Below are 330,508 nucleotides of genomic sequence, written 5' to 3'. Positions count from 1 at the left end.
CAACTGGCTTGCCTGCGATGGTCGTTAACGATGACGAATGAATACCAGATACTCTGATGTGTTCTTTCGGGCGTCATCGCAGGCAAGCCAGCTCCTACAGGGGAATGCAGCTTCGCGCTCTGGTTCTGCTGTTGCTCTGCTTTTGATCTGGCTTTTGATCTTAGGTGCCCTGTCAAACTACGATGGCCGCAGGCAGGTATTGCGCAGTGGGCACCCCGGCATGGATGCCGGGGTAGCCGCGACACGGCCATGACCGCAGCAACGGATATGTACTCACACCCAACTACAAAAAAAGAGCGAGTTGTGTAGACACCTATGGCCATCGCAGGCAAGCCCGCTCCCACAAAAAGCCCAACACCGAGCTTTAGAGCTCGACATTACCCCAGCCCGGCTTGGCCTCCTCAGGTGCCACCGCCTTGACCTGTTTGCCCGTCGCCAGCTCCACCCGCCGCGCCACTTCCGGGTCGTCGGCAAACGGAATCAAGCTCGCCTCATCCAAGGTTTCCCCCGATTGCCCGCGCAGGCAGTACTCCACGGCGCCATACAGGCAGATCACCGCCGCCAGGTTGAAAATGACCTCCCACATCAGGCGATCTGCGCATCATTGTGCGCCACCTTCAGGTCCGCGACCCGTACGGTGCGCCAGGTGTTGTAGGCCATCAGCAACATGCCGCCAAGGAAGAACACCCCACCGGCAAACCGCACCACAAACCCCGGGTGGCTGGCCTGCAAGGCCTCTACGAACGAGTAGGTGAGGGTGCCGTCGTCGTTGACCGCCCGCCACATCAGGCCCTGGGTGATGCCGTTGACCCACATCGAGGCGATGTACAGCACCGTGCCGATGGTTGCCAGCCAGAAGTGCAGGTTGATCAGCGGCACGCTATACATCTGCTCGCGACCGAAGACTTTCGGGATCATGTGGTACAGCGAGCCAAAGGTGATCATCGCCACCCAACCCAGGGCACCCGCGTGAACGTGGCCGATGGTCCAGTCGGTGTAGTGGGACAGGGCGTTGACCGTCTTGATCGCCATCATCGGCCCCTCAAAGGTCGACATGCCGTAGAACGCCAGCGACAACACCAGAAAGCGCAGGATCGGGTCGGTGCGCAATTTATGCCAGGCGCCCGACAGGGTCATCATGCCGTTGATCATGCCGCCCCAGCTGGGTGCCAGCAGGATCAGCGACATGGCCATGCCCAACGACTGCGCCCAGTCCGGCAGCGCGGTGTAGTGCAGGTGGTGGGGCCCCGCCCAGATATACAGGGTGATCAGCGCCCAGAAGTGCACGATGGACAGGCGATAGGAATACACCGGCCGCCCGACCTGCTTGGGCACGAAGTAATACATCATTCCCAGGAACCCGGTGGTCAGGAAGAACCCCACCGCGTTGTGCCCGTACCACCACTGCACCATGGCGTCGGTGGCGCCGGAATACACCGGGTAGGACTTGAACCAGTCCACCGGGATCGACAGGTGGTTGACCACATGCAGCATGGCGATCACCACGATAAACGCGCCGAAGAACCAGTTGCCGACGTAGATGTGCTGGGTCTTGCGCTGCACCACGGTGGTGAAGAACACAATGGCGTAGGCTACCCACACCACGGTCATCCACACCGCGCCGGAGAATTCGATCTCGGCGTATTCCTTGGTGGTGGTGTAGCCCAGGGGCAGGGTGATCAGCATGATCACAATCACCGACTGCCAACCCCAGAACGTAAAGGCGGCGAGCCAGTCGCTATACAGGCGCACCTGGCAGGTACGTTGCACCGCGTAGTAGCTGGCGGCAAATTGCGCGCTGCCGGCAAAGCCGAAAATCACCAGGCTGGTGTGCAGTGGCCGCAAGCGGCCAAAGGTGGTCCAGGGCAGGTCCAGGTTCATGTCCGGCCACACCAGTTGGGAGGCGATCCATACGCCCATGGCCATGCCGATAACGCCCCATACCACGGTGGCGATGACGAATTGACGGACAACCTTATAGTTATAGGCCTGCCCGGTTGATGCTGTGCTCATGGTCAGTCTTCCACGGTTTCAAGTCCCGGGCACTGTAGGAAATCCATGAAAAACAAAACAGGCTCAGAAAAACTACATTAATACGGATCAGAATTTATCCCTTAAAACATGGGGTATTGCACGGCTGATATGGTTTTTTAGTTTTTAGCTGAATCTGTGACGCATTGAGCTGTAAGTGCATAGTCGCTCCCATAGAAACCGCTGCCGTCGAGCGCGGTCAGCCATGATGAGGTAGCGAGATGTATCGGTACGATGAGTACGACCGGGCCCTGGTCTTCGAGCGTGTGGCGCAGTTTCGTGATCAGGTCGAACGGTTTGTCGCTGGCGACCTGAGCGAAGAAGAATTCCTGCCGCTGCGCCTGCAAAACGGCCTGTACCTGCAAAAGCATGCCTATATGCTGCGGGTGGCGATCCCCTACGGCACCCTCGGTGCGCAGCAGTTGCGCACCCTGGCGAGCATTGCCCGGGACTACGATCGCGGCTACGGCCACTTCACCACGCGCCAGAACATGCAGTTCAACTGGATCGAGTTGCAGCAGGTGCCCGACATCCTCCAGCGCCTGGCCGAAGTCGACATGCATGCGATCCAGACCTCCGGCAACTGCGTGCGCAACATCACCACCGAAGCCTTTGCCGGGGTGGCCGCCGACGAGTTGCTGGACCCGCGCCCGCTCGCGGAAATCCTGCGGCAATGGTCGACCATCAACCCCGAATTCCTGTTCTTGCCGCGCAAGTTCAAGATCGCCATCTGCTCGGCGCGCCAGGATCGGGCGGCGATCATGATGCATGACATCGGCCTCTATCTTTACCAGGACGCCGGCGGCCACATGCTGTTGCGCGTGCTGGTAGGCGGCGGCCTTGGGCGCACGCCGATCCTCGGCTTGCAGATTCGCGACGGCTTGCCCTGGCAGCACCTGCTGTCGTACGTCGAGGCGGTGCTGCGCGTGTACAACCGCCATGGCCGGCGCGATAACAAGTACAAGGCGCGGATCAAGATCCTGGTCAAGGCCCTGGGCATCGAGGCGTTTTCCCGGGAGGTGGAGGAGGAGTGGCAACACCTGCGCGACGGCCCGGCGCAATTGACCGAGGATGAGTACCAGCGCGTGGCCTCGGCCTTTGTACCACCGCATTATCAGGCCCTGCCCGACACCGACCTGGACTTTGGCACACACATGGCTGACAGCCCGGCGTTCGCGCGCTGGGTGACACGCAACGTGCAGCCCCACAAAGTGCCGGGCTACAGCAGTGTGGTGCTGTCCACCAAGCCGGGGATTGCCGCGCCGCCGGGCGACGTGACGGCCGAGCAGATGGACGCCGTGGCGCAGTGGGCCGAGCAGTTCGGCTTTGGCGAAATCCGCATCGCCCATGAACAGAACATCGTACTGCCGGATGTGCCCAAGGCGTGGCTGCATGCGTTGTGGTCCCTGGCCTGCGAGCAGGGCCTGGGCAGCGCCAATGTCGGCTTGCTGACCGACATCATCGCCTGCCCCGGCGGCGACTTCTGTGCCCTGGCCAACGCCAAGTCGATCCCCATCGCCCAGGCGATCCAGCAGCGCTTCGACAACCTCGACTACCTGCATGACCTGGGCGATATCAGCCTGAATATCTCCGGCTGCATCAATGCCTGTGGGCATCACCACATCGGCAATATCGGCATCCTGGGCGTCGATAAAAATGGCAGCGAGTGGTACCAGATCACCCTGGGCGGCGCCCAGGGCAAGGCCAGTGCGCTGGGCAAGGTGATTGGCCCTTCGTTCAGCGCCGCACAGATCCCGGATGTGATCTCACGCCTGATCGCCACCTACGTCCGCTACCGGGAGAGCGACGAACCCTTTATCGACACCGTGCAACGCATCGGCCTGGAGCCGTTCAAGGAGCGGGTGTATGGCAGCGTGGTGCAACCGGTATGAACAATCTGTTGAGCCTGGAACAGGGCGTGGCCCGTATCAAGCAGGATGACCCCTGGACCCTGGTGCGCGACGCCGCCGTACCGCTGCCCGCTGGCCCGTTGATCCTGCCGCTGGCCCTGTGGCTGAGCCGGCGTATTGTGCCAGAGCCGCCGCAGGACGCGGTGTGGCTCGGCCCGGACGATGAAGTCGAACACCTGCAGCCGTGGCTGGAGGTGTTGCCGCTGATTGCCCTGGACTTCCCCAGCTTTCGCGATGGCCGGGCCTACAGCCAGGCCTATCTGCTGCGCACGCGCATGGGCTGGCAGGGCGAGTTGCGGGCGGTGGGGGATGTGCTGCGCGACCAACTGAGCCATATGCGCCAGTGTGGTTTCGACGGGTTCGCCGTGCGCGAGGACAAGTCGGCCGTCGACGCACTCAAGGGCCTGGCGGGCATGAGCGTGAGCTATGGTCGCTCGGTGATTGAGCCGCGGCCGCTGTTTCGGCGGCGGCAGGTGCTTACTTCAATGCCGGGTCGCCAGGATTGAGTTTTTTCCAGCCCTGCATCACCACTTGCGCCTTGGGTTCCTGATTGTTCTCCAGGTAGTACTGGATCAGCGACAGCCGCGCGTTACGGTTATACGGTTGGCGCTGGAGCAGTGCTTCCAACTGCTGGCAGGCCTTGTCGACCTGACCACCGTCGTGCAACGCCACCGCCAGCACAAAGCTGTACTGCCCGTTGCCCGGTTCCAGGCGGGCGGCTTCGCGCAAGTGCGTCAGCGCCGACGGCGTATGGCCCTGGCGAATCAGCATCAACCCTTGGGTATGTTGCAGCAGCGCGGCCTCGGGATGTTGCTTGAGGTTTTCGGCAACCAGGCGGCGGGCTTCTTCGCCCCGGCCATTGGCCTCCAGCCACTGTGCGAGGGTCACCAGCGCCGGGTAGAAGTCCGGGTCGCGCAGCAGCGCCGTGCGCAGTTGGGCTTCGACCAGGCCGGCGCGCCCGCTGGCCTGGTACAGCATGGCCAGGTTGAGGTTGGCTTCGGCGCGCTCTTGCAGGCTCCGTTGCACGTTCTCGTATTCACCGATGGCCTGTTCCCAGGCCGGGCCCAGGCCTTGCGCTGCGACGCTGAGCAGATCCCGCGCGGCGAGAATGCGCACCGCCCGCACCGGGTCCTTGAGCAAGGGGCGATACAGCGCCACGCGCTCGGCAGGCGGCAGCAAGGCGCTGACCGCCCGAAGCGCACTCTCGCGCACCTGTGGGGCAGGGTGGCCCAGGTCTTTGGTCGCCAGCTTCAACGCCTGCTCACTGGGGTAGTTGGGCAACTCGGCCAGCAGCGTGGCGCGTTGGATTGCCGGCAGGTTGCTGCGCGCCAATTGCTCATACAACGCGTGTGCCGCACCCGGCTGGCCGCCGCGAATCAGCGCCAGGCTTTCGTCGTAGCGTGGGGCCTGGAGTGTCTGGCTGTGGTCCCACAGTTTGAATTGTGCGCTGATCTTGTCGCCGGCCTTGCCCTGGTGGCAGCTCAGGCAGGCGTCCGGGGTGCCGAGCCTGGCGGCGCGCTCGGGGTTGGGGATGCTGAAGCTGTGGTCATGGCGAAAGTCGTTGCCCATGTAGAACTTGCCGGGCATATGACAATCGACGCAAAACGAGCCAGGCTGCCCGGCGACATGGCGCGTGTGTTCCGGCGCTTCGTAATTCCTGGCCTGCAACCCGCGGCCATCTACCGAGGCAACCGCAGTCTTGCCCGCCGTGTTGTGACATTGCAGGCACACACCGTTGCCGGGGGCCTTCAACTGGTTGCTATGGGGGTTATGGCAGTCGGTGCAGCGCACGCCCTTGTCGGCCATCTTGCTCTGGGCGAAGGAGCCGTGCTCAAACACTTCGTCCTTGATCTTGCCGTCCAGGGCATACAACTCGCGGGTCAGCACGCTGGGCAGGTAGTCATCCATCAGGCGCTTGCCCACGGTATAGCCGTCACCCAGTGGGGCGCGGCGTGCATGGCAGCGGGCGCAGGTTTCAAGCTCGACGGTGGCGTCCTTGTCCTTCAAGTCCACGGCAAAGCCTGCATGCAATAGGTCGCCTTTCTTCGCTGCCCATTGCACATGGTTCGAGGCCGGGCCATGGCAGGCCTGGCAGCCGACACCGAGGCTGTTCCACTGGCTGTCGAAGCGGTTGTTGGGCGCATCGAAATTGCGCTGGTAGCCGGTGGTGTGGCATTCCACGCACATGAAGTTGGCGTTTTGACTCGGCTTGCTCCAGTGCAATGGGTTCTTGAAGTTCACGCCCTGGCCGGGATAGAGGTGGAACCAGCGGTTTTTTTCGGTATCCCAGGCTACGCCCAAGGCCTGCAAGCGTCCGTCGCCGACCTCGATCAGGTACTGCTGCAAAGGGGCGATGCCGAAGGTGTAGGCGACCTTGAAGTCGGCAGGCTTGCCATCGACCCCCGGGGTGTTAACCCAGAACTCATCGCCCCGGCGCAGGAAGCGAGTGGTTTCGCCTTCGCCCTGGAACGAGGCATTGTTGAAATCGGCCGGTACCGTCTGGGGGGTTGCCTGCTGCATTGCCAGTTGATGGTGAGAACCTTGCCAGTCCTTGGCCTGGGGTTGATGGCAGCCCTGGCATTGCTGCTCGTCCACCATGTGCGCAGGCGGCGTCGGCGGTTTAGCCACAACAGCCACCGGTGTGGGCGCCGGCAGCGGCAGCTTGGGCGTACTGGCCTGGAGGAACAGCCAGATCGCGGCCATCGCCAGTAGCAAAACGGCAATCAACAGTGGGTAGAGATAACGACGGGATGAATCACGGTGGCTGACCTTGGGCATGCGACTTCCGATGTCCGATGCATTGACGCTCTATGGCGTGCTTAAGCTGTGTGCAGCTTTGACGCAGGTCAGGGCCCTGTCAAATCAGGGGTGTGAAATAAGCCGCACTTATGTGCCAGTAGTAGGATATTTTTCCAGAGTTGGCTATACCTGTTACTTCACGTTTCGACGATAAACGCCAAGGAGTTGCGCCATGAAGCTAGGGCTCATGATCAGTACGCTGTGTATTGCCTCACTCGGGGTGACCGGGTGTGCAAGTAAAGTCCCGCAGCCGGATGAGTATTCGGGATTTCTGTCCGACTACAGCCAGTTGCGCGAAGCCAAGTCGCCGTCGGGCGCAGAGGTGATGCGCTGGGTCGATCCCAAGCTCAATCTGAACCGTTACACCTCGGTGTATATCGAGCCGACTCAATTTTTCCCCAAGCCCCAGGCCACCGCGCAAATCCCCGAAGACACCTTGCGCAGCATCAACGAGTACTACAACCAGGCGCTCAAGCGTGAGCTGGTCAAGTCCCTGCCATTGGCCAACGCCCCGGGCCCTGGGGTGATTGTGGTGCGGGCGGCGATCACAGCGGTCAGCCGCAAGACCGAAAGCCTCAAGCCGTACGAGTACATTCCGGTCGCCCTGGTGGCAGCAGCGGTGAGCACCGGCACCGGGATTCGTGACCAGGAAACCACCCTGGGCACCGAGGCGCAGTTTCTCGATGGCGACAGTGGCCGGGTGATCGCCCAGGTCGTGCGCAAAGGCACGGGCAAGCCTTTGGACAACGATACCCAGGTGATGAAAGCGGCGGATGTGAAGGCGGTGATGGATGGCTGGGCGGCGGATCTGCACCAGTCCTACCTCAAGCTCAAGGCCAAGTAACCCACCCAACGCCTACAGGGAATGGGGCTTCGCGCTCCAGCTCTGCTTTTGATCCTGATCTTGGGCGCCCCGGCATGGATACCGGGGTAGCCGCGACACGGCCATGAGTGGCCGTTATCGCAGCAATGGATATGTGCACAAGCCCAAGAACCACTACACAGTTGTGTAGATACTCATGCTCATGGGCGGCAAGCCAGCCCCCACCCATCAATCCCCGACAAACCACCGGTAATACGGATTGGCCCCATCCTCCTGCAACACCTGGCGGATATCCCGGCCCCAGGCCGCACGATCACCGTCATAGGCGTGCAGGCTGGCGCGGTAGAACTGCATCAGGCGTTGTTGTTCGGCATCGAGGGTGCGCAGCAATGCCCCATCGGCATTCAGCAAGGGCGCAGGCACTCGCAAGTCGAGCAAGGCCGGCAACACCCGCTTGATCTCCTGGCTGCGCACCCACGGGGCATATTCGATACGCGGCTGGTCATCGGTGACGGCCAGGGCCTGCCCGGCAAAGCGCTCCAGCCCGTTGCGATCGGTAACCCAGGTCGCCAGCAGGGTCGCGGCCGAATCAATGCCAACCTCGGCCAGGGCGCTGCGCACCGGGGCTTGCTCGAAGCGCTGGCGAATACGCGCGGCGTCCAGCTCGATCGGTTCCATGGAGCCCACCAACAGCATCTCGTGGAACTCGCTGGTCCACAGCGTGGCGTAGGGGAACACGTCGAGGAAGCTGCGCACCAATGATTGCGAGTCTTCGATGTTCTGCGTCGGCAGCGGTAGCCACTGGGCCAGCAGGCCGTGTTTTTCCAGGCGCCGCGCGGCCAGTTGGTAGAAGTCGCGCGAGTACAGGTTGACCACGCCGGCGGCGGAGGGCGGTGGTGGTTCCAGGGTGATCAAGTCATAGGCCTGGGGGCTGCGTAGCAGTTCCTGGCGACCGTCGCGCAAGCGCACCTGCACGCCGGAATCGCTGGCAGCGTTGTAGTTGCCCTTGAACAGCGGCGCCGCCTGCACCACAGCAGGCAGCAGTTCTGCGACGACCCGTTGCTCCAGCCCCGGATAACGCAACAGTGCGCCGGCGGTGATGCCGGTGCCAAAGCCGATCACCAGCGCCGCACGGGGCTCGGCGTTATGGATCAGCAACGGCAGCAGGGCCTGGATGCGCATATAGCGCAGGGACGGCATGGCGTCGCCGGTGTTGGACACGCCCTGGATGTACAGGCGCTGAAAGGCCCGCGTGCCCTTGCCCTGGGTGACCACCGCGACGGTCGCGCCACGGCCTTCCTGGTAAAACGCCAGGCTGGCATTGCGTGCGCCGGGCAGCAGGTTGGCCAGGCGGTCCACCGGGGTCAGCAGGGCCGCGGCCAATGACAGCAGGCCGATGGCCGCCACGGCCTGGCGGCGACCTTTTTTCACCCCATGGCCACGGCGCACCGCGATGTAGCCCACCACGCCGGCAATCACCGCCAGCAGGCCCAGGGTGCGCACCAGGCCGAGCCAGGGGATCAGCACAAAGCCGCAGAGCATCACCCCGACAATCCCGCCCAGGGTGTTGAACGCCACCATCGCGCCCACGTCCCGGCCTACCTGCGCGCCGCCCACACTCAGGCGCAGCGCCAGGGGAAACGCCGCGCCGAGCAACAAGGTGGGCACAAACACAATGCACAAGGCGGCCATTGCAAAGCGTGCGCTCATGCCTGGCAATTCGCTGCCGCCGAAGCTCAGTACCAGCGCTTCAGCCTGGGTTTGCAGGAGCACCAGCCAACGGCCCAGCAAGGCGATTTCCAGCAGGGCCACCAACCCGGCACCGGCAATCAGCAGACCGAAGACGCCCCACGGATCGCGAATGCGTGCGACCCGGCGCGCCATCAGTTGGCTGCCGATAAACAGCCCGGCCAGGTAGGTGGCCAGCACCACGGCAAAGGCATAGGTGCGGGCACTCATGAATTGCACGATGGACTGCGACCAGACCACTTCATAACCCAGGGCCACGCCGCCGGCGATGGCATACAGCACCAGCGCCAGGCGCGCCGGTTGGGTCTTGGACGGGGCATTGACCGACGTTGCGCGATGGCGCACGTACAACAAGGCGCCGACGGCGGCGAGCAGGTTGAGCAGGGCGGCCACCAGGGCACTGCCGCGCACGCCAAAGGTGGCGATCAGCACAAAGGCCGTGAGCAAGGTGCCAACGATGGCCCCGGCGGTGTTGGCCGCATACAGCCGGCCACCGGCCTGGCCCAGGTCCTTGGCATCGACGTTGAGGGCGCGCACCAGCACCGGCAGCGTGCCGCCCATCAACAGCGCAGGCAGGCCCACCAGGGCGAAAGGCAGGACCCAGGCCAACAGGCCGATGCGTTGTTCCAGCCAGGCAAACGGGCTGGCGGCCATGCCCAGGGCCAGCGTGGCGCTGACTCCGAGCACGGCGACGAGAATTTCCAGAGCGGCGTAAAGCACCAGCGGCCGTGCGAGCCGATCGGCCCAGCGGCCAAACAGCCAGCTACCCAGGGCCAGCCCGGCAAAGAAGGCACTGATCCCGGTGGTGATGGCATAGACCTCGACCCCAACCACCAGTGACAGCTGCTTGATCCAGAGCACCTGGTACACCAGAGCGGCGCTGCCGGAGATGAACAGCAGCAGGGCGGGGATCAGCAGGGTGGAGGTCTGGAGACGGGCCAGGGGTTGGCTGGCAGTGCGTGAAGACATTGCAGATTGCCTTGTTCAAAGGGAACAAATATTTCAAAACGGGCGAAGATGCCCGGTGCAAACCGGGTTTAGTGTGGGAGCGGGCTTGCCCGCGATAGTGCAGTGTCAATCAATGCATTAGGTGACTGATCCACCGCTATCGCGGGCAAGCCCGCTCCCACACAAGCCTGCTCCGACCTTTTACTGCGCCGGCGCTGCCTTCATTTTCTCGGCAATTTTCGCATCCACCGCCGCGCGAATCTGGTCGATGCTGAAGCTCGCCGGTTTCTGGCTGGGTGGGTACTCGATGAAGGTTTCGAGGAAGGCCGCCGATTTGGTCACCGCGACGCCCGCCAGGTACACGTTCTTGGTGCTCCAGTCGTAATACTGGTCAGACACCACGTCCGCCCGCTCGTACGGGTCCATGCGCAAGTTGAGGATCTTCGGCACCCGCAGGCACACGAACGGCTCGCTCCAGACCCGGAAACCGCCAGGCTGGCGCTGTTCGCAGAACACCACTTTCCAGTTGTCGAAGCGCATCGATACCAGCACCCCGTCGTCGTTGAAGTAGTAGAACTCGTTGCGTGCGCCTTTAGGTTGCTGGCCGGTCAGGTACGGCAGTTGGTTGAAGCCGTCCAGGTGCACTTTGAAGTTGGCGCCGCCCGCGACCGGGGCCCAGCCTTTGAGCAGCTTGTCCTTGACCTCGGTATCGCCGGCCGCCGCGAGCAGGGTCGGGAACCAGTCCATGCCCGAGAGCATTTCGTTGGAGACTTCGCCGCCCTTGATCTTGCCCGGCCAGCGAATGATCGCCGGCACCCGGTAGGCGCCTTCCCAGTTGGAGTTCTTCTCGTTGCGAAACGGCGTGGTTGCCGCGTCCGGCCAGGAGAACTGGTTGGGCCCGTTATCGGTGGTGTAGACCACGATGGTGTTGTCGGCGATTTTCAGGTCGTCGAGGGTCTGCAGTAGTTTGCCGACGTCACCGTCGTGCTCCAGCATGCCATCGGCGTACTCGTTGCCGGGCATGCCGCTCTGGCCCTTCATCGAGTCGCGCACGTGGGTGAACACGTGCATGCGCGTGGTGTTCATCCAGACAAAGAACGGCTTGTCGGCCTCGGCCTGTTTCTTGATGAACGCCTGGGCGGCGGCGGTGGTTTCGTCGTCGATGGTTTCCATGCGCTTGGTGGTCAAGGCGCCGGTGTCTTCGATCTTGCCGTCGGCAAAACTGTGAATCACCCCGCGTGGGGTGTTGGCCTTGACGAAGGCCGCGTCGTCCTTGGGCCAGTAAGGACGTTCCGGCTCTTCTTCGGCATTGAGGTGGTACAGGTTGCCGAAGAACTCATCGAAACCATGGTTGGTGGGCAGGTACTCATCGCGGTCGCCCAAGTGGTTCTTGCCGAATTGCCCGGTGGCGTAGCCCTGGGACTTGAGCGCCTGGGCGATGGTGATGTCGCGCTTTTGCAGGCCTACCGGTGCACCGGGAATGCCGACCTTGGACAAGCCAGTGCGCAACGGCGTCTGGCCGGTAATAAAGGACGAGCGCCCGGCGGTGCAACTGTTCTCCGCGTAATAGTCGGTGAACATCATGCCTTCCTTGGCGATACGGTCGATGTTCGGGGTCTTGTAGCCCACGACGCCCATGGAATAGGCGCTGATATTGGTTTGCCCGATGTCATCGCCGAATATCACCAGGATATTCGGCTTTTCGGCGGCCAGGGCTGTCGCCCCGACCCCCATCACTGAAACCGCCACCAGGGCCAGTTTCGGTAGCCACTTGCATATGCGAGTCATGAGACCTGCTCCTTTATCGGCTTGAGTCGCACTGCTGCGACCAACGTTTACTACAGTCCATCGCGACGTCTTTGCTTATTGCACCTGCTTTTGCACAACCGGTTCGAACGGGTAGATACGCCGCCAGTCGGCGGCCATATCGACCACGGTCCAACCCTTTGTATTGGCCTCGTCCAGGGCCTTGTCCAGGCGCCCCACCGAAGAGTTGCGGTCATACGCCCACTCCCGCGCAGCGTCGGTGTGGTGCACCAGCCCCATGAAACGTTTCCCCGCGCCTGCCGCCGTCCATTGCAGCATCTGCAAGTCGCCGTCGGAGTTGCCGAAGGCGAGGATCGGTCGCCGGCCAATCACCGCATCGATGCTTTCCGGCTTACCCGGGCCATCGTCGTTATGGGCCAGCTTGGCGGTACGCAGGATCTGCGGCTTGCCGTCGTTGATCTGGAACTGCGTGACGAAGCTGCTGCCGATCACCTGTTCCGGCGGTACGCCATAGACCACGTCGGCAAAGGCGCGCATGAAGGCGGTGTCGCCGCCGGACACGATGTAGGTCTTAAATTGCTGGCTGCGCAGGTAGTCGAGCATTTCCAGCATCGGCTGGTAGATCATCTCGGTGTAGGGCTTGCCGGTTTTCGGATGGCGGGCCTGGGTCAGCCAGGCCTTGGCATTGGCGATAAAGGTCTCGGTGCTGATCCCGGTATGGGTCGCACCGATGATTTTCAGCAGGCCGTCCATGCCGCTCTGGGCCAGGGCCTGGTGGTCGTTTTCCAGCACGGCCTTGAACGGTTGGGTGGTTTTCCAGTCCGGGTGCTGGGGCGCCAGGCGCTTGATTTCATCGAACGCGAACAGCACCTGGAAGTACGCCGGCTGCTCGGTCCACAGGGTACCGTCGTTGTCGAACACGGCGATGCGCTCGGCGGGCTTGACGTAGTCCGTCGAACCTTCGGCGGTCACGGCCTGGACGAATTCGATGATGTGCTGTTTGCTCGGTCCTTCATTCCATGATGGCAGCGGGTCGCTGGCCCATGCGGGAAAGCTCAGGCACAGCAGCAGGGGCAGGGAGCGGCGCAGAGACGTCATGGGAAATCCTTTTCGCGACGGGGGTTCAGTGGTAGCAAGCGTAGTCGACGGCAGACCCGGCGCAATGTCGCCCAGGCGCGGCGCCACAGTGCTGGCAGCCGTGGCCAGAGCGAGTGGCCGAGGTAGCCGGCCAATAGCAGCAGCACCAGCGCCGCGCTCCAGGCCAGGCCGTGGCGCGACAGTTGCCAGCGCGTGTGTTGGCCCAAGTCCTTGAGGTCCTGGGCGATCGAAAAGGTCGGGCGGTAGTCGCTGCCAGCCAGGGCTTCGACGCTGATGGCGGGCAACTGCGCCACTTGCAGGCGATGGTTGCGGCTGTCCCACCATTTCACGCTGATGGCCGGTAACTGGTAATGGCCGCCCTGTTCGACCCGGTATACCCAACGGTCCACGCGCTGGCCGCCGCTGACAGTACTGCGCCCGTCGTCCAGGTTGCTGATCAGCGCCGCCTGCGGGTAAGCGCGCAGGCCTTCGATCGAGGCTTGAGGCGGCGCCGGCAAGGACAGCGCCGGGGTGTTGTCGGCTTGCAGGGTGAGGGTGCGGGTCAGGCTGTCGCCCACCTTCAGCGGTGTGGCCGAGGTGCTGAGGTGTTGGCTCAGGCGCACCCCTTCGGCCACCAGCAGGTTCTCGCCGGGGTTGAATCCGGGTGGCAGCGTGGCCTTGAACGCCAGTGGCGCGCTGTGCGCAGTCAGAGGGGCGCTGGCCTGACCGGGTTGGGCGCTGACGGCCAGGGACGGCACGTTGAACTGCTGTGCCACGTTGGGAGTGATGCGGTAGCGATAGCGCATGCCATAGAAGTTCTGGCCGTCGATCACCTGGGTCAGGTGCTCGGCCTCGCCCCCCGGTGCCTCGACCCGGGCGCCCGGCAATTGCAGGGCGGGCAGGCTGGCGGCAGTGGTGAACCAGGTGTCGGTCAGCACGTCCACCTGCAACTGCGCTTGCTCGCCCACCATCACTGCCGGGCCGGGCAGCAGTTGCACGTGCACCTTGAGTTGCGGCTCGCCGGCCATGAGCTGTGTGCAGAACAGCAGGCCGAGCAGGGCAGGCTTATTCATGGGCGCCGCCCTGGTCTTGCAGGCTGAATTTGCGCCGCAGGAAGTTGGCTGGCGAGGTGGTCAGGTTCTGCAACCACAGGGCGTCACTGCTGGCTTGTTCGGTCTGCACCGCCTTGGTTTGGCCCTTGCCGGGCGTCTTGTCGAACTTGATCGTGTCGGGCTTGACCTCGGGGGCGTTGTCGGCGGCGCTTTCGGTGTCTTTTTTCAGGGCCATGGCCAATGCCAGGTTGGCACTGGCCTCGGGGAACTGTGGCTGGCGCTGCAAGGCTTGCTGGTAGGCGCTGATGGCCTGGTCGAACTTGAAGCGGCGCACATGGATATTGCCCAGGTAGAACGCCGCCTGCGCGCTGTCGAGTTGGGCGAAGGTGGCCTGGGCCAGATCGTAGTCGGCGGCGTTATAGGCCGCGATGCCTTTCCAGTAGGGGTCGACAAACAGGCGGGCGGCGGCGGGGTAGTGATGGTGCTCGAAGGCCCAGCGCCCTTGTTGATCGGCTGTCAGAAAAGCATCGGCCAGCCCGTTGGCCTGGGCCGGCGCGGGTTGCAGGAACAGGCCCAGCATCACCACGGCGGCCCAATTCAGGCTCCAGCCCCGGCGCACGCCGAACAGTGCCACCAGCAACAGCGGCCAACACAGCCAGTAGCCTTCGTCTTTCCATTGCAGGGCGCGCTGTTGTTCATCGGCCGCCTGGAAGTGCTGCTGCGCGTGCAGCTCCACCCAGTCCAGGTCGTCGTCATTGAGGGTCAAGCTGCCCAGCGGCGCATCGGTGGCGGCGGCCAGTTGCTTCAAGGCCGGGGCGTCGAAACTGCCGGGGTTGCTGCCCACCGCCAGGACCAACACTTGCAGCGGGCTGTCGGCCAACAGGGGCTTGAGCCGGGGCAGTTGGGCGACGTCGGCCCCGTCGCTGAGCAGCAGCAGGGTGCCGGGGGACTTTTCTGCGTCGAGTAGGCGCCTGGCTTGCTCGATGACCGCAGCCACGTCCTTGCCCGGCCGTGTGATCAGGTCGCTGGCGAGGGCCTGGATAAAGCTGTCCAGCAGCGCCGGGTCATCGGTGGGCGGCAACACCAGGTGCGCGCTGCCGGCGTAGACGATCAGTGCGGTTCTTGCGCCTTTGCGCCGCGCAACCAGGTCATGCACCTTGTGCTTGGCCGCTTCCAGGCGGGTGGGCGGCACGTCGATGTTGTCCATGGACGGGGACAGGTCGAGGGCAATGATCAACGGTGCGCGATTCTCCAGGAAGGCCGGTCGGTCCTGCTCCCAGGTCGGCCCGGCAGCGGCGAGGGCGCCGAGCACCAGCAACGCACTGGCCAGGTGCACCGGGCGCAGGCGATGGGGATCGCTGGGCGTGAGCAGCAGGTGCGGCAACAGGTGCGGGGCGATATTGCCGCGCAGGCGGCGTTGCAGGTCGCGGTTACGCCGCCAGAGCAGGGGCAGCAGCACGCCGATCAAGGCCAGTAGCAGCCAGGCGGGGCGCAGGAAGTGCAAGTCACTGAGGTTGAACGCCATCCGGCACCTCCCGTCTGGTGCGGTACGGCCATGCTGCAGCGATCAGGTGGTATACGGCGAACACACTCAAGGCTGCGCCCAGGGGCAGCCAGAACAGATCGCGCTTGGGTTGGTGGCTGAGGGTCTGGACCTGATGGGGGGTGAGCTGGTCGAGGGTGCTGTAGATCTGGTCCAGGGTGTCGCGGTTTTCTGCACGGAAATAGCGCCCGCCGGTGGCGTCGGCAATCTGTTGCAAGGCGCCCAGGTTGACCTTGGCCTCGCCCGACGCGCCGGGGTCGCCAATGCCGATGGTATGGATTACCACGCCTTTGGCCGCAGCCATGCTGGCGGCGTGGTCCGGGGTGATTGCGCTGCTGGTGTCGTTGCCGTCGGTGAGCAGGATCAGCACTTTCTCCTGCTCGTGGGCCGCGTCCAGCAGCTTCAGGCTCAGGCCGATGGCATCGCCAATGGCCGTGTTGGGCCCGGCCATGCCGATGCCGCTGTCATCGAGCAGCAGCGCCAGGCTGGCATGGTCCAGGGTCAGCGGTGCCTGGGGGTAGGCGCCGCTGCCAAACAGGATCAGGCCCAGGCGGTCATCCTTGCGCCGCTGGATAAACCCCTGCACCACCTGTTTGACTGCGGCCAGGCGGTCAATCTTCTGGCCGCTGGCGTCGGTGAAGTCCTGGGTCTGCATGGACTGGGAAATATCGATGGCCAGCATCAGGTCGCGCACCGGCTGTTGGCGTTCGATAGGTTTTTCTACCCAGACCGGGCGCGCCACGGCCAGCACCAGAAGGGCCCAGACCAGCAGGTTGAGCAGCAGTTGCCCGCGATTGCTGCGGCTGCCGCTGGCTGCCGGGGCTTGCCCCACCGCGCGGCTCATCCCGGCGAAAAACGGCACCCGCACCGCGCTGCGCGCCTCGTGGTAGGCGGGCAGGTAACGCCAGGCCAGCCAGGGCGCTGGCAGCAGGAGCAACAACCAGGGGTAATCAAGCTGCCACATGATGCCCCTCCACCCAGGTTCGGCACTGGGCCAGCAGGCGTGCACGCTGTTCGGCGCCCAGCGCCTCGGGCGGCGCGTAAGCCAGTTCGGCCAGTTGCCGGCTGAGGTCCGCCGGCACCTGCCCAGCGCCATGGCGTTGCAGGAAGGCTTGCCAGTCGGCGCCACTCAAGGTCGGCACGCGTTGCAGCTCTTCGGGGGCCAGGGGCATCGACAGCGCCACGCGCTTGAGTAACACCGGCAGTTCCCGTAGATCCTCCAGCGCATCCAGGCGGGCCAGGGCCTCACGGCGATAGGCATTGCGGCGCCACGCAAGCCAGGCCCTGGCCGCCCACACCAGCAGGCCGAGGATCAGCAGGCCGAGCAGCAGCCACCAACCCCAGGTCTGCGGCCAGTAGCTGACGGGCGCGGGCAAGCCCAGCTCTTGCAGCTGTTCGATGCTCGGCACCTGGGCGTTCAACGGCGCCTGCCCAGTTCGTCGCGCAATTGCTCGGCGGCGGGCAGGGCGCTGCTGAACATCAGCACGGGCACCTGGCTGCGCCGCAACAGGTTGGCGACATCCTTGAGGCGGCCGCCGAGAAAATCCCCCAGGGGTTGGCGCACCTGCTGTTGTTGCACGGCCAATTCCACCTGCAACTGGCCCTGGGTCACGCGCAGTTGGCCACTTTTGGGCACGTTGAGGGCCAGCGGATCGTAGACCTGCAAGGCGAGCACATCGTTATGGGCCGACAGCTGGCGCAGCAGTTGCAGGGTGCGCGGCCCGGCGCCGGCAAAGTCGCTGACGATGCAGATCAAATGGTCATGCCCGGCCAGCGCCAGGCAATGCTGCAAGACCTTGTCCAGTTGCCCGTCGCCCTCATGGTCCGGATTGCGCGCATTGAGCGCCTGGTTGTGCTGCACGATACGGCTGCACAGGGCCTCGACCCGCTTGCGGCTGCGCAACGGGGCCACGGCGTCGATGCGCTCATCGTTGAACACCACGCCGCCGACCCGGTCGCCTGCGTTGAATACCATCCACGCGGCGAGCGCCGCCAGTTCGGCGGCGACGGCTGATTTGAAGCTGCGCACCGAGCCAAAGAACATCGACATGCGCTGGTCGACCACGATCAAGGCCGGGCGGTCGCGCTCTTCGGTAAAGGCGCGCACCACCGGCTTGCCGGTGCGCAGCGAGGCGCGCCAGTCGAGGTGGCGCAGGTCGTCACCGGGCTGGTAGCGCCGCAGTTCATCGAAGTTCAGGCCGCGCCCGCGCAGGCGTGACGCATGGTTGCCCGCCAGGATGCTGCCCTGGGGCTGGCGCGCCACAAAACTCAAGCCCCGTGCCTGGAACTGCAGGGCCATCAACTGCCCGAGGGACACGTAGACCTGACCGTCGGCGTTCATGCCGGGATCGCCACTTTGGCCAGCAGGCGGTCGAGCACCTGATCGGCACTGACTCCATCGGCCACCGCGTCGTAGCTCAGTTGCAGGCGATGGCGCAGTACTGGATGCACCACCGCTTGCACGTTGGCCGGAGTGACGAATGCCTGGCCCTGCAACCAGGCATCGGCGCGTGCGCAGCGGTCCAGGCCGATGCCGCCACGGGGGCTGGCGCCGAGGCTGATCCAGCGTGCCAGGTCCGGGTCGTAGTCGCCGGGATGGCGGGTGGCGTTGATCAGGTCGATCAGGTAGCGGTCGATGGCCGGCGCGACCTGCACGGCGCTGACTTCCCGGCGGGCGGCGAAGATCACCTCTTGTGCCAGGTTGAAGCCCTGAGTGACAGGGGCGTCGCCTGCCTGTTCTTCGGCCCGCAGCAAGCGCAGCACCTGGCTTTCATCGTCGGCGCTGGGGTAGTCGAGGAGGATTTTCAGCAAAAAGCGGTCCATCTGCGCTTCCGGCAGTGGGTAGGTGCCTTCCTGTTCGATGGGGTTCTGAGTGGCGACCACGATAAACAGTTCGGGCAGCGCGTGGCTGGCGCCGGCCACGGTGATTTGCCGCTCTTCCATGGCTTCGAGCAGGGCGGCCTGGACCTTGGCCGGGGCGCGGTTGATTTCATCAGCCAGGATCAGGTTGCCGAACAAGGGGCCGGGCTGGAAACGGATCTGGTTCTGCCCGTCCACCTGGTGCAGCACCTCGGCGCCGGTGATGTCCGAAGGCAGCAGGTCGGGGGTGAACTGGATCCGGCTCATCTGCGCGTCGAGGTGCCTGGCCAGGGCCTTGACCGTGCGGGTCTTGGCCAGCCCCGGCAGGCTTTCCAGCAGCAGGTGACCGTTGGCCAGCAGGCCCAGGAGGATCTGCCGGATAACCTGGTCCTGGCCCAGCACGCTTTCGGCGATGCTGGCTTGCAGGGCGTTAAGATCGTTGAGCGCTGTCATCACAATCATCCTTGAAGCATTGGATCACCAGGGTGCGGCGACCACGATGTACTGCACGGAACTGCCGACGTACTGCGGTTGGTACCAGGTCGGCCCGCAATGCTGGTAGGCCACGCCATTGGCGATGACCGACACGCAATCGACCGGCACCGTGTTGACCCGCGTGCCGATGGCCAGGATCGTCGCGGTGGTGGCGCCGATCACGGCGGCCGTGGCCCAGGGGTGATACCAATCATCCGGCGGCGGTGGTGGCGGTGGTGGCGGCGGTGGCGGCATCGGGTAAGGATGCGGCCCAGGCCCTGGTCCCGGCCCTGGATACGGCGGCGGATGCGGGCCGGGCGGCGGCCCTGGATACGGATGCGGCCCCGGCTGCGGGTGTGGCTCGGGATGAGGCGGCATGGGCCGGGGCGCCGGCATCGGGTGCGGCGGCGGTGGATGGAAACCGCCACCGCCATGGGGCACGACGAAGGTCCGTGCGCCACCACCGCCGCGCATCTGCCAGGCGTGGGCGGTCAGCGGGTCGAACAGGGTCAGCAGCAAACTGGCAGTGAGCACCGCCGCCACGGGCTTCATGGTTGTGCTCCTGCGGGGGCCAGGGGGATTGCCCGGGCACCGGCTGGCGGGGTGAATTCAAAGTCGCGGTCGTTGCTAGGGGCGTCCAGCTGCCAGCGATAATCGACGCTGTGGCGCGGCTGCCCGGCGCTGTCGCGACGGCTGATCACCAGGCGGCACGGCAGCGGCTGCGGGCCCTGGCGCACCCACAGTTGCCAGTCGATGTCCGGTTGGCGGTAGGCGTAGTGATCGCATACCTGGCCATTGAGGGTCTGGCTGTCGATCCATAGTGCGTCGCTCAGACCGGCGGCCTTGGCGGTAGTGGCGTCCCAACGGAACAGGTCGGCCAGGGGCAGTTCGATGCCGTACCGTTCACTTAATTGGGCGAGCAGGCTGGCGATATCCGTGGGAGCGGCCTGCTCGGTGAAGTAGCCGCTGCGGCTGTCGTAGAGGGTGAAGCGCTGGCCGTTATAGAACAGGCTGCGGCGCTCGCCATTGCGTTCCACCTGCACCCGCAGCTTGTCGGGCTGCCTGGCCTGCAGGTGAGTCTGGTGATTGAACTCGATGACCTGGCCGTCCTCCAGGACCTGGTCGGTGCGGCTGTCGGTATCGAGCCGTAACTGCTGCACGCTGCGCAGATAGCTGCCCATCTGCTCCAGGGCGGCCAGGGCCTTGGGCTCCAGTTCGCCGGCCACCGCACCGCCGCTGACGAGCAGCAGGCCCAGCAACATACGATGAAAGCGCGACATGGCGTACCTCACGAATGCGATTACCAGACGTATTGCATGCGCAAGGTCCAGGTGTTCACGTCGGGCGAGCCGCGTCGCTCGGCAATGGTGTCGGAATAGGCCAGCAACCCGCCGAATTGCGGCGTGAGCATAAAGCCCAGGCTTGCCCCCAACAGGCCGTTTTCCTGCTTGTTGTCCTGCCAGATGCCGTCGATCTTGCTTTCACCACCCCGGCTGTAGGTGGCATCCAGCGAGGCCCAGAGCGCGCGATTGATGGTGTAGCTGTAGTGACCCTCGATGGCGTACAGCGGCTTTTGCTCCAGCTTGCTGTCGCCGTGGTACTCGTCGTTGTCGCCAAACAGCGAGACCCAGGTATTGATCTCAAGCCAAGTGGGGCCCAACGGCGTGCCGAAGCCCAGTTCTGGCTTGACCACCCAGCGGTTGGCGCCGATGTTGATCACGCGGTCCTTGTCATAGTCACCGGTGGGCACGGTGACCCACAGGGCACCGGTCAGGAAGGTCTCGGGTTTCCAGCTGGCGAACTCCGCCGCCGTGAGGGCCGGGCCGCCGAAGATGTTATGGGCGAACACCACCTGGGCATCGCCCATGCCGCCGTTGTGCTTGGTGCCATCGAAGAAGCGCGCGTTATCGAAGGACGCCGAAACATCGGCATAGGGCTGGATAAACTGGATGGCACTGTTACGCCCGTCGATGCCAAACGAGCGCGCGTAGCGCAACAGATACACATCGGCGTTGAGCGACAGGCCATCGATGGGCAGCGTGGTGTCGATGGGGGTGTTGGTGTCCACCCGGTTGTAGTAGCCGAACAGCATATTCAGATCGGTAGGGGTGTTCTGCCAATCCCTGGCATTGTCCGCAACACTTATCCCTGGCACCAGCGCCAGCGTGGCGGCGGCGAATGCACTCAGTCGACTGCGTGAAACCATGGCGCTACTCCTTGTCTGGGCCTGATGTCAGGGGTGTCGGGGCGGTTATTTCACCGGGGTCAGCGCCGGTAGTTTCCACTGGCCGTTACCCACCTCAGGCTTGGGCAGGTAAATGCGCAGTACGGCGTAGAACGGACCGGGTGGTGCTGGCAGCCAGTTGCTTTGTTCGGCTTTGGGCGGTTCGTGATGCTGGACCTTGAGCGTCAGGCCGCCATCGGCATCGAGCTTGAGCTGGGGCAACATCCGCGAGTTGATCAGGTAGCGTTTCTTGTGGTTTGCCACCAACAGCTTGTTTTTGCCGTTGTACATGGTCAGTGACCAGAACGCGTCGGCGGGCGGCAGTTGACCCTTGGCAAAGTGCAGGGTGTAGCTGTGCTTGGCGCCGTTGGCCGGCTTGCCCTCGCTGTCGACGAAGTAGCCCATGTAGGCGGCCTCATCGGTGGAGTTGCCGAAAATCCCCATGTCGGCACCGGCGTAGCGGTACAGGTAATTGTTTTGCAGGTGGTCGCGGCTGCCGAACAGGTCACCGCTGGCCACTTGATGGGTGTCGACCTTGTCTTTCTTGAAGGTGGCGAACTCGGCCTTGCCATCGGCGATCCCGTCTTCCAGGGCCTTGCGTTGTTCGGCGCTCAACTGGGCAACCTTGAACGGCGCGCCAGGGGCGATCCCGATCTTGGCAAAACGCGCCAGCAGCTCTTTTTCACTGTCCTGGGGCGCGGCGAAGGCCAGCATGAAGTTCAGGTAGCGGAACAATTGCGGGCTGTCGCTCATCTCGGCGGCCGGCTTGGGCCACTCGATCTTCGCCACCTTGGCCGGCGCGGCCTGTTTGACGTAGCCGCTCAGGGGCTGGACCTTGTAGCCGGCCTGGATCTGCTTGACCTTGGCCAGGTCCTTGTCATCGAACAGCTGGGTGCGATACAGGGCGTAGGCGATATTGCTTTCGCTGTAGACCACACGGTCCACATCCACCGGTTGCTGGCCCTTCCAGTCGGGCCCGGCGACCATGTAGTGCCCGCCATTGTTGCCGGTGCTGCGGGTGCCCAGGTAGGCGAAGTTCTGCGTATAGAGGTCGATCAACTGCACGGAGTAATAGCGGTTGTCCTCGATTTTCGGCAGGGTCAGCACCATCGGCTCGCGGCGCAGGTCCAGCCAGACAAAGGAGTAGGGGGTGTCCGAATTGGGGGTGACGAAGGCCGTGTCCTTGGGGGTGAAAACCTTGGCGGTGTTGCCGATGTGGTTGAACGGCGCCTTGAAGTTGGCGCCGCCCTTGTCCACCGCCTGGGTGTAGAGGGTCTTGTACATTTCCACTACCGGGAAGCCATACAGGTACGCTTCCTTGGCAATGGCCCGGGCTTCGCCGGGGGAGGCGGTAAAGTCCGCCCAGGCGCCGGTACTCAGCAGTATCGAGAGGCTCGCCAGCAGCAGGCGCGTCGGTTTTCCAATCATGTTGGTGCGTCCTTCCTTCAAACCGTCAGGGAACAGGGGTGATGTCGTCGAGCTTCCAGCGCTTGTCGAAGTAGGCCTCGGTAGGGGCATACAAGCGGAAGTAGCTGAACCAGTGTTTGCCCGGCAGAGTTTGCACCCAGTTGTTCTCGAAGTCTTTTGGCGCGGTGGGGCCAAAGTACAAATCCACCGAACCGTCGGGATTTTTCTTCAGGTCCTGGCGAGAAGACAGGTCGGCCTTGCGTTGCGGGTTGTCGATCAGGCAGCGGCTGTCGATGTCGTACACCGTCATCGACCAGAACTGCTTGGCCGGTGGGTTGGCGCCCAGGTGCAGTTTGTAGTGCTTGGCGCCATCGAGCCATTGGCCCTTCTGGTCGGTGTAGGCGCCGAGATAGGTCTGGCCCAGGCCCGGAGTCTTGGAGACCATGCCCTTGGTGTTGGTCACCGCTTCATAGAACCAGGCGCTGCGCTCCCATAATTGGTCGTAGAAGGTCACGCGCTGGGAGGGGGCGGCGATGTTCAGCACCGTATCCCATTGGCGGTCCGGCCAGTACTGGGCCTGGGGGAAGCGCTTGGCGAAGGCGTTGGCCTTGGCGATCAACTCGCCCATCTGCGCACCTTGCTCCAGGGCCTGGCGCTGGTGCTCGTTGGGGTTGAACGGCCGGTCTTTCTCAATGCCCAGGCTGGCGAGCATGGCCATGTAGAAACGGTCGCGCTCGTTGACTGGCTCCTTCTGGATGATCCCGTGCAGGCGCTCCCAGTACGCCATGCCGCGCGGCTGGGTGCCGGACCACGGCTTGCCAGCGGGTGACAGCAAGCGCGTTTTGCCAGGGTTGGCGCGCTGGGCGTAGGGGTACATGCGAAATTGCTCGACCAGGGCTTTGCCCTTGGCCGGGTCGGGGTCGAGCACGCGAAAGCCCACCAGCACGTTCATCGTTTGCGACTTGGCCAGGTAATACTTGCCCGCATCGGCGGGCGGTTCGTGGCCCGGTGGCAGCACCAGGTACTTGCCGCCCTTGCCTTGGTCCGGGCCGGTCTGGCCCATATCGATGATTGCGCGCTGCCAGAAGTCGCCAATGCCGCCGGCGGTAGGCCCCGGTGGCAACTCGATCACCAGCGGGCCGGTCTCGTTGAGGTCGACAAACCCCAGGATATACGGGGTGGTGGCATTGGCCGTGATCACCCCGAGCTTGTCTTCGTAGGTGGTGAGCACCATCAGGTCGCCACTGCGCGCGCCGAGCTTGGTACTGAATTCGTCCTGCCATTGGGCGTAGGACACCAGCGGCAGAGCCCAGAGAAAACTCTGGGTGGCCTGTTGGAAATCCAGCTCGCCGTACAGCTTGGCGATTTCACTGTGGGCGGGCAATTCGCCCTCCATGGTGATCGGGCCGATGCGGGTGTCGAGGGTCTGGGCATGCACGCCCACGCCACAACTGGCGGACAGAGCCAGGAGGGTGAAGCCGGCATTGCGCATCAGGGCCTGCATAAATCGTCCTTATTTCCCGAAAGTCACGTTGATCCCGGCGAACAGGGTGAACTGCGGCAGGCCATCGCCCTTGCGCGCCACCGTCCACTGCGGCTCGACGTAGGCGTTGAGAATATTGCTGCCGGCTTTCCAGGCCTTGCCCGCACCAAAGCCGATGGGGATGTAGTGGGTGTCGTTCTTCAGGTCGAAGGTCCAGGTGCCCGTGGAGCGCAGGTACCAGCCCTTGGGCAGGTTATGGATGATGAAGGGCTGGAAGGTCGCGCTTTCCACGTGGGCCCGGTCGCGGTCGCCGGCGAACGAGCTCTGGTACTGCACCAGCGCGCCCAGCAGGCCACGGGGCGAGGCGTCGATGGCCACGGCTGCCAGGCCGGCCTGCCATTTGCCGGTGCCCAGTTCATCGTGCTCGGCAGTCGGCGCGGTGAGCTGCGGGCCGATGCCCAACTGCACACCTTCGGTCTTGAGCAGGAAGATATCGAACAGGTTCAGGTCACCGATGCCGGTGCTGTAGCCGCTATGGGGATCGGGGCGAGTGCTCAGGGGCAGGGTGGCGCGCAGCAGTTGGGGCACGCCGATAAAGTCCGAGGGGGCAATGGGCAGGGTGCCGCGCAGCAACACGTCATTGGTATGGGCATTGGTGTCGTACAGCCTGGGGGTGTAGTAGTCCTGCAAGTTGGCGCCGGGTGCCATGTTGAGCGGGTTGTTGCTCTTGTTGGCGGTTTCGGCGTTATCGGCCTGGGCAGAACACGCGGGCAACAGTAAAGCGGCCAACATACATGCTGGAAGTCGCGGTGCTGTGAACATGATGATTCCCCAGTTCCTTGGTCACTGACCCGATAGCGCTTTCGTAGGGCTGCCGGTAGTCCTTATTCGAAAACCTGGTAGGACATGTCGTTTGAAGCTAGCAGTTAAATTCAGACTCGCTAGTCACTCGAACGAATTAATGACTTTGTGTGGGGGCAATCACGGTTTGTTTGCGGGGATACAGGGGGGGTGAGTCAACCCAGCATGCTTTTGACTTTATCGCGCAGTTGATCGATGGAGAATGGCTTGGCAATCATCTGCACACCTGCGGGCAGCTCAATGTTTTCGGCATAGCCACTGGCAAGCAGGATGGGCAGGCTTGGGCGCAATGTGCGTGTTCGCTGCGCCAGTTCCTTGCCATTCATGCCCGGCAGGCCCCAGTCGGTCATCATCAGGTCGATCACACGGGTGTTGTCTTCTATGAATACCAGGGCGGCTTCGGCGTGTTCAGCCTCGAGCACCTTGAACTCCAGTTCTTCGAGCACATCGACGATCAACATGCGCACGATGGCATCGTCTTCGACGACAAGGATGGTGGAGGCAGCGGACATAATGAGGGTTCCCAGATGATGGTGTTAACGAGACCATCCTCTAGTGAGTTGCGTCGATCCCGGCAAGTTCCCCAAGCGGGGTGGGTATTGTGCCGATAATCCGGCGCAATGTCCTGAGTGTGTCGTTGAAATACGTCATAAACGTAGCCCTTACCGACGATTTTGGGGCAAACTCCCGGTTTTTCCGCTCTTGGCCAAGGCACGCCCATGACTCCCGCATCGTCCGTCGATGAAAACAGTTTCCGCAAACTCCTGAGCCGTAACGTGGCCTTGCCATTGGGCGTGGGTGTGCTCAGCGCGGTGTTTTTCGTGTGCCTGATCACCTACCTGCTATCGGTGATCCAGTGGGTGGAGCACACCGATCGGGTGATCAATAACCTCAATGAAACCGCGAAACTGACTGTCGATCAGGAAACCGGCATGCGCGGTTTCCTGATTACCGGGGATGAGCATTTTCTCGACCCCTACGAAGTGGCCAAGCCACGGATCATTTCCGACCTGCGCAATTTGCAGGCCCTGGTGGCGGATAACCCCCAGCAAGTGGACCGACTCAAGCGCCTGGAGTCGCTGCAACTGGAGTGGAACAACTACGCCCAGACGATGATTGACCTGCAACGGCAGAACGGTGATTACCGGGGCGCGGTGAAAGCCGGGAGGGGTAAGCGCCTGACCGACGAGATTCGCAAGGAATACGACGCCGCGGTTGCCATGGAGCAGCAGTTTCGCATCGACCGCAATGAGGACGTGACTCGCACCACAGTCCTGAGCGTGACCTTCTACCTGCTGTTTGTGCTGGGCCTGAGTGGTTTCCTGGCCTACGTCGGCAGAAAGAATCTGATGGTGCTTTCCGACAGCTACAGCGCCAACCTGGCCTCGCAGATGAAGATCGCCAAGCGCCTGGAACAGCAGGCCTGGCTGCGCAACGGGCAGACCGAGCTGGCTGAACAGGTGCTTGGCCAACTGACCCTGAACCTGCTGGGGCGCAATATTTTGCAATTCTGTGCCCAGTACATGGGCTCGGTGGTGGCTGCGCTGTATGTGCGCGAAGAACATGGCGGCCTCAAGCGCGTGGCCGCGTATGGCTTTTCCCGGGAGCAGGAGCAGCAGGAGCAGGCGATCTACCGCGATGAGGGGATCGTCGGCCAGGCGGCACAGCAGCACCGTTTGATTCGCCTGGACGATGTGCCGGTGGATTACTTCAAGGTCAGCTCGGGCCTGGGTGATGGCGCGCCGCGTAGCGTGCTGGTGGTGCCGACCAGCGATGATGACCGGGTCAATGGGGTGATCGAGCTGGGCTTCTTGCGCCCCCTGGACGACCGCGATGTGGAGCTGCTGGAGCTGATCGCGGGCAATATCGGCACCTCCATCGAGGCGGCGCGCTATCGTCAGCGCTTGCAGGAAGTGCTGGCCGAGACCCAGCAGCTCAACGAAGAGTTGCAAGTGCAGCAAGAAGAGCTCAAGACCGCCAACGAGGAACTCGAAGAGCAGTCGCGCATTCTCAAGGAATCCCAGGCGCACCTGGAAACCCAGCAGGCGGAGCTGGAGCAGACCAACGAGCAATTGGCCGAGCAGACCCAGATCCTTGCCGACCAGCGCGACGCCATGGACCGCAAGAACGTCGAGCTCAATCGCGTGCAGGTCGAGCTGGAGGACCGCGCCGACGAGTTGCAGCGCTCCAGCAAGTACAAGTCCGAGTTCCTCGCCAACATGTCCCATGAACTGCGCACGCCGCTCAACAGTTCGCTGATCCTGGCCAAGCTGCTGGCGGAAAACTCCGAGGAAAACCTCAGTGCCGAACAGGTCAAGTTTGCCGAGTCGATTTACTCGGCGGGCAACGACCTGCTTAACCTGATCAATGACATCCTGGACATTGCCAAGGTCGAGGCCGGCAAGCTCGATATGCGTCCCGAGAACACCAGCGTGGCACGCCTGGTCGAGGGCCTGCGCGGGATGTTCGAGCCTATGGCCCGCGACCGCAAGCTGGGTTTCCAGGTGGAAGTGCAGGCCGGCGCGCCGCTGATGCTGTTCACCGACCGTCAGCGCCTGGAACAGATCCTCAAGAACCTGCTGTCCAACGCGGTCAAGTTCACCGAGAAGGGCCAGGTCAGCCTGACCATTTCCCGCCAGCCGGGGGAGGGCATTGCCTTTACCGTGCGCGATTCCGGCATTGGCATCGCGCCCGACCAGCAGCAAAGCATCTTCGAAGCCTTCCGCCAGGCCGACGGCACCACCAACCGCCGCTATGGCGGCACCGGCCTGGGGCTGTCGATTTCCCGCGACCTGGCGACCTTGCTCGGCGGCTACATCAACGTCACCAGTGAGCCGGGCCAGGGCAGCATCTTTACCCTGGTGCTGCCAGAGCAGTACGTGGAGCGCGACGAAGACGCGCCGCCTATCGAGCAGCCGCGGGCCATGGTGGCCGCCCCGGCCCCTGTGGCGCCGGTACGGGTTTCACCGTTGCCGGTGGCGGATGAAGCGTTGATCCCGCGCTTTGCCGACGACCGCGAGCAGGCACCGTTCGTTACCCGTTGCATCCTGGTGGTGGAAGATGAGCCGAACTTTGCGCGCATCCTCTTCGACCTGGCCCATGAGCTGGGTTACCACTGCCTGGTGGCCCATGGTGCGGACGAGGGCTATAGCCTCGCCGAACAGTACCTGCCCGACGCGATCCTCTTGGACATGCGCCTGCCTGACCACTCCGGGCTCACCGTGCTGCAACGCCTCAAGGAACACGCCGAGACCCGGCATATCCCGGTGCATGTGATTTCCGTGGAGGATCGCGTGGAAGCCGCCATGCACATGGGCGCCATCGGCTATGCGGTCAAGCCCACCACCCGCGAAGAGCTCAAGGACGTATTTGCGCGCCTGGAGGCCAAGCTGACGCAGAAGGTCAAGCGCATCCTGCTGGTGGAAGACGATGATTTGCAGCGCGACAGCATCGCGCGCCTGATCGGTGATGACGACATTGAAATCACCGCCGTTGGCTTCGCCCAGGAGGCCTTGGACCTGCTGCGCAGCACGGTGTACGACTGCATGATCATCGACCTCAAGCTGCCGGACATGCTCGGCAACGAGTTGCTCAAGCGCATGGCCACCGAGGATATCTGCTCGTTCCCGCCGGTGATTGTCTACACCGGGCGCAACCTGACCCGCGACGAAGAGGCAGAACTGCGCAAGTATTCACGCTCGATCATCATCAAGGGCGCCCGTTCGCCGGAACGGTTGCTGGATGAAGTGACACTCTTTCTGCACAAAGTCGAATCCCAGCTGTCCCAGGAACGACAGAAGATGCTCAAGACCGCCCGCAGCCGCGACAAGGTCTTCGAGGGGCGCAAGGTGCTGCTGGTGGATGATGATGTGCGCAATATCTTCGCCCTCACCAGCGCCCTGGAGCACAAGGGCGCGATTGTGGTCATTGGCCGCAACGGCCGTGAGGCGATCGAGAGGCTCAATGAGGTCGAGGACATCGACCTGGTGTTGATGGACGTGATGATGCCGGAGATGGACGGCTACGAGGCCACCGCCTTGATCCGCCAGGACCCGCGCTGGCGCAAGCTGCCGATCATCGCGGTGACGGCCAAGGCCATGAAGGACGATCAGGAGCGCTGCCTCGCGGCGGGCTCCAACGACTACCTGGCCAAGCCAATTGACCTGGACCGGCTGTTTTCGCTGATCCGGGTGTGGTTGCCCAAGATGGAACGCATTTAAGTGGAAATACACTAAGTGGATCGAAGTACTGATATTGAACTGCGCTTGCTGATCGAGGCGATTTACCTCAAGTACAGCTATGACTTTCGCGACTATTCCGGGGCTTCGGTCAAGCGCCGTGTGGCCCACGCCTTGCGCCAGTTCGACTGCAAGACCATCTCGGCCTTGCAGGAGCGGGTGCTACACGATCCCACGGCATTCATGCAGTTGCTGCAGTTCCTGACCATCCCGGTCAGCGAGATGTTTCGCGACCCATCGCACTTTTTGGCGATTCGCCAGGAAGTGGTGCCGCTGCTCAAGACCTACCCGTCGATCAAGATCTGGATCGCCGGCTGCAGCACCGGGGAGGAGGTGTATTCGATGGCCATCCTGCTGCGCGAGGAAGGCTTGCTGGAACGCACTATCATTTACGCCACCGATATCAACCCCACTTCCCTGGAGAAGGCCAAGCAGGGGATCTTTTCCCTGGAAAACGTGCGTGCCTACACCCACAACTACCAGCAGGCCGGAGGGCAGCGTTCGTTTGCCGACTACTACACGGCAGCCTACGATTACGCGATCTTCGACAAGACCCTGCGCGAGAACGTAACGTTCGCCGACCACAGCCTGGCGACCGATAGCGTATTTTCGGAAACTCAATTAATTTCATGTCGTAACGTACTGATTTATTTCAATAAAAAATTGCAGGATCGGGCGTTTGGGTTGTTTCATGAGTCGCTGTGTCATCGCGGCTTCCTGGTGCTGGGCAGTAAGGAAACCCTGGATTTCTCCGCCTACAGCAAGCAATTCGAACCCTTGGTCAAGCAAGAACGGATCTACCGCAAATCATGAACCAAGCAACTGCCAGCCCGGCCCGTGTGTCGGGTATCCAAGCCATTGTCGTTGGCGCATCCGCCGGTGGGGTCGAGGCGTTGCTGAGTATTTTCGGGGCCTTGGCGCCTGGGTTCGACCTGCCGATCATTGCCGTACTGCACCTGCCGGATGAGCGGCGCAGCCAGTTGGCCGAGGTGTTTGACCGGCGCGTGGCAATGCATGTGGTGGAGGCGCGGGACAAGGAGATGATCCAGCCCGGCACCCTGTATTTTGCCGGCCCCGGCTACCACCTGTCGGTGGAGCAGGACCGCAGCCTGTCCTTGAGCCAGGAAGAGCGCGTGCATCACTCACGCCCGGCCATTGACTATCTGTTCGAGTCGGCCGCCGATGCCTATGGCCCGCATCTGCTGGCGATCCTTTTGACCGGCGCCAACCAGGACGGCGCGCGTGGCCTGGCCCACGTCAAGCTGCGTGGCGGCACCACCGTGGTCCAGGACCCTGCCGAGGCCCGGGTGGCGGTGATGCCCAAGGCGGCGTTGGCGCTGCATGCACCTGACCAAATTCTTACCTTGAGCCGGATTGGCGCTTTGCTGGCTTCCCTGGAATCTTCCCCATGTTAAGTACTATCCAGGCCAAACTGCTGATCGTCGACGATCTGCCGGAAAACCTGCTGGCCCTTGAGGCACTGATCAAGCGCGAGGACCGCCAGGTCTACAAGGCATTGAGCGCGGACGAAGCCTTGTCGCTGCTGCTCGAGCATGAGTTCGCCATGGCTATTCTCGACGTGCAGATGCCCGGCATGAACGGCTTCGAACTGGCCGAGATGATGCGTGGTACCGAAAAGACCAAGAACATTCCCATCGTGTTTGTGAGTGCCGCCGGTCGTGAGCTCAATTACGCCTTCAAGGGCTACGAGAGTGGCGCGGTGGATTTCCTGCACAAGCCCCTGGACATCCACGCGGTCAAGAGCAAGGTCAATGTATTCGTCGACCTGCACCGCCAGAGCAAGGCCATGAAGCAGCAGGTCGAAGCCCTGGAGCAAAGCCGGCGCGAGCAGGAGTTGTTGCTCAACCGCCTGCAGGCGACCCAGGCCGAGCTGGAGCAGGCGGTGCGCATGCGCGATGACTTCATGTCCATCGTCGCCCATGAGGTGCGTACGCCCCTCAACGGCCTGATCCTGGAGACCCAGTTGCGCAAGATGCACCTGGCTCGGGACAACGCCGCTGCCTTTACCCTGGACAAGATGCACGCCATGGTCGATCGCGATGAACGGCAGATCCAGAGCCTGATCCGCTTGATCGAAGACATGCTCGATGTGTCGCGGATCCGCACCGGCAAGCTGTCGATCCGCCCGGGGCAGTTCGACCTGGCGCAGTTGGTGCGTAACCTGCTGGAGAACTTTGCCCCGCAAGTGGCGGCGGCCGAGTCGTCGGTGCAACTGGATGCGCCGCAGCCGGTGGAGGGCAAGTGGGATGAGTTTCGCATCGAGCAGGTGGTGTCCAACCTGTTGACCAACGCCCTGCGCTACGGCGCCAAGAGCCCGGTGGCGGTACGGGTGTATGCCGAACATGGCGAGGCCAGGGTGGAAGTCCGGGACCGCGGGATCGGTATCAGCGAAGACAACCAGAAGCGGATTTTCCAGCAGTTCGAGCGCGTATCGGCCAACCATGCGGTGGCCGGGCTTGGCCTTGGGCTGTTTATCTCCGAACAGATCGTTGCGGCCCACGGCGGCACGATTGAAGTCGAGAGCCAGATAGGAGAGGGCGCATTGTTCCGTGTGTGCCTGCCCCTGGGGGCCGGGGCGTGAAATCAATCGTCACCCCGACGCAACCTCTGCGTGACCCTATGGTCGTATCAGCAGCAATTGACCGGACAAAGGCTTCCCATGAGTGAAGATGCGCAAGATGTTGTACTGATCGTCGAGGATGACGAGTCGATCATGTTCGTGCTGGGCGAGTACCTCGCGGGCCTTGGGTACCGGGTTCTCAAGGCCATCGACGGCGAGCAGGCTTTCGAAATCCTCGCTTCCAAGCCGCACCTGGACCTGATGGTGACTGACTATCGACTGCCTGGCGGGATTTCCGGGGTGCAGATCGCTGAGCCTGCGATCAAGCTGCGGCCGGAATTGAAGGTGATCTTTATCAGCGGTTATCCGCAGGAGATCCTCGACTGCAACAGCCCGATCACCCGTAACGCGCCGATCCTGGCCAAGCCGTTTGATCTGGATACGCTGCATGAGCATATCCAGCGGCTGCTGGCCTGAGGCTTCAGGCTCGCGCTGGCAGGCCCTGACCGTGCAGCGACGCGGGAGCGTTTTTTGCAAATGCCCCCGCATGTCAGGCCTGAATCATCTCCCGCACCTTCGCCGTCAGCAGGTCGAAGGTAAAGGGCTTGGTGATCAACTGCATGCCCGGGTCCAGGAACCCGCCGCGCACCGCCGCGTGCTCGGCATAGCCGGTAATGAACAACACCCTCAGGTCCGGACGGATCTGCCGGCCGATCTCCGCCAATTGGCGGCCGTTCATGCCCGGCAAGCCCACATCGCTGATCATCAGGTCAATGCGCTGGCTGGATTCGATAATCGGTAGCGCACTGTCGGCATCTCCCGCCTCGACAAAGGCATAGCCCAGCTCACTCAGTACCTGGCTCACCAACACCCGTACCGCCGGGTCATCCTCGACAATCAGCACACACTCGCCGGCGTTGGCAAACGGCAGCAATGCCGGGTCCTGCGGGGCATCGGCAGTGACTTCACCGACAAACCTGGGCAGGAACAGGCTCACCGTGGTGCCTTTGCCGACCTCACTGTGGATGATCACATGGCCACGGGACTGGCGGGCGAACCCGTAGATCATCGACAGGCCCAGGCCGGTGCCCTGGCCGATGGGTTTGGTGGTGAAGAACGGGTCGAAGGCGCGGCTGATCACGTTTTCCGGCATGCCGCAGCCGGTGTCGCTGACGTTCAGCTCCACGTAGTCGCCCGGGGTCAGGGTGCCGTAGGCGGCGGTGAACACGTTATCGAGGTGGCGATTGCGCGTTTCGACCACCAGTCGACCGCCGTCAGGCATGGCGTCGCGGGCATTGAGCGCCAGGTTGAGCAGGGCGCTTTCCAGCTGATTGGGGTCGGCTTCGGCGGTCCACAGCTGCCCGCTCAATTGCATCTCCAGCACGATGCTTTCGTTGAGGCTGCGTTGCAGCAATTCGCCCATGGACGTCACCAACTGGTTGATCTCCACCGGCTTGGAGTCCAGCGACTGGCGGCGGGAAAACGCCAGCAGGCGGTGGGTCAGGCCGGCGGCGCGGTTGGCCGAGGTCACACCCAGGTCGATCAGGCTGTCGAGGTCGTCCAGGCGGCCCCGGGCCAGGCGCCGGCGCAGCAGTTCGAGGCTGCCGATAATCCCGGTAAGCATGTTGTTGAAGTCGTGGGCGATACCGCCGGTCAACTGGCCCACGGCTTCCATTTTTTGTGACTGGCGCAAGGCTTCTTCGTTACTGCGCAGTTGCGCAGTGCGTTCTTCGACTTGTTGTTCAAGGGTTTCGAGAGTGCGTTGCAGGCGCAGTTCGCTCTGGCTCAGGTCGATCAGGCGGTCGCGGGCTTCGTATTGCCGTCGGCGCCCGCGCAGGGCGGTGGTCACCAGGCTGATCAGCGTCACCGGGTGAAACGGCCGCTCCAGTAAGGTGATGTTGCCCAGCCTGGCGCTCAAGTGGGATGAGGCGTTCTGTTCGGTGCCGCCATGGTGGGTCATCAGGACGATGGGCAGGTCCGACCAGGCTGGCTGCTGGTGCAGATAGTCCAGCAGCGGTTCCAGCCCGACCCCGTGCAAGGCTTCGGCGGCGATGATCAGCAGGCCCGCGCCCTGTTCCAGTTCGTCGCAGAGCATGGGCAGGTTGGGGGCGGCGATACCGCTGAAACCTGCCTCGTTGAGCATCATCAGCGCCAGCGAGCTGTCCCGTCCCAAGGGCGCGAGAATGATCGCGCGCTCGGAAACGGCCGGCAGGCTACTCACAAGCTCTCATCCTTGAGCAGCGGCTTGCCGGCACCCATGTAGGTGGGCACTCCGCGCAGCACGCCCTGGAAGGCTTCGAGGGGTTCGCCGATGGTCATGCCACGGCTGGCGATGCGGTATTCGCGGATGGTCGATTCATGGCTGCCGGTGCGTTTCTTGATGATGGAAATTGCCCGTCGTACCTTGCCCAGTGCTTCGAAGTAGCGCAACAGGATCACCGTGTCTGCCAGGTAGGTGATATCCACCGGCGCTTGCATGTCGCCGACCAGGCCGTGCTGGGCCACGGTCATGAAGGTCGCTGCGCCACGGCGGTTGAGGTACAGCAACAGCTCGTGCATGTGCAGCACCAGGGCGTTTTCCTCAGGCATCGCTGCCTGGTAACCGTTGATGCTGTCGATGACCACGGTCTTGATCTGGCGCTCATCCACGCAACGCCGCACCCGGTGGGAAAACTCGCCGGGCGACAGCTCGGCGGCATCCACCTGCTCGATCAGCAGGTTGCCGGTGGCTTGCAGGGCGGCCAGGTCAATGCCCATGTTTTTCATGCGGTCGAACAGCAGGCCCAGCTCTTCATCGAAGATAAACAGCGCGGCCTTTTCGCCACGGGCCACTGCTGCGGCAGCGAAGATCATCGAGATCAAGGATTTGCCGGTACCGGCAGGGCCGAGGATCAGGGTGCTGGAGCCGGTCTCGATCCCGCCGCCGAGCAGCGCATCCATCTCGCGAATACCGCTGGTCAGGGTCTGGCGGCTGTAACCGCTGCGGTGCTCGGCCGCCACCAGGCGGGGGAACACATGCACGCCATCTTCCATAATGGTGAAGTCGTGAAAGCCCCCACGGTACTTCTGGCCACGGTACTTCACCACCCGTACCCGGCGCCGTTCCGCGCCGTAGTTGGGGGTCAGTTCTTCCAGGCGGATTACCCCGTGGGCCACGCTGTGTACGGTTTTATCCAGTGATTCGGTGGTCAGGTCGTCCAGCAGCAGCACGGTGGCTTCGTAGCGCACAAAGTAGTGCTTGATCGCCAGGATCTGCCTTCGATAGCGCAACGAGCTTTGGGCCAGCAGGCGGATTTCCGAGAGGCTGTCGATCACCACGCGGGTGGGCTTGACCCGTTCTACCACCTCGAAGATCTGCCGGGTGGCCTCGCCCAGCTCGAGGTCGGAGGAGTACAGCAGGCTTTGCTGATGCTCGGCATTGAGCAGGCTTTCAGGTGGGGTCAGTTCAAAGATATGGATGTGCTCATCCAGGTCCCAGCCGTGGGACTTGGCGCCCTGGCGCAGCTCGCGCTCGGTTTCCGACAGGGTGATATACAGCGATCGTTCCCCGGCCTTGGCGCCGGCCTGGAGAAACTGCAGGGCCACGGTGGTCTTGCCGGTGCCGGGCTCACCTTCGAGCAGGAACAGATGGCTACGCGATAGCCCCCCGGCAAGAATGTCATCAAGACCTTCGATGCCGGTGGCCGCCTTTGCTGTGAACAGCTCTTTGGATGTAGACAAGAAGTGCCCTCGGGTCACGTATAAGTTGAAGGGCGCGCCGGTCAAGGCGCGCCATATTCACTTGACCGTTGGGCTGTGGGGCGGTTCAACGTTTTCTTGTTTTTGTGCAAGGCAGTCCACAGATTTCAATGCCTGGCGCGCGTCACAGGCCTTGTTGCAGGGCCGGATCGTCCGGGTTTTGCTGCTCCAGCTGGGCCAACAGCACCTGCACGTTCTGCAACTGGCCGCTTTCTTTCCAATAGTTGATCAACAGCACCCGCGCCTTGCGGTTGGCCGGGTGGCGCTGGACGATTTCTTCCAACTGGCGCTGGGCGGCTTCCAGTTCCTCCTGGTCGTGCAGGGTGGTGGCCAGGTCGTAGCGGTAATCCTGGTTGTCGGGTTCCAGCTCCACCGCCTTGGACAGGCCCAGCAGCGCGTACTCGCGCTCGCCATGGTGCAGCAGCCACATGCCCAGGGCATGTTGCAGGTAGGCTGACTCGGGGTGGGCTTGCAACTGGGTGGCGAGCACCTGGCGCGAGTCATCGACCTTGCCCTGTTTGTCCAGCAGCTCGATGCGCGCGACCACTGCCGGCAGGTTCTGCGGATCCAGGCGCAATGCCTGTTCCAGCGCATGTTGCGCCTCGGGCAGCAGGGCGCTGTGAATGTACAGGCGTGCCAGCTGGATCCAGCCTTCGGGGCTTTCAGGCTGGGCCTTGAGGTACTTCACATATTCATCCAGCACCAGTTGCAAGGGGCCGAAGTACAGGCCCAGGGTGTCGGGCGACAGGCCCAGCAGGGCATTGGCGGCGGCAAACCGTACGCTTTGTTCGTCATCATCGAGCAATGGGCCGAGCAACAGGGTGCGCTGGCCGCTGGGCACCAGGCCGACGATGCTGGCGATGGCCGCCTGGCGCACCAGGGGGGATTCGTGGCTCAGGTCCTTGTCCGCCAGCTTCAAGGCCTGGGGGCTTGGGTAGTTGTGCAATTCGCCGTGCAGGGCGGCGCGGCGGATGTCGGAGAGGTCCGGCCGGCCCAGTTGCTGATACAACACGCGCGCGGCGCCAGGCTCGCCGTTATGTGCCTGTTTCAGGGCCTTGGAGTAACCGTGGGCAACAGCCGGCGGGACGGACACGCTGGGGGTGCGGGAGAAATACCAAAAGATCAGTACGACAAACAACAGGGCGCTCAGGCCGATGATCGCGTAACGGCGTGACTTTGACATGCAGGCGTCCGAAAGCTGGGCAGCTAGTGCAAAGTGGTCAGCTTCGGTCAGACACCGACGAGTGTCAAACCTGTGTCACGTCAGCACGTAGTCCACGGGCTCCAGGGGCGCCGGCAGGGTGGTTTCGCCGAGAGCCGCGAGGATCTCCCGCTCCAGGGTACGCACGATGGCATTGCACGGCAGGTCGTTTTCATCGAAGCCAAAAGGGTCTTCGAGATCGTCGCCGATCTCATCCAGGCCAAAGAAGGTGTAGCTGACAATGGCGGTGAAAATCGGCGTTAGCCAGCCCAGGGGCTCGGCCATGGCAAACGGCAGGAGGATGCAGAACAGATAGATGGTGCGGTGCAGCAGCAAGGTGTAGGGAAAGGGCAGCGGCGTGCTCTTGATCCGCTCGCAGGCAGCCTGTACCTGGCTCAGGCCGACCAGGCGGGTTTCCAGCTGGGTGTAGCGCCAGTCGCTGATCCGCCCCTGTTGCGCGGCGTCCGAGCAGTGGGCCCCGAGGGTTTGCAGGATGCGGTCGGGCGGGTTCGGGTGGCGGGGTTCCACGTTGATCCACGGTTTGATGGCACTGGCTTCGTCTTCCAGGCGCAGGCGCGCCACCAGGCCGTGGGCAAAGCCGCACAGGCCGCGCAACAGGCCTTCGCGCTCGCCGGGCAGGGTAAAAACCTGGCTCTCACGGATCAGCGAGCGGATTTCAATGACCATCTGCCCCAATTGCTTGCGGCCTTCCCACCAGCGGTCGTAGCAGGCGTTGTTGCGAAAACTCATGAAGATCGACAGCGACAGCCCCAGCAGGGTGAACGGCGTGGCGTTGACCTTGGAGAAATAGGCCGGGTGCAGGGTTTCCACCAACACGATCACCGAGGCCAGCAGCGTGACCAGCAGGCTGCGCAGGGCAATGCGCTTGGCAATCGAGCCCTTGAGGGAGAACAGGATGCCGAACAGGTTGGGTTTGGGGCGAACAATCATCGAGGGGGCTTCTTCGGTGGCGCAGGCCCTCAGATTAGAAGCTAGTGGGCGGGGCGTCCAATCGCTTGGGTTGACCGGCTGATTGTTGGCCTCTATGACCCAACGGTTTGTTCCACGGCGCCATTGGCCAAACCAGTCAGCCACATTGAAAGCTTTGACCATTGTCCATGCGCCGCTCTGGCGCCACTATTTGCGCAGCTTCACCCCGCAAAAGCACGCCCCCCAAAACAACAAAAGACACAGGGATTTGCCACGATGCGCGATTATTTGGCTGCGACCACCCAGTTCAACTACCAGCAAACCGTCGAGGCCGCACTGGCCGGCCACCTGCAAGGGCTCAATGCCTGCGTCGAATGCTGTGACCGGCACGTGCTGCCGGGGCGCATTGCCTTGTTCTGGGAGGGCAAGGATGGTCGCAGCGCCACCGTCACCTTCAGCGAGTTGCAGGATCAGGCCGCGCGTTTGGCCAACTTCCTCCTGGCCCAGGGCGTCAAGCGTGGCGACAAGGTGGCCGGCCTATTGCCGCGCACTGCTGAATTGCTGGTGACGGTGCTTGCCACCTGGCGCATCGGCGCGGTCTACCAGCCGCTGTTCACCGCGTTCGGCCCCAAGGCCATCGAACACCGTTTGAACAGCTCCGGCGCGGCGCTGGTGGTGACCGACGCGGTCAACCGCAGCAAGCTGGCCGAAGTCACCGACTGCCCGACCATCGTCACCGTGGCCGGCGCCAAGGGCGAAGGCATTGTGCGCGGCGATTTCAGCTTCTGGGCCGAGCTGCCCAACTATTCGAATGTGTGCGAACCGGTGTTGCTGGGCGCAGACGATCCGTTCCTGCTGATGTTCACCTCTGGCACCACCGGCCCGTCGAAGGCCCTGGCCGTGCCGCTCAAGGCCCTGGTCGCGTTCCAGAGCTACACCCGTGACGCGGTGGACCTGCGCCCCGAAGATGCGTTCTGGAACGTCGCCGATCCGGGCTGGGCCTATGGCATCTACTTCGGTGTGACCGGGCCGCTGTCCATGGGGCATCCGATCACCTTCTACGATGGCCCGTTCACCCTGGAAAGCACCTGCCGGGTCATCAACAAATACGGGATCACCAACCTGACCGGCTCGCCCACGGCCTACCGCCTGCTGATCGCCGGTGGCGAGCAGTTCGCGCGCTCGATCAAGGGCCGGTTGCGCATTGTCAGCAGCGCTGGCGAGCCGTTGAACCCGGAAGTGATCCGCTGGTTTGCCGATAACCTGGGTGTGACTATCCACGACCACTACGGCCAGACCGAACTGGGCATGGTCCTGTGCAACCACCACGGCCTGGAACACCCAGTGCATGTCGGCTCGGCCGGCTTCGCCTCGCCGGGGCACCGCATCGTGGTGCTGGACGACAACCACCAGGAATTGCCCGCCGGCCAGCCGGGCATCCTCGCCATCGACCGCGAGCAGTCACCCATGTGCTGGTTCGAAGGCTACGACGGGGTCAAGACCAAGGCCTTCGTCGGCAAGTACTACTTGAGCGGCGACACCGTGGAGTTGAACCCCGATGGCAGCATCAGTTTTGTCGGGCGCAGTGACGATGTGATCACCACTTCCGGCTACCGCGTGGGGCCGTTCGATGTGGAAAGCGCCTTGGTTGAGCACCCGGCAGTGATCGAGGCTGCGGTGGTCGGTAAGCCGGACGCCGAGCGCACCGAACTGGTCAAGGCCTTCGTGGTGATCAACAGCCAGTACCGCGCCAACGCCGAGTTGGCCGAGGAACTGCGCCAGCATGTGCGCAAGCGCCTGGCGGCCCACGCCTACCCACGGGAAATCGAATTTGTCAGCGACTTGCCCAAGACCCCGAGCGGCAAGCTGCAACGGTTTATTTTGCGTAACCAGGAAATCGCCAAGGTCCAGGCAGCGACCACGGCTTGATCCCTCTTCAAGGAAACAATGATGCAGATTGAAAACAAGGTATTTATGGTCAGCGGTGGCGCTTCGGGCCTCGGCGCGGCCACTGCCCAGATGCTGGTGGCGGCGGGCGCCAAGGTGATGCTGGTGGACCTGAACGCCGACGCCGTGGCAGCCCAGGCTGCAAAGCTGGGCGCGCCGGCGCGCAGCGTGGTGGCGGATATCAGCCAGGAAGCCGCCGCCGAAGCGGCAGTACAAGCAACGGTTGCAGCGTTTGGCGGCCTGCATGGGCTGATCAACTGCGCAGGCGTGGTGCGTGGCGAGAAAATCCTCGGCAAGAACGGCCCGCATGGGTTGGCCAGCTTTGCCCAGGTGATCAACGTCAACCTGGTCGGCAGTTTCAACCTGCTGCGCCTGGCGGCGGCGGCGATTGCCGAAACCCCGGCCGATGCCGACGGTGAGCGCGGCGTGATCATCAACACCGCTTCGGTGGCGGCCTTCGACGGGCAGATCGGCCAGGCTGCGTATGCGGCGTCCAAGGGCGCGATTGCCAGCCTGACCCTGCCGGCCGCCCGTGAACTGGCGCGCTTCGGCATCCGCGTGATGACCATCGCCCCGGGCATCTTTGAAACGCCGATGATGGCCGGCATGACCCCGGAAGTTCGCGATGCCCTGGCCGCCGGTGTGCCGTTCCCGCCACGCCTGGGCAAGCCGGCCGAGTACGCCGCGCTGGTCCGGCACATCATTGAAAACAGCATGCTCAATGGCGAGGTGATCCGTCTTGACGGTGCCTTGCGCATGGCGGCCAAGTAAGGAGGATTTGTCATGACTCAGCTCCACGACCCGATTGTTATTGTCAGCGCCGTACGTACACCCATGGGCGGCTTCCAGGGCGAACTCAAGAGCCTGACCGCGCCGCAACTGGGCGCCGCCGCGATTCGCGCCGCCGTCGAGCGCGCCGGTATCGCCCACGACGCCGTGGATGAAGTGCTGTTCGGTTGCGTGCTGCCCGCAGGTCTCGGCCAGGCGCCGGCACGCCAGGCGGCGCTGGGGGCCGGCCTGGATAAATCGACACGTTGTACCACCCTCAACAAGATGTGCGGTTCGGGCATGCAAGCGACGATTCTCGCCCATGACTCGCTGCTGGCCGGCAGCGTGCAGGTGGTGATTGTAGGCGGCATGGAGAGCATGTCCAACGCGCCTTACCTGCTGGACCGTGCGCGCAGCGGCTACCGCATGGGCCATGGCCGGGTCCTGGACCATATGTTCCTCGATGGCCTCGAAGACGCCTATGACAAGGGCCGCCTGATGGGCACCTTTGCCGAGGATTGTGCCGAAGCCAATGGCTTTACTCGCGAAGCCCAGGATGCCTTTGCCATTGCCTCGCTGACCCGCGCGCAGCAGGCAATCAGTGCCGGGCGTTTCAGCGCCGAGATCGTCCCGGTGCAGGTCACCGTGGGCAAGGAACAAAAGACCATCACTGACGACGAGCAGCCGCCCAAGGCGCGCCTGGACAAGATCGCCACCTTGAAGCCGGCGTTCCGCGAAGGCGGCACGGTGACGGCGGCCAACTCCAGCTCGATCTCCGACGGTGCGGCGGCTTTGCTTTTGATGCGCCAGTCCGAAGCGCAAAAGCGCGGGCTCAAGCCCCTGGCAGTGATCCACGGCCACGCGGCCTTTGCCGATGAGCCGGGGCTGTTCCCGGTGGCGCCAGTGGGGGCGATTCGCAAGCTGATGAGCAAGACCGGCTGGAGCCTGGGTGACGTCGACCTGTTCGAGATCAACGAGGCCTTTGCCGTGGTCAGCCTGGTGACCATGAGCAAGCTGGAAATCCCCCACGACAAGGTCAACGTCCACGGTGGCGCGTGCGCCCTGGGGCATCCGATTGGCGCATCCGGTGCGCGGATCCTCGTGACCCTGCTTTCGGCGCTGCGCCAGCGGGGCCTCAAGCGCGGCGTTGCCGCCATCTGCATCGGCGGCGGTGAAGCCACGGCCATGGCCGTCGAGTGCCTGGATTAAGGAAGCTATATGTTGCCCAATGACGAACAACTGCAAATCAGCGACGCGGCCCGGCAATTCGCCCAGGAGCGGCTCAAACCTTTCGCTGCCGAGTGGGACCGCGAGCATCGCTTCCCCAGGGAGGCTATCGCTGAGATGGCCGAGCTGGGCTTTTTCGGCATGCTCGTGCCGGAACAGTGGGGCGGCTGCGACACTGGGTACCTGGCCTATGCCATGGCCCTGGAAGAAGTAGCGGCCGGTGATGGCGCCTGCTCGACCATCATGAGCGTGCACAATTCGGTGGGCTGCGTGCCCATCCTCAAGTTCGGCAATGACCAGCAGAAAGAGCAATTCCTCAAGCCCCTGGCCAGCGGCGCGATGCTCGGTGCGTTTGCCCTCACCGAGCCCCAGGCCGGGTCCGATGCCAGCAGCCTGAAGACCCGCGCGCGCCTGGAGGGCGATCACTACGTGCTCAATGGCTGCAAACAGTTCATCACCTCCGGGCAGAACGCCGGGGTGGTGATTGTGTTTGCCGTGACCGATCCTGCGGCCGGCAAGCGTGGGATCAGCGCGTTTATCGTGCCCACCGCCTCGCCTGGCTACACCGTCGCGCGGGTCGAGGACAAGCTTGGCCAGCATGCATCCGACACCTGCCAGATTCTGTTTGAGGATGTGAAGGTGCCGGTCGCCAACCGCCTGGGCGAGGAGGGCGAAGGTTACAAAATCGCCCTGGCTAACCTTGAGGGCGGTCGCGTGGGCATTGCCTCGCAATCGGTGGGCATGGCCCGCGCCGCGTTTGAAGCGGCCCGTGATTACGCCCGCGAGCGGGAAAGCTTCGGCAAGCCGCTGATCGAGCATCAGGCCGTGGCGTTTCGCCTGGCGGACATGGCCACCCAGATCGCCGTGGCCCGGCAGATGGTGCACTACGCCGCCGCCCTGCGCGACAGCGGCAAGCCTGCGCTGGTGGAGGCGTCCATGGCCAAGCTGTTTGCCTCGGAAATGGCTGAGAAAGTCTGTTCTGCCGCCTTGCAAACCCTGGGCGGATACGGTTACCTGAGCGACTTCCCGCTGGAGCGGATCTACCGTGATGTGCGGGTCTGCCAGATTTATGAAGGCACCAGTGATATTCAGCGCATGGTCATTTCGCGCAATCTTTGAAGAGGAACGGATCAATGAGTTATGAAACCATTTTGCTCGACGTTCAAGGCCGTGTCGGGCTGATTACCCTCAATCGCCCGCAAGCGCTGAATGCCTTGAACGCGCAATTGGTCAGCGAAGTGAACCAGGCCCTGGACAGCCTGGAAGCCAATCCCGAGATCGGCTGCATCGTGTTGACCGGCTCCAAGAAAGCCTTTGCCGCTGGCGCCGATATCAAGGAAATGGCCGAGCTGACCTACCCGCAGATCTACCTCGACGACCTGTTCAGCGACAGCGACCGTGTGGCCAACCGCCGCAAGCCGATCATCGCGGCGGTCAACGGTTTTGCCCTGGGTGGCGGCTGCGAACTGGCGTTGATGTGCGACTTTATCCTGGCCGGCGATACGGCCAAGTTCGGCCAGCCGGAAGTCAACCTCGGCGTCCTGCCGGGCATGGGCGGCACCCAGCGCCTGACCCGTGCGGTGGGCAAGGCCAAGGCCATGGAAATGTGCCTGACCGGGCGTTTTATCGATGCGGTGGAGGCCGAGCGTTGCGGCATCGTCGCGCGGATTGTGCCGGCGGACGAACTGCTGGACGAGGCGCTCAAGGTTGCGGCGCTGATCGCCAGCAAATCGGTACCGATCAGCATGATGGTCAAGGAAAGCGTGAACCGCGCTTTTGAAGTCAGCCTTTCGGAAGGTGTGCGTTTTGAGCGCCGGGTGTTCCACGCAGCCTTTGCCACTCAGGATCAGAAGGAAGGCATGGCCGCGTTCGTGGCCAAGCGCACTCCAGAGTTCAAGGACAAGTAATGCGCGGGTAGAATCATCTGAAATACAGGTCCGGCGTAGGACCTGTGTTTCATATCTATATGCTGATCAAGGCTGGGGGTGCCTGACCTGAAACGAGATTGTCAGGTCTCCCATCGGAGTCGTCGGACCCGGTACGTGGCCCGGTGGCACAACAAACGTATTGGTCAATCCATCGCTGGGACCGGTCATTTTTTTTGGAAAAATGCCGATGCTCAGGCCTCCAGTCAATTCAGCCATGCCGGGCACCCCCAACTGGGTATTTGTATGGAACCGGCCGACCAAGGCGATCCACTTCTCACCGCCGCTGGTTGCCTTGATGGTTTGTGCGGCGTAATAGTTGAATCGTTCGAGCCGCTCCTTGGCATCAGCAACGCTGTATTCTTTTGTGGAGAGTGTTGGGTTATATCGTTGTGTTAAATAGACATGGTCCAGAGGAAGTACCTCTATGCCATTTTCTTCGAATTTGCGTTTGAGTTCTTCAAAGTTCGGTTGGGTGCGTTTCTGGTTTGTGTCCCCAAGCCAGCCGATACCGTCGTCCCTGATGCCTGAAGGGTAATCCGCCACGCCTTCGATATAGACCCTTTTTACTTTTTGCCGAACGAATAAATCCATGTTGTCGTAGAGGAGTTGGAAGCTGGCCCTTTCTCCATGGTTCTCTCCAAACACCAGGCCATCGGATGCCTGTAATCCTTTGGTGATTACTTCTGATGCTGGAACGGGGGTGGGGATAGATGGAATCGCAGGCCGTGGTGGGATGTTGCCTGCATTTGCCGAGTTGAAGTAGGCATGCATATCGCTCTCAAATTTCAACGCGGTATCGACTAACGCATTTTGGCTTGAGAAGTGCTCACCCTGCCATTTTCCCTTCATGCTAAGTGCGTAATCCCCGCTGGGTAGTGCTTTTGGCGGCGGTGGTGGGGCCGCTGGGTAGACCTTGCGCCAGATTCGTTGCAGCGGGTTGTAGCGCCGAGAGTGTGGATGATGCAGGGTGAGCCAATCACGATTGACTGGCATCAACGTGTTCAAGGGGGTGAAATCTTCAAGAGGGCTGCCATAGGCCTGTTGGGTACCTTCATCGTAGGCGTACCATTTGCCCTGTTGCTGCACCGCGAGCGTGTCGCCGGATTGGTCGGCGTACTTGAATGTGCCTGTTGCTGCAGCGTCGTATTTTTGGCTGGCGGCCACCAAGTCATAGCTGTCTGCGCTGCCCCGCAGCGCTTGTATCTTATGGGCTGCTCCCTTGGCGCCCGTTTTGGCGAGTCGCGCTGTGCCCATCAGTAAGTCTCCTACGCCGCTCAGAGGGTTCAGGGCCTCGATAGCGCTGACGCCAATCGCTCTTGCCAGTCCCAGTGCCTTGGCCGTGCTGGACGTTGCCGTCGATACCACTTTCCCTGCCCTGGCAGACGTTGCCGCGCCTGCGGTCAGAAAACCCAGCAGGTCCAGCCCCAAATCCATCACGCCGTCGGCGTAGTTGCCCTGTTGAAAGTTGACAATGGCCGATCTCAGCGGAATCAGGTTCAACAGCAATTCATTGACCTTGTCTCGCGAGGCTTGCTCCTCGTCAAAGGTGGTGACCCCCCGCGCCTGTTTGAGCACGTCTGCGTTATCCAGGTCAAAGGCCTCGACAAACGCATCAGCGATATCCTGCGTCCTGACGCTGGAAAAACTCTGTGGCGGCAACGCACTGCCGGGAGTTGCGTCCAGCCGCGCTGGGCGTTCGGCATCGCCGATGTTGAACTCCTCTGTTCTATGGAGCCTGTTGGCGTTACGGAACTCTGTCAGCGACAGTTTTCCCCGGGCGATAGCACCTTTTGCCAGATCAACTTCATACACGATTGGAGGGTTATCGCGTCCGACTTTGATCAGCATTTTTTTGCTTTTTGAAGTGAGGGCGGGCGGCGAAAAAAAATCCGTCGCGATGGTATACGTCCTTTCTTGATAGAAGTGGATCTCCCCCGACTCAAGGTTTTTACGATCGGCTAACGGTAACTGGGCAATCATGTGTTTTATCGCGGTTTTAATGCCTTGTTTTTGTACGCTGATAGTGTCGTCGAATGCTGTTTTGAAACTGTCGAATACGTTGACTTTCTCGCGCGCGTTAAGGCTGTCGATCGGGATGCGACTGTCCGTCGTTTTCCATTTGGGAACGTCGTGATGGTCCATCATCGCGATGTCCAGCATCGAGTAGGTGCCCTGATGAATCTTGGCGCTGCGAAAGTAATAATCAGCCTTGATACATTTTTCTTCGAAGGGAATGCCTTTGCCAAATTGTTGCTCAAGCTTGGCCAGCGCGATTTGCTTCAGGTCGGGTATGGGCGTGCGCAGCTGGCTCGAAGCAGTTGCCCGCTCATCCAGTTGCTGGTTGAAGTCGCTGCGGGCGCGTTCGATTTCAGCGCTGCTGTAAAGGCTGTCATCTTTTTTATCGAGAACGCCGTTGGCAACCGCCCAGTCAATTAACACAGCCGTTTGGGTTGCATCGTAAACAGATGCATCGCTGGCATCGGCGACGCTCATGACCTGGGCGTAACTCATCTGTGGCGTAACGCCTGGTGTGCTGGCTTCTATCTTTGCCACCGCCAGGTGAAAGCTGGCCCAGGACTGGCTGCCATAGGTCACTTTGTCAGGGATATCCTTGACCAGGAACTGAGGTGCAAGACGCGCCAGCAACAGATGCGCTCCCAGTTGAGCGGTCGCCATGGTGGCCTTGCCGGTCGTGACCAGATGGTTGCGCAGGGCGTTGACAATAGAGGAGGGCGACTTGCCCCAATGTTGCTCCTGGGCGAGGTCAAAGCCTGCGACTGTATTTCTCTGGGGGTGGCTGATGGATTCTGAATCGAGCCCCAGGTTGATTGCTGTCAACACGTAGTCGCGGGTGCTGCTTGGTGTCTGGACACCGTTAAGATGAGTTTGGATTGCCTGCCCCAGCGCTTGCCCGCGGGGTGACTGGATAAGTTTTTCCAGCGCCTGGCCGGGGTCCTGGAGTTCGGCCCCGGACAACGGCACGGCGTCGGCAAGATAACCCAGCGGCCCGGCGCGATGGTCTATCAAGGGGAGGTCTGATAAGCCTGCCGAGTTGGTCGTGAAGAGCGTGAGGACAGACTGCTGTTGCGAAACGCTCAGGGGTAAAGGCCAGGACAGTCCACCACCGTAATTGCCGTATGGCGGCTGCAACGCCTGAATTGCCATAGCTTTAGCCAGGTCCAACAATTCGGTTCGGGTACGCGGCAGTCTGACCTCGCTCTTTATCAAGAACCGTTCAAGGTCGACGGTGGTTGTATCCCGGGAAGGTTGTTGCTGAACATACGAAGAGTCGACGTCAGGGGTAAACGTCACCCCGGCCAACGCTGACGCCACGGCTTGCGCGTCGGCTTCGGGTGCCAGGCCTTGGGCCGCCTGGTCAAGAAGCTGCGTCAGGGATTGCCAGTTACGCTGGTCCCCAAGGGCCCGCTTCAGGTCGGGGCTGCGGGTTTCTGCCTGGGTAGGTGGCGTGTTGTGCACGACGGTTGATGGCTCAACCGCTGCCTGGAGCGCCCTGGGGGAAGGGGATATTCCGTTTGTCGCAAAACCTGGAGTGAAAGGTATTACTGCAATTGGGGGCATCGCGGTTCACCTGTGTGGGACGACACTTCTGAAAGCATTCAGGCCTTCAGTTTTCCCAGGCTAAGTGGCGAAGCTGGTCCGATTTATCCCACGGTGAATTGTCAACAGAGATAACTGGCAGGTGATCGGGTGCAAGACAAGCCAAAGTGGCTGATCGCCTGTAACATGAATTCACGCCCACCCTGAGTCATCCCCGAAATAGGGTATGCCCTTGGCATGGCTTGCGATAAACAGTGGATACAACTTTCAGGTTTCAGGAACCCGTCATGACCCAGAAGCAACGCTTGATTTACTCGATTCTAATTTCCCTGGTCGTCCTCGGCACGATGTTTGGCCTGTCCTATTTGCAGAACATCGGCGCCATCAGTGAGAAGACGTTCCAGTACATCGCCATTGCCGTGGCAGTGATTGTGGTGGTGATCAACGGCATCATGCGCCGCAAGGTCAAGCCCAACCTGTAAGTCAGGCACCGGAATCCAGGACCTTCACAGCCTCTTCATGGAGGCTGTAGCTTTTATCGCTGTTGAGGGTGATCAAGCCCTCGCTGCACAGGCGCTTGAGCACCTCGCGCACACTGAGAAACGATAACGGGATGCCCAGTTCCAGCAAATGGCTGTGCACGCCCCGTACCCCCAGCGAGCGGCCGTTGTCGGCTGCCGTGAGCAGGGCGTCGATGACTTTCAGCCGGATCAGGCTGGTGCGCAACCCAAAACACTTGAGCAGATGCCGGATGCGTTGGTTGCCTTGATGCTCGGTTGCCTTGGCGAAGGCTTGGGTATCCGCGCCGAAAGCGGCGTCGTGTGCCATAAAATGTCCGTCCGTGGGCAGTTGCGGGTTGTACATGCAAAAACTCCTTATCAGAGCCTGATCAGGAAAATGATGGTGCTCTTAGTTAATAAGACGTATGAGCCGCGCAAATCATGAAGTCCAACCTGTATAAATTTTGTCAGTATCACGTCTGTCACATTCCTGGCGCCGGTAAATAAGCTGCGCGCGGCCTAAATTTCTGCGGATTTCTACGTCTCTATCCATGGGCTGGCATTGGCGAGTCGGCCCCGCCTTGGGCGTTCAATTTGGCTTGATGATGGGGTCTGCGTGATTATTTCCAACGGGTTGTCCAGGGTTTGCGTGGCGGGTGTGTTGCTGGGGGTGAGCCTGTGTGCGACGGCCCGCCAGGTGAGCGACGTGCAGGCGGGTGCGCTGAACGCCGATATCCGCCGCACCGGGTTTGGTATCCCGCATATCCGCGCCAACGATGAGCGAGGCCTGGGGTATGGCATCGGCTATGCCTACGCGCAGGACAACCTGTGCCTGTTGGCCAACGAAGTGGTGACGGTCAATGGCCAGCGCGCTCGCTACTTCGGTGCCGAGCAGGCGACCCTGGAAGAGCGCAACAACCTGACCAGCGATGTGTTCTTTACTTGGCTCAATACGCCCGAAGCAGTGACGGCATTCTGGAAGGCTCAGACCCCGCAGATGCAGCAGCGTCTTGCAGGTTATGTGGCGGGGTACAACCGTTACCTGCAAGAACGCGGGACAAAGGACCGGCCGATGCAGTGCCAGGGCGCCTGGGTGCGGCCAATCACTACCAATGACCTGGTCAAGCTGACCCGCAGGTTGTTGGTGGAAGGTGGGGTGGGGCAATTTGCCGAGGCCTTGGCGGGGGCGACACCGCCCCAGCCAGGCGTGGCGGTGCAGGGCAATGCGCGAGCGTTTGAGGTCGCCACCTTGAAGCAGCAGCGCTTTGCCCTGGATCGCGGCAGCAACGCCGTGGCGGTGGGCAGCGAGCGCTCGTTCAATGGACGCGGCATGTTATTGGCCAATCCGCATTTCCCATGGATCGGCGGCATGCGCTTTTATCAGATGCACCTGACCATCCCTGGCCAGTTGGATGTAATGGGCGCCGCCTTGCCGGGCCTGCCGGTGGTCAATATCGGCTTCAACCAGCATGTGGCCTGGACCCATACGGTGGACACATCCAAACATTTCACCCTGTATCGCCTGACCCTGGACCCGAAGGACCCGACCCGCTACTTGCTTGACGGCAAGTCGATCCCCCTGCAGAAAACCCAGGTGACCGTGCAGGTCAAGGGCGCCGAGCCCCACACCCAGACGGTCTACAGTTCGCAGTTCGGGCCGGTGGTGCAATGGCCGGGCAAGCTCGACTGGAACGGGCAATACGCTTTCAGCCTGCGTGATGCCAACCTGGGTAATGACCGCGTACTGCAACAGTGGTACGCGATGAACCAGGCCCGCAGCCTCAAGGACTTGCAAGCCTCGGTACACCGCCTGCAAGGCATTCCCTGGGTCAACACCCTGGCAGCGGACGATCAGGGGCAGAGCCTGTACATGAACCTGTCGGTGGTGCCGAACGTCAGTGCAAAAAAACTCGAGCAATGCAGCGACCCGCGTGCAGGCCTGCAGATGATCATGCTCGACGGTGCCCACAGTGCCTGCGCCTGGGATATCGACCCGCGCGCGGCGCAGCCGGGGATCTTCGCCGCTGATCAACTGCCGCAGCTGGAACGCCGGGATTACGTACAACACTCCAATGATTCGGCCTGGATGGCCAACCCCAAGGCGCCGCTGGCCGGCTTCTCGCCGGTGATCAGCCAGGATCACATAGCCCTGGGCGCCCGTTCGCGTTTTGCCTTGCAGCGCTTGCAGGACCTGGGCAAACAGCCGATCACCATCGCTGACCTGCAACATATGGTGCTGGACAACCAGGTGTACCTGGCCGGCCAGGTGATACCGGATTTGCTCAAGTTCTGCGCGCAACAGACGGATGAAACCCTGAAACCCCTGTGCACCCGCCTCAAGGACTGGGACCAGAAAGCCAACCTCGACAGCGGCCTGGGCCTGGTGCATTTCATCCAGGTCATGGAGCACATGCAGCAAGTGCCGGATGTGTGGCGCGTTGCGTTCGACCCGGATCACGCGCAAACCACCCCACGCGGCTTGCTCATCGAACAGCCGCAGGTGACCAAGGCATTGCGTGAGGCGATGCTGGCGTCAATCGCCCAAGTGAGCGAGTCGGGCTTGCAGGAGGGCGCGCGCTGGGGCGATATCCAGGTCTCGGGCAGCACGCCGATGCATGGTGGGCCGCAGGAGCTGGGCATCTACAACGCCATGCAAAGCGTGCCGAGGGCAGATGGCAAGCGCGAGGTGGTCAGCGGCAGTAGTTACTTGCAGATCGTCACTTTCGACGACCAGGGGCCCAAGGCCGAAGGCGTGTTGGCGTTCTCGCTGTCCAGCGATCCGGCGTCGCCTCACTTCAAGGACCAGACCCAGGCGTTTTCCGCGAAAAAACTCAGCCCGTTGCCGTTTACCGAGCAGCAGATCAAGGCTGATCCGCAGTATCAACGGCAGGTGATCCACGAGTAGGGGATTTAGTCGGCGAGCAGGCGCGTCACGGCGGCAAAGGCCTGGTCATGCCGCGCCTGCCAATCCCCGCCAATCACCTTGAAGGGCTGGTGATGCTGCTCCAGCCAGTCGCGGCTGGCCTGGAAGAAGGCCTGGCGGTCTGCCAGGTCTGGCTGGCAGCGCTGGCCATCGGCGGTCCAGCCAATGCCTTCGGGCGACAGCAGCAGGTGCAGGTCGTAGTGGCGGGCCAGCAGCGCCTCATCGAGCCATGCCGGGGCATCGCCAAACAGGGTCAGGCTCCAGAGCTTGTTGGTCAGCAAGTGGGTGTCGAGGATCAACAGTTGCGGCTGCCGGGCGCGGCCGGCATCTTCCCAGGCCAGTTGGCCACGGGCGATGTCCGGGATGTCGGCCAGGGTCGTGTCACGCTGGTAATGGTCGATGAAATAGCGCACATATTCGCCCACCAGCACCGCGCCGAAATGCGCTTGCAGCTGCTCGGCCAGCCAGCTCTTACCGCTGGACTCGGGGCCTGCCATCACCAGCACCTTCATGTGCGCAACGCCGGGTCGGCGCGCCATTCGCGCCAGCCTTGCACGGCAATCACGGTGAACAAGGCGTAGAGCGCGGCTGTCAGGTACAGCCCTTTGTAGACAAACAGGCCGACAAAAATCACATCGACCACAATCCACAGCGCCCAGCATTGCACGCGTTTTTGCGCCATCCACATCTGCGCCACCAGGCTGAAACCGGTCAGGGCGGCATCCAGCCACGGTTGCGCGGCATCGGTCCAGTGGGCCATGGCGGCGCCCAGCAGCAGGCTGCCCACGGCGCCAATGGTCAGGCTCAGGAGGATGGCCTGGCCGCCAAGACGGGTGACCTGGCGCCCTTGCTTGACCTCGCCGGCGCGGGTCCACTGCCACCAACCGTAGACTTGCAGGCCGGCGTAGACCACTTGCAGCAGCATGTCCGAATACAGCTTCACTTCGAAGAACACCCAGGTGTACAGCAGCACCATGACCAGGCCGATCGGCCAGCACCATGGGTTCTGCTTGACCGTCAGCCAGACGGCAATCACCCCCAGCGCGGCGGCAAACAGTTCAAGCCCGGACATGGGATTCCTTGGAAGAGTCGAAGAGGAGGGCGATTGTACCCAACCTCCCAGGCAAATGCAGAACCCCTGTAGGCGCTGGCAAGCCAGCCCCTACACAGTGGGCGTTAGACCTTGAACTGGCGCAGCAGGCCGTTGAGCTCTTCGCTCAAGTCCTTCAGGTGCACGCTGGCCACACTCGACTGCTGGGCTGCCAGCGCAGTGCTGTGGGACAGGCCGGCAGCCTGGGTCACGTTCTGGTTGATGTCTTCCACCACATGGGCCTGTTGCAGGGTTGCGCTGGCAATCGAGGCGTTGAGGCCGTTGAGGTTGCGCAGGGCCTGGCCGATGGCATTCAGGCTGGCGCCCGCCTGGCCGGCTTGTTCGATGGTCAATTGCGAGGCCTGGTGGCTGTCGCTGATCACCTTGACTGCCGCTTCGGAATGCCCTTGCAGGCGTTCGATCATGCTCTGGATTTCGGCGGTGGACTTTTGCGTACGCTGGGCCAGCAGGCGCACCTCATCGGCAACCACGGCAAAACCACGGCCCTGTTCGCCAGCGCGGGCGGCTTCGATGGCGGCGTTGAGGGCCAGCAGGTTGGTCTGGTCGGCAATCGAGCGAATCACCTCCAGCACCCCGCCAATCTGCGTGCTTTCGGTGGACAGGGTGCGGATCACTTCCACCGCCTGGCTGATGGTGCCGGACAGCGCGTCGATCTGTTGCAGGCTGCCGTCGATATTGACCTGGCCCTGTTCGGCCTGGGTCTGGGCATCGCGCATTTCGCTGGCGGCGTGTTCGGCATTCTTGGCCACGTCCTGCACGCCGTAGGTCACTTCGTTAATAGCGGTGGCCACCAACTCCATCTGCTGGGACTGCTGCTGGCTGCGGTCATGGGCCTGGCTGGCGTTGCTGCCCAGTTCGGCGGACGACTGGCCCAGGGCATTGGCGCACACCTGCAACTGGCTGACCACCTGGCGCAGCTTGGCAGTGAAGGTGTTGAAGTGCCGCGACAGTTGCGTGACCTCGTCCTGGCCATGGGTGTCGAGGCTGCGGGTCAGGTCGCTTTCACCGCTGGCGATGTTGGCCATGGCATGCACCGCTTCTTGCAGCGGGCGCACGATGCTGCGGGCAATCAGCACCACCAGCAGGGCCATGATCAGCGCAATGCCCAGGCCGATCAGCGAGGCTTCCCACACCTGGCCACGGAACTGTGCCTGCACATCATCTACATAGACGCCGGAGCCGATGATCCAGCCCCAGGGTTCGAACAACTGGATATAAGAGGTCTTGGCCACGGGCTCAGCCGCGCCAGGTTTCGGCCAACGGTAATCGACCATGCCGGCGCCCTTGGCCTTGGCCAGGGTGACGAATTCGTTGAACACCGCAAAGCCGTCCGGATCACGGATGGCCGAGAGGTTCTGGCCGTCAAGCTTGGGGTTGGCCGGGTGCATGATCATCACCGGCGTCAGGTCATTGATCCAGAAATAGTCATCCTGGTCATAGCGCAGCCCGCGCACCACGCTCAGGGCTTGCTTCTGCGCGGCTTCGCGGGTCAGTACGCCGGTGGTTTCGAGGCTGTGATAAAAATTCAGAATCCCGCTGGCGGTCTGTACCACATGCTGGGTCTGCTGGCTCTTGGCCTGGTAGAGGTCGTCGTGGATCTGCTTGAGCATCAGCAAACCCAGGGTCAGCAACATCAACACGGCGACTATCAGGATCATCCAGAGGCGCCGGCTGATCGACATATTGCGCAAACTATTCATAGTCTTGTCACTCCGCGTTCTTATAATTTTCGGTGCTGCGTTGATCAGCCAGTGATAACGCGAAGCGAAATCCGGGCTTGTCTGATAGGCTTTCGGCCCGGAATCAAAAAACCTGAGTGCTGCCTGATTTTTCACAGAATTTTTGCAGTTCAGCCTTGATCCTGCGCGCGGCCTTGCAGCGTGCTCATCGTTAGTGAACACCTAGAAAATATCAACGAGGCATGCCGTCGCATGACCTTTTGGGGGAATAATGGATCTTTGGACCGCCTTTCAGGCACTGATACTTGGCATTGTCGAAGGGCTGACGGAGTTCTTGCCGATCTCCAGTACCGGGCACCAGATTATCGTCGCCGATTTGCTCGACTTCGGTGGCGAACGCGCCATGGCGTTCAACATCATCATTCAACTGGGCGCCATCCTGGCGGTGGTCTGGGAGTTCCGGCGCAAGATCCTTGACGTGGTGACCGGCCTGCCGACCCAGCGCAACGCCCAGCGCTTTACCATCAACCTGCTGATCGCCTTCCTGCCGGCGGTGGTGCTGGGGGTGATTTTTGCCGACCTGATCCACGAATACTTGTTCAACCCGATCACCGTGGCCACTGCGCTGGTGATCGGTGGGGTGATCATGTTGTGGGCCGAGCGCCGCGAGCATGTCATCCATGCCGAAACCGTCGATGACATCACCTGGAAAGACGCCTTGAAAGTCGGCTTTGCCCAGTGCCTGGCGATGATTCCGGGCACGTCGCGTTCCGGTTCGACCATCATCGGTGGCCTGCTGTTCGGCCTGTCGCGCAAGACGGCGACCGAGTTCTCGTTCTTCCTGGCAATGCCAACCATGGTCGGCGCGGCGGTGTATTCGGGCTACAAGTACCGTGAGCTGTTCCAGCCTGCGGACCTGCCGGTGTTCGCCCTCGGCTTTGTGGTCTCGTTCATCTTCGCGATGATTGCGGTGCGCGGTCTGCTCAAGTTCATCGCCAGCCACAGCTACGCAGTGTTTGCCTGGTACCGCATTGCGTTCGGCTTGCTGATCCTGGCCACCTGGCAGTTCGGCTGGATTGACTGGGCGGCGGCCAAGGCGTGATGACCATCCAGCATCCGCGCTTCAAGGCCCTGGTGTTTGTGCTGTTGTGTGCCGTGCCGTTGTTTGGCGCGGCACTGCTGGCGTATCGCGGGGTGTCGCTGATCCCGCTGGCGGCCTATGGGCTGGTCAGTGTGGTGACGTTTTGCTTGTACTGGAGCGACAAGCGCAAGGCCCAGAGCGACAGCTGGCGCACCCCGGAAAAGATCCTGCACGCGATGGAGCTGGCCGGTGGCTGGCCCGGTGCGTTGGTGGCACAGCAGGTGTTTCGCCACAAGACGCGCAAGGTGTCGTATCAGGTGGTGTTCTGGTTGATCGTGGTGCTGCACCAGGTGTTCTGGATCGATCAATTGTTTCTGGGTGGCACGCTGCTGGCGGTCTTCTAGCTGTGTGGGGCTTGGGAGCGAAGCTGCGCTCCCACAGGGGTATGTGCATGTCTCGATGATCAAGTTGTGTGCAAGACGACCTGGACTGGCTTACTCGTCCAGCCTCAGGCCGATCTGCGTACGCTTGGGCAGTTTGCTCACCACCAACTGGTGGGAGCGCTGCAGCAAACCGCGCAACTCCTCGCCGCCCAGCGGGTAGGGCAGTTGCATGATGATCCACTGCGCGCGTGCCAGGTACGGCGCCGGGTGGATGCCCGGGCGGTCCACGTGGCCGAGGAACAGCTCCTTGTCGACCTTGAACGCCAGGGAGTCACCCCGCAGGTTCTGCAACGCGAACATCTTGTTGCCGGCAATCGAGAACACCCGCACTCCACCCCATTTGTAATCCTCGCGCGCACCGGGCAGGCCCAGGCAGAACTGGGCGACGTCGTCTTCGGTCATGATCCGGGTGTTCATAGCAGGCGATCTCCGCAATTGTTGAAGGCGTGGGCCAAAAAGTCGATCCAGGCGCGCACCGCTGGGGATACGCCGCGTCGGTGCGGGTACACCGCTTGCAGCCAGCCGCCAGGCAGTGACCATTCGGGTAGCAATTGCACCAGCTGGCCGGTTTCCAACTCCTGCTCGCAGTACATCATCGGCAGCACGGTGAAACCCAGGCCGGCGAGGGCGCTGGCCTTGCGCACCAGGAAGTCGTCGATGCCCAGGCGTGCCTCCATGGCCAGGTCGGTGGCATTGCCGGCAGGGTCGAGCATGCGCAGGTGGACCATGCGGTCGGCTTCCAGGGCGCCCAATACCGGCAGGTGCTTGAGGTCGGCTGGGGTGTTGATCTGATGGCCACGCACAAACTCGGGGCTGGCGACCATGGCCGTCTGCGCCTGACGCAGGCGGCGGGTCACCAGCAGCGGGTCTTCGTCCCCCAGTTCGCGCACGCGCAGGGCCACGTCCACGCCCTCGGCTACCAGGTCGACGCGGCGATTGATCAGCATCATCTCCAATTGCACCAGCGGGTGGGCTGCGAGAAATTGCGCCACCACCGTCGGCAGGATTTCGTGGGCCAGGCCCACCGGGCAACTGACGCGCAGGCGGCCACGGGGCTCGCTGGACATGTTGGCCACGGCTTCGTCGGCCATTTCCGCTTCCAGCAGCATCGCCTGGCAATGCCCCAGGTAGCGTTCGCCGACGGCGGTCAGGGTCAGTTGCCGGGTGGTGCGCTGCAACAGGCGGGCGCCGAGGCGTTCCTCCAGTTCGGCAATGCGCCGTGACAGCCGCGACTTGGGGATCCCCAGCAGCCGGCCAGCGGCCGCGAAGCCACCGGCTTCCACCACCTTGGCGAAATAGTAGAGGTCATTGAGGTCTTGCATGTTGGGCCTATTGTCCTGTCAGTGGGACGAACTATCGCATTTTAACCGGCTAATCGGCTATTGGATTGATCTGTAGGATTCTCTCCATCAGATCGCCCGGTGGCGGTCCTCACTTGGAGATCCCACATGAAACTCTTGCATATCGATTCCAGCATCCTCGGCGACAACTCGGTATCCCGTCAGTTGAGCCGCGAAGTGGTCAAGGCCTGGCAAGCGGCCGAGCCGGGTGTGGAAGTTACCTACCGCGACTTGGCCAGCGAAGGGATCAACCATTTTTCCGGGATCACCCTGGGCGCCCTGGGCACCGCTGCCGAACTGCGTGATGCGGTGCAGAAGCACGAAGCCGACCTGAGCGCCTCGACCCTGGCCGAGTTCCTGGCGGCCGACGCGGTGGTCATCGCCGCGCCGATGTACAACTTCACCATCCCCACCCAACTCAAGGCCTGGATCGACCGCATTGCTGTTGCTGGCCAGACGTTCCGCTACACCGAAGCCGGCCCGCAAGGCCTGTGCGGCAACAAGAAAGTCATCGTGGTCTCCACCGCCGGTGGCCTGCACGTGGGCCAGCCGACCGGTGTGGCGCACGAGGATTACTTGAAGGTGCTGCTGGGCTTCTTCGGCATTACCGACGTTGAGTTCGTACGTGCCCACGGCCTGGCCTATGGTGACGAAGCACGCAGCAAGGCGCTGAACGACGCCAATGCGCAGATCAGCGAGCAACTGTTCGTCGCTGCGTAGGAGATTTCACCGCGGCTCGCTATCAATCTGATTCGAGGCGCCTAAACTCTGTATTCTGCTGACCTGAAAACCAGCGGATTACGGAGTTTTTTGTTTTGGGTGGGCGAATCTGGCGCAGGTTATGCAACACAGGGCCATACCGCCCACTCGCAGGCGTCACGCAGCACAGGTGGACATCCCCATGATGCGTCTTTGTGCAGTCTTGCTGGTTTCCCTGTTCGGCGGCCTCGTTCCAGTGCACGCCGCCGTGGCCCCGCACCCCCATTGGAGCGTGGGCTATCACCGCATGAGCTTTCTCGACCCGCTGGATTCGCAGCCGATGAAAGCCATCGCCTTTTATCCGTCCACCGGCCGCGAACATATCAGCCAGGTGGGCGCCTATCGCGTCGCCGCCACCGAGGATGCCAAGGTCGCCATTGGCCGTTTCCCGCTGCTGATGTTGTCCCATGGCAACACCGGCACACCCCTGGCCTTGCACGATTTGGCGACGTCGCTGGCGCGCAAGGGGTTTGTGGTGGTGGCGGTGCTGCATCCTGGCGACAACTACAAGGACCACAGCCGCCTGGGCACCTTGAGCAACCTGTATGGCCGCCCGATCCAGATTTCGGCAGCGATTAGCGCCACCTTGGGCGACCCAATGCTGTCGCCGTTCGTCAATGTCGACCAGGTGGGCGTGATCGGCTATTCGGCGGGCGGCGAGACGGCGCTGATCCTGGCCGGGGCCAAGCCGGATTTCGAGCGTTTGCGCCGCTATTGCATGGAACGCCCCGAAGACCGTGACGCTTGCACGACCAAGGGCGAGCTGGTGGTCGACCGCGATGACCTGCAACCCCAGGCCGACTCCCGGATCCATGCGTTGATGCTCATGGCCCCGCTGAGCCTGATGTTTGGTCGGCACACCCTGGGCGACGTGCATGTGCCGGTGCTGCTGTATAGCGGCGACGGTGACAAGCTGGTGGCCGTGGATAAAAACGCCGCCGCCCTGGCGCGCAAGCTGCCGCAGCCGCCGGATTTCAAGCTGTTGGCCGGGGCCGGGCACTTTATCTTCATGGCTCCTTGCGATGATGAGCAGTTGGCGCTGATGCCGGCGCTGTGTACGGATGCCGATGGGGTGGACCGCGAGGGCATTCACCGTGACCTGATTTCCGAGGCCGGGCGTTTTTTCGGGCGCACCCTTGGCCAGCACTCGCGGGCCGGCCTACAGACCGCCGATCAATAGGCCCGGCGCATCAGCAGCAGGGTCAGGCCCAGGCCTGTGACGGACAGTAGCGCCGCGCCAAAGAAAATCCACGAGTAGCCCAGGTTCAACGCCACCGCGCCCATCAACGGCCCGGCAATCGCCAGCGCCAGGTCAAAAAACACCGCATAGGCACTCAGACCCGCGCCCCGGCTGCTGTTGGGCACCTGTTTGATGGCTTCGACACCCAACGCCGGGTACACCAGGGACAGGCCAAAGCCGGTGAGGCCGGCGCCGACCAGGGCGATGGCGGGAGAGGGTGCGAGCCATAGCAGGGCCAGGCCGAGGGTTTCCAGGGTCATGCAGGCAATCGCTGCGCGAAACCCGCCAAAGCGGTTGATGCTGGAGATAAACAGCAGGCGCGAGAGGATAAAGCAGATGCCAAACACCGTCAGGCACCAGGCGGCGCCGGTCCAGCCGCGGCTCAGGTAGAACAGGGTAATGAAGGTGGTCAGGGTGCCGTAGCCAATGGATGCCAGGCACAGGCTGGCGCCAAACGGTGCAATCCGCCCGAACACCGCCCAGAACGGCAGGCGCTCGCCGCGCACCACCGGCACCGAGGGCTTTTTGCGGATCAGCACCAGGCCCAGCCCGGCCAGCACCGCCAGCGCGATACCGAGGCTGTTGTAGCCATATTGCGCAACCATCACCACACCCAGCGGCGCACCAATGGCGATGGCGCCGTAGGACGCGATGCCGTTCCAGGAGATCGAGCGGGCGGTGTGTTCGGCGCCGACCTGGCCCATGCACCAACTGATAGTGCCGACACCGATCAGGCCCTGGGCCACGCCCAGCAGCACGCGGCCGACAATCAGAATTCCCAGGCTTAGATTGGGCAGGCTTTGCAGCGCAGTGGCGAGCAGGGTCAAGACGCCGCTGAGCAGGATGCCGCTCAAGCCGAGCACAATCGCGCGCTTGGTGCCGACGTTGTCCGACATGCGCCCGGCCATGGGCCGGCTGAGGAGGGTGGCCAGGTACTGCGAACCGATGGTGATGCCCGCCACTACCGCACTGAAGCCCAGTTGTTCATGGACGTAGCCGGGAATCACCGCAATCGGCAGGCCGATGCAGATAAACGCGATAAAGGTATAGAAGACGATGGAGACGATCTGCAGGGTGATCGACAGGGAGCTGGGGGCGGCAGGCATGGAGGCTCATTCGCGGCAGGGCGGTGAACCCATCATGGCAAGGGCTGGGGAGAAAAGGAAGCAGGCTAACAATCATTGGCTTGACGCTCCGTTGGTCGAGCCTGGAAATGCAAAAAGCCCCGTCACTGCTGACGGGGCTTTTACTTGCAGCGTGTAGCCAGCCGCTATTGGCTGCCCTTAAAACACCACGCCCTGGCTACGCAGGTAGTCGTCATAGGTGCCGCTGAAGTCGATCACGCCGCTTGGGCTCAGCTCGATGATACGGGTGGCCAGGGACGATACGAACTCACGGTCGTGGCTGACGAAGATCAGCGTGCCCGGGTAGTTCTCCAGCGCCAGGTTCAGCGCCTCGATGGATTCCATGTCCAAGTGGTTGGTCGGTTCATCCATGACCAGCACGTTGGGCTTTTGCAGGATCAGCTTGCCGAACAGCATGCGACCTTGCTCACCACCGGAGATGACCTTGACCGACTTGAGGATCTCGTCGTTGGAGAACAGCATGCGGCCGAGGGTGCCGCGGATCACTTGTTCGCCCTGGGCCCACTGGCCCATCCAGTCGAACAAGGTGACGTCGTCTTCGAAGTCGTGGGCATGGTCCTGGGCGTAGTAACCCAGCTCAGCCGCGTCGGTCCACTTCACGCTGCCGGCGTCCGGGGTCAGTTCGTTGACCAGGGTGCGCAGCAGGGTGGTCTTGCCGATACCGTTCGGGCCGATGATCGCCACGCGCTCGCCCGCTTCAACCTGGAAGCTGAAGTCCTTGAACAGGGTCTTGCCGTCAAAGCCCTTGGCCATGCGCTCGACGATGACCGCCTGGCGATGCAGCTTCTTGGTCTGCTCGAAGCGGATGAACGGGCTCACACGGCTCGAAGGCTTGACCTCGGCCAGTTGGATCTTGTCGATTGCCTTGGCGCGGGAAGTGGCCTGCTTGGCTTTCGACGCGTTGGCCGAGAAACGGCTGACGAACGATTGCAGTTCGGAGATCTGCGCTTTCTTCTTGGCGTTGTCCGACAGCAATTGCTCGCGGGACTGGGTGGCCACGGTCATGTACTCATCGTAGTTGCCCGGGAACAGGCGCAGCTCGCCGTAGTCCAGGTCAGCCATGTGCGTGCACACACTGTTCAGGAAGTGACGGTCGTGAGAGATGATGATCATCAGGCTGTTACGCTGGGTCAGGACGTTTTCCAGCCAGCGGATGGTGTTGATGTCCAGGTGGTTCGTCGGTTCGTCGAGCAGCAGCACTTCCGGATCCGAGAACAGCGCCTGGGCCAGCAGTACGCGCAGCTTCCAGCCTGGGGACACTTCGCTCATCGGGCCGAAGTGCTGCTCGATGCCGATACCCAGGCCCAGCAGCAGTTCACCGGCACGGGATTCGGCGGTGTAGCCGTCCATTTCGGCGAACTCGGTTTCCAACTCGGCCACCGCCATGCCGTCCTCTTCGCTCATTTCCGGCAGCGAGTAGATGCGATCGCGCTCGGCCTTGACCTTCCACAGCTCTTCGTGACCCATGATCACGGTGTCGATCACGTTGAATTCTTCGTAGGCGAACTGATCCTGGCGCAGTTTACCCAGGCGCACGTTCGGTTCCAGCATGACCTGGCCGCCGGACGGGTCGAGGTCGCCACCGAGGATTTTCATGAAGGTCGACTTGCCGCAACCGTTGGCACCGATCAAACCATAACGGTTACCGGCGCCGAACTTGACCGAGACGTTCTCAAACAGCGGCTTGGCGCCGAACTGCATGGTGATGTTAGCTGTGGAGATCAATTACTTTACCTATCAATAGCTTGGGGTGCGCTTATTTGGGCTGGGACCCATTCGGAGCCCGGGCCAACGGGCATGCGTCAACAGCGACATCAAGGCGTGAAGCCCAGTCGCCGAGCAGAAAATATGGGGTGCATGTTGGAATTTGGCGCGCATTGTCGCATATGTGAGGCGCGAGTTATATGACAGGCAGGCTTGTCCGGCGCCAAGAAGTGCGGCGCGGGTCTGTTCTGGCGGGAAACTCTACAAAATTCATCGAGTTGTATCGAAATTGTATCGATTGTCAGGTTTGTGGTTGATAACAGTTGAACATCCAATGGCCGTGGATTAAGTTTCCACCGTTCGCCCTGCAGTGATGGCTCTTTACCGGTTCAAGGATGGCGAGGCTGTCGGTGCGGGGCGAACCACCTTCTTTTTTGACGGCGCTCATTGCCATCCTGTTGCGCACGCTCAATGGTTTGGAGACGCAATGGACACGCTGTCTGCTCAACAGGCGATCGCCAGTAACAAGGCCGCCTGGAACGAATCTGCCGAACACCATAAAACCACCGAGCACTGGCAAGGCCTGCTCGCCGGCGTCGGCGAGCCCGACTTCAGCTGCCTGGATCCCACCCTGACCTCAGTGTTGTTGCAGGTGGGCATACAGGGTCGGGACGCCGTGCAACTGGGCTGCAACAACGGCCGTGAGAGCCTGTCGCTGTATGGGCTTGGTGCCCGCAGTGTGGTCGGGGTCGACCAGTCCGATGCGTTTCTGGCGCAGGCGGCGGAACTGGCGAGCCGCTCGCCGCATGCACCTGAATTTATCGAAGCCGATGTTCATCATTTACCCGAGCGTGTGTTGGGGCGGTTTGATATAGCCCTGATCACCATCGGCGTGCTGGGTTGGATGCCAGATATCGGGCTGTTTATGCGGCATGTTGCCAGCACCCTGAAAGAGGGGGGCACGCTGGTGATCTACGAGACCCATCCATTCCTGGAAGTGTTCGACCCCGAAGCGGCCAACCCGATGCTGCCGGCCACCTCCTACTTTCGCCGCGAGCCTTTTGTGCAGAACGAGGCAATCGTCTATGAAGGCACCAGCAAAAGTGCCGCCGCCACGTCCTACTGGTTTGTGCATACCCTGGGGGAGACTGTCAGCGCGGCCATCGCGGCAGGGCTGCAGATCAGTCATTTGCAGGAATACCCGCACTCCAATCGCGAAGAACTGTACGACCGCTACGAAAACCAGGCCGCGCAATTGCCCATGTGCTACACGCTGACTGCGGTAAAACGCTCGGCCTGAAGGCAAAAAAAGGCCCGCTGGGGCGGCGGGCCAAGGGATTCATCTGAGGAGTTGGGTTTAACCTAACGCGTCAAAGGTGAACACTTTGTGAAAATCCTGTCGCAAAAACCTGCCTGCTCAAGACCTGCGCACAAAGGTGCGCATGGTTTGCCCTGGCGTCGTACTGAAACGCGTTGGCCGGGGCATGCCTTCATCCGCTGCGATGAACACGAAGTGCCTGTCATCCAAGGTGTAGCTGGCCGGCAGGCATTTGCCGGCGTCGGCCCCTATGGAATCTATCCAAGTGATGCTTTTGGGCGTGGTGCTGGCGTCCAGGCTAAAACACCCCTCTAGCAGTACGTTGCCGTCGACGGTCTCGACCCGGAATCGATCACCGTCAATCGTGGTCAGCGCACCTGGCGCACTGTGCTCGTCCGGTGGATTAATGACACCACTGTCTTCCAGGGCAATTTGTTCCCAGGTGCCTTGCAGGGCCTGTCTATCCAGTTGCGTTGGGCTCGATAGGGGTGATGGCATCAAAAGCTCCTTTTATTGATGGGCCGGGCAGGGCGGTTTGTCTACCAGCCAATTTTTTTAAAAACTGGCATGGAGCTTTCTGCAAGAAATGTCTTAAAAAAGCCAAGTAGTTGAGTTCTCCCCCTTGCAAGCAGCGATTTTGACATATCGTAAGAACGATGCTGCTCGATATGTCGTCTACGCTGATCAATGTCATGGATGACATTGATTTTTGTGAAGGAAAACAAACTCCATGCGATAGGGATTTTTTCAGTGACTAAATGGTCGGATGACCGTTGTCTCGTGTCGTACGAGCCATATACAGGGCGTTGTCCCTGCATTTTCAGTTGGTTATTCAGATCTATCGTGTAGTGGACAGCCAGCGTCCACTTTTTGAAGGGTGTCCCCATTTTGAATAGAACTCCCCAGGTGCACGCCCCCGTGGTGTCTGACGAAATTGATTTATTTGAGCTGTTTCACTCGATTTGGCGGCAGAAGAAACTGGTCATCGGCTGTACCTTCTTTGCCGGCCTGCTTGGTGTTGGCTACGCGCTGCTCGCTCCCCGTGAGTACCAGGTCAGCAGCGTGCTGAGGCCGGCAGCTATCAATGAATTGGACGCACTCAATCGTTCCGAGGTCTACAAGTTGCCACCGGCGGACGCGCTGGCCAAAGTGGGCGCGCAGTTGGATTCGTACGACGCGCGACTGAGCTTCTTCAAAGCCAACCCGGCGTTGTTCCAGGCGTTTCAGGAGCCGGGCCGCAGCCTTGAGCAGAGTTTCGAAGCGTTCAACCGCAACTCGATCAAGCTGATCCTGCCCGACCCGAAGAAAGCAGATTCCCTCAGTAGCTATATCCGTCTTGAGCTGCAATACCCCACGGATATAGACGGGGTCGCGATTCTCAACGGTTTTGTCGACTACGCCATTGCAGCCGAGCGCGAGCAAGTGGGCGCCGATCTCAAGGTGATCGTCAACAACCGCCTTACCGAGCTCAAGGGCAAGATTGACGCGGCGCGCGCCAATTATGAAACCGACAAGGAATCGAAGATCGCCAAGCTGCTGGAAGGCGACAAGCTCAAGCGCGCACAGCTTGAAGACGAACTCAGCGCCCTGCGCCTACAGATGAAAATGCAGCGTTCCAACCGCCTGGCAGAGTTGAACGAGGCCATCTCGATTGCCAAGTCCATGGGCATCAAGAACCCGACCACGCCGTCGTCCATGGCCGATGCCGGGCGTAGTGGCACAAGCCAGGTGATGCGCACCGAGGTCAACAACCAGCAGATTCCCCTGTACTTCCTCGGCACCGACGCCCTGGAAGCCGAGCGCACGGCCCTGCAGCAGCGTACCAGTGATGACTTCACCAACAACCGCGTCGCCGAAATCGGCAAGGAACTGCAGTTGCTGGAGGTCAATCGCCAGGTCGAGGTGATGAAGCGTCGGGGCAATGAAGATATTTTCCTGCAGGATGTCGAGCCCTTGCGCGCTGAAGTGGCGCGCCTGCGCAGCCTGAATATCGATATGAGCGCCTTGAAACTGGTGACCATTGACCGGCGCGCCCAGGAGCCCCTGAGCCCGGTCAAGCCGAAGAAAATCCTGGTGGTTGCGTTGAGCCTGGTGGGCGGTTTGCTGCTGGGGATATTGATCGCGCTGGTTCGCCATCTGGTGCTGGCACGCGGCAAGCCAGTGGCCTATTCGCCCCTGGACGACGACCGCTTTACCAAGCGCGAACGCAAGGATGACCAGCCACTGGGCTGAGTCACGCCGCTCCTTTGCCGGGCTGCGTCGCAGCCCGCAAGACCCGCCACCCCGCGTCCGAGGTGGCGCGGCTATACAGTTGGAAGACACCTTTTCACAATTCTTAGTTAACCTTTGGTTACAATCTATGGCTAAAATAACTGCCATTGGCCACTATCCGAACTGTCTCCAAGGCACTCGTGGGCTGTTAACGAATTGTGATTTCAGGTGCTGCATTTTCCCTCCCTGGCCCGGCCTGGAGGAGCAGCCTGTACTCTTCTGACATGTGACGAATTCCCGTGAAACTCATCATTGTTGCTCTCTACGTTGTCTCCATCGCGTATGTCCATCTGCGTGGCCGGGTGCGACATAAGCTGGGCCGTCAATTAAGCGACCACTCGACCTTCCTCGCCCCGGTCAATTGCTTCCTTTACCTATTCTCCAAACTGCCCGGCCGCCCGTATCTCTCGCCCAGCGATTTCCCCGACCTGAGCCCGCTCCAGGAGCACTGGCAGGAGATTCGCGAGGAGGGCCAGAACCTGATGCGCGCCGGTGAGATCAAGCGCTCGGACCAATACAACGACGTGGGTTTCAACTCGTTTTTCAAATCGGGCTGGAAACGTTTCTACCTCAAGTGGTACGGCGACAGCCATCCCTCGGCCATGAAGCTGTGCCCGCGTACTACGGAGCTTGTGCAAAGCATCGGTTCGATCAAGGCCGCGATGTTTGCCGAACTGCCTCCAGGCTCGAAATTGGTGCGCCATCGCGATCCTTATGCTGGCTCCTACCGTTACCACCTGGGGTTGGATACACCCAACGATCCAGGCTGCTATATCAACGTGGACGGTGAAAACTATTACTGGCGCGACGGCGAGGCGGTGATGTTTGACGAGACTTACATTCACTACGCCGAAAACACCACCCAGCAAAACCGCATCATCTTGTTCTGCGATATTGAGCGACCGATGAAATACCGTTGGGCTGCGGCGTTCAATCGCTGGTTCAGCCGCAATGTAATGGCCGCCGCCGGCTCGCCCAATGATGCCGGGGACAAGACCGGCGGCTTGAACCGCGCCTTTACCCGCCTGTACAAGATCCGCCTGCGCGGCAAGGAGCTGAAAAAGCGTAACCGCACCCGGTATTACCTGGAGAAGTGGGCGATTTTTGCTGGTTTGGCAGTGATTTTCATATTGATCTGAGAGTAAGGCCCCTTGCCACTGGCAGGGGCTACTCAGGCGGCTGGGTCCCCAGTTTCTGCCCTATCTTCTTGCTGAGCCGCTGCCGGTTGGCGTAGGGGCATTCGAAAAGCCGTGTTACACCTGCATGGAAAGTATTTGGTTACCAAATCCGAACCCAGGGCGTAGCGTGTTATCGAATGCAGGTATTCCTCACCCTACAGAGGTTTTGTCATGAACAGCCGTACGCGCAGCCTTGTAGTGCTGGCCCTGGGCCTTGCCTTGAGTGGCGGGGTGCAGGCGCAGAACCTGCCCGGCAACAACAACCCGTATAACAGCCCGATCAAACGGGCCAATCCCAACAGCATGCAGGGCACCCAGCCCAATACGCCCGCCACCCGCGGTACCTACACCGCGCCGGTGCCTCGGCCGCCGACCCTGGAAAATGGCGGTATCGGCAACCGCTATCCGCAACGTGATGCAGCACCTGCACGTCCCGCCACCCAACCTTCAGCCCCGACGCAAGATGCCAATGGCAATCGCCGGCCCTGAACGCAAGGAACCCCACGGTATGTTTCTACGCACAACTCTTTTAGCGACCTGCTGCGCCAGCGCCCTGGCAAGCGCGTTGCCCGCGTTGGCCGCCGAGACCCGGCAGTTCCCCAGCGAGCAAGGCAGCATCACCGCGACCCCGATTGTCAAAGGCCTGGACCACCCATGGGCGGTGGCGTTTTTACCCGACAAACAGGGCTTTTTGGTCACCGAACGGCCGGGCGCGCTGCGTTTTGTGGGCAGTGATGGCAAATTGTCCGCGCCGCTGAGTGGCGTGCCGCAAGTCTGGGCCAAGGGGCAGGGCGGTTTGCTGGATGTGGTGTTGTCACCGGATTTCAAGGAGGACCGCTTGGTCTACCTGTCCTACGCCGAAGGGGGTGGCAAGGGCGGTACGGCCGGCACGGCGGTAGGGCGTGGCCGCTTGAGCGACGACCTGAGCGGCCTCAAGGACTTCCAGGTGATCCTGCGCCAGGAGCCCAAGCTCTCCACCGGCAACCATTTTGGATCGCGCCTGGTGTTTGATCGCGATGGCTACCTGTTTGTGACCCTGGGCGAGAACAATGATCGCCCGACGGCCCAGGACCTGGACAAGTTGCAGGGCAAGGTAGTGCGGATCTACCCCGACGGCCGCATACCGGATGACAACCCGTTTGTCGGCCAGCCAGGAGCGCGGCCGGAAATCTGGTCCTATGGCCAGCGCAACCCCCAGGGCGCTGCGCTGAACCCGTGGACCGGCACTCTTTGGGAAAACGAACATGGCCCACGCGGCGGTGATGAGATCAATATCATCGAACGTGGCAAGAACTACGGCTGGCCCTTGGCGACCCATGGCATCAACTATTCCTTGCTGCCGATTCCCGAGGCCAAGGGCAAGACTGCCGAAGGCACGGTCGGGCCCCATCATGTGTGGGAAAAGTCACCGGCCATCAGCGGCATGGCGTTCTACGACGCCGACCGCTTCAAGGCCTGGCAGCACAACCTGTTTATCGGCGCCCTGGCCAGCCAGGAGCTGATCCGCCTGCAGTTCGACGGCGACAAGGTGGTCCACGAAGAGCGCCTGCTGGGCGAGTTGAAGGCGCGCATCCGCGATGTACGCCAGGGCCCGGATGGCTTCCTGTACGTACTCACGGATGAGGATGATGGCGTGTTGTATCAGGTGGGCTTGAAGCAGGATTGACCGGCTCCTACAGCCCCAGTTCGGACAGCCCCGGATGATCATCCGGGCGCCGTCCCAGGGGCCAGTGGAATTTGCGTTCGCTTTCCTTGATCGGCATGTCATTGATGCACGCATGCCGATTGGACATCAGGCCGTCCTGGTCAAACTCCCAATTCTCGTTGCCGTAGGAGCGGAACCAGTTACCGGAATCGTCGTGCCATTCATAGGCATAACGCACCGCGATGCGGTTGCCGGTAAACGCCCATAGCTCCTTGATCAAGCGGTAGTCCAGTTCCCTGGCCCATTTGCGGGTGAGAAAATCCTTGGCCTGCTCGCGGTTATGGGCGAACTCGGCGCGATTGCGCCACCTTGTGTCCAGGGTGTAGGCCAGCGACACGCGCTGCGGATCGCGGGAGTTCCAGCCGTCTTCGGCGAGACGGATCTTTTCAATGGCCGATTGCTCGGTAAAGGGCGGTAAGGGCGGACGCACGTGTACATTGGCGGTCATTTGACTGCTCCTTTGGATCGTTAGTTGTTAAACCCAGACAACTTTCAAAGTGCCAATAAGTCCTGCGCCATGCATTGCGCATTATCAGCGGCGGTGACATCGCCCATGATCAGGGCGATGGTAATGGCGCCATCGACCAGGATCAGCAGTTGCGCGGCCTGCTTCTCCGGGGCCGGCGTGCCATGGGCCTTGCACAGTTCAAGCAGGTACTCGAACAGTTTCTGTTTGTGCGCCTTGGCCAGTAAGCGAACCGGGTCTTGCGGGTTGCCGGTCTCGCCGCTGGTATTGATAAAGGCGCAACCGCGAAAGTCCGCAGAGCCGAACCAGGCCTTGAGGGCGCTGAACACGCCGAGCAAACGGGCGCCGCTGCCGGCGTATTGCTCGACCTCGCTGCGCAGCCACAGCAGCCAACGCGCGTCGCGCCGCTGCAGGGCGGCGATCACCAGTTCGTCCTTATTGGCAAAGTAGCGGTAGATACTCTTCCTGGAGACACCGGCGGTTTTCACCAGCAGATCCATGCCGGTGGCTGCAATGCCATGCCGGTAGATCAACTTTTCGGTGACGTCCAGGATAATCTCGCGGGTTTCATTGTTGGTCATATCGTTCATGTTGCGAACAGTAGAACGATCGTTCTTCTTGGTCAATCAATTATTTTCAGCGGCCCGTGGGCAGACCTGGGGACCCCCATGGTGTAAGCTCTCGGGCTCTTCGGATTCGATCATTGCGAGCCCTATGCCGTCGTTATTCAAACGTTCCCTGTTGCCCAAATTGCGCGGTTTTCCCCTGAGCACCGATGCGATCGAGGTGCTGTCTGGCGCTGCCGAGTTTCGCCGCTGCCTGTTGGAGAAAATCGCCCAGGCCCAGCACCGTATCTACATCGTCGCCCTGTACTTGCAACAGGACGAAGCGGGCCAGGAGGTGTTTGACGCGCTGCATGCCGCCAAGGCCGCACGGCCCGGGCTGGATATCGTGGTGATGGTCGACTGGCTGCGCGCCCAGCGCGGGCTGATCGGCGCGGGCAAGCAGCCGGGCAACAGCGCCTGGTACCAGGCGATGACCCAGTCACACCCGACGCAAGTGCCGGTGTACGGCGTGCCGGTGCAGACCCGCGAGCTGTTCGGCGTGCTGCACCTCAAGGGTTTTGTGATCGACGACAGTGTGCTGTACAGCGGCGCCAGCTTGAACAATGTGTACCTGCACAAGTTCGACAAATACCGCTTCGACCGTTATCACCTGATCCACAGCAAGCCCCTGGCCGACTCCCTGCAACACCTGGTGGAACACGGCCTGGTGGCGTCCAAGGCGGTGCACCGCCTGGACCTGCCCAACCTGCCCAGTACCCGCAGCCTGCGCAATGACATCGGCGACCTGCGCAGCCGTCTCAAGCACGCGACCTATGACACCACGGCCGGCCAGGCGGGCATTGGCGGGTTGTCGGTCAGCCCGCTGCTGGGGGTGGGCAAGAACAACCCGCTGAGCCGGGTGATCTGCGAGCTGATCGCCAGCGCCCAGCAGCAGTTGACCATCTGCACCCCGTATTTCAACCTGCCGCTGCCAGTCACCCGGGAAATCAACCGCGCGCTGGCCCGGGGGGTGAAGATCGACATCATCGTCGGCGACAAGACCGCCAACGACTTCTACATCCCTCCCAGCGAACCCTTCAGGATCATCGCCGCGCTGCCGTATCTCTACGAGATCAGCCTGCGCCGCTTTGCCAAGCGCCACCAGCGCATGATCGACAGCGGCCAGCTCAACCTGCATCTGTGGCGCGACGGGGATAACACCTATCACCTCAAGGGCATGTGGGTCGACGAACGCTATACCTTGCTCACCGGCAACAACCTCAACCCCCGGGCCTTTCGCCTGGACCTGGAAAACGCCTTGCTGATCGACGATCCCCAGGGCCAGTGGATGGCACCACGGCGTGGCGAGCTTGCGCAGATTTTCCAGCACACCACGCGGATCCAGGGCTACCAGCAGTTGCAGACGCTGGTGGATTACCCCGAGGCTGTCGGCAAGTTTTTGCGCCGGGTCAGCCGGGTACGGGTCGAGCGGTTGTTGTATCGGATTCTCTAGTGGCGCGGTGCCGGCCAGATCGCTATGAGCAGCAGCAGGGCAGCGGCCACCAGGTACGGTAGCCGCGGCTCGACGGCATAGATCAGAGTCCCGGCCAGGGGCCCGACCACCACGCCCAAGCCTTGTGCGGCACCCACCGACCCGGCAGTAGCGCCTTGTTCCGAGGCTTCCACTGCGTTGGCCGCCAGTGCGGCGAACGATGGGAAGATCCAGCCCATGCCGGCCGCCGAGACGAAGAAACACAGCCAGAGGATCCACGCGGTATCGGCGAACATACTGCCGGCAAAGCCCAGGGCGGAAACAGTGGCGCCGACGCGGATCATCCGCAATGGCGGCCATTCGAGCTTGCGCACCAGCAATTGCGAGCAGATCAAGGCCAGGCCGACCATCGTCAGGGCAATCCCGGCGGTTTGTGCGGCATCGGCCGGGTTCATTTTCAGGCGGTCGAGGGCGAAAAAGCCCACGGTGATCTGGGCGATAGACACACAGAGCATGGCGGCAAAGGCCACCACCAGGGGCCGGCGCAGGCGTGGGTCAGAGAGGTTGACGGCCTTGGGTGGTTGCTTGAGGTGCAGTTCCTGGCGCGGCAGTTTCACCAGCAACACCAGGAAGCCGAGCATCGGCAACAGCGCCATGGCATAGAACGGCAGGCTCAGGCTGTAGCGGGCCAGCAGCGCGGCAACCGCCGGCCCTAGCACCAGGCCGCAGGCGTTGGCCGCCCCCAGCGAGGCCATGGCCTTGGCGCGGTGGGCCGGCTCGATATTGTCGGCGATCAACGCATAGCCGCCCACCGGGATTGCGGCGTAGAACACCCCGATCAACCCGCGCCCGAGCACCAGCCCGATAAACGCCAGCATGGCCGAGGGCAGTAATTGCAGGGAAGCGTCGATAAACAGGCACAGCGCCCAGTACGCCAGGGTGAAACCGCCCGTGCCCAGCAGCAGCACGCGCCGGCGCCCCAGGCGATCACTGGCCTGGCCCCAAGGCCGCGCCAGCAACATCCAGATCACCCCGGACACCGTCACCGCCGCCCCCGCCTGCCACGTCGCTAGCCCCAGCACCCGGGCGATGGGGCCAATCAGCGAGACAAACGCCATCATCGCCATGGTGCAGGCCATGTTGGCGATCAGTAGGGGACGCAGGTTGAACGACACAGAGGTGGGCAAGGCGGCATCAATGCTAGTGGCTGAATCGGGCATGGGGAATCTTCCGTGAGTGGGATCAATGGAACGTTATAGGTAAGACGGTTAAACGCACAGCGCGATTAACCTAGATGATAGGGATCTACAGCTTTGGGAGTGGGGATGCTTGTGATGGCGGTGGTTCAGTCACCCTCTTCGGTGACTGACACTCCGCCATCGCAGGCAAGCCAGCTCCCACATTTGATTGGCGGTGTGGCGAATATTTTCTGCTCGCTGAGCCCCCCTGTGGGAGCGGGCTTGCCCGCGATGGCGGTGTGTCAGGCTCAGAGCCGCTACCGTCGAGGTATCAGTTCAACCCCAGCTTGCCCCGCAGGGTCGACAGGTCTTCGGCCAGGGTATTGACCGGGCCGACCAGGGCCTTGCGGTCGTTTTCCTTGACCTTGTCATAGGTTTCAAAACCGCCATCGGCCGTCTTGTATTTGGCCAGGATGGTGTCCACCGTGGCGAAGTTCTTGTCGACCTTGGCCAAAAACGCCTTGTCCTGCTGTTCGATCTGCCCACGGAACAGGTCGACGATCTTCTTCGCCCCGTCAATGTTGCCCTGGAAGTCATACAGGTCGGTGTGGCTGTAGCGGTCCTCTTCGCCGGAGATCTTGGTGGCGGCCACTTCTTCGAGCAACGCGGCAGCGCCGCCGACGACTTTTTCCGGCGGGAAAGTCAGGCCGGCAACGCGGGTTTGCAGGTCTTTGACGTCCTTGTTCAAGCCATCGGCAAGGGCGCCCAGGCCCTGGGTGCTGTTCTCGGCGAACAGGCTGTATTCAATACGGTGGAAACCGGTGAAATCCTCGGCCTTCACGCCTTTTTCGTGATCGTCGACCCGTGAGTCGATCGAGGCATCGAGGTCGCTGAACAGCTCGGCGATCGGCTCGATGGACTCATAGTGCACACGGGTCGGCGCATAGAGTTTTTTCGCGGTGGCCAGGTCGCCTTTTTTCACCGCGTCGGTAAAGGCCTGGGTCTGGGTCACCAGTTCATCAATCTTGTCGGTGACATAAATCTTGTAGTCCGACACCGGACCCACCAGGTCCAGGGGCGCCGTCGCGGCAAAGGCTGCGAGCGGAGAAAGGGTCAACAACAACGCAAGAGACGACTTTTTCATGGGACGGTTTCCGCTGTGGGGAGGGGGTTAGGTGTTGGCAGTGGTGTGCAGCAAGGTGCGGCCGATAAAGTCCTTGGGCCCGGTGACCCCCGGCAGCGTGAAGAAGTAGCCGCCGCCCACCGGCTTGAGGTACTCCTCCAGAGGCTCGCCATTGAGCCGGGTTTGCACGGTAATGAAGCCTTTCTCCAGGTCTGCCTGGTAGCAGATAAACAACAGACCCATGTCCAGCTGGCCGTTCTTGTTGACGCCATTGGAGTAGTTGAACGGCCGGCGCAGGATCAGGTTGGCCTGAGTCGACGCCGTGCGCGGGTTGGCCAGGCGGATATGCGCATCGAGCTTGGTCAGTTTGCCTTCTGGGTCCTTGCTGTAGTCGGGCACCTGGGCTTCGCTGTGACCGTCCATGGGCGCGCCGCTGGTCTTGATCCGGCCGATGATGCTCTGCTGTTCCTGCAAGGGCGTGCGGTCCCAGCGTTCGACGAAGTTGCGGATGATCCGCACCGCCTGGTAGCTGCCATGGGCGGCCCAGGCGGGCTCGTCACTGCCGGGCTGGACCCAGACCAGTTGGTCCATGGCCTTGGCGTCGTTGGAGTCCGGGTTGGCCGAGCCATCGCGAAAGCCCAGGAAGTTGCGCGCACTCTGTGCCGGCTGCCCGGCGCGGGCAGGGGCCTGGGGCGGTACGCTGCCTTCCTGTTTCCAGCGCACCAGCAGCAGGTCCGGCAGGTTTTTCACGATATCGCGCAGGGCGTGGATATTGGTATCGGGGGTGTTGGAACTCAACTGCAGGCTCAGGTCGCCGTGGCACTGCGCCGGTTCCAGGGCATCGTTGGGGAAGCCGACCATGCGGGTCAGGCGCTTGGGCTTGGCGTCGGCCAGGCCGAAACGCTCGTCGAACAACGACGCGCCCACCGACACGGTAATCGTCAGGTTATCCGGGGTGACCACCGGGCCGAGGATCCCGGAGTCGGTGGGCGGCAGTTTCGGGTCGACTTGCGGCACGCTGCCACCGGTCATCAAAAAGCTGATGCGCTCGTTGAGCGTGCGAAACAGCCGCTCCAGGTCCTCGCGGTCGCTGGCCAATACATCGAACGCCACCAGCATGCCGCAGGCCGGGCGCGGGGTGACGATACCGCTCTGGTGCTTGCCGTGGAAGGCATGGTGGTCCTGGGTTTTTTCGCTGCTGGGGGCAGCGGTGACCTGGGCCGCGCCGGCCGCCATCGCCGGGCAACTGAGGCTGCTGCCGGCAATTGCCGCGCCGGTGGCGGCCATGCCCAGCAACACACGGCGGCGCTGGGCGTTGAACTGTTCTGAATCACTCATCTATTTGGTCGTCTTCACTTAAGGCCGGAGAGGCCAAGGGCTGGGTCGATTCCATCGAGTGCGGCGGCCAGAGCCTTGGCCTTGTCGGCGATCTGCTGGCGCTGATCGGCGGTAACGCTGTCATAGGTGGGGTAGTGGCCATCGACCTGTAGGCCGTCGAGTTGCGCGGCGAAAGCGTTGATCGCGCTATCGATCCCCGGCAACAGGTCGGCGGCGGACTTGCCCAGCAGCGGCCGCATCAGGTCCACCACTTTGCGCGTCACCGTAAGGTTGGCGGCAAAGCCATTGAGGTCGAGGTGGCTGTAGCGCTCCTCTTCGCCACTGGCGGCGCGCACGTCGGCCAGGCTGTTGAGGTTGCGCACCAGGATGCTCACCAGTTGCTCGGGCGGCAGCGACTGCGCGAGTAGCTGTTGCTTGAGGGTGGTGACATCGGCCAGCAGGCGCTGGGCAATCGGTGCCAGGCCGTCGAGGCTGTGTTGCGCGAACAGGCCGTACTCCAGGCGATGGAAGCCGCTGAAGGCCGGGTCCTGTTCGCGTTTTTCGAAGTAATCGGCGCGGGCATTGATCGCGTTGTCCAACTCGGCCAGGCGCTGGGCGGCCGGGGCCAGTCGTTGGTAAGCCTCGCGAGCCGGCAGGTACAGGGCCTGGGCTTGGCTCAGGTCGCCGGCGGCAATCGCCTGTTGGAGGGCGCTGACGGTCTTGATCAAGGCGCCACCCTGGGTGTTCAGATACACGCGAAACTCCGACAGCGGGCCGACAAAGGCCACCATCGACGGCTTGGCTTTGGCCTGGGCGTCGGACTCGGCGGTCGGCGTTACGTGCAGGGTGCCGCGCGGGTTGCTCAACAGGCCGCAGGTGATGGCGTAGTCGCCCGGCAGCAGGTTGGCGTTGATCACCTGGCTCAAGCCCGGCGCAATGTTTTCGCGCTCTTCGACCACCAGCACGCCGTCGAGGATTTCCCACTCCACCGCGCGATCCGAACGGTTGATGATGCGAAAACTCGCACGGCCCGCCGGTACGGTCAGGGCGTTGGGTTCGCAGGCGTGGGCGTGGATGATCACGGCGATTTCGTTGTGATTGACCTGACGCTTGGCTGCGGCCAATTGCGCGGCGTAGTAGAACAGGCCGGCGGCGGCGATCATCACGATCACCGAACCGGCGACCGCCCAACGCAAGGCGCGGGGTGGCGAGGCAGGGGCTTGGTTTGGCAAGGGACGACCTTACTGGCTGGAAACGGAAGAGGAGGTGGCCGGCGCGGCGGGCATGAAGAACATCACCAGCGCCAGCACCAGGTAAATCAGGTAGGCGCCCAGGGTGCTGACGGTCGGCGCGTCCTGATAGCCGAACATGCCGGCCAGCACCGAGCCTAGCGGGCCATCCATCGGTAGCGTCGCGCTGAAATCGAACAGTACAGTCTGCAAGTGGTTCCACACCCCGGCTTCATGCAGGGCCTGCACCGAGTTGGCGAGGATGCCGGCGGCTACCACCAGGATGAACAGCCCGGTCCAGCGAAAGAACGCACCAAGGTTCAGGCGCATGCTGCCGCTGTAGATCAAGAATCCCACGACAATCGCCAGCACCAGGCCGAGCAGGGCGCCGATGGGCGCGGCCGGGCCTTCGCTCTGCTGGAACACTGCCAGCAGGAAGAACACCGTTTCCAGGCCTTCGCGGGCTACGGCGAAAAACACCATGGCAATCAGCGCAATCACCTGGTTGCGTGAGCCGGCCAGGGCATGATCCAGGGATTGGTGCAGGGAATGCTTGATCGAGCGCGCGACCTTGCGCATCCAGAACACCATGGAACTGAGAATGCCCACGGCCACCAGGCCGACAATGCCTTCGAACAGTTCTTGCTGCTTTTGCGGGAACTCGGCGCTGACCAACTCCAGCCCACCGCCGACCAGCAGGGCCAGGGCGGCTGCCAGAAATACGCCGATCCACACCGCCGGCATCCATTGGCCACGGCCGGTCTGTTGCAGGTAGCTGGCGATGATGCCGACGATCAATGCGGCTTCAATGCCTTCGCGCAGCATGATGAGAAAGGGGACGAGCATCGGGCACCGCAACGTAATTAGTTAGGGTGCTAAGTTGTAACATAATGATACTCATTACTAAACAGCGGATCTTGACGTTTTCTGAACACGGCCTGAACAGCCGCCTAAGTCGTTGCAGCGTGGGGTATGTGTTCCTTATCAAGCCCACACGCTCCTACAATGGCCGACCTACAAGATTGAGCCCTGGCCCATGTCGGAAAAAGACACAATCTCCATCCACCTGGTTCGTGAAGCCCTGTTGCAGAGTTGCGCCCCCGGTGCGGCGACGCGGGAGGCCCTGAACAAGGTCGGGATCGAGCCTGCCTTGCTGGAGCAGCCTGCCGCCCGCGTCCCGGCGCTGGCGTACGCGCGGCTCTGGCGCTTGCTGGCGCGGCGTCGGGATGATGAGTTTTTTGGCATGGACCCGCGCAAGCTCAAGTCCGGCAGCCTGGGGTTCCTGTGTCGCGCGTCCATGGCCCAGCCTACCCTGGGCGAGGCCCTGGAAACCGGCCTGGGCTTCCTGTCGTTGATGCTCGAGCACCTGCCCGCGCAATTGGTGCGCCAGCAAAGCCTGGCGGAAATCGTCTTGCTGGAGCCCGAACCCGAACCGCGACGGGCGTTCACCTATTTTTGCTACTGGATGATCGTCCACGGCGTCGCCTGCTGGCTGGCCGGGCGACGCATCCCGATCCTGGCCATTGAATTGCGCTGCCCGCAACCGGACTTCTGCGACGACTACCAGGTGATGTTCTCCGACAACCTGCGCTTTGATCGCACGCGTACACGCATGATCTTTTCTGCCGACTGCCTCGACCTGCCGGTCAAGCGCAGCCCCGAGGAACTCAAGCGCTTCCTGGCCCAGGCGCCGGCCAACATCCTGGTCAAATACCGCGACCCCGACAGCCTGGCGATGCGCATCAAGCATGACCTGCGCCGACGCCCGGCCCAACAGTGGCCGGAAACCGAAAGCCTGGCCCAGGAGTTGTGCATGTCCGCCTCGACCCTGCGCCGGCGCCTGGCGGAAGAAGGGCAAACCTACCAGGGCCTGAAGGACAGCGTGCGCAAGGAACTGGCGGTTGTGTGGCTGGCCGAGGCTGATATCAGCTTCGCCGAGATCGCCAGCCGCCTGGGTTTCGCCGATGTGAGTTCGTTCTACAAGGCCTTTCGCAAATGGTCGGGCTCCAATCCCGGGCATTACCGCAGCTTGATTCTCACTGAAGCCAACTGAGTCAGATCGGCGAAACTGAACCTTGTAGGAGCTGTCTCGCTCTGCGAGGCTGCGATACTGGTGGCACAGCCAGTCTTTGTATCGCCTGACCCACCGCTATCGCAGCCTCGCAGAGCGAGACAGCTCCCACCTTTGATCTTAGCGACCTTGAGCGACGTGTCTGGCGGGGCCCTAACAGGCAAAAAAAAGCCCCGTGACCGAATGGACCACGGGGCTAAAAATTGGCTGGATGCGACCAACCAAAGGAGCTCTTTACATCACTTTGCGCTGGCGACCACGGTCTCCGGCTGCCAGCCACCCCCCAATGCCTTGTAGATCGCCACGATGCCGCGATACAGGTCCACTTCGGCCAGGGCTTGGGCGTCTTCGGCCAGCAGGCGTTCACGTTGGGCGTCGAGCAGTACGAGGAAGTCGGCAGTGCCTTCGCGGTAGCGGATTTCGGCCAGGTCGGCCGCGGCACGGCTGGATTCGCTCTGGCGGATCAGTGAGACCAGGCGCTGCTGGCGCTTGCCGTAGTCGCTGAAGGCATTCTCTGACTCTTCCAACGCTAGCAATACTTGCTGCTCGTAGGTGGCCAGGGCGCCGTCGGCTTCGGCATCGGCGCCGCGCAGGCGGGCGCGTACGCTGCCCAGGTCAAAGGCGGCCCAGGTGATGCTCGGGCCCAGGGCCCAGGCGTTGGCGGCGGAGGAGCCGATCTGCGAGCCACGGCCAGCGGTAAACCCAAGGAAACCACTGAGGCTGACCCGTGGAAACAAGTCGGCCTTGGCCACGCCGATACGTGCCGTGGCGGCGGCCAGTTTGCGTTCGGCACTGAGAATGTCCGGGCGCCGTTGCAGCAGTTGCCCCGGGTCGCCAATCGGCAAGGCCTTGGCAATTGCCGGCAGGTTGGCCGGGCTCAGGTCCACGCTGAGTTTGTCCGGGCGCTGGCCGAGGAGGGTGGCGATGCGATTGCGCTCGCGCACTTGCTCGGCCTGCAATTGCGGCACGCTGGCTTCGACCGCTGCCAGGCGTGCATCGGCACGTACCACGTCCAGTTGGTCGCCGACGCCGGCATCGCGCAGGCTTTCGGTGATGGTGCGCGAGTCCTGCTGGTTCTTCAGGTTGGCCAGGGCGATTTTTTCCCGTAGTTGCGCACCGCGCAGTTGGCCGTAGGCGTCTACCAGTTCGGCAATCAGGCTGACTTGCAGTTGGTAGAGGTCGGCTTCGGCGGCTTGCTGGTCGGCGTCGCTGGCTTCGAGATTGCGCTGGATGCGGCCAAACAGGTCCAGCTCCCAGGCCATGTCCAGGCCCAGGTCATAGCGCTCGCTATTGACCCGGCGTGTGGTCTGGCCAGGGATCTGGCCCTTGGCCAAGTCGCTGCTGGCGCGGCTGGTGATGGTCGGCATCGCGTCATTGCTGGCGTCATCGCGAATCGCCCGGGCGGCCCGCAGGCGGGCAAACGCGACCCGCAGGTCCCGGTTGCCGCTCAACGATTGGCTGACCAACTGGTTGAGGATCGGGTCTTCGAATTGCTGCCACCAGATACCTTCGAACTTGGCGTGGTCGTATTGCTTGGCATCGGCGGCGGCCGTGATGTTGGCCGCCTCCAGTTGCTGGGTTTTATAGTCCGGGCCCACGGCGCAGGCGGCGAGCGCCAATACCAACAGGCTCGGCAGGAACACTTTCACATTCATTGCTGTGTCTCCAGCTGCAAGGCCTTGGCCGCTTTGCGCGCTTGGCTGCGCTCCACATAGCGGCGGATCAACACGTAGAACACCGGCGTCAGCAACAGGCCGAAGAAGGTCACCCCGATCATCCCGGAGAACACCGCCACACCCATGGCATGACGCATCTCGGCACCGGCGCCGCTGGAGAACACCAGGGGCACCACGCCCATGATGAAAGCGAACGAGGTCATCAGGATCGGCCGCAGACGCAGGCGGCAGGCTTCCAGCACCGCGGCCAGCGGGTCGAGGCCTTCTTCCTGCTTATCCTTGGCGAATTCGACGATCAGGATCGCGTTCTTACAGGCCAGGCCCACCAGTACGATCAAGCCGATCTGGGTAAAGATGTTGTTGTCGCCACCGGACAGAATCACCCCGGTGATGGCCGACAGCAGGGTCATCGGTACGATCAGGATCACTGCCAGTGGCAAGCTCCAGCTTTCGTATTGGGCGGCCAGTACCAGGAACGCCAGCAGTACGCAGAGCGGGAACACGAACAGCGCGGTATTGCCCGAGAGGATTTGCTGATACGTCAGGTCAGTCCACTCGTAGGTCATGCCGTTGGGCAGTTCTTCTTTGAGCAGTTTCTCGATCGCCGCCTCCGCCTGGCCCGAGCTGTAGCCGGGGGCGGCGTTGCCGTTGATCTCGGCGGTGATAAAGCCGTTGTAGTGCATCACACGGTCCGGCCCCGAGGTGTCGCTGACCTTGATGAAGGTCGCCAGCGGGATCATCTCGCCCTTGTTGTTGCGCACTTTCAACTGGCCGATCTGGTCCTGGTCCAGGCGGAACTGCTGTTCAGCCTGCACGTTGACCTGATAGGTACGGCCAAAGCGGTTGAAGTCGTTGGCATACAACGAGCCCAGGTAGATTTGCAGGGTGTCGAAGATGTCGCTGATCGCCACGCCGTGGGTCTTGGCCTTTTCCCGGTCGATAGCAGCATCGACCTGGGGCACGTTGACCGTGTAGCTGGTGAACAGGCCGAACAGTTCCGGCACGTTGTGGCTCTTGGCGATGACGTTCTGCACTTCTTTGTACAGCTCTTCATAGCCCAGGTTGCCGCGGTCTTCGACTTGCAGGCGGAACCCACCGATGGTGCCCAGGCCCTGTACCGGCGGCGGTGGGAAGATCGCCATGTAGGCTTCCTGGATGTCGGCGTACTTGCCGTTCAGCGCCCCGGCAATCGCCCCGGCGGACATGCTGGGGTCCTTACGCTCGCCGAACGGTTTCAAGGTCACGAACACGATGCCGCTGTTGGGGCTGTTGGTGAACCCATTGATCGACAGGCCCGGGAAGGCGATGGCGCTTTCGACGCCGGGCTGTTTCAAGGCGATGTCAGACATGCGCTTGATCACGTTTTCGGTGCGGTCTAGGCTCGCGGCGTCCGGCAGTTGGGCGAAGGCCACCAGGTATTGCTTGTCCTGGGCCGGTACGAAACCGGTGGGCGTGTGGGCAAACCCGAAGAAGGTCAGCACCATCAGGCCGCCATACACGAACAGCGCGATACCGGTGCCACGGATCACCCGGCGTACGGTGCCGACGTAGCCATGGCTGGCCTTTTCAAAGAAGCGGTTGAACGGGCGGAACAGCCAGCCACCGAAGAGCTTGTCGAGGAACCTGGAGAACCGGTCTTTTGGCGCGTCATGGCTGCGCAGCAAGACTGCGGCAAGGGCCGGCGACAGGGTCAGGGAGTTGAATGCCGAGATCACGGTCGAGATGGCGATGGTCAAGGCAAACTGCTTATAGAACTGCCCGGTCAAGCCGCTGATAAAGGCGGCCGGGATAAACACCGCACACAGCACCAGCGCCGTGGCAATGATCGGCCCGGTCACTTCGCTCATGGCTTTTTCCGTGGCCGGGAAGGGCTCCAGGCCCAACTCGATGTTACGTTCGACGTTCTCCACCACCACGATGGCGTCGTCCACCACGATCCCGATGGCCAACACCAGGCCGAACAGCGACAGCGCATTGAGGGAAAAGCCGAACAAGTGCATCACCGCAAAGGTGCCGATCAGCGACACCGGCACTGCGACCAGGGGGATGATCGACGCACGCCAGGTCTGCAGGAACAGGATCACCACCAGCACTACCAGGATCAACGCCTCGAACAAGGTGTGCACCACCGCCTCGATCGAGCCGCGCACAAACACGGTCGGGTCGTAGGCGATGCGGTAATCCATGCCTTCGGGGAAGCTCTTTTTCAGCTCGGCCATTTTGCTGCGCACATCATTGGAGATGTCGATGGCGTTGGAGCCCGGCCGCTGGAAGATCGGAATCGCCACCGCCGGCTGATTGTCGATCAGCGAGCGCAGGGCATATTGGCTGGAGCCCAGCTCAACGCGGGCGATGTCCTTGAGGCGCGTGATCTCACCGTTGTCGCCGGCGCGAATCACGATGTTTTCGAACTCTTCCTCGGTGACCAGGCGGCCCTGGGTATTGACCGACAACTGGAAGCTGGTGTCGTTGGGCGCAGGTTGCGCGCCCAGGGCACCGGCGGCCACCTGGCGGTTCTGTTCGCGAATCGCGGTTACCACATCGGTGGCGGTCAGGTTGCGCGAGGCGGTCTTGTTCGGATCCAGCCACACCCGCAGCGAGTAATCGCCCATGCCGAACAACTGCACATCACCCACGCCGCCCAGCCGCGCCAACTCATCCTTGATGTTGAGGATCGCGTAGTTGGACAGGTACAGCATGTCGTAGCGCTGGTCCGGGGAGGTCAAGTGCACGACCATGGTCAGGTCGGGGGAGGCCTTGTCCACGGTGATACCAATGCGTGTCACTTCCTCAGGCAGTTTGGGCTGAGTGCGCGTCACACGGTTTTGCACCTGCACCTGCGCGTTATCCAGGTCGGTGCCCAGGGCGAAGGTGATGGTCAGGGTGAGCTTGCCGTCGGCGGTCGACTGCGAGGACATATAGAGCATGTTCTCGACGCCGGTGATCGCCTGTTCCAGCGGCGAGGCCACGGTTTCACCGATGACCTTGGGGTTGGCGCCGGGGAAGTTGGCGCGCACCACCACGGTCGGCGGTACCACTTCCGGGTATTCGCTGATCGGCAGTTGGAACAGCGAGATTGCGCCGGCGATCAGGATCAGCAGCGATAGCACCGCTGCGAAGATCGGCCGCGATATGAAGAACTTGGAAAAATTCATCTGGTGTGTAGTCCCTTAACCGCGTGGAGTCGCGACACTGGCGAGCTTGGGCGCGGTTTTATCCGGCGCCACTTGCTCCAGGTTGCTGGCTTCAAGCGCTTGTCGTTGTTGGGCCAGGGCGGCGAGGGTTGCCTGGCTGGCCATCGGGATGGTTTCTGGGGCAACCGGCGAACCCGGGCGCACCCGCTGCAAGCCCTTGACGATGATGGTGTCGTCCTTGCTCAGGCCGCTGCGCACGATGCGCAAGCCTTCGATCTTCGGCCCCAGTTCCACGGCGCGGTAGGCGGACTTGTTGTCGGCGTCCATCACCAGCACAAACTTCTTGCCAAGGTCAGTGCCCACGGCTTCGTCGGTGATCAGCACGGCGGAGTAGGTGCCGCTGCCGACCAACTTGAGGCGCGCATACAGGCCGGGGGTGAAACGCCCGTCGCTGTTGTCGAACACCGCGCGCCCACGGATGGTGCCGGTGGCGGGGTTGACCTGGTTGTCGACAAAGTTCATCTGGCCCAGGTGCGGGTTGCCGTCTTCATTGGACAGGCCCAGGTACACCGGGGTGGTGGCGCCGCGACGGCCTTGGCGCGCCAGCTCGGTGTACTTGAGGTACACGCGCTCGTCAGCGTCGAAGTAGGCGTAGACCTTGTCGGTGGAGACCACGCTGGTCAGCTCGGTGACATCGGCGGTGACCAGGTTGCCGGCGGTGATCGCGGCGCGGCTGACACGGCCACTGATGGGCGAGGTGACACGGGTGAAACTCAGGTTCAGGCGGGCCAGGTCCAGTTGCGCCTGAATTCCGGCCATGGCAGCACGGGCTTCCTGGGCGGCGGTGGTACGCGAGTCGGCCAACTCGGCAGAAATCGCATTGCTCTGGCGCAGGCGCTCGCCACGCTGGGCTTCATTGTCACTGCGCGAAGCAGCGGCTTTGGTCTGTTGAAGCTGGGCTTCCAGGCGGCGCACTTCAGCCTGGAATGGACGCGGGTCGATCTGGAACAGCAGGTCGCCTTTTTTTACCAGCGCGCCTTCGGTGAAGGCGACCTGGTCGATCTGGCCTGATACACGCGGGCGGATCTGTACGGTTTCCGGGGCTTCGAGGCGGCCGGTGAACTCGTCCCATTCATTGACCGGTTGTTCCAGGACCTTGGCAACGCTGACTTTGCTGGCGGGCATGGCGGCCGCTTGCTCGGGGGCCTTGCCGCATGCGCTCATCACCAGCACGGCCAAAAGGGCCAGGGGATAGCGCAAATGTTTGAGTGACTGTTCCATGAGGTGCATCCGCCAATGTATTTGAGATGGGCGGATCATGCTCGGCAGTGTGCTATCTCACGAATCGAATGAAACAAAGGTAACTATCATTCGGAATGATATAAGCGCCAGCCAAGCCCTCTAGCATGGGGCTTTCGTTAGGGTGCTATCAATCCCGTTGATGACAAGACACTGTTGCGCGAACTGCAACCAATCAAACAGCCTTGCCTTGAAGTGATCCCCCTGTGGGAGCGGGCTTGCCCGCGATGGCGGCTGTTCAGTCACTATTTTTGGCGGCTGACCCACCACCATCGCGGGCAAGCCCGCTCCTACATTTGAATTGTGGTATGGCCACATTTTTCTGCTCGCTGAGTTCCTACTGTGGGAGCGGGCTTGCCCGCGATGGCGGTAGGTCAAGTAAGGATGTGGCGGCTGACCCACCGCCATCGCAGGCAAGCCAGCTCCTACAGTTGATGTGTGGCGTGGTCATGATTTCTGCTCTCAATGAGATTGCTTGGTTGTGGTTCCCACAAGGAGACAAGCAATACCCCAGCGTGTACCGTTGCGGCCTTTGTGCCGCAGGTGCTGTGGCTGTGGACATTCTCAGAGAGGCATCCATGCAGATCAGGGGGGAGCGGGCCGCGACGGTGTGTGGTTTGGTCGCGATTGTTTTATGGAGCACCGCCGCCGGTTTGATCCGCAGTGTCAGTGAACTGTTCGGGCCCTTGGGGGGCGCGGCGCTGATCTACACGGTAGGCGCGATACTGCTGCTGGCCTGGCTGGGACGGCCGCGCCTGCGCGCCACGTCCTGGCGCTACCTGATCATGGGCAGCGGGTTGTTCGTGGCCTACGAGGTCTGCCTGTCCCTGGCCCTGGGTTTTGCCAGCAACCGCAACCAGGCGATTGAGCTGGGGGTGGTGAACTACCTCTGGCCGTGTCTGACGGTGTTGTTGGCAATCGTCATGAATGGCCAGCGAGCGCGCTGGATTATCGTGCCAGGCTCGGCGCTGGCGCTGTTTGGCATCCTGTGGGTGGTCAGTGGCGATGGCCTGGCATTGGCAACCATCGTCGCCAATGTGCAATCCAACCCCCTGAGCTACAGCCTGGCCCTGGGCTGTGCGATCACCTTTGCCTTGTATTGCAACGTCACGCGGCGCTACGCCGGCGGGCAGAACCTGGTGGTGTTGTTTTTCATCCTGACGGCGGCGCTGCTATGGGCAAAATTCGCCTTCAGTGCCCAAGTGCTGCCGGCTTTTACCTTGGGGAGCAGCCTGGAATTGCTCGCCACGGGCATCGCCATGGCGGGCGGCTATGCACTGTGGAATATCGGTATCCTGCGCGGCAACCTGACCTTGCTGGCGACCGCGTCCTATGGCGCGCCGGTGCTGTCGTCGGCCTTTGCAGCGCTATGGCTGGGCGCTCACCTCACTCCGCAGTTCTGGCAGGGTGCGGTGCTGGTGACCGCGGGCTCGCTGGTGTGCTGGCACGCGACACGGGCGCAACCCTAGCGGCTGCGCCAGACCAGGGCCGGGATCACCCGGATATAGACCAGCTCGAACACCAACTCGATCAAGGTCTGGGTGATGACGGCGGCGGCGGCCAGGGCGCGGATATCTTCCGGCAGGGCCAGCGCCAGCGGCAAGACCACCAGTGAGTTGCGGGTCGCGCTGCTGAACGTGACCGCGCGCGCGGTGCTTGCCGGCAAGCGAAAGGCCCACGCCGTGAGTGCCCCGACCACTGGCGCCAACAGCATAAAGCCTAAGTAAACCGGCACCACCGGCAACAACTGCTCGATCTGCTGCGCGACAAACGCGATCTGCGAGCCAATCACCACGATCAGCACCGCCGCCATGGCCGGCACCGGCATCCATGCCCAGCCATCGTTCCAGCGCTCGAGCAGGCGCGAGTGCCGGGCGCCCGCGCAGGTCAGCACCGCCAGCAGCAGTGGCGCCACGATCAGCAGCAAAAAGGCCTCGACAAACGGGCCGATAGAAATCGCCACCGCTGCGTCACCGGAAGGTATCAGCGCCAGGTACAACGGCAGCAGGGCCAGTTGCAGCAACAGCAACACCGGGGTGGCGGCCAGCGTCAGCCGCGCGTCGCCTTTGCCAATGTGGGTAAACACCACCACGTAGTCGATGCACGGCGTCAGCAGCACCAGCAACGCGCCGATCAGGATGGCCGGGCGCTCGTTCAAACCACGGGTCAAGCCCCAGACCAGCAGCGGGATCAACACGAAGTTGGCGATCAGCAGCGCCGCCATAAAGCGTTTATTGGCCAGCCCCTGGCGCAGTTGCAGAAACGGGATCTGCAGGAACATGGCGTACATCAGCACGGCGATTGCCGGGGTTACCAGGGCGCCAAGCCCCGCTGCGGCCTGCGGGGCGAGCAGGCCACCGAGCGCGGCGCCGATGACGGCGACAAGGTAGACGGGGATCTGGTTCTGCTCAAGTTGTTCTCGGGTCACGGGGTGTCCTTGTCACGGGGGGCTGTGCGCGCCGTGCAGGGTAACCGAAACCAGGCACTCATTTTTGACTGAGTGCCGCCACCGAAAGCCCGGACGCGACGAAGGTCAAATCCGACTGCCTGGAAGTCAGCACTTCAGAACGTCGCCTTCACCTGCAGCCCCAGTATCAGCGCATTGTCGATCTTCTTTGCGGCGAACGCCCCTGGCTCAATGATGTATTGCACATCCGGGCGCAGGGTCAGCCAGGGCGTGGCCTGGTAGCCGTAGCTCAGTTCGAGCAACTGTTCGGCACTGTCAAGGTTTGGCAAGGCACTGTCTTGGGCTTGGGCGGCCTGCTGCAGCACATCGCGGCTGCGCGGGTTGGGTACGGCGCGGCCGTACCCCAGGGCTACGGTGTCCCGTGGTCGGCTGGCGAACGGCCTGTACAGCACCAGGCCGGCGCCATACCAGCGACTGAACGGCGAGGCCGCCTTGCTGGCGGCCGAGTATTGGCCGAACGCATGCAAGGTCCGGCCCTCTGAGGCCTGGGAGTTCCACAGGGCCTGGTCGACCAGCAGATAATGGCCGCCGCGCCCGCTGACGTACTTGGCGCTGCCGATGCGCTGCACGTTGGAGCTGTCGTAGTAGTAGCCAAGCTTGTATTCGCCGGGCAGATCGCTGGCGTGCCTGTAGACCAGCTCGATGGGCACCACGGTGCCGGTCGTGTGCTTGGGCCCCAGGTGCCAGGCGCGGCTGGAGTTGCCGTTGCTTTGCGGGTCGACATTGAACGCCGCCACGCGTAATTGCCAGGCCGGCGAGAAGTCATACTTCACCCGTGCGCCCAGGTGAGCGTTGGGGTAGTTGGTCCAACCGCTGCCGCCGGACATGTTCAGGGGGTGCCCGCAGAAACCGGCGTTCATGAAGTTGCACAGGATCCCGCTGTCGAGGCCGCCCAGGTCGTTGCCCATGGCCATGTAGCCGAGCTTGAGGTTCAGGGCGGGCGTGAACAGGGTGCGCTCATAACTCAGTTCGGTCAGACGGGTGTAGAGCCCGCCGTAGTTTTCCTGGATCGGCAGGCGGTTGCCCACCAGGTCTTCGGAGGCGCTGTTGCCACGCCGGTCGTTGATCGTCAGTTGGATCTTGTCGCCGTTGTGCAGGCCATACAATTTGCCCAGGTCCAGTTGCACGCCAAGCTTGATGTTTTGCGAGTAGCGCGCCGAACGATGCTGGCCGCCATTGGCGTTATAGGCGGTTTCGCCGCTGTAGTCGCCGGTGAACTTGATGCCTTGCTCGTCGAGCTGATGGCGCAGGCCACCCCAGTCGCCGGTGAGGGGGCTGCCGTAGGCGGGCAGCGTGGCGCCCAGCAGCAGGCTGGCGAGCAGGCGCAGAGACAGAGTATTAAACGCGGGGGACATGCGGGGTCTTCCTGGAAAAATCACGATACCTGTGGGAGCCGTGCAGCCCGGCTCCCACATTCAAATGGTGGCGCATCAGCGCCGCGCGGGGCTCAAGGCAGGGCGTAGGCGATCACGTAGTCGCCACGGTCGGTGGATTGGCGCGCGCCGCCCGCGGTGATGACCACATACTGTTTGCCGGTTTTTGGCGACACATAGGTCATCGGCCCACCCTGGCTACCCACGGGCAGGCGGGCTTTCCAGGCTTCTTCGCCATTGGCGCTGTTGAAGGCGCGCAGGTAGAAGTCCTGGGTGCCGGCGATAAACACCAGGCCGCCTTGGGTCGACAGAGTGCCGCCCAAGGTCGGCAGGCCAACCTTGATCGGCAGGTGCATGCGTATACCCAGCGGGCCGGTGTCTTCAACGGTGCCGACCGGTACTTGCCAGGCAATCTGCTGGGTCTTCATGTCGATGGCGGTGAGAGTGCCGAACGGTGGCGCCTGGCACGGAATGCCGGCCACCGACAGGAAGCGGTTTTTGTTCACCGCGTAAGGCGTGCCCTTGAGCGGCACCGCGCCCATGCCGGTGTTCAACGCCTCGCCACCGGAGGAGGCCTGGGCCTTGTTTTGCGAGGGGATCATCTGGATCCACAGGCCCAGGCGCATGTCGTTGACGAAGATAAAACCATGCACCGGGTCGGTGGAGATACTGCCCCAGTTCATTCCGCCCAGGGAGCCGGGGAAGCTCAGTGATTTATCGGTGCCCGGTGCGGTGTACAGGCCGTCGTAGCGCATGCTCTTGAAGTCGATGCGGCACAGCAACTGGTCATAGGGGGTTGCGCCCCACATGTCCGCTTCGCCCAGGGTCTGCGCGCCGATCTGTGGCATGCCCACGGACCTTGGCTGGGTGGGCGAGTACGGTTCATTGGGAATGTCCGCAGCCTTGACCGGCACCTCTTGTACCTCGGTCAACGGCTTGCCGGTAGCGCGGTCGAGAACATAGATCTGCCCGGCCTTGGTGCCGATCACCACGGCGGGTACGGTCTTGCCGTCGGTCTGGGGGAAGTCGATCAGGCTCGGTTGCATCGGCAAGTCGAAGTCCCAGAGGTCATTGTGGACGGTCTGGTACACCCACTTTTCGGCACCGGTGGAAGCGTCCAGTGCCAGCACCGAGGCGCCGTACTTGTGATTGAGCTGGGTGCGCTCCACACCATAGATATCGGTGGAGGAACTGCCCATCGGCAGGAATACCGTGTTCATCAGCGGGTCATAGGACATCGGCGCCCAGCTGTTGGGGGTGCTGCGCACATAGGTGCTGCCGGCTGCGGGGGCCTGCTTGTCTTCAGGGTTGCCCGGGTCGAATGCCCAGCGCATCTGCCCGCTGATCACATCAAAACCACGGATCACGCCGCCCGGCATATCGGTCTGGACGTTATCGGCGACGCGCCCGCCAACCACTACGGTGGTGCCGGCGATCAATGGCGCGGAGGACAACTGGTAATAGCTGTCCGGCACATTGCCCAGGCCGGCTTTCAAATCCACTTGGCCGTGGTTGCCAAAGTCCTCGCAGAACTCGCCGGTATCGGCATCCACTGCAATCAATCGAGCATCGATGGTATTGGTCAGCAGGCGCCGCTGGCACTGCGCACCGGCCGGCACGCTGGCGGCAATGATCGGCGAGCTGTTGGCCTGGGTTGGCTGGGCGATGGGTGCGGTGGCATCGAAATAGGCCATGCCACGGCAGCGCTGCCACACCGCCGACTGGGCGTTGATGGTGTTCTTCCACAGCTCTTTGCCGGTGTCGGCATCCAGCGCGATCAGGTTGTTATGGGGCGTGCAGATAAACACCTTGTTGCCGATCTGCAAGGGTGTGAGTTGATCTTCGGCGCCATTGCCGTCGCTGATGGCCACATCACCGGTGTGATAGGTCCAGGCCACTTTAAGCTTGTCGACGTTGGTGCGATTGATCTGGTCCAGCGCTGCAAAACGGCTGCCGCCTTCGGTGTTGCCGTAGTGCGCCCAGTCCTTCTGCGCATCTGCCGGGGTCACGGGGGTCAAGCCCGGGCCCTTACCGTTGGGCGCGACACTGGGGTGGGCGACAAACATATTGCCCGCCGCCACGGCCAATGCCAGCGCCAGCACGCCCGCCACGCTGAAGGCGCCACGGCGGGTGCCCGGTGCCAGCAACGGATAGGCCAGCGCCACCGCAAGACCAATGGCGGCGAACATGAACAACCGCGAAAACAGTGGCCAGAACACCAGGCCTACATCCACCACAGCCCACACGGCAGTGCCAAGCAAAAATGCGGCGAACAACCAGGCACCTGCTCGTTTGCGCTTGGCAATCAACAGGCCGGAAATGGCCATGGCCACGCCGCCGATCAGGAAGTAGCCGGAGCCGCCCAGGCTCAGCAGTTTTGCGCCGCCGACGGCCAACGCCACGCCGAGCAGGGCGATGATTACGCCCAAGCCCAGCAACAGGAATCGAGAGGCGCCAGCGGCGCGGGGTGTGTGTTTCATGTCGAAAAACCCGAGGGTGATGGTCCAGGGGAGTAATGATAGCAAGCTAATTAACTGCTTGGTACATTTTGTATGGCATTTACAGATCCTGTACCGCACTTAAACAACACACTCTGGCTGGCCCGCAGTTGTTCGACGCAGTTCAACGGCTGCAACTCCTGGAGACCGCGCTTGAGGTCACGTTCGCGGCGGGCGATGTAGAACGTCCGGTCATCGGGCAGGCTGCTCAAGTCGTCGATCTGGCGCGCCTGGCCCTTTGTGTAGAACTCTCCCGAATAGGAGCGGCGGCCCCAGTAGTAAAGGCTTCCCGGCGCGCTGGCTTGCAGTTGCTGCCAGGCGTAGGCGAGGTCGCGCTGGTTGTTGGGCCGATCAAAGGCACGGCCATCGATTGCGGCAATCGGCAGCCACACAGGCAAGAGCAGCGCCAGCATCAGTCCGGTGACTATTTTCCCGGTGCTCCAGCGCGCCTGATTGAGCGCGCCTGCCAGTAACAGGCTCCAGGCCGGTAGGGCCGGCAACAGGTAAGTCCACAGGATATTGCCGGAGAACGTGAAAAAGGCCGGGGTTGCCAGGGCCCACAGGGTGATGAACGCGTAGTAGCGTCCCGACAGCACCGAGCGGCGAAAGCCAATGTAGAGCGCGGGTAGCAGCAGGGTCCACGGGAAAAACGCCAGCAGCAGATCCAGCCAGATAGCACCGATTGGCCGGGCATGGGCACTGCCGTACAAGTCGCCGGCCCAATCGCTGACGACATAGCGCTTCCAATGCTCGCCCACGAGGAAGTAATCAAGAAAGCCGGGGGTGCGTTGTTCGGCAAGCAGGTACCAGGGCACGGCGATCAGCAGCATCAGCAAAACGCCGGTGAGCCAGGGCAAGCGCAAAAAAGCGCGCCACTGGCGATAACCAACGGTCCAGGCGAACGCGGGAATGGCGACCAAGACCACTGCCAATGGCCCCTTCGCCAACAGGCCAAGACCCAGGCCGGCGAATCCTGCCAGCGCCCACCGCCGGTCGCCTTGTGCCACGCCGCGCCAAAAGCCGTAGGTGGCCAGCAGGACCGAGAAACTCAGTGCCGGATCAGTCAGCACCACCCCCGCTGACAGCAGGCCGAGGGTCGAGCTGGAAAAGATAATCGCCGCCAGAACGGCGGTTTTTTCATCCGCTTGCTCACGGGCAAAACGAATGATGATCAGGCAACTGGCCACATGAAACAGCCACGCCGGAACACGAATCGCGAATTCATTGATGCCCAGCCACTGCATGGCCAGCGCCTGGCTCCAGAACGACAGCGGCGGCTTGCCCCAAAACGGCACATCCACCTCGAACAGCGGGGTTACCCAGTTACCGAGTACCAGCATCTTGCGCGCCATTTCTGCATAGCGGGCCTCTGAGGTGTCCATCAGCGGGTAGAGCCCCAGGCTTGCCAGGCGCAGGCCCAAAATGGCGATCAATAGCAGCCATAGCGTACGGGTCGTCATAGTCATCAGCGGTTTTCTTGTTCGCGAGGGTGTGTGGGGCAGGTGTGTTCCGGGCGTTCGGGGGTTTCGCCGAGCAGCCTGTCGAGCAGGTAGATGGGACGCTGCCTGACCTCGCTCAACGTGGCGCCCAGGTATTCGCCGATCATCGCAATGCCCAGGGCGATGAACGCGGCGATGCCCATGATCACGTGATGGGAACTGAAGGTGTTGACGCTCACCTGATAGATGATCAGGACCAGGGTCGCGATGAAAATCACCAGGCTGAGCAGGCTGAACCAGCGTAACGGCTTGCGCGAGAGGGCCAACACACCTTCGATACCCAGGTCGATCAGCGCCAGCGGCCCCCATTTGCTGAGGCCGGCGCTGCGTGGTTCACGGTCGTAGGGCAGCTCGATAGTATTGAACCCCAGCCAACTGATCAGGCCCTTCATGAACCGTGTGCGCTCGGGCATGCATCGCAGCGCTGCCAGGGGGGCAGGGCCAATCAGACGGAAGTCGCTGACGTCGGCAGGCACATCAAACTTGTCGGCCAGGAAGTTCATCAGTTTGTAGTAGAGATGGGCACTGATCCGTTTGCTTGACGTATCAGACAGTCGAGTGCGGCGCTGCATATTGACGATATCGCTGCCAGTCAACCAATGATGAACCATTAATGGAATAAGTTCGGGTGGGTCTTGCAGGTCTGCGTCAATAAATAACAACCCATTGCCACCGGCATAATCAATACCGGCGACCATCGCCGCTTCCTTGCCGAAGTTGCGGCTCAGGTTCAGGCAGCGAACCCCGGGTACCCGGCAATAACCCGCCAGCAGCGCCAGTGTTTCATCGCGACTGCCGTCATTTACATACAACACTTCATGGCGAATGGTTAATGTATCCAGTACAGCCATTAATCGTTTATGAAAGAGTGGCAGTACCTTGGCTTCGTTATAACAGCAGACAACCACACTGAGCAGCGGGCGCAGAGGGCGCTCAGGTCTTGATGGGTTCATGGCGAAAGCTCCAGTGCTGATTGATTCGGTATGTGAGCAACGTCAGGGCGAGGGTGGTCAGCCCTTGCATCAGCCATAGGTGCCGGGGCCAGAGAGCCAGCAGCAAGGCCATCAGCCCCAGGTTTGCCGCGTTATAGGCGAGGGCCGTGATGCAAAAGCGCAACCATTGATAAGTATCGGGTGGGCGGGAGGTTGTGAACGTCCAGCGTTTGTTACCTTGGTAACTTACGGCGGTGCCGATTAGTCCACCCAGTAAAGTCGCTATTAATGCCGGTAGCGCCAACGACAATAACAAAAGTGTTAGGTAGTGAGCGCCGGTGGCAAGTACTCCAACTGTTAAATAACAAGGTAGTCGCGCGCAGGTGTTGTGGGACGCAGGGGCTGTCATCGAGAGAGTTACACGTATTCAAGAGTCTGTATGGCGCTGACTTTAACGACTCATGAATGTGCAAATGTGAAAAAGATGTTTGAAGTGGCTCATATTGCCAAAGTGTAATTTTAGTGTTGGCTAGTTGTTATAAGTCACCTATAGAAAGGGGCAGTCGGTCCCTTTCTATAGGATAGATGGAGGATTAGACCGACAGGTGCTCATACAAAATCGTCGCACCCACTATCATCAGCACGACCCCGCCCACGATCTCTGCGCGTTTGCCGAACATCGTGCCGAGGACCCGGCCGAGCATCACACCAATGGTGACCATGGTCATGGTCGCCAGCCCGATGGCGGCAGCGGCCACCCAGATGTTCACATCGACAAACGCCAGCCCGACGCCCACCGCGAGGGCATCGATGCTGGTGGCAAATGCGGTGACGGCAAGGACCAGGAAGGAGTGCTGGGCGCTTTTCTCTTCGGCCTCGTCTTCGTGCTTGAGGCCGTTGTAAATCATGTGCAGGCCCAGTACCACCAGCAAGGTGAAGGCGATCCAGTGGTCCCAGTCTGCCACCCAGCGCGTGGCGGCCTGGCCGATCAGCCAGCCGATAATCGGGGTAATGGCTTCGATGACGCCGAAAATCAAACCGGTACGCAGCGCTTCCGACAGGCGTGGTTTGTGCAGGCTGGAGCCTTTGCCGATCGCGGCGGCAAAGGCGTCGGTGGACATGGCCAGGGCCAGGAGAATGAGGGAAACAGGATTCACGGGCGCTCTTCCAGTCGGGCTATGAGTCAACGACACAACCACACGCCCGACTTTAGGCATGGATGTGTCGCTGGTCTCACCAACCAAAAGGTGTTCGTACCACGGCAGGTTGCCGAGAATGTTGATACGAACGCTTGCGAAAGACTCGCAAGCAGGCTACTCCCCAACGAGGTGCGGGATCTTATGCGGGCAAACATGAAAAAAACGTCAAAACCGCCCCGCGGGCTGCTCAACCTTTCTGAAGCGGCGCGCCCTCGTTGATCCGCAGTTCAGCGCACAGCCCGCCCTGGGGCAGGTTGTACAGCTGCAAGGTGCTGCCGATCTTGCTGACGATCATCTGCACAATCGCCAGGCCCAGCCCGGCGCCATTGGCATGCCCCTGGCTGTAGAACCGCTCGAACAGGCGCGCATATTGACCTTCGTCGATACCCGGGCCGGCGTCCTCGACACTGATGTACACCGCCCCCGACGCCTGCGGTTGCACCTGCACGCGGACCTCGCTGCCGGGTGGGGCGAAGTTCAACGCATTGGTCACCAGATTTTGCAGGGCGATCGCCAGGGCGACGGGGTCGGTCTTGACCAGGCAGTGGTGGTCGCTGTCGAGGATCAACTCGATACCTTTTGCCAGCGCCAGGGGCGTCAGTTCGGCCAGTTCCTCACGCACCAGCGCGGTCAGTTCCACATCGCATCGATCGGGGTTGGCCAGGCGCGGCTCGATACGCGCCATGGTCAGCAACTGGCTGGCAATGCGTGTGGCGCGGTCGACGGCGCTGACCAGGAACTCCAGGGCTTCCTCCCGTTGTTGTGGGGTGCTGGCCAACTGGGCGTTTTGCGCATGGATCCGCAGGATCGCCAGGGGCGTGCGCAATTCGTGGGCCGCATCGGCGATAAAACGGCGCTCCCGCGCCAGCAGGTTGTCGATCTGTTGCAACAGGCGATTGAGCGCGGTCTGCATGGGCTCCAGGTCGTGGGGCAGGGGGCGCAGGTTGAGCGGCTTGAGGGTTTCGGTATTGCGTCCACGGATGGTGTGGGCCATTGCGCGTAACGGCTGCAACCCCCAACCGATGGTCAGCCAGATCAAGGCGGCCAACAGCGGCACGCCAATCACACTGGGCCACAGCGTATGGCCGACGATGCGCTGGATCAGGTCCTGGCGGATGTCATCCCGCTCGCCCACCCAGATCAGCAGCCCTTGCTGCGGATCCTTGAGCAGGAAGGCGCACCAGTCATGACCGTTCTCCACCAAGTCGTGGGAACCGAGGGTCGCGGGTGGTGCCTTCAGTTCCGGGGCTTCTGCCGAGCGCACCAGCAACTGGCCGTCACTGCGCCATACCTGGAACGTCAGGCGGGTCTCGTAAGGGTGCGCCGCGCCATCTTCGCCCACGCGGCTCATGGCGGCGTCGAAGGCCTGGTAGAGCCGGTTCCAGTCGTTGTCACCCGGCGCGCGCTGTGCCAGCACGCCTTGCAGCAGGCGCGCACTTTGCGCGAGCTGGGCGTCATACACTTCTTCGATCTCGTGGTGGCTGTCGCGCAGCACCAGCCAACTGATCAGCACATCGCCCAACAGGACGAGGATCAGCACCGGCACCAGGATGCGTGTGCGTATCGAGGTCATGGCTTGAGTTCCATCACATACCCGACGCCGCGCACCGTGCGGATCAACTCGGTCGAAAGTTTTTTGCGCAGGTTATGGATCAGCACTTCCAGGGTGTTGCTCTCGACTTTTTCCTGCCAGCCATACAAGGCGCGGGACAGGCGCTCGCGGGTCACCACGTTGCCGGGGCGCGCCAACAGTTGGTGGAGCAGTTGGTACTCCATCGGCGTCACCACCACCGGGTTGCCATGCCAGGTGACCTGTTGGCCAACCGGGTCCAGGCACACGCCCGCATGCTCCAGCAGTGGCTGCGCGCGCCCGTGGCTGCGCCGCAGCAAGGCACGGATGCGTGCCTTGAGTTCGTCGACATCGAAGGGTTTGACCAGGTAGTCGTCAGCCCCGGCATCCAAACCGGCAATCCGTTCGGCGGTGCCGTCACGGGCAGTGAGGATCAAGACCGGCAGGTTCAGTGGCTTGTCGCGCAGTTGGCGCAACAGGGCCAGGCCGTCGAGGCGTGGCAGGCCGAGGTCGAGCAGCAACAGATCGAAGCTTTCGCTGCATAACGCATGCAACGCGCTGGCGCCGTCCTGCAACCAGTCCAGGGTATAGCCCTCGCTGCTCAGGGCGACGCGGATGCCTTGGCCGAGGGCCCGATCATCTTCGACCAACAATAGGCGCATGGTGTGTTCCCGGGTGTGATATCGGCGGCATCATGCCGCTGGCGAGGCGGTGGTGGCAGCCCGGGTGACGAGAAACATGTAACCACTCATGTCCAACTAAGACTTGGTTAAGATTGGTTTTGCACAGTGGGGCCTTCCTCACCGAGCGAGAGTGTTTCCATGGGCAAAATTCTGTTGTTGTCGCTGATTGTCGCCAGCCCCCTGGCCCTTGCCGGCCCGCAATGCACCACTGCCGAACGCTCGCAATGGCAAGACCCGCAGGCGTTCCAGGAGCAGTTGAAGGCCCAGGGCTACCAGATCAGCAAGTTCAAGGTCACCGATGGTAACTGCTACGAGATCTACGGGTTCGACAAGGACAAGCGCAAGGTCGAGATCTACCACGATCCGGTCAGCGGCAAAGCGGTCAAGACCGAGATCAAGGGCTGATGCCGGGCAACTCCATAGCACTGTGGGACCCGCTGGTGAGGCTGTTTCACCTGTCCATCGCCGGGGTCTTTGTCGCCAACTACTTCTTTACTGAAGCCGGTGACGACTGGCATGTCTGGCTTGGCTACTACGCCATGGGCTGGCTGCTGGTACGGCTGCTGTGGGGTTTTGTCGGGCCACGCAGTGCGCGCTGGGCGGACTTCTGGCCGACCCCGGCAAGGCTCGCCGCCCATGTGCGTGCCCTGCGCGCCAGGCGCCCGGAGCATCGCCTCGGGCACTCGCCGTTGGGCGCACTGGTAATGCTGTTGATGCTGCTGGCGATGCTGACGGCGGGCCTGAGCGGCTGGGCCATGGAGGAGGTCGATGCCTTGTGGGGCGCCGATTGGCCGTTGCAGGTGCATGAAACCGCGGTCGATGGCCTGCTGGTGCTGGTCTGCCTGCATATCGCAGCGGCGGTAGTTGAAAGTGTCCAGGTACGCGACAACCTGCCGTTATCGATGCTGACCGGTCGCCGGCGTCGGTTGCCGGATGATGCTGCGCACTGAAGCCGCTGTCCTGTGTTTACTCCCCACCCTGCATTTGCCATGAGTCCACTATGCGCATGCTGTCTTTTCGCTTGAAATTGATTGTTGCCAGCCTGGCGCTATGCCTGGTCTTCTGGGCGGCCTGGCGCAGTCATCCGGCCCATGTCCTGGCGCCTTTCGCACGGCCTGCCGTGCCTGTGGCCGCCAGCGCCGAGCCGGTCTACAACAGCCGGTTCGTGTCCTCGCAGTTGGATGACTTTGTGCATTCGTCGTCGGTCACCGCACTGCCGGGCGGCGACTTGATGGCCGTGTGGTTTGCCGGCTCGCGCGAAGGCGCCGCCGATGTGCAGATCCGCACCGCACGGTTCGACGCCAAGACCACGGAGTGGGGCGCCGAGCAGGTGTTGGCGACCCGCGAGTCGACCCGTGATGGCACCGGGCGCTACATCCGCAAGCTGGGCAACCCGGTGATCGCCCTCGCGCCGGATCAGCGCCTGTGGATGTTCTATGTGTCGGTGTCTGTCGGAGGCTGGGCCACCAGTGCGATCAATGTGATGGTTTCCGAGGACCTGGGGCGCAACTGGTCGGCGCCGCGGCAACTGATCACCTCGCCGTTTTTCAATGTCAGCACGCTGGTCCGCGCCGCGCCGGTGTTTCATGCCGATGGCTCGATTGGCTTGCCGGTCTATCACGAACTCATGGGTAAGTTTTCCGAGTACCTGTACCTGAGCGCGGACGGCGCGGTGATTGATAAATTTCGCATCAGCCGGGGCAAACATTCGCTGCAGCCGACCATTGTGCCCCTGGATGAAAGGCGCGCCGTGGCGATGCTGCGTTATGCCGGCGACACCCATCACCGCGTGCTGGCCAGCCGCACCGATGATGCCGGGCAGACCTGGAGTGAGCCGTACCCACTGGAACCGGCCAACCCCAACTCGTCCCTGGCGGCAGTCGGTACTGCCGGCAACGGCCTGCTGGTGGCGCTCAACGATCTGCGTGACGGGCGCTTCAAACTCAGCCTGTATGGCACCGACACAGACCTCAATGACTGGCGCAATGTGATCGAGTTGGACCAGTCACCGGATCCGCTCGGCCAACCCTTAGCCCCCGAGGCCTACAAGGCGATCATCGGCGCCGGCTTCCGAGCCTCCAGCGGTGCGCGGCGCCTGCCGTTGGAGCAACGTTTCCTGAGCAGCCTCGATTACCGGGTGTGCAAGCCTCGGGGCTGTGATTTCGAGTACGAATACCCGTATTTCAGCCGTGGCCAGGACGGCGTGTATCACCTGGTTTATTCATGGAATAACACCTTCATCAAGCATGTCAGCTTCAATGAAGCCTGGCTGGCGGAGCGCCTGTGATGCTGTGGCAGGCCCATTTAACCTTCATCCTCCTGGGTTTTGTCTTGCTCGGGTCGCTGCGTTGCCTGCAGTCCTGGCGCCCGTGGCTGTTGCCCGGGTTGGCGTTGGTCAGCTTCATCCCCCTAAATGGCCTGCCGCTGGCGGCCTACGTGCGCAGCTTTACCGACGATTTGGCAATCAGCACCCTGGTGCTGTTGGGCGGGGCAAGCCTGGTGCGGCTGGGGCTGGTCGAGCCGCAAGCGCCTCGGGCGCACGCCCAGGTGCTGCTGCTGTTTGGACTGCTGGCGGCGCTGTTGTACCCGGCCACCATGGGCCTGACGTACTTCGACCCTTATCGCTGGGGCTTTAACCCAAGGCCGATGATTGTGCTTGTCGCGCTGCTCGCCTTGGGGCTGTTGTGGCTACGCAATGGGTTGGCGGTGTGGATGCTGGCGCTCGGCACACTGGCCTTTGCATTACGCCTGAAGGCGTCGGAAAACTACTGGGACTACCTGATCGATCCGCTGCTGGTGGGCTATTGCCTGGTGGCGGGCGGCGTGCTCTGCCTGAAGAGCGTCAAATTACATAGAGGTCAATGATGGGGTGGTTGCAATCGCGGCGCCTGCGCTATGGCGTAGGGGCGATAGGCCTGGCGTTCTTGCTGTTTGCAGGGCTGCGGCTGGTGTTTGTGCTGGGGTTTTCCGGCTTCGATCCTGCGCAGTTAGCAGACAACCGACAAGCGCTCGAAACCCTGGGCATCGGCTTGCGTTTCGACCTGCGTCTGGCGGTGCTGCTGGCGTTGCCGTTGGCGGTGCTGGCATGGATACCGCGCTGGAACCTGGTGCGCGTCGCAGGGTTGCGCGCAGTGGCGCGGGGCTATTGGCTACTGGCACTGGGTATCGTCGGTTGGCTGTACATCATCGACTTTGGCCATTACGCCTACCTTGGGGTGCGGCTTAACGCCAGCGTGCTGCGTTACCTGGACGATGCACAGATCTCGCAGCAGATGGTGTGGCAAACCTACCCGGTACTATGGATCGCCCTCGGCTGGCTGCTGGTGCTGGGTGTGTGGTTCTGCGCGTTCGTGGGGCTCGAACGCCGGACACTGGGGCGTACGCCGCGAGCCATTCGACGCACTTCACTGGCGTTCGGCGGCGGCCTGGGCTTGATCGCCGTGCTGTTGGCGCTGCTGGGTCGAGTCGAAAACCTCAACTTGCAAAACCCGGTGCCGCTGCGCTGGAGCGATGCGTTTTTCTCCGGCAACGGCAAGATCGCGGCACTGGGTTTGAACCCGGTGCTGTTTTTCTACGACACGCTCAAGGCCGGGCAGGCGCAGTTCGATGAGCCGCAGGTGCGCGAGCATTATCCGGTGGTTGCCCATTACCTGGGCGTGGACCGCCCAGACCCGCAAAGCCTGACGTTCGAGCGTGAGCAAAAGGCGCAGCCGTACCGGCTTGGCACCACGCCGAACGTGATGTTTGTGATGCTTGAATCCCTTGGCACCAGTGCGGTCGGCGCCTATGGCAACCCTCTGGACCCGACGCCAAACCTCGACCGGCTGGCGAGCCAGAGCTGGTTCTTCAAGCATTTCTATGTGCCGGTCACCGGCACCGCAAAGACTGTGTGGGCGAGCATCACGGGCGTACCGGATGTCACGCGTCAGGAGACGGCGACCCGCCACCCTCTGATCACTCGCCAGCACACGCTGATCAACGCTTTCACCGATTACCAGAAGCTGTACATGATTGGCGGTAACGCCGGGTGGGCCAATATCAATGCGTTGATCCAGCAAAGTATCGATGGCGTGCGCTTGTATGAAGAACGCGATTGGCAATCGCCGCGAGTGGATGTGTGGGGCATCTCCGATCTGGACCTGTTCAAGGAAAGCGACCGGATCCTGCGCGATCTGCCCCAGGGCCGGCCGTTTTTTGCCTATGTCCAGACCTCGGGCAATCATCGCCCGTTCACCATTCCCCCGGACAATGACGGTTTCAAGCGCAGCAACCTGTCCCTGGACCAGGTGCAAGCCGCCGGCTCGCGCAGCGTCGAGCAGTACAACGCAGTACGCCTGCTGGACTTCAATATCGGCAAGCTGATGGAGATGGCCAAGGCGGGCGGTTATTACGACAATACGATTTTCGTGTTCTTTGGCGACCACAACACCCGTATCAGCCAGATCCCCCATATGCCGCCGGCTTTCGAACAGTTAGGCCTGGAAAGCAACCATGTGCCGATGCTGATTCACGCCCCGGGCCTGCTCAAGCCCCGGGTGATAGAGCAAGCCGTGGGGCTGGCCGACCTGCTGCCGACGGTCGCCGGGATGGTGGGTGTGGCGTTCAACAATGGGGCGATGGGACGCGATATCCAGCAACCTGCCCCGGAGGGTGAACGCGTGGTGCCGCTGGTCTTGCGCGAAGGTACCTTCCCGCTGATCGGCGGGGTCACCCAGGATTATCTGTTGCAGATGCAGCATGACGGCAGCGCGCCGACCCTGCATGACCTGCGCTCCCTGACCCCGCTGGATAATGTAGCGGCGCAAAACCCCGAGCAATTCCAACGCCTGGTCGACCTGACCCGGGGCCTGCATGAAAGCGCGCGGTTGATGCTGTACCGCAATGTGCGCTGATGGCGGCTGGTAGACCGCTATCGCCGGCAAGCCAGCTCCTACATTTGATTGGTGATGTGGCGCAGATTTTCAGCCCTGCCGCGCCCCCTGTGGGAGCGGGCTTGCCGGCGATGGCGGTGGTTCAGCCGCAGTATCTGGTGGCTGGTAGACCGCTAATCGCCGGCAAGCCAGCTCCTACATTTGATTGGTGATGTGGCGCAGATTCTCAACCCTGCCGCGCACCCCCTGTAGGAGCCGGCTTGCCGGCGATGGCAGTGGTTCAGCCGCAGCATCCGGTGGCTGGTAGACCGCTATCGCCGGCAAGCCAGCTCCTACATTTGATTGGTGATGTGGCGCAGATTTTCAACCCTGCCGCGCCCCCTGTGGGAGCGGGCTTGCCGGCGATGGCAGTGGTTCAGCCGCTGTATCTGGTGGCTGGTAGACCGCTATCGCCGGCAAGCCGGCTCCTACATTTGATTGGTGATGTGGCGCAGATTCTCAGCCCTGCCGCGCCCCCTGTAGGAGCGGGCTTGCCCGCGATGGCGGTGGTTCAGCCGCAGTATCTGGTGGCTGGTAGACCGCTATCGCCGGCAAGCCGGCTCCTACATTTGATTGGTGATGTGGCGCAGATTCTCAGCCCTGCCGCACCCTCTGTAGGAGCGGGCTTGCCCGCGATGGCGATGGTTCAGCTGCAGTATCTGGTGGCTGGTATACCGCTATCGCCGGCAAGCCGGCTCCTACATTTGATTGGTGATGTGGCGCAGATTTTCAACCCTGCCGCGCCCCCTGTGGGAGCGGGCTTGCCCGCGATGGCGGTGGTTCAGCCGCAGCATCCGGTGGCTGGTAGACCGCTAATCGCCGGCAAGCCGGCTCCTACATTTGATTGGTGATGTGGCGCAGATTCTCAGCCCTGCCGCGCCCCCTGTGGGAGCGGGCTTGCCCGCGATGGCGGTGGTTCGTGGTAGACCGCCATTGCAGGCAATCCAGCTTGGGGTCTGTGCGAAATCTCCTGCTGGTGCTTAGAAGGAGTATTTGGCCGTTACCGTGAAGTTACGCGGGGCACCAAACACGTCATACGGGCTCCAGGTCGAGTTGCTGGCGATGCCCTGGTAGTACTTTTTGTCGAACACGTTATTGATGTTCAGTTGGGTATCCAGATGTTTATTCACTTGGTAACCCGCCATCAGTCCGACCAAGGCGTAGGCATCCTGTTCGATATGGAACTTGCCAAACACGTTGCTGCCTTTGTTGAACGTTGCGCTCTGGCTATAGAGGTTGGCGCCGATGCGCCATTGGCTCATGTCGCCTTGCAGATGGTAGGTGGTATTGGCCTTGAACATATGGCGCGGGACGTCGGTGTCGAACAGGCTGCCTTCCTTGCTCTTGTCCGCATCTTTTTCGTACTTGGCCTGGGCGAAGGTATAGCCGGCAGCCACTTGCCAGTTGGGCGTCAGGGCGCCGTTGATCTCAAGTTCCAGTCCCTGGCTGCGCACCTTGCCGGCGGCTTCATAACAGCTGTAGCTGCCGGCGGGGATCACTCGGCAGACACTGGCGTCGGCCACTTCCGCTGCACGGTTGAGCTGGTCGATCTGGAACAGCGAAGCGCTGGCGTTCAGCGCGCCGCCAAAGTATTCGCCCTTGATGCCCACTTCGTAGTTTTCGCCGGTGATCGGCTTGATCCCGGCACCTTCGCCGTTCTTCTCGGTCTGGGGCTGGAAGATGTCGGTGTAGCTGGCATACACCGAGTGGTTGTCGTCCAGGTCATAGATAACCCCGGCATAGCGGGTGACGTGGCGCACTTCCCGGGTTTTGCCCGAGGTGTAGTACTGGTCGTTGGTCTGGTCATAGATCGAGGTGGCGTCGTACCAGTCCAGGCGCGCGCCGAGAATGACTTTCAGCGGGTCGGCCAGGTTCCAGCGGGTGGTCAGGTAGAGACCTTCCTGATCGACTTTGTCATTGAGGGAGTAAACGTCCGGAACGGTCGGTCTAGCCAGGCCCTTGGGGCTGAAGCCGTTGATGTCCGGCACGCTGATGAACACGTGGCCGCCGGTGGCCTCGGTCTTGAGCTGGCGCTTGCTGGCGCCCACCACCAATTCATGCTGGCGACCTAGCAGCGAGAAAGGTCCGCTGGCGAAAAAATCATAGGTGGACTGATCAAAATCACGGCCCTGGTTGAAGACGCGCTGGCGGTAGGTGGCGTCGTTGTTGCGTTCGAGGACGGCGCCCATCATCTTGAATTCCGACCAGTTCTTCGAGGCGCCCAGGTGCAGGCGCCAGTCGTTGTCGAAGCGCTGGTCCAGTTCGACGAACACCGTCTTATTGTCGACGTCCTGGTGCGACCAGCTATAGCCGAAGGTCTTGGAGCGCGAGAAGCCCATGTGGCTACCGTCGGTGTTCACCGGCAAGCCGCCCCAGTTGATGTTGTTATTGTCGTTCTGGTCGGACGCCCCCACGGTCAGGGTCGTGCTGTCGCTCAGGTCGAACTCGCTGATGCCGTAGAACACGCCGCGTTCGCGCCCGGCGTAATCCTGATAGCTGTCCTTGTCGTTGTAGGCGCCGACAAAGCGCCCGCGTACCGTGCCGCTGGCATTGACCGGGCCGGAAACATCCAGCTCGCTGCGGTAGTTGTCCCAACTGCCGGCACTGCCACTGATACTGGCCTGGAATTCCTTGGTGGGGCGTTTGCGCACCATGTTGATGGCGGCCGACGGATTGCCGGCGCCCTGCATCATGCCGGTGGCGCCGCGCACCACTTCGACGCGGTCGTAGGGGGCCAGGTCGGCAGTGGCGACCCAGTCGGCGTTGTAAGTGGTGGGCAGGCCGTCAAACATCAGGTTGGTGATGGGGAAACCACGGGCGAAATACTCGCTGTTGGCCGGGCGCGAGGCCGACAAGCGCAGCCCGGGCGTGGCCTGGACCACATCGTCAAGGCTGCGCATGCCCTGATCGTCCATGCGCTGGCGGGTGATCACCGTCACCGACTGCGGCGTCTCGCGCAGGGACAACGGCAGCTTGGTCGCAGTCTGCATCGCCCCTGTGGTGTAGGAACCGCTGTTTTCAGTGGTCGAGCCCAGGGCCAGGCCGCTGACGGTGGTCGCGCCCAGTTCAACAGCGCCGGTGGCTTGGCTGCGGGGTATCAGCAGGTAGTTGCCGCTGGCATTGCGCGTAACGGCCAGACCACTGTCAACCAGCAGGCGGTCCAGACCCTCATGCACCCCAAAGTCACCCCGCAGCGCCGGCGCGCGCTTGCCCTGCACCAGGGCTGGATCAAAGGGCAGGGTGATCCCGGCTACCTGGGCGAAGCTGTTGAGCGACTCTTCCAGCGCCCCCGCGGCCAGGTCGTAGTGGCGGCTATCGGCCTGTTCGGCCTGCACGGCAAAGCTGGCCAGCACCAGGCTGCTCATGCCACCCAGCAAAATGCTCTGGAGGGTGAGCGCAAGAACGCTGCGTTGCAGGGGCCGGGGGGGATTCAAAGGGTGGGACATGAACGGTAAGCTCCTTACGAATGACGAGGTGTATTGCCTGTCTGTCGAAGGGCTTGGCAAAACCCGTAAAAGTTTTTGCGATTTTTTCTCATCCGGCTTAACGAGCGAGGACACGGGTCCAAAGCGGGGTGAAGCGCTCGATGCGCACCGGCAGCGAATCACCCAGGGCACTCAAGGCACGGTCGATGTCGTCGAGCTGGAACACGCCCGACACCTCCAACTGCGCGACGGCCGGGTCACAGTGCAACCAGCCGTGGCGATAACGCGCCAGTTCGGCGGTCAGGTCGTGCAGGCGCATGCGTTTGGCCACCAACTGCCCACGGGTCCAGGCGCTGGCGTTGAGGGGGCTGGCTTCGACACGGTGGCTGCCGCTGGCATCAATCAGGTATTGCTCACCGGCAGCGACCCGGATCGGCTCGCCTTTTCCATGAATGGCCACCACGCCGTCCTCGACCTGCAGGCGCGTGCCATGCGGCTCGTCACGCACCGCAAAGGCGGTGCCGATGGCTTGCAGCTGTGCATGCCGGCTGCTGACCCAGAAGCTGCGGCGCCCGCCGGGTGCGGCACTGTCCTTGCCGGTGTCGATGAAAATCTCGCCACGCCGCAGGGTGATCAGCCGGCGCTGGGCGCTGAATTGCACATCCACCGTACTGGCGGTGTTTAGTTGCAGGCGGGTGCCGTCAGCCAGCAGGAACTGGCGTCGTTCGCCGACCCCGGTGGCATAGTCCGCGCCCCAGGGCACCAGCGTGCTGTCGCGCAGCGACCAGCCGGTAACGCCGCTGGCAAGCAGCCCCATGCCCAGCAACTTGAGCGCTTGGCGCCGGCTGCGCTGCCCGCTGTTCAGGCGCTCCAGCGTGTCCAGTGCCACGCTGCCGGGCAGCGCGGCCAGGCTCTGGAAGGGCGTGTCGATTTTTTGCAGCGCTTGCCAGGCGGTTTCATGCAGCGCATCGGCCTGGCGCCAGCGTTGGCAGGCTGCCAGGACCTCGGGGGTGGCGCCGCTGGATTCGATCCGCACCAACCAACCGATCGCCTGATCGAGCACGCCATCAGGAACGCTCATCGTTGCGCCAGGTAGCAGTGGCGAATGGCAGTGGCCATGTACTTCTCCACCGAGCTGAGGCTGATCGCCAGGCGCTCGGCGATGTCCTTGTAGCTGAGGCCTTCGAGCCGCGACATCAGGAAGGCCATGCGCACTTTGGGCCGCAGGCCATCGAGCAGGGCGTCGACGCGCACCAGGGTTTCCAACAGAATCAGTTGCGATTCCGGCGACGGCACCCCAGCTTCCGGCAGGTGGGCAATGGCTTGCAGGTAAGCCCGCTCGACCCGTTGGCGGCGCACGCGATCCACCAGCAACCCATGGGCCACTGTGCTCAGCCACGCCCGTGGCTGACGCAACTCCTGCAACCGCTGCGGCTTGCCGAGGATGTGCACAAAGGTGTCCTGGGCCAGGTCGGCAGCGTTGTCGCCGTGACGCAGTCGCTTGCGCAACCAGTCCAGCAACCAGGCGTGATGATCGATGTACAGCGCGCGGATATCGGCGTGAGGGGCTGAAGGAGTGGGTGGCGACGACACGAAAAGCCTCCGCGCGATAACTGAATGCATTTGAGAATTTGTCGCATCTTAGTGCGGGGCGACGGGGTTCAGCAAGAACAAAAGGGGACAGATCCATTTAATTAAACAGATCCGCCCCCATTCCCGCTGCGTGGATAAAACTCGTAGACTCCAAAGCCGCTTACATTCATGGAGAGAACAGTGCGCATCTATATCACCGGCGCTTCGTGTGCAGGCGTCACGACCTTGGGGCAATCCCTTGCAGCGTCGTTGGGCGTACCCCATGTCGATGTGGACGACTTTTACTGGTTACCCACCAATCCGCCTTTCACAACCAAGCGACCACCCAACGAGCGCGTCTGTTTGATCAAGCGAACACTTGGCGATCAAGGCTGGGTGTTGAGCGGCTCTGCTGATGGCTGGGGAGAAGCGCTTATCAGCCATGCCAGCCTGATCGTCTTTGTGACGACACCAACACCTGTGCGCCTACAGCGCCTGGACCTGCGTGAAAAGGCGCGTTTTGGCGAACGTATTGCCCAAGGTGGCGATATGCATGAAATACATATCGCCTTTCGCGAGTGGGCCTCGCAGTATGACGACCCACTTTTTAGCGGACGCAATCGAGCGCGGCATGAGGCGTGGATTTCAAGGCAGGTGGTGCCGGTGTTGCCTATCAACGGGGAGAGCGCTGCCGAGCACATGGTTGCGGATGTGCTGCATGCGGTTTCGCAAATAGCCCTGGAGCCGGTCATCTAAGGGACATGCCATGGACTCTTCATTATGTGACTGACAAGTCCGCTATGTAGATCTCAAGTACCGATAAAGTGTCTGGCGACTGATTTCAAAATCGCGCGCTAGTTTAGATTTACTTTCTCCCGCACAGGCACGGTCAATTAAACTTACAACCTGATTGTCGGACAGTTTTTTCTTGCGCCCTCTATAAACTCCCCGCATCTTTGCGCGGGCAATGCCTATTGCCTGTCTTTCCATCGTCGCAGTGCGTTCGAACTCTGCGATCATCTCCATTACCGCAATGATGGGCTCCATAACTTCAAGGCAGTCGTGTCGGAAAACCAGGTTTTCGCTCAAAAACTCCAGGTTTACCTGCTTTTCAATCAACCGGCGAATCAGGGTACACAGTTGCTCGATGCTGGAGGTGAGCGCTGCCATGCTGTCGACAACCACGGTATCCCCGCACTGTGTATAGCGAATCAGCCGTTCAAGGCCTGGGCGATTTGCGGCATTGTCTGCAGCCTCATCGCAAAACACTGCGTCAAATACATCATGGCTCGTTTTTTTCTCCGCGCTACCCTCGGATTCTTGTAGAGAGAGCCGGAAATATTTGATGCGATGCAATCTCATAGTGCCTCCTTGGCAATACTTGTACGCAGTTGTTTTATCCTTGTACAAACTGTAACTAAATTATTAAAACTTACACAAATTCCTGTAACACTGAGCTCGCCCAAAATACACAGTTGCAAAGAATTGAACTTATCTTATCATTTTGAAGCTTGGAATGATCCTAACAAGTTTTCCGTAAACAGTCGATTTCATATTTATTGAGCGGTGCGCGTGAATTCGCGCAGTGAATTTGAATGTCTACTGTTTTATCGCTCAAACAATTGATGTGACCGGCTTGACGAAGCTGGTAATTCCCCGATGCAAGCAGAGGATGAATGGATGAAGGTCTTGGAAGAAGCCATCGAAATTGATCGCCTAAATACCGATCAGGAAAAGATTGATCATGTAACCCGGCGCATTACCGAACATGGGAACGACCTACGCAAGCGCTACCCGATCCTGCAGCATCAGGATGCTCTGGGAGCGAGTGTCATGGTGTTTTCCCTGGTAGGCATGGTGGTCACGGGAGGGCTCTATATCAAGGGTTTTATCCCTGGCTGGATGTGTATTTTTATTAACGCGCTGCTGACTTCTTTTATTCATGAAATCGAACATGATTTGATTCATCGGCTTTATTTCAGAAAAAAACCGCTGGCCCATAATGCCATGATGTTTTTTTGCTGGTTGGCGCGACCGGGAATGCCCAGCCCGTGGTTAAGACGCAGCCTGCACTTTCATCACCATAAAGAATCCGGAACTGACTCGGATGTCGAGGCCTGGATCACTACCAGTGGTAGCCCTTGGGGAATCCTGCGGTTGTTGAAACTGATGGATGGATTTGTCTTTGGTTTCCTAAACGCGGTTTTTGCTCCGGGATGGCGGCAAAAGGTAAGATTGTTAGGCAAAATCATTCGACTCAACACGCCGTTCGGCCTTGTGTACTGGGGGTGCTGGTATGTGTTCCTCGGCTACCACCTGTATGTCTGGCTTGGGTCAATCAGCGGGGCGCAGGTTCATAGTTCTGCGGCAACGCTGGCGCTAATGGAGGTGGTCAATAATGTAGTCGTCATTCTTATCGCTCCAAACCTGATAAGGCAGTTCTGCCTGTTCTTTGTAAGTTCAAATATGCATTACTATGGCGACGTCGCCCCGCGTAATGCGTTACAACAAACCCAGGTAATGAACCCTTGGTGGTTGTGGCCGTTCCAGATGTTCTGTTTTAACTTTGGCAGCACGCACAGTATTCATCACTTCGTTGTGAGGGACCCGTTCTATCTGCGTCAGATGACGGCGCCTTATGCCCATAAAGTCATGGCGCAGGCAGGTGTCAGGTTCAATGACTTCGGCACATACAAGCGTGCGAACCGTTTTTCCCTGGATCACTCGCAAACACGGTCGCGCGGGTGAAGTTCGCGAAAAGTATTATCAGCTGATAGTTACGGCCCAGCCGTAATCCGTAAATGGGGCTGCCAGGCGGCATGTTTCTTGTCGCCTGACAACTTTGTTAATGCTCAATAGCAATACTTCAAATGCGAGGAGTCTGAGGTATGAAGGCACAAGGGATGTGTGCAAAACAGTTCGAAGCGGTCAAGCAGGCTTTCGAGCAGATGTTTGATGATCCGCAGGAGCGTGGAGCCGGGCTTTGCGTGCAGGTAGGCGGGGAGATGGTCGTCGACCTGTGGGCCGGTATGGCGGATCAAGAGGGCACCCAGCCGTGGACGCGCGATACATTGGCCAATACCTTTTGCGTAGTAAAGCCCTATGTGGCGGTGGCGGTGCTGATGTTGGTCGAGCAGGGCAAGCTGGAGCTGGATGCACCCGTGGCCCGTTACTGGCCTGAGTTCGCCCAGAGCGGCAAAGCCCGGGTGACCTTGCGTCAGGTGATGAATCACACCGCGGGCCTGCCGGCGCTGCGCGCCCCCGACCACAACCCCATGATGTTTGACTGGGAACACATGATACGGGTGCTGGAGGCCGAGCCGCTGTGGTGGGAGCCGGGAACCGACCTGGGGTACGGCACCACCACCTTTGGCTGGATACTCGGTGAGTTGATTCGTCGGGTGGACGGCCGCGATGCCTGCGTCTTTATCCATGACGAGATTCTGGACCCTCATGACCTGGACGTTCACCTTGGCGTGGACGAACAGCACTTTCATCGTATCGCCCGGTTCGACAGTGCCACCGGGCGAGTCGGCGATCCTTACTCGCAAGCGTTGCGAGCAGTGCTGAAAAACCAGCCATCGCACATCGCGACATATGCCTTCACCAATCCCGGAATGGTGCCCAGACGCACCAGCGACCCTCGCTGGTGGGCCTATCGCCAACCGGCTGTGTGTGGACACGGTACCGCTCACGGCCTCGCCGGTTTCTACAGTGCGTTGCTGGCGGGAAACTTTATCGGGCGCGAAATGCTCCGTGAGTTCACCCAAGAGCACAGTCACGGCATGGATCGCTCATGGATGCGCCCAATGCGCTACGGCCTGGGTTGCATGCTGGAGCAGCAAGTCGACCCAACGGCTTCCCTTGCAATGGGCCCCCGCGCCTTTGGTCATCTGGGCCTTGGCGGCCCGGTGAGTTTTGCCGATCCCGACAGTCGCGTGAGCTTTGGTTTTGTCACCACGACCTCGGGCAGCCATACGATGATTGATCCGCGTCCTGGCCGGCTATCCGCACTTGTTTATGCGGCGCTTTGAAGGGGCGTTCATTTATCAGTTGCCTTTGCAGCTCGTCACTTGAGGATAAGGTCGACAAACTCGCGCCCTATCTATCCTGCTCATGTCCGTCCTTGGACATGAGCGTCGAGCCGCTTCTCAGAAGCTGTAGCGGGCAGTCAGTTTGAAGTTACGCGGGTCGCCGTAGACGTCGTACGGTTCATAGCCGCCGTTGGCGATGCTGACGTAGTAGGTACGGTCGAACAGGTTGTTTACGTTGACCTGCAAATCCAGTTGCTCGCTGGCCTTGTAGCCTGCCACCAGGCCGGCCACGGTGTACGAGCCCTGCCGGTTTTGCCATGCACTGGTACCGCTGCCCCCTGCGGTGCGGATCTGGCTCTGCTGATAAACATCACCGCCAATGCGCCAGCGTTGCAGGTCGCCGGGCAGGGTGTAGAGGGTGGACAGCTTGAATAGCTGGCGCGGCAGCCGGCGGTTGAAGTCCTGGCCTTCCAGGGTTGCAGTGGCGTCGTTGACGTACTTCGTCTGGGTGTAGGTGTACCCGCCGGCCAGTTGCCAGTTTTCGCTCAGGGCGCCCTGGATTTCCAGGTCCACACCGCGGCTGCGCACCAGGCCGGAAGACTCATAGCACTCACTGTTGGCGGTTGCACCGCAGCCTTTGACATCCGGCAATTGCTGGGCGCGGTTCTTCTGGTCAATCTGGAAAACCGCCAGGCTGGCGTTCAGTGCGCCATCAAAGTATTCGCCCTTGATACCCACCTCGTAGTTCTCGCCCACGATAGGCACCACCACTTGTCCACCGAGGCCTTTTTCGGTCTGTGGCTTGAAGATATCTGTGTAGCTGACATAGACCGAGTGATTGGTGTCCAGGTCATAGACCAGGCCGGCATAGCGGGTCAGATTGCGCGTGACCTTGTAGCTGCTGGCAGGGTTTGCCCTGCTTTGGAATTCGTACCAGTCCAGACGGCCGCCGAGAATCAGCGACAGTGGGTCGGTCAAGCGCAGGCGGGTGCTGGTATAGAGGCTGTCCTGAGTCGTCGTCTCGAGACGGCCGTCGGGGCCTTTGACGATAGTGGGCTTGGTGTGGCCACGCGGGTCCCACGCGAACAGATCGACGTTGCTGTCGATGAACCTTTCCCAAATCTTACCGGTACGATAATCCAGCTGGCGCTTGCTGACGCCCACGGTGAAGTCATGTTCCTGGCCCAGTAGCTGGAAGGGGCCGCTGAGGGCCAGGTCATAGCCTTTCTCTTTCTGCTCCATGGCCTGCGTCCATAGATAGTGGCGGTTGTATCCCCATATAGAGGAGGCCAGCACGTCGGTGTTGGTCATCGACTGCATGGCTGCCATGCGCAGCTTCCAGTCATTGGCGAAACCATGCTCCAGGGTCGCGAAATACCCGGTGGTGCGGTTGTCCATGTATTCATAGTCATGCCCCAGGAACGTGTCCCGGGGCAGTCCTAGATGACCACCGCCACGGGCCATGGGCAAACCGCCCCAGACGTAGTTGGTGTAGTCCTTCTGCCGGTAGGCCCCCAGCGTCAGCGTGGTGGTATCCGTCAGGTCGGCGTCCACGACGCCGTAGTACAGATCGGCGTCGCTCTCTACCGACTCGCGAAAGCTTTTCGAGTCCTGCCGCGAGAGCACCGTACGGGCACGCAAGGTGCCGCTTTCGTTGAGCGGGCCGCCAATGTCCAGGGTGCTGCTGTAATCGTCCCAACTGCCGGCACTGCCGGTGAGCACGGCCTGGAATTTATGGGTCGGGCGCTTACGCACCAGGTTGATCGCGCCAGCCGGGCTGCCCGCGCCCTGGGCCAGGCCGGTGGCGCCACGCACGATTTCCACCCGGTCATACATGGCCAGATTGGCTTCGCTGCTGGGCAGGTAGGTGAGGAAACTGGTGGGAAAGCCGTCGTACATAATGGTGTCGACGTCGAACCCGCGCGCGCTGAACGTGGGTCGCCCAACGCCGCCGGAGTTATTCAGGAAAAACCCCGGCGCGCTTTGGGCCACATCGCTGATGGTGGTCATGGCTTTGTCGTCCATGCGTTTGCGCGTGACCACGCTGACCGACTGCGGTGTTTCCCGCAAGGTCAAGGGGAGCTTGGTGGCGGTCTGCATGGCCCCGGTGGTGTAGGAACCGGTGTTCTCGGTGGTTTCACCCATCTGCTGGCCGACGATTGCCGTCTCCCCCAATTGCAGGGTGCTGCTCGATTCAGGGGCCTTTTCCAGCATCACGCTGTTTGCGCCGGTCGCGCGCCAGGTCAGGCCGCTGCCTTTCAAGACGTCAGCCAGTGCCGCTTCTGGCTCTTTGGGGCCGACGACTCCAAGGCTGTTCTTGCCGACTACCAGCGTGCCATCAAAAATCACCTGTAAACCGCTTTGAGCAGCCAGGCGGTTCAGCGCGCTCGCCAGGGGTTGCGGTGCAATGTTGAAAGAGTGAGGGGCAGCCACTGCCAGGCCGGATATCAGCACGCACAAGAGGGCGAGCGGGGCGGCGGACAACGATTTTATGTGCAGCCCTTCAGGTAACGGATGGTGCATCAGTGGTCTCCCTAATACGAAGCATTATCGTTCTAGGGAAGGAAGACGGCTGACACGCCAACACCCGTAAAAATAGTCAAGTCTTGGAGGAGATCACCAGCAGATAGTCGGTGTAGCGCTCGATCTTGAGGGCAAAGACGTTCTCCAGCGTCGTCAGGCCCTCGTCCAGGTCGTTGAGCTGAAAGGTGCCGCTGACCTTGAGTGCGCCCAGGCGCGAGTCCCGCAGCACTATGATTCCCGGACGATAGCGTTCGAGTTGCTCAAGCACCTGCGCCAGCGGTGTCAGCTCGAAGACCAGGCGACCTTGCTCCCAGGCCAGCATCGTGTCGACGTCCACACGCTGCTTGGCGCCCAGGCCATCGGCACGCCCGCCAACGGTCTCGCCAGCGCCGAGCGTCACCTTGTCAGGCTCGCCCGTGACGGCCACACGCCCGCGGCGCACCGTGACATCCACGTGCTCTGCATCACGGCGTACGGCGTAGATCGTGCCCAGGGCCGTCGCGCTCAAGGCTCCCGCTTGCACACTGAAGGGCCGCTGCGGGTCCGGCTTCACGTCGAACACGGCCTCGCCTTTGCGCAGGGTAATACGCCGCCCATCGTCAGTGAATTTCACATCAACGGCGCTGTTGGCATTCAAGGTGATCTGCGAACCATCAGCTAGCACGACCTGTCGACGCTCACCGGTGCCGGTGTAATAGTCGGCATCCAATGCCATTCGTTGCGCCCATGTCACGCCGAGCCCGAGCACCAACGACGCCGCGATACCCATTGCCCACAGGCGACGCGCGGACGGCCGTGCCGAAGCAGCAGGCTGGGCCAGATGCGCACTTAAGCTCCACATCCGACGCGCTTCGACAAACGCCTGCTGATGCTCCGGCGCCTGTTCGCACCATGCCCGCGCCGCCGCCACATCCGATGGCTGCACCGAACCCGAGGTGAGGCGAATCACCCACGCGTGGGCAGTGCGCTGGATTTCGCTGAGGGATGGCGTGGTGTGGGGTTGATCGTGCATACCGGCTATCGTTGCAGGCATTGGCTGAGAAAGTCGAGCGCAATAGCCAATTGTTTTTCCACCGTACTGACCGAAACCTTCAGTTGCAGGGCCACTTCCTTGTGGGGCAGGTTTTGCAGCCGACACAGCGTGAATATCTCCTGGCACTGGGTAGGCAAGCGGTGCAGTGCGTGAGCCATCGCGGCCAGTTCTTGTTGCGCGACCACCACATCGAACAGCGCCGGGCTCTCGCCGGTCACCTCGTAGAGGTAGGCGGTGCCTTCGTCGAGGCGCTCTCGCGTCTGCCTGCTGCGCGCATGATCAATCGCCAAGTTGCGCGCAACTTTAAAGATAAAGCCGCGTAGATTGAGCACCGGCTTGCGGGGTGGCTGGCGGAGCAGGCGCAGGTAGGTTTCCTGGGTCAGATCGGCCGCAGTCTCAGGATTGCGCAACTGACGATGAAGAAACGAACGCAACTCGGTGGCATGGGCCCGAAACGCCACCTCAAGCTCTTCGGTGGTCATGCTCGACATTAGCAGAGATCACGCAGAGGAAAGTCCTGCACTTTAATGATAGTGCTTCGCATTAACAATCTTTTATTGGGCTGCCATCTCGATCGGCCTGTGACTGGGACTGGTCGTCTTGGGCGATTGCTGTTTGTACCTGGTTTAAAGCCCCCATCGCTCAAGCTCAGGCGTGCGCCCGTCAAGTAAAAGCGAAGGCGCCATGGCGCTCGCTGTTTTCAGCAAGTGCATATCTGTAAATACCGGGCCTAGCAGCTGCACGCCAATCGGCATCTGGGCCTCATCGAATCCGGCGGGCAGGGCGATTGCCGGAGTGCCCAGGTAATTACTGGCTCGGCTGAACTTGCCAATACTGGCGTGATTGACGTCCTCGTCATCCAGGGGCAAGGCACCGTGGCTGCTGACAGGCATCAACAACACCCCAAATGAGCCGATCGCGCGGGTGAATGCCGCGGCTGCCGTTGCACGCTGCGCAATGGCGTGTTCGTAGGCATCACGGCTGATATCCGCACCCGCCAGGATTCGATTGCGTACCACCTTCCAGAGTAGCTGCGCGGGGTCATGGGCCAGGTGCCCAAACTCGCGATAGCCCTCATAAGCAATGATCATCGAGTTGCATTCGGAAAGCTGAGCGATATCCAACTCATCATTGGGAACCCAGCTTTCGAGCGTCCAGCCGGCCGCGTTCAGATTGCCCAAGGCCTGGTCCCATACCCGGCGGGTGCCAATGGACAGCGCACTGGGGAACGCACTCTGGTCCAGTACGAATACGGTGCCAGGCTTGGTGGGCACCCACTCACTGGCAAGTTCAGCCTCAACCTTCAACCCATTGCCCGTATACGGGCTGGCAATGATGGCGGTGAGCGCATGCGCGTCGTTTACGTCGCGGGCGATTGGGCCCAGCACATCCAGGCTGGGAGCCAGTGGAACGACACCGTCCAGGCTGATGAGGCCGCTGGACGGTTTGAAGCCAACCAAATGATTAAGCGATGCGGGAGCTCGTATCGATCCGCCGGTATCGCCACCGACGGCAATCGGTACCAGTCCTGCTGCAACTGCAACCGCCGCGCCTGAAGAGGACCCGCCCGGGGCGCGATGCAACTTGGCGTCCCAGGGGTTCCAGGGCGTGCCTCGGGTCGGGTTCTGCCCGGATAAGCCGAAGGCAAATTCGGTCATCTGGGTCTTGCCGACGATAACCATTCCCGCCGCCTGTAAACGTTGCGCGACGGCGCTGGTCGCGGAACTGATAGTGGTCAGGCGGCTTAACGAACCTGCCGAGGCCAGGGTGTTGGCGATTTCGATGTTGTCTTTGATGGCAACCGGCACGCCATGCAACGGGCTCAAGGGTTGGCCTGTATCGAGTGCACTGTCGGCGGCATCGGCGGCCGCCAAGGCTTGCTCTGCGAACACTATCGTGAAGGCGTTAAGCGCGCTGCTGCGCGCAATACGGTCCAGAAAGTATTGCGTGACGGCGCGCGAGGTGATCTGCCGGGTAGCGATCAGATGGGCAATCTGCAGGGCAGTCTGGAAACAAAGGGCTTGGGATCGTTCGCACATAATTTCTGGGTTCTAAGATTTGTGAGTCGGTATCCCCGTGTTCGACGGGCGTTGACGGGGATCGCATCGCGTTGTTCGAGCCAGTGCCTATTTCAGTGGTTTTCCGGCGGTCTCTGGCATTTTGATGAAGGTCAGAAGGGTGAGCGCGGCGCCTGCGAGCACGTAATAGAAGAACCAGCTCTCTTGGCCGTGGCTCTGCAGCCAGGTCAGCAGGTATGGCGTAGTCCCGCCGAGCAAGGCCACCATCAGGTTGTAGGGCGCACCAATACCGACGGCGCGAACGCTGCTCGGGAATTGTTCAGACATGATGGCTGGGGCGATCGAGGTATAAAGCGCGTAGAGCAACAGGCCGAACAGCTCCACCATCAGGATCGACGAGAACGTCGGCTGCATGTTGGTGATAATCGGGTAGAAGAACAGCAGGTAACCCAGGGCAAAAACGATCAGTTGCGGCTTGCGCCCGAACTTGTCTGAGAGCATGCCGAAGAGCGGGTGCACGAGCATGAATGCAACCATGGCAACCGTATTTGCCGCAAAGGCTGTCGAGGACTCCACGTGCAGTGCTCGGATGGCATAGGTGGGGATGTAGATAACGAACAGGTAGAAGGCAAATGTGCTGAGGATCGAAAAGCCGACAATTCGCAGGGTCTCGCGCGGATAATCCCGCAGCAGGGTGCGTAGGGGTTGCTTCTCTACCTTTTTAGCCGGTTGCGAGGTGCAGGCTTCGGTTTCAGGCACCGACATACGCAGCCAAATACCCGCGACACCGCCCAAGGCACCGAGCAAGAACGGAATGCGCCAGCCGAACTCTCTCATTTGTTCGTCGGTGAGCAGGGTAGTAAGGGCCCAGCCGATCGCCGATGCGGTCAGAATGCCTGCGGCGGAACTGAAGAAGACAAAGCTGGAAAAGAAGCCGCGACGGTGGTCTGGCGCTAACTCGGCCAGGTAAGTAGAGGCCGACGCGTATTCACCGCCCAACGACAAACCCTGCATCAGTCGTGCAACCACCAGCAACACCGGCGCTAGCAGCCCGATCTGCTCATAGGTGGGGGTAATGCCGATCATCAGTGAGCCGCCAGCCATCAACATGATGGTGACGCCCAATGCTGATTTGCGGCCATAGCGATCAGAGTAGATCCCCAGCGCCCAACCACCGATTGGACGCATGAAGAAACCTACGGCGAAAATAGCGAACGTCGCCAGCAGGGACGCCGTTTCGTCAGTTTTCGGAAAAAACTGTGTAGAAAAGAACACCGCGAACGACGCATAGATCGTCCAGTCGAACCACTCCACCGCGTTCCCAATGCTGCCAGCCGCAATTTTGCGCGCGATTGATACCTGCGGCTTTACCGCTTGGGACGTTTGAGTCGCATAATTCATTGGCTTGTGCCTTTGGTTTTTGAATTGTAATTATTTTTAGACATTTGCTGGTTTGTTTTGTTTTAATTTGGCCACTTGAGCGAAGGTATTGTAAGAATATGGTCTCGTCAACCGTTGAGTCGGATGAAAAAAGACATTTTGCGCTGGATGAAACCGATCTGGCCTGCCTGGTTGCACTACAGGCAAACCCCCGTGGCACTTGGCGGGATTTGAGTGCGTGCTGCGATGTGGCCGAGCGGACGCTTTCGCGTCGCCTGCAACGTTTGATGGACAGTGGATATATCCGGGTGATCGGCGAGCTTGATCCGGTTGTCGTCGGGAGTGGCCCGGTGCTGCATGCGTGGATTCGGGTAGCCGACGGGCGGCAGAAGGAAGTAGCGGAGCACTTGGCGCAACTGGCACAGACGCAGGTGGTGATGGCGACAACTGGAGAGTTCGACATCTTCACCGAGATCAATTTGCCGAATGTGGAAGCGCTGTCTGACATGGTGGTGCGAGCGTTGCCGCTGGTGCCGGGAGTAAGGCAGGTTCAATCGCAGGTGGTGCTCAGATCGTTCCGACGAGCGAGTCGCTGGCGGATTGACGGTTCGGTGCCTACTGAACCGGTGCTGGCCGGGCCTGTGAGCCTGAATGCCGATGAGATGCGGCTACTGGGCGCGTTAATGCTCGATGGAAGGGCCAGCCTGGGCGTGCTTGCCCAAACCTGTGGCGTCAGTGAACCGAAGGTTCAGCGGATGCTGAGTGGGCTGGTCGACAGTAATGCCCTGACCTTTCGTGTGGAACTCGAACCGCTGTTGGTTGGCTATGGGGTAGAGGCGATCCTGTCGTTACAAACCCGACCGGGTGCGGCAGATGGCATTGCCCTGGAGCTGGCAAAGGATGAGCACACGCGTTGCCTGTTCGGTACCAGCGGACGTTCGCAGTTGTTTTGGCATGTGTTGTGTCGTGATATTCATGATCTGTGGGCCGTTTCAACGGCGCGGATGGGGTCCCTGGAGGGGATCATTTCTTGTGAGACCAACACGGTGGTCAGAGCCTATAAAAGGGCAGGGCGAGTGCGTCGCGGGCTTATGGTTGAGTAGTGTCCAGGCCTGCCTCCCAGCCAGCAAAAATAATCCCCGAAACCGGGGATTATTTTTAGACGGCACTAACCAACGATTTATGGTTTATCGGCGCTCTCTGGCAGCGCATACGCAATGATGTAGTCACCCACATCCGGCGAATGGCTCATGCCACCCGCCGAGATCACCACATACTGCTTGCCGGTGGCCGGTGACTTGTAGATCAGCGGTGCCGCAACCGCACCCACTGGCAGGCGGGCTTTCCACACCTCTTTACCGGTGGCCGACTCAAGAGCCCGCAGGTAGTAGTCCTGGGTGCCGGCAAAGAACACCAGCCCCGAGGCCGTCGAGGTCGGGCCCCCCAGCGTTGGCATGCCCAGCGGGATCGGCAGGTGGGTTTTGATACCCAGCGGGCCGGTATCCTGCACGGTGCCCAACGGAACCTGCCAGACCAGTTTCTGCGTGTTCAGGTCGATGGCACTCATGCTGCCAAATGGCGGGGTGTTGCACGGCACGCCCAGGGGCGACTGGAGGATGTCGATTTTCACCCCACCATAGATGCCGGCAACTTGTGGGCGAATGGTGCCCATGAAGCCAGGCACTTCATCGGTCGAGACTTTGAACTTCTTGGTGTTTTCCTTGGTAACCAGCGCCATGCGCAAAGGGACGCGCATGTCGTTGACGAACATCATGCCGGTGTTTTCGTCGATAGAGATGCCACCCCAGTTCATGCCGCCCAGCAAGCCTGGCCATTCGATGTAGGGCTTTTCAGTTGGCGGGGTGAAGGGCCCTACGTAAACGGAGTCCTTGAACATGATCCGGCAGTACAGTTGGTCGAAGGTGCTTACGCCCCACATGGACTTTTCGGTCAGTGGCTCGGCACCAATCACCGGCATGCCTACCGAATGGGGTTGCGTCGGCGACAGGTGCTCGCCTTCGGCCGCTGGCGAAGTAGGCACCGCCCGCTCCTGAACTTCAGTGACCGGTTGGCCGGTGCGGCGATCCAGGACAAAGATATTGCCGGTTTTGGTGGTCTGGATGAGCACCGGTGTTTTTTCGCCCTGGGCGTTCTTGATGTCGTACAGCACAGGTTGGGAGGGTAGGTCGTAGTCCCACACATCATGGTGAACGGTCTGGTAAACCCATTGGGTTTTGCCGGTCGAAGCATCGACGGCGACGACAGCCGAGCCATACTTTTCCTTGGCCTGGTTGCGGTCGCCACCCCAATAGTCAGGCGGACCGTTACCGGTGGGCAGGTAGACCAGGTTCAATGCCTTGTCGTAGGTAGGAATGGTCCAGACATTGGGGGTTTCCAGGGTGAACTCTTGGTCGCCAGCGGTTGCATCCTGGCCCTCAGGCGCACCAATGTCCCATGCCCACACCAGCGCGCCGGTCAGCACGTCGAAGGCACGCACAGCGCCAGAAGGCTCTTTGGCGACGATGTCACGCACCCAGCCGCCGACCACGGTGAGATGGCCCATGACCACCGGCAGGGATGTGGGGTGATAGCGCTTGCTGTTCTCGGTCGGGCCCATGCCTTTTTTCAGGTCGACGTAACCCTTGTCGCCAAAGTTCGCGCACAGGCTGCCGGTGTGCGCATCAAGGGCAAACAAACGGGCATCCACAGACGACACCAGAATGCGCTGACGGCATTGTTGCTGGTCGCCGTACGACGTTTTGACTTCAGCGCTCAGACTGTCGTCCTTATCGATGTCGTAATAGCCCACGCCACGGCAAGTTACGTGCTCTGCGCTGCTGGCATGGGGATCGAACTTCCAGATCGGCTTGCCAGTATCGCCGTCGAGGGCGGTGATCAGGTTTTCCGGGGTGCACGAATACAAGACGTTGCCGATCTGCAGCGGAGTGTTTTCGTCCACACCGGCGCCGCCCCCTGTGGTTCTGCGGCCGGTTCGGTAGATCCAGGCAACTTGCAGGTCCTTGACGTTTTGCGGGGTGATTTGGTTGAACGGCGCAAAGCGGGTGCCTGATGCACTACGGCCAAAGGATGCCCAGTTTTCGGACGCCGAGGCGGGCTCCGTGGGTGCGGGCGCAGCCTTCGCGGCGACTGGATTGGAAATCGCACCGTGCGGATAGAACGCCGCCACAAACGTTGCGATCAGCCCCGCAAACACAACGAGCCCCATGCCGTTGGCCAAACGCCGGGCGCGTGATGAGGTGGTTGGGAACGTAGCGCCGACCCACAGGCTGAGCGCCAGGACAATTGCCGGAACGACCAGGCGCGGCAGCAGTTCCCAGTAACTGAACTGGCCCACTTCGTAAAACGCCCAGGCACAGGTTGCCAAGGCGATGATGACTGAAAGGGCAAGGCCTATCCCTTTGCGCAAGAACATCAGCGCCGCCAGCAGCAAATACGCCAGCCCCGCGATCAAGTAGTAACTCGAGCCGCCCAGCGCAACCAGTTTGAAACCGCCGTAAATCATTGCCAGCGCTACGAGCAGCACAAGCAAGCAAAACAGCACCCTCGCGGTCGCGCCAAGTGCAACTTTGCGAGTTTTGGGTTGATGATCATCCGTCATTTTTTTAATACGTTCCGTTAGTCAATGGAAAGTGCACGCAATCAATGTGCAGGGGGCAAGGCATTCAGTCGGCAGCAGGCAGTCGCGCTGATCGGGGCTGGCAGGGAGGGGGTAGTCAATCGACGCGGGCGCCGCCGAGGGCTCTAGGAAAGGGGGTTTGGCGTTGGATCGCCTTATAAGCGTTAGCGCGTTATGGCTGCCTGGAAATTGCGCGCAGTTTAGGCGCAGGGTTTTTCCGGATAAATACTCAAGGTAGAAAAGCATTATTGATGAAACAGTAACAATGGACTGCATGCGCTGCGTGATCGCCGGCCTGGTGCGAACTACCGAGTCGCGAAAAGTTCACCATACCTTAAGGGTATCCATGTAGACCTTATCCATATTGGACGTTCGCGACATCACGCCTCAGCCTGAGGCCAATAACTATAAAGAGGCGCACCATGACCGTGCTATTGAGTGAGCGCAGCCAGATTTTCCAGGGTGCCGATGCCTACGCCGTGTCGGATTATGTCAACCAGCACGTGGGCAACCACTGTATCCGTCTGCCGCCCAAGGGCCGGCCCCTGGCGAGTATCAGCCACCGGACCTTTTCCAGCCTGGACCTGTGCCGTATCAGCTATGGCGCGCCGGTGCAGGTGACGTCGGTGGCGCTTGAAACCATCTATCACTTGCAGATCCTGCTGAGCGGGCACTGCCGCTCCAATTCCCGGGGCAACGCGCAGGTCTTCGGGTCGGGGGAGATCCTGCTGATCAATCCGGATGACCCGGTGGACCTGACCTATTCCGCCGACTGCGAAAAATTCATCATCAAGTTGCCGGTGCGCCTGCTGGAAAACGCTTGCCTGGCGCAGCACTGGACGCTGCCACAACCGGGTATTCGTTTTGCGGCGGCGCGCCATGCACTGAGTGAAATGGACGGTTTTCTGCAGTTACTGGGGCTGATCTGCCATGAGGCGGAAAACGCCGTCGAGCCGCAAGTGCAGGACCTGTATGAGCGGATTGTCGCCAACAAGCTGTTGGCGCTGCTGGCCAGCAATGTGTTGCGGGTGGTGCCCCAGGCGGCGCATGGCGGTGGTTTCGAGGCGGTGCGCGAGTTTATCGAGGAGCACCTGGGCGAGGACATCGGTATCGAGCAATTGATGGCGGTGGCCAAGGTCAGCGAGCGGTCGCTGTATAGCCTGTTTGCGCGCCAGGTCGGCCTGTCGCCCCGTGATTATGTGCGCCGGCGCAAGCTGGAGCGGGTGCATGCGCGTTTGCAACTGAGCAGTGCGCGCAGTGTGACGGAAGTGGCGCTGGACCATGGCTTCATGCACCTGGGGCGGTTCTCCGAGGCCTATCGCAAACGCTTTGGCGAGCTGCCTTCGCAGACCTGGAAGCGCCATCGCTAAGCGGCTCGCGCCAGCCGGATACTGATGTGCAGGAAGCGGATATTGAGGAGTGGGAGGAGCACGTACGGTGAGGGCGCCTGATACAAGAACAACGGAGGGCCTGCCCCATGACCACTACACTCGACCGCCTCGCTGCACAATTGCGCGAGTCCGTTCAGGAAGATCCCGCTACCGGGGTATTTCGCTGCCGCCGCGACATTTTTACCGACCCCGACCTGTTCGCCCTGGAGATGCAGCACATCTTCGAAGGCGGCTGGCTGTACCTGGCCCATGAAAGCCAGGTGCCGGCAATCAACGACTACTACACCACCTGGATCGGCCGCCAGCCGGTGGTCATCACCCGCGACAAACAGGGTACTTTGCATGGCCTGGTCAACGCCTGTGCCCACCGTGGCGCCATGCTGTGCCGGCGCAAACAGGGCAACAAGGGCTCATTTACCTGCCCATTCCACGGCTGGACCTTCAGCAACGCCGGCAAGCTGCTCAAGGTCAAGGACGGCAAGACCGGCGCCTACCCGGACAGCTTCGACTGCGACGGCTCCCACGACCTCACGCGCCTGGCGCGCTTTGAAAACTACCGTGGCTTTCTGTTCGGCAGTCTCAGCGAGGCGGTGCCGCAACTGAGTGATTACCTGGGCGAGACCCGGGTCATCATCGACCAGATGGTCGACCAGGCCCCCCTGGGCCTGGAGGTGCTGCGCGGCAGTTCCTCGTATGTCTACGACGGCAACTGGAAGCTGCAGATCGAGAACGGCGCCGACGGTTACCACGTCAGCTCCGTGCACTGGAACTACTCGGCGACCATGGGCCGGCGCAACTACGAGGCCGAAGGCACGCGCACGGTCGATGCCAATGGCTGGTCGAAAAGCCTGGGCGGCGTCTACGCCTTCGATCACGGGCATATCCTGCTGTGGACGCGCCTGCTCAACCCAGAGGTGCGCCCGGTGCATGCCCACCGCGCGGCACTGGCCGAGCGCCTGGGCCAGGCGCGTGCTGACTTTATTGTCGACCAGACCCGCAACCTGTGCCTCTACCCCAATGTGTACCTGATGGATCAGTTCTCCACGCAGATCCGTGTGGTGCGGCCCCTCGCGGTGGACAAGACCGAAGTGACGATCTATTGCATGGCGCCAATTGGCGAAAGCGCCGAGGAGCGGGCAACGCGGATCCGCCAGTACGAAGACTTCTTTAACGTCAGCGGCATGGGCACGCCGGATGACCTGGAAGAGTTCCGCGCCTGCCAGACCGGCTACCAGGGCGCGACCACCCTGTGGAATGACCTGAGCCGTGGTGCCAAGCAGTGGGTGGAAGGGGCCGACGACAACGCCAAGGCCATGGGCATGCACCCGCAATTGAGCGGGGGCAAAACCGAAGACGAAGGCTTGTTCGTGCGCCAGCATGCGCATTGGGCCGCAAGCCTGCAGCGTGCAATAGAGCGTGAACAGCCAGGCCTGATCGCCAGCGACCGGGAGCTGCAGCCATGAGCCTGTCCCGTGACTGCCTGCTGGACTTTCTGTACCGCGAGGCGCGGCTGCTGGATGACCGCCAGTGGGATGAGTGGCTGGCGTGTTATTCGCCCAAGGTGCAATTCTGGATGCCCGCCTGGGACGACTACGACACCCTCACCGAAGACCCGCAACGCGAAATCTCGCTGATCTACTACCCCAGCCGCGATGGCCTGGAAGACCGCATCTTCCGGATCAAGACCGAACGCTCCAGCGCCAGCACGCCCGAGCCGCGCACCGTGCACTTGCTCTGCAACCTCGAAGTGCTGGCCGACGATGGTGCCCAGGTGCAACTGCGTTTCAACTGGCACACCCTCAGCCACCGCTACAAGACCACGGACAGCTATTTCGGCACCTCCTTCTATAGCCTGGATATCCGCGGCGAGCAGCCGCTGATCACACACAAGAAGGTGGTGCTGAAAAACGATTACATCCACCAGGTCATCGACATCTACCACATCTGAGGACACCGCCATGACGTATGCCATTGCCCTGAACTTCGAAGATGGGGTTACCCGTTTTATCGACTGCAAGGTGGGGGAGAAGGTGCTCGATGCTGCTTTCCGCCAACGCATCAACCTGCCCATGGACTGCTCGGACGGTGTCTGTGGCACGTGCAAGTGCCGTTGTGAAACCGGCGCCTATGACTTGGGCGATGACTATATCGAAGACGCCCTGAGCGCGAATGAAGCCCAGGAGCGCCAAGTACTGACCTGCCAGATGGTGCCGCAGTCCGATTGCGTGATTGCCGTGCCGGTACCGTCCAGCGCGTGCAAGACCGGCACCACGCAGTTCGTCGCGACGCTGGCCAGCATCACGCGCCACGCCGATGCCGCACTGCAGGTGAGTTTCGAACTGGATCAGGCGCCGGTGTTTCTACCCGGCCAGTACGTGAACATCGGCGTGCCCGACAGTGGGCAGACGCGCTCCTATTCATTCAGCAGCCGCCCTGGCGACACGCACGCCAGTTTTCTGATCAAGCATGTACCGGGCGGGTTGATGAGCAGTTGGCTGGAGCGCGCCCAGCCGGGCGACAGCGTGCCGATGACCGGGCCGTTGGGCAGTTTTTACCTGCGTGAGGTGCAAAGGCCGCTGCTGTTATTGGCCGGTGGCACCGGCCTGGCGCCGTTCCTGTCGATGCTTGAAGTGCTGGCCCTGCGGGGGGAAAGCCGGCCGATCACGCTGATCTATGGGGTGACGCGGGATCAGGACCTGGTGTTGGTCGAGGCCCTGGAGGCCTTCGCTGCGCGGTTGCCCAACCTCACGCTTGTCACCTGCGTGGCCGATCCGCAGACCGCGCACCCGCGCCAGGGGTATGTCACCCAGCATATGGCCGGCGACGTTCTCAACGATGGTGATGTCGACGTTTACCTGTGCGGGCCGCCGCCGATGGTCGATGCGGTGCGCGAGCACTTCAAGCACCAGGGCGTGAGCCCGGCCAGCTTCCATTACGAAAAATTCACCGCCAATGCCATGGCCAACTGCGATGCCGCCTGAGGAAACCAGCATGAATCTACGTTTTGACACCAAGGTTGCGCTGGTCACCGGTGCCGCCCAGGGCATCGGCCGGCGCGTCGCCGAACGTTTGCTGGCGGAGGGCGCCTGGGTGGTCGCAATCGATCGCTCGGAACTGGTGCACGAGTTGCAGCATGCCCGGGTGCTGACCCTCATCGCCGACTTGGAGCAGCATGCCGAGTGTGCCCAGGTGATGGCCGCCGCCAAGGTGCGTTTCGGGCGCATCGATATCCTCATCAACAACGTCGGCGGGACCATCTGGGCCAAGCCCTTCGAGTATTACGCCGAGGCGCAAATCGAGGCCGAAGTGCGCCGTTCGCTGTTCCCCACGCTGTGGTGCTGCCATTGCGTGCTGCCCTACATGCTGGAGCAGGGCAGTGGCGCCATCGTCAATGTGTCGTCGGTCGCCACACGGGGGGTCAATCGCGTGCCCTATGGCGCGGCCAAGGGTGGAGTGAATGCCTTGACCGCCTGCCTGGCCCTGGAAACCGCCGGCAGCGGCATCCGCGTCAACGCCACCGCCCCCGGCGGCACCGAAGCACCGCCCCGGCGCATCCCGCGCAATAACCAGCCGCAGAGCGCGCAGGAGCGCGCGTGGTACCAACAAATTGTCGACCAGACCCTGGATAGCAGCCCGATGAAGCGTTACGGCAGCATCGACGAACAAGTGGGCGCGATCCTGTTCCTGGCCTCTGACGAGGCCTCCTACATCACCGGCGTGACCTTGCCGGTAGGAGGGGGCGACCTTGGTTGATTTGCCTTTTACCTGCAGGGTCTGCCGTGCCACTGGCTTGGGCATTCGAATACGCAATGTGACGGCGCGCTCAAACTACCGCAGCGACCTCAATGAGAACCGGCTGAACCTCCGTTACACCTGGCCGCAGCTTTAAACCCTGACCGAGCAGGGCCCCAGGCCTTGCTCGGTCAGTTTTTTGTACGGCGCAGGGTGTACCGAATCATCTACCTTTACTGGTCAACCACAACCCCCTGAAACTGCCGAAGGGCAACCAAGTAATATCACCGATGAATGTATCGGCAAACTGAGCGGGCTCAGACTCAAGGACCCCCAGACCTCCCAGGACCCCCGAGGTCACGAACGAAAGCGTATTTACATCACCGGTATCGAACAGACTCGAAGTCCCCCGGGGGTGCAGTAGTGACGCATCGTTGTAGCGGACCTGCCAATTCACGGTTGGGCGGGGGAATGATTTTGCCCAGACGCGCTCCATTCCTCGGATTAGCCGCGACTGCCTGAGGGTGCCGGTCACGGCGTTTGATGTCTTGCTCATGAGGTTCCTGGCGACTGCTGGGAGAGACCGCCCCAGATACGCGCCAACCCTCACAACTTTGGCTGCCAGTGTGGTCAGCCCTGCTGCTGCTCCGGTGCTCAGGGATATCCAGGCCAGGATGCCGGAGGCCGCGGAATTGGTGTCCTGGATAACCACTGAGGCAATACCGGTCGCGAGCGAAGTGGCGGCGAGCCCAACAATCGCCGCCGTCAGTAACAGTGCCGTCCCTCCTGTCATCACGGCGGTCAATACACCGACCGCGCCCCACAGGTACGTATGAATCAAAGATCCTCCTTCGCCCAAGCCCTCCGGGCCAGGCAGGTCGTCCCCCCAAATCGCCCGTAATTGCTTATCCACGGAAAAATGCCCGGTGGGGTCCTGATAATTGACCGGGTCCCCTTCGGCACAATAGCCATACAGATTGGGTCCACCCTTACCGAACGGGCTGAGGTCATCCTGGGTAAGAAACTGCATGCTGGATGCGTCATACCAGCGTTCGCCTGTGCCCAGCGGGTACTGGCCGGTGGTGCTGTCACGGTATTCGCCGTTGAAGCCCAGTACCGAGTCGGGCTCATCCGAAAAATGCTCGCCGTAGGCGGTATAGGCATGATGCTTGAGGGTCTGGGCCTGGACATCGTAGCTGACCAACACGCTGCCGTTGAGATCCCGCAGTTCAAACAGTGTTCTGTCGACCCCGGAGCGCTTGATTTGTTGGACCGTACAGGCGGCGCTGCCGGGGTTGAGGTTGCGGCTGTTGTCGTTACTGGCGGTGGCGTAATCCCCGCAAGCCTTGAGGCCGTCGTAGATCACTTGACTTGGCTCGTCACCGCCATTACGGGTCATCAGGCGTTTGGACGGGTCATAGCTATAACGCGCACTGCCAGCCTGGATGAGCCGCCCGAGCCAGTCATAGCTGTATTTTTTGCCCGTCTGGTCCTGGGTTACCCGTCCCGCTGCGTCATAACTCAAGCTGGCAGACGCGATGTAGTCCGCGTGGCTGTTCTTGACTGTTGTAAGGCGGTAGCCATTGGCAGCGTCGTAGGTATAGGTTGCGGTGTTTTTCGCGGTGCCGATGGTGGTGATGCGGGTAAGCACGTTACCCAGTGCATCGTAGGTAAATTCCTGTTTGTCGATCTCCTTGTTCTTCGGCGTCCTTGGCCGCCAGACGCCAGTGGTGGTACAGGACTTGACCCGGCCGCCCGGCGTATAGGTCAGGCTGCGGGAGCCGAGGAGGGTGGCGCCCTGTTTCAATTGGGCCGATTTCAATTTGTCATCGGCGTAATAAGTTTGCTCCAGCAGGAGGTCAACTTTACCGGGGAGTATGAATTGGCGGCTGGTCTCACGTTGTTGCAGATCGTGGGTGTACTTCACATGGAATGTGATGGGGGAAGTGGGCTCAAGGTTGTAGGGGCCGGCAACGACTTCCTCCTGAAACAGCCCTTGATCATCGTAAATGTGGTCAGTGGTGTAGTGAAAGTTATTGCTGGCATAGCGCTGCCCGTTAGTCTTGTAGAGAAACAGTGTCTGGTTACTCAGTACGTCGGTACTGTCCAGCAAGCGCCCATTCATTGAGTGGGTGTAAAGCACTTCCTTGCTTTGACCTGGCTCGGTTTGCACCTGTTGCCGGGTGATACTGAGATAGAGGTCATGGTTGTACTGGAGGAACTGTTGGCCCTCGGTCGCCGTGGCAATACCTTGTGTGCCATAGGCGTAGGTAAAGGTGTTTTGCGCGCTGGCATCTGCGGTACTGGTCTTGGCCAGGCGATTGCCCAGCTCCTTGATGTAGTCATGCTTGAGCACGCGGCCGTCGGCGGTAGCAGTGGTCGCGGGTACTGTGCTTGTGCCGCTATAGGTGTAAGTCTCGGTGCAAGAGCCGCGTGTCAGCGAGGTTACCCGGCCCCAAGTGTCGAAGCTGCGCTTGCCCAGGACCTGCCGTTTGCCACCGGACTCAAGCTCGATTTGTGTGGCGTCCCTCAATAGCCAGTGCTGTGGATAGGTGTAGTGGTAGGTATAGATGAAGGGCACGTCGAGCAACCCACGGCCTTTTTCGCTACGCCGTTCACTCAGCAGGCGACCATTGGCATCGTAGATGTAGTTGATGGTGATAATTCCGAACTCGCTGTCGGTAACCAACTGTTTAATTTGCTTGGCCCGATTGTAACTGGCTGTCTGGGTTTGAAAGACGGCGCCATTCTGGCCTTTCCATTCAATTTTCTTGATGGTTTCATCCGAGTTGTACGTCGTCACGGTGGTGTGCTTGTCGGCGGCCTTGCCGGTCCATTGCGTACGGGTCATGGCGACGGGGTCATATTGATTGAAGTCTTCCCGGCCATCGCTGTAGTGCTGGCTGCTGACTTCATTCCAGTCGTCGTATCGCATCTCTTGCCATTGGATGAGCTGGGTCCCGTGCCGGTCATAATCAAAACTTGATGTCCGTAGCTCACGTCCCAGGCTGTCATAGGTAACGGCCTTGGTTTGCTTACGCAGGTTACCTTCCAGCAAGTATTCACTCACCAACCGATCCTGCCCGTCGTATTGGGTCAAGTGGGTTTTTCCGTTGGGCTCGGTGACTTTCACTTGCCCGGGCGCGGGGTAGGCATAGGCGGTGACTTGGCGATACGTGGTGCTGTGCGCGCAGACGGTCAGGCTGAGTAACTGCCCGTATTGGCTATAGGTAAACTCGGTGCGATTGCCATCAGCGTCGACTTGGCGCAGGAGGCGGCCACTGAGGGTGCTTTGGGTTTGTGAAGACGTACGGGTCTTGCCGGTTGTGTCGGTGTCGGTGGTCGTGGTGGTCAGTTCGGTGTTACCAACCCCTCCCAGTGTGTAGTCAAAGGTGCGTATTGGATCGGTCTGCACGGGGCGCCGGTCCTTGGTCCCCAGGGTGCTCTGGGTAAGGGTCTTCACGCGACCTTTGCGAAAGTCGTCACCTTCGAAGTATTCGATAAGCTGGCCGATGAGTGCTGCATTGTAATTCGGTTCGCTGGCGAGACTACCTTGTAAGGTACTGATGATTTTAGATTCGCTTAGATTGGGTATTTGTTTATAGGCGTGGTATTTAAAGGTGAAAATATTTAATAGTTGGGGGAATGTCCCTGGCAGTAGTTCTGGAATTATTGCCAGCAGCCCTGGATCGTCGACGATTTCAGTATCAACGTAAGTGGAAGGAAACAACTGGGTGGGGAGTGTCAGGATAGGCGTCCATGATTCATCAGGCTCTCTGTCGGTCTGCTGCTCGGAAGTTAATGCGATCTGATTCAGCAAGTTTGTTAAGGTAGTCTCGCTCTCAGTAGATTTAATTTCACCTTTTTCTGGGGCAGGTATGTAGTCCACTGCTGTAGTTACTCTTTCTTGTCGATTTCTGACAAGTGCAGAGTGGGTATTGAAGCGGTTTTCGTTTTTCTCTTCCCGACTCTTGCCGGCCTTGCTGTATATCGTCGATGTCGTGCGACTTAGTAGTTCTTCTTGCACAGTCATCGTGTATTTTTTTTGTGTTTGTGCCGCCCCTTGTACGAGCACTTCGGAGGTGACGTTGTGCTGTTCATTGTAGTTATAGGTCGTGGTGCGAATAGCCGGCACGCCCTCGCTCATGATCGTGCGGTAGTGATCCGGGTCCTGGCGCTGGTACACATAGGTGGTCACCACCGGTGTGCCGCCGCCATTGGGCGTCAGGGTATGGGTGCTGACACAGGGCAGGGCAGATAGCTTGGGGTTGTCCGGGAAGGTCAGTCCGTTGTCCTGATACTCCACCTGCTCCTGCAGCCCGTCAAAGCTGGTGATGTTGGTCAGCAGCCAGCCACAGGTCGGGTGATCGAGGTACTCGAAACTGCTTTTGATATCTGCTGCGAGGCTGACGGATTTAAGGGCGTAATTCTCGATGGCCAGGCTGTAGCTCAGGGTTTCGGCGGCGTCGTCGGGCCAGAACGTCAACGTGGCCGAACTGATGACCGGCGTGGCAGCCGGGTCCCCTGGGGTGTATTGCACCTTGAGCAGGCTGCGGGTGGCGTCGCGGATTTCGGTCAACTGGATCTGGTAGTAGGTTGCGCCGCCGATCACATGGGCGGTGGTCATCCAGCTCAGGGTCACGCTGTTGTAACCATCGGTGGTCAGGGACTCGGGGACGTAGATGCCGGTGTCTGGCAGCAGTACCAGCACTTCCTTGCGGCCACCTTTGCGGTGCACGGTCAACTTGCCGTTGTTCCATTGCGCAATCACGGCGGATTGCTTCAAATCTTTATCCTTTTCCACCGTCAACACTTCACCGGAATGCATCGTGAGCTTCTTGTGCTTTTCACTGTAGGTGGTCATGGCATAGAACCAGCCATCCCCCAGCGCTGCCTCGTTATTGACCACGGGCGTATTGTGCAGGCTCATTTCGATCACCGGCCCGTTGCCGGCATTGCCCGTCAGCGACGGCAAGGGCACGTAAACCTCAAACAACCCCGTGCGTGGGTCCACGACATTGCGCTTTTGCGTGGTGGCATTGAAGATCGGATCGTTTTCGTCGTCGGTTGGGTCGGTGCCCATGGGGTTGTGCGCCATCATCCTCTCCTTGATTTTTACCCTGTTCAAAAACTACGCGACGGCGAACGCGCACGTAACTGTCAAATCTCACAGTCGTTTATATCGTTTAGTAATGGGTGTAGGATTTTTTACTCTCTCCTTTAACCGTGGAGCTGCGTGTGGAATCCGTCACGATGAACCCGAATATTGAACCTCAGGCTGTGTGCACTCCGATCACCCGCGCGGCCATTTTTATGGTCGCCACACTTGCTCCCGGTAGCGATGCGGCCAGGACGGTACGCCAGTGGTGCGGCGATATCGCCGCCCTTACGCGCTCCGTGGGCAAGCGCGTGCCCGACGGTAGCCTGACCTGTGTCTGCGGCTTCGGCTCGACGGCCTGGGACGCGCTGTTCGGCAACCCACGCCCGGCGTCCCTGCATCCGTTTCAGGCAGTTGGCGTAGCGGGGCGCATGGCGGTTGCCACGCCTGGGGATGTGTTGCTGCACATTCGCGCCGAGCGCATGGACCTGTGTTTTGAACTGGCCACGCAAATCATGGCGGCCCTGGGGGATGCGGTGGTCGTGGTGGATGAGGTCCAGGGATTTCGCAATTTCGACATGCGCAGCATCATCGGGTTTGTCGATGGCACCGAGAACCCGACCGGGCGCAAGGCTGTCGGTTTCACCATCGTCGCTGACGAAGACCCGGCGTTCAGTGGCGGCAGCTATGTGCTGGTGCAAAAGTACCTGCACAACATGGGCGCCTGGAACGCGTTGTCCACCGAGGCCCAGGAGCGGGTGATCGGGCGTACCAAACTGGCGGATATCGAACTGGCGGATGAGGCCAAGCCGAGCAACTCCCACAGTGCCTTGACCACCATCACCGAGGATGGCGAGGAAGTGAAGATCCTGCGCGACAACATGCCCTTCGGCCGGCCGGGAGCGGGGGAGTTCGGCACCTATTTCATTGGCTATGCGCGCACGCCGCAGCCGCTGGAGCTGATGCTGGAGAACATGTTTGTCGGCCGGCCTGCCGGCAACTATGACCGGCTGCTGGATTTCAGTACGGCGGTCACCGGTGGCTTGTTTTTTGTGCCGTCCGCGGATCTGCTGGAAGAACTGGCCGAGCGTGAGCCTTAGGGGCGGCCACGCGTGGCAATCTGCCAGGTAAGGCTCACTTCGCCACTGCCTGCATCAGCAACTTGCGAATCTCCCCGGTAATCGCACTTTTGGTGCCTTGCTCCAGAATCCCCACCCGGCGTACCGCCAAGTCTCCAGGCAGCGGCAGTACGCGCAGGCTGGGGTCTTTGTGCCAGTCAAAGTTCTTCAACAGCGGCACGATTGCCACACCGACTTGCTGGCGGACCAGGTCGGCGATACCGATGATCGAGTTCAGTTCGAGGATTTCCAGCGGCTCGACCGATTCACTCTTGATGATCGATTGCACCTTGCGGCCTACGGCGGTGGACCGGTCATAGCGAATGAACGGCTGGGTCCTGAGCAATTCCACGGCGTCGTTGATACCCGCGGTCTGCGCGGTGTTGGCGAGCATGACGATGGGCTCGTTGTAGAGCAGGGTCCAGCTCAAGCCGTCGAAGTTTTGCCGCGCCGTCTCGATCAACAACGCCGCGTCGAGCTTGGCGGCGTGTACCAGGTTGACCACCTCGTCGGAGCGGGCAGTCATCAGGTTGACCGAGATGCGCGGGTGCAGCTTTTTCAGTTGCACCAGGCAATTGGCGAGCAGGCCCATGCCGGAGGTAATACCGCCGATGGACACTTCGCCCTCCATGGCCATGCCATCGGGCGCCTCGGCGATCATTTGCTCGTAGTCCGCCAACAGGCGCTTGGCCTTGGGCAGCAACAACACGCCATCGCGGCTGAGCTTGATCTGCCGCTGGCTGCGGTCGAACAGTGGCCGGCGCATCTCTTCTTCGAGGGCGCGCATTTGCTGGCCGACAGCGGCATTGGTCAGGGCCACCCGGTCGGCGGCGGCGGCGAAACTGCCGTATTCGGCGACGGCGATAAACGTCTTGAAGAAGCGAATGTTGCTCATGGGCAGGCCCGTGGTCATGGGTGTGCCTGAATCGTAAAGGTTTTGTTTACTCAGGTTAAAGTTAAATTAGTTTTTCTTTTTATAGAGCCCGACCAATACTCAAGCCCGAACTGACTCGGCGAACTTACCCAATGAGCAATCCAGATATCAGCCCTGAACACGCAGCATTGCGTGCTGCAAAGAACGTGTATCACCTCGGCGCGACCACCGTGTACTCCCATCACGGGGACAGCCGGTTTGCCTACACCCTCTATGTGCCTGAAGCCATCGAGGACAGCACCCGGCCAGTCGACCTGGTGGTGTCGCTGCACGGTTCAACCCGTGCGATGGAGATTTACCGCAATGGCTTCGCCGAATTTGGCCGCTGGAACGATTGCGTGATCCTGTCGCCGCTGTTCCCGGTCGGCGTGCTGGGGGACGGTAATGGCGATGGCTACAAGCAGATGGTCGAAGGCGATATCCGCTACGACCAGGTGTTGCTCGACATGATTGCCAGTGTCGGCAAGCGTTACGGCCGCCGCTTTGAAACCTTCGCGTTGTTCGGATATTCCGGTGGGGGGCAATTCACCCATCGCTTCTGCTACCTGCACCCCGAGAAACTCTGGGCGGCGTCCATCGGTGCACCGGGCTCGGTGACCCTGCTCGATGCCGATCAGGACTGGTGGGTCGGCGTGCGGGACTTTGCCACGCGCTTCGGCAAGCCGCTGAACCTGCCAGCCTTGCAGCGCTTGCCGGTGCACATGGTGGTGGGTGATTCAGACCTCGAAACCTGGGAAATCACCCACCGTGAAGGTGGCAAACATTACATGGCCGGTGCCAACGCTGCCGGGCGCACGCGACCTGAGCGCCTGGCCACCTTGAAGGCGAGCTTCGAAGCCGCCGGCGTGCAGGTGCACTTTGACTTGCTGCCCAACGTCGCGCACCAGGGCGTCAAGGCCATGCCGGCCGCCCAGGACTTTTTTGCCAAGGTGTTGCGCCACAAGCGCAGCCTGGGCTGATACACCGTAGGTAGATGCACTCAGAACAGACCGTATAACAATAACCAAGGATTCACTCATTCTGATGCCGGTCCTGCCTTGGCCCTCGCCACTGACCGGAAAATTTCTTCAAGGAGTCTTTCTCCCGTGAATAGTTACGTAAAGACGGCAGTGGCCGTTGCGATGTCGGCGTGCGCCTTTTCCATGGCCGTTGCCCAAGACCAGGTCATCAGTGTCGGCATCAACGGTGATATCCGCAGCAGCGACCCAGGGGTCAACCGTGACGACAATACCGACGCGGTGATGATGCATATCGTCGAAGGCTTGGTGGCATACCGCGAAGACACCAGCATCGCACCGATGCTGGCCAGTGCGGTTGCCGTCTCGGCCGATGGCCTGCGCTACACCTTTACCCTGCGCGACGGCGTTCTCTTCCAGAACGGCCAGCCATTGACGGCCAAGCAGGTGCAATGGACCTGGCAGCGCTACCTCGATCCCAAGACCCAGTGGCGTTGCCTGGCGGAGTTCGATGGGCGCGGCGCGGCCAAGATCGTCGATGTCTCAAGCCCAGACCCGAAAACCGTGGTGTTCACCCTGGACCAGGCCAATGGCTTGTTCCTGGCCGCCATGGCCCGTCCGGATTGTGCCGGCAGCGGCATCCTGCACCCAGACTCCCTGGCCGCCGATGGCAGTTGGCGCGCACCGATTGGCACCGGCCCGTTCACCCTGGGCAAATGGCAGAAGGGCCAGTACGTCGAGCTGGATCGCTTCAAGCAATACACCCCGCGTGCCGAAGGCGAGGCGGACGGTTACACCGGCAATAAGCAGGCGTTTGTCGACACCGTGCGCTTCCAGGTGATCCCCGATGCAGCCTCGGCCAAGGCCGCGCTGCTGTCAGGTGGCGTGGACCTGCTGCCGGACGTGACCGCGATGGATGCCGCGCAACTCAAGCAGGTCAAGAACCTGCAGATCCAGGTCAGCCCGATCATGACCATCAGCGGCCTGTTGTTCCAGACCCGCGACCCGCTGCTCAAGGATGTGCGCATCCGGCGCGCGGTGGCCTTGTCCCTGGATTACGCGCAGATGGTGGCGGCGTTGTCCGATGGCTTGTCGGTGGTCAACAACTCAGTGATTCCCACCGCGAGCCCTTACTACGACGGCATCGCGCAGCAGGGTTACACCTACAACCTCGACGAGGCCCGGCGCTTGTTGAAAGAGGCCGGCTACCGCGGGGAAAAAATCCGCATGCTGGTCAACAAGCGCTACCCGCAGATGTTCGACATGGGCTTGCTCAGCCAAGCCATGACCCAGGCAGCGGGGCTGAACATCGAGATGGAAACCCTGGAGTGGGGCACGCAGCTGGAGCGTTACCAGAGCGGTAGCTACCAGATGATGTCGTTCTCCTATTCGGGGCGTTTCGATGCGGCGCAAAGCTACGAATCGGTGATCGGCGACAAGGACAAGGAGCCGCGTAAAGTCTGGGACAACCCCCAGGCCCTGGCGATTTTGCGCGAGGCCCAGCGGGAAGTTGACCCTGCCAAGCGCCGGCCACTGTTCGACCAGCTGCACACGCTGATGCTCAAGGATGTGCCCATGGTGGTCATCTACAACGGCACTGCCATCGGCGCCATGGGTAAGCGCGTTGAGGGTTATCGTTCCTGGCCCGTTGCCAAGCCGCGCCTGTGGGGCGTGAAGCTGGCCGACACTTCCAAGTAAGGCGTAGCGCTATGTTTCGATTCATATTGCACAGGCTCGGCATGGCGGTGCCGACCCTGTTGCTGATCTCGGTGATTGTATTTGCCTTGATCCGCCTGATCCCCGGCGACCCGGCACTGTTGATGCTGGGTGACATGGCCGACCCGCAAAGCCTGGCCGACATGCGCAGCAGCCTGGGCCTGGACCACTCGGTGCTGACCCAGTACCTGATCTGGATCAAGTCGGTGCTCAGTGGCGACCTTGGGGTGTCCATCAGCAGCCGTCAGCCGGTGCTGGAGTTGCTGGTCGAGCGTTTCAGCGTCAGTGCGACCGTGGTGCTGGTGGCAGTGTTGCTGGCGACCCTGCTCGCGGTGCCGGTGGGCTTGCTCGCAGCCTGGAAGCAAAACAGTGCGATGGACCTGGGGCTGGTGGCGACGGCAACGTTGTTGCTGTCGGTGCCGAGCTTCTGGTTGGGCTTGCTGCTGCTGTATGTCTTCGGCATTCAGTTGGGCTGGTTGCCGGTGATCGGTTACGTCGGCTTCGCCACCGACCCTATGAAAGCGCTGACCTATGTGGTGCTGCCGATCATCACCCTGACGCTGGTGGAGTTCGGCGCCATTGCCCGGATGGCCCGGGCCAGCACCATCGAGGTGCTACGCCTGGAGTACATCGCCCATGCCCGGGCCAAGGGCTTGTCGGAAAGCGCGGTGCTGTGGCGACACGCCTTGCGCAACGCATTTGCGCCGACCTGGACCTTGATTGGCCTGATCCTGGGCAACCTGCTCGGCGGCATTGCGGTGCTGGAAACCGTGTTCACCTTGCCCGGCATCGGCCGGTTGATGGTCGATGCGATCTTCTCCCGCGACTACCCGGTGCTGCAGGGGTGCCTGCTGCTGGTCACCTGCATCTATGTGTTGGTCAACCTGTTGGTGGATCTGCTGTATCCGCTGTTCGATCCAAGGGTGAAGCTATGAACCTCAAGACTCCTGCCTTGCCCACCGTGGCGGCGATCTCGCCTCGGCGGCGCCGGCGTTACCCGCCGCTCAATGCCCTGATCGGCGGCAGCTTGCTCGCGGTCCTGGTGTTACTGGCATTGCTCGGCGTGGTGTGGACGCCTTACGACCCGCTCAAATTGGATCTGCTCTCACGCCTGCACGCACCGGGTGCCGTGCATTGGCTTGGCACCGACGAGTTTGGCCGCGATGTGTTCAGCCGCCTGATCATTGGCGCGCGTACCAGCTTGTGGATCAGCCTGCTCTCGGTCAGCGTGGCGGTGATCTGCGGCACGGTGATCGGCATGCTCGCCGGTTACCTGCGCGGCTGGACCGACCGGGTGCTGATGATGCTCAACGACGCGCTGCTGGCGTTCCCCGGCATCCTCATGGCCCTGGGCATCATGGCGATTGTCGGCGCCAGCCAGTACGGCATCGTGCTCGCCCTGGGCATCGCCTACACCCCATCGGTGGTGCGGGTGGTGCGCGGCAGCGTGCTGTCACTGCGTGAGCTGGAGTTCATCGAGGCTTCGCGGGTGATCGGCAACTCCGAGCTGTACACCATGTTCCGCCACATCACCCCCAACTGCCTGGCGCCCCTGTGTGTACTGGCCACCAGTATGTTTGGCTGGGCGTTGCTCTCGGAGAGCGCGTTGAGCTTCCTCGGCCTCGGGGTTCCACCGCCGGCCGCGACCTGGGGCAGCATGCTCTCGGCAAGCCGCACCTATATCTCGACGGCGCCGTGGCTGGGGATCTTCCCGGGCATCTTTATCAGCCTGACGTTGCTGGCTATCAATCTGTTCGGCGATGCCTTGCGTGATCGTCTCGACCCGCGCATGAGGAAATGAGCATGAGCGCTCCAGTGCCTTTACTGGCCGTTGAAAATCTGCAGATTCGCGTTGGCGTGGACGGTCCGCTGGCCGTCGACGACTTCAGCTTCACCATGGCCCCTGGCGAAATCGTCGCACTGGTGGGCGAGTCTGGCAGCGGCAAGACCATGGCCGCCCGCGCCGCCATTGGCTTGCTGCCGGCACCCATGCAAGTGTGCGGCGGGCGCATCCTGTTCCAGGGGCAAGCGCTGGACAGCAGCGATGCCAAGGCCATGCGTGCGGTGCGTGGTGCGCGGATCGGCATGGTGTTCCAGGAACCGATGGTCTCGCTCAACCCCGCGCTGACTATTGGCCGGCAGATGAGCGAGGCGCTCAAGCTGCATACCGCGCTGGATGCGGCGACGATCCACGGGCGCTGCATCGCCATGCTGCAACGCATCGGCATCAAGGACGGCGAAAAGTGCCTGGCATCCTACCCGCACCAATTCTCCGGCGGCATGCGCCAACGCATCATGCTGGCTTCGGTGATGTTGCTGCGCCCGGCGCTGCTGATCGCCGACGAACCGACCACGGCCCTGGACTGCCTGGCGCAACTGGACGTGATCGAGTTGATGCTGGAGCTGACCCGCGAGCAGGGCACCGCGATCCTGTTCATCAGCCACGACCTGTCCCTGGTGGCGCGGTATGCCCATAAAGTGGTGGTGATGCGCTCGGGCAAGGCGGTGGAGCAGGGCCGTATCGAAGACATCCTCTTTGCCCCCAAGGCTGAATACACCCGGCAGTTGCTCGAAGCGCTGCCCCGGCGTGGGACGCTGGGGCCATTGCCGGCGGCCGACAGCCCGTTGCTGCAGGTCCGGGATGTGTGTATCGAGCACCCGGGGCCACGGAGTTTCTGGGGGCGCAGCGTGCCCAAGCGCGTGGTGCACTCGGTGAACCTGAGCATCGCGCCGGGCGAGACCCTGGCCCTGGTCGGTGGCAGCGGTTCGGGCAAGACCACCCTGGGGCGTGCGGTCGTCGGGTTGGTCAACCCGTGCGCCGGGGCGATTCTGTTCCAGGGCGTGGATATCCTCAACGCCGCCAACCGCGCGCATCGCCTGCAATGCCAGATGATCTTCCAGGACCCGTATTCGTCCCTCGACCCGCGCATGACGGTCGGCCAGATCCTCGCCGAGCCGCTGCGCCATGAGCCGGCCCTGACGGCCGCGCAAAAACGCCAGCGGGTCACCGACACCCTGGTCGACGTGGGCTTGCCCGAACAGTTTCGCGAGCGCTTTGCCCATCAACTCTCCGGCGGTCAACGCCAGCGCGTGGCGATCGGCCGGGCGCTGGTGCGCCGGCCCAAGCTGGTGATTGCCGACGAGCCGATTTCGGCGTTGGACATGACCATCCAGAAACAGATCCTCGAACTGTTCGAGCGTCTGCAACGCCAATATGGCTTTGCCTGCCTGTTCATCTCCCACGACCTCTCGGCGGTGGAGCGCATCGCCCACCGCGTGGCGGTGATGAACCAGGGCGAGGTGGTCGAAATGGGCCCGCGTGACACGATTTTCGACACCCCGCAACACCCTTACACCCGCCGGCTACTTGCGGCGGCCAGCCCCTTGGAGAAACGCGCGGACGGCAGCTACCGCCTCCGTGCCAGTGTGATTTAGGTACTGCTGCACCCCAGGCCACGGCATCAAAACCCAACCCTTCGCAAATCGCCGATTTGCGAAGCGGGCGAAGCCATGGCCGAAGAAAACAAAAACAACCCCACTCAACCTGTCTGCCAGGAACCTACACATGAATAACCGCATCAACAAAGTCGTCGCCAGTGCCAGCGTCATGGGGGCCGGTTTCATGCCCCTGTTTGCCCAGGCCGACTTCATCGCCGACAGCAAAGCCGCGCTGGAATTGAAGAACTACTACTTCAACCGCGACTACCGCGAATCCAGCGGGCAGAACAAGCGTGCCGAATGGGCACAGGGTTTTATCCTCAAGCTCGAGTCGGGTTTTACCGACGGTACCGTGGGCTTTGGCCTGGACGCGGTCGGGATGTTGGGCATCAAGCTCGATTCGAGCCCGGACAACTCCGGCACCGGGCTGCTGGCGCGCTCCAGCATGGCCGAGCCCGGCGCTCCCAGCTACGCCCGCCGAGCCCATGACAACTACTCCAAACTTGGCCTCACCGGCAAGGCGCGCCTGGCCAAGAGCGAGTTGCGCGTGGGTTACATGGTGCCAGACCTGCCGACCCTGCAGCCGAACCTGAGCCGCCTGTTCCCGCAGAGTTTCAGCGGCACGGCACTCACCTCCAAGGACATCGACAAGCTGACCCTGACCGCCGGTCAACTGGACCAGGTCAAGCAGCGCGACTCGACCCACTACGAGGACATGGGGCTTACCAGCCAATATGGCGCCTACAAAAGCAGCGCCAAGAGCGATGAATTCCGCTTCGCCGGCGGCGAATACGCACTCACGCCGACGACCTTCGTGACTTACCAGTTCGCGCAATTGGAAAGCCTGTACCAACAGCATTACCTGGGCTTGAAAAACAGCCTCAAGTGGGGCCCGGGCACCCTGAAGACGGACATCCGCTACTTCAGCGCCAGCGAAGACGCCGCCGCCCTGGCCGGCAAGGTGGATAACCGGGCGCTGAGCACGCGCATCGGCTATGGCCTGTACGGCCACAACCTCAGCGGCGGTTACCAGGAGCAGTACGGTTCGACGCCGTTCACCTATGTGGACGGTACCAACACTTACCTGTTCAGCGAGTACCAACTGGCCAACTTCTCCCAGACCCGTGAGCGCGTGTGGCATGCCCGCTACGACTATGACTTCGCTGCGCTGGGCATTCCGGGCCTGCTGTTCTCCACGCGTTACGCCAAGGGCGATAACGCCAAGGTCATCGGCTTTGCCGGCGAAGGGCGCGAGTGGGAGAGGGACTTGAGCCTGGGCTATGTGGTGCAGAGCGGTACGTTCAAGGACGTATCGCTGCGTTGGCAGAACGCCAGCGCCACCAGCAACTTCGCCCGTGACACCAACGAAAACCGAGTGATCCTGGGCTACACCGTGGCGCTCTGGTAGCGGTAATGGCGTGCAACAGCAGCCTGTTGCACGCCCAAGCAGTGCAAATGAGGGGATAGATCAGATGACGAGTTTGCCGTTGCGCCGGGCACTGCCCAGTCAACAACGTGTATCGGCGCGTGGCGTGAGTGATTTCATCGATGCGGTGAACGCTGCGGGCCTGGAGTTACACAGTTTCATGCTGTACCGCGATGGCGCGGTAGTGGCCGAAGCGTTCTGGGCGCCTTATAGCGCCGCACGCTTGCATGTTCAGCACTCGGCGACCAAAAGCTGGGTGTCCATGGCGGTCGGGCTGTTGGTGGATGACGGTGTGTTGTCGCTGGATGCCAAGGTGGTGGACTTTTTTGCCGCCGATTGCCCGGCCTCCATCAGCGCTAACCTGGCGGCCATAACCGTACGGGATCTGCTGACCATGCGCACCGGGCATCGCCAGGGCATCTCCGGTGGCGCCTGGCGCGGGCGCACTGACAGTTGGGTGCGGTTGTTCCTCAATGAGCCGGTCGAAGACCCGCCAGGGCAGCGGTTCATCTATAGCAGTGCGTCAAGCTTCATGCTCTCGGCGATTGTCAGTGTGGTCAGCGGCCAGACGGCGTACGCCCTGTGCAACGCGCGCATCTTCCAGCCCATGGGCATGGGGCCCATCGAGTGGGACCTTGCACCGGGCGGCTTCAACACCGGGGGCAACGGCCTCAGTTGCCGCACCGAGGACTTGCTCAAGTTCGGCGTGCTGCACTTGCAACAAGGCCATTGGGAGGGGCAGCAATTGCTGTCCCGGGAATGGGTGGCCGACGCGACCCGTGGGCATGTCGACGATGTATGGATGGGCGCCTTCGATGGCAAGCGCTACCTGGGCCGTGACGAGTCGAGCGACGCGGCTGTCACGCGCCGCGAAGGCTACGGCTACCAGTGGTGGATGACCCTGCACGGTGGTTACTACGCCTCCGGAGTGTTTGGCCAGCAGTGCATCGTGTTGCCGCGCCATAACGCGGTGATTGCCTTCACCGCCGGGCTGGCGCTGGGCGAGCGGCGCTTGCACAGCCTGTTGTGGGAGCATCTGGTGCCGGCGCTGGGCGTACCCACCGACGGCGCGGCGGATGCCGGGTTGGCGGCGCTGCTGGCGCGGCAACAGCGGCCCGTCATGTCTGGCGCCGCGAGTTCGCCGCGCCAGGCCGAATTCAGTGGCACGTTCGTCATGCAGGCCAACGAAGACCAGGTCAGCGAAGTGCGCCTGGAGTTTGGCCCAGAGCATTGTGATTTCTACCTCACCGACCCCCGTGGCACCCATTGCATTCGTGCCGGGCTCGTGGCCGGCATCGAAAGCCGGACCAGCATGACCGGCCACTATCTGCATCACCAATACCAGCCGGAGCTCACCCCGGTGGTGGCGCAGGCGCGCTGGACCGAAGCGGGGGTGTTGAGCATGACCTGGCAGTTTGTCGAGACGGCGTTTTGTGACCGGGTCACCTGCCGTATCGAACACGGCAGGTTGTCTGTGGACCGCAGCGTCAACGTTAACGCAGGCCCGTTGCAGCGCCCGACGCTGACCGGCCATCCCATCATTGCTTTGCAGGAGTCTCTATGAACGATCTTTCCCAGCCTTCAGCGCGCGTGAATCGCGGGTTCTGGGCGCCATTCACGCCGATGCGCCAGTTCCAGCAACAGCCGATGATGTTCGCCAGTGCCGATGGCATGTACTACACCACCACCGACGGGCGCCGTGTACTCGATGCAATGGCCGGGCTGTGGTGCGTCAATGCCGGGCACGGCCAGCCGAAAATCGTCGAGGCGATTCGCGAAGCGGCGGGGCGCCTGGACTTTGTCTCGTCATTCAAGATGAGCCACCCCCAGGCCCTGGAGATGGCCGAGCGCCTGATCGACGTCAGCCCCGGCGGCATGGAGCAGGTGTTTTTCACCAACTCAGGGTCTGAAGCGGTGGACACCGCGCTGAAGATCGCGCGGGCCTATCACCAGGCGCGTGGCGATTGCCGCCGGACCAAGTTTATCGGGCGCGCCAAGGGCTACCATGGCATGGGCTTCGGTGGGCTGTCGGTCTCTGGCATCGGCCGTCAGAAGCGTGACTTTGGCCCACTGCTGGGCGAGGTCTCGCACCTGCCGTTGCCCTATGACGCCGGCATGCGTTTCAGCGTCGGGCAGCCGCAACAGGGCGCCAGTTACGCCGACGCGTTGACACAGTTGTTGGATATCCAGGACCCGAGCACCGTGGCCGCCGTGATCGTCGAGCCCGTGACCGGCTCCGGCGGCGTTTATCCGCCGCCCCTGGGCTATTTGCAACGTTTGCGCGAGATCTGCACGCGGCACGGCGTGCTGCTGATTTTCGACGAGGTGATCACCGGCTTTGGCCGCGTCGGCGCCCCCTTTGCCGCGCAAGCCTTCGGCGTGCTCCCGGACCTGATCACCACCGCCAAAGGCCTGACCAACGGCGCGGTGCCCATGGGCGGCGTACTGGTCAGCGGTGCGGTGTATGAGGCGTTCATGGCCGGGCCGGCCACTGTCATCGAACTGATGCACGGCTACACCTATTCAGCGCACCCGCTGGCGTGCGCAGCCGGGTTGGCGACCCTTGAGGTGCATCGCGAATTGGGCATCAACCAACACGTCAACGCCGTGAGTGGGCTGTGGCAGTCGAGTGCACTTGCGCTGCAGGGCGTCGGCGCGGTGCTGGACGTACGTGCTATCGGCCTGCTCTGCGCCGTTGAACTCGAGCCGCGCCCAGGGTTTCCAGGCGCACGGGGCAGCGAAGTTGCGCAGTGGTGCTTCGAGAACGGCGTACTGGTGCGCGGCTCGGGCGACACAATTGTGATTTCGCCGCCACTGCTCATCAGCCCGCAGGAGATTGCCCTGGTGTTCGACACCCTGGGCAGCGCCCTGAAACACGTTGCCTGAAGGGAGTGCAAGGGATGTCGGATCTGTTTGAGTTCTACATTGACGGCGCCTGGGTCAAGCCCCACGGCACCACCATCGAAACCGTGGTAAACCCGCGCACCGAGCAGGTGGTAGCGCGCATCATCATTGGCGACAGCCATGACCTGGAGCGTGCGGTCGGCGCGGCCAGGCAAGCGTTTGCGGGGTTCGCCGCCAGTTCGCTCAAGGCGCGTATCGAACTGCTGCAACGCATTATCGAAGCCTACGAGCGCCACAGCGAAGCGTTGATCGAAGCGGTTCACCTGGAGATGGGCGCGCCGCTGTCCCTGGCCCGCAGCGCCCATGTGCCGGCTGGCCTGGGTCACCTGATGCAGGCATTGGAAGTGTTGCGCGAGTACCGCTTCGAACGGCGCCTGGGCAACACCCTGGTGGTGCGCGAGCCCATCGGCGTGTGCGGCCTGATTACGCCCTGGAACTGGCCACTCAATCAACTCACCTGCAAGCTCGCGCCAGCGCTGGCGGTGGGCTGCACCGTGGTGCTCAAACCCAGCGAGCGTGCGCCGTTGTCAGCCCGGATCATTGCCCAGGTGCTGCATGAGGCCGAGGTGCCCGCAGGGGTATTCAACCTGGTCAACGGCGACGGCCCGGGGGTGGGCGCTGGGCTGGCGCGCCATGCAGAGGTGGACATGGTGTCTTTCACCGGCTCCACCCGCGCCGGCGTTGCAGTGGCCCAGGCGGCGGCACAGACGGTCAAGCGTGTGTCCCAGGAACTGGGCGGCAAATCCGCCAACATTCTGCTCGACGATGCCAGCCTGCCCAGCGCAGTGCGCCATGGTGTGTTGGGCTGCATGCGTAACAGCGGCCAATCGTGCAATGCACCGACACGCCTGTTGGTGCCACGTGCACAGCAACAGGCGGTGATTGAGATTGCCCAGCACGTGCTCGCGCAGATGTGTTACGACGACAGCAACCCCAGCACGGCCATTGGCCCTATCGCCAACGCCATGCAGTACGAACGGGTACAGCACATGATCGCCCAGGCCATCGCCCAAGGATCGCGATTGGTCGCCGGGGGGCCAGGTCGGCCTGAAGGCGTTGAGCGTGGCTACTACGTGCAGCCGACGATATTTGCAGATGTCACCCCGGACATGCTGGTGGCGCGTGAGGAAATCTTCGGCCCGGTCCTGGCAATCATCCCGTATGACAGCGAAGCCGAGGCCATCGCCATCGCCAACGACAGCCCCTACGGCCTGTCCGGTTACGTCACCTCGGCCAGCCTTGAACGCAGCCTGGGGATTGCCCGTCAACTGCGTACCGGCATGGTCCACCTCAATGGCGCCCGCGCCGACCAGGCTGCACCGTTTGGCGGCTACAAACAGTCGGGCAACGGCCGCGAGTGGGGGGAGTGTGGGTTTGATGAGTATCTGGAGAGTAAGTCGTTGTTTGGCTACTAGCGGTTTGCGCAGGCGCGGCAGCACCCTCGTTGCAAGGGTCCATACAAGTCCCGCCCGGTAATTGAGCTGCAGTGGTTACACAAGCATGCAAGGCACAGTCAATGTTACTTCTCATTTACATTGACTGTCAGTCAGTCAGTGGATAGGATTTGCCTCCCAATCCGCTTGACGCCGTGTACAGAATGAACAACTGGCCGCTGATTCATCCCTCCCCAAGCTCGAAACCAAACTACTTTCGCCGCACCGCCCAGCAGTGTGCGGTGATCGCCTCTGCGCTAACCCTGTGTGCTTATCAAATGGCTCACGCTGATGACCTTGCGCAGCGCACGACCGAGAATGATCCAATCCCACCCGTTGCAGGTGTGGTCACCTTGCCGGCCACCAGTGTCACTGGGGTGAGCACCAAGGGAGGCGAATCCGGTCTCGTACACGGTTATGTTGCGGAACAATCCGGGTTGGGCAGCAAGACCGACACTTCGATCCTGGAAATTCCTCAATCCGTGTCGGTAGTCACGCGCGAGCAGATGGATACCCAGCAAATAAAAACGACCAGCCAGGCACTGCGCTATACGGCAGGCGCCAATAGCGAAAAATACGGGGCCTTCGGAGATCAGCTCGACTTCACAAAAATCCGCGGCGTCGAAGCCGATTACTATTTGGACGGGCTGCGCTTAATCAGTAACCCTGGCAGTTGGTCGCCCCAGGTCGATCCCTACACACTGGAGCGTGTCGAAGTATTGCGAGGACCGTCGTCCTATCTTTATGGGCAATCAACCGGCGGAGGCATAGTCAACCAGGTAACTCGCAAGCCCCAAGAGGTGGAGTCGCATGAGGTCACGACACAATTTGGCAGCTTCGGCCGTACGTTTCTTGGCGTGGATTCAACCGGTCCACTCGACAGTGACAGGACGCTGCTCTATCGCTTTACCGCGACAGGGTTGAAGGCGAATGACCAGATCGAAGATGTACACCACAAAAGGCTCTATCTTGCGCCTTCGCTGACGTGGCAGCCGACGGAGCAAACCTCTTGGACTGTCCAGCTTGCTCACTCTCGGGAGCCCGAAATACCGAACTACAACTCTTTGCCAGCCAATCTGCTTGGGCTGAATAAAAGTCCCTATCCATCAATAGATCGGGACAGGAACTACCGGGATATGTCGTTTGATGACTCGTCCCGTGAACAGAATTACATCAGCTCCAACTTCACCCACTCTTTCGACAACGACTGGAAGGTGACGAGCACTATGCGCTACATGCATATCGCCTCGGATTTGCAAAGAAGCGTTGTCTACGGGTATTCGGTGGTCAATGGCAAGCCACTGCTAAAAAACACTTATGAGATTTCCCCTTCCAGTTCCAATACGTTCTCGATGGACAACTATGTCAGTGGCAGCCTCCGGCTCGGGCCTACTAAGCACGACGTTATCGTGGGTGCCGATTTTGCCTCGGGCACTGTAACCAGTGCCCTCTATAGCAGTGGCCCTTATCTTGTTGACCCCTACGGCTCGGACTATCGCCCGCATGTCAAACCAGACTTCACGGCAAGCCGCGCAGCACCTTGGTCCGAGAAACAGGAGTTCGATCGCTTGGGCGTCTATGTACAGGATCAGATTTCTTATGACCGATGGCGTCTGACGTTGGGCACACGCTACGATAAATCCGAAACAGACGACGTGACGCGAAGTTATTCCCCTACTTCGGTCTCCACCAAGATGAACAACGGGAAGTGGTCGGGGCGAACAGGCCTGAGTTACCAGTTTGATAACGGCATTTCTCCCTATGTGAGCTATGCCACGTCTTTTAATCCGTTGATAGGCAGCGGTTACAACGGGAGTGCGTTCGTCCCGACTGAAACGACACAAACGGAGATAGGCATCAAGTTTCACCCCGCCGACTCCAGAACATTGCTGACGGCCGCCATTTACAATCTGGAACAGACCAACGTCAAAACCGCCGATGCGGCCCATCTGGGGTTCAACACCCAGGCGGGCAAGGTGCGCAGCCGTGGTGTCGATCTTTCAGCCACTGCCGAGCTAGTCGAAAATCTTAATCTGCTTGCCAGTTACAGTTACCTGGATAACGCCTTGGTCCAGGATACGACCTACCAAGGCAACAGCCTGACACAAACCCCCCGACACAGCGCTGCCCTGTGGCTTGATTACCTCATAGGGCGCGGATCTTTGTCCGGCCTGAAAATCGGAGCAGGCTCGCGTTACCTGGGCGCGTCGTACGGCGATCCAGCGAACACGTTCAAGGTTCCGGCGGTCACGCTTTTTGATCTGGCGTTGAACTATGAACTGGGTTCAATTGCGCCTTCGCTTGAAGGCGCTTCGCTGGCGCTCAATGTCAGCAACCTGACTAACAAGGAATACGTCGCAAGTTGTACCTCGGCCCTGTATTGCTTTGTCGGGCAGGATCGCACGGCCACCACTTCTCTCACTTACCGCTGGTGAGCCAAATGGGCGATGTTCTGTATTCAAGGCGCCGTGTTCTGGGGCGCCTGATGGCGGCTGGAATGTTGATCAGCCTTTCTCGAAGTCTCACCGCTGCGCCCGCACGTGTGTCATTCAAGGATGTTGCTGACCGTGATGTACGCATAGATCGACCTGTGGAGCGGGTGCTGCTGGGGGATGGCACGCTGGCTTACGTCTTGGCGGTGCTGCTTCCGGACCGGCCATTTGCTGATGTTGTGGGTTGGGGCGAGAACTTCAAGGCTGCGGACCTGGATGGCTATCGGGCATATCTGCGGAAGTTTCCCGAGATGGGCCGCATTCCATCGTTTCCGGCCGCGACGCTTGACTCCATTGGTAGCGAATTAGCGATTTCGTTGGCGCCGGACGTGGTGATCATGAACCTCAGTTCAAAGGCCGCCGCCGAGTCGTCGGGCCTGATGGCACGGTTGACACAGGTGGGCATTCCGATCGTGTTCGTTGATTTTCGCACCAAGATGTTTGATAACACCGTGCGAAGCGTGCAGATCCTCGGTGCACTGCTTGGGCGAACCGATCGTGCCGACGAATTCCTGCGTTTTCGCCAAGAGCAGATCGAACGTGTCACGGTGCCATTGGAAAACGTTCGAACGCGGCCTCGTGTAATGGTCGAGCGTGCCGCAGGTCTGTATGACGACTGCTGCCTGACTTACGGCGAAGGCAATTTCGGTGAGCTTGTGACAGTCGCTGGAGGCGACAACCTCGGTTCCCATTTCCTGCACAGTACTTTTGGTACCTTGCATCCCGAGCAGGTTATTGCCAGCGACCCGGATGTCATCCTGGTGACCGGCGCAAATTGGTCGCTTTATTCGCCTGCGGGAGACTGGGTCAACCTCGGACCCGGCGCCGACTCCGCGCAAGGGCTCGCGCGTTTGCGCCGGTTGATGCGCCGGCCGGCATATCGTTCGTTGTCGGCGGTGAAGGCGGGGAGGGTCCACGCCATCTGGCATCCCTTCTATGACAATCCGTATTACTTTGTCGCACTGCAGCGGATAGCAAAGTGGCTTCATCCCGAACTCTTCGCATCGCTGGATCCGGACGCTACGTTTCGCGAGTTCCACGCGCGTTTTCTTCCGGTTCCTTATCAGCCCGGTTATTGGCTGAGCCTGGATGGAGCATCACTATGACGAAGCAAGCCATCGGCACACAGGCCGAACTCACCCGCGGGCGGAGCTTATACAGCCGCCTGGCGAAACGCCGCTTGAGCATGATCGTCGGCATTGGCCTGCTTACCCTTGTGTTTTTCATGATCGACCTTTCCATAGGCCCGGCGCATTACAGGTTGATGGAGCTGCTGTCCGTCTTGATGCAAGACGCGTCGTCGAGCCAGGTGAGCGTGATACTTTGGGACATCCGACTACCCGTGGCGCTATCGGCTCTGGTCGTCGGCGCGAGTCTGTCGATTGCGGGTTTGCAAATGCAGACAGTGCTCGGCAACCCCCTGGCGAGCCCGTTCACCTTGGGCTTGTCGGCCGCGGCGAGTTTTGGCGCCGCACTCGGTCTGATATTGGGGGTAAGCGTTCTGCCTGCTTCGGCTGTCGCCTACGCCATCCCCGTCAATGCGTTCCTCGTTTCGATGGCAGCGGCCTTGTTCATTCATCGCCTGAGTCGCAAACGCGGTATCACCACCGAAATGATCATACTGTTGGGCACGACCCTGGTCTTCACGTTCTCGGCACTGCTGGAGGCGCTGCAGTACATCGGTCCCGAACAGGCGCTGTCTGCTGTCGTCTTCTGGACAATGGGCAGTCTTTCGCGTGCTACGTGGCCCAAGCTCGGCATCATGAGTGTCATTCTCCTGATCGTATCGTTTACGTTCGCCCGCCAGTCCTGGGCGTTGACGGCATTACAACTCGGAGAGGCCCGGGCGACGGCTTTGGGGATTCCCGTAGCGCGCCTGCGCCTGCGCGGCATTCTGCTCAGCAGTCTGCTCGCCTCTATCTGCGTCTCTTTTGTGGGCACCATCGGGTTCGTTGGATTGGTGGGGCCGCATATTGCCCGAATGCTGGTAGGCGAGGACCAGCGCTTTCTCCTCCCGGCCTCTGCGCTATGTGGGGCATGCATGCTGTCGGCGGCCTCGGTACTGAGCAAATCGCTGGTCGCCGGGCAAACCCTGCCGATTGGAATAGTGACATCCCTGGTGGGCGTGCCCTTGTTTTTTGCGTTGATTCTGCGAGCGAAGACGCGATGACTGCACTGCTCAACATCGCGGACGTGTCGGTAGCCTTCGACGGCCATACGGTATTGCAGAACGTCAGCTTCGGGCCCATGGCAGCGGGTAGCATCACGGCGCTGCTGGGTTCGAACGCTGCCGGTAAGTCCACGCTGCTGCGCCGGATTGCGGGCGAGTTGGGTGGCGCAGGCACCGTGACTGTGGCAGGGCAGGCTGTCGAGACCTGGTCCATTCATCATCGCAACCGCCCCGCACACGTCCCCCAGGATATTTCCATGAACTCCTCGCTGCGAGTGTTTGAAGCAGTGCTGCTTGCGAGCAAGCAGGGCAGCGGCTGGGGCGTTGATGGCAGTGAGTTGGATGAGGTCACCCGTATGCTCCAGACGCTGGAGATTAACGTGCTCGCCGACCGCGAGCTGGCCGCATTGAGCGGCGGCCAACGGCAACTTGTATCGATTGCCCAGGCAATGATCCGCGCACCCAGTGTCTTGTTACTGGATGAGCCCACGAGCGCACTGGATTTGCAAAACCAGTTCGATGTGCTCGATTTATTGCGTCGGTTGGCGCGAGCGCGCTCGATGTGCGTCGTCATGGCCATTCACGACATCAATCACGCATTGCGCTTCGCGGACCACGTGGTGGTCCTTCATCAAGGGCGGGTGCATGCCACCGGCCGCCCCCTCGATGTCCTGACACCGGCGTTGCTGGAAAAAGTCTACGGCGTGCAAGCGCGCCTCGAATACTGCTCGCAAGGGGCTCCATTCCTGATTGTGGATCGGTCTTTGCGAGCACCGAATTCCATGTCGAGCACCCTACAATGACCAGACCACTCAAGAAACTCATCCTGTTGGCCATGCCCAGCATTCATGCCGGTGCTTGGCGCTATCCGGGTGCCATACCCGACTTCCACAGACGCTTCGAGCACATGAAGTGGTTCGCCAGAATCCTTGAGAAGGGTCGGTTTGATGGGCTCTTTCTGCCTGACTCACTTGCGGTTCGCGCAGGTTCCGTCGACACGCTCATGCGAAGCTCCAGCGTGGTTACGCTTGATCCATTGACACTGCTTCCGGCGTTGGCGGCAGTGACGCGGCACATCGGGCTGATCGCAACCGCCAGTACCACCTATAACGAACCGTACATGCTCGCGCGCCGCCTGGCCTCACTGGATGTCATCAGTGCAGGTAGGGCTGGGTGGAATCTGGTCACGTCGAGTAATCCGAACGAGGCAGCCAACTTCGGCGCGCAGTCCCACCTTGAGCATGGCGCAAGGTACCGCCGCGCCCGAGAGTTCTCGCAGGTGATGGAGGGGCTTTGGGAAAGCTGGGAGGCGGATGCCTTCTGCATGGATGCAACCAATGGCATCTACTTTGATCCTGCCAAGCTGCATACACTCAATCACCAAGGCCCTCACTTCGCGGTGAAAGGCCCGCTCAATGTAGCTCGACCTGTTCAGGGGCGCCCCGTCATAGTACAAGCCGGTGCGTCCGAAGCGGGGCGGCAGATTGCGGCAGAGACGGCCGAAGTCATTTTTACTTATCAGACCGATCTTGCATCTGCGCAGGTTTTCTATGCTGACATGCGATCACGAGCTATGGCAGCAGGCCGCACGGATGCGGTGAAAATCGTTCCCGCAGTCCTTGTCGTATTAGGCGACAATCTTGAGCAGGCGCAACGCAAAAGATCGAGGCTGGATGAGCTGGTAGATGATCAGAGTTGCCTCGCGACGCTCTCCATTGCGTTGGGGCACGACATTTCTGCCTACGATCCGGCAGGCCTACTGCCTGAAATACCCGAGAGCAATGCGAGCAAGAGCGGCCGTGATCGTGTGGTGCGGCTCGCGGCGCGGGAAAACTTGAGCGTTCTTGAGTTGGCAAGGCGGGTCTGCGGTTACCAGGGCCTGGAAATGGTGGGGACCGCCGAAATGGTCGCTGACCAGATGGCACTGTGGCTGCAGCAGGAGGCCGCCGATGGATTCAACGTCATGTTCTCCCACCTACCGGGAGGCGCGAGCGAGTTCGTGGCGCAGGTCGTTCCGCTCCTGCAGAAGCGCGGGCTGCTCAGAAGGCGTTACGAAGGGCGCTGCTTCCGGGAAAACCTGGGCCTGGTCAAGCCGTAGCCTGGTTGTTCTTTGGGCGGTACTTCAGGGTCGGTTGGCGTGCAGGGTGAACGGTGCCCTTGCCTGGAAGCAGGGCACCTACCGGTGTTGACGATGCGCAGACGAAAGGGAGAGCACCAACCGCGCTTCGTAATGGGCCCCGTTTTAGCGCTGTTACGTTGAAGGTTCGAACAGCCCATCACGAGTGGACGAGAATATATCCAGGTCGTGCTGATACCGGGTGTGCCCATCGACAGCCAGTTCAACCAATATACGTCCAAACAATGGCGCGTATTTGAAGGCTCGGCCTGACTCCATAACGCACATCGAGGCGCCGGCATGGAATGACTGCTGGCCGGGTGCCGTCGGGATACGCCCGATCACCAGCTTGCCGTCCGGGCTCATCGAGTAAAGGCATGTCCCCGCATGCTGGTATTGAGTGGCGTCGACGGCATTGGGGGCAATCAGTTGATCCAGGTGCGTAACGAGTTCCTCCATCAATCTTGGGTTCACGCCCGGTTGAATTGCTGACGGCGCATCGTAAGTGTCGTAGGTGTAGTCGGCGCTCATTTTTACCATGTTGTGCCGGTCTGGCGAGAAGTCCAGGGGTGGGAAGCCGTAAAACGTACCTTGGTCGCTTGCATCGATATTCCCGAACTCAAACCAGATAGGAATCTTCGGAGGGTTTTCCTTGAGTGGCCAATAGGCGTAACTCATCTTCCAGATCTTCCAACCGGGCGCTTGCTTGAGACCAAAGCCCTTCAACACCGAATCTGCCCATACTCCCGGGCAAGTGATCAAATGTTTTCCGTGGACGGTCACGGAGCGACCATCAGCCTCAGTCAGCAGCGTATAGCCAGCCTGGTCCTTAAGAGGGGCGACCTGGATCACGGCATGCTTATCCAATACGTGCAGGAGGTCCGTCTGCCGGGCGGCGAATAGAAAAGTCCTGGCCGCTTCCTGCACGTTGATGGACGCGCTTGCCGCTTGCACCAGGCCTACGTAGTCGTCAGGCATGGCTGCCAGATTGAACATCGGAAATCTTTTGTGAATAGCGGCGGGGGAGTCCAGGTATTCGTAGGGCATGCCCATGCTATCCATGGTGTGTTTGATGTGTTGCACGTTACCTTCGGTAGTCATCGGCGCATCCCGATGGCCAAAGAAGATAAGGTCGTCCGAAGCAAGCAGGTTTTTTCCGCTCGCGCGCTGCAGTTCTGTCCATATTGCAAGTGACGCTTCGGCCAGCCGGGCTTCGGACTCGTTGTCTTGCATCAAGCGGAACATTCGCTCCAGGCCTTTGGAACTATTGGTGTCGTTGCCTATTCCGTACTGATCGACAACCAATGTTTTTAATCCTCTGGCTGTCGCATAGTAAGCGCTGGCGAGACCGAGTATTCCTCCGCCGATGATTAATACATCGTAGTGTGTCTCTGGCGTATTGGGGGACATCGTATCTTCCTGATAATTAGAGTGGGCGACAAAAAACGTCACTGCAATTAGTTATATTTTGGGGTTCGTCAGGTAATCGAGCGGCGTTATACGCGCGTGGGTCGTAGTGACTCGGTTGTAATGGAAGTCCCGGTTACTGCGTGACGCGTCAAGCAAATTAAATACGTTGGAAGAATGGCTCTTCCAGATAAGTTGGGTATGTGCGAGATCTTTAAAGTTTAAATGCTTGTGATGGGCCAGCGGTGCCGCCAAGTTATAACAAACCCACAGCTATCCCCTTCATTGTCCTCTTATGTCTAAACCGCGAAGCTGCGCGCGTCTATAACAGCGTGGATAGACGGATCGTGCCGTTGGGATACGTCGAGGTCTACATTATTTCCGGCATGAAAATAGGTTCGCGATAACAGTGTGGGAATATTGCATCCCAGCAGTTCTGCCCGTTTGATCAACTCGCCGGTCTTAGTACCGATCAATGCCCCTGTATAGTTGTTTGCCTGATCCTGTGTCATCGCACGAAAAACATCAGGGAACGATCGCTCGATGCTGTCACAGATAACCGCTCCGGCGTTGCTTACATAATCAGGAACATAACCAACCCCACGCGCCAGAAGCCTCGCTTCTGCTTGAGTACTGTCAAACGGTGTGTTGGAGCTACTGATAACCCAGCGCGCGCGTATACGTTCAACCGTGGGCAGATCAAGGATTCTGGAGAGGGACGCAATGCACAGCACATCCGGGGCGCTTGACCAGAAATCCTCCTCGCTCAACATGCACAGGCCGGCCGGAATATCGCTAATGGGCTTTACGTCGAAGCCGATCACGTTGTACCCATGGGCGAGACATTGCCTGGCAACTTCAAAGCCCACCTTGCCCATGCCGTGAATGGCTACAAGAGGCGTTCCGTTGATTCTCGGAGAGCACTTCAGTACCGCCTTCAGGGCACTCCAGACACCAAATCCGGTGGCAATTGACGTGCTGATCTGAGGGCTGTCCATGGCATCCAGAATCCACGGGGTGGATTTTCTCAGGTACGTCATATGCGCACTGCTTGTATTGATGTCACACCCTGTGTACATCGAGCCGGCATAGCGGTTCAGGGTTTCTCCGATGGCATCGAATACGTGTGGGGCCTCATCAGGTAGCGCACTGCTATTTACGACGATTTTCCCGCCGCTGAAGCCGGTTCGATAAAAACCATGTTTCAGATCCATCGCACTTGCCAACATGATTGCTTCATCTTTTTGATGTGACAGTGTTTTATATCGACTCCAACGGATACCTCCATTGCTGGGCATCGCATGCCGGTGGGGCGAGCAGGCGATGGTGAATGAACTCTGACTGTCTACCACTACAGTTTCGACTTCATAGACACCGAACGTTGGATGAGTGATGGTTGCCATGACTATGCGTTCCCTTCTTTAGGATGAATGTGAATGCTGTTAGCGGCGCCGGCATCCGTCAGGCATGTACATAGGCCCGACGGTGTGGGATCAGCCAGGAAGTCAGATACGTTCAACACGACCCCGAGTTCGGAGTCTGCAAATGCAATCAGTTGGAACGCCGCCAAGGAATCCCCGCCATCGTCACTGAACAACTGATACTGGCTGGATGGAGGCGTCCCGGTGACCTTCTCCCAAAGTGCGGCAGCGGCCTGTGCAACGCTGTTGTACCTTCGCGACTCAGGCTGCTGTGCGGGTTCGGCCGTACGAGGTGTGCTGCCCTGCGTCTCAAGCGTCACGCCGTGACGTTGTCGGTCGAAGGGGTAGGGCGTTAACGGGATGGTTCTGGCTGGCAGGTTCCACGCCGGGCGCCAGTCAATGTCCACACCGGCCATCCAGATTTTCTGAAGCGCGGTATGCCACACCTCATGCTCTGGCGATTTGTCTCGCTCGCCACGCATCGTGCGAATCGCGGTGTCTCGCGGCCGCAGTGCCATTGTCAAGGCCGTCAAGGTCGTGCCGGGGCCCACTTCGACAAATAGCGTCCCTTCACGAACCGCAATGGTGGTAAGCGCCTCCAGGTATCTCACCGGCTCACGCGCGTGCCGCGCCCAGTAGGCTCCGTCGAGGCGGTCTGACGAGTCGAATGCTGTGCCGTGCAGGGTCGAGTGGAAGCGAATATCCGAAGGCGCCGCCTTGGCGGTCGGCGCGGCGGCTGCCAGTTCGTCCAGGATGGGGGCCATCATGGACGAGTGAAACCCATGGGATACCGTCAAACCACGGCAACGTATGCCGAGGCTGGTCAATGAGCGCTGTATGCGCTCGATCGCGGCCTTGGTACCGGAGAGAACGCAGGCCTCTGTGGCGTTGACGGCGGCTAGCGAAACGTCGTCCGCGAGCCAATCCCGGCAGGCTTGCTCACTCATGGAGACGGCGAGCATGGAGCCAGCTGGCAATTCAGACATCAACCTGCCCCGTCGAGCAGCGAACAGCAGTGCTTCTTCGGCGGTCAGCATTCCGGCGATGCAGGCGCCTGCGATTTCGCCCACGCTGTGACCGACGATTGCGTCAGGTACGACGCCGTGCCGAATGAGGAACCGGGCCATCGCGATTTGAACTGCAACGAGCGCGGGCTGTGCCGTCGCGGTATCGGTCAGGTCGGTGTCAGCATTTCCATCCAGCAGGAAGGAGACATCGACATCCGCTTGTTCTCGCAGCAGACGTACCAAGGCATGAAGATCACTTGCGAAATGTCGGTTCGACTTGGCCAGGCCGGTGGCCATGCCGAGGAACTGACTGCCCTGGCCCGGGAACTGGAAAACGATGTCCGGCTTGCGGCGGCCGGTATCGCGTACCGGGTCAGCGACCTGCAGTGCGCCGTCCTTGTCCGCACACAAGGTTGCGCGATACCTGAGCGCTCGACGCGTGGTTTGGGCGCTCCACGCCGTGCGGTCCGCGGGGAGCCCGGCGAGTTCTGCGCGGTAGGCCCGTATCAACCTGTGGCAGGCAGCCTCGCTTTGCCCGGTTACGGGAATGACTGAAGGAAAATCGGTCGCGGCGGTCGTCGTCTCATCGAGAGCTTGTGGCGAACGCGCCAGCACTATGTGCGCATTTGTCCCGCCGATTCCAAAAGCACTGACCCCAATGGCACTGCGACTATCCGTTGTATGCCACGGCTCAGCGATTGCGGGAAAGTAAAACGGGCTGGTATCCAATGTTATCGAAGGGTTTACTTCGTCCATGTGGATCTGTGGCGCTATGAAACCATGCTGGATCTGGAGCACGGCCTTGATCAGCCCTGCCATGCCCGCGCATGTTTCCAGGTGCCCTACGTTGGCCTTCACTGAGCCAAGTGCGCAGGAGTTGTGTCCTTTCCCGGGCATTGCAAACAGGTCGTTCAATGCGTTGAACTCAATGGGATCACCGGCAATTGTCCCGGTCCCGTGCGCCTCCATCGCCCGCATGTCCATGGGCGTGAGATGGGCATCGAGCATGGCCGCGCTGATCACGCGTCGTTGTCCGTCGACGCTGGTGGTGGTGAAACCCACCTTGCGGGCGCCATCGTTGTTGACGGCGCAGCCTTTGATTACGGCTAACACGCGTTGCCCCTCAGCGAGCGCCAGGGATAACGGTTTCAGAACCACTAGCGCGACACCGCTGCCAAACACCGTCCCTGTCGCTTTGCTGGAGAAAGGCATGCAGTGGCCATTCTGTGCGTAGATCATGCCTCGCTGAGTCCGGTAAGGCGCACGTTGCGGAAACCGCAACGTGCATCCACCGGCCAGCGCTACTCGACATCGCCCTGCGCGTAAGGCCTCGACGGCCTCTGCGACGGCGACGAGCGATGTAGCGCAGGCTGCCTGCACACCGAGTACCGGCCCCTCTATGCCCAGGTGCCACGCCGCCCGCGTGACCAAGTAGTCCTTATCATTGGTAATTTGCAGCTCGAACCCTGACGGCTGGAATTTTTCCATGAGGTCGGACGCTTGCAAGTGGCCAAGGTAGGCTGAGCTACTGCAGCCGGCAAACAAACCGGTGTCGGGCATTTGCCCGGGTTTGATACCGCTATGCTCGAGCGCATGCCACGCGCACTCGAGGAATAGTCGGTGCTGAGGGTCCATCAAGGCTGCATCACGATGACCCACGCCAAAAAACGTGGCATCGAATGACAGTACGTTGTCATTCAACGGTGCGGCAAATGGCATGGTCTGCGCATCGGTAGGCGTATCACCGAGTTCGATTACCGACTCGACGCCGTTCACCAGGTTGTGCCAGTACTGCTCAAGGGTGTTGGCGCCAGGAAACCTGCAAGCCATACCAATGACTGCAATGTCGCGGTCCACGTGCTGATCGTACATGCGACCTCCGAATTCAATCAGTCGTGTATCCGCGGCGTACCCGGCCCTGAATCGCTTCGTCGGCCGCTTCGATCGGAATCAGCAATACAAAGGCCCGATAGCGCTCGCGCGGGACCTCTTGATACAGTTGCCGTACCCCAATCATCCCGGTCACCTCACCGGTGACACCGGTGGCAAACAATGATTGCCACCGCCCTTGCCAAATGGCGGATGAATTCCAGACCCCCGCTGTCTCGATTCTGCCCAAGCGTGTATCTGCGGTTTCCCGATAATAGGAGATCACGTCTTTATCCAGGCTTGCGATCTTCCAACCTTCGCCGCTGATGGTGCCGATTTCGACGCCGTCATCCCCGATCCATCGATCAATATGCGAGTTGACATCGCCCACAGTGGGCCTGTCGTCAGCCTGTGCCTTGAACTGAATATCGCTGAGTTCAAGCAGTGGCAGCATGACGAAGCGATCGGTGCCTATGCGCTCTGCAACAATCTGCCGGGCTTTGTTGAGCCCGTCGGGAAGGTCCAACTGAGCTCTGGCCAGATCGGCCAGGCTCACCAGATTTGACATCATGTCCTGTTCATTAATGGGCATAGCATTAGCTCCTTGTCGTTTGACGCTCGTTATCGAGCAACTGCCGGCCCCGCTCGCGGTCGGCGTCGCTGCCGGCGTCGGGGAAGATGGTGACTACACTGGCCTCCTTGTCGAGTTCAGAGGCGACGTTACACGCGACGATCCAGTTGGCCGCGGCCGAACCGCCAATTGGAATGCCGGTTTCCTCGAAGAACCGGAACATGGCTTTGAGAGACTCCTCATGTGAGACGGTCTGGAACGGCACTTCGTAGGGAATCAACGAGACAAACGGTTGCCGGAACCCGAAACCAAATCCTCCTGCGCCTGCGAATCTGGCAGTTCGGTTTGGAGGTTCCATTGTGCCAAATGGCAGTTCGCGAGGCGTGCACCCGACGACGCGCAGGTCCTGGTTTTGCTGCGCCAGCGCTGCGTATACGCCGGCAAGCGTACCTCCAGTGCCGATGGCTGCTACCCAGGCATCGGGGCGTCGGCCGTCGAGCTGACGGCAGATCTCGGCGCCGGTGTGATACTGATGCACCGATGTGTTTACCAAGTTCAGATGCTGGGATAGCAAGGTCCAGCCTGGCTCCGTGCGGGCGATCTGCTGGCTGCGGGCGATGATGCCAAGCAGAAAATGGCTGCTGTCCACCTTCGTGACAATCGCGTTGCTATCGCTCAAGGATTGAAGCAATACCTCTGGCGCTGAGTCGGGTATCACCACGTGCACGGGCAGGCCGCATAGATGCCCCAAATGAGCTAAAGCCTTGGCCATGTTGCCACCCGACGAATCAAGAAGCTTGAGCGGGCCCTGATCAAAGTCGTGAGCATTGATCGCATCACAGAACAAGCCGAAGGCCACGCGATCCTTGATCGATCCGGAAGGGTTCTTCGACTCCAGCTTGGCGAAGATTCGACCTCCGTTCTGTGGCCCCGGCACTTCCACGAGCGGGGTGTTTCCCAGCGACGCACTGAAGTCCCTGAGTTGGGGAAACATATCCAGCGCTTTGGCAGGGCTGGGAGCTGCTGATTGAGCATTGAAAAGGTCGAAATCCATGACAAATTTCCCATTACGCGTTTGGGTTGAATGAACGTAGAGGTCACGCCGTACGAGAGGGGCCCAGGATGGTGTCCACTACCAACGGCTCATTGCCGAGAAAGTAGAAGTGCCCGCCTGGAAAAACCTCTAGCACTGGATGTTTGGGCAGCAATTGAGACCACTCGAAGAACTGCTTTCTGTCGATCAACGGATCGTTGTCGCCCGCGAATAGGCGGGTCGTGGGTAAGTCACCCACCGGCAACTTCGCAAGCTTTTGAAGAAGCGCCAGGTCTTGACGAACAGCTGAAGCAACAACCGTCTGAGCGGTGTCAGCGGAGGTGCTCAACTCGGGCACTTCGCCAAGCCCCATCGCACGCTCTGCAAGCTGGTCGACATCCTGCTGTGATTGAAGGATTGTCTGCAGCGACACCGGTGCCATCTGAGACGACAGGATGAGTTGAGCCACCCTGAATCTCGACGATGCCAGGGAGGACGCTATATGCAGTGCGAGCAAGGCGCCCATGCTGTGCCCAAAGAGTGTGGTGGGCGCGATGCCAAGAAGACTGGCCAACCCCCTCATGCAGCGTTGGATAGCTGCGTGTGGGTCGCTCCAGTTCACTGTCGCGTTGCTCGTGCCTGGTTGAGGGTATTGCATTATTACGAGGTCCACGTCCGCAGGCAGGTGGTCTCGCCACGCTCTATAGAACTCGGAACTACCGCCAGCGTGAGGGAACACAACCAGTTGATGTCGCACAGGCACTGAGGCCGCGAAGCTAAATCTAATGGCACCTTCGGCCTGGGCTTGTATGAGCTTCATAGCTCACCCGACCCGGATGCTTGTGCTTCGCTTTGGCGCTCGCCGTAGATTTGAGCGCGTAGAGACGCGCGGTCAATTTTGCCGATGCCTTTGCGCGGAATCGCCTCTATCAGGACTAGCCTCTCCGGCAGTTTGAATTGCGCTATACCAACAATCTCCAGGTGCCGTCGGACTTCGGATAACGAAAGCTGTTCTCCTTCGTGCACTACGGCAAACAGGCAAGGCACTTCGCCGAAGCGCTGGTCGGATATACCCACCACCGCGACGTCCTGGATCTTCGCGTGCTGTTTAGTAAGCGCTTCAATCTCTTCCGGGCTGAATTTTTCTCCACCGCGATTGATAGAGTCGGTCAGTCGCCCATCGATATAGACGTTGCCCGCCGAATCAAGGTGGGCCATGTCGCCGGTTCGGTAATACCCGTCTTGCGTGAAGGCGCGGGAAGTCGCCAGCGGATTGTTGAAATACGAAGATATGGTGTAGGGGCCGCGGGTGATTAATTCACCTGATTGGCCAGGCGGGACCGGCGTGCCGTCGCTGTCCACAATCAGGACCTCATCTTGCTCGGACAACGGGCGGCCCTGTGAGTTGAATCGGACGCTGTCCGAATCAGTCCCGCGGGTGAAGCAAAGAAGCCCTTCGCTCATCCCGTAGCACTGCTGGATACGCATCCCTAACCTTGATTCAGCAAGGGCTGCGAGATCAGCAGGCAGGCGCGACCCACCGACTTGAATGTGCCTTAATGTCTGAGGTGCAATCCCTTGCTGATTCACTCGATCAAGCCACTGGGCCAGTAATGCTGGAACCAGCGTCGAATGTGTTACTTCATGGTTTGTGATCAGTCTCAAAGCCGTTTGCGCGGACGTGTCCGGGGACAGAACCACGGTTCCCCCGCAAAGGAGGGTGCCGAGAATGCCTGGGCAGTTGATGACAAAACCGTGAGATATGGGCAGCACCGCCAGATAGGAGGAGGAGTGACTGAGTTCGAATACCCGGCAAGCTTCAGCGATCATGTAGCTGTAGCCTGCGTTTTTTCTAGCGATGGGCTTCGGGAGTCCTGTCGTCCCGCTCGACAGCAGCATCATCGCTGTATCTTCTGCACCCATCTGTGTCGCGCGCAGTTCATGCGCTGACGCGTTGTCACATGACGCTGAGCAGAATTCCCTGAGCGCTAGCCAGTCTGAATTGTCGCCGTTGTCAGGCTCATCAATAAGACCCAGCACCACGTCCAAACCTTCTTCACGACTTACAGTGCTGGCCACACCCACTGCGCTGAAGCGACGGTTACCTTTGGTCATGGCCATGACACGAGGCCTGACCATTTTCAGGACGTGTCGCAATTCTTGTTCGCGATAGGCGGGAAGGAGTGGCACTGGAGCCGCGCCGGTTATCAGCGTCGCAAGCATCAAGATGACAGCATCGGCGCAGTTGGGTAATTGAAACGCGACATGATCGCCTTTCGAGATGCCTAGGGCTCGCAGCCGTGCGGCTGTAGAGGCAACTCGCGACTTCAATTGCGCATAGGAAATAATTTCACCATCGGCAATTAAGGCAGGTGCATCTCCGCCCTTGTTTAGGACCACGGCCAACTGTTCGTTCAGTGATGCAGGATGAGGACTCATTTCGTACCCCCGGCACGAGGGCCGTCAGTTGCGTGTGCTGACTCGATCAGTCGCTCAAGCTCTCGCAAGGTATGGTCATGCGTATCCCAAAGCGAAAATCCGCCACATCCCAACTGCTCCAGCATCAGTTGCAGCTCCAGCGTTTCCGCCGAGCTCAGGCCCAGATCAGTGCGCAGCCTCCAGTCACCGGCGGCTGACGCGAGCAGCTCGGGCGGTAACCCTATTTCCTTCAGCAGCACAATTACCTGTGTCGACGTCATTCCTTGAACTCCAGATTAATCCTTAATGAGAATTATTAACTCATGACTGCCGGTCAGTCAACAAGGTGTTTATGAGTTTTTTTGGGTCGCAGGAAATGAACGGGGCAACACAGGATTCGCGGCTTTTGTGAGTTCTACCGAAGAAGGCGAAGTGGTACGCAGGCAAGTGCTACGCCTTGAGCCTGGGACGAGCGTTAATGTAGGTCGCGATTACAGCGAATCGGAGAGGACTGGAGTTAACGCGGATCGCTGCAACGCCCGACGGGCACGAGAACAACGAATTGACGCTGGATATGGGGGCGGACGCAGCGACGAAGCTGAATCGCCTGGGCGGAAAAACGCCACTGACGCCGATAAAACGATCACGTAACGTTCCGCAAGGTCAGGGAAGAGGCGGCCACCGTGGTTAAAGCGGAGTCGATAGGTGCCGCTTTGGAGATAACGCTTGCCACTGATTTTCAACATCAGCGGCCGGGCTTTCAGTTGGACTCCTCAGCCACGTTAATCAGGCGAAGGCACACGGAGGTAACATCACGAGCAAATTGCTCACAATCGGTGCCCTCATTAGCGATCGCATCATCGGTGACCCCATGCACGCCGGCATAGATTATCAAGGCCGTGATTCGGGGCTGATCAAATCGCCAGGTGCCTGCTTCATTGCCTCCCAGCAGAATGTCTTGCAACTGTTCCAGGATGGCATTTTTTTCTTGATTGCTACGATTGTGGTGATGGTGGTTTGTGTAAACGATGTCGTGCGTTCTATACGTTTCGACATAGGCAATAACGTTTGTATGGATCCAGGTGCGCAGGCGCGCCAGCCAATCTCCGGGAGCGCACTTATCCACCTCTTCCTCAAGACGACGCAGGAACTGCGCGGTGTAACGTTGCCCCATCGCTTCAAGCAACTCATTTTTGGAAGAAAAGTAAATATAAAAAGTACCCTTCGCTACCTGCGCCAGTTCGGCGATCCCGTCAATGGTAGTGGCTTCGACGCCCTGCGCTAAAAACAGCGTTTCTGCGGCGGCCATCAATTCATCGAGGCGTATGTGCGCAGGCTTGGTTCGCGGCGTTTTCGAGGTAGGTGGCTCGACTTGGCTTTTCTTATATTTCATCGCTGTTTGGGGCCCTGCATAAAAGTTGACTGGCTAGGAGAGGAAGAGGCATCTGTACGAGCCTTTCAGCCCTGACTATCGGTCGGTCAATTGTATCTTGGCGACGGCATCAAGCGAAGTCTTCTTGTTGACTGACTGTCAGTCAGTGGATAGGATCAAGGTAAGTTCTTTAACGTAAATTGGACTCCGATGCGCAAATATCGAATTCACGCCTTGGTCGCTGCCGCCTATCTCGGAACATTTCTCGCGACGCTGGACATCAGCATCGTCAACGTCGCACTGCCTACCCTTCAGACAGCGTTACAAACTGACTTGGCGGGTCTTCAATGGGTCGTCAACATCTATGCAGTCGCATTGTCCGCGGTGATGCTATCTGCCGGACCTCTTGGTGATCGCTATGGGCACAAACGGGTTTGGCTTGGTAGCGTTTTGCTCTTTGTGGTTGGATCGGTCATCTGCTCGCTGGCTAGCCAACTGCCGATGCTTTTGTGGGGGCGAGCTGTCCAAGGCGTTGCCGGCGCTATGCTTATACCGGGGGCAATGCCGATTCTGGCTCACGCATTCCCTGATCCCGGCCAGCGGGCGCGGGCGATTGGCGGGTGGTCCGCTTTTAGCGCACTCGCGTTGATTTGCGGGCCGTTAGTGGGGGGAATATTGGTCGAGCGTGTCGGGTGGCAGAGCATTTTCCTGGTCAATGTCCCGCTTGGCATTCTGGCAACTGTGCTGGGTGCGTATGGTATTCCCGAGCGCAAGCATCTCGATCACGCGGCGTTCGATCCAGCAGGGCAGGCGCTTAGCATGCTATGGCTGGGGGCCCTCAGCTATGGCCTCATTGGAATCGGGGAACATGGCAGTTCGCCCGATAGGGTTTTAATCCCTTTGCTTACTGCCGCAGTGGGCTTCATCGCATTCGTATGGGTTGAGTTGCGCGTCAAACGGCCTCTGTTTCCGATCAAATTATTCCGTAGTCGCCCGCTGGTGCTGGCCAATCTGGCGTCGTTTATTCTCGGCTTCTCCAGTTACAGCAGCCTCTTCTTTTTGTCCCTTTTTCTCCAGCAAGTACAGGGGAGCAGCCCGGAGATTACTGGTTGGAAACTAATGCCGCAGTTCGTCATGATGGCACTGGCCTCCTTGTTTTTCGGGCGATTCGTGGCGCGGTTCTCGATGAAGTTCCTGATGGTCACAGGTTATGCGCTGATAGGTCTGGCCTTGTGCGCCATGGTCGTTTTCAATCCATGGACTCCCTATCTCGGGATTGGATTGATCCTTGCCGTACTGGGTTTTGGAACAGGGTTATCAGTACCCGCAACCGGCATGATGGTCATGGGCTGCGTCCCGCCTGAACGTGCCGGCATTGCATCCGCGACAATGAACGCCTTGAGGCAGACCGGAATGGCTTTGGGAATCGCTATTTTAGGTAGCACCATGAGTGTTTATGCGGTCAATAGGCTTACTGTTGAAATACAAGACAGTGGGCCAAGTCATGGAGCTTATTTGGCTCGACGAGCGATAGTGGACCATGTTTTTCCGTCGACTCAGCCCTGGATTGTCGATCTTTACAGGTCAGCGATGGCGGGTGGCTTTGGTCTCGTCATGATCTGCGCAGGCCTGGCATGCCTGGCGATATCAGGTCTGCTGTTTTTCTTTTTTACTCATAGGCCTGCGGATGCTTGAACTCGTGGAGCGGGGGGCTATTAGAAACAGAAACTTACGAACGCCCCTGCGCAAAACGCCAGAAAGCCGTGTGTTCAGTTTGTACCGGATCTGCCCTGCTGACTTTCGCGATAACGAGACTTATCTGAGTAACCTGCACAGCTCCCACGCCTCTTCAGATGTCCGTTAAGTCTTTCGGTAAGTAAACCGGTGAGACGAACACCCAGCCTTTGCCTTCTTCATCCACCACGCGGGTGCGCACGCGCCGGGCCATCGCCAGTGTGCGCTGGCGGCGCAGCTCGGTAATGATCGTGGTGATGTGCTCAAGCTTGATCTCGGTGATCGGTTTTTTACCAATGGCAGGCAAGATGTGGTTGTTCAGCGCTCCGGTAAAGCCCGAGATGGATTTGCTCCCCAATTCGGCAGACTTGAATGCCAACCACTGCTCGGCCACGTACGTGATGGTGCGCTCCTCATTGAGCAACTGCGCCTCGATCTTGGCGGTCTTGGTTTTGAGCGGAGCGGTGTGGTTAGCCACGTCGCGGCGTGCGCCGCGGGCAATGTCGCGCGCCTCCTTGAGACCAATGTCGGGGTATGCGCCGATGGAGAAGCGGTTTGCAGGCGATACTTCAATCGCCAAACCTTGGAAGGGGATTTTCCGACCTTGCTCGACGCCCTTACCGCCAAGTAGAGCCCAGGGACTTCGCCATCGGCGTGTTTGCCGGGTTCGGTCAGCAAGCGGATCAAGGCATCGCTGAGTTTTCGTTTGAAAACAACCGCATTATCTGGGGCATCGCTGGGGGCATCCTTTTAAGGAACCGGAATTTGCCCCCAGTTATGCCCCTATGAGTCGTGGAATCCATCGGATTTAGACGGACGGAAGTAGACTTAAATTATCAATAACTCGTTGTTATAAAACGCTTTTGTGGAGTTTAGTGGAATTGCATTACAGGCTATCGGGGTCGCCGAAAAACATCTGAATCCGCGACCGCAACCACCGCTCCCCCGGATCATTATCCTGGGAGCCGCGCCACGCCATGTGCAGTTCAAAGCTGCGCACCGGCAACGGCGGGTCTTCGGCACGCAGGCCGCCGGCGGCGGTCAGGGCTTCGGCGGTGTAGTCGGGGACGGTCGCCAGGATGTCGGTGCCGGCCAGTAGGGTGCCCAGGCCGTTGAATTGCGGGACCGCGAGCACCACATGGCGTTTGCGGTCAAGTTTCTCCAGCTCTTCATCAATAAACCCGCTGAGATCGCCGGCAAACGAGACCAGGGCGTGGGGGCGGGCGCAGAAGTCGTCCAGGCTCAGGGCGCCGGGTACGCTGTCGGCGCGCAACAGTTTGGGCAGGCTGCGGCGCAGCAGTTTGCGCTTGGCGTTGGCCGGCAGGTCGGCGGTGTAGCTGACGCCAATGGAGATCTCCCCGGAGGCCAGCAGGCCCGGCATCAGGATGTAGTTGACGCGACGGATTACCAGCACGATGCCCGGCGCTTCGGCGCGCAGGCGCTTGAGCAGTGGCGGCAGCAGGGCGAACTCGACGTCGTCCGACAGGCCGATGCGAAACACTGCGGTGCTGGTGGCCGGGTCGAACTCGGCGGCGCGGCTGACGGCGGTGGAAATCGAATCCAGGGCCGGCGACAGCAGGGCGAAAATCTCCACGGCTCGGGCCGTGGGCTCCATGCTGCGCCCGGTCCGCACAAACAGCGGGTCATCGAACAGCCCGCGCAAGCGCGACAAGGCAGCGCTGATGGCCGGCTGGCCGAGGAACAATTTCTCGGCCGCGCGGGTCACACTGCGCTCATGCATCAAGGTTTCGAATACGATCAACAGGTTCAGGTCGACACGACGCAGGTCGTTACGGTTCATCTTGTGTCCTGGCAGATTCAGCGAACTTGACGTGAACGGCCACATGATAACAATGGCCGGCGTGAATCTTACGGGGAAAGGCTGGTACTCTGCACCGGCTAATTCAGATTTCCTACGCTGCCTGGTGTTTTTTCCTAGGCGGTGGAATCAATGACAGACATGACGACTATTAATGGCGACCGGTGGCCTTGCCCCGAAAGCCCAGATAAAGTTCATGGCATTAGAGGTTACTTTGGCGAGGTTTGCGATGTCCCGCACGATCCGTTTTCACAAGTTTGGTCCGGCCGAGGTGCTCAAGTGCGAAGAGCATGAAGCCACGTTGCCCGCACCGGGCGAAGTGCAGGTGCGTGTCGAGGCGATTGGCATCAGTTGGTACGACATTCTCTGGCGCCAGAACCTGGCGTCGTCCCACGCCCGGCTGCCTTCCGGTCTTGGCCATGAAATGGCCGGCGTGGTCGTGGCGCTGGGCGAGGGCGTCGAGGACCTGGCGGTGGGCGACAAGGTCGCTAGCTTCCCGGCCGAAAGCCCCAATGATTACCCGGTATATGGCGAGTTGATTGTGCTGCCCCGTTCGGCCCTGACCCGTTACCCGGACGTATTGAGCCCGGTGCAGGCCAGCGTGCATTACACGCCACTGTTGATTGCCTACTTTGCCTATATCGACCTGGCGCGGGCCAAGCCTGGGCAGTTCGCCCTGGTCACCGATGCCAGCCATTGTGCCGGGCCTTCGTTCGTGCAATTGGGCAAGGCCCTGGGGGTGCGGGTGATCGCGGCCACCAAATCACCGGACGAGCGCGAGTACCTGCTGTCCCTGGGCGCCGAAAAGGTCATCGTCACTGAAGAGCAGGACTTGCTGATGCAAATCAACAAGTTCACCGATGGGCGCGGCGTGGATGTGGTGTTCGACGGCCTGGGTGGCCCGCAGATGTCGCTGCTGGGCGATGTGCTCGCGCCACGTGGCAGCCTGGTGTTGTATGGCCTGCAAGGCGGCAACCAGACGCCATTCCCGGCCTGCGCCGCGTTCCAGAAGAACATCCAGTTCTTTGTGCACTGCATCGGCAACTTCACTGGCAAGCCGGAGCTGGGCATCGCCCAGGACCAGGCTGCGCTGCAACGGGCGCTACGTGAGATCAACCAATTGACTGCCGACGGGCTGCTGATACCCCTCAAGACCCGGGTATTTGCTTTCAGCGAATTTGTCGATGCACACCGCTATATGGACGAATGCCCATGTCGCGAGCGGGTGGCGTTGCAGGTTGAAGCCGTTTGATCTGTGGGAATGTTCGTAATCGGACATTCCGCCTACGCTGCCCATGGGGCAAATACGCCATTTGAAAGGACAGTACCTACGCCCTTGGCACCAGGACTGTCACCGGTTCCCCCCTGTAAAACCTGCCTTTTAAGCCGCCGCCGCCCTGAATCCCAGAGCCGCGGCGTTTTGCGTGGGCCCCGCAACAAGTGCCAAGCTGTTGATCTGCACTGGTTTTTACGCTGAGTCTGTATCTTTTAATCATCAAGCAAGCGCTGATAATTGCCCGGTCACTTTCATCTCAAGGACTGAGCAATGATTGCAGAAAACAAATCACAACAGCGGTTCGCTGTAACTAGTAAGTCGCCTTGTATGCCGGGCAAAGGATGTTGGTCGGTAGATAGAGTGCGAACTAAATCCGGTAGTTTCCCTGCGCTGTATATGTCAGACCATTCTTGATTGTCTGAGTTAAATTCCACTAGGAAGCTGTAAGACCGTTCCTAGGCTGGCCAGCAGGCCGGTGTAGGGGCTTTCTTCAACAGCTGATGGCATCTTCGCAGGGATGTTCCGACTGGCGCTTTGTTGTGCGGTGCTAACATTTAGCTATCAGCCTTAGTCGCAACAGGCGCCAACTCCAAGCAAACCGCAGGACGGACAGGCACGCCTAACTGCTTGCCCGGAACTGACAGTTAACTTCAGGTAGTAAAGCTATGAGCGCTATTCACGAACAAGCCATGAATTATGTGTACCAGCAAGTATTGCAACGCTTACAGGGCTACTTCTCGCGAGCGGAGCGAACTGCACTTCAATTATTGATTCAGCGGTTGATTGTGGCGGCAGGCGGCATCGAACAGATCGGTGACTACAAAGTATTGGTCGCCCATGGGGGCGGCAGAGGCAGCAGTTATGCATTGGCCTTCCTGCGTGCCGCCCAATTGACCATCGCCGGCCGGGCGCCGAGGAGTTTCCAGTTGCGCGTCGCAACCCTGCGGCATACGGGAATGACGCAAGCCGCGCTGGACAGCATTCATCGTGGCTACAGCGCATTGTTTTTCCACGACGACCCCCGGGTCGAGCTGTTGATGGTGGAAAACCAGGAGGTCTTGCCCTTCAACCACCTGCGTCCGGCTTCGACAACTGGGCAGGATATCGGCCGGCGCAATATGTTGATGGTCGGGCATAGGAGTTGCGGGGATATTCGCACCAGCCTGTGTAACGACGGCTACTTGTCCCTGGGGGATTTCTATCGGCGCATTACCGCCTGGGACGGTGGGGTGCACGCCCTGGTCAGCAGTGATTCGCCGCGCAAGCAAAACCAATATCTGGCGTGGCTGGTCAAGACTACCCGCGCGGCGGGCATGAAAGATCACTCTGGCCGGCCCCTGGCGCTCACCGCCCTGTTTACTCGCATGGACGATTGCAGCGTTGGCTATTACCGCGATGTGTATGGCGAGCACTATGCAGCACAGGATGCATCTTCCAAGGAAGTGCATCGCCACCTGGCCTACATCGGCGTAGCCGACCTGTTATGCACCGGGGAGCTGGACTGCACCGCATTGCTCAACGATTTCATGGGTTACAAGCAAGATGAGTTTGCCTTTCAGTTCAGCACCCCGGCCTACGCCAACCCATTGATGATGGCGCACATGCATGGCCTGCACGCCGAAGTGTTGCTGGGCATTGACTATCAGCAGGGTGTCAGGGGGTTTATCGAACAGGCCATCGGTTTTATGCGCCGCAAAAGAATCCCCGAACTGCTGATTGCCCAAGCCGGTACTCCGGACGGGCGCATGCTGGCGACGACTTACGCGCGTGAGTTTTTTGGCCTGGAAGAAAGCCAATTGGTCTGCCTGTTGTTTTCACCGTTTATCCAACAAGGCCAGCGGCTGGAAGCGTTCTTGCGCCGCTGCCACCCCGGCATGCTGGTGGCGCTGCCCGAACTGCACAAAGCCCTGGAGGGCAAGGCGTCGGCCGAATTGATCCAGCATTGGATTGTCGATACCAGCGGTTTGCCGCTGGCGTTGTTGCAGCATTTGTACCGCAACGATCTGGCGGCCAATGCCGCCTGCATCAACAGCGAGGAGCCGGTCACAGGGCCGCACGGCGTGCCAGGACGCTGAAGGTGGGTGTGCGACGGCAGAAAACGTCATGAGTGAGGACAAACAGGCAGACTTCGCCTATCAGGCTGTGTATCGCTACATGATCAACCTGATCAATGAAGTGGGCGGTGAGGCGAGGGTCAAGCTGCCGTCGTTGCGACACCTGGCCGAGCGTTTGAGCGTGTCGATTTCCACCATTCAATACGCTTATTCGCTGCTGGAAAAGGAGGGCAGGGTGTACTCGGTGGCCAAGTCCGGTTACTACGCCTTGCCCATTGCCAGCACTACCCCGTGCTGCACCGCCGGTGATTTGCTCGAGCGCTTGTATGCCGGGGCGCGCAGGCCGGGGATGTTGGTGCTCAGTGCCGATGAGCCGGCGCAACTGCTGTCCTTGGACGGCCCATTGCTGCAACTGGAGCGTGAGCTGGTGCGCCAGTACCCGCGCCAGTTGCAGCCCTATTCCCAGCCCTGTGGTATCTGGGAACTGCGTGCGGCTTTGGCGGCGCGCTACACCCGTTCGCCTACACGATGCTGGCAGGCGGATGACGTCTATATCGGCGCTGACCTGCGGGGCGTGCTGGCCATCCTGATCGAAGTCCTGGCCCTCAAAGGGGCGGCGGTGCTGGTGGAGTCGCCGTGTGACTGGCTCGTGCTGCGGCTGCTGCAAGACGCCGAAGTGCGGGTGATCGAGTGGCCGTGCAACGAGCAGGGACGGCTGGACCTTGCGTATCTGGAGCAGCAGTTGCGTAGCGAGGGCGTGCAACTGGCATTGTTATCCTCGACCCCCGGCCTGGCCACCGGCAAAGCCTTGACCCTGGCCGAGCAGGCGCAACTGGCAGGATTGCTGGAGCAACATGGCTGTTGGCTGCTGGAGAACGACATCCATGGCGGCTTGGAATTCGAGGCGTGCGCCGGCTACTTGCGGGACCTGGTGAATCCTGAGCGGTTGATGGTGTTTTCTACCTTCGAGAAACTCATGGGCCCGGAAGCGCCCTATGGTTACCTGCTGTCGCGGCACATGAGCACGCAATTGCAGCGCCAGTTCCTGTTGCGCGCGTTTCGTTTGTCGTCCATTCGCCAGCGGGCGATTGCCCGGCTGGACCACAATGGCCGCCTGGACCAGCACTTGCTGGAGCTGCGCGCACTGCTCAAGGAACACGCGGCAGCGATGCACAAGCGTCTGGAGCAGCATCTGGGCGAGCGCGTGACATACCGCCAGCCCCAGGCAGGCGCCACCTATTGGTTGCGCTCGACCGAGGCTGTGGATATGCGCCGGGTATTCCAGAACATGCTGGCGCGCCAGGTGGTGATCGCCCCTGGTGAGTTGTTCAGTGTCAGTGGCCTGTACCAGCAGCACTTTCGTTTGAGTCATGTGTTCAGCTCCCACCATAGCCTGGACCTGGTCCTTGAAGAGTTGGCGCGGGCACTCAAGCAGGGGCAGAATGGATGATTTCGTGTTGCGGGAAATATCCCTAATTATTGTGGGATAGATACCGTCGCATGGCGGTCGAACTCCCAGTAAACTGCATTCCTTTTCCGAATCCTTCTTTTCAGAGGTTTTTGCATGACTCTCAGTCCTTTTGCGGGCAAACCGGCACCGGCTCAATTGCTGGTGGACATCCCGCGACTGGTAACGGCCTATTACACCGGCCAGCCCGATGCAGCAATCTCCACTCAGCGCGTGGCATTTGGTACCTCCGGGCACCGTGGCAGCTCTTTTGACTTGAGCTTCAACGAATGGCACGTGCTCGCCATCAGTCAGGCCATTTGCCTGTACCGCGAGGCGCAAGGTATCAATGGCCCGCTGTTTGTCGGCCTCGACACCCATGCGCTGTCCACCCCGGCGGGCGCCAGTGCGCTGGAAGTACTGGCGGCCAACGGCGTGCATGTAATGCTCGCCGAGGGCGATGAATACACGCCAACCCCGGCGATTTCCCACGCCATCATCTGCTACAACCGTGGCCGCACCAGCGGGCTGGCGGATGGCATTGTCATCACCCCGTCCCACAACCCGCCCCAGAGCGGCGGCTATAAGTACAACCCGCCCAACGGTGGCCCGGCCGATACCCATGTCACCAAGTGGATCGAGGCCAAGGCCAACGAGCTGCTGGCGGCCAAACTGGCTGGGGTCAAGCGCATTACCCATGCGCAAGCGTTGAAAGCCGACACCACCCACCGCCATGACTACCTCAACACCTACGTGGCCGACCTGATCAATGTGATCGACATGGACGCCATCCGCAGTGCCGATCTGCGCCTGGGCGTGGATCCGCTGGGCGGAGCCGGGGTGCGCTACTGGTCGGCCATCGCCGAGCACTACCGTTTGAACCTGGAAGTGGTGAACACCGAAGTCGACCCGACTTTCCGCTTCATGAGCGTGGATTGGGACGGCCAGATTCGCATGGACCCATCCTCCAGCTATGCGATGCAAGGCCTGATCGGCCTCAAAGACCGCTTCGACGTGGCATTTGCCTGCGACCCGGACCACGACCGTCACGGCATCGTTACCCCGTCGGGCGGGCTGTTGGCGCCGAACAACTACCTGGCCGTGTCCATCGACTACCTGTTCCAGAACCGTCCCCAGTGGCGTGCTGATGCTGCCGTCGGCAAGACCGTGGTCAGCAGTGGTTTGATCGACCGCGTGGCCGCGCGCATTGGCCGGCGCCTGTACGAAGTGCCGGTGGGCTTCAAGTGGTTTGCCGATGGCCTGTTCGAAGGCTCGCTGGGCTTTGGCGGCGAAGAAAGCGCGGGGGCTTCGTTTTTGCGTAAGGATGGCACTGTCTGGAGCACGGACAAGGATGGCTTGATCCCGGCCTTGCTGGCCGCGGAAATGACCTCGCGCAAAGGCCAGGACCCAAGCCAGATCTACCGTGGCCTGACCGACGCCCTGGGCGAACCCTTCGCCATTCGTGTGGATGCCAAGGCCACGCCGGCGCAGAAGGCGCTACTGGGCAAGCTGGCGCCGGCGCAGGTCACGTCCACGCAGTTGGCCGGGGAAAGCATCCAGCAGATCCTCAGCCATGCGCCGGGTAACGACCAGGCGATTGGCGGGTTGAAAGTCATGACCGAAAACGGCTGGTTTGCCGCACGGCCATCGGGCACCGAGGATATCTACAAGATCTATGCCGAGAGCTTCATTGGCGAATATCACCTCAAGCGCCTGGTGGAAGAGGCGCAGGTGTTGGTGGACGGCGCCATCACCCCGAACTGACACACAGTTGTAAAAAATGTGGGAGCGGGCGTGCCCGCGATGGCGGTGGATCAGTCAATGAATCGGTGACTGACCCAACGCCATCGCGGGCAAGCCCGCTCCCACAGTGTGTTTAGTGCCTGGCTTGGGATCAGGCCAGGTCCACCAGCACCACTTCGCTGTCTTCGAGCGCGGTCACTCGCAGCACGCGTTCATCCTCTACCGCAACGCCGTCCCGCGCCTGCGCTCGCAAGCCATTCACATCGATCACCCCAGTGGCCGGCACCAGATACGCGCGGCGTCCTGCATCCAGGTGATACTCGGCACTTTCCCCGGCCTTCAGGTTGGCCGCCACCAGGCGCGCGTCGGCACGGATCCGCAGGCTTTGATTGTCGCCGTGCTTGCCACTGGCCAGGGTCACGAAGCCTTCGCGCTCGCCCTTGGGAAACGGCTTGGCACCCCAGGAAGGGGGCAAACCCGCTTCATTGGGAATGATCCAGATCTGGAAAATCTTGGTTGCCGTGGCTTCCAGGTTGTATTCACTGTGGGCTATCCCGGTGCCAGCGCTCATTACCTGTACGTCGCCAGCCTCGGTGCGGCCTTTGTTGCCCAGGTTGTCCGCGTGGCTGATGGCACCTTCACGTACATAGGTGATGATTTCCATATCCCGATGCGGATGCTGGGGGAAACCGGTACCGGGCGCGATGATGTCGTCGTTCCACACCCGCAGGTTGCCCCAGTGCATACGCTCAGGGTCATGGTACTCAGCGAATGAAAAGTGGTGATGGGCATCCAGCCAACCGTGATTGGCAGCGCCCAGGGAGGTAAAAGGTCGAAGTTCAAGCATGATCGTCTCCTGTTGATGGGCCTATCTTCTATCAGGGCATCATCGATAAAAAGCGTAAAAAATGCCTTATTTCAATCAAATTATTCGATTGGTTTGTGGTCGCGAAAACTCGACCCGATCTTCACTTCATCGCCTAACCACATGAAGCCAAAGCAATTGGCTGGAACTGTCGGAGGTTTCCGGCGACCATAGCGTCTCTGTCCGCTCAAGCCCCCGCAGGAGTCCGCGTGCCGCAACACACCCCCGATCTGCCCCCCGAACTGCGCCCGCTGGCGCAAATGCCGCTATTCAAGCGCCTGGCTGCCCGGCTGTTTGGCCATGGTTTGACGCGCCTGCGGGCCCAGCATCGTTTTTCGTGGCTGCATGGCCAGGCCGACGGTTTTCGCAGCGGGCATGAGGCGGGCGTGGAGTATGGCTACCAGGAGGGCAGGCGCGATGGCATCGAGGAAGGGCGCCAGGTCCTGTTGATCCGTGATTATCGCAGCGATGAGCATCGCGTCCCGGGTGTCGACGACAGCCTGTTCGACGATTGGCGCCTGCCACTGACCGCGGAGCTGAAAAAACGTATCAAGGCCGATGTGGCCCGCCTGCTACCGGCTCATGCGCAGCCCAGCGCAGCCCAGTGGAAGATGATCTTCAGCGACACCCCGTCCACTTCGGTGATTGCCGGTGCCGGTGCCGGCAAGTCCACGTCGCTGGTCCTGCGGATCCTGCTGCTGACGCATTACCTGGGCTTTGAGCTGAGCTCCATGACCGTGGTGACCTTCACCCGTGAATCGCGCAAGGACTTCATCAACAAGCTCATGCAGATTCTCCAGCTGTGGGGCCAACCCCTTGGTTTGAAAGAAGCCCAGGCTGTGGTGCGCACCTTTCACTCGCGCATCCTGCCCATGGTCCGCAGCCTGCCGGGCTTTGAGCGGTTGCAGGCGTTCGAGAACCTGCACCACGGCACTTACGACGAGGAGGCCGATAGCAACCCCTTCGACCTGCGCATCAACGATGCCCAACGCCAGCAACTCAACGCCTGTTATCACGGGCTCCATGGCCGGCATGCGCGCTTTCGCGAGCTGATGACGCCCATGGCCCGCCACGCCCTGCAGCTCAAGGAGCTGGAGCGCGACCACCCGGATGTACAAAAGCGCGTGGCGGTTACCGAGTTGGCAGCCAAGCGCGACGAAGAGCTGTGCGATGTGATCGAGGACCTGTGGTTGCGCGCCGGCGCATGGCCGATCCAGGGCATCGAGCCAAACCGCCAGAGCGTTGAAATCAATGGTGCGTCGTTCCATTGCCATGGCTACTGCGCCGAACTGGATGCCTGGGTGGTGTTGGGTTTCGACTCCCGGGAAAACCCGCAGATTGCTCGCCCCGGGGCCAAGCTGTCGGTACGCGCGGAATGGGCGGTCAAGCGCACCTTGTTTCAAGCTTTCTGTCGTAAGCCATTGATATGGATAGATAGCTACGAGTCATCCAGGCGCCTGTTGAGCAGCCTGGCCGCAGATACCACCTCGGGGCCGGGGTTTGATTACAAGGTCAAGGGTGAACTGGCTTCGGCGCCGCTGCTGGATTGTTTCGTCACCGCCGCCGGGTTTATCGAAAACCTCGGCCTGGACGTGCCCACGGCTGTGGGCCAGATGAGCTTTGCCAAGGATGACCCGGATCGCGGCTTCTTCGAGGCCCTGGGTATTTTCTGGAAGGCCCTGGAAGATCACCTGCTGGACCAGTCGCCGCCGATCATGACCTATAACCGCATGTTTTCGCTGTTTGGCGAGAACACCCCGGAAAACCTCAAGTTGCTCAACGATGGGCTGTTGCGCCCGCTGTCGCACTTGATGATCGACGAATTCCAGGATGTCTCGCCGCAGATCGTCTCGTGGATCCGCGCCAGCCTGCGCGAAATCCGCAGTCGTGGGCCGGCGATGCATGTGGGGCGCGGTGCCCAGCATTCCTCGCTGCTCTGCGTGGGTGATGACTGGCAGTCGATCTATGGCTGGCGCGGCAGCTCGCCCAAATACTTCATGGAGTTCAACAAGGAGTTCCCGTCACCGGCCACCACTAGGGTGATGCTCGGGGAGAACTTTCGTAGTCACCAGCACATCATCGATGCGGCCGAGCACATCGTTAAAGCCGCACCGGCGATCAGCGGCAAAAAGGCCAAGGCCAGCGGCGTAGATCGGGCATTGGTGCCGGTACAGGTGCTTGATCGCGACGAGGCAGCCTTGGCCCAGCAGTTGTTGGCGCACTATCAGCGTGGCGAATCGGTATTGATGTTGTATCGAAAAAGTAGCGATAAACTATTGATTCAAGAGCATATTCAATCTGTAGTTAATCTTGATTCTAGCTTGCCTCCCGCCATGCGCCGCCTCAAGCAACTGACCTACCACAGCGCCAAGGGCCTACAGGCGGATGCGGTGTTTCTGCTCGGCGATTGCCAGCACCTGACCCGCTCGCCGTACAAGAACCAGGTGTACCGTATGGCCGGCCTGGGCAAGGACGGTGATGCCGAGCCCTATGACAATGCGCAAAAAGACGAGGTGCTGCGCCTGGCCTATGTCGGGATTACCCGGGCGGTGAGCCATTGCTATTGGTATGTCGAAGGGCAGGATGGCCAGGGCACGAATGCGCCGAAGGCGTCGGATCGGGTGGTGGGGAGCAAGGCGTTCTTCGATGACCGCCGCCGTTAGATCCCTGTAGGAGCTGCCTCGCGAAGCGAAGCAGCCCCTACGCAGTTCAAGCCTGCCGCAGTTGCGGGCGCACAAACGAGTCCAGCTCAGCCTCGATTGCCTCGATAATCCGCTCCACATCCGTGGCGTTCATCACCGTGGCGCAAGGAATGCCGGCGATGGCAATCAGGGTTTCGCCACTCTCTCGGTCAAACAATCGCGCGATCATGCTGCCAGGCGCGTCCATGCTGCCTTCAAAGCCAACCGGGTGAAAGTGCCAGCGCATCAACTGGCATGCATTGGGGAACGTCACTTTGTTCATGTTGCCAACCTTGTTCATTGAGCACTTCCTTTAGCTCGCGGCAAGGGCGTCAGGTCCATCAATAGTCCTGACGGTGAAGCTTAAAAAATAGCACTCACTGGCAATAAGTACCGGGGTTTTTTCTGTCCGTTCGGCGCTTCCTTGCGAGAAGTTTGACGTGGGTCATGTCTTACAAATGCTTAGGCAAAAGGCCATTACTTAAAACTGTCACTTGGCCATTGAAGCACCCGGTAAAGTTGTGCAAGCTCCAGGCTTTAGCCGTTTTCGAGTGTTGTATGCCACAGACCGTCCCGGCCGATTGCCCGCAACAGACCCAAGCGACTGCCGACGTGGTATTGCGCCATCACTTGTGCTGGAAGCACCGCGACCTGGACGGGGTAATGGCGCACTATCACCCGGATATCCAGTACCACGACTTCTTCCAGAACCGCGTAGTGTGCTTCGACCAGTTGCGTGAGTACCTGCAAGCCAGCATGCCGCGCGACCCCGACGAGGCGATTGAGCACACCGATCGCATCCGCACCGACGGCGATACCGCATTTATCCAGTATCGCGTGACCTTGCGCGGTGGCCAGGGCCTGGTGTCGTTTCGCACCAGTGAGGCGATCACCGTGCGCGACGGGCTGATCTGGCGCGTCAACGAATACGCGTCCCTGGTGCACGAGCCCGCTACCAGCCGTTCCCAGTCCCAGGCCACACGGCCGACCGTCAGCCGCCTGGGCCTGTCGCCCCAGCAACTGAGCTACCTGGCCAACGATTTGCAGCAGTACTTCCAGCGCCAGCAACCCTATCTCGACCCCGAACTGGACCTGCAACGGGTGGCCAAGGAATGTGGCTACAGCCGCAACCAGATTTCCTACCTGCTCAACCAGGTGCTGGGGCAGAGCTTCTACCGCTACGTCAACCAGGCCCGCCTGCAACATTTACTGGCGGCACTGGATGGCGCCACGCCGCCGATCCGCATCGATGAACTGGCATTTGCCGCCGGTTTCAACTCGTTGTCGGCGTTCTACAGCTGTTTCCGCCAGCACACGGGCCTGTCGCCCAAGGCCTACGTCAAACAAATTTCCCTGCGTGCACGCGCGCAAGACGACGACTGAAGCCAGGCACTAGGATCACGCCATCGACGTTTGGTGGTGGAGTTTCAGTATGCCGGCATGGCGCAAGATCAGTTTATGGATGGACCAGCTGCAAGAGCCGCTGGAGGCGCGTGCGTCCCTCGGGCAGGACCTGGATGTCGATGTGGCCATTATTGGCGCCGGCTACACCGGGTTGTGGACCGCTTATTACCTCAAGCGCCATGCACCGCAGCTCAAGGTGGTGATCGTCGAGGCACAGACCGCGGGCTTCGGAGCCTCCGGGCGCAACGGCGGTTGGCTGATGGGCAACCTCCTGGGCGAAGACCGCTTGCTGGCGGGGTTGCCTGCCGAGCAGCGCCGGGCCTCGTTTGATCTGCTGCACGGCGTCCCCGATGAAGTCGGGCAGGTGTTGCAGCGCGAAGGCATCGACTGCGACTACCGCAAGGGCGGGGCCCTGCACTGCGCCGCCCGTTACCCCGAGCAGGAAGCCAGCCTGCGCGAATACCTGGCCAAGCTCCATGGCCAAGGCCTGACCGACGATGACTACCGCTGGCTCAGCCCCGAGCAACTGGCCGGGCAGATCCGCATTGCCTCGGCCTATGGCGCGGTCTACACGCCCCATGTGGCGACGATCCACCCAGCCAAGCTGGTGCGCGGGTTGGCGCGGGTGGTCGAGGCCATGGGCGTGGCGATCTACGAAAACAGCCCGGTCACCCATTGGCAGTCCGGCAGCCTGCGCACCGACAAAGCCCAGGTCCGAGCCTCGTGGGTGGTGCCGGCGGTAGAAGGCTATGCGCCGACGCTCAAGCCCCTGGGGCGCTATCAACTGCCGGTGCAGAGCCTGATCGTTGCGACCGAACCGCTGCCGGCCAGTACTTGGGAAGAAATCGGCCTGAACCAGGGCCAGGCCTTTGGTGAAAGCAGCCGCCAGGTCACTTACGGCCAGCGCACCGCCGATAACCGCTTGGTATTCGGTGCCCGCGGCGGCTATCAGTTTGCCGGCAAGCTGCGCCACAACTTCGACCTCACCGACAGCGAAGTGGAACTGCGCCGCTACCTGTTCTGCGAGCTGTTTCCGCAACTCAAGCACGTGCGCGTGACCCACTCCTGGGGCGGCAACCTCGGTATGTCGCGGCGCTTTCGGCCGCACATGCTGTGCGACCAGCAGAGCGGCATCGCCTTGTCCGGCGGGTATGGCGGGGAGGGCGTGGGCGCCAGCAACCTGGGCGGGCGGACCCTGGCCGACCTGATCCTGGGGCGTGACACGCCGCTGGTCCGGCAGCCGTGGGTGCTGCGTGATGGCGGCCTGACGGCGCTCAAGGGCTGGGAGCCGGAGCCATGCCGCTGGCTGGGCTACAACGCCATCATCCGCAGCTTTGTCCATGAGGACCAGACCCTCGCCGACCCGAACACCGCACCCTGGCGGCGCAAGCTGGCCAGCGGGATGGCCGGCTTCATGGAAGGTTTCATGCACTAAGTCGCTTCATTCACCACAGGTATGACCATGAGCATTACCCAGTTCAAAGACACACTAAACCGCCACCTGCCGGACTCAAGTCCGGTCGCCGTGCCCCTGGGCACCCCGGTCGCCGTGGCCTCCACCCTCAGTGTGGAACGCAATGATGGCGTCGAAACCGGCATCTGGGAATGCACCCCGGGCCGCTGGCGGCGCCAGATCGTGGCGCAGGAGTTCTGCCACTTCATCCAGGGCCGCTGCACGTTCACCCCCGATGACGGCGAAACCCTGCATATCGAAGCCGGCGATGCACTGATGTTGCCGGCCAACAGCACGGGGATCTGGGATATCCAGGAGACCGTGCGCAAGACCTATGTGTTGATCCTCTAATCTTTTGATCCTTGATCGCCTGCCATAAAAACAGCCCTATAACCGCCAGGAAATCGAACCATGAGACCCATTGCCCTGTTGCCCTTGATGTTAGTGGCCTCCCTGACCCAGGCCGCCGAAACGGTGAAAATCTACAACTGGTCGAGCTACATCGCGCCGGACACCACCAAGAACTTCCAGAAGGAAACCGGGATCGGTTTCAGCTATGACGTGTACGACAGCAACGAGACCCTGGACGGCAAGTTGATGACCGGCAACTCGGGCTATGACGTGGTGTTCCCGTCCAACCACTTCATGGCCCGGCAGATCCAGGGCGGGGCCCTGAAAAAGCTCGACAAGAGCCAGTTGCCGAACTGGAAAAACCTCAACCCGGTGCTGCTCAAGGCCCTGCAAACCAACGACCCGGGCAATGAGCATGGCTTCCCGTACCTGTGGGGCAGCACTGGCATCGGCTACAACATCGACAAGGTCAAGGCAGTGTTGGGCGAGGATGCGCCGGTCGACTCCTGGGACTTGATCTTCAAGCCCCAATACATGGAAAAACTCAGCAAATGCGGGGTGGCGATCCTCGACAACGGCCCGGAACTGCTGCCGATCGCCCTGAACTACCTGGGCTTGCCTCATCACAGCAAGAACCCCGAGGACTATAAAAAAGCCGAGGCGCTGCTGATCAAGGTGCGGCCGTACATTGCCTACTTCCACTCCTCGAAATACACCGGCGACCTGGCCAACGGCGACATCTGCGTGGCGGTTGGCTTCTCGGGTGACGTGCTGCAGGCCGAAAGCCGCGCCAAGGAAGCCAAGAATGGCGTGAAGATTGGCTACAACATTCCCAAGGAAGGCGCTGCGATCTGGTTCGATATGGTCGCCATGCCCGCCGACGCCCCGGATGAAAAGGCCGGCTATGCCTTCATGAACTACCTGCTGCGCCCGGACGTGATGGCCGACATCACCAACTTCGTGCACTACGCCAACGGCAACAGCGCCGCCGACAGCCTGGTAGACCCGGTGATCAAGAGCGACACCAAGGTGTACCCGAGCGAAGAAATGATGGGCAAGTTATTCGCCCTTGAAGCCATGCCGATGAAGATCGACCGCATTCGGACGCGGATCTGGAACACCATCCGTACCGGGCGTTAGATACCTGTGACTGATCTGCCGCCATCGCGGGCAAGCCCGCTCCTACACGAGATCTCGGTTGGGCACAGGACTTTGCACACCACACACCAACTGTAGGAGCTGGCTTGCCAGCGATGGCGGTAGGCCAGTCAACACATCCTTACATGATCTACCGCCATCGCGGGCAAGCCCGCTCCTACAGGGGATCTCGGTTGGGCACAGGACTTTGCACACATCACACACCAACTGTGGGAGCTGGCTTGTCGGGTCGCCGCATCGCTGCGATAGCGGTGGACCAGTCGATACATGGCCTCCCTATGGGTTATCCAGGTCATGCCCCAACGACTGGATAAACAACGAAAACAGCTCCGGCTGCGACGAGATATCCAGCTTGGCGTAGAGGTGCCGGCGATGCACCTTGACCGTGTCCGGCGAGATGCTCAGGCGTTCGGCCATGGCCTTGGACGAGAACCCGCGCAATACCAGGCGGGCGATTTCCAGTTCGCGCTCGGACAACACCCCACTGCCAAAATGGCTCAACGCATCGCGGATCTGGCTGGCCATGGCCGCGCCGGCCGGTGCGCGCTGGGTGCTCTGCTGCCAATGTTGCTGCATCAAGGGCAGCACCCACGCCGCCAGCAGTGTCAGTAGCCCGGTTTCCGTGGCGGTAAACACGCGCTGCATCCCCAACGACAACGACAAGGTGCCCACCCCGGGCAGTTGCAGGATGAATTGCACCTCATCCTCCAGCACGTTGTCGTGAAAGTAATTGAGGAAGTACTCACTCTGGCGGAAATGGTCCGGTGCCACCTCTTCGAGGCGATACACGCCACTGGCGTAACCTTCGCGGCAGGCCTGGAAGAACGGGTCGAGCAAGTACAAGCCATTGAGGTACACCAGCATCGACGCCGGCTTGCTGGTGGGCTGCGCGTCGTATTCCTCCAGCGCCTGGGGCGGCCCATCCATCGGGTAGAAGATCGCCAGGGCGTTATCGAAGGCCAGGTTCTGGTGCAGCAGCAACACCAGTTGCTTCCAGAAACGCTCGGTGCCAATTTGCGACACGGTGCGACCCAGGCCCGCATGCATGCCGATTTCCCTGAACAGGCTCATGTGATGGGTTCCGATGGCTGAAAGATCGGCCAAGGGTTCGGCTTTTGCACGAGCCCGTCAAGGGGAGTACTCCAATAGGGGAATTGGCGGGCGCCGGCACAGCGCCTAGATTCCCTGGCATTCAGCGGGAAACATATCCCGCACCCGCTTTCCCTTTTTCGTTTCTGCCTCAACCAGCTTTCCAATAAAAAGAATAACCATGAGGATAACGACATGAGCGCAACCCCCGCACCCGATGGCGTGCTGAAACCTACCTTGAGTGTGTTCGATGTGGTGGCCATTACCGTTTCGGCGGTAACTCCGGCCAGTTCCGTATTTGTGATTGCACCGTTTGCGATCCAGCAAGCCGGCAGCGGGGTGTTCCTGGCGTTTGTGATGGCTGGGCTGCTGGCGCTGATGTTCGCCTTTTGCTACGCGGAGCTTGGGCGCGCCCATAACAGTGCCGGTGGCGAGTATGTGTATGCCAAGCGCGTGTTCGGCGGCATGGCCGGCTACGCGACCTTCCTGACAGTGCTGGTGATGCTGTTGTTTATCCCGCCGGTGCTGGCCACCGGCGCGGCGACCTACCTCAACAACGCCCTGGGCACGACATTCGATTCACAAACCGTGGCCCTGGTGATTGTGGTGTGCAGTTACGCCCTGGGCATTCTCAATATCAAGCTCAACGCCTGGATCACCGGCACCTGCCTGCTGCTGGAAGTAGCGGCGTTGCTGGTGATCGTATTTATTGGCTTCGGCAACCCGGTGCAGCCGGCCAGTGTGCTGTTCCAACCGCAGATCGTCGAAAACGGCGTGCTGCACCTGGCGCCCTGGGCGCTGGTGATCGGCGCGGTGGGCATCGGCCTGTTCTCGTTCAACGGCTACGGCCCGGCGGTGCTGCTGGCCGAAGACATGAAATGCGGCGGCAAGGGCGTGCACAAGGCGGTCCTGTGGTCCCTGGGCCTGGTGGTGGTGATCGAGTTGGTGCCGATCACCGCGCTGTTGATCGGCGCGCCCTCCCTGAGCGAGATGATCAGCAGCCCGGACCCGATCGGCTACCTGCTGACCAGCCATGGCAATGAAACCCTGTCACGCCTGGTCAGCGCCGGGATCTTCCTCTCGGTGTTCAACGCCATCGTCGCCATCGTGATTCAGATCGGCCGGGTGGTGTTCAGCAGTGGTCGCGATGCGCTGTGGACGCCGACCATCAACAAATTGTTCACCCGCATCCACCCGCGCTGGGATTCGCCATGGCTGGCCACGCTGTTCCTGGCGATACCTTCGGCACTGCTCAGCTTCAGCTCCAACCTGGCAGACCTGACGTCCTTCAGTGTGTTGTTGATCATGCTGGTGTACCTGATCGTGGCCCTGAGCGCGCTGATGAGCCGGGTGCTGTTGCGCGACCGCGAGCACCCGTACCGCATGCCCCTGTGGCCGGTGCCGGCGTTGCTGGCCGTGGCGGGCGCGGGTTATCTGTTGTTTACCTTGTTTATCGCGGCCTCCATGCGCGACATCATGATTATCATTGGCCTGCTGGCAATGTCGGTGATCCTCTATTGCATCAGCGGCCGGTCGAGTCCGGCGTTTCAGAAACTGTAAGGAGTGGTTATGCGCGCACGTCAATTGGGCATTACGTTGGGGTTGGGCACGCCCGGCGAATTGAATGCGATTACCGACGTCCCCGGGGTTCGGGTCGGCCACAGCACGCTCAAGGAGCAGATCGACGGCAAGCAGGTGCGCACCGGGGTCACATTGATCCAGCCGCGGGCCGGTGCGGCGCGGCTACAACCGTGTTTTGCCGGGTACCACGTGCTCAATGGCAACGGCGACGCCACGGGCCTTGAGTGGATCGGCGAAGCCGGGCTGCTGACGACGCCCCTGGCGATCACCAACACCCACAGTATCGGCATTGTGCGCGACACCCTGATTGCCCTGGAGCGCGATAGCCTGGCGGACCCGGCGGTGTACTGGTGCATGCCGGTGGTGATGGAGACCTACGACGGCCTGCTCAACGATATCTGGGGCCAGCACATCGGCCCCGAACATGTGCTGCAAGCCATGGCGAGCGCGGAGTCCGGCCCGGTGCAAGAGGGCGCCGTGGGCGGCGGCACCGGGATGATCTGCCATGAGTTCAAGGGCGGCATCGGCAGCGCCTCGCGCAAGCTGGCGGTGGAGCAGGGCGGCTGGACCGTTGGCGTGCTGGTGCAGGCCAACCACGGCAAGCGCCAGGAGCTGCGGGTGGATGGCTATCCGGTGGGGCGCCACCTGATGGACATTGCCTCGCCGTTTGCCGACCGGGGCACCCCGGGCATGGGCTCGATCGTGGTAATTATCGCCACCGATGCACCGTTGCTGCCGCACCAGTGCCAGCGCCTGGCGCAACGCGCATCCATCGGCATTGCCCGCACCGGCGGCGGCACCGAGGACTCCAGTGGCGATCTGTTCCTGGCGTTTGCCACTGGCAATCACCACCTGCCGCCGGCAGATTACGGGCGCAAGGACTTGCCCCTGAGCACAACCTTGAGCATGGTCAATAACGATCATATTTCGCCCTTGTTCAGCGCCGCGGCCGAGGCGGTGGAAGAGGCGATCATCAACGCGATCCTCGCCGGGGAAGACATGACCACCGCCGATGGCGTGCTGGTGCCGGGGCTGGATGGGCAGACGCTGCTGGAGGCACTGCGCCAGACGGGCTGGCGTGGGTAAGCCTGAGGCCGCTATCACTTTGTAGGTGCCGGCTTGCCGGCGCTGGCTATCAATAATAAAACAGTGGCTATTTAATATTTGCGAATGACACGGTGGCACTTTTAAAGTGCCGCCCAATCAATATATTGGATCCATTACGCAATAAGTGTGACCCGTCTGGCATTTAATTATTTAGCACTATTTAATATTTAAATAGCCGATTCTCCGTCACTCGCCCCAAAACAAAGAATATAAACACTTAATTCCCAATGTTTGCAGCCGTTATTCCGTCCATGAACTTTTCCAACAAAAAAATCACTGGACGTGTGATTTCGAATTGTGTCAGTTTTCTTTCGCCTTCATAAGAGGCGAGTGATAGGACGATCTCGCCCGAGAGCGTCATATCGGACAAAAACTGTTCCACTTGCAAACAAGGAAGTACGTTTATGTCGAAAGTAAAAGACAAAGCTATTGTCTCGGCAGCTCAAGCAAGTAGTGCCTATTCACAAATCGATAGCTTTAGCCATTTGTATGACCGTGGCGGCAACCTCACGGTCAATGGCAAACCTTCGTTCTCTGTCGACCAGGCAGCCGACCATTTGCTGCGCGAAAACGCGGCATACCGGGACGTTGACGGCAACGGCAGGATCGATCTGACCTACACCTTCCTGACCCAGGCTTCCTCGGCGACCATGAACAAGCATGGTATCTCCGGGTTCAGCCAGTTCAGCAACCTGCAAAAAGGCCAGGCCGTACTGGCCATGCAATCCTGGGCCGATGTGGCCAATGTCACCTTCACCGAGAAAGCCTCGGGCGGCGACTTCCACATGACCTTCGGCAACTACAGCGCAGGCCAGGACGGCGCCGCGGCCTTTGCCTACCTGCCCGGCACCAATGAGAAGTACCACACGAGCGGCACGGATGGCACCTCGTGGTACCTGATCAACAACAGCTACACCGCCAACATCAACCCTGGCCTGAACAACTACGGGCGCCAGACCCTGACCCACGAGATCGGCCATACCCTGGGCCTGGATCACCCTGGCGACTACAACGCCGGGACCGGCAACCCGTCCTACAAGGACGCGGACTACGGCCAGGACACCCGTGGCTACAGCGTCATGAGCTACTGGGGTGAAAACAACACCAACCAGAACTTCACCAAAGGCGGGGTCGAGGCTTATGCGTCCGGCCCACTGATCGACGATATCGCGGCGATCCAGAAGCTCTACGGCGCCAACTTCAACACCCGTGCCGGTGACACCACCTACGGCTTCAACTCCAACACCGGGCGCGATCACCTCAGCGCCACGTCCAATGCCGACAAGCTGGTGTTCTCGGTGTGGGACGGCGGTGGCAACGACACCCTGGACTTCTCCGGCTTTACCCAGAACCAGAAAATCAACCTCAACGAGACTTCGTTCTCCGACGTGGGCGGCCTGGTGGGTAACGTGTCGATCGCCCAGGGCGTGACCGTGGAAAACGCCTTCGGTGGCTCGGGCAACGACCTGCTGATCGGCAACGCAGTGGCCAACACCCTCAAGGGTGGTGCCGGCAATGACCTGATCTACGGCGGTGGCGGTGCCGACAAACTGTGGGGCGGCGCGGGTTCGGACACCTTTGTGTTCGGTGCCAGCTCTGACTCCCGGCCAGGTGCGGCGGACCAGATCCTCGACTTCACCTCAGGTTCGGACAAGATCGACCTGACCGGCATCACCAAGGGCAGCGGCCTGCATTTCGTCAACGCCTTTACCGGCGCTGCCGGCGATGCCGTGCTGACCTACGCCTCGGGTACCAACCTGGGCACGTTGGCGGTGGACTTCTCCGGGCACGGCGTGGCGGATTTCCTCGTCACCACCGTGGGCCAGGCGGCCTATAGCGACATCGTGGCTTGATCAAGGCGTAACGAAGGGCGGTGCCCCGGCGCCGCTCTTTCCTTGCAACAGCCCCGTAAACGGGTAATGGTGATGACTATTTTTCGCAATGCAATCGCCTGGGTGATCCCGGCATTGCTCGTGTCGGCAGGAGCCAACGCAATGGCAAGCAGTCTTGTTTTACCCAGCACCGCGCAACTGGCTGGGCACTGGCAACTACACCAGCAGGAGCAGGTGTGCGAGCTGGATCTGATCGCCCAGCCCAATAGCCTGGCGGGTGATATTGAGTGTGCGCAACAGTGGCTGGGGCAAAAACCCCTGACGTGGCTGCCCACCCCGGATGGCATCTGGCTAATGAATGCCGAGGGCACCGGTATTACTCATTTGAATCGGCAGAAAGAAGGCGAATATACCGCGCGTTCTGCTTCTGGATTAGAGCTGTTACTGCAGCGCACACAATAATTAACTATTACGGTTATATGCTTATAACTACCAGGTATAGAGCTGTTTGTTGGTCGTGACCTATATCCACCTGTCACTTCCAGCGCATTAAACACTATTGAAATAGTTGCCCGCCCCATCCATTGGGGCGCCCGGCAGACTATCGCGCGTATTTCAGCCCAGGGAAGATCAGGCAACATGGCGAAGACCACTCCCACTGCACCACTGTTTAAAGCCCTCGGCGATTATAAAAGTATCCTGATCAGCGTCGGTTGCTTCACCGCGCTGATCAATCTGTTGATGCTGGTGCCGTCCATTTACATGCTGCAAGTGTATGACCGGGTCCTGTCATCGCAGAACGAAACCACCTTGGTGATGTTGACCCTGATGGTCGTAGGTTTCTTTGCTTTTATCGGCACCCTGGAAGTGGTGCGCAGCTTTATCGTGATCCGCATCGGCAGCCAGTTGGAGCGGCGCTTCAACTTGCAGGTATACAAGGCCGCCTTCGAGCGCAACCTGCAACGGGGCGAAGGCCACGCTGGGCAATCGCTCGGGGATTTGACCCATATCCGCCAGTTCCTCACCGGGCCGGCGTTGTTTGCGTTCTTCGATGCGCCGTGGTTCCCGATCTATTTGCTGGTGATCTTTCTGTTCAACGTGTGGCTGGGGGTGTTGGCCACGGCCGGCGCCGTGCTGTTGATCGCCCTGGCATGCCTGAACGAATACCTGACCAAAAAACCCTTGCGCGAAGCCAGCGGCTACTCGCAGCAGTCCACCCAATTGGCCACCAGCCACTTGCACAACGCCGAGACCATCCAGGCCATGGGCATGCTGGGGGCGCTGCGCAGTCGCTGGTTCCAGGTGCATTCGCGGTTTCTCGGCTTGCAGAACCAGGCCAGCGATACCGGCTCGGTGATCAGCTCCCTGAGCAAATCCCTGCGCCTGCTCCTGCAATCCCTCGTGCTGGGCTTGGGCGCCTTGCTGGTGATCAAGGGCCAGATGACCGCCGGGATGATGATTGCCGGCACTATCCTGATGGGCCGGGTGTTGAGCCCGATCGACCAGTTGATCGCGGTGTGGAAGCAATGGAGTTCGGCCAAGCTGGCCTATCAACGCCTCGATGAGCTGTTGCAGGAGTTCCCGCCCGGGGCGCAGGCCATGGCGTTGCCGGCGCCCAAGGGCCAAGTGAGTTTCGAGCAGGTCACTGCCGGGCCGCCGGGGCGGCGGGTGGCGACGTTGCATCAGGTCAGCTTCAACCTCGCGGCCGGTGAAGTGCTGGGGGTGTTGGGGGCCTCCGGGTCCGGCAAGTCGACGTTGGCGCGAGTACTGGTGGGCGTGTGGCCGACCCTGGCGGGCACGGTGCGCCTGGACGGCGCCGATATCCATCGCTGGGACCGCGACGACCTCGGGCCCCATGTCGGCTACCTGCCCCAGGACATCGAGCTGTTCAGCGGCAGCATCGCCGACAACATCGCGCGCTTTCGCCAGGCTGACCCCGAGTGGGTGGTGCAAGCCGCGCAGCAAGCCGGGGTGCATGACCTGATCCTGCGTTTGCCCCAGGGCTACGACACGGTGTTGGGCGACGACGGCAGCGGCCTGTCCGGTGGGCAGAAACAACGGGTGGCCCTGGCCCGCGCACTGTATGGCGGGCCGCGCCTGATCGTGCTCGACGAACCCAACTCCAACCTCGACACCGTGGGCGAGGCCGCCCTGGCCAGCGCCATCATGCAGATGAAAGCCCAGGGCAGCAGCGTGATCCTGGTGACCCACCGCTCCTCGGCCCTGGCCCAGGCCGACAAGCTGTTGGTACTCAACGAAGGCCGCCTGCAAGCGTTTGGCCCCAGCCAGGAGGTGCTGCGGGCGCTGTCCGGGCAAGCGGAGCCACCCCGTGAAAAGGCCGGCGTCAGCTTGAACCGTCAATATCCTGCGGCAAGGAATCCAGGCCAATGAATACCGATAACAGCCTGCCACTCGAGCAGACCTTTCCCGAGCGCGATGCGCGCTTTTTCTCCCGCCTGGGCTGGGTGATGACGGTGGTTGGCGCCGGCGGATTCTTCCTCTGGGCCAGCCTCGCGCCGCTGGACCAGGGGATCCCGGTGCAGGGCACGGTGGTGGTGTCCGGCAAGCGCAAGGCCGTGCAAACCCTGAGCCCCGGCGTGGTCAGCCGGATCCTGGTGCGCGAAGGCGAGGTGGTCAAACAGGGCCAGCCGTTGTTTCGCCTCGACCCGACCCAAAGCCAGGCCGACGTGCATTCCCTGCAAGCCCAATACCGCATGGCCTGGGCCAGCGTCGCCCGTTGGCAGAGCGAGCGCGACAGCTTGCCGGCGGTGGCCTTTCCGGCTGAACTGAGTAGCGCCCCCGATCCTGCGCTGGCGTTGGTGCTCGAAGGCCAGCGCCAGCTGTTCAGCAGCCGGCGCGACGCCTTTGCCCGCGAGCAATCCGGGATTCGCGCCAATATCGAAGGCGCCAGCGCCCAGCTCAACGGCATGCGCCGCGCCCGCACCGACCTCAGCGCCCAGGCGCAATCTCTGCGTGATCAACTGGCCAACCTGCAACCCCTGGCCGACAACGGCTATATCCCGCGCAACCGCCTGCTGGAGTACCAGCGCCAACTGTCCCAGGTGCAGCAGGACCTGGCGCAGAACAGCGGCGAAAGCGGGCGCCTGGAGCAGGGCATCCTCGAATCGCGCCTCAAGTTGCAACAGCACAGCGAGGAGTACCAGAAGGAGGTCCGCAGCCAGTTGGCCGACGCGCAACTGCGCAGCCTGACCCTGGAGCAGCAACTGACCTCTGCTGGCTTTGACCTGCAACACAGTGAAATCAACGCGCCGGCCGATGGCATTGCGGTCAACCTCGGCGTGCATACCATCGGTGCGGTGGTGCGGGCCGGGGAGACCCTGCTGGAAATCGTGCCCCAGGACACGCGCCTGGAAGTGGAAGGGCGCCTGCCGGTGAACCTGGTGGACAAGGTCGGCAGCCATCTGCCGGTCGATATCCTGTTCACCGCCTTCAACCAGAGCCGTACACCCCGGGTGCCGGGGGAGGTGAGCCTGATCTCCGCCGACCAGTTGCTCGACGAAAAAACCGGTGCGCCGTATTACGTGCTGCGCACCACGGTCAGCGATGTCGCCCTGGAAAAACTCCAGGGCCTGGTGATCAAGCCCGGCATGCCCGCCGAGATGTTTGTGCGCACCGGCGAGCGCTCGCTGCTCAACTACCTGTTCAAGCCGCTGCTCGACCGTGCCGGCTCGGCGTTGACCGAGGAATGAGCATGAAACCAGTGTTCATCGCCTTGCTAATGGCGTGCAGCAGCGCCCAGGCCGCCATGGGCCCGTTCGATGTGTATGAACAGGCGCTGCGCAACGATCCGGTGTTCCTCGGTGCAATCAAGGAGCGTGACGCCGGCCTGGAAAACCGCACCATCGGCCGCGCTGGCCTGTTGCCAAGGCTGTCGTACAACTACAACAAGGGCCGCAACAACTCCCAGGCCAACCTGCCTGATGGCCGTGGTGGCCACTATCACGACGACCGTAACTACAACAGTTTCGGCTCGACCTTTACCCTGCAACAGCCGCTGTTCGACTACGAAGCCTATGCCAACTACCGCAAGGGCGTGGCCCAGGCGCTGTTTGCCGACGAGAGTTTTCGCGACAAGAGCCAGGCGCTGTTGGTGCGGGTGCTGACCTATTACACCCAGGCACTGTTCGCCCAGGACCAGATCGACATCGCCCGGGCCAAAAAGAAGGCCTACGAGCAACAGTTCCAGCAGAACCAGCACCTGTTCCAGCAAGGCGAGGGCACGCGTACCGATATTCTGGAGGCCGAGTCCCGTTACGAACTGGCCACCGCCGAAGAAATCCAGGCGCTCGACGAGCAGGATGCGTCACTGCGCGAACTGGGGGCGCTGCTCGGCGTACAGAGCGTCGATATTGCCGACCTGGCGCCTCTGAACCACGACTTTGCTGCCTTCACCCTGGCCCCGGCCAACTACGACAGCTGGCACGAACTGGCGCTGACCAACAACCCGACCCTGGCCTCCCAGCGCCAGGCCGTGGAGGTGGCGCGCTATGAGGTGGAACGCAACCGCGCCGGGCACTTGCCGCGCATCACCGCGTACGCCAGTTCGCGCCAGCAGGAGTCCGACAGCGGCAACACCTACAACCAGCGCTACGACACCAACACCATCGGCATTGAAGTCAGCGTGCCGTTGTATGCCGGTGGCGGCGTCGCGGCGTCCACCCGCCAGGCCAGCCGCTCCATGGAGCAGGCCGAATATGAGCTGGAGGGCAAGACCCGCGAGACCCTGATCGAGCTGCGGCGCCAGTTCAGCGCCTGCCTGTCGGGGGTGAGCAAACTGCGTGCCTATCAAAAGGCCCTGGCCTCTGCCGAAGCGCTGGTGGTGTCGACCAAGCAAAGCATTCTGGGTGGCGAGCGGGTCAACCTCGATGCCCTCAACGCCGAACAGCAGCTGTACAGCACCCGTCGCGACCTGGCCCAGGCCCGTTACGACTATTTGATGGCCTGGACCAAATTGCACTACTACGCGGGCAACCTGCGCGATACCGACCTGGCCAAGGTCGACGAAGCCTTTGGCCCGGCCCAACGCTGACCCTGTAGGAGCCGGCTTGCCGGCGATAAGGCCGTTGAGCCCGCCATCGCCGGCACGCCCGCTCCTACAGGCTGATAAACACAATAAAAAGAGGAAGTCTGGGTGAACGTAAAACAACGAAGCTATCACTGCGTCGTGCTGTGTGGCCTGGCCAGCCTGGGTACCGCCCAGGCCGCGCCCTATGTGGAGACCGGCAAGCTGGGCGACCCCGCCAGTTGGCGCTCGACGGAATACCAGCGGGACTGGGGCCTGGGGCGCATCCAGGCCGATCAGGCTTACGCCGCGGGGATCAGCGGTGCCGGGGTGAAGATCGGCGCGCTGGACTCGGGCTTTGATGCCAGCCACCCGCAAGCCTCCCCGGAGCGCTTCCACCCGGTGACCGCCAGCGGCACTTATGTGGATGGCAGCCCGTTTTCCACCACCGGCGCCCTGAACCCCAACAACGACTCCCACGGCACCCACGTCACCGGCACCATGGGGGCGGCGCGTGACGGCAGCGGCATGCATGGCGTGGCCTACAACGCGCAGATCTATGTGGGCAACACCAACGCCAACGACAGCTTCCTGTTTGGCCCGACGCCCGACCCCAAGTACTTCAAGGCGGTGTACAGCGCCATGGTCGATTCCGGGGTGCGCGCGATCAACAACAGCTGGGGCAGCCAGCCCAAGGATGTCAGCTACCAGACCCTGGGCGACCTGCACGCGGCCTACGCCCAGCACTTCAACCAGGGCACCTGGCTGGACGCCGCCGCCGATGTGGCCCGCGCCGGGGTGATCAATGTGTTCAGCGCCGGCAACAGCGGCTATGCCAACGCCAGCGTGCGCTCGGCCTTGCCTTACTTTGAACCGGCGCTGGAAGGCCACTGGCTGGCGGTGTCCGGCCTGGACAAGGCCAATAACCAGAAATACAACCAGTGCGGCATCGCCAAGTACTGGTGTATTGCCACCCCGGGGGCGCTGATCGACAGCACCGTTCCTGGCGGCGGCTATGGGATCAAGTCCGGCACCTCGATGTCGGCACCCCACGCCACCGGCGCCTTGGCGCTGGTGATGGAACGCTATCCGTACCTGAACAACGAGCAGGCCTTGCAGGTGTTGCTGACAACGGCCACGCAACTGGATGGTTCACTGACCGACGCGCCGACCGCCAGGGTCGGCTGGGGCGTGCCGGACCTTGGCCGGGCGATGCATGGGCCGGGGCAGTTGCTGGGTGCCATGGACGTCAATCTGGCGGCCGGGCAGGGCGATGTGTGGAGCAATGGCATCTCCGACAAGGCGCTGCTGCAACGCCAGGCCGAAGACAGTGCCGAGCGCCTGGCATGGCAACAGACCGTGCAGGACAAGGGCTGGGGAAATGGTCCGGGGGTCGGCGCCAGCCAGCAGGAACAGACCGACTACGCAGTGGGCATGGCCCGGGATGCGGCGGCGGCCCAGCGCATTTACCAAGGCAGTCTGATCAAGTCCGGCGCCGGTAGCCTGGTGCTCAGCGGCGACAGCACCTATCGCGGCCCGACCACGGTCAATGGCGGTGTGTTGAAGGTCGAGGGTGCGCTGACCTCGGCGGTCACGGTCAACCATGGCGGGACCTTGGGCGGCTCCGGGCGTATCGGCGCGTTGCAGGCCAATAGCGGCAGCGTGATTGCGCCGGGCAATTCCATCGGCACCTTGAATGTGACTGGGGATGTGCGCTTCGACGCCGGATCCACCTATGCGGTGGAGCTGTCGAATGCCAGCAGTGATCGCATTGTTGCGGGCGGCAAGGCCACCCTCAACGGCGGCACCGTGACCCTGGCCCTGGAAAACAGCCCGACCTTGCTCAGCCAGCCCCAAGCACAAAGCCTGGTCGGTCGCCAGTACAACATCCTGCAGGCGGCGGGTGGGGTCACCGGCAGTTTCGGTGCGGTATTGCCCAACTACCTGTTCCTCGGTGGCAACCTCGACTACAGCGCCAATGGCGTGCAACTGGCCATCGCGCGCAATGACGCAAGCTTTGCCAGCGTCACGGCGACCCGCAACCAGCGCGCCGTGGCCGCTGCGGCCGAGCAGTTGGGGGCCGGCAACCCGGTGTATGAAAGCGTGCTGAGTGCCGACTCCAGTGTGGTGGCCCGCCAGGCCTTCCAGCAGTTGTCCGGCGAGATCTACCCGGCAGTCGGCGCGATGTTGATCAATGACAGCCGCCAGGTGCGCGATGCCGTCGGTGAGCGCCTGCGCCATGTGCCTGCCACCGGCGAAAGCAACCTGTGGATCAAGGCCCTCGGCGCCTGGGGCAAGGCCGACAGCAGCAGTGAATATGCTGGTTACACCCGCTCTATCGGCGGCATGCTGCTGGGGGTCGATGGTCAATGGGACGAACAGACCCGCGTCGGTGTGATGGCGGGCTACAGCGACAGTTCGCTGAACATGGGTGATGGCACCCATGCGTCGGCCGATGTCGACAGCTATCACCTGGGCACCTATGCCGGGCGTGAGCTGGGCAACTGGCGTGTGAGTGTGGGCGGCGCCTACAGCTGGCATCGCGGCGATGTGCAGCGCGACCTGCAATACGCTGACGTCAGCGCCAAGCAAAAAGCCAAGCTGGATGCGCGCAGCCTGCAGGTGTTCACCGAGGCGGCCTACCGCTTGGACCTGCAAGCGCTGGCCCTGGAACCGTTTGCCAACCTGGCCTATGTGCACCTGGACAGCGAAAGTTTCCATGAGAAAGGCGATGGCGCCGCCCTGCAACGGGGCAGTGATCGCCGCGACGCGACCCTCGGCACCCTGGGCCTGCGCGCTCTCAAGACCCTGCCTCTGAATGACCGCCAGCAGTTGGAACTCTCCGGCTCGCTCGGCTGGCAGCACAGCCTCACGCCGGTTGAATCCGAGGAACACCTGGCGTTCGTCGCAGGCGGCCCCTCGTTTGCCGTGCGCAGCACACCGCTTCAGCGCGATGCCGCGCTGGTGGGCTTGAAGGCCAGCCTGGCACTGAGCGACACCACACGGGTCAACCTCGACTACAGCGGCCAATTGGGTGCGAAGGAGAGCAACCAGGGCGTGGGCCTGAGCCTCGACTGGCAGTTCTGAAGCGCGCCAACAAAAAGAACAACAAACGCAATGAAACTAAGGAAGGTCACCGTGAACGCAAAACAACGAGGGTTTCACTCCGCCATCCCAACAGGCCCGGGCTACCCGCTCAAGGCCTTGAGTCGCGTGCCATACGGCGCGTTGCTGTGTTGCCTGGCCAGCCTGGGTACCGCCCAGGCCGCACCCTACGTCGAAACCGGCAAGCTGGGGGATGTCGCCAGTTGGCGCAGCAATGAGTTCAAGGCCGATTGGGGCCTGGGCGCAGTCAATGCCGATGTGGCATATGCCGCCGGTTACAGCGGCAAGGGCGTGAAGCTGGGGATTTTCGACCAGCCGGTATACGCCCTGCATCCTGAGTTCTCCAGCCCGGGCAAGGTACAGACCCTGGTCACTGAAGGGATCCGCCAGTACACCGACCCGTATATCCCGGTGAAGGCCGGTGACCCGTTCCGCTACGACGGCACACCGTCCCTGGGTTCCAACGGCAAGCTGGGCGACCACGGCACCCATGTCGGGGGCATTGCCGCCGGCGACCGTAACGGCGGGCCGATGCACGGCGTGGCCTACAACGCACAGATCCTCAGCGCCGAAAACGGCGACCCCGGCCCCGAAGACGGGATCATCCTGGGTAACGACGGTGCGGTGTACCAGGCCGGTTGGGACAGCCTGGTGGCCAACGGCGCACGCATCATCAATAACAGCTGGGGCATCGGCATTGGCGATCAGTTTGCCAAGGGCGGCAAGGACCCGGCGTTCCCCCATTTTGCTCTCAGCGATGCGCAGGCGCAGTTCGACCAGATCAAGCCGCTGTTGGGCACCGCACCAGGCGGGGCTTATACCGGTGCGATCAACGCGGCGCGCAGCGGGGTGCTGACGATCTTCGCAGCCGGCAACGACTACAACCTGAACAACCCCGATGCGATCTCCGGCCTGGCGTATTTTGTGCCCGAGATCGCACCCAATTGGCTGTCGGTGGCCGCATTGCAACGCAACCCGGATGCCAATAGCCCCAACCCTTATGTGATCAGCACCTTCTCGTCGCGCTGTGGCTATGCCGCCAGCTTCTGCGTGTCGGCCCCAGGCACGGCGATCTACAGCTCGGTGATGGTGGGCACCACGGTCGATAACATGACCCTGGGCTGGAACAACAAAAACGGCACCTCCATGGCTGCGCCCCATGTGGCAGGCGCGGCCGCCGTGTTGATGGAGCGTTTCCCGTATATGAGCGGCGAGCAGATTTCCACGCTGCTCAAGACCACCGCCACCGACCTTGGCGCACCGGGCATCGACTCCCTGTACGGCTGGGGCATGATCAACCTGGGCAAGGCGGTCAGCGGACCGGGAATGTTTATCACCGCCGAGGATATCCCGGCCGAGTTCCGTATCGACGGTGGCTATGGCAGCGGCCAGTTTGTTGCGGACTTGCCGGGGGTTGGGGCGGTAGTTGACGCCGGCAAGCCCACCCAGCGCGTGTGTGACGATGTGCACTGCGGGCGGGATGTGTGGAGCAATGACATTGCCGGTCACGGCGGCTTGACCAAGCAGGGCATTGGGACGCTGGTGCTGACCGGCAACAACACCTACAGCGGGCCAACCCTGGTCAATCAAGGCCTGTTGGCGGTCAATGGCTCGCTGGCATCGCAAGTCACGGTGAGTAACAGCGGGGTGTTGGGCGGCTCCGGCAGCATCGGCGCGCTGCACGCGAAAAGCGGCGGTACGGTCGCGCCGGGTAACTCCATCGGCACCTTGAACGTGGCTGGGGATGTCAACTTCGACGCGGGTTCTACCTATGCGGTGGAACTGTCCACTACCAGCAGCGACCGCATCGTCGCCGGTGGCAAGGCCACCCTCAACGGCGGCACCGTGACCCTGGCCCTGGAAAACAGCCCGACCTTGCTCAGCCAGCCCGAGGCGCAAAGCCTGATCGGTCGCCAGTACAACATCCTGCAGGCGGCCGGGGGAATTACCGGCAGCTTTGCCTCGGTACTGCCCAACTACCTGTTTGTCGGCGGCAACCTGAACTACGGCGCCAACGGCGTGCAGTTGGATGTTGCGCGCACGGCCAACAGCTTCGCCAGCGTTGCGGCGACCGATAACCAACGCGCGGTGGCGGTGGCGGCCGAGCAACTGGGCGCGGGTAACGGGGTGTATGAAAGCCTGCTGCTGGCACCGAGTGCGGCCTCGGCGCAAGGGGCGTTCCAACAGTTGTCGGGGGAAATCTACCCAGCCCTGGAAACCGCGCTGGTCAATGACAACCGCTACCTGCGTGAAGCGGTGGGCGAGCGCCTGCAACAGGGTGAAATGGGCTCCTCGCCACAAACCATCGACACGCGCGGCAACGTCTGGGTCAAGGCCCTTGGCGCCTGGGGTAAAACCGACAGCGCCAGCGATACGGCGGGCTACACCACCTCCATCGGCGGCCTGCTGGCGGGTGTGGACGGTGCGCTGGACGAAGACACACGCCTGGGCCTGGTCGCCGGTTACAGCGATACCTCGCTGAACATGGGCGATGGCACCCATTCGCGGGCATCGGTGGACAGCTACCACTTTGGCGCCTATGCCGGTCACGACATCGGCGCCTGGCGCCTGAGCGGCGGGGCGACCTACAGCTGGCACCGCGCTGATGTGAAACGTGAGCTGCAATACGGCGAAGTCGCCGGCAAGCAGAAAGCCAAGGTCGATGCCCGTAGCACCCAGCTCTTCACCGAAGCGGCTTATCGCCTGAACCTGCAACCGCTGGCGCTGGAGCCGTTCGCCAACCTGGCCTATGTGCATCTGGACAGCGACGGCTTCAGCGAGAAAGGCGATGCAGCAGCGCTCAAGGGCGGCGATGACACCCGCGACCTGGTGCTCAGCACCCTCGGCGTGCGGGCGTTGAAGACCTTCAACCTCAGCGACCATCAGGCGTTGGACGTTTCCGGCACCCTGGGCTGGCAGCACAACCTCAGCACCACCAATTCCGAGCGCCACCTGGCGTTTGCTTCAGGCAGTACCGCGTTTGCCGTGGAAAGCTCGCCGATGGTGCGCGACGCGGCCTTGGTCGGCGCGCGCGCCAGCCTGGCGCTGACCAAGGATGCGCGGGTGAACTTCGACTACAACGGCCTGCTGGCCAGCAAGGAGAAAATCCACGGCGTGGGCTTGAGCCTCGACTGGGCCTTCTAAACACCGCAGCTCCAAACGGTGGGAGCAGGTTTGCTCCCACCGTTACAGCATTCCAACTGTTTTGGCTTTCTCGACAATTCCAACAAAAGAGAGGCAATACCATGGGTGTCTATGACTACAAAAACCTTACTACCGAGGACTCCAAAGCACTGTTCGCCGATGCCATGGCGATCACCTTGTATTCCTACCACAACCTGGATAACGGCTTTGCCGTGGGGTACCAGCAGCACGGCTTGGGCCTGGGTTTGCCGGCCACCCTGGTGCAGGCCTTGATTGGCAGCACCCACTCCCAAGGCGTGATTCCCGGGATCCCGTGGAACCCTGACTCGGAAAAGGCCGCCCTCGACGCCGTGCAAAAGGCCGGCTGGACGCCCATCAGCGCCAGCACCCTAGAGTATGGCGGCAAGGTCGACGCCCGGGGCACGTTCTTTGGCGAAAAAGCCGGTTATACCAGCGCCCAGGTCGAGGTCCTGGGCAAGTACGATGACGCCGGCAAACTGCTGGAAATCGGTATCGGCTTCCGTGGGACTTCGGGCCCCAGGGAAAACCTGATCCTTGATTCCATCGGCGATGTGATCAGTGACTTGCTGGCAGCGTTCGGCCCTGCGGACTATGCGAAAAACTATGCGGGCCAAGCGTTTGGCACCTTGCTCGGCAAAGTCGCCGCGTATGCCAGTGCACAGGGGCTCAGCGGCCAGGATGTGGTGGTCAGCGGCCATAGCCTCGGTGGCCTGGCAGTCAACAGCATGGCGGATTTGAGCAACGACAACTGGGCGGGGTTCTACCAGGACGCCAACTACGTGGCCTATGCCTCGCCGACCCAGAGCAGCAGCGACAAGGTGCTGAACATCGGCTACGAAAACGACCCGGTCTATCGCGCCCTCGACGGCTCCTCGTTCACGGGGTCCTCGCTTTGGGCCCACGATAAACCCCACGAATCCAGCGCCGATAACATCGTCAGCTTCAACGACCACTACGCCTCGACACTGTGGAACATCCTGCCGTTTTCCATCCTCAACCTGCCGACATGGATCTCACATTTACCCACCGGTTATGGCGACGGCATGAGCCGCATCCTTGAATCCAAGTTCTATGACCTGACCAGCCGTGATTCGACAATCATCGTCGCCAACCTGTCGGACCCGGCGCGCGCCACTACCTGGGTGCAAGACCTCAACCGCAATGCCGAAGCGCACAAGGGCAGCACGTTCATCATCGGCAGCGACGGCAATGACCTGATCCAGGGCGGCCGGGGCAACGACTACCTGGAAGGCCGCGAAGGCAACGATACTTTCCGTGATGGCGGTGGCTACAACATCATGTTGGGCGGCAAGGGGTTCAACACCCTGGACCTGCAGCAGTCACTGAAAAACGTCGAGGTGGCCAACGACGGTGCAGGCACCCTGTATGTCCGCGACGGCCAAGGCGGCATCAGCATGACCCGTGACATGGGCGCGATAGTGAGCAAGGAAAGCTATCTGTTGCTGTTCAGCAAGGAGGTGACCCACAGCGTGACCGACAACGGCCTGCTGGCGGGCCGCGACCTGACGGCCTACGCGGCATCGCTCAAGGGCGATGCCGGTGCCAATGTGCTCAAGGCCGGCGATGGCGGGCAGTGGTTGTTTGGCCTGGACGGCAATGACCATCTGATCGGCGGCAAAGGCAACGATGTGCTGGTCGGCGGGGCTGGCAATGACCTGCTGGAGGCGGGCGGCGGGCGTAATACCTTCCTGTTCGACGGCGACTTTGGCCAGGACCGGATCCTGGGCTACCAGTCGACAGACAAGTTGGTGTTCATGGGCGTGGCGGGGGTGGACGGGCAGTACAACTACCTCGACCATGCCAAGGCGGTGGGCAGCGATACGTTGCTGACGTTTGGCGATAACTCGGTGACGTTGGTGGGGGTCGGGCTTGGCAGCCTGTCGGCAGAGGCGTTCGTCATCACCTGAAACAACCCGTAGGAGCCGGCTAGCCGGCTCCTACGGTTATGCGGTCAGTCTTCCTTGCGCACGGTTGCGACATCCGCCGCCTTGACCCGTACGCGCTTGCCGGCGATATCGGTGAATTCGTAGAAACCATCGGGTGTCTTGGCATTCGGCGTGTCTGTGGTCAGGTACTGAGTACCGTTCTGCAAGGTCACGACGGTCGGCGTCGAGCAACCGGCCAATGCCAGAAACGTCAGTACGGCCAGCGGCAGGCCCCAGTTCTTCATGTTCATAACCCTTACTCTCATCCTTCGAAAACCCCGTGCTCAACGGCTGCGGGCAACAAATGTTACGCGGATCCACCCCCATCTGATCACTTTTATGCAAAAAGTTGCGTGCGCCACTGATCTATTAGCCATTGCAACGCAAGCCTTGGGACGGCACTCTGTATGCATAACCAGTGTTTGTCCAAGTGCCCGTCATGTCCAATCCCCTCGAAGACCCGTTCTACTACCTGCATAACTTCCGGCAAGTGCTCGACTGGCTGGGCCAGCGCTATGCCGATGTGCTGGACGAACAGGAGCAGCGCTTCATGGCGCAGTTCGCCCAGTTGCCGCAACCGGCCCAGGCGTTGCTGGTGCGCATGGTGATGCGCAAGGGCGTGCATTTTCGGGCGAGCAAGCTCAATTACGTCGAGATCGGCCCGGTTGATGTGGCCGTGCAGCCGTTGCTGGCCCACGGTTGGGTCAGCGAGCAAGGCCTGCTGTCGCTTGATGAGCTGTGGGGGCAGTTGCAAAAAGGCGAGGTACTGCAAGCGTTCAAGCCATGGATCGAGCAGCCCAGGGGCAAGAAGTCCGATTGGCTGCCCAGCCTGTCCAGCCAGTTCACCGAGCCGCGTACGTTTGCGCAGTGGTCCCCGCAGCTGGACGAGCGCCTGTACAGCCTCACGGTGATGGATCTATGTGAGCGCCTGCGCCTGATGTTCTTCGGCAACCTGTACCAGGACTGGTCGGAGTTTGTCTTGGCGGACCTGGGGATCTACACCTACGAAAAGGTCGAGTTCTGCGCCGAATCCCGCGGGCTGCGCCATCGCGACGATGTATCTGGCCTGCTGTTCCTGCACCAATGCCAGCAGGCGTTCGAGGCGGGCGAACCGTTGGAGGCTGTGCTGGCGCAGATTGCCACCCTGGCCACCGATAACCCCTGGCTGGAAAAACGTCGGGCCAAGCTGCTGTTCCAGGTTGGCCAGCATTGCGAGCGGCTCGCCGAACTGGCCCTGGCCGAGGTGATCTACCGCGATTGTGCCTACCCCGGCGCTCGTGCACGGCTGATCCGCGTACTGGAGCGCCAGGAGGATTTCGCCCAGGCCATGGCCCTGGCACTGGAGGCCCAGGCCGCGCCACAAAGCGCGGCCGAGCAGCAGCACCTGTTGCGGGTTTTGCCGCGGTTGCGGCGCAAGCTGGGCGAGCCGGCGTTGCCCAAGCCCAAACCCCAGGTGATCCAGCGCCTGGACCTGGAACTGCCGTTCCCGCAACCGTTGGCGGCCGTGGAGTTCTGCGTGCAGGCGCATCTGGGAGATGAAGAGGGGCCGGTGCACTACGTGGAGAACACCCTGGTCAACTCGCTGTTCGGGCTGTTGTGCTGGCCGGCGATCTTCGCGCCGTTGCCCGGCTCGTTCTTTCACCCGTTCCAGCGCGGGCCGGTGGATTTGCACAGTGAGGACTTCCAGCAGCGCCGCGCCGAGCTATTTGCCGCGTGCCTGGACCAACTGCACGACGAGCGCTACAAAACCACGATCCGCCAGCGCTACGTCGAAAAGTGGGGGATCCAGTCGCCCTTTGTATTTTGGAATGTGTTGAGCGAAGAGCTGCTCGAGCAGGCGCTCGATTGCCTGCCCGCCGCGCACCTGCGGCACTGGTTCGACCGGTTGTTGTTGGATATCCGCGCCAATCGCGCCGGGATGCCGGACCTGATCCAGTTCTGGCCGGCGCAAAAAACCTATCGCATGATCGAAGTCAAAGGCCCGGGCGACCGCCTGCAGGACAACCAATTGCGCTGGCTGGAGTTCTGTAGCGAACACCAGATGCCGGTCACCGTGTGTTATGTACGCTGGGCGGAGCAGGGCGCTTGAGCTACGCCGTTGCCGTACGGGCACTGTGCGAGTTCACGGCCAAGGTGGGTGACCTCGATCTGCGGTTTACCCCCTCGCCCAGTGCCCTGGAAGGCATGCTCGGCCATCGCACCGTGGCCTCCCGACGCAGTGCGCACTACCAGAGTGAAGTGGCCCTGGACGGTCTCTACCAACAGTTGACCGTGCGCGGCCGCGCTGATGGCTATGATCCGGATCGCAATGTGCTGGAAGAGGTCAAGACCTACCGTGGCGACCTGGATGCGCAACCGGCCAACCACCGGCAACTGCACTGGGCCCAGGCCAAGGTCTATGGCTGGCTGATGTGCTGCAAGCTGGGGATACCTGAGATCGAGCTGGCGCTGGTGTATTTCGATATCGTCAGCGAGCGCGAAACCGTGATCCGCCAGGTGTGTGCGGTTGATGAGCTGGAGACGTTCTTCAATCGCCAGTGTGGGTTGTTTCTCGACTGGGCCGAGCAGCAGGCACAGCGGCGCCTGGCCCGCGATACCGCGACCAAGGCCCTGGCCTTTCCCCACGCGGGCTTTCGCCTGGGCCAGCGGACCCTCGCCGAGTCGGTGTACAAGGCCGTCAGCACCGGACGCTGCCTGATGGCGCAGGCGCCCACGGGGATCGGTAAAACCATTGGCACGGTGTTCCCGGTGCTCAAGGCCATGGCGCCGCAGCAGTTGGACAAGCTGTTCTTTCTCACGGCCAAGACCCCTGGCCGCAAACTGGCGCTGGACGCGGTGCAGATACTGCACGCAAGTGCCGAGCTGCCGTTGCACGTGCTGGAGCTGGTGGCGCGGGACAAGGCCTGCGAGCACCTGGACAAGGCCTGTCATGGCGATTCCTGCCCGCTGGCCAAGGGCTTTTATGATCGCCTTCCAGCCGCGCGCGAAGCGGCGGCCAGGGTGCGCCTACTGGATCAACGCACTCTGCGCGAGGTGGCGCTGGCCCATGAGGTGTGCCCGTATTACCTGAGCCAGGAAATGGCGCGCTGGTGCGACATGGTCGTCGCCGACTACAACTATTACTTCGATTTTGGCGCAATGCTGTTTGGCCTGGCCCAGCTCAACCAATGGCGGGTCGCGGTGCTGGTGGACGAAGCCCATAACCTGGTGGAGCGGGGCCGCGCAATGTACAGCGCCGACCTTGATCAATTTGCCCTGAAGACCGTGCGCGACAGCGCCCCCGAGCCGTTGCGCAAACCGTTGCAGCGGCTCAACCGTGAATGGAACGCGCTGCACAAAGAGCAGGTCACGGTGTATCAGGCCTATCCGAGCAAACCGGACAAGCTGTTGCAGGCCTTGGCCCTGTGCACCAGCGCCATGGGCGAGTATTTCAACGATCACCCGCAGGCGCTCACGGGCGAGCTGCAAGGCTTTTACTTCGAGGCCTTGCAGTTCGCCAAGGTGGCGGAGCTGTTCAACGCGCAGTTTATTTTTGATATCAGCCAGCGCGATCCACTGGCCAAGCGTCGCTTCTCGCGCTTGAGCCTGCGTAATGTGGTGCCGGCCGAGTTTATCCGCCCACGCTTGACGGCCGCCCGCAGCAGCGTGCTGTTTTCCGCGACCCTCAGCCCCCGGCATTACTACGCCGACCTGCTGGGCCTGCCGGCGGATACCGCGTGGGTCGACGTGGAATCGCCCTTCGATGCCGCACAGTTGCAGGTGCGCATCATCGACCGCATCTCCACGCGTTTTGTGCATCGCCAGGCATCCCTGGCGCCCATCGTCGCAGTGATCGCCGAGCAGTTTGAACGCACGCCGGGCAACTACCTGGCGTTTTTCAGCAGCTTCGATTACCAGCAGCAAGTGGCGCAATTGTTGGCCGAGCGGCATCCGTCGATCCCAACCTGGCATCAATCGCGGGGCATGGCCGAGGCCGAACGCCAGGCGTTCCTTGACCAGTTCACCCAGCACAGCCAGGGCGTGGGGTTCGCCGTGCTGGGCGGGGCGTTCGGTGAGGGTATCGACTTGCCGGGCGCGCGCCTGATCGGGGCTTTTATCGCCACCCTGGGCCTGGCGCAACTCAATCCGGTCAACGAGCAAATGAAGCTGCGCATGGGTGCGATCTTCGGTGCGGGGTACGACTACACCTACCTGTATCCCGGGATCCAGAAGGTGGTACAGGCGGCCGGCCGGGTGATTCGCACCCAGCAGGACCAAGGGGTAGTGATGCTGATCGATGACCGTTTTGCCGAACCCAAGGTGCGGCCACTGTTGCCGCGCTGGTGGTCGGTGACCTGAGGTATTTGCCCCATCAATGATGCTGGCGCAGGCCGTATCGCTGGGGCAGTCTGCAGCAGTCCCCTGATGGAGCGGTGCGATGAGTGCTATCGAACAACAGACGATCCAGGTCAACGGTATTCAATTGTGCCTGCACATCGCCGGCCCCGAGAGCGGCCCGCCGGTGTGGCTGCTCCACGGCTTTCCCGAGTGCTGGCACTCCTGGCGCCAGCAGATACCGGCGCTGACTGCTGCTGGCTATCGCGTGTTCGTGCCGCAGATGCGCGGCTACGGGCACAGCAGCGCCCCCGCAGCCATTGCCGACTACGACCTGCTGACTCTGTGCGCGGATATCCAGGGTGCCATGGACCTGTTCGGGCATCACCGGGTGGTGATGGTCGGCCATGACTGGGGCGCGGTAGTGGCCTGGCACCTGGCCTTGCTGGAGCCGCAGCGCATCAGCGCCCTGGTCACGATGTCGGTGCCCTTCGCCGGTCGTTCCCGCAGGCCGGTGATCGAGATCATGCGTGAGCTGTATGCCGAGCGGTTCAACTACATCCTGTATTTCCAGGAGCCCGGCGTGGCTGAACAGGAACTGGAGGCGGATATCGAGCGCAGCTTGCGCCTGTTTATGCAGGACCAGGATGTATTCCTGCAGCAAAAACCGGCCACCGCCACTTTGCTCGAGGGTGTCGCGCTGCCGGGCGCCTTGCCGGCCTGGTGCAGCCAGCACGACCTGGATATCTATGTACAAACCTTCGCCAAGGGCTTTCGCGGGCCGTTGAACTGGTACCGCAACTTTGAGCGCAACTGGCAGCGCACGGAGTTCCTGGCGGGCCGGCAGGTGCTGCAACCGACGTTGTTCCTGATCGGCGACCGTGACCCTGTGGGAGTGTTTGAGGCGCATACGCTCAAGCGCATGCCCCAGGTGGTGCCGCAGTTGCAACAGCAGGTACTGGCCAACTGCGGGCACTGGATCCAGGTGGAGCAGGGCGCGCAGGTCAACGCCCGGCTGCTGGAGTTCCTCGGGCGCTGAAGGTCAGCCCTTGGCCTTGGCCAGGAACGGCGCCAGGCGCCGGCCCATTTCTTCACCCAGGGTCTGTAGCCCGCTCAAGGGGCGGACCATCACTTCAAACTCGATGATTTGCCCCTGTTCGTTGAAGCGGATCAGGTCGATACCCTTGAGCTGCTTGTCGCCCACCCGCGCGCTGAACTCCAGCACCACGTTGTGGCCGTCGGCGCTGGCCAGTTCGCGGTGGTACTGGAAGTCTTCAAACACGGTAAACACAGTGTTGAGAATCATCGACACCACGGGTGCGCCGGGGTAGGGGGTATGCGCCATGGGCGAGCGAAACACGGCGTCTGGCGCCAGCAGTTCGGGCAGGGCTTTGAGGTCGGCAGTGGCCAGCATGGTGTGCCAGCGCTTTAGGGTATGGGCGGCCGGGCTGGATAATTGCAGAGCTTCGGACATGGTCTGTACCTGTTCTTATGAGTGTCTGGCAACCATAAGAGCAGCCGCGAGATGGGATCAATGATCCAAACTGACAGTTATATGCCTGGAACAAACATCGCGCCTGTGGGAGCGGGTTTGCCCGCGATGGCGGTGTATCAGTCGATAAATCTATTGGCTGACCTGCCGCCATCGCCGGCAAGCCAGCTCCCACAGGAGAACGCGCACGGCTGTCAGGCTGGGGGGATGTGGGGGTTTACACCACCTCCAGGTAGGAGCTGTGGATCGCCCGCGCCAGTTCGCGCACGGTGTCGATAAACTCGGTCAGCCGGCTGTGCAGGCCTTCTTCGAGAATCTCATCGATACCTGTGTAGCGCAGCCGCGCTTCAAACTCCGCCGCCAGGCGCTGGGCCGTGCGGCCGTAGCTGCCCGGCAGGTCGGCGAGGATATGGCTCAACTCCTCGATACACGCATGCAATGAGCGCGGCACATCGCTGCGCAGCAGCAGCAACTCCGACACCGAACGCGCATTCAGTGCATTGGGGTACAGCTCGGTGTAGGCCTCGAACGACGACAAGGCACGCAGCAGGGCGCTCCACTGGTAGTAGCCGCGGGCGGACAGGTCGCTGACTTCTTCGGACTCCTCGCCGAACATCTCGTAACGCGCATCCAGCAGGCGCAAGGTGTTGTCGGCGCGCTCGACAAAGGTGCCCAGGCGGATAAAACGATAGGCATCGTTGCGCATGATGGTGCCGGACGTGGCCCCCCGGAACAGATGCGAACGCTGCTTGACCCAGTCACAGAAGTGGCTGATGCCATGGCGGGCCAGTCCGCCGGCGGCGATGCTGCGCATTTCCAGCCAGGTGGCGTTGAGGTTTTCCCACATGTCGGCGGTGATCCGCCCACGTACCGCATGGGCATTGCCCCGGGCGGCGCGCAGGCAGTTGTAGATACTGGCCGGGTTTTCTTCGTCGAGGGCGAAAAAGTGCAGCATGCGCTCGGCGTCCAGTTGTTGATGGCGCTCCAGGTAGTTGTCCAGGGTGCCACTGCTGAGCAGCGACATCGCCAGTTCATCGAGGCCATCACTGCGCCCGGCCTGGGGCATCAGCGACAGCGAATAGCTGACCTCCAGCATGCGCGCCAGGTTCTCTGCGCGTTCCAGGTAGCGCGACATCCAATACAGATCTGCGGCGGTTCTACTCAGCATACTCAGCCCTCCACCACCCAGGTGTCCTTGGTTCCGCCGCCTTGCGACGAATTGACGATCAATGAGCCTTCACGCAATGCCACGCGGGTCAGGCCGCCTGGCACCAGTCGGGTCTCCTTGCCCGACAGCACGAACGGGCGCAGGTCGATATGCCGTGGCGCGATGCCGTTTTCGACAAAGGTCGGGCAGGTGGACAGGCTCAGGGTCGGTTGGGCGATATAGGCATGGGGCCGGGCCTTGATGCGTTGGCGGAAGTCCTCGATCTCGGCCGCCGAGGCGGCTGGGCCCACCAGCATGCCGTAGCCGCCGGAACCCTGGGTTTCCTTGACCACCAGATCGGGCAAGTGCGCCAGTACGTGGGACAGTTCATCGGGTTTGCGGCACTGGAAGGTGGGTACGTTTTGCAACACCGGTTCCTCATCCAGATAGAAGCGAATCATCTCTGGCACATAGGGGTAGATGGATTTGTCGTCGGCCACCCCGGTGCCGATGGCATTGGCCAGCACCACATTGCCGGCGCAGTAGGCGGCCACCAGGCCGGGCACGCCGAGCATGGATTCGGGGTTGAAGGCCTGGGGATCGAGGAAGGCGTCGTCGATGCGCCGGTAGATCACATCCACGGGTTTCGGGCCGTCGGTGGTGCGCATGAACACCTTGAGGTCGTGCACGAACAGGTCGGCACCTTCGACCAACTCGACGCCCATCTCCCGGGCGAGGAACGCGTGTTCGAAAAACGCGCTGTTAAAGCGCCCGGGGGTCAGCACCACCACATTGGGGCTGTCCAGGCGGCTGGCGCTTTTCAGGGTCTTGAGCAGCAGGTTGGGATAGTGGTCCACCGGCGCGATGCGCTGCTTGGCAAATACTTCCGGGAACAGGCGCATCATCATCTTGCGGTCTTCGAGCATGTAGCTCACGCCGCTGGGGGTGCGCAGGTTGTCTTCGAGGACGTAATACGTACCGTCGCCATCGCGCACCAGGTCGACACCGGAGATGTGCGAATAGATATCACGGTGCAGGTCGAGGCCGATCATGGCCTTTTGATAGCCTTCATTGCCCAGCACCTGCTCGGCGGGAATGATCCCGGCCTTGATAATGCGCTGGTCGTGATAGATATCGGCGAGGAACATGTTCAGCGCATTGACCCGCTGGATACAGCCGCGTTCGATCACACTCCACTCACTGGCGGGAATGCTGCGCGGGATGATGTCGAAGGGAATCAGGCGCTCGGTGTCTTGCTCGTCACCGTACAGGGTGAAAGTGATCCCGGCGCGGTGGAACAATAGGTCGGCCTCGCGGCGGCGCTGGGCCAGCAGTTCCGGCGGCGTGTTGGCCAGCCAGCGGGAAAAATCCTGGTAGTGCGCACGGCACACGCCATTTGCGTCATTCATTTCATCGAAGAAAGATCGAGCCATTCCAATTACCTTGTCAGTGCCGGGTAAAACGCTGCAGGCACTGCCGCTTTAGAAAACGCATTGTTATGAGCCCGTGGCTTTTGGCGCCAACGGACCTTGTCCTTACTTTCTTTTGGAGTCGGCTCTGAGTCGGGGGGTAACAGTTGCTCCTGTGTTCACCCTGGCAAGTAGGCAGTAGCAGGAGTAAAGCAATGGCTGTGCCGCAAGCGTGTTTATTGGGATTACACGATGTATCAGCCCGTTACTGGAGCGGCCTGGGCAAGCGTGGTGCGTGATAGGCGCAGCATTTGCTTCATAACGGTGCAGGCGATTGACCTGAACTTCGGGCACCGCCGGTTCTTCTAAGTGGATTACGCCCTCTGAGGAATATCGATTGTGCCCAGGATCATCTCCCCGCACAGCCCGGAATCGGCGCTGACCGACCACACCGAACACAACGCTAAGATCTTCGGCTCGCCCAAGGACCGGCTGGATTTCTATCGTCGGGAAATCCAGTACGAAACCTCCATCCTCGCCAACCGTACCGATGCCTACCTGACGGCGCAGTCGTTTTTGGTGATTGCCTTTGTGTCCTGCATGGGCAACCTCAACCCGGAGTGGGGCAAGCTGTTTACCCTGGTGGTGCCGCTGATGTTGTCGATGCTTGGCGTGTTCAGCTCGCTCAATGCCTGGCCGGGCATCCGGGCGGCCTACGACATCATTGACCACTGGCACTTCAAGCAGAGCGAACTGTTGCGCAGCGAGCCGGTGATGGGCCTGGCCTACGATGAGTCGCCGCTGTTCTGCGAGACCGAGTCGTCGCACAAGGGCTATCGCAAGTCATTGCTGTTTTCCGTGCGCACGCCGTGGTTGTTCACCGTGTTCTGGATGCTGCTGGCAGCGTTTGCGTTCTATATCCAGGTAGACAACCCGGGGGGGTGACCATTGATCAGCATGGGGCTTGCGCACTGAACTTCATCCCGCCGCGCGGCACCTTAACCTTACACCAACGAATAAAGAGGTTCCCATGAGCACCAATGACAGCCAAGACCTGCAAACCAGCGGCAGGAACGATCCAGCCATCGCTGACGATGCCCGCAACGTGCCCACCCCAAGCAACGGGGCCACGGCTCCCAAGGACCCGCAACCCGTCACCGACAAGGTGGCCAGGGACAACGAGTACAGTCCGGACTTCAAGCCCGAACGCGAACCCAAGCCCAAGACCGACGCTGACATTGATACCCAGGGCGGCTAGGGCCATGCATATCCCAACCGAAGAGGAGCCGATCAATGACCCGGGCAATGAAGACCCCGGATCGTTGATGGATGATGCGCAGGTGCCGCTGATTGATGGGGACGACGCCCCAGAAGAGGTCAGCTCCGATTGATCTGTACCGCCTTCTACGCGCCATCCAAGGGCGGTAACCGACGCTTGACCGGGGTTTTCTTGACGATGGCGGTGTTGGTCTCGGCGTAGCCGTTGAGCCGGTCAAGCAAGGTATCCAGCTGGTCCATGGTGCGTACGTGCAGCCGTGCGATAAAACAGTCGTCGCCGGTGACTTTGTCGCACTCGGTAAACTGCGGTATTGCCTGGATCTGCCGCTCCACTTCCTGTAATTGGCCGGGCAGGGGGCGGATGCGCACGATGGCTTGCAGCAAATAGCCGAAGTGTTTGGGGTCGATATCCACCGTATAGCCCTTCAGAACACCGCGTTCCTCCAGGCGTCGCAATCGCTCGCCAACGCTGGGCGAGGACAGGCCGGTAATCCCCGCCAGGGTCTTGAGCGTGCAGCGCGAGTCGTCCATCAGGGCGGCAATCAGTTGTTGGTCAATAATATCAATCATCCTGGGCTCCTTAACCAAACCTGCTATTTCACCTAATAAGAATAGGCGCTGACTACCTTTGGCCTTATTCAGGCGCTGGAGCCTGATCGACGCAGATTGCCATAATTTAGCCTCATTCGAGGAGCTAAATCATGGACACATCCATACGTCGCGGCTCATGGGAAATGGTCGGTGCCATGCTGATCTCCGGCACGATCGGCTGGTTCGTGCTGGTGTCTGGCGTGCCGGTCATTGAGGTGGTGTTCTGGCGTTGCGTCATTGGCGCCTTGACCCTGTTGCTGGTGTGCTGGCGCCTGGGGTATTTGCGCAGTACATGGCTGAGTTATTCAACACTCGGCTGGGCCATGTTGAGCGGCGTGGCCATCGTGGGTAACTGGCTGTTGCTGTTTGCGTCTTATGCCAAGGCGTCGATTGCCATCAGCACGGCGGTCTATAACGTTCAGCCATTTATGCTGGTGATCCTCGCGGCGCTGTTGCTTGGCGAGAAAATCACCGTACAGAAGCTGGCGTGGCTGAGCGTGTCATTCATGGGCATGTTGGCTATCGTCACCGCCCATGGCGAGCAGCAGGGCAGCGGTGATCAATACCTGTGGGGCGTGGCCCAGGCGCTGGGCGCGGCCCTTTTGTATGCCATCGCTGCACTGATCATCAAGCGGCTGAAGGCTGTGCCGCCCCATCTGCTGGCGCTGATTCAAGTGAGTACCGGTGCGGTGCTGTTGGTGCCGCTGGTTTCGTGGCACAGCCTTTGGGCGCCGGTTGATGCCTGGGCGGCGCTGTTGACACTGGGGGTGGTGCACACCGGCCTGATGTATGTGCTGCTGTATGGTGCGATTCAAAAGCTGCCGACGGCATTGACCGGGGCGCTGTCGTTCATCTACCCGATTGCGGCGATTCTGGTTGACTGGATGGCCTACGGGCATCGTCTGGGCTGGGCCCAATGGCTGGGGGTTGCGGCAATATTGCTAGCGGCGGCGGGGTTGCAGCGAGGCTGGTGGTGGCGTGCTGAACACGATCTGCCGCCATCCAGGCGCCCCTTGTAGGAGCCGGCTTGCCGGCGATAGCGCCTTCCAGATCGCCATCGCCGGCAAGCCGGCTCCTACAAGGGCGTGGGTCAGTGCGGTGCGCGGGGGATGGTCTTGAGCAGGTCCGCCGGGCTGATATGCCCCACGACCTGCTGCTGCACACCGCTGCCCGGCAACGGCAGGTCGAGGATATGGCCCTTGATCTTGCCCACCACGTGCATTTCACAAGGCTTGCAGTCGAATTTCAGGGTCAGTACTTCGTCGCCATGAATCAGCTGCATCGGCGCGACCTTGGTCCGTACGCCGGTCACGCCCTTGGCCTGCTTGGGGCACAGGTTGAAGGAGAAACGCAGGCAGTGCTTGGTGATCATCACCGGCACTTCACCGGTTTCTTCGTGGGCCTCGTAGGCTGCGTCGATCAACTTCACGCCGTGGCGGTGATAGAAATCGCGGGCCTTCTGGTTGTAGACGTTGGCCAGGAACGACAGGTGCGATTCCGGGTACACCGGCGGCGGTGTGGTTTCGGCCTTGCGACCACCACGGGGGTGGGCCTCGACACGGGCCACGGTCAGCGCTTCGATCACATCGCGGCGCAAGGCCTTGAGTTGCGAGTTGGGAATGAAGTACGCCTGCGGCGCATCCAGCTCGATCGCCGTGGCGTGATACTGGGTGGTGCCCAGTTGGCCAAGCAGGTCGCGCAGGGTGTCCAGTGCCTGTTCCGGCTTGTTGGCCACGCCGAACGGGCCGGGCAGGGTGGTGCTGGCGCTCACGCCTTCTTCACTGGTGGCGGTCAGTTGCAGTTGGTCTTCGCGCAGGCACGCCTGCCAGGACACGCCAATCCGGCGCTCGGCCGAGGTCTTGAGCAACGCTTGCTGCCAGTTATGGTCGAGGTTGCGGTTGAGCGGGTGATTCGGTCGTAGTTGATGCAGGCCCGCCGGCATTTCGTTGGGCTCGACACGGTAGCGGTAGCGCTTTTCGCCGTCTTCTTCGAACTCGCCTTTAGGCTCGGCGATATTGGCGCGAAAACCTACGACTTCGCGCTTGATCAGCACGTTCAGGCCGTCACCGTTGGACAGCGGCTCGTGGGTGATTACCTGCAAGTCGCGTTTGCCGGCTTTTTCCACCACACCTACCGGCAAGCCGGTAAAGGTCGGGGTGTCGAAGGCGCCGATATCAATCTTGCGGTCGCTGACGAAGTAGTCGGTGCTGCCGCGGTGGAAGGTCTTTTCCGGGTCTGGCAGGAAGAAATGCGCAGTGCGGCCGCTGGAGGCGCGGGCCAGGTCCGGGCGGTCTTCGAGGATTTCGTCCAGGCGCTGGCGGTAATAGGCGGTGATGTTCTTCACATAGCCCATGTCTTTGTAGCGGCCCTCGATCTTGAACGAGCGCACGCCGGCATCCACCAGGGCGCGCAGGTTGGCGCTCTGGTTGTTGTCTTTCATCGACAACAGGTGTTTTTCAAAGGCGACGACGCGGCCCTGGTCATCCTTGAGGGTGTAGGGCAGGCGGCAGGCCTGGGAGCAGTCGCCACGGTTCGCGCTACGGCCGTTTTGCGCGTGGGAAATATTGCACTGCCCGGAGAACGCCACGCACAACGCGCCGTGGATGAAGAACTCGATGGCGGCATCGGTTTCATCGGCAATCGCACGGATTTCCTGAAGGTTCAGCTCGCGGGCCAGCACCAGTTGGGAGAACCCGGCCTGGTCGAGGAACTTGGCCCGGTTCAGGGTGCGGATGTCGGTCTGGGTGCTGGCATGCAGCTCGATGGGCGGGATATCCAGCTCCATCACGCCCAGGTCCTGGACGATCAACGCATCAACCCCGGCATCGTACAACTGGTGGATCAGCTTGCGCGCTGGCTCCAGTTCGTCGTCATGCAGGATGGTGTTGATGGTGGTGAACACGCGGGCGTGGTAACGACGGGCGAACTCCACCAGTTGGGCGATCTCGCTCACGTCGTTGCAGGCGTTGTGGCGCGCACCGAAGCTCGGGCCGCCGATATACACAGCGTCGGCGCCGTGCAGGATAGCCTCGCGCGCGATGGCGACATCGCGGGCAGGGCTGAGCAATTCCAGATGATGCTTGGGCAAGGACATAGTTTTTTTAGTCAGGCTTGTCACGGTTGAGGTGCGCATTGTAGCCGTGAATCGCCTGACCGGCACCCGCTGGATGCCCAATAACCTGCCGGGCTCAGCCCTTGGCGGCCATCGCCGTGACTTCCACGCGCATGCCTTCGACCGCCAATGCGGCCACGCCAACAGCCGCGCGTACCGGCCAGGGTTTGCCGAAGAAGCGCTTGTACACCTCGTTGAATGCGGCGCGGTCGGCCATGTCAGTGAGGTAGATGGTCAAGTGCATGACCCGGTCCATGGAACTACCTGCACGTTCAAGGGCGACCTTGAGGGCTTGCAAGGTGCATTCACTTTGCACGGTGATATCGCCCAGCTCCAGGCTGCCATCGGCACGCACGGGGATTTGGGTGGAGACCAGGATGCCGTTGAAGCCGATCACGTCGGATGAGATGGAATCGGGGTCGAGGTCGGGGGTGTAGTCTAGGTGGCTCATGGGGGCTCTTTTATTCAAGAAGTGGATCAGGCCGGCAGTTTACCCGGGGGCAACGTGTGCCACAGCTGATTTGAGAGTTAGATGATGTCGAAAACGGCTGGCTAAAATGCCACTATTGCGCACAAGTACTTTGCTGGCCTGGACATTGGAGCTTTAAAGGCATGACGGTTAAACATTATCCATCAAGGCTTATCCTAGTAGGCGAACCCAATACCGTTAGGAACCCCCTCATGCATTTATTTATCCGAGCGGCGCTGTTGCCAGTGGCCATTTTTGTCCTCGACGCACACGCCCAGACGGGGCCTTCGTTCAAGTGCAGCGCGAACTTGAGCAGCTCAATAGAGACGCTGATCTGCGCCAGCGAAGCGCTTAGCGCCCTTGATCGCCAAATGGCGAGCACCTACAGCGCCGCGCTGAAAAAGGCCGGTAGCCAGGCCAAGATGCTCAAGGCCGAACAACGTGGCTGGATCAAGGGCCGCAACGACTGCTGGAAGGCTGACGACAAACAGGCCTGCGTGCGCGACAGTTACAAGCAGCGGTTGGTTGAACTGCAGCAATGAATCGTCTGCTGTTTGTTGCTCTGGATGGGCCCAAGGGCACCGGCAAAACCACACTGTTGGAAGCCGTTACCAAAGCACTAAGGGCGGACAACAAAAAGGTCATCCGACTGTGCGAGAAAAAAAGCGATCCCTTTAGACGGGAAACAATGACCCTCGTTAACACGCTGGTCAGAAATCCCTCGCGGGACCTGGAGTGGGAGATTTGTGAACGCCTCGCGGACAGCCGTGCGTGGATTTCTCAACACGTCCTGGCTAAACAGCTACCCGGTAGGATTGTGTTGATTGATCGCTGGTACCCATCCGATGCAGCGTTTCGCCGCATAGTGCCGTTTGCAGAGATTCTGCAATTGAACATTGACCGAAACGTGCAAGTACCGGACTTGCATGTGGGGATTGTCACCGCACCTGGGGTTTCATGGGCGAGGGCTGCGGCGCGACGGCGTGGGCTGAGCAGCACGGTGATCCATAGGTTGGAAGAACATGTGGCGTGTACCGAGGCGTTCGAGCGAGCGGTTGCGAATCACGGTTGGGTTTTATGTCGGAATGAAGGATCGATCGAAGACGCAACAAGGCAGGTGGTTGCTGAGATCTATAGAGTACTTAGTGTCTCGTGATTACTTTGGAAGTATAGGTTTACCGTATCCAGAGTATTTTGTGGTGTTTGCCGGGTTAACACGGGAGCCGGTCTTGTTTCTGTTGATAATTACCTGCGAACTTCGCGCGATTGAGGCGTGATCGTTAGCCGCGGGATGAAAGCTGATCAACTTATGTAGTTTGACTGAAGTCCATAAATTTTTAACAAAGGTTTACATATGTGCTTTAGTTCGTCAGGTAAGGTCTGCTGCAATTAACGCAACTTGGTCGACGCTCAATGCACTCCAGCAATAACCCGGTAAACCCTGAGCTGATAAACATCAGGCGACTGTTTGCAACTCCCCTGGCCTGTCTCCAGTACCCCGATGCAGAAGAACTCAATGCAGAGCTCAAAACCCTGATCACCTGTCGCATGGCGAGCGATCAGGGCGGCACGCAGCGTAGTAACGACGGCGGCTGGCAGTCGGCCAGCGACTTCCCGGAATGGGGCGGGCAGGCCTGCGATGCGTTGGTCGGCTTTGCCAAGGAGTTCGCCACTCAACTGACGGCGGTGCATAGCGAGCAGTACGGCCTAACTGAACCGAGTTTTGCATGGAAACTCAATGCCTGGGTAAACGTTAACCAGGCGGGCCACAGCAATGCGTTGCATGGCCACCCGGGGGCATTTTGGTCGGGGGTTTATTGGGTGGATGCGGGCGGGCGAGAGGAGGATCCGGCTGTTGGCGGTGACCTGGAGTTTATCGACCCACGCGGTATGGTTGCATCGACCTACAATCCTGCGTTGCGCATGAGAGTGGAAGATTGTCTTACCGCCGGTTTTAGTACGACTTATGCCGCTACCAGCGGAACGTTCATTATGTTCCCGTCGTGGCTGATGCATTCCGTAAGACGTTTTGAAGGGACGCGTCCGCGTATTTCTATTGCCTTTAATTTTGGCGCTTGAGTTACCCACCTTCTTTTGATCATGCTGGCTTTGCGTCTGCCTACCATCGCATTATCCGGATTCACCGGAATATATTTCCCGAACCGAGTCGATTATCAAGAAATCCCCTCATAGATATTCTGTGGTCATTGGCACCACCGACTATCTACGAGGAGACACTGATGTCCACACTTTTTACCCCTGGCGTTGTTGGCCAACTGCACACCCCCAACCGTGTAGTCATGGCGCCCATGACCCGCTCGCGCAGCACCCAGCCTGGCGATGTGCCGAACGCCATGAACGCGGTGTATTACGCACAGCGGGCGTCGGCCGCGTTCATTGTTACTGAAGCCACGCAGATCTCGCCCCAGGGCAAGGGCTATTCATTCACCCCAGGTATTTACAGTGACGAACAGGTCGCCGGCTGGCGCCTGGTGACCGATGCGGTGCATGCCGCTGGCGGGCGAATTTTCCTGCAGTTGTGGCATGTAGGGCGTATGTCGCACCCTGATTTCCACAATGGCCAATTGCCGGTCGCGCCGTCTGCAATTGCGTTTGACGGCAGCATCTGGAAAGTGGACGCCGAATCGGCTGTCGGCAGCATGGCCCCGTGCCCGACACCACGGGCGCTGGAGCGTAACGAAATCCACGCCATCGTCGACGATTATCGTAAGGCTGCGCGTAATGCCATGACCGCGGGTTTCGACGGTGTCGAAGTGCATGGGGCCAACGGCTACCTGATCGACCAGTTCCTACGTACCACGTCTAATGTTCGTACAGATGAGTACGGCGGATCGCGCGAGAACCGCCTGCGCTTTCTCAAGGAAGTCATGGATGCAGTGATTGATGAAGTGGGAGCCGCCCGTACGGCGATCCGCGTTGCGCCGTTTCTTACGGCACGTGGCATGGCGTGCCCGGACATTCTGCCCACCTTGTTGGAAGCAACCAGCTATTTGCAAGGCAAGGGCATTGCCTACCTGCACCTGGTCGAAGCGGACTGGGATGATGCCCCCAAGTTTCCCGAGGACTTCCGCCAAGCCGTGCGCGAGCGCTTTCGCAATGCGATTGTGGTGGCCGGTAAGTACGACCTGGAACTCGCAGAATGGGTCCTGGAAAAAGGCTACGCAGATTATGTTGCCTTCGGACGCAAGTTTGTCGCCAATCCGGATCTGCCTCTGCGGCTGGAGAAGGGGTACCCGTTAGCGGGTCTCGAAGGTGCCGAGCTATTTGGCGGTACCGAACGTGGCTACTCGGATTTTTCCGCCTGGGCTCAGTAGGGCGCAAGCTCTCAGGTCAGCTCTGAAACATCTCCTTGGAGCGCGCTCAAGTTGCCAGCTTCAAGGAGATTTCGTCCATCAGCAGTTTGACCCGGCGCGGCACTACGTGGCCGGAAGGGTAGACAATCTGCAAGTCCACGCCCGGCAGAGAGTAGCTCTCCAGCACCTCGACCAGTCGGCCTGCGTCCAAGTCATCACGCACATCGATGTAGGACTTGATACAGATGCCGTGACCGGCCAGGCACCACTGGCGCACCTGATCACCGTCATTGGCAATACGCCTGCCTGACACCAGAACCTTGAATGTACGACCATCGGCGCGGAACTGCCATTCACGGTGGATGCTGCTGCCAAAGCGCATCAGGATGCACTGCTGTTGCGCCAGGTCCGATGGGTGTTGGGGCGTGCCGTGGGCCGTGAGATAAGCGGGGGATGCACACACGACCCTACGGCCCTCGCTGAGCTTTCTGACGCGCAGGGTGCTGTCGGACAGGGCGCCATATCGAATGGCGAAATCAATCCCTTGCCCCGCGAGATCCAGGTAGCCATCGGTCAGGTTCAGGTCGAGGCTGACGTTGGGATGCGCCTGCAGAAAGTCATCAAGGATCGGCACGATGCGGTTGCGGCCCAGGTCGACGGGGACGCTCAGGCGTATCAGGCCCGAGATCCTTTCGGTGCCCAGTTTGATATTGCTCTCGATGTCTTCAGCTTCGGCGAGCAGGCGCCGGGCGCCCTCCATCAGCATCCGTCCTTCGTCCGTCAGGCTGATCGAACGTGTCGTACGGGTCAGCAGGGTTGCGCCGTAGTGCCTTTCCAGAGCCCCGAGCCGTTCCGACACAGACGTGGGCGAAAGTCCGACCTCGCGGCCTGCCGCCGACAATCCGCCTTTCTCGACAATCAATAAAAACAGCGCGAGGTTCTCGAAGAGCATTATCCGGATTTCCCTGAATATGATTGTGCTTTTGAATGGATTCTACGCCTTGGGCTTCAAGGATATCGTTTCTGCATTCACTCTTGAGGAACGACATCGTGCATATCGATCACGTCACCCTACGAACCCGCGACCTTCGCGCTATCCGCGACTTCCTGATTCAAGTCTTTGACCTGGAGGAGGGCACTCGCCCCCACGAAATCCGTGGCAGCGGATTTTTTTGCGCACCCCGGGCGGGCAGTTGCTAGAGACCGTTTTCCCTGGCCCCTCTTCTGAAAACAGCTGGTAGCCCCCCAACCGCACCCGTGGAGAAACACCGATGACTGACTCAACCAAAATGCCTTTTCAAGTATGGATCCTCACGCTGGCGGCGTTCGCCATTGGTACGGCGGAGTTTGTGATCGCCGGTATCCTGCCGCAAGTGGCTGAAAGCCTGGCGATCAGCGAAGGCCAGACAGGATCGTTGATCACTGCCTATGCCCTATCCATTGTCGTGGGGGGGCCTTTGCTGACCCTGTGGCTATCGCGCTTTGAGAAACGCAATGTGTTACTGGGGTTGATGGTGCTGTTTATCGTCGCCAACCTGATCACCGCGCTCAGCCAGGATTACACCGTGCTGCTGATCAGCCGTGTCCTGGCCGGCCTGACCCAAGGCCCGTTTTATGGGATCGGCGCGGTAGTTGCCACGCGTTTGGTCGCGCCGCAGATGGCGGGGCGTGCAGTGGGCCAAATGTTTGCTGGCCTGACCCTGGCCAATGTACTGGGTGTGCCGGCAGGGGCGTGGATTGGCAATGCGCTGGGGTGGCACGCAGCGTTTTTTGTGGTCGCGGCATTGGGGGCAGTGGCAGCCGTGGCGATTGCCACTAACATCGAGCGACAAGGACAGGAAAAGGCCGTCTCCGTGATGGGGCAACTGGCTGGGCTACGTGACCGTAACTTGTTGGCGAGCCTGCTGATTACCGTTCTCAGTTGGGTTGGCTTCATGACGTTCTACGGTTACGTGGCGCCCTTTGCCGAGCAAGTTGCAAGCATCGATCGCGGTAACGTCACGTGGGTGTTGATGATCGTTGGGATTGGCCTGGTCATCGGCAATAGCCTGGGTGGCAGGACCGCCGATGCCAACCTGCGTCTGTCGCTGATTGGCTGGCCTTTGGCGATGATCGCGTCGCTGGTCGTGGCGTACCTAGTGTCGAGCAACCCATACGCGTTTCTGTTGGCTGTTTTTGCCTTTGGTGTAACCTCATTTGCCAATGTCCCGGCGCTGCAGATGCGGGTGATGAACTACGGCGGTAAAGCGCCGGAGTTGGCAGCCACGGCGAATATCTCGGCGTTCAATGTTGCCAACGCCCTGGGTGGAATGATTGGTGGCGCAGTCATTGACAGCCATTTCGGTGCACAAGCGATTCCATTTGCGGCGGCGATTATTCCTATCGTCGGTGTGTTGTTTATCCTGACCCAAGAGCGCAAGGGCCCAACTGCAGCGGTTTCGTTGTTTAAGTGATCAACAAGGGCGTCCCGTTCAGTTCACCTTCGGTGCGCAACGTTCAGCGTGCGAACGATCTGGAGTTGCGTATCTGTCAGGCTGCGGTAACGAGTGCGGTCGGAACGAGCATTGATGATATGGCTCTCAAAGCGCCGCTCTAGGCTTGTACAAGCAGCGGTAGTCGTTGACCTGAAGAGAACCTGCGTTGAATCAGTTTCATCGACAGCCACTTGATTTAACATAATATACATTATGCGAACTATCCTATGCGGAGCTGGGGGGCTCTGGAGGCTGCTTTTCACTAAGCGACCTAGAACCACTGCGTGCCAGATTCAAAAGCAGCCTCCGTCGCCGTCACTGACTTGCCTTCGTTTGAGTCTTGGGCCATCTGACGTTTATGGCGAGTCAGCACACCGTTCACCAACACTGTGATGAAATCGATATCGTTGCCCGTCGTAACGCAGTACTGGGAAACAAGAGCCCGGGCCGCCGACCTTGACATCAGGCCAACCATTACTGCCTTTGCTAGCGAGAAACTCAGCGGCGCCGCTTTCTTTGAGCATGAGTTTCCAGTGGCCGTCAGACTGCTGACTGACTAGATAAAATCCAGTACCCGCTTGCCCATAACAGTAAGTGCTGCCTTCGGTAATCAACGCATCCGGCCGGCCGTCACCGTTCAGGTCCTCAACCAATTCCATGGTTACCGGCGTGTAGCTACCTGTTGTCTCGATTTCGCACTCCGACGTCTCTTGGTTAAATCCAGCAGCGCGGAATGCTTTTAACTGCTCGCTACGCGGTAGTTCATCCGCCAGCGCTGTAGCACTGATCACGAAACATGCCACCCACAGACCTGACGTAAGCCTTCCCCGCATATAGATCGTCCCTATATGATGCCAAACGTTTAGCTATGCTCTTGACTATAACTAAACTAAATAACTGTTTAGTTTAGTTATAATAATCCACTTACACTCCCAAGCTAAAATGCTAACCCTTCCTCGCCCCCGGACTCTGCCAAAACGCAGGATCAGCACTCTTGAGCCGCTCAACCGCATTATTGATATGCTCCAGCGCCGCCTGGCGCGCGGCTTGCGGGTCGCGTGCGGCAATGGCGGCGTACACCGCAAAGTGCTCGGCCCGGACGGTCTTGGCCAGGTCGCGGCGGCGTTCTTCGTTGGAGCGGGTGATGCGGATCGCTTCTTTGATGAACTGCGCGATGAATTCGTGCAATGACGGATACAGCGGATTGCCGGTCGCCTTGGAAATGGAGTGATGGAACGCCAAGTCCTCCTCAACCCCGTCGCGACTCCCCTGCTCGGCCGTATCAATGGCCTTCAGCGCCTGGTGGATCGCTTCCAGTTGCGCCGGTGAGTGCCGTTGCGCCGCCAGTGCCGCCGCTTCACCTTCGATGCCACGGCGTAGTTCGGTGACGCGCAACACCGCCTCGATTGACCCGCCCACATCCAGGTCAATGGTGAACGCCTTGATGTGCGCACCTTCGCTGACCACCGTGCCGCTGCCCTGGCGCACCTCCACCAGGCCGGCTGACTTGAGGCGTGAAATGGCCTCACGGATAACCGTCCGGCTCACGCCGAAGCGCTCGGCGAGTACGGGCTCGGTGGGCAGGCGATCGCCCGGCAGTGCTTCACCGTTGGCGATGTAGGCCTTGAGGGCCGCCGTCACCTGGTCGGACAGTGTGCCCTTGGCGGCGTCCTTGAGGACGCCCAGCGCATCGGCACTACAGGAAGACTTGTCAGCAGTGGGCATAGAAAGCTCTGGCTCAAATCTGTGAAAGGTACTGCATTTTAGACCCGGCGTCCCCTGGGGATTTAGTCGTTGAATTCGTATGACGTATTATGATAAAAAACGCCCCATCATGTAATCCGACACACACAACGCCACCCACTATAAAAATAAGGATGGGGGAAACACATGACTGAGTCAGTGATTCAAACCAGTACTGCCGTACCCGCAGATCGCTTCGAGAACCTGGCGTATCGCAAAGTGGCGTGGCGGATCATGCCGCTGTTGCTGCTGTGCTATCTGGTCGCCTACCTGGACCGGGTGAACGTCGGTTTCGCCAAGTTGCAGATGTCTGACGATTTGCAGTTTTCCGAAGCCGTCTACGGCCTTGGTGCAGGGATCTTCTTCATTGCCTACTTCCTCGTCGAGGTGCCCAGCAACCTGATCCTGCATCGCGTCGGCGCGCGGTTGTGGATCGCCCGCATCATGATCACCTGGGGCATCATCTCCTCGGCCATGGCCCTGGTGACCACGCCGACATCCTTCTACATCATGCGTTTCCTGCTGGGGATTGCCGAGGCCGGGTTCTATCCGGGTGTCATCCTGTATCTGTCCTATTGGTTCCCGACCCACCGCCGCGGCAAGATGTATGCCCTGTTTGCCACCGCTGTGCCGCTGTCCGGGCTGATTGGCGCGCCGCTGTCCGGCTGGATCATGAGCGCGTTCAACGGTATGCATGGATATGCCGGCTGGCAATGGCTGTTCTTCCTTGAAGGGCTGCCCTCGATTGCCGTCGGTTTCCTCGTGGTGTTCTGCCTCAGCGACCGGATCTCCAGCGCCGGCTGGCTCACCCGCGAAGAAAAAACCCTGCTGCAGGCACGCATTGACGCCGAAGCCGTCGGCCACCAGAAACACAGCCTTAAAGAGGTGTTCCTGCAACCGCGTATCTGGCTGTTGACGGCCATCTACTTCTGCATGATCGCCGGGTTCTACACCGTCGGTTTCTGGTTGCCGACCCTTATCCGCCACGCCGGCGTCAGCGATGTGTTTGAGGTGGGCATGCTCACCGCCATCCCGTACGCCGCCGCGGCAGTCACCATGATCGTGGTTTCACGCAGTGCCGACCGGCTGCGCGAACGGCGCTGGCACCTGGCGCTGACCGCCGTGCTCGGGGGTATCGGCCTGTTCATCTCCGCCACCTGGAGCGACAACTTTACCGTGTCGATGATCGGCCTGACCCTGGGCTCGATGGGGGCCATGAGCACCCTGCCCTTGTTCTGGAGCCTGCCGACAGCCTTCCTCGGCGGTACGGCTGCCGCTGCCGGCATTGCGCTGATCAACTCCTGGGGCAACCTGGCGGGCTTTGTCTCGCCGTACCTGATGGGCTTCCTCAAGGACCTGACCCACAGCACCACAATCGGCATGTACGTGATGGCGAGCGCCCTGTTCCTCGGCGCCCTGCTGGTCTTCAGAATTCCCGGAAAACTCGTCAACCGCTGACGTTTGGAGTAACTCATGAATATTCTCGTGACCGGTGCAGCCGGCTTCCTCGGCCGGCGCCTGATCGAAGCGCTGCTGCTGCGTGGTTCGCTCACCGACCGCACTGGCCAGTCGCGGCCCATCGGGCAGATCCTCGCCTTCGACATGGTCGAACTCACAGGGATCGCTGATCCCCGGGTCAAAGTGGTGTGTGGCGATATCGCCAACGCGCAAGTGCTGGAAAGCCTGATCGATGCCAACACCGACAGCATCTTCCATCTGGCTGCGGTGGTTTCCAGCCAGGCCGAAGGCGACTTTGAATTGGGCATGCGCATCAACTTCAGCGCAACCCAGAACATGCTGGAGCGCGTGCGCCAGCTCGGTACGTGCCCCAAATGGGTGATGACCAGCTCTGTCGCGGTGTTCGGCGGACAGTTGCCGGAACAGGTGCCGGATAATCAGGTCTGGGCGCCGCAAAGCTCCTACGGCACGCAAAAAGCCATGAACGACTTGCTGCTCGCCGACTACAGCCGGCGCGCCTTCGTCGATGGTCGCAGCCTGCGCATGCCGACCATCGTGGTGCGCCCAGGCAAACCCAACCTGGCGGCCTCCAGCTTCGCCAGCGGGATTATCCGCGAGCCGCTCAACGGCCAACCCAGCGTGTGTCCGGTACCACTCGACACCCGCCTGTGGCTGATGTCGCCGGCACAGGCCATTGGCAACCTGATTCATGGCCATGAACTGGGCGGCGAGCAACTGGTCCATGGCCGGGTGATCAACATGCCGGGCCTGTCGATCACCGTTGAGCGCATGATCGATGCCCTGCGCCAGACCGCCGGTGCGCAAGTGGCCGAACGGATTCGCATGGAGCCCAACCAGGCGATCGAGCGCATTGTCGGCTCCTGGCCCGGCGCCTTTTGCGCCACCTACTCCCGGGACCTGGGCTTTACCGCAGACGAGCATTTCACTGATGTGATCGAGCAATTCATCCATGAATACCAGCCCGGCTAAACCCGATTGAGGAGCGCACCATGTTGAACGCCCCTGCCCGGCCGCTGCTGGGCTGCATTGCCGACGATTTCACCGGAGCCACGGACCTGGCCAACATGCTGGTGCGCGGCGGCATGCGTACTGTGCAGAGCATCGGCATACCCGCTGCCGATGTTGCCAGCCAGCTCGACGCCGATGCAATCGTCATTGCCCTCAAGTCACGCACGGTGCCGGCCGCCGATGCCGTCGCGCAGTCCCTCGAAGCGCTGCACTGGCTGCGCGAGCGTGGCTGCGAGCAGATATTTTTCAAATACTGCTCGACCTTCGACTCCACGGCGGCCGGCAATATCGGCCAGGTCAGCGACGCCTTGCTGGACGCGCTGGGTAGCGATTTTACCCTCGCCTGCCCGGCGTTCCCGGAAAACGGGCGCACGGTGTTTCGCGGGCACTTGTTTGTGCAAGACCAATTGCTCAGCGAGTCGGGCATGCAGCATCACCCGCTGACGCCAATGACTGACGCCAACCTGGTTCGCGTGTTACAGGCGCAGACCCAAGGCAAGGTCGGCCTGTTGCGCTATGACAGCGTGGCCGGCGGCGTCGAGAGCATCCGCGCACGCATCGCTCAGTTGCGCGCCGACGGGGTCAGCATGGCTGTCGCCGATGCCCTGTGCGATACCGATCTCTATCTGCTGGGCGAGGCCTGTGCGCAGTTGCCGCTGCTCACTGGCGGTTCCGGGTTGGCCCTGGGCTTGCCGGGCAACTTTCGGCGTGCCGGTAAATTGCGCACGCTGGACGCTACACAAGTGCCCGCCGTCAAAGGCGCTGAGGTGGTGCTTGCGGGCAGCGCTTCCCAGGCCACCAGGGGGCAGGTCGCGAATTGGTTGCAGGCAGGTCGCCCGGCCTTGCGTATCGACCCGCTGGCATTGGCGGCGGGAAAACCGGTGGTCGAGGAGGCGCTGGCCTTCGCCGCCGACCATGCGCAAACGGTGCTGATCTACGCCACCAACACGGCCGATGAGGTCAAGGCGGTCCAGCGCGAATTGGGCGCCGAGCGTGCGGGGCATCTGGTGGAGCAAGCCATGGGGCGGATCGCCAGCGGGCTGCGCGAGGCCGGTGTGCGGCGCTTTGTGGTCGCCGGCGGGGAAACCTCGGGCGCCGTGGTCCAGGCGCTGAATATCCAGCTATTGCAGATCGGCGCGCAAATCGACCCAGGGGTGCCCGCCTGCGTCAGCACGCCCGGGGAACCCCTGGCACTGGCGCTCAAGTCGGGTAACTTCGGCGGTGTGGATTTCTTCGACAAGGCCCTCAAGCAACTGGCAGGAGTTCGGACATGAGCAACGAAAATACCCTGCGTGAAGAGATCTGTGACGTCGGCGCTTCGTTGTACACCCGTGGCTACACGGTGGGCAGCGCCGGCAATATCAGCGCGCGCCTGGAGGACGGCTGGTTGATCACGCCCACGGACGCATGCCTGGGGCGTCTCGACCCGGCGGCGATTGCCAAGGTCAACCTGGCCGGGGAATGGGTCAGTGGCGACAAACCGTCCAAGACCCTGGCCCTGCACCGTCAGGTCTACGATCGCAACCCTGGGGTGGGCGGCGTGGTCCACACCCACTCGACCCATCTGGTGGCGTTGACGCTGGCCGGGGTCTGGCAGGAGGATACAATCCTGCCGCCGTTGACCCCTTACCAAGTGATGAAAGTCGGGCGCATCCCGCAGATCGCCTATGAGCGCCCCGGCTCTCCCAAGGTGGCCGAGCGGGTGGCGCAACTGGCCAACCGTGTGCGCGGGGTGATGCTTGAGCGCCTCGGGCCGGTGATCTGGGAAAGCTCGGTGTCCAAAGCCAGCTATGCCCTGGAAGAATTGGAAGAAACCGCACGCCTGTGGCTGATGACCGATCCGCGCCCCGCTCCCCTGCCCCAGTCGGCACTGGATGAGTTGCACGCGGCCTTTGGTGTTCAGTGGTAACACCGGCCATACGATTGATTGTTCACCCCTGGAGTCTTCATGCCTCGTTTCGCTGCCAACCTCAGCATGCTTTACCCCGAACATGATTTTCTCGACCGTTTTGCCGCCGCCGCTGCCGATGGTTTCCAGGCCGTGGAATACATGTTCCCCTACGCCTACCCCGCGCAACAGTTGAAACAACGGCTCGACGACAATGGCCTGGTCCAGGCCCTGTTCAACGCGCCGCCCGGCGATGTTGCGGCGGGCGAGAAAGGCACCGTGTCCCTGCCTGGTCGTGAATCGGAGTTTCGCTCAGGTTTCGACCAGGCCCTGGAATATGCCGCCGTCCTGGGCAACGACCGCATTCACGTTATGGCCGGGCTGCTGGCAAACGAAGCGGATCGCGCCAGGCACCAGCAAACCTACCTGGAAAACCTCGGCTACGCGGCCACACAAGCCGCCAAGAGCGGCGTCACCGTGTTGCTGGAGCCGATCAACACCCGGGACATACCGGGGTTTTTCCTCAATCACCAGCATCAGGCGCACGCCATCTGCAAAGCCGTCGGCCATGCCAACCTGAAAGTCCAGTTCGACATCTACCATTGCCAGATTGTCGAGGGCGACGTGGCGACGAAGCTGCGCCAGGACTTCGCCGGTATCGGCCACATCCAGATCGCGGGCGTGCCGGATCGCCACGAGCCGGACCTGCATAACGAGCTGAACTATCCCTATCTGTTCGAACTGATCGACCAACTGGGCTATACCGGCTGGGTGGGTTGCGAATACCGGCCGCGCGGCAACACATCCAAGGGCCTGCAATGGCTGCGTGATTGGCAGGCACGCCCAAACAAGAGCGTCACTTTCGGCGCAGACAAGCAGAACGCGCCCCAGCCCTGAGCCTGCAAATGTGGCTTTTAAGAATCGCCTGAGAGAATCCCCAGCGCCCACCTCCTAACATGAGCCCCGAAGCCATTCCAAACCTATCCAGGGAAGCTGCGGGCCCTCATGTCACCACTCAAGCATTTGCCATTCTGCCGGTCCCTGCTCTGGATCAGTGCGCTGCTTGCAGCGCTGCTGGCCCTGGCGCCCTGCGCGCAGGCGACGGTCAAGATTGAAGGCACGCGCCTGATCTACTTTGGCCAATATAAAGAAGCCAGCATCAACATCGTCAATCAGTCCCCCGGCGAACTGGTGGTGCAAAGCTGGGTCACCCGCGAGGACGATGATGCAACTTTGCCGGTGCCCTTTGCCGTGGTTCAGCCGCTGGTTCGCCTGGATGCTCAACAGCATCACCTGCTGCGTATTCTGTACGCCGGCGAAGGCTTGCCCGACGACGTGGAATCGATGTTCTTGCTCAACGTCATGGAAATCCCGCTGAAGCCGCACGCCACCGACAGCGTGCAATTTGCCGTGCGCCAGCGTCTCAAGCTGTTCTATCGCCCGCCTGGGCTTGTCGGCAGCTCGTCAGAGGCGGTGCCCCGCTTGATGTGGGAGCGCACCGATGGGCAGTCCATAGCGGTCACCAATCCGAGTGCGTTTCACCTGTCCCTGATCGATGTGCAAATCGACGCCGGCGGCCAGGTTCAGGCGCTGGATGACTACGCATTGCTCAAGCCCGGGGAACGCAAAGTCTTCAGTGCCAAGGCCCCCATCAGCGCCGGGAGCCAAATCAACTTTACCGAAATCACCGATATCGGCTTGCAGGCCCGCCATCGTGCGGCCCTCAAGTGATGGTTCGTGGGGAACACCGACCTATGTCACACCTTAAATACTTGCTCCTGGCCACCTTGCTTGCCTGCGCCGCCCTCCCCGCTACCAGCTATGCGCTGGCCTGTCGGGTGGACGGTAGCGGTTCTGTCGCTGACACCGCGCCCTTGGGCACGGCATTGGCAGTAGCGGCCGATGCGCCGGATGGCACGATTATCTGGGAGTCGGGCCCACGCTCGGTCAACGTGATTTGCAAGGATGACTTTGACCATGGCCGCGAAGAAGTGTTTTTTTACCTGAACCCGGCAAGCGTCAGTATCGGTCAGGGCATTCGTGCCGGGATTCGCTATAACTCGGTGCCGATCACCCAAAGCAGTGGTAAGTACGGTACTGGGTTCTACTCCGACCGCGGTTGCAACTTGTCAAACTGCGTCGGTTGGGACAAGGCCCGGTTCACTCTCAACTTCAGCGTGTTTATCGAGAAATTTGGTACCACGCCGCAAAACGGCCAGGCCAGTACCCTGTCGCAATACCGGGTTTTTCAACTGGACGGTATTACGGGGCTCAACAACCGCCCCAACAGCAACCTCAACTACATCGTCACCGGCGTCAACGACATCCGCTTCGTGCCCTGCACGCCAGACCTGACGATCACGCCCAACGTGGTGAACTTTCCCAAGCCCTCGCGCAAGGCGCAGATCGGCGAGGTGGCAAGCACCGCCACCTTCAGCTTGAGCCTGCGCAAAGCCTGCGACACCCCGTATACGGTGAGCGCGCGCTTCGCCACCACCCCGGGCGGCGGGAACGTGATCAATGGCCTGTTGGTGCCGGCCAATAACAGTTCCGTGGGCATCTCGTTGGCCTGGGACTATACCAATCAGCATCTGCCCTTTAATGAATGGTTCCCCCTGGCCCGAATGAATGGTGCTAACCAGACCTTCCGCCAAGACTTCAGGGCGGACTTGAAGTGGCGCAGCCTGCCCATTCCCGGAGCGTTCGATGCGGCGGTCGTGGTCGATATGTTCTACAAGTAACGGCACCGGCGCTTTTAAGGATCGTCTTATGCCCAGGCGCTAGGCGGCCGATTAAAATCCGCCGATGCGATTTAAAAGTTATCTGTTGCAGATCAATCCCGTCCTGTCCCGACCCGAAGCAGCCAGAAGGCTGCTTCGTCTTTTCGCCACCGTGTTGCTGGTTGGCATCTTGAGCGGTGTCTATACGTTTCTGCTCTCCACCTTCAACAATGACATCTCCCAGCGGCGCGGCTATATGAGCAGCGCCATTGCCGAGGCGCATACCTTCTTCACCACTCGTGAAGCGCTGCTTGAAAGCCTGAGCCTGTCGGCGGTGCGCAAATCCGCGCAGGCCAAGGCCCAGGTCTACCCGGCAGTGGGCGAAGAGCAGCGCCTGCTGCTGGGCAACACGCCAAGCCATCAGTGGAGCATCTGGCTAACCTCGCGCATGCGCAGTTACCTGAAGTCCAAGCAGGTCAACCTGCTCTACGTGACCGCCGGCCCCGATCCGCAACTGACCCGGCTCTACGACTCCACGCCCCAGGTACTGCCGTTTTCCCAGTGCATGCTCAATCGCCTGCGGGCGCTGAAGAAGCACAACCCGTTGGACCCCGGCGAACTCTGGCTCAGCGACCAGACCGAAGGCCATTCCCACCTCTACCTGTTCATTCTGCTGGATGAGCGCGACCCCGACTCCGGCTGGCTGGGCCTGGAGATGGAAAGCCATGAAGTGTCCACGACCCTCAATGACCAGAGTGCGGGCGAATTCATGATGCTCAACTCCCAGGGCATGCTGGTGTTTACCAATAGCCACGACCCACGGCTGGACCAGTCCCTGCTCAAGCCCAAGGGCGAGAATTTTTTCGGTTTTGTCGGCGGTGGCCTGGTGCCGGATCACCTGGTGATTCGCAAGCAACTGAAGTCGTCGGACTGGCAACTGATGTATTCGATCAACTTGCGTGATGTGGTGCGCGGATTATGGCGCGAACTGCTTGGCTCGCTGGTGTTCTGCCTGTTCAGCGTGACCCTGATCTGGCTGGTGATGCGCCGGGTCAATCAACGCTTCATCATCCCGTCGATCAATGGCATCCAGGCGCTGATCGAAAGCGAGGCCTTCGGGCGCGACGTGATCCAGACCGCGCCGGTGGCGTTGTGCGTGCTGCGTCGCACTGACGGCCAGGTGGTGCTGGAAAACACCCTGGCCCAGCAGTGGCTGGGCACCGGCCTGGAGCGTGAAGCGCTGTGCGCCGGCTGGATCCGTCAGGCCTTCGATGGCACCTCCTGCGGGCATTCGGATTACTTCGAGACCGTCGACGGTCGCCACCTTTACCTCAGCAGCGCGCCCACCCGCTATAGAGGTGAGGACGTGCTGTTTTGTGCATTCAGCGACATCAGTGCGCGCAAACAAGTGGAAGCGGCCCTGGAAGAAGCGCGGCAATCAGCGGATGCGGCGAATGCCGCGAAAACCCTGTTCCTGGCGACCATGAGCCACGAGATCCGCACACCGCTGTACGGCGTGCTGGGCACCCTGGAACTGCTGGCCCGCACTCAGCTCGATGCCCAGCAAAAAGACTACCTGCATGCCATAGAGGGTTCTTCGGCCACGTTGCTGCAACTGATCTGCGATGTGCTGGATGTGTCGAAGATCGAGGCCGGGCAGTTGGCGTTGGAGCTGAGCGAGTTCTCGCCCCTGGACCTGGTCAATGAGATCATCCAGGGCTATGCCGCGGCCGCCAGGGGCAAGGGTTTGCAGCTCTACGCCTGCTTTGATCCCAAGCTGCCCGAGCGGCTGATGGGCGATGTCACGCGCCTGCGCCAGATCCTCAACAACCTGTTGAACAACGCGGTGAAATTCACCGACTACGGGCGCGTGGTTCTGCGGGTCAAGTTGCTTGACCGCGATGACGAGCGCTCCAGCGTGCTGTGGCAAGTATCCGACACCGGCAAAGGCATTGCCCAGGAAGACCAGGCGATGATTTTCGAGCCGTTCTATCAAAGCGAAGGCAATACCAACGTGGTGGCCGGCACCGGGCTTGGCCTGCCGATATGCCAGCGCCTGACGCAATTGATGAACGGGCATATCCGCATGGTCAGCGAGCTGGGCCTGGGCAGCAGTTTCAGCCTGACCCTGCCACTGGAAGTTGCGCACTGTGCGCCCATGAGCAGCTTGCTTGCCGAGACTGTCTATGTGGTCTCGCCGATTCCCGAACTCGCTCAATCGATCAGCGGCTGGCTGCGCCGCTGGGGCGCCCGGGCCCAGACCGGCCAGCCGACCCACCCCGATGGCCAACTGCTGCTGGAGCTGCACCCCGGCGCCATCGAACAACCCCTGGTGCCCGATTGGCCGGGGCCGGTAATCCTGGTCAGTAGCAACAGCGGCAATGGCCAGCAACCCGAGACCGGTACGTGGCACGCCAACCTCAACCAATTGAGTGCGATTCACCAGGCGGTCAGCCAGGCCCAGGGATTGTGGGTCGCCCGGGTCGACGAGCAGGCGCAAAAGCGTGAACTGCGCAAGCTCAACCTGCATGTGCTGGTGGCCGAGGACAACGTTATCAATCAATTGATTTTGCGCGATCAGCTTGAGGAACTTGGGTGCACCGTGGAATTGGCCTGCGATGGTCATGAAGCGCTGCAGCTGTGCAAGGCCTCGCACTTCGATGTGGTACTGACGGATGTGAATATGCCCAGAGTCAACGGTTACGAATTAGCCAGGCAGTTGCGCAGCCAAGGTTGCGCGCTGCCCATCATCGGCGCGACTGCCAACGCCATGCGCGGCGAGGCCGACCTGTGCCTGGCCGCCGGAATGAACCATTGCCTGGTCAAACCCTTTGCGTTGCGGGCCCTCTTCAACTACCTGGAGCCTTACGCACGGATCCCCCATGAAGCCCTATAGTATTTTGATCGTCGAGGACCATCCCCTGCAGCACCTGTACCTGCAGAACCTGCTCAATGAATTGGGCGACTTCCTGCTGGAGGCTGCCCAGGATGGGAACGAGGCGCTGGAGCGCCTGCGCCAGCGTGATTTCGACCTGGTACTGACGGATCTGCTGATGCCGGGCATGGACGGTGTGCAGTTTATCCAGAGCCTGGCGACCCTGCGTTGCAAGCCCGCCCTGGCTATCATGAGTGCCGCGTCCCGGCGGATGTTGATGGCGGCCAGCCTGGTGGCGAAAAATCTCGATGTGAAAGTCATCGGGCTGATTTCCAAGCCGGTCGCCGCTGATGCGCTGCGCAGCCTGGTCAGCCAGCTCAACCACAAGGACCGCAGCCCTTCCCCACCGGCCGCGACGGCCCCGGCGATTGACCGGCATACGCTCATCCAGGCCATGGGCAACGGGCAAGTCCAGGCCTGGTTCCAACCGAAAAAATCCCTGGCCAACGGCCGGATCGTCGCTGCCGAAGCGCTGGTGCGCTGGATGCACCCCGCACAAGGGGTACTGTTGCCCGCGGCGTTTTTGCCGGCGATCAAGGCCTTCGACCTGGAGGAGCGTCTGTTGTGGCTGGTGCTCAAGCAAGCGATCCATGCCCAGGAGCGCTGGCGCCAGCGCGGGTATGAGATTCCGGTATCGATCAACTTGCCGACCCACCTGCTCAACAGCCATGACTTGGCAGACCGCCTGCTGGCGTTTGTCCTGGAGCACCAGGGCATCCCGGGGATGATCTGCTTCGAGCTGATGGAATGCTCGGTGCCCCAGGACATCAGCAACTTCTACGCCGGTGCCTGCCGCCTGCGGATCAAGGGATTTGGCCTGTCCCAGGACGATTTCGGCAAAGGCTACAGCTCTTACCTGAACCTGGTCTCGACCCCGTTTACCGAACTGAAGATCGACCAGGCGCTGGTGCAGGGTTGCCATGATAACGAGGGCATGGCTTCGGCCCTGGCCAGCATCATCGCACTGGGCCGCAAACTGGGGCTGACCGTCGTCGCCGAAGGAGTCGAAACCCCCCAGCAACTGGCGCTGCTGCGCAAAATCGACTGCACCCAGGTCCAGGGCTTCCTGATCTCTCACGCGGTGTCGTCAGAACAATTTCAGCAACTGTTGAACAATGATGGCCCTGCGATATCTCATTAGCCCGCGGCCTGGATTTGTCTAACCTGTATAAGGAGTAAACTCCATCCAGCGCCGATTCTTCATCCGCCTGCGAAAACCTTCCATGAAGCACAACAACGCGATCCTCGAAGCATTCACCCGCAGCTCACTGCGCTTGAACAAAGGGCTGATGGTGGTGCTCGGCGTCGCGTTGCTGCTGGCAGGCACCAGTTACTGGGCACTGCAGCGGACCATCGATGCACAGTACGCTGCCGTGGGTTTTCATTTTGCGCGGCTGATGGAAAACATCCAGGAACAGGAAGTCTTCCTCCGGACCCTGGCGCAGCCGGCTATCCAACGCGAGTTGACCAGCGACAAGAACGTCCAGGCCAGCCTCCAGAGCCAACGCCTGGACGCCCACACCACCCGCTATGAAGGCCGCGAGTTCGCGTTTTCGGTGCCCTTCAGCGCGCGGTTCGAGGCACAACGGGTCACGCCCGTCGAGCAGCAGAAGATCTTTGCCCTCGGCGTGCACCTGGCCAGCTACTACAGTGCGTTCTGGTCATCGTCGCCCTACGCTTCGCCCCATGTCTTTATCTTCAACCGCCTGGTCAACTACGACATGGCGGTGCCTGCGGTCGGTTACCAGCGAGGCGGCAAAACCCCATTCAACGGCCCGTCGCCCGAGCAGGCCGAAGCCGTGCAGCAAAGGCTTAGCCAGTTGCACCGAGTGGACGAGCGCCTTTACTGGGAGGCCTACATCCCATCCGGCACGCCCCCTGCGGCCCCTCAGTTATTGGCGTATGTGGCGGTGACCCTCAACCCTCAGGTATTGCGCGCCGGCCAAGGCGATAACCCGGTGATGGTTGCTACCCTGCTGGACATGGCGCACGTCAACGATGTGGAACGCACCATGGAGTCGTCCATCTATGACCGGTTCACCCTGATCTCCCCGGCCGGCCAGACGTTGACTGGCCCCCAGGCCATGGCGTCGTCCCTGGGCGAAGGGCTGAATTTTCGCGCTGAAGGCCTGGAGTTCAAGATCACCCACAATACTGAGTCGCAGTGGACGGCGATCTACGGGATCAGCTACAAGCATTTTTTCCGCTATGCCCTGTGGCCACTGACGAGCCTTGCGCTATTTGTGTGTGCGGTACTGGCGATTGCCTGGGCGGGCAACCGCTGGTACCGCAAGCACGTGATTCGCCCGGCGCGCCAGGCCCATGAGCGCATTGCCGAAAGCGTGGCGTTCAGCCGGGTGATCATCGACACCGCGCCCACCGGCCTGTGTGTGGTGGGCCGCGCGGATGGCCAGGTATTGATCGAGAACCAGCGCGCCCAGCAATGGCCCGGCACCGCCAGGCTGGTGGCGGCCCTCAGCCGTTCCCACGACAGCGCCGACAGTGGCGAAACCCACCTGGAAATCGAGGGCCGGCACTTGCAGGTGGGCTTCGTCTCCACCCGTTACCAGGGCCAGGATGTGCGCCTGTATGCATTCAACGACGTCACCCGGCACATCGAGGACGCCCTGGCCCTGGAAGACGCCCGGCGCGCCGCCGATGCGGCCAATGAAGCCAAGACGCTGTTCCTGGCCACCATGAGCCATGAAATCCGCACGCCTTTGTACGGTGTGCTCGGCACCCTGGAACTGCTCGGGTTGACGCCCCTGGACCCGCGCCAGAAAACCTACCTGCACACCATTCAGCGCTCGTCTGCCACGCTGTTCCAACTGATCAGTGATGTGCTCGATGTGTCGAAAATCGAATCCGGGCAGATGGCAATCGAATCCATCGAGTTTTGCCCACTGGACATGCTCGAAGACACCCTGCACACCTACGCAGCCTTCGCCCAGCGCAAGGGCCTGCAACTGTACGGCTGCATCGATGCGCAGTTGCCCGATTGTGTGGTCGGCGACCCGATGCGTATCCGCCAGATCCTCAACAATCTGGTGAGCAACGCCATCAAGTTTACCGACATAGGCCGCGTGGTGATTCGTGCCAGGGCGCTGCGCCGGGGCAACGATCGCGTCGACCTGGAGTGGCAAGTGACCGACTCCGGCGTGGGCATCAGCCAGGCGCAGCAGGCCAAGCTGTTCGACTTGTTCTACCAGGCCCCGGACACCGCCGGCCAAGGCGGCGCCGGGCTTGGCCTGCCGATTTGCCGCTGGCTGGCCGAGATGATGGATGGCCAGATCAAGGTGGTCAGCGAACCTGGCCTGGGCAGCAGCTTCACCCTGAAGATGAGCTTGCCGACAGGCCGTGGCGAGCTGCCGGGGCTGCCGCCCATTGAACCAAGCACCACACCGGTGCAGGTGCTGGCGCCCGTGCGCGAGTTGGCCGAGTCGCTGTGCGACTGGCTCAGCCGCCTGGGCATCCAGGCCTCGGTGGCAGCGCTGCCCCTGGCCCAACAAAGCGAGCGAGCGGTGCTGGTCGAGATGCTGCCCGCAGGCCCGCCGCGGCCCTGGGCCGGGCCACGGGTGTTGTGTGTGCCGGGTGCACACAGCCCGCCGCTGCACACCGCCCAAGGCTGGGAAGTGGATATGCATGACGTGCGCGCCATTGCGGCGGTGGTATCACTGGCGCAACGGGGTAAACAGGAGGCCGTGCTGCACGCCGAACAACAGAGTGCCGGGCAGTTGCAGCTGCGCATCCTGGTGGCTGAGGACAACCCGGTGAACCAGGCCATCATCCAGGAGCAGCTGCAAGCGTTGGGCTGCACGGTAACCCTGGCGGACAATGGCGAGCAGGCCATGCACCTATGGCAACCCCAAGCCTTCGACCTGGTGCTGACGGACGTCAATATGCCGTTGATGAATGGCTATGAACTGGCCCGCACCCTCAGGGAGCACGATCCGCAACTGCCGATCATCGGTGTCACCGCCAATGCCATGCGCGAGGAAGGCCAGCGTTGCCTGGCGGTCGGGATGAATGCCTGGCTGGTCAAGCCCTTGAGCCTGCAAACCCTGCGTGCGCAGTTGATCAAACTGTGCAAACCCACGGTACGCGCCGAGCCGGCGGTAATTGACACGGTGCAGATGTCAGACAAAATGCGCCCGCTGTTTATCAGCAGTGTGCAGCACGATCTGCAGCGCATCAGCGCCGCACTCGAGCAACGTGATTGCCGGGGCCTGGCCGAAACCTTGCATTCGGTGGCCGGCGCCTTGGGGGCGGTGCAGGCACTCGACCTGGCCCAGGCGTGTATCGAACTGGAAAGCCAGTTGGCCGGCGGCCGGCTCAGTACCACGCTGGAGCTTGAGACAAAACAGGTCATGACTCGGCTGTCAGCCTTGCTCGGGGCACAGCTATGAGCGCATTGCACCGCCTGGCGCGCAAGCGCTTGGGACCACCTCACTTACTGAACCAGCATTACGGGCCCGCCTTATGAAAACATTCACTGTGGTTATTGCAGACGATCACCCCATCGTGCTCCTGGGGGTGCGAGAACTCGTCGAGCGAGACGAGCGCTTTGAAGTCGTCGGTGAAGCGATCTGTTCGGCGGGCCTCATTGGCCTGCTTGAGCAGCAGCCCGTCGACATCGTGATTACCGATTACAACATGCCCGGCGATTCGCCCTACGGTGATGGCTTGAAACTGGTGGAGTACCTCAAGCGACACTTCCCCGAGGTGCAGATTCTGATCCTGACCATGATTTCCAACCATCTGATCCTGACCCGCCTGCAAGAGTTGGGGGTGGTTGGGGTAATCCAGAAAAGCCAGTTGCACACCGAAATCCAGGTCGCCCTCAAGTCCATTGCGCAACAGGCGCTGTATCGCAGCCTGGAGCCGGCCAAGACCTCGGTGATCGAGTCAATGACTGCCATTGATGCACGCTTCTCGACGCTATCGCCGAAGGAGTACGAGATATTGCGTTTATTCATTTCGGGCAAAAGTGTCAGTGATATCGCGCGCAGCCAGAATAGAAGCTCAAAGACTATCAGTGCGCAAAAAATTTCGGCCATGCGCAAACTTGAAGTCAGCAGTGATCAGGATTTATTAACTTATTGCCTGGCGCAGAATATTTTCAACTAGTTCGCACTTTATCAAGTAGTGCCATTTTTAACTAACTCGCGCTGTAGTGCTTTATAAGAATCGTCTTATTCTATCTAAGGCACAAATTCACTATTGTTCGTTGGCAGTTTCAACCCGTCTCTACAACCAACACTAACGGACATCATCATGAAGAAGTTTTCCCTGGCCCTTATCGCTGTGTCAGTTATTGCCGCCAGCGGCAGTGCGTTTGCCGAAACTACCCCGGGTACGGGTACCCCGGGCGGCGGCGGCAAAATCACCTTCACCGGTTTGATCAACAACGACGCTTGCTCGGTTGACGGTGCCAACGCTGATCGCGTGATCTCCGTCGACATGGGCACCGTCTCCATCAAAGACATGGGCACCGCTGAAAACCCGGCCTCGGGCCGTGTGACCGCCAAGGACTTCAACCTCAGCGTTAACTGCAACCTGGGCACTAAAGTGGCGATGATCTTTGACGCCAAAAGTGGTGGTTCAGGCCTGGTGACTGGTAAAAAAGTCCTCGCCCTGACCCCTGGTAACGGCAGCGCAAGCAACGTCGGTATCGCACTGCTCGACAGCACTGGCGCGCTGATCGACCTCAGCTCCCCGGCCACCGCTCGTATCGAAAGTGCCATGCACGGCCAAGGTGCCGTAGGCGGCGACGCAACCTTGAGCTTTGCCGCAGCCTATGTGACCACCGGTGCAGCCGGTGCATCCACCGCGGGTCGTGGTGACGCCACCCTGCCGTTCATCCTGCAATACGAATAAACGACACGCAGCGCCTGTCACGCGCGAGGCCTTCGGGCCTCGCCATTTATTCGACCACCAAACGGTAGACATCATGTTGCCTCGTTCCATTGCAGCAGGCCTCGGGCTGCTGACCCTGCTTATGGCGACCCAGGCTGCCGCGAGCATTTCACTGAGTGCCACCCGTATCGTCTTCGATGGCGATCACAAGGAGGCCAATATCACCGTGCGCAACGGTAACCAGGACGTATTGATTCAATCCTGGGTCGACACCAACGATGCGCAAGCCAGTGCTGCACCCTTCGCAGTAACCCCGCCACTGGCACGCATATTTGCCAAGGAGCAGCAGTTGCTGCGAATTCTTTACCAGGGTGCCGGGATGCCAACGGATCGTGAGTCCGTGGTCTGGCTCAATGTGCAAGAGATTCCCCAGGCCGCCGCCTCCGACAACACGTTGCAGTTGGCGGTACGCCAGCGCATCAAGGTATTTTTCCGCCCAGCGGGGTTGCCAGGTAGCGCGCTGTCGGCGCCCGCGCAACTGCAGTGGCAATTGCAAAAGCGCAGCGCTGACTCGCTGCTGACGGTCAAGAACCCGACGCTGTATCACGTGTCCATGGCCGACATACAACTGCAGGCCGGTAAACAAACAGAACTGGCTGCCGACTCGACAATGATTGCGCCGGGTGCCGAAAAACAGTTCAGCGTTAAACAACTCAATAGTCACGATGCTGTGCAGTTGTCTTTTTCCAGTATTAACGACTATGGCGCACAAGATAAATACACCGCACAACTTTCCACGCGTCTGACAGCCAAGGCCATTGAGGCGCGCACCCGGCAATAAGCATTTCCCTTAAACCCTTCAGGTTCGATTCGAGTGCGTACTCGCGTGCCTCGCCTGTCCGATAAGCAGGGATGATTGCATGTTTTTTCTTTTAGGCAGCAGGCCCAATCATTACATATCAAGCGAGCGCACTTTACGCGCGTCGACAACTTGCACGCTGTCACTGGCCATTCTTGCCGGTTCGCCCGCTTGGGCCGTTGCCGATGAACCGTCCCTGGAAGTGTTCAACACCACTTTTTTGCAAGGTGCACAATCGTCGGTCGACCTGCAGCAACTGCTCTCGGCCAACAGCGTGCTGCCTGGCAACTACCGGGTCGACCTGTACAGCAATGAGGTGTTGGTGGGCCGGCGTGACATCGACTTCAAACGCAACCCGCAGACCGGCCGGGTCGACCCCTGCCTGACCCTGGATCTGCTCAAGCAACTGGGCATCGACATGCCCCTCTTGCAGGCCCAGGGCAAGCTCGACCCCAATCAGCCCCAGGACTGCTACGACCTGCCGACGCTGATCGACCAGGCGACCTTGCGCTATGACGCCAGTCGCCTGCGCCTGGCGGCGAGCATTCCGCAGGTCGCGATGCAACGGGGCATGCGCGGTTATGTCGACCCAGAGCTTTGGGACGACGGCGTGCCGGCGGCATTTATCAACTATCAACTCAACAGCAGCCGCACAGGCGGCGACTATGAAACGCGTATCAACAACAACCTGGGGCTGCGCAATGGCATCAACCTGGGGGGCTGGCGGCTGCGTAACGAGTCGAACCTGAGCAGCGGTACCGGGCGCCCGAGCAATTTCACCAGCAACCGCAGCTATGTGCAGCATGACGTGACTGTGCTCAAGGGGCAGTTCAGTGCCGGCGAGATTTTTTCCGATACCGACCTGTTCGACAGCGTGCGCTACCGTGGCCTGAAACTGGCGTCCGACGAAGGCATGCGCGCCGACAGCGAGCGCGGTTATGCGCCGGTGATCCGTGGTGTAGCGCAAACCAACGCCACCGTAGAAATCCGCCAGAACGACTACATCCTGTACACCGCCAACGTCGCGCCCGGGCCCTTCGAGATCAACGACATCTACCCCAGCGGCTCGAACGGCGACCTGGAAATCACCATCATCGAGGCCGACGGCCGTCGTCACGTGAGCACCCAGGCGTTCTCCAGCCTGCCGATCATGGTGCGTGAAGGCCAGGTCAAATACAGCGTGTCGGCCGGTAAATTCAGCAGCAATGCTGACGGCTTGGCGAGCCCGCAATTTGTCAGCAGCACCCTCGCCTACGGCCTCACCAGCAACCTGAGCGCGATTGTCGGCTTGCAAGCCAGTGAAGACTACAAGGCGTTCTCCCTGGGAGTGGGCCGCAACACATCGCTGGGCGCCGTGTCCATGGACGTCACTCACTCGTCGAGCGCCGCCCAAGGGCAAACGACCCAGGGCAACAGTGTGCGTGCGTTGTATGCCAAGACCTTTGCCGGCACCGACACCAACTTCACCCTCGCCGCGTATCGTTACTCGACCGAGGGTTACCGCACCCTGACCGACCACGTCGAGGACACCAGCGAAGAGGCCGTCAAGCGCACCGGCAACTCGAAAACCCGTACCGACCTGACCATCAACCAGAGTCTGGGGCGCAACCGTGAGTTCGGCAGCCTCTACGTGAACGCCACCGACCAACGCTATTGGAACCGTGGCGGCTCCCAGAGCTTTTCAGCTGGCTACAACAACAACTGGGGCGACCTGAGCTACAACCTGGGTGTGACCCGCACCAAACAGATCGCCAGTTGGGGCGCACCCGACTCCGACACGCAGTTCAACCTGTCTGTTTCGTTCCCCTTGGGCAGCCAGCCTCGGGCACCGCGCGCGTTCGTCACCAGCAGCACCCAGCGAGGCGATACCAGCACCCAGGCCGGTATCAACGGTTATGTGGCCGATACCAGCGATGTGTTCTATTCGGTGCAGGCCGGCCATAGCAGTACGGGCGGCCAATCGGGATCGGCCAACATCAACAGCCGCACCTCCATAGCCGATATCAGCCTGGGGTACAGCCAGGGGCGTGGTTACGACTCGCAAAACCTCAACGTCGCCGGTTCGGTGGTTGCGCACGCCGGTGGTATCAACCTTGGGCAGACTGTCAGCGAAACCTTCGCCCTGGCCCAGGTGCCGGGCATCAGCGGGGCAAAGATCAGCAGCTACAGCGGGGTTGAAACCGGGCGCAACGGCTATGCAGTTATCCCCTCGACACAACCTTATCGAGTGAACTGGATCAGCCTCGACACCCGCGACCTGGGCGGCGACATCGAAATCACCCAGGCCACGCAGCAACTGGTGCCACGCCGTGGGGCGGTGGTATTGGCCCGCTACAGCGGCAAAAGCGGGCGGCGCGTGCTGTTTGAACTGTTTGATGCACAGCACCAGCGCATGACGTTTGGCGCCTCCCTGGAAGACGCCAGCGGCAAGCAATTGGCCATCGCCGACCCCAGCGGCAATGCCTTGGTGCTGGTTGAAGAAGACCAGGGCAGCCTGACGATCAAGTGGGGTGACCAGCAATGTACGGCGCCGTACGCCCTGCCCGCGCAAAACAGGGCGTTGAACTACGAGCGCCAGGCATTGACATGCCAATAAGCCGTAGCCCTTGTCGAGGGCGACACCGCTCAAATCTGCGATAGCGGCTCGACAGCGCCTGCACTTGATCTGCGGGGTTGTGCCTATCCCCTACTCTGGTTTGGATGGGCGATATTCCATGATGGTCTCATGGTGTATTTTGCCGCCTTCGTAGGTGATGGTTCGCTTCACATACATCGGCGAAGGCTCCAGGGGCTCAGGCAGTGTCTTGTCTCTCCTGAACAGGCCTTCAGACAAGATATTGACCCCCAGCGCACCCCCGAGAAAGCCCACAAACACGCCGATCATATCGACAATTTTAGCCATGATGGTGTATAGCGTTTCGCCATCATCCTCTTGCCTCTGCTGGTCTTTTTTTTGCGCGCATTCCTGGTTCTGAGCCTTGAGCGCAGCGCATTTTTTTTCGTCGGTATCGGCTTGCAGGCGCTGGTTCATTTGCGCTGTTTCTTGGGACTCAGCTTGCCGCTGCTCTTTGAAATCCATGTATTTGAACCACGAAACACCAGGCGGGACCATAGAAACAACCACCAGAATCAACCCCAGGTAGATATTCTGTTTCGCCGCCGTGATGCCCTTAAAGACCTTGCCGGAACGTACCCGCCACCCGATCAAAAAGGCGATCGCACCCCAGCCGCTCAGTGCAAGCAGGGTTGCCCACCAGAAATCATTAATGCTTGTAGTCATGCTTACTTCCTGAGTCTGAAAAATCAAAGATCAAATCGATCAATCGCCCGCCGCCGCTCGTTGTCATCGCGCACGTCGTAGCTGGCGGTGGTCTGGATATTGGTGTGGTGCGCCAGTTTCTGCGCAATCGACAAGTCATGCTCCTCGATCACCCGGGTAATGAATGATCGCCGGAAATCATGGGGCATGATCTTCACGCCCACCTGCTCGCCGCGTTGGCGGGCGATGTAGTAAATCGCATGTTTGGTAATGCGTTCGCGGGTGATGTGGCTGCCACGGCGGATGCGGTTGAACAGGAAGCTATCGTCCTGTTCCCCGTCCTTTAGATGCTCGCGGCGAAATTCCAGCCAGGCCTGCAACTTGGCAAACGCCCAGGCTGGCGCGTACTTGACCAGTTCCTTGTTGCCCTTGCCGATCACCCGCAGGCTGCGCTCTGCAAAGTTCACCTGGGCCAGGTCGAGGTTGACCGACTCTGACTTGCGCATCCCCGAGCCATAGAGGATTGCGATCACTGCCGCATCCCGCAGGCCCTGGGGCCTTGGATCGGCAGCGCAGACGTCCATCAGTTCGCGGATCAAGGTGCGGCGCAGGTTGCGTCCCTGGCTCAGGCGCGTGCCGGCGGTGGCTTTGACCGAGCGCATCTTCAGCAGGTGTTCCTGGCTGATCAGGCTGATGCGCCAGGCTTCGTTCATCACCCCGCGCACGGCGTTGACATACAGCGATGAGGTGTTGGGCGCGTACCCGTCTTCACGTAACACGGCGACCAGGGCCATCACGTGTTCGGGTTGCAACAGATGCCAGTCGATATCTTCCAGGTTGATTTCTTCGAAACCCAGGCGGTCGGCGGCGTCTTGCAGCACGTAGCGCATAGTCAATTGGCTGGAGGGCGCCAGGCGCGCGAGATAAAGGGTCAGGGGGTTGCGGGAAATCTCAGTCAAAATAGATCAGCCTTGAGATTAAATATCGAGACTAAGCCTATGTTTAATCTCGGTATTTATTGGTTTGGCGAGCGCCGAGTCTAACGCAGGTCGGCGCCGCATACCAAACTAGGGCTCATCCTCGGCCGGTGCCGGGCTCTGCTGCTGGCTCCAGTCGGCGTCCTGTTTTTGCATCAGCGCAAACCACTGCTGGCGCATGAAAACCAGCAGCTTGGCGGGCGCCTTGGCGAAGTCTTGCTCGTCGTTGTAGCAGCCTGGCAATGGCAGGTCGGTGCCCTGCTCCTGGTATTGACTGACCAGGGCCTGCTGCGCGGCAACCGTGCAATCGGTGGGCAGCGGCATACCGCGCAGCGCGCCGGCCTCCTCGTCCCACCAACTGGCGCCGTAGCGGTCGACCCCACGCAGCCCGTACTTGTGCGCCTTGCCGATGTGCATGATCAGCTTGAACTCACGGGGGCTGACATCACTGGTGCAGGTGCGTGAATAGCCCACGGTCACCTGGCTCAGACCGTCACCCAGCAGGTCGGTGACGCGGGTCGCGGCGTTATCGAAGTGCAGGCCGGCGTCGAACTCGCAGCGCTGCACATCGTCATGCAGCATCCACAGGCGCTTGGGGCGATCCCCTTCCAACAGGTACTGCGCGGCATAGATCGACGCCGATTGCGTGCCGTCGTCATCGCGCTCGCCTGCTTCCTGCTCGGCCAGTACCAGCAGGTTATGACCCTGGCGGTCATCCCAGCTGTACGCTGCCACTTGCTTGCCCTGCACCTCGACCCCGGGCGGAACCTGGGCCAGCGGCGTCAGGCTCACTTGCTCGGCAGCGCCCGCAGTCTGGGCAGCCCCCAGGGTCATCCACATCACTATCAACACCGGCCTTAACTGGCCCCGTAAAAACTGCACGCTATTCATCCGACTACCCTGGCAAGAGACCGCCTACTTTACCGGCACTTGCAGGGTGTTGCTGAGAAGATTGTTCAATCGCCATGGATTGCCAACCCGGTTAAATCAGCGCGAATACGCACTAAAGCACTTACGGATTAGGACTACGTGTAAACAGTTATCGTTTGTCTGCGTTCTTTATTGTCTAGCTGAACACTAGCTGTCTGCCCACCAAATAAACGAGTTTTTCATCTGCCTTTCATATTCGCTGGACAAATTTGCGCTTAATCTTGGCCGCAATACTTGGGGAAAGCCGGGTTTTGCTGACTAACTCCTTGATAATGCTTTACCTTTGGCCGTTATGGGCTTTACTCAGGGTGGCTCTGCACGCGGCTCTTTTTTATTGAACTGCCTGCACTTTCATCCGCTGTTTGTTGTCATCTCTACGCTCAAAGTTGCTCTAACCCGAGGTCATGAATCTTTGAAACCCTACCCTATTCATTGCGTGTCGATCGTTATCCCGGTCTACAACGAAGAACAGAGCCTGCCCGAACTGCTGCGCCGTACCCGTGCGGCATGCGAGCAGTTGGCCTATGCGTACGAAATCATCCTGGTGGACGACGGCAGCCGCGACAGTTCCGCCCAACTGCTGGAAGACGCGGCAAGCGAGCCCGGCAGCCATGTGGTAGCAGTGATCCTCAATCGCAACTACGGCCAGCACGCCGCGATCATGGCCGGGTTTGAACAATGTCGGGGCGAGGTGGTGATTACCCTCGATGCCGACCTGCAAAACCCGCCCGAAGAGATTCCACGCCTGGTCGAGCAAGCCGCCCTGGGTTACGACGTGGTCGCGACCGTGCGCAACAATCGCCAGGACTCGGCCTTTCGCCGCTGGCCTTCGCGCCTGATCAACCTGGCCGTGCAGCGCTCGACCGGCGTGGCCATGACCGACTACGGCTGCATGCTGCGTGCCTACCGGCGCACCATCGTCGACGCCATGCTCGCCTGCCGTGAACGCAGCACCTTTATCCCGATCCTGGCCAACGGCTTCGCCCGCCATACCACGGAAATCCTGGTGCACCACGCCGAGCGCGAACATGGCGAATCCAAATACAGCGCCATGCGCCTGATCAGCCTGATGTTCGACCTGCTGACGTGCATGACCACCACGCCCCTGCGCCTGTTGTCCATCGTCGGTTTCAGCCTGGCGGCCCTGGGCATGCTGTTTGCCTTTGCCCTGATCGTCATGCGCCTGGCCTTTGGTGCCGATTGGGCCGGCGATGGCCTGTTCGTGCTGTTCGCCGTGCTGTTTGTGTTTACTGGCGGGCAGTTCATCGGCATGGGCCTGCTGGGTGAATACCTGGGGCGCATGTACAGCGATGTGCGCGCCCGCCCACGCTTCTTTATTGAAAAGGTGCTGCGCAACGAGCCGACAGCCCCTGCGCCAGCGGTCATCGTTGATGGCCTGCCCTCTTCCCAATCGTCCACTTCCTCTTCCAGTCAGGTTTCGTCATGAGTTCAAAAGCTGTTGTCTTCGCGTACCACGACATTGGCTGTGCAGGCATCGAAGCCCTGCTCGCCACGGGCTACCAGATTGCTGCCGTGTTCACCCATGCCGATGATCCCAAGGAAAACACCTTCTACGGCTCGGTCGCCCAGCTGTGCGCGCGCCACGGCATCCCGGTGCACGCGCCGGAAGACGCCAACCACCCGCTGTGGGTCGAGCGTGTGGCCAAGCTCAACCCGGACTTCATCTTCTCGTTCTACTACCGCAACCTGCTGGGCGAAGCGCTGTTGGCCACCGCGCGCCAGGGCGCATTCAACCTGCACGGTTCGCTGCTGCCCAAGTACCGTGGCCGCGCGCCGGCCAACTGGGTGCTGGTCAATGGCGAAACCGAAACCGGTGTGACCCTGCACCGCATGGTCAAGCGTGCCGACGCCGGCGCGATTCTTGCCCAGCAAAAAGTCATGATCGAACGCAGCGACACCGGCCTGACACTCCACGCCAAGCTGCGCGAGGCCGCCACCCAGTTGCTGCGTGACGCGCTGCCGCAACTGGCCCAGGGCAAGTTGAGCGAAACCGCCCAGGACGAAAGCCAGGCCACCTGCTTTGGCCGCCGCACCCCGGCAGACGGCAAGCTCGTATGGCGCAAGCCCGCAGAAGAATTGTTCAACCTGGTGCGTGCCGTGACCCAACCGTACCCCGGCGCGTTCTGTGCGGTGGGCGAGCACAAGCTGATCGTGTGGCAAGCCGAAGTGCTCAAGGGCAATGAAGGCCAGGCGTCGGGTCGCGTGATCAGCGTCAACCCGCTGCGCATTGCCTGCGGTGAAGACTCCCTGGTCATCAACTTTGGCCAGCGCAATGACCACGGCCTGTACCTGACCGGCCCGGCCCTGGCCGATGAACTGGGCCTGGTGGACGGCTCGATCCTGCGCGGCGCCGAGTCGGGCGGTAAACCACGGCGCACCCGCGTGCTGATCCTGGGGGTCAACGGCTTTATCGGCAACCACCTGTCCGAGCGCCTGCTGCGCGATGATCGCTACGAGGTCTACGGCCTGGACATCGGCTCCGACGCCATCGAACGCCTGCGCAGCCACCCCAACTTCCATTATGTGGAAGGCGATATCAGCATTCACTCCGAGTGGATCGAGTACCACATCAAAAAATGCGACGTGGTCCTGCCGCTGGTGGCCATCGCCACGCCCATCGAATACACCCGCAACCCGTTGCGTGTGTTCGAGCTGGACTTTGAAGAAAACCTCAAGCTGGTGCGCTATTGCGTCAAATACAACAAGCGCGTGATCTTCCCCTCGACCTCTGAAGTCTATGGCATGTGCCAGGACCAGAATTTCGACGAAGACACCTCCAACCTGGTGGTGGGGCCGATCAACAAGCAGCGCTGGATCTACTCGGTCTCCAAGCAACTGCTGGACCGGGTGATCTGGGCCTATGGCGCCAAAGGCCTGAAATTCACCCTGTTTCGCCCCTTCAACTGGATGGGCCCGCGCCTGGATCGCCTGGATTCGGCGCGTATCGGCAGCTCCCGGGCGATCACCCAATTGATCCTCAACCTGGTGGAAGGCACGCCAATCCGCTTGTTTGACGGTGGCGAGCAGAAACGCTGCTTTACCGACATTGCCGACGGCATCGAGGCCCTGGCGCGGATCATCGACAACGATAACGACGCGTGCAACGGCCAGATCATCAACATCGGCAACCCGGACAACGAAGCGAGCATCCGCCAGTTGGGCGAAGAACTGCTGCGTCAGTTCGAGGCCCACCCGTTGCGCGGTAACTTCCCGCCATTCGCCGGGTTCCGTGATGTCGAAAGCAAGGCGTTCTATGGCACTGGCTATCAGGACGTGGCGCACCGCAAGCCGAGCATTGCCAACGCCAAGCGCCTGCTGGACTGGGAGCCGAGCGTGCAGATGAGCGAAACCATTGGCAACACCCTGGACTTCTTCCTGCGTGAAGCGATGCTGGAAATCGCCCAGTCCAGCGAAGCAGGCAAATAATGAAGGCAGGTCTGCGCATCGACGTCGACACCTACCGCGGCACCCGTGATGGCGTGCCACGGTTGCTGGAGTTGCTGGATGAGGCCGGAATCAAGGCGACGTTTTTCTTCAGTGTCGGCCCGGACAATATGGGGCGGCATTTGTGGCGCCTGATCCGCCCGCAGTTCCTGTGGAAGATGCTGCGCTCCAACGCGGCCGGGTTGTACGGCTGGGACATCCTGCTGGCCGGCACTGCCTGGCCGGGCAAGCCGATTGGCCGCGACCTGGGGCACCTGATGCGCCAGGCCAAGGCCGCCGGGCACGAAGTAGGCCTGCATGCCTGGGATCACCATGGCTGGCAGGCCAATGCCGGGCGCTGGAGCGATGCGCAGTTGGTGGAGCAGGTACGCCGTGGGCTCGACACGTTGGGCGATATTCTCGGCGCCCCGGTGGAATGTTCCGCTGCCGCCGGCTGGCGTGCCGATGAGCGGGTGGTGCAGGCCAAGCAAGGCTTTGGCTTGCGTTACAACAGCGATTGTCGCGGCGCCGGCCTGTTCCGCCCGATCCTCGCCGATGGCCGCGCCGGCACGCCGCAGATCCCGGTAGACCTGCCGACCTTCGACGAAGTGGTCGGGCCTCAGGTCGCGGCCAAGGACTTCAACGGCTTCATTCTTGATCGGTTCACCGAATCGACACTCAACGTCTATACGATCCACGCAGAAGTCGAAGGGATTCTTATGGCTAATGAATTTCGCCAGTTGCTCGCCCAGGCAGGGCAGCGCGGCATCCAATTCCAGCCCTTGGGCAACCTGTTGCCGGCCGATCCGGCGAGCTTGCCCCTGGCGCATCTGACACGCGGCGTACTCAGTGGCCGCGAAGGCTGGCTGGGAGTGCAACAGGCATGATCCGACGTTGGGCCCTGCCCCTGCTCCTACTGGCCTTCGGCCTGTGTTACCTGCTGCCGATGGTCACCCATGGCCTATGGATCCCGGACGAAACCCGCTACGCGCAGATCAGCCAGGAAATGCTGCTGACCGGCAAATGGGCGTCGCCGCACTTCATGGGCATCCGCTATTTCGAAAAACCGGCGGCCGGTTACTGGATGATCGCCCTCGGCCAGGCCCTGTTCGGGCAAAACCTGTTCGGCGTACGCGTGGCCTCTGCGCTGGCCACGGGCTTGAGCATCCTTTTGGTGTACTTCATGGCCCGGCGCCTGTGGAACGATCCACGCAAGAGCCTGGTCAGCAGCGTGCTGTACATGAGTTTTGTCAGCGTGGCGATGTCGGGGGGCTACGCCAACCTCGACCCGCAGTTCAGCTTCTGGGTCAACCTCAGCGGCGTGGCCTTATGGCTGTGCATCGACAGCCACAGCCGGCGGGCGCGCCTAGGCGCCTGGGCCCTGTTGGGGTTTGCCTGCGCCATGGGCTTCATGACCAAGGGCTTTTTGGCCTGGCTGCTGCCGGTATTGATCGCCCTGCCCTACATGATCTGGCAAAAGCGCTTGCGTGAGCTGCTGGCCTACGGCCTGGTGGCGGTGGCTGTGGCGATTGTGGTCAGCCTGCCCTGGGCGCTGATGGTGCATGCCCAGGAGCCCGACTACTGGAACTTCTTTTTCTGGCACGAACACATTCAGCGCTTTGCCGGTGAAGATGCCCAGCACGAAGAAGCCTGGTGGTACTACCTGCCGTTGCTGGCCGCATTCAGCCTGCCATGGCTGGCCCTGTTGCCCTCCACCCTGAAACAGGCGTGGCAGGAAAAACGTGCGCACACCACTGGCTTCCTGTTGTTGTGGTTGCTGATGCCCCTGGCGTTTTTCAGCCTGAGCAAGGGCAAGCTGCCGGCTTACATCCTGCCGTGCCTGCTGCCTTTGGCATTGCTGATGGGCCATACCCTGGCCGACAAACTGGCCCAGGCCCGTGGCCGGGTGTTGCAAGTCAATGGCTGGCTCAACCTGATCCTCGGGGTGCTGGGCCTGCTGGCAATTGTGTATTTCCAGCTGAAAAAGCCGATCTATGCCCACCAGCAGGAACTGTCGAGCCTGGTGCTGGTGTTTATCGTGTTGCTGGGCTGGATTATCGTCAATCTGCTACAGGCGGCGCGCCCGCTGCGCCTGTGGGCGGCGCCGGCCCTGGGCAGTTGGTTGCTGGTGGCCCTGGTGCCTGCGGCGTTGCCGCACTCGGTGGTGAATAACAAGACCCCGGACCAATTCATTATTGATCACGCCCAGGAACTGGCAGGTACCAATCGTTTGCTGAGCAACGACCTGGGCGCAGCCGCCGCCCTGGCGTGGCGGCTCAAGCGCCCGGATGTGACGCTGTACGACACCCTGGGCGAAGTCAAATACGGCCTGGCCTACCCTGACAGCGCTGCGCGCCGGGTCGACACCACACAAGTCCAGCAATGGATGACCGAGGCCCGCAAACAGGGCTCGGTGGGCGTGGTGATGCGCGTCAAGGGCGAGAGTGAAGTGCGTGAAGTCGAGTTGCTGCCCAGCGATGGCCAGCGCTACGAGCAAGGCAACATGGTGATCCTGGTGTTCCCGCAGGTGGCGCCTTGATCAGCCTGCTGCTGCTCCTGGCCGCGTGCCTGCTGACCTGCATGGGCCAGATCGCGCAAAAGTATGCCGTGGAAGGCTGGCGTGGCCAGCCGGCGGGCTGGGGCGTGAAACTGCACTCGCCCTGGCTGTGGCTGGCGCTGCTGTGCCTGGGCCTGGGCCTGCTGGTGTGGCTGCTGGTGCTGCAACGCCTGGAAGTGGGAATTGCCTACCCGATGCTCAGCCTGAATTTTGTACTGATCACCCTGGTGGCGCGCTTTGTGTTCCATGAGCCGGTAGACCGCCGCCACTGGGTCGGCGTGGCCCTGGTGATGGCCGGCGTGCTGCTGCTGGGAGGCCAGGTATGAGCCGGTTGCGCGGTTTCACCCTGGCGTTGTCCAGCGTGGTGCTGGTCAGCGCGGCCCAGTTGGGCATGCGCTGGAGCATGACACGCTTGCCATTGCCCGCCGACTGGCTCACCGCGCCCATGGTTGATCCCGTGGCCTTGGGCGTGGTGGCCCTGGCCATCGTGGCCTACGCCCTGTCGATGCTGTGCTGGCTCGGTGCGCTGGCGCATCTGCCCCTGAGCCGCGCCTATTCGTTGCTGAGTATCAGCTACGTCCTGGTGTACCTGCTGGCCGCCAGCCTGCCCGGCTTCAACGAACCCTTTTCCCTGTCACGGACCTTGGGGGTGGCACTGGTCATCCTCGGCGTTTTGACCATCAACTCCCGTCGTATCGGCAATACAAGCCCCAGGAATGCCCCATGAAAATCAGCGTATTTGGTAGTGGTTACGTTGGCCTGGTACAGGCCACCGTATTGGCCGAGGTCGGTCACGATGTGATCTGCATGGACGTTGACGAAAACAAGGTGCGTCTGCTGCAACAGGGCCATGTGAGCATTTTCGAGCCGGGGCTTGCCAGCCTGGTCCGGGAAAACCTGGAAAACGGCCGATTGACCTTTACCAGCCAGGAAAAACTCGCGGTCGAGCATGGCGAAGTGTTGTTTATCGCGGTCGGCACGCCCTCGGACGAGGACGGCTCGGCAGACTTGAAGTACGTACTGTCGGTGGGTGATGCGGTGGCCCGGCATCGTGTCGAGCCGGTGATCCTGGTGGAGAAATCCACGGTCCCGGTGGGCACCGGCGACACCCTGCGGGCCCATATCGACAAGGCCCTGGCTGGGCGCAGCCTGGTGTTCGATATCGTCTCCAACCCGGAATTCCTCAAGGAAGGCTCTGCCGTGGCTGACTGCCGGCGCCCCGACCGGATCATCATCGGCTGCGAGCGCGAAGAAGTGCGCGAGGTGATGCGTGACCTGTACGCGCCGTTCAACCGCAACCACGACCGCATCATCTTCATGGACGTGCGCAGCGCCGAGCTGACCAAGTACGCCGCCAACTGCATGCTGGCCACCAAGATCAGCTTTATCAACCAGATCGCCGAACTGGCCGAGCACCTGGGGGCCGATATCGAGTCGGTGCGCCTGGGCATCGGTGCCGATTCGCGGATCGGCTACCACTTTATCTACCCTGGTTGCGGCTACGGCGGCTCGTGCTTTCCCAAGGACATGCGCGCGCTGATCCACAGTGCCCGCCAGGCCAACTGCTCCAGCGACCTGCTCGAAGCGGTGGAAGCCATCAACCAGCGCCAGAAAAGCAAACTGTTCGAGCGTATCCGGGCGTTCTACAAGGGCGAGTTGCGCGGCAAGACGTTTGCCTTGTGGGGCCTGGCGTTCAAGCCCAACACCGACGACATGCGCGACGCGCCGAGCCGGGTACTGATGGAGTCGCTCTGGGCCGCCGGGGCCAACGTACGGGCCTTCGACCCCGAGGCCATGCAGGAAACCCAGAAGCTCTACGGCGATGACCCGCGCCTGATGCTGATGGGCACCCCGGAATCGACCCTGGGCGGCGCCGACGCCTTGATCGTCTGCACCGAGTGGCAGCAGTTCAAGGCACCGGATTTCGACCTGCTGCACGCGCGCCTCAAGGCGCCGGTGATCTTTGACGGGCGCAACCTGTATGACGCCGAGCGCCTGGCGCGCAAGGGCTTTGACTACTTCCCCATGGGCCGTGGGCAGTCTTGCGAGTTGCCGATCCCCCAGCAACAGTGGGTGCCACGGTTGCTGGAGGCCTGAGGCGTGGACTCGCTGCTCGCGCCTGCCTTGCGTCGCCAGTCCTGGGGCGTCGGGGTGCTGGCCCTGTTGCTGTTTGTCGCCGGTAACTGGGACCAGGCAATTATCGGTTTCGACTCGCGCTTCGTGCTGTTCGCCCAGGAAATGCTGCGCCACGGGCCGGGGTTTTTCCCCACCACCTATGGCCAGCCATATGCCGATTACCTCTCGACCTCGACCCTGCTGACCTGGCTGTTGTCGCTGCCCCTGGGGCGCGTCACCAGCCTTAGTGCGTGGCTGCCGACGGCCATCGCTGCGGCGGTCATCGTTGCCCTGCTCTACCGCCTGACGGCGCCTTACTCCCGGCGTTGGGCGCTGCTGAGCATCGCGTTGCTGTTGCTCAGCAGCACGTTTATCAGCGAAACCCGCTCGGTTTCCCTGGACCAGATGCTGGCGGCGGTGACCCTGGCGGTGTTTTACCTGGGCTATGCCCATGATCATTTCGCCAGCCCCCGGCGCCTGCCGTGGCTGTTGCTCCTGTTGCTGCTGGGGTTTGCCATTCGCGGGCCCATCGGCCTGGTGATCCCCACTGGGGTGTTGTGCAGCTATTACCTGCTCAACCGCCAATGGCGGCCGTTGTTCAGCTTCGGCCTGCTGGCCCTGGCGTTGCTGGTGGCGTGCGTGGGCTTGCTGCTGTTGCTGGCCAAGCTCAGTGGCGGCGAGGCCTTTATGCAGGACGTGATCCGCATGCAGTTCCTCGGGCGCATGGATGGCCGCGAAGGCTCCAGCAGCGTGCTGTATTACTTCAGCAGTTCCCTGGGCAATTACGCCCCGGCGTACCCGCTGGCCCTGTTGGCGCTGCTGGCGGTGCTGCAAAGAGGCCGGCGCGCGTCCGATAGCGGCTGGCAACTGCTGCTGGGATGCATCGCTGCGGGGTTGATCGTGATGCTGGGCCTATCGATCCCCGAGGCGAAGAAAGCCCGCTATGTGTTACCGATGATGCCCATGGTGGCGATCATCGCCGCGTATCCGTTTCATCGGGCGGATGGGCGCCTGTTCAAGGGGCTACGGGGCTTGATGCTGGGGTTATGGGCACTGGCTCCGGGTTTGCTGGTCGGCGCGCTGCTGGTGGCCCGGCATCGTTTTGGCGCGCAGGTGGAGCATTTCCAGGGCGCGTTGGGCCTGTTGATCGGCTTGCAGGTCGTTGTCGTCGCGATGCTTGTGAAGTGGCGCTGGCGCCCTGTGGGACCGGCGTTTTGCGCGGTGCTGGCGGTGTGGAGCGTGTACATCCTGGTGGTCGAACCCCTGGAACGCCGCCTGTATGACACCCGCACCTTTGCCCGCGAGGCGCAGGCGCTGATTCGCCAGGACCCCGCGCCGCTGGTGTTGCATGGCCTGGGCAAAGACGCCAAGGCCATCAAATTCATGGTCAATGTGGAGTGTGACCGGGTGCCGCTGTTCACCCAGGCACCTGCCGACCTCGCAGCGCTGCCGGCGCCGGCGTGGCTGGTGATGGACAAGGCGCAATTCGATGGCCTGGAGGAGCCGCGCTGGCGCGGATTAACGCCGGTGCTTGTCGGGCAGTTCGATAAAAACCCCTACGTAATGCTGCATCTGGAGCCGCTTGCGCCTTGAGTGTGAGTCATCAAGAAAGCTCCTACGTTTGTATCCGTAAATGCCGGTAGCGGTTCCCCTACCGGCTCTCTGACCCCACCGGTAAACTCGTTTTACATTTGCGCCACCATTCGCGCCACATCGTTACTGCCCTCAGAGGACCGCTGCCGTGCCTGACGAGCAATTGCCTGTTGCTGCCGAGCCTGTACACGTCGGCTATATCCCGCTGCCCACCCTCGACCGCCTGATGGAACTGCGCGACGCCCTGGTCGCACTCAAGGGGCCGTTGGCCAGCGACCCACAGTTGCGGGAAAGCGTGCACAAATCGCTGATCAATGCCGAGAACCACGAGCGTGTCCTGGGCAAGGTCTGCTCAGGGCCCCGGTGGGCTTGATGCAAAATTACTGCACTTAACCTGCATTAATATGCATTGGCGCCAGTGTTGATTGATCGGCACACTGCGCCGGTTCCTCCCCCAAATGTTGGAACTTTCGAAGGGCTTTACGGGAAACCGCAAAGCCCTTTTTTTGCCTTTCAAGATCGGACTGCCCCGCAATGCTCGCTCGCTGGATCCCCGCTGCCATCAATACCCGTCCCGCCGAATGGAGTCGTGCCGCCATCGGCATGGCCCTGGGCACCCTGTTTACCGTATGGCTCTGTGCCCAGGTGTATGGCCTGGAAGTGGCCATGCACCTGCTGGGCCCGCTGGGCGCCTCCGCCGTGCTGTTGTTTGCGGTGTCATCGGGGGCCCTCGCCCAGCCATGGTCGATTATTGGCAGCTATCTATGCGCCAGTGTGGTGGCCTTGCTGGTGGCCCGCGTCTTGGGCCGGACCCTGGGCAGCGCCTGCCTCGCGGCGGGCATGGCGTTGATCCTGATGTGCTGGCTGCGTTGCCTGCACCCGCCTTCCGGTGGATTGGCCATGACCCTGGTGCTGGCCGACCCGGCCACCATCGCCCTGGGCTGGCAGGAAGTCGGCCCGGTCATGCTCGGCGCTGGCACCTTGCTGCTGTCGGCCCTGGCCTACAACAACCTGACCCGCACCCGTTACCCCAAGGGCCCGGCTGAAACCCCAGTGGTGGTGCCGACGCCGTCCCCAGAGGTGGATGCAAAAATCACCGCCGCAGACCTGGAACAAGCGTTGGCGCAAATGGAGCAGTTTTTTGACGTTACCCCCAGCGAACTGGAGGAACTGATCCATATCGCCGAAGACCATGCCCGCCGCCGCAGTATCAGCCAGGTGCTGGCCAGCCGGGTCTAGCCAAGCCTGCCCAGTTTTTTATCGAATGCCTCGCTGCATAAATGCAAAGATGACCTGCAGGATTCCGGCTTGTACTGGGCAAATTTGCACTGGTACGATCCGGAGATGGTTCGCCCGCGAACACTTTGATAAAGAACAATAAAAGCAGGGAGTTACAGATGACTGCTCAGGCTCAGTCCCAGGCGACACGCAGCACCGAGTCCTCCCAGGACAGCGTCCTGGCCGAAGTACGCAACCACATCGGCCACCTGACCCTCAACCGCCCCGCCGGCCTCAACGCCATCACCCTGGACATGGTCCGCAGCCTCTCGGCGCATTTGCGCGTCTGGGCCGATGCGCCCGAGGTGCACGCCGTGGTGTTGCGCGGCGCCGGTGAAAAGGCCTTCTGCGCCGGTGGCGATATCCGCTCGCTGTACGACAGCTTCAAGAGCGGCGACACCCTGCACGAAGACTTCTTCGTCGAGGAATATGCCCTCGACCTGGCCATCCATCACTACCGCAAGCCGATCCTCGCCCTGATGGACGGCTTTGTCCTGGGCGGCGGCATGGGCCTGGTCCAGGGTGCCGACCTGCGGGTAGTCACCGAGCGCAGCCGCCTGGCCATGCCGGAAGTGGCCATCGGTTATTTCCCGGATGTGGGCGGCAGCTACTTCCTGCCGCGCATTCCCGGCGAACTGGGGATTTACCTGGGCGTGACCGGGGTGCAGATCCGCGCCGCCGACGCTTTGTATTGCGGGCTGGCTGATTGGTACCTGGACAGCGCCAGGCTGGCGGAGCTGGACCACAAACTCGACCACCTGCAATGGCACGACTCGCCACTCAAGGACCTGCAAGGCCTGCTGGCCAAGCTCGCCGTGCAACAATTGCCGGATGCGCCGCTGGCGGCCCTGCGCCCGGCCATCGACCACTTCTTTGCCCAGCCCGACGTACCGAGCATTGTCGAACAGCTGCAACAAGTCACCGTCGCCGACAGCCATGAATGGGCCGTGAGCACAGCGCAACTGATGCACACCCGCTCGCCATTGGCCATGGCGGTGACCCTGCAGATGCTGCGGCGTGGACGGCACCTGGCGCTGGAAGATTGCTTTGCCCTGGAACTGCACCTGGACCGCCAGTGGTTCGCCCGTGGCGACCTGATCGAAGGCGTACGCGCATTGTTGATCGACAAGGACAAAGCCCCGCGCTGGAACCCGCCAACGTTGGCGGCACTGGACCAGCGCCATGTCGACAGCTTCTTCCAAGACTTCGCGAAGAACGGGAACTAACTCATGCAAGATATTGAATTTACAGAAGAACAAGTCATGATCCGCGACATGGCGCGCGACTTTGCCCGTGGCGAAATCGCCCCCCATGCCCAGGCCTGGGAAAAAGCCGGCTGGATCGACGACGGCCTGGTAGCCAAGATGGGCGAACTGGGACTGTTGGGCATGGTGGTGCCGGAAGAATGGGGCGGCACTTATGTGGACTACGTGGCCTATGCCCTGGCCGTCGAGGAGATTTCTGCGGGTGACGGTGCAGTAGGCGCACTGATGAGTATCCATAATTCAGTGGGTTGCGGCCCAATCCTCAACTACGGCACAGCTGCGCAAAAAGAGACTTGGTTGGCCGAGCTGGCCAGCGGCCAGGCCATCGGTTGTTTCTGCCTGACCGAACCCCAGGCCGGCTCCGAAGCCCACAACCTGCGCACTCGCGCCGAACTGCGCGATGGCCAGTGGGTGATCAACGGCGCCAAACAGTTCGTTAGCAACGGCAAACGCGCCAAGCTGGCGATTGTGTTTGCCGTGACCGACCCGGAGCTGGGCAAGAAAGGCATTTCGGCGTTCCTGGTGCCCACCGCTACCCCAGGCTTCACCGTGGACCGTACCGAACACAAGATGGGCATCCGTGCCTCGGACACCTGCGCGGTAACCCTCAGCCAGTGCAGCGTGCCCGAGGCCAACCTGCTCGGCGAGCGCGGCAAGGGCCTGGCCATTGCCCTGTCCAACCTCGAAGGTGGGCGCATCGGCATCGCCGCCCAGGCCTTGGGCATCGCCCGTGCAGCCTTTGAAGCCGCATTGGCCTACGCCCGTGACCGGGTGCAGTTCGACAAGGCCATCATCGAGCACCAGAGCGTGGCCAACCTGCTGGCTGACATGCAGACCCGCCTCAATGCCGCACGGCTGCTGATCCTGCATGCCGCGCGTTTGCGCAGTGCGGGCAAGCCGTGCCTGTCCGAAGCCTCCCAGGCCAAGCTGTTCGCGTCGGAAATGGCCGAGAAGGTCTGCTCATCTGCGATGCAGATCCATGGCGGCTATGGCTACCTGGAAGACTACCCGGTGGAGCGTTACTACCGGGATGCGCGGATTACGCAGATTTATGAGGGCACCAGTGAGATCCAGCGCCTGGTGATTGCTCGGGAGCTGAAGAACTATCAGCTATAGGCCTTGCTGCGAACCCGTCGAAAAAGCCTGAAGACTCCCGTGCGTTGTACGGGAGTGCGACTATTCTGACAGTTCCTAGCCACACAGGAGGTGTGTCATGAATGCAGTCGAGCACCCGCTCCGCGTCGAGCGAATCAGCCAGGAACGCTACATCCAAGCCCCTATCGAAGCCGTCTACGACTACGTGACCCAGCCGGATCGCTGGCATGAATGGCATCCCACGTCCCTGGGCGCGGACACCGGCACCAGCGGTTCACTGCCTGCCGGTCAGCGCTTCACCGAGACGATCGACCTACTGGGGGTACGTGTACCCATGAGCTACCGGGTGCAAATCGCCGTGCCGCCCCGGGAATTCAAGACCGTGTTCACCTCCCTTGCGGTCGATGGCAGCATTCATTACTTACTCCAGCCTCAAGGTAGCGGCACTTTGTTCACCCGGGTGCTGAGCTATGAGACCGAACTGCAGCTGCGCACCTTGCAAACGCGCATGGTAGAGCTGTCGGAGCAGGCCATGGACCAGCTCAAGCAGCGCCTGGAATCGTCCTGAACTGACAAAATTGTCATCTTTGCCTCAGTTGGCTGACAGCTGCGCCCCTTAAGCTGCGGGGTTGTCGCGTGTCCGTATAATTTCGAAACATAACCACCTCACCTGATTCGCAAAAGCGCGGACAATGCGCCCTCTTTGCGCACTCCGTAACCGATGGGACCTGTCTATGAAAACCACCCTGCGCCTGACTTTGCTGTCCGCCCTGTTCATGACCACCCTGGCCCAGGCCGCCGAACTGATCCCGATTGACGTGCACCGCGATGCCAACTGCGGTTGCTGCAAGAAATGGATCAGCCACCTTGAAAGCAACGGATTCAAGGTCAACGACCATGTGGAAGCGGACATGAGTTCGGTCAAGCAGCGCCTGGGCGTGGCGCCGCGCCTGGCGTCCTGCCACACCGCCGTGATCGACGGCAAATTCGTCGAAGGCCACGTGCCTGCTGATCAGGTGCTGGCCCTGCGCAAACGTGAGGACTTGCTGGGCATCGCCGCCCCAGGCATGCCCATGGGCTCGCCGGGCATGGAAATGGATGGCATGAGCGACGCCTATCAAGTCATCGGCCTGACCCGCGAAGGTAAAGATGTAGTGGTAGCCCAATACCCGGCCCACTGATCAATGCTCGCTGGGTATGCCGGGCTATTTTTCAGCGCCTTTGGCGCGGCAACGCTGTTACCACTGCAATCGGAAGCGGTACTGGTCGCGCTGCTGCTCAACGGCAACTACGCGGTGTGGTTGCTGCTCGGGATCGCGACCCTGGGCAACGTCCTGGGTTCGCTGGTCAACTGGCTGCTGGGCCGCTCGGTCGAGCTGTTCAAGGATCGACGCTGGTTCCCACTAAGCGCCGCGCAGTTGGAAAAGTCCCGCGGCCATTATCGCCGCTGGGGGCATTGGTCACTGCTGCTCAGTTGGGTGCCGATCATCGGCGACCCACTGACCCTGGTGGCCGGGGTAATGAAGGAGCCGCTGTGGCGTTTTGTGCTGATCGTCAGCCTGGCCAAGGCGGCCCGGTATGCGGTGGTGGCAATGCTTACGTTGCATTGGATGTAAGCAATGTGCGTTGCTGCACTGGGCCTGCGGCGGCGGGTTAATCCCCGCTTAATCCCCCCGCCACAGCATCCGGGAGCATCGTCCCTGGAGCTTTCCCATGCCGCTGACACGTTCGTTTCTCCTTGCCGGCCTGCTGGCCACCTGCGCCCTCCCTGCCTTGGCAGCCACGCAAAACCCAAGCTACGGCCCGCAGTTGCAAGGTTTCCAATACCCCTACCCGGTCGAACATTTCGATTTCCAGTCCCAGGGCCAAGCAGTGCAAATGGGCTATATGGACGTGCCGGCCAAAGGCCCCGCCAATGGCCGCAGCGTGGTGTTGATGCATGGCAAGAACTTCTGCGGCGCGACCTGGGAGGCGTCGATCAAGGCCCTGAGTGACGCCGGCTACCGGGTGATCGCACCGGACCAGATCGGCTTCTGCACCTCCACCAAGCCTGAGTACTACCAGTACAGCTTCCAGCAGTTGGCAATCAACACCCATCAACTCCTGCAAAAACTCGGCATTCCCAAGGCGACCCTGGTCGGCCATTCCACCGGTGGCATGCTGGCTACCCGCTATGCCCTGCTTTACCCCACACAAACCGAGCAACTGGCGCTGGTCAACCCGATCGGCCTGGAAGACTGGAAAGCCCTGGGCGTGCCCTATCGCAGCGTCGACCAATGGTATGAGCGCGAACTGAAACTGAGCGCCGACGGCGTGCGCGAGTACGAGCGCAAGACCTACTACGACGGGCGCTGGAAGCCTGAATACGAGCGTTGGGTGGACATGCTCGTCGGCCTGAACCAGGGCCCGGGCCATAAGCGGGTGGCGTGGAATTCGGCGTTGATTTACGACATGATCTTCACCCAGCCGGTGTACTACGAGTTCAAGGACCTGCAGGTCCCGACCCTGCTACTGATCGGTACGTCCGATATCACCGCCATCGGCAGTGATAGCGCGCCGCCCGAGGTCAAGGCCAAGATCGGCCGGTACAACGAACTGGGCAAGCAAGTGGCCAAGCTCATTCCCCACTCGACCCTGGTGGAGTTCCCGGGCCTGGGCCACGCACCACAAATGGAAGAACCCGCGCGCTTCCACCAGGCGCTGCTGCAAGGGCTCAAGGCGCTCTAATTCCCACTAAGCGAGGCACCGTGCATGTCAGTTCAGATCGCAGTCATTGATGATTGGCAAGATGTGGCCCGCGACGTGGTGGACTGGTCCGCCCTGGAGGCGATCGGCCAAGTGCGTTTCCTTCACGACTACCCTGCCGACACCGCCACCTTGATCGCACGCTTGCAGGGTTTTGCGGTGATTTGCGTGATGCGCGAGCGCACAGTGTTTGACCAGGCGCTGCTGCAAGGGCTGCCGGGGCTCAAGTTGCTGGTCACCGGCGGCATGCGCAATGCCGCCATCGACCTTGGCGCCGCCAAGGCCCTGGGTATCCAGGTGTGTGGCACCGACAGCTACAAACACGCGGCACCGGAGCTGACCTGGGCCCTGATCATGGCCTCCACCCGCAATCTGCTGGCCGAAGCGAGCTCCTTGCGTGACGGCCAGTGGCAGCAAGGGCTGGGCGGTGATCTGCATGGCCGGACCCTGGGTATCCTCGGGCTGGGCAGTATCGGCCAGCGTGTCGCGCAGTTTGCCCAGGTGTTTGGCATGCGCGTGATCGCCTGGAGTGAAAACCTCACTGCGCAACGCGCCGCCGATGTAGGCGTGACCTGGGTCAGCAAGCGCGAACTGTTCGAACAGGCCGACGTGCTGTCGATTCACCTGGTACTCAGCGAGCGCAGCCGCGGCATGGTGGATGCCCAGGCCCTGGGCTGGATGAAACCCGGCGCGCGCCTGGTGAACACGGCGCGCGGGCCGATCGTCGATGAGGTGGCCCTGATCGATGCGCTGCGCGATGGGCGACTGGCGGGCGCGGCACTGGATGTGTTCGAGCAGGAGCCCTTGCAGGTCGACCACCCGTTTCGCCATCTGCCCAACGTGTTGGCCACCCCCCATGTGGGTTATGTCAGCGCGCACAACTACCGGCAGTTCTATGGGCAGATGATCGAGGATATCCAGGCGTGGGCCAGTGGGCGGGTCTTGCGCAGCCTGACATGATAAATAGCTTCATATATATCAATCAAGATATTGATTTATATGGATATTAACTCTTAACAAATCACTTTAAGTAGCATCCCGCACCACTATCGAGCAGCCCAACCCCGATGCCCCATCAAGAGGCGATCCCCCGGTAGGAGCCGGCTTGCCGGCGATGAAGCCCTCAGCAGCGACGCACTCCCCAAGGTCGCCATCACCGGCAAGCCGGCTCCTGCAAGGGAGGCGCCTGCCTGAAAAATAATATTGTCCTACAAAATTATCCTACAAGCCTTGCAGGCTCTGGTCTGTGTCCTAGACTGATGACCGATGGGTCACGATCAGAACAAAAGCCCCCGCAATAAATCGAAACTTTCCAACTCTGCCGTAGGTCAGGTTTAAGGTAGGACGCACGCTACCGGCGCCAGCCGGACGTCCGCCCATCCAATCTATTTATCAGTTCGGTGCAATTGGCATAAGCCTTGCCAGTCTGTGCAGTGCTAGTGCGCGTGACCGCAGGACGCGGTTGACTTTCGCTGAGGGCGCCAGGCTCTCGGCTGACCAACACATGGGAGAGAACAATGATCAGTGCCGCTTCGGGAATTCAGGGACAGCGTTTCAGTCAGCCGGTCGATGGGCCAACCGCCTTGGTTGACCTGCCCGGCGCAGTGCGGCCGGTCTCGTCTCAAAACCCCAATCGCAAGAAAGTGCTGTTTGTGACCTCGGAGCTGGCCGACCTGGTGAAAACCGGTGGCCTGGGCGATGTATCCGCTGCCCTGCCCCGTGCCATGGCCCACCTGCACGATGTGCGGGTGCTGATTCCGGGCTACCGCCAGGTGCTGGACAGCGACAACCCGATCCACATCATCGGCGAGTTGGGCGGGCATGCCGCGCTGCCGCCGTGCAAGATCGGGCGCATGGACCTCAAGGACGGCCTGGTCATCTATGTACTGATCTGCCCCGAACTGTACGAGCGTGAAGGCACGCCCTATGGCGCCAACAATGGTCGCGACTGGCCCGACAACCACATCCGCTTCGCCCGCCTGGGCCTGGCCGCCGCCGATATTGCCGCCAACCTTGCGCAAATCCATTGGTGCCCGGACCTGGTGCACGCCCATGACTGGCCAGCCGGCCTGGCCCCGGCGTACATGCACTGGCGTGGGTCACGCACCCCTACGCTGTTTACCATCCATAACCTGGCCTACCAGGGTGTGGTCAGCCTGGCCTCGTGCCCGGAACTGGGGATTCCCGAACATGCCTTGCAACAAGAAGGCATGGAATTCTACGGCAAGATGTCATTCCTCAAGGCCGGCATGGCGTATTCCAGTCACATCACCACGGTCAGCGCCACCTATGCCCGGGAAATCACCACGCCCGAGTTCGGCTGCGGCCTGGATGGCTTTCTCGCCAGCAAGACCCAGCAAGGCCTGCTCAGTGGTATCCCCAACGGCATCGATGAAAGCTGGGAATCGTCCACCGACCCGCACCTGGATCACCCATTCAATATCGGCGACTGGCAAGGCAAGGCGGTCAACGCCAGCCATGTGCGCAAGCTGTTTGGCCTGGACGAGTCCACCGGCCCCCTGTTTGCCGTGGTCTCGCGCCTGGTGTACCAGAAAGGCCTGGACCTGACCGAAGCCGTCGCCGGGTTTATCGTGGAAAACGGCGGGCAAATTGCCATTATCGGCCGCGGCGAGCCGGAAGAAGAACAGGCCATGCGCGCCCTGGCCCTGCGATTCCCCGGCCGCATCGGTGTACGCATCGGCTTCAACGAAACCGACGCGCGCCGCATGTTTGCCGGCAGCGACTTCTTGTTGATGCCCTCGCGCTACGAGCCCTGCGGCTTGAGCCAGATGTACGCCCAGCGTTTCGGCTCGCTGCCGGTGGCGCGCAATACCGGTGGCCTGGCAGACACTATTGAAGACGGCGTGACCGGCTTTCTGTTCGACGAATCCACCGTACAAAGCTACGAAGCCGCCCTCGCCCGTGCCTTCAAGGTGTTTGCCTTCCCAGGCCTGCTCAACGCCATGCGCTGCCGGGCCATGGCCGCGCCGTTCAACTGGTGCCAGGCGGTGGAACCCTATGCCGAACTTTACGAGCAACTGGTAGCGAAAGCGCTGGGAAAATCAGGGAAAGTATAAAGAGGTCAGGATAGATGCCGTTACGGACTCTGGAAACATGGCCCCACGGCGCGATCATGCAGGATGCGCAACACACCCGCTTCGCCCTGTGGGCACCTGACGCGTTCTATGTCAGCGTTGAGCTGCATGACGGTCAGTCGCTGCCCATGCAGCCCCAGGCAGAGGGCTGGTTTGTCGCCTACGTGCGCTGTGGGGCGGGCACCCGCTACCACTACAACATCGATGGCGAGCTGGATGTGCCGGACCCGGCCTCGCGCCTCCAATACGCAGGTGTGCAGGGTGACAGCGTGGTGGTCGATCCCCTGGCCTACCCCTGGCGCCACGGCACCTGGCAAGGCCGGCCCTGGCATGAAGCGGTGATCTACGAGCTGCATGTGGGGATACTCGGTGGCTACGCCGCAGTGGAGCAGCACTTGCCGCGCCTGGCGGAACTGGGCGTCACCGCCATCGAACTGATGCCCTTGGCGCAGTATCCCGGCGAGCGCAATTGGGGTTACGACGGGGTCCTGCCCTACGCACCGCAAGCGTCCCTGGGCACGCCGGAGCAGTTGAAACAGCTGGTCGACAGTGCCCACGAGCATGGCCTGGCGGTGATCCTCGATGTGGTCTACAACCACTTCGGCCCCGACGGCAATTACCTGGGCCAGTACGCCAAGGGCTTTTTCCACGAAGACACCCACACCCCCTGGGGCGCCGGGATCGACTTTGGCCGCCGCGAAGTGCGCGACTTCTTTATCGACAACGCCCTGATGTGGCTCCTCGAATACCGCTTCGATGGCCTGCGCCTGGATGCGGTGCATGCCATCAACGACCCCTCGTTCCTAAAAGAGCTGGCCCAACGGGTGCGTGAGCAGGTCGACCCGGCGCGCCATGTGTGGCTGGTCTTGGAAAACGAATTCAATCAGGCCAGCCTGTTGCAGCAAGGCTTCGATGCGCAATGGAACGATGACGGGCATAACGCCTTGCATGTGCTGTTGACCGGCGAGACCGACGCCTACTACGCCGATTTTGCCGACGACCCCACCGCCAAGCTGGCCCGCTGCCTGGGCGAAGGGTTTATCTACCAAGGCCAGACCACGCGCCACGGTACCCGACGCGGCGAGCCCAGCGGGCATTTGCCCCCCAGTGCCTTTGTGCTGTTTTTGCAGAATCACGACCAGATCGGCAACCGTGCGCTCGGCGAGCGCCTGCACCAGTTATGTTCGCCCCAGGCGTTGCAGGCAGCGACCGTGCTGCTATTGATGTCACCGATGATCCCGCTGTTGTTCATGGGGGATGAAGTCAACGCCGAGCAGCCCTTCCTGTTCTTTACCGACCATCACGGCGAGCTGGCCGAGGCGGTGCGCGAAGGCCGGCGCAACGAATTTGCTGATTTTGCCGCCTTCAGTGATCCCCAGCGCCGCGCGCAGATTCCCGACCCCAACGCGCTACAGACTTTCGAACGCTGCATACCCCGGTTTACCCAGGCACCTGCTGCGCTATACCGGCAACTGCTGGGCCTGCGCCAGCAGCATATCGTGCCGCACCTGCCCGGCAGCACCGCCCTCGGCGCCCAGGTCCTGGGCCAGGGCGCGGTGTCTGCACGATGGCGCCTGGGCAATGGCAGCGTATTGCAGATCGACCTCAACCTGGGGCCGGCCACCCTGCAGCCCCCGGCCGCTATCGGCCAACTGTTCAGTACCAGCAACGACCCCGCGTTACTCACGCCCTTCTCTGCCCGCGTCAGCTTGGCGCCGGGTGACACCTCATCATCTGTTGGAGAGCACTCTTGAGCGAAGCGCAATTGGAAATACTCGCCAGCCGTGCGGGCCTGGCGGTGGACTGGATCGACGCCAACGGCCGGCCGCAACATGTCAGCGCCGACGCGCTGCGTGCCGTGCTCCATGGCCTTGGCCACCCCGCCGACACCGACGCCGCCATCGCCGCCAGCCTGCAAGAGCTGGAGCGCGTGCAGCAGGATCGGCACCTGGCGCCGCTGTTGACCGTGGACGTGGGCGCAGGCCTGGACCTGGCCGCCTACTTTGCCCCGGGTACGCCGTGCCAGGCTCATCTGGAGGACGGCAGTACCCGGGACCTTGCGCTGGATGCCCAGGCCACCCTGCCTGGCGTGTTGCCCGTGGGCTATCACCGGGTGCAGATCGCCGATCAATCCTTCACCCTGGCCGTGGCCCCTGAACGTTGTTTCACTGTCGCCGAGGCGGTGGACAGCCAGCCTGCCCGCGCCTGGGGCCTGAGTGCCCAGTTGTATGCCCTGCGCCGCAGCGGCGACGGTGGGTTTGGCGACACCCAGGCCCTGGAACAACTGGCCCGGGCTGCCGCTGAGCGGGGTGTCGACGCCCTGGCGATCAGCCCGCTGCATGCCATGTTCAGTGCCGATACCGAGCGCTATAGCCCTTATTCGCCGTCCAGCCGCCTGTTTTTCAATAGCCTGTATGCGTCCCCCGGTTGCATCCTCGGCGAACGCGCCGTGCACAGCGCCATCGAGGCCACGGGACTGGCCGACGAGCTGCACGAACTGGAACAACAAAGCCTGATCGACTGGCCCGCCGCCGCCAAGGCCAAGCAACGCCTGCTGCGCGCCCTGTACGAGGACTTTCGCCAGGGCGAGCACCCGCAGCAGGCGGACTTTCTCAGTTTTCGCGAGGCCGGTGGCGAGGCCCTGGAAAACCACTGCCGCTTCGAAGCCTTGCAGGCCGCGCGCGCCGCCAACGGTGAAAGCCTCGACTGGCGCCAATGGCCCGAGGACTGGCGCGACCCCGCCAGCGCTGCGCTGGCGCAATTCGCCGCCGAACAGGGCGAAGCGATCGGTTTCTATGCCTTCAACCAATGGCTGATCGCCCGCTGCCTGGCGCGCGCCCAACAGGCCGCCCGCGGCAGTGGCATGGGCATCGGCCTGATTGCCGACCTGGCCGTGGGTGCCGATGGCGCCGGCAGCCAGGCCTGGAGCCGTCAGGATGAGCTGCTGGCCGACCTGACCGTGGGCGCGCCACCGGATATCCTCAACCGTGCCGGCCAGGGCTGGGGCATCTCCGCGTTTTCTCCTGAAGGCCTGAAGCGCAACGGCTTTCGCGCATTTATCGAAATGCTGCGGGCCAACTTCGCCCATGCCGGCGGCCTGCGGATCGACCATGTGATGGGCCTGCAACGGCTGTGGGTCATCCCCCGGGATGCTTCACCCAAACAAGGCGCGTACCTGTATTACCCGGTAGACGACCTGCTGCGCCTGCTGGCCTTGGAGTCCAGCCGCCACCAGGCGATTGTGCTGGGCGAAGACCTGGGCACGGTGCCCGAGGGCCTGCGGGAAAAACTCAGCGCCCGTGCCATGCTCGGCATGCGCGTGCTGTTGTTCGAGCAGGACCATGGCGGGCGCTTCACGCCGATCCTCGACTGGCCGGACAACGCCCTGGCCACCACCAGCACTCACGACCTGCCGACACTCAATGGTTGGTGGCACAGCCGCGATATCGACTGGAACGTGCAACTGGGGCTGATCGACGTGCCCACGGTGGAGCAATGGAGCGAGCACCGCCAGCGCGAGCGCGAGTCACTGCGCCAGGCCTTGGTGCAAGACCCGCAGAACTTTCGCGATGAGCTGCGCAACGAAACTGACCACATACTCGATGCCAGCGTGCGCTACCTCGGTCACACCCGTGCGCCCCTGGTACTGCTGCCTCTGGAGGATGCCCTGGGCGTCGAGGAACAGGCCAACCTGCCCGGCACCATCGACACCCACCCCAACTGGCGCCGACGCCTGCCGGGGGACGCCGCGCAGCTGCTCGACGATGAAAACGCCGCGCGCCGCCTGGAGTTGCTGGCGGTGGCGCGCAATCAGGCCCTGGAGCGTGACCGATGAGCGCCGTCTTGCTCCGGGCCACCCAACGCCTGCAATTTCACAAGGGTTTTACCCTGGATGATGCGGTGCCGCTGGTGCCGTATTTCGCCAGCCTGGGCATCAGCCACCTGTACGCTTCGCCCCTGCTCAAGGCCCGCGCCGGCTCGATGCATGGCTACGATGTGGTCGACCCGACCACCGTCAACCCGGAACTGGGCGGCGAACCCGCCTTGCGTCGCCTGGTAGCGGCCCTGCGCGCGCACGGCATGGGCCTGATTCTGGACATCGTGTCCAACCATATGGCCGTCGGCGGCAGCGACAACCCCTGGTGGCTGGACTTGCTGGAATGGGGGCGCCTGAGCCCCTACAGCGAATTCTTCGACATCCAGTGGCATTCACCGGACCCGCTGCTCAAGGGCCAACTGCTGATGCCCTTCCTTGGCAGCGACTACGGCGAAGCCTTGCAAAGTGGCAACCTGCCCCTGCGGTTTGACCCGGCCCAGGGCAGCTTTTTTGTCGAGCACTACGAACACCGCTTCCCGATCTGCCCCAGTGATTACGGCGATATCCTGCGCGCCCATGCCCCGCTCAAAGCGCTGGCCGACCGCTTCAGCGCCCTGGCCTATCAGGCCGATGCCTGGCCCCTGGCGGGCGAGCTTAAACAGCAACTGGCACAACAGGCCCGCGACCCACTGACCCTGGCAGCCATCGAGCACGCCCTGCAATGGTTTGACGGGCGCCAGCGCGAAGGTTTTTTGCGCCTGCATCAACTGCTGGAACAGCAAGCCTATCGCCTGGCCAGTTGGCGCACGGCGGCGGATGACATCAACTGGCGGCGCTTTTTCGACGTCAACGAGCTCGGTGGCCTGCGGGTGGAACGGACCACCGTATTCGAGGCCACCCACAGCAAGATTTTCCAGCTGATCAGCGAAGGCCTGGTGGATGGCCTGCGCATCGACCATATCGACGGCCTGGCCGATCCACGGGGCTACTGCCGCAAGTTGCGGCGGCGCGTGGATGGGTTGTCGCCGAGCCGGCACTTGCCGATTTTTGTCGAGAAGATCCTCGGCGCCGGCGAAACCCTGCGCGAAGACTGGCGGGTCGATGGCACCACCGGCTACGAGTTCATGAACCAGGTGTCGCTGATGCAGCACGATCCCCAGGGATTCGAGGCCTTGGCCCAGCTCTGGAGCGAGGCTACCGAGCGGCCTTCGGCGTTTATCGAGGAAGCCTGGCTGGCCCGGCAACAAATCCTCAACGGCTCCCTCGCCGGGGATTTTGAAAGCGTGGCCCAGGCCCTGCTGCAAGTGGCCCGCGCGGATGTGATGAGTCGCGACCTGACCCTGGGTGCAATCCGCCGCGCCTTGCAGGAACTGGTCGTGCATTTCCCGGTGTACCGCACCTATATCAGCGCAGGTGGCCGTAGCGCCGCGGACGAGCGCGTGTTCCAACAGGCCCTGGCCGGCGCCCGTGGGACCTTGAGCGAAGCTGACTGGCCGGTGCTCGACTACCTGCAACAGTGGCTCGGCGGGCAACCCTGGCGCGAGCGCCCGGTGGGGCAACCGCGCAAGATCCTCAAGCACGCCTGCGTGCGCTTCCAGCAACTGACCTCGCCGGCAGCCGCCAAGGCGGTGGAAGACACGGCCTTCTACCGCTCGGCAGTGTTGCTCTCACGCAATGACGTGGGCTTCAGTACCGAACAGTTCAGCGCGCCCCTGGCCGACTTCCATGCCGCCAACCAGCAGCGCCTGCACACCTTCCCCGATAACCTGCTGGCTACCGCCACCCACGATCACAAGCGCGGCGAAGACAGCCGCGCGCGCCTGGCGGTGCTCAGCGAGTGCGCACCGTGGTATGCCGAGCAGGTGCAGCAGTGGCGCCGGCTGGCGGCGCCCCTGCGCGACGATCCGGCCATCCCCTCGGCCGGCGATGAGCTGATCCTGTATCAGGTGCTGCTGGGCAGTTGGCCCCTGGACCTGGGCATTGAGAACACCGGCAACTATCAGCAGCGCCTCTGGCAGTGGCAACAAAAGGCCCTGCGCGAAGCCAAGCTGCACAGCAGTTGGAGCGCCCCCAACGATGTTTATGAGCAAGGTGTCGAAGCCTTCCTCAGCCGCTTGCTGCTCGACCCCGCCGGTCTGACCTTGCGCACGGCGATACACGCGGCAGCCGAGGCCATCGCCCCTGCCGGCGCGTTGAACGGGCTGGCGCAATCCTTGCTGCGCAACACCGTGCCAGGCGTGCCAGACCTGTACCAGGGCGACGAATTCTGGGACTTGAGCCTGGTGGACCCGGACAACCGCCGGGCGGTGGATTTCAGTGCCCGGCAACAGGCACTGGCGGCAACACCCGATGCCTTGCTTGAGCACTGGCGTGACGGCCACCTCAAGCAGGCGTTGATTGCCCAGGTCTTGAACCTGCGCAAGGCCCACCCGCTGTTGTTTGCCAGGGGGCGCTATGTACCGCTGCAAGTGCTGGGCCGGCACGCCCAACGGGTTGTCGCCTTCAGCCGTGAGTACCGGGGGCAATGGCTGTTGGTGGTGGTACCGCGCTGGACCCACGCCCTGCTTGAAAACAGCGCCCAGCCCCGGGTGGATGCGCAGGTTTGGGGCGATACCCGGATCACATTACCGTTCGACGCCACGCTGCGAAATTGGAAGGGACTTTTGCAAACAGGCGCAGTCACACCCAACAAGGAGCTACTGATCAGCGCTGCCCTGGGGGATCTCCCGGTGAATGTCTTTATCCATTCTGACGATCAAGAAAGCTGAAATTTTCTGTGAGGAGCATTGCGATGAGCACCGAAGACAAGCGCGTTCGTGAATTCGCGTATCAGATCTGGGAGTCCGAAGGTAAGCCCGAAGGCCAGGAAGCCCGCCATTGGGAAATGGCCCGCAAGTTGGCTGAAGCCGAGGCTCTGACGCCTAGTAAACCCAAGGCCGGCGCCAAGGCCAAGGCCAAGCCGCCAGCGGAAAAACCCGCCGCCGCGAAAAAGCCTCGAGCCCCACGCAAACCCGCCGGCTGACCCCACCTGTAGGAGCCGGCTTGCCGGCGATAGGTCTCCATCAAGCACCACCCGAGACGCTATCCCCGGCCACCCGGCTGCTACAAAAAATGCTCAATTATTGATCTGACCTGATGTCAGCACGGCCCCGTTCGGCCCGGAAAAACTTTGCAGGAGCAACACCATGAGCAAGACACCCGATACCGAGCCATCGCGGATTCGTGAAGGGCTGCCCTTCCCCCTTGGCGCGACCTGGGACGGTCTGGGGGTCAATTTCGCACTGTTCTCGGCCAACGCCACCAAGGTCGAGCTGTGCCTGTTCGACGATACCGGTGAAGTCGAGCTGGAGCGTATCGAGCTGCCGGAGTACACCGACGAGACATTCCACGGCTACTTGCCCGACGCCCACCCGGGGCTGATTTATGGCTACCGCGTATACGGTGCCTACGACCCGGCCAATGGCCATCGCTTCAACCACCATAAATTGCTGATCGACCCCTATGCCAAGCAGCTGGTGGGCGAACTCAAGTGGTCCGAAGCGCTGTTTGGCTACACCATCGGCCACCCGGATGCCGACCTCAGTTTCGATGAACGCGACAGCGCGCCCTTCGTGCCCAAATGTAAAGTCATCGACCCGGCCCATACCTGGGGCAACGACCAGCCGGTACGCACGCCGTGGGACCGCACGATCATCTACGAAACCCATCTGCGCGGCATCAGCATGCGCCATCCGTCCGTCCCCGAGGCGGTGCGCGGCACCTGCGCCGGGTTGATGGTCGACGATGTGCTCAAGCACATCCGCCAACTGGGTGTGTCATCGGTGGAACTGCTGCCGATCCACGCCTTCGTCAATGACCAGCACCTGCTGCAAAAAGGCATGACCAACTACTGGGGCTACAACAGCATCGCCTTCTTTGCCCCCGACCCGCGCTACCTGGCCAGCGGCAAGATCGCCGAGTTCAAGGAAATGGTCGCGCACCTGCACGAAGCCAAGCTGGAGGTGATCCTCGATGTGGTCTACAACCACACCGCCGAAGGCAACGAGCAGGGCCCGACCCTGTCGATGCGCGGCATCGACAATGCCTCCTACTACCGGTTGATGCCCGATGACAAACGCTTCTATATCAACGATTCCGGCACCGGCAACACCCTGGACCTGAGCCACCCTTGCGTACTGCAAATGGTCACCGACTCCTTGCGCTACTGGGCCACGGAGATGCATGTGGATGGTTTCCGCTTTGACCTGGCGACCATTCTGGGGCGTTATCACGATGGTTTTGATGAGCGTCACAGCTTCCTCGTCGCCTGCCGCCAGGACCCGGTGCTGCGCCAGGTAAAAATGATCGCCGAGCCTTGGGATGTGGGCCCAGGCGGTTATCAGGTGGGCAACTTCCCACCTGGCTGGGTGGAATGGAATGACCGTTTCCGCGACACCGTGCGCGCCTTCTGGAAAGGCGATGACGGCCAGTTGGCCGACTTTGCCGGGCGCATGACCGCTTCCGGCGAGATGTTCAACCAGCGCGGGCGCCGGCCCTACAGCTCGGTGAATTTCATCACCGCCCATGACGGTTTCACCCTGCACGACCTGGTGTCCTACAACGACAAGCACAACGAGGCCAACGACGAGAACAATCAGGACGGCAGCAATAACAACCTGTCGTGGAACCACGGCGTCGAAGGCCCGACCGAAGACCCCGAGATCAACGCGCTGCGCCTGCGCCAGATGCGCAACTTCTTCGCCACCCTGTTGCTGGCCCAGGGCACGCCAATGCTGGTGGCCGGGGATGAGTTCGCCCGCACCCAGCACGGCAACAACAATGCCTACTGCCAGGACAGCGAAATCGGCTGGGTCAACTGGGAGCTGGATGAAGATGGCAAATCCCTGCTCAAGTTCGTCAAGCGCCTGATCAAGCTGCGCCTGGCCTACCCTATCCTGCGGCGCGGGCGCTTCCTGGTGGGTGACTACAACGAAGACATCGGGGTCAAGGACGTGACCTGGCTGGCTCCCGACGGCAACGAAATGACCATCGAACAGTGGGAAGACAGCCAGGGCCGCTGCCTGGGCATGTTGATGGATGGGCGCGCCCAGGAAACCGGGATCCGCCGGCCCGGGTCCGACGCCACCTTGTTGCTGGTGGTGAATGCGCACCACGACCTGGTGAATTTCCGCTTGCCCCAGGTACCGGATGGCGGCTTCTGGACCTGCATGGTCGACACCAACCAACCGGCCGTGCGTGGCCAGGAACGTTTCGATTTTGACCACGAATATGCGGTGACCGGACGCTCGTTGCTGCTATTTGAACTGCAACATGAGCAAGAGGTGTGAAATGGCTCTACACGGGTTTTTGCAACGCAATCCCCAGGGACTGGCCGACACCCAAGGCCTTGGCCAGACCCTGAGGGCCCTGGTGGATGCGGGCCTCGACCAATTGCCGCGCCCCGGTAGCGGGCAGACGCTGCTGCGCTTCAGCGAACTGGCCCAGGTGGCCGGCCACGACCTGAGCCTGTGCAAGCTGTTTGAAGGGCACACCGATGCACTGGCGATCATGGCCGAGCTCGACAGCCCGGCCCCACCTGCCGGTAGCACCTGGGGCATGTGGGCCGCCGAGCCGCCGACGGCACGGGTGCAGGTTCGGCGTGAGGGCTCGCAGTGGCTGCTGCATGGGCGCAAGGCCTGGTGCTCCGGGGCGGCGGTGGTCAGCCACGGGTTGTTGACTGCCTGGGATGAACAGGCGCGCCAGCAGTTGGTTGCAGTGTCGATGGACCAGCCGGGTGTCCAGGTCACCGGTGAAGGCTGGCAAGCCGTGGGCATGGGCGCGTGCGCCAGTGTCGAAGTGCGGTTCGAGAATGCCGTGGCGCTGGCCGTGGGCGAGCCAGGGGATTACCTGCAACGCCCAGGGTTCTGGCAAGGAGGGGTTGGCATCGCCGCCTGCTGGTACGGCGCGGCGCAGCGCTTGGCCGAGGCCCTGCGCGAACACTGTGACCGTCGTGCAGAACCCCATGCCCTGGCCCATCTGGGTGCGGTGGACATGGCCTTGTTCGCCGCCGCCACGGTGCTGCGCAGCGCTGCGCGGCAGATCGACGAGCAACCCCAGGCCAACGCCCAGTTGCTGGCGCGCCGGACTCGGGCAGTGATTGAAGCGGCGGCCAACGAAGTCATCCATCACGTCGGCAGGGCCATGGGAGCCGGGCCCTATTGCCAGGACCGGCACTTCGCGCAATTGATCGCAGACCTGCCGGTGTACTTGCGCCAAAGCCATGCCGAGCGGGACCTGGCAGCGCTCGGCGAGCAACTGTCGAGCGCAGCTGGCGGGACATGGCAACTATGAAAGCCAACCCGATTGTCGGCCAAGGCACGCCCCTGCGCGCCTGGCAAGGCTCTGCCCGTGTCGCCGGCCTGCCTCTGATCAGCGTGGCGCAACTGGTGCCTGAAGGTTGCCGCGCGGTGATCATCGCGCCCCATCCGGATGATGAAGTACTGGGCTGCGGCGGTTTGTTACAAGGCTTGGCGGCGTTGGGCCGCGAGTTGCTGCTGGTTTCAGTCACGGACGGTTGCGCCAGCCATCCGGGCTCAACCCGTTGGCCAAGGCAACGCCTGCGCGAGGTTCGTCCCCGTGAGTCGGCCGAGGCCCTGCAGCGCCTGGGTTGGCCGCAGCAACGCCTGAGCTGGTTGCGCGGCGGTTTTTCCGACAGCCAGGTGCAGGCGCGCGAACCTGCGCTGACGGCGTTTATCCAGCAGCACCTGCAACCCGAAGACGTGGTGTTCACCACCTGGCGCGAAGACGGCCATTGCGACCACGAAGCGGTTGGCCGCGCCAGCGCCCAGGCGGCCCGGGCAGTCGGCGCGCGCCTGATCGAGCTACCGGTGTGGACCTGGCACTGGGCAACCCCCGAGGACCCACGGGTACCCTGGCACCGCGCGCACAAGATTGCCCTGGCACCCGCGGCCGTGGCCCGCAAACGCCACGCCCTGCACGCGTTCACCAGCCAACTGGAAGGCGACCCGCAGGTCGACCTGCCGCCCGTCTTGCCGCCCCATGTGCTGGAGCGGCTGTTGCAACCTTTTGAAGTGGTGTTTCTATGAGTGTGGCCACGGCTTACTTCGACCAACTGTTTGTCGACAACGACGACCCCTGGGCCTTCCGCCAGCGCTGGTACGAGCAGCGCAAGCGCGCCTTGACCCTGGCGCTGCTGACCCGGCCACGCTACGCCTCGATTTTCGAACCCGGCTGCGCCAATGGCGAATTGAGCGCCGAACTGGCAACGCGCTGTGAGCGCCTGCTGTGCTGCGACACCGCTACGGCGGCGGTAGCCCTCGCGCAAGCGCGCCTGCAGGAGTTTGGCCACGCCCAGGTCGAGCGGCTGCGCTTGCCTGCACAGTGGCCGCAAGGCTCGTTCGAACTGATCGTCCTCAGCGAGTGGTGCTACTACCTTGATCATGACGATTTGTGCGTGCTGATCGATCAGGCCCTGGGCGCACTCAGCCCGGATGGCCAGGTCCTGGCCTGCCACTGGCGAGCGCCCATCGACGGTTGCCCGCAAACCGCCGAACAGGTCCACCAACTGCTGCACCAACGCCTGGGCATGTCGCGCGTGGCGCAGGTGGCTGACAGTGATTTCCTACTCGACCTGTGGTCTCGCGAAAGCGCCTCGGTCGCCCATCTTGAGGGGCTGCGATGATCGGCATTCTGATTCCGGTGCATAACGAAGAGGCGCTGCTGGCCGAGTGCCTGAAAGCCGCGATGATCGCCGCCAGCCATCCGGGACTGCTCGGTGAGCAGGTACAGATACTGGTGGTGCTCGACAGTTGTACCGATGGCAGCGCCGCCATTGCCGAGGCGTTCGGGGTACACAGCCTGAGCGTTGCAGCACGCAATGTCGGCCAGGTGCGTGGAATCGGTGCGCGGCATCTGTTGAACCAGGGCGCGCGCTGGATTTCCTGCACCGATGCCGACAGCCGCGTGGCGGGCGATTGGCTGGTGGCGCAACTGGCCCTGGGGGTGGATGCAGTCTGTGGCACCGTCACAGTGGATGCCTGGAGCGACGGTTTCGACGAGGCGGCGCAGATCCGCTACCACCAGGCCTATCAGGCCAGTGACGGGCACCGGCACATTCATGGGGCCAACCTCGGCGTCAGCGCCGGCGCCTACGTGCGCGCTGGCGGGTTTGAACCCCTGGCGTGCCATGAGGACGTGCAACTGGTGCGCCAACTGGAGCGTTGCGGCGCAACCATAGCCTGGAGCCATGCCCCGCAAGTCATCACCAGTGCCCGCTTGGACTGCCGCGCACAGGGTGGCTTTGGCGACTATTTGAAAGGCTTGATGTTGCCATCTTGAAAAACTTACAACTTTGCCCGGCGAAATCCGGGTGATGAACAATACTCAAGCACGGCAATCTTAGGATTCGGAATGCCAGCGTGCCGCACCGGCCATGAGGCCGGCGCGACAAAAAGGAGAGTCGACCCGGCCACGGGGCACGACCTGCATTACCAGGACAAGGACGTAACATTGATCAATCCCGCCACTTTGAACGACGTTCGCCGCACGCCGGCGCAAATCTGGAACAGCGCGCCGCAATTGGCGCAAATCCCCACCATCAGCCCTTCCCTACTGGTGCCTCCTGGCTCGCGAGTGGTGGTGGTGGCGCCGCATCCGGGTGACGAAGTGCTGGCCTGTGGCGGTTTGCTGCAACTGCTCAGCGCCCTCGACTATCCCTTGAAACTGATCTCGATCACCGACGGCAGCGCCAGCCATCCGGGCTCCAACCAGTGGTCGGCGCAGCGCTTGAGCGTGTTCCGGCCCCAGGAGAGTGTCGAGGCCCTGCGCCGCCTCGGCTTGCCCATGCATAGCTTGAAGTGGATTCGCGGGGGCTTTTGCGACAACGCCCTGGCGGGCCGCGAACAGCTCTTGAGCCAATTTATCGCCCGCTACCTGCAACCCGGTGACGTCGTATTCACCACCTGGCGCAATGATGGCAATGACGACCACGATGCCGTCGGCCGTGCCACCGCCATCGCCTGCGCGCTGACCGGCGCGCGCCTGCTGGAGTTGCCGATCTGGGCCTGGCACTGGCCCGCCCGCGAAGCCGGGCGCATGCCCTGGCAGTGCGCGCGCAAGATACGCCTCGACACCTGGAGCGTGGCGCGCAAACGCCACGCGGCCCATGCCTACGCCAGCCAGTTGCTCGGCGACCCTTTGATCGGCCTGGCGCCGATGCTGCCCCCGGTGCTGCTGGAGCGCATGCGCGTCCCCTACGAGATTGTGTTTCTGTAATGCCTTGGAGCACCACGCCACACGGCGTTACGCAGTCCTATTGAAACACCTGCGCCTCGCCATCGACGGTGGCGCGGATCCAGCGTGGCTCCATGGGGTCGCTCCACACCGAGCGCGGCGGCGTGCCCCCGTCGCTGATCAGGATGCGCCGGCCCGACTGGCTCCACTCCTGCATCCGCGCCTTGAATTGGGCCGGATAGTCCGCGGCCTTGCAGGAGATGCCGGCCCACGGGTCGACCACCCACGCCTCGTCCCACTCCGGCCCCGTGAAGCCTTTGCTGCGCGGCTGGCCGGGCGGCCCGCCGACCACGGCGAATGTATGCCCCTTGACCTGGGCGATCCGCGCATTGCCGCCACTGGCGTTGATCGTATCCACCGCCACCTTGGCCATCTGGTCGCAATTGCCGGCACCGGTCTTGAGGACCATTTGCGAATAGTTGGGCGCCCCAGTGCGGGTGTAGAGCCAGCCCACCATCTCCGTGGCTGTCTGGCTGCGAACGACCTCTGCGGGAAGGCCGGGAACCTGTTGATTGGCCGACCTTATGCCCGTGGCCTGGAACTGCTCTTCAACCGCTTTGCTGCCGCCCTGTGCATATAAATGGTTCTGCTGTTCGGTCGGCAACAGGGCGAAGTCCGCCGGTTTGTTGATCGGCGAGAGCCGCACCGGTTTTGCCGCAACCACCACATGTCCAGGGTTGCTCCCGGCGGCATACACCCCCATCAAGACTTCACGCTGCTTTTCGGGGGGAAGTGCGCGCAGGACCTTGACCAAGTGGTCGATTTCCGCAGGCGACATGGGCTCATCCGCGACAATTTTCTTGATCAGGGTCTCAAGGCTGGGCAGTACCACTAGCGGGTTATCCGGCAGTCCCTGCGCCACAAAGCTGTAGACATCCTTGTAGTGGTCGTACCGGCGGATGAACTCCAGGTCCAGTGGGCCACTGCGGGTCAGGCGATGAAAGTCCAGCTTGCCGGTGCCGTCCAGCGGCGCGAAGAAATACACCCCGGTATCGCCCTCGACCATCACGTATTGCTGGCCAGCATGGTCGATCTTGAGCCCTCTGACGACGCGCTGATCGTTGCTCAAATCGCTGATGGCATCCATTTTGATCACCAGCGTTTCCTGATTGAGCGCCCGGGGCACGCCGAAGTCGTCGTAACCAAAGTCCGGCTCATTGACCACGGTGCCAGAGGTACGGTTTTTGTAGGTGACAGGCTGGGTGCTGGCCATCGGCAGCAGTTCCTGGTTGCCTGCTTCGTTGACGCGATAGCGACGGTGTTCGTGAATCACCGTGCGTGGCCCTTTCACCGGGCCGGCGCCGGGAATCAGGCGGCGATGCTCCAGGGCCTGGGCGTCCTGAAATATCGGAGTGCCGCCAGGTTCGATTTGCTTGGTGTAGCACAGGTCACCCAGATCGCGCTTGAAACGCCGGCCCCCGACACCACAGGTCAATACGAAGCCTTCAAATGGCTCGGTATCGCTGGGGCCGCCCAGTTTGATCAGGCTCTCGGGGTTTTTCGGGCGATAACGATAGACGTCATCACCGACCACCACATCACTGTGCGTGCGCCGATGCAGGACGCGGGCCTGGTCACTGGTGATGCCTTCGGCCACCCGTACAGTCTGGCCTGGCGCCAGGGGCCTGGCGGTCAGGGGGATTTGCTGGGTGATGTCGTAACGGCCTCTGCCAGGCAGTTCAAGGGCGGCCGATTGTCTGAATTTCGCAATGCCGGCCTGGACCTCCTTGAGTTGGAGGCTCCCGTGCTTCATCAGACGGTTCCCGACGCTGTTCAGCGCGGGCATCACCGGGTCCATGGGGTTGAGATTGCGCGCCACGGAAACCGCGAACTTCTTCACCAGGGGCGCAAATTTTGGCAGCAGTGCGCGCACGCCGATCTTGCCGGCCTGGGACAGCAGGCGCACCGAGCCTGCTGCCAGCTTGCCCGCCGGGCTGGCGAAGGTCAGTAGCCCATCGACCACCAGCTCCATGATGCCCTGCTTGGTGTTGCCGTTGACCAGGTTCTCAATACCACTCCAGAACGGAATAACCATTTGGCCGACGCCTTTGACCCGCTCCCAGAATGCTTCATCGTTTTTATGCGCTGCGCTTTCCCGGGCGGGGTCCGACGCGGCCCATTGCTTGAGCGTGTCCTCATCGACATAAAACAGATCCGTGGTAATGGCCTTGGCAATGGCGACCGAACGCTCGGAGTCAAAGGTGCGCGGCACCAAACTTTTGGATGGGTTTCCCGTCGCGGCGAAGTGCGCAAGCTGTTGCGGCACCACGATCGAAAAACTCTTGGGTCTAGGCCCCTTGCCTGCCGTGTAGGCGGCCCACTGCTTCTTGAACTCGGCCCGGCTGTCGGGGCGGGTATTGCGCACCACCAACTCTTCGCTAGGCACGCCGTCTGCGGCGTGCTCAACAGAGATGAAGTCCTTGCCATAGCTTTTGTCCGCAGGATTGTAGGCCTCCAGGATCGGCTGCAAGTCGTCGCGGCGCCGGGCGATGCCCTTGAGCGGATTGATTTCGTAGTAGTTTGTCTGGCCGTCATGCACGGCCTTGAGAATAAACGCCGGGCGTGTCACGGCGGCCCGTTTCTCTTCATCCGTCTCATGGCCGGGGCCGGGCTTTGTGCGCAGGGCAAACACGGTGACGTCACCCTGCTCAAGCGCTGTGCGATCCTTTATGGGCAACTGGGTCAGTTGGCTGCGGATAAGTTGTGAATAGGCAGCCTTGGTGTCGGCCAGGTATTGGTCAAACTTGCCCTGGAACTGATCTTCGTCATACACAGGGTATTGATAGCGGATGTCCGAGGGGGTGATTTTCTCACCGCTCATGTGGCGGTATAGGGCAAAAATCGGGCTGATCATGCTCAGCAGTTCAGTACGCGAGGTGCCCTTCTCCATGCGCTCGAAATAATCCTTGCGCATCGGCACATCGGCTGCCATTTGCTGGGTTGCCGCGACCACCCGATCAAGATGGGCATCAAACGCCGTGACCGCCTTGTTGATGTCCTCCTGCAAATAGCTGTCTTTGTGCGCGATTACCCCCTGCACCACCGCCCAATCCAGGGTCGCCGGGATACGGGTCGATGTGATAAGCGCCCACTGGGCGTCGGTGGAGGCTTGCTCGCTGAACTTGCCCGGCAGGTCAACCAGCTCCTGGAAGCCCATGCTGCGCGACGAACCGGGCCGGATCGCCTCCGCCAAACTGACGCCGTGCTGGAAATTCACCCACACTGCCGATCCCTGATACGCAAGGTCGGCGGGCACATCACGTACGGAAAAATCGGCCGGGAACCGGGCGCGCAGAACGTAGGCCGCCAGATGCGCCTGGTCGGCGGACAACTGCCTGGAGTCGACCAGATGCTGGCGAAATTGCGCCTTGATCGCCGGATAGCTTTGGTTCGCCAGGTCACGTGAAGCCAGATCAAAACCGGCAATATGCCCAGGTTTGCGCCCGTGCAACGGGTCCAGGCTCAAGCTCAGGGCCTTCACCAGCAACTTGACCTTTACCTGGGGAGCAATCACCCCATCGAGGGGAAACGGCGCGCCGCCCAGGTGCCTCAACAACTGTTCAAGCAGCGCCTTGGCCTGGGGGGATTTGAGTATTAGCTCGAGCACGGCGGCCGGCGTGCCCTGGGCTTTGGCCAGGGCCTGTGGCGAGAGGCCCTCGGTCAACAGGCTGAGCAGGGGCTTTTTAGACGTGGCCTCCTGCTCGGCGACCCATGCCGCGATAGCGGGCTCAGTGCTCGGTTGCAGTAAACCGTCCACATCAGTGGCCCCATCATCCAGGCCCAGGGCAATTTCGCTGCGGGCATCTTGCGTGGCATCAAGCGCCGCCTGCACTTGCGCAGGCGTCCTCGGATCGGCCGGCACAACCCCATAGAACCTGAGCATGTTGTCCAGCCGATTGGTGCCTGGCTGGGTGGAGCCGTTGGGCGGGATCAACGGTGAATCTTTGTTGAGGAACAGGCTTTTATTCAGATCGCCGCCGGGGCCGTCCGATGTTTTGAGTTGGTGTAGCACCCGAGATATTTCGTCCAGATCCGCCAGTTTTCCGCGCAGTTGCGCCTGGTAAGAATCGGCTGCTTGCGTGGTCGGCTGCACTAGCGCCAGGCCGGAACTGGCCTGGGCGTTGGCCGGCTGCACGTGAGAAAGAGCGACAGCGGGAGGTGGGGCATTCAGGTGGACAGACGTCATGGCCTTTCGCCTCTGGCAAGGATACACAGACACCCTTGTGTGGAGCGCCTGTAAGAAGATGCTCCAGAGGATTGGTAACAACGTTCGTCAGATCATCCCAAGGAGCCGGCTGGCCGGCTCCTTGGGTTTCATTCCTGGCCCAGGATCAGCACCCCCAGTGGCGGTAGATTCAACGCCAGTGACACCGGCTGCCCATGGCGCGGCTCGTCCTGGGTAAAGACTTCACCGCCATTGCCGTAGTTGGAGCCGGAATAGGTGTCGGCATCACTGTTGATCAGCTCTTTCCAAGTGCCAGCAAAAGGCACGCCCACCGTGTACGCCTCGCGGGGCACCGGGGTGAAGTTGGCCACCACCAGCACCGCCTTGCCGTCCTTGCTCCAGCGCAGCCAGGCATAGACGCTGTTGATCGCGTCGTCGCCAATCAGCCACTGGAAGCCCTGGGGCGCGGCGTCCTGCTCGTGCAGCGCCGGCTCTTCGCGGTACAGGCGGTTGAGATCGCCCACCAGTTTTTGCACGCCGCGGTGCTCCGGGTATTGCAGCAGGTACCAGTCCAGTTGCTGGTCGTGGTTCCACTCGCGCCACTGGCCGAATTCACAGCCCATGAACAATAGCTTTTTGCCGGGGTGCATCCACATGAAGCTCAGGTAGGCCCGCAGGTTGGCGAATTTCTGCCAGCGGTCGCCGGGCATCTTGTCGATCAACGAGTGTTTGCCGTGCACCACTTCATCGTGGGAAATGGGCAGCACAAAACGTTCGGACCAGGCGTACACCAGGCCGAAACTCAGCTCATTGTGGTGATGGGCGCGGTACACCGGGTCTTGCTGGATGTAATGCAGCGAATCGTGCATCCAGCCCATGTTCCATTTGTAGTTGAAGCCCAGGCCGCCCTGCTGGGTCGGCTGGCTGACGCCCGGCCAGGCCGTGGACTCCTCGGCGATCACCAGGGCGCCGGGGGCTTCCAGGGCCACCACGTCATTCAAATGCCGCAGGAAGTCGATGGCTTCGAGGTTCTCGCGCCCTCCGTGGCGGTTGGGCACCCACTCGCCGGCCTTGCGTGAATAGTCGCGATACAGCATCGACGCCACCGCATCCACCCGCAGCCCATCGATATGGAAATGCTTGAGCCAGTGCAGCGCCGAGGCCAGCATAAAACCGTGGACTTCGGTGCGCCCCAGGTTGTAGATCAGCGTGTCCCAATCCTGGTGGAAACCTTCCAGCGGGTTGCCGTACTCGTACAGCGCAGTGCCGTCGAACTGGGCCAGGCCGTGGGTATCGGTGGGAAAATGCGCCGGCACCCAGTCGAGAATGATGCCGATGCCTGCCTGGTGGCAGGCGTTGACGAAGGCGCCAAACTCATCCGGTGAGCCGAAGCGCGCGCTGGGCGCAAATTGCGACAGCGGCTGATAGCCCCACGAACCACCGAAGGGATGCTCCATGATCGGCATCAGTTCGATATGGGTAAACCCCAGTTGCTGCACATAGGGGATCAGCCGCTCGCCCAGCTCGCGCCAGCCGTATTGGCGTGACACTTCGCCCAATTCGTCGAGCTCGCACTGCCAGGAACCCACGTGCAGTTCATAGATCGACAACGGCGCACTGGGCGCCTGGCGTTCGCCACGGGCTTGCATCCAGGCTTCATCTGCCCAGTCCACTTGCAACGGTGCGGCGACTTTCGACGCCGTGTCGGGCGGCAACTGCGTGGCCAGGGCCATGGGGTCGGCCTTGAGCGGCAGGATGCCGCTGGCGCCGAGGATTTCGTATTTGTAGGCGGCGCCCGGATGCAGGCGCGGGATAAAGATCTCCCAGACCCCGGCGGGATGCCGCAGGCGCATCGGGTGGCGGCGCCCGTCCCAGATATTGAAGTCTCCGACCACCGAAACCCTGCGGGCATTGGGTGCCCACACGGCAAAACGCACGCCCTGGATACCCTCGACACTCATCACCTGGGCGCCCAGGCAACTGCTCAGGTCGCGGTGATTGCCCTCGGCAAACAGGTACAGGTCCATCTCGCCAAGCAACTGGCCGAAGCTGTAGGGGTCTTCGGTGATCTGCTCGCCGCCGGCCCATTGGATCTTCAGCAGGTAGCCCTGGCGCGTGGAGAAATGCCCGATAAACAAGCCAGGGACTGGGGTCGCGTCGAGGCTGCCGAGCACATCGCCGCTGTCGCGGGCCAGCACCAGGACGCTCAAGGCTTCCGGCAGGAATGCACGGATAACCTGGCCGCCCTGCTCATCGTCATGGGGGCCGAGGATCGCAAAAGGATCCGGATGTTCGGCACGCACCAGGGCTTCGATATCCTTGGGCGCAGGCATGACAGCGAACTTCGATTGCAGCGGTTCTTTATGTGTAAAGCTCATGGTTTCTCCCACCTTGACGTTCGCGCGCTTGGACTGAACGTCATTAATAACCTTGCAATAACCCGTGCAATCCGCGTAAGGGCACCGCCAACCAGGTCGGGCGGTTCTCTGCCTCGTAGGCCACTTCATACGCAGCCTTCTCCAGGCTGAACAGTGCCAGTGCCGCATCCGCCCCTTTGGCATCCTGCCAGCCATGCGCCAGTGTAGACGTAGCCTGTTGATACGCCTGGATAAATGCCTGGCGAGCTTCACTCAGGTAACGATCGGCGACACGCTGGCGTGCCGCATCGGCGTCGGCCGAGTGATCCAGCCCCTGCCCTTGCACATTCAGGGCCATGGCGCCGGCATAGTCGAACGAGCGCAGTACGCCGCTGACGTCCTTGTACGGGCTGTGCTTGCCCCGGCGCTCGTGCAGCGGCCGTGCAGGTTCGCCTTCGAAGTCGATCAGGTAGGCATCGCCCTTGACTACCAGCACCTGGCCCAGATGCAAATCACCATGGACCCGGATACGCAAGCCGCCCACCGTGGCTTTCGCCAGGTCCTGCACATGGTTGGCAATCGCCTTTTTTTGCCCCAGCAGTTGAGTGACCAACGCCTGGTCGGCGGGGTTCAATTGGGTTTGATGCTGTTTGAGCAACTGCAAGGCGCGTTCAATCTGCGCCCCCACTTGTTTGGCCCAGCCCTGGCTGTCCTTGACCGAGGTGACTTCAGGCTTGAAGTCCGGGTTGGCCGTTGGCGCGGCCAGCACCTGGTGCATTTCCCCAAGCCGCTGGCCGAGCAACCCGGCGAAATCTGCCAGTTCACCCAGGGCGTTGTAGTGCTGCTCCTGCTCGGAGATCGCTTCGGCCAGCTCGTCGCGGATCGCCCGCTCGAGGTTGTTCTGGGTCCAGGCCCAGGCGTCGCCCTGGTTACTGAGATAGCCTTGGGCAATCATCAACAGATTGTCCTCACCCGCGGCATCGCGCCGGATCACCGAGCCCAGCAATGGCGAGATATGCCTGTAGCCGGCGGCGGTCAGGTAGGCGCCCATTTCCAGTTCCGGGTGAACCCCGGCGCTGACTTTGCGGATCAACTTGAGCACCAGGCTTTCGCCGACCACCACTGAACTGTTGGACTGCTCGGCCGCCAGGTAACGCACTTGCAACTCATCGCCTACCGGCAAGTCGGCCAAGTGCGGGGTGGGTTCGAAACGAATCTCGCCGTCGCTACTGCTGAGCACCGTTTGGGCGCGCAGGCCGTCGATGACGGCACGGATATAGCTGTCGAGGCTGAAGGCATCGGTGATCAGGCCCACCTGGCGCACCCGGCGCACTCGGGCCAGGGCCAGTTGTTGCGGCAAGGCACTGGTGAACTGGTCTTCGCCGAGCAAGCCGAATGGCAGTTGGTAACGGCTGGTCTGCCCGCCGCTGGTCACTTCAATCTCGCTGAGCAATACCGGATGCTGGGCATCGCCAAAGCGCACGCCATAGGCGATATGCACGCGGTCGATGGCCGAGTCTTTATTGGCAAACCAGCGCCGGTTGGGCAGCCAGCTGGGCAACGAGGTCTGCTCCAGGGTGGTGCGGCACGGCGTTTCGAGCAACTCTTCGAGGCGTTTTTTCAGGACCAGGGTTGTGAAGTCCGGCAGGCTTTGGGCCGGTTCCACATGCCAGCTGGGCATCTGGTTTTCGGTAGCCAGCACGAACCAGTAGAAGCCATAAGGAGGCAGGGTCAGGAGAAAATTCAGCTGGCCAATGGGCGGGAAGGCGTTGCCGCCGAGCATTTCCACCGGAACCATGCCGGCAAAGGCTGACAGGTCCAGCTCCGCCGCCTGGGCCGTGCGCGACACGTTGGCCACGCACAGGATGATTTCGTGCTTGCCATCGACGCCGGTGTATTCGCGGGTGTAGGCCAGGATCCGGCGGTTGCTCGGCGAGAGCATTTTCAGGCTGCCGCGCCCGAAGGCCTTGGACTGCTTGCGGATCGCCAGCATGCGCCGGGTCCAGTTCAGCAGCGAATGGGGGTCCTGGGCCTGGGTTTCGACGTTGACCGACTGGTAGCCGTAGAGCGGGTCCATGATCGGTGGCAGCACCAGGCTGGCCGGGTCGGCACGGGAAAACCCGCCGTTGCGGTCGATGGACCATTGCATCGGCGTACGCACGCCGTCGCGGTCGCCGAGGTAGATGTTGTCGCCCATGCCGATTTCATCACCGTAATACAGGGTCGGTGTGCCGGGCATCGACAGCAGCAGGCTGTTGAGCAGCTCGATGCGGCGTCGGTCGCGTTCCATCAGTGGCGCCAGGCGCCGGCGAATCCCCAGGTTGATGCGCGCGCGGCGGTCGGCGGCGTAGTAGTTCCACAGGTAGTCGCGCTCCTTGTCGGTGACCATTTCCAGGGTCAGCTCATCATGGTTGCGCAGGAAAATCGCCCATTGGCAGTTGGCGGGGATTTCCGGGGTCTGGCGCAGGATATCGGTGATCGGGAAGCGATCTTCCTGGGCCAGCGCCATGTACATGCGCGGCATCAGCGGGAAGTGGAAGGCCATGTGGCATTCATCGCCGTCGTCGCCCTTCTGGTCGCCAAAGTACAGCTGGGTATCTTCCGGCCATTGGTTGGCTTCGGCCAGCAGCATGCGGTCGGGGTAGTTGGCGTCGATCTCGGCACGGATCTGCTTGAGCACATCGTGGGTTTCGGGGAGGTTTTCGTTGTTGGTGCCGTCGCGCTCGATCAGGTAAGGAATCGCGTCCAGGCGCAGGCCGTCGATGCCCATGTCCAGCCAGTAGCGCATCACCGACAGCACGGCCTTCATGACTTGCGGGTTGTCGAAGTTGAGGTCCGGCTGGTGGGAATAGAAGCGGTGCCAGAAGTACTGGCCGGCGACCGGGTCCCAGGTCCAGTTGGACTTTTCGGTGTCGAGGAAAATGATGCGGGTGCCGTCGTATTTCTGCTCGTCGTCAGACCACACGTAGAAATCCCGCGCGCTGGAGCCGGGCTTGGCCTTGCGCGCGCGCTGGAACCACGGGTGCTGGTCGGAGGTGTGGTTGATCACCAGTTCCGTGATCACCCGCAGGCCGCGCTTGTGCGCCTCGGCGATAAAGCGCTTGGCGTCGGCCATGGTCCCGTAGTCGCTGTGCACGCCACGGTATTCGGCGATGTCATAGCCATCGTCACGGCGTGGCGAGGGGTAAAACGGCAGCAGCCAGATGGTGTTCACGCCCAGGTCGGCGATGTAGTCGAGTTTGGCGATCAGCCCGGGGAAGTCACCGATGCCGTCGTTGTTGGAGTCGAAATAGGATTTGACGTGAACCTGGTAAATCACCGCATCTTTGTACCAGAGCGGGTCTTTGATAAAGGTGGCAGCCTTGGGTTTCTTCGCCATTGGAAACTCCTGGAAAATTCAAAAAAATTGACAGACAGGACGTGGTCAATGTGGGAGCGGGCTTGCCCGCGATAGCGCTGGATCAGTTGATGGATACGTGACTGAAACACTGCTATCGCGGGCAAGCCCGCTCCCACAGTTGATCTGCATCCGACTCAAGACTGGGTGACGCGCCAGATGCCAAACGGCATATGGGGCTCGATACGCATCCATTGGGTCTTGCCGTACCAGGTCCAGCGATGGCCGTTCATCAGGTCTTCGCCCTGCACCTGGGCGTCGTCCGGCAGGCCCATCTCCCACAGCGGCAACTCAAAATGCGCCTCCTGGGGGTTGAACGGGTCGAGGCTGACGGCGATCAGGATGAAGTTGCTGCCATCCTCGCTGCGCTTGCCGAAGTACAGGATGTTGTCGTTGAAGGCGTTGTAGAGCGTCAGGCCCAGGTGTGTCTGCAGCGCCGGGTTTTGCCGGCGGATGCGGTTGAGCTGGGCGATCTCGGCGATGATGTTGCCGGGGGCGCTGAAGTCCCGGGGGCGGATCTCGTACTTTTCCGAGTCCAGGTATTCCTCCTTGCCCGGCACTGGCGCGCTTTCACACAGTTCAAAGCCCGAGTACATCCCCCACAGGCCCGAGCCCATGGTGGCCAGTGCAGCGCGGATCAAAAAGCCCGGGCGCCCGGATTCATGCAGAAAGCCTGGGTTGATGTCCGGTGTATTGACGAAAAAGTTCGGCCGGTAGCACTCACGCCAGGGCGACTGGTTGAGTTGGGTGAAGTACTCGCTGAGTTCGGCCTTGGTGTTGCGCCAGGTGAAGTAGGTGTAGCTCTGGGAGTAACCGACCTTGCCCAGGCGCGCCATCATCGCCGGGGTGGTAAAGGCCTCGGCAAGGAAGATCACCTCGGGATGCTGGGCCCGTACATCGCTGATCAGCCATTGCCAAAATGGCAGCGGCTTGGTGTGGGGGTTGTCGACGCGGAAGGTCTTGACCCCCTCCTCGACCCAGCCCAGCACGATATCGCGCAACTCCAACCACAGGCTGGGGATCGCATCGGCGGCATAGAAGTCAACGTTGACGATGTCCTGGTATTTTTTCGGCGGGTTTTCCGCGTATTTGATCGTGCCGTCCGGGCGCCAGTTGAACCAACCTGGGTGTTGCTTGAGCCACGGGTGGTCCTGGGAGCACTGGATGGCAAAGTCCAGGGCGATCTCCAGGCCATGCTCGGCGGCGGCCGCTACCAGGCGGCGGAAATCTTCGCGGGTGCCCAGTTGCGAATGGATCGCGTCGTGGCCGCCCTCCTCGCTGCCAATCGCATAGGGACTGCCGGGATCCTCGGGGCCGGCGCTCAGGGAGTTGTTCTTGCCCTTGCGGTGGCTGCGGCCGATGGGGTGGATCGGCGGGAAGTACAGCACGTCAAAGCCCATGTCGTGGATCATCGCCAGGCGCGAATGCACGTCATTGAACGTGCCGTGGCGCGTCGGGTCATCGGTGATCGAGCGCGGGAACAGCTCGTACCAACTGGCAAACAGCGCTTGGGGGCGCTCCACATCCAGTGGATACACCGGGCTGATGCTCAAGTAGGGGCGCAAATCGGCCTGGGCCATCAGCTGTGCACTGTGTTCGTGCAAAAACAGCGCGACCTGCTCGGTTTCCAGCAGCCCGGACAGTTGGTGATGCAGTTGCTGCAAGTGTTCCTGCAGCTCACCTTCACTGCGTTCAGCGGCTTGCAGGACCTGCTGGCGGCCTTCCTGCAGCTCCAGGCTGACAGGAACCCCGGCGGTGTGTTTTTTACCCAGTTCGTAGCAGAAACTGGCGAAATGATCGATCCAGGCCTCGATGCAATAGTGGTGCGGGCCCTGCTGGCTTACACCAAAGGTGCCTTCCCAGGTGTTGTTGCCCTTGTCTGCCATGACCGCGCTGTGCCAGTTGTCTTCACTCAACGACCGCCAGCGAATCAACACGGCCAACTGGTCATGCCCGTCAGCGAATACCTTGCTGGTAACGTGGATGGCTTGCCCTTGCACGGCCTTGACCGCGAATGCACCGGCATCAATCACCGGCATGGTGTCTTCAATGGCGATCCTGGGCAGCAACAGTGCCTGGGACAGCGGTAATACGGGTATTTCAGCCGTCATCGAGCATCTCCCCTTACGCCCCATGGACGCTCTTGTGCTTGATTGTCTGTGCAGCAGGCGGGCTCTTCCCGGGCGGGCCGTATAAGGTCCGAGCCCGGTGGCCGACGGAAAGTTCAGATGGATGTGCCGCCACCGGGTGGGAATCAATCGGCCATGGCGGTTGTCCACCGATTGAGCAAAGCACAAACGAGGCCACCGCGATGAATATCCCGATTCCTGCCCAAACCCCTGACCCGAACATTGATAAGCCTACCTTGCCGCCGACCGAGCCAGAGCCGATTCCTCAGCAGGAGCCGCCGCAAAGCGTGCCTGCGGCAAAGGAAGAACCGCCGACAACGATACCGCCGGTCATCGTGTAGGCGCCCGCAGCTAGGGCTTGTCCAGCAGCTTCACAATCCTTGGCATCACGCTGAACACCGCGAGCGCCAGCACGGTGCTCAGTACCGCGGTGGACTCCTTGCCCAGCCCCGCCGCCACCCCGATGGCGGCGGTCATCCACAAGCCGGCTGCGGTGGTCAGGCCCTTGACGTGCTGGCCGGCCTCTTCCTCCTTGCCCTTGAGGATCGTCCCTGCGCCCAGGAAGCCGATGCCGGCGATCACCCCCTGCACCACCCGGCTCATGGCGTCGGCCTGGGAACCGCCCATCTGCGGCACCAGCACAAACAAGGCCGCACCCATCGCCACCAGCATATGGGTGCGCACGCCGGCGGCCTTGCCTTTTTGTTCGCGCTCAAACCCCAGGATGCCCCCCAGAATCGCGGCAATCAGCAGGCGCACGGTGATTTGCGTGAGTTGCCGCGCATCGCCGATATCGGCGAATTCGCTTTGCAGGGTTTGCCAGACTTCTTGCCACCAGGCGTCCATGGTCCTGTCCTTTTCGTAGGGGGGATAAAGGATGGACAGCAACGACCGCCAGTCAGTTGCGCCGAACCATTGGCCCGTGTGCGTCACCTAACGAACAGCACCGATCAACCAGGAGAAGACCATGCCCGTACGTATCGAAAACCAGACCTGCTACTTCAAGATCGACGACAGCGGTGAAGAGCAACGCCTAAGCGTGCTGGAGGTGACGGTGATTACCGACAGCGAAAAATCGATGTCGGCAGTCGAGATTGACGGCCAGCGCATCTACATCACCGAGGCACAAGCCGACGCACTGACCGTCGCCGGCGCCATTGACGGGCGCAAGCACCTCAAGGCCAGCGCGGGTGATTCGGTGATTTGATTGATCTGGATCAGCATGCCGCGTGCACTGTTGATCCAGGCACCGGCCCCACGGCTTGCGGGGTGCTGCACATTGTCGCAGCGCCGGCGCAAAAACCCATCTGATCCGCTTTTTATCGATTTACCTGAGTCTGTTATGCAAACAGATCGCGTCGCATAGTTCATCTGCCTGATGGAGGCTGATGAGCGAAAGACCATGAGCGATAGAATCCCCGTCCGATTAGTAGAACATTTCGAGCCTGCACATCCAAAGAAGATGAAGGCCAAATCCAGCGACAACCAGATCCATACCCGCAGTTTCACCGGCCTGTTCCGCACCTTGCGCGTAAGCGGTGCAGGCTTTCTGTTCCTCGCGTTTTTTGGCACTGTGTGGCTGAACTGGGACTCACGCCAGGCCGTGCTGTGGGACTTGGCTGAAAGCAAGTTCCATATTTTTGGCGCGACCTTCTGGCCCCAGGACTTCATCCTGTTGTCGGCGCTGTTGATCATCTGTGCCTTTGGCCTGTTTGCGATCACCGTGTTTGCCGGCCGCGTCTGGTGTGGCTACACCTGCCCGCAAAGTTCGTTTACCTGGCTGTTCATGTGGTGCGAGAAGGTCACCGAAGGCGAGCGAAACCAAAGGATCAAGCTGCAGGCCGCGCCCTGGGGCGTGAACAAACTGGCGCGCCGGGCCGCCAAGCACACGCTGTGGCTGGCGATCAGTGTGCTGACCGGCCTGACCTTTGTCGGCTACTTCACGCCGATCAGGCCCTTGGCCCAAGAGCTGCTGACCTGGCAGATGGGCGGTGTCAGCCTGTTCTGGGTGCTGTTTTTTACCGGCGCCACTTACATCAATGCCGGCTGGCTGCGCGAGGCGGTGTGCATGCACATGTGCCCCTATGCGCGGTTTCAGAGCGTGATGTTCGACAAGGACACCCTGACCATTTCCTACGACGCTGCCCGTGGCGAAAGCCGTGGCCCGCGCAAGCGCGAGGTGAACCCGGCGGACGTTGGCCTGGGCGACTGCATCGACTGCCAGTTGTGCGTGCAGGTCTGCCCTACCGGCATCGATATCCGCGACGGCCTGCAAATGGAATGCATCGGCTGCGCGGCGTGTATCGATGCCTGTGATTCGATCATGGACAAGATGGGCTATGCGCGAGGCTTGGTGGGCTATACCTCCGAGCATCAGTTGCAAGGCGGCAAGACCCACCTGCTGCGGCCACGCTTGATCGGCTACAGTGCGGTGCTGCTGGTGATGATTGCGGCCCTGGTGATGGCATTGGTGCAGCGGCCGATGGTGTCGCTGGACGTGACCAAGGACCGCGGGATGTTCCGCGAGAACAGCCAGGGGCTGATCGAGAACATCTACAGCCTGAAGATCATCAACAAGACCCAACAGCGCCAGGACTACCGCCTGGAACTGGTGGATGGCGAGGGCTTTGAGCTGCAAGGCAAGACCGAAGTCAGCCTGGCGCCCGGGGAAATCACCGATGTGCCGGTGTCGGTGGCACTAACCAGTGACAAACCGACCAGCAGCTCGCAAACCATCCGCTTCAAGGTGACGGATAGGGATGAACCAAGTGTTTATAGTGTCGCCGACAGCCGTTTTGTGGCGCCGCTGAACCGCTGAGCCCGCAAGCCCCCCTGTGGGAGCGGGCTTGCCCGCGATTACGCTGTGTCAGTCAAACTATCGGCTACCGACACACCGCCATCGCGGGCAAGCCCGCTCCCACGTTTTGACCTGTGTAGAACCTAGGATCACGATGAAACGCTACGAGAAATTTGCCGACGACATCGCTGAACTGATCCGCTCCGGCGTCCTCGGACCGGGCCAGCGCGTGCCGTCGGTGCGCTATGCCAGCCAGACTTACGGCGTCAGCCCGTCCACGGTGTTCCAGGCCTATTACCTGCTGGAGCGCCGTGGCCTGATCCGGGCGCGGCCGCGTTCAGGGTATTTCGTCAATACCCATGCGCCCAGCCCGTTCTCGGAGCCGGCGGTCAGCGCCCATGTCCATGAATCCACCGAGGTGGACGTCAGTGAGCTGGTGTTTTCGGTGCTCGATTCGATCAAGGATCCGCAAACCGTGCCCTTTGGCTCGGCCTTCCCCAGCCCGACGCTGTTCCCCCTGCAACGCCTGGCCCGCTCCCTGGCCAGCGCCAGCCGCGAGATGGACCCGCGCATGGTGGTCACCGATATGTCGCCGGGCAACCCGCAACTGCGCCGGCAAATCGCCCTGCGCTACATGGTCGGTGGCCTGATGCTGCCCATGGAAGAACTGCTGATCACCAACGGCGCCCTCGAAGCGCTGAACCTGTGCCTGCAAGCAGTTACCGAACCGGGCGACCTGGTAGCCATCGAGGCCCCGGCGTTTTATGCCTGCCTGCAAGTGCTGGAACGCCTGAAGCTCAAGGCGGTGGAAATCCCCGTGCATCCGCGCGATGGCATTGACCTCAAGGTGCTGGCCCAGACCCTGGAACGCTACCCGATCAAGGCGTGCTGGTGCATGACCAGCTTCCAGAACCCCATGGGCGCCACCATGCCCGAGGCCAAGAAGCAGGAGTTGATCGAGTTACTGCGCGGGCATCAGGTGCCGCTGATCGAAGACGATGTGTACGCCGAGTTGTACTACGGCCAACAGGCGCCCAAACCCGCCAAGGCCTTCGACACAGAAGGCCTGGTGATGCACTGCGGCTCCTTCGCCAAGAGCCTGGCCCCCGGCTACCGCGTCGGCTGGGTGGCCGCGGGCCGCTATGCGCAGAAGATCGAACGCTTGAAATTGATGACCTCGCTGTGTGCCTCGATGCCGGCCCAGGCGGCGATTGCCGACTACTTGCAACACGGCGGCTACGACCGGCACCTGCGCAAACTGCGCTATGCCCTGGAAGAACAGCAAAGCGCGATGCTCGCCGCCATCGGCCGTTACTTCCCGGCGCAGACCCGGGTCAGCCAACCCGCCGGCGGCTACTTCCTGTGGCTGGAATTGCCGGAGCAGACCGACTCGTTGAAGCTGTTCCAGATGGCCCTGGCCCAGGGCATCAGCATTGCGCCGGGGCCGATCTTTTCACCGACCCAGCGTTTTCGTAACTGCATCCGTCTGAACTACGGCAGCCCTTGGGACGAGTCGGCGGAAAAGGCCATGGAGACGCTAGGGCGGATTGTCCGTTCGTTTTGAAAGACACCTTGAAATAGATCAGCCAGCCGCTGCCGTAGGAAGGCACCCTCCGGCAGTTTAGGATCAGCCTCTTTTTCCTGAAGAACAGAGGCGCCATGAAAAATACCCTACTGCCATTTTTTTCTTTTCCACTGCCCATCCCGCCCCATTACATGCGTGTCGCAGAGCAGCGCGAAGTTCGCCAATTGACTGCGCCAATGGGACGCCCTGCCGGGGATCACCGCTCGGCAGAGAGGATTATTGAACAGAGTTCGGTGCTCAGGTGCTACCTCGAGGGGAATGACCGCTGGCAACTGGAGCTTGACCTCAAACGGCACGTGGGTGACTGGACGCACGCCAATCCCGACCCGGATGCGCGCGCCAATGCAGCCTATGATCTGGACAAGGTGCTGCGCTTTATCGACAACCTGGACGAGTGCAAGCTCAAAGGCAGCGAGGAGCGCAACGGCAAGATCGACGGTTTTTCCGACTTGGGTGTGGTCATCCTGCCCAACTCAGAGGCTGACCGCCTGGACCAGTTTGCCCGCAAAGGCTACCCGGTGTTGCACTCCTTCTAAGGGTGGCCCGCTATTGAAGCGCTGGCCGGGACTTGCGCACTTCAGAGACAAACGCATAGTGGCAGCCGGCCAGCTCAGCTAGACTTGCGCACAGAGTCACTTCTAGAAACGCTGTGTGAGATTCCATGGTCGCTCATACCCCCACGCTTTTTGCCTGTGTCGCGTTAGTGGCGACGATCATGGCGTTTTGTCTGATTCTGGTCGGCCAGTTCAACCAGCGTGATGGCTTGCTCACCATTGGCGTCGGTTTGTTGGCCCATGCCTTGGCCTACATTGGCTACAGCTCCTACGGGCATGCCCCATTGTGGTTTACCTACGGTGCCGCCAATACATTGTTGGCGGTGGCGCTGGCTTTTTATGGGGCGAGTTTATTTCGCATCGTTGAGCTGCCAGTGCCCTGGTGGCGGGTATTCGCCCCCGCTGGGTTGATGCTGGTGCTGATGGCAAGCCTGATCGAAACCCTGGAACCGCGCATGCTCGCTGCCACGCTGGTTTTGATGGTGCAGTGCGCGTTGATCATCCACTGGACGCGCCGCTACATCCCGGCCCATGGCCGTGCAAGGATGTTGCTGATCATTGGTTCGAGCATCAGCCTGATTGGCTTGGGCATGCGCGTGGTGGCTGTGCTCGGCGGAGGTGCTGCCCAGATGCGTTATGACGTCAGCAACCTCAAGCAAACCATCTCGGTCAGCATCGGCACGTTCACCGCAATGATGATTTCTCTGGGGTTGGTGCTACTGGCCAAAGAACGCAGCGAGTCACTGCTTCAGCATCTGGCCCAGCGCGATGTGCTGACAGGTATTCTCAATCGTCGCGCCATCCTTGAGCAGTTTTCCACCGAACTGGAACGTGCACGCCTGGGCAATGCCTACCTGGCGGTGGCGATGGTCGACATAGATCACTTCAAACAGATCAACGATGTATATGGGCATCTGGCCGGTGATGAGATGATTCGCCACTGTGTCTGCCATCTGACCCAGCGCCTTCGGCATTCCGACAGTATTGGTCGGTATGGCGGCGAGGAGTTTTTGCTATTGCTGCCAGGCACCAGCCCCGAAGGAGCCACAAGTGTCCTCGATCAACTGCGCGCCTCCCTGGCCGAGGCGCCGGCGCATTTTGGGGGGGCAAGCATTGAACTGCGCATCAGTATCGGGGTTTGTTGTGTAGTGCCAGAGCACGCTGATACCACCGCCAGCCTGCTTGCCAGGGCCGATGCCGCGCTGTACGAGGCCAAGGGCCTGGGACGCAATACGTTGCGGCTGGTGCATTGACGCCCCGCTTGCCAGAGGCGTCCTGCCAACAACGGCGTCGGTTAGCGGCCGCCGCCAAGGTCAACAAAGGTCCCGGTGGCATAGGACGCCTTGTCCGATAGCAGCCAGACAATCGCTTCCGCCACTTCATCCGGGCGCCCGCCACGGGCCATGGGAATTCCCGATTCAAGCTTGCTGACCCGATCCGGATCGCCGCTCAAGGCATGGAAGTCGGTGAAGATGTAGCCAGGGCGTACCGCATTGACCCGAATCCCCTCGCCCGCCACTTCCTTGGACAGGCCAATGGTGAAGCTGTCCAGCGCACCCTTGGACGCTGCGTAGTCGACATACTCGCCGGGGGCACCAATGCGCGAGGCTACCGACGAGACATTGACGATGCTACCGCCCTGCCCGCCATGCTTGGGCGACATGCGCAGCAGCGCATGCTTGGCACACAGGATCGGCCCCAGCACATTGGTCCTGAGGGTTTTCAGGATGCGGAACTCGGACATCTCCTCGACCCGCGACTTATGCCCCACCGTGCCGGCGTTGTTGACCAGCGCGGTAACACGACCCAGTTCGGCGTCGACGCGATTGAACAGGCTGATCACTTCGTCTTCGATGCTCACGTCGGCGCGCACCGCAATGGCCTGGGCGCCCAAGGCGCGCACCTGCTCCAGCACGCCCAGCGCGGCTTGTTCATCGGATTGGAAGTTGATGCAGATGCGATAGCCCTGCCGGGCCGCCAACAAGGCCGTGGCGGCCCCGATCCCACGACTGCCGCCGGTAATGATGACGACTTTGTCCATGTGTGCTGACTCCCCATTCAACGTGAGCTGTTGGATCCAAGAATACCTGTGCCTGCCAGGTTTTGCATGGACCGGGGTCAATTGATCTCAGGGTCGGGTGAGCCGTTCCTTGGCCTCGATAGCGCTCATGAAGGTATCCGGCGGCAGCGGGTGGCCCAGGTGGTAGCCTTGCAACGAGTCGCAGCCCAGGCGCGTGAGGAAGGTCTGCTGCACATCGGTCTCCACCCCTTCGGCAACGATGCGCAGGCCGAGGGCCTGGCCCAGGGCGACAATGGCCGAGACGATGGCGGCATCGTCACTGTCATGCTCCAGGTCCCGCACAAAACCGCGGTCGATTTTCAGCTCGTTGGCCGGCAGGCGCTTGAGGTACATCAGGCTCGAGTAGCCGGTACCAAAGTCGTCGATGGACAGGTCCACGCCCATTTCCGAGAGCTGCTGCAACACCGTCATGCTGGCATCGGCATCGCTCATGGCCGTGGTTTCGGTGATTTCCAGGGTCAGGCTATTGGCCGGCAACTGGTGGCGTTGCAGGGCGTTCGCCACACTGGCGACCAGCCCCGCGTGGCAGAACTGCAGGGCGGACAGGTTGACCGCGATGCGCCAGTCACGATAACCCTGGGCAAACCACACCTGCATTTGCCGGCACGCTTCGTTGAGCACCCAGTCGCCGATGGCGATGATCACCCCGGTCTTTTCCGCAAGTTCGATGAACTTATCCGGCAGCAACAGCCCATGTTGCGGGTGTTCCCAGCGCAACAGGGCCTCGGCCCCGATGGCGCGGCCGCTGAGCGCGTCGAACTTGGGTTGGTAAAACAGGCGCAGTTGCTGTTTTTCCACCGCATTGCGCAGATCCTGCAACAGTTGCAGTTGGCGGCGTGCGTTGGTGTTCATCGACATATCGAAAAAGCTGTAGCCGTTCTTGCCCATGCTCTTGGCGTGATACATCGCCGCATCGGCATTCATCAACAGTTCCTGGGGGGTTGCGCCGTTTCCAGGAAACAGGGCAATGCCGACGCTGGCGGAGATGTTCAAGTCATGCTCGGCCACCCGGAACGATTGGTTGATCAGCCCCACCTGGCGCTCGGCCAGGCGCAGCGCATCGTCGGGTTGGCTCAATTGCACCAGCAGCACGAACTCATCGCCGCCGATCCGCGCCAGGGTGTCCTGGCTGCGCAGGTCTTCCCGCAGGCGCAGGCCCACCTCGCGCAACAACTGGTCGCCCAGATGGTGGCCAAAGGCATCGTTGACCGGCTTGAAACCGTCCAGGTCGATAAACATCAGGGCAAAACAGCCGCCCTGCTCCGCCACCAGTTGCGTGGCCTGCTGAATGCGATCGGCCAGCAGCGTGCGGTTGGGCAGGCCGGTGAGTGTGTCGTGCAGAGCCAGGTGGGTGAGTTCCTGGTTGGCCAGGGTCAGGGAGTCGGCCAATATCGCGGTGCGCGCCTCCAGGCGTGCGTCAAGCAACGAGGTCAACAGGGCGATGGCCAGCACTGCCAGGGTGGTCACCAGCACCAGATTATCCAGGCCGCTACCGCTCAGGCCGTCCACCGCCGCCCCGCAGAAACTGCCATCGGCAAAACGTGCCGCCGCCATGCCGGTGTAATGCATGCCGACGATGGCCACGCCCATCACCACCGCCGCCCCGCCCCGTGCCAGGCGCACATAGGGGGTGTTGCGCCGCAGGTTGAAGGCAATCCACAAGGCGGCCGCCGAAGCGCCGACGGCGATCAGCAGCGAGGCGCCGAACAGGGTTGGGTCGTAGTCGATCCCCGGCATCATGCGCAAGGCGGCCATGCCGGTGTAGTGCATGGTGCTGATACCCGCGCCCATGATCAGGGCGCCAAAGCCCAGTTGCCAGGCCGGCAGGCGCGGTTGGTTGACCAGCCACAGGGCGAAGCCACTGGACAGGACGGCGATCAACAGCGACAGCGCCGTTATGCCGATGTCGTAGCCCAGGGTAATGGGCAGGCGAAACGCCAGCATTCCGATAAAATGCATCGACCACACACCAATCCCCATGGCCAGGGCGCCGCCGGTCATCCACAGGTACACGGTCCGACCTTTGGCCGTGGCGATACGGCCGCTCAGGTCCAGGGCAGTATAGGAAGCGAGGATCGCCACTAACAGGGAGATCAGGACCAGTGCGGGGGAATAACTGCCGGTAAGCATGGGACTTCTCGTGGCTGACGATACGAACGGCGTCCATGCCGTGGAAAAGTCGCAGATTGTAGCGAGAATAATTCTTGTACAGGTGGAATATTGTCACAAGGCCATTACTGAAAATGTATGGCCTGGGGGGGGCAAAACTACGCCCTGTGGGAGCGGGCTTGGCCTAATGCCGATCAGTTAAGCGAACGCAATGCTCAAAGCAGTGAAGATCAAATGTGGGAGCGGGCTTGCCCGCGATGGCGTCAGTAATAACAACTGAGGGTTTATCAGCTGTTCATCCGTTATCGTTGACGACCATCGCCTACAGGGTCAGGGTTTCTCTTGCGGCTCCAACTGGCCATCCCAGCCGCCGCCCAGCGCTGCGATCAGTTGCACACTGGCCACCAGGCGGGTCTGCAGCAAGGTCAGCACGGTGCGTTCGTTGCTCAATGCCGTGGCCTGGACGTTTACCACATCCAGGTAGGCAATCAGGCCCGCCTTGTACTGGTTCTGGGTCAGGCGCAGGGATTCGCGTGCCGACTCCAGGGCTTCGTTGCTCACGCCCGCCTCATCTTCCAGGACCTTGAGCTGGACCATGTAGTTTTCCACCTCGCGGAAACCGTCGAGCACGGTCTGGCGGTACTTGGCCACGGTTTCGTCGTAGGACGCTTCGGCGCGGTCGACTTCGGCCGAGCGCTGCCCGCCGTCGAACAGGGTCATCGCCAGTTTCGGCCCCACCGACCAGAAACGGTTCGGCAGGCTGATCCAGTCGGCGTAGGTGCTGCTGGAATAACCACCGGCCAGGCTCAGGGTCAGGTCCGGGTAGTAGGCGGTTTTCGCCACGCCGATATTGGCGTTGGCGGCGATCACCGCGCGTTCGGCCGAGGCGATGTCCGGGCGGCGCTCCAGCAGTTGCGATGGCAGGTTGGCGGGGATCTGCGGCAAGGCGGGGATGTCCTTGCTCACCGCAAGGTTAAACGTGGCCGGCGCTTCGCCGATCAATACCGCGATGGCGTTTTCCAGCTGCGCGCGCTGCCAGATCAGGTCGATCAGGCTGGCCTGGGTGCTTTTGAGCTGGGTCTGCGCCTGGGCCACCGCGTCCTTGCCGGAGACGCCGGCGCGGTACTGGTTCTGGGTCATTTGCAGCGAGCGCTGGTAGGTCTCGACGGTGGATTGCAGCAAGCGCGTCTGTTCGTCCATGACCCGCAGTTGCAGGTAGTTCTGTACCAATTCCGACTGCTGGCTCAGGCGCATGGCGGCCAGGTCGGCGGCGCTAGCTTGCTCGCTGGCGTTGCTGGCCTCCAGGCCACGGCGCAGTTTGCCCCAGATATCGGCTTCCCAGCTCACGCCCAACTGGGTGTTGAGGGTGTCGCGGATACCGCTGCTGGAGCTGCTCAAGCTCGCATTGCTGCTGCCGGTGCCCTGGCTGGCGCGGGTTTTCCCGGCGCTCAGGTCGACGGTGGGGAAGAATGCGCCACGGGAACTGCGGGCGGTGGCCTGGGCCTGGCGGTAGCGAGCTTCGGCCTGGGCCACGGTCTGGTTGGCGTTGTTGAGCTTATCCACCAGGCTGTTGAGTTGTGGGTCGCCATACAACTCCCACCAGGCGCCACGGGCCAGGGCATCGCTGGGCGCGGCCTGGCGCCAGCCCTGGGCTTCTTTGTACTGCGCAGGCTCGGCGACTGGCGGGCGTTGGTAATCGGGGCCGATGGCACAGGCGCTGAGGAGCATGGCGCACACAACTGTAGGCGCAAGCTTGCTCGCGAAAAACCGCAGGCCGCTACAAAAGGTTGGGTTGGTCATAACGGAGTGTCCAGGGCAGCATCGGTACGCACCCCGCGCCAGCCGTTGAAACGGTGGCGCAGGCGGTCGAGATAGAGGTAAACCACCGGGGTGGTGTAAAGGGTCAGGATCTGGCTGAAGACCAGGCCGCCGATAATGGTCAGGCCCAGGGGCTGGCGCATTTCCGCGCCTTCGGCGGTGCTCAGCAACAAGGGCAAGGCCCCGAGGATTGCCGCCAGGGTGGTCATCAGGATCGGCCGCAAGCGCAGCAAGCAAGCGCTGCGAATCGATTCCAGGGGCTGCATGCCTTCCTTGCGCTCCAGTTGCAGCGCCAGGTCGATCATCAGGATCGCGTTTTTCTTCACCACACCGATCAGCAAGAAAAGGCCCAGCAGCGAGATCAGGCTGAACTCGCCGCCCAGCACGTAGATCGACAACAGCGCGCCGACCCCGGCCGACGGCAGGGTCGAGAGAATGGTCAGTGGGTGGATGTAGCTCTCATACAGAATCCCCAGCACCAGGTACACCGCCACCAACGCGCCGAGGATCATGAACGGCTGGCTTTTCTGGGTGGCGGCAAAGGCGTCGGCGGTGCCGGCCATCTTGGCGATCACGTCTTCCGGTAAGCCGACCTTGGCGATCGCCCGCTCGATGGCAGCCGTGCCCTGCTCTACCGTGACCCCGGGGGCCATGTCGAAGGCGATGTCTTCGGAGGCAAATTGCCCCTCGTGGCTGACGCGGTCGTCGGCCAGGCTGTTTTCGTAGTGGGCGATGGTCGACAGTGGAATTCGCGCGCCATCAGCGGTAATCACCTGCACCTGGTTAAGGGTGATCGGGTCCTGGGCGTATTTCGGATTGACCTCCATCACCACCCGATACTGGTTGAGGCTGTCATAGATGGTGGAAATCTGCCGCTGGCTGTAGGCGTTGTTCAGCACCGAGGTGACCATGTTCATGTCCACGCCCAGGCGCTTGGCCTGGTCGCGATCGACAATCAGCGTCACCTGCTGCGCCCCGCGCCCTTCACGAGCGTCGATGGCGGTCAGTTCCGGCAGCTCGCGCAGCGCGGCGACCACTTTCGGGTACCACAGGCGCAAGGCGGCCAGGTCGCCACTTTGCAGGATGTAGGAATATTGCGAGGACGTCTGGTCACGGCCGCCGCCAAATTGCAGGTCCTGGTCGGCCATCAGCATCAAGCGGCCGCCGGGTACCAGCGGCACGGTTTTGCGCAGGCGCTCGATCACCGCCTGGGCCGACAACTTGCGTTCCTTGATCGGCTTGAGGCGCACCAGCATCACCGCGTTGTTGGTACCGTTGCTGCCACCGATAAAACCGGCCACGCTTTCCACCGCCGGGTCTTGCAACACGGCTTTGCGGAAGATCTCCATCTTCGGCTGCATGACACTGAATGACAGGCCATCATCGCCGCGCACAAAACCGATCAGTTGCCCGGTGTCCTGTTGCGGCATGAAGGTTTTGGGCACCACCACATACAGCGCGATATTCACCCCGATGGTGACGAACAGGCTGAGCAGGGTCAGGCGCTTGTGCCGCAGCACCCAGTCGAGGCTTTTGGCATAACCCGAAACCATATGGTCGTTGACCTTCTGGCTCCAGCGCTGCAAGCCGGTCTGCTGGCCTTTGACATGGGGCTTGAGCCAGCGCGCGCAGAGCATCGGGGTCAGGGTCAGCGAGACCACCAGCGACACGATGATCGCCGCCGCCAGGGTGATGGAAAACTCACGGAACAGGCTGGTGACAATCCCGCCCATAAACAGGATCGACAGGAACACCGCCACCAGCGACACGTTCATCGACAACAGGGTGAAGCCGACCTCCTTGGCTCCCAGGTACGCCGCTTTCATCGGCGCGATGCCGTCGTCGATATGCCGCGAGATGTTCTCCAGCACCACGATGGCATCGTCCACCACCAGGCCGGTGGCGAGGATCAGGGCCATCAGCGACAGGTTGTTCAGGGAAAACCCATACAGGTACATGATCGCAAAGGTGCCCACCAGCGACACCGGCACCGCCAGGGTCGGGATCAGCGAGGCCCGGAAGTTACCGAGGAACAGGTACACCACCAGGATCACCAGGGCCACGGCAATCAGCAGGGTCATTTCCGCTTCATGCAGGGTGGCGGTAATCACCGGCGAGCGGTCCATGGCCAGGTTGAGCTTGACGCTGGACGGCAATACCGCCTGCAACGCCGGCAACTGGGCCTTGATCTGCTTGACGGTCTCGATGATGTTGGCGCCGGACTGGCGGTTGATCACCAGCAATACCGCCGAGTCGTTGTTGAAGAAGCCACTGTTGTAGCGGTCTTCGACGCCGTCGCTGATCTTGGCCACGTCACTGAGGCGCAACGCCGCGCCGTCCTGGTAGCGGATCAATAGCGGCTCGTAGTCCTTGGCTTTTTCCAGCTGGTCATTGGCCTGGATCTGCCAGTTGCGCTCGCCATCTTCCACCGAGCCCTTGGGCCTGCGTACGTTGGCGTTGGCGATGGTGTCGCGCACCTCGTCCAGGGACACGCCGTACTGGTCGAGGGCCTTGGGCTCCAGTTCGATACGTACCGCCGGCAGGGAGCTGCCGCCGATCTGCACTTCGCCCACACCCGGCACCTGGGACAGGCTTTGCGAGAGGATGGTGGACGCCAAGTCGTAGAGCTGGCCCTTGGGCAATACGTCCGAGGTCAGCGACAGCACCATGATCGGTGCCTGAGACGGGTTGATCTTGCGGTAGGTGGGCATGCTGCGCATGCCGCTGGGCAACAGGTTGCGCGAGGCATTGATCGCGGCCTGCACTTCGCGCGCCGCGCCGTTGATATCGCGGTCGGAGTCGAATGCCAGGATCACCCGGGTCGAGCCCTGGCTGGACGAACTGCTCAGGGTGGTGACCCCGGCAATCGCACCGAATGAGCGCTCCAGCGGCGTGGCCACGGTAGACGCCATCACTTCCGGGCTGGCGCCAGGCAGGCTGGCAGAGACCACAATCACCGGGAAGTCGATCTGCGGCAATGGCGACACCGGCAGCAGGCTGAAACTGACACCGCCCAGCAACATGATCGCCAGGCTCAGCAACATGGTGGCTACCGGCCGGCGAATAAAAGGTCCGGACAGGTTCATGGCTCAACCGGCTCCAGTGCGTCCGGGGTCTTGCGCCAGCGACGGCCAAGGCGGTCGAAGTACAGATAGATCACCGGCGTGGTAAACAGCGTGAGGATCTGGCTCAGCAGCAAGCCGCCGACCATCACCAGGCCCAGGGGCTGGCGCAACTCGGCGCCGGAGCCGGTGGCCAGCATCAAAGGCACCGCACCGAACAATGCCGCCAGGGTGGTCATCAGGATCGGCCTGAAGCGCAGCAGCGCCGCCTGGTAGATCGCGGTCTGCGGGTCCAGGCCCTGGTTGCGTTCGGCGTCGAGGGCGAAGTCGATCATCATGATCGCGTTCTTTTTCACGATGCCGATCAGCAGGATGATGCCGATGATCGCAATCATCCCCAGGTCATTGCCCGTGAGCAGCAGCGCCAACAGGGCCCCCACCGCTGCCGACGGCAAGGTCGAGAGGATGGTGATCGGGTGGATGTAGCTCTCGTACAGCACGCCAAGCACGATGTACATGGTCACCACCGCCGCGAGGATCAGCAGCAAGGTGCTCGACAGCGACGCTTCGAACGCCTGGGCAGCCCCCTGGAACTGAGTCTGCACGCCGACCGGCATGCCGATGTCCTTCTGTACCTGGTTGATCAGCTCCACGCCCTTGCCCAGGGCCACGCCGGGTGCCAGGTTGAACGACATCATCACCGCCGGGAACTGGCCGATATGGGTAATCGCCAACTGCGCCTGGCGCTGCTCGATGCGGGCCAGGCTCGACAGGCGCACCTGGCCGCCATCGGTGGTCTTCACGTGGATCTGGTTCAGCGCGTCCGGCCCCAGGCTTTCGCCGGATTGGGCCTGCAACACCACGCGGTACTGGCTGGCCTGGGTGTAGATCGTGGAAATCTGCCGCTGGCCGAAGGCGTCATACAGCGCGTCGGTGATATTGGCTACCGACACCCCCAGGCGCGAGGCCGCATCGCGGTCGATCACCATGTACACCTGCAAGCCTTTGTCCTGCAGGTCGCTGGCCACGTCGGTGAGTTCCGGGTACTGGCTCAGGGCCTGCACCAGCTTGCCGCTCCACAGGGCCAGTAGCTCGGCATCCGGGGAGGACATGCTGAACTGGTATTGGGTGCGGCTGACACGGTCTTCGATGGTCAGGTCCTGCACCGGCTGCATGAACAGGCGGATGCCCACCAGTTTATCCAGCGTCGGTTGCAGGCGTGCAATCACCTCGACAGCGCTCAAGTCCCGCTCTTTATGGGGCTTGAGGTTGATCAGCAGGCGGCCACTGTTGAGGGTGGCGTTATCGCCATCGACGCCAATGTAGGAAGACAGGCTTTCCACCGCAGGATCTTCGAGGATGATCTTCGCCAGTTCCTGCTGGCGCTGGCTCATGGCCGCGAAGGAAATCGACTGCGGCGCCTCGGAAATGCCCTGGATCACCCCGGTGTCCTGCACCGGGAAGAAACCCTTGGGCACTACCAGGTACAGCACCACTGTCAGGCCCAGGGTGGCGATGGCCACCAGCAGGGTCAGCGGCTGGTGCTTGAGCACCCACTGCAGCTTGCGGCCGTAGGCGGCGACCAGCCAGTCGATCCAGGCGCCGCTGGCCTTGTAGAAGCGCCCCTGTTCTTCTTCCTTGGGTTCGCGCTTGAGCAGGCGCGCGCACATCATTGGCGTCAGGGTCAGGGACACCACCAGGGAAATCAGGATCGCCACGGCCAGGGTGATGGCAAATTCGCGGAACAAGCGCCCGACCACATCGGCCATGAACAGCAACGGGATCAATACCGCAATCAGCGACAGCGTCAGGGAAACCAGGGTGAAGCCGATCTGCTTGGCGCCCTTGAGCGCGGCGGCCAGCGGCGTCTCGCCTTCCTCGATATAGCGGGAGATGTTTTCCAGCATCACGATGGCATCGTCCACCACAAACCCGGTGGCGATGGTCAGGGCCATCAGGGTCAGGTTATTGATGGAGAAGCCGGCCAGGTACATCACGCCAAAGGTGCCGATCAGCGACAACGGCACGGCAATCGAGGGGATGATGGTGGCGCTGAAACGGCGCAGGAACAGGAACGTGACCATCACCACCAGGGCAATGGCGATCAGCAATTCATGCTGCACATCGGTGACCGAGGCGCGGATGGTCTGGGTGCGGTCGGTGAGTACCGTCACGTCAAGGCCGGCCGGCAGGTTGTCGGTGATGCTTGGCAGCAGCGCCTTGATCCGGTCCACCACCTCAATCACGTTGGCCCCCGGCTGGCGCTGGATGTTCAGCAGCACCGCCTGGTTTTCATTGGCCCAGGCGGCGAGGCGTTCGTTTTCTGCGCCATCGACGATTTGCGCGACGTCTTTAAGGCGCAGCGGTGCGCCATTGCTGTAGGCCAGGATCAGTTCGGCATACTGCTCGGGCGATACCAACTGGTCGTTGGCATCGAGCATCGACACCCGGGTCGGGCCGTCGAAGTTACCCTTGGGCTGGTTGACGTTGGAGGCGGCGATCAGGCTGCGCACGTCCGCCAGGTTCAAGCCATTGGCGGCCAGGGCCTCGGGGTTGACCTTGATCCGCACCGCCTGGCGCTGGCCGCCGGCGATGCTGACCATGCCCACGCCGCTGATCTGCGCGATTTTTTGCGCCATGCGCGTATCGACCAGGTCGTTGAGCTTGGGCAACAGCATGGTCTTGGAGGTGATGGCCAGGGTCAGGACCGGGGTATCGGCCGGGTTGACCTTGTTGTACACCGGTGGCGCCGGCAGGTCCGAGGGCAGCAGGTTACTGGCTGCGTTGATCGCCGCCTGCACCTGTTGCTCGGCCACGTCCATATTGACGTCGAGGTTAAAGCGCAGGGTCAGCACCGAGGCCCCGCCGGAACTGGTGGACGCCATCTGCGTGAGGCCGGGCATTTGCCCGAACTGGCGCTCCAGGGGCGCGGTGACCGCGCTGGTCATCACGTCCGGGCTGGCGCCGGGGTACAGGGTCATGACGCGGATGGTCGGGTAATCCACCTGGGGCAAGGCCGACACCGGCATCAGGCGATAGGCAATCAGGCCAGCCAGGACAATGGCCAGCATGCTCAGGGTGGTGGCGACGGGCCTGAGGATGAACAGCCGTGACAGGTTCATGCGCCGGCCTTTTGCGCCTTGCCGGCGTCAGCCGCCGGGCTGCCTTCGCCTTTCGCCGCGGGTTTGCCCTGCAAATGTTCGGTTGGGGTGGTCGGGACCAGGTTGCTGTCGTTGACCACTTCGATGTCGGTGCCGTCCTTCAGGCGGTCGGTGCCTTCGAGCACCACGCGATCGCCTGCGGCCAGGCCTTCCTTGACCACGGTGTTCTGGCCATCGGTCTCCCCAATCACCAAGGTGCGGATCTTGACTTTCTTGTCACCGTCCAGGGCATAGACAAAGGTGCCGTTGGTGCCGAACTGGATCGCCGCCGAGGGAACCAGCACCACGTTTTTCAGGGTGTCGGCCAACAGGCGCACATTGACGAATTGGTTGGGGAACAGCACCTGGTCCTGGTTATCGAAGCGGGCCTTGAATTTCAGGGTGCCGGTGGCGACATCGATCTGGTTGTCCAGGCTCTGCAATACGCCGGTGGCTTGCAGTTGCAGGTCGCCCCGGTCCCAGGCCTGTACCGGTAGCTTGTTGCCGCTGCGGTAGCGGGCCAGGACGGTTTGCAGGCTGTTCTCCGGCAAGGTGAATGCCACGCTGATCGGCTGGGTCTGGGTGATGATCGCCAGGGCGGTGGTGTCATTGGCCGCCACCAGGTTGCCGACGTCCAGTTGGCGCAGGCCGACACGCCCGGAAATCGGTGCGCGGATCTTGGTGAATTCCAGGTTGAGCTTGGCGTCATCCACCGCGCCCTGGTTGGTCTTGACCGTGCCCTGGTATTGCAGGACCAGCGCAGCGGCGGTGTCCAAAGTCTGCTTGGCAATACTGTCCTGTTCATACAGGCCGCGATAACGCTCGAGGTCGACCTGGGCGTTCTTCAATTGGGCCTGGTTTTGCAGCAGCGTGCCCTGGGCCTGGAGCAAGGCGTTTTGGTAGCTGCGCGGGTCGATTTCTGCCAGCAGGTCGCCGGCCTTGACCATCTGCCCCTCTTCAAAGGCGATCTTGACCAGCTCTCCCCCCACCCGGCTGCGCACATTGATGGTGTTCAGCGCCGTCACAGTGCCCAGCGCCTTGTAGTACACCGGGAAATCCCCAGTGATCGCGGGCGCGACACGCACGGGTACCGCAGCACCTGAGCCGCCGAAGCCGGGACGCATCATCCCCGTCTTGCTGGTCCGGGCTGCCGGGGCCTCTTTCTGGGCGGCGCCGGTCGGCCAGAACTTCCAGCACAGCACGGCAACAACCAACAGGACGAGCAAGCCAAACAGCCAGCGGCGGGAACTACGGAGGGACGATTGCATGGATTGATCAACCATTGGATGCGAGGGCTTCTACTGTGGGAGGCTGAAAGATAAGCACTGGGGCGCGTTTAGAAAAGCGCCTTTACCGGCTATTTACCTTCGCGCTTACAAACATTTACTTTTCGAAGTGAAATGTCAGCAATTTGGGCTAAACCGCTGAAGCACAAATAAAAACGGCCTGGACTAGGCCAGGCCGCAAGCATGCATCATACGTGTTACTGCAAAGCGACAGTAACGCGCAGCCGCAATTACTTCAGTACAGCCAGCGCCGCTTCGTAGTTTGGCTCGTGGGCGATTTCGCCAACCAGCTCGCTGTGCAGCACCTTGTCGTTTTCGTCCAGTACCACCACGGCGCGGGCGGTCAGGCCCTTGAGGGCGCCGTCGGCAATGGAAACACCGTAGTCAACGGCAAAATCGGCGCTGCGAAAGTCCGACAGGTTCTTCACGTTTTCCAGGCCTTCGGCACCGCAAAAACGGGCCTGGGCGAATGGCAGGTCGGTGGAGATGCACAGTACAACGGTGTTGTTCAGCTCGTTGGCCTGGGCGTTGAACTTGCGCACCGACGTGGCGCAGGTCGGGGTGTCAACGCTTGGGAAGATGTTCAGTACTTTGCGCTTGCCGGCGAAAGTCGCCAGGGTGACGTCCGACAGATCGCCTGCGGTCAGGGAAAAGTCGAGGGCCTGGGTACCGATTTGCGGCAACTCGCCTTCAACCTGGACTGGGTTGCCTTTGAGGGTGACTTGAGCCATGAACGGAATCCTTATGCTGGGTTGGATGAAACGAATTCGAGAGGCAGAAGTTAACCACAAAGTTCGATTTACACCTATGGCCGTCACAAATTGTCATGACAGCGCCTGGGCCGACGGCTGTGGTTTAATTGCGCCGCTTTTGCCCTGCCCTTGAAGGAGTTCGTCGTTGAAGAATCAGCCTGCCACCCAAGTCCTGGTCATCGGTTACGTCTGGCCGGAGCCTCGCTCCTCGGCAGCTGGCGGACATATGATGCAGATTTTGCAGAGCTTTCTTTCGCAAGGCTGGGAAGTAACCTTCAGCAGCCCAGCCGCTATCGGTGAACACAAGGCCGACCTCGCGCCACTGGGTATTCGCGAATGCGCTATCGAGCTCAATAACCGCAGTTTCGACGACTTTATCCGTGAACTGGCCCCGGATATCGTGCTGTTCGATCGTTTCATGATGGAGGAGCAGTTCGGCTGGCGCGTAGAGAAGCATTGCCCGCAGGCCTTGCGCGTGCTGGAGACTTCGGATTTGCAGAGCCTGCGCGATGCCCGCCAGCAGCGCCTCAAGGACTACCTCAAGCACCAGCCGGATGCTGACGATTTCAGCCCGTTATTCGCCCAGGTCCTGGACCAAGAGTTCCAGAGGATGGCCGACACCGATCTGGCCAAGCGCGAGATCGCCGCGATCTACCGCTGTGATATCAGCCTGATGATTTCCGACGTCGAGATCCAACTGCTCACCGAGCACTTCAAGGTGCCGGCCGCCCTGCTCCACTGGTGCCCGTTGATGATCGAGGCGCCCAGCCAGGCGTTTATTCCTTATGAAGACCGCGCGCACTTCCTGAGTATCGGCAACTTCCGCCACGCACCCAACTGGGATGCGGTGCTCTGGATGAAAAACAGCCTCTGGCCGTTGATTCGCCAGCAGCTCCCCGGCGCCCAACTGCATATCTATGGGGCCTACACGCCGCCCAAGGCCACTGCGCTGCATAACCCGGCGCAAGGCTTCCATGTGATGAACTGGGCCGAGGACGCGCTGCAAGTGATGTCGGCGGCGCGCATCTGCCTGGCCCCGCTGCGCTTCGGCGCCGGGATCAAGGGCAAACTGGCCGATGCCATGCTCTGCGGCACCCCCAGTATCACCACTCCCATCGGCGCCGAAGGCATGGGCGACGGGCAACCCTGGCCGGGGATGATCGCCCAGAGCGCCACGGCCTTGGCCGCTGCTGCCGTGGCCCTGTACGCAGATCGGCAAGCCTGGACCGAGGCCCAGGCACATGGCGAGCAACTGCTGGCCCGTCGCTATGCCCCGCACAACCACGGCCCGGCCTTGGTCGAGCGCCTGCAACACTGCCTAGGCGAGCTGGCGCAACATCGGCGCGACAACTTTACCGGCAGCATGCTGCGCCACCATCTGCACAAAAGTACCCAATACATGGCGCAGTGGATCGAGGCAAAAAACCGCCCCGTTTAAACAGCGGCGCTGGCGAGGTGACGTGCAACGGGGCATTATCGGCTGCGCAACCACAATAAAAGCGACGCCAGCATGAGCCGAGCAACGCGCATCACCGACCCCTCCTACGAGTTGATGGACGACCACAACGGCCTGTCCATCATCTATCGCCAGCATGGTTTCCCCTGCCCCCTGGTGCGCTGGCACTTTCATAAGGAGTATGAGCTGCACTTGATTGTCGCCAGTTCCGGCAAGGTGTTTATCGGCGACTATATCGGCAACTTCTACCCGCAAAGCCTGTTCCTCACCGGTCCCAACCTGCCCCACAACTGGATCAGCCAGGTGGAGGAAGGCGAAGTGATCACCAAGCGCGACATGCTGGTGAATTTCACCGATCAGTTGCTGGAGGACGGCAGCCAGGTCTTCACCGAGTTCAAGAGCCTGGCGCCCTTGCTGGAGCGCGCGCAGTACGGCATCGAATTTCGCTGCAAGAACACCATCGCCCAGGCCATGACCCTGATGCAACGCATCGAGGATGCCCAGGGCATGGCGCGGCTGGGGCACTTCTTTGTGTTGCTGGAGGCACTTTGTGCCTGTGAGGACTACCTGGTGCTGTCAGGAGGGACTACAGCGCAGTTGGCCGATGAACACAGCATCGACCGGACCAACCGCGCGGTGGACTACATCTTTGCCCACTACGCCCGCGAACTGTCCCTGGAAGAAGTCGCGCAGTACCTGGGGATGAAACCCACCTACTTCTCCCGGGTGTTCAAGCAGGCCACCGGACGCACCTTCGTCGAGTTCGTCAACCGCCTGCGCATCAGCAAATCCTGCGAGTTGCTGGCCGTGGGCGACAAGGCCGTGACCGATGTGTGCTTTGAGTCAGGGTTCAACAACATCTCCAATTTCAACCGGCGCTTCCAGCAGCTCAAGGGAATGACGCCCTCACACTACCGGCGCTTGGCAGTGCAGCGCCTGACGGAACAGAACCTGGCCTGACAGCGACCACTCGTCGCCACTGTCAATTTTGACAGTTATATGCAGCAGCACCTTGGGTGTGTGATGTCCGTGGCCAGTTACCTCTGCACACGGAGCACCCATGATGAAGAACACCGAGTCATCCAACCCGAGCACTTTGCCCTGCCTCCCCCATCCAAGACCTGTGGACCCAAGCGTTATCGACGACCTGGACCCGCCTGACGTCAGCGATGCGGTGCGCACGCTGCCAGACGCGGTGCGCGGCCTGGGGATACGCCACACCGAGCCGTGGCTGACCGTGCATTTCCCGCGCTGGACCCAATTGACTGTCGGCGATAGGTTGAACTTCTTCATGGGCAGCAACCGCTTTGCCCTTGTGTCGACGGAAATCCGCGATGAGGATCTGGACAAGACGTCGGTGGCGTTGGTGATTCTCCCGCCATTGGTGCCACTGGGTTATACCTACCCGTGTTTTTACGAGGTCATCCGCAGGGGCAGCGGCACCACCAGCAGCTCGCCCTACGAAACCTGGTATGTCAAGCGCACTCGCCCCGGCGGGGTCAGTAAAGATCCCGGGCTGGCGTATCACACGGAACTGGTGATACACCTGCCACCCGACCTGGAAGGCGGCGTGATAGACCCCCATCGCGCCGCCGAAGGGGTGGAAATGACGATCGACCCTTACCCCAACCTGACCGAAGGCGACACCGTCGAGGTGTATTGGAACGGTTACCCCATTTCCTTGAGGCTTGATGCCGAGCATGTCGCCGGCATCAAGCCGATCACCGTATTGGTCCCGGAATCAATCATCCTGCTGGGCGGCAGTGGGGTGGTGACTATTCGCTTCCGGGCCTACGACAAGGTGTTCAACTTTTCCGGGGAAACCCAGCAATGGTCGAAGGCGGTCACGGTCGTCAGCGACCTGGACCCTTACCTGCTTGACGCTCCGCATTTTGTAGTGGACGGGGACTCCGTTATCGACGTCAACCTCGACATCCACAACGACTTCAATATCGAAATGGTGGTACCGCGGCGCCTGCCCAATGGCGCCTCGACCCCTACAGGCGCGTTGATCGTAGTGACGTTGCGAGGCGCCGATGCCGATGGCCTGCCGTTCGAAAGGACCCTGCCCGCGTTTGCAGCACGCATTGGCCTGTCGTCGTCCGTCGCCGTGGCCCCCCAATACCTGCAGGCGGTGCTCAACGGCCACCTGCAAATCGAGTACAAGCTGACCACGGCCACGGGCGTGTTCCTCGCCTCCTCCCGACGCCTGAATATCACGGTGTTCGGCACCAGGAGCTCGATGCCGCCGATGATCATCGAGCAAAACGAGGGCGGCAACATTGTCCCGGACCATCCTTTTATCAAGGCGATTTTCCCGCGTTACACCCCATACGACCGCAACTACAGCGTGACCCTGCGCATGGAAGCCGTGCGCCCAGGCGGCGGCCTGGTGGTCTACGAAGAAACCCTGTTGGCCGGCGCCGAGCCGCCTCCGGAGCGTTTTCGCATTGTGCTCAAGGAGAATTTCGATCGCTTCGTCGGGCTGGGCACCGTACGGGTGTACTACCTGGTCGACACCGGCACCCTGGGTATCCTGAACCCCAGCATTCAGACGGTGCGCATGTCAGAGGTGCTGGAAGTCACCTTTGGCCCCCGCTATGCCGATCTGCCATCGCCCCTGATGCAATATGTCGATGAGTTCAACAACCTGGACCCGGCGCGCATCAAAGGTGGTCAGTTGCAGGTAACCCTGCCCTACACGCGCACCGCCAGTGGCGACATTCTGCGCTGGACACTGTTGGGCGCGACCAGCAACGGCACTGCCAGCGATGAGATACGCCTCAACAATGCAACGGCGGGCAAGCCGGTGGTATTCACCCTGGAAGAGGCGTTGATCCGTGCCAGCGAAAATGGCGAGCTGCGCCTGAGCTATTCGCTGGTGCCTGCAAGCGGTGGCGCCACGCTCTACTCGGACGTGTTAGTGGTCACGGTGGGTGCGGCCCTGGACCTGTTGCGCCCAGAGGTATTGCAAGCCCAGCGCTATCCCGACCAACTGTTGCCGGAGGCGGCGCTGAACGGTGCGACCATCACCGTCACCTACCCGCAAATGCTGCCCAGTCACCGTATCCAGGCCTGCTGGAGCGGTATCCCGCAATTGGGCACCTATTGCGAAACCAAGGATGGCAACACCTCCAGGACCCTGCATTTCGAGGTGCCGGCAGAGGTCATCGGGGCCAACCTCAGCGAATACGGGCGTTACATTCAGGTGCAGTACTTTGTATTGCTGGGTGCCCACCAAAAACCTTCGCCGGTATTGAGCCTGAATCTGTTGGCGCCGGTACTGCCCCTGCCCTATATCGAAGGTCATACCAGCAGCGTGCTGAACCTCAGCAACCTGGTCGGCTCCGAGCGCGCCATGGTTGATCGCTGGAACTTTATCAACCGCAATCAACGCATGTGGTTTGAACTGCGCGGCACCTCTGCCAATGACACGCCCTTTGTTGCCGTGCTCTACGACGGTGACCTGGTGACCTACAACGGCGAACAGATCGGGATCCGCCCCCAGGCGCCGGTGGCGCAATTGCGCCAGCTCAAGGACGGCTCACAACTTGTGATGCGCTTTGGGGTGACGTTTGACCAATCGACCGCACAGGCCAATGCACTGTGGTTCCCGGAACGCCGTTACACCGTGCAGGCCATTCCCGCCGAATTTCCAGTGCCCCGAGTGCTCGAGGCCACGGGTTCGGGAGCCGCGGTAATCCTGACACCGCTCAATGCGCAAAACGGGGCGACGGTAGAGGTGGCCTACAGCCCGATGTACACCACCGACAGCCTCACCCTGGAGGTTCTGGGTGGCAGCGGGCCAGGGTCGGTGCAACTGGGGCCGAAAAATGGCGAAGCCGATGGCACAGTGGCTTTCAGCCTGCCGGCCGCGTTGATTGCCGCCAATCTGGACAGCCGCGACAGCGTGTTCACCGTGCAGTACTCCGTCTTGCGCAACGGCGTGCGCCGTTCGTCAACGGTGTTGAGCGTGACCCTCAAAGCCATCCCGGTGACTGAGCTGAAAAAAACCGTGCTGCGGATCGACGAGGCTGTCAGCGGTGTACTGGATGTGGGCGAACTGGCCGGCAACGCCACGGCAACCGTAGGTACCTGGCCACTTATTGCCAGGGACCAGCCCGTCTGGCTGCGCTTGCTCGGCAACCGGCCCAACGGTGCGGCCCACAACCTGACCCTGTTGGACGGCTCCTACGGCGACCGGGTGACCTCTGGCTGGTTGAGCCTTGGGTATCACCAGCAAACCATCCTCAATAGCTACCTGTCGGACCTGGGCAACAACAGCCAACTGACCCTGCAATTTAAGGTGGCGTTCAACAACAGCACCGAAGAGTCGCGGGCAATTGAGTTCCCGCCGGTCATTTACACCATCCGCAGCCGGATGATCACCGACGAGACGACCTTTACCGGCTCCTTCCTCAATGGTTGGCTCAGCCAGTGGCCCAATACCGGGATCCGCCGCGAGGCAAACGGCAATTACTACCTGCAAGCCGCCCCCTACCCCGGCAGTGGTGTGAGGATTTACAAAACCTTCACCCCCGCCGCAGTGGGCTACTATCGGGTAAGTTTGCGCTTCAGGATCAGCAAGTTCGCGGATATCGGCGGGCCGACCAGTGTATTTATTCATATAGGCAACTTGACCAAGAACGTGGCGATACCCAGCATCAATACGTGGTTGTATGCCGATGTGTATATGGGATATTTGCCAGGCCAGCCATTTGAGGCGTCAATTGCCATAACGAATCCGTCAACCGAGGGTATCTACGATTTTGACGACATCATCATCCAGCAGCGGCCTTATCCAAGTCAAATAACCCTGGAGCAGGAAGACGGGGTCGACTGATCTACTACTCACCCCCTGAAAACACAAGGCCCCCAGTGAAAACACTGGGGGCCTTGTGGGTTTACACGGGCTCACTCACATTGTCTGGTCGCTTCGTTGAACTCTTTGCCGGCCGGGCAAGTGTAGCGATAAAGCGTATATTTCTTAGTGCTTGAATTATACACGCAGCGGTAATACCCACCGGCGATTTCGACACTTTTGAAATAACCCTCACGCACGCATTCATCAAAATTACCGGAAGAAGGTGACTGCCCTGTGCATGCACTGACAAACAGTGCGACGACCATGCCAAGAGCAACTTTGTAGAGCCAGTTAATGTCGGGTCTTACGGTGGAATAGTTCATGAACATATCCTCGGTTGGTTGTGCACAACAATTAACCCTTGATTCCTTTAGATCGTCTACTGTCAAAAGTAACAGGTCGCCCATGGCACCTATCAACCAGTGCAAAAAAGTATCAGTGCAAGTGTGTCCAAGGATTTGTCACCGGGCCTGCACAAGGCTGTAATCAATGCACACTCTTCCTGCTGCCCTGGAAGACACAACAACAATAACTGTCCTTCTGCAGCCCTCTGGGCGCAGATACGGAGTGCGCGATGAAGTTCCCAGCAAAAGCCCTGCTTGCCTGTACCTGCATGACCCTCAGCGCCGTGAGCCTTGGTGCACAAACCCTGACCATTGCCACCGTCAACAACAGCGACATGATCCGCATGCAAAAGCTCTCGAAAACCTTCGAGGCCGAGCATCCGGACATCAAGTTGAACTGGGTGGTGCTCGAAGAAAACGTGCTGCGCCAACGCCTGACCACCGACATCGCCACCCAGGGCGGGCAGTTCGATGTGCTGACCATCGGCATGTACGAAGCTGCACTCTGGGGCGCCAAGGGCTGGCTGGAGCCGATGAAGGACCTGCCGGCGTCCTACGACCTGGACGATGTGTTCCCTTCAGTGCGCGACGGCCTTTCCGTCAAGGGCACGCTGTACGCCCTGCCGTTCTATGCCGAAAGCTCCATTACCTACTACCGCAGCGACCTGTTCAAGGCCGCCGGGCTGAGCATGCCGGAGCATCCGACCTGGGTGCAGATTGGCCAGTTTGCCGAAAAACTCACCGACAAGAGCAAGGAGCAATACGGCCTGTGCCTGCGCGGCAAGGCCGGTTGGGGTGAGAACATGGCGCTGATCAGCACCCTGGCCAATGGCTATGGCGCGCGCTGGTTCGATGAGAAATGGCAACCCGAATTCAATGGCCCTGAGTGGAAGGACGCGCTGAATTTCTACGTCGACAACATGAAGAAGTCCGGCCCACCGGGCGCTTCCAGCAATGGTTTCAATGAAAACCTGGCGCTGTTCAACAGCGGCAAGTGCGCGATCTGGGTGGACGCCAGCGTCGCCGGTTCGTTTGTCACCGACAAGACCCAGAGCAAGGTCGCCGAGCATGTCGGCTTCACCTTTGCCCCGCAACAGGTCACCGACAAGGGCACTTCGTGGCTGTATTCCTGGTCGCTGGCGATCCCCACCAGTTCCAAGGCCAAGGACGCGGCCAAGGTCTTCAGTGCCTGGGCGACGTCCAAGGAGTACGGCGCGCTGGTGGCCAAGACCGATGGCATCGCCAACGTACCGCCAGGCACCCGCGCCTCGACCTACAGCGAGCAATACATGCAGGCCGCGCCCTTTGCCAAGGTGACGCTGGAGTCGTTGAAAGTCGCAGACCCGACCAAACCGACCCTCAAGCCCGTGCCCTATGTCGGCATCCAGTTGGTGACCATTCCCGAGTTCCAGGCCATTGGCACCCAGGTGGGCAAGTTCTTCGCCGGCGCCCTGACCGGCCAGCAGACAGTCGACCAGGCCCTGGCTGCCGCGCAAACCACCACCGAGCGGGAAATGAAGCGTGCCGGCTACCCCAAATAGCCCAGGCTCACCCTCGTAAATGTAGGAGCTGGCTTGCCTGCGATAGCGGTCGATCAGTTAACTGATTTATCCACTGACAGGCCGCCATCGCAGGCAAGCCAGCTCCTACATTGACCGCACTCCAAGGCTGATTCTGTTTGCCTCCAATGGGTTCTGATTGTCATGAATACGTCTAAAAGCCGCCTGCTCAACCCCGGCTGGTTCCTCGTCAGCCCCTCGGTGGCCCTGTTGCTGCTGTGGATGATCGTGCCGCTGGGCATGACCCTGTATTTTTCGCTGATCCGTTACAACCTGCTCTACCCCGGCGAAAACCAATTCGTGGGCCTGGAGAACTTCACCTACTTCGTCACCGATTCCGGCTTTTTGCCCGGTGCCACCAACACCCTGTTGCTGGTCGGCAGCGTGCTGCTGATCAGTGTGGTGCTGGGGGTGTTGATCAGTGCCTTGCTGGAGGCCAGCGAGTTTTTCGGCCGGGGGCTGGTGCGGGTGTTGTTGATCTCGCCGTTCTTCATCATGCCCACGGTCGGTGCGCTGATCTGGAAGAACCTGATTTTCCACCCGGTGTCCGGCGTACTGGCGGCGGTGTGGAAGTTGTTTGGCGCGCAGCCGGTGGACTGGCTGGCGCACTACCCGCTGCTGTCGATCATCATCATTGTGTCCTGGCAATGGCTGCCCTTCGCGATCCTGATCCTGATGACCGCCATGCAGTCCCTGGACCAGGAACAGAAAGAAGCCGCGCGCCTGGACGGTGCCGGCCCGATTGCGATCTTCTGGCACCTGACCCTACCGCACCTGGCCCGGCCCATTGCCGTGGTGGTGATGATCGAGACCATCTTCCTGCTCTCGGTATTCGCTGAAATCTTCACCACCACCAACGGCGGCCCCGGCTACGCCTCGACCAACCTCGCCTACCTGATCTACAACCAGGCGCTGGTGCAGTTCGACGTGGGCATGGCCTCGGCCGGCGGCTTGATTGCCGTGGTCATTGCCAATATCGCGGCGATCATCCTGGTGCGGATGCTCGGCAAAAACCTGACTGACAAGCCTTGAGGGCCGCGCCATGACGCTTCAACAATCCCGCCGCCTGCAAAGCCTGTTGCTCGGCACCCTGGCCTGGGCCATCGCGATCGTGATTTTCTTCCCGATCTTCTGGATGGTGCTCACCAGTTTCAAGACCGAAATCGACGCGTTTGCCACACCGCCGCAGTTCGTTTTCACGCCCACCCTGGAGAACTACCTGCACATCAATGAGCGCAGCAATTACCTAAGCTTCGCCTGGAACTCCGTGGTGATTTCCTTCAGCGCCACCGCCTTGTGCCTGCTGATTGCAGTGCCGGCGGCCTACTCCATGGCGTTCTACGAAACCCAGCGCACCAAGGGCACGTTGCTGTGGATGCTGTCGACCAAGATGCTGCCACCGGTGGGCGTGCTGATGCCCATTTACCTGCTGGCCAAGAGCATGGGCCTTTTGGATACGCGCATCGCGCTGATCATCATCTACACCCTGATCAACCTGCCGATTGTGGTGTGGATGGTTTACACCTACTTCAAGGACATCCCCAAGGACATCCTCGAAGCCGCGCGCCTGGATGGCGCCACCTTGTTGCAGGAAATGCTGCGGGTGCTGCTGCCCATCGCCAAGGGCGGCCTGGCGTCCACCGTGTTGCTGTCGCTGATCCTGTGCTGGAACGAGGCGTTCTGGTCGCTGAACCTGACCTCCTCGAATGCCGCACCGTTGACCGCGCTGATCGCCTCCTACTCCAGCCCCGAAGGTTTGTTCTGGGCCAAATTATCTGCCGTCTCGACCCTGGCCTGCGCGCCGATCCTGATCTTCGGCTGGATCAGCCAGAAGCAACTGGTGCGCGGCTTGTCCTTTGGCGCAGTGAAATAACGACCCCTTATAAAAAGGAGGCCCATCATGGCCAACCTGAAAATCACCAATCTGCAAAAAGGCTTCGAAGGTTTCTCCATCATCAAGGGCATCGACCTGCAAGTGAACGACAAGGAGTTCGTGGTATTCGTCGGGCCGTCGGGCTGTGGCAAGTCGACCCTGCTGCGCCTGATTGCCGGCCTTGAGGAAGTGACTGAGGGCACCATCGAACTGGATGGCCGCGATATCACCGAAGTGACCCCGGCCAAGCGCGACCTGGCCATGGTGTTCCAGACCTACGCCCTGTACCCGCATATGAGCGTGCGCAAGAACATGTCGTTTGCCCTGGACCTGGCCGGCGTCGACAAAACAATCGTCGACAGTAAAGTCAGTGAAGCGGCACGCATCCTGGAGCTGGGCCCGCTGCTGGAGCGCAAGCCCAAGCAGCTGTCTGGCGGCCAGCGCCAGCGCGTGGCCATTGGCCGGGCGATTGTGCGTAACCCGAAAATCTTCCTGTTCGACGAGCCGCTGTCCAACCTCGACGCCGCCCTGCGCGTGCAAATGCGCCTGGAACTGGCGCGCCTGCATAAAGAACTGCAAGCCACCATGATTTACGTGACCCACGACCAGGTCGAAGCCATGACCCTGGCCGACAAGGTGGTGGTACTCAACAGCGGGCGCATCGAACAGGTCGGCTCGCCGCTGGAGCTGTATCACCAGCCGGCCAACCTGTTTGTCGCAGGCTTTCTGGGTACGCCGAAAATGGGCTTTCTCAAAGGCCAGGTCACCCGGATCGAGGGCCAGGGCTGCGACGTGCAACTGGACGCCGGCACCCTGATCAGCCTGCCCTTGAGCAGCGCCAGCTTGCGCGTGGGCAGTGCGGTGACCCTGGGCATCCGCCCCGAGCACCTGGAACTGGCCGCGCCGGGCGATACCACCCTGACCGTCACCGCCGACGTGGGCGAACGCCTGGGCAGCGACACGTTCTGCCATGTGCTCACCACCAGCGGCGAGCCGCTGACCATGCGGATCCGTGGCGACATGGCCAGCCAGTATGGCGAGACCCTGCAACTGCACCTGGACCCGGCGCACTGCCATCTGTTCGACACCGACGGTGTGGCCGTGGCCCGCCCACTGCGCGCTGCCGCCTGATTTCGCGAGATTTTCTGATGAAACTCAATAAGCAAAACCTCACGCAGCTGTCGCCTGAAGTGCGCCTGCCCGCCTACACCATCGCCGATACGCGCCAGGGCATCGCCCATATCGGCGTCGGCGGTTTCCACCGTGCGCACCAGGCGTACTACACCGACGCCCTGATGAACACCGGCGACGGCCTGGACTGGAGCATCTGCGGCATCGGCCTGCGGGCCGAAGACCGCAAGGCGCGCGATGACCTGGCGGGCCAGGATTATCTGTTTACCCTGTACGAATTGGGCGATACCGACGACACCGAAGTACGAGTGATCGGTGCCATCAGCGACATGCTGCTGGCACAGGACGGCGCCCAGGCCTTGATCGACAAGCTGGCCAGCCCTGCAATCCGCATCGTCTCGCTGACCATCACCGAGGGCGGCTACTGCATCGACGATAGCAACGGTGAGTTCATGGCCCACCTGCCGCAGATCCAGCATGACCTGGCCCACCCCGACGCACCCCAAACCGTGTTCGGTTTTATCTGCGCGGCCCTGACCCAGCGCCGGGCGGCGGGCGTGCCTGCCTTTACCGTGATGTCCTGCGATAACCTGCCGCACAACGGCGCCGTGACTCGCAAGGCGCTGCTGGCGTTCGCCGCATTGCGCGATGCCGAGCTGCATGACTGGATCAAGGACCATGTGAGTTTCCCCAACGCCATGGTCGACCGCATCACACCGATGACCAGCACCGCGCACCGTTTGCAACTGCATGATGAACACGGCATCGACGATGCCTGGCCGGTGGTGTGCGAACCCTTTGTGCAATGGGTGCTGGAAGACAAGTTCGTCAACGGCCGCCCGGCCTGGGAACAGGTGGGTGTGCAATTCACCGACGACGTCACGCCGTATGAAGAAATGAAGATCGGCCTGCTCAACGGCAGCCACCTGGCCCTGACTTACCTGGGGTTTCTCAAGGGCTACCGGTTTGTCCACGAGACCATGAACGACCCGCTGTTTGTCGCGTATATGCGCGCCTATATGGACCTGGACGTGACCCCCAACCTGGCGCCGGTGCCGGGCATTGACCTGGGCGAGTACAAGCAGACCCTGGTGGACCGCTTCTCCAACCAGGCGATTGCCGACCAGTTGGAGCGGGTGTGTTCCGATGGCTCCTCGAAGTTTCCCAAGTTCACCGTGCCAACCATCAACCGCCTGATTGCCGAGGGCCGCGACACCGAGCGGGCGGCACTGGTGGTGGCAGCCTGGGCCTTGTACCTGCAAGGCGTCGACGAGAACGGCGTGCGCTACCGCATCCCCGACCCCCGCGCCGACTTCTGCCGGGCGCTGGTGGCGGATGACGCCTCGATCAGCCAGCGCTTGTTGGGTGTGGAAGAGATTTTTGGCACGGCGATTCCCAATTCGCCTGAGTTTGTGGCAGCGTTCGAGCGGTGTTTTGTCAGTTTGCGCGATAACGGTGTCACAGAGACCTTGAAACGACTTACCGACTGAAGAACCCCACATTGCTCGGGTTTTCACCCTGTTTTCTGCTGAGTAACCACCATGCCCCGCCAATCTCTGTTTCTTGGTATCGACTGCGGCACCCAAGGCACCAAGGCCATCGTCCTCGACGCCGCCAGCGGCCGGGTGCTGGGCCTGGGCGCCGCGACCCACAGCCTGATCAGCGGCGCCAATGGCCGGCGCGAGCAAGACACCACGCAATGGCTGGACGCCTTTACCCAAGCCACCCACCGCGCCTTGCAGCAAGCCTGTGTGGACGGCCAGGACATTCTCGGCATCGGCGTGTCCGGCCAGCAACATGGCCTGGTGCTGCTCGATGAGCAGGGCCAGGTGCTGCGCCCGGCCAAGCTGTGGTGCGACACCGAGACCAGCGCCGAAAACCTGCGATTGTTGCACTACCTGGGCGGTGAAAGCGGCTCCCTGGAACGCCTCGGGGTGGCGATTGCGCCGGGCTACACCGTGTCCAAGCTGTTATGGACCCTGGAGCAGCACCCGGACGTATTCGCACGCATCGCCCATGTCCTGTTGCCCCACGACTACCTCAATTATTGGCTCACCGGCCGAGCCTGCGCTGAGTATGGCGACGCCTCGGGCACCGGCTATTTCAATGTCCGCACCCGGCAATGGGACCTGCCATTGCTGCGGCATATCGACCCCAGCGGGCGCCTGGAAACGGCGTTGCCAACCCTGATAGAAGCCAATCAGGCGCTGGGCACTGTGCTGCCGGCCATCGCCAAGCGCCTGGGGATCAACCCCGGGGCCATTGTGTCCAGTGGCGGCGGCGACAATATGATGGGGGCGATCGGCACCGGCAATATCAAGCCTGGAGTGTTTACCATGAGCCTCGGTTCGTCGGGCACCCTGTATGCGTTTGCCGATCAGCCGACTGTCAGCGCCCAGGCCGCGGTGGCGACATTCTGTTCCTCCAGCGGCGGCTGGCTGCCGCTGATCTGCACCATGAACCTGACCAATGCCACCGGGGTCATCCGTGAGCTGTTCGAGCTGGACCTGGTGGCGTTCAACGCCCTGGTGGCCCAGGCGCCGATTGGCGCCGAGGGCGTCTGCATGCTGCCGTTTCTCAATGGCGAGCGCGTACCCGCCCTGCCCCACGCCACCGGCAGCCTGCACGGCCTGACCATGACCAACCTGACCCGTGGCAACCTGTGCCGCGCGGTGGTCGAAGGCACCACCTTTGGCTTGCGCCAAGGCCTGGACCTGTTGCGCCAGACCGGCCTGCAAAGCCACAGTATCCGCCTGATCGGCGGCGGCTCGAAAAGCCCGGTGTGGCGGCAGATGGTCGCCGATATCATGGACACCGAAGTGATCTGTACCGAACAAAGCGAAGCGGCAGCCCTGGGCGCGGCGATCCAGGCCGCGTGGTGCCAGTCCGGCGAAAGCCTGGAGGGGCTGTGCGCGCGGTGCGTGAGTGTCGACCCGGCCAGTCGCACCCAGCCCGTCGCCGCCAGCGTCAGGGCGTACCAGCAGGCCTATGAACGCTATCAACAGCATGTGGCAACCCTTTAAGAGCGAATAATTATGTATCTGGTGTGTGGCGAAGCGCTGTTTGATTTTTTCAGCCAGGAGGATCCCAGCGGGCAGGCCTCCAAAGTCAATTTCAAGGCGCTTGCCGGCGGTTCGCCGTTCAACGTGGCGGTGGGGCTGCGCCGTTTGGGGATCGAGGCCGGGCTGTTCGCCGGGTTGTCCAGCGACTACCTGGGCCAGCGCCTGCGCCAGGTGCTCGAGGATGAAGGGGTACACGACGAGTACCTGTTGGAGTTTGCCGCGCCGACCACCCTGGCGATGGTCGCCGTGGGTGCCAACGGCTCGCCGCAGTACAGCTTTCGCGGCGAAGGCTGTGCCGACCGGCAGTTGCAGATCGAGCATTTGCCCGCCCTCGATGCGCAGGTACGCGGCCTGCATTTTGGTTCGTTTTCGTTGGTGGTGCAGCCGGTCGCCGATAGCCTGCTGTCCCTGGCCCGCCGGGAAAGCGGCAAGCGCCTGATCAGTCTCGACCCGAATGTACGCCTGAATCCCGAGCCGGATATCGAGGTATGGCGCCAGCGCGTGGCCGAGTGGGTGCAGCATGCCGACCTGATCAAGGTCAGCGATGAAGACCTGCACCTGCTCTACCCAGGCCAGGCCCCCGAAAGCGTGCTGCAAGGCTGGTTGCAGCAGCGCTGCCAACTGGTGTTCCTGACCCGTGGCGGCGATGGCGCGAGCGTGTTCAGCCGCCAGCATGGCAGTTGGTCGGCACCGGCCGTCAAAGTGGTGATGGTCGATACCGTGGGCGCTGGCGATACCTTCCAGGCGGCCTTGATCGCCTGGCTTACCGAGCAGCAGTTGGATTCGGTTGAGGGGGTGCAGGGGCTGGCCCGGGAACAGATCGACAGCATGCTCAAGTTCGCCATTCGCGCCGCCGCGCTGACCTGTGGCAAGACCGGGCCAGACCTGCCCTATCGCCAGCAATTAAACGCTTAGATACAGGCATAACTGCACAGTGCCATCACTGCAGGCCACGGATTTCGTGGCTTTCAGCCTTGCCTTAAACATTGCGATTCATCCCAGGCTGTACTAGACCCTAGTTACGTATATTTTTCCTACATGGGCAGGGATGATCGATGAGCAATGAACGGACTTTTTTCAAGCCAGCCGTTTTTGTAGTCGGCATTCTTTCACTCCAGACTCCTGCCCAGGCCGCATGCGTCCTCACCCCAGGCAGTGGCGACGACAGCTATACCTGCGACAGCGGCACCTCGGCAGGCGGCCTGACCGACGTATCCGGCAACAACAGCCTGACGCTGCCCACGGGGGGCTCCGGCACCGTCAATGGCAATGTGCTGTTCGGGCCGGGCGTCGACGGGGTCCAGATGAACTCCGGCAGCATCGTCGGCTCGGTGACCCAGGGCGACGGCGCCGATCGCTTCCAGATCAGCGCCGGGACCGTCACCGGGGCAGTCTCCCAGGGCAACGGCATCGATGACTTTGTGATGAGCGGCGGGCAGATCCAGTCCCTGGCCCAGGGCGATGGGCGCGACACCTTCACCATGACCGGCGGCACCATCGTCGGCGCCTTTGAAGACGGCGATGTGGCCAGCCAGAGCGCCGGGACCATCGGCCGAGTGGACATGAAGCTGGACAACAACATCTATGACCTGTCCGGTGGCGCAATCCTCGGCAACCTGGTGACTGGCTTTGGCACCGACCGGATCAGCGTGTCCGGCGGCACCATTGGCGGCAACATCAGTGTCAGTGGCGGCAACGACACCCTTCTCGTCAGCGGCGGCGTGATCAACGGCGAGATCCGCGCCAGCCTCGGCAACGACACCTTCGAATGGCGTTCGGGCGGCGTGATCAAGTCTGCGGTGCTGATGGGCGACGGTGACGACACGGCATTGCTGGCCAACCTCAACGAAACCCTGCTTGGCAGCACCCCCTCGATTGACGGTGGCCTGGGCAATGATCGCTTGACCTTCGACAACACCACCTCAGGCAATGCTGGCCGCTATATCGGCTGGGAAACCTTCGACCTCAACAATGGCTCGCGCCTGGACCTGACGCAGGATCTGTTCCTGGGGGACAACACCAGCGGCACCGGGGTGTTGTCCATCGATAACAGCAGTGTGCTGGCGGTGACCCAAGGCAGTATCCGGCCCTACACCGCAGGCCAGTTGGCCACCCTGAACAATGCCGGGACCATCGACATGGCCAGCGCCAGCAACAGCGCCACGGATTCGTTGACGGTGCACGGCAACTATGTCGGTAACAACGGCCAGTTGTGGCTGCAAACGGTGTTGGGCGACGAGACCTCGGCCACCGACAAGCTGCTGGTGTCCCAGGGCACGATCAGCGGTAACACCCAGTTGGCCGTGAGCAACCTGGGCGGCCTGGGTGGGTTGACCCGCAACAATGGGATTGAAGTGGTGCAGGCGCTCAATGGCGCGACCAGCAACAGCGACGCGTTTGCCCTCAAAGGCGCGGTGTCGGCCGGGGCCTATGAGTACTTCCTGTTCAAGGGCGGCGTGACGGCCGGTTCGGAGAACAGTTGGTATCTACGCTCTTCAGTGGTGGCCGTGCAGCCACCCGCCGTGCCCACGCCGCCGGTGGTGCCACCGGTGATCGTGCCAGAACCCCCTATCCCGGCCGTGCCTCCGGTGGTCGGCCCCGACGAGCCTTTGGTCGAACCCCCTACCGCGCAGCCCGTGGCTCCCGTCGAGCCTGCGCCGCCACCACCGACCCAGGTCCCGGCCGAGGTCTCGCCAACCCCTGCCGACTCCACGCCGCCCTTGCCCACCGCCGTGGCCGGCGCCGAGCCGATCCCGCTGTATCGCGTCGAGGTGCCGGTGTACTCGGTGGTGGTTCCGGCGGCCCAGCGCATGACCTTGCAGGCGCTTGGCACGTTCCATGACCGCCAGGGCGAGCAAAGCCTGTTGGGCGAGACCGGCACCGCCCCGGCTGGCTGGGGCCGGGCCTATGGCAGTGACTTCAAGCAGAGTTGGTCCGGCACGGTGTCGCCGAGTTTCGACGGTTCCGTCAAGGGTTATCAGGTGGGCCATGATCTCTATGCCTGGGCCACCGATGGCGGGCAACTCCAGCGCCTGGGGCTGTTTATCGGGCAGAGCCGCCTGCAGGGTGACGTCAAAGGCTTTGCCCTGGGTTTTGAAGACCAGCGTTCCGGGCAAGTCAAACTCACCGGCGACAACGTCGGTGCTTACTGGACGTTGACCGATCCCAAGGGCTGGTACGTGGACCTGGTGGCCATGGGCACGCGCCTGGACGGTGACAACAAATCCGAGCGCGGGATAAAGATGGATACCAAAGGCCATGCGCTGGCCCTGTCTGCGGAGGCGGGCTACCCGTTCGCCGTTTCCGCGAACTGGGTGGTGGAGCCACAGGCCCAGGTGATCCACCAACAGATTGACCTCGATCGCCAGAATGACGGGATCTCCAGTGTGTCCTTCGACTCCCAGGATTACTGGACCGGGCGCGTGGGTGCCCGCTTGAAAGGTCGCTACCTGCTGCAAGACACCCCCGTTGAACCCTACCTGCGGGTCAACGCCTGGCGCACGTTCGGTGGCAGCGATACGGTGACTTACGATGACATTGATCGGATCAAGACTGACCACAAGTCAGCCTATGCCGATCTGGGCGTCGGCGTGGTCGCCAAACTGTCCGCCAGCGTCAGCGTGTACGTGGCCGCCGACTACAGCACCCAACTGGACACCAACACCCTGGAGGGCGTGAGCGGCAATGCCGGCATCCGCATGAGCTGGTAGCGGCTCACGGCCGCTCCCGTACGGCCCTGGCCACCATGGCCCCAAGGATGCCCCCGGCCAGGGGCACCAGCCAGAACAGCCAGAGTTGCTTCAGGTAATCGGCGCCGGCAAACAGTGCCGGGCCGGTGCTGCGGGCCGGGTTGACCGAGGTGTTGGTCACGGGGATCGACACCAGGTGAATCAGGGTCAGCGTCAAGCCGATGGCTATCGGCGCAAACCCGGGCGCTGTCACCCGCATGACGATAAACACCAGGAAGAAGGTGCCCACGCTTTCCACCACCACCGCAGCCAGCAGGCTGTACTGCCCCGGGCTCAAGGCGCCATAGCCATTGGCGGCGAACTCGCCGATTTCAAACCCCGGCCGGCCACTGGCGACCAGCGCGAGGATCGCCGCCGCAACCGTCGCCCCGGCGACCTGGGCAATGATGTAGGGCAACACATCCATTGCCGGTAGACGCCCTGCGACCCACAAGCCAACGGTGATCGCCGGGTTGAAATGCGCACCACTGATACTGCCTACCGCGTAGGACATGGTCAGCACACTCAGGCCAAACGCCAGCGCTACCCCCGCAAACCCGATGCCCAGGCCGGGAAACGCGGCCGACAGGATGGCGCTGCCACAGCCGCCGAACGTCAACCAGAAGGTGCCGAGAAACTCTGCTGCGATTTTTTGTTGCACGCACTACCTCAGCCACTGCCGACAGATTTGGCGAAACACTAGCAGCGAGATGGGAACGTGCCGTATCGGATTTGTCTGAGGCTTGCCGCACAGCTTATTCTTGGGCCCTTCTGAAACGGCCGAAAGGACTCGCCATGCGCCTCAGCTTCCACTCACTCGCCACCTTCACTGCCGTGCTATGCCTGGCCCTGGCGATTGCCTGGGGTGTGCGGCCCGACCTGCTGCTGTGGCTCTGGGGGGTGCAATACACCGATGCCAGCGGCCTGGTGGCGCGCCGCAATGCCATGCTGTTCCTGGCAATCGGCATCATGTTTTATCGCCTGCGTCATACCGCCCCGTCACCCACGCGCAGCGCGCTGGTGTCCGGCTTTATTGTCGGTTGCCTGGGGTTGGCCGCATTGGGGATGGGCGAATGGCTCAAGGGGCATGCTGGCCCGGGGATTCTGTTGGCCGTGGGCACGGAGCTGGTGCTGGGCCTGGGGTTTATCCAGGCCCGCAAGCCCAACGTGGGCTGATCAGTAGAGCCTGGCGCCGGCCCTGCGCGGGGCGGGTGCGTGGGCGTGATGGAGGTCTCCACGCAGCGTCGTGATCAAGTTACAGATGGCACGACTGCTGTCGAGTTTATCGGCCTGGATGCCGGTGACAGTCATGTTGGTGCCATCGTCGTCGTAGATTCTGATGGTCAACGACGCATCCTGGGCCTTGATGCATTCACAACGCCTGGGCAGGAAGCTTCCTTCAATAAGGCCGCGTAGTTCCAATTCCGAAAGCATGGCTGAACCTCTCCTTTTTTTGAGACCGCCAATGAATTTTTATAGATATCAATAGTCTGACCGCTGCCTTGCCAACCCTGGCAGGCACGTTCCATTGCAAAGCCTACTCCTTGTGTTTTTTGGCGTAGGATCCTTTCCTCATAAGCACCAGCAACCCTTATATAAGTTGCTGCTGGTTTGCACGGCCGGACGTTGGCGTGCAGCGTGGCAGTGACCGTTTCAGCGCCCCCCAAGATAAGGACGTCCCATGACTTCTTCTGCACTCAACATCCTTTGCGTACTGGCCATGAGCATGTTGGCCGCCCAGGCCCATGCCGCCAAGCTTGAAGATATCGCGCCCTACCCCAAGGCCGATGCCGGGCAGGTTCGCCAGGTCATCCACTTGCCCGCAAAGCCCCAGGAGCAGGACTTCAAGGTCGAAATCCTCGCCGGTAAAACCTTGCCTGTGGACTGCAACCAGCAGCGACTGGGTGGTGTACTGGAAGAGAAAAACCTCGAGGGCTGGGGTTATCCGTTCTACCGCCTGGAGAAGGTCAGCGGCCCCATGAGCACCATGATGGCCTGCCCCGAAGGCAAGACCCGCGAGGACTTTGTGCCGGTGGTCGGCGACGGTTTTGTGCTGCGCTACAACAGCAAGTTACCCATCGTCATATATGTTCCAAAAGATGTCGAAGTGCGTTACCGCATCTGGTCGGCATCGAGCACCGTCGAGAAGGCCAGGGTGCAGTAGCGCCTCACATCAGATGTAGGAGCGGGCTTGCTCGCGAAAGCAGTGGGTCAGTCAACATCAATGTTCGCTGGGCCGACGTCTTCGCGGCGATGCGGCGATCCGACAAGCCCGCTCCCACAATGGACGAGGTGTAGTTGCTGGCGCCATCGTAGCCTCGCTAAGGCTCGACAACGCCTACATTCAGGCTGTGCTGTTGCGCCGCCACTCGCTCAGCCACGTGGCGCAAGCTATCGAAGTTGATGTTGGCCCCGGAGTTGATCGCCACCAGCGTCTGCCCCCTGGCCCCGGTGCGTGTCACATAGCGGCGGATCCCGGCAACCGCCAGGGCACCGGAGGGCTCGGTGATGGAGCGAGTGTCGTCGTAGATCAGCTTGATCGCGCTGCACAGTTCATCGTTGCTGACGGTGATCACTTCATCGACATGCTCGCGGCAGATTTCAAAGCCGTAGGCGCCGATCTGCGCCACTGCGGTGCCATCGGCAAAGCTGTCGACGCTGGGCAATATCACCCGCTCGCCTGCACGCAAGGCCGCCAGCAGGCAACTGGAGCCTTCAGGCTCCACGCCTATGACCCGCACTTGCGGGCGCAAATACTTGATGTAGGCCGCGATGCCGGCGATCAAGCCACCACCGCCCACGGGCACGAATATCGCGTCCAGTGCACCTTGTTGCTGGCGCAGGATTTCCATGGCAACGGTGCCCTGCCCCGCAATCACGTCGGGATCATCGAACGGCGACACAAAGGTCGCGCCCGACTGTTCGGCCAACTGCAACGCGTGGGCCAGGGCGAACGGGAAACTGGCGCCGTGCAACACCGCGTCGGCGCCCCGCGAACGCACGCCAAGTACTTTCAATTCGGGTGTGGTGCTGGGCATCACAATCGTCGCCTTGATCCCCAGCTCACGCGCCGCCAATGCCACGCCTTGGGCATGGTTGCCTGCCGAGGCGGTGATCACCCCGCAGGCTTTTTGCGCCTCGCCAAGCTGCACCAGCTTGTTGTAGGCGCCGCGAATCTTGAAGGAAAACGTCGGCTGCAGGTCTTCGCGCTTGAGCAGGATCTGATTGCCAAGCAACGCCGACAGCGCCGGGGCGGCCTGCAACGGCGTGCGTACCGCCAGGTCGTAGACCGGCGCGGCGAGGATTTTCTTCACGTAATGCTCAAGCAATCCATCGTCGGCGGTGGACTGCGGCAGCGGGCTACTCATGGGTGTCTCCTGGCGTTTGACAGAGCCCTGGAGACGGAAAAACAAAACCCGCCTCTAGGGCGGGTTTGGGTACAGCCGATCGCTATCCCGCCAAATGAGGAATGGCGGTAATAATGCTTGGCTGGGAACGATAGGTTTGTAATGTCATGCAACAAAACTAACCGCCGGTCCTGGGCAAGTCAACACCGGGGTTTACGAGCAATATACGAAACGTATACGCTTTGTATATAAACTCTACACAGTGAACCCCATGGGCATCGTCAAGATCACCGACCAACTGCATGAACAAATCCGACTGGCCAGCGCCACGATGGACCGCTCTATCAACGCCCAGGCGGAGTTCTGGATCAAGATCGGCCTGCTGGCCGAACTCAATCCGCACCTGGCCTACAACGACCTGATCAACAAACTGTTGCTCGACAAGCCCGACCTGATCCGGGGGCGCAGCTGATGACCAAGACCCCTGCACAGATTGCCGTGATGCGCGAAGCCGGGCGCCTGCTGGGCCAGGTGTTCACCCTGCTCGACAACCGGGTCGCGGCCGGCCAGACCACCCTGGAACTGGATGCAGCCGTCGAGGCATTTATCCGCCAGGACCTGCAAGCCCGCCCCGCCAGCCTGGGGCAGTACGACTACCCCTTCAGCATCAACACCTCCATCAACGAGGTGGTGTGCCATGGCATGCCAAGTGCCAAGGACGTGTTGAAGGATGGCGATATCGTCAATATCGACATCACCCTGGAAAAAGGCGGCTTTATCGCCGACTCCAGCAAGATGTACATGATCGGTGCCGTCGCGCCCAAGGCCCGGCGCCTGGTGGAGCAGACCTTCGAGGCGATGTGGGCCGGTATCCGCCAGGTCAAGCCCGGCGCCCGCCTGGGGGATATCGGCCATGCGATCCAGAGCCACGCCCAGGCCAATGGCTACAGTGTGGTGCGCGAGTATTGCGGGCATGGGATTGGCCGGGAAATGCATGAAGAGCCGCAAATCCTGCACTTCGGCCGCCCAGGCACCGGCCTGACCCTGCGCGAAGGCATGGTGTTCACCATCGAGCCGATGCTCAACCAGGGCAGCGCCAAGGTGCGCAGCCTCAAGGATGGCTGGACCGTGGTGACCCGTGACAACAGCCTGTCGGCCCAGTGGGAACATACGGTGGCCGTCACCGCAGAGGGTTTTGAAGTGTTGACCCTGCAGGCCGGCGCCTAAGCCCGCCTGCACCGACGCGAATGCGGGGCCCGGTCACCCCGCTTTGCCGCCGCCCTTGGCAATCCGCCGCAGCCCCAGCACCATCCCCGCCGCGCCCAACGCCATTGCCAGCAAAAACAACGGGTACGCCACCCACCACGGCGTCCCCGCCGTCATCATGCTGAACTCGGACATGCCACCAATGCTGGCGATCAGATTCAGCGGCAGGAACACCACGTTGATCAGCGTCAGCTTGCGCAGCAGGTTGTTCATGCTGTTGTTCATCAGGTTGCCCCGGGCATCGATCAGCCCGGAGAACACGTTGGAGTAGATCTCCGCCTGCTTGTAGCACTGGTTGTTCTCGATGATCAGGTCGTCGATCAGGCCCAGGGTCTGCGCGCTGAAGTGTTCTTTTTCGCCGTGGTTGCGCAAGCGCGTCAAGACCGCGCCATTGCTGTGCAGCGCGTTGATGTAATAGATCAGGCTCTCGCTGAGGCTGAACATCTGCATCAGGTGGCGATTGCTCATGGAGGCGTTGAACTGCTGCTGCAACTCGCGGGCGACCAGCTTGATCACCTTGAGGTGGCCCAGGTAGTGGTGGATGTTGTTCAGCAGCAGGTCCAGCAACACGTCCAGCGGTGTATGCAGCGGTCGGCGCGCGCCGAGGCCCGACAACTGGCTGTCGTCGGTAGCAATCACCAGCAGGCGGTCGGGGGAAAACAGCAAGCCACAGGACGACACTTCAAACACCAGGTTGCTGCCCCCGGAGTAGTTTTGCGGGCGCTTCCAGATCAGAAACAGGTTGTCTGGGTGGAACTCGATGCGCGACACCTCGTCCGGGTCCAGTGCCGACGCCAGCGCGTGCTCATCGACTTTATAGCGCTCGCGCAGCAATTCACGCTCATCGCTGTCGGGATTGTTGAACAGCAGGATCTCGGCATTGTCGCGCTCGGTGCGGCGTAGCGCGCCCTCGTTGAGCTCAAAGCAGATCACCAGACCTGGCCCTGGCGTTTGAGCTCCAGGCGGCGCACGAACTCTTCCAGCACCAGGGAGTACAGGTCGTCCTGCAAGTAGGCGTCTTCGATCCCGGCGTCCATGTTCGGGTTGTCGTTGACCTCGATCACCACCACTTTGTCGCCGGACTGCTTCAAGTCCACGCCGTACAAGCCATCGCCGATCAGGTTGGCGGTCTTGACTGCCAGTTCCACGACGGCCTTGGGGGCCTCGTGCACCGCCAGGGTCCGGCATTCGCCGTTGATATCCTGGCCGATGGCCTTGTGGTTGTAGATCTGCCAGTGGCCCTTGGACATGAAGTATTGGCAGGCAAAGATCGGCTTGCGGTTGAGTACGCCAATGCGCCAGTCGTACTCGGTATAGAAAAACTCCTGGGCCAGTAGCAGCACCGAGTGTTCGAACAGCTCGGCCGTGGCGGCCAGCAGCGCCTCCTGGCTTTCCACTTTGATCACCCCCCGGGAGAAACAACCGTCGGGGATTTTCAGCACCAGAGGGAAGCCCAGGCGCTCGCCGACCCGTTCGAAATCTTGCGGTCGCTCCTTGTACAGAATCTCGGTGGCGGGCATGCCCAATTGATGGCTCTTGAGCATATCCGTGAGGTAGACCTTATTGGTACAGCGCAGGATCGACGCCGGGTCATCCATTACCACCAGCCCTTCACTCTCGGCTTTCTTGGCGAAGCGGTAGGTATGGTTGTCGACACTGGTCGTCTCACGAATCAACAAGGCGTCGTATTCGGCCAGCCGCGCGTAGTCCTTGCGTTCGATCAACTCCACATCGATCCCCAGGCCCTTGCCCACCCGCACGAAATTTTCCAGGGCCTTGGCATTGGACGGCGGTAATTGCTCCTGGGGATCATGCAGGATCGCCAGGTCATAACGGGCCAGCCGCCGCGAACGGGGTTGGCGCCAGATCCGGCGACTGAAGTTGTCCAGGGCATGGGCGAATTGATCTTCCTGATCATCGCGCAACTTATGTAAGACTCCAGACTTGATACCTTCGATATGCCAGCCGTTATGTTTACGAAACTCAACTAACAGGATCGGACACGGGAAAGCCTCAAATAACTGCCGGGCCAAATCCTGCAACGGTTCAATATTGGTCCGACCGAAATAAAGTGTCAGGGTAAAACCTTCGGTATTGCTGTAAAGGTGATGACTCAACGCTTTATCGAGGGTTTTATCCAGGTCATCCAGGGCCAGGCCATACAAGGATTTCTTTGTCAGCTCGCTGATGGTGCGCACCGACGGAATCACCTTGTGCCCCCGCGCCTCGGCCAGCAGCGAGCAGTAGTAACCATGCCCCAGGTACTTGTAGCTGCGGCACAGGTTGATCACCTGGACCCGTTTGCCCGCCTCGTTTTCCCGGGAGTGTTCGAGGTATTCCTGGGCGGTGACTATATCTTCGCTAGGGAAGTACGAGGCCCAGTCTTCCTTGCGTTCAACAATAATCACGACTTGGCTTGGGCTCTTGGGCGGGGTAGAAA

259 protein-coding genes, 1 pseudogene and 1 riboswitch (1 of these 261 only partly in view) are annotated in these 330,508 nt (G+C 61.4%); of the genes and pseudogenes, 151 read left to right on the top strand and 109 right to left on the bottom strand.

Annotated features, from left to right (window positions below; all coding sequences use genetic code 11):
• Positions 1–364 precede the first annotated feature (364 nt).
• Both HBO19_RS09930 and ccoN read right to left on the bottom strand, forming a co-directional pair.
• Complete coding sequence (locus HBO19_RS09930; RefSeq protein WP_169952532.1) at positions 365–586, bottom strand: cbb3-type cytochrome c oxidase subunit 3; 222 nt, start codon at positions 584–586, stop codon at positions 365–367.
• The gene (gene ccoN, locus HBO19_RS09925; RefSeq protein ID WP_169952531.1) at positions 586–2,013 is read right to left on the bottom strand and encodes a cytochrome-c oxidase, cbb3-type subunit I; all 1,428 of its coding nucleotides are present in this window, start codon (positions 2,011–2,013) and stop codon (positions 586–588) included. Before ccoN ends, HBO19_RS09930 begins: the two co-directional genes overlap by 1 nt.
• A 239-nt stretch (positions 2,014–2,252) precedes the next feature.
• On the opposite strand from ccoN, the gene HBO19_RS09920 reads away from it, so the two are divergent.
• Both HBO19_RS09920 and HBO19_RS09915 read left to right on the top strand, forming a co-directional pair.
• Positions 2,253–3,923 carry a nitrite/sulfite reductase gene (locus tag HBO19_RS09920; RefSeq protein ID WP_170057418.1) on the top strand — a complete coding sequence of 557 codons (1,671 nt, stop codon included), beginning with the start codon at positions 2,253–2,255 and terminating at the stop codon, positions 3,921–3,923.
• Positions 3,920–4,447 (top strand): DUF934 domain-containing protein, encoded by a 528-nt coding sequence (locus HBO19_RS09915; RefSeq protein WP_170057417.1) that lies wholly within the window; start codon positions 3,920–3,922, stop codon positions 4,445–4,447. Before HBO19_RS09920 ends, HBO19_RS09915 begins: the two co-directional genes overlap by 4 nt.
• Here HBO19_RS09915 and HBO19_RS09910 read toward each other — a convergent pair.
• Positions 4,419–6,719: a cytochrome c3 family protein gene (locus HBO19_RS09910; RefSeq protein WP_170057416.1), complete on the bottom strand. Its 2,301-nt coding sequence runs from the start codon at positions 6,717–6,719 to the stop codon at positions 4,419–4,421. The two genes, HBO19_RS09915 and HBO19_RS09910, sit on opposite strands and share 29 nt — an antisense overlap.
• 193 nt (positions 6,720–6,912) lie before the next feature.
• Between HBO19_RS09910 and HBO19_RS09905 the strand changes: the two genes are divergently transcribed.
• Positions 6,913–7,584, top strand: a complete 672-nt coding sequence (locus HBO19_RS09905; RefSeq protein WP_169952527.1) for a DUF3313 domain-containing protein — start codon at positions 6,913–6,915, stop codon at positions 7,582–7,584.
• Between the two features lie 207 nt (positions 7,585–7,791).
• Here the strand turns inward: HBO19_RS09905 and HBO19_RS09900 are convergent, their stop codons facing one another.
• The 16 genes from HBO19_RS09900 to HBO19_RS09825 form a co-directional block, all read right to left on the bottom strand.
• Positions 7,792–10,281 carry a fused MFS/spermidine synthase gene (locus HBO19_RS09900; RefSeq protein WP_170057415.1) on the bottom strand — a complete coding sequence of 830 codons (2,490 nt, stop codon included), beginning with the start codon at positions 10,279–10,281 and terminating at the stop codon, positions 7,792–7,794.
• A gap of 180 nt (positions 10,282–10,461) precedes the next feature.
• On the bottom strand, positions 10,462–12,048 hold the full coding sequence (locus HBO19_RS09895) for an arylsulfatase (protein WP_169952525.1): 1,587 nt from the start codon (positions 12,046–12,048) through the stop codon (positions 10,462–10,464).
• A 75-nt stretch (positions 12,049–12,123) separates the two neighbouring features.
• Positions 12,124–13,125 carry an HAD family hydrolase gene (locus HBO19_RS09890; protein WP_169952524.1) on the bottom strand — a complete coding sequence of 334 codons (1,002 nt, stop codon included), beginning with the start codon at positions 13,123–13,125 and terminating at the stop codon, positions 12,124–12,126.
• Positions 13,122–14,177, bottom strand: a complete 1,056-nt coding sequence (locus tag HBO19_RS09885) for a BatD family protein (protein WP_170057414.1) — start codon at positions 14,175–14,177, stop codon at positions 13,122–13,124. Before HBO19_RS09885 ends, HBO19_RS09890 begins: the two co-directional genes overlap by 4 nt.
• Positions 14,170–15,681, bottom strand: a complete 1,512-nt coding sequence (locus tag HBO19_RS09880; protein ID WP_170057413.1) for a VWA domain-containing protein — start codon at positions 15,679–15,681, stop codon at positions 14,170–14,172. Before HBO19_RS09880 ends, HBO19_RS09885 begins: the two co-directional genes overlap by 8 nt.
• Complete coding sequence (locus HBO19_RS09875; protein WP_169952521.1) at positions 15,662–16,663, bottom strand: VWA domain-containing protein; 1,002 nt, start codon at positions 16,661–16,663, stop codon at positions 15,662–15,664. The genes HBO19_RS09880 and HBO19_RS09875 overlap by 20 nt, the downstream gene beginning before the upstream one ends.
• Complete coding sequence (locus tag HBO19_RS09870; protein ID WP_169952520.1) at positions 16,650–17,120, bottom strand: DUF4381 domain-containing protein; 471 nt, start codon at positions 17,118–17,120, stop codon at positions 16,650–16,652. The genes HBO19_RS09875 and HBO19_RS09870 overlap by 14 nt, the downstream gene beginning before the upstream one ends.
• Positions 17,117–18,040, bottom strand: coding sequence for a DUF58 domain-containing protein (locus tag HBO19_RS09865; protein WP_169952519.1), 924 nt, complete (start codon positions 18,038–18,040; stop codon positions 17,117–17,119). The genes HBO19_RS09870 and HBO19_RS09865 overlap by 4 nt, the downstream gene beginning before the upstream one ends.
• Positions 18,037–19,011 (bottom strand): MoxR family ATPase, encoded by a 975-nt coding sequence (locus tag HBO19_RS09860; RefSeq protein ID WP_169952518.1) that lies wholly within the window; start codon positions 19,009–19,011, stop codon positions 18,037–18,039. Before HBO19_RS09860 ends, HBO19_RS09865 begins: the two co-directional genes overlap by 4 nt.
• Before the next feature lie 24 nt (positions 19,012–19,035).
• Positions 19,036–19,584 (bottom strand): hypothetical protein, encoded by a 549-nt coding sequence (locus HBO19_RS28335; RefSeq protein WP_178121152.1) that lies wholly within the window; start codon positions 19,582–19,584, stop codon positions 19,036–19,038.
• Positions 19,581–20,312, bottom strand: coding sequence for a DUF2092 domain-containing protein (locus HBO19_RS09850; RefSeq protein ID WP_170057412.1), 732 nt, complete (start codon positions 20,310–20,312; stop codon positions 19,581–19,583). The genes HBO19_RS28335 and HBO19_RS09850 overlap by 4 nt, the downstream gene beginning before the upstream one ends.
• Before the next feature lie 20 nt (positions 20,313–20,332).
• A complete protein-coding gene (locus HBO19_RS09845; protein ID WP_169952514.1) occupies positions 20,333–21,238 on the bottom strand; it encodes a transporter in 906 nt (301 codons plus the stop codon).
• Positions 21,239–21,283: 45 nt separating this feature from the next.
• Complete coding sequence (locus tag HBO19_RS09840; RefSeq protein WP_170057411.1) at positions 21,284–22,684, bottom strand: DUF1254 domain-containing protein; 1,401 nt, start codon at positions 22,682–22,684, stop codon at positions 21,284–21,286.
• Positions 22,685–22,709: 25 nt separating this feature from the next.
• On the bottom strand, positions 22,710–24,167 hold the full coding sequence (locus tag HBO19_RS09835) for a DUF1254 domain-containing protein (protein ID WP_170057410.1): 1,458 nt from the start codon (positions 24,165–24,167) through the stop codon (positions 22,710–22,712).
• Positions 24,168–24,176: 9 nt separating this feature from the next.
• Positions 24,177–24,938, bottom strand: a complete 762-nt coding sequence (locus HBO19_RS09830; protein WP_169952507.1) for a hypothetical protein — start codon at positions 24,936–24,938, stop codon at positions 24,177–24,179.
• A gap of 224 nt (positions 24,939–25,162) precedes the next feature.
• The gene (locus tag HBO19_RS09825) at positions 25,163–25,519 is read right to left on the bottom strand and encodes a response regulator (protein WP_170057409.1); all 357 of its coding nucleotides are present in this window, start codon (positions 25,517–25,519) and stop codon (positions 25,163–25,165) included.
• 207 nt (positions 25,520–25,726) lie between these two features.
• Here HBO19_RS09825 and HBO19_RS09820 point away from each other — a divergent pair, with 207 nt between their 5' ends.
• From HBO19_RS09820 to HBO19_RS09800, 5 genes are all read left to right on the top strand, one after another.
• The gene (locus HBO19_RS09820) at positions 25,727–29,227 is read left to right on the top strand and encodes a response regulator (RefSeq protein WP_170057408.1); all 3,501 of its coding nucleotides are present in this window, start codon (positions 25,727–25,729) and stop codon (positions 29,225–29,227) included.
• Positions 29,228–29,242: 15 nt separating this feature from the next.
• On the top strand, positions 29,243–30,058 hold the full coding sequence (locus HBO19_RS09815; RefSeq protein WP_170057407.1) for a protein-glutamate O-methyltransferase CheR: 816 nt from the start codon (positions 29,243–29,245) through the stop codon (positions 30,056–30,058).
• Positions 30,055–30,660 (top strand): chemotaxis protein CheB, encoded by a 606-nt coding sequence (locus tag HBO19_RS09810; RefSeq protein ID WP_170057406.1) that lies wholly within the window; start codon positions 30,055–30,057, stop codon positions 30,658–30,660. The genes HBO19_RS09815 and HBO19_RS09810 overlap by 4 nt, the downstream gene beginning before the upstream one ends.
• Positions 30,654–31,847 carry a hybrid sensor histidine kinase/response regulator gene (locus HBO19_RS09805; protein ID WP_169952496.1) on the top strand — a complete coding sequence of 398 codons (1,194 nt, stop codon included), beginning with the start codon at positions 30,654–30,656 and terminating at the stop codon, positions 31,845–31,847. The genes HBO19_RS09810 and HBO19_RS09805 overlap by 7 nt, the downstream gene beginning before the upstream one ends.
• 78 nt (positions 31,848–31,925) lie before the next feature.
• Positions 31,926–32,303 (top strand): response regulator, encoded by a 378-nt coding sequence (locus HBO19_RS09800; protein ID WP_029290496.1) that lies wholly within the window; start codon positions 31,926–31,928, stop codon positions 32,301–32,303.
• Between the two features lie 73 nt (positions 32,304–32,376).
• Here the strand turns inward: HBO19_RS09800 and HBO19_RS09795 are convergent, their stop codons facing one another.
• From HBO19_RS09795 to HBO19_RS09780, 4 genes are all read right to left on the bottom strand, one after another.
• A complete protein-coding gene (locus HBO19_RS09795; protein ID WP_170057405.1) occupies positions 32,377–34,047 on the bottom strand; it encodes a response regulator in 1,671 nt (556 codons plus the stop codon).
• Entirely contained in the window at positions 34,044–35,546 is a 1,503-nt protein-coding gene (locus tag HBO19_RS09790) for an ATPase domain-containing protein (protein ID WP_169952490.1), read from the bottom strand. Before HBO19_RS09790 ends, HBO19_RS09795 begins: the two co-directional genes overlap by 4 nt.
• Positions 35,547–35,688: 142 nt before the next feature.
• On the bottom strand, positions 35,689–36,747 hold the full coding sequence (locus HBO19_RS09785) for a tetratricopeptide repeat protein (RefSeq protein ID WP_170057404.1): 1,059 nt from the start codon (positions 36,745–36,747) through the stop codon (positions 35,689–35,691).
• Positions 36,748–36,822: 75 nt separating this feature from the next.
• Positions 36,823–37,716, bottom strand: coding sequence for a bestrophin family protein (locus HBO19_RS09780; RefSeq protein ID WP_170041497.1), 894 nt, complete (start codon positions 37,714–37,716; stop codon positions 36,823–36,825).
• 255 nt (positions 37,717–37,971) lie between these two features.
• On the opposite strand from HBO19_RS09780, the gene HBO19_RS09775 reads away from it, so the two are divergent.
• From HBO19_RS09775 to HBO19_RS09755, 5 genes are read left to right on the top strand one after another with little or no spacing between them, the layout of a single operon-like run.
• The gene (locus HBO19_RS09775) at positions 37,972–39,624 is read left to right on the top strand and encodes an AMP-binding protein (protein ID WP_170057403.1); all 1,653 of its coding nucleotides are present in this window, start codon (positions 37,972–37,974) and stop codon (positions 39,622–39,624) included.
• 21 nt (positions 39,625–39,645) lie between these two features.
• Complete coding sequence (locus HBO19_RS09770) at positions 39,646–40,413, top strand: SDR family NAD(P)-dependent oxidoreductase (RefSeq protein WP_170057402.1); 768 nt, start codon at positions 39,646–39,648, stop codon at positions 40,411–40,413.
• Between the two features lie 12 nt (positions 40,414–40,425).
• Positions 40,426–41,619, top strand: a complete 1,194-nt coding sequence (locus HBO19_RS09765; protein ID WP_170057401.1) for an acetyl-CoA C-acyltransferase — start codon at positions 40,426–40,428, stop codon at positions 41,617–41,619.
• Positions 41,620–41,628: 9 nt separating this feature from the next.
• Positions 41,629–42,756: an acyl-CoA dehydrogenase gene (locus HBO19_RS09760; RefSeq protein WP_170041494.1), complete on the top strand. Its 1,128-nt coding sequence runs from the start codon at positions 41,629–41,631 to the stop codon at positions 42,754–42,756.
• Between the two features lie 14 nt (positions 42,757–42,770).
• Positions 42,771–43,544: an enoyl-CoA hydratase gene (locus HBO19_RS09755; RefSeq protein ID WP_169952477.1), complete on the top strand. Its 774-nt coding sequence runs from the start codon at positions 42,771–42,773 to the stop codon at positions 43,542–43,544.
• Positions 43,545–43,610: 66 nt separating this feature from the next.
• On the opposite strand, the gene HBO19_RS09750 is transcribed toward HBO19_RS09755, so the two are convergent.
• The gene (locus HBO19_RS09750; RefSeq protein WP_170057400.1) at positions 43,611–47,144 is read right to left on the bottom strand and encodes a membrane-targeted effector domain-containing toxin; all 3,534 of its coding nucleotides are present in this window, start codon (positions 47,142–47,144) and stop codon (positions 43,611–43,613) included.
• Between the two features lie 266 nt (positions 47,145–47,410).
• Here HBO19_RS09750 and HBO19_RS09745 point away from each other — a divergent pair, with 266 nt between their 5' ends.
• A complete protein-coding gene (locus HBO19_RS09745) occupies positions 47,411–47,605 on the top strand; it encodes a hypothetical protein (RefSeq protein ID WP_057440092.1) in 195 nt (64 codons plus the stop codon).
• 1 nt (position 47,606) lies between these two features.
• Here the strand turns inward: HBO19_RS09745 and HBO19_RS09740 are convergent, their stop codons facing one another.
• Positions 47,607–47,987 carry a fe2+ zn2+ uptake regulation protein gene (locus HBO19_RS09740; protein ID WP_169952473.1) on the bottom strand — a complete coding sequence of 127 codons (381 nt, stop codon included), beginning with the start codon at positions 47,985–47,987 and terminating at the stop codon, positions 47,607–47,609.
• Positions 47,988–48,239: 252 nt separating this feature from the next.
• Here HBO19_RS09740 and HBO19_RS09735 point away from each other — a divergent pair, with 252 nt between their 5' ends.
• Positions 48,240–50,528, top strand: a complete 2,289-nt coding sequence (locus HBO19_RS09735) for an acylase (RefSeq protein WP_170057399.1) — start codon at positions 48,240–48,242, stop codon at positions 50,526–50,528.
• A gap of 5 nt (positions 50,529–50,533) precedes the next feature.
• Here HBO19_RS09735 and HBO19_RS09730 read toward each other — a convergent pair whose 3' ends face one another.
• The 3 genes from HBO19_RS09730 to HBO19_RS09720 all read right to left on the bottom strand — a co-directional run bounded on the left by HBO19_RS09730 (position 50,534) and on the right by HBO19_RS09720 (position 53,357).
• Positions 50,534–51,058, bottom strand: coding sequence for an AAA family ATPase (locus tag HBO19_RS09730; RefSeq protein ID WP_170041626.1), 525 nt, complete (start codon positions 51,056–51,058; stop codon positions 50,534–50,536).
• The gene (gene pnuC, locus HBO19_RS09725; RefSeq protein ID WP_169952469.1) at positions 51,055–51,618 is read right to left on the bottom strand and encodes a nicotinamide riboside transporter PnuC; all 564 of its coding nucleotides are present in this window, start codon (positions 51,616–51,618) and stop codon (positions 51,055–51,057) included. Before pnuC ends, HBO19_RS09730 begins: the two co-directional genes overlap by 4 nt.
• 104 nt (positions 51,619–51,722) lie before the next feature.
• Positions 51,723–53,357, bottom strand: coding sequence for a methyl-accepting chemotaxis protein (locus HBO19_RS09720; RefSeq protein ID WP_170041491.1), 1,635 nt, complete (start codon positions 53,355–53,357; stop codon positions 51,723–51,725).
• Positions 53,358–53,607: 250 nt separating this feature from the next.
• Between HBO19_RS09720 and HBO19_RS09715 the strand changes: the two genes are divergently transcribed.
• Together HBO19_RS09715 and HBO19_RS09710 are read left to right on the top strand one after the other, a co-directional pair.
• Complete coding sequence (locus HBO19_RS09715; protein ID WP_169952464.1) at positions 53,608–54,438, top strand: undecaprenyl-diphosphate phosphatase; 831 nt, start codon at positions 53,608–53,610, stop codon at positions 54,436–54,438.
• Positions 54,438–54,821, top strand: a complete 384-nt coding sequence (locus tag HBO19_RS09710; protein WP_169952859.1) for a DUF1294 domain-containing protein — start codon at positions 54,438–54,440, stop codon at positions 54,819–54,821. The genes HBO19_RS09715 and HBO19_RS09710 overlap by 1 nt, the downstream gene beginning before the upstream one ends.
• Positions 54,822–54,911: 90 nt before the next feature.
• Here HBO19_RS09710 and HBO19_RS09705 read toward each other — a convergent pair whose 3' ends face one another.
• Together HBO19_RS09705 and HBO19_RS09700 are read right to left on the bottom strand one after the other, a co-directional pair.
• Complete coding sequence (locus tag HBO19_RS09705) at positions 54,912–55,262, bottom strand: MmcQ/YjbR family DNA-binding protein (RefSeq protein ID WP_057440098.1); 351 nt, start codon at positions 55,260–55,262, stop codon at positions 54,912–54,914.
• 11 nt (positions 55,263–55,273) lie between these two features.
• A complete protein-coding gene (locus tag HBO19_RS09700) occupies positions 55,274–56,182 on the bottom strand; it encodes a LysR substrate-binding domain-containing protein (RefSeq protein WP_170041490.1) in 909 nt (302 codons plus the stop codon).
• Between the two features lie 126 nt (positions 56,183–56,308).
• On the opposite strand from HBO19_RS09700, the gene HBO19_RS09695 reads away from it, so the two are divergent.
• The gene (locus HBO19_RS09695; protein WP_169952460.1) at positions 56,309–56,920 is read left to right on the top strand and encodes an FMN-dependent NADH-azoreductase; all 612 of its coding nucleotides are present in this window, start codon (positions 56,309–56,311) and stop codon (positions 56,918–56,920) included.
• Between the two features lie 181 nt (positions 56,921–57,101).
• Positions 57,102–58,139, top strand: coding sequence for a dienelactone hydrolase (locus HBO19_RS09690; RefSeq protein WP_169952457.1), 1,038 nt, complete (start codon positions 57,102–57,104; stop codon positions 58,137–58,139).
• Here HBO19_RS09690 and HBO19_RS09685 read toward each other — a convergent pair.
• From HBO19_RS09685 to HBO19_RS09675, 3 genes are all read right to left on the bottom strand, one after another.
• The gene (locus HBO19_RS09685; protein WP_170041489.1) at positions 58,133–59,305 is read right to left on the bottom strand and encodes an MFS transporter; all 1,173 of its coding nucleotides are present in this window, start codon (positions 59,303–59,305) and stop codon (positions 58,133–58,135) included. The genes HBO19_RS09690 and HBO19_RS09685 overlap by 7 nt on opposite strands.
• A gap of 177 nt (positions 59,306–59,482) precedes the next feature.
• On the bottom strand, positions 59,483–61,069 hold the full coding sequence (locus HBO19_RS09680) for an ABC-F family ATPase (protein WP_082445592.1): 1,587 nt from the start codon (positions 61,067–61,069) through the stop codon (positions 59,483–59,485).
• Positions 61,070–61,349: 280 nt separating this feature from the next.
• Entirely contained in the window at positions 61,350–61,496 is a 147-nt protein-coding gene (locus HBO19_RS09675; RefSeq protein ID WP_170057398.1) for a hypothetical protein, read from the bottom strand.
• Positions 61,497–61,535: 39 nt separating this feature from the next.
• Between HBO19_RS09675 and HBO19_RS09670 the strand changes: the two genes are divergently transcribed.
• Positions 61,536–62,348: a class I SAM-dependent methyltransferase gene (locus tag HBO19_RS09670; protein ID WP_169957310.1), complete on the top strand. Its 813-nt coding sequence runs from the start codon at positions 61,536–61,538 to the stop codon at positions 62,346–62,348.
• Positions 62,349–62,465: 117 nt separating this feature from the next.
• Here the strand turns inward: HBO19_RS09670 and HBO19_RS09665 are convergent, their stop codons facing one another.
• Positions 62,466–62,864, bottom strand: coding sequence for a TIGR03067 domain-containing protein (locus tag HBO19_RS09665; RefSeq protein ID WP_170057397.1), 399 nt, complete (start codon positions 62,862–62,864; stop codon positions 62,466–62,468).
• Between the two features lie 390 nt (positions 62,865–63,254).
• On the opposite strand from HBO19_RS09665, the gene HBO19_RS09660 reads away from it, so the two are divergent.
• From HBO19_RS09660 to HBO19_RS09645, 4 genes are all read left to right on the top strand, one after another.
• The gene (locus HBO19_RS09660) at positions 63,255–64,598 is read left to right on the top strand and encodes a Wzz/FepE/Etk N-terminal domain-containing protein (protein WP_169957307.1); all 1,344 of its coding nucleotides are present in this window, start codon (positions 63,255–63,257) and stop codon (positions 64,596–64,598) included.
• A gap of 278 nt (positions 64,599–64,876) precedes the next feature.
• Positions 64,877–65,776 (top strand): lipid A hydroxylase LpxO, encoded by a 900-nt coding sequence (gene lpxO / locus HBO19_RS09655; RefSeq protein ID WP_170041487.1) that lies wholly within the window; start codon positions 64,877–64,879, stop codon positions 65,774–65,776.
• Between the two features lie 210 nt (positions 65,777–65,986).
• Positions 65,987–66,304: a hypothetical protein gene (locus HBO19_RS09650; protein ID WP_070996253.1), complete on the top strand. Its 318-nt coding sequence runs from the start codon at positions 65,987–65,989 to the stop codon at positions 66,302–66,304.
• A gap of 19 nt (positions 66,305–66,323) precedes the next feature.
• Positions 66,324–67,481 carry a PQQ-dependent sugar dehydrogenase gene (locus HBO19_RS09645; protein WP_170057396.1) on the top strand — a complete coding sequence of 386 codons (1,158 nt, stop codon included), beginning with the start codon at positions 66,324–66,326 and terminating at the stop codon, positions 67,479–67,481.
• Positions 67,482–67,488: 7 nt separating this feature from the next.
• Here HBO19_RS09645 and HBO19_RS09640 read toward each other — a convergent pair whose 3' ends face one another.
• Positions 67,489–67,968, bottom strand: coding sequence for a nuclear transport factor 2 family protein (locus HBO19_RS09640; RefSeq protein WP_170057395.1), 480 nt, complete (start codon positions 67,966–67,968; stop codon positions 67,489–67,491).
• A gap of 44 nt (positions 67,969–68,012) precedes the next feature.
• Positions 68,013–68,576: a TetR/AcrR family transcriptional regulator gene (locus tag HBO19_RS09635; protein ID WP_170057394.1), complete on the bottom strand. Its 564-nt coding sequence runs from the start codon at positions 68,574–68,576 to the stop codon at positions 68,013–68,015.
• A gap of 124 nt (positions 68,577–68,700) precedes the next feature.
• Between HBO19_RS09635 and pssA the strand changes: the two genes are divergently transcribed.
• Positions 68,701–70,044 (top strand): CDP-diacylglycerol--serine O-phosphatidyltransferase, encoded by a 1,344-nt coding sequence (pssA, locus tag HBO19_RS09630; protein ID WP_170057393.1) that lies wholly within the window; start codon positions 68,701–68,703, stop codon positions 70,042–70,044.
• Here pssA and HBO19_RS09625 read toward each other — a convergent pair.
• The 5 genes from HBO19_RS09625 to efeU form a co-directional block, all read right to left on the bottom strand.
• Positions 70,041–71,243 carry an MFS transporter gene (locus tag HBO19_RS09625; RefSeq protein ID WP_170057392.1) on the bottom strand — a complete coding sequence of 401 codons (1,203 nt, stop codon included), beginning with the start codon at positions 71,241–71,243 and terminating at the stop codon, positions 70,041–70,043. The genes pssA and HBO19_RS09625 overlap by 4 nt on opposite strands.
• Before the next feature lie 289 nt (positions 71,244–71,532).
• Positions 71,533–72,345 (bottom strand): iron uptake system protein EfeO, encoded by an 813-nt coding sequence (gene efeO / locus HBO19_RS09620; protein WP_169951419.1) that lies wholly within the window; start codon positions 72,343–72,345, stop codon positions 71,533–71,535.
• A gap of 27 nt (positions 72,346–72,372) precedes the next feature.
• Positions 72,373–73,662, bottom strand: a complete 1,290-nt coding sequence (gene efeB / locus HBO19_RS09615; protein WP_170041481.1) for an iron uptake transporter deferrochelatase/peroxidase subunit — start codon at positions 73,660–73,662, stop codon at positions 72,373–72,375.
• A 14-nt stretch (positions 73,663–73,676) separates the two neighbouring features.
• Complete coding sequence (efeO, locus tag HBO19_RS09610; protein ID WP_170057435.1) at positions 73,677–74,804, bottom strand: iron uptake system protein EfeO; 1,128 nt, start codon at positions 74,802–74,804, stop codon at positions 73,677–73,679.
• A gap of 78 nt (positions 74,805–74,882) precedes the next feature.
• Positions 74,883–75,716 (bottom strand): iron uptake transporter permease EfeU, encoded by an 834-nt coding sequence (gene efeU / locus HBO19_RS09605; RefSeq protein ID WP_170057391.1) that lies wholly within the window; start codon positions 75,714–75,716, stop codon positions 74,883–74,885.
• 190 nt (positions 75,717–75,906) lie between these two features.
• On the opposite strand from efeU, the gene HBO19_RS09600 reads away from it, so the two are divergent.
• Entirely contained in the window at positions 75,907–76,923 is a 1,017-nt protein-coding gene (locus HBO19_RS09600; RefSeq protein ID WP_170057390.1) for an AraC family transcriptional regulator, read from the top strand.
• 257 nt (positions 76,924–77,180) lie between these two features.
• Here the strand turns inward: HBO19_RS09600 and HBO19_RS09595 are convergent, their stop codons facing one another.
• The 3 genes from HBO19_RS09595 to mexE are packed head-to-tail and all read right to left on the bottom strand — an operon-like array spanning position 77,181 to position 83,032.
• Positions 77,181–78,596 (bottom strand): TolC family protein, encoded by a 1,416-nt coding sequence (locus HBO19_RS09595; RefSeq protein WP_169951431.1) that lies wholly within the window; start codon positions 78,594–78,596, stop codon positions 77,181–77,183.
• Positions 78,593–81,772, bottom strand: coding sequence for an efflux RND transporter permease subunit (locus tag HBO19_RS09590; protein ID WP_170041477.1), 3,180 nt, complete (start codon positions 81,770–81,772; stop codon positions 78,593–78,595). The genes HBO19_RS09595 and HBO19_RS09590 overlap by 4 nt, the downstream gene beginning before the upstream one ends.
• Positions 81,773–81,787: 15 nt before the next feature.
• A complete protein-coding gene (gene mexE, locus HBO19_RS09585; RefSeq protein WP_170057389.1) occupies positions 81,788–83,032 on the bottom strand; it encodes a multidrug efflux RND transporter periplasmic adaptor subunit MexE in 1,245 nt (414 codons plus the stop codon).
• 596 nt (positions 83,033–83,628) lie between these two features.
• On the opposite strand from mexE, the gene yddG reads away from it, so the two are divergent.
• A complete protein-coding gene (gene yddG / locus HBO19_RS09580) occupies positions 83,629–84,519 on the top strand; it encodes an aromatic amino acid DMT transporter YddG (protein ID WP_169951437.1) in 891 nt (296 codons plus the stop codon).
• Here the strand turns inward: yddG and HBO19_RS09575 are convergent.
• The 8 genes from HBO19_RS09575 to HBO19_RS09535 all read right to left on the bottom strand — a co-directional run bounded on the left by HBO19_RS09575 (position 84,516) and on the right by HBO19_RS09535 (position 95,250).
• Positions 84,516–85,478 carry an arsenic resistance protein gene (locus tag HBO19_RS09575; RefSeq protein WP_169951439.1) on the bottom strand — a complete coding sequence of 321 codons (963 nt, stop codon included), beginning with the start codon at positions 85,476–85,478 and terminating at the stop codon, positions 84,516–84,518. The two genes, yddG and HBO19_RS09575, sit on opposite strands and share 4 nt — an antisense overlap.
• Positions 85,479–85,612: 134 nt before the next feature.
• Positions 85,613–86,872: a carbohydrate porin gene (locus HBO19_RS09570; protein WP_170057388.1), complete on the bottom strand. Its 1,260-nt coding sequence runs from the start codon at positions 86,870–86,872 to the stop codon at positions 85,613–85,615.
• A gap of 92 nt (positions 86,873–86,964) precedes the next feature.
• Entirely contained in the window at positions 86,965–89,370 is a 2,406-nt protein-coding gene (locus HBO19_RS09565; RefSeq protein WP_170057387.1) for a glucose/quinate/shikimate family membrane-bound PQQ-dependent dehydrogenase, read from the bottom strand.
• Between the two features lie 50 nt (positions 89,371–89,420).
• Positions 89,421–90,854 (bottom strand): glycosyltransferase family 39 protein, encoded by a 1,434-nt coding sequence (locus HBO19_RS09560; RefSeq protein ID WP_262386247.1) that lies wholly within the window; start codon positions 90,852–90,854, stop codon positions 89,421–89,423.
• A complete protein-coding gene (locus HBO19_RS09555) occupies positions 90,854–91,840 on the bottom strand; it encodes a glycosyltransferase (RefSeq protein ID WP_262381004.1) in 987 nt (328 codons plus the stop codon). Before HBO19_RS09555 ends, HBO19_RS09560 begins: the two co-directional genes overlap by 1 nt.
• Before the next feature lie 572 nt (positions 91,841–92,412).
• The gene (gene mntP, locus HBO19_RS09545) at positions 92,413–92,976 is read right to left on the bottom strand and encodes a manganese efflux pump MntP (RefSeq protein WP_170041471.1); all 564 of its coding nucleotides are present in this window, start codon (positions 92,974–92,976) and stop codon (positions 92,413–92,415) included.
• A 7-nt stretch (positions 92,977–92,983) separates the two neighbouring features.
• Positions 92,984–93,153, bottom strand: a riboswitch (yybP-ykoY riboswitch).
• Positions 93,154–93,205: 52 nt separating this feature from the next.
• A complete protein-coding gene (locus HBO19_RS09540; RefSeq protein WP_170057385.1) occupies positions 93,206–94,591 on the bottom strand; it encodes a sensor histidine kinase in 1,386 nt (461 codons plus the stop codon).
• The gene (locus HBO19_RS09535) at positions 94,588–95,250 is read right to left on the bottom strand and encodes a response regulator (RefSeq protein WP_170057384.1); all 663 of its coding nucleotides are present in this window, start codon (positions 95,248–95,250) and stop codon (positions 94,588–94,590) included. Before HBO19_RS09535 ends, HBO19_RS09540 begins: the two co-directional genes overlap by 4 nt.
• Before the next feature lie 159 nt (positions 95,251–95,409).
• Between HBO19_RS09535 and HBO19_RS09530 the strand changes: the two genes are divergently transcribed.
• Genes HBO19_RS09530 through HBO19_RS09510 form a run of 5 tightly spaced genes read left to right on the top strand, consistent with a single transcriptional unit; the run spans position 95,410 to position 100,163 of the window.
• The gene (locus HBO19_RS09530; RefSeq protein ID WP_170057383.1) at positions 95,410–95,676 is read left to right on the top strand and encodes a PepSY domain-containing protein; all 267 of its coding nucleotides are present in this window, start codon (positions 95,410–95,412) and stop codon (positions 95,674–95,676) included.
• Positions 95,676–96,221, top strand: coding sequence for a cytochrome b/b6 domain-containing protein (locus tag HBO19_RS09525; RefSeq protein ID WP_170057382.1), 546 nt, complete (start codon positions 95,676–95,678; stop codon positions 96,219–96,221). The genes HBO19_RS09530 and HBO19_RS09525 overlap by 1 nt, the downstream gene beginning before the upstream one ends.
• 50 nt (positions 96,222–96,271) lie before the next feature.
• Positions 96,272–97,558, top strand: a complete 1,287-nt coding sequence (locus tag HBO19_RS09520; protein ID WP_170057381.1) for a sialidase family protein — start codon at positions 96,272–96,274, stop codon at positions 97,556–97,558.
• Complete coding sequence (locus tag HBO19_RS09515; RefSeq protein WP_170057380.1) at positions 97,558–98,136, top strand: hypothetical protein; 579 nt, start codon at positions 97,558–97,560, stop codon at positions 98,134–98,136. The genes HBO19_RS09520 and HBO19_RS09515 overlap by 1 nt, the downstream gene beginning before the upstream one ends.
• Positions 98,136–100,163, top strand: a complete 2,028-nt coding sequence (locus tag HBO19_RS09510) for an LTA synthase family protein (protein WP_170057379.1) — start codon at positions 98,136–98,138, stop codon at positions 100,161–100,163. Before HBO19_RS09515 ends, HBO19_RS09510 begins: the two co-directional genes overlap by 1 nt.
• A gap of 998 nt (positions 100,164–101,161) precedes the next feature.
• On the opposite strand, the gene HBO19_RS09505 is transcribed toward HBO19_RS09510, so the two are convergent.
• The 3 genes from HBO19_RS09505 to HBO19_RS09495 all read right to left on the bottom strand — a co-directional run bounded on the left by HBO19_RS09505 (position 101,162) and on the right by HBO19_RS09495 (position 105,199).
• Positions 101,162–103,627, bottom strand: a complete 2,466-nt coding sequence (locus HBO19_RS09505; protein ID WP_170057378.1) for a TonB-dependent siderophore receptor — start codon at positions 103,625–103,627, stop codon at positions 101,162–101,164.
• A 97-nt stretch (positions 103,628–103,724) separates the two neighbouring features.
• Positions 103,725–104,687 (bottom strand): FecR family protein, encoded by a 963-nt coding sequence (locus HBO19_RS09500; protein WP_170057377.1) that lies wholly within the window; start codon positions 104,685–104,687, stop codon positions 103,725–103,727.
• Complete coding sequence (locus HBO19_RS09495) at positions 104,684–105,199, bottom strand: sigma-70 family RNA polymerase sigma factor (RefSeq protein ID WP_346266485.1); 516 nt, start codon at positions 105,197–105,199, stop codon at positions 104,684–104,686. Before HBO19_RS09495 ends, HBO19_RS09500 begins: the two co-directional genes overlap by 4 nt.
• A gap of 180 nt (positions 105,200–105,379) precedes the next feature.
• Here HBO19_RS09495 and HBO19_RS09490 point away from each other — a divergent pair, with 180 nt between their 5' ends.
• Positions 105,380–105,934 carry an adenylate kinase gene (locus tag HBO19_RS09490; protein ID WP_170057376.1) on the top strand — a complete coding sequence of 185 codons (555 nt, stop codon included), beginning with the start codon at positions 105,380–105,382 and terminating at the stop codon, positions 105,932–105,934.
• Between the two features lie 42 nt (positions 105,935–105,976).
• On the opposite strand, the gene HBO19_RS09485 is transcribed toward HBO19_RS09490, so the two are convergent.
• Positions 105,977–106,540 (bottom strand): recombinase family protein, encoded by a 564-nt coding sequence (locus HBO19_RS09485; protein WP_170041467.1) that lies wholly within the window; start codon positions 106,538–106,540, stop codon positions 105,977–105,979.
• 318 nt (positions 106,541–106,858) lie between these two features.
• On the opposite strand from HBO19_RS09485, the gene HBO19_RS09480 reads away from it, so the two are divergent.
• Together HBO19_RS09480 and HBO19_RS09475 are read left to right on the top strand one after the other, a co-directional pair.
• Entirely contained in the window at positions 106,859–107,926 is a 1,068-nt protein-coding gene (locus HBO19_RS09480; protein WP_169951462.1) for a fatty acid desaturase, read from the top strand.
• A 140-nt stretch (positions 107,927–108,066) separates the two neighbouring features.
• Positions 108,067–109,212, top strand: a complete 1,146-nt coding sequence (locus HBO19_RS09475; RefSeq protein WP_169951464.1) for a serine hydrolase domain-containing protein — start codon at positions 108,067–108,069, stop codon at positions 109,210–109,212.
• Between the two features lie 117 nt (positions 109,213–109,329).
• Here HBO19_RS09475 and HBO19_RS09470 read toward each other — a convergent pair whose 3' ends face one another.
• The 5 genes from HBO19_RS09470 to HBO19_RS09450 all read right to left on the bottom strand — a co-directional run bounded on the left by HBO19_RS09470 (position 109,330) and on the right by HBO19_RS09450 (position 116,187).
• Complete coding sequence (locus tag HBO19_RS09470; RefSeq protein WP_170057375.1) at positions 109,330–111,735, bottom strand: TonB-dependent receptor; 2,406 nt, start codon at positions 111,733–111,735, stop codon at positions 109,330–109,332.
• Positions 111,736–111,811: 76 nt separating this feature from the next.
• Entirely contained in the window at positions 111,812–112,747 is a 936-nt protein-coding gene (locus tag HBO19_RS09465) for a FecR family protein (RefSeq protein WP_170041465.1), read from the bottom strand.
• Between the two features lie 5 nt (positions 112,748–112,752).
• Positions 112,753–113,250 (bottom strand): RNA polymerase sigma factor, encoded by a 498-nt coding sequence (locus HBO19_RS09460; RefSeq protein WP_262376891.1) that lies wholly within the window; start codon positions 113,248–113,250, stop codon positions 112,753–112,755.
• 144 nt (positions 113,251–113,394) lie between these two features.
• Positions 113,395–114,807, bottom strand: a complete 1,413-nt coding sequence (locus HBO19_RS09455) for an amidase (protein WP_170057374.1) — start codon at positions 114,805–114,807, stop codon at positions 113,395–113,397.
• A gap of 87 nt (positions 114,808–114,894) precedes the next feature.
• A complete protein-coding gene (locus HBO19_RS09450; protein WP_170041462.1) occupies positions 114,895–116,187 on the bottom strand; it encodes an MFS transporter in 1,293 nt (430 codons plus the stop codon).
• A gap of 98 nt (positions 116,188–116,285) precedes the next feature.
• Between HBO19_RS09450 and HBO19_RS09445 the strand changes: the two genes are divergently transcribed.
• Positions 116,286–117,269: an Lrp/AsnC family transcriptional regulator gene (locus tag HBO19_RS09445; protein WP_169951476.1), complete on the top strand. Its 984-nt coding sequence runs from the start codon at positions 116,286–116,288 to the stop codon at positions 117,267–117,269.
• 77 nt (positions 117,270–117,346) lie between these two features.
• On the opposite strand, the gene HBO19_RS09440 is transcribed toward HBO19_RS09445, so the two are convergent.
• Positions 117,347–119,785 (bottom strand): membrane-bound PQQ-dependent dehydrogenase, glucose/quinate/shikimate family, encoded by a 2,439-nt coding sequence (locus HBO19_RS09440; protein WP_170041460.1) that lies wholly within the window; start codon positions 119,783–119,785, stop codon positions 117,347–117,349.
• A 440-nt stretch (positions 119,786–120,225) separates the two neighbouring features.
• Between HBO19_RS09440 and HBO19_RS09435 the strand changes: the two genes are divergently transcribed.
• From HBO19_RS09435 to HBO19_RS09415, 5 genes are all read left to right on the top strand, one after another.
• Entirely contained in the window at positions 120,226–121,173 is a 948-nt protein-coding gene (locus HBO19_RS09435; RefSeq protein ID WP_170057373.1) for an AraC family transcriptional regulator, read from the top strand.
• A gap of 107 nt (positions 121,174–121,280) precedes the next feature.
• Positions 121,281–122,657, top strand: a complete 1,377-nt coding sequence (locus HBO19_RS09430; RefSeq protein ID WP_170057372.1) for a Rieske 2Fe-2S domain-containing protein — start codon at positions 121,281–121,283, stop codon at positions 122,655–122,657.
• The gene (gene benB / locus HBO19_RS09425) at positions 122,654–123,142 is read left to right on the top strand and encodes a benzoate 1,2-dioxygenase small subunit (protein ID WP_169951484.1); all 489 of its coding nucleotides are present in this window, start codon (positions 122,654–122,656) and stop codon (positions 123,140–123,142) included. Before HBO19_RS09430 ends, benB begins: the two co-directional genes overlap by 4 nt.
• 10 nt (positions 123,143–123,152) lie before the next feature.
• The gene (benC, locus tag HBO19_RS09420; protein ID WP_170057371.1) at positions 123,153–124,175 is read left to right on the top strand and encodes a benzoate 1,2-dioxygenase electron transfer component BenC; all 1,023 of its coding nucleotides are present in this window, start codon (positions 123,153–123,155) and stop codon (positions 124,173–124,175) included.
• A 10-nt stretch (positions 124,176–124,185) separates the two neighbouring features.
• On the top strand, positions 124,186–124,947 hold the full coding sequence (locus tag HBO19_RS09415; RefSeq protein ID WP_170057370.1) for a 1,6-dihydroxycyclohexa-2,4-diene-1-carboxylate dehydrogenase: 762 nt from the start codon (positions 124,186–124,188) through the stop codon (positions 124,945–124,947).
• A gap of 202 nt (positions 124,948–125,149) precedes the next feature.
• Here the strand turns inward: HBO19_RS09415 and HBO19_RS09410 are convergent, their stop codons facing one another.
• Positions 125,150–130,024, bottom strand: coding sequence for an RHS repeat-associated core domain-containing protein (locus HBO19_RS09410; RefSeq protein ID WP_170057369.1), 4,875 nt, complete (start codon positions 130,022–130,024; stop codon positions 125,150–125,152).
• Positions 130,025–130,179: 155 nt separating this feature from the next.
• Here HBO19_RS09410 and HBO19_RS09405 point away from each other — a divergent pair, with 155 nt between their 5' ends.
• Entirely contained in the window at positions 130,180–131,124 is a 945-nt protein-coding gene (locus HBO19_RS09405) for a Dyp-type peroxidase (RefSeq protein WP_169951960.1), read from the top strand.
• Between the two features lie 34 nt (positions 131,125–131,158).
• Here HBO19_RS09405 and HBO19_RS09400 read toward each other — a convergent pair whose 3' ends face one another.
• Positions 131,159–132,037: a LysR family transcriptional regulator gene (locus HBO19_RS09400; protein ID WP_169951961.1), complete on the bottom strand. Its 879-nt coding sequence runs from the start codon at positions 132,035–132,037 to the stop codon at positions 131,159–131,161.
• 131 nt (positions 132,038–132,168) lie between these two features.
• Between HBO19_RS09400 and HBO19_RS09395 the strand changes: the two genes are divergently transcribed.
• From HBO19_RS09395 to HBO19_RS09330, 14 genes are all read left to right on the top strand, one after another.
• On the top strand, positions 132,169–133,035 hold the full coding sequence (locus tag HBO19_RS09395; RefSeq protein WP_170041455.1) for an alpha/beta hydrolase: 867 nt from the start codon (positions 132,169–132,171) through the stop codon (positions 133,033–133,035).
• A 126-nt stretch (positions 133,036–133,161) separates the two neighbouring features.
• On the top strand, positions 133,162–134,730 hold the full coding sequence (locus HBO19_RS09390; protein ID WP_170057368.1) for an ABC transporter substrate-binding protein: 1,569 nt from the start codon (positions 133,162–133,164) through the stop codon (positions 134,728–134,730).
• 11 nt (positions 134,731–134,741) lie between these two features.
• Complete coding sequence (locus tag HBO19_RS09385) at positions 134,742–135,683, top strand: ABC transporter permease (RefSeq protein ID WP_170057367.1); 942 nt, start codon at positions 134,742–134,744, stop codon at positions 135,681–135,683.
• Positions 135,680–136,549 carry an ABC transporter permease gene (locus HBO19_RS09380; RefSeq protein WP_170057366.1) on the top strand — a complete coding sequence of 290 codons (870 nt, stop codon included), beginning with the start codon at positions 135,680–135,682 and terminating at the stop codon, positions 136,547–136,549. Before HBO19_RS09385 ends, HBO19_RS09380 begins: the two co-directional genes overlap by 4 nt.
• 2 nt (positions 136,550–136,551) lie before the next feature.
• Entirely contained in the window at positions 136,552–138,183 is a 1,632-nt protein-coding gene (locus HBO19_RS09375; RefSeq protein ID WP_170057365.1) for an ABC transporter ATP-binding protein, read from the top strand.
• Between the two features lie 130 nt (positions 138,184–138,313).
• Positions 138,314–139,594, top strand: coding sequence for an OprD family porin (locus HBO19_RS09370; protein ID WP_170057364.1), 1,281 nt, complete (start codon positions 138,314–138,316; stop codon positions 139,592–139,594).
• Positions 139,595–139,658: 64 nt separating this feature from the next.
• On the top strand, positions 139,659–141,176 hold the full coding sequence (locus HBO19_RS09365) for a serine hydrolase (protein ID WP_170057363.1): 1,518 nt from the start codon (positions 139,659–139,661) through the stop codon (positions 141,174–141,176).
• Positions 141,173–142,498, top strand: coding sequence for an aminotransferase class III-fold pyridoxal phosphate-dependent enzyme (locus HBO19_RS09360; protein WP_170057362.1), 1,326 nt, complete (start codon positions 141,173–141,175; stop codon positions 142,496–142,498). Before HBO19_RS09365 ends, HBO19_RS09360 begins: the two co-directional genes overlap by 4 nt.
• A 14-nt stretch (positions 142,499–142,512) precedes the next feature.
• Positions 142,513–143,931: an aldehyde dehydrogenase family protein gene (locus HBO19_RS09355; protein ID WP_170057361.1), complete on the top strand. Its 1,419-nt coding sequence runs from the start codon at positions 142,513–142,515 to the stop codon at positions 143,929–143,931.
• Between the two features lie 182 nt (positions 143,932–144,113).
• Entirely contained in the window at positions 144,114–146,384 is a 2,271-nt protein-coding gene (locus HBO19_RS09350; protein WP_222934687.1) for a TonB-dependent siderophore receptor, read from the top strand.
• A 5-nt stretch (positions 146,385–146,389) separates the two neighbouring features.
• Positions 146,390–147,547 (top strand): ABC transporter substrate-binding protein, encoded by a 1,158-nt coding sequence (locus tag HBO19_RS09345; protein ID WP_170057360.1) that lies wholly within the window; start codon positions 146,390–146,392, stop codon positions 147,545–147,547.
• Positions 147,544–148,611, top strand: a complete 1,068-nt coding sequence (locus HBO19_RS09340; protein WP_170041448.1) for an iron ABC transporter permease — start codon at positions 147,544–147,546, stop codon at positions 148,609–148,611. The genes HBO19_RS09345 and HBO19_RS09340 overlap by 4 nt, the downstream gene beginning before the upstream one ends.
• Positions 148,608–149,414, top strand: coding sequence for an ABC transporter ATP-binding protein (locus tag HBO19_RS09335; protein WP_170057359.1), 807 nt, complete (start codon positions 148,608–148,610; stop codon positions 149,412–149,414). Before HBO19_RS09340 ends, HBO19_RS09335 begins: the two co-directional genes overlap by 4 nt.
• Positions 149,411–150,709 (top strand): LLM class flavin-dependent oxidoreductase, encoded by a 1,299-nt coding sequence (locus tag HBO19_RS09330; RefSeq protein ID WP_170057358.1) that lies wholly within the window; start codon positions 149,411–149,413, stop codon positions 150,707–150,709. The genes HBO19_RS09335 and HBO19_RS09330 overlap by 4 nt, the downstream gene beginning before the upstream one ends.
• 153 nt (positions 150,710–150,862) lie before the next feature.
• Here HBO19_RS09330 and HBO19_RS09325 read toward each other — a convergent pair whose 3' ends face one another.
• The 9 genes from HBO19_RS09325 to HBO19_RS09285 all read right to left on the bottom strand — a co-directional run bounded on the left by HBO19_RS09325 (position 150,863) and on the right by HBO19_RS09285 (position 161,846).
• Positions 150,863–152,137: an FAD-dependent oxidoreductase gene (locus HBO19_RS09325; RefSeq protein WP_169951518.1), complete on the bottom strand. Its 1,275-nt coding sequence runs from the start codon at positions 152,135–152,137 to the stop codon at positions 150,863–150,865.
• A gap of 296 nt (positions 152,138–152,433) precedes the next feature.
• The gene (locus HBO19_RS09320) at positions 152,434–153,537 is read right to left on the bottom strand and encodes a Glu/Leu/Phe/Val dehydrogenase (RefSeq protein ID WP_170057357.1); all 1,104 of its coding nucleotides are present in this window, start codon (positions 153,535–153,537) and stop codon (positions 152,434–152,436) included.
• 2 nt (positions 153,538–153,539) lie between these two features.
• Positions 153,540–156,434 carry a type I polyketide synthase gene (locus HBO19_RS09315; protein ID WP_170057356.1) on the bottom strand — a complete coding sequence of 965 codons (2,895 nt, stop codon included), beginning with the start codon at positions 156,432–156,434 and terminating at the stop codon, positions 153,540–153,542.
• A gap of 13 nt (positions 156,435–156,447) precedes the next feature.
• Positions 156,448–157,023 carry a hypothetical protein gene (locus HBO19_RS09310; protein ID WP_169951525.1) on the bottom strand — a complete coding sequence of 192 codons (576 nt, stop codon included), beginning with the start codon at positions 157,021–157,023 and terminating at the stop codon, positions 156,448–156,450.
• A gap of 4 nt (positions 157,024–157,027) precedes the next feature.
• A complete protein-coding gene (locus HBO19_RS09305) occupies positions 157,028–158,056 on the bottom strand; it encodes a pyridoxal-phosphate dependent enzyme (RefSeq protein ID WP_170057355.1) in 1,029 nt (342 codons plus the stop codon).
• A gap of 43 nt (positions 158,057–158,099) precedes the next feature.
• Positions 158,100–158,855 (bottom strand): alpha/beta fold hydrolase, encoded by a 756-nt coding sequence (locus HBO19_RS09300; protein WP_170041444.1) that lies wholly within the window; start codon positions 158,853–158,855, stop codon positions 158,100–158,102.
• The gene (locus tag HBO19_RS09295) at positions 158,852–160,474 is read right to left on the bottom strand and encodes an AMP-binding protein (protein ID WP_170057354.1); all 1,623 of its coding nucleotides are present in this window, start codon (positions 160,472–160,474) and stop codon (positions 158,852–158,854) included. The genes HBO19_RS09300 and HBO19_RS09295 overlap by 4 nt, the downstream gene beginning before the upstream one ends.
• The gene (locus tag HBO19_RS09290) at positions 160,471–160,734 is read right to left on the bottom strand and encodes a hypothetical protein (protein WP_170041442.1); all 264 of its coding nucleotides are present in this window, start codon (positions 160,732–160,734) and stop codon (positions 160,471–160,473) included. The genes HBO19_RS09295 and HBO19_RS09290 overlap by 4 nt, the downstream gene beginning before the upstream one ends.
• Before the next feature lie 479 nt (positions 160,735–161,213).
• On the bottom strand, positions 161,214–161,846 hold the full coding sequence (locus HBO19_RS09285; RefSeq protein WP_169951535.1) for a TetR/AcrR family transcriptional regulator: 633 nt from the start codon (positions 161,844–161,846) through the stop codon (positions 161,214–161,216).
• 189 nt (positions 161,847–162,035) lie between these two features.
• Here HBO19_RS09285 and HBO19_RS09280 point away from each other — a divergent pair, with 189 nt between their 5' ends.
• Positions 162,036–163,520 (top strand): DHA2 family efflux MFS transporter permease subunit, encoded by a 1,485-nt coding sequence (locus tag HBO19_RS09280; protein WP_170057353.1) that lies wholly within the window; start codon positions 162,036–162,038, stop codon positions 163,518–163,520.
• A 199-nt stretch (positions 163,521–163,719) separates the two neighbouring features.
• Here HBO19_RS09280 and HBO19_RS09275 read toward each other — a convergent pair.
• Positions 163,720–164,246 (bottom strand): annotated as a pseudogene (locus HBO19_RS09275) (integrase arm-type DNA-binding domain-containing protein); the annotation flags it as partial.
• A 199-nt stretch (positions 164,247–164,445) separates the two neighbouring features.
• Complete coding sequence (locus tag HBO19_RS09270; protein ID WP_262376887.1) at positions 164,446–165,360, bottom strand: LysR family transcriptional regulator; 915 nt, start codon at positions 165,358–165,360, stop codon at positions 164,446–164,448.
• 247 nt (positions 165,361–165,607) lie between these two features.
• Here HBO19_RS09270 and HBO19_RS09265 point away from each other — a divergent pair, with 247 nt between their 5' ends.
• The 4 genes from HBO19_RS09265 to pgm all read left to right on the top strand — a co-directional run bounded on the left by HBO19_RS09265 (position 165,608) and on the right by pgm (position 171,919).
• A complete protein-coding gene (locus HBO19_RS09265; RefSeq protein ID WP_169951539.1) occupies positions 165,608–166,630 on the top strand; it encodes a zinc-dependent alcohol dehydrogenase family protein in 1,023 nt (340 codons plus the stop codon).
• A 689-nt stretch (positions 166,631–167,319) separates the two neighbouring features.
• Positions 167,320–168,729 (top strand): hypothetical protein, encoded by a 1,410-nt coding sequence (locus HBO19_RS09260; protein WP_170057352.1) that lies wholly within the window; start codon positions 167,320–167,322, stop codon positions 168,727–168,729.
• A gap of 28 nt (positions 168,730–168,757) precedes the next feature.
• On the top strand, positions 168,758–170,158 hold the full coding sequence (locus HBO19_RS09255; protein WP_170041439.1) for a PLP-dependent aminotransferase family protein: 1,401 nt from the start codon (positions 168,758–168,760) through the stop codon (positions 170,156–170,158).
• A 114-nt stretch (positions 170,159–170,272) separates the two neighbouring features.
• Complete coding sequence (gene pgm, locus HBO19_RS09250) at positions 170,273–171,919, top strand: phosphoglucomutase (alpha-D-glucose-1,6-bisphosphate-dependent) (protein WP_170057351.1); 1,647 nt, start codon at positions 170,273–170,275, stop codon at positions 171,917–171,919.
• A gap of 130 nt (positions 171,920–172,049) precedes the next feature.
• On the opposite strand, the gene HBO19_RS09245 is transcribed toward pgm, so the two are convergent.
• On the bottom strand, positions 172,050–172,745 hold the full coding sequence (locus HBO19_RS09245; RefSeq protein ID WP_170057350.1) for a pirin family protein: 696 nt from the start codon (positions 172,743–172,745) through the stop codon (positions 172,050–172,052).
• A gap of 227 nt (positions 172,746–172,972) precedes the next feature.
• On the opposite strand from HBO19_RS09245, the gene HBO19_RS09240 reads away from it, so the two are divergent.
• Positions 172,973–175,426, top strand: a complete 2,454-nt coding sequence (locus tag HBO19_RS09240; protein WP_170057349.1) for a UvrD-helicase domain-containing protein — start codon at positions 172,973–172,975, stop codon at positions 175,424–175,426.
• A 46-nt stretch (positions 175,427–175,472) separates the two neighbouring features.
• On the opposite strand, the gene HBO19_RS09235 is transcribed toward HBO19_RS09240, so the two are convergent.
• Positions 175,473–175,745, bottom strand: a complete 273-nt coding sequence (locus HBO19_RS09235; protein ID WP_169951551.1) for a DUF1652 domain-containing protein — start codon at positions 175,743–175,745, stop codon at positions 175,473–175,475.
• Positions 175,746–176,002: 257 nt separating this feature from the next.
• On the opposite strand from HBO19_RS09235, the gene HBO19_RS09230 reads away from it, so the two are divergent.
• Genes HBO19_RS09230 through HBO19_RS09215 form a run of 4 tightly spaced genes read left to right on the top strand, consistent with a single transcriptional unit; the run spans position 176,003 to position 179,792 of the window.
• Complete coding sequence (locus tag HBO19_RS09230) at positions 176,003–176,827, top strand: helix-turn-helix domain-containing protein (RefSeq protein ID WP_169951553.1); 825 nt, start codon at positions 176,003–176,005, stop codon at positions 176,825–176,827.
• A 49-nt stretch (positions 176,828–176,876) separates the two neighbouring features.
• Positions 176,877–178,283: an FAD-binding oxidoreductase gene (locus HBO19_RS09225; RefSeq protein WP_170057348.1), complete on the top strand. Its 1,407-nt coding sequence runs from the start codon at positions 176,877–176,879 to the stop codon at positions 178,281–178,283.
• Between the two features lie 27 nt (positions 178,284–178,310).
• Entirely contained in the window at positions 178,311–178,652 is a 342-nt protein-coding gene (locus HBO19_RS09220) for a cupin domain-containing protein (RefSeq protein ID WP_169951558.1), read from the top strand.
• Between the two features lie 60 nt (positions 178,653–178,712).
• Positions 178,713–179,792: a polyamine ABC transporter substrate-binding protein gene (locus HBO19_RS09215; protein WP_169951560.1), complete on the top strand. Its 1,080-nt coding sequence runs from the start codon at positions 178,713–178,715 to the stop codon at positions 179,790–179,792.
• Positions 179,793–180,086: 294 nt separating this feature from the next.
• Here the strand turns inward: HBO19_RS09215 and HBO19_RS09210 are convergent, their stop codons facing one another.
• On the bottom strand, positions 180,087–180,881 hold the full coding sequence (locus tag HBO19_RS09210; RefSeq protein ID WP_169951562.1) for a helix-turn-helix transcriptional regulator: 795 nt from the start codon (positions 180,879–180,881) through the stop codon (positions 180,087–180,089).
• 213 nt (positions 180,882–181,094) lie between these two features.
• On the opposite strand from HBO19_RS09210, the gene HBO19_RS09205 reads away from it, so the two are divergent.
• The 10 genes from HBO19_RS09205 (at position 181,095) to HBO19_RS09160 (ending at position 198,640) form a co-directional block, all read left to right on the top strand.
• On the top strand, positions 181,095–182,459 hold the full coding sequence (locus HBO19_RS09205; protein WP_170041433.1) for an APC family permease: 1,365 nt from the start codon (positions 181,095–181,097) through the stop codon (positions 182,457–182,459).
• Between the two features lie 9 nt (positions 182,460–182,468).
• Positions 182,469–183,566: a P1 family peptidase gene (locus tag HBO19_RS09200; protein ID WP_170041432.1), complete on the top strand. Its 1,098-nt coding sequence runs from the start codon at positions 182,469–182,471 to the stop codon at positions 183,564–183,566.
• Between the two features lie 425 nt (positions 183,567–183,991).
• Positions 183,992–185,440 (top strand): serralysin family metalloprotease, encoded by a 1,449-nt coding sequence (locus HBO19_RS09195; protein WP_169951568.1) that lies wholly within the window; start codon positions 183,992–183,994, stop codon positions 185,438–185,440.
• A 66-nt stretch (positions 185,441–185,506) separates the two neighbouring features.
• Positions 185,507–185,881 carry an AprI/Inh family metalloprotease inhibitor gene (locus tag HBO19_RS09190; protein ID WP_169951571.1) on the top strand — a complete coding sequence of 125 codons (375 nt, stop codon included), beginning with the start codon at positions 185,507–185,509 and terminating at the stop codon, positions 185,879–185,881.
• Between the two features lie 177 nt (positions 185,882–186,058).
• Positions 186,059–187,810 carry a type I secretion system permease/ATPase gene (locus tag HBO19_RS09185; RefSeq protein WP_170057347.1) on the top strand — a complete coding sequence of 584 codons (1,752 nt, stop codon included), beginning with the start codon at positions 186,059–186,061 and terminating at the stop codon, positions 187,808–187,810.
• Complete coding sequence (locus HBO19_RS09180; protein ID WP_170057346.1) at positions 187,807–189,129, top strand: HlyD family type I secretion periplasmic adaptor subunit; 1,323 nt, start codon at positions 187,807–187,809, stop codon at positions 189,127–189,129. The genes HBO19_RS09185 and HBO19_RS09180 overlap by 4 nt, the downstream gene beginning before the upstream one ends.
• Before the next feature lie 2 nt (positions 189,130–189,131).
• Positions 189,132–190,469, top strand: a complete 1,338-nt coding sequence (locus HBO19_RS09175; RefSeq protein ID WP_169951577.1) for a TolC family outer membrane protein — start codon at positions 189,132–189,134, stop codon at positions 190,467–190,469.
• 135 nt (positions 190,470–190,604) lie between these two features.
• Positions 190,605–193,529 (top strand): autotransporter domain-containing protein, encoded by a 2,925-nt coding sequence (locus HBO19_RS09170; RefSeq protein WP_346266488.1) that lies wholly within the window; start codon positions 190,605–190,607, stop codon positions 193,527–193,529.
• 30 nt (positions 193,530–193,559) lie between these two features.
• Positions 193,560–196,691, top strand: coding sequence for an autotransporter serine protease (locus tag HBO19_RS09165; protein ID WP_170057344.1), 3,132 nt, complete (start codon positions 193,560–193,562; stop codon positions 196,689–196,691).
• Between the two features lie 101 nt (positions 196,692–196,792).
• A complete protein-coding gene (locus HBO19_RS09160; RefSeq protein ID WP_170057343.1) occupies positions 196,793–198,640 on the top strand; it encodes a polyurethanase in 1,848 nt (615 codons plus the stop codon).
• A gap of 44 nt (positions 198,641–198,684) precedes the next feature.
• Here the strand turns inward: HBO19_RS09160 and HBO19_RS09155 are convergent, their stop codons facing one another.
• The gene (locus tag HBO19_RS09155; protein ID WP_076960938.1) at positions 198,685–198,909 is read right to left on the bottom strand and encodes a YgdI/YgdR family lipoprotein; all 225 of its coding nucleotides are present in this window, start codon (positions 198,907–198,909) and stop codon (positions 198,685–198,687) included.
• 188 nt (positions 198,910–199,097) lie between these two features.
• Here HBO19_RS09155 and HBO19_RS09150 point away from each other — a divergent pair, with 188 nt between their 5' ends.
• From HBO19_RS09150 to HBO19_RS09140, 3 genes are all read left to right on the top strand, one after another.
• Positions 199,098–200,747 carry a VRR-NUC domain-containing protein gene (locus HBO19_RS09150; protein WP_170057342.1) on the top strand — a complete coding sequence of 550 codons (1,650 nt, stop codon included), beginning with the start codon at positions 199,098–199,100 and terminating at the stop codon, positions 200,745–200,747.
• Positions 200,744–202,996: an ATP-dependent DNA helicase gene (locus tag HBO19_RS09145; protein ID WP_170057341.1), complete on the top strand. Its 2,253-nt coding sequence runs from the start codon at positions 200,744–200,746 to the stop codon at positions 202,994–202,996. The genes HBO19_RS09150 and HBO19_RS09145 overlap by 4 nt, the downstream gene beginning before the upstream one ends.
• 79 nt (positions 202,997–203,075) lie before the next feature.
• Positions 203,076–204,011: an alpha/beta hydrolase gene (locus HBO19_RS09140; RefSeq protein ID WP_170041425.1), complete on the top strand. Its 936-nt coding sequence runs from the start codon at positions 203,076–203,078 to the stop codon at positions 204,009–204,011.
• Positions 204,012–204,014: 3 nt separating this feature from the next.
• Here the strand turns inward: HBO19_RS09140 and HBO19_RS09135 are convergent, their stop codons facing one another.
• The 3 genes from HBO19_RS09135 to HBO19_RS09125 all read right to left on the bottom strand — a co-directional run bounded on the left by HBO19_RS09135 (position 204,015) and on the right by HBO19_RS09125 (position 207,044).
• Entirely contained in the window at positions 204,015–204,446 is a 432-nt protein-coding gene (locus tag HBO19_RS09135; protein WP_170057340.1) for a nuclear transport factor 2 family protein, read from the bottom strand.
• A gap of 235 nt (positions 204,447–204,681) precedes the next feature.
• Entirely contained in the window at positions 204,682–205,632 is a 951-nt protein-coding gene (locus tag HBO19_RS09130) for an alpha-E domain-containing protein (RefSeq protein ID WP_169951592.1), read from the bottom strand.
• Positions 205,633–205,634: 2 nt separating this feature from the next.
• Positions 205,635–207,044 (bottom strand): circularly permuted type 2 ATP-grasp protein, encoded by a 1,410-nt coding sequence (locus HBO19_RS09125; RefSeq protein WP_169951594.1) that lies wholly within the window; start codon positions 207,042–207,044, stop codon positions 205,635–205,637.
• A 375-nt stretch (positions 207,045–207,419) separates the two neighbouring features.
• Here HBO19_RS09125 and HBO19_RS09120 point away from each other — a divergent pair, with 375 nt between their 5' ends.
• From HBO19_RS09120 to HBO19_RS28445, 3 genes are all read left to right on the top strand, one after another.
• The gene (locus HBO19_RS09120) at positions 207,420–207,965 is read left to right on the top strand and encodes a hypothetical protein (protein WP_170057339.1); all 546 of its coding nucleotides are present in this window, start codon (positions 207,420–207,422) and stop codon (positions 207,963–207,965) included.
• Positions 207,966–208,050: 85 nt separating this feature from the next.
• The gene (locus HBO19_RS09115) at positions 208,051–208,278 is read left to right on the top strand and encodes a hypothetical protein (protein WP_170057338.1); all 228 of its coding nucleotides are present in this window, start codon (positions 208,051–208,053) and stop codon (positions 208,276–208,278) included.
• A gap of 4 nt (positions 208,279–208,282) precedes the next feature.
• Positions 208,283–208,411 carry a hypothetical protein gene (locus HBO19_RS28445; RefSeq protein WP_262386245.1) on the top strand — a complete coding sequence of 43 codons (129 nt, stop codon included), beginning with the start codon at positions 208,283–208,285 and terminating at the stop codon, positions 208,409–208,411.
• 13 nt (positions 208,412–208,424) lie between these two features.
• Here HBO19_RS28445 and HBO19_RS09110 read toward each other — a convergent pair whose 3' ends face one another.
• Complete coding sequence (locus HBO19_RS09110) at positions 208,425–208,868, bottom strand: Lrp/AsnC family transcriptional regulator (protein ID WP_170057337.1); 444 nt, start codon at positions 208,866–208,868, stop codon at positions 208,425–208,427.
• Positions 208,869–208,999: 131 nt separating this feature from the next.
• On the opposite strand from HBO19_RS09110, the gene HBO19_RS09105 reads away from it, so the two are divergent.
• The gene (locus HBO19_RS09105; protein WP_169951603.1) at positions 209,000–209,908 is read left to right on the top strand and encodes a DMT family transporter; all 909 of its coding nucleotides are present in this window, start codon (positions 209,000–209,002) and stop codon (positions 209,906–209,908) included.
• A gap of 71 nt (positions 209,909–209,979) precedes the next feature.
• On the opposite strand, the gene HBO19_RS09100 is transcribed toward HBO19_RS09105, so the two are convergent.
• Together HBO19_RS09100 and HBO19_RS09095 are read right to left on the bottom strand one after the other, a co-directional pair.
• Entirely contained in the window at positions 209,980–211,983 is a 2,004-nt protein-coding gene (locus HBO19_RS09100) for a U32 family peptidase (protein ID WP_169951605.1), read from the bottom strand.
• A 94-nt stretch (positions 211,984–212,077) separates the two neighbouring features.
• Entirely contained in the window at positions 212,078–212,452 is a 375-nt protein-coding gene (locus HBO19_RS09095) for a RidA family protein (protein WP_169951607.1), read from the bottom strand.
• 230 nt (positions 212,453–212,682) lie between these two features.
• Here HBO19_RS09095 and HBO19_RS09090 point away from each other — a divergent pair, with 230 nt between their 5' ends.
• From HBO19_RS09090 to HBO19_RS09075, 4 genes are all read left to right on the top strand, one after another.
• On the top strand, positions 212,683–213,012 hold the full coding sequence (locus HBO19_RS09090) for a lysozyme inhibitor LprI family protein (RefSeq protein ID WP_169951610.1): 330 nt from the start codon (positions 212,683–212,685) through the stop codon (positions 213,010–213,012).
• Entirely contained in the window at positions 213,009–213,626 is a 618-nt protein-coding gene (locus HBO19_RS09085; protein ID WP_170057336.1) for a dTMP kinase, read from the top strand. Before HBO19_RS09090 ends, HBO19_RS09085 begins: the two co-directional genes overlap by 4 nt.
• Positions 213,627–213,883: 257 nt before the next feature.
• Positions 213,884–214,549, top strand: a complete 666-nt coding sequence (locus HBO19_RS09080; RefSeq protein ID WP_169951614.1) for a TIGR02466 family protein — start codon at positions 213,884–213,886, stop codon at positions 214,547–214,549.
• Positions 214,550–214,710: 161 nt separating this feature from the next.
• Positions 214,711–215,805, top strand: coding sequence for an alkene reductase (locus tag HBO19_RS09075; RefSeq protein WP_170041417.1), 1,095 nt, complete (start codon positions 214,711–214,713; stop codon positions 215,803–215,805).
• 46 nt (positions 215,806–215,851) lie between these two features.
• Here the strand turns inward: HBO19_RS09075 and HBO19_RS09070 are convergent, their stop codons facing one another.
• Positions 215,852–216,736, bottom strand: a complete 885-nt coding sequence (locus tag HBO19_RS09070; RefSeq protein ID WP_169951618.1) for a LysR family transcriptional regulator — start codon at positions 216,734–216,736, stop codon at positions 215,852–215,854.
• 319 nt (positions 216,737–217,055) lie between these two features.
• Here HBO19_RS09070 and HBO19_RS09065 point away from each other — a divergent pair, with 319 nt between their 5' ends.
• On the top strand, positions 217,056–218,237 hold the full coding sequence (locus tag HBO19_RS09065) for an MFS transporter (protein ID WP_170041416.1): 1,182 nt from the start codon (positions 217,056–217,058) through the stop codon (positions 218,235–218,237).
• Positions 218,238–218,614: 377 nt separating this feature from the next.
• Here the strand turns inward: HBO19_RS09065 and HBO19_RS09060 are convergent, their stop codons facing one another.
• Positions 218,615–219,049, bottom strand: a complete 435-nt coding sequence (locus tag HBO19_RS09060; protein ID WP_170041405.1) for a hypothetical protein — start codon at positions 219,047–219,049, stop codon at positions 218,615–218,617.
• 154 nt (positions 219,050–219,203) lie between these two features.
• Entirely contained in the window at positions 219,204–219,983 is a 780-nt protein-coding gene (locus tag HBO19_RS09055) for a FadR/GntR family transcriptional regulator (protein WP_170057335.1), read from the bottom strand.
• A 165-nt stretch (positions 219,984–220,148) separates the two neighbouring features.
• Between HBO19_RS09055 and HBO19_RS09050 the strand changes: the two genes are divergently transcribed.
• The 14 genes from HBO19_RS09050 (at position 220,149) to HBO19_RS08985 (ending at position 239,342) form a co-directional block, all read left to right on the top strand.
• Entirely contained in the window at positions 220,149–221,459 is a 1,311-nt protein-coding gene (locus HBO19_RS09050) for an MFS transporter (RefSeq protein WP_170057334.1), read from the top strand.
• A gap of 15 nt (positions 221,460–221,474) precedes the next feature.
• Positions 221,475–222,449, top strand: a complete 975-nt coding sequence (gene denD, locus HBO19_RS09045) for a D-erythronate dehydrogenase (protein ID WP_170057333.1) — start codon at positions 221,475–221,477, stop codon at positions 222,447–222,449.
• Positions 222,450–222,469: 20 nt separating this feature from the next.
• Entirely contained in the window at positions 222,470–223,762 is a 1,293-nt protein-coding gene (gene otnK, locus HBO19_RS09040; RefSeq protein ID WP_170057332.1) for a 3-oxo-tetronate kinase, read from the top strand.
• A complete protein-coding gene (locus HBO19_RS09035) occupies positions 223,759–224,397 on the top strand; it encodes an aldolase (RefSeq protein WP_170057331.1) in 639 nt (212 codons plus the stop codon). The genes otnK and HBO19_RS09035 overlap by 4 nt, the downstream gene beginning before the upstream one ends.
• A gap of 39 nt (positions 224,398–224,436) precedes the next feature.
• A complete protein-coding gene (gene otnI, locus HBO19_RS09030) occupies positions 224,437–225,273 on the top strand; it encodes a 2-oxo-tetronate isomerase (protein ID WP_170057330.1) in 837 nt (278 codons plus the stop codon).
• A 108-nt stretch (positions 225,274–225,381) separates the two neighbouring features.
• A complete protein-coding gene (locus HBO19_RS09025; RefSeq protein ID WP_170057329.1) occupies positions 225,382–226,107 on the top strand; it encodes a molecular chaperone in 726 nt (241 codons plus the stop codon).
• Positions 226,108–226,130: 23 nt separating this feature from the next.
• Positions 226,131–227,117: a fimbrial protein gene (locus HBO19_RS09020; protein WP_170041398.1), complete on the top strand. Its 987-nt coding sequence runs from the start codon at positions 226,131–226,133 to the stop codon at positions 227,115–227,117.
• A gap of 64 nt (positions 227,118–227,181) precedes the next feature.
• Positions 227,182–229,992: an ATP-binding protein gene (locus HBO19_RS09015; RefSeq protein ID WP_170057328.1), complete on the top strand. Its 2,811-nt coding sequence runs from the start codon at positions 227,182–227,184 to the stop codon at positions 229,990–229,992.
• Complete coding sequence (locus HBO19_RS09010; protein WP_170057327.1) at positions 229,979–231,172, top strand: EAL domain-containing protein; 1,194 nt, start codon at positions 229,979–229,981, stop codon at positions 231,170–231,172. Before HBO19_RS09015 ends, HBO19_RS09010 begins: the two co-directional genes overlap by 14 nt.
• Positions 231,173–231,254: 82 nt before the next feature.
• Positions 231,255–234,437 carry a hybrid sensor histidine kinase/response regulator gene (locus HBO19_RS09005; RefSeq protein ID WP_170057326.1) on the top strand — a complete coding sequence of 1,061 codons (3,183 nt, stop codon included), beginning with the start codon at positions 231,255–231,257 and terminating at the stop codon, positions 234,435–234,437.
• A 73-nt stretch (positions 234,438–234,510) separates the two neighbouring features.
• Positions 234,511–235,158 (top strand): response regulator, encoded by a 648-nt coding sequence (locus HBO19_RS09000; protein WP_170057325.1) that lies wholly within the window; start codon positions 234,511–234,513, stop codon positions 235,156–235,158.
• 147 nt (positions 235,159–235,305) lie between these two features.
• The gene (locus HBO19_RS08995; RefSeq protein ID WP_169951714.1) at positions 235,306–235,908 is read left to right on the top strand and encodes a fimbrial protein; all 603 of its coding nucleotides are present in this window, start codon (positions 235,306–235,308) and stop codon (positions 235,906–235,908) included.
• A gap of 73 nt (positions 235,909–235,981) precedes the next feature.
• Positions 235,982–236,728 (top strand): molecular chaperone, encoded by a 747-nt coding sequence (locus HBO19_RS08990; RefSeq protein ID WP_170057324.1) that lies wholly within the window; start codon positions 235,982–235,984, stop codon positions 236,726–236,728.
• 79 nt (positions 236,729–236,807) lie between these two features.
• A complete protein-coding gene (locus HBO19_RS08985) occupies positions 236,808–239,342 on the top strand; it encodes a fimbria/pilus outer membrane usher protein (RefSeq protein WP_170057323.1) in 2,535 nt (844 codons plus the stop codon).
• Positions 239,343–239,432: 90 nt separating this feature from the next.
• Here HBO19_RS08985 and HBO19_RS08980 read toward each other — a convergent pair whose 3' ends face one another.
• From HBO19_RS08980 to HBO19_RS08970, 3 genes are all read right to left on the bottom strand, one after another.
• Entirely contained in the window at positions 239,433–240,026 is a 594-nt protein-coding gene (locus HBO19_RS08980) for a hypothetical protein (protein ID WP_170057322.1), read from the bottom strand.
• A 23-nt stretch (positions 240,027–240,049) separates the two neighbouring features.
• Positions 240,050–240,964, bottom strand: a complete 915-nt coding sequence (locus HBO19_RS08975; RefSeq protein ID WP_169951721.1) for a tyrosine-type recombinase/integrase — start codon at positions 240,962–240,964, stop codon at positions 240,050–240,052.
• Between the two features lie 108 nt (positions 240,965–241,072).
• Positions 241,073–241,873 carry a hypothetical protein gene (locus tag HBO19_RS08970; protein ID WP_170041391.1) on the bottom strand — a complete coding sequence of 267 codons (801 nt, stop codon included), beginning with the start codon at positions 241,871–241,873 and terminating at the stop codon, positions 241,073–241,075.
• 451 nt (positions 241,874–242,324) lie between these two features.
• Here HBO19_RS08970 and arnC point away from each other — a divergent pair, with 451 nt between their 5' ends.
• The 28 genes from arnC (at position 242,325) to HBO19_RS08830 (ending at position 274,189) form a co-directional block, all read left to right on the top strand.
• A complete protein-coding gene (arnC, locus tag HBO19_RS08965) occupies positions 242,325–243,359 on the top strand; it encodes an undecaprenyl-phosphate 4-deoxy-4-formamido-L-arabinose transferase (RefSeq protein WP_169951725.1) in 1,035 nt (344 codons plus the stop codon).
• Positions 243,356–245,359, top strand: a complete 2,004-nt coding sequence (gene arnA, locus HBO19_RS08960; protein WP_170057321.1) for a bifunctional UDP-4-amino-4-deoxy-L-arabinose formyltransferase/UDP-glucuronic acid oxidase ArnA — start codon at positions 243,356–243,358, stop codon at positions 245,357–245,359. Before arnC ends, arnA begins: the two co-directional genes overlap by 4 nt.
• Complete coding sequence (gene arnD / locus HBO19_RS08955; protein ID WP_170057432.1) at positions 245,356–246,243, top strand: 4-deoxy-4-formamido-L-arabinose-phosphoundecaprenol deformylase; 888 nt, start codon at positions 245,356–245,358, stop codon at positions 246,241–246,243. The genes arnA and arnD overlap by 4 nt, the downstream gene beginning before the upstream one ends.
• Positions 246,240–247,895: a lipid IV(A) 4-amino-4-deoxy-L-arabinosyltransferase gene (gene arnT, locus HBO19_RS08950; protein WP_169951729.1), complete on the top strand. Its 1,656-nt coding sequence runs from the start codon at positions 246,240–246,242 to the stop codon at positions 247,893–247,895. The genes arnD and arnT overlap by 4 nt, the downstream gene beginning before the upstream one ends.
• Positions 247,892–248,239, top strand: coding sequence for a 4-amino-4-deoxy-L-arabinose-phosphoundecaprenol flippase subunit ArnE (arnE, locus tag HBO19_RS08945; RefSeq protein ID WP_170057320.1), 348 nt, complete (start codon positions 247,892–247,894; stop codon positions 248,237–248,239). The genes arnT and arnE overlap by 4 nt, the downstream gene beginning before the upstream one ends.
• On the top strand, positions 248,236–248,640 hold the full coding sequence (gene arnF, locus HBO19_RS08940) for a 4-amino-4-deoxy-L-arabinose-phosphoundecaprenol flippase subunit ArnF (RefSeq protein WP_170057319.1): 405 nt from the start codon (positions 248,236–248,238) through the stop codon (positions 248,638–248,640). Before arnE ends, arnF begins: the two co-directional genes overlap by 4 nt.
• A complete protein-coding gene (locus tag HBO19_RS08935; protein ID WP_169951734.1) occupies positions 248,637–250,010 on the top strand; it encodes a UDP-glucose/GDP-mannose dehydrogenase family protein in 1,374 nt (457 codons plus the stop codon). Before arnF ends, HBO19_RS08935 begins: the two co-directional genes overlap by 4 nt.
• 3 nt (positions 250,011–250,013) lie before the next feature.
• Positions 250,014–251,621, top strand: coding sequence for a glycosyltransferase family 39 protein (locus HBO19_RS08930; protein ID WP_170057318.1), 1,608 nt, complete (start codon positions 250,014–250,016; stop codon positions 251,619–251,621).
• 205 nt (positions 251,622–251,826) lie between these two features.
• Positions 251,827–251,994: a type VI secretion system contractile sheath small subunit gene (locus HBO19_RS08925; protein ID WP_262376917.1), complete on the top strand. Its 168-nt coding sequence runs from the start codon at positions 251,827–251,829 to the stop codon at positions 251,992–251,994.
• A gap of 161 nt (positions 251,995–252,155) precedes the next feature.
• A complete protein-coding gene (locus HBO19_RS08920) occupies positions 252,156–252,860 on the top strand; it encodes an HPP family protein (RefSeq protein ID WP_170057317.1) in 705 nt (234 codons plus the stop codon).
• Positions 252,861–253,018: 158 nt separating this feature from the next.
• Positions 253,019–254,125, top strand: a complete 1,107-nt coding sequence (locus tag HBO19_RS08915; protein WP_170057316.1) for an enoyl-CoA hydratase/isomerase family protein — start codon at positions 253,019–253,021, stop codon at positions 254,123–254,125.
• A gap of 3 nt (positions 254,126–254,128) precedes the next feature.
• Positions 254,129–255,280, top strand: a complete 1,152-nt coding sequence (locus HBO19_RS08910; protein WP_170057315.1) for an acyl-CoA dehydrogenase family protein — start codon at positions 254,129–254,131, stop codon at positions 255,278–255,280.
• Between the two features lie 97 nt (positions 255,281–255,377).
• Positions 255,378–255,827, top strand: a complete 450-nt coding sequence (locus HBO19_RS08905) for an SRPBCC family protein (RefSeq protein ID WP_169951744.1) — start codon at positions 255,378–255,380, stop codon at positions 255,825–255,827.
• Between the two features lie 166 nt (positions 255,828–255,993).
• Complete coding sequence (locus HBO19_RS08900) at positions 255,994–256,440, top strand: DUF411 domain-containing protein (RefSeq protein ID WP_169951746.1); 447 nt, start codon at positions 255,994–255,996, stop codon at positions 256,438–256,440.
• 3 nt (positions 256,441–256,443) lie between these two features.
• A complete protein-coding gene (locus HBO19_RS08895) occupies positions 256,444–256,875 on the top strand; it encodes a YqaA family protein (RefSeq protein ID WP_169951748.1) in 432 nt (143 codons plus the stop codon).
• 97 nt (positions 256,876–256,972) lie between these two features.
• Positions 256,973–257,986 (top strand): alpha/beta hydrolase, encoded by a 1,014-nt coding sequence (locus HBO19_RS08890; RefSeq protein ID WP_170057314.1) that lies wholly within the window; start codon positions 256,973–256,975, stop codon positions 257,984–257,986.
• 24 nt (positions 257,987–258,010) lie between these two features.
• Entirely contained in the window at positions 258,011–258,964 is a 954-nt protein-coding gene (locus HBO19_RS08885) for a D-2-hydroxyacid dehydrogenase family protein (RefSeq protein WP_170057313.1), read from the top strand.
• Positions 258,965–259,521: 557 nt separating this feature from the next.
• Positions 259,522–261,081, top strand: coding sequence for a glycogen synthase GlgA (gene glgA / locus HBO19_RS08880; protein WP_169951756.1), 1,560 nt, complete (start codon positions 259,522–259,524; stop codon positions 261,079–261,081).
• 14 nt (positions 261,082–261,095) lie between these two features.
• Entirely contained in the window at positions 261,096–262,853 is a 1,758-nt protein-coding gene (treZ, locus tag HBO19_RS08875) for a malto-oligosyltrehalose trehalohydrolase (RefSeq protein ID WP_170057312.1), read from the top strand.
• Positions 262,850–264,934, top strand: coding sequence for a 4-alpha-glucanotransferase (gene malQ, locus HBO19_RS08870; RefSeq protein WP_170057311.1), 2,085 nt, complete (start codon positions 262,850–262,852; stop codon positions 264,932–264,934). Before treZ ends, malQ begins: the two co-directional genes overlap by 4 nt.
• Complete coding sequence (locus HBO19_RS08865) at positions 264,931–267,684, top strand: malto-oligosyltrehalose synthase (RefSeq protein WP_170057310.1); 2,754 nt, start codon at positions 264,931–264,933, stop codon at positions 267,682–267,684. Before malQ ends, HBO19_RS08865 begins: the two co-directional genes overlap by 4 nt.
• Positions 267,685–267,707: 23 nt before the next feature.
• Positions 267,708–267,938, top strand: coding sequence for a DUF2934 domain-containing protein (locus tag HBO19_RS08860; protein WP_169951764.1), 231 nt, complete (start codon positions 267,708–267,710; stop codon positions 267,936–267,938).
• A 163-nt stretch (positions 267,939–268,101) separates the two neighbouring features.
• The gene (glgX, locus tag HBO19_RS08855; protein WP_169951766.1) at positions 268,102–270,243 is read left to right on the top strand and encodes a glycogen debranching protein GlgX; all 2,142 of its coding nucleotides are present in this window, start codon (positions 268,102–268,104) and stop codon (positions 270,241–270,243) included.
• Position 270,244: 1 nt separating this feature from the next.
• Positions 270,245–271,246 (top strand): acyl-CoA dehydrogenase family protein, encoded by a 1,002-nt coding sequence (locus HBO19_RS08850; protein ID WP_169951768.1) that lies wholly within the window; start codon positions 270,245–270,247, stop codon positions 271,244–271,246.
• Positions 271,243–272,001: a PIG-L family deacetylase gene (locus tag HBO19_RS08845; RefSeq protein ID WP_169951971.1), complete on the top strand. Its 759-nt coding sequence runs from the start codon at positions 271,243–271,245 to the stop codon at positions 271,999–272,001. Before HBO19_RS08850 ends, HBO19_RS08845 begins: the two co-directional genes overlap by 4 nt.
• Entirely contained in the window at positions 271,998–272,597 is a 600-nt protein-coding gene (locus tag HBO19_RS08840) for an SAM-dependent methyltransferase (protein WP_170057309.1), read from the top strand. The genes HBO19_RS08845 and HBO19_RS08840 overlap by 4 nt, the downstream gene beginning before the upstream one ends.
• Positions 272,594–273,253, top strand: a complete 660-nt coding sequence (locus HBO19_RS08835) for a glycosyltransferase family A protein (protein ID WP_169951772.1) — start codon at positions 272,594–272,596, stop codon at positions 273,251–273,253. Before HBO19_RS08840 ends, HBO19_RS08835 begins: the two co-directional genes overlap by 4 nt.
• Before the next feature lie 174 nt (positions 273,254–273,427).
• On the top strand, positions 273,428–274,189 hold the full coding sequence (locus HBO19_RS08830) for a PIG-L family deacetylase (protein WP_169951973.1): 762 nt from the start codon (positions 273,428–273,430) through the stop codon (positions 274,187–274,189).
• A gap of 37 nt (positions 274,190–274,226) precedes the next feature.
• On the opposite strand, the gene HBO19_RS08825 is transcribed toward HBO19_RS08830, so the two are convergent.
• From HBO19_RS08825 to HBO19_RS08810, 4 genes are all read right to left on the bottom strand, one after another.
• The gene (locus HBO19_RS08825; protein ID WP_170057308.1) at positions 274,227–278,393 is read right to left on the bottom strand and encodes a hypothetical protein; all 4,167 of its coding nucleotides are present in this window, start codon (positions 278,391–278,393) and stop codon (positions 274,227–274,229) included.
• Positions 278,394–278,521: 128 nt separating this feature from the next.
• Entirely contained in the window at positions 278,522–280,750 is a 2,229-nt protein-coding gene (gene glgB, locus HBO19_RS08820) for a 1,4-alpha-glucan branching protein GlgB (RefSeq protein WP_170057307.1), read from the bottom strand.
• A 43-nt stretch (positions 280,751–280,793) separates the two neighbouring features.
• Complete coding sequence (gene treS / locus HBO19_RS08815; protein ID WP_170041375.1) at positions 280,794–284,108, bottom strand: maltose alpha-D-glucosyltransferase; 3,315 nt, start codon at positions 284,106–284,108, stop codon at positions 280,794–280,796.
• A 155-nt stretch (positions 284,109–284,263) separates the two neighbouring features.
• Positions 284,264–286,237: an alpha-1,4-glucan--maltose-1-phosphate maltosyltransferase gene (locus HBO19_RS08810; RefSeq protein WP_170057306.1), complete on the bottom strand. Its 1,974-nt coding sequence runs from the start codon at positions 286,235–286,237 to the stop codon at positions 284,264–284,266.
• A 200-nt stretch (positions 286,238–286,437) separates the two neighbouring features.
• Here HBO19_RS08810 and HBO19_RS08805 point away from each other — a divergent pair, with 200 nt between their 5' ends.
• The gene (locus HBO19_RS08805) at positions 286,438–286,596 is read left to right on the top strand and encodes a hypothetical protein (RefSeq protein ID WP_170041373.1); all 159 of its coding nucleotides are present in this window, start codon (positions 286,438–286,440) and stop codon (positions 286,594–286,596) included.
• A 10-nt stretch (positions 286,597–286,606) separates the two neighbouring features.
• Here HBO19_RS08805 and HBO19_RS08800 read toward each other — a convergent pair whose 3' ends face one another.
• On the bottom strand, positions 286,607–287,101 hold the full coding sequence (locus tag HBO19_RS08800; protein ID WP_170041372.1) for an MgtC/SapB family protein: 495 nt from the start codon (positions 287,099–287,101) through the stop codon (positions 286,607–286,609).
• A 121-nt stretch (positions 287,102–287,222) separates the two neighbouring features.
• Between HBO19_RS08800 and HBO19_RS08795 the strand changes: the two genes are divergently transcribed.
• The 5 genes from HBO19_RS08795 to HBO19_RS08775 all read left to right on the top strand — a co-directional run bounded on the left by HBO19_RS08795 (position 287,223) and on the right by HBO19_RS08775 (position 292,444).
• Positions 287,223–287,462, top strand: coding sequence for a DUF3203 family protein (locus HBO19_RS08795; protein WP_169951784.1), 240 nt, complete (start codon positions 287,223–287,225; stop codon positions 287,460–287,462).
• A 195-nt stretch (positions 287,463–287,657) separates the two neighbouring features.
• The gene (ccoG, locus tag HBO19_RS08790) at positions 287,658–289,073 is read left to right on the top strand and encodes a cytochrome c oxidase accessory protein CcoG (protein ID WP_170057305.1); all 1,416 of its coding nucleotides are present in this window, start codon (positions 287,658–287,660) and stop codon (positions 289,071–289,073) included.
• Between the two features lie 133 nt (positions 289,074–289,206).
• Positions 289,207–290,616 carry a GntR family transcriptional regulator MpaR gene (gene mapR, locus HBO19_RS08785; protein WP_170057304.1) on the top strand — a complete coding sequence of 470 codons (1,410 nt, stop codon included), beginning with the start codon at positions 289,207–289,209 and terminating at the stop codon, positions 290,614–290,616.
• Between the two features lie 95 nt (positions 290,617–290,711).
• The gene (locus tag HBO19_RS08780) at positions 290,712–291,173 is read left to right on the top strand and encodes a hypothetical protein (RefSeq protein WP_262380990.1); all 462 of its coding nucleotides are present in this window, start codon (positions 290,712–290,714) and stop codon (positions 291,171–291,173) included.
• Positions 291,174–291,298: 125 nt separating this feature from the next.
• Positions 291,299–292,444 carry a GGDEF domain-containing protein gene (locus HBO19_RS08775; protein WP_170057303.1) on the top strand — a complete coding sequence of 382 codons (1,146 nt, stop codon included), beginning with the start codon at positions 291,299–291,301 and terminating at the stop codon, positions 292,442–292,444.
• A 41-nt stretch (positions 292,445–292,485) separates the two neighbouring features.
• Here HBO19_RS08775 and HBO19_RS08770 read toward each other — a convergent pair whose 3' ends face one another.
• From HBO19_RS08770 to tpx, 7 genes are all read right to left on the bottom strand, one after another.
• Positions 292,486–293,232 (bottom strand): SDR family oxidoreductase, encoded by a 747-nt coding sequence (locus HBO19_RS08770; protein WP_170041369.1) that lies wholly within the window; start codon positions 293,230–293,232, stop codon positions 292,486–292,488.
• A gap of 87 nt (positions 293,233–293,319) precedes the next feature.
• Complete coding sequence (locus tag HBO19_RS08765; protein ID WP_170057302.1) at positions 293,320–295,401, bottom strand: EAL domain-containing protein; 2,082 nt, start codon at positions 295,399–295,401, stop codon at positions 293,320–293,322.
• Between the two features lie 309 nt (positions 295,402–295,710).
• Complete coding sequence (locus HBO19_RS08760) at positions 295,711–297,108, bottom strand: efflux transporter outer membrane subunit (RefSeq protein WP_262380989.1); 1,398 nt, start codon at positions 297,106–297,108, stop codon at positions 295,711–295,713.
• A 68-nt stretch (positions 297,109–297,176) separates the two neighbouring features.
• Entirely contained in the window at positions 297,177–300,284 is a 3,108-nt protein-coding gene (locus HBO19_RS08755; protein ID WP_169951798.1) for an efflux RND transporter permease subunit, read from the bottom strand.
• On the bottom strand, positions 300,281–303,382 hold the full coding sequence (locus tag HBO19_RS08750) for an MdtB/MuxB family multidrug efflux RND transporter permease subunit (protein ID WP_170057300.1): 3,102 nt from the start codon (positions 303,380–303,382) through the stop codon (positions 300,281–300,283). The genes HBO19_RS08755 and HBO19_RS08750 overlap by 4 nt, the downstream gene beginning before the upstream one ends.
• Positions 303,379–304,683 carry an MdtA/MuxA family multidrug efflux RND transporter periplasmic adaptor subunit gene (locus HBO19_RS08745; RefSeq protein ID WP_170057299.1) on the bottom strand — a complete coding sequence of 435 codons (1,305 nt, stop codon included), beginning with the start codon at positions 304,681–304,683 and terminating at the stop codon, positions 303,379–303,381. The genes HBO19_RS08750 and HBO19_RS08745 overlap by 4 nt, the downstream gene beginning before the upstream one ends.
• 233 nt (positions 304,684–304,916) lie before the next feature.
• Positions 304,917–305,417, bottom strand: a complete 501-nt coding sequence (tpx, locus tag HBO19_RS08740) for a thiol peroxidase (RefSeq protein WP_169951804.1) — start codon at positions 305,415–305,417, stop codon at positions 304,917–304,919.
• Between the two features lie 166 nt (positions 305,418–305,583).
• Here tpx and HBO19_RS08735 point away from each other — a divergent pair, with 166 nt between their 5' ends.
• The 3 genes from HBO19_RS08735 to HBO19_RS08725 all read left to right on the top strand — a co-directional run bounded on the left by HBO19_RS08735 (position 305,584) and on the right by HBO19_RS08725 (position 311,737).
• Entirely contained in the window at positions 305,584–306,876 is a 1,293-nt protein-coding gene (locus tag HBO19_RS08735; protein ID WP_170057298.1) for a glycosyltransferase, read from the top strand.
• Positions 306,877–306,948: 72 nt separating this feature from the next.
• Positions 306,949–307,854 carry an AraC family transcriptional regulator gene (locus HBO19_RS08730; RefSeq protein ID WP_169951808.1) on the top strand — a complete coding sequence of 302 codons (906 nt, stop codon included), beginning with the start codon at positions 306,949–306,951 and terminating at the stop codon, positions 307,852–307,854.
• 100 nt (positions 307,855–307,954) lie between these two features.
• Complete coding sequence (locus tag HBO19_RS08725; protein ID WP_170057297.1) at positions 307,955–311,737, top strand: hypothetical protein; 3,783 nt, start codon at positions 307,955–307,957, stop codon at positions 311,735–311,737.
• A 71-nt stretch (positions 311,738–311,808) separates the two neighbouring features.
• Here HBO19_RS08725 and HBO19_RS08720 read toward each other — a convergent pair whose 3' ends face one another.
• The gene (locus tag HBO19_RS08720; protein ID WP_170041362.1) at positions 311,809–312,081 is read right to left on the bottom strand and encodes a chitin-binding domain-containing protein; all 273 of its coding nucleotides are present in this window, start codon (positions 312,079–312,081) and stop codon (positions 311,809–311,811) included.
• A 251-nt stretch (positions 312,082–312,332) separates the two neighbouring features.
• Here HBO19_RS08720 and HBO19_RS08715 point away from each other — a divergent pair, with 251 nt between their 5' ends.
• The 8 genes from HBO19_RS08715 (at position 312,333) to HBO19_RS08680 (ending at position 323,437) form a co-directional block, all read left to right on the top strand.
• Positions 312,333–313,643, top strand: a complete 1,311-nt coding sequence (locus HBO19_RS08715; RefSeq protein WP_169951814.1) for a sugar ABC transporter substrate-binding protein — start codon at positions 312,333–312,335, stop codon at positions 313,641–313,643.
• Between the two features lie 162 nt (positions 313,644–313,805).
• On the top strand, positions 313,806–314,693 hold the full coding sequence (locus HBO19_RS08710) for a sugar ABC transporter permease (protein ID WP_051903031.1): 888 nt from the start codon (positions 313,806–313,808) through the stop codon (positions 314,691–314,693).
• Positions 314,694–314,703: 10 nt separating this feature from the next.
• A complete protein-coding gene (locus HBO19_RS08705) occupies positions 314,704–315,534 on the top strand; it encodes a carbohydrate ABC transporter permease (RefSeq protein ID WP_169951816.1) in 831 nt (276 codons plus the stop codon).
• 27 nt (positions 315,535–315,561) lie between these two features.
• A complete protein-coding gene (gene ugpC, locus HBO19_RS08700) occupies positions 315,562–316,665 on the top strand; it encodes a sn-glycerol-3-phosphate ABC transporter ATP-binding protein UgpC (RefSeq protein ID WP_169951818.1) in 1,104 nt (367 codons plus the stop codon).
• 17 nt (positions 316,666–316,682) lie between these two features.
• On the top strand, positions 316,683–318,155 hold the full coding sequence (locus tag HBO19_RS08695) for a mannitol dehydrogenase family protein (RefSeq protein WP_170057296.1): 1,473 nt from the start codon (positions 316,683–316,685) through the stop codon (positions 318,153–318,155).
• 51 nt (positions 318,156–318,206) lie between these two features.
• Positions 318,207–319,688 carry a xylulokinase gene (xylB, locus tag HBO19_RS08690; protein WP_170057295.1) on the top strand — a complete coding sequence of 494 codons (1,482 nt, stop codon included), beginning with the start codon at positions 318,207–318,209 and terminating at the stop codon, positions 319,686–319,688.
• A gap of 12 nt (positions 319,689–319,700) precedes the next feature.
• Positions 319,701–320,642 (top strand): carbohydrate kinase, encoded by a 942-nt coding sequence (locus HBO19_RS08685; protein ID WP_170057294.1) that lies wholly within the window; start codon positions 319,701–319,703, stop codon positions 320,640–320,642.
• A 140-nt stretch (positions 320,643–320,782) separates the two neighbouring features.
• Complete coding sequence (locus tag HBO19_RS08680; RefSeq protein ID WP_170057293.1) at positions 320,783–323,437, top strand: autotransporter outer membrane beta-barrel domain-containing protein; 2,655 nt, start codon at positions 320,783–320,785, stop codon at positions 323,435–323,437.
• Positions 323,438–323,441: 4 nt separating this feature from the next.
• On the opposite strand, the gene aqpZ is transcribed toward HBO19_RS08680, so the two are convergent.
• On the bottom strand, positions 323,442–324,116 hold the full coding sequence (gene aqpZ / locus HBO19_RS08675) for an aquaporin Z (protein WP_170057292.1): 675 nt from the start codon (positions 324,114–324,116) through the stop codon (positions 323,442–323,444).
• A gap of 134 nt (positions 324,117–324,250) precedes the next feature.
• Between aqpZ and HBO19_RS08670 the strand changes: the two genes are divergently transcribed.
• Positions 324,251–324,631, top strand: a complete 381-nt coding sequence (locus HBO19_RS08670; RefSeq protein WP_169951830.1) for a hypothetical protein — start codon at positions 324,251–324,253, stop codon at positions 324,629–324,631.
• On the opposite strand, the gene HBO19_RS08665 is transcribed toward HBO19_RS08670, so the two are convergent.
• Positions 324,632–324,889, bottom strand: a complete 258-nt coding sequence (locus HBO19_RS08665; protein ID WP_169951832.1) for a DUF1652 domain-containing protein — start codon at positions 324,887–324,889, stop codon at positions 324,632–324,634.
• Positions 324,890–325,136: 247 nt separating this feature from the next.
• Here HBO19_RS08665 and eco point away from each other — a divergent pair, with 247 nt between their 5' ends.
• A complete protein-coding gene (eco, locus tag HBO19_RS08660) occupies positions 325,137–325,619 on the top strand; it encodes a serine protease inhibitor ecotin (protein WP_170057291.1) in 483 nt (160 codons plus the stop codon).
• 157 nt (positions 325,620–325,776) lie between these two features.
• Here the strand turns inward: eco and ilvA are convergent, their stop codons facing one another.
• Entirely contained in the window at positions 325,777–326,823 is a 1,047-nt protein-coding gene (ilvA, locus tag HBO19_RS08655) for a threonine ammonia-lyase, biosynthetic (protein ID WP_170057290.1), read from the bottom strand.
• Positions 326,824–327,073: 250 nt separating this feature from the next.
• On the opposite strand from ilvA, the gene HBO19_RS08650 reads away from it, so the two are divergent.
• Complete coding sequence (locus HBO19_RS08650) at positions 327,074–327,274, top strand: ParD-like family protein (protein WP_169951839.1); 201 nt, start codon at positions 327,074–327,076, stop codon at positions 327,272–327,274.
• A complete protein-coding gene (map, locus tag HBO19_RS08645) occupies positions 327,274–328,029 on the top strand; it encodes a type I methionyl aminopeptidase (RefSeq protein WP_170057289.1) in 756 nt (251 codons plus the stop codon). Before HBO19_RS08650 ends, map begins: the two co-directional genes overlap by 1 nt.
• Positions 328,030–328,062: 33 nt before the next feature.
• Here the strand turns inward: map and HBO19_RS08640 are convergent, their stop codons facing one another.
• Positions 328,063–329,004 (bottom strand): magnesium transporter CorA family protein, encoded by a 942-nt coding sequence (locus tag HBO19_RS08640; RefSeq protein ID WP_169951979.1) that lies wholly within the window; start codon positions 329,002–329,004, stop codon positions 328,063–328,065.
• Positions 328,998–330,508: the 3' portion of a RimK family protein gene (locus HBO19_RS08635; RefSeq protein WP_178121143.1), read on the bottom strand. 76 nt of this gene lie beyond the right edge of the window; only the last 1,511 of its 1,587 coding nucleotides appear in the window; its start codon lies off the right edge, out of view; it ends in the stop codon at positions 328,998–329,000. Before HBO19_RS08635 ends, HBO19_RS08640 begins: the two co-directional genes overlap by 7 nt.

Source organism: Pseudomonas sp. WS 5021, assembly GCF_012985535.1.
Taxonomy (GTDB): domain Bacteria; phylum Pseudomonadota; class Gammaproteobacteria; order Pseudomonadales; family Pseudomonadaceae; genus Aquipseudomonas.
This window is presented reverse-complemented; position numbering and strand designations above follow the sequence as displayed.

Excerpts from the sequence above, each read along its gene's own strand:
- HBO19_RS09930 (WP_169952532.1), bottom strand. The coding sequence starts at position 586 with ATGTGGGAGGTCATTTTCAACCTGGCGGCGGTGATCTGCCTGTATGGC.
- ccoN (WP_169952531.1), bottom strand. The coding sequence starts at position 2,013 with ATGAGCACAGCATCAACCGGGCAGGCCTATAACTATAAGGTTGTCCGT.
- HBO19_RS09920 (WP_170057418.1), top strand. The coding sequence starts at position 2,253 with ATGTATCGGTACGATGAGTACGACCGGGCCCTGGTCTTCGAGCGTGTG.
- HBO19_RS09915 (WP_170057417.1), top strand. The coding sequence starts at position 3,920 with ATGAACAATCTGTTGAGCCTGGAACAGGGCGTGGCCCGTATCAAGCAG.
- HBO19_RS09910 (WP_170057416.1), bottom strand. The coding sequence starts at position 6,719 with ATGCCCAAGGTCAGCCACCGTGATTCATCCCGTCGTTATCTCTACCCA.
- HBO19_RS09905 (WP_169952527.1), top strand. The coding sequence starts at position 6,913 with ATGAAGCTAGGGCTCATGATCAGTACGCTGTGTATTGCCTCACTCGGG.
- HBO19_RS09900 (WP_170057415.1), bottom strand. The coding sequence starts at position 10,281 with ATGTCTTCACGCACTGCCAGCCAACCCCTGGCCCGTCTCCAGACCTCC.
- HBO19_RS09895 (WP_169952525.1), bottom strand. The coding sequence starts at position 12,048 with ATGACTCGCATATGCAAGTGGCTACCGAAACTGGCCCTGGTGGCGGTT.
- HBO19_RS09890 (WP_169952524.1), bottom strand. The coding sequence starts at position 13,125 with ATGACGTCTCTGCGCCGCTCCCTGCCCCTGCTGCTGTGCCTGAGCTTT.
- HBO19_RS09885 (WP_170057414.1), bottom strand. The coding sequence starts at position 14,177 with ATGAATAAGCCTGCCCTGCTCGGCCTGCTGTTCTGCACACAGCTCATG.
- HBO19_RS09880 (WP_170057413.1), bottom strand. The coding sequence starts at position 15,681 with ATGGCGTTCAACCTCAGTGACTTGCACTTCCTGCGCCCCGCCTGGCTG.
- HBO19_RS09875 (WP_169952521.1), bottom strand. The coding sequence starts at position 16,663 with ATGTGGCAGCTTGATTACCCCTGGTTGTTGCTCCTGCTGCCAGCGCCC.
- HBO19_RS09865 (WP_169952519.1), bottom strand. The coding sequence starts at position 18,040 with ATGAACGCCGACGGTCAGGTCTACGTGTCCCTCGGGCAGTTGATGGCC.
- HBO19_RS09860 (WP_169952518.1), bottom strand. The coding sequence starts at position 19,011 with ATGACAGCGCTCAACGATCTTAACGCCCTGCAAGCCAGCATCGCCGAA.
- HBO19_RS28335 (WP_178121152.1), bottom strand. The coding sequence starts at position 19,584 with ATGAAGCCCGTGGCGGCGGTGCTCACTGCCAGTTTGCTGCTGACCCTG.
- HBO19_RS09850 (WP_170057412.1), bottom strand. The coding sequence starts at position 20,312 with ATGTCGCGCTTTCATCGTATGTTGCTGGGCCTGCTGCTCGTCAGCGGC.
- HBO19_RS09845 (WP_169952514.1), bottom strand. The coding sequence starts at position 21,238 with ATGGTTTCACGCAGTCGACTGAGTGCATTCGCCGCCGCCACGCTGGCG.
- HBO19_RS09840 (WP_170057411.1), bottom strand. The coding sequence starts at position 22,684 with ATGATTGGAAAACCGACGCGCCTGCTGCTGGCGAGCCTCTCGATACTG.
- HBO19_RS09835 (WP_170057410.1), bottom strand. The coding sequence starts at position 24,167 with ATGCAGGCCCTGATGCGCAATGCCGGCTTCACCCTCCTGGCTCTGTCC.
- HBO19_RS09830 (WP_169952507.1), bottom strand. The coding sequence starts at position 24,938 with ATGTTGGCCGCTTTACTGTTGCCCGCGTGTTCTGCCCAGGCCGATAAC.
- HBO19_RS09825 (WP_170057409.1), bottom strand. The coding sequence starts at position 25,519 with ATGTCCGCTGCCTCCACCATCCTTGTCGTCGAAGACGATGCCATCGTG.
- HBO19_RS09820 (WP_170057408.1), top strand. The coding sequence starts at position 25,727 with ATGACTCCCGCATCGTCCGTCGATGAAAACAGTTTCCGCAAACTCCTG.
- HBO19_RS09810 (WP_170057406.1), top strand. The coding sequence starts at position 30,055 with ATGAACCAAGCAACTGCCAGCCCGGCCCGTGTGTCGGGTATCCAAGCC.
- HBO19_RS09805 (WP_169952496.1), top strand. The coding sequence starts at position 30,654 with ATGTTAAGTACTATCCAGGCCAAACTGCTGATCGTCGACGATCTGCCG.
- HBO19_RS09800 (WP_029290496.1), top strand. The coding sequence starts at position 31,926 with ATGAGTGAAGATGCGCAAGATGTTGTACTGATCGTCGAGGATGACGAG.
- HBO19_RS09785 (WP_170057404.1), bottom strand. The coding sequence starts at position 36,747 with ATGTCAAAGTCACGCCGTTACGCGATCATCGGCCTGAGCGCCCTGTTG.
- HBO19_RS09780 (WP_170041497.1), bottom strand. The coding sequence starts at position 37,716 with ATGATTGTTCGCCCCAAACCCAACCTGTTCGGCATCCTGTTCTCCCTC.
- HBO19_RS09775 (WP_170057403.1), top strand. The coding sequence starts at position 37,972 with ATGCGCGATTATTTGGCTGCGACCACCCAGTTCAACTACCAGCAAACC.
- HBO19_RS09770 (WP_170057402.1), top strand. The coding sequence starts at position 39,646 with ATGCAGATTGAAAACAAGGTATTTATGGTCAGCGGTGGCGCTTCGGGC.
- HBO19_RS09765 (WP_170057401.1), top strand. The coding sequence starts at position 40,426 with ATGACTCAGCTCCACGACCCGATTGTTATTGTCAGCGCCGTACGTACA.
- HBO19_RS09760 (WP_170041494.1), top strand. The coding sequence starts at position 41,629 with ATGTTGCCCAATGACGAACAACTGCAAATCAGCGACGCGGCCCGGCAA.
- HBO19_RS09755 (WP_169952477.1), top strand. The coding sequence starts at position 42,771 with ATGAGTTATGAAACCATTTTGCTCGACGTTCAAGGCCGTGTCGGGCTG.
- HBO19_RS09750 (WP_170057400.1), bottom strand. The coding sequence starts at position 47,144 with ATGCCCCCAATTGCAGTAATACCTTTCACTCCAGGTTTTGCGACAAAC.
- HBO19_RS09745 (WP_057440092.1), top strand. The coding sequence starts at position 47,411 with ATGACCCAGAAGCAACGCTTGATTTACTCGATTCTAATTTCCCTGGTC.
- HBO19_RS09740 (WP_169952473.1), bottom strand. The coding sequence starts at position 47,987 with ATGTACAACCCGCAACTGCCCACGGACGGACATTTTATGGCACACGAC.
- HBO19_RS09730 (WP_170041626.1), bottom strand. The coding sequence starts at position 51,058 with ATGAAGGTGCTGGTGATGGCAGGCCCCGAGTCCAGCGGTAAGAGCTGG.
- pnuC (WP_169952469.1), bottom strand. The coding sequence starts at position 51,618 with ATGTCCGGGCTTGAACTGTTTGCCGCCGCGCTGGGGGTGATTGCCGTC.
- HBO19_RS09720 (WP_170041491.1), bottom strand. The coding sequence starts at position 53,357 with ATGAATAGTTTGCGCAATATGTCGATCAGCCGGCGCCTCTGGATGATC.
- HBO19_RS09715 (WP_169952464.1), top strand. The coding sequence starts at position 53,608 with ATGGATCTTTGGACCGCCTTTCAGGCACTGATACTTGGCATTGTCGAA.
- HBO19_RS09710 (WP_169952859.1), top strand. The coding sequence starts at position 54,438 with ATGACCATCCAGCATCCGCGCTTCAAGGCCCTGGTGTTTGTGCTGTTG.
- HBO19_RS09705 (WP_057440098.1), bottom strand. The coding sequence starts at position 55,262 with ATGACCGAAGACGACGTCGCCCAGTTCTGCCTGGGCCTGCCCGGTGCG.
- HBO19_RS09700 (WP_170041490.1), bottom strand. The coding sequence starts at position 56,182 with ATGCAAGACCTCAATGACCTCTACTATTTCGCCAAGGTGGTGGAAGCC.
- HBO19_RS09695 (WP_169952460.1), top strand. The coding sequence starts at position 56,309 with ATGAAACTCTTGCATATCGATTCCAGCATCCTCGGCGACAACTCGGTA.
- HBO19_RS09690 (WP_169952457.1), top strand. The coding sequence starts at position 57,102 with ATGATGCGTCTTTGTGCAGTCTTGCTGGTTTCCCTGTTCGGCGGCCTC.
- HBO19_RS09685 (WP_170041489.1), bottom strand. The coding sequence starts at position 59,305 with ATGCCTGCCGCCCCCAGCTCCCTGTCGATCACCCTGCAGATCGTCTCC.
- HBO19_RS09675 (WP_170057398.1), bottom strand. The coding sequence starts at position 61,496 with ATGAGCGCCGTCAAAAAAGAAGGTGGTTCGCCCCGCACCGACAGCCTC.
- HBO19_RS09670 (WP_169957310.1), top strand. The coding sequence starts at position 61,536 with ATGGACACGCTGTCTGCTCAACAGGCGATCGCCAGTAACAAGGCCGCC.
- HBO19_RS09665 (WP_170057397.1), bottom strand. The coding sequence starts at position 62,864 with ATGCCATCACCCCTATCGAGCCCAACGCAACTGGATAGACAGGCCCTG.
- HBO19_RS09650 (WP_070996253.1), top strand. The coding sequence starts at position 65,987 with ATGAACAGCCGTACGCGCAGCCTTGTAGTGCTGGCCCTGGGCCTTGCC.
- HBO19_RS09645 (WP_170057396.1), top strand. The coding sequence starts at position 66,324 with ATGTTTCTACGCACAACTCTTTTAGCGACCTGCTGCGCCAGCGCCCTG.
- HBO19_RS09640 (WP_170057395.1), bottom strand. The coding sequence starts at position 67,968 with ATGACCGCCAATGTACACGTGCGTCCGCCCTTACCGCCCTTTACCGAG.
- HBO19_RS09635 (WP_170057394.1), bottom strand. The coding sequence starts at position 68,576 with ATGAACGATATGACCAACAATGAAACCCGCGAGATTATCCTGGACGTC.
- pssA (WP_170057393.1), top strand. The coding sequence starts at position 68,701 with ATGCCGTCGTTATTCAAACGTTCCCTGTTGCCCAAATTGCGCGGTTTT.
- HBO19_RS09625 (WP_170057392.1), bottom strand. The coding sequence starts at position 71,243 with ATGCCCGATTCAGCCACTAGCATTGATGCCGCCTTGCCCACCTCTGTG.
- efeO (WP_169951419.1), bottom strand. The coding sequence starts at position 72,345 with ATGAAAAAGTCGTCTCTTGCGTTGTTGTTGACCCTTTCTCCGCTCGCA.
- efeB (WP_170041481.1), bottom strand. The coding sequence starts at position 73,662 with ATGAGTGATTCAGAACAGTTCAACGCCCAGCGCCGCCGTGTGTTGCTG.
- efeO (WP_170057435.1), bottom strand. The coding sequence starts at position 74,804 with ATGATCGCCGCCGCCGGCCTGTTCTACTACGCCGCGCAATTGGCCGCA.
- efeU (WP_170057391.1), bottom strand. The coding sequence starts at position 75,716 with ATGCTCGTCCCCTTTCTCATCATGCTGCGCGAAGGCATTGAAGCCGCA.
- HBO19_RS09600 (WP_170057390.1), top strand. The coding sequence starts at position 75,907 with ATGTCGGAAAAAGACACAATCTCCATCCACCTGGTTCGTGAAGCCCTG.
- HBO19_RS09595 (WP_169951431.1), bottom strand. The coding sequence starts at position 78,596 with ATGAATGTGAAAGTGTTCCTGCCGAGCCTGTTGGTATTGGCGCTCGCC.
- HBO19_RS09590 (WP_170041477.1), bottom strand. The coding sequence starts at position 81,772 with ATGAATTTTTCCAAGTTCTTCATATCGCGGCCGATCTTCGCAGCGGTG.
- mexE (WP_170057389.1), bottom strand. The coding sequence starts at position 83,032 with ATGGAACAGTCACTCAAACATTTGCGCTATCCCCTGGCCCTTTTGGCC.
- yddG (WP_169951437.1), top strand. The coding sequence starts at position 83,629 with ATGCAGATCAGGGGGGAGCGGGCCGCGACGGTGTGTGGTTTGGTCGCG.
- HBO19_RS09570 (WP_170057388.1), bottom strand. The coding sequence starts at position 86,872 with ATGTCCCCCGCGTTTAATACTCTGTCTCTGCGCCTGCTCGCCAGCCTG.
- HBO19_RS09565 (WP_170057387.1), bottom strand. The coding sequence starts at position 89,370 with ATGAAACACACACCCCGCGCCGCTGGCGCCTCTCGATTCCTGTTGCTG.
- HBO19_RS09560 (WP_262386247.1), bottom strand. The coding sequence starts at position 90,854 with ATGACTATGACGACCCGTACGCTATGGCTGCTATTGATCGCCATTTTG.
- HBO19_RS09555 (WP_262381004.1), bottom strand. The coding sequence starts at position 91,840 with ATGAACCCATCAAGACCTGAGCGCCCTCTGCGCCCGCTGCTCAGTGTG.
- HBO19_RS09540 (WP_170057385.1), bottom strand. The coding sequence starts at position 94,591 with ATGACCTCGATACGCACACGCATCCTGGTGCCGGTGCTGATCCTCGTC.
- HBO19_RS09535 (WP_170057384.1), bottom strand. The coding sequence starts at position 95,250 with ATGCGCCTATTGTTGGTCGAAGATGATCGGGCCCTCGGCCAAGGCATC.
- HBO19_RS09530 (WP_170057383.1), top strand. The coding sequence starts at position 95,410 with ATGGGCAAAATTCTGTTGTTGTCGCTGATTGTCGCCAGCCCCCTGGCC.
- HBO19_RS09525 (WP_170057382.1), top strand. The coding sequence starts at position 95,676 with ATGCCGGGCAACTCCATAGCACTGTGGGACCCGCTGGTGAGGCTGTTT.
- HBO19_RS09520 (WP_170057381.1), top strand. The coding sequence starts at position 96,272 with ATGCGCATGCTGTCTTTTCGCTTGAAATTGATTGTTGCCAGCCTGGCG.
- HBO19_RS09515 (WP_170057380.1), top strand. The coding sequence starts at position 97,558 with ATGCTGTGGCAGGCCCATTTAACCTTCATCCTCCTGGGTTTTGTCTTG.
- HBO19_RS09510 (WP_170057379.1), top strand. The coding sequence starts at position 98,136 with ATGGGGTGGTTGCAATCGCGGCGCCTGCGCTATGGCGTAGGGGCGATA.
- HBO19_RS09505 (WP_170057378.1), bottom strand. The coding sequence starts at position 103,627 with ATGTCCCACCCTTTGAATCCCCCCCGGCCCCTGCAACGCAGCGTTCTT.
- HBO19_RS09500 (WP_170057377.1), bottom strand. The coding sequence starts at position 104,687 with ATGAGCGTTCCTGATGGCGTGCTCGATCAGGCGATCGGTTGGTTGGTG.
- HBO19_RS09485 (WP_170041467.1), bottom strand. The coding sequence starts at position 106,540 with ATGAGATTGCATCGCATCAAATATTTCCGGCTCTCTCTACAAGAATCC.
- HBO19_RS09480 (WP_169951462.1), top strand. The coding sequence starts at position 106,859 with ATGAAGGTCTTGGAAGAAGCCATCGAAATTGATCGCCTAAATACCGAT.
- HBO19_RS09475 (WP_169951464.1), top strand. The coding sequence starts at position 108,067 with ATGAAGGCACAAGGGATGTGTGCAAAACAGTTCGAAGCGGTCAAGCAG.
- HBO19_RS09470 (WP_170057375.1), bottom strand. The coding sequence starts at position 111,735 with ATGCACCATCCGTTACCTGAAGGGCTGCACATAAAATCGTTGTCCGCC.
- HBO19_RS09465 (WP_170041465.1), bottom strand. The coding sequence starts at position 112,747 with ATGCACGATCAACCCCACACCACGCCATCCCTCAGCGAAATCCAGCGC.
- HBO19_RS09460 (WP_262376891.1), bottom strand. The coding sequence starts at position 113,250 with ATGACCACCGAAGAGCTTGAGGTGGCGTTTCGGGCCCATGCCACCGAG.
- HBO19_RS09455 (WP_170057374.1), bottom strand. The coding sequence starts at position 114,807 with ATGTGCGAACGATCCCAAGCCCTTTGTTTCCAGACTGCCCTGCAGATT.
- HBO19_RS09450 (WP_170041462.1), bottom strand. The coding sequence starts at position 116,187 with ATGAATTATGCGACTCAAACGTCCCAAGCGGTAAAGCCGCAGGTATCA.
- HBO19_RS09445 (WP_169951476.1), top strand. The coding sequence starts at position 116,286 with ATGGTCTCGTCAACCGTTGAGTCGGATGAAAAAAGACATTTTGCGCTG.
- HBO19_RS09440 (WP_170041460.1), bottom strand. The coding sequence starts at position 119,785 with ATGACGGATGATCATCAACCCAAAACTCGCAAAGTTGCACTTGGCGCG.
- HBO19_RS09435 (WP_170057373.1), top strand. The coding sequence starts at position 120,226 with ATGACCGTGCTATTGAGTGAGCGCAGCCAGATTTTCCAGGGTGCCGAT.
- HBO19_RS09430 (WP_170057372.1), top strand. The coding sequence starts at position 121,281 with ATGACCACTACACTCGACCGCCTCGCTGCACAATTGCGCGAGTCCGTT.
- benB (WP_169951484.1), top strand. The coding sequence starts at position 122,654 with ATGAGCCTGTCCCGTGACTGCCTGCTGGACTTTCTGTACCGCGAGGCG.
- benC (WP_170057371.1), top strand. The coding sequence starts at position 123,153 with ATGACGTATGCCATTGCCCTGAACTTCGAAGATGGGGTTACCCGTTTT.
- HBO19_RS09415 (WP_170057370.1), top strand. The coding sequence starts at position 124,186 with ATGAATCTACGTTTTGACACCAAGGTTGCGCTGGTCACCGGTGCCGCC.
- HBO19_RS09410 (WP_170057369.1), bottom strand. The coding sequence starts at position 130,024 with ATGGCGCACAACCCCATGGGCACCGACCCAACCGACGACGAAAACGAT.
- HBO19_RS09405 (WP_169951960.1), top strand. The coding sequence starts at position 130,180 with ATGAACCCGAATATTGAACCTCAGGCTGTGTGCACTCCGATCACCCGC.
- HBO19_RS09400 (WP_169951961.1), bottom strand. The coding sequence starts at position 132,037 with ATGAGCAACATTCGCTTCTTCAAGACGTTTATCGCCGTCGCCGAATAC.
- HBO19_RS09395 (WP_170041455.1), top strand. The coding sequence starts at position 132,169 with ATGAGCAATCCAGATATCAGCCCTGAACACGCAGCATTGCGTGCTGCA.
- HBO19_RS09385 (WP_170057367.1), top strand. The coding sequence starts at position 134,742 with ATGTTTCGATTCATATTGCACAGGCTCGGCATGGCGGTGCCGACCCTG.
- HBO19_RS09380 (WP_170057366.1), top strand. The coding sequence starts at position 135,680 with ATGAACCTCAAGACTCCTGCCTTGCCCACCGTGGCGGCGATCTCGCCT.
- HBO19_RS09375 (WP_170057365.1), top strand. The coding sequence starts at position 136,552 with ATGAGCGCTCCAGTGCCTTTACTGGCCGTTGAAAATCTGCAGATTCGC.
- HBO19_RS09370 (WP_170057364.1), top strand. The coding sequence starts at position 138,314 with ATGAATAACCGCATCAACAAAGTCGTCGCCAGTGCCAGCGTCATGGGG.
- HBO19_RS09365 (WP_170057363.1), top strand. The coding sequence starts at position 139,659 with ATGACGAGTTTGCCGTTGCGCCGGGCACTGCCCAGTCAACAACGTGTA.
- HBO19_RS09360 (WP_170057362.1), top strand. The coding sequence starts at position 141,173 with ATGAACGATCTTTCCCAGCCTTCAGCGCGCGTGAATCGCGGGTTCTGG.
- HBO19_RS09355 (WP_170057361.1), top strand. The coding sequence starts at position 142,513 with ATGTCGGATCTGTTTGAGTTCTACATTGACGGCGCCTGGGTCAAGCCC.
- HBO19_RS09350 (WP_222934687.1), top strand. The coding sequence starts at position 144,114 with ATGAACAACTGGCCGCTGATTCATCCCTCCCCAAGCTCGAAACCAAAC.
- HBO19_RS09345 (WP_170057360.1), top strand. The coding sequence starts at position 146,390 with ATGGGCGATGTTCTGTATTCAAGGCGCCGTGTTCTGGGGCGCCTGATG.
- HBO19_RS09340 (WP_170041448.1), top strand. The coding sequence starts at position 147,544 with ATGACGAAGCAAGCCATCGGCACACAGGCCGAACTCACCCGCGGGCGG.
- HBO19_RS09335 (WP_170057359.1), top strand. The coding sequence starts at position 148,608 with ATGACTGCACTGCTCAACATCGCGGACGTGTCGGTAGCCTTCGACGGC.
- HBO19_RS09330 (WP_170057358.1), top strand. The coding sequence starts at position 149,411 with ATGACCAGACCACTCAAGAAACTCATCCTGTTGGCCATGCCCAGCATT.
- HBO19_RS09325 (WP_169951518.1), bottom strand. The coding sequence starts at position 152,137 with ATGTCCCCCAATACGCCAGAGACACACTACGATGTATTAATCATCGGC.
- HBO19_RS09320 (WP_170057357.1), bottom strand. The coding sequence starts at position 153,537 with ATGGCAACCATCACTCATCCAACGTTCGGTGTCTATGAAGTCGAAACT.
- HBO19_RS09315 (WP_170057356.1), bottom strand. The coding sequence starts at position 156,434 with ATGTACGATCAGCACGTGGACCGCGACATTGCAGTCATTGGTATGGCT.
- HBO19_RS09310 (WP_169951525.1), bottom strand. The coding sequence starts at position 157,023 with ATGCCCATTAATGAACAGGACATGATGTCAAATCTGGTGAGCCTGGCC.
- HBO19_RS09305 (WP_170057355.1), bottom strand. The coding sequence starts at position 158,056 with ATGGATTTCGACCTTTTCAATGCTCAATCAGCAGCTCCCAGCCCTGCC.
- HBO19_RS09300 (WP_170041444.1), bottom strand. The coding sequence starts at position 158,855 with ATGAAGCTCATACAAGCCCAGGCCGAAGGTGCCATTAGATTTAGCTTC.
- HBO19_RS09295 (WP_170057354.1), bottom strand. The coding sequence starts at position 160,474 with ATGAGTCCTCATCCTGCATCACTGAACGAACAGTTGGCCGTGGTCCTA.
- HBO19_RS09290 (WP_170041442.1), bottom strand. The coding sequence starts at position 160,734 with ATGACGTCGACACAGGTAATTGTGCTGCTGAAGGAAATAGGGTTACCG.
- HBO19_RS09285 (WP_169951535.1), bottom strand. The coding sequence starts at position 161,846 with ATGAAATATAAGAAAAGCCAAGTCGAGCCACCTACCTCGAAAACGCCG.
- HBO19_RS09280 (WP_170057353.1), top strand. The coding sequence starts at position 162,036 with ATGCGCAAATATCGAATTCACGCCTTGGTCGCTGCCGCCTATCTCGGA.
- HBO19_RS09270 (WP_262376887.1), bottom strand. The coding sequence starts at position 165,360 with ATGAACCGTAACGACCTGCGTCGTGTCGACCTGAACCTGTTGATCGTA.
- HBO19_RS09265 (WP_169951539.1), top strand. The coding sequence starts at position 165,608 with ATGTCCCGCACGATCCGTTTTCACAAGTTTGGTCCGGCCGAGGTGCTC.
- HBO19_RS09260 (WP_170057352.1), top strand. The coding sequence starts at position 167,320 with ATGAGCGCTATTCACGAACAAGCCATGAATTATGTGTACCAGCAAGTA.
- HBO19_RS09255 (WP_170041439.1), top strand. The coding sequence starts at position 168,758 with ATGAGTGAGGACAAACAGGCAGACTTCGCCTATCAGGCTGTGTATCGC.
- pgm (WP_170057351.1), top strand. The coding sequence starts at position 170,273 with ATGACTCTCAGTCCTTTTGCGGGCAAACCGGCACCGGCTCAATTGCTG.
- HBO19_RS09245 (WP_170057350.1), bottom strand. The coding sequence starts at position 172,745 with ATGCTTGAACTTCGACCTTTTACCTCCCTGGGCGCTGCCAATCACGGT.
- HBO19_RS09235 (WP_169951551.1), bottom strand. The coding sequence starts at position 175,745 with ATGAACAAGGTTGGCAACATGAACAAAGTGACGTTCCCCAATGCATGC.
- HBO19_RS09230 (WP_169951553.1), top strand. The coding sequence starts at position 176,003 with ATGCCACAGACCGTCCCGGCCGATTGCCCGCAACAGACCCAAGCGACT.
- HBO19_RS09225 (WP_170057348.1), top strand. The coding sequence starts at position 176,877 with ATGCCGGCATGGCGCAAGATCAGTTTATGGATGGACCAGCTGCAAGAG.
- HBO19_RS09220 (WP_169951558.1), top strand. The coding sequence starts at position 178,311 with ATGAGCATTACCCAGTTCAAAGACACACTAAACCGCCACCTGCCGGAC.
- HBO19_RS09215 (WP_169951560.1), top strand. The coding sequence starts at position 178,713 with ATGAGACCCATTGCCCTGTTGCCCTTGATGTTAGTGGCCTCCCTGACC.
- HBO19_RS09210 (WP_169951562.1), bottom strand. The coding sequence starts at position 180,881 with ATGAGCCTGTTCAGGGAAATCGGCATGCATGCGGGCCTGGGTCGCACC.
- HBO19_RS09205 (WP_170041433.1), top strand. The coding sequence starts at position 181,095 with ATGAGCGCAACCCCCGCACCCGATGGCGTGCTGAAACCTACCTTGAGT.
- HBO19_RS09200 (WP_170041432.1), top strand. The coding sequence starts at position 182,469 with ATGCGCGCACGTCAATTGGGCATTACGTTGGGGTTGGGCACGCCCGGC.
- HBO19_RS09195 (WP_169951568.1), top strand. The coding sequence starts at position 183,992 with ATGTCGAAAGTAAAAGACAAAGCTATTGTCTCGGCAGCTCAAGCAAGT.
- HBO19_RS09190 (WP_169951571.1), top strand. The coding sequence starts at position 185,507 with ATGGTGATGACTATTTTTCGCAATGCAATCGCCTGGGTGATCCCGGCA.
- HBO19_RS09185 (WP_170057347.1), top strand. The coding sequence starts at position 186,059 with ATGGCGAAGACCACTCCCACTGCACCACTGTTTAAAGCCCTCGGCGAT.
- HBO19_RS09180 (WP_170057346.1), top strand. The coding sequence starts at position 187,807 with ATGAATACCGATAACAGCCTGCCACTCGAGCAGACCTTTCCCGAGCGC.
- HBO19_RS09175 (WP_169951577.1), top strand. The coding sequence starts at position 189,132 with ATGAAACCAGTGTTCATCGCCTTGCTAATGGCGTGCAGCAGCGCCCAG.
- HBO19_RS09165 (WP_170057344.1), top strand. The coding sequence starts at position 193,560 with ATGAAACTAAGGAAGGTCACCGTGAACGCAAAACAACGAGGGTTTCAC.
- HBO19_RS09160 (WP_170057343.1), top strand. The coding sequence starts at position 196,793 with ATGGGTGTCTATGACTACAAAAACCTTACTACCGAGGACTCCAAAGCA.
- HBO19_RS09155 (WP_076960938.1), bottom strand. The coding sequence starts at position 198,909 with ATGAACATGAAGAACTGGGGCCTGCCGCTGGCCGTACTGACGTTTCTG.
- HBO19_RS09150 (WP_170057342.1), top strand. The coding sequence starts at position 199,098 with ATGTCCAATCCCCTCGAAGACCCGTTCTACTACCTGCATAACTTCCGG.
- HBO19_RS09140 (WP_170041425.1), top strand. The coding sequence starts at position 203,076 with ATGAGTGCTATCGAACAACAGACGATCCAGGTCAACGGTATTCAATTG.
- HBO19_RS09135 (WP_170057340.1), bottom strand. The coding sequence starts at position 204,446 with ATGTCCGAAGCTCTGCAATTATCCAGCCCGGCCGCCCATACCCTAAAG.
- HBO19_RS09130 (WP_169951592.1), bottom strand. The coding sequence starts at position 205,632 with ATGCTGAGTAGAACCGCCGCAGATCTGTATTGGATGTCGCGCTACCTG.
- HBO19_RS09125 (WP_169951594.1), bottom strand. The coding sequence starts at position 207,044 with ATGGCTCGATCTTTCTTCGATGAAATGAATGACGCAAATGGCGTGTGC.
- HBO19_RS09115 (WP_170057338.1), top strand. The coding sequence starts at position 208,051 with ATGAGCACCAATGACAGCCAAGACCTGCAAACCAGCGGCAGGAACGAT.
- HBO19_RS28445 (WP_262386245.1), top strand. The coding sequence starts at position 208,283 with ATGCATATCCCAACCGAAGAGGAGCCGATCAATGACCCGGGCAATGAA.
- HBO19_RS09110 (WP_170057337.1), bottom strand. The coding sequence starts at position 208,868 with ATGATTGATATTATTGACCAACAACTGATTGCCGCCCTGATGGACGAC.
- HBO19_RS09105 (WP_169951603.1), top strand. The coding sequence starts at position 209,000 with ATGGACACATCCATACGTCGCGGCTCATGGGAAATGGTCGGTGCCATG.
- HBO19_RS09100 (WP_169951605.1), bottom strand. The coding sequence starts at position 211,983 with ATGTCCTTGCCCAAGCATCATCTGGAATTGCTCAGCCCTGCCCGCGAT.
- HBO19_RS09095 (WP_169951607.1), bottom strand. The coding sequence starts at position 212,452 with ATGAGCCACCTAGACTACACCCCCGACCTCGACCCCGATTCCATCTCA.
- HBO19_RS09090 (WP_169951610.1), top strand. The coding sequence starts at position 212,683 with ATGCATTTATTTATCCGAGCGGCGCTGTTGCCAGTGGCCATTTTTGTC.
- HBO19_RS09085 (WP_170057336.1), top strand. The coding sequence starts at position 213,009 with ATGAATCGTCTGCTGTTTGTTGCTCTGGATGGGCCCAAGGGCACCGGC.
- HBO19_RS09080 (WP_169951614.1), top strand. The coding sequence starts at position 213,884 with ATGCACTCCAGCAATAACCCGGTAAACCCTGAGCTGATAAACATCAGG.
- HBO19_RS09075 (WP_170041417.1), top strand. The coding sequence starts at position 214,711 with ATGTCCACACTTTTTACCCCTGGCGTTGTTGGCCAACTGCACACCCCC.
- HBO19_RS09070 (WP_169951618.1), bottom strand. The coding sequence starts at position 216,736 with ATGCTCTTCGAGAACCTCGCGCTGTTTTTATTGATTGTCGAGAAAGGC.
- HBO19_RS09065 (WP_170041416.1), top strand. The coding sequence starts at position 217,056 with ATGACTGACTCAACCAAAATGCCTTTTCAAGTATGGATCCTCACGCTG.
- HBO19_RS09055 (WP_170057335.1), bottom strand. The coding sequence starts at position 219,983 with ATGCCCACTGCTGACAAGTCTTCCTGTAGTGCCGATGCGCTGGGCGTC.
- HBO19_RS09050 (WP_170057334.1), top strand. The coding sequence starts at position 220,149 with ATGACTGAGTCAGTGATTCAAACCAGTACTGCCGTACCCGCAGATCGC.
- denD (WP_170057333.1), top strand. The coding sequence starts at position 221,475 with ATGAATATTCTCGTGACCGGTGCAGCCGGCTTCCTCGGCCGGCGCCTG.
- otnK (WP_170057332.1), top strand. The coding sequence starts at position 222,470 with ATGTTGAACGCCCCTGCCCGGCCGCTGCTGGGCTGCATTGCCGACGAT.
- HBO19_RS09035 (WP_170057331.1), top strand. The coding sequence starts at position 223,759 with ATGAGCAACGAAAATACCCTGCGTGAAGAGATCTGTGACGTCGGCGCT.
- otnI (WP_170057330.1), top strand. The coding sequence starts at position 224,437 with ATGCCTCGTTTCGCTGCCAACCTCAGCATGCTTTACCCCGAACATGAT.
- HBO19_RS09025 (WP_170057329.1), top strand. The coding sequence starts at position 225,382 with ATGTCACCACTCAAGCATTTGCCATTCTGCCGGTCCCTGCTCTGGATC.
- HBO19_RS09020 (WP_170041398.1), top strand. The coding sequence starts at position 226,131 with ATGTCACACCTTAAATACTTGCTCCTGGCCACCTTGCTTGCCTGCGCC.
- HBO19_RS09015 (WP_170057328.1), top strand. The coding sequence starts at position 227,182 with ATGCGATTTAAAAGTTATCTGTTGCAGATCAATCCCGTCCTGTCCCGA.
- HBO19_RS09010 (WP_170057327.1), top strand. The coding sequence starts at position 229,979 with ATGAAGCCCTATAGTATTTTGATCGTCGAGGACCATCCCCTGCAGCAC.
- HBO19_RS09005 (WP_170057326.1), top strand. The coding sequence starts at position 231,255 with ATGAAGCACAACAACGCGATCCTCGAAGCATTCACCCGCAGCTCACTG.
- HBO19_RS09000 (WP_170057325.1), top strand. The coding sequence starts at position 234,511 with ATGAAAACATTCACTGTGGTTATTGCAGACGATCACCCCATCGTGCTC.
- HBO19_RS08995 (WP_169951714.1), top strand. The coding sequence starts at position 235,306 with ATGAAGAAGTTTTCCCTGGCCCTTATCGCTGTGTCAGTTATTGCCGCC.
- HBO19_RS08990 (WP_170057324.1), top strand. The coding sequence starts at position 235,982 with ATGTTGCCTCGTTCCATTGCAGCAGGCCTCGGGCTGCTGACCCTGCTT.
- HBO19_RS08985 (WP_170057323.1), top strand. The coding sequence starts at position 236,808 with ATGTTTTTTCTTTTAGGCAGCAGGCCCAATCATTACATATCAAGCGAG.
- HBO19_RS08980 (WP_170057322.1), bottom strand. The coding sequence starts at position 240,026 with ATGACTACAAGCATTAATGATTTCTGGTGGGCAACCCTGCTTGCACTG.
- HBO19_RS08970 (WP_170041391.1), bottom strand. The coding sequence starts at position 241,873 with ATGAATAGCGTGCAGTTTTTACGGGGCCAGTTAAGGCCGGTGTTGATA.
- arnA (WP_170057321.1), top strand. The coding sequence starts at position 243,356 with ATGAGTTCAAAAGCTGTTGTCTTCGCGTACCACGACATTGGCTGTGCA.
- arnT (WP_169951729.1), top strand. The coding sequence starts at position 246,240 with ATGATCCGACGTTGGGCCCTGCCCCTGCTCCTACTGGCCTTCGGCCTG.
- arnF (WP_170057319.1), top strand. The coding sequence starts at position 248,236 with ATGAGCCGGTTGCGCGGTTTCACCCTGGCGTTGTCCAGCGTGGTGCTG.
- HBO19_RS08935 (WP_169951734.1), top strand. The coding sequence starts at position 248,637 with ATGAAAATCAGCGTATTTGGTAGTGGTTACGTTGGCCTGGTACAGGCC.
- HBO19_RS08920 (WP_170057317.1), top strand. The coding sequence starts at position 252,156 with ATGCTCGCTCGCTGGATCCCCGCTGCCATCAATACCCGTCCCGCCGAA.
- HBO19_RS08915 (WP_170057316.1), top strand. The coding sequence starts at position 253,019 with ATGACTGCTCAGGCTCAGTCCCAGGCGACACGCAGCACCGAGTCCTCC.
- HBO19_RS08910 (WP_170057315.1), top strand. The coding sequence starts at position 254,129 with ATGCAAGATATTGAATTTACAGAAGAACAAGTCATGATCCGCGACATG.
- HBO19_RS08905 (WP_169951744.1), top strand. The coding sequence starts at position 255,378 with ATGAATGCAGTCGAGCACCCGCTCCGCGTCGAGCGAATCAGCCAGGAA.
- HBO19_RS08900 (WP_169951746.1), top strand. The coding sequence starts at position 255,994 with ATGAAAACCACCCTGCGCCTGACTTTGCTGTCCGCCCTGTTCATGACC.
- HBO19_RS08895 (WP_169951748.1), top strand. The coding sequence starts at position 256,444 with ATGCTCGCTGGGTATGCCGGGCTATTTTTCAGCGCCTTTGGCGCGGCA.
- HBO19_RS08890 (WP_170057314.1), top strand. The coding sequence starts at position 256,973 with ATGCCGCTGACACGTTCGTTTCTCCTTGCCGGCCTGCTGGCCACCTGC.
- HBO19_RS08885 (WP_170057313.1), top strand. The coding sequence starts at position 258,011 with ATGTCAGTTCAGATCGCAGTCATTGATGATTGGCAAGATGTGGCCCGC.
- glgA (WP_169951756.1), top strand. The coding sequence starts at position 259,522 with ATGATCAGTGCCGCTTCGGGAATTCAGGGACAGCGTTTCAGTCAGCCG.
- treZ (WP_170057312.1), top strand. The coding sequence starts at position 261,096 with ATGCCGTTACGGACTCTGGAAACATGGCCCCACGGCGCGATCATGCAG.
- HBO19_RS08865 (WP_170057310.1), top strand. The coding sequence starts at position 264,931 with ATGAGCGCCGTCTTGCTCCGGGCCACCCAACGCCTGCAATTTCACAAG.
- HBO19_RS08860 (WP_169951764.1), top strand. The coding sequence starts at position 267,708 with ATGAGCACCGAAGACAAGCGCGTTCGTGAATTCGCGTATCAGATCTGG.
- glgX (WP_169951766.1), top strand. The coding sequence starts at position 268,102 with ATGAGCAAGACACCCGATACCGAGCCATCGCGGATTCGTGAAGGGCTG.
- HBO19_RS08850 (WP_169951768.1), top strand. The coding sequence starts at position 270,245 with ATGGCTCTACACGGGTTTTTGCAACGCAATCCCCAGGGACTGGCCGAC.
- HBO19_RS08845 (WP_169951971.1), top strand. The coding sequence starts at position 271,243 with ATGAAAGCCAACCCGATTGTCGGCCAAGGCACGCCCCTGCGCGCCTGG.
- HBO19_RS08840 (WP_170057309.1), top strand. The coding sequence starts at position 271,998 with ATGAGTGTGGCCACGGCTTACTTCGACCAACTGTTTGTCGACAACGAC.
- HBO19_RS08835 (WP_169951772.1), top strand. The coding sequence starts at position 272,594 with ATGATCGGCATTCTGATTCCGGTGCATAACGAAGAGGCGCTGCTGGCC.
- HBO19_RS08825 (WP_170057308.1), bottom strand. The coding sequence starts at position 278,393 with ATGACGTCTGTCCACCTGAATGCCCCACCTCCCGCTGTCGCTCTTTCT.
- glgB (WP_170057307.1), bottom strand. The coding sequence starts at position 280,750 with ATGAGCTTTACACATAAAGAACCGCTGCAATCGAAGTTCGCTGTCATG.
- treS (WP_170041375.1), bottom strand. The coding sequence starts at position 284,108 with ATGGCGAAGAAACCCAAGGCTGCCACCTTTATCAAAGACCCGCTCTGG.
- HBO19_RS08810 (WP_170057306.1), bottom strand. The coding sequence starts at position 286,237 with ATGACGGCTGAAATACCCGTATTACCGCTGTCCCAGGCACTGTTGCTG.
- HBO19_RS08805 (WP_170041373.1), top strand. The coding sequence starts at position 286,438 with ATGAATATCCCGATTCCTGCCCAAACCCCTGACCCGAACATTGATAAG.
- HBO19_RS08800 (WP_170041372.1), bottom strand. The coding sequence starts at position 287,101 with ATGGACGCCTGGTGGCAAGAAGTCTGGCAAACCCTGCAAAGCGAATTC.
- HBO19_RS08795 (WP_169951784.1), top strand. The coding sequence starts at position 287,223 with ATGCCCGTACGTATCGAAAACCAGACCTGCTACTTCAAGATCGACGAC.
- ccoG (WP_170057305.1), top strand. The coding sequence starts at position 287,658 with ATGAGCGATAGAATCCCCGTCCGATTAGTAGAACATTTCGAGCCTGCA.
- mapR (WP_170057304.1), top strand. The coding sequence starts at position 289,207 with ATGAAACGCTACGAGAAATTTGCCGACGACATCGCTGAACTGATCCGC.
- HBO19_RS08780 (WP_262380990.1), top strand. The coding sequence starts at position 290,712 with ATGAAAAATACCCTACTGCCATTTTTTTCTTTTCCACTGCCCATCCCG.
- HBO19_RS08775 (WP_170057303.1), top strand. The coding sequence starts at position 291,299 with ATGGTCGCTCATACCCCCACGCTTTTTGCCTGTGTCGCGTTAGTGGCG.
- HBO19_RS08770 (WP_170041369.1), bottom strand. The coding sequence starts at position 293,232 with ATGGACAAAGTCGTCATCATTACCGGCGGCAGTCGTGGGATCGGGGCC.
- HBO19_RS08765 (WP_170057302.1), bottom strand. The coding sequence starts at position 295,401 with ATGCTTACCGGCAGTTATTCCCCCGCACTGGTCCTGATCTCCCTGTTA.
- HBO19_RS08760 (WP_262380989.1), bottom strand. The coding sequence starts at position 297,108 with ATGCTCCTCAGCGCCTGTGCCATCGGCCCCGATTACCAACGCCCGCCA.
- HBO19_RS08755 (WP_169951798.1), bottom strand. The coding sequence starts at position 300,284 with ATGAACCTGTCCGGACCTTTTATTCGCCGGCCGGTAGCCACCATGTTG.
- HBO19_RS08750 (WP_170057300.1), bottom strand. The coding sequence starts at position 303,382 with ATGAACCTGTCACGGCTGTTCATCCTCAGGCCCGTCGCCACCACCCTG.
- HBO19_RS08745 (WP_170057299.1), bottom strand. The coding sequence starts at position 304,683 with ATGGTTGATCAATCCATGCAATCGTCCCTCCGTAGTTCCCGCCGCTGG.
- tpx (WP_169951804.1), bottom strand. The coding sequence starts at position 305,417 with ATGGCTCAAGTCACCCTCAAAGGCAACCCAGTCCAGGTTGAAGGCGAG.
- HBO19_RS08730 (WP_169951808.1), top strand. The coding sequence starts at position 306,949 with ATGAGCCGAGCAACGCGCATCACCGACCCCTCCTACGAGTTGATGGAC.
- HBO19_RS08725 (WP_170057297.1), top strand. The coding sequence starts at position 307,955 with ATGATGAAGAACACCGAGTCATCCAACCCGAGCACTTTGCCCTGCCTC.
- HBO19_RS08720 (WP_170041362.1), bottom strand. The coding sequence starts at position 312,081 with ATGAACTATTCCACCGTAAGACCCGACATTAACTGGCTCTACAAAGTT.
- HBO19_RS08715 (WP_169951814.1), top strand. The coding sequence starts at position 312,333 with ATGAAGTTCCCAGCAAAAGCCCTGCTTGCCTGTACCTGCATGACCCTC.
- HBO19_RS08710 (WP_051903031.1), top strand. The coding sequence starts at position 313,806 with ATGAATACGTCTAAAAGCCGCCTGCTCAACCCCGGCTGGTTCCTCGTC.
- HBO19_RS08705 (WP_169951816.1), top strand. The coding sequence starts at position 314,704 with ATGACGCTTCAACAATCCCGCCGCCTGCAAAGCCTGTTGCTCGGCACC.
- ugpC (WP_169951818.1), top strand. The coding sequence starts at position 315,562 with ATGGCCAACCTGAAAATCACCAATCTGCAAAAAGGCTTCGAAGGTTTC.
- HBO19_RS08695 (WP_170057296.1), top strand. The coding sequence starts at position 316,683 with ATGAAACTCAATAAGCAAAACCTCACGCAGCTGTCGCCTGAAGTGCGC.
- xylB (WP_170057295.1), top strand. The coding sequence starts at position 318,207 with ATGCCCCGCCAATCTCTGTTTCTTGGTATCGACTGCGGCACCCAAGGC.
- HBO19_RS08685 (WP_170057294.1), top strand. The coding sequence starts at position 319,701 with ATGTATCTGGTGTGTGGCGAAGCGCTGTTTGATTTTTTCAGCCAGGAG.
- HBO19_RS08680 (WP_170057293.1), top strand. The coding sequence starts at position 320,783 with ATGAGCAATGAACGGACTTTTTTCAAGCCAGCCGTTTTTGTAGTCGGC.
- HBO19_RS08670 (WP_169951830.1), top strand. The coding sequence starts at position 324,251 with ATGCGCCTCAGCTTCCACTCACTCGCCACCTTCACTGCCGTGCTATGC.
- HBO19_RS08665 (WP_169951832.1), bottom strand. The coding sequence starts at position 324,889 with ATGCTTTCGGAATTGGAACTACGCGGCCTTATTGAAGGAAGCTTCCTG.
- eco (WP_170057291.1), top strand. The coding sequence starts at position 325,137 with ATGACTTCTTCTGCACTCAACATCCTTTGCGTACTGGCCATGAGCATG.
- ilvA (WP_170057290.1), bottom strand. The coding sequence starts at position 326,823 with ATGAGTAGCCCGCTGCCGCAGTCCACCGCCGACGATGGATTGCTTGAG.
- HBO19_RS08650 (WP_169951839.1), top strand. The coding sequence starts at position 327,074 with ATGGGCATCGTCAAGATCACCGACCAACTGCATGAACAAATCCGACTG.
- map (WP_170057289.1), top strand. The coding sequence starts at position 327,274 with ATGACCAAGACCCCTGCACAGATTGCCGTGATGCGCGAAGCCGGGCGC.